422 protein-coding genes, 3 tRNA genes, 12 pseudogenes and 1 riboswitch (2 of these 438 cut by a window edge) are annotated in these 454,722 nt (G+C 63.6%); of the genes and pseudogenes, 200 read left to right on the top strand and 237 right to left on the bottom strand.

Going from position 1 to position 454,722, the window contains the following annotated elements; genetic code table 11:
• The 16 genes from ACFJIU_RS18690 to ureG form a co-directional block, all read left to right on the top strand.
• Positions 1-1,054 carry the 3' portion of a sugar ABC transporter ATP-binding protein gene (locus tag ACFJIU_RS18690; protein ID WP_379062376.1) on the top strand. 488 nt of this gene lie to the left of the window's left edge, so the window shows 1,054 of its 1,542 coding nt (coding positions 489-1,542); the start codon falls outside the window, past its left edge; it ends in the stop codon at positions 1,052-1,054.
• A gap of 16 nt (positions 1,055-1,070) precedes the next feature.
• Positions 1,071-2,054 carry an ABC transporter permease gene (locus tag ACFJIU_RS18695; protein WP_144378377.1) on the top strand — a complete coding sequence of 328 codons (984 nt, stop codon included), beginning with the start codon at positions 1,071-1,073 and terminating at the stop codon, positions 2,052-2,054.
• 11 nt (positions 2,055-2,065) lie between these two features.
• Positions 2,066-3,046, top strand: coding sequence for a sugar-binding transcriptional regulator (locus ACFJIU_RS18700; RefSeq protein WP_379062378.1), 981 nt, complete (start codon positions 2,066-2,068; stop codon positions 3,044-3,046).
• Entirely contained in the window at positions 3,043-4,038 is a 996-nt protein-coding gene (locus ACFJIU_RS18705; RefSeq protein WP_379062380.1) for an aldo/keto reductase, read from the top strand. The genes ACFJIU_RS18700 and ACFJIU_RS18705 overlap by 4 nt, the downstream gene beginning before the upstream one ends.
• Before the next feature lie 21 nt (positions 4,039-4,059).
• Positions 4,060-5,775 (top strand): glycerol-3-phosphate dehydrogenase/oxidase, encoded by a 1,716-nt coding sequence (locus tag ACFJIU_RS18710; RefSeq protein WP_379062382.1) that lies wholly within the window; start codon positions 4,060-4,062, stop codon positions 5,773-5,775.
• Positions 5,766-6,605 carry a class I fructose-bisphosphate aldolase gene (locus tag ACFJIU_RS18715; protein WP_379062384.1) on the top strand — a complete coding sequence of 280 codons (840 nt, stop codon included), beginning with the start codon at positions 5,766-5,768 and terminating at the stop codon, positions 6,603-6,605. Before ACFJIU_RS18710 ends, ACFJIU_RS18715 begins: the two co-directional genes overlap by 10 nt.
• 61 nt (positions 6,606-6,666) lie before the next feature.
• On the top strand, positions 6,667-8,181 hold the full coding sequence (locus ACFJIU_RS18720; RefSeq protein WP_379062386.1) for an FGGY-family carbohydrate kinase: 1,515 nt from the start codon (positions 6,667-6,669) through the stop codon (positions 8,179-8,181).
• Complete coding sequence (locus tag ACFJIU_RS18725; protein WP_379062388.1) at positions 8,178-9,785, top strand: GMC family oxidoreductase; 1,608 nt, start codon at positions 8,178-8,180, stop codon at positions 9,783-9,785. The genes ACFJIU_RS18720 and ACFJIU_RS18725 overlap by 4 nt, the downstream gene beginning before the upstream one ends.
• A gap of 54 nt (positions 9,786-9,839) precedes the next feature.
• Positions 9,840-10,676 carry an urease accessory protein UreD gene (locus ACFJIU_RS18730; protein WP_379062390.1) on the top strand — a complete coding sequence of 279 codons (837 nt, stop codon included), beginning with the start codon at positions 9,840-9,842 and terminating at the stop codon, positions 10,674-10,676.
• Positions 10,677-10,712: 36 nt separating this feature from the next.
• On the top strand, positions 10,713-11,015 hold the full coding sequence (locus ACFJIU_RS18735; RefSeq protein ID WP_379062392.1) for an urease subunit gamma: 303 nt from the start codon (positions 10,713-10,715) through the stop codon (positions 11,013-11,015).
• A gap of 40 nt (positions 11,016-11,055) precedes the next feature.
• The gene (locus ACFJIU_RS18740) at positions 11,056-11,646 is read left to right on the top strand and encodes a HupE/UreJ family protein (RefSeq protein ID WP_379062394.1); all 591 of its coding nucleotides are present in this window, start codon (positions 11,056-11,058) and stop codon (positions 11,644-11,646) included.
• 7 nt (positions 11,647-11,653) lie between these two features.
• On the top strand, positions 11,654-11,959 hold the full coding sequence (locus tag ACFJIU_RS18745; RefSeq protein WP_379073158.1) for an urease subunit beta: 306 nt from the start codon (positions 11,654-11,656) through the stop codon (positions 11,957-11,959).
• 49 nt (positions 11,960-12,008) lie between these two features.
• Entirely contained in the window at positions 12,009-13,721 is a 1,713-nt protein-coding gene (gene ureC / locus ACFJIU_RS18750) for an urease subunit alpha (protein WP_379062396.1), read from the top strand.
• Positions 13,722-13,738: 17 nt separating this feature from the next.
• Positions 13,739-14,251, top strand: coding sequence for an urease accessory protein UreE (ureE, locus tag ACFJIU_RS18755; RefSeq protein WP_379073159.1), 513 nt, complete (start codon positions 13,739-13,741; stop codon positions 14,249-14,251).
• Positions 14,208-14,903 carry an urease accessory protein UreF gene (locus ACFJIU_RS18760; RefSeq protein ID WP_379073160.1) on the top strand — a complete coding sequence of 232 codons (696 nt, stop codon included), beginning with the start codon at positions 14,208-14,210 and terminating at the stop codon, positions 14,901-14,903. The genes ureE and ACFJIU_RS18760 overlap by 44 nt, the downstream gene beginning before the upstream one ends.
• Positions 14,900-15,538, top strand: a complete 639-nt coding sequence (gene ureG / locus ACFJIU_RS18765) for an urease accessory protein UreG (protein ID WP_379062398.1) — start codon at positions 14,900-14,902, stop codon at positions 15,536-15,538. Before ACFJIU_RS18760 ends, ureG begins: the two co-directional genes overlap by 4 nt.
• A gap of 8 nt (positions 15,539-15,546) precedes the next feature.
• Here ureG and ACFJIU_RS18770 read toward each other — a convergent pair whose 3' ends face one another.
• Together ACFJIU_RS18770 and ACFJIU_RS18775 are read right to left on the bottom strand one after the other, a co-directional pair.
• Entirely contained in the window at positions 15,547-16,227 is a 681-nt protein-coding gene (locus tag ACFJIU_RS18770) for a LytTR family DNA-binding domain-containing protein (protein WP_379062400.1), read from the bottom strand.
• Positions 16,224-16,415, bottom strand: a complete 192-nt coding sequence (locus ACFJIU_RS18775; RefSeq protein WP_379062402.1) for a hypothetical protein — start codon at positions 16,413-16,415, stop codon at positions 16,224-16,226. The genes ACFJIU_RS18770 and ACFJIU_RS18775 overlap by 4 nt, the downstream gene beginning before the upstream one ends.
• Before the next feature lie 199 nt (positions 16,416-16,614).
• Here ACFJIU_RS18775 and ACFJIU_RS18780 point away from each other — a divergent pair, with 199 nt between their 5' ends.
• A complete protein-coding gene (locus tag ACFJIU_RS18780; RefSeq protein ID WP_379062404.1) occupies positions 16,615-18,423 on the top strand; it encodes an FAD-binding protein in 1,809 nt (602 codons plus the stop codon).
• A gap of 27 nt (positions 18,424-18,450) precedes the next feature.
• Here the strand turns inward: ACFJIU_RS18780 and phnN are convergent, their stop codons facing one another.
• The 10 genes from phnN to ACFJIU_RS18830 form a co-directional block, all read right to left on the bottom strand.
• Complete coding sequence (gene phnN, locus ACFJIU_RS18785; RefSeq protein ID WP_379062406.1) at positions 18,451-19,023, bottom strand: phosphonate metabolism protein/1,5-bisphosphokinase (PRPP-forming) PhnN; 573 nt, start codon at positions 19,021-19,023, stop codon at positions 18,451-18,453.
• The gene (locus ACFJIU_RS18790) at positions 19,016-20,155 is read right to left on the bottom strand and encodes an alpha-D-ribose 1-methylphosphonate 5-triphosphate diphosphatase (RefSeq protein ID WP_379062408.1); all 1,140 of its coding nucleotides are present in this window, start codon (positions 20,153-20,155) and stop codon (positions 19,016-19,018) included. Before ACFJIU_RS18790 ends, phnN begins: the two co-directional genes overlap by 8 nt.
• Before the next feature lies 1 nt (position 20,156).
• Positions 20,157-20,882 (bottom strand): DUF1045 domain-containing protein, encoded by a 726-nt coding sequence (locus ACFJIU_RS18795; RefSeq protein ID WP_379073161.1) that lies wholly within the window; start codon positions 20,880-20,882, stop codon positions 20,157-20,159.
• Positions 20,882-21,703 carry a phosphonate ABC transporter, permease protein PhnE gene (gene phnE / locus ACFJIU_RS18800; protein ID WP_379062409.1) on the bottom strand — a complete coding sequence of 274 codons (822 nt, stop codon included), beginning with the start codon at positions 21,701-21,703 and terminating at the stop codon, positions 20,882-20,884. The genes ACFJIU_RS18795 and phnE overlap by 1 nt, the downstream gene beginning before the upstream one ends.
• A gap of 170 nt (positions 21,704-21,873) precedes the next feature.
• Positions 21,874-22,866: a phosphonate ABC transporter substrate-binding protein gene (gene phnD, locus ACFJIU_RS18805; protein WP_379062411.1), complete on the bottom strand. Its 993-nt coding sequence runs from the start codon at positions 22,864-22,866 to the stop codon at positions 21,874-21,876.
• Positions 22,867-22,892: 26 nt separating this feature from the next.
• Positions 22,893-23,744 carry a phosphonate ABC transporter ATP-binding protein gene (gene phnC / locus ACFJIU_RS18810; RefSeq protein WP_326895500.1) on the bottom strand — a complete coding sequence of 284 codons (852 nt, stop codon included), beginning with the start codon at positions 23,742-23,744 and terminating at the stop codon, positions 22,893-22,895.
• Positions 23,745-23,870: 126 nt separating this feature from the next.
• Positions 23,871-24,569 (bottom strand): DapH/DapD/GlmU-related protein, encoded by a 699-nt coding sequence (locus ACFJIU_RS18815; protein WP_379062413.1) that lies wholly within the window; start codon positions 24,567-24,569, stop codon positions 23,871-23,873.
• Between the two features lie 2 nt (positions 24,570-24,571).
• Positions 24,572-25,279 carry a phosphonate C-P lyase system protein PhnL gene (gene phnL / locus ACFJIU_RS18820; protein WP_379062415.1) on the bottom strand — a complete coding sequence of 236 codons (708 nt, stop codon included), beginning with the start codon at positions 25,277-25,279 and terminating at the stop codon, positions 24,572-24,574.
• Positions 25,280-25,288: 9 nt separating this feature from the next.
• A complete protein-coding gene (gene phnK / locus ACFJIU_RS18825) occupies positions 25,289-26,047 on the bottom strand; it encodes a phosphonate C-P lyase system protein PhnK (RefSeq protein ID WP_379073162.1) in 759 nt (252 codons plus the stop codon).
• Positions 26,048-26,100: 53 nt separating this feature from the next.
• On the bottom strand, positions 26,101-26,997 hold the full coding sequence (locus ACFJIU_RS18830) for an alpha-D-ribose 1-methylphosphonate 5-phosphate C-P-lyase PhnJ (protein WP_379062417.1): 897 nt from the start codon (positions 26,995-26,997) through the stop codon (positions 26,101-26,103).
• 45 nt (positions 26,998-27,042) lie between these two features.
• On the opposite strand from ACFJIU_RS18830, the gene ACFJIU_RS18835 reads away from it, so the two are divergent.
• Positions 27,043-27,252 carry a hypothetical protein gene (locus tag ACFJIU_RS18835; protein WP_379062419.1) on the top strand — a complete coding sequence of 70 codons (210 nt, stop codon included), beginning with the start codon at positions 27,043-27,045 and terminating at the stop codon, positions 27,250-27,252.
• Positions 27,253-27,256: 4 nt separating this feature from the next.
• On the opposite strand, the gene ACFJIU_RS18840 is transcribed toward ACFJIU_RS18835, so the two are convergent.
• From ACFJIU_RS18840 to phnG, 3 genes are read right to left on the bottom strand one after another with little or no spacing between them, the layout of a single operon-like run.
• Positions 27,257-28,366 carry a carbon-phosphorus lyase complex subunit PhnI gene (locus tag ACFJIU_RS18840; protein ID WP_379062421.1) on the bottom strand — a complete coding sequence of 370 codons (1,110 nt, stop codon included), beginning with the start codon at positions 28,364-28,366 and terminating at the stop codon, positions 27,257-27,259.
• A gap of 3 nt (positions 28,367-28,369) precedes the next feature.
• On the bottom strand, positions 28,370-28,981 hold the full coding sequence (gene phnH / locus ACFJIU_RS18845) for a phosphonate C-P lyase system protein PhnH (RefSeq protein ID WP_379062423.1): 612 nt from the start codon (positions 28,979-28,981) through the stop codon (positions 28,370-28,372).
• A 55-nt stretch (positions 28,982-29,036) separates the two neighbouring features.
• Positions 29,037-29,492 (bottom strand): phosphonate C-P lyase system protein PhnG, encoded by a 456-nt coding sequence (gene phnG, locus ACFJIU_RS18850; protein WP_379062425.1) that lies wholly within the window; start codon positions 29,490-29,492, stop codon positions 29,037-29,039.
• Positions 29,493-29,640: 148 nt separating this feature from the next.
• Between phnG and phnF the strand changes: the two genes are divergently transcribed.
• Positions 29,641-30,378: a phosphonate metabolism transcriptional regulator PhnF gene (phnF, locus tag ACFJIU_RS18855; protein WP_379062427.1), complete on the top strand. Its 738-nt coding sequence runs from the start codon at positions 29,641-29,643 to the stop codon at positions 30,376-30,378.
• A 305-nt stretch (positions 30,379-30,683) separates the two neighbouring features.
• The gene (locus tag ACFJIU_RS18860; RefSeq protein ID WP_379073163.1) at positions 30,684-31,592 is read left to right on the top strand and encodes a 2-hydroxyacid dehydrogenase; all 909 of its coding nucleotides are present in this window, start codon (positions 30,684-30,686) and stop codon (positions 31,590-31,592) included.
• A gap of 34 nt (positions 31,593-31,626) precedes the next feature.
• On the opposite strand, the gene ACFJIU_RS18865 is transcribed toward ACFJIU_RS18860, so the two are convergent.
• Positions 31,627-33,948: a Tex family protein gene (locus tag ACFJIU_RS18865; protein WP_379062429.1), complete on the bottom strand. Its 2,322-nt coding sequence runs from the start codon at positions 33,946-33,948 to the stop codon at positions 31,627-31,629.
• A gap of 181 nt (positions 33,949-34,129) precedes the next feature.
• Here ACFJIU_RS18865 and ACFJIU_RS18870 point away from each other — a divergent pair.
• Positions 34,130-34,987, top strand: a pseudogene (locus ACFJIU_RS18870) (ABC transporter ATP-binding protein); the annotation flags it as partial.
• Positions 34,988-35,006: 19 nt separating this feature from the next.
• On the opposite strand, the gene ACFJIU_RS18875 reads toward ACFJIU_RS18870, so the two are convergent.
• The 3 genes from ACFJIU_RS18875 to ACFJIU_RS18885 all read right to left on the bottom strand — a co-directional run bounded on the left by ACFJIU_RS18875 (position 35,007) and on the right by ACFJIU_RS18885 (position 36,092).
• The gene (locus ACFJIU_RS18875; protein ID WP_379062431.1) at positions 35,007-35,396 is read right to left on the bottom strand and encodes a hypothetical protein; all 390 of its coding nucleotides are present in this window, start codon (positions 35,394-35,396) and stop codon (positions 35,007-35,009) included.
• Between the two features lie 17 nt (positions 35,397-35,413).
• Positions 35,414-35,578 carry a DUF3309 family protein gene (locus ACFJIU_RS18880; RefSeq protein ID WP_129411046.1) on the bottom strand — a complete coding sequence of 55 codons (165 nt, stop codon included), beginning with the start codon at positions 35,576-35,578 and terminating at the stop codon, positions 35,414-35,416.
• A gap of 88 nt (positions 35,579-35,666) precedes the next feature.
• The gene (locus ACFJIU_RS18885; RefSeq protein ID WP_379062433.1) at positions 35,667-36,092 is read right to left on the bottom strand and encodes a low affinity iron permease family protein; all 426 of its coding nucleotides are present in this window, start codon (positions 36,090-36,092) and stop codon (positions 35,667-35,669) included.
• Between the two features lie 169 nt (positions 36,093-36,261).
• On the opposite strand from ACFJIU_RS18885, the gene ACFJIU_RS18890 reads away from it, so the two are divergent.
• Positions 36,262-36,699, top strand: a complete 438-nt coding sequence (locus ACFJIU_RS18890) for a CBS domain-containing protein (RefSeq protein ID WP_379062435.1) — start codon at positions 36,262-36,264, stop codon at positions 36,697-36,699.
• A gap of 101 nt (positions 36,700-36,800) precedes the next feature.
• Here ACFJIU_RS18890 and ligD read toward each other — a convergent pair whose 3' ends face one another.
• Both ligD and ACFJIU_RS18900 read right to left on the bottom strand, forming a co-directional pair.
• A complete protein-coding gene (ligD, locus tag ACFJIU_RS18895; RefSeq protein ID WP_379062437.1) occupies positions 36,801-37,670 on the bottom strand; it encodes a non-homologous end-joining DNA ligase in 870 nt (289 codons plus the stop codon).
• 94 nt (positions 37,671-37,764) lie between these two features.
• Positions 37,765-38,292, bottom strand: coding sequence for a DUF4142 domain-containing protein (locus ACFJIU_RS18900; protein ID WP_379062439.1), 528 nt, complete (start codon positions 38,290-38,292; stop codon positions 37,765-37,767).
• A 327-nt stretch (positions 38,293-38,619) separates the two neighbouring features.
• Between ACFJIU_RS18900 and ACFJIU_RS18905 the strand changes: the two genes are divergently transcribed.
• Positions 38,620-38,868 carry a DUF982 domain-containing protein gene (locus ACFJIU_RS18905; RefSeq protein WP_186307167.1) on the top strand — a complete coding sequence of 83 codons (249 nt, stop codon included), beginning with the start codon at positions 38,620-38,622 and terminating at the stop codon, positions 38,866-38,868.
• A gap of 23 nt (positions 38,869-38,891) precedes the next feature.
• On the opposite strand, the gene ACFJIU_RS18910 is transcribed toward ACFJIU_RS18905, so the two are convergent.
• The gene (locus tag ACFJIU_RS18910; protein WP_379062441.1) at positions 38,892-39,776 is read right to left on the bottom strand and encodes a cytochrome c3 family protein; all 885 of its coding nucleotides are present in this window, start codon (positions 39,774-39,776) and stop codon (positions 38,892-38,894) included.
• Positions 39,777-40,017: 241 nt separating this feature from the next.
• Here ACFJIU_RS18910 and ACFJIU_RS18915 point away from each other — a divergent pair, with 241 nt between their 5' ends.
• From ACFJIU_RS18915 to ACFJIU_RS18945, 7 genes are all read left to right on the top strand, one after another.
• Positions 40,018-41,037, top strand: coding sequence for an AraC family transcriptional regulator (locus ACFJIU_RS18915; RefSeq protein WP_379062443.1), 1,020 nt, complete (start codon positions 40,018-40,020; stop codon positions 41,035-41,037).
• Between the two features lie 290 nt (positions 41,038-41,327).
• Positions 41,328-42,485 (top strand): amine dehydrogenase large subunit, encoded by a 1,158-nt coding sequence (locus ACFJIU_RS18920; RefSeq protein WP_379062445.1) that lies wholly within the window; start codon positions 41,328-41,330, stop codon positions 42,483-42,485.
• Between the two features lie 5 nt (positions 42,486-42,490).
• A complete protein-coding gene (locus ACFJIU_RS18925) occupies positions 42,491-43,057 on the top strand; it encodes a MauE/DoxX family redox-associated membrane protein (RefSeq protein ID WP_379062447.1) in 567 nt (188 codons plus the stop codon).
• On the top strand, positions 43,057-43,656 hold the full coding sequence (locus ACFJIU_RS18930; protein WP_379062449.1) for a redoxin family protein: 600 nt from the start codon (positions 43,057-43,059) through the stop codon (positions 43,654-43,656). Before ACFJIU_RS18925 ends, ACFJIU_RS18930 begins: the two co-directional genes overlap by 1 nt.
• A gap of 34 nt (positions 43,657-43,690) precedes the next feature.
• On the top strand, positions 43,691-44,230 hold the full coding sequence (locus ACFJIU_RS18935; RefSeq protein WP_379062450.1) for a methylamine dehydrogenase light chain: 540 nt from the start codon (positions 43,691-43,693) through the stop codon (positions 44,228-44,230).
• Between the two features lie 82 nt (positions 44,231-44,312).
• Positions 44,313-44,723 (top strand): c-type cytochrome, encoded by a 411-nt coding sequence (locus tag ACFJIU_RS18940; protein ID WP_379062452.1) that lies wholly within the window; start codon positions 44,313-44,315, stop codon positions 44,721-44,723.
• Between the two features lie 2 nt (positions 44,724-44,725).
• Complete coding sequence (locus ACFJIU_RS18945) at positions 44,726-45,169, top strand: c-type cytochrome (protein ID WP_379073164.1); 444 nt, start codon at positions 44,726-44,728, stop codon at positions 45,167-45,169.
• A 42-nt stretch (positions 45,170-45,211) separates the two neighbouring features.
• On the opposite strand, the gene ACFJIU_RS18950 is transcribed toward ACFJIU_RS18945, so the two are convergent.
• The 3 genes from ACFJIU_RS18950 to ACFJIU_RS18960 form a co-directional block, all read right to left on the bottom strand.
• Positions 45,212-46,396, bottom strand: a complete 1,185-nt coding sequence (locus tag ACFJIU_RS18950) for a GGDEF domain-containing protein (protein WP_379062454.1) — start codon at positions 46,394-46,396, stop codon at positions 45,212-45,214.
• A gap of 132 nt (positions 46,397-46,528) precedes the next feature.
• The gene (locus tag ACFJIU_RS18955) at positions 46,529-47,446 is read right to left on the bottom strand and encodes a LysR substrate-binding domain-containing protein (RefSeq protein ID WP_379062456.1); all 918 of its coding nucleotides are present in this window, start codon (positions 47,444-47,446) and stop codon (positions 46,529-46,531) included.
• Between the two features lie 190 nt (positions 47,447-47,636).
• Positions 47,637-49,193, bottom strand: coding sequence for an FAD-dependent monooxygenase (locus ACFJIU_RS18960; protein ID WP_379062458.1), 1,557 nt, complete (start codon positions 49,191-49,193; stop codon positions 47,637-47,639).
• Positions 49,194-49,292: 99 nt separating this feature from the next.
• Between ACFJIU_RS18960 and ACFJIU_RS18965 the strand changes: the two genes are divergently transcribed.
• Entirely contained in the window at positions 49,293-49,931 is a 639-nt protein-coding gene (locus tag ACFJIU_RS18965; protein ID WP_379062460.1) for a TetR/AcrR family transcriptional regulator, read from the top strand.
• Here ACFJIU_RS18965 and ACFJIU_RS18970 read toward each other — a convergent pair.
• Both ACFJIU_RS18970 and ACFJIU_RS18975 read right to left on the bottom strand, forming a co-directional pair.
• A complete protein-coding gene (locus ACFJIU_RS18970; RefSeq protein WP_379062462.1) occupies positions 49,915-50,313 on the bottom strand; it encodes a VOC family protein in 399 nt (132 codons plus the stop codon). The genes ACFJIU_RS18965 and ACFJIU_RS18970 overlap by 17 nt on opposite strands.
• A gap of 118 nt (positions 50,314-50,431) precedes the next feature.
• A complete protein-coding gene (locus tag ACFJIU_RS18975; protein ID WP_379062464.1) occupies positions 50,432-50,857 on the bottom strand; it encodes a GNAT family N-acetyltransferase in 426 nt (141 codons plus the stop codon).
• A 357-nt stretch (positions 50,858-51,214) separates the two neighbouring features.
• Here ACFJIU_RS18975 and paaA point away from each other — a divergent pair, with 357 nt between their 5' ends.
• From paaA to paaZ, 8 genes are all read left to right on the top strand, one after another.
• Complete coding sequence (gene paaA / locus ACFJIU_RS18980) at positions 51,215-52,213, top strand: 1,2-phenylacetyl-CoA epoxidase subunit PaaA (RefSeq protein WP_379062466.1); 999 nt, start codon at positions 51,215-51,217, stop codon at positions 52,211-52,213.
• Between the two features lie 17 nt (positions 52,214-52,230).
• The gene (locus ACFJIU_RS18985) at positions 52,231-52,644 is read left to right on the top strand and encodes a hypothetical protein (protein WP_379062468.1); all 414 of its coding nucleotides are present in this window, start codon (positions 52,231-52,233) and stop codon (positions 52,642-52,644) included.
• Complete coding sequence (gene paaB, locus ACFJIU_RS18990; RefSeq protein WP_054313507.1) at positions 52,641-52,925, top strand: 1,2-phenylacetyl-CoA epoxidase subunit PaaB; 285 nt, start codon at positions 52,641-52,643, stop codon at positions 52,923-52,925. The genes ACFJIU_RS18985 and paaB overlap by 4 nt, the downstream gene beginning before the upstream one ends.
• Positions 52,925-53,686: a 1,2-phenylacetyl-CoA epoxidase subunit PaaC gene (paaC, locus tag ACFJIU_RS18995; RefSeq protein ID WP_379062470.1), complete on the top strand. Its 762-nt coding sequence runs from the start codon at positions 52,925-52,927 to the stop codon at positions 53,684-53,686. Before paaB ends, paaC begins: the two co-directional genes overlap by 1 nt.
• Positions 53,687-53,693: 7 nt before the next feature.
• Positions 53,694-54,197, top strand: a complete 504-nt coding sequence (paaD, locus tag ACFJIU_RS19000) for a 1,2-phenylacetyl-CoA epoxidase subunit PaaD (RefSeq protein WP_379062472.1) — start codon at positions 53,694-53,696, stop codon at positions 54,195-54,197.
• Between the two features lie 7 nt (positions 54,198-54,204).
• Positions 54,205-55,278, top strand: a complete 1,074-nt coding sequence (gene paaE, locus ACFJIU_RS19005) for a 1,2-phenylacetyl-CoA epoxidase subunit PaaE (RefSeq protein ID WP_379062474.1) — start codon at positions 54,205-54,207, stop codon at positions 55,276-55,278.
• A 70-nt stretch (positions 55,279-55,348) separates the two neighbouring features.
• Positions 55,349-56,092, top strand: a complete 744-nt coding sequence (locus ACFJIU_RS19010; RefSeq protein WP_379073165.1) for a Phenylacetic acid catabolic protein — start codon at positions 55,349-55,351, stop codon at positions 56,090-56,092.
• Positions 56,093-56,129: 37 nt separating this feature from the next.
• A complete protein-coding gene (gene paaZ / locus ACFJIU_RS19015; RefSeq protein ID WP_379062476.1) occupies positions 56,130-58,190 on the top strand; it encodes a phenylacetic acid degradation bifunctional protein PaaZ in 2,061 nt (686 codons plus the stop codon).
• Between the two features lie 12 nt (positions 58,191-58,202).
• On the opposite strand, the gene ACFJIU_RS19020 is transcribed toward paaZ, so the two are convergent.
• Complete coding sequence (locus tag ACFJIU_RS19020) at positions 58,203-58,661, bottom strand: Lrp/AsnC family transcriptional regulator (protein WP_379062478.1); 459 nt, start codon at positions 58,659-58,661, stop codon at positions 58,203-58,205.
• A gap of 125 nt (positions 58,662-58,786) precedes the next feature.
• Here ACFJIU_RS19020 and ACFJIU_RS19025 point away from each other — a divergent pair.
• A pseudogene (locus tag ACFJIU_RS19025) lies at positions 58,787-62,245 on the top strand (indolepyruvate ferredoxin oxidoreductase family protein).
• A 186-nt stretch (positions 62,246-62,431) separates the two neighbouring features.
• On the opposite strand, the gene ACFJIU_RS19030 reads toward ACFJIU_RS19025, so the two are convergent.
• The 11 genes from ACFJIU_RS19030 to ACFJIU_RS19080 all read right to left on the bottom strand — a co-directional run bounded on the left by ACFJIU_RS19030 (position 62,432) and on the right by ACFJIU_RS19080 (position 83,537).
• The gene (locus ACFJIU_RS19030; protein WP_379062480.1) at positions 62,432-63,028 is read right to left on the bottom strand and encodes a TetR/AcrR family transcriptional regulator; all 597 of its coding nucleotides are present in this window, start codon (positions 63,026-63,028) and stop codon (positions 62,432-62,434) included.
• Between the two features lie 27 nt (positions 63,029-63,055).
• A complete protein-coding gene (gene paaK / locus ACFJIU_RS19035) occupies positions 63,056-64,366 on the bottom strand; it encodes a phenylacetate--CoA ligase PaaK (protein ID WP_379062482.1) in 1,311 nt (436 codons plus the stop codon).
• A 74-nt stretch (positions 64,367-64,440) separates the two neighbouring features.
• On the bottom strand, positions 64,441-64,881 hold the full coding sequence (gene paaI, locus ACFJIU_RS19040; RefSeq protein ID WP_379062484.1) for a hydroxyphenylacetyl-CoA thioesterase PaaI: 441 nt from the start codon (positions 64,879-64,881) through the stop codon (positions 64,441-64,443).
• Positions 64,878-65,672, bottom strand: a complete 795-nt coding sequence (paaG, locus tag ACFJIU_RS19045; RefSeq protein WP_379062486.1) for a 2-(1,2-epoxy-1,2-dihydrophenyl)acetyl-CoA isomerase PaaG — start codon at positions 65,670-65,672, stop codon at positions 64,878-64,880. The genes paaI and paaG overlap by 4 nt, the downstream gene beginning before the upstream one ends.
• A 152-nt stretch (positions 65,673-65,824) precedes the next feature.
• Positions 65,825-67,963, bottom strand: a complete 2,139-nt coding sequence (locus tag ACFJIU_RS19050; RefSeq protein ID WP_379062488.1) for a cellulose synthase — start codon at positions 67,961-67,963, stop codon at positions 65,825-65,827.
• A gap of 199 nt (positions 67,964-68,162) precedes the next feature.
• Complete coding sequence (locus tag ACFJIU_RS19055) at positions 68,163-70,478, bottom strand: cellulose biosynthesis cyclic di-GMP-binding regulatory protein BcsB (RefSeq protein WP_379062489.1); 2,316 nt, start codon at positions 70,476-70,478, stop codon at positions 68,163-68,165.
• Positions 70,475-72,673: a UDP-forming cellulose synthase catalytic subunit gene (gene bcsA, locus ACFJIU_RS19060; RefSeq protein ID WP_379062491.1), complete on the bottom strand. Its 2,199-nt coding sequence runs from the start codon at positions 72,671-72,673 to the stop codon at positions 70,475-70,477. Before bcsA ends, ACFJIU_RS19055 begins: the two co-directional genes overlap by 4 nt.
• Positions 72,674-72,837: 164 nt before the next feature.
• On the bottom strand, positions 72,838-73,794 hold the full coding sequence (gene bcsN, locus ACFJIU_RS19065) for a cellulose biosynthesis protein BcsN (protein ID WP_379062493.1): 957 nt from the start codon (positions 73,792-73,794) through the stop codon (positions 72,838-72,840).
• Positions 73,795-74,018: 224 nt separating this feature from the next.
• Complete coding sequence (locus tag ACFJIU_RS19070) at positions 74,019-74,957, bottom strand: diguanylate cyclase (protein WP_379073166.1); 939 nt, start codon at positions 74,955-74,957, stop codon at positions 74,019-74,021.
• A gap of 178 nt (positions 74,958-75,135) precedes the next feature.
• Entirely contained in the window at positions 75,136-83,262 is an 8,127-nt protein-coding gene (locus tag ACFJIU_RS19075; protein WP_379062495.1) for an autotransporter-associated beta strand repeat-containing protein, read from the bottom strand.
• Complete coding sequence (locus ACFJIU_RS19080) at positions 83,259-83,537, bottom strand: hypothetical protein (protein WP_379062497.1); 279 nt, start codon at positions 83,535-83,537, stop codon at positions 83,259-83,261. The genes ACFJIU_RS19075 and ACFJIU_RS19080 overlap by 4 nt, the downstream gene beginning before the upstream one ends.
• A gap of 454 nt (positions 83,538-83,991) precedes the next feature.
• On the opposite strand from ACFJIU_RS19080, the gene ACFJIU_RS19085 reads away from it, so the two are divergent.
• The 8 genes from ACFJIU_RS19085 to ACFJIU_RS19120 all read left to right on the top strand — a co-directional run bounded on the left by ACFJIU_RS19085 (position 83,992) and on the right by ACFJIU_RS19120 (position 94,132).
• Complete coding sequence (locus ACFJIU_RS19085; protein WP_379062499.1) at positions 83,992-85,716, top strand: winged helix-turn-helix domain-containing protein; 1,725 nt, start codon at positions 83,992-83,994, stop codon at positions 85,714-85,716.
• Between the two features lie 264 nt (positions 85,717-85,980).
• Positions 85,981-87,546 carry an ABC transporter substrate-binding protein gene (locus ACFJIU_RS19090; RefSeq protein WP_379062501.1) on the top strand — a complete coding sequence of 522 codons (1,566 nt, stop codon included), beginning with the start codon at positions 85,981-85,983 and terminating at the stop codon, positions 87,544-87,546.
• Between the two features lie 129 nt (positions 87,547-87,675).
• On the top strand, positions 87,676-88,665 hold the full coding sequence (locus tag ACFJIU_RS19095) for an ABC transporter permease (protein WP_379062503.1): 990 nt from the start codon (positions 87,676-87,678) through the stop codon (positions 88,663-88,665).
• 9 nt (positions 88,666-88,674) lie between these two features.
• Positions 88,675-89,595 (top strand): ABC transporter permease, encoded by a 921-nt coding sequence (locus ACFJIU_RS19100; RefSeq protein WP_379062505.1) that lies wholly within the window; start codon positions 88,675-88,677, stop codon positions 89,593-89,595.
• On the top strand, positions 89,592-91,469 hold the full coding sequence (locus ACFJIU_RS19105; protein WP_379062507.1) for a dipeptide ABC transporter ATP-binding protein: 1,878 nt from the start codon (positions 89,592-89,594) through the stop codon (positions 91,467-91,469). The genes ACFJIU_RS19100 and ACFJIU_RS19105 overlap by 4 nt, the downstream gene beginning before the upstream one ends.
• Positions 91,466-92,683 carry a M20 aminoacylase family protein gene (locus tag ACFJIU_RS19110; protein ID WP_379062509.1) on the top strand — a complete coding sequence of 406 codons (1,218 nt, stop codon included), beginning with the start codon at positions 91,466-91,468 and terminating at the stop codon, positions 92,681-92,683. The genes ACFJIU_RS19105 and ACFJIU_RS19110 overlap by 4 nt, the downstream gene beginning before the upstream one ends.
• A 31-nt stretch (positions 92,684-92,714) precedes the next feature.
• Complete coding sequence (locus ACFJIU_RS19115) at positions 92,715-93,473, top strand: SDR family NAD(P)-dependent oxidoreductase (protein ID WP_379062511.1); 759 nt, start codon at positions 92,715-92,717, stop codon at positions 93,471-93,473.
• Between the two features lie 41 nt (positions 93,474-93,514).
• Complete coding sequence (locus ACFJIU_RS19120; protein ID WP_379062513.1) at positions 93,515-94,132, top strand: cupin domain-containing protein; 618 nt, start codon at positions 93,515-93,517, stop codon at positions 94,130-94,132.
• A 16-nt stretch (positions 94,133-94,148) separates the two neighbouring features.
• On the opposite strand, the gene ACFJIU_RS19125 is transcribed toward ACFJIU_RS19120, so the two are convergent.
• Positions 94,149-95,075: a PfkB family carbohydrate kinase gene (locus ACFJIU_RS19125; protein ID WP_379062515.1), complete on the bottom strand. Its 927-nt coding sequence runs from the start codon at positions 95,073-95,075 to the stop codon at positions 94,149-94,151.
• A 9-nt stretch (positions 95,076-95,084) separates the two neighbouring features.
• A complete protein-coding gene (locus tag ACFJIU_RS19130) occupies positions 95,085-96,179 on the bottom strand; it encodes an ABC transporter ATP-binding protein (protein WP_379062517.1) in 1,095 nt (364 codons plus the stop codon).
• A gap of 76 nt (positions 96,180-96,255) precedes the next feature.
• On the opposite strand from ACFJIU_RS19130, the gene ACFJIU_RS19135 reads away from it, so the two are divergent.
• The 9 genes from ACFJIU_RS19135 to ACFJIU_RS19175 are packed head-to-tail and all read left to right on the top strand — an operon-like array spanning position 96,256 to position 107,296.
• Entirely contained in the window at positions 96,256-97,449 is a 1,194-nt protein-coding gene (locus ACFJIU_RS19135; protein WP_379062519.1) for an ROK family protein, read from the top strand.
• Positions 97,450-98,793 (top strand): hypothetical protein, encoded by a 1,344-nt coding sequence (locus tag ACFJIU_RS19140; RefSeq protein WP_379062520.1) that lies wholly within the window; start codon positions 97,450-97,452, stop codon positions 98,791-98,793. It abuts the gene before it with no gap.
• Complete coding sequence (locus ACFJIU_RS19145) at positions 98,786-100,735, top strand: TIM-barrel domain-containing protein (protein WP_379062522.1); 1,950 nt, start codon at positions 98,786-98,788, stop codon at positions 100,733-100,735. The genes ACFJIU_RS19140 and ACFJIU_RS19145 overlap by 8 nt, the downstream gene beginning before the upstream one ends.
• Positions 100,736-100,792: 57 nt before the next feature.
• Positions 100,793-102,019 (top strand): ABC transporter substrate-binding protein, encoded by a 1,227-nt coding sequence (locus ACFJIU_RS19150; protein WP_379062524.1) that lies wholly within the window; start codon positions 100,793-100,795, stop codon positions 102,017-102,019.
• A complete protein-coding gene (locus tag ACFJIU_RS19155; protein WP_379062526.1) occupies positions 102,020-102,964 on the top strand; it encodes a carbohydrate ABC transporter permease in 945 nt (314 codons plus the stop codon).
• A 1-nt stretch (position 102,965) separates the two neighbouring features.
• Positions 102,966-103,862, top strand: a complete 897-nt coding sequence (locus ACFJIU_RS19160) for a carbohydrate ABC transporter permease (RefSeq protein ID WP_379062528.1) — start codon at positions 102,966-102,968, stop codon at positions 103,860-103,862.
• A gap of 18 nt (positions 103,863-103,880) precedes the next feature.
• Positions 103,881-105,011 (top strand): mandelate racemase/muconate lactonizing enzyme family protein, encoded by a 1,131-nt coding sequence (locus ACFJIU_RS19165; RefSeq protein ID WP_379062530.1) that lies wholly within the window; start codon positions 103,881-103,883, stop codon positions 105,009-105,011.
• A 43-nt stretch (positions 105,012-105,054) separates the two neighbouring features.
• The gene (locus ACFJIU_RS19170; protein ID WP_379062532.1) at positions 105,055-105,867 is read left to right on the top strand and encodes a creatininase family protein; all 813 of its coding nucleotides are present in this window, start codon (positions 105,055-105,057) and stop codon (positions 105,865-105,867) included.
• Between the two features lie 19 nt (positions 105,868-105,886).
• Positions 105,887-107,296: an FAD-binding oxidoreductase gene (locus ACFJIU_RS19175; RefSeq protein ID WP_379062534.1), complete on the top strand. Its 1,410-nt coding sequence runs from the start codon at positions 105,887-105,889 to the stop codon at positions 107,294-107,296.
• Between the two features lie 84 nt (positions 107,297-107,380).
• Here ACFJIU_RS19175 and ACFJIU_RS19180 read toward each other — a convergent pair whose 3' ends face one another.
• From ACFJIU_RS19180 to uxaC, 8 genes and pseudogenes are all read right to left on the bottom strand, one after another.
• Positions 107,381-107,716, bottom strand: a complete 336-nt coding sequence (locus ACFJIU_RS19180; protein WP_379062536.1) for a cupin domain-containing protein — start codon at positions 107,714-107,716, stop codon at positions 107,381-107,383.
• An 18-nt stretch (positions 107,717-107,734) separates the two neighbouring features.
• Complete coding sequence (gene kduD, locus ACFJIU_RS19185; RefSeq protein ID WP_379062538.1) at positions 107,735-108,499, bottom strand: 2-dehydro-3-deoxy-D-gluconate 5-dehydrogenase KduD; 765 nt, start codon at positions 108,497-108,499, stop codon at positions 107,735-107,737.
• Positions 108,496-109,341, bottom strand: a complete 846-nt coding sequence (gene kduI, locus ACFJIU_RS19190) for a 5-dehydro-4-deoxy-D-glucuronate isomerase (protein ID WP_379062540.1) — start codon at positions 109,339-109,341, stop codon at positions 108,496-108,498. The genes kduD and kduI overlap by 4 nt, the downstream gene beginning before the upstream one ends.
• A gap of 22 nt (positions 109,342-109,363) precedes the next feature.
• A complete protein-coding gene (locus tag ACFJIU_RS19195; RefSeq protein WP_379062542.1) occupies positions 109,364-110,137 on the bottom strand; it encodes a FadR/GntR family transcriptional regulator in 774 nt (257 codons plus the stop codon).
• A gap of 10 nt (positions 110,138-110,147) precedes the next feature.
• Positions 110,148-111,427: pseudogene (locus ACFJIU_RS19200) on the bottom strand (TRAP transporter large permease).
• A gap of 4 nt (positions 111,428-111,431) precedes the next feature.
• Complete coding sequence (locus tag ACFJIU_RS19205) at positions 111,432-111,992, bottom strand: TRAP transporter small permease (protein ID WP_379062544.1); 561 nt, start codon at positions 111,990-111,992, stop codon at positions 111,432-111,434.
• A 52-nt stretch (positions 111,993-112,044) separates the two neighbouring features.
• Positions 112,045-113,025: a TRAP transporter substrate-binding protein gene (locus ACFJIU_RS19210; protein ID WP_379062546.1), complete on the bottom strand. Its 981-nt coding sequence runs from the start codon at positions 113,023-113,025 to the stop codon at positions 112,045-112,047.
• A gap of 23 nt (positions 113,026-113,048) precedes the next feature.
• The gene (gene uxaC, locus ACFJIU_RS19215; RefSeq protein WP_379062547.1) at positions 113,049-114,458 is read right to left on the bottom strand and encodes a glucuronate isomerase; all 1,410 of its coding nucleotides are present in this window, start codon (positions 114,456-114,458) and stop codon (positions 113,049-113,051) included.
• 212 nt (positions 114,459-114,670) lie between these two features.
• Here uxaC and ACFJIU_RS19220 point away from each other — a divergent pair, with 212 nt between their 5' ends.
• From ACFJIU_RS19220 to ACFJIU_RS19230, 3 genes are read left to right on the top strand one after another with little or no spacing between them, the layout of a single operon-like run.
• Positions 114,671-116,137, top strand: coding sequence for a mannitol dehydrogenase family protein (locus ACFJIU_RS19220; protein WP_379062549.1), 1,467 nt, complete (start codon positions 114,671-114,673; stop codon positions 116,135-116,137).
• Entirely contained in the window at positions 116,138-117,334 is a 1,197-nt protein-coding gene (gene uxuA / locus ACFJIU_RS19225; protein ID WP_379062551.1) for a mannonate dehydratase, read from the top strand.
• Positions 117,331-118,365, top strand: coding sequence for a Gfo/Idh/MocA family protein (locus ACFJIU_RS19230; protein ID WP_379062553.1), 1,035 nt, complete (start codon positions 117,331-117,333; stop codon positions 118,363-118,365). Before uxuA ends, ACFJIU_RS19230 begins: the two co-directional genes overlap by 4 nt.
• Here the strand turns inward: ACFJIU_RS19230 and ACFJIU_RS19235 are convergent.
• From ACFJIU_RS19235 to ACFJIU_RS19255, 5 genes are read right to left on the bottom strand one after another with little or no spacing between them, the layout of a single operon-like run.
• A complete protein-coding gene (locus ACFJIU_RS19235; RefSeq protein WP_379062555.1) occupies positions 118,357-118,959 on the bottom strand; it encodes a dual specificity protein phosphatase family protein in 603 nt (200 codons plus the stop codon). The two genes, ACFJIU_RS19230 and ACFJIU_RS19235, sit on opposite strands and share 9 nt — an antisense overlap.
• A gap of 10 nt (positions 118,960-118,969) precedes the next feature.
• The gene (locus ACFJIU_RS19240) at positions 118,970-120,085 is read right to left on the bottom strand and encodes an MBL fold metallo-hydrolase (RefSeq protein WP_379062557.1); all 1,116 of its coding nucleotides are present in this window, start codon (positions 120,083-120,085) and stop codon (positions 118,970-118,972) included.
• Positions 120,073-121,806: an ABC transporter permease gene (locus ACFJIU_RS19245; protein WP_379062559.1), complete on the bottom strand. Its 1,734-nt coding sequence runs from the start codon at positions 121,804-121,806 to the stop codon at positions 120,073-120,075. The genes ACFJIU_RS19240 and ACFJIU_RS19245 overlap by 13 nt, the downstream gene beginning before the upstream one ends.
• Positions 121,807-121,820: 14 nt before the next feature.
• Complete coding sequence (locus ACFJIU_RS19250) at positions 121,821-122,786, bottom strand: ABC transporter substrate-binding protein (RefSeq protein WP_144378442.1); 966 nt, start codon at positions 122,784-122,786, stop codon at positions 121,821-121,823.
• Between the two features lie 35 nt (positions 122,787-122,821).
• The gene (locus ACFJIU_RS19255) at positions 122,822-123,892 is read right to left on the bottom strand and encodes an ABC transporter ATP-binding protein (protein ID WP_379062561.1); all 1,071 of its coding nucleotides are present in this window, start codon (positions 123,890-123,892) and stop codon (positions 122,822-122,824) included.
• A 193-nt stretch (positions 123,893-124,085) separates the two neighbouring features.
• On the opposite strand from ACFJIU_RS19255, the pseudogene ACFJIU_RS19260 reads away from it, so the two are divergent.
• Together ACFJIU_RS19260 and ACFJIU_RS19265 are read left to right on the top strand one after the other, a co-directional pair.
• Positions 124,086-124,181 (top strand): annotated as a pseudogene (locus ACFJIU_RS19260) (hypothetical protein); the annotation flags it as partial.
• A gap of 271 nt (positions 124,182-124,452) precedes the next feature.
• Positions 124,453-125,103, top strand: a complete 651-nt coding sequence (locus tag ACFJIU_RS19265; RefSeq protein WP_379062563.1) for a substrate-binding domain-containing protein — start codon at positions 124,453-124,455, stop codon at positions 125,101-125,103.
• Between the two features lie 53 nt (positions 125,104-125,156).
• On the opposite strand, the gene ACFJIU_RS19270 is transcribed toward ACFJIU_RS19265, so the two are convergent.
• Entirely contained in the window at positions 125,157-127,187 is a 2,031-nt protein-coding gene (locus tag ACFJIU_RS19270) for a TonB-dependent receptor (protein ID WP_379062565.1), read from the bottom strand.
• A gap of 376 nt (positions 127,188-127,563) precedes the next feature.
• Here ACFJIU_RS19270 and ACFJIU_RS19275 point away from each other — a divergent pair, with 376 nt between their 5' ends.
• Positions 127,564-128,352, top strand: a complete 789-nt coding sequence (locus tag ACFJIU_RS19275; RefSeq protein WP_379062567.1) for an IclR family transcriptional regulator — start codon at positions 127,564-127,566, stop codon at positions 128,350-128,352.
• A 10-nt stretch (positions 128,353-128,362) separates the two neighbouring features.
• Here ACFJIU_RS19275 and ACFJIU_RS19280 read toward each other — a convergent pair whose 3' ends face one another.
• Positions 128,363-129,631, bottom strand: a complete 1,269-nt coding sequence (locus ACFJIU_RS19280) for an NtaA/DmoA family FMN-dependent monooxygenase (protein WP_379062569.1) — start codon at positions 129,629-129,631, stop codon at positions 128,363-128,365.
• Positions 129,628-130,452, bottom strand: a complete 825-nt coding sequence (locus ACFJIU_RS19285) for an ABC transporter ATP-binding protein (RefSeq protein ID WP_379062571.1) — start codon at positions 130,450-130,452, stop codon at positions 129,628-129,630. The genes ACFJIU_RS19280 and ACFJIU_RS19285 overlap by 4 nt, the downstream gene beginning before the upstream one ends.
• Positions 130,453-130,628: 176 nt before the next feature.
• On the opposite strand from ACFJIU_RS19285, the gene fepB reads away from it, so the two are divergent.
• The 3 genes from fepB to ACFJIU_RS19300 are packed head-to-tail and all read left to right on the top strand — an operon-like array spanning position 130,629 to position 133,676.
• Positions 130,629-131,591 (top strand): Fe2+-enterobactin ABC transporter substrate-binding protein, encoded by a 963-nt coding sequence (fepB, locus tag ACFJIU_RS19290; RefSeq protein WP_379062573.1) that lies wholly within the window; start codon positions 130,629-130,631, stop codon positions 131,589-131,591.
• A gap of 16 nt (positions 131,592-131,607) precedes the next feature.
• Positions 131,608-132,642, top strand: a complete 1,035-nt coding sequence (locus ACFJIU_RS19295) for a FecCD family ABC transporter permease (protein WP_379062574.1) — start codon at positions 131,608-131,610, stop codon at positions 132,640-132,642.
• Positions 132,639-133,676 carry a FecCD family ABC transporter permease gene (locus tag ACFJIU_RS19300; RefSeq protein ID WP_379062575.1) on the top strand — a complete coding sequence of 346 codons (1,038 nt, stop codon included), beginning with the start codon at positions 132,639-132,641 and terminating at the stop codon, positions 133,674-133,676. The genes ACFJIU_RS19295 and ACFJIU_RS19300 overlap by 4 nt, the downstream gene beginning before the upstream one ends.
• 10 nt (positions 133,677-133,686) lie before the next feature.
• Here the strand turns inward: ACFJIU_RS19300 and ACFJIU_RS19305 are convergent, their stop codons facing one another.
• The 3 genes from ACFJIU_RS19305 to ACFJIU_RS19315 all read right to left on the bottom strand — a co-directional run bounded on the left by ACFJIU_RS19305 (position 133,687) and on the right by ACFJIU_RS19315 (position 137,954).
• On the bottom strand, positions 133,687-134,835 hold the full coding sequence (locus ACFJIU_RS19305; protein WP_379062576.1) for a GNAT family N-acetyltransferase: 1,149 nt from the start codon (positions 134,833-134,835) through the stop codon (positions 133,687-133,689).
• Positions 134,832-135,827 carry a sterol desaturase family protein gene (locus tag ACFJIU_RS19310; protein WP_379062577.1) on the bottom strand — a complete coding sequence of 332 codons (996 nt, stop codon included), beginning with the start codon at positions 135,825-135,827 and terminating at the stop codon, positions 134,832-134,834. Before ACFJIU_RS19310 ends, ACFJIU_RS19305 begins: the two co-directional genes overlap by 4 nt.
• Before the next feature lie 219 nt (positions 135,828-136,046).
• Positions 136,047-137,954: a heparinase II/III-family protein gene (locus tag ACFJIU_RS19315; RefSeq protein WP_379062578.1), complete on the bottom strand. Its 1,908-nt coding sequence runs from the start codon at positions 137,952-137,954 to the stop codon at positions 136,047-136,049.
• A 108-nt stretch (positions 137,955-138,062) separates the two neighbouring features.
• Between ACFJIU_RS19315 and ACFJIU_RS19320 the strand changes: the two genes are divergently transcribed.
• Positions 138,063-139,319, top strand: coding sequence for a glycoside hydrolase family 5 protein (locus ACFJIU_RS19320; RefSeq protein ID WP_379062579.1), 1,257 nt, complete (start codon positions 138,063-138,065; stop codon positions 139,317-139,319).
• A 1,423-nt stretch (positions 139,320-140,742) separates the two neighbouring features.
• Here ACFJIU_RS19320 and ACFJIU_RS19325 read toward each other — a convergent pair.
• Complete coding sequence (locus ACFJIU_RS19325; RefSeq protein ID WP_379062580.1) at positions 140,743-141,834, bottom strand: glycosyltransferase family 4 protein; 1,092 nt, start codon at positions 141,832-141,834, stop codon at positions 140,743-140,745.
• Positions 141,835-142,017: 183 nt separating this feature from the next.
• On the opposite strand from ACFJIU_RS19325, the gene ACFJIU_RS19330 reads away from it, so the two are divergent.
• Positions 142,018-143,457: a lipopolysaccharide biosynthesis protein gene (locus ACFJIU_RS19330; RefSeq protein WP_379062582.1), complete on the top strand. Its 1,440-nt coding sequence runs from the start codon at positions 142,018-142,020 to the stop codon at positions 143,455-143,457.
• Positions 143,458-143,580: 123 nt separating this feature from the next.
• Here ACFJIU_RS19330 and ACFJIU_RS19335 read toward each other — a convergent pair whose 3' ends face one another.
• From ACFJIU_RS19335 to wecB, 3 genes are read right to left on the bottom strand one after another with little or no spacing between them, the layout of a single operon-like run.
• Entirely contained in the window at positions 143,581-144,384 is an 804-nt protein-coding gene (locus tag ACFJIU_RS19335) for a WecB/TagA/CpsF family glycosyltransferase (RefSeq protein WP_379062584.1), read from the bottom strand.
• Complete coding sequence (gene wecC, locus ACFJIU_RS19340; RefSeq protein WP_379062586.1) at positions 144,381-145,700, bottom strand: UDP-N-acetyl-D-mannosamine dehydrogenase; 1,320 nt, start codon at positions 145,698-145,700, stop codon at positions 144,381-144,383. Before wecC ends, ACFJIU_RS19335 begins: the two co-directional genes overlap by 4 nt.
• Positions 145,693-146,847 (bottom strand): non-hydrolyzing UDP-N-acetylglucosamine 2-epimerase, encoded by a 1,155-nt coding sequence (wecB, locus tag ACFJIU_RS19345; protein ID WP_379062588.1) that lies wholly within the window; start codon positions 146,845-146,847, stop codon positions 145,693-145,695. Before wecB ends, wecC begins: the two co-directional genes overlap by 8 nt.
• A gap of 247 nt (positions 146,848-147,094) precedes the next feature.
• On the opposite strand from wecB, the gene ACFJIU_RS19350 reads away from it, so the two are divergent.
• Complete coding sequence (locus tag ACFJIU_RS19350) at positions 147,095-148,477, top strand: hypothetical protein (protein WP_379062590.1); 1,383 nt, start codon at positions 147,095-147,097, stop codon at positions 148,475-148,477.
• Here ACFJIU_RS19350 and ACFJIU_RS19355 read toward each other — a convergent pair.
• The gene (locus tag ACFJIU_RS19355; protein WP_379062592.1) at positions 148,474-149,760 is read right to left on the bottom strand and encodes a VpsF family polysaccharide biosynthesis protein; all 1,287 of its coding nucleotides are present in this window, start codon (positions 149,758-149,760) and stop codon (positions 148,474-148,476) included. The genes ACFJIU_RS19350 and ACFJIU_RS19355 overlap by 4 nt on opposite strands.
• A gap of 162 nt (positions 149,761-149,922) precedes the next feature.
• On the opposite strand from ACFJIU_RS19355, the gene ACFJIU_RS19360 reads away from it, so the two are divergent.
• Entirely contained in the window at positions 149,923-151,488 is a 1,566-nt protein-coding gene (locus ACFJIU_RS19360) for a GumC family protein (RefSeq protein ID WP_379062594.1), read from the top strand.
• Positions 151,489-151,490: 2 nt separating this feature from the next.
• Positions 151,491-152,597, top strand: a complete 1,107-nt coding sequence (locus tag ACFJIU_RS19365; protein ID WP_379062596.1) for a glycosyltransferase — start codon at positions 151,491-151,493, stop codon at positions 152,595-152,597.
• 21 nt (positions 152,598-152,618) lie between these two features.
• On the opposite strand, the gene doeB is transcribed toward ACFJIU_RS19365, so the two are convergent.
• The 10 genes and pseudogenes from doeB to ACFJIU_RS19415 all read right to left on the bottom strand — a co-directional run bounded on the left by doeB (position 152,619) and on the right by ACFJIU_RS19415 (position 162,267).
• Positions 152,619-153,656 (bottom strand): N(2)-acetyl-L-2,4-diaminobutanoate deacetylase DoeB, encoded by a 1,038-nt coding sequence (gene doeB, locus ACFJIU_RS19370; RefSeq protein ID WP_379062598.1) that lies wholly within the window; start codon positions 153,654-153,656, stop codon positions 152,619-152,621.
• The gene (gene doeA / locus ACFJIU_RS19375) at positions 153,614-154,792 is read right to left on the bottom strand and encodes an ectoine hydrolase DoeA (protein WP_379062600.1); all 1,179 of its coding nucleotides are present in this window, start codon (positions 154,790-154,792) and stop codon (positions 153,614-153,616) included. The genes doeB and doeA overlap by 43 nt, the downstream gene beginning before the upstream one ends.
• Positions 154,793-154,828: 36 nt before the next feature.
• Positions 154,829-155,821, bottom strand: a complete 993-nt coding sequence (locus tag ACFJIU_RS19380) for a cyclodeaminase (RefSeq protein WP_379062602.1) — start codon at positions 155,819-155,821, stop codon at positions 154,829-154,831.
• The gene (gene eutB / locus ACFJIU_RS19385) at positions 155,818-156,798 is read right to left on the bottom strand and encodes a hydroxyectoine utilization dehydratase EutB (RefSeq protein ID WP_379062604.1); all 981 of its coding nucleotides are present in this window, start codon (positions 156,796-156,798) and stop codon (positions 155,818-155,820) included. Before eutB ends, ACFJIU_RS19380 begins: the two co-directional genes overlap by 4 nt.
• Before the next feature lie 5 nt (positions 156,799-156,803).
• The gene (gene eutA / locus ACFJIU_RS19390) at positions 156,804-157,577 is read right to left on the bottom strand and encodes an ectoine utilization protein EutA (RefSeq protein WP_379062606.1); all 774 of its coding nucleotides are present in this window, start codon (positions 157,575-157,577) and stop codon (positions 156,804-156,806) included.
• A 2-nt stretch (positions 157,578-157,579) separates the two neighbouring features.
• On the bottom strand, positions 157,580-158,239 hold the full coding sequence (gene ehuD / locus ACFJIU_RS19395; RefSeq protein WP_379062608.1) for an ectoine/hydroxyectoine ABC transporter permease subunit EhuD: 660 nt from the start codon (positions 158,237-158,239) through the stop codon (positions 157,580-157,582).
• Positions 158,240-158,255: 16 nt separating this feature from the next.
• Entirely contained in the window at positions 158,256-158,915 is a 660-nt protein-coding gene (gene ehuC, locus ACFJIU_RS19400) for an ectoine/hydroxyectoine ABC transporter permease subunit EhuC (RefSeq protein WP_379062610.1), read from the bottom strand.
• A gap of 76 nt (positions 158,916-158,991) precedes the next feature.
• Positions 158,992-159,843: an ectoine/hydroxyectoine ABC transporter substrate-binding protein EhuB gene (ehuB, locus tag ACFJIU_RS19405; RefSeq protein ID WP_379062612.1), complete on the bottom strand. Its 852-nt coding sequence runs from the start codon at positions 159,841-159,843 to the stop codon at positions 158,992-158,994.
• An 81-nt stretch (positions 159,844-159,924) separates the two neighbouring features.
• Positions 159,925-160,710, bottom strand: a complete 786-nt coding sequence (ehuA, locus tag ACFJIU_RS19410; protein WP_379062614.1) for an ectoine/hydroxyectoine ABC transporter ATP-binding protein EhuA — start codon at positions 160,708-160,710, stop codon at positions 159,925-159,927.
• A gap of 170 nt (positions 160,711-160,880) precedes the next feature.
• A pseudogene (locus ACFJIU_RS19415) lies at positions 160,881-162,267 on the bottom strand (PLP-dependent aminotransferase family protein).
• Positions 162,268-162,351: 84 nt separating this feature from the next.
• On the opposite strand from ACFJIU_RS19415, the gene ACFJIU_RS19420 reads away from it, so the two are divergent.
• From ACFJIU_RS19420 to ACFJIU_RS19435, 4 genes are all read left to right on the top strand, one after another.
• Positions 162,352-162,840 (top strand): Lrp/AsnC family transcriptional regulator, encoded by a 489-nt coding sequence (locus tag ACFJIU_RS19420; protein WP_379062616.1) that lies wholly within the window; start codon positions 162,352-162,354, stop codon positions 162,838-162,840.
• A gap of 125 nt (positions 162,841-162,965) precedes the next feature.
• Complete coding sequence (locus tag ACFJIU_RS19425) at positions 162,966-164,459, top strand: NAD-dependent succinate-semialdehyde dehydrogenase (protein WP_379062618.1); 1,494 nt, start codon at positions 162,966-162,968, stop codon at positions 164,457-164,459.
• Between the two features lie 29 nt (positions 164,460-164,488).
• A complete protein-coding gene (locus ACFJIU_RS19430; protein ID WP_379062619.1) occupies positions 164,489-165,868 on the top strand; it encodes an aspartate aminotransferase family protein in 1,380 nt (459 codons plus the stop codon).
• 8 nt (positions 165,869-165,876) lie between these two features.
• Positions 165,877-166,974, top strand: coding sequence for an alcohol dehydrogenase family protein (locus ACFJIU_RS19435; protein ID WP_379062621.1), 1,098 nt, complete (start codon positions 165,877-165,879; stop codon positions 166,972-166,974).
• Here the strand turns inward: ACFJIU_RS19435 and ACFJIU_RS19440 are convergent, their stop codons facing one another.
• The 8 genes from ACFJIU_RS19440 to ACFJIU_RS19475 form a co-directional block, all read right to left on the bottom strand.
• The gene (locus ACFJIU_RS19440) at positions 166,975-168,030 is read right to left on the bottom strand and encodes a dipeptidase (RefSeq protein WP_379062623.1); all 1,056 of its coding nucleotides are present in this window, start codon (positions 168,028-168,030) and stop codon (positions 166,975-166,977) included.
• Between the two features lie 86 nt (positions 168,031-168,116).
• Positions 168,117-169,289, bottom strand: coding sequence for a serine hydrolase domain-containing protein (locus tag ACFJIU_RS19445; protein ID WP_379062625.1), 1,173 nt, complete (start codon positions 169,287-169,289; stop codon positions 168,117-168,119).
• A 100-nt stretch (positions 169,290-169,389) separates the two neighbouring features.
• The gene (locus tag ACFJIU_RS19450) at positions 169,390-170,406 is read right to left on the bottom strand and encodes a porin (RefSeq protein WP_379062627.1); all 1,017 of its coding nucleotides are present in this window, start codon (positions 170,404-170,406) and stop codon (positions 169,390-169,392) included.
• Positions 170,407-170,437: 31 nt separating this feature from the next.
• On the bottom strand, positions 170,438-171,292 hold the full coding sequence (locus ACFJIU_RS19455) for an ABC transporter ATP-binding protein (protein ID WP_379062629.1): 855 nt from the start codon (positions 171,290-171,292) through the stop codon (positions 170,438-170,440).
• On the bottom strand, positions 171,289-172,149 hold the full coding sequence (locus tag ACFJIU_RS19460; protein WP_379062631.1) for an ABC transporter ATP-binding protein: 861 nt from the start codon (positions 172,147-172,149) through the stop codon (positions 171,289-171,291). The genes ACFJIU_RS19455 and ACFJIU_RS19460 overlap by 4 nt, the downstream gene beginning before the upstream one ends.
• Positions 172,146-173,072 carry a nickel transporter permease gene (nikC, locus tag ACFJIU_RS19465; RefSeq protein ID WP_379062633.1) on the bottom strand — a complete coding sequence of 309 codons (927 nt, stop codon included), beginning with the start codon at positions 173,070-173,072 and terminating at the stop codon, positions 172,146-172,148. The genes ACFJIU_RS19460 and nikC overlap by 4 nt, the downstream gene beginning before the upstream one ends.
• Before the next feature lie 91 nt (positions 173,073-173,163).
• On the bottom strand, positions 173,164-174,171 hold the full coding sequence (locus tag ACFJIU_RS19470) for an ABC transporter permease (protein ID WP_379073167.1): 1,008 nt from the start codon (positions 174,169-174,171) through the stop codon (positions 173,164-173,166).
• A gap of 72 nt (positions 174,172-174,243) precedes the next feature.
• The gene (locus ACFJIU_RS19475; protein WP_379073168.1) at positions 174,244-175,878 is read right to left on the bottom strand and encodes an ABC transporter substrate-binding protein; all 1,635 of its coding nucleotides are present in this window, start codon (positions 175,876-175,878) and stop codon (positions 174,244-174,246) included.
• Between the two features lie 371 nt (positions 175,879-176,249).
• Here ACFJIU_RS19475 and ACFJIU_RS19480 point away from each other — a divergent pair, with 371 nt between their 5' ends.
• Both ACFJIU_RS19480 and ACFJIU_RS19485 read left to right on the top strand, forming a co-directional pair.
• On the top strand, positions 176,250-177,107 hold the full coding sequence (locus ACFJIU_RS19480) for a MurR/RpiR family transcriptional regulator (protein WP_379062635.1): 858 nt from the start codon (positions 176,250-176,252) through the stop codon (positions 177,105-177,107).
• Positions 177,108-177,144: 37 nt separating this feature from the next.
• Complete coding sequence (locus ACFJIU_RS19485; RefSeq protein ID WP_379062637.1) at positions 177,145-177,939, top strand: TetR/AcrR family transcriptional regulator; 795 nt, start codon at positions 177,145-177,147, stop codon at positions 177,937-177,939.
• A gap of 5 nt (positions 177,940-177,944) precedes the next feature.
• Here the strand turns inward: ACFJIU_RS19485 and ACFJIU_RS19490 are convergent, their stop codons facing one another.
• The 6 genes from ACFJIU_RS19490 to ACFJIU_RS19515 all read right to left on the bottom strand — a co-directional run bounded on the left by ACFJIU_RS19490 (position 177,945) and on the right by ACFJIU_RS19515 (position 184,523).
• Positions 177,945-178,811, bottom strand: coding sequence for a carbohydrate ABC transporter permease (locus ACFJIU_RS19490; protein ID WP_379062639.1), 867 nt, complete (start codon positions 178,809-178,811; stop codon positions 177,945-177,947).
• Positions 178,808-179,704 (bottom strand): carbohydrate ABC transporter permease, encoded by an 897-nt coding sequence (locus ACFJIU_RS19495; RefSeq protein WP_379062641.1) that lies wholly within the window; start codon positions 179,702-179,704, stop codon positions 178,808-178,810. The genes ACFJIU_RS19490 and ACFJIU_RS19495 overlap by 4 nt, the downstream gene beginning before the upstream one ends.
• On the bottom strand, positions 179,701-180,819 hold the full coding sequence (locus ACFJIU_RS19500) for an ABC transporter ATP-binding protein (protein WP_379062643.1): 1,119 nt from the start codon (positions 180,817-180,819) through the stop codon (positions 179,701-179,703). The genes ACFJIU_RS19495 and ACFJIU_RS19500 overlap by 4 nt, the downstream gene beginning before the upstream one ends.
• A 72-nt stretch (positions 180,820-180,891) precedes the next feature.
• The gene (locus ACFJIU_RS19505) at positions 180,892-182,151 is read right to left on the bottom strand and encodes an ABC transporter substrate-binding protein (RefSeq protein ID WP_379073169.1); all 1,260 of its coding nucleotides are present in this window, start codon (positions 182,149-182,151) and stop codon (positions 180,892-180,894) included.
• Between the two features lie 48 nt (positions 182,152-182,199).
• Entirely contained in the window at positions 182,200-183,141 is a 942-nt protein-coding gene (locus ACFJIU_RS19510; RefSeq protein ID WP_379062645.1) for a carbohydrate kinase family protein, read from the bottom strand.
• A complete protein-coding gene (locus tag ACFJIU_RS19515; RefSeq protein ID WP_379062647.1) occupies positions 183,141-184,523 on the bottom strand; it encodes a 6-phospho-beta-glucosidase in 1,383 nt (460 codons plus the stop codon). The genes ACFJIU_RS19510 and ACFJIU_RS19515 overlap by 1 nt, the downstream gene beginning before the upstream one ends.
• Positions 184,524-184,685: 162 nt before the next feature.
• Here ACFJIU_RS19515 and ACFJIU_RS19520 point away from each other — a divergent pair, with 162 nt between their 5' ends.
• Complete coding sequence (locus ACFJIU_RS19520) at positions 184,686-185,432, top strand: GntR family transcriptional regulator (RefSeq protein WP_379062649.1); 747 nt, start codon at positions 184,686-184,688, stop codon at positions 185,430-185,432.
• A gap of 16 nt (positions 185,433-185,448) precedes the next feature.
• Here ACFJIU_RS19520 and ACFJIU_RS19525 read toward each other — a convergent pair whose 3' ends face one another.
• A complete protein-coding gene (locus ACFJIU_RS19525; protein ID WP_379062651.1) occupies positions 185,449-186,261 on the bottom strand; it encodes an SDR family NAD(P)-dependent oxidoreductase in 813 nt (270 codons plus the stop codon).
• A gap of 11 nt (positions 186,262-186,272) precedes the next feature.
• The gene (locus tag ACFJIU_RS19530; RefSeq protein ID WP_379062653.1) at positions 186,273-187,115 is read right to left on the bottom strand and encodes an NAD-dependent epimerase/dehydratase family protein; all 843 of its coding nucleotides are present in this window, start codon (positions 187,113-187,115) and stop codon (positions 186,273-186,275) included.
• 250 nt (positions 187,116-187,365) lie between these two features.
• On the opposite strand from ACFJIU_RS19530, the gene ACFJIU_RS19535 reads away from it, so the two are divergent.
• The 3 genes from ACFJIU_RS19535 (at position 187,366) to ACFJIU_RS19545 (ending at position 189,899) form a co-directional block, all read left to right on the top strand.
• Positions 187,366-188,010 carry a cysteine hydrolase family protein gene (locus tag ACFJIU_RS19535; RefSeq protein WP_379062655.1) on the top strand — a complete coding sequence of 215 codons (645 nt, stop codon included), beginning with the start codon at positions 187,366-187,368 and terminating at the stop codon, positions 188,008-188,010.
• A gap of 46 nt (positions 188,011-188,056) precedes the next feature.
• Entirely contained in the window at positions 188,057-188,590 is a 534-nt protein-coding gene (locus ACFJIU_RS19540) for a MarR family winged helix-turn-helix transcriptional regulator (RefSeq protein WP_379062657.1), read from the top strand.
• Between the two features lie 109 nt (positions 188,591-188,699).
• Positions 188,700-189,899 (top strand): amidohydrolase family protein, encoded by a 1,200-nt coding sequence (locus ACFJIU_RS19545; RefSeq protein ID WP_379062659.1) that lies wholly within the window; start codon positions 188,700-188,702, stop codon positions 189,897-189,899.
• Positions 189,900-189,949: 50 nt separating this feature from the next.
• Here ACFJIU_RS19545 and ACFJIU_RS19550 read toward each other — a convergent pair whose 3' ends face one another.
• Positions 189,950-190,534: an amino acid synthesis family protein gene (locus tag ACFJIU_RS19550; RefSeq protein WP_379062661.1), complete on the bottom strand. Its 585-nt coding sequence runs from the start codon at positions 190,532-190,534 to the stop codon at positions 189,950-189,952.
• The gene (locus tag ACFJIU_RS19555; RefSeq protein WP_379062663.1) at positions 190,531-191,115 is read right to left on the bottom strand and encodes an amino acid synthesis family protein; all 585 of its coding nucleotides are present in this window, start codon (positions 191,113-191,115) and stop codon (positions 190,531-190,533) included. The genes ACFJIU_RS19550 and ACFJIU_RS19555 overlap by 4 nt, the downstream gene beginning before the upstream one ends.
• A gap of 240 nt (positions 191,116-191,355) precedes the next feature.
• Here ACFJIU_RS19555 and ACFJIU_RS19560 point away from each other — a divergent pair, with 240 nt between their 5' ends.
• The 7 genes from ACFJIU_RS19560 to ACFJIU_RS19590 all read left to right on the top strand — a co-directional run bounded on the left by ACFJIU_RS19560 (position 191,356) and on the right by ACFJIU_RS19590 (position 199,150).
• Positions 191,356-192,363, top strand: a complete 1,008-nt coding sequence (locus ACFJIU_RS19560; protein ID WP_379062665.1) for a BMP family protein — start codon at positions 191,356-191,358, stop codon at positions 192,361-192,363.
• A gap of 115 nt (positions 192,364-192,478) precedes the next feature.
• Positions 192,479-194,059, top strand: coding sequence for an ABC transporter ATP-binding protein (locus ACFJIU_RS19565; protein ID WP_379062667.1), 1,581 nt, complete (start codon positions 192,479-192,481; stop codon positions 194,057-194,059).
• The gene (locus ACFJIU_RS19570; RefSeq protein ID WP_379062669.1) at positions 194,056-195,096 is read left to right on the top strand and encodes an ABC transporter permease; all 1,041 of its coding nucleotides are present in this window, start codon (positions 194,056-194,058) and stop codon (positions 195,094-195,096) included. Before ACFJIU_RS19565 ends, ACFJIU_RS19570 begins: the two co-directional genes overlap by 4 nt.
• Complete coding sequence (locus ACFJIU_RS19575) at positions 195,084-196,073, top strand: ABC transporter permease (RefSeq protein ID WP_379062671.1); 990 nt, start codon at positions 195,084-195,086, stop codon at positions 196,071-196,073. The genes ACFJIU_RS19570 and ACFJIU_RS19575 overlap by 13 nt, the downstream gene beginning before the upstream one ends.
• 17 nt (positions 196,074-196,090) lie before the next feature.
• Complete coding sequence (locus ACFJIU_RS19580; protein WP_379062673.1) at positions 196,091-197,104, top strand: nucleoside hydrolase; 1,014 nt, start codon at positions 196,091-196,093, stop codon at positions 197,102-197,104.
• Positions 197,104-198,045, top strand: coding sequence for a nucleoside hydrolase (locus ACFJIU_RS19585; RefSeq protein ID WP_379073170.1), 942 nt, complete (start codon positions 197,104-197,106; stop codon positions 198,043-198,045). Before ACFJIU_RS19580 ends, ACFJIU_RS19585 begins: the two co-directional genes overlap by 1 nt.
• A 148-nt stretch (positions 198,046-198,193) precedes the next feature.
• Entirely contained in the window at positions 198,194-199,150 is a 957-nt protein-coding gene (locus ACFJIU_RS19590; protein ID WP_379062675.1) for an ornithine cyclodeaminase family protein, read from the top strand.
• A 13-nt stretch (positions 199,151-199,163) separates the two neighbouring features.
• On the opposite strand, the gene ACFJIU_RS19595 is transcribed toward ACFJIU_RS19590, so the two are convergent.
• Entirely contained in the window at positions 199,164-200,297 is a 1,134-nt protein-coding gene (locus ACFJIU_RS19595; RefSeq protein ID WP_379062677.1) for an aminotransferase class I/II-fold pyridoxal phosphate-dependent enzyme, read from the bottom strand.
• 224 nt (positions 200,298-200,521) lie between these two features.
• Between ACFJIU_RS19595 and ACFJIU_RS19600 the strand changes: the two genes are divergently transcribed.
• The 6 genes from ACFJIU_RS19600 to ACFJIU_RS19625 all read left to right on the top strand — a co-directional run bounded on the left by ACFJIU_RS19600 (position 200,522) and on the right by ACFJIU_RS19625 (position 207,106).
• A complete protein-coding gene (locus ACFJIU_RS19600) occupies positions 200,522-201,958 on the top strand; it encodes an aldehyde dehydrogenase family protein (protein WP_379062679.1) in 1,437 nt (478 codons plus the stop codon).
• 156 nt (positions 201,959-202,114) lie between these two features.
• Complete coding sequence (locus ACFJIU_RS19605; protein ID WP_379062681.1) at positions 202,115-202,585, top strand: cupin domain-containing protein; 471 nt, start codon at positions 202,115-202,117, stop codon at positions 202,583-202,585.
• A gap of 11 nt (positions 202,586-202,596) precedes the next feature.
• Positions 202,597-204,111, top strand: a complete 1,515-nt coding sequence (argH, locus tag ACFJIU_RS19610; protein WP_379062683.1) for an argininosuccinate lyase — start codon at positions 202,597-202,599, stop codon at positions 204,109-204,111.
• A gap of 112 nt (positions 204,112-204,223) precedes the next feature.
• A complete protein-coding gene (locus ACFJIU_RS19615) occupies positions 204,224-204,523 on the top strand; it encodes a (2Fe-2S)-binding protein (RefSeq protein ID WP_379062685.1) in 300 nt (99 codons plus the stop codon).
• Between the two features lie 2 nt (positions 204,524-204,525).
• Positions 204,526-205,959 carry an FAD-dependent oxidoreductase gene (locus tag ACFJIU_RS19620; RefSeq protein WP_379062687.1) on the top strand — a complete coding sequence of 478 codons (1,434 nt, stop codon included), beginning with the start codon at positions 204,526-204,528 and terminating at the stop codon, positions 205,957-205,959.
• A complete protein-coding gene (locus ACFJIU_RS19625; RefSeq protein ID WP_379062689.1) occupies positions 205,943-207,106 on the top strand; it encodes an NAD(P)/FAD-dependent oxidoreductase in 1,164 nt (387 codons plus the stop codon). The genes ACFJIU_RS19620 and ACFJIU_RS19625 overlap by 17 nt, the downstream gene beginning before the upstream one ends.
• A 26-nt stretch (positions 207,107-207,132) precedes the next feature.
• Here ACFJIU_RS19625 and ACFJIU_RS19630 read toward each other — a convergent pair whose 3' ends face one another.
• Entirely contained in the window at positions 207,133-207,678 is a 546-nt protein-coding gene (locus tag ACFJIU_RS19630) for an Lrp/AsnC family transcriptional regulator (protein WP_379062691.1), read from the bottom strand.
• Positions 207,679-207,801: 123 nt separating this feature from the next.
• On the opposite strand from ACFJIU_RS19630, the gene ACFJIU_RS19635 reads away from it, so the two are divergent.
• The 5 genes from ACFJIU_RS19635 to ACFJIU_RS19655 all read left to right on the top strand — a co-directional run bounded on the left by ACFJIU_RS19635 (position 207,802) and on the right by ACFJIU_RS19655 (position 212,054).
• Positions 207,802-208,701: a LysR family transcriptional regulator gene (locus ACFJIU_RS19635; RefSeq protein ID WP_379062693.1), complete on the top strand. Its 900-nt coding sequence runs from the start codon at positions 207,802-207,804 to the stop codon at positions 208,699-208,701.
• Positions 208,702-208,877: 176 nt separating this feature from the next.
• Complete coding sequence (locus tag ACFJIU_RS19640) at positions 208,878-209,732, top strand: transporter substrate-binding domain-containing protein (RefSeq protein WP_379062695.1); 855 nt, start codon at positions 208,878-208,880, stop codon at positions 209,730-209,732.
• Positions 209,729-210,448: an ABC transporter permease gene (locus tag ACFJIU_RS19645; RefSeq protein ID WP_379062697.1), complete on the top strand. Its 720-nt coding sequence runs from the start codon at positions 209,729-209,731 to the stop codon at positions 210,446-210,448. The genes ACFJIU_RS19640 and ACFJIU_RS19645 overlap by 4 nt, the downstream gene beginning before the upstream one ends.
• The gene (locus ACFJIU_RS19650) at positions 210,445-211,140 is read left to right on the top strand and encodes an ABC transporter permease (RefSeq protein WP_379062699.1); all 696 of its coding nucleotides are present in this window, start codon (positions 210,445-210,447) and stop codon (positions 211,138-211,140) included. The genes ACFJIU_RS19645 and ACFJIU_RS19650 overlap by 4 nt, the downstream gene beginning before the upstream one ends.
• A 125-nt stretch (positions 211,141-211,265) precedes the next feature.
• Positions 211,266-212,054 carry an ABC transporter ATP-binding protein gene (locus tag ACFJIU_RS19655; protein WP_379073171.1) on the top strand — a complete coding sequence of 263 codons (789 nt, stop codon included), beginning with the start codon at positions 211,266-211,268 and terminating at the stop codon, positions 212,052-212,054.
• Positions 212,055-212,085: 31 nt separating this feature from the next.
• On the opposite strand, the gene ACFJIU_RS19660 is transcribed toward ACFJIU_RS19655, so the two are convergent.
• The 10 genes from ACFJIU_RS19660 to ACFJIU_RS19705 form a co-directional block, all read right to left on the bottom strand.
• Complete coding sequence (locus ACFJIU_RS19660) at positions 212,086-213,303, bottom strand: pyridoxal phosphate-dependent aminotransferase (RefSeq protein ID WP_379062701.1); 1,218 nt, start codon at positions 213,301-213,303, stop codon at positions 212,086-212,088.
• 52 nt (positions 213,304-213,355) lie between these two features.
• Positions 213,356-213,739 (bottom strand): nuclear transport factor 2 family protein, encoded by a 384-nt coding sequence (locus tag ACFJIU_RS19665; RefSeq protein ID WP_379062703.1) that lies wholly within the window; start codon positions 213,737-213,739, stop codon positions 213,356-213,358.
• 14 nt (positions 213,740-213,753) lie between these two features.
• A complete protein-coding gene (locus tag ACFJIU_RS19670; RefSeq protein ID WP_379062705.1) occupies positions 213,754-215,061 on the bottom strand; it encodes an aminotransferase class III-fold pyridoxal phosphate-dependent enzyme in 1,308 nt (435 codons plus the stop codon).
• Between the two features lie 37 nt (positions 215,062-215,098).
• Positions 215,099-215,713 (bottom strand): M20 family metallopeptidase, encoded by a 615-nt coding sequence (locus tag ACFJIU_RS19675; protein ID WP_379073172.1) that lies wholly within the window; start codon positions 215,711-215,713, stop codon positions 215,099-215,101.
• Between the two features lie 62 nt (positions 215,714-215,775).
• A complete protein-coding gene (locus ACFJIU_RS19680; protein ID WP_379062707.1) occupies positions 215,776-216,300 on the bottom strand; it encodes a M20 family metallopeptidase in 525 nt (174 codons plus the stop codon).
• An 88-nt stretch (positions 216,301-216,388) separates the two neighbouring features.
• Entirely contained in the window at positions 216,389-217,345 is a 957-nt protein-coding gene (gene speB, locus ACFJIU_RS19685; protein ID WP_379062709.1) for an agmatinase, read from the bottom strand.
• Positions 217,346-217,379: 34 nt separating this feature from the next.
• Complete coding sequence (locus tag ACFJIU_RS19690) at positions 217,380-218,288, bottom strand: ABC transporter permease (protein ID WP_379062711.1); 909 nt, start codon at positions 218,286-218,288, stop codon at positions 217,380-217,382.
• A 10-nt stretch (positions 218,289-218,298) separates the two neighbouring features.
• Positions 218,299-219,573, bottom strand: a complete 1,275-nt coding sequence (locus ACFJIU_RS19695) for an ABC transporter permease (RefSeq protein ID WP_379062713.1) — start codon at positions 219,571-219,573, stop codon at positions 218,299-218,301.
• Positions 219,570-220,673, bottom strand: a complete 1,104-nt coding sequence (locus ACFJIU_RS19700) for an ABC transporter ATP-binding protein (protein ID WP_379062715.1) — start codon at positions 220,671-220,673, stop codon at positions 219,570-219,572. Before ACFJIU_RS19700 ends, ACFJIU_RS19695 begins: the two co-directional genes overlap by 4 nt.
• A gap of 84 nt (positions 220,674-220,757) precedes the next feature.
• A complete protein-coding gene (locus ACFJIU_RS19705) occupies positions 220,758-221,837 on the bottom strand; it encodes an ABC transporter substrate-binding protein (RefSeq protein WP_379062717.1) in 1,080 nt (359 codons plus the stop codon).
• A 153-nt stretch (positions 221,838-221,990) separates the two neighbouring features.
• Here ACFJIU_RS19705 and ACFJIU_RS19710 point away from each other — a divergent pair, with 153 nt between their 5' ends.
• The 3 genes from ACFJIU_RS19710 to ACFJIU_RS19720 all read left to right on the top strand — a co-directional run bounded on the left by ACFJIU_RS19710 (position 221,991) and on the right by ACFJIU_RS19720 (position 225,861).
• A complete protein-coding gene (locus ACFJIU_RS19710; protein ID WP_379062719.1) occupies positions 221,991-223,637 on the top strand; it encodes a 5-guanidino-2-oxopentanoate decarboxylase in 1,647 nt (548 codons plus the stop codon).
• Between the two features lie 294 nt (positions 223,638-223,931).
• Complete coding sequence (locus ACFJIU_RS19715; protein WP_379062721.1) at positions 223,932-225,032, top strand: FAD-binding oxidoreductase; 1,101 nt, start codon at positions 223,932-223,934, stop codon at positions 225,030-225,032.
• 43 nt (positions 225,033-225,075) lie between these two features.
• Positions 225,076-225,861, top strand: a complete 786-nt coding sequence (locus ACFJIU_RS19720; protein ID WP_379062723.1) for an IclR family transcriptional regulator — start codon at positions 225,076-225,078, stop codon at positions 225,859-225,861.
• Between the two features lie 198 nt (positions 225,862-226,059).
• Here the strand turns inward: ACFJIU_RS19720 and ACFJIU_RS19725 are convergent, their stop codons facing one another.
• The 7 genes from ACFJIU_RS19725 to ACFJIU_RS19755 form a co-directional block, all read right to left on the bottom strand.
• Positions 226,060-226,806 (bottom strand): SDR family NAD(P)-dependent oxidoreductase, encoded by a 747-nt coding sequence (locus ACFJIU_RS19725; RefSeq protein WP_379062725.1) that lies wholly within the window; start codon positions 226,804-226,806, stop codon positions 226,060-226,062.
• A 37-nt stretch (positions 226,807-226,843) separates the two neighbouring features.
• Positions 226,844-228,022 (bottom strand): pyridoxamine--pyruvate transaminase, encoded by a 1,179-nt coding sequence (ppaT, locus tag ACFJIU_RS19730; RefSeq protein ID WP_379062727.1) that lies wholly within the window; start codon positions 228,020-228,022, stop codon positions 226,844-226,846.
• A 118-nt stretch (positions 228,023-228,140) separates the two neighbouring features.
• Entirely contained in the window at positions 228,141-228,947 is an 807-nt protein-coding gene (locus ACFJIU_RS19735; protein ID WP_379062729.1) for a 4-pyridoxolactonase, read from the bottom strand.
• 47 nt (positions 228,948-228,994) lie between these two features.
• Positions 228,995-229,930: an ABC transporter permease gene (locus tag ACFJIU_RS19740; protein WP_379062731.1), complete on the bottom strand. Its 936-nt coding sequence runs from the start codon at positions 229,928-229,930 to the stop codon at positions 228,995-228,997.
• Between the two features lie 3 nt (positions 229,931-229,933).
• Positions 229,934-231,031 (bottom strand): ABC transporter permease, encoded by a 1,098-nt coding sequence (locus tag ACFJIU_RS19745; protein WP_379062733.1) that lies wholly within the window; start codon positions 231,029-231,031, stop codon positions 229,934-229,936.
• Complete coding sequence (locus ACFJIU_RS19750) at positions 231,028-232,590, bottom strand: ABC transporter ATP-binding protein (protein WP_379062735.1); 1,563 nt, start codon at positions 232,588-232,590, stop codon at positions 231,028-231,030. The genes ACFJIU_RS19745 and ACFJIU_RS19750 overlap by 4 nt, the downstream gene beginning before the upstream one ends.
• A 77-nt stretch (positions 232,591-232,667) precedes the next feature.
• Entirely contained in the window at positions 232,668-233,642 is a 975-nt protein-coding gene (locus ACFJIU_RS19755; protein WP_379062737.1) for a BMP family protein, read from the bottom strand.
• Between the two features lie 151 nt (positions 233,643-233,793).
• Here ACFJIU_RS19755 and ACFJIU_RS19760 point away from each other — a divergent pair, with 151 nt between their 5' ends.
• Positions 233,794-234,219 carry a hypothetical protein gene (locus tag ACFJIU_RS19760; protein WP_379062739.1) on the top strand — a complete coding sequence of 142 codons (426 nt, stop codon included), beginning with the start codon at positions 233,794-233,796 and terminating at the stop codon, positions 234,217-234,219.
• A 34-nt stretch (positions 234,220-234,253) separates the two neighbouring features.
• On the opposite strand, the gene ACFJIU_RS19765 is transcribed toward ACFJIU_RS19760, so the two are convergent.
• From ACFJIU_RS19765 to ACFJIU_RS19815, 11 genes and pseudogenes are all read right to left on the bottom strand, one after another.
• Complete coding sequence (locus ACFJIU_RS19765) at positions 234,254-235,264, bottom strand: ABC transporter substrate-binding protein (RefSeq protein ID WP_379062741.1); 1,011 nt, start codon at positions 235,262-235,264, stop codon at positions 234,254-234,256.
• Between the two features lie 31 nt (positions 235,265-235,295).
• A complete protein-coding gene (locus tag ACFJIU_RS19770) occupies positions 235,296-236,105 on the bottom strand; it encodes an ABC transporter permease (protein WP_379062743.1) in 810 nt (269 codons plus the stop codon).
• Positions 236,102-236,932 (bottom strand): ABC transporter ATP-binding protein, encoded by an 831-nt coding sequence (locus ACFJIU_RS19775; RefSeq protein ID WP_379062745.1) that lies wholly within the window; start codon positions 236,930-236,932, stop codon positions 236,102-236,104. Before ACFJIU_RS19775 ends, ACFJIU_RS19770 begins: the two co-directional genes overlap by 4 nt.
• Before the next feature lie 58 nt (positions 236,933-236,990).
• On the bottom strand, positions 236,991-237,920 hold the full coding sequence (gene fhmpcd1, locus ACFJIU_RS19780; protein WP_379073173.1) for a 5-formyl-3-hydroxy-2-methylpyridine 4-carboxylate 5-dehydrogenase: 930 nt from the start codon (positions 237,918-237,920) through the stop codon (positions 236,991-236,993).
• Positions 237,920-239,553, bottom strand: a pseudogene (locus tag ACFJIU_RS19785) (GMC family oxidoreductase). The gene fhmpcd1 and the pseudogene ACFJIU_RS19785 overlap by 1 nt, the downstream one beginning before the upstream one ends.
• 112 nt (positions 239,554-239,665) lie before the next feature.
• Positions 239,666-240,388, bottom strand: coding sequence for a class II aldolase/adducin family protein (locus ACFJIU_RS19790; RefSeq protein WP_379062747.1), 723 nt, complete (start codon positions 240,386-240,388; stop codon positions 239,666-239,668).
• 71 nt (positions 240,389-240,459) lie between these two features.
• Positions 240,460-240,918 carry a YbhB/YbcL family Raf kinase inhibitor-like protein gene (locus ACFJIU_RS19795; protein WP_129411166.1) on the bottom strand — a complete coding sequence of 153 codons (459 nt, stop codon included), beginning with the start codon at positions 240,916-240,918 and terminating at the stop codon, positions 240,460-240,462.
• A 24-nt stretch (positions 240,919-240,942) separates the two neighbouring features.
• Positions 240,943-241,533 carry an amino acid synthesis family protein gene (locus ACFJIU_RS19800; protein ID WP_379062749.1) on the bottom strand — a complete coding sequence of 197 codons (591 nt, stop codon included), beginning with the start codon at positions 241,531-241,533 and terminating at the stop codon, positions 240,943-240,945.
• A 65-nt stretch (positions 241,534-241,598) separates the two neighbouring features.
• On the bottom strand, positions 241,599-242,429 hold the full coding sequence (locus ACFJIU_RS19805; RefSeq protein WP_379062751.1) for an FAD-dependent oxidoreductase: 831 nt from the start codon (positions 242,427-242,429) through the stop codon (positions 241,599-241,601).
• On the bottom strand, positions 242,407-242,739 hold the full coding sequence (locus ACFJIU_RS19810) for an FAD-dependent oxidoreductase (protein WP_379062753.1): 333 nt from the start codon (positions 242,737-242,739) through the stop codon (positions 242,407-242,409). Before ACFJIU_RS19810 ends, ACFJIU_RS19805 begins: the two co-directional genes overlap by 23 nt.
• A 43-nt stretch (positions 242,740-242,782) precedes the next feature.
• Positions 242,783-243,613: an alpha/beta fold hydrolase gene (locus tag ACFJIU_RS19815; RefSeq protein ID WP_379062755.1), complete on the bottom strand. Its 831-nt coding sequence runs from the start codon at positions 243,611-243,613 to the stop codon at positions 242,783-242,785.
• Positions 243,614-243,800: 187 nt separating this feature from the next.
• On the opposite strand from ACFJIU_RS19815, the gene ACFJIU_RS19820 reads away from it, so the two are divergent.
• The 4 genes from ACFJIU_RS19820 to ACFJIU_RS19835 all read left to right on the top strand — a co-directional run bounded on the left by ACFJIU_RS19820 (position 243,801) and on the right by ACFJIU_RS19835 (position 247,444).
• Positions 243,801-244,472: a GntR family transcriptional regulator gene (locus ACFJIU_RS19820; RefSeq protein ID WP_379062757.1), complete on the top strand. Its 672-nt coding sequence runs from the start codon at positions 243,801-243,803 to the stop codon at positions 244,470-244,472.
• A 139-nt stretch (positions 244,473-244,611) separates the two neighbouring features.
• Entirely contained in the window at positions 244,612-246,177 is a 1,566-nt protein-coding gene (locus ACFJIU_RS19825) for a GMC family oxidoreductase (RefSeq protein ID WP_379062759.1), read from the top strand.
• 59 nt (positions 246,178-246,236) lie between these two features.
• Positions 246,237-246,815, top strand: a complete 579-nt coding sequence (locus ACFJIU_RS19830) for a TetR/AcrR family transcriptional regulator (RefSeq protein ID WP_379062761.1) — start codon at positions 246,237-246,239, stop codon at positions 246,813-246,815.
• Positions 246,816-246,949: 134 nt separating this feature from the next.
• Complete coding sequence (locus ACFJIU_RS19835; RefSeq protein ID WP_379062763.1) at positions 246,950-247,444, top strand: hypothetical protein; 495 nt, start codon at positions 246,950-246,952, stop codon at positions 247,442-247,444.
• 98 nt (positions 247,445-247,542) lie between these two features.
• Here ACFJIU_RS19835 and rsgA read toward each other — a convergent pair whose 3' ends face one another.
• The 4 genes from rsgA to ACFJIU_RS19855 all read right to left on the bottom strand — a co-directional run bounded on the left by rsgA (position 247,543) and on the right by ACFJIU_RS19855 (position 252,515).
• Positions 247,543-248,622 carry a ribosome small subunit-dependent GTPase A gene (gene rsgA / locus ACFJIU_RS19840; RefSeq protein ID WP_379062765.1) on the bottom strand — a complete coding sequence of 360 codons (1,080 nt, stop codon included), beginning with the start codon at positions 248,620-248,622 and terminating at the stop codon, positions 247,543-247,545.
• 225 nt (positions 248,623-248,847) lie between these two features.
• Positions 248,848-249,651, bottom strand: a complete 804-nt coding sequence (locus ACFJIU_RS19845; protein WP_379062767.1) for a 2-keto-4-pentenoate hydratase — start codon at positions 249,649-249,651, stop codon at positions 248,848-248,850.
• 30 nt (positions 249,652-249,681) lie between these two features.
• Complete coding sequence (locus tag ACFJIU_RS19850; protein ID WP_379062769.1) at positions 249,682-251,328, bottom strand: ABC transporter substrate-binding protein; 1,647 nt, start codon at positions 251,326-251,328, stop codon at positions 249,682-249,684.
• 44 nt (positions 251,329-251,372) lie between these two features.
• Entirely contained in the window at positions 251,373-252,515 is a 1,143-nt protein-coding gene (locus ACFJIU_RS19855) for a trans-sulfuration enzyme family protein (RefSeq protein WP_379062771.1), read from the bottom strand.
• 231 nt (positions 252,516-252,746) lie between these two features.
• Between ACFJIU_RS19855 and ACFJIU_RS19860 the strand changes: the two genes are divergently transcribed.
• Entirely contained in the window at positions 252,747-253,229 is a 483-nt protein-coding gene (locus ACFJIU_RS19860; RefSeq protein WP_379062773.1) for an Lrp/AsnC family transcriptional regulator, read from the top strand.
• A 27-nt stretch (positions 253,230-253,256) separates the two neighbouring features.
• On the opposite strand, the gene ACFJIU_RS19865 is transcribed toward ACFJIU_RS19860, so the two are convergent.
• The gene (locus tag ACFJIU_RS19865; protein WP_379062775.1) at positions 253,257-254,783 is read right to left on the bottom strand and encodes an MFS transporter; all 1,527 of its coding nucleotides are present in this window, start codon (positions 254,781-254,783) and stop codon (positions 253,257-253,259) included.
• 163 nt (positions 254,784-254,946) lie between these two features.
• Here ACFJIU_RS19865 and ACFJIU_RS19870 point away from each other — a divergent pair, with 163 nt between their 5' ends.
• Positions 254,947-255,855, top strand: a complete 909-nt coding sequence (locus tag ACFJIU_RS19870; protein ID WP_379062777.1) for a LysR family transcriptional regulator — start codon at positions 254,947-254,949, stop codon at positions 255,853-255,855.
• A 115-nt stretch (positions 255,856-255,970) separates the two neighbouring features.
• Here the strand turns inward: ACFJIU_RS19870 and guaA are convergent, their stop codons facing one another.
• From guaA to ACFJIU_RS19890, 4 genes are all read right to left on the bottom strand, one after another.
• The gene (gene guaA / locus ACFJIU_RS19875; protein WP_379062779.1) at positions 255,971-257,527 is read right to left on the bottom strand and encodes a glutamine-hydrolyzing GMP synthase; all 1,557 of its coding nucleotides are present in this window, start codon (positions 257,525-257,527) and stop codon (positions 255,971-255,973) included.
• Positions 257,528-257,600: 73 nt separating this feature from the next.
• Complete coding sequence (locus ACFJIU_RS19880; RefSeq protein ID WP_379062781.1) at positions 257,601-258,242, bottom strand: 5'-methylthioadenosine/S-adenosylhomocysteine nucleosidase; 642 nt, start codon at positions 258,240-258,242, stop codon at positions 257,601-257,603.
• A 99-nt stretch (positions 258,243-258,341) separates the two neighbouring features.
• Complete coding sequence (locus tag ACFJIU_RS19885) at positions 258,342-258,800, bottom strand: PaaI family thioesterase (protein WP_129411191.1); 459 nt, start codon at positions 258,798-258,800, stop codon at positions 258,342-258,344.
• A 198-nt stretch (positions 258,801-258,998) separates the two neighbouring features.
• On the bottom strand, positions 258,999-260,288 hold the full coding sequence (locus ACFJIU_RS19890) for an RsmB/NOP family class I SAM-dependent RNA methyltransferase (protein WP_379062783.1): 1,290 nt from the start codon (positions 260,286-260,288) through the stop codon (positions 258,999-259,001).
• 178 nt (positions 260,289-260,466) lie between these two features.
• On the opposite strand from ACFJIU_RS19890, the gene ACFJIU_RS19895 reads away from it, so the two are divergent.
• Positions 260,467-261,144 carry an MIP family channel protein gene (locus ACFJIU_RS19895; protein ID WP_379062784.1) on the top strand — a complete coding sequence of 226 codons (678 nt, stop codon included), beginning with the start codon at positions 260,467-260,469 and terminating at the stop codon, positions 261,142-261,144.
• Positions 261,145-261,250: 106 nt separating this feature from the next.
• Here the strand turns inward: ACFJIU_RS19895 and katG are convergent, their stop codons facing one another.
• Positions 261,251-263,434 (bottom strand): catalase/peroxidase HPI, encoded by a 2,184-nt coding sequence (katG, locus tag ACFJIU_RS19900; RefSeq protein WP_379062786.1) that lies wholly within the window; start codon positions 263,432-263,434, stop codon positions 261,251-261,253.
• Positions 263,435-263,664: 230 nt separating this feature from the next.
• On the opposite strand from katG, the gene ACFJIU_RS19905 reads away from it, so the two are divergent.
• Positions 263,665-264,576, top strand: coding sequence for a LysR substrate-binding domain-containing protein (locus ACFJIU_RS19905; protein WP_379062788.1), 912 nt, complete (start codon positions 263,665-263,667; stop codon positions 264,574-264,576).
• A 3-nt stretch (positions 264,577-264,579) separates the two neighbouring features.
• On the opposite strand, the gene ACFJIU_RS19910 is transcribed toward ACFJIU_RS19905, so the two are convergent.
• Together ACFJIU_RS19910 and rocF are read right to left on the bottom strand one after the other, a co-directional pair.
• Positions 264,580-265,641, bottom strand: coding sequence for an ornithine cyclodeaminase (locus ACFJIU_RS19910; protein ID WP_379062790.1), 1,062 nt, complete (start codon positions 265,639-265,641; stop codon positions 264,580-264,582).
• A 2-nt stretch (positions 265,642-265,643) separates the two neighbouring features.
• Complete coding sequence (rocF, locus tag ACFJIU_RS19915; protein ID WP_379062792.1) at positions 265,644-266,564, bottom strand: arginase; 921 nt, start codon at positions 266,562-266,564, stop codon at positions 265,644-265,646.
• 145 nt (positions 266,565-266,709) lie between these two features.
• Between rocF and ACFJIU_RS19920 the strand changes: the two genes are divergently transcribed.
• Entirely contained in the window at positions 266,710-267,147 is a 438-nt protein-coding gene (locus tag ACFJIU_RS19920) for an Lrp/AsnC family transcriptional regulator (RefSeq protein WP_054309499.1), read from the top strand.
• A 4-nt stretch (positions 267,148-267,151) separates the two neighbouring features.
• Here the strand turns inward: ACFJIU_RS19920 and ACFJIU_RS19925 are convergent, their stop codons facing one another.
• The 5 genes from ACFJIU_RS19925 to hisS form a co-directional block, all read right to left on the bottom strand.
• Positions 267,152-268,900, bottom strand: coding sequence for an AMP-binding protein (locus tag ACFJIU_RS19925; RefSeq protein WP_379062794.1), 1,749 nt, complete (start codon positions 268,898-268,900; stop codon positions 267,152-267,154).
• A gap of 327 nt (positions 268,901-269,227) precedes the next feature.
• Positions 269,228-269,929 (bottom strand): ATP phosphoribosyltransferase, encoded by a 702-nt coding sequence (hisG, locus tag ACFJIU_RS19930; RefSeq protein ID WP_379062796.1) that lies wholly within the window; start codon positions 269,927-269,929, stop codon positions 269,228-269,230.
• Complete coding sequence (locus ACFJIU_RS19935; RefSeq protein WP_379062798.1) at positions 269,926-271,044, bottom strand: ATP phosphoribosyltransferase regulatory subunit; 1,119 nt, start codon at positions 271,042-271,044, stop codon at positions 269,926-269,928. The genes hisG and ACFJIU_RS19935 overlap by 4 nt, the downstream gene beginning before the upstream one ends.
• Positions 271,041-271,409: a VOC family protein gene (locus ACFJIU_RS19940; protein WP_379062800.1), complete on the bottom strand. Its 369-nt coding sequence runs from the start codon at positions 271,407-271,409 to the stop codon at positions 271,041-271,043. Before ACFJIU_RS19940 ends, ACFJIU_RS19935 begins: the two co-directional genes overlap by 4 nt.
• Complete coding sequence (gene hisS, locus ACFJIU_RS19945; protein WP_379062802.1) at positions 271,406-272,905, bottom strand: histidine--tRNA ligase; 1,500 nt, start codon at positions 272,903-272,905, stop codon at positions 271,406-271,408. The genes ACFJIU_RS19940 and hisS overlap by 4 nt, the downstream gene beginning before the upstream one ends.
• Positions 272,906-273,205: 300 nt before the next feature.
• Here hisS and ACFJIU_RS19950 point away from each other — a divergent pair, with 300 nt between their 5' ends.
• The gene (locus ACFJIU_RS19950) at positions 273,206-273,451 is read left to right on the top strand and encodes a hypothetical protein (RefSeq protein WP_379062804.1); all 246 of its coding nucleotides are present in this window, start codon (positions 273,206-273,208) and stop codon (positions 273,449-273,451) included.
• 2 nt (positions 273,452-273,453) lie between these two features.
• On the opposite strand, the gene ACFJIU_RS19955 is transcribed toward ACFJIU_RS19950, so the two are convergent.
• Positions 273,454-274,089: a DNA-3-methyladenine glycosylase I gene (locus ACFJIU_RS19955; RefSeq protein ID WP_379062806.1), complete on the bottom strand. Its 636-nt coding sequence runs from the start codon at positions 274,087-274,089 to the stop codon at positions 273,454-273,456.
• 220 nt (positions 274,090-274,309) lie between these two features.
• Between ACFJIU_RS19955 and ACFJIU_RS19960 the strand changes: the two genes are divergently transcribed.
• Together ACFJIU_RS19960 and ACFJIU_RS19965 are read left to right on the top strand one after the other, a co-directional pair.
• Positions 274,310-275,143: a L,D-transpeptidase gene (locus ACFJIU_RS19960; RefSeq protein ID WP_379062808.1), complete on the top strand. Its 834-nt coding sequence runs from the start codon at positions 274,310-274,312 to the stop codon at positions 275,141-275,143.
• Positions 275,144-275,384: 241 nt separating this feature from the next.
• The gene (locus ACFJIU_RS19965) at positions 275,385-276,311 is read left to right on the top strand and encodes a bifunctional 5,10-methylenetetrahydrofolate dehydrogenase/5,10-methenyltetrahydrofolate cyclohydrolase (protein WP_379062810.1); all 927 of its coding nucleotides are present in this window, start codon (positions 275,385-275,387) and stop codon (positions 276,309-276,311) included.
• Positions 276,312-276,313: 2 nt separating this feature from the next.
• Here the strand turns inward: ACFJIU_RS19965 and ACFJIU_RS19970 are convergent, their stop codons facing one another.
• Together ACFJIU_RS19970 and ACFJIU_RS19975 are read right to left on the bottom strand one after the other, a co-directional pair.
• Complete coding sequence (locus ACFJIU_RS19970; protein ID WP_379062812.1) at positions 276,314-276,637, bottom strand: putative quinol monooxygenase; 324 nt, start codon at positions 276,635-276,637, stop codon at positions 276,314-276,316.
• Between the two features lie 98 nt (positions 276,638-276,735).
• Complete coding sequence (locus tag ACFJIU_RS19975) at positions 276,736-277,299, bottom strand: TetR/AcrR family transcriptional regulator (protein WP_379062814.1); 564 nt, start codon at positions 277,297-277,299, stop codon at positions 276,736-276,738.
• An 83-nt stretch (positions 277,300-277,382) separates the two neighbouring features.
• Between ACFJIU_RS19975 and ACFJIU_RS19980 the strand changes: the two genes are divergently transcribed.
• Entirely contained in the window at positions 277,383-278,291 is a 909-nt protein-coding gene (locus ACFJIU_RS19980; RefSeq protein WP_379062816.1) for an SDR family oxidoreductase, read from the top strand.
• A 9-nt stretch (positions 278,292-278,300) separates the two neighbouring features.
• Here the strand turns inward: ACFJIU_RS19980 and glcF are convergent, their stop codons facing one another.
• The 6 genes from glcF to ACFJIU_RS20010 form a co-directional block, all read right to left on the bottom strand.
• Entirely contained in the window at positions 278,301-279,620 is a 1,320-nt protein-coding gene (gene glcF / locus ACFJIU_RS19985; RefSeq protein WP_379062818.1) for a glycolate oxidase subunit GlcF, read from the bottom strand.
• A 2-nt stretch (positions 279,621-279,622) separates the two neighbouring features.
• The gene (locus ACFJIU_RS19990; protein ID WP_379062819.1) at positions 279,623-280,825 is read right to left on the bottom strand and encodes an FAD-binding protein; all 1,203 of its coding nucleotides are present in this window, start codon (positions 280,823-280,825) and stop codon (positions 279,623-279,625) included.
• Entirely contained in the window at positions 280,822-281,406 is a 585-nt protein-coding gene (locus ACFJIU_RS19995) for an ASCH domain-containing protein (protein ID WP_379062821.1), read from the bottom strand. The genes ACFJIU_RS19990 and ACFJIU_RS19995 overlap by 4 nt, the downstream gene beginning before the upstream one ends.
• 10 nt (positions 281,407-281,416) lie before the next feature.
• A complete protein-coding gene (locus ACFJIU_RS20000; protein ID WP_379062823.1) occupies positions 281,417-281,692 on the bottom strand; it encodes a hypothetical protein in 276 nt (91 codons plus the stop codon).
• Positions 281,693-281,827: 135 nt separating this feature from the next.
• Positions 281,828-283,324 (bottom strand): FAD-linked oxidase C-terminal domain-containing protein, encoded by a 1,497-nt coding sequence (locus ACFJIU_RS20005; RefSeq protein ID WP_379062825.1) that lies wholly within the window; start codon positions 283,322-283,324, stop codon positions 281,828-281,830.
• Between the two features lie 156 nt (positions 283,325-283,480).
• Positions 283,481-284,803: a DUF3422 family protein gene (locus tag ACFJIU_RS20010; RefSeq protein WP_379062827.1), complete on the bottom strand. Its 1,323-nt coding sequence runs from the start codon at positions 284,801-284,803 to the stop codon at positions 283,481-283,483.
• Between the two features lie 202 nt (positions 284,804-285,005).
• Here ACFJIU_RS20010 and ACFJIU_RS20015 point away from each other — a divergent pair, with 202 nt between their 5' ends.
• From ACFJIU_RS20015 to ACFJIU_RS20030, 4 genes are all read left to right on the top strand, one after another.
• Positions 285,006-285,857 (top strand): FCD domain-containing protein, encoded by an 852-nt coding sequence (locus ACFJIU_RS20015; protein ID WP_379062829.1) that lies wholly within the window; start codon positions 285,006-285,008, stop codon positions 285,855-285,857.
• The gene (locus ACFJIU_RS20020; protein ID WP_379062831.1) at positions 285,854-286,990 is read left to right on the top strand and encodes an L-lactate dehydrogenase; all 1,137 of its coding nucleotides are present in this window, start codon (positions 285,854-285,856) and stop codon (positions 286,988-286,990) included. The genes ACFJIU_RS20015 and ACFJIU_RS20020 overlap by 4 nt, the downstream gene beginning before the upstream one ends.
• A 140-nt stretch (positions 286,991-287,130) precedes the next feature.
• Positions 287,131-287,349 (top strand): hypothetical protein, encoded by a 219-nt coding sequence (locus tag ACFJIU_RS20025; RefSeq protein WP_379062833.1) that lies wholly within the window; start codon positions 287,131-287,133, stop codon positions 287,347-287,349.
• A 192-nt stretch (positions 287,350-287,541) separates the two neighbouring features.
• Positions 287,542-288,237 (top strand): metallophosphoesterase, encoded by a 696-nt coding sequence (locus ACFJIU_RS20030; protein WP_379073174.1) that lies wholly within the window; start codon positions 287,542-287,544, stop codon positions 288,235-288,237.
• Positions 288,238-288,395: 158 nt separating this feature from the next.
• Here the strand turns inward: ACFJIU_RS20030 and ACFJIU_RS20035 are convergent, their stop codons facing one another.
• The 11 genes from ACFJIU_RS20035 to ACFJIU_RS20085 all read right to left on the bottom strand — a co-directional run bounded on the left by ACFJIU_RS20035 (position 288,396) and on the right by ACFJIU_RS20085 (position 299,843).
• Complete coding sequence (locus tag ACFJIU_RS20035) at positions 288,396-289,232, bottom strand: hydroxymethylpyrimidine/phosphomethylpyrimidine kinase (RefSeq protein ID WP_379073175.1); 837 nt, start codon at positions 289,230-289,232, stop codon at positions 288,396-288,398.
• Complete coding sequence (locus ACFJIU_RS20040; protein ID WP_379062835.1) at positions 289,223-289,828, bottom strand: thiamine phosphate synthase; 606 nt, start codon at positions 289,826-289,828, stop codon at positions 289,223-289,225. Before ACFJIU_RS20040 ends, ACFJIU_RS20035 begins: the two co-directional genes overlap by 10 nt.
• Positions 289,825-290,598, bottom strand: coding sequence for a thiazole synthase (locus ACFJIU_RS20045; protein WP_379062836.1), 774 nt, complete (start codon positions 290,596-290,598; stop codon positions 289,825-289,827). Before ACFJIU_RS20045 ends, ACFJIU_RS20040 begins: the two co-directional genes overlap by 4 nt.
• Positions 290,599-290,602: 4 nt before the next feature.
• Positions 290,603-290,800, bottom strand: a complete 198-nt coding sequence (gene thiS, locus ACFJIU_RS20050) for a sulfur carrier protein ThiS (protein ID WP_379062838.1) — start codon at positions 290,798-290,800, stop codon at positions 290,603-290,605.
• A complete protein-coding gene (gene thiO / locus ACFJIU_RS20055; protein WP_379062840.1) occupies positions 290,784-291,767 on the bottom strand; it encodes a glycine oxidase ThiO in 984 nt (327 codons plus the stop codon). Before thiO ends, thiS begins: the two co-directional genes overlap by 17 nt.
• Positions 291,764-293,620 carry a phosphomethylpyrimidine synthase ThiC gene (gene thiC / locus ACFJIU_RS20060; protein ID WP_379062842.1) on the bottom strand — a complete coding sequence of 619 codons (1,857 nt, stop codon included), beginning with the start codon at positions 293,618-293,620 and terminating at the stop codon, positions 291,764-291,766. The genes thiO and thiC overlap by 4 nt, the downstream gene beginning before the upstream one ends.
• A 113-nt stretch (positions 293,621-293,733) precedes the next feature.
• Positions 293,734-293,845, bottom strand: a riboswitch (TPP riboswitch).
• A gap of 183 nt (positions 293,846-294,028) precedes the next feature.
• Positions 294,029-295,117 (bottom strand): ABC transporter ATP-binding protein, encoded by a 1,089-nt coding sequence (locus tag ACFJIU_RS20065; RefSeq protein ID WP_379062844.1) that lies wholly within the window; start codon positions 295,115-295,117, stop codon positions 294,029-294,031.
• Positions 295,118-295,171: 54 nt separating this feature from the next.
• Positions 295,172-296,521: an alpha-glucosidase/alpha-galactosidase gene (locus ACFJIU_RS20070; protein WP_379062846.1), complete on the bottom strand. Its 1,350-nt coding sequence runs from the start codon at positions 296,519-296,521 to the stop codon at positions 295,172-295,174.
• Between the two features lie 181 nt (positions 296,522-296,702).
• Positions 296,703-298,019, bottom strand: a complete 1,317-nt coding sequence (locus ACFJIU_RS20075) for an ABC transporter substrate-binding protein (protein ID WP_379062848.1) — start codon at positions 298,017-298,019, stop codon at positions 296,703-296,705.
• A gap of 37 nt (positions 298,020-298,056) precedes the next feature.
• Positions 298,057-298,929 carry a carbohydrate ABC transporter permease gene (locus ACFJIU_RS20080; RefSeq protein WP_379062850.1) on the bottom strand — a complete coding sequence of 291 codons (873 nt, stop codon included), beginning with the start codon at positions 298,927-298,929 and terminating at the stop codon, positions 298,057-298,059.
• An 8-nt stretch (positions 298,930-298,937) separates the two neighbouring features.
• Positions 298,938-299,843 (bottom strand): carbohydrate ABC transporter permease, encoded by a 906-nt coding sequence (locus ACFJIU_RS20085; RefSeq protein WP_379062852.1) that lies wholly within the window; start codon positions 299,841-299,843, stop codon positions 298,938-298,940.
• A 191-nt stretch (positions 299,844-300,034) separates the two neighbouring features.
• Between ACFJIU_RS20085 and ACFJIU_RS20090 the strand changes: the two genes are divergently transcribed.
• Positions 300,035-301,066: a LacI family DNA-binding transcriptional regulator gene (locus tag ACFJIU_RS20090; RefSeq protein WP_379062854.1), complete on the top strand. Its 1,032-nt coding sequence runs from the start codon at positions 300,035-300,037 to the stop codon at positions 301,064-301,066.
• A 115-nt stretch (positions 301,067-301,181) separates the two neighbouring features.
• Here ACFJIU_RS20090 and ACFJIU_RS20095 read toward each other — a convergent pair whose 3' ends face one another.
• The gene (locus tag ACFJIU_RS20095; RefSeq protein ID WP_165358046.1) at positions 301,182-301,322 is read right to left on the bottom strand and encodes a hypothetical protein; all 141 of its coding nucleotides are present in this window, start codon (positions 301,320-301,322) and stop codon (positions 301,182-301,184) included.
• 172 nt (positions 301,323-301,494) lie between these two features.
• A complete protein-coding gene (locus ACFJIU_RS20100; protein WP_379062856.1) occupies positions 301,495-301,848 on the bottom strand; it encodes a hypothetical protein in 354 nt (117 codons plus the stop codon).
• Positions 301,849-302,022: 174 nt separating this feature from the next.
• Here ACFJIU_RS20100 and ACFJIU_RS20105 point away from each other — a divergent pair, with 174 nt between their 5' ends.
• From ACFJIU_RS20105 to ACFJIU_RS20135, 7 genes are all read left to right on the top strand, one after another.
• On the top strand, positions 302,023-303,177 hold the full coding sequence (locus tag ACFJIU_RS20105; RefSeq protein ID WP_379062858.1) for a porin: 1,155 nt from the start codon (positions 302,023-302,025) through the stop codon (positions 303,175-303,177).
• Between the two features lie 658 nt (positions 303,178-303,835).
• Complete coding sequence (locus ACFJIU_RS20110) at positions 303,836-304,288, top strand: MarR family winged helix-turn-helix transcriptional regulator (protein WP_379062860.1); 453 nt, start codon at positions 303,836-303,838, stop codon at positions 304,286-304,288.
• 153 nt (positions 304,289-304,441) lie between these two features.
• On the top strand, positions 304,442-305,548 hold the full coding sequence (locus tag ACFJIU_RS20115) for a calcium:proton antiporter (RefSeq protein WP_379062861.1): 1,107 nt from the start codon (positions 304,442-304,444) through the stop codon (positions 305,546-305,548).
• A gap of 3 nt (positions 305,549-305,551) precedes the next feature.
• The gene (locus tag ACFJIU_RS20120; protein WP_379062863.1) at positions 305,552-305,893 is read left to right on the top strand and encodes a hypothetical protein; all 342 of its coding nucleotides are present in this window, start codon (positions 305,552-305,554) and stop codon (positions 305,891-305,893) included.
• A gap of 106 nt (positions 305,894-305,999) precedes the next feature.
• Positions 306,000-306,395 (top strand): ribonuclease E inhibitor RraB, encoded by a 396-nt coding sequence (locus ACFJIU_RS20125; RefSeq protein ID WP_379062865.1) that lies wholly within the window; start codon positions 306,000-306,002, stop codon positions 306,393-306,395.
• Positions 306,389-306,727, top strand: coding sequence for a hypothetical protein (locus tag ACFJIU_RS20130; RefSeq protein ID WP_379062867.1), 339 nt, complete (start codon positions 306,389-306,391; stop codon positions 306,725-306,727). The genes ACFJIU_RS20125 and ACFJIU_RS20130 overlap by 7 nt, the downstream gene beginning before the upstream one ends.
• A gap of 40 nt (positions 306,728-306,767) precedes the next feature.
• The gene (locus ACFJIU_RS20135; RefSeq protein WP_379062869.1) at positions 306,768-307,133 is read left to right on the top strand and encodes a hypothetical protein; all 366 of its coding nucleotides are present in this window, start codon (positions 306,768-306,770) and stop codon (positions 307,131-307,133) included.
• Between the two features lie 72 nt (positions 307,134-307,205).
• Here ACFJIU_RS20135 and ACFJIU_RS20140 read toward each other — a convergent pair whose 3' ends face one another.
• Positions 307,206-307,406 carry a hypothetical protein gene (locus tag ACFJIU_RS20140; RefSeq protein ID WP_379062871.1) on the bottom strand — a complete coding sequence of 67 codons (201 nt, stop codon included), beginning with the start codon at positions 307,404-307,406 and terminating at the stop codon, positions 307,206-307,208.
• Positions 307,407-308,091: 685 nt separating this feature from the next.
• Between ACFJIU_RS20140 and ACFJIU_RS20145 the strand changes: the two genes are divergently transcribed.
• Positions 308,092-308,349: a hypothetical protein gene (locus ACFJIU_RS20145; RefSeq protein WP_379062873.1), complete on the top strand. Its 258-nt coding sequence runs from the start codon at positions 308,092-308,094 to the stop codon at positions 308,347-308,349.
• Between the two features lie 185 nt (positions 308,350-308,534).
• Positions 308,535-308,927, top strand: coding sequence for a RidA family protein (locus tag ACFJIU_RS20150; protein ID WP_379062875.1), 393 nt, complete (start codon positions 308,535-308,537; stop codon positions 308,925-308,927).
• 24 nt (positions 308,928-308,951) lie between these two features.
• Here the strand turns inward: ACFJIU_RS20150 and ACFJIU_RS20155 are convergent, their stop codons facing one another.
• A complete protein-coding gene (locus tag ACFJIU_RS20155; RefSeq protein ID WP_379062877.1) occupies positions 308,952-309,650 on the bottom strand; it encodes a type 1 glutamine amidotransferase in 699 nt (232 codons plus the stop codon).
• 92 nt (positions 309,651-309,742) lie between these two features.
• On the opposite strand from ACFJIU_RS20155, the gene ACFJIU_RS20160 reads away from it, so the two are divergent.
• Positions 309,743-310,402, top strand: a complete 660-nt coding sequence (locus tag ACFJIU_RS20160) for a hypothetical protein (protein WP_379062879.1) — start codon at positions 309,743-309,745, stop codon at positions 310,400-310,402.
• 177 nt (positions 310,403-310,579) lie between these two features.
• Here the strand turns inward: ACFJIU_RS20160 and ACFJIU_RS20165 are convergent, their stop codons facing one another.
• The 7 genes and pseudogenes from ACFJIU_RS20165 to ACFJIU_RS20195 all read right to left on the bottom strand — a co-directional run bounded on the left by ACFJIU_RS20165 (position 310,580) and on the right by ACFJIU_RS20195 (position 316,950).
• On the bottom strand, positions 310,580-311,167 hold the full coding sequence (locus ACFJIU_RS20165) for a biotin transporter BioY (protein ID WP_379062881.1): 588 nt from the start codon (positions 311,165-311,167) through the stop codon (positions 310,580-310,582).
• A gap of 85 nt (positions 311,168-311,252) precedes the next feature.
• The gene (locus ACFJIU_RS20170; RefSeq protein WP_379062883.1) at positions 311,253-312,608 is read right to left on the bottom strand and encodes a purine-cytosine permease family protein; all 1,356 of its coding nucleotides are present in this window, start codon (positions 312,606-312,608) and stop codon (positions 311,253-311,255) included.
• 111 nt (positions 312,609-312,719) lie between these two features.
• Positions 312,720-313,691: a biotin-dependent carboxyltransferase family protein gene (locus ACFJIU_RS20175; protein ID WP_379062885.1), complete on the bottom strand. Its 972-nt coding sequence runs from the start codon at positions 313,689-313,691 to the stop codon at positions 312,720-312,722.
• Positions 313,681-314,556: an allophanate hydrolase subunit 1 gene (locus tag ACFJIU_RS20180; protein ID WP_379062887.1), complete on the bottom strand. Its 876-nt coding sequence runs from the start codon at positions 314,554-314,556 to the stop codon at positions 313,681-313,683. Before ACFJIU_RS20180 ends, ACFJIU_RS20175 begins: the two co-directional genes overlap by 11 nt.
• A complete protein-coding gene (locus ACFJIU_RS20185; RefSeq protein ID WP_379062889.1) occupies positions 314,553-315,941 on the bottom strand; it encodes an acetyl-CoA carboxylase biotin carboxylase subunit in 1,389 nt (462 codons plus the stop codon). The genes ACFJIU_RS20180 and ACFJIU_RS20185 overlap by 4 nt, the downstream gene beginning before the upstream one ends.
• Complete coding sequence (locus ACFJIU_RS20190) at positions 315,938-316,180, bottom strand: acetyl-CoA carboxylase (RefSeq protein ID WP_379062891.1); 243 nt, start codon at positions 316,178-316,180, stop codon at positions 315,938-315,940. Before ACFJIU_RS20190 ends, ACFJIU_RS20185 begins: the two co-directional genes overlap by 4 nt.
• A 3-nt stretch (positions 316,181-316,183) precedes the next feature.
• A pseudogene (locus ACFJIU_RS20195) lies at positions 316,184-316,950 on the bottom strand (5-oxoprolinase subunit PxpA).
• Between the two features lie 317 nt (positions 316,951-317,267).
• Between ACFJIU_RS20195 and ACFJIU_RS20200 the strand changes: the two are divergent.
• Positions 317,268-318,173: a LysR family transcriptional regulator gene (locus ACFJIU_RS20200; protein WP_129411244.1), complete on the top strand. Its 906-nt coding sequence runs from the start codon at positions 317,268-317,270 to the stop codon at positions 318,171-318,173.
• A 53-nt stretch (positions 318,174-318,226) separates the two neighbouring features.
• Here ACFJIU_RS20200 and ACFJIU_RS20205 read toward each other — a convergent pair whose 3' ends face one another.
• Positions 318,227-320,305, bottom strand: a complete 2,079-nt coding sequence (locus ACFJIU_RS20205; protein WP_379062893.1) for a hydantoinase/oxoprolinase family protein — start codon at positions 320,303-320,305, stop codon at positions 318,227-318,229.
• Between the two features lie 10 nt (positions 320,306-320,315).
• Positions 320,316-322,064, bottom strand: a complete 1,749-nt coding sequence (locus tag ACFJIU_RS20210) for a hydantoinase B/oxoprolinase family protein (RefSeq protein ID WP_379062895.1) — start codon at positions 322,062-322,064, stop codon at positions 320,316-320,318.
• Positions 322,065-322,281: 217 nt separating this feature from the next.
• Here ACFJIU_RS20210 and ACFJIU_RS20215 point away from each other — a divergent pair, with 217 nt between their 5' ends.
• The gene (locus ACFJIU_RS20215; protein WP_379062897.1) at positions 322,282-323,253 is read left to right on the top strand and encodes a helix-turn-helix domain-containing protein; all 972 of its coding nucleotides are present in this window, start codon (positions 322,282-322,284) and stop codon (positions 323,251-323,253) included.
• 9 nt (positions 323,254-323,262) lie between these two features.
• On the opposite strand, the gene ACFJIU_RS20220 is transcribed toward ACFJIU_RS20215, so the two are convergent.
• The gene (locus ACFJIU_RS20220) at positions 323,263-323,658 is read right to left on the bottom strand and encodes a GFA family protein (RefSeq protein WP_379062899.1); all 396 of its coding nucleotides are present in this window, start codon (positions 323,656-323,658) and stop codon (positions 323,263-323,265) included.
• Between the two features lie 240 nt (positions 323,659-323,898).
• On the opposite strand from ACFJIU_RS20220, the gene ACFJIU_RS20225 reads away from it, so the two are divergent.
• Positions 323,899-324,630, top strand: a complete 732-nt coding sequence (locus tag ACFJIU_RS20225) for a 16S rRNA (uracil(1498)-N(3))-methyltransferase (RefSeq protein ID WP_379062901.1) — start codon at positions 323,899-323,901, stop codon at positions 324,628-324,630.
• Here the strand turns inward: ACFJIU_RS20225 and ACFJIU_RS20230 are convergent.
• Entirely contained in the window at positions 324,536-325,582 is a 1,047-nt protein-coding gene (locus ACFJIU_RS20230) for an alpha/beta fold hydrolase (RefSeq protein ID WP_379062903.1), read from the bottom strand. The two genes, ACFJIU_RS20225 and ACFJIU_RS20230, sit on opposite strands and share 95 nt — an antisense overlap.
• Positions 325,583-325,673: 91 nt before the next feature.
• Between ACFJIU_RS20230 and ACFJIU_RS20235 the strand changes: the two genes are divergently transcribed.
• On the top strand, positions 325,674-326,261 hold the full coding sequence (locus ACFJIU_RS20235) for a TetR/AcrR family transcriptional regulator (RefSeq protein WP_379062905.1): 588 nt from the start codon (positions 325,674-325,676) through the stop codon (positions 326,259-326,261).
• 129 nt (positions 326,262-326,390) lie between these two features.
• Positions 326,391-327,765: pseudogene (locus ACFJIU_RS20240) on the top strand (glutamate--cysteine ligase).
• A gap of 100 nt (positions 327,766-327,865) precedes the next feature.
• Here ACFJIU_RS20240 and ACFJIU_RS20245 read toward each other — a convergent pair.
• Positions 327,866-328,696: a GyrI-like domain-containing protein gene (locus tag ACFJIU_RS20245; protein WP_379073176.1), complete on the bottom strand. Its 831-nt coding sequence runs from the start codon at positions 328,694-328,696 to the stop codon at positions 327,866-327,868.
• Between the two features lie 276 nt (positions 328,697-328,972).
• On the opposite strand from ACFJIU_RS20245, the pseudogene ACFJIU_RS20250 reads away from it, so the two are divergent.
• The 3 genes and pseudogenes from ACFJIU_RS20250 to ACFJIU_RS20260 all read left to right on the top strand — a co-directional run bounded on the left by ACFJIU_RS20250 (position 328,973) and on the right by ACFJIU_RS20260 (position 331,737).
• Positions 328,973-329,829 (top strand): annotated as a pseudogene (locus tag ACFJIU_RS20250) (DUF937 domain-containing protein).
• 58 nt (positions 329,830-329,887) lie between these two features.
• The gene (locus ACFJIU_RS20255; protein WP_379062907.1) at positions 329,888-330,475 is read left to right on the top strand and encodes a hypothetical protein; all 588 of its coding nucleotides are present in this window, start codon (positions 329,888-329,890) and stop codon (positions 330,473-330,475) included.
• A 227-nt stretch (positions 330,476-330,702) separates the two neighbouring features.
• Complete coding sequence (locus ACFJIU_RS20260) at positions 330,703-331,737, top strand: aldo/keto reductase (protein ID WP_379062909.1); 1,035 nt, start codon at positions 330,703-330,705, stop codon at positions 331,735-331,737.
• 180 nt (positions 331,738-331,917) lie between these two features.
• On the opposite strand, the gene ACFJIU_RS20265 is transcribed toward ACFJIU_RS20260, so the two are convergent.
• A complete protein-coding gene (locus ACFJIU_RS20265; protein ID WP_379062911.1) occupies positions 331,918-332,208 on the bottom strand; it encodes a DUF1127 domain-containing protein in 291 nt (96 codons plus the stop codon).
• 235 nt (positions 332,209-332,443) lie between these two features.
• Between ACFJIU_RS20265 and ACFJIU_RS20270 the strand changes: the two genes are divergently transcribed.
• Positions 332,444-333,400 (top strand): LysR substrate-binding domain-containing protein, encoded by a 957-nt coding sequence (locus tag ACFJIU_RS20270; RefSeq protein WP_129411258.1) that lies wholly within the window; start codon positions 332,444-332,446, stop codon positions 333,398-333,400.
• Between the two features lie 70 nt (positions 333,401-333,470).
• On the opposite strand, the gene ACFJIU_RS20275 is transcribed toward ACFJIU_RS20270, so the two are convergent.
• Positions 333,471-334,418, bottom strand: a complete 948-nt coding sequence (locus tag ACFJIU_RS20275) for a DMT family transporter (RefSeq protein WP_379062913.1) — start codon at positions 334,416-334,418, stop codon at positions 333,471-333,473.
• Positions 334,419-334,555: 137 nt separating this feature from the next.
• On the opposite strand from ACFJIU_RS20275, the gene xseA reads away from it, so the two are divergent.
• The gene (gene xseA / locus ACFJIU_RS20280; protein WP_379062915.1) at positions 334,556-336,160 is read left to right on the top strand and encodes an exodeoxyribonuclease VII large subunit; all 1,605 of its coding nucleotides are present in this window, start codon (positions 334,556-334,558) and stop codon (positions 336,158-336,160) included.
• Between the two features lie 60 nt (positions 336,161-336,220).
• Here xseA and ACFJIU_RS20285 read toward each other — a convergent pair whose 3' ends face one another.
• The 4 genes from ACFJIU_RS20285 to ACFJIU_RS20300 form a co-directional block, all read right to left on the bottom strand.
• Positions 336,221-336,583 (bottom strand): VOC family protein, encoded by a 363-nt coding sequence (locus ACFJIU_RS20285; RefSeq protein ID WP_379062917.1) that lies wholly within the window; start codon positions 336,581-336,583, stop codon positions 336,221-336,223.
• Positions 336,584-336,638: 55 nt separating this feature from the next.
• On the bottom strand, positions 336,639-336,881 hold the full coding sequence (locus tag ACFJIU_RS20290) for a hypothetical protein (protein ID WP_379062919.1): 243 nt from the start codon (positions 336,879-336,881) through the stop codon (positions 336,639-336,641).
• A gap of 176 nt (positions 336,882-337,057) precedes the next feature.
• Positions 337,058-337,134, bottom strand: a tRNA-His gene (locus ACFJIU_RS20295).
• Positions 337,135-337,616: 482 nt separating this feature from the next.
• A complete protein-coding gene (locus ACFJIU_RS20300; RefSeq protein ID WP_326894024.1) occupies positions 337,617-338,069 on the bottom strand; it encodes a phasin in 453 nt (150 codons plus the stop codon).
• A gap of 267 nt (positions 338,070-338,336) precedes the next feature.
• Between ACFJIU_RS20300 and ACFJIU_RS20305 the strand changes: the two genes are divergently transcribed.
• Positions 338,337-342,218, top strand: a complete 3,882-nt coding sequence (locus tag ACFJIU_RS20305) for a histidine kinase dimerization/phospho-acceptor domain-containing protein (protein WP_379062921.1) — start codon at positions 338,337-338,339, stop codon at positions 342,216-342,218.
• A gap of 249 nt (positions 342,219-342,467) precedes the next feature.
• On the opposite strand, the gene ACFJIU_RS20310 is transcribed toward ACFJIU_RS20305, so the two are convergent.
• Complete coding sequence (locus ACFJIU_RS20310; protein ID WP_379062923.1) at positions 342,468-344,426, bottom strand: acetoacetate--CoA ligase; 1,959 nt, start codon at positions 344,424-344,426, stop codon at positions 342,468-342,470.
• A gap of 274 nt (positions 344,427-344,700) precedes the next feature.
• Between ACFJIU_RS20310 and ACFJIU_RS20315 the strand changes: the two genes are divergently transcribed.
• Entirely contained in the window at positions 344,701-346,131 is a 1,431-nt protein-coding gene (locus tag ACFJIU_RS20315) for an AsmA family protein (RefSeq protein WP_379062925.1), read from the top strand.
• A 248-nt stretch (positions 346,132-346,379) separates the two neighbouring features.
• A complete protein-coding gene (locus ACFJIU_RS20320) occupies positions 346,380-346,658 on the top strand; it encodes a hypothetical protein (protein WP_379062927.1) in 279 nt (92 codons plus the stop codon).
• A 120-nt stretch (positions 346,659-346,778) separates the two neighbouring features.
• Here ACFJIU_RS20320 and ACFJIU_RS20325 read toward each other — a convergent pair whose 3' ends face one another.
• From ACFJIU_RS20325 to ACFJIU_RS20360, 8 genes are all read right to left on the bottom strand, one after another.
• The gene (locus ACFJIU_RS20325) at positions 346,779-347,597 is read right to left on the bottom strand and encodes an ABC transporter permease (protein ID WP_379062929.1); all 819 of its coding nucleotides are present in this window, start codon (positions 347,595-347,597) and stop codon (positions 346,779-346,781) included.
• Position 347,598: 1 nt separating this feature from the next.
• Complete coding sequence (locus tag ACFJIU_RS20330) at positions 347,599-348,567, bottom strand: ABC transporter permease subunit (protein ID WP_379062931.1); 969 nt, start codon at positions 348,565-348,567, stop codon at positions 347,599-347,601.
• Between the two features lie 9 nt (positions 348,568-348,576).
• Positions 348,577-349,716, bottom strand: coding sequence for an ABC transporter ATP-binding protein (locus ACFJIU_RS20335; protein WP_379062933.1), 1,140 nt, complete (start codon positions 349,714-349,716; stop codon positions 348,577-348,579).
• 68 nt (positions 349,717-349,784) lie between these two features.
• Positions 349,785-350,885 (bottom strand): polyamine ABC transporter substrate-binding protein, encoded by a 1,101-nt coding sequence (locus ACFJIU_RS20340; protein ID WP_379073177.1) that lies wholly within the window; start codon positions 350,883-350,885, stop codon positions 349,785-349,787.
• A 358-nt stretch (positions 350,886-351,243) separates the two neighbouring features.
• The gene (locus ACFJIU_RS20345) at positions 351,244-352,176 is read right to left on the bottom strand and encodes a DMT family transporter (protein WP_379062935.1); all 933 of its coding nucleotides are present in this window, start codon (positions 352,174-352,176) and stop codon (positions 351,244-351,246) included.
• Positions 352,177-352,405: 229 nt separating this feature from the next.
• On the bottom strand, positions 352,406-353,833 hold the full coding sequence (locus tag ACFJIU_RS20350; RefSeq protein ID WP_379062937.1) for a hypothetical protein: 1,428 nt from the start codon (positions 353,831-353,833) through the stop codon (positions 352,406-352,408).
• Positions 353,834-354,058: 225 nt separating this feature from the next.
• Positions 354,059-354,907, bottom strand: coding sequence for a methyltransferase (locus ACFJIU_RS20355; RefSeq protein ID WP_379062939.1), 849 nt, complete (start codon positions 354,905-354,907; stop codon positions 354,059-354,061).
• Positions 354,834-355,730 carry a DMT family transporter gene (locus ACFJIU_RS20360; RefSeq protein ID WP_379062941.1) on the bottom strand — a complete coding sequence of 299 codons (897 nt, stop codon included), beginning with the start codon at positions 355,728-355,730 and terminating at the stop codon, positions 354,834-354,836. The genes ACFJIU_RS20355 and ACFJIU_RS20360 overlap by 74 nt, the downstream gene beginning before the upstream one ends.
• A gap of 189 nt (positions 355,731-355,919) precedes the next feature.
• Here ACFJIU_RS20360 and ACFJIU_RS20365 point away from each other — a divergent pair, with 189 nt between their 5' ends.
• The 4 genes from ACFJIU_RS20365 (at position 355,920) to ACFJIU_RS20380 (ending at position 359,858) form a co-directional block, all read left to right on the top strand.
• The gene (locus ACFJIU_RS20365; RefSeq protein WP_379062943.1) at positions 355,920-356,876 is read left to right on the top strand and encodes a fatty acid desaturase family protein; all 957 of its coding nucleotides are present in this window, start codon (positions 355,920-355,922) and stop codon (positions 356,874-356,876) included.
• A 129-nt stretch (positions 356,877-357,005) separates the two neighbouring features.
• A complete protein-coding gene (locus ACFJIU_RS20370) occupies positions 357,006-357,422 on the top strand; it encodes a hypothetical protein (RefSeq protein WP_379062945.1) in 417 nt (138 codons plus the stop codon).
• A gap of 15 nt (positions 357,423-357,437) precedes the next feature.
• Entirely contained in the window at positions 357,438-358,772 is a 1,335-nt protein-coding gene (locus ACFJIU_RS20375) for a hypothetical protein (protein ID WP_379062947.1), read from the top strand.
• A gap of 3 nt (positions 358,773-358,775) precedes the next feature.
• Positions 358,776-359,858, top strand: coding sequence for a PLP-dependent cysteine synthase family protein (locus ACFJIU_RS20380; protein ID WP_379062949.1), 1,083 nt, complete (start codon positions 358,776-358,778; stop codon positions 359,856-359,858).
• A 54-nt stretch (positions 359,859-359,912) separates the two neighbouring features.
• Here the strand turns inward: ACFJIU_RS20380 and ACFJIU_RS20385 are convergent, their stop codons facing one another.
• Both ACFJIU_RS20385 and ACFJIU_RS20390 read right to left on the bottom strand, forming a co-directional pair.
• Positions 359,913-360,761: a LysR substrate-binding domain-containing protein gene (locus ACFJIU_RS20385; RefSeq protein ID WP_379062951.1), complete on the bottom strand. Its 849-nt coding sequence runs from the start codon at positions 360,759-360,761 to the stop codon at positions 359,913-359,915.
• Between the two features lie 283 nt (positions 360,762-361,044).
• Positions 361,045-362,486, bottom strand: a pseudogene (locus ACFJIU_RS20390) (short-chain fatty acyl-CoA regulator family protein).
• Between the two features lie 254 nt (positions 362,487-362,740).
• Here ACFJIU_RS20390 and aceA point away from each other — a divergent pair.
• The 3 genes from aceA (at position 362,741) to ACFJIU_RS20405 (ending at position 365,074) form a co-directional block, all read left to right on the top strand.
• Positions 362,741-364,030 carry an isocitrate lyase gene (aceA, locus tag ACFJIU_RS20395; RefSeq protein ID WP_379062953.1) on the top strand — a complete coding sequence of 430 codons (1,290 nt, stop codon included), beginning with the start codon at positions 362,741-362,743 and terminating at the stop codon, positions 364,028-364,030.
• A 91-nt stretch (positions 364,031-364,121) separates the two neighbouring features.
• Positions 364,122-364,364: a hypothetical protein gene (locus tag ACFJIU_RS20400; RefSeq protein WP_024926069.1), complete on the top strand. Its 243-nt coding sequence runs from the start codon at positions 364,122-364,124 to the stop codon at positions 364,362-364,364.
• A gap of 470 nt (positions 364,365-364,834) precedes the next feature.
• On the top strand, positions 364,835-365,074 hold the full coding sequence (locus ACFJIU_RS20405; RefSeq protein WP_379062956.1) for a hypothetical protein: 240 nt from the start codon (positions 364,835-364,837) through the stop codon (positions 365,072-365,074).
• Between the two features lie 13 nt (positions 365,075-365,087).
• Here ACFJIU_RS20405 and ACFJIU_RS20410 read toward each other — a convergent pair whose 3' ends face one another.
• Positions 365,088-365,786, bottom strand: a complete 699-nt coding sequence (locus ACFJIU_RS20410) for an HAD family hydrolase (protein ID WP_379062958.1) — start codon at positions 365,784-365,786, stop codon at positions 365,088-365,090.
• A 319-nt stretch (positions 365,787-366,105) separates the two neighbouring features.
• On the opposite strand from ACFJIU_RS20410, the gene ACFJIU_RS20415 reads away from it, so the two are divergent.
• From ACFJIU_RS20415 to ACFJIU_RS20425, 3 genes are all read left to right on the top strand, one after another.
• Positions 366,106-367,539 carry a glutamine synthetase family protein gene (locus tag ACFJIU_RS20415; protein ID WP_326894008.1) on the top strand — a complete coding sequence of 478 codons (1,434 nt, stop codon included), beginning with the start codon at positions 366,106-366,108 and terminating at the stop codon, positions 367,537-367,539.
• A 104-nt stretch (positions 367,540-367,643) separates the two neighbouring features.
• Entirely contained in the window at positions 367,644-367,961 is a 318-nt protein-coding gene (locus ACFJIU_RS20420) for a four helix bundle protein (protein WP_379073178.1), read from the top strand.
• Positions 367,962-368,016: 55 nt separating this feature from the next.
• The gene (locus ACFJIU_RS20425) at positions 368,017-369,303 is read left to right on the top strand and encodes an NAD(P)/FAD-dependent oxidoreductase (RefSeq protein ID WP_379062960.1); all 1,287 of its coding nucleotides are present in this window, start codon (positions 368,017-368,019) and stop codon (positions 369,301-369,303) included.
• Here ACFJIU_RS20425 and ACFJIU_RS20430 read toward each other — a convergent pair.
• The 3 genes from ACFJIU_RS20430 to ACFJIU_RS20440 form a co-directional block, all read right to left on the bottom strand.
• Positions 369,272-370,744: a sensor histidine kinase gene (locus tag ACFJIU_RS20430; RefSeq protein WP_379062962.1), complete on the bottom strand. Its 1,473-nt coding sequence runs from the start codon at positions 370,742-370,744 to the stop codon at positions 369,272-369,274. The two genes, ACFJIU_RS20425 and ACFJIU_RS20430, sit on opposite strands and share 32 nt — an antisense overlap.
• The gene (locus ACFJIU_RS20435) at positions 370,741-371,415 is read right to left on the bottom strand and encodes a response regulator transcription factor (protein WP_379062964.1); all 675 of its coding nucleotides are present in this window, start codon (positions 371,413-371,415) and stop codon (positions 370,741-370,743) included. The genes ACFJIU_RS20430 and ACFJIU_RS20435 overlap by 4 nt, the downstream gene beginning before the upstream one ends.
• A gap of 77 nt (positions 371,416-371,492) precedes the next feature.
• Positions 371,493-371,876, bottom strand: a complete 384-nt coding sequence (locus ACFJIU_RS20440; protein ID WP_379062966.1) for a hypothetical protein — start codon at positions 371,874-371,876, stop codon at positions 371,493-371,495.
• Positions 371,877-372,366: 490 nt separating this feature from the next.
• Here ACFJIU_RS20440 and ACFJIU_RS20445 point away from each other — a divergent pair, with 490 nt between their 5' ends.
• The gene (locus ACFJIU_RS20445) at positions 372,367-373,200 is read left to right on the top strand and encodes an SH3 domain-containing protein (RefSeq protein WP_379062967.1); all 834 of its coding nucleotides are present in this window, start codon (positions 372,367-372,369) and stop codon (positions 373,198-373,200) included.
• Between the two features lie 46 nt (positions 373,201-373,246).
• Here ACFJIU_RS20445 and ACFJIU_RS20450 read toward each other — a convergent pair whose 3' ends face one another.
• Together ACFJIU_RS20450 and ACFJIU_RS20455 are read right to left on the bottom strand one after the other, a co-directional pair.
• The gene (locus ACFJIU_RS20450; RefSeq protein WP_379062969.1) at positions 373,247-373,993 is read right to left on the bottom strand and encodes an SDR family oxidoreductase; all 747 of its coding nucleotides are present in this window, start codon (positions 373,991-373,993) and stop codon (positions 373,247-373,249) included.
• Between the two features lie 179 nt (positions 373,994-374,172).
• Complete coding sequence (locus ACFJIU_RS20455; RefSeq protein ID WP_379062971.1) at positions 374,173-375,648, bottom strand: aldehyde dehydrogenase family protein; 1,476 nt, start codon at positions 375,646-375,648, stop codon at positions 374,173-374,175.
• Between the two features lie 257 nt (positions 375,649-375,905).
• On the opposite strand from ACFJIU_RS20455, the gene zwf reads away from it, so the two are divergent.
• From zwf to edd, 3 genes are all read left to right on the top strand, one after another.
• Positions 375,906-377,378, top strand: coding sequence for a glucose-6-phosphate dehydrogenase (gene zwf / locus ACFJIU_RS20460; RefSeq protein ID WP_379062973.1), 1,473 nt, complete (start codon positions 375,906-375,908; stop codon positions 377,376-377,378).
• A 1-nt stretch (position 377,379) separates the two neighbouring features.
• A complete protein-coding gene (pgl, locus tag ACFJIU_RS20465) occupies positions 377,380-378,075 on the top strand; it encodes a 6-phosphogluconolactonase (protein ID WP_379062975.1) in 696 nt (231 codons plus the stop codon).
• Between the two features lie 61 nt (positions 378,076-378,136).
• Positions 378,137-379,954 carry a phosphogluconate dehydratase gene (gene edd / locus ACFJIU_RS20470; protein WP_379062977.1) on the top strand — a complete coding sequence of 606 codons (1,818 nt, stop codon included), beginning with the start codon at positions 378,137-378,139 and terminating at the stop codon, positions 379,952-379,954.
• Positions 379,955-380,001: 47 nt separating this feature from the next.
• Here edd and ACFJIU_RS20475 read toward each other — a convergent pair whose 3' ends face one another.
• Both ACFJIU_RS20475 and ACFJIU_RS20480 read right to left on the bottom strand, forming a co-directional pair.
• Positions 380,002-381,654: a VWA domain-containing protein gene (locus tag ACFJIU_RS20475; RefSeq protein ID WP_379062979.1), complete on the bottom strand. Its 1,653-nt coding sequence runs from the start codon at positions 381,652-381,654 to the stop codon at positions 380,002-380,004.
• A gap of 106 nt (positions 381,655-381,760) precedes the next feature.
• Positions 381,761-382,219, bottom strand: a complete 459-nt coding sequence (locus ACFJIU_RS20480) for a MarR family winged helix-turn-helix transcriptional regulator (protein WP_379062981.1) — start codon at positions 382,217-382,219, stop codon at positions 381,761-381,763.
• A gap of 79 nt (positions 382,220-382,298) precedes the next feature.
• Between ACFJIU_RS20480 and ACFJIU_RS20485 the strand changes: the two genes are divergently transcribed.
• Positions 382,299-383,099 carry an SDR family NAD(P)-dependent oxidoreductase gene (locus tag ACFJIU_RS20485; RefSeq protein WP_379062983.1) on the top strand — a complete coding sequence of 267 codons (801 nt, stop codon included), beginning with the start codon at positions 382,299-382,301 and terminating at the stop codon, positions 383,097-383,099.
• A gap of 19 nt (positions 383,100-383,118) precedes the next feature.
• Here ACFJIU_RS20485 and ACFJIU_RS20490 read toward each other — a convergent pair whose 3' ends face one another.
• From ACFJIU_RS20490 to ACFJIU_RS20500, 3 genes are all read right to left on the bottom strand, one after another.
• The gene (locus ACFJIU_RS20490; RefSeq protein ID WP_379062985.1) at positions 383,119-384,081 is read right to left on the bottom strand and encodes a GlxA family transcriptional regulator; all 963 of its coding nucleotides are present in this window, start codon (positions 384,079-384,081) and stop codon (positions 383,119-383,121) included.
• Positions 384,082-384,141: 60 nt separating this feature from the next.
• Positions 384,142-385,032, bottom strand: coding sequence for a bifunctional methylenetetrahydrofolate dehydrogenase/methenyltetrahydrofolate cyclohydrolase (locus ACFJIU_RS20495; protein WP_379062987.1), 891 nt, complete (start codon positions 385,030-385,032; stop codon positions 384,142-384,144).
• Positions 385,033-385,234: 202 nt separating this feature from the next.
• Positions 385,235-385,990 (bottom strand): WecB/TagA/CpsF family glycosyltransferase, encoded by a 756-nt coding sequence (locus ACFJIU_RS20500; RefSeq protein ID WP_379062989.1) that lies wholly within the window; start codon positions 385,988-385,990, stop codon positions 385,235-385,237.
• A gap of 292 nt (positions 385,991-386,282) precedes the next feature.
• Here ACFJIU_RS20500 and proC point away from each other — a divergent pair, with 292 nt between their 5' ends.
• Together proC and ACFJIU_RS20510 are read left to right on the top strand one after the other, a co-directional pair.
• Positions 386,283-387,098, top strand: a complete 816-nt coding sequence (gene proC, locus ACFJIU_RS20505) for a pyrroline-5-carboxylate reductase (RefSeq protein WP_379062991.1) — start codon at positions 386,283-386,285, stop codon at positions 387,096-387,098.
• Positions 387,099-387,118: 20 nt separating this feature from the next.
• Positions 387,119-387,451 carry a hypothetical protein gene (locus ACFJIU_RS20510; protein ID WP_379062993.1) on the top strand — a complete coding sequence of 111 codons (333 nt, stop codon included), beginning with the start codon at positions 387,119-387,121 and terminating at the stop codon, positions 387,449-387,451.
• Positions 387,452-387,464: 13 nt separating this feature from the next.
• Here ACFJIU_RS20510 and ACFJIU_RS20515 read toward each other — a convergent pair whose 3' ends face one another.
• On the bottom strand, positions 387,465-388,787 hold the full coding sequence (locus ACFJIU_RS20515; protein WP_379062995.1) for an NAD(P)H-dependent oxidoreductase: 1,323 nt from the start codon (positions 388,785-388,787) through the stop codon (positions 387,465-387,467).
• Positions 388,788-389,057: 270 nt separating this feature from the next.
• Between ACFJIU_RS20515 and ACFJIU_RS20520 the strand changes: the two genes are divergently transcribed.
• From ACFJIU_RS20520 to ACFJIU_RS20545, 6 genes are all read left to right on the top strand, one after another.
• Positions 389,058-389,777 carry a type 1 glutamine amidotransferase gene (locus tag ACFJIU_RS20520; RefSeq protein WP_379062997.1) on the top strand — a complete coding sequence of 240 codons (720 nt, stop codon included), beginning with the start codon at positions 389,058-389,060 and terminating at the stop codon, positions 389,775-389,777.
• Between the two features lie 213 nt (positions 389,778-389,990).
• The gene (locus tag ACFJIU_RS20525; RefSeq protein ID WP_379062999.1) at positions 389,991-390,146 is read left to right on the top strand and encodes a hypothetical protein; all 156 of its coding nucleotides are present in this window, start codon (positions 389,991-389,993) and stop codon (positions 390,144-390,146) included.
• A 6-nt stretch (positions 390,147-390,152) separates the two neighbouring features.
• Complete coding sequence (locus ACFJIU_RS20530) at positions 390,153-390,374, top strand: hypothetical protein (RefSeq protein ID WP_379063001.1); 222 nt, start codon at positions 390,153-390,155, stop codon at positions 390,372-390,374.
• A 93-nt stretch (positions 390,375-390,467) separates the two neighbouring features.
• A complete protein-coding gene (dapA, locus tag ACFJIU_RS20535) occupies positions 390,468-391,394 on the top strand; it encodes a 4-hydroxy-tetrahydrodipicolinate synthase (RefSeq protein WP_379063003.1) in 927 nt (308 codons plus the stop codon).
• Positions 391,395-391,660: 266 nt separating this feature from the next.
• Positions 391,661-396,109 (top strand): autotransporter domain-containing protein, encoded by a 4,449-nt coding sequence (locus ACFJIU_RS20540; protein WP_379063005.1) that lies wholly within the window; start codon positions 391,661-391,663, stop codon positions 396,107-396,109.
• A gap of 181 nt (positions 396,110-396,290) precedes the next feature.
• A complete protein-coding gene (locus ACFJIU_RS20545) occupies positions 396,291-396,647 on the top strand; it encodes a cupin domain-containing protein (protein WP_379063007.1) in 357 nt (118 codons plus the stop codon).
• A 37-nt stretch (positions 396,648-396,684) separates the two neighbouring features.
• Here ACFJIU_RS20545 and ACFJIU_RS20550 read toward each other — a convergent pair whose 3' ends face one another.
• Positions 396,685-397,089: a tautomerase family protein gene (locus tag ACFJIU_RS20550; RefSeq protein ID WP_379063009.1), complete on the bottom strand. Its 405-nt coding sequence runs from the start codon at positions 397,087-397,089 to the stop codon at positions 396,685-396,687.
• Between the two features lie 400 nt (positions 397,090-397,489).
• Positions 397,490-398,407, bottom strand: a complete 918-nt coding sequence (locus ACFJIU_RS20555) for a LysR family transcriptional regulator (RefSeq protein WP_379063010.1) — start codon at positions 398,405-398,407, stop codon at positions 397,490-397,492.
• A 246-nt stretch (positions 398,408-398,653) separates the two neighbouring features.
• Here ACFJIU_RS20555 and ACFJIU_RS20560 point away from each other — a divergent pair, with 246 nt between their 5' ends.
• Together ACFJIU_RS20560 and ACFJIU_RS20565 are read left to right on the top strand one after the other, a co-directional pair.
• Positions 398,654-399,286: a glutathione S-transferase family protein gene (locus tag ACFJIU_RS20560; protein ID WP_379063012.1), complete on the top strand. Its 633-nt coding sequence runs from the start codon at positions 398,654-398,656 to the stop codon at positions 399,284-399,286.
• A 41-nt stretch (positions 399,287-399,327) separates the two neighbouring features.
• Complete coding sequence (locus ACFJIU_RS20565; protein ID WP_379063014.1) at positions 399,328-400,251, top strand: DMT family transporter; 924 nt, start codon at positions 399,328-399,330, stop codon at positions 400,249-400,251.
• Positions 400,252-400,269: 18 nt separating this feature from the next.
• On the opposite strand, the gene ACFJIU_RS20570 is transcribed toward ACFJIU_RS20565, so the two are convergent.
• Positions 400,270-400,848 carry a TetR/AcrR family transcriptional regulator gene (locus tag ACFJIU_RS20570; protein ID WP_379063016.1) on the bottom strand — a complete coding sequence of 193 codons (579 nt, stop codon included), beginning with the start codon at positions 400,846-400,848 and terminating at the stop codon, positions 400,270-400,272.
• 107 nt (positions 400,849-400,955) lie between these two features.
• Between ACFJIU_RS20570 and ACFJIU_RS20575 the strand changes: the two genes are divergently transcribed.
• Entirely contained in the window at positions 400,956-401,465 is a 510-nt protein-coding gene (locus ACFJIU_RS20575; protein ID WP_379063018.1) for a DinB family protein, read from the top strand.
• Between the two features lie 32 nt (positions 401,466-401,497).
• Here ACFJIU_RS20575 and ACFJIU_RS20580 read toward each other — a convergent pair whose 3' ends face one another.
• The gene (locus ACFJIU_RS20580; protein WP_379063020.1) at positions 401,498-402,049 is read right to left on the bottom strand and encodes an AAA family ATPase; all 552 of its coding nucleotides are present in this window, start codon (positions 402,047-402,049) and stop codon (positions 401,498-401,500) included.
• Positions 402,050-402,286: 237 nt separating this feature from the next.
• On the opposite strand from ACFJIU_RS20580, the gene thrS reads away from it, so the two are divergent.
• Entirely contained in the window at positions 402,287-403,513 is a 1,227-nt protein-coding gene (gene thrS / locus ACFJIU_RS20585; protein WP_379063022.1) for a threonine--tRNA ligase, read from the top strand.
• A gap of 92 nt (positions 403,514-403,605) precedes the next feature.
• On the opposite strand, the gene ACFJIU_RS20590 is transcribed toward thrS, so the two are convergent.
• The 10 genes from ACFJIU_RS20590 to ACFJIU_RS20635 all read right to left on the bottom strand — a co-directional run bounded on the left by ACFJIU_RS20590 (position 403,606) and on the right by ACFJIU_RS20635 (position 414,076).
• On the bottom strand, positions 403,606-405,171 hold the full coding sequence (locus ACFJIU_RS20590) for an FGGY-family carbohydrate kinase (RefSeq protein ID WP_379063024.1): 1,566 nt from the start codon (positions 405,169-405,171) through the stop codon (positions 403,606-403,608).
• 273 nt (positions 405,172-405,444) lie between these two features.
• Positions 405,445-406,923 (bottom strand): mannitol dehydrogenase family protein, encoded by a 1,479-nt coding sequence (locus ACFJIU_RS20595; RefSeq protein WP_379063026.1) that lies wholly within the window; start codon positions 406,921-406,923, stop codon positions 405,445-405,447.
• Between the two features lie 56 nt (positions 406,924-406,979).
• Positions 406,980-407,753: an L-iditol 2-dehydrogenase gene (locus tag ACFJIU_RS20600; RefSeq protein ID WP_379063028.1), complete on the bottom strand. Its 774-nt coding sequence runs from the start codon at positions 407,751-407,753 to the stop codon at positions 406,980-406,982.
• A 31-nt stretch (positions 407,754-407,784) separates the two neighbouring features.
• Positions 407,785-408,174, bottom strand: coding sequence for a VOC family protein (locus ACFJIU_RS20605; protein ID WP_379063030.1), 390 nt, complete (start codon positions 408,172-408,174; stop codon positions 407,785-407,787).
• 7 nt (positions 408,175-408,181) lie between these two features.
• The gene (locus ACFJIU_RS20610; protein ID WP_379063032.1) at positions 408,182-409,180 is read right to left on the bottom strand and encodes an ABC transporter ATP-binding protein; all 999 of its coding nucleotides are present in this window, start codon (positions 409,178-409,180) and stop codon (positions 408,182-408,184) included.
• A gap of 27 nt (positions 409,181-409,207) precedes the next feature.
• A complete protein-coding gene (locus ACFJIU_RS20615) occupies positions 409,208-410,032 on the bottom strand; it encodes a carbohydrate ABC transporter permease (protein WP_379063034.1) in 825 nt (274 codons plus the stop codon).
• Positions 410,033-410,041: 9 nt separating this feature from the next.
• Positions 410,042-410,914, bottom strand: coding sequence for a carbohydrate ABC transporter permease (locus ACFJIU_RS20620; RefSeq protein ID WP_129411320.1), 873 nt, complete (start codon positions 410,912-410,914; stop codon positions 410,042-410,044).
• A gap of 262 nt (positions 410,915-411,176) precedes the next feature.
• On the bottom strand, positions 411,177-412,487 hold the full coding sequence (locus ACFJIU_RS20625; protein WP_379063037.1) for an ABC transporter substrate-binding protein: 1,311 nt from the start codon (positions 412,485-412,487) through the stop codon (positions 411,177-411,179).
• A 266-nt stretch (positions 412,488-412,753) separates the two neighbouring features.
• A complete protein-coding gene (locus ACFJIU_RS20630) occupies positions 412,754-413,716 on the bottom strand; it encodes a sugar-binding transcriptional regulator (protein ID WP_379063039.1) in 963 nt (320 codons plus the stop codon).
• 108 nt (positions 413,717-413,824) lie between these two features.
• The gene (locus tag ACFJIU_RS20635) at positions 413,825-414,076 is read right to left on the bottom strand and encodes a hypothetical protein (RefSeq protein ID WP_379063041.1); all 252 of its coding nucleotides are present in this window, start codon (positions 414,074-414,076) and stop codon (positions 413,825-413,827) included.
• On the opposite strand from ACFJIU_RS20635, the gene ACFJIU_RS20640 reads away from it, so the two are divergent.
• The 11 genes from ACFJIU_RS20640 to ACFJIU_RS20690 are packed head-to-tail and all read left to right on the top strand — an operon-like array spanning position 414,069 to position 424,458.
• Entirely contained in the window at positions 414,069-414,770 is a 702-nt protein-coding gene (locus ACFJIU_RS20640) for an HAD-IB family phosphatase (RefSeq protein ID WP_379063043.1), read from the top strand. The genes ACFJIU_RS20635 and ACFJIU_RS20640 overlap by 8 nt on opposite strands.
• A 14-nt stretch (positions 414,771-414,784) precedes the next feature.
• Positions 414,785-416,221, top strand: a complete 1,437-nt coding sequence (locus ACFJIU_RS20645; protein WP_379063045.1) for an aspartate aminotransferase family protein — start codon at positions 414,785-414,787, stop codon at positions 416,219-416,221.
• A 4-nt stretch (positions 416,222-416,225) separates the two neighbouring features.
• Positions 416,226-417,149 carry an arginase gene (locus tag ACFJIU_RS20650; protein WP_379063046.1) on the top strand — a complete coding sequence of 308 codons (924 nt, stop codon included), beginning with the start codon at positions 416,226-416,228 and terminating at the stop codon, positions 417,147-417,149.
• The gene (locus ACFJIU_RS20655) at positions 417,146-417,514 is read left to right on the top strand and encodes an EamA family transporter (protein ID WP_379063048.1); all 369 of its coding nucleotides are present in this window, start codon (positions 417,146-417,148) and stop codon (positions 417,512-417,514) included. The genes ACFJIU_RS20650 and ACFJIU_RS20655 overlap by 4 nt, the downstream gene beginning before the upstream one ends.
• Entirely contained in the window at positions 417,514-418,389 is an 876-nt protein-coding gene (locus ACFJIU_RS20660) for an alpha/beta hydrolase (protein WP_379063050.1), read from the top strand. The genes ACFJIU_RS20655 and ACFJIU_RS20660 overlap by 1 nt, the downstream gene beginning before the upstream one ends.
• Positions 418,364-419,617 carry a GNAT family N-acetyltransferase gene (locus ACFJIU_RS20665; protein WP_379063052.1) on the top strand — a complete coding sequence of 418 codons (1,254 nt, stop codon included), beginning with the start codon at positions 418,364-418,366 and terminating at the stop codon, positions 419,615-419,617. Before ACFJIU_RS20660 ends, ACFJIU_RS20665 begins: the two co-directional genes overlap by 26 nt.
• Positions 419,614-420,000 (top strand): EamA family transporter, encoded by a 387-nt coding sequence (locus ACFJIU_RS20670; protein ID WP_379063054.1) that lies wholly within the window; start codon positions 419,614-419,616, stop codon positions 419,998-420,000. The genes ACFJIU_RS20665 and ACFJIU_RS20670 overlap by 4 nt, the downstream gene beginning before the upstream one ends.
• Positions 419,997-420,506, top strand: coding sequence for a DUF2147 domain-containing protein (locus ACFJIU_RS20675; RefSeq protein WP_129411329.1), 510 nt, complete (start codon positions 419,997-419,999; stop codon positions 420,504-420,506). Before ACFJIU_RS20670 ends, ACFJIU_RS20675 begins: the two co-directional genes overlap by 4 nt.
• A 25-nt stretch (positions 420,507-420,531) precedes the next feature.
• Positions 420,532-422,295: an ATP-binding protein gene (locus tag ACFJIU_RS20680; protein WP_379063056.1), complete on the top strand. Its 1,764-nt coding sequence runs from the start codon at positions 420,532-420,534 to the stop codon at positions 422,293-422,295.
• Positions 422,270-423,646, top strand: a complete 1,377-nt coding sequence (locus ACFJIU_RS20685) for a sigma-54-dependent transcriptional regulator (RefSeq protein ID WP_379063058.1) — start codon at positions 422,270-422,272, stop codon at positions 423,644-423,646. The genes ACFJIU_RS20680 and ACFJIU_RS20685 overlap by 26 nt, the downstream gene beginning before the upstream one ends.
• On the top strand, positions 423,643-424,458 hold the full coding sequence (locus ACFJIU_RS20690; RefSeq protein WP_379063059.1) for a MipA/OmpV family protein: 816 nt from the start codon (positions 423,643-423,645) through the stop codon (positions 424,456-424,458). Before ACFJIU_RS20685 ends, ACFJIU_RS20690 begins: the two co-directional genes overlap by 4 nt.
• Positions 424,459-424,521: 63 nt before the next feature.
• Here ACFJIU_RS20690 and ACFJIU_RS20695 read toward each other — a convergent pair whose 3' ends face one another.
• Complete coding sequence (locus ACFJIU_RS20695) at positions 424,522-425,160, bottom strand: NADPH-dependent F420 reductase (protein WP_379063061.1); 639 nt, start codon at positions 425,158-425,160, stop codon at positions 424,522-424,524.
• Between the two features lie 102 nt (positions 425,161-425,262).
• Here ACFJIU_RS20695 and ACFJIU_RS20700 point away from each other — a divergent pair, with 102 nt between their 5' ends.
• The gene (locus tag ACFJIU_RS20700) at positions 425,263-426,174 is read left to right on the top strand and encodes a LysR family transcriptional regulator (RefSeq protein ID WP_379063063.1); all 912 of its coding nucleotides are present in this window, start codon (positions 425,263-425,265) and stop codon (positions 426,172-426,174) included.
• A gap of 78 nt (positions 426,175-426,252) precedes the next feature.
• Entirely contained in the window at positions 426,253-426,552 is a 300-nt protein-coding gene (locus tag ACFJIU_RS20705) for a hypothetical protein (RefSeq protein WP_379063065.1), read from the top strand.
• 35 nt (positions 426,553-426,587) lie between these two features.
• Here the strand turns inward: ACFJIU_RS20705 and ACFJIU_RS20710 are convergent, their stop codons facing one another.
• Positions 426,588-426,854 (bottom strand): type II toxin-antitoxin system HicB family antitoxin, encoded by a 267-nt coding sequence (locus ACFJIU_RS20710; RefSeq protein ID WP_379063067.1) that lies wholly within the window; start codon positions 426,852-426,854, stop codon positions 426,588-426,590.
• Between the two features lie 366 nt (positions 426,855-427,220).
• Entirely contained in the window at positions 427,221-427,595 is a 375-nt protein-coding gene (locus ACFJIU_RS20715) for a winged helix-turn-helix transcriptional regulator (RefSeq protein ID WP_379063069.1), read from the bottom strand.
• A 133-nt stretch (positions 427,596-427,728) separates the two neighbouring features.
• On the opposite strand from ACFJIU_RS20715, the gene ACFJIU_RS20720 reads away from it, so the two are divergent.
• Positions 427,729-428,193, top strand: coding sequence for a nuclear transport factor 2 family protein (locus tag ACFJIU_RS20720; protein WP_379063071.1), 465 nt, complete (start codon positions 427,729-427,731; stop codon positions 428,191-428,193).
• 52 nt (positions 428,194-428,245) lie between these two features.
• On the opposite strand, the gene ACFJIU_RS20725 is transcribed toward ACFJIU_RS20720, so the two are convergent.
• The 4 genes from ACFJIU_RS20725 to ACFJIU_RS20740 all read right to left on the bottom strand — a co-directional run bounded on the left by ACFJIU_RS20725 (position 428,246) and on the right by ACFJIU_RS20740 (position 430,491).
• Positions 428,246-429,169 (bottom strand): alpha/beta fold hydrolase, encoded by a 924-nt coding sequence (locus tag ACFJIU_RS20725; protein ID WP_379063073.1) that lies wholly within the window; start codon positions 429,167-429,169, stop codon positions 428,246-428,248.
• Positions 429,170-429,243: 74 nt separating this feature from the next.
• Positions 429,244-429,675, bottom strand: coding sequence for a nuclear transport factor 2 family protein (locus ACFJIU_RS20730; protein ID WP_379063075.1), 432 nt, complete (start codon positions 429,673-429,675; stop codon positions 429,244-429,246).
• A 119-nt stretch (positions 429,676-429,794) separates the two neighbouring features.
• Positions 429,795-430,145, bottom strand: coding sequence for a hypothetical protein (locus ACFJIU_RS20735; RefSeq protein ID WP_379063077.1), 351 nt, complete (start codon positions 430,143-430,145; stop codon positions 429,795-429,797).
• 271 nt (positions 430,146-430,416) lie between these two features.
• Positions 430,417-430,491: transfer RNA gene (locus ACFJIU_RS20740), tRNA-Thr, on the bottom strand.
• A gap of 214 nt (positions 430,492-430,705) precedes the next feature.
• On the opposite strand from ACFJIU_RS20740, the gene ACFJIU_RS20745 reads away from it, so the two are divergent.
• The 10 genes from ACFJIU_RS20745 to ACFJIU_RS20790 all read left to right on the top strand — a co-directional run bounded on the left by ACFJIU_RS20745 (position 430,706) and on the right by ACFJIU_RS20790 (position 437,144).
• Positions 430,706-430,897: a hypothetical protein gene (locus tag ACFJIU_RS20745; protein WP_129411341.1), complete on the top strand. Its 192-nt coding sequence runs from the start codon at positions 430,706-430,708 to the stop codon at positions 430,895-430,897.
• A 132-nt stretch (positions 430,898-431,029) separates the two neighbouring features.
• A complete protein-coding gene (gene murA, locus ACFJIU_RS20750) occupies positions 431,030-432,328 on the top strand; it encodes a UDP-N-acetylglucosamine 1-carboxyvinyltransferase (protein ID WP_379063079.1) in 1,299 nt (432 codons plus the stop codon).
• Positions 432,329-432,535: 207 nt separating this feature from the next.
• A complete protein-coding gene (locus tag ACFJIU_RS20755; protein WP_144379116.1) occupies positions 432,536-432,970 on the top strand; it encodes a DUF2948 family protein in 435 nt (144 codons plus the stop codon).
• Positions 432,971-432,973: 3 nt separating this feature from the next.
• Positions 432,974-434,266, top strand: coding sequence for a histidinol dehydrogenase (hisD, locus tag ACFJIU_RS20760; RefSeq protein WP_379063082.1), 1,293 nt, complete (start codon positions 432,974-432,976; stop codon positions 434,264-434,266).
• Positions 434,267-434,272: 6 nt separating this feature from the next.
• On the top strand, positions 434,273-434,758 hold the full coding sequence (locus tag ACFJIU_RS20765; protein ID WP_379063084.1) for a UPF0262 family protein: 486 nt from the start codon (positions 434,273-434,275) through the stop codon (positions 434,756-434,758).
• Between the two features lie 204 nt (positions 434,759-434,962).
• Complete coding sequence (gene infA, locus ACFJIU_RS20770; protein WP_006200926.1) at positions 434,963-435,181, top strand: translation initiation factor IF-1; 219 nt, start codon at positions 434,963-434,965, stop codon at positions 435,179-435,181.
• Positions 435,182-435,204: 23 nt separating this feature from the next.
• Positions 435,205-435,834 carry a Maf-like protein gene (locus ACFJIU_RS20775; RefSeq protein ID WP_379063086.1) on the top strand — a complete coding sequence of 210 codons (630 nt, stop codon included), beginning with the start codon at positions 435,205-435,207 and terminating at the stop codon, positions 435,832-435,834.
• An 86-nt stretch (positions 435,835-435,920) separates the two neighbouring features.
• A complete protein-coding gene (gene yacG / locus ACFJIU_RS20780; RefSeq protein ID WP_129411346.1) occupies positions 435,921-436,151 on the top strand; it encodes a DNA gyrase inhibitor YacG in 231 nt (76 codons plus the stop codon).
• Between the two features lie 201 nt (positions 436,152-436,352).
• Positions 436,353-436,428: transfer RNA gene (locus ACFJIU_RS20785), tRNA-Phe, on the top strand.
• 506 nt (positions 436,429-436,934) lie between these two features.
• On the top strand, positions 436,935-437,144 hold the full coding sequence (locus ACFJIU_RS20790) for a hypothetical protein (RefSeq protein ID WP_379063088.1): 210 nt from the start codon (positions 436,935-436,937) through the stop codon (positions 437,142-437,144).
• Positions 437,145-437,224: 80 nt separating this feature from the next.
• On the opposite strand, the gene ACFJIU_RS20795 is transcribed toward ACFJIU_RS20790, so the two are convergent.
• Together ACFJIU_RS20795 and ACFJIU_RS20800 are read right to left on the bottom strand one after the other, a co-directional pair.
• A complete protein-coding gene (locus ACFJIU_RS20795) occupies positions 437,225-437,524 on the bottom strand; it encodes a hypothetical protein (RefSeq protein WP_129411348.1) in 300 nt (99 codons plus the stop codon).
• Positions 437,525-437,735: 211 nt separating this feature from the next.
• Positions 437,736-438,554, bottom strand: coding sequence for a helix-turn-helix domain-containing protein (locus tag ACFJIU_RS20800; protein ID WP_379063090.1), 819 nt, complete (start codon positions 438,552-438,554; stop codon positions 437,736-437,738).
• 66 nt (positions 438,555-438,620) lie between these two features.
• On the opposite strand from ACFJIU_RS20800, the gene ACFJIU_RS20805 reads away from it, so the two are divergent.
• Positions 438,621-439,040, top strand: coding sequence for a cupin domain-containing protein (locus tag ACFJIU_RS20805; protein ID WP_379063092.1), 420 nt, complete (start codon positions 438,621-438,623; stop codon positions 439,038-439,040).
• Positions 439,041-439,062: 22 nt separating this feature from the next.
• On the opposite strand, the gene lhgO is transcribed toward ACFJIU_RS20805, so the two are convergent.
• Entirely contained in the window at positions 439,063-440,268 is a 1,206-nt protein-coding gene (gene lhgO, locus ACFJIU_RS20810; RefSeq protein WP_379063093.1) for an L-2-hydroxyglutarate oxidase, read from the bottom strand.
• A 212-nt stretch (positions 440,269-440,480) separates the two neighbouring features.
• Here lhgO and ACFJIU_RS20815 point away from each other — a divergent pair.
• Positions 440,481-441,788: pseudogene (locus ACFJIU_RS20815) on the top strand (PLP-dependent aminotransferase family protein); the annotation flags it as partial.
• Positions 441,789-441,878: 90 nt separating this feature from the next.
• Here ACFJIU_RS20815 and ACFJIU_RS20820 read toward each other — a convergent pair.
• From ACFJIU_RS20820 to ACFJIU_RS20845, 6 genes are read right to left on the bottom strand one after another with little or no spacing between them, the layout of a single operon-like run.
• Positions 441,879-442,511 (bottom strand): class II aldolase/adducin family protein, encoded by a 633-nt coding sequence (locus ACFJIU_RS20820; protein ID WP_379073179.1) that lies wholly within the window; start codon positions 442,509-442,511, stop codon positions 441,879-441,881.
• Positions 442,512-442,539: 28 nt separating this feature from the next.
• Positions 442,540-445,083, bottom strand: a complete 2,544-nt coding sequence (locus ACFJIU_RS20825; protein ID WP_379063095.1) for an amidohydrolase family protein — start codon at positions 445,081-445,083, stop codon at positions 442,540-442,542.
• 56 nt (positions 445,084-445,139) lie between these two features.
• Positions 445,140-445,970 (bottom strand): nucleoside phosphorylase, encoded by an 831-nt coding sequence (locus tag ACFJIU_RS20830; RefSeq protein WP_379063097.1) that lies wholly within the window; start codon positions 445,968-445,970, stop codon positions 445,140-445,142.
• A gap of 22 nt (positions 445,971-445,992) precedes the next feature.
• Positions 445,993-446,742 carry an ABC transporter permease gene (locus ACFJIU_RS20835; RefSeq protein WP_379063099.1) on the bottom strand — a complete coding sequence of 250 codons (750 nt, stop codon included), beginning with the start codon at positions 446,740-446,742 and terminating at the stop codon, positions 445,993-445,995.
• A complete protein-coding gene (locus ACFJIU_RS20840; protein WP_379063101.1) occupies positions 446,739-447,521 on the bottom strand; it encodes an ABC transporter ATP-binding protein in 783 nt (260 codons plus the stop codon). Before ACFJIU_RS20840 ends, ACFJIU_RS20835 begins: the two co-directional genes overlap by 4 nt.
• Positions 447,522-447,524: 3 nt before the next feature.
• The gene (locus ACFJIU_RS20845; RefSeq protein ID WP_379063103.1) at positions 447,525-448,544 is read right to left on the bottom strand and encodes an ABC transporter substrate-binding protein; all 1,020 of its coding nucleotides are present in this window, start codon (positions 448,542-448,544) and stop codon (positions 447,525-447,527) included.
• Between the two features lie 280 nt (positions 448,545-448,824).
• Here ACFJIU_RS20845 and ACFJIU_RS20850 point away from each other — a divergent pair, with 280 nt between their 5' ends.
• Positions 448,825-449,481: a TrmH family RNA methyltransferase gene (locus ACFJIU_RS20850; protein ID WP_379063105.1), complete on the top strand. Its 657-nt coding sequence runs from the start codon at positions 448,825-448,827 to the stop codon at positions 449,479-449,481.
• A 57-nt stretch (positions 449,482-449,538) separates the two neighbouring features.
• Here the strand turns inward: ACFJIU_RS20850 and ACFJIU_RS20855 are convergent, their stop codons facing one another.
• Complete coding sequence (locus ACFJIU_RS20855; RefSeq protein ID WP_379063107.1) at positions 449,539-449,952, bottom strand: hypothetical protein; 414 nt, start codon at positions 449,950-449,952, stop codon at positions 449,539-449,541.
• 208 nt (positions 449,953-450,160) lie between these two features.
• A pseudogene (locus ACFJIU_RS20860) lies at positions 450,161-450,956 on the bottom strand (helix-turn-helix domain-containing protein).
• A 158-nt stretch (positions 450,957-451,114) separates the two neighbouring features.
• Between ACFJIU_RS20860 and ACFJIU_RS20865 the strand changes: the two are divergent.
• Together ACFJIU_RS20865 and ACFJIU_RS20870 are read left to right on the top strand one after the other, a co-directional pair.
• Positions 451,115-452,677, top strand: a complete 1,563-nt coding sequence (locus ACFJIU_RS20865; protein ID WP_379063109.1) for an ABC transporter substrate-binding protein — start codon at positions 451,115-451,117, stop codon at positions 452,675-452,677.
• 142 nt (positions 452,678-452,819) lie between these two features.
• On the top strand, positions 452,820-454,722 hold the 5' portion of the coding sequence (locus tag ACFJIU_RS20870; RefSeq protein ID WP_379063111.1) for a CocE/NonD family hydrolase. The gene runs 92 nt beyond the window's last position; the window shows 1,903 of its 1,995 coding nt (coding positions 1-1,903); the start codon lies at positions 452,820-452,822; the stop codon falls past the right edge of the window.

Consider the following 454,722-nt stretch of genomic DNA (forward strand, 5'->3'; position numbering starts at 1 on the left):
GCTGATTCTCGACGAGCCAACCGCGGCGCTGACCGAAACCGAGGCCCAGCGGCTGTTTTCGATCGTGCGCGACCTGAAGGCACGCGGCATCTCCGTGATCTATATCAGCCACCGCATGGCCGAGATCTTTTCGCTCTGCGACCGCGTCACCGTCTTCCGCGACGGACGCTATGTCGCGACCGAAGCCATCGCGGCGACGTCGCCTGACGACGTCGTGCGCAAGATGGTCGGACGCGAGATCACCCAGCTCTATCCCGACAAGCTCTCCGTCGATGCTGCACCCGGCCAAACCCTGCTCTCCGTCAAGGGCCTGTCCGACGGCAGCCGCTTCGCCGATGTCGACCTCGACCTCAAAGCCGGCGAAATCCTCGGCATCGGCGGCCTCATCGGCGCCGGACGCAGCGAGATCGCGCAGACGATCTGCGGCTTGCGGCAGGCAAGCGCCGGCAGCGTCGCGCTCGGCGGCAAGCCACTCGCCATCCGCAGCTATGCCGACGCCGTGCAGGCCGGCCTCGTCTATCTTTCCGAGGACCGCAAGGGTTCCGGCGTGTTCCTCGACCTCTCGATCGCCGCCAATGTGTCGGCGCTCGACCTCGGCAAGCTCACCGGCCGCTTCGGCCTGCTCGACCGTCGTGCCGAGGCCGAGCAGGCGGCGAGCCTCGCCAGGCGCCTCGGCGTGCGCATGGCCGGCATCGACGCGGCTGTCTCGACGCTTTCGGGCGGCAACCAGCAGAAGGTGGCGATCGCCAAGCAGCTTTCGGTTTCGCCCAAGGTCATCATCATGGACGAGCCGACGCGTGGCATCGATGTCGGTGCCAAGGTCGAGATCCACCGCCTGCTGCGCGATCTCGCCAGCCAGGGCGTCGGCATCCTCGTCATCTCCTCGGAACTGCCCGAACTCATCGGCCTGTGCGACCGGGTGCTGGTCGTGCGCGAAGGAGCCATCGCCGGCGAACTCGGCGCGGGCGAACTCGACGAAGAAGCCATCATCATGCTGGCCTCCGGTGTGCAGCCAGCTGCAGCAAACCAGGGACAAGCAAACCATGTCGCCTAGAGCGGGAGAAACCGTCATGCATGCCGACATCAAGGCCACGGGCCCGAGCCGTTCCAGCTTCGCCCGGCTTGCCTCGATGCGCGAGGCCGGCCTGATCGTGATCATCCTGGCGCTGTGCATCGCCATGAGCTTCGCCTCGCCGCACTTCCTCACCTGGGGAAACTTCCGCGCCATGCTGATGAGCTTCTCGATCGAGGGCATCGTCGTTGTTGGCATGACCATCCTGCTCATCGTCGGCGGCATCGACCTCTCCGTCGGCTCGGTGGTGTGCTTCTCCATGGTGGTTTCCGGCGCGCTGTTCCTGATGGGGCTGGACCCGTGGACCGCCAGCCTGATCGGCATCGCGGTCAGCGCGCTGATCGGCGCGGTGATGGGTTTCTTCGTTACCGTGGTCGGGCTCAACCACTTCATCACCTCGCTGGCCGCGATGGTGATCGTGCGCGGACTGTGCCTGGTCATCACCAAGGGCACGCCGCTGTCGCTGTTCACACTGCCCCCGGAGTTCAAGGCGATCGGTCAGGGCAGCTTCCAGGGCATTCCTTATGTCATCATCATTTTCGTGGTCGTGGTGGCGATCTTCGACTTCCTGCTCCGGCGCGCGACAGCCTTCCGCAAGGTGTTCTATACAGGCTCCAACGAGAAGGCAGCGCAGTTCTCCGGCATCAAGACCAACCAGGTGAAGTTCTGGGTGACGGTGCTGTGCGCCACGCTTTCAGGCGTTGCCGGCGTCATCTACATGGCGCGCTTCGGCGCCGCGACGCCGACCTTCGGCGCGGGCATGGAGCTCAACATCATCGCGGCGGCGGTCATCGGCGGCGCATCGCTGAAAGGCGGCTCGGGAACGATCTTCGGCGCCATCCTCGGCATCGCGCTGCTGTCAGTGGTGACCAGCTCGCTCATCCTGCTCGACATCTCGGTCTACTGGCAGGACATGATCAAGGGCTGCATTCTGCTGGCGGCGGTATCCGCCGACCACTTCCTGCACGCCAAGAAGTCCTGAGGCGCGATCCCATGGCACCTCCCAGCACACGCGACGACATCTCGACCGTGCGCCAGATGCATCAGGCGCTCGTCCTCCACTATATGGAGGGCAAGACACAGGCCGAGATCGCCAAGGAACTCGGTATCTCGCATGCAACGGTGAACCGCCTGATCAAGCGTGGCCATCAGCTCGGCCTCGTCGAGATCAAGATCAAGTCGCCGATCGACCATCTGGTCGACCTCGAAACGCGGCTGGTCGGGCTTGGCGGCATCGAACGCGCGGTGGTGGTGCCGACGGTTTCAGAAAACCCGCAGACGGCCCTGCAGCGTGTCGGCGAAGCGGCAGCCAACCTGCTGCTTGAAACGATCAAGGATGGCGATACCATCTCGATCACCGGTGGCAAGGGTGTCAGCGCGCTGGTCGCCGGCCTCAAGCCCGGCCGTCGCTACGATGTCGAGGTCATCCCGGCGACCGGACTGGTGCAGGGCAAGCATTACACCGACGTCAACCACGTCGCCTCGCTGATGGCCGACAAGCTCGGCGGCCGTGCCTATCAGATCCATGCACCGCTTTTCGCCGATACGCCCGAACAGCGTGAAATGCTGATGAGCGTGCGGGCCGTGGCGGACGTGTTCCGCCGGGCACGGGAGGCCACGATCGCCGTGGTCGGCGTCGGTTCGATCCTGACCGACGATTCCTCCTATTACGACCTGCACCCCTCCTCCAGCGCCGACCGCCAGGCCATCGAACGCTCGGGCGCTTCGGGTGAACTGCTGGCGCATCTGATCGACCGGGACGGCGGGCTCAGCGACTACACGCTGAACCGCTCGCTGGTTTCGCTGACGCTGGACGAATTCGCCACCATCCCGCGCTCGATCGGTATCGCCAGCGGGCCGAGCAAGGTCGCGCCGATCCTGTCGGCCATGCGCGGCAACCATCTCGACATCATCGTCACCGACGAGGCGACCGGCCTCGGCATCATCGACCTCGCCGAAAGAGAAGCAGCATGAACTCCAGTCAAATGCAGCGCGCCATCGGCGCATCCGGCATCCAGGCGTCCGCCGTCGGCCTCGGCACCTGGGCAATCGGCGGCTGGATGTGGGGTGGTACCGACGAACAGGCTTCCATCAAAGCCATCGAAGCTTCGATCGATGCCGGCGTCAGCCTGATCGACACGGCGCCTGCCTACGGCCTCGGCCGCAGCGAGGAGATCGTCGGCAAGTCGATCAAGGGAAAGCGCGACAAGGTCGTGATCGCCACGAAATGCGGCCTGAACTGGCATTCCGGCAAGGGCAACCATTTCTTCGACCAGGACGACAAGCCGGTGCACCGCTATCTGGGCGCCGACGGCATCGCCTATGAGGTCGAGCAGAGCCTTAGGCGGCTCGGCACAGACCATATCGACCTCTACATCACACATTGGCAGGACCCGACGACACCGATCGCCGAGACGGTCGCCGCGCTGGAGAAGCTGAAGGCCGCCGGCAAGATCCGCGCGATCGGTGCCAGCAACGTGAACGCCGAAGAGCTCAGGCAATACGTCACCGCCGGACAGCTCGATGCCATCCAGGAACGCTATTCGATGATCGACCGTGAGATCGAAAGCACGCTGCTGCCGATCACCCGGCAACAGAATGTGGCGACGCTCAGCTATTCCTCGCTGGCGCTCGGCCTGCTCACCGGCTCGATCGACCCGGGCCGGGCCTTCTCCGGTGACGACCAGCGCAAGGACAATCCGCGCTTCTCTTCATCCAACCGGCAGAAGGTTGCGGCGCTGAAACAGGCGATCCAGCCGATCTCGGAACAGCACAAGGCCTCGATGGCGCAGATCGTCATCGCCTGGACGCTGGCGCAGCCCGGCATCACCTTCGCGCTGTGCGGCGCCCGCAATCCCGAACAGGCCCTCGACAATGCACGCGCCGGCGAAGTCAAGCTGAGCCGTGATGAAGTCGCGGCTCTCGACAAAGCAATAGCCATGCATCTGACCCAGATGGATGCCTGAGTAAACCGAGGCATTTCCGACATGACGCGCAACGAAACACTCGCCGCGCTGCGAGAGCGGCCGGATATTGCCGTGCTGGTGATCGGCGGCGGCATCAACGGCATCAGCGTCTTCCGTGAGCTGGCCTTGCAGGGCGTCGACGTGCTGCTGGCCGAAAAGGGCGACTATTGCAGCGGCGCCAGCGCCGCGCTGTCGCGTATGGTGCATGGCGGCCTGCGCTATCTGGAAAATGGTGAATTCAAGCTGGTGAAGGAATCGCTGCTCGAGCGTGACCGGCTGCTGCGCAATGCTCCCCACTATGTCGCGCCGCTGCCAACCACCGTGCCGATCTTCGACATCTTCTCCGGCATCGCCAACGGCGCAGTGCGTTTCCTCGGCCTGACCCGGCGTCCGAGCCGGCGTGGCGCGCTCGTCATCAAGGCGGGACTGACGCTCTACGACGTCTTCACGGCGTCGCGACGGCTGATGCCCGTGCACAGTTTTCGTGGTGCCCGGAAAACGCTCGCGACGTGGCCGGCGATCAATCCGGCGACGCGCAGCTCCGCGACCTATTACGACGCCTGGGTGAGCCGGCCGGAACGGCTAGGCCTGGAGATGCTGCACGACGCCATGGCGGCCTCGCCCACGGCGCATGCACTCAACTATGCACAGGTCGGTTCCGATGAGGGCGGCCTGACGCTGACCGACACCATCACCGGCGAAGCGCTGCCGGTGCGCCCTCGCCTGATCATCAACGCCACCGGCGGCTGGATCGACCTCACCAACAGGTCAATCGGTGCATCCGCACCGACCATGATGGGTGGCACCAAGGGGTCGCATATCATCGTCGACAGCCAGGAACTGCACAACGCTCTCGCCGGCCAGATGATCTATTACGAAAACGAGGACGGACGCATCTGCATCCTGTTCCCCTATCTCGGCAAGGTGCTGATCGGCTCGACCGATATCCGTGTCGACGATCCAGATCAGGTGCGTTGCGAGGATGACGAGCTGCGCTATATCCTGCAGTCGCTCGCCTTTGTCTTTCCGTCGATCAAGATAGCCGAAGAGGAGATCGTCTTCCGCTTCTCCGGCGTGCGGCCATTGCCGGCCAGCGAGGACAGTTTCACGGGACGCATCCCGCGTGACCATTTCTGCGAATTCGTCGAACCGATCGGCGCGTTGCCGGCAACGCTGTGCATGATCGGGGGGAAATGGACCACCTTCCGTTCCTTCGGCGCAATGGCCGCCGACATGGCGCTGGAACGACTGGGGTTGACACGCGAAATCGGGACCGAAGACCTCGCGATCGGCGGCGGCAGGGATTTCCCTGCGGACCCCGCGACATGGTGCGCAGCCCTGGCGTCCGAATACAGGATCAGCAAGGCGCGCACGCAGACCCTGCTGGAGCGGTACGGCAGTTCGGCCCGCGCTATCGCCGACGAGCTTTCCAGGACTGCTGACACCATGCTGCCGGGCTACGGCTACAGCCACAATGAAATCCGGCTGATCGTCGAGCGTGAGCAGGTCGAGACGCTGGCCGACATCTTCCTGCGCCGCACCACCATCGCCATCACCGGCGGCCTGACGACAGAGCTTGTCGACGCAGTGCTCGATATCCTCGCCGCCCACAAGATATGGAGTGCCGAGCAGGCTGCGCAGGAACGCGCCGCGTTCCTTGCTTTGCTCAAGCACCAGCACGGCGTCGACCTATCCAATCCCTCCGAGACAGACAAAAGGAGCGCGATATGCGCGTGAACAAAAAAGTCCGCATGAACAGGCTGTTCGGCAACGGCCGTTGCCTCGACGTCGCCATCGACCACGGCGTTTGCAACGAGCCGAGCTTCCTGGTCGGGCTGGAGGACATGGCCGGCGTGGTGGAGAAGCTGGTGAAGGCGGGCCCAGACGCCATCCAGATGAATTACGGCCAGGCCGACCTGCTCCAGGAGGTTGCGGGCAAGGACAAGCCCGCGCTGGTCATGCGCATCGACATGGGTAACCCCTACAACCGCATCCGCCACCGCGCGATGTGGGCGGTGCTGCAGAACGAGGCCGAGCCGCTGGTCGGCGCGATCGAGATGGACGCCGCCTGCGTGGTGGTGAACCTGTTCATGCTGCCCGACGAACCCGACCTGTTCAGGCAATGCGTCCAGAACATCGCTCGCGTGCGTGCCGACTGCGAGAAGTACGGCATGCCGCTGATGATCGAACCGCTGGCCATGCTGCCGGTGGAACAGGGCGGCTACATGGTGGACGGCGATGCCGAGAAGATCGTGACGCTGACGCGGCTGGCGCGCGAGATGGGCGCCGACATCATCAAGGCCGATCCGACCACCCGGGCGGAAGATTTTCATCGCGTGGTGGAAACGGCGCGCTGCCCGGTGCTGGTGCGCGGCGGCGGCAAGGAGGACCTGCGTGCCGTGTTCGACAAATCGGCCGCACTGATGGCGCAGGGCGCGCTCGGCATGGTTTACGGCCGCAACATCTACCAGCACGCCAACCCGAGCGCCGTCGTGCGCGGCCTGATGGCGATCATCCACGACAACGCGGATGGCGCCACGGCCTGGGACCTGTACAACCGGGCGTAAGAGGACTGATGCCATGTCCTTCTCCCCTTGTGGGAGAAGGGAACACCTCGGGAGGAGACCGATGGGTCGTTACATTCTGGGCCTCGATGCCGGCAACACCGTCATCAAGGCCATCATCTTCGACACGACCGGTCGGGAGCTGGCGGTTGCCGCGCTCGACGGCCGCTCGTCGATGCCGAAGCCTGGCCATGTCGAACGCGATCTCAATGAACTCTGGGCCAACGCTGTCACGGTCATCCGCCGCTGCATCGAGCAGGCCGGCATCGAAACAGGCGACATAGTCGCGATCGGCTGCGCCGGACACGGCAACGGCCTCTACGCGCTGGACCGTGACGGCGCACCGCTGATCGGCATCCAGTCGCTCGACACGCGCGGGGTCGGCATCGTCGCCGAATGGGCCGTGGCCAATGTCGGCGACCGCACTTATCCCTATTGCCTGCAGCGGCCCTGGGCGGCGCAAACGCCGACGCTGCTTGCCTGGATCAAGCGCTTCGCACCGGATCTGTTCCGGCGTATCGGCACCGTGTTCCTGTGCAAGGACTTCGTCGTCAATCGGCTGACCGGCGCGCGCTCGAGCGACACCACCGACATGTCGGGCTGCGGCCTGCTCAGCATGCCGGCGCGCCGCTATGAGCAAGGCCTGCTTGCCGCCTACGGTCTCGACGACTGCATGGACCTGTTGCCGCCGGCGTTGGAGTCGGCGGAGATCGCCGGCCGTGTCACAGCACAGGTCGCGGCGCTGACAGGGCTGAAGGCTGGAACGCCGGTGATCGCCGGCCTGTTCGACGTGGTGGCGAGCGCGATCGGCTCGGGCGTGACGCGCACGGGTGCTGCCTCGATCATCGCCGGCACCTGGAGCATCAACCAGGTCATCACCGACGAACCTATCCGCGATCCGTCGATCTTCATGCTCTCCACCTTCGACCCGCAGCGTTACCTGGCGATCGAATCCAGTGCCACTTCGGCAGCCAACCTCGAATGGATCGCCCGCGAATTCCTCGAACACGAGGTGGGCGATGGGAAGTCACCGTTCGATCACGCCAGCGAACTGGTCGCTTCCGTCGATCCGGCCGGCGACGTGCCGATCTACCACCCGTTCCTCTATGGTTCGCAGCAGAACGGGCGCGCACGCGCCGGCTTCTACGGCATCGCCGGCTGGCATGGCCGCGCACATATGCTGCGGGCGCTGTTCGAGGGTGTCGCCTTCGAACACAAGCGCCATGTCGAGACACTCTACCGGGCCGGCGCGCATTTCGATGAGGCGGTGCTGTCCGGCGGCGGCTCGCGCAGCGGGGTCTGGGCGCAGATCTTCGCCGATGTGCTGTGCGTGCCCGTCACCGTGGCGAGGAGCCGCGAGACCGGTGCGCTCGGCGCCGCGATCGCCGCCGGCACCGGCGTTGGTGCCTTCACCGACTTCGCGACAGGGGCCGCGGCGATGACTTCGGCCGCGCGGCTTTATACGCCCAATGGCTCGATTGCCCCTGCCTATGCCGCGCGCTACCAACTCTATGGCGAGATCAACCAGGCGATGAACCCGATGTGGGACCGCATCGCCAAGATGCAGGCGCAGCCGTGACCGAACCCGCTTCCTTCGGCGAATTCGACTTCGTGATCGTCGGCGCTGGTTCCGCCGGCTGCGTGCTCGCGAACCGCCTGTCAGCCGACCCGCGCAACAAGGTGCTTCTGCTCGAAGCCGGCGGCAGCGATCGCTACCACTGGGTCGATATCCCGATCGGCTATCTCTACTGCATGGGCAATCCGCGCACCGACTGGCTGATGAAGACCGAGCCGGATGCCGGCCTCAACGGACGCAGCCTCAACTATCCGCGCGGCAAGGTGCTCGGCGGCTGCTCGTCCATCAACGGCATGATCTACATGCGCGGCCAGGCGGCCGACTATGACGGCTGGCGCCAGGCCGGCAATGGTGGCTGGGGCTGGGACGACGTGCTGCCCTATTTCCGCAAGTCGGAGGATTATCACGGCGGCAACAGCGCCATGCACGGCGCCGGTGGCGAATGGCGGGTAGAGAAGCAGCGCCTGTCCTGGCCGATCCTCGATGCCTTCCGTGATGCGGCCGAGGAGCTCGGCATTCCACGCACCGAAGACTTCAACAGCGGCACCAATGAAGGTTCCGGCTATTTCGAGGTCAACCAGAAGAAAGGCGTGCGCTGGAACACCTCCAAGGCGTTCCTGCGCGGCATCGCCGACCGCCCCAACCTGCGCGTCTTGACCGGCGCCGAAACCGAACGGCTCGCCTTCGATGGACGCCGCGTCACCGGCGTGGTCTTTCACCATGAAGGCAGATTGCTGATCGCCAAGGCTGCAGAAACGGTCCTGGCAGCCGGCGCCATCAACTCGCCGAAGATCCTCGAACTGTCCGGTATCGGCAGGCCGGAACTCCTGTCCGACCTGGGCATCGAGACGCGGCACGCCTTGGAAGGCGTCGGCGAAAACCTGCAGGACCATCTGCAGATCCGCACCGTGTTCAAGGTCAAGAACGCCGATACGCTGAACCAGCGCTATCACAACCTCGTGCGCCGCGCGGCGATGGGTGCGGAATACGCGCTGTGGCGCACCGGCCCCCTTTCAATGGCGCCGAGCCAGCTCGGCATCTTCGCCCGCTCGGACGCAAGGCTTGCCACGCCGGACCTCGAATATCACGTGCAGCCACTCAGCACCGACCGGCTGGGCGAGCCGCTGCATCGTTTCCCGGCGGTAACGGTCTCGGTCTGCAACCTGCGGCCTGAAAGCCGCGGAAGCGTGCATATGGAAAGCGCCGATCCGAAAGCGGCGGCGAAAATCCGGCCGAATTATCTCTCGACGGAAGGAGACCGCCATGTCGCGGTCGCTTCGATTGAACACGCACGCCGGCTGATGAAGGCAAAGGCGATCGCCCGCTTCGAGCCGGAGGAGATGTTGCCCGGGCCACAGGTAATCAGCCGCGACGACCTGGTGCGCAAGGTGGGCGACATCGCCACGACGATCTTCCACCCCGTCGGCACCTGCAAGATGGGCTCGGACGCCATGGCGGTGGTCGATGAGCGGCTGCGCGTGCACGGCCTCGGCGGCCTTCGTGTCGTCGATGCCTCGATCATGCCGACCATCGTCTCCGGCAACACCAACTCTCCGGTTATCATGATCGCGGAAAAAGCGTCCGAGATGATCCTGCAGGATCGGTAGACAAGTCTTCGCACTCTCTTAAAGTGGCCTGCGACAAGGCTCGAAGGGGCGCGCATGCTGACGAAGACCGAAAGCCTGGCGGCTCTTGCCCCGCAACGCGCGCAGGGGCAAGGCAGCATCCTGGTGGAACAGCGACATGGTCGATCGCGCGTCGCCCGCCTCTTCCAGGAGGGCTGCGCCAAGATCCGCATGCCGCGTGTGATGCGCGACCCATTCGAAGCGATCCTCATCAACACCGCCGGCGGACTGACCGGAGGTGATCGTCTGAACTGGACCGTCCAGGCGAACGAAGGCACGTCGGCAGTCATCACCACCCAGGCCTGTGAGCGCATCTACAAGTCGCCCGAGAGCGCAGCCGTCGTCGAAACGCGGCTGTCTGCCGGAAAAGGCACACATCTTGCTTGGCTTCCTCAGGAGACGATCCTGTTCGACCGTTCGGCACTGTCGCGCCGGCTGGAGGTCGACATCCACGGCAACGCCGTTGTGCTGCTGGTGGAAGCCGTGGTGTTTGGACGGCAAGCGATGGGAGAGATTGTGACGGAAACGCGTTTCCATGACCGCTGGCGGGTTCGCGTCGAGGGACGACCGATCCACGCCGAAGACTTCCGGCTGGGCCCGGATTTCGCCGCGCAACTGGGACGCGCCGCCATCGCCGGCGGCCAGCGCGCCCTGGCGACGGTCCTGCTGGTCGCCCCCGAGGCCGGACGCCACCTGGACGCGACGCGTGCGATCGTCGGCGAGGATGGTGCGGTCAGCAACTGGCAGGTGAGCGGCGTCGAAAAGTTGCTGGCGAGGCTTCATGCGCCGGACAGCTACACCTTGCGCAAGCGACTGGCACCCTTGCTGCGACTGCTGAATGGGCAGCCGCTGCCCAAAGTTTGGTCAATCTAGAGACATGCGAAACAACGAAACGGGCCGGTTGAAACCATGAACCTCACACCCCGGGAGAAGGACAAGCTCTTGATCGCCATGGCGGCGATGGTCGCGCGCCGCCGGCTGGAACGGGGCGTCAAGCTCAACCACCCGGAAGCGATCGCGCTGATTTCCGATTTCCTCGTCGAAGGCGCGCGCGACGGCCGCTCAGTCGCCGACCTCATGGAGGCAGGCGCACATGTCATCACCCGCGCCCAGGTCATGGAGGGCGTCGCGGAGATGATCCATGACGTTCAGGTCGAGGCGACATTTCCCGACGGCACCAAGCTGGTGACCGTGCATGAACCGATCCGTTGAGAACGGCAGAAAAGGCAAGGACAGAGGAGAGGCGACAGTCATGAAGAAGACGACCATGATCACCACGATGGCGCTCAGCCTGGCGGCCAGCCCGGCTTTCGCCCATCTCAACCCCGCCGAACACGGCTCCTTCGCCGCCGGCTTCAGCCATCCACTGTTCGGTCCGGACCATATCCTCGCCATGGTGGCGGTAGGCCTGTGGGCGGCAATGCTCGGCGGACGGGCATTGTTCATGGTGCCAGCGGCTTTTGTCGGCGTGATGCTGTTGGGTTTTGTCGCCGGTCTCTACGGCATGCCGTTGCCGCTGGTGGAGCCGATGATCCTGGCTTCCGTGGTGGTGCTTGGCCTGCTCGTCGCGCTGGCGCTGCGGGTACCAACGGCAGCCGGTGCCGTCATCGTCGGCTTCTTTGCCTTCTTCCATGGCCATGCGCATGGCGCCGAAATCGGCGCCGCAGCATTCGCCTCCTACGCCGCGGGTTTCGCGCTGTCGACCGCGCTTCTCCATGGCGCCGGTATCCTGACCGGCATCGGCCTTGGGCGCTTGGGCGCACGCGACAGGGCGCTTGTCGCCATGCGCGTCGCCGGTGGCGCGACGGCGCTGGCCGGTCTTGCACTGGCCATCAGCGGGTGAGGCCATGATGATCCCGGGAGAAATCATCACGCCGGACGGCGACATCGAGCTGAACCGGGCGGCTGAAGCCATCACCATCAAGGTCGCCAACACCGGCGACCGGCCGATCCAAGTCGGCAGCCACTATCACTTCTTCGAGGTCAATGCGGCGTTGCGCTTCGATCGTAAAAAGGCACGCGGCCTGCGGCTGGACATTGCTGCCGGCACAGCCGTCCGGTTCGAACCGGGACAGGAGCGAGACGTCTCGCTGGTTCCCTTCGGCGGCGAACGCACGATCTACGGCTTTCGCCAGATGGTGATGGGAAAACTGTGAGCCTGCGGCCGGTTCGCCGGCCTCCGCATTCCTTCGACGGAGACATTCGATGCCAGCCAGGATAAGCCGCGCCACCTACGCGCAGATGTACGGACCGACGACCGGCGACAAGGTGCGGCTGGCCGATACGGAACTCTTCATCGAGGTGGAAAGGGATTTCACGATCTACGGCGAGGAGGTGAAATTCGGCGGCGGCAAGGTGATCCGCGACGGCATGGGGCAAAGCCAGCTCTCGCGTGCCGAAGGCGCCATGGACACGGTGGTTACCAACGCGCTGATCGTCGACCATACAGGCGTCTACAAAGCCGATGTCGGGCTTCTGGGTGGGCGCATCGCCGCGATCGGCAAGGCCGGCAATCCCGATACCCAGCCCGGTGTCAGCATCGTCATCGGACCCGGCACGGAAATCATCGCCGGTGAAGGGCGTATCCTGACCGCCGGCGGTATCGACAGCCACATCCATCTCATCTCGCCGCAGCAGGTGGAAGAGGCCCTGACCTCCGGTGTCACCTGCATGGTGGGCGGCGGCACCGGGCCTGCGCATGGAACGCTCGCCACCACCTGCACGCCAGGCCCGTGGCATCTCACGCGCATGATCCAGGCCTTCGACGGCATGCCGATGAACATCGGCCTGTTCGGCAAGGGCAATGCCTCGCTGCCGGGGGCTCTCGAAGAGATGGTGCTTGGCGGCGCCTGCGGCCTGAAGCTGCATGAAGACTGGGGCACCACGCCCGCGGCCATCGACAATTGCCTGGCCGTTGCCGACCGCTTCGACGTGCAGGTTGCCATCCACACCGACACGCTGAACGAAAGCGGCTTCGTCGAGGACACGCTTGCCGCCTTCAAGGGCCGGACGATCCACTCGTTCCACACGGAAGGCGCCGGCGGCGGCCACGCGCCCGATATCATCCGCGTCTGCCAGTATCCCAACGTGCTGCCGGCTTCGACGAACCCGACCCGGCCCTACACGATCAACACGGTGGCCGAACATCTCGACATGCTGATGGTCTGCCATCACCTTTCGCCATCGATCCCCGAAGACATCGCCTTCGCGGAAAGCCGCATCCGCAAGGAGACCATCGCGGCCGAGGATATCCTGCACGACATGGGCGCGTTCTCGATCATCTCGTCCGACAGCCAGGCGATGGGCCGCGTCGGCGAGATGGTGATCCGCTGCTGGCAGACCGCCGACAAGATGAAGCGGCAGCGTGGGTCGCTGGCCGAGGATGCTGCCGGCAACGACAATTTCCGTGTCCGCCGCTATGTCGCCAAATACACGATCAATCCTGCCATCGCCCACGGCATGGCGCATGAAATCGGCTCCGTCGAAATCGGCAAGCGCGCGGACCTCGTGCTGTGGAACCCAGCCTTCTTCGGAGTGAAACCCGACATGGTGCTGCTTGGCGGGATAATCGCGACGGTGCCGATGGGCGACCCGAACGGCTCCATCCCGACGCCGCAGCCAGTGCATTTCAGGCCGATGTTCGGCGCCTTCGGCAAGGCGCTCAGTGCAAGCTCGGTGACTTTCGTGTCGCAGGCCGCGCTGGCCTCCGGCCTGCGCGAAAAGATCGGCATCGACAAGCAGATGGTGGCGGTCGCCAACACGCGCGGCGGCATCGGCAAGCGCTCGATGATACTCAACGACGCGATGCCGGCCATGGAAGTCGACCCGGAGACCTATGAGGTGCGCGCCGACGGCAGGCTGCTGACCTGCCCGCCGGCGGAAACCGTGGCGCTGGCACAGCGCTATTTCCTGTTCTGAGCAACGAGGGGAAGCCCATCATGAGGGCCATCGAGATCATCCGCGCCGACGGGACACGCAGTCAGCGACCACCCGCCGATCATGCCGTGCTCGAACGCGACGAACGGCATCTGCGTCGCAAGCTCATTCTGCTGGCGAGCGGCGAAAAGCTGCTGGCCGATTTCACCGAGTCGGTGGTGCTGGAACATGGCGACAGGCTGCTGACCGAAGACGGCCGCGAGATCGAAATCCGGGCTGCGCGCGAGGCTCTGCTGGAAATCCGCGGGCGCGACGCGCTGCATATAGCCGAACTCGCCTGGCATATCGGCAACCGGCACCTCGCCGCACAGATCGAAGGCGATCGCATCCTGATCCTGCGCGACCATGTCATCAAGGCGATGCTCGAGGGACTGGGAGCAAGACTGCGCGAAATCGACGCCATCTTCAGCCCATTGCGCGGCGCCTATTCCGGTGGGCACCATCATCACCACGATGACGACCACCACCATGATCACCATCACGGTGGGAGCCATGGCCACCACCACGACTGATCACGCCCTGCTGAGGCTGCTGGCCTGGCTCTCGCCGGTATTCCCGGTCGGTTCCTACAGCTACAGCCATGGCCTCGAACAGGCGGTACAGGACGGGCTGGTCGTCGACACCGGCGGCCTGGAAGCCTGGCTGAGCGACCTTGTCGAATGCGGATCGGCCTGGAACGACGCCGTGCTGCTCGCCGAGAGCTGGCGACTGGCGCGCGAGGATCAAGATCTCGCCGGCCTCGTGGCGCTGGCGGAGGCCCTGGCCGGCGGCCGCGAACGCCATCTGGAAAGCCTCTCGCAGGGTTCGGCCTTCCTGGACGCCGCGCGCAGCTGGCCTTGCGCGGTCCTGCAGCGCCTGCCGCGTCCCTGCGCCTATCCGGTCGCGGTTGGTGCGGTCGCCGGCGCTCACGACATCACGTTGAACAGCACGCTTGCCGCGTTCCTGCAGGCCTTCACGCTTAACCAGCTGCAGGCCTCGATCCGTCTCTCGGTGACCGGCCAAAGCGGCGTCACGATGCTGATGGCGCGACTGGAACCTGTTGTTCTCGATACCGCGCGACGCGCTGCGCATGCGACCCTCGACGATCTCGGCTCTGCGACCTTCCTTGGCGAGGTCATGGCCATCAAACATGAAACCCTGCATTCGAGGCTCTTTCGCTCATGACACAGAAAAATGGCCCCTTGCGCGTCGGCATCGGCGGACCTGTCGGCTCAGGCAAGACGACGCTGACAGAGAAACTCTGCAAGGCACTGCGCGAGCGCTATTCGATCGCGGTGGTGACCAACGACATCTATACGCGCGAGGATGCTCTGATCCTGGCGCGACACCAGGCGCTGCCGGAAGACCGCATCATGGGCGTGGAAACCGGCGGCTGCCCGCACACGGCCATACGCGAGGACGCATCCATCAATCTGCAGGCGATCGCCGAGATGAACCGGCGTTTTCCCGATCTCGATATCGTCTTCATCGAATCGGGCGGCGACAACCTCGCCGCCACCTTTTCGCCGGACCTTGCCGACCTGACGCTTTACGTCATCTCGGTCTGCCAGGGTGAGGAAATCCCGCGCAAGGGCGGTCCGGGCATCACCCGCTCCGATTTCCTGGTGATCAACAAGAGCGATCTGGCTCCTCACGTCCATGTCGATCTCGAGGTGATGGAGGCCGATGCCACCAGGATGCGCGGCAAGCGTCCATTCGTGTTCACCGACCTGCATCGCGGCAAGGGCCTGCAGGAGGTTGTGGACTTCATCGTCGAGCATGGCGGCCTGGGTGAAGAAACGACGAGGCTCTCCGCCTGAGACGCAGATCAGGCCACGCGAGCGTCCGGCTTCGCGGCATCTGCCGCATCGAGCAGGTGCCGGTAACGCCGCGATCCCCTGATCTCCGCCCCCTCACCGGTCCGGATACGAACATCGCCATCGCCCAGCGGAACGATTTCGACAATCTTTGCGCGGTTGACGATCCACGAGCGGTGCACGCGCACGGCATCGACACCGGCCTCCCTCAATTGCGCCTCAAGCGCAGAGAGGCTGATACGCGCGAGATGCGTGCTGCCTCTGGCATGCACGTCGACGTAGTTGGCGGCGGCACGTGCCCACTCGACCGCATGCGCATCGAGGAGGATGGTGCGGCCACCTGATTTCAGCGTCAGGCGTGCGGGTTCGCTCTGTCTTTCCCGCCGGGAGTGCGGGCGATTGAACTCGATGCCACGCACCAGCGTCAGCATCAGCAGGATCGTGGCATAGGTCAGCGCGTCCTTGCGATATTCATAGGCAAGGTCGGTCAGCGGCTCATCGAAGAAATTGTAGGCCTGCCCCAGGGCGATGGCGAAGACGACCTTGCGCAGCAGAACCATGCCGGCGACATGCAGCGCCGAAAAAACGATGCTGCCGATGACATGGACAACTATCGCGCGTGGCAGACCAGCTATGGCCAGCCGAAAGCGCCGTTCCCACAGCGCCACCAGCGGCACCAGTATCACGATCACGATCGCACTCGAATATTCCTGGATCCGGGAATGCGGCCATCCAGGACACGTCCGCTGCGCATCGCGTCGGTGTTCAACGTCGTTGCATTGACGAAGGCGATGACAGCCAGAAAGGCGGCGGCCAGCAGCAAAACGCGCAGCAGGATGCGGCGATCGAGGTCGATCCGGTCGGCGGGTGGTTTCGTCATGGAAACGATCATGCCCGACCGGCTCGAACTGGAAAAGACCGATGTTCGGCACTGGTCCCGGCAGGGCCGCCGCTCGTCCCTCGAAACATTTTCGCTGCCGCCGTTCGTCCCATCGGGCCAAGTCTCATCCCCTGACTGTTCTTCTCGGGGAACCTTTGCCGTAGCCCTTCCGCTCGCAGCTGACGTGGAGACGACGGACATGAACAGGCGGGATTTCATGCAGATGATGGCAGCGACCGCTCCCATCGCCCTGGGCGGATGGGGTGATGCGTCCGCAGGCGCCGTGCAGATGCCGGCCAGAGTGCGTCCGGGCGACGCTGGCTGGCCGTCGCAGCAGGCGTGGGAAAAGCTCCGCCAGGGCGTCGGCGGCCGGCTTATGAAACTGGCCTCCCCCTTCGATGCCTGTGCTCGCTCAGCGGATAGCGCCGACTGTGCACAATTCTGGCAGAGACTTCATAACCCGTTCCACCTCGGCGACGACCCGTCACTTACCCAGACACTCGGATGGGTCGGCGCCTGGACGTCGCGGCCCAGCGCCTATGCGGTGGCTGCGCGTTCGACCGCGGATGTGGTGGCGGCCGTGAATTTCGCCCGCGACAACAAATTGCGGCTGGTGATCAAGGGCGGCGGTCACAGTTACCAGGGCACGTCCAACGCGGCGGACTCGCTCCTGATCTGGACCCGCCATATGGATGACGTGACCATCCATGACAGCTTCCAGCCGTCAGGCTGCAAGGGGCAAGCCATGCCCGCGGTCTCGGTCGGGGCCGGTGTGTTGTGGGGCAAGGCCTATGATGCGGTCAGCACCAAGGCGGGCCGTTACGTGCAGGGCGGCGGCTGCCTGACAGTCGGTGTCGCCGGCCTGATCCAGAGCGGCGGCTTCGGCAGCTTCTCCAAGGCTTATGGGCTGGCTGCCGGGAGCATGCTGGAAGCGGAGGTGGTCAGCGCCGATGGCCAGGTCAGGATCGCCAATGCCTGCACCAACCCCGATCTCTACTGGGCACTCAAGGGCGGCGGAGGCGGAAGCTTCGGTGTCGTCACCAGGCTGACCCTGCGCACGCATGCCTTGCCGGAGTTCTTCGGCGTCGTCGCGATGACCGTCCGGGCCAGTTCCGACGAGAATTACAAACGGCTGATCGCGCGTGTCATGGACTTCTATGCAGATGCCCTGTTCAATCCGAACTGGGGCGAACAGATCATCTTCCGCGCCGGCAATGTGCTGGTCATCAACATGCTCTTCCAGGGGATAGGCCAGAAAGAGGCCGAGGCAATCTGGGGCCCATTCCTTGACTGGCTGCGTGCTGAAAATCAGGCTTTCCAGTTCCAGGCTGATCCTGTCTTCATCGCCGCTCCAGCGCGCCATTTCTGGGATCCGCGGTTCCTCGAAAAGGTTCCCGGCGCCGTGCTGCTCGACGATCGTCCCGGCGCGTCAGCTGACAACATCTTCTGGGCCGGCAACCTCAAGGAAGCAGGCCAGGTGTTGCACGGCTACCAGTCGGCCTGGCTGCCAGCCTCACTGCTTGCCGATGACCGGCGCGATGCACTGGCCGAAATGCTGTTTGCGGCAAGCCGCCACCGAAGCGTGTCATTGCACACCAACAAAGGGCTCGCCGGAGCTCTCCCCGCAGTCATGGAACAGGCACACGACACCGCGACCAACCCGGTGGCGCTGGATGCCTTCGCGCTTTTGATCAGCGCAGCCGAAGGACCTCCCGCCTATCCCGGCGCTGCCGGCCACGAGCCCGACCTTGCCATGGCACGGAAGAATGCCACCGCCATCGACAAAGCGATGGACGAGGTAAGGCGCCTTGTTCCTGAACCCGGCTCTTATGTCGCCGAAAGCAACTTCTTCGAGGAGCGCTGGCAGGACGCATTCTGGGGAGCGCATTATCCACGGCTGCTCGCCGTGAAGGACCGCTACGATCCTGATGGACTGTTCTTCGGCCATCACGGCATCGGCAGCGAGCGCTGGAGCGCTGACGGTTTCACCAGACTTGCCGGACGCTGACGATATGCCGGCCGCCGCGCCAACAGGCTATGACGCCAGCGACAGCCTGCCGGTGATGATCGAAACCAGCGCTTCGCCGGGGGTCCGCAGTTCGGTGCTGTTGTCGATGGTGATGTCCTGGCCATAGGCGCCGAGCTTCAGTCCTCGTTCGACACGGCGGCCGATCTCTTCCGCGGTCTCGCGTCCGCGCGCCGAAAGCCTGGCCGCGATGATCTCCGGCCTGGCAGTCAGCCCGACCACGATGACATTGGCAAAGGCGGCACGAATGTCGTCGATCGCGCCGCGCGATCCGTTGGCGATGGCGGTGCCGCCACGATCGACATGATCCATGGAGCTGCGCGGCAAGGCATAGCTCAACCCGTTCGCCCGCCAGCTCACGGCGAAGCGTCCGGTTAGCCTCGCCTCGTCGAAGGCAGTCTCGCTCAGGCTGTCATGGTCTTCCGCCTCGGCCGTCGCTTCGCGCGTGACGATGCGGCGCACGAACAGGATGTCGCTGCGATCGGCCAGACGCTCACGCGCATAGCCGATGACGCTGTCCTTGCCGGCACCACTTGGGCCGACCACGACGACGAGCGTCCCCTGCAACCTTGTGTCAGGCAACGCGACGGCCCTCGCGCCAGACGGAGCGCACGACCGGGACACCCTTGCCGTGGCGCACGCGCACGACGTCGCCACGCAGTCCCGGCGCGATGCGGCCACGGTCGGTCAGGCCAACCGTACGCGCCGGCGCGGCGGTCACCAGCTTGATCGTCTCGTTGAGCGGCCTGCCTTGCGGGCCATCGGCCAGGATGAACGGCGCCTGCATCAGGCTGAACGGCACATAGTCGGACGACAGCACGTCGAGCACGCCGGCCTCGGCCAGTTCCCTCGCCGCGATATTGCCGGAATGCGACTTGCCGCGAACGATGTTGGGGGCCCCCATCATCACCGAGATGCCGGCTTCATGCGACGCCCTGGCAGCTTCCATGCTGGTCGGGAACTCCGCCAGCTTGACGCCGAAGGCGATCGATTCCTCGACATGCTCGACCGTGGCGTCGTCATGGCTGGCGAGTGCGATGCCGCGCTCGCTGCAGGCCTCGACGATGGTCTTGCGGTGCGTGGCGGAATATTTCTGCGAAGCGGCGACACGCTTGGCCATGAAGCGCTCGAAAGCCGCATCGTCCAGCCCGCGCTTGGTCTTGTAGTAGAGCGCATACTGGTCCAGCGTCTGGAATTGCCGCTGGCCGGGCGCGTGGTCCATCAGCGAAGCGAGCCGCACGAAACCGTCGGTCTTGAAGTCTTCATACTGGTCGATCACGTCGGCTGCCGAGACTTCGCAGCGCAGGTGGATGAGGTGGCTGGCGCGCAGCCGATCTTCGGCAACGGCGACCTCGATGGCGTCCGCGATGGCGCGCATCTCGCCTTTCTGGAAGCCACCATCCTCGTCGGAACCCAGGCGCAGGCAGTCGAAGACGGTGGTGATGCCCGACGCAACCACCTGCGCGTCATGTGCCTGCAGGGCAGCGATGGAATCCCAGCGCACGCCCGGGCGCGGCGAATAGTGAGCCTCGAGATGGTCCGTGTGCAGTTCAACCAGGCCTGGGACGACATAGTCACCCTCGCAGTCCTCGCCGATTGCCGCCGCGCCGCTATCGATCGCGGCGATCTTGCCGTTACGAAACAGGACCGATCCGTTGATGATCTCGTCCTCGAGGACGACGCGGGCATTTTTCAGGACGATATCTTGTGGCATCTCAGGCAGACTTTCTGGCTTCAAGTGGCCGCAGTGGCCGGTAGGAATGCACGGTGAAGGGCGCGCCGGCTTCACGCTCGATGAACAGGGCAAGGCCGTCGATGGCGAGGGGATGTCCCGTGAACGCTTCGAAGCGGCGTTCCAGCGCCGGCTGTACCCGCGCCAGCGTCTCCTCCGGCAGGCGCTCGCTCAGCGTCATGTGGAAACGGAACTCGTCCATCACGAAGGGGTAGCCATGGCGCCTGAGGTAGGCGGCCTGGCGCGTGGTGAGCTTCGAAGGATCGCGACGCTCGATTTCGGCTTCGGTCAGCGCTGCCCGTACCGGCGCGAAATGCAGGACCGCATCGGCGGCGAAGGCGGAAAGCTGGTATTCCGCTTCCGTCGGCAACAGCGCGAGGAAAGAGCCGAGTTGTCCCAGCGGACCCAGTTGCCCGATCCGCAGGCCCTCGATGAAGAACGAGGTGGTCTTGGCACAGAACCGGTCGAAGCTCTCTTCGAGATCGGCCAGGCCAACACCGTCGGCGAGCCGGAACGGCGCGACGATGGTACCGTGGAAACCGTAACGGCGCGGCTCGCCCGTCAGCCGGGAGATTTCCTCCGCCGGCAAGCCGTCGAAGGACGGCGCCGCAAGCAGTTCGCCCGAAAAAGCATCGCGGCCGAGCCAGTTGGCCGCGGCCCTGGTCAGCGGATCGTGCTCGGAAGGCGTGAAATAGACTGCGTAGCGCATCACAGGAACAGCTTTCGCAACTGCTGCGAGATGACGTCGATCAAAGACACCGTCACCAGCATGATGATGAGCATTGCGGCAGCTTCAGGGTAGTAGAAGCCACGGATGCTCTCGAACAGCACCTGGCCGATGCCGCCAGCGCCGATGACGCCGAGTACGGTGGCGGCACGCACGTTGGATTCGAAACGATAGAGCGCATAGGACATCCACAGTGGGAGAACCTGCGGCACCACGCCGAAGACCACTTCCTGCAGGCGCGTCGCACCGGTGGCGCGGATCGCCTCGACCGGGCGCGGGTCGATCGCCTCGACGGCTTCGGAGAACAGCTTGGCCAGGATGCCGGTCGTATGGATGAACAGCGCCATGACGCCGGCAAAAGGCCCGAGGCCGACGGCGACGACGAACAGCACGGCGTATACGAGCTCATGGATGGAGCGGAACAGGTCCATCAGCCGGCGCACCGGCTGGACGATGTACCACGGCGCCATGTTGGAAGCCGAAAGGATGCCGAACGGAACCGCGAGGATCGCCGCCAGGAACGTGCCCCACAGCGCGATCTGGATGGTGACCAGCATCTCCTGCAGATAGTAGCGCCATTCCCCGAAATTCGGGTGCGAGAAACCCGCCGCATATTGCGCCATGTTGCCGGCATCGGTGAAGAGATAGGTCCAGCGGAACATCTCTGCCGGCGCCCAGCTCCAGATCAGGAGCACAGCCAGGCCGAGCCAGGTGACGGCGGTCCAGGCATCGCGGGTCCAGTCGCGTCCGATCTCGGGGCGTGGTTTCTCGTTTTCACCGATATGCGTCGTTTGGGTCATCATCGCGCTCGCTGGAGCATGATCCCGAAAAGACTTTTCCGGACAAAGATCATGCGAGAAAACATGAGGGTCGAGCGGAATCCATCTTCATCACATCCCGCTCTTGGGTCATGCCGGGCGTCAATCCGCCCGGCATGATATGTCGAGGCCGAGATCGATCGGCCCGGAGCCGATCAGCTCTGGCCCTTGGCCTTGATCTTGGCTTCGTAGCCGGCCTTCTCGGCATCGATCTTCTCGATCTTGGCCTTCTTGTCGGCTTCCGAGAGGTTGGCGTCGGCTTCGATCTTGGCCTTGGCCTTGGTCAGCTCCATGACGCGGATCGGCAGCAGCTGATCGTTGTCCGAGGCACGGAACGGCGCCCACTGCAGGCCGGCCAGGATTTCCTTTTCCTTGGCGACGTCACCCTTCGACTTGTCGGTGCCGTAGGTCAGGATGAAGTTCTTCAGCTTGTCCTTGGTCGCCTGCGGCAGTTCCTTGCGCCAGACGATCGGGTCGGACGGGATCAGCGGCGATTTCCAGATCACCTTGATCTTGGCAAAGGCTGCAGGCTGGTTCTTCTCGATGAGGGCGAGGTTCTCGGTGTTGTTGGCGGCAGCGTCGAGCTGGCCGTTGGCAACGGCCATGGCGTTGGTCTCGTGGTTGGCGTTGGTGACCGCCTTGAAGCAGTTCTTCGGATCGACCTTGTTGGCCGCGAAGACGAAGGTGGTCGGAACGAGGTAGCCAGAGGTCGAGTTCGGATCGCCGAGGCCGAAGTTCAGGGTCTTGTCGCACTTCAGCAGATCTTCGACGGTGTTCAGCTTGCTGTCCTTCGGCGCCAGGATCAGCGACCAGTAGCCAGGGTTGCCGTCAACGGAGACGGTCTGGGCGAAGATCTCGCCATCGGCGCGATCCACCGCTTCCATGGCCGACTTGTTGCCGTACCAGGCCATCTGTACCTTGCCGAAACGCATGCCTTCGATGACGCCGGCATAGTCCGAAGCGAAGAACGGCTTCACGTCGAGGCCGGTTTCCTTCTTCATGTCGGCGAGGAAGGGCTCCCACTTCGGCTTGAGGTTCTGCTGGGACTCGGTCGAGATGATGCCGAAGTTGATCTCCTCGGCATAAGCGGCACCGGTGAGGGTGAAGGCGATCGCCGTGGCGGCGATGGCCTTGAGCATAGCGTTCATGTCAACGTCTCCTGTTGGTTCTCTGTTCAGGCGAAAGCCGGCGCCATGTCCGGGTTCTTGGTGGTTGCAGGTTCCGGGTATTCGGGGACGAAATCCGGAACAGCCTCGGGCAGGATCAACTCTTCGGAATTCGAGCCGTAGAGTTCGACCAGTGTTCTGTGGGTGAGCCTGGAGGACGGGCCGTCGAACACGACGCGGCCGTCCTTCAGGGCGATGGTGCGCGGGCAATAGCGGCGCGCATATTCGACCTGGTGCAACGACACCACGCAGGTGATGCCGTCCTCGCGATTGACGCCGGCCAGCACCTCCATGACGCGGCGCGCCGAAGACGGATCGAGCGAGGCGATCGGCTCGTCGGCGAGCAGGATGTTGGAGCGCTGCACCAGCGTGCGGGCGATCGCCGCGCGCTGCTGCTGTCCGCCCGACAGGGTCGAGGCGCGCTGCCAGGCCACTTCGGGGATGCCGACCTTGGCCAGCGCCTCGCGGGCGAGCCGCTTTTCCTCGGCGCTGAACAGCCCGAGCGTACCGCGCCAGACGGGGATGCGGCCGAGATTGCCGATCAGCACATTGGACAATACGGAAAGCCGGCTGACCAGGTTGAACTGCTGGAAGATCACGCCGATGTTGCGGCGAAGACCGCGGGCGCCACCGGAGAGCCGGCCGTTGTTCTGCAGGCTGGCGCCGAAGATCTCGATCGTGCTGGAGCCGGTCTGGCCGGTCTCCAGCCCGCAGATATGGCGCAGCAGCGTGCTCTTGCCGGAGCCGGAGGCGCCGATCAGCGCGACCATCTCGCCCTTGCCGATGTCGAGGCTGACATTGTCGAGTGCACGCTTCTTGCCAAAATTCTTCGAAAGGTTGCGTATGCTGATGGCGTTCATGAAATCGCTCCTGGTTTGGGCCTACGGCCCCAGCACCAATTGAGTGGTCGTCGATGGACGCGTGTTGCTCGGCTGTCCGGGCATGCGACCGCGACCGGCAAGGCCGCGACGCCCGGCCGGAATTCGTTACCCGGTTACCGCTTCTCGATGACGGTCGGATGTACCGTTCGTGTCAGCTGTGTGACCATTCACCGATATCGCACTGCCGGACCGGCCCTCGTAGCGTTCGAGGAAGGCTTCTGCGCTCAGGTTGCGGAAATCATCGAGCGCGGCGCGCAGGTCGGCGTGGTCCCAGTCCCACCAGGCCAGTGCCTGCATGCGTTCGGCGATCTGCGGCTCGAAGCGGCGGCGCATGAACTTAGCCGGCACACCAGCGACGATCGTATAGGGTTCGACATCCCTGGTGACGACGGCGCCGGAGCCAACGACCGCGCCGTCACCGATGGTCACGCCGGGCAGGATGGTGACGCCGTGACCGATCCAGGTATCGTGGCCGACCACGACGCGGTTGGCGCGGCGCGCGGCAAAGAAATCGTCTTCATGCGCGGCGTCCTCGAAATAGTCGCCGGCGCGGTAGGTGAAGTGATGCAGCGTGGCGCGCGACATCGGGTGGTTGGTGGCGTTGATGCGCACCGAAGCGGCGATGTTGGCGAACTTGCCGATGGTCACGCACCAGGTCTGGCCGTCCTGCATGATGTAGGAATAGTCGCCGAGTTCCGTCTCGGTGAGACGGCAGCCCTCGGTCACTTCGGTGTAGCGGCCGAGCGTGCAGTTCTCGAGGCGGGCTGTCGGATCGACAACCGGGGTTTCGGAAAGACGCGGCATGGTCAGGCCGCCTTTCGGTCCGGCGCGAAGCCGGTGACGTCGATGACGATGTCTGCCACCGCGTTGCGTACGTCGGCGTCGTGGAAGATGCCGAGCAACGCCACCCCTGCCCGTTTCTTCTCCGCGATCATCTCGACGACGACAGCGCGGTTGGTGGCGTCGAGCGATGCGGTCGGCTCGTCAAGCAGCAGAACCGGATGATCGGTGATGAAACCGCGCGCGATGTTGACGCGTTGCTGTTCACCACCCGAGAAGGTCGCGGGCGGCAGGGCCCAGAGGCGCTCGGGCAAATTGAGACGGCTCAACAACTCGCGCGCCCTGCCGGCTGCCTTGCTGCGATCGGTGCCACGTTCGACCAGTGGCTCGGCCACGATGTCGAGCGCACTGACGCGGGGCACGACACGCAAAAACTGGCTGACATAACCGATCGTCTCACGGCGGATCTCGAGCACCGTGCGCGGGGCGGCTGTCGCCAGGTCGACCATGTGGCCACGATGCAGGATCTCGATGCTGCCTTCATTCACGGCATAGTTGCCGTAGAGCATCTTCAGGATCGAGCTTTTGCCGGCGCCGGACGGGCCGCCTAATACGGCACATTTTCCGCCTTCCAGCATGAAGGCGGCATCCATGATCACCGGCAGTTCGATGCCGCCGCGCAGATGCATGATGAAGGTCTTGCCAAGACCGGAAACATTGAGAAGTAGCGTCATCACCGCGCCTCAGACTTGCAGGATCGAAGAAACGAGCAGTTGCGTGTAGGGCGCCTGCGGATCGTCGAGCAGACGGTCGGTCAGTCCGTGTTCGATGACCCGGCCGTCCTTCATCACCATCATCCGGTGCGACAGCAGGCGCGCGACCGCGAGATCGTGCGTGACGATGATGACCGCGAGGCCGAGATCGTGAACCAGGCCACGCAACAGGTCGAGCAGGCGCGCCTGCACCGAAACGTCGAGGCCACCAGTCGGCTCGTCCATGAAGACCAGGCGTGGCGCGGTGACCAGATTGCGGGCGATCTGCAGACGCTGGCGCATGCCGCCGGAGAAAGCGCGCGGCTGGTCGTCGATGCGGTCTGCATCGATCTCGACACGGCCGAGCCAGTCGGTGGCAGTGGCGCGGATGTTGCCATAGTGCCGGTCGCCGACCGCCATCAGCCGCTCGCCGACATTGGCGCCGGCCGAAACCGTCATGCGCAGGCCGTCGGCCGGGTTCTGGTGGACGAAGCCCCAGTCGGTGCGCAGCAAAAGACGGCGTTCGGCTTCGCCCAATCCGTACAGGTCGCGCATCTCGCCGTCGCGCATGCGGTAGGACACCGTTCCCGCGGTTGGGGCGAGGCGCGTGGAAATGCAGTTCAGCAATGTCGTCTTGCCCGAACCGGACTCGCCGACGATCGCCAGCACCTCCCCCGGCCAGATGTCGAAATCGACATCGGCGCAGCCGATGCGCTGGCCGTAGTGCTTGCTCACCGACCGAACCGACATCAACGGCAGATTGTCGGTTTCGACCTCCGCATGGTCGATCCCCACCGAAACAGTCATGACAGGGCCTCGCCGGATATTTCGTTGCTATGGCCTGCGGCCTGGTCGCCGCGATGGCCAGCGGCCTGGCGGCTTTCGCAATGGTGGGTGTCGGAGCAGACGAACATGCGCCCGCCGCGATCATCGAGCACGACTTCATCGAGATAAACCTGCTCGGCGCCGCATAGCGCGCAAGGCTTGTCGAAACGCTGCACCTCGAACGGATGATCCTCGAAATCGAGGCTGATCACCTCGGTATGCGGCGGCACCGCATAGATGCGCTTCTCGCGCCCGGCGCCGAACAGCTGCAGCGCCGGCGACATGTGCATCTTCGGATTGTCGAATTTCGGTGTCGGCGACGGATCCATCACGTAGCGACCCTCGACCTTCACCGGATAGGCGTAGGTGGTGGCGATATGGCCGTTCCTGGCGATGTCTTCATAGAGCTTCACATGCATGAGGCCGTATTCTTCCAGTGCATGCATCTTGCGGGTTTCCGTCTCGCGCGGTTCGAGGAAGCGCAGCGGCTCGGGGATCGGCACCTGGTAGACCAGCACCTGGCCTTCCTGCAGCGGCGCTTCGGGAATGCGATGACGGGTCTGGATGATCGTCGCGTCTTGCGTGCTTGTAGTCGTCTCGACGCCGGCAACCTTCTGGAAGAACTTGCGGATCGAGACCGCGTTGGTGGTGTCGTCGGCACCCTGGTCGATGACCTTCAGCACATCGTCCGGCCCCAGGATCGAGGCCGTCACCTGGACGCCGCCGGTGCCCCAGCCATAGGGCATCGGCATTTCACGGCTGGCGAACGGCACCTGGTAACCCGGCACGGCGATCGCCTTGAGGATGGCACGCCGGATCATGCGCTTGGTCTGTTCGTCGAGATAGGCGAAGTTGTAGGTCGCGTTGTTTGTCATTATCGTTCGCTTCCCATCAGGCTTAAACCAGCGGGCAAGTTCCTCATGTTGGACTGGATATTGGGCGGCCTCTTCATTGGATTGCTTATTTTCATCGCCGTGTTTCTTTCCTGGCGCTTCAAGCAACTGAATGCCGATCTGGAACTCTCTCGCCAGAAGGACGGCGTATTGTCTGTCGGCCTGCAGGCCAGCGTTCCTGCGGTGGCAACCAGCGTTGGCTTTGGTGATGGTGGAGGAGATGGAGGCGCCGATTGATCGTTCATTCGGCGGCCTCCCTCGTTTCAAGAACCGCCTCGTCGGTACGCTGCTCGTATTCGGAGCGCATGGTGCGAACCAGACCGAGCTCTGCCTGGAAGTCGACGTAGTGCGGCAGTTTCAGATGTTCGACGAAGCCGGTGGCCTGGACGTTGTCGCAATGCGACAGCACGAACTCCTGGTCCTGTGGTGCTGCGACCAGATCCTCGCCCAGTTCCTCGGCCCGCAACGCACGATCACACAGCGACATAGCCATCGCCTTGCGCTCGGACTGGCCGAAGACAAGGCCGTAGCCGCGTGTGAACTGCGGCGGCGCCTTGGCCGATCCCTTGAACTGGTTGACCATCTGGCATTCGGTCACCTGGACGCGACCTATCGGCACGGCGAAGCCGAGTTCCGGCATGAACACCTCGACGTCGACCTCGCCGATGCGCACTTCGCCGACAAAGGGATGGCTGCGGGCATAGCCGCGCTGGGTCGAATAGCCGAGCGCCAGCAGGAACCCTTCATCGCCGCGTGACAGCGACTGCAGCCGCATGGCGCGCGACATCGGAAACTCGGTTGGCGTCTGGTTGATGTCGCCGGGCTCGAGCGCGGGATCGATGAAACCGTCGTCCTCGATCAGCCCTTCCTGGCCGAGGATGTCGGCCACGCGCATGACCGGCTCCTGGACACCGCCGCGCAGCGCTCCGGCTTCGATCTGCGGATCGCCTTCGAGTTCTTCATCGAGCAGGCGATGCGTGTAGTCGAAGGTCGGTCCGAGCAACTGGCCGCCGGGCAGATCCTTGTAGCAGGCGGACACGCGCCGCTCGACCAGCATGGCGCCGGTATCGACGGGCTCGCTATGCCCGAAGCGCGGCAACGTGGTGCGATAGGCGCGCACCAAGAAGATTGCCTCGATCAGGTCGCCCCGCGCCTGCTTGATCGCGAGCGCCGCCAGCCGGCGGTCGTAGAGCGAGCCTTCGCTCATGACGCGGTCAACGCCGATGCTAAGCTGTTCGGTGATCTGTTCGAGCGTCAGCGTCGGCACCGACCTGTCGCCGCGACGGCGATCGGCCAGCAGGCGGTGGGCATTGTCGATGGCGGCTTCGCCGCCCTTGACTGCAACATACATCGATCAACCCTCCATCTCGACGAGGCGCGCCGAACGCGGCAGGCAGGCGATGGCATCGCCGGCGGCGAGGATGAGGTCGACGCCGCGCGGGAACCGCTTACGATTGGCTTTCCATTGCGCGGCGAAATCCCGTGGCAGGCCACGCGGCGCCAGCGTGACGCGACCGCGTATGCCCGGCCCCCCGAACGTCAGCGGCGCGCCGCCTTCGAGGCCCGGCACCTGCAGGATCAGCGTGGCGGAACGATCGGGATATTCCTGGGTGCCTTGAGCAAAGCGCTCCAGCGGCGGCATGGTCAGGGGAGCGCCGACCAGGGCGAATGCAACGTCACCGCAGGTCGCCATCTCGCGGGCGCCGGTATGGAAGGCAAGCCATGCGCGCAGCGCGGCATGCTCAGCCAGCGAGGCATCCAGCCAGAACGGTGTATCGGCATCGATCAAGGCACAGGCCACGGCGCCAGCGGCGCGGCCGAGCGGTGCGGGTGGCGTCACCACCGCGTCGACCTCGACGATCGTCGCAGGCTTCGCCATCGCATCCATGACGGCGCGAAAGACGGATTGGGCATTCAGGACCGGATCGGAGAACCCGCCCTCCAGGGCAGTCGCTTCATTCAGCATCAACCCTCTCCTCGCACCATGGTGACCACCTTCAAGGCGGTCGCTTCGCTCAACATCAGTCCTCTCCTCGCACCATGGTGAAAAAGTCGACGCGCGTGGCCGCTGTCTGTTGCCGGCGCGTCTCGTCGGCAATATCGAGCTCGCGCCGTATCGGCTGGATCAGTTCGGCATCGATGCGCGCGGCAGTCCCGGCATTGCGGCAGAGCGCATCGATGACCGCCGAAAGCCGCGCCTTGGCGTGATCGCGGCCGAGCATCATGGCATGACCGACCGAACCATCCTCCAGCTTGACGCTGGCGCGGGTAACGGTCGCCTCGCCGACATTGAATGGCTCGCCGGTGCCGCCGACACGTCCGCGCAGCATCACCAGGCCAGCCTCGGGTCCGCGCAAAGGGGTGTGCCTGGGCTGCAGTCCGAGCGTCGTCCACAACGCATTCAGCCGCTCGCTGCTGCAGCGCGCCAGGACCGCCATCCGGTCCCGCCGCGCGGTTTGATCCGCCGTGATGTTCATGCCAACCTCAAATTTGTCTATTGATCTAGACAACTAGATAACTTAACTTGTCTTAGACCCGTTGAATGACGGAAGAATGACAACAAGGGCGGGCCGCACTAATTTGACCGAAATAGATGCGGCCCGGGCCCCGTGCATGTGAGGAAAAATGTCGAAGTCGGCATTGCATCGAGGGGTGGGCGTCGCGCTGTGGCGACAGATCGGCGACGAGATCCGGCGCGGGATCGGCAGCGGCCTTGCCGACGAGAACGGCCGCCTGCCGCCCGAGGCCGAGCTTGCGGCACGGTTCGGCGTGAATCGGCATACGGTCCGTGCCGCCATCGCCGCCCTTGTCCATGAAGGCGTGCTTCGCAGCGAGCAGGGACGCGGCACCTATGTGCGGCGTCAAAAGCGCCTCACTTATCCGATCGGTGCCAGGACTCGCTTCTCCGCCGGACTTGAAGGCCAGGCGCGGGACCGTCAGATCGAACTGCTCGACCAGGCCCGCGAGCCTGCCAACGCTGCGGTTGCCGCCGCACTCGGGCTTGAGGTCTCCGAAGAGGTCATCCGCCTCGAGATGCGCGGTCTCGCCGACGGCGTTCCTGTTTCACGTTCCACCGCATGGTTTCATGCCACACGTTTCCCAGATATCGCAGGGCATTTCGCCAGCACCCATTCAATTACCCGGGCGCTCGCACTCTCCGGCATCACAGATTACCGCCGCGCCTCGACGACCATCGAAGCGCGGCATGCTGATGATACCGACACGCGCGATCTGCAGCTTTCACCCGGCGCCATCGTACTGGTCGCACGTGGCATCAATGTCGACAGCAGCGACAAGCCGATCCAGTATTCGCAGACGCGCTTCTCGGCGGATCGCGTGGAACTGACGGTCAGTCCCGGCTAGCGCGCTCAGCCCCACAGCATCAGGGCGACCCAGCAGCCGACGATGGCGGCAGCTGCGATCGGGACACCCCAATCCGAGAGGAAGTGCGCGGGACGGTTTGTGTCGAAGTGGAGGAATGCCATAGCATGCCCTCCTCAAACGGGCTGGATGTCGCCCTCCTGCAGCCGAGCCCAGTTTCGGCTGTCGACTGAGATGATTATACACCCTGGTGGCGTTCTCCACCAAACGGATCGTGCAACAGCGCATCGGCGCGAGAAACGCTCCATGGAGGTCGATTGAAACCGCAGCTCTTGCTCGTTGAACCGATGATGGCGGAGATCGAAGCCAGGCTCGATGCCGGCTATCAGGTGCACCGCCTCTTCGACGCCTCGCAGCGTGACAGTGTCGAAGCGGCGCGCAGCGACATTCGTGCCGTCGTGACTGGCGGCGGCACCGGCCTGACCAATGACTGGATCGACCGGCTGCCCGCTCTCGGTATCATTGCCGTCAACGGCGTCGGCACGGACAGGATCGATCTGGCCTACGCCCGCCAGCGCGATGTTCATGTCAGCACCACACAGGGCGCGCTGACCGACGAAGTTGCCGACATGGGGCTGGCGCTGATCCTTGCCGTGCTGCGCCGGATCGTCGAGGGCGACGGCTTCGTGCGCAGTGGCCGCTGGCAGGCAGGCGAACAATTTCCGCTCGGCTCCAGCCCGCGCGGCAAGCGGCTGGGCATCCTGGGGCTCGGCCAGATCGGCCGCGCGCTGGGCACGCGCGCCGAGCTGTTCGGCATGGCTGTGCGCTATTCAAACCGGACGCACTATCACGACGTCGCCTGGCCGCATTTTTCTGATGCGGCCAAGCTTGCCGCCGACAGCGACGTGCTTGCCGTCTGCGTCGCGGCGACGCCGGACACGCGCCGTGTCATCAACGGGGCCGTGCTCAAGGCACTCGGCCCGCAGGGCACACTGATCAACATCGCGCGCGGCAGCGTGGTTGACGAGGATGCGCTGATTGCAGCCCTGCGCGACGGCACGATCGCGGCGGCCGGTCTCGACGTGTTCGAGAACGAACCGGCCATCCGCAAGGATTTTCTCGACCTGCCCAATGTCGTGCTGATGCCGCATCAGGCCAGCGCCACCATCGAGACACGCCGCACCATGGGAAATATGGTGTTGGCGAGCCTCGACGCCTATTTCACCGGAAAGCGGCCGGAGAACACCGTGAACTGACGTCCGGCGTCTGGCCTGTCCGTCCGGATGGCGTTCATCGCTTCTTGAAGGCCTCGGCCAGCGCCGCGCCAAACGCACCCTGCGACGGCGGCGCCTTGTCCGGCCTGCCCCTGCCTTGCTGCGGCATCGAAGGTTTTGTCGGACCGTCCTGGCGAGCCGGCCTGGCCGAACCGCCATCGCCGTCGCGCCGCATCGTCAGGCCAATGCGCTTGCGGGCAATGTCGACATCGACCACGCGCACCTTGACGATATCGCCGGCCTTTACCACCTCGTGCGCGTCCTTCACGAACCTGTCGGCCAGTTGCGAGACATGCACCAGGCCGTCCTGATGCACGCCGATGTCGACGAAGGCGCCGAATGCGGCGACATTGGTGACCGTGCCTTCCAGCAGCATGCCCTGCTTCAGATCCTTGATGTCATCGACCCCGTCGGCAAAGGTTGCCGTCTTGAAGCCCGGGCGTGGATCGCGGCCAGGCTTTTCCAGTTCACCGATGATGTCGCGCACGGTCGGCAGGCCGAAACGCTCGTCAACAAAAACGCGCGGGTCGAGCGCCTGCAGCATGGCGCGGTCGCCCATCAGAGCGCGCAGGTCGCGCCCGCAGGCGGCAATGATCTTCTTGGCCACGCCATAGGCTTCGGGATGCACGGAGGATGCGTCCAGCGGCTCGGTGCCGTTCGGGATGCGCAGGAAACCGGCGCTCTGTTCGAAGGCCCTTGGTCCGAGCCGCGACACCTTGAGCAGTTCCTGCCGACTGGGGAACGGCCCATTGGCATCACGGTGGGCAACGATTGCTTCCGCCAGCGAGGCACCAAGACCGGACACGCGTGCCAGCAGCGAGGCTGACGCCGTGTTGAGGTCGACGCCGACGGCATTCACCGCATCCTCCACCACGGCGTCGAGCGAGCGCGCCAGCCGGTACTGGTCGACATCGTGCTGGTATTGCCCGACACCGATCGACTTGGGCTCGATCTTGACGAGCTCTGCCAGCGGATCCTGCAGCCGGCGGGCAATGGAGACGGCGCCACGGAGGGAAACGTCCAGGCCCGGGAATTCGGCGGCAGCCGTTTCAGAGGCGGAATAGACCGATGCACCGGCCTCGCTGACGATCACCTTGAGCGGCTTCGGCGCCGGCATGTCGCCAAGCAGTTCGGCCACCAGCTTCTCGGTTTCACGGCTGGCCGTACCGTTGCCAATGGCGATCAGCTCGACATTGTGCTGGCGCATCAGCCGGGCGAGTTCGGCCTGGGCGCCGCGCACGTCGTTCTTCGGCTGGAACGGATAGACCGTCGCCGTTTCCTTGAGCTTGCCGGTGCCGTCGACCACAGCCACCTTCACGCCGGTGCGGATGCCCGGGTCGAGCCCCATGGTGGCGCGCGAACCGGCAGGAGCGGCCAGCAGCAGGTCCTTGAGGTTGCGGGCGAAGACATGGATCGCCTCTTCCTCGGCGCGTTCGCGCAGGTCGCGCATCAGATCGAGCGACAGATGCAGCGACAGCTTCACGCGCCAGGTCCAGCCGGCGACCTCGGTCAGCCATTTGTCGCCCGGCAGCACGTTGCCGATCGCCAGCGTCTGCACAATGATGCGCTCCACCGGCTTGACCGGCGAGGTATCGTCGGCATCGACTTCGATCGCCAGCGACAGCACATCCTCATTGCGGCCGCGCAGCATCGCCAGCGCCCTGTGGCTCGGCGTCGTCGCCCAGCGCTCGCCATGATCGAAATAGTCGGAGAACTTGGCACCGGCCTCCTGCTTGCCGTCGACGACACGCGAACGCAGGAAGGCGCGGTCCTGCATATAGGCGCGCAGCTTGCCGACGAGATCGGCGTTTTCCGCGAATTGTTCGGAAAGGATATCGCGTACGCCGTCCAGCGCGGTCTTCGTGTCCGGAACCTCTTCGGTGATATAGCCTTCGGCCAGTTGCAGCGGCACCGCAGCGCGATCGGCCATGATCGCCTCTGCCAGCGGACCGAGCCCGCGTTCGCGCGCGATCTCGGCCTTGGTGCGCCGCTTCGGCTTGTAGGGCAGATAGATGTCTTCAAGTTCGGCCTTGGTCGCCGCCGCCGCGATCTTGAGCTTCAGCTCGTCCGTCAGCTTGCCCTGTTCGCCGATCGATTCCAGGATCGCGACGCGACGCGCGTCGAGTTCGCGCAGATAGACGAGGCGTTCGGCAAGCTGGCGCAGTTGCGTGTCGTCGAGACCGCCGGTCGCTTCCTTGCGGTAGCGCGCCACGAACGGAACCGTCGCCCCTTCGTCGAGCAGGGCGACCGCCGCCGATACCTGCTGCGGCCTGGCCGAGATCTCAGCCGCGATGATGGAAGCGATCCGGTCCTTGCCCGCCTGTTCTGCGCCACTCATGCGTTACTTCGTCTCCAACCATTGAGTCGGCGCACCATATTCAAGTGCGCGGAGGGCCGCCACGCCGTTGGCCGGGCGGTGGCGTTTCTCCACAGCGAGCAGAACGGCCGAAGAGGTGCGGAACCGATCGGCTGCTCGCGCATTCCGAACCTCAGGGGCTTTATAAGAGAGCGTGCCCTCGATGAACACAACCCTTCTTCAGGTCCAGCACCTGACCATGGAATTCGGCGGCCTGGTCGCCATCGGTGATCTCTCCTTCGAGGCCAGGCGCGGCGAGATCACCGCGCTGATCGGCCCGAACGGAGCCGGCAAGACGACGGTGTTCAACTGCATCACCGGCTTCTACAAGCCAACCGAAGGCATGATCCATTTCACCGGGCACGATGGCTCGGAATTCCTGCTGGAACGCATGCCGGATTTCCAGATCACCGCCAGGGCCAAGGTTGCCCGCACCTTCCAGAACATCCGCCTGTTTCCAGGCCTGACGGTGCTGGAGAACATGCTGGTCGCCCAGCACAACAAGCTGATGAAGGCGTCGGGCTTCCTCGTCCTGGGCCTGTTCGGCATCGGCAGCTATCGCCGCGCTTCCGCGGAATCTGTTGAGTTGGCGCAATACTGGCTGGAAAAGGCCGATCTCATGGACCGCGCGGACGATCCGGCCGGCGACCTGCCCTATGGCGCGCAGCGACGGCTCGAAATCGTGCGCGCCATGTGCACCGGGCCGGAATTGCTCTGCCTCGATGAGCCCGCCGCCGGCCTCAACCCGAAGGAGTCTCTGGCGCTCAACGAGCTGCTGATGGATATCCGCGACAACAACGGCACGTCGATCCTGCTCATCGAGCATGACATGTCGGTGGTGATGCAGATTTCGGATCACATCGTGGTGCTGGAGTATGGCCGCAAGATCTCCGACGGCGACCCGGCTTTCGTCCGCTCCGACCCCAGGGTCATCGCGGCCTATCTCGGCGTCGATGACGAGGAAGTGGAGACCGTGCTCACCGATGTCGGCGACGCCAAAGTCATCCAGCAACTCGATACCGATCGATAGAATTCGGCGGTCATGCCGTTTCCTGGATGACCAAGGTGAGCGTCCCGGTCTGGTCTATGGTTGCCGCCACCACCTGCGTCGCGTCGAGCCCGTTCTGGGCCAGCATCAGCACCGCCATCGGCGACGCCTGGATCGACGTCTGCAGCTCGCGCAATTCATCCGCGCTGGTGTCGTTCAGCTTGGTCTCCACCTGCGCCTTGTCTGGCTGCGGCAGTTCCTCGACCCTGACGATGTTGATCGCCGTGACCTCCTGGTCGGGCGACAATCCAGGCATTGGCACGGATTGCTGCGGCGAGTGATCCGGCGTCACCTCGGGCAGCTTCCGGGCCGGCTGCTGTGCCAGTGCCGGCGAAGAGGCGGCCATCATCGAAAGGGCCGTAACGAGCGTCAAGATACGCATCGGCTTCTCCTTTGTAATCACACCCGTCCCAGCAGCACCAGAATGACAATGATGATGAGCAGCAGGGACAATCCGCCGCCGCCATAATAACCGGTGCCATAAAACGGACCTCCGCCAAAACCACTGAAACCACCGAGCAGGAGAAGAATGAGGATGATGATCAGAATTGTGCCGAGGCTCATGGTTCTCTCCTTGCGAAATTCTTGAATCGAACTCGGAGGCTCCAAGCTCGACCGAAATCGAACGTTTCCGGGTGGCGGCTCGTTCCAATTATCTGGTCGTAGCGGACTGTTTGGGTTGCGATCCTCTTTTCGGCAATCGCCCATGTCTGCCTTTCGCAAGAGCACTCACCTTCCGCTCGATGTCCTTGCGCAATTGCTCGACTTCCTTTTCGGTCAGATGCTCTATGCCGATCAGCCGGTTTCTCGCTTCCGATGCCCTGATCAGTTCATCCAGCTTGGCCTGGATCGCCGCGCTGTCCCGGTTCTGGGTGTTCTGGATCAGGAAAACCATCAGGAAGGTGATGATGGTGGTGCTGGTGTTGATGATCAGCTGCCAGGTGTCCGAATAGCCGAAAAAGGGGCCGGTCACCGCCCAGGCCAGCACCGCCACAACGCAAAGGCCGAATGTCACGGCCTTGCCTGCGGCACGAGATATCGCATTCGCAATGTGGGTGAAGATCAGCTCAGGTTTCATCGCGTCCGTTCCTCCCTCGCCCGCGCTGCAAGGGCTGGAACGAGATCATCCGTGCTCCCGTTCCGAGAAACTGCACGGAGGACCACTTCGTCGGAACCTTTTTTGCCGCCCGCTCATTGGGCTTGCATCATCTGATCGGCGTGGGGCGCCGAACTCCCGGGAGATCACCATGAGAGTACGAGACTGCATGACCAAGGACGTACGCATCGCCATGCCGGACGCAACCCTGCGTGACGTTGCGCAAGCCATGGCCACCCTCGACGCAGGTCTGCTACCTGTCGCCGACGGCGATCAGTTGATCGGCATGGTCACTGACCGCGATATCGCGGTGCGCGGCGTTGCCCTGGGCAAGGGTCCGGAAACGCCGGTCCGCGATGTCATGACATCGGACGTCAAATATTGCTTCGATGACGAGGAAGTCAGCGCCGTGCTGCAGAACATGGGCGATATCCAGGTGCGTCGCCTGCCCGTGCTCAACCGCGACAAGCGGCTGGTGGGCATCGTCTCGCTTGGCGATCTCGCCACCAATGGTGAAGCCATGCATGCCGGCGAAGCGCTCGGCGGAATCTCGCAGCGTGGCGGCGAACATTCGCAGACCACGCACTGACAAAGACCAACAGCAGTGGCCGTCCGCCAGGGGCGGCTACTGCTCAATCTGGCACGGGGTCGTGTGACCCCATACTCCCGCCTGTTCCAGGCCCGATCATTTCACTTCAGCTTCAAAGCAACTTCCGCCTTGCGAAACTCCTTCCATGGGTCGGCCTGGGCAAGTCGGCTCGCGGCGTTCGTGACCGTGAAATGTGCCGGGCCGATCGAAGGGCCAAGCTCATCCCAGTCGAGCGGCATCGAAACGGGGGCGCCGGCGCGCGCCCGGCTGGCGTATGGCGCGATCGCCGTCGCGCCACGCTGGTTGCGCAGATAGTCGATGAGGATATGGCCGACCCGCTTCGACTTGGTGATGGTCGCGACATATCGATCAGGACTGTCCGAGGCCATCTCATCCGCGATCGCCTTGGTGAATTCCTTTACCTCATTCCACCCGGTGACCGGCTTGATCGGCGCCACGACATGGATGCCCTTGCCACCGGTGGTCTTGACGAAAGTGTTGAGCCCTACCTTCTCCAGACGCCCGCGAACTTCCCGTGCGCCATCGATCAGATCCTGCCATGTGATGCCCTCGCCGGGATCGAGATCCATGACGATCTGATCCGGATGTTCGAGATCGGCCAGGGATGCCTGCCAAGGATGGATCTCGAGCGCCGCGCCCTGGACGAGCCCGATCACGCCATCGAAGCTGTCGATGGCAAGGATGGGCTCCTCGGAATTGTCATTCGGGTCCTGCACGGTGAGGACCTCCCTGGCATGGCCTCGCCAGGCGTGTTTCTGGAAGAAACACTGGCCTGCCGTGCCCTCCGGGCATCGCAGCAGAGCCAGCGGCCGGTTGGTCACGAAGGGCGCCATGCGCGGCCATGCCTCGGCATAATAATCCGCGAGGCCGGCCTTGGTGACACCGGCGTCTTGCCAGTAGACGCGGTCGGGGTGGGTTAGCTGAACCGTGGATTTGTCGGCTGATGTCATGACTGCTCCCATGATCGTGGCCATTGTCCAATGGTCACGCAGGCCCCGGACCGACAGCATGACGCACGGCCCGTCGACGGTCCAGCCGTAGCCGCTATCTGTTCAGTTCCTTGGCCATGTCGAGATGGCGCCGTAATGTCGGCAGCGTGCTTACGGCCCACGTCCGGATCGCGGTCTGCTCGCCTTTCTCGCCGTAACGCTGGAACAGGTCGACTGCATCCGCGTGCGCCTTGACCTGATCGGAGTGATAGCGACCGCCGAACTCTGGTCCTTGCAGTTCCTGAAGCTTGGCCAGCGTCGCTTTCTGGTCTCCCGTCATCTCGGTCGGGATGGCTACGGTGATGGCCTGGCTCTCCAGCAACTGTTTCAGCTCGCCGGAGAGCCGCTCGTGGTCGCGCACCATTTCTTCGGCGAAGGCCTTGGTCGCCGGATCGGCTCGCTCGACGGCAAGCCTGCTCGCCGCAATTTCGAAGAGACCGCTTGCCGCGGTTTTCGTGACGAAATCAGCCGTGGAAGGGGCAACGCCGAGCAGCGTGTTCACGCCAGTCTTTTCCGTGACGGACTGAGCCACCACGGGCGTGGTCGCCAAGGCAATGGCAGCAGCGAGAACGAATGGCTTCATCGGTTTTCTCCTATGTTGGAAATCCGAACGGAAGCACGCTTCGATCGTTCCATAAAACACCGGACGGAAGTTGAATGGGAACGGAAAACCCCGATCTTCGAGTTTCTCCGGCTGCACCCTTCAAACAAAGTGTTTGAGAGCGAAACACTCTGTGTTGGAACGGGCTTCCATCAAAAGACTTATCCACCCCGATGCGGATTTTCATTGAGGATCAACGATCGCCTGCATGGTAGCAATCTTGGTATCCATGCGCACAACGAGAGGAGATCATGACAGATGGCTTGTTTTACACCAGTAACCTTCAAGACTTCTTGCGGCAGCAAATTCATGATCCGCAACATCAGGGACATGTCCGACGCCATGCGCCGTTCCTGGCCCGACAAGGACTGCGAGAGCTATCTGCGGGCCGTCGAGTTGATCAAGCGCTCGCAGGATGGCGAATGCAGCCCTCGTGCTGCCTTTGGTGCCTTCATGGAAGCGGCCAGCAAGCAGGACCGGATCGTCCGCAATCGTCACCGTTTTCCCAAGGAAGTCGCCAGCACGCTCGCTGACATCACGAAATTCGTGGCGTCATAGGACGGAGCCACCATCGCCGGCCGTCATCTTCCATGGCAGCCATTGCAATCGTCGATCGGTCCGAATTTCCTGCCCACCTGCTTGTCCCTGCGATGGCAATCCGAGCAAAAAGCGTGGAACATGCCGTCGATGCGAGTGGTCTCGGACACAGAGATACGCTTGTGGCAGGTCAGGCAGTTCTCGCTCCCGGTCCGGTCGACGAAATTGTGATGGCAACCTGCACATGCCAGTCCGGTGTGGTCGGTATGCAGGAAGCGGGCATGGTCGATCGGCGCCTGCCGCAGGCTGGCCAGCCGGGTCTCGGCCATCGACCCCATCGCTAGCCATGCAATTGCGCCAACGAACAGCCCCAGCGTGATCGCCAGGCGCAAGATATGCCGCTCGCGCACGAGGCCTTCGATGAGCAGAAATGCGAGCCCTGCGAGCAAGGCAGCGGCAGCCAGCATGATCATTCCGGAAATCAACGCGATGTGGATAGCGGCAGCGGCCATGAGCAGGTAGCCGGCGGTGCGGTGCACCGACAGGCTGGCAAAAGGACCGAGCCGTCGCCGTATCACTCGGGATCGCTGCACGAGCAGCACAACGAGAAAGGCCAGCAGAGCTACGATGCCGGCGACGATCTCGATCGGGACCGCCGGCGACAGCCAGCGCCAGAAGACGGGCTGGAAAGCCGTGGTCATGGTGACATGACCGACGAGCGCAGCCAGTGCGGCCCAGCCGAAAATCCGGTGCAGGGGGCGTCGGCCGGGGGCCGGCCGCAGGAAAAGCGTGCTGGCTGTCAGCATCAGGGCAGCGGCACCGAACAGCCGTGCGGCCCACCATCCTGCATCGGTCGGTTGCCACAAGAGCACAACCAGGCCAAGCGTCAGCGACACCAGCCCTGCCCGACCGGCTTGGCTGGCCAGCATCTGCAGCCACCTCGCGCGCAGGCTCATCACCACAACAGTCCCCGGCGAACCGTCGTCAGGCTAGTGCCTTGGCCGACAAAGGGCATGTTCGACTTCAAGGCAATTGACAGGCCCATGCCGCGATCCAACAATTCCCGCAGAAATCCCACCAGGGCATGAGAGGGATGCCCCTGGCGAGAACGAGAAGTTAGAGCGTTTCCGCGTTTCCGTGAAAAACGGAAACGCTCTGGAGAGGTTCGGGATGCAGGGAAGCGGAACGATCGCGCCGCAGGCAACGACGCTGCTGCTCGACGCACTGGCCAGCAAGGGCCAGGAGCCGGAGAGCATCCTGGCGCGGCTCGGGCTTACACGCGCGAGCCTGGCGGAAAGCAGCGACAGCACGCCACTGGCGATCTTCACCACCATCCTCGAGGCCGCGGCGCGCGAGAAGGGCGACATCACCTTCGGCCTGAAGCTCGGCCGCAGCTACAATCTGCCGGCGCTGGGCTCCATCGCCACCGTATTTTTCACCGCGCCGACGCTTGGCTGGGCATTCTCGAAATTCACCAGCTACTTCTCCAGCCTGCAGAGCAACACCGAGGCGCGCCTGGACGTTTCGGGTGACCTCGCCAGGCTGAGCTATTCGATCTCAGATCCGACGGTGCGGCTACGCCACCAGGACGCCGACTTCACCGTCGCGCTCGAGCACAAGATGCTGACCGACGTCATCGGGCCACGGCGCGCGATCTCGCATGTGGACCTGGAGCATGACTGCTCGCGGGACGTGGATGCCTATCGCAGCTATTTCGGCTGTACCGTGCAGAACGGGCGGCCGCGCAACGCCATCTATTTCCCCGCCGCCTATCTCGAGCACAGCGTTCCCGGCGCTGATCCGGTCGCCAACGCAAAGGCAGAGGAAGAACTTCAGGACAAGCGCTCCGCGCTGCAACAGGAGGTCGATCTGGTCACCGCCCTGCAGGCCTGGATGAGCGCAGCGCTTGCGCGCGCCTTCGATGCGGATGTCGAACATGCCGCCGCCGATTTCGGCGTCTCGCTGCGCACGTTCCAGCGGCGCCTGGCCGAATGCGGCGTGAACTTCCTCGACATCCGCAACAAGGTGCGTGTCCAGATCGCCAAATGCATGCTGGTGGCGACGGACATCCCGTTGACGACGATTGCGCTGCAACTCGGTTACAGCGAGCCCAGTGCTTTCTCACGCAATTTCAGGAGCCAGGTCGGCGAAACGCCTGCCGACTACCGGACCCGGGAAAGACATATCTGATCGCCGAGCGGCTGATCGCCAGCATTTTGGCGCATTCTGTCAAGCGGGTCGCCGAACTGGCGATGCAAAGTCAAGGTCGAGAGCCTGTAGCTGCCCTGGGAGGAGTGGAGAGAGGCTGCGGAGGGGGTTGCCGGGGCGAGGAGAAGCGCGACGGCAGACCCTATCGACATCATCCGTGGTCACGATCCTTTCTGCCACCTCCGGTTTAGTGTGCAACCATGCCGTCACGACATGGTTGTGGCGCATGGAAGGGCCGGCGCGGAAGGAACGAGCAAAGGGGAGGACCACCAATGCGTTTGGGTCTGTTCGCAGCGGCCTTGCTGGCAGGTACGGCGATCTTGCCTGCCTACGCCCAGGAGGCGGCCAAGGAAATCCAGCCGGAGGAGATCACCAACGTCAAGATCCCGGCCGGAACCGAAATGCTCTTTTCCATGGACCTCGCACTGAACCACGTGGTCGATGGCCGGATCTATGCGATGGATGCCAAGACGCTGAAGCCCATCGGCATCATCGGCACCGGCAGCCTCGGCATGGCCCAGTTCCCGCAGGGCTCGAAGGACATCTTTGTCGCGACGACGCATCTTTCGCGCACGACACGCGGCGAGCGGTCGGACTTCGTCGAAGTCTATTCCGGCGAAGATCTCACCTTCAAGGAAGAGATTCCGATCTCCAAGAACAGGGCGCAGGCGCTGAACTATCGCTCGCTGTTCCAGCCGTCGGCCGAGATGAAGTATCTCTTCGTGCAGAATGCAACGCCGGCAACCTCGGTGACGGTCGTCGATCTTGCCGCCAAGAAGCAGATCGGCGACATTCCCAACCCTGGCTGTTACGGTATCTTCCCCTCAGCCAAGACTGCGACACGGTTCGCGACCCTGTGCGGTGACGGCACCGTCGGCACCATCGACGTCAAGTCGGACGGCACCGGCGAGATGAAGCCTTCCGAAACGATATTCGATCCGGACAAGGATGCCATTTTCACCAGCGCCTATCGATGGGGCGACTATTGGGTGTTCCCGTCCTACGGCGGCAATATCTATGTCATCGACGTCGAAGGCGACACCGCCAAGCTGGTCGACAAGATCGAAGCGGCCAAGGGTGTCGAAGGCAACTGGCGCCCCGGCGGCTACCAGCCGCTGACCGTGCACGACAAGAACGGCATCGCCTACATGCTGATGCACTCCAACGGCACGGAAGGCAGCCACAAGAATCCGGCCGAAGAAATCTGGGCGGTCGACCTCAAGGCCAAGAAGGTCATCGGCCGTTCGAAATCGGTGCCGGCGATCGGGCTGACCGTCAACCAGGGCGACAAACCGGCGCTATTCGCGATCGATGGGCTGAAGGCCGAGATCGTCCGTTATGACCTGCCGGAAGCGGGCAAGGATTTCGCGCTGACGCCAGCGGCCACAGCCTCTGGCGGAGATCTGCCTGACCAGGTCGAAGTGCGGTAGCAGCCATGGTAGCGCTGCACCCGATCCTGGTGGTCATCGCGGCAGGCACGCTGGTCTGCGTCTTCGCCCGCGCCGCGATGCACAAGGCCACCGACCTCACAATGTTCATGCACACGATGGGCGGCTATCGCCTGTTGCCCGCGGCGCTGCTGACGCCGGCAGCACTCGGCCTTTTGGTTCTGGAGATGCTGGTGATCCTCGGGCTGATCGTGCCGGCGACCCGGCCATTCGCCGCGGGCATCGCGCTTATCCTGCTCGCCATCTACGCCGGCGCCATTGCCGTCAACCTGGTACGCGGCAACACGCATATCGACTGCGGCTGCGGTGGTGCAGGGCAAGGCCTGTCCTGGTATCTGGTAGCGCGCAACGCCGTACTCGGCATGCTTTGCCTGGTGGCGATGGCCTCCCTGCTTCCGGCCGAGATGACCGCCGTGGCCTGGCTGAGTGCCGCGGCCGGCATCCTCTCCGCCATCCTGCTTTTCGCAGGCATCGAAAAACTCATCGACAACTGGTCCTGGCTGCAAGCGTCCAACCGCGCGTTCGAGCAGCACAATCACGAGGGGCACGACTGATGGATCCGCTGGTTGTAGCCGTGATCGTCCTGTGGGCGATCGTCATAGTCCTCCTGGTCGTCGTCTTCGCATTGGCGCGACAGGTCGGCATCCTGTTCGAACGCGTGGCGCCGATGGGTGCGCTGATGACAGACGCCGGCCCGAAGATCGGCGAACAGTCGCCACGCTTCGACCTGCTCACTCTGGATGGCAAGTCACTGACCCTCGGGCCGCCAGCGCCGAAGAGCACGCTGGTGTTCTTCCTGTCGACCACTTGCCCGGTCTGCAAGAAGCTGCTGCCGGTTCTCAAATCGCTGAAGCAGGCGGAAGCGCAGAAGCTCGGCATTGTCATCGCCTCCGACGGCGATGCGCTGGAACACGCCGAATTCCGCCGCGCCGCCGGCCTGACCGACTTCCCATATGTGCTGTCGCGCGACCTTGGCATGACCTACCGCATCAACCGCCTGCCCTTCGCGGTGCTGCTCGATCCGCAGGGCGTGGTGCGTGGCAAGGGTCTGGTCAACTCGCGCGAGCAACTGGAAAGCCTTCTCAATGCGCAGGACCTCGGTCAGGCATCGATCCAGAACTGGATCGAAGCCGAAGTCGCCGGTCGTGGCTGAATCGAGACGTGCTTAGAATTAGGGGAGACACACAATGTCGAAACTGATCGACAAACTCTTCGGTGCCATCGACCACGTCGCGGAACGAGGATCGCGGCAGATGGCGCATCGGCTCGGACGCCGCACCTTCCTGTCCTTCGTCGGCAAGGTGGCCGTCGGTGGCGCGATCATGCCGCTGCTGCCCTTCGACCGCGATGGTGGCGGCACCGCCCGCGCTGCCGCGGAAAAAACCGACCAGGAATGCGAATACTGGCGCTATTGCGCGCTCGACGGCTTCCTGTGCACCTGCTGCGGCGGCACCATCAACCAGTGCCCGCCCAATGCGCAGATCTCGGCGGTGACCTGGGTCGGCACCTGCCAGAATCCGGGCGACGGCAAGGACTATCTGATCAGCTACAACGACTGCTGCGGCGTCGCGTCCTGCGGCAAGTGCCTGTGCAACTTCAATTTGCGCGAACGGCCGGGCTACCGCATGGGCGTGCACAACGACATCAACTGGTGCATGGCCAATACGCAGACCAACTACCACTGCACCGTGGCGGCCGTCGTCGGTCTCGGCAACAGCAATGGCTAAAGCAATTCCAGCAAAAGCGCATAACGGTTTTGCGTCCGGAATTACGCCAAAGCAACGAACTGCGCTCGCCCTGGCACTGGCGATGCTGGTCACGTCCAGTGCACTGGCCGACGATGCTGCCCTGTTCACGCAGACCTGCGGGGCCTGCCATGGCAAGGGCGGCGTCGGCATACCCGGTATGGCGCCGCCGCTCGCCGGCGCCGACTGGGCAAAGGCCGGAAAACCGGACAGCCGGACTTATGTCCCGACCGTCATCCTGAATGGCCTCTCCGGCAAACTCACGGCAGCCGGCCGCACCTATCAGAGCGTGATGCCGGCGCAGAAGCAGCGCAAGGACGACGAGATCGCGACACTGGCCAACTACGTGCTCGCCACGCTGAACACCGCGCCGGCCGATTTCAAGCCACTGACCGCAGCGGATGTAACGGCACTGCGCGCCAACAAGGTCGACCACAAGGCGCTGCTCGGGACGCGCTCACAGCTGGTCCAGTGACGATGAGACATGCTGCCTTCGCCTCCCTGATCGTCTCGATGGCTACCGCCGGGTTTGGCCCGGCCGCCGCCTCGGAGAGCGGTCAGATCCTCTACAGGCTGCACTGTTCAGGCTGCCATGGCCTGCAGGGCAACGCGGCCACCGTCGGCCGCATCCCGGCACTCGCCGGCAATGTCGGCACCTTCATGAAATCGGAAGAGTCGCGAACCTTCCTCACCCAGGCACCAGGCATCATGAATTCCGGCCTCGACGACAAGGATGTGGCGACACTGATGAACTGGCTGGTGCCGGCACTGGCCAAGGAGTCGCTGACCGAGCCGTTCAAGCCCTACTCGGTCGACGAGATCGCGCATTCGCGCGCCAACCGGCCACCGGATTTCTTTGTCGCGCGGCGTAAAGTGGCTGAGAACCTGCAGAAACAGGGTTATGCGCTGCCGAATTACTGAGGCAATTCCAGCAGGAATGCCTGGCTCACGGCGGCTTTCCGCCTATTTTCCGGCGGTCGTGGGCACTGGCGGGCTTTTGGTCACCCTCCCATCCACCTCGACACGATCACGGCCCTGTCGTTTGGCCCGATAGAGTGCGGCATCGGCGCGCGCAAGCAATTCGTCGAGGTTTTCGCCACGTCGTGCTGAAGCGACGCCGAAACTGGCCGTGAGCTGGTGGTTTGGCGGCAGCCCGTCGAAACGGTTGCCACGCACATTCTCCCTCAGCCGCTGCGCAAAGGCATGTGCGCCGGCCGCGTCGCAGTTTGGCAGCAGATAGACAAACTCCTCGCCCCCGAGCCGGCCACAGACGTCGACCTGGCGCATCGCATCATGCAGCAGACGGCCGAATGCCTTGAGGACGGCATCGCCCGCCGGATGCCCGAAAGTGTCGTTGATGGCCTTGAAGTGGTCGATGTCGACAAGGATGAGACTGACCGGCCAGTTGCGCGTGTCGGCAAGCAGTTCCTGCGCCCGCTCGTCAAAGCCGCGCCGATTGAGCACTCCGGTCAGCGGATCTACGGAGCGTTCGTGGCGCAGGTCAGCGACCATGTCGCTGACGGTCACCGCAAACAGCGCAAGCGCCAGCATGACGCCCAGCACCGCCAGCGAAAACTGCAGTGCCAGCCAGAAGGGCGAGGTGCCGAATGTCCCAGCCGATGGCGCCACCGTACCGACCGTCAGCACGGTACGCGGGAAGAAATGCAGTGAAAAGGCAAGCAATATCCAGAACAGGACCTTCTCGGCGAACATGCCTGCCCGCAGCTGGCGCAGCCGCCAGGCGGTGGCAAGGCAGATCAGCCCATAGCCGAAGTTCAGGATGTAGATGCGAACGATCAGCTGGCGGTCGACATAGAAAAAAAAGGCGATACCACCGCAGATCAGGGCAAGAATGGCGAGATAGCCGACCATGCTCAAACGTTGACCGGAGCGCCGAAGCAGCCCGTCATTGAGCAGAAGCACACTCAGCGTATAGAGGAAGGACGATGCCATGGCATTCGGGCCATGCCCGTCCGGCACGGCCAGTATCTGCGACAAGGTTCCCAGGCAGAAGAACAGACAGGCGGCACAGAAGAACAGCAGGTACTGAAGGCGCCGGTCACGCAACCAGATCGCCACGAAACTCGCCGCGAAAACCAGCAGGATGGCGGGTCCGATCAGGACAAGGGGATTGGAAGGGACACGCATGGCGGCTCGGCGGTCCTGGAACGCGGCGCAGCTTTCGCATAGAAGCCGGTCCCTGGCAACGATCGAAGCCAAGTCCGGTTACCGCCTCGTCAATGCCGGGGCGAAAACCTTTTGGGCCTTCCGCCGACGAAGCTATTCCGCGAGACCCATTGCCCGAACAAGCCATGCCCGGAAAGCCACGACCTCAGCACGCTTTCGCTGCGTCGGGGTGGAAACGAGGTGATATTGCAAGTCCGACCTGACCGTTTCGACGAACGCCTGCACGAGTTTTCCAGCCGCGAGCCTGTCCGCGACAAGGCTGGTGCGAACAAGGGCAAAACCATCACCCGCCTCGCAGGCGGCGACCATGTCGGCGAATGTCGGAAAACATGGACCGCTGTCGAAACCGATCGACCTTTCGCCCTCGCTCGCCGTCCTGCCATAAAGCTGCCCGTGCCAGCGCTCCCAGTCCAGGACCGTGTGGCGGGCGCCCTCATAGCGGAGCAGCGGGGCTTCCAGCAGCGCGTCCATCGCCGGCAGCTTCGCCAGCAGGCCCGGCGAACAGACGACGAGTTCGTGATCATCCGTCAACCGGAAAGCGCCATCATGGGCTGGCGCCCCCATCAGCCAGATCGCCACGCCGACATTTTCCACATCCAGCTGCGCACGGCGGTATTCGATCGTGACGCTGACGTCGATCGACGGGTTGGCTGAGCAGAAACCCGGCAGCCGTTGCTGAAGCCACTGCGTCGCGAATTCCGATGTCGTCGAAATGCGCAGCTTTCGGCCCTGCTCTGTCGACCTCGCCTCGTCGAGCACGCGCAGCAGCCCTTCCATGGCTTCCGTCATCCTGGGGACGATCATTCCGGCCTCGGGGCTCAGCTCGACACCGGCTCTTCCGCGCAGGAAAAGCGTGCAACCCAGCCACCTTTCCAACTGCGCGATCTGATGGCTGACGGCGGTCTGTGTCAGGCCAAGGTCCAGCCCCGCCCGCGTGAAGCTGCGCTGCCGGTACACGGCCAGCATCGAAAGCAGGCTTTGCAATGAAGGATATGTTCTGCTGCTTTGCATTCAAATTCTTCATGCAAAAGATATGGTGATTTCATTGTACCGGCATTGCCAGTCGATGCAACTGTCGGCTTCATGAGATGTTCATGCACCCTTTACATGAAGATAATTGCTGGGAGACTCTTCGCTCCAACGCGAACCTGCGGGATCCGGCCGCATGATCTTGACGATCACATGATGCGTGACATCGGCTTCACGCCCCCATACCGGAAGCCATATTTCGAGTATCTGTGAGGCGAACGCCACCGAACCATCGCGACAGCGCCCGTGCAGCCCCGTCGATATCGGGAGCACCATCTGCGGCCCAGGCGACAAACCCATCAGGGCGCACGAGCACAGCACTCAGACCGAATTCGTCGCGGGCCTGAGCGGCGACATAGGCGACCTTGCCGGCGCAGTCTTCGGCAAGCATCCTGAGCGACATGCCGGCCGTGAAGTCCAGCAACAGGCCTTTGCCCGTCATGAGGAGATTGCCGACCTTCCTTCCATCAGCCAGCTCGAAATCGGGAACGCTGCGGCCTGCCAGCGGATGGTTGCCGCCAAGATCATAGCGAAGCAAAACGCCCCACACCCGCTCAGCGAAATATGTCGCACCGTCGCGCGTGGCGACGAGATCCCGGATGATGGCTTCGAGCGCACGCGAACTGCGGCTTGGCCGCATCAGCGCGACCTGGGCGCGTGACCAGTCCAGCACCTGTGCGCCAACAGGGTGGCGTTCGCTTGTGTAGCTGTCGAGCAGACCTTCCGGCGCATCGCCATAGATGGTGGACGCCAGCTTCCAGCCGAGGTTCATGGCATCGCCGAGCCCCAGATTGAGCCCCTGGCCGCCCAGCGGAGAATGGACATGGGCAGCGTCGCCTGCCAGCAGTACCCGCCCCATGCGGTAAGTGGTTGCCTGAAAGGCCCGGTCCGTCCATGTGGTGGCGAGACGAAGCGACGTCAGGGAGACATCCGTGCCAGACACCCGACGCAATACCGCCTGAGCATGGTCGAGCGTGACGGGCTGGCTTCTGTGGAAGGCACCGCCGTCGAAGTCGACCATCGAGATGGTTCCGGGCTGTGCGTAGGTATACATGCCGGTCGCCGTATATTGACGACCTGTTTGCAGCTTGTCCGGATCGGCAAGCTCGGCCTCAAGCGAATAGCCGGTGAATTCGGGATCAGTGCCGACGAACTCGAAGCCGCAAGCCTTGCGCACAGTGCTGCGCCCACCATCACAGCCGACCAGCCAAAACCCTCGGAACGTCTCACCTGAGGCACGAACAATCACGCCATCGTTGGTTTGGTCGACATCTTCGACGCCGAAGCCACGTCTGATCTCGACACCAGCAGCGCTTGCGTTGGCGGCCAGGACGGCCTCGAGCGACTGCATCTCGACTGTCATGCTCGTGCCGGCCGGACTTGGCAGGCGGAATGGCCATTTCGAGGTATCGATATTGTCCTGATAGAACTGGATGCCAGCGAAATGACCGCCCGGACGGCGTGGCTGCTGCACCCAATGCGCGGTAGCCGAAGCCTTGCCGGCACCCGCGCCTTGCGCAGCCGCGACCTGGTCCAGCAATCCGCGGCGGTAAAATGCATCGAGCGTGGGCGCTGAAAGACCGCGCATGCCGAATGGAAGGCGTTTCAAAGGCGAGTGCGGGTCTTCTGCCTGCTCCAGCACCAGCACGGAAAGGCCTGCGAGACGCAGCTCGCTGGCAAGCAACAAGCCGACGGGACCGGCTCCTGCAATGACGACATCGTAGATCATGGAAAAATCCTCTTCGGGCATCTCGCACAGCGCTCATTTCGATCGTGGATCAATATTTTTACACCCGATGTAAAATTTATCTATGCTATAGAGCCGGACATGTCAAATCTGCCAGGCCACCGAGACCGCAAAAAACAGGAGACGCGCCAGGCGATCTCCAATGTCGCGACACTGCTGTTCGTCGAGCGCGGCTTCGACCAGGTCTCCGTCACGGACGTCGCACGCGAGGCCGGCGTCGCAAGAAAGACGGTGTTCAACTACTTCGCCCGCAAGGAAGACCTGGTCTTCGATCGCGAGGATGAGGTGCGGGAACTCGTGCGCAAGGCGCTGGTCGACCGCCACGGCCAGTCACCGGTGCAGGCATTCCAGGCGCTGATGCGGACACTGGTGGCAACACAGCATCCCCTGTTCAGGATCAACGAGCGGCCGATCCAGTTCTGGCAGATGGTGGCGAATAGCCCGACATTGACTGCGCGCGCGTGCGAACTCCAGGTGACGCTGGCCAACGACCTCGCGGAAATGCTGGCCGATGTGGCCGGCAGGCTACGCTCGGACCCCGATGCAGCCCTGGCCGCGACAATGTCGATGGGTACGCTGGTGGTTGCCTACCGGGAGGCCCTGCGCGCCTTTCGCGCGAACCGAAAACCCGAAGCAGCCTTGATGAAGGTCATGGAACGCGGCTTTGGCGGAGTCGATGCGGCACTCGCCGGCACGCCCTACGTCACGGCTTCGGATTGAAAACCGCTTCGATGTTGTGCCCATCCGGATCTATGACGAAAGCGGCAAAGTAGTTGGGACCGTAGTGCGACCTGAGTCCAGGCGCACCATTGTCCCGGCCGCCATGGCCCAGTGCCGCGCGATGGAAATCCGTGACGGCGTCGCGGCTGGGTGCGGCAAAAGCGATGTGAAAGCCGGCTCCGGGCGCTCCGGTCCGATTGGGCCTGTGCTTCAGCGCCAGTTTGTCGCCGCCACCCGGAAGACCATAACCGACGGCCTGGTCTTCCTCACCCGGCCGGATGTCTTGCCAGACGCGGATGTATCCCAGAGGTGACAGCGCCGCATCGTAGAACGCAGCCGCCTTCGCGATGTCGCCTACTCCAAGAGACAGATGATGCAGCATATGCGCAGCCCTCACAGAATCGCAGCCGCTATTATCGCGCCGCCGCCCTGGAACGCCATCCTCCGCTGGACTATGTCGAGCCAGCCGTCTTGAGGAATTTCGACTGCCTCCGCGGGAGCTAATCCAGGTTTTTCGAAAACCGCAGCCCGGTATGTTCATATCCGAGCCGGATGTACAGCCGATGCGCATCTTCACGATGCACGCTCGGCTTCACCGTGACATGGCAGACACCGTTCTGGCGAAGCCAGCTTTCTCCGCACTCCACCAGCAGGGCACCCACCCCGCGCCCGCGGAAGCGAGAGGAGACAACGAGCGCGACAATCGCACCCTGCGGATCGTCTCTGTAAAGCGATGGCGAAGTCGAGAGCGCGATCATGCCCGCAGCGAGCGCACCTTCAACCGCCACGAACACCGCATGGTCTGTCCGGTCGACCAGCGCCGCCATCCGAGCCGCCATTTCCTCGGTGGACGTCGGATAACCGAGTTCGGTCATGAGGTGCGCGAGGGAAGAGACATCACGCGATATGGCGGGTCTGGTCTCCATCTCGGGTCTCCACGAGTTGTTTGCCGGCGCCCAACACATAGGCAGCACCCATGACGGTGACGCGACGGTTGCTCCGGGATCAAACGGCGTCCATGCGATCTGTTGCCACCGCGGCCGCAGTTTACGGTTGATCTCACGGCCATTTCATGCGATTAAATGACCGACCGGTCGGTGAATTAAGTGATAAGACGCCGACAGGGAGGAACCTCATGCGTGAAGTCCACACCCGCGGCGTGATTGACACGCCATCAGGCAGCCAGGACCGCGGCCTGTGCGTGGCTTGCGCACCGGCAACTTCTTCCCTCAACGCACTGCCTCAAGGACGCGCCTGACACCGTCGAAGAAGGAGACGTCGCCATGTACACACAGATGGTCAAGACGGACGCCGCCCGGGTGAAGAGCCTGGATGAGATGGAGCCGCAGGAACGCGCCTTTCAGGAGCGCATCGACGCGGGCCAGAAGATCGAGCCGAAGGAATGGATGCCGGAGGCCTATCGCAAGACGCTGATCCGGCAGATTTCCCAGCACGCCCATTCGGAGATCGTCGGGCAACTGCCCGAAGGCAACTGGATCACGCGCGCGCCGACGCTGGAACGCAAGGCGATCCTGCTCGCCAAGGTGCAGGATGAGGCCGGCCATGGCCTTTACCTCTATTGCGCGGCCGAGACGCTCGGCATCAGCCGCGACGAGATGTACGAACAGCTGCATTCCGGCAAGGCGAAGTATTCCTCGATCTTCAACTATCCGACGCTGAGCTGGGCCGACATCGGCGCCATCGGCTGGCTGGTCGACGGCGCTGCGATCATGAACCAGGTGCCGCTGCAGCGCTGTTCCTACGGCCCTTACGCACGCGCCATGGTGCGCATCTGCAAGGAAGAGAGCTTCCACCAGCGCCAGGGTTTCGACATCCTGACCGTACTGTGCAAGGGCACGCCCGAGCAGAAGGCGATGGCTCAGGACGCGCTGAACCGCTGGTGGTGGCCGTCGTTGATGATGTTCGGCCCTTCCGATGACGCTTCCGTGCACTCAGCCCAGTCGATGGCCTGGAACATCAAGCAGGATTCCAATGACGAGTTGCGCCAGAAATTCGTCGACCAGACCGTGCCACAGGCCAAGTACCTTGGCCTCACCGTCCCCGATCAGGACCTGAAGTGGAACGAAGAGAAGGGTGGCCATGATTTCGGCGAACCGGACTGGACCGAGTTCTTCGAGGTGATCGCCGGCAACGGTCCCTGCAACCGCGAGCGGCTGGAAGCCCGCCGCAAGGCCTGGGACGACGGCGCCTGGTTCCGCGACGCACTCACTGCCCATGCCGAAAAGCATGCCGTTCGCAAGACGCCAGCGGCAGCAGCGTAACCGCGATGGAGCGCACAATGGCACCCTCCCCGATCCTGAGGACGCTGCTCCTGATCTGCGTCGCCTTCTTCCTGTGCATGGGCACGGCCCATTTCCTCGGCCTGAAGGTGCCGGCGCTGTTCATCTATTTCGACACACCTTTCTACGCCTATCAGGACCGCATCATCTCCTTCACCCTGGTTACCTATGCAGCGCTGTTCTTCGCTGCCTCGCGTGACCGCGCGGTGGTGCCTTTCGCGCTGATCTCGATCTGGGCGACGGTGATCGGCCTTGCCTACATCAACCAGTCCAGCGAGCTCGCCGAGGTGCTGAGCGGGCGCGGCACCTCCGTCTACTGGCTGCAGACTGGCGCACTTGCCGCCCTGGCAGTGGTGCTGACCGGACTGTTCATGAAAGAGCGCGGCTCGAGCGCGCAGAGGAGCCTGACATGACAAGCGAATGGCCCCTGTGGGAGGTCTTCATCCGCGGCCAGCACGGCCTCAACCACCGGCATGTCGGCAGCCTGCATGCGCCGGATGCCAAGATGGCGATCCACAACGCGCGCGACGTTTACACCCGCCGCAATGAAGGGGTGAGCATCTGGGTGGTACGCTCGTCGGACGTGGTGGCCAGCGCGCCGTCCGACAAAGGCCCGCTGTTCGACCCCGCCAATTCCAAGGTCTACCGCCACCCGACTTTCTTCGACGTGCCGGATGAAGTGGGTCACATGTGATGAGCGGGACTGCTGCTGCCATAGCGGAATTCGCGCTGCGCATGGGCGACAACTGCCTGATCCTCGGCCATCGCGATTCCGAATGGTGCGGTCATTCACCAGCGCTCGAGGAAGACATCGCGCTCGCCAACACCGCACTCGACCATGTCGGCCAGGCGCAGTTGTGGCTTGGCCTTGCCTGCGAAGTCGAAGGCAAGGGCAGGACGGCCGATGCGCTTGCCTTCCTGCGCGATGCCTCCAGCTACCGCAACCTGTTGCTGGTCGAACAGCCGAATGGCGACTTCGGCCGCACCATCATGCGCCAGTTCCTGTTCGACGCCTGGCACCTGCCGATGCTGAAGGCGCTGGTCAACTCCAGCGACAGGCGCATCGCCGGGATCGCGGAGAAGGCGTCCAAGGAGGTTGCCTATCATCTCGAGCGCAGCACCGATCTGGTCGTGCGCCTCGGTGACGGGACCCGTGAAAGCCAGGGGCGGATGCAGTCGGCGCTGGATTTCCTGTGGCCCTATATCGGCGAGATGTTCCTCAGCGATGCGCTGGATGAAGAGTTGGCAGCAGCCGGCATAGCACCGGCACCCGCATCGCTGCGGCCCGCCTGGGATCAGCATGTCGGCCGCACGCTTGCCGAGGCCACGCTGAAGGCGCCGGATAAGAGCTATGCCCAGAAGGGCGGCAAACGCGGCGTGCATTCCGAGCATCTCGGCTTCATCCTTGCCGAAATGCAGTTCCTGCAGCGCGCCTACCCAGGCGTGAAATGGTGAGACCGCAATGAACGTCGCCACCATCACCCGCCCTCGCCTCGACCAGGTCTGGTCCTGGCTCGCCGAGATCCCGGATCCGGAAATTCCGGTCATTTCGCTGATCGACCTCGGCATCATCCGCGACGTCGCCTGGCGCGACGACACACTGGAGGTGACAGTCACGCCAACCTATTCGGGCTGCCCGGCGACCGGCGTGATCAACTTCGAGATCGAACGCACGCTCGGTGAACACGGCATCGAAAAGCTCGAACTCAAGCGGCAGCTGTCGCCGGCATGGACCACGGCATGGATCAGCGCCGCAGGGCGCGAGAAGCTGAGCGCCTATGGCATCGCCCCACCTCAGGAAGGCACGGCGGCGTGCGCCGGCGCGCTCAAGCCGCTGACTGTCTCCTGCCCGCAATGCGGCTCAACAAGAACGGAGCGCATCAGCCAGTTCGGCTCCACCCCATGCAAGGCGCACTACCGCTGCACCGAGTGCCTGGAACCCTTCGACTATTTCAAGAGCATCTGAGGCGCCGATGGCCCGCTTCTTTCCCCTTGAGGTTACCGACGTCCGCCGCGAGACCCGCGACGCCGTCGTGGTGACGCTTGCCCCGCGCGCCGAGGACCGTGAAGCCTTCGACTTCACGCAAGGCCAGTATCTTACCTTCCGCCGCTCGTTCGAAGGCGAGGAGTTGCGCCGCTCCTATTCGATCTGTGCCGGCAAGGATGAAGGCCTGCTCAAGGTCGGCATCAAGCGTGTCGACGGCGGTGCCTTTTCGACATGGGCCAATGAGGACCTGAAGCCTGGCGACGCGCTGGAAGCGATGGCCCCGATGGGAGCCTTCCATGTGCCCCTGCGGCCGGAGGTGAGCCGGCATTATCTCGGCTTTGCCGGCGGCAGCGGCATCACGCCGGTGCTGTCGCTGATCAAGACGACGCTGGCGCGCGAACCCGGATCGCGCTTCACGCTGATCTATGGCAACCGCTCGATCAATTCGATCATGTTCCGCGAGGAACTCGAGGACATCAAGAACACCAATCTCGGCCGCTTCAACGTGGTGCATGTGCTGGAAAGCGAGGCGCAGGAGATCGACCTGTTCTCCGGCCGCATCGATGCCGAGAAATGCGCGCGCCTGTTCAAGGGCTGGGTCAACATCGCCGCCATCGACATGGCCTTCATCTGCGGACCGGAGCCGATGATGCTGGCGATCGCCGCTTCACTGCGCGAGCACGGATTGCGCGACGACCAGATCAAGTTCGAGCTGTTTGCCTCGGCGCCGCGTCGCGCCAGGCACGTCGTCAAGGCTGCAGCCGACGGCGATAGGGCAGAGACCTGCAAGGCAACGATCACGCTCGACGGCTCCACCCGCGTCATTGAAATGGCGAAGAAGGGCGAAACCATCCTGGAGGCTGCTTTGGCGGCCAGCCTCGACGCGCCTTATGCCTGCAAGGCAGGTGTCTGCTCGACCTGTCGCGCCATGGTGCTGGAAGGCGAGGTGGAGATGGAGACCAACCACGCGCTGGAGGACTACGAGGTGCGCCAGGGCTATGTGCTGACCTGCCAGTGCCATCCTTTGTCGGACCACGTGGTGGTGACCTATGACCAGTGATCCAACAGATAAAAACCAAGCGCTGGAGCGTGTGCGCGTTTCCGAAGAAGGCGAAAACGCTCCGGAAACCATGCTGCTGGAGGACTATCTCGCCCAGGGCGGCAAGCTGACGACACCGGAGAACGCACCGCCGCGCTATCGCGGGGAGTTGCTGCGATTGATGGCGACCTTTGTCGACAGCGAATTGGCCGGCGCCGCAGGGTTTGCCGACATCATCAACCAGGGACCCGGCATCAAGGAACGCATCGCGGCCTCGCGTATCGTGCTGGAAAAACTCGACCATGCCGAACGCGTGCTTGCCGTGATGGGCGAGTTCGGTGCCGATGTTTCGCGCTACGCCAGCCACCATCCCTGGACCGCGCGCGTCGCGCGCGACAGCGATCTCGGCGCGGCCCGCCACGGCTCGGATATGCGGCTGGCCGTGCTGCATTATCCGCTGCAGGACTGGCTCGATGCGGTCGTGATGAACGTGCTGATGGGCCGGGCGGTGACGATCCAGCTCGACGAGTTTTCAAGACTGTCCTACCAGCCCCTCGGCGACATCTTCCGGGCGATCCTGCCGCGGGAGCGCCGGCACATGGAGCTTGGTGAAGAGGGCCTGCGCAAGCTGCTCAAGGACGAGGCCAACAAGCCGGCCATTGCGGAATCGATCGCCTACTGGCGCCCGCGCGTCGCGGCGAGCTTCGGTGCCAACGCCTCCCAGCACTTCGGCACGCAGAAAAAATTCGGCCTGCGTCATACCGGCAATGCGGAACTCGCGGCCGAATGGGCGCGCCAGGTCGACGGTTTGCTGGGCGATATCGGTCTCAACTGATCCCCTGCCCGCCTTTTAAGTCATCGAGGAGCCAGCCATGAATGCGCCCGTGAAAAATGCCCGCCAGCTGGAATCCTACATCGCCGGGCAATGGGTCCGCGGAGCCGGCAAGGCGTTGCCGCTGCTCGATGCCGCGACCGGCGAACCGGTAGCGCTGATCGATGCCAGCGGCATCGACCTCAAGGCGGCGCTGAACTTTGGCCGCCAAACAGGCAACCCGACACTGCGCAGGATGAGCTTCCACGAGCGGGCGCTGATGCTGAAGGCGCTGGGTCAGGCGCTTATGGAAACCAAGGAAGAGTTCTATGCCCTGTCGACGGCGACAGGGGCGACCCGCACCGACAGCTGGATCGACATCGAGGGCGGCATCGGCACGCTGCTTTCCTACGCATCGAAGGGCCGGCGCGAGCTGCCCAACACCCACACGCTGGTCGATGGCGACGTCGAGCTGCTGTCGCGCGACAACAGCTTTTCCGGCCAGCATATACTGAGCCCACTGGAAGGCGTGGCGATTCACATCAACGCCTTCAATTTCCCCTGCTGGGGCATGCTGGAGAAGCTCGCCCCCACGCTGCTTGCCGGCATGCCGGCAATCGTCAAGCCGGCAAGCCAGACCGCCTATCTCACCGAGCTGATGGTGCGCCGCATCATCGACCTCGGCATCCTGCCCAAGGGCGCCTTGCAGCTTGTCAGCGGTTCCGTCGGCGACCTGCTCGACCATGTCGACTGCCAGGATGTCGTGACCTTCACCGGCTCGGCGACGACGGGGCGCAAGCTGAAGGCGCATCCGGCGATCATCGAGAATTCCGTGCGCTTCACCATGGAGGCGGATTCACTCAACGCGGCGATCCTCGGACCCGATGCAGTCGCCGGCACCGAGGAGTTCGACCTCTTCGTCAAGGAAGTAGCCCGCGAAATGACCGCCAAGGCCGGCCAGAAATGCACGGCGATCCGTCGGGTAATCGCGCCGCGCGCCAGTGTCGACGCGCTTATCAAGGCGCTCGGCGATCGGTTGGCCAAGACACCGCTCGGCAATCCCGGCGAGGAAGGCATCAAGATGGGACCGCTGGCGAGCCTGGCGCAGCGCGACGAGGTGCGGGCGCGTATCAAGGATCTGCAGGGCGATGCCGAAATCGTCGCTGGCGACCCGGACCGGCCGAATGTCGCCTCCGGCGACGCCGAAGCGGGCGCGTTTCTCAGCCCGGTCCTGCTTTATTGCGACAGGCCGAACACGGCGAAGGCTGTGCATGATGTGGAAGCCTTCGGGCCAGTCAGCACGATCGTCCCCTACGAAACCGCCGAGGAGGCCGCAACGCTCGCAAGGCGTGGCAAGGGCAGCCTGGTGGCATCCGTCTTCACCGACGACCCGGTATTCGCACGCGATACCGTGCATGCGCTTGGCCCCTGGCACGGCCGCGTCATGATCGGTAATCGCGCCAGCGCGAAGTCGTCGACCGGCCATGGCTCACCCTTGCCGGTGCTGGTGCACGGCGGACCCGGCCGCGCTGGCGGCGGTGAAGAACTCGGCGGCATGCGCTCGGTCAAGCATTACATGCAGCGCACGGCAGTGCAGGCAGCGCCCTGGCTGCTTTCGGAAGTCACCGGCCGCTGGATGCAGGGCGCGAAGGCCAGGCACGACACTACGCACCCCTTCCGCAAATCACTGGCCGAACTGGAAATCGGCGACCAGATGGTGACGGGCACACGCACGGTGACGCTGGAGGACATCGAGCATTTCGCCAGTTTCACCGGCGACACCTTCTATGCCCATATGGACGAGGAGGCGGCCAAGGCGAACCCGTTCTTCGAGGGACGGGTGGCGCATGGCTACCTGATCGTGTCCTTCGCTGCCGGCCTGTTCGTCGACCCGGCGCCGGGGCCGGTGCTTGCCAACTACGGCGTGGACTCGCTGCGCTTCCTCACGCCCGTCAACCCGGGCGATACGCTGCAAGTGACGTTGACGGCCAAGCAGATCAACCCGCGCGAGACCGAAAGCTATGGCGAGGTGCGCTGGGATTGCGCGGTGACCAACCAGGACACGCAGGTGGTGGCGCAGTACGACGTGCTGACCATGGTGGCGAAGACCTGGCCGCAGTAATCGCAGGAAACGTCAGACCGGCACCTCCCCGTGCACCTTGATGTCCTTGAGCACCAGATTGGTGCGCACATGGGCAATGCCGGGCAACCTGAACAGGAAGTGTTCGAGGAAGTCGTTATAGGCATCCTTGTCGCGGCAGACGACGTGCAAATGGTAGTCGGCCTCGCCGGTGGTTGAAAAACACTCCAGCACCTCAGGCCGTGCCGCGACACGCGAGACGAAAGTGGCGACGTGATCCGCCTCGTGCCGCGACAGCATGACATGCACAACGGCGGAAAAACTCAAGCCGGCCTTCATCGGATCGACGATGGCGCCATAGCCGGAAATGATACCGGCCTCTTCCAGCGACCGAACCCGTCGCCAGCAGGCCGACGCCGACATGCCTGCCTTCTCAGCCAGTTCCTGGTTGGAGATCCGGGCGTCCTGCTGCAGCAGCCGCAGCAGAATCCGGTCCGGTTCAGTGAGTTGCATTGAAATTTCGTCCCTTGGTCAGTTATGCCGATCCTATATCTGATTTCGGTATGATTGACCACATCGCGAGCAAACCGGGGTGAAACTGGCAGGATATTTCAAGCAGCAAGCGTAGACTGGATCGGATGGTACCCTTTCGGGAGATTCCCGCCGTGGCTGACGCTGCCCCCTCTCTTGCCGACTACAATCTCGACGACCGCTACACAAAGAAGGACGGCCGTGTCTTCCTCACCGGCACGCAGGCGCTGGTGCGCATCACGCTCGACCAGGCGCGGCGCGACAAGGAACGCGGCCTGAACACGGCGGGTTTCGTTTCCGGCTATCGCGGTTCGCCGCTCGGCGGCGTCGACCTCGAACTGTGGCGAGCCAAGGACCTCGTCAAACAGCACGGCATCGAATTCCTGCCGGCGGTAAACGAGGATCTTGCCGCCACCGCCGTGCTCGGCTCACAGCAGGTCGAGACCAATCCGGAGCGCACCGTCGAAGGCGTGTTTTCGATGTGGTACGGCAAGGGTCCCGGCGTCGATCGCGCCGGCGACGCGCTGAAGCACGGCAATGCCTATGGCTCCTCGCCGCATGGCGGCGTGCTGGTGGTGGCCGGTGACGATCACGGCTGCGTGTCGTCCTCCATGCCGCACCAGTCCGACGTCGCCTTCATGGCCTGGTTCATGCCGACCCTGAACCCTTCATCCGTCGGCGAATATCAGGCCTTTGGCGAATATGGCTATGCGCTGTCGCGCTTCACCGGCATGTGGGTCGGCTTCAAGGCGATCTCCGAAACGGTGGAGAGCGGCCAGTCGGTGGAAGTGATCGCCGATCGCGAGTTCCAGCACCCCGACTACACGCCGCCATCGACCGGCCTGCATTACCGCTGGCCCGACCTGCCCGGCCCCCAGATCGAAGAACGCATGGAGGCCAAGAAGATGGCGGTCTATGCCTTCGCCGAAGCCAATCCGATTGACCGGTGTATCTATGACATTGCCGATGCCAGCTTCGGCATCGTCACCACCGGCAAGGCGCATCTCGACCTGATGGAAGCGCTGCGGTTGCTCGGACTGGACGAAAAGGCCTGCCGCAAGCTCGGCATCGACATCTACAAGGTCGGCATGGTGTGGCCGCTGGCGCGCCGCGACGCGCTGGAGTTCGTGAAGGAAAAGAAGGAGATCCTCGTCGTCGAGGAGAAGCGCGGCATCATCGAAAGCCAGCTCAAGGAGTATTTCTACGACTATCCGGGCCACAAGCCGCACTCGATGGTCGGCAAGCGCGACGAAGACGGCAACCGGCTGATCTCGTGGATTGGCGAGCTGTCGCCGCGTATGCTGGCGCCAATCGTCGCCAGGCGGCTGGACATGGTGTTCCCCAACCTGCGCCTGCTCGACCGTGCCACGGCCCTGCTGCCGGAATCCGAGCGGCTGATCCAGGTGTCGGGTGCGACGCGCACGCCCTACTTCTGCTCCGGCTGCCCGCACAACTCGTCCACCAAGGTGCCGGAGGGCTCCAAGGCACTGGCCGGCATCGGCTGTCATTTCATGGCAAGCTGGATGGACCGTGAAACGACTTCTCTGATCCAGATGGGCGGCGAAGGCGTCAACTGGGCAGCGTCATCGCTGTTCACCGGCAAGGGCCACATCTTCCAGAACCTCGGCGAAGGCACCTACTACCACTCCGGTTCGATGGCGATCCGCCAGGCGATCGCGGCAAAGGCCAACATCACCTACAAGATCCTGTTCAACGACGCGGTCGCCATGACCGGCGGCCAGCCGGTGGACGGCCCGATCAGCGTTCAGGCGATCGCGCAGGAAGTCCGCGCCGAAGGCGTGGACCGCATCGCGCTGGTCTCCGACCAGCCCGACAAATTCAGCATTGCGGCATTTCCTTCCGGCGTGACGCTGCACCACCGCTCACAACTCGATGCCGTGCAGCGCGACCTGCGCGAGGTCAAAGGCGTCTCGGTGCTCATCTACGAACAGACCTGTGCAACCGAAAAGCGGCGGCGGCGCAAGCGCGGCACGATGGAAGACCCAGGCGTTTTGCCTGGATCAATGACCTGGTCTGCGAGGGATGCGGCGACTGTTCGGTCGAGTCCAACTGCCTCAGCGTCGAGCCGAAGGAGACGCCGTTCGGCCGCAAGCGCAAGATCAACCTTTCCAACTGCAACAAGGACTTCTCCTGCCTGAACGGCTTCTGCCCGAGCTTCGTGACCGTGGAGGGCGCGATCCGACGCAAGCGGCAGGCAAGCGGCGAGGATTTCAGCGCCCGCGCCGCCGCACTGCCTCGGCCGGAGACGCCAGCACTCGACAGACCCTATGATCTGCTGGTTACCGGTGTCGGCGGTACCGGCGTGGTGACGGTCGGCGCACTGATTTCAATGGCGGCGCATCTGGAAGGCAAGGGCAGCTCGGTGCTCGACTTCACCGGCTTCGCGCAGAAATTCGGACCGGTGCTGTCCTTCATCCGGCTTGCGGCGACGCCTGCACAGATCAACCAGGTGCGCATCGATGCAGGTGCCGCGGATGCCTTGATCGGCGGCGATATCGTGGTGTCGTCGTCACCGAAGGCTTCCGGCTGCTATCGGCCCGGCATGCAGGCGGTGGTCAACATGGCGGAAATGCCGACCGGCGACATCGTGCGGCTGCGTGATGCCGACCTTTCGACCCGCCGGCGGCTGAAGGAAATCGAACGCGTGGCCGGAGCCGACAATGTGCGTGCTCTGGACGCCAACGCGCTCGCCGAGCGGTTGTTCGGCGACGCCGTCTTCGCCAACATGATCCTGCTTGGCTGTGCCTGGCAGCGTCGGCCTGGTGCCGATCGCGCACGACGCGCTGCAACGGGCGATCGAATTGAATGGCGTCGCCGTCGACCGTAACAAACAGGCCTTCGCCGCCGGCCGGCTGGCTGCCGCAGATCCGCGCTCACTTGCTCCCGATCAGCCGGCGCCCAGCGAAAACCTGGACGAGATGATCGCGCGGCGTGAGGCTTTCCTCACCGACTATCAGGATCGGGCGTGGGCGCAGCGTTATCGCGCGACGGTGGATCGGGTTCGCGGCGCCGAGCAGCCATTCGGCTCGGAGGCCCTGACCGGTGCCGTTGCCCGCTCGCTGTTCAAGCTGATGTCCTACAAGGACGAATATGAAGTGGCGCGACTGCACATGCAGACCGGCTTCCTTGCCGAACTCCAGCGCGAATTCGATGGCGACTACAAGGTCAACTATCATTTCGCGCCGCCATTCATGGGCGGCGAGAAGGACGCGCGCGGCCGGCCCCGCAAACGCCAGTTCGGCCAGTGGATCCAGACGCCGCTGCGTGTCATGGCGCGGCTGAAGCGATTGCGCGGCACAGCCTTCGATCCGTTCGGCTACACGGCCGAACGGCGGATGGAGCGGGAACTGATCGGCTGGTACCGGGAACTAGTCGACCAGATGATCGAACAGCTTCCAGGCCGCTCTCCCACCGAACTGGTCGAACTGGCAAAGGCGCCGATGGATATCCGCGGCTACGGACCGGTGAAGGACGAGGCGGTTGCGAAGGTCAAGGCACGGGTGGCGGCTTTGCTGACCAAGGCGGAGATGAAGCAGGCGGCGTGATTGATGCGTCCTTCGAGGCTCGCCCGCCTGAATTTTTGCTATTCTTCCAGCGTCTCGCAGGCGAGCACCTCAGGATGAGGACCGTTGTGCCGTGCCGACCACCCTCATCCTGAGGCGCGAGCCCGCAGACGGGTGGAAAATGAGCGTAATCCTGTCAGGGCGAGCCTCGAAGGACGCACCGCCACCCTATTTCAGCGAATTCACGCCATCGAGGAACAGCGCAGTCACCATGTCGGCATAACCTTCGCGGTTCAGCGCACCGCTCGGCTTGAACCAGGTGTAGGCCCAGTTGAGAATGCCGAACAGCGACATGGTGATCGGCGTGACGCCGGCACGGGCTTTGCCAAGCTGTGGGTTGATGTCAGCCAGCACGTCGGAAAATGCCTTCACGATGCGGCGTTCCATCTGCTGCAGCTCGGTCTTCTGCGCCTCGGAAAGCGAGCCGGTGCCATTGAGCAGGACCTGATGGAAATTGGCGGCGGTGCGGTAGTTCTCCAGCACGCCGCCGATGAGATGACGCAGGCGCTGCCGAGGCTCGAGGTCAGGCCGGTCGGCTTCCGTGATCGCCTGTTCCAGCTCGACGAGATGGGTGCGGCCGATGTCGAACAGCAGCAGTTCCTTGCTCGGATAGTAATGATAGAGCAGCGCCTTGGAGACGTTGTTCTCCTGCGCGATCTGCGCCATCGAGGCGCGCTCCATGCCGAGCTTGGCGAAGACCGCGGCGGCGCTGTCGAGAATGCTGCGCCGTTTCTCGTCGAAATCCGCAGCCCTCGTCCTTGCCATCTTCCTAGCTCTTTGTCCGGCGCATCATCATGCTTTAGGCCTGTTGTCGACGATCCGCCTGGCCTTGCCAGCCGAACGCTCGACCGAATCGGGGTCACCGACCACGATCTTCGTGCTGACACCCACCACGCTCTTGATGTGGTGTGCAAGTTCTTTGGCGGAAGCGGTACGCTGGGCAATCTCCACGGCATGCGGCATGGCCTCGACATGAACGGTCATGTCATCGAGGCGCCCCTCGCGGCTCAGCACGATCTGGAAATGCGGCGCCAGCCCCGCGCATTTGAGCAGCTGTTCCTCGATCTGGGTCGGGAAGACGTTGACACCGCGCAGGATCATCATGTCGTCGGAACGGCCGGTGATCTTCTCGATACGCCGCATGGAACGCGCGGTGCCCGGAAGCAGGCGGGTCAGGTCGCGCGTGCGGTAGCGGATGATCGGCAGGGCTTCCTTGGTCAGCGAGGTGAAGACCAGTTCGCCCATCTCGCCGTCCGGCACCACTTCGCCGGTCTCGGGATCGATGACCTCCGGATAGAAATGATCCTCCCACACATGCAGGCCGTCCTTGGTCTCGACGCATTCGTTGGCGACGCCGGGACCGATGACTTCCGACAGGCCGTAGATGTCGACGGCATGCATGTCGAAATCGCCCTGGATCTCCTCGCGCATGGCATTTGTCCAGGGTTCGGCGCCGAAGATGCCCACCGCCAGCGACGACGAACGCGGATCGACACCGATCCGCCGGTATTCGTCCAGGATCGACAGCATGTAGGACGGCGTCACCATGATGATGCGCGGTTTGAAATCCTCGATCAGTGACACCTGGCGCTCTGTCATGCCGCCGGAGACCGGCACCACAGTACAACCGAGCTTCTCAGCACCGTAATGGGCACCGAGACCGCCGGTGAACAGGCCGTATCCATAAGCGACATGGCAGATGTCGCCTGGCCTGCCGCCCGACGCCCTGATGGAGCGGGCAACGCAGGTTGCCCACATGTCGATGTCGTTTCGGGTATAGCCGACAACGGTCGGCTTGCCGGTCGTTCCGGAGGAGGCGTGGACGCGTGCCAGCTTTTCGCGCGGCACCGCGAACATGCCGAACGGATAGGTGTCGCGCAGGTCCTTCTTGACGGTGAACGGGAATTTCGACAGATCCGACAACTGCCTCAGGTCGTCGGGATGGACACCAGCCGCGTCGAACTTAGCCTTGTAGTGCGGTGAGTTGCGGTAGGCATGGTCCAGCGTCGTCTTCAACCGCTCGAGCTGAAGTGCTGCAATCTCGTCGCGCGAGGCAATCTCTATCGGCTCCAGATCACCCGGGCGCGGAGACAGGTCTTCCATTCAATCCTCCCAGACTGTGCGGTCGTTCCACGCTGGAACGCCCTTTGCGCATCCGAAGGCGGACGCACGGTGCTCTATGCCGGCAGATGTGTTCCCTTGACTGTGCGCGAGTGGCCGCGGAATTCAGCGACCCGCTCGCCTTTCTGGTTGATCACCGCGATGTCGTAGATGCCGTTGCGGCCGGCGCGCGAAACCTCGCGGGCCCGCGCCGTCAGCCGGTCACCGAGAAAGGCCGGCGCAACGAAAGTCACCGAGCAGTGCTGCGCCACCGCGCGCTGGTTGTAGCTGTTGCAGGCGAAGGCAAAGGCGGAATCGGCCAGCGTGAACATGTAACCGCCATGGCAGGTGTTGTGGCCGTTGGTCATGGCGTCGGTCACGGTGAAGGAAACCGTCGCTTCGCCAGGCCCGACATGTTCCAGTTCCATGCCGAGATGCCGCGAAGCGCGATCCTCCCGCCACATCGCCTCGGCCGACGCCGCGGCGACAGCCTTGGGATCACCCATGTCGATCGTCATTTGCCCTTGAACTCCGGCGTCCGCTTGTCGAGGAACGCGGCGACGCCTTCCGCATAGTCGGCGCTGCGGCCCGCCCTGCGTTGCAGGTCCCGTTCGAGGTCGAGCTGCTGGTCGAGCGTGTTGGCGGCGCTGGCATGGATAGCCTGTTTGGTCAGCCCGATGCCGAAGGTCGCGCCTGCAGCCAGGCGTTTCGCCAGCGCGCTTGCCTCTGCCATGAGCTGGTCGTCATCGACGGCCTTCCAGATCAGCCCCCAGTCGGCGGCGGTCTGCGCCGGCAACGGCTCGGCCGTCAGCACCAGAGCCTTTGCGCGCGCCTCGCCGAGCAGACGCGGCAATGTCCAGGTGCCACCGGAGTCGGGGATCAGGCCGATCTTCGAGAAGGCCTGGATGAATTTGGCCGATTTGGCCGCGAGCACGATATCGCAGGCCAGCGCTATGTTGGCGCCCGCACCGGCGGCGACGCCGTTCACCGCACAGATGATGGGCTTGTCCAGCGAGCGGATAAGACGCAGCAGTGGATTGTAGAAAGTCTCGATCGTGTGGCCGAGATCCGGCGCCTCGGCGGCCTTACGCGGATCGCGATCGCCAAGATCCTGGCCGGCGCAGAAGGCGCGGCCAGCGCCGGTCAGCAGAACAGAACGGATCGCCGCGTCATCGCGAGCCTGCTCCAAGGCAGCACGCAGGGCCTTATGCAATTCCGGATTGAAGGAATTCAGCTTGTCCGGACGGTTGAGCGTCAGCGTCATGACGCCGTCGGCCACCGCCACCAACAGCGGATCAGATTGGCTCACGTCATTTCCTCCCGCCAGTTCCTCTTCGGCGAAGGCTTGACAGTTACATAATCCGACCGGTCGGTCAATATAAAGGAAACCAGCGATTAACCGCGCGGCATGTGCCTGGCTTGGTCGGACGCTTCCCAAGCGCCGGATGAAATCCCACCGCGTCAGTTGCGGTTGCGCGCACGCTCCAGGTCGCCCAGGGCTTTCAAGGCATCGCGATCACCGGTCGCGGCGGCAGCGCGGAACACCTGCTCGGCATCGCCGAAACGATAGAGCTTGAGATAGGCGTAGCCGCGCAGGATCATCAGGTTGATCCGCTCGGGAGCGATCCGGGCACGCTCTTCAAGGGCCATGATCGTTTCGGGATAACGTTGATGTTCGAAAGCAGCGAGCGCCTGCGTTTCGAGCAGGGCAACACGGACCTCGACTGCGCGTTCCCTGCTCAACGGTGCCTTCGAAGAAGCAACCGCCGCCTGGTCGGCCAGGCCGGCACGCAGATAGGCGAGGCTCTGGCCGTAGGCGGCATCGCTGCGGGTCTGCCCGGTCCCACCCAGCGCCACGTCGAATGCGGCGGCGGCCTCGAGCGGCCGGTTGATTTCCATCAGGCACCAGCCGCGTGTCAGCGCTTGCGTCGGCGTCAGCGCTCTTGGGTCCCGCGTCTCCCGGCATCCTGTGGTCTTTGCAGGTGCAGCCCTTGTCTGCCTTGTCGTCCCAGCGCGCGGGCCGAGATCGGGCGGCATCGCTCTCTGCGATGTGTTGGCGGCGGTTTCCGGCTGCGGTCCTGGCTGCTGCAACGGCGGCACGGCGGACGGAACCCTGCCAGTCTCGCGCGGCTTCGCTTCCGGCTCGCCGACCCTCGCGATGCGCTCCGAGCGCCCGATCCACACCTTCTGGATATCGCGGACACCGGCATGATCGGCAAGTTTCCAGCGCATCAGGGCAAGCCCGTAGGCCGAAGGTTCGTCGTCGGGCTTCCAGCCAAGCGCAAGCGCGAACCATTGCGCGGCCGTCTGGAACTGATTCAGCGCATCGGCATACCAGCCGAACTGTTCGGCGGAGGTCGTATCCTTGGCCTCGGCAACGGCACGCGACATGCGATCCAGCACCTCAACGCCAATCTGCGGCGGCGGTGTCAGGGCAAGAAGATTGGCGACAGCAGCCAGATAAACCTTCCTGGTGTCGTCGCTGGTGTTCCGCCATTGGAAAAGCACGCTCTCTGCCTCGGCCGGACGGCTGATGTCGACGAGAGCAAGGGCCAGCCCCTGTGCCGTTTCGGCGGAATTCTCCTTGCCATAGGCGCGGCGGAACCAGGTTTCCGCAGCCTGGGGGCTATCGCGACGCAGATGGTACCAGCCCAGCAGAACCGCGTCGGAGACAAGCCCCTGATCGTTCGCCAGCTTTTCAACCAAAGCAAGGTCTGCCGGCGCCACGAGGAGTTTCGGATCGTCGCCGGCATTCGCCAGGCTTTGCCGCGCGATATCCGTCCGCAACGGATCGAACTCACCCTTGCCGTCCGGCGCCTTGCGCTCTTCTGCCAGCAGCTGATCGATATCGGTCCGCGGCAGCAAAGGCAGCGCCTTCTGGACGGTGGCAAAGCGCTCCTCGGACTTGTCGCAGTTCTTCAGGACGTAGAGATAGGCATCGCGCGCGCGATCCTTGCGGTCCGTGCGGACAAAGGCTTCGGCCACGCGCCACAGGACGTCGACATCGCCGCAGGTCAGCAGGCTGGCATTGGTCGCAGCCAGTTGCACGACCCTGTCGTACTGCTTGAGATCGGAAGCGCCGATGAGCTGGTCGCGCGCCTCCGCAACGGCCAGACGCTCGAGCAGATCCTGCGGCACCTGCCAGCCGGGTTCGGCAGCCTGCCTGCCAGCGACAGCTTTCCTCACGGCGGCGAACTTGCCCTCGGAATAGAGCTTCCACATCGCATCGAGTTGCGGATCGCTGGCTGGCCCCGTCGCAAGGGGGTTTTTCGGCGGCGTCCAGCCCGGGTAGAGCGCCTTGAGCCGGGCAATTTCAGCCTCCAGCCGTTTGGTATCGCCCTTGGCCGCGAAGTATCGCAACGCCGTTTCATCGACCGTGCCCGACTGATCGGTCGTGCCGGATCGGGGAGAAGTTCCGCCGCCCGATTGCGCCAGGACAACGTCCGCGGGAGTGTCCGGCTCGACTACCTCCGTCTTAACCAGCGGGGAAGGATTTTCTCCACCCTGGCGTGGCAAGAACCGATCGACAAGGCCCGGACCGCCGAGTGCGACTGCCCCGAGAATAGCCACGCCGGCTGGTAGGAGAAGAAGCGGCCTCATCGATGCCTCATCCGCCTTGCGGCCGGCCGGGCGCGTTCAAAGCCGCTGCTCCGTCTGTCCTGCTCTGTTCCAGATATGACAATCCGAACCCGCCGCCTCGTCTTTCGCCCTGCCCGGCTCTCTCCCGGAAATGTCGATGATTCGTCAAACAGGATCGAGCCGTTTTTCGGGCCGCCTCTTGTCAGGTGCCTGGTCCACCTCACGATCGCCGCCCGGTTGAGCTCAGCAGGCCGGCCGTGGCAAGGCCCAGGACGATGGACAGCAAGGCAAGGATCAGCGCGTAGAACAGCGCATTCGCCGACAGCCAGTTCGCGATGATCAGGCGATAATTGGAGATGGAGAAAGGCAGCGTTTCGACAAAGGCGGTCCGCGCCGCCGGTTGAACAGCAACCTTTGCATTCTTTGCATCGATCGTGGTGATGCGCCCGCCCAGTTGCCGCCACACGGCCTGATTGGTCAGCATGTCCATTCCCGAATGCAGTTTGTTGGCATCGGGTGCCGTAACCAGCGTCCACGTTCCGGAGCCGCCGGGACTGCTTTGCTGGGCGACGAGCAGCGTGGCGTTTCCTGTCGGCGAATAGGGCGGGTCGGTCCTGGGTATCAATCGCAATGAACTGCCCGAGAGATTGAAGGTCCGGCTCAGCCAGTCCTCCAGTGCACTGACCTGTCCACGCCAACCGCTTCCACGCAGCTTGTCGCGCCATTGGTCGAATGTGACATCCGTGTCCGATCTTGCCGAATTGGCAGCTTCCCCCCATGTGGTCCTGCTGTCGTCGGCGATGCCGACCTGTGACAGCACGGCGGCAGGTATCTGGGATGCCGCACCGACGAAGATGGCATCGCGATCGGTGATGGCTGCTGGTGCTGCGGTGACGTCGAACGGAATTGGTCGGCCAGCGGCGGCCGATAGCCGCGCCATCAGCGAAACCGCTGCGGACAGTACCTGCGGCTGGGCATTGTCCACAACCAGCGCGACCGGACTGGCAGCCCTGCTGTAAGGAGCGCCCGTACCACCGATCGCGGCCAGGTTCGGCGTCCTGCCGATACGCGCGAATGCCGGCATGACCATTTCGGAACTGTCGAACAGCACGAAGCGGCTGCTGGTGGATGCGGTGGCCCCGGGTGCGCAGACGGTATCGGCCTGCGTGCGCAAATCGGCCTCGATGGAGATCTTGTTATCCCCTGGCCGGAAATGACGCATCGTGACGTTGACCGGCAGATGCCGCAGGATTTCTCCCCTGGCCGCCGTGATCGGTATCGTGGCAGCGATGTTGTCGTTGACATAGATGTCGATATGGCTGCCCGGCAGAACCTGCTCGGAATAGGCGGCATCCAGCAGCAGGGTGATATGACCGTAGGAATCGGCATAAAAATCGGACGGCACGCCGATTGAAAAATCAGTCCTGAACCGCCGTCCGGAAAACTCCTGCGTCGGCACTCCGAGTTCGGAAAACCTTTTGCGGCCGGCATCGAAGAAGATCGGCACGTCGGGCATGCGCCAGGTCTGGGTGGCAAGGTTCGTGCGCCGGCTTTCGGCCGGGCGATCCACTTGCCTGATCAGTTCGTCTATCGCCGAGTTCACCGCCTGCCAGTCGGGCCCGGTGATGACGAATGTTGCAAACGCCCTGCCAGGCTCTTCGACCATCGCCGACACCGGGGTTGTCGACGCCCCCGCCGGCAGATTTGGCAGAAGCTGCTGGATCTCCGCTGCCGGTCCGATGACGACGGTGGCCTGTCCCGGGCCCGAAGGACTGCCCAATGTTTCGCGCAGCTCGAAAGCCTGGTTGGGCATATTGGCCAATATCGCCAGCGCCTCCGCCAGCCTGACAACGGGCGCTGTCGCGACCGCCTGGGTCAAGGATGGCACGACGAAGCGGAAGCTGGTCTCGCCGCGCTCATCGACACCGATGGCCCGAATGTCCTCGAAACTCTTCCAGCGCCCTGCCCCTGCCCCCTGGAAGGTCAGGAAGGTTCGGGTTGGATCAAACTGGGTCCACAATTCATAGGTGGACTGTATCGTGCAGTCCGTGCGGTGACGCAGGCTTGTCTCCACCACGATTTCGTTGAACCCGGGCCGCAGAACTCCGGCAGGCAAGGCGGCATCGAGCTGCGCAACACTGTTTGGAGATGACACCGGCGTGTCGATCAGCCGGGTGCCGTTGATCGACAGCTTCAGGCGGGAGGCCTCTGGCGCCACGACGATCGCATTCTGAAAGGCCATTTGCACGGACGCCGGAGATTCTGCCTCCTGCGGCGTCAGGTAGATCGCCCATGACCGGCGCGCGGTCTCTCCTGCCAGAACCAGCTCTCCAAACGGTATCAGATAGCGGCGCTGATTTTCGGAGGCAGGCAAGACAGTTTGCTTGCCGATTGTCGGGCCCGAAGGATCGGCAATGGCCGGCTTCGCCGGCTCTGCTGGCCCCGGCGCTTCCGGCGACATGTCGAAAGGCGCCACCTGCGCTCCGGCAGCCGCCGTCGACATGAGAAGGGCAAGGGCCACATGCCGCCATCTCATGGCTGATGCCCCGCGGTTTCACCGGCCGCAGCCTTGATTTCTGTCCGGCCACGAAGATCGCGGAAGAAGTAGACCAGTCCACGATATGTCTGGAAAAGCGCCAACCGGAAGAACCAGAACGTGCCGCGCAGCAGGCCGGGATTGCCGCGACGTGACAGCTGGAATTGCTCCCACTGCCTGGAGTTGGCGAAGATCAGGTCGGCGACGAGCCGATGGTGCCGAGCCTCCTGCGGCGTGTAGCGGCAGCCGATAGCGATGCCCTCGGTCGTCCGTTCGAAATTGCGGATCTTGACCGGCAAGGCGCCTTCGGCGTCATCGGCAAATGTCATGAATCGCAAGGTCGCGTCGGCTCCCCTGGCGAGGTCATCGAGTTCGGCGCCGGGCACCACGACACGCGCACCGTTCGCAGACACGTTCTCGATCGTGCCCTTCAACCATTTTCCATTGTAGTTGAAATCGCAGCGTCGGCTTACCTTGACGCGACGCGTCGCAGCCCGCTCGCCTCGCTCCGAGACAACGCCGAGGGCGCATCCGGCCATGAGAAGGTTGAGCAGATTCCAGCCGCCGACGACCAGCGTCACATCAGCCTTGTAAGGTTCGGCGTAAACCTTGTAGGCGGTCATCGCGACGGCAGCCAGCAACACGGCAAAGATCACGAAGAAAGGTCGCCCGATTTCGGAGAGCCGGCTCTGTGCGATCGACTCGTCCTTTGCCGTCACCTTGAAGGTCGGCTTGCTCGGATTGATCATGACGGAAACGACCGCCGGCAGCAGGTGAACTGTCTGCACATATTCGTAGAGTTCGGAGATCCAGGGCCAGCGGAACGCACCATAGAGGTAGTTCTGCATCATCAGGTTCACGATCATGTAGGCGAGCGTGTAGGCCATGAACTCGCCGCCGGACGCTGTGAATATCTGGAGATCGAAGAACAGGTAGAAAAGCGGCACGAACAGGAAGATCGCCCGCGCGAACGGAAACAGCCAGAACAGCGTCGATGACATGTAGCAGAGGCGCTGCGGAAACGAGAGGCCGCGCTTCAGCGGCGGGAAGCGGAAGCGCAGGATCTGCATCATGCCTTGCGCCCAGCGGCTGCGCTGTCCGATGAAGGAAGCGAAGGTGGCCGGCTGCAGACCGGCGATCAGCGGCCGGTCGACATAGACGCTATGCCAGCCACGCGAGTGAAGCTCGACCGCGGTCTCGCAATCCTCGGTGATCGAGACGCCGCTGAAACCGTTGGTTTCGAGCAAGGCAGCCCGCCGCAGCACCGCCGCCGAACCACAGAAGAACGCGGCATTCCATTTGTCGAGACCGCGCTGGATCACGCCATAGAACATCTCGTTCTCGGACGGCATCTTTTCGAACGTCCTGAGGTTGCGTTCGATCGGATCCGGATTGAGGAAGAAATGCGGCGTCTGCACAAGGAACAGGCGCGGGTCCTCGTCAAAATAGCCGACGGTCTCCTTCAGGAAATCACGTGCCGGCGCATGGTCTGCGTCGAAGACCGCGATGAGCTCTCCCGTCGAGTGCTCCAGGCCGTTGTTCATGTTGCCGGCCTTGGCATGCTCATTGCGCTCGCGCGTGAGGTAGCGTGCCCCGAGATCGCTCGCCAGTTGCTGTAGTTCGGCATGTCGCCGCTGCGCATTGTCGGCCTCGGCAAGCCGATCGGAATTGCGCTTCTGCAAAGTGCCGCCGTCGTCGAGCAGCCAGACGGTGAAGCGATCCTTCGGATAGTCCATCGCCATGGCGGCCGCGATGGTGTTCGCCAGCAGTGCCGGCTCCTCGTTGTAAGTCGGAATGAACACATCGACGGTCGGCAACCTGCCGTCGAATTTCGCCCGCGATGGCCGGGACGGCAGCGGTTGCGCAACCACGAACAGGCTGAGCGCCAGCATCATGACGCTGTACATCTCGGCAAGGTAGAGCAGGATGCCCGGAATGAAGTTTTCCGGCTGGTTGATCGGCGGCAAGGTGCTGGTGGTGCGCCAATAGACATAGCGCATGACGATCGCGGTGCCGAAGGCGAGCGCTACCAGGCGCCAGATCCCGTCTGGCCGGACCAGCTTCAGGATCATCATCGCGAGGAGAACCGAGAGTCCCGCGACCAGCTGCGTCTCGAGGCTGATGGGAAGCGTTACCAGCCCCAGCACGGCCACGGAGGCGATCGCCCACTGCAGCACGATCAACAACCCACGCATCAGACCTGTCTTTCCATCATTCCTCAAACCTCGCCGCTGCGGTCATCGCGCGACACGCGGATTCGCCGCGCCTTCCAGGAAGCCGATTCCCGCTCCCTTTAATCAATGGCCGATGCAGGTCTCCGTTGCCTGCCTGCCCGCAGATATGGTTAGCGATTCCTTTCTCATTGTTTGCAGTTGGAGCTCACCGGATCACACGGCGGCGGCGGCACGATCACCGCCGGCTGACTTGCTGTGGGTACCTGGCGAACCTGTGCTGTCGGCAGCCGCGTTTCTGCTTGCGATGTGGCAGTCCCCGGCGGCGGGGGAACGATCGGCCCGGTCGGCTCCGGCAGGGCGGGCACGCGTTGTGGGGCAGGCGCGATATGTCTCGGTCGCACGACCCGCTCGACCGACGGAGCCTCGCGCACTGGAGACGTTGTCACCGTCGCGAACTTCTCCGATGCCGTCGGATAGACGGGGGCGCCGGATCTGCCGAGCGAAGCATCCGGCGCATTGACCGCGCCATAAGGATTCCAGCCACTCGAACGGAAATAGGACGAGATCGTGAAATCATACATGGCCTGCAGCAGGCGCTCTTCCGGCAGTGCCTGATCGCAGAGCCGCAACCTGATCTGGATCGAACCCTTGTTGCCGATGAGCGTCTGCGTCGAACCGGTGGAAGTCAGGCGCTGCCAGGCATAGAGACAGGTATCCCCCGAAGATGACCGCCCGACGGCGTAGCCGAACGGGCCGTACCGGTTCTGCACGTAGTAAGGTGATCGGGCCATGCGAACGCCGGGAAAGAGCTGGCGCATCTCGGTGCCGATGTTGCTGGGCGGCAGGAACCCCGCGCGCAATTCGGTCTGTCCTGCGACCTTGCGGTCGACGGGGCCGAACAATTGAACCCTCAGCATGTTCTGGCCGGGAGAATGCGCGGAGGTCGACAATGCGATCTCCTGCTGAAGCGCGTTGGCATATTGCCGTTCGATGATCCCTGTGATTGCCGGTCCGCCAGGGCCAGGATAGGCGAAGGCCTTTTCGGCAGAGACCATCTGCGTGTCCGACAGCGAACCGACCTGGGTCTGCTGGGCACAGCCGGCCAGAAGCAGTCCCGTCATCATGCCGGATAAAACCAGCATGGGAGGCCGTGCTTTTCCGGTCTTTGCTGCAGGCAGCCTGCTTTTGAGCAAAGTTCGCATGGCGCTGAAGCTAAGAGATTCGGCCTGTCCAACGAAGCGCGAAAGCCAGCCCTTTAGCGGTTCATCACATTTTGATGTGGCCTGAGTCGAAATTGCCACATTGGATCAACGCAGCGGCCCGCCACCATGCATCGCCGCCAGAAGATTATCACTGTCAGGCCGGATCAAATCACTGGCGCCGGTTCGTTTCTGGGCTCACCTTCGAGACAGATGCGGTTCCGGCCGCCAAGCTTTGCCCGATAAAGCGCCTTGTCGGCACGCTCGTATAATCTGTCGAGCGTATCGCCAGGCCGGGCCTGGGCAATTCCTGCCGAAAACGTGTAGCCAAATGCAGTGTCTATGCTCAGCGGCCGCGATTGACGGACCTGCGAAAGCATCCTTTCGACGATGTTTTCGGCATCCGGAAGGCAGGCGCCCGGCAAAACGAGCGCAAACTCCTCACCGCCGATCCTTCCCATGCTGTCGAGACGGCGCACCATGCCATGGATGGTTATGGCAAAGTCTCGCAATACGATGTCACCGGCGGCATGGCCAAAGCGATCATTGATGTTCTTGAAATTGTCGAGGTCGAGGATCGCCAGACAACCACAGCTGTTATCAGGCACAGCAGTTGCCCTGGCGATGATTTCTTCCGCCCGCGCCAGCACGAAGCGGCGGTTGGGTATGCCAGTCAGTTCGTCGGTCTGGGCGACCTTGAGGGCAAAATCGCGATCCTGCCGAACCTTTCGCTCGGTCGCCCTTATCGATGTGATGTCGCTGGCGATGCATAGCATCCATCCCTCGGCATCGACGGTTTCGGTCATCCAGAGCCAGCGCCCGTCGAACAGATCCGTCTCGAAGGCCCGAAAGCCAACCTTTCCGCGCCTGGCCTGGGTCGAAACCAGCCATTCCTCGAAGCTGGCGGCCCGGATTATCGTTCCGCGCGACAGGGCAAAATTCCGGCGCATGATCTCCGCCCAGAGCGGCGTCTCGTCGGGATCGATGAAATAAACGTCGCGGAACGCCCGATTGGCATATCTCAGGCGATCGGAACCGTCATAGAGCGCCACCATGGCGCCGGAAATTTCCTGGACCTCCGATAGCCGAAGAACGATGTCTTCCATCATCAGCCGCTGCAAGTCCCCGCATCAGACAGTACGTTAGCATACTATCACGTGCGACTGGATTGCGTTGGTTTGATGTCAATCGACATGAACGAACCGTCACCAGCGCGGCTCCTGCCCGTATCGAGCCACGTGCGGCTGGCAGAACCAACAGTTGGTTGCTGCCAGCCGCTCGCGGTCACCATTTCATGCCGATTTTAGCGGTTCCAGCGATGTTGTGGAGGTTTCCGGAGAGTTCGCCCTGGAGGCTTGCGGCGGCGAAGAAGCCGTTGGCGGTTGCGTATTCGATGCCGGCGTCGAGGAGTGCGCTGTAGCGGTCGGGATTGGCGCCTTCGATGCTGAAGGCGGTACCGGGCAGCGCCTGGAAGCCGGCGACGAAGCCGATCGTGTCGCCGCCATTGATGGCAAGGGCAGCGCGGCCCGACAGCGTCAGCGTTGCATTGTTGTCGAGGCCGATGCCGTGATCGAGCCTTGCGCCGAGTTCGGTGCGGGTGACGGTCGTGGTATTGCCCTTGTAGGCCAGCCCGAAATTGCCCGCCCCGGTCTCGCTGTAGCCCGGCATGCGGTAGGCGATCGCCTGGAAGGCCGCATAGGGGGTCAGCGTCGCCAGCGATGTCTCGATGTCGTAGCCGGCCTCGATGCGTCCGGAGAAGGCATGGGCGTTGAAGTCCCCCGACAGCGATTTGCCAAGCACGGTGCGGCCGGTTTCGACGTCGTAGAAGCTGTAGGCGGCGGCAGCCGCGACATAGGCGTTGCCGAACTCCTGCCGGCCGAAGACGCCGGCATTGAAGAAGCGTGCGCTGCCGCTGCCGAGCTTGTCGGCCAGCTGGAAGTCGGACGCGCCGCCGCCGAGCGCGATGCCGATGGTGGCATCGTGCCATTTGCGGGCAATGCCGCCTGCCAGCCCGAACGTCTTCAGGTCGGTGTCGCGCGAGCCGGCAGCGGCATCGCCGCCGATCTCGGAGGTGCCGCCATAGGTGGCACCCCAGCTGCGCCAGCGACTGTCGAAGACTTTTGCGACAGGACCGCCAAGCCGATCCGATCTGGCGCCGAGCGCTGCGAAGGGCTTGTCGCCATCTGCTGCCGGCTTGTCATCGGCGAAAGCCGATGCAGTGTCGCCGGCGCCCTGCCCGCCACGGCCCGCCAGCGCCTCGCCCGACAACAGGCCGAGGAACTGGTCCGTGCCATGGATGCCTGAGCTGATCGCGCCGGCTGCCGGCTCGCCGGAGACCAGCGAGAGGCCGGCGCTGTCGAGGGCACCGAACTCGGCCAGGATACCGCCCTTGGCATCGAAATAGCCGACGATGGCATTGGCCACCGAGCGCTGGTTGCGGTTGAGCGGGTCGAAGACCGGCCTGCCGCCGGGCTCTCCTGGCTTGCCCGGCTCCCCGGGATTGCCGGGCTCGCGCATGTCGAGATCGAGCGCGAGATAGGCATTGTTGCCGTCATAGGCGAGCTTGTGCTTGAAGCCGGAGGGTGCGGTCCCGGTCAGGCCGACGAAGCTGGTGCCGCCGAGCCCACCCTGCGCATTGAGCAGGGTGTAGGTCTTCTGGATGTAGGTGGCGGCAGCATAGTTGGTCGACACCGTGCCGCCCGACAGATTGGCGGTTCCGCTGACATTGGTGCGGTCGGCGGAAGCCGGATCGAGTTCGACGGCATAGGTCGAGCCGGCGCCCATGACCAGGTTGCCGGCGATGGTGACGGTGCCGATCGAATTGCCGGGCGCCAGCGTGCCGCCATTCGCCACGGTCACCGAAGCCAGGGTGCCGGTGCCGCCGAGCGTGCCGCCTGTCTCGACCGTGATGCCCGCTGACGATGCGATCGAGCCGTTGACCGACAGCGTGCCCTGCTTGACGAAGGTCTGGCCGGTATAGGTGCTGGTTCCCGACAGCATCAGCTTGCCGGAACCGGACTTGGTGAAGGAACCGCCACCGGAGAGGGAACCGGAGAAGGTCGAGTTGCTGGTCTCGTCGACGGTGAGGTTGCCGCTGCCGAGTGCAACGGAGCCGGCGCCCGAGAGTGTGCCGATGATCTGGTCGAGGCTGCCGAGGTCGAGGCTGGCGCCTGCCGCCACCGACACCGCGCTGCGGGCCGAGAAGGAATGGGCCACACTGGCGCCCAGCGTGCCTTGCGAGATCGTGGTGGTGCCGGTGTAGTCGTTCTGCCCCGACAGCGTCAGGGTTCCCGCCCCGGTCTTGGTCAGGCCGCCGGCACCGGTGATGTCGGCGGCGATGCCTGCGGCAAAGCCGTTGCTGTCGAAGGTGCCGCCACCGGCCGAGAGCGTGACGGCACGGGTTGCCGCGACATCGAAGGCGGCGTCGTAGCGCAGTGTGCCGCCATCGAAAGTCAGCCCGCCGGCGGTATCGCCGAGATTGCCGTCGCTGGCGACGGCGATGGTGCCCTTGTTGAAGAAAGTGCCGCCCGAATAGCTGTTGGCTCCCTCCAGCACCACCACGCCGGTGCCGTTCTGCGCGACCTGGCCATGGCTGCCGGCCCTGTCGGAGACGACACCGGAGAAGGTGTAGGTGTCGGAGCGGTTGAAGGCGAGCGTGCCGCCGAGCTGCACATCACCCAGGATCGAACCCGAAGTGCCGCCATTGCCGAGCTGCAGCGTGCCGGCCTCGACGACCGTGCCATCGCCATAGGTGTTGTCATTGGTCAGGATCAGCGTACCGGCACCTGTCTTGTGCAGCGTGCCGGGATCGGTGGCATCGGCAATCACGCCGGAGATGGTCATGGTGTGACCATTGGTGTCGACCGTGCCGTAGCTCGGGCCGACTTCGAAACGGTTGGCGAAGGTCAGGCCATCCGCTCCAGCCTGGAACACACCGGTATCGTTCAACAGCACACGCCCAGTGCCGACGGCGCTGTTGTTCGTCACGATGAGTTTGGTGTTGCCACCGAAATAACCAACGGTGGTGCCGCCGGTGTAGGTGTTGACACCGGTCAAGGTCAGCGTGCCGCCGCTCAGCGTGAGCGAACCCCCGGTTGAATTGTTGAAGCAATCCGTGCCCGTCGTCCCGCAATCGCTGATAACACCGGAGAAGGTGCCGTTCGCATTGACGATGCCGAGGTTCCTGCCGCCGAGATAGACCTCGCCGCTGCCGGTCAGCGATTTGATGCCCGGCCCCGATCCGGTGCTTTGTGCGGAAATGTCGAAGACGCCGTTAGCCACGACACCGCTCGAGGAGAAGACACCGCCGTCACCCGAAAGCTGCAAGGTGCCGCCCTGCTCGATCGTCGTCGCGCCGGTGTACAGGTTGGCGCCGGAGAACATCTGCGTCGCGCCGTTGGCGATCACCACGCTGCCACCGGTGCCGCCGCCGATGCCGCCGTCGCGGATCAAGCCGCCGAACAGGGAGCCATTTGTGATGGTGAGGGTTTTCGAACCCAGCGCCACGATGCCGTCGCCCGTCGCACTCGACAGGCCGGCAATGCGCGCACCTGCGGTCGTCTGCGAGATGTCGAGAGTGCCGTTGGATATGAAGCCGACATAGGCAGAGCTGGCGATCGACCCGCTGCCCTTCAGCGCCAGCTTGGCACCGCCATAGATCTCGGTGGCGTTGGTGTAGGTGTTGACGCCGGACAAGGTCTGCGTGCCAGCCTCTATCGACAATCCGCCGCTACCTTTGATCGTACCGGCGAACTCGGTCGAACCGTTGGTGATGACCAATCCCTTGCTGCCCAACTCGACCGTTCCGGAAGACGTTCCGGCAAGACTGGTGATCGCCGCGATCGGCATGTACCGCCCTGAAATATCCAATACGCCGTTTTCGATATTCACGACGCTCGACATGCCGATGTTGCCGAGACCATTCAGCGCCAGCGTGCCGCCCTTGATCGTGGTGGCGCCGGTATAGTCGTTGACGGTCGAGAGGATCAGCGTGCCGCTGCCGAATTTGTCGAGCCCAATGCCTGCGGCCCCGGTGAGCACCGAGGCGATCTCCGCCGTGACCCCTGCATTGACGTTGACGAAGCTCGCAGAGCTGTTGTTGGCACTGTCTCCGGTGAGCGTCAGGTCATCGCCCTCGATCTTGTAGCCGTCGCTGGTGAACTGGATGCCCTCGAAGCCGACCGGGCCGCTGACCTTCACCACTCCGCCGGTGCCGGTGAACACTGCCACCGAACCGTGCCATTGATCGTTGAAGTCAGCCGCGCCCGGAGCGCCGGTCCAGTTGGTTCCTGCTGCACTCCAGATGCCGGCGCCGCCGTCGACGGTGCCGTTGCCGATGCCGTCGGTGCCGTCCCAGAACTGCACGATCTGGTCGCCATTCTGGATGAACAGGTTGACCTGGTGCGGGATCGCGGTCTGGATGGTGGCGCTCGCCGGCAGGCTGGAATAGCTGCCGGACACCGAACCATCGACGTTGAACAGCCGGTAGTAGCCGGACACCGCGCCTGGTGTCAGCAGGGTTCCGCCAAGCGTCAGATTGCCGGTGACGTAGACGAGGTCATTCAACGGACCGCCGACGGTACCCGGAGCGCCGAGCTCGAACAGGCTGGTCGAGCCAGCACCCAGGGTCAGGTCGCCGGCGACCGTCAGCTTGCCCGGGCTGCTGCCAGCCGACAGCGTTCCGTTGACGACCGTGCTGCCCAGCGTACCATTGCCGCCGATCGTGGCACCGGCATCGACGGTGATGCCCGACGAGGAAGCGATCGAGCCGTTCACCAGCAGCTTGCCGCCGCTCACCGTCGTCGTGCCTGTATAGGTGCTGGTGCCGGTGAGTGTCAGCGATCCCGCGCCAACCTTGGTCAGGCCACCGCTGCCGGTGATGCCTTGCGAAATGGTGGTGTCGAAGGTGTCGGTATCGATGGTCCCGCCACCACCATTGAGAGCGATCTGGCGCGTCGCGGCGAGATCGAACGACGCACCCAGCTTCAGCGCGCCGCCATCGAAGGTCAGGGAGCCGGAAGCAGCACCCAGATTGGTGTCCCGCGAAGCCTGTACGACACCTCCCAGCAGCGATGTGCCACCGGTATAGGTGTTGTCGCCCGACAGCGTCAGTGTGCCTGCGCCGGTCTTGGCCAGAGAGCCGCCGGTGCCCGCGGGGCCGTCGCTGATCGTCCCGCTGACCTCGGTCGACTGATCGTTGGAGCCGACGGTCAGTTTCTTGGAACCCAGATAATAGCTGCCGGCGCCTTCGATCGAACCGGCGGTCGTGCCGGCCGAGGTCAGGTCGCCGATATGGAAACTGCCGCCATCCTCGACGGCAAAACGCGCGTTGCCACCGCTGCTGCCGTCACGGAACTTGACCGAGCCGCCGGAGTTGACGGTGATGGCCGCGCTTGCCGCGGTGCTGCTGCCTTTGAATTCCATCGCTCCCCGGGCCGTGATGACAGCCGTGCCCGCGGTGCTGGTGTCTGAAAAAGTCGTGATGCCGTCGCTTTCGATCCGCGCCCCGTCGGCGGTGCTGCGGTCCTTGAAGTTCATGGCCGACATGTTGCGGATATGCGCCTGGTCCGCCGAGCTGTCGCCGGTGAAATTGACCATCTGCAGATTGAAGATCTCGGCGTTTCCGGCCTTGCTGCTGTCGCTGAAGTTGAGGACGCCGCTGCTGTTGTTGATCTCGGCGGAGCCGCCCGTGGCACTGTCGTAGAAATTCAGCGTGCCGGCGTTGATCCTGATGCTGTTGCTGCTGCCACCGGCGCTCGTGGTATTGTGGAAATTTGTGGTGCCGCTGCTGGTTATGGACAGGGCGCTGCTCGGATCGACATTGACGATGTCGAAGGTGCCGCTCGCGGCCACATCGACGGACCCGGTGATCTTGCCTGCAACACCGCCGACACCGCTGGTGCCGAGCTGCAGCGTGCCGGCATTGACCTTCGTGCCGCCGCGATGATTGCCGATACCGGTCAGCGTCAGCGTGCCGGTGCCGACCTTGTTCAGGGCCAGGGAACCCGCACCGCCATCCAGGATCGTTCCGCCAAAGACGCTCGAACCGTTGACGCCGCCGATCGACAATGTCGCGTCGGAAATGCCGGTGTTGGTGACGATCCCGTCACCGGTCAGCGCGCTGATCGCCTGGTCGAAGCCGCCGAGATCAATGGTCGCGCCACCGACGACGCTGAACGCGCCAATGGACGAAAACGCATTGGACGCGCCGCCTTGCAGCGTGCCGCCGGCAACCGCCGTCGACCCGGTATAGCTGCTGGTGCCCGAGAGCTTCAGCGTGCCGTTGCCGGTCTTGACCAGCGAACCGCCGGTACCACTGATCGTTCCGCTGACTTCGGTCGACAGGTTGTTTGAACCGACGGTCAACTCGTTGTCGCCAAGCAGATAGGAGCCACCGCCGGCGATGGAGCCCGCGTTGAGCTTCTTGTTCCCGCTGGCACCGGTCGAGCCGGAGAAATCGACGGTGCCGCCATTGCTGATCTCGGCATTGGCCGCGTCGCTGTTGAAGAGGAATACGACGCTGGAATTGTTGCTGATCCTGGCACTGCCCGCCGTCGCGGTGGAGCGGAATGTCAGGTTGCCGTTGTTCGTGATCCTGGCTGTACCGGCCTGGCTGGCCTCATAAAAAGTCAGATCCTGATTGTTGGTTATGTCGGCATTGCCTGCCGAGCTGTTGCCATAGAAGGCCAGCGTGCCGCCATTGGTGATGTGCGCTGTGTCCGCGGAACTGAAATTATCGAAGTTCAGGAAACCACCGTTGTTGGTGGTGATGGTGGCACTTCCCGCCAGACTGTTCTGATAGAACAGAAGCGTGTTGTTGTTGGTGATGTTGCTTGCGCCGGCCTTGCTGCCGTCGTGAAACTCGACAAAGAAGTTGTTGGTGATCCTAGCGCTGGCGGCGCTGCTGGTGTCGTAGAAATAGAGCTCGCCCGTGTTCGTGATCGTGGTGCTGCCTGCGGTGGTGGCGTTGTAGAAATTCGTGGTGGCCTTGTTCGTGATGCCGGTGATGGCCGTCGTGTCGGCATTGGTCAGGTTGAATGTGCCGCTGTTTACGGTCACCGCCCCGCGGATGGAGCCGGAAGTGCCGCTGGTGCCAAGTTGCAGCCCGCCGCCGCCGCTGACGGTGGTCCCGCCGGTGTAGGTGTTGTTGCCCGTGAGAATGACCATGCCGGAAGGTCCGGTCTTGACCAGGCCGGCGCTGCCCGCCAGCGTCGCTCCAATCGTACCTGCGCCCCAAAGGTTGAAACCGTTCGCGGCCTCGATCGTGCCGGTGCCCGAGATGGTGCCGCCGTTGAAGGTGAGCGTTCCGAGGCTGAGTTTGCGGCCGGCGGCAACATTCAGCGTCGCCGTATCGGAATTTGTGAGCGTCGACACGCCGGACATGTTGCCGCCGGTGAGCGATATCGAGCCGGTACCCTGGTTGTTTATGTTGCTCATCTGCGCATCGACGTCGCCGCTCACGACATTGATCGCGCCAGTGTTGTTGACGCTGTAGCCCACACCGGGAGAGAGCTTCGCCGTACCGCCAGGACCGTTGAAATTGATGATGCCGGAAACGTTGTTGTTGATGTCGCCATTGTCCATCACGACACCGTCGGTGCCGACATTGATGGTGCTGTTGTTGTTCAGCGTGTTTCCGGTACCGAACAGCACCGCCCTGGCGGCCAGGTTGATCTGGCCGCTGTTGAAGATCGTTACGGCGGACAGCGTGTTTTCTTCGCCGATATTGATCGTACCGCCGGCGTTGTTGAGGCTCGTGAAGCCGGTCGCCGAGTCGGACCCCAGGCTCAGTGTCGCACCCGGATTGATCTTGAGCACATTGCTGTATGTGCCGGACATCGTGGTGGTGCCGCCGGCCAGTTCGATCGAACCGTAGATCAGACCTTCGTTATGAACGCTGTTGGTGCCGCCGGTGAGATAGATCGCCTGCCGTTGGGCGTTGTTGCTGGCATTCATGCCGCCCAGGATCTGGCCAGTGATGTTGTTCGTGAGGGCAATGTTGGCACCATACACGCCAAAACCGCCCTGGCCTCCCGCACCAGTGACGCCGGCGTTGAACGCCCAGGACCCACCCGCCCCGCCATTACCGCCCCGAAGGGTGCCGTTGTTGACGATGATCGCACCATTGGGATTGCTCACGGCAACGCCATTGCCCCCCGTACCGCCGGCGCCGTAATCCGATGAGACGAGATTGGACGCCAGGGCAGTCGAAATGCGGGCACCACCACCTGTTCCACCCGCTCCACCCGCGACTGTGACACCGGCGTTGACCGTCACGGTTACACCGGCATTCGTCCCGTCGACGAAGACACCGCTGCCGCCGCCGCCGCCGCCACCGCCACCGCCCTTGCGCACGCCACCGGATGTTTCCGCCGCACCATTGCCGCCGTTGCCGCCGACACCGCCTGTCATGCTGGTGGAGATCGAGCTGCTGGTCCCGAGCGCGGTGCCCGCACCACCGGCGCCACCACCGCCGCCGCCTTGACCGATAATATACCCCCGCCGCCGCCGCCGCCGGCATCAGCGCCGCCGCCGCCGCCACCGATAGGGCCACTGCTGCTGCCATCACCTCCGCGTGTGCCGGTCACCACGCCATTTCCCGACTGGCCGGCATTGCCGCCCGTACCAGGCGTGCTGAAATTCGGGGCGTTCGTGCCGGCAGAACCGCCTGCTCCGTCTGCCAGCACGCCGGTGGCCGCCACAAGCGCCAGCGGAGCCACTGAAGCGGCAAGCAGGCCATACGCCGGACAGCGGACGGCAGCGCAAGCCGGTTGGTCTGCGCCAGGTTCTTCTTTCCAGAAATCACGAAAATGCTCCGCATGCTTTGCTATCGGCGGTAGGATTGGAGAGGGGCGGCCGGCGCATCACGCCAGGCAGAAACACCCGAAAAAAGTCGAGCGCTGCAACTGGGGGGTATCCGGCAGGAAGGCCGGCAGACGACCGCTTCGGCCGGCCGAAGCCGCCTCCGACATCCTTGATTTCAAAGTAACTTCCCCGCACAACAAGCCCTGCCCTGAAACGGCATCCCGGGCTTTCATCTCATTGAAGGTGCGGGTACGTCCTGAAGCGGCGACGAAGACTTTCTGAAGATTTTCTGATATTTGAACGATACGCGGCGCAGCCGTGGAAAAGGGGAAGCACGTGCTCCGGTTCGCCGGCTTTGAGCTTGATCAACGACGCGCCGAGTTGCGTGACGCCGGCGGCAGCCCGATAAGGCTGCGGCCGAAGACGTTCGACATGCTTTACCTGTTTGCGGTCAATGCCGGCCGCGTCGTCAGCAAGCAGGAACTGATGGAGGCGATCTGGCCGAACGTGCATGTCGGCGAAGACAGCCTGTTCCAATGCATCCGCGAGATTCGCACCGCCCTCGCCGACGACGGGCGCAGCCTGATCAAGGTCGTTTCCGGTCGCGGCTATATGTTCGATGCCGCAGTGTCCGGTTTGCCGGTCAACCCCGATGTGCAGCCCGAGCCTGGAGTCGTCGCGACGGAACGCGAGCGGACAACACCGTCCGCCGAGATCCGGCCATGGCCGTTGGGACAGCGCCATTCGTTCCGCGGGCTGCGAGGCTGGACGGCCATCGTCGTCAGCTTTTGCGCGCTGGTCGGTTTTGCCGTCGCGGCGCAGGCCATCGCGCCAAGGCTGATGTTTTCACGCAAGCCGCCGGTGGTGATGGTGATGCCGATCGCCACCAGCGGCGATGCGCAAATTGTATCGACGGCCGGCAACGTCACCGAGCGCCTGAGCGATGGCCTGGCCAAGATCGACACGATCCGGGTGGTGACGTCGCGAACAAAGCCCGCGACGGCATTGCTGGCTGGTGTGTCCGCTTCCGTTGCGGATGCCGACTTCCTGGTGAGTGGCGAGCTTGAGCGCAATACCAATGCCTGGACCTTGGAAGCGCGCATGACCGATACCGCGACTGGTGAGGTGACATGGACGACATCGGTTTCGGTCGGTGCCGACCAGACCGAGCCGGCCATACAACAATCCAGGCTTGCAGCCGCTCTCGGCCATGAGCTTGCTCTGCGGATCAACGCGTCGCTTTATCCAGATACCAGGGGGATCGCACTCAATTCCCCCGTCGACAATGCCAAGGTCGTTGTCGAGCAGGCCATCGCCTCGATCAGCCAGACGACGCGCGAGCGTTTCGCCACCGCACAGGCGATGCTGGAAAACGGCCTGACCGGGGAGCCCGACAATGTCGACCTGCAGGTCACGCTTGCAGCACTTCAGACGCGCGGCATCCAGATGGTCTGGTACAGCCCGGCTGAAATGACCGCCGCGGAATCGAGAGCGCGATCCCTGCTGGAGCGCGCGCTGCAGGCAAAGCCGCGCTACCTGCCCGGCCTGGAAGCCTATTGCCGGTTCCTGACCGCGACCAATAACTTCGTCGAAAGCCTTGTCGCCTGCGCACGTGTGTTGAACCTCGACCCATGGAACGGCGGTGCGCTCTACCAGCTTGGCCTGACGCAGCTTCAGCTCGGTCGTACCGAGGATGCGCTTGCGACATTCAAACAGGCAGATGTCTTCGATACCCCAGTCGTCTCCCGCTGGACCTGGAAGATCGGCATCGGCTGGGCCCATCTCATGCTCGGCCACAATGACGAGGCCGTGGAATGGATCAAGAAATCCATCGCCATCACGCCTGCCTCGGGCCGCCCCTATCTGCTGCTGGCGGCAGCGCTTCAACGCGCCGGTCGTCCCGAAGAAGCAAAGGTCGCCCTGGCCAAGGGGATGGCGCTGCGCCCGAATTCGACTGCGCTCAACGTGCTGCCGCCGGAGCGCAACGCCAGCCCGGCTTTCGTCGAGACGAGCATCGGCATCGTGCAGACGATGGTCGAGGTCGGACTGCCGAAGAACTAGACCTTCTGCAGTGACTCCATAGCGCCAGGCCTGCGCAATCCGGCACCCGGCTCATGGGCTACGCCCGGGCCTTTTCGCCATTTCGTCGAAAACGGCAACCTGCCCCATCTCTCCCGTCTGACGCGATTCCTTCTGAGCATAACTTCTCCGCCGACGCAGAGAATTCAAGATGCATGACTTTTCATTCAAGTCACTTGACAATCACTCACCATAGTTGAATCCTTCACGTGCTAAGTTTTCGACTTTGCACAAATGGGGGGAGATATGAAAACGACCAGGCGTATGTTCCTGGCCGGCGCGACCGCGCTCGGCGCAGGCTCACTCATCATCGGACCGACGGGCAAACTGGGCCGCGCTTTCGCTCAGGACGGCAAGACATTGTCCTTCGCGGCCGCCGGTACCGTCACCAGCAGCTGGGACCCGAGCTCCCATACGGTTGCACCGCAGATCACTGCCGAAGGCTTTCTCTTCGGCCATCTGACCAAATGCCCGATGACGCCCGAAAATCCGGGCGAGATCCTTCCCGACCTCGCGGTCGAATGGAAAGTGATCGATCCTTTCACCCTGGAGTACAAGCTGCGCCAGGGCGTCACTTTCCATGACGGCAAGGAGTTCAAGGCCGAAGACGTCAAGGCGACCTACGAATACGCCTCACAGCCGAGCCGGCCGGCATCGGCCTGGTATCCGGGGCAGGTCGAAGTCGAGATCGTCGACGACTACACAGTGCGCCTGAAGACCGAGAAGTTCGGCTATCCGGCGCTTAACTTCTGGTATGTCTCGGCCTTCCTGCCGATCCTGTCGGCCAAGGATGTCGCCACTCCGGATGTGCTCAAGCAGCGACCGAACGGCACCGGTCCGTTCCGCTACGAGGCAACCAAGGGCGACCAGATCATCTTCAAGGCGTTCGACAAGTTCCATGACGGCAAGCCGCAGATCGAGACCATATTGTGGAACTATGTGCCTGACGCCAATACGCGCGTGCTTGGCCTGCTGAACGGCCAGTATCACCTGACCGAGCGCCTGGAGCCCGAGCAGTTTGCCTCACTGTCCAAAGAGGCCAGCATCACCACGCAGCGCGGCCTCTCCAGCGAAAACAAATATCTGCACTTCCGCTGCAACAAGCCGCCCTTCGACGATGTTCGTGTGCGCCTGGCTGCCGTTCATGCCATCGACCGCGAACAGGTCCTCGCCGTGGTCGGTGACGCCGGACAGGCCTCAAACTGTCATATCTCGCCGGTGAAGTTCGGCTACACCGACGTTGCCTCCTATCCGAAGTTCGATCCGGAACTCAGCCAGAAGCTTCTTGCCGAGGCCGGGTTCCCGAAAGGCCAGGGCCTGCCGGAGATCGAATACATCACCTCGGTCGGCTTCTATCCGAAGACCCGCGAATATGGCGAACTGATCACGGCCATGCTGCAGGAACAGGGCTTCCCGGTGAAGCTGACGACGCTGGAACCTGCTGCCTGGGAAGAACAGCTCTATCGCCGCGCCGACGGCCAAGGCCCCGGCCACATCGTCGATGTCGGCTGGATCACCGGCTCGCCGGAGCCGGACCTGGTGCTGCGCCCGAACTACCTGTCGAAATTCGCGCTGATCAACGGCATCTCCGATCCCGAGATCGATGCGGCCCTCGACAAGGAGCGCAATGCCGCCTCGACCGACGAGCGGTTGAAGATCCTGCAGACGGAAACCCTGCCGCTCATCGCCGCCAAGGTGCCGAGCGTCTCGCTGTTCTCGTCGGTGTTCCTGCGGGCGATGTCTAAGAACCTGCAGGGCGTCTATTTCTACCCGAACGGCCCGATCGATCTCAGCAAGGCGACACTCGCCTGAACCTGGCAGACGCGTGCGGCACCGCTGGTGCCGCACATCACTTTGTCTCGCGCATGATCTCTGGATCACGCGCCGCGCGGCGGCGGTCGATCCGGCTATCGCCTGCGCTTGCTGTCTGAGAAAGAGGTCATGGCATTCGCGTTCGAATTCTTCCTGCGCCGCATCGGCCAGGGTCTGGTCATCGTGCTTCTCGTCGCCTTCGTGATCTTCACGCTGCTGCGTATCGTTCCGGGCGATCCGATCCGCATCATCCTCGGGCCGATGACCCCGGCCAGCGTGCTCGAGGAAACAGCCAGGAACCTTGGGCTGCGCGATCCGATCCTGGTCCAGTTCGGCCGCTTCGTGACGCAGGTCGCGAGTGGCGACCTCGGGCGGTCGTTCATCCGCGGCGTCCAGGGCGGCAGCACCGGAGGGTCGCAGGATAGCGCAGGCTTCGATCCGGAGAGCCGGGCCTCGGTCGCCGAGCTCATCGGCACTGCCCTGCCCTACAGCCTGCAGCTTGCCGCGCTCGGCATCGCCTTCACCTTGCTGGTCTCGGTGCCGATCGGGCTTGCCGCCGGCCTGCGCAGCGGACGCTGGCCGGACCGGCTCGGCCTCTATGTCAGTTCCTTCCTCGTATCGCTGCCCAACATCTGGGTCGGCGTGGTGCTGATCTTCCTGCTGTCGGCCAAGACCGGCCTGCTGCCGGCGATCGGCTACAAGGGTTTCGCCTACACGATCATCCCGGCGATGGTGCTCGCCATCGAGCTGTCGCCGGTGCTGATCCGCGCCATCTCCGTCTCCGTCGCGGCCAATCTCGGCGAGACCTATTTCGATGTCGGCCTGGTGCGAGGCCTGTCGCGCCGCGCGATGATCGCCAGGCACGTCCTGCGCAACGCCGCCGTGCCGCTGCTCAACCTGTTCGGCGCCCAGATGATCGGCATGCTGCTCGGCGGGTTGTTCGTCGTCGAATACATCTTCAGCTACCCGGGACTCGGCATGCTGACGATCAACGCCGTCTTCCAGCGCGACTTCCCGATCATCCAGGCCGTCGCGATCCTGGCCAGCGGCGTGCTCGTCGCCATCAACATGCTCGTCGACTTCGCCTCGACGACCATCGACCGTCGCTTGAAGTTCTGAGGCCGGCAGATGAACAGTTCGACCGCACAGGCTACCTTGCCGAAAACCAGCCAACCAGCCAGGAGCCGCAGCGTCGCCGCCCGTATCCTGCGCCGTGCCTGGAGCTATACAGAGATGCGCGTGGCAGCCTCGGTGTTCCTGGCGCTGGCGCTGCTCACCGTGCTCGGCCCCTTCATCATCGACGCCTCGGCGACCAAAATGAACGTGACCGACAAGTTCCTGCCGCCGATCTTCATGGAAGGCGGCAAGCTGCCGCATTTCCTCGGCACCGACCAGCTCGGACGCGATCTCTTGCTGCGATCGCTGATCGGGCTGCGCAACGCCTTCGCCATCGGCGTGGTCAGCGTCGTCGGCATGTTCGTCATCGGCTGCGCCATCGGCATCTATGCCGGCTATCGCGGGGGCTGGGTCGACGTGATCCTGATGCGGCTGACCGACGTGCAGATGTCGATCCCGGTGGTCATCCTGGCGATCACCATCCTCGGTATGTCACGCCCCTCACCCGCATCGGTGATCGCCGTGCTGATCCTGGCAAGCTGGCCGGTCTATGCCCGCGTGTCGCGTGGCGTGACGCTGTCGGAACGGCAGAAGGAATATGTGCGCGCCGCCAAGATCCTCGGTGCCAGAGACCTGCGCATCATGGTGCTTCACATCGCGCCGAACATCCTGCCGCCAATCGCCTTCGTGGCGGTGCTGGACGTCGCGCGCATGATGATCTTCGAAGCGATCTTCGGCTTCATCGGCATCGGCATCCAGCCGCCGACCCCGACCTTCGGCACCATCATCTCGTCGGGCACGCAATATCTGCTCAACGCCTGGTGGATCACCATCGTGCCCGGCGTGCTGCTCGCCCTGGCGCTCAGCAGCCTGAACCTGATGGGCGGTGTGCTGGAACGGGCGCGCAACCAGATCCTGCAGGGAGGCGCATGATGGGCAAGATCATAACGCTGCCTGCCGCAACCTCCGAACCACTGATGATGGTACGCGGCCTCTCGGTCGCCATCGACGGAGCCGCCGGCGAACGGCAACTGCTGTCGGATATCGACCTGACGGTGAACGCCCGCTCGGTGCTGGGCATCATCGGCGAAAGCGGTTCCGGCAAGACCATCCTGTCGCGGGCGCTTGTCAACTGGGTACGGCAGCCGCTCAAGGTCACCGGTGGCACCGTCCGCTATGGCGGGCGCGATCTTCTGACCTTGCCGGAGGCCGAGATGGCGCGGCTGCGCGGCCGCGAGATCGCCTATATCGGCGCCAATCCAACCAGCGCGCTCGATCCCACCGTACCGGTCGGCCACCAGATCCTGGAAAAGCTGCGCACCGTCTCGCCGCAGCTTTCGCGCGAGGCGGCACGCAAGCGCGTGATCGACACGCTGGATGCCGTGCGCATTCCTTCGCCGACCCAGCGCTTCGACGAATATCCGTTTCAGTTCAGCGGCGGCATGATGCAGCGCGCCTTGATCGTCGATGCGCTGGTCTCCAACCCCAGGCTGCTGATCGCCGACAACATCACACAGCCGCTGGACGTCACGGTGGCCGCACAGATCCTGCGCCTGCTGCGCGACCTGCAGAAGGACTTCGACACGGCGGTGGTGTTCATCTCGTCGTCGCTCGGCATTGTTTCCGAGATCGCCGACGACCTGATCGTGCTCGACCGCGGCCGCATCGTCGAACACAGCCCGGTTTCCGACCTGCTGCGGAAGCCCCAGCATGCCTATTCGCGGAAGCTGATCGCCAAGGTTCCGAAGCTCTGGTCGATCGGCGCGACAATCCCCAGGCCGTCTTCCGCCGATGTCGTGCTCGACGTCCGTGATGTCGAAAAGACCTACGAAGTCCGCGACCGCAAAGCGATCTTCGCCCATCGCAAGGTCAAGGCGGTCCGTGGCGTCTCCTTCACCGTCCGGCGCGGCGAGAACTTCGGCATCATCGGGGAATCGGGCTGCGGCAAGTCCACGCTGTCGCGGTTGCTGAGCTGCCTCGAAGCGCCGAACAGCGGCCAGATCCTGTTCGAAGGCCAGGACATCGCCACATTGCGCGGCACCAACCTGCTGGCGCTGCGACGACGCTTTCAGTTGCTGCTGCAGGATCCATACAACGCCATCGCTGCGCATTGTTCGATCGGCCGCACGATTGCGGAACCGCTGTTGATCCACGGGCTCGGCAGCCGCCGCGAGATCGAGGCCAAGGTTAAGGCGGTGATGGCCGAGGTCGGCCTGCCCGAAACGCTGTACGATCAATTGCCGGTCGGGCTGAGCGCCGGCCAGCGGCAACGGGTCAACATCGCCCGCGCGCTGGCGCTGGAACCTGAACTGCTGATCCTCGACGAGACGCTGTCGGCGCTCGACCAGGTCGAACAGGCAAAACTGCTCGACCTGTTCGAAACGCTGCAGGCCCGGCGCGGCATCACCTATGTCTACATCTCGCACGATCTCGCCATGGTGCGGCGGGTCTGCGCCCGCATCGCGGTGATGTATCTCGGCCGCATCGTCGAACTGGCCGACAACGAAACCATGTTCGAGCGTTCGGCGCATCCCTACACACGGGCGCTGCTCAGCGCCGTGCCGACCGTCGAACACAAGCCATACCGGATGGAAACCTATCTGCTGGAAGGCGAGCCGCCGGACCCGATCGACATCCCGCGGGGCTGCAGCTTCCGCACGCGTTGTCCGTTCGCGTTCGACCGCTGCGCCATCGATGATCCGGTGCGCGGGGCCGACGTCGGCGTGAACACCAGCGCCTGCCATCTGCGCGCCGACAGCCTGCCGCCGTCAGAGCCAGCAAGCGCATCGAATGGAACACCTGCGTGACCCTCATCGAAAACCAGAACGGAAGTCGGCGCGTGGGATCGGCGGAGGCTTTTTTTCGCGACCGCCAGGCAATCTATGCCGGATGGCGCCAGCATCTGCACCAGTTCCCGGAAGTGGCCTTCCAGGAACACAAGACTGCTGCCTATATCGCGGAACGCCTCGCCGAAATGGGGCTCGCGGTGGAGACGGGTCTTGCAGGAACCGGTCTTGTCGCGACGCTGGAGGGCGATGAACCCGGGCCGGCACTCGGCTTGCGCGCCGACATGGACGCATTGCCGATCCTTGAGGAAAGCAAGCTCACCTATCGCTCGCGTCACCATGGTGTGAGCCACGCCTGCGGCCATGACGGGCATATGACCATGCTGCTTGCAGCAGCCGACTATCTGTCCCGTCACCGCCTCGCCGGCAGCGTGCGTTTCATCTTCCAGCCAGCCGAGGAAGCCGAAGGCGGCGGCCGCAGGATGGTCGAGGAAGGGCTGTTCGACCGCTTCCCGGTCGATGCCATTTTCGGGCTGCACAACTGGCCGGGGCTGCCGCTCGGCACCGTTGCGGTCAGGCCCGGGCCGATGATGGCGGCGATGGACCTTTTCACCGTCACCATCAAGGCATCGGGCGTCCATGCGGCACTGCCGCATCTCGGCACGGATGCCATCGTCGCGGCGGGCACCTTGATCAGCAGCCTGCAGAGCATCACCAGCCGTGCCGTGGATGCCATGCAACCGGTCGTGGTGTCGCTGACGCAGATCCATGGCGGCAATTCGCTCAACGCGTTGCCGGGGGAAGTCGTGCTGCACGGCACTGTGCGGGCCTTCTCCGAGCAGGCACGGGCAACGGTGCAACAGCGGCTGGAGCAGATCGTCAACGGCATCGCCATCGCGCATGATGTGAAGGCAGTGCTCGCCTTCACGCCGAAATATCCAGCCACCATCAACGACCCTGGTGTGGCGGCCGCAGCCGCGGTCATTGCAGCCGAGACCTGGGGCGAGCAGTCGGTGATCACCGAGTTCGAGCCGAGCATGGCGTCGGAAGACTTCGCCTTCATGCTTGACGCCAAGATGGGTTGTTATGCCTGGATCGGCAACGGCAACCGCACGCCGCTGCACAATCCGGGCTTCGACTTCAATGACGCGCTGATCCCCTATGGCGCGCTCTATTGGGCCGCCCTCGTCAATTCCTGGCCCAAAACCGCAATCGGCACAGCCGCACAGGCGTGATCGCCCTTCACACAATGAGGAGAACCAACAGATGAGACTAGCTGGCAAGAGGGCTTTGCTGATCGGCGCCGCAACCGGCATCGGGCGCGCCTGCGTGGAGGATTTCGCCCGCAATGGCGCCGCCGTCGTCGTGGCCGACATCAACGAGCCGGCGGCGGCGGAAGCGGCCGCACTTGCCCGCTCGCACGGCGCGACCGCCCACAGCGTGGCCTGCGACGTGCGCGACGAGGACTCGGTGCGTAACACCGTCGACTATGCCGAGCGCGAACTCGGCGGCCTCGACACGCTGGTCTTCCTGGCCGGGCTGATGCGCACCGGCGCCATCGACGAGGTCGAAGCCACGACCTGGGATGCGATCTTCAGCGTCAACGCGCGCGGCACCTTCTTCGCTGCCAAATATGGCGCCCCGGCCATCAAGCGCGCCGGCGGCGGCAGCTTCATCACCACATCTTCACTCGCCGGCCTGCGTGGCGCGCCGGGCATGACTGCCTATGCCGCGGCCAAGGGCGCGGTGATCGCCTTCACCACCGCGCTCGCGCAGGAACTGGCCCCGGCCAACATCCGCGTGAATTCGGTCCTGCCGGGCTGGATCGACACCCCCTTCAACACGCCGGCTATTGATTATATGGGTGGCGTCGAACCACACGGAGAGGTCGTCCGCCGCATCGTGCCGCTCGGAAGGCAGGGAACGCCGGCGGAGGTTTCGCCGATTTATGTGTTTCTCGCCTCCGAGGAGGCGCGCTACATTACCGCCAAATCGATGATGGTCGACGGCGGCATGGCGCACTGAACCGGTAACGATCGAGTCAACGGACCAGGGAGGTCCGATACATGATGGATGCGGCAGGGTCGGTGCTCGACCAGGAAATCGAGAACCTGTCCGACGCCCGGCGCCGGGTCGGCATCAAGCTCAAACTTGCACGTCAGACCAAGGGCCTGACGCTGAAGGAGCTTGCCCGCCGCAGCCGTTGTTCGGAGAGCCTGCTCTCCAAGGCCGAGAACGGCAAGGCGCTGCCTTCGCTGCCATTGATCCATCGGCTGGTGCGGGTGCTGGAGACCAACATCAGCTGGCTGTTCGACGAGACCGAGCCGGAAGACACGCCCGTCTTCCGCGCCGGTGAACGGCCAGTGGTGACGCTCGACAACCGGCCGGGTGATGGTGCCGGCGTTTCGTTCGAGCGCATCATTCCCTACAAGGGCGGCCATCTCCTGCAGAGCACGATCCACCACATCGATGTCGGCGGCAAAAGCGGAGAGGCCATCACCCATGAAGGTGAAGAGACCGGCTATGTGCTGCGCGGCAGGATCGAGCTGAACCTCGACGGCGTCGTGCACAGCCTGCAGGCAGGCGATGCCTTCTGCTTCCGTTCGCATGTGCCGCATTCCTACCGCAACACCGGCGACGAACCCGCCAGCATCCTGTGGACCTGTACGCCACCGACTTTCTAGGCCGCCAGGGACCGGATCACGCTCCGGCCACTAGCCAGTCAAGGTCGAGTCCGGGGGCGAAGTTGCGAAGCTCAGCCGGATCGGGAAGGCCGGCGCGGCCGTCGGGACGGGTGCATTTCAGCGCGGCAACCGTGTTGGAAAAGGCGATCGCATCCACAACAGGACGGCCCTTCGCCAGCGCCAGTGCAAACGCACCGTGGAACGCATCACCGGCGCCCGTGGTGTCAACGACGCCAACACGGGGCGGCAGCGCATTTCGGAGGTTGCCATCCTCCAGCCAGAAGAATCCATCCGCGCCATCCGTTACGCCCACGAGGGTGTGTGACGCGCGACGCGCGCGCCTGAGCCCCTCTTCGATCGAATCCGTTCCCGTGAACTGGGCAAGGCCGGGGCGCGAAAAGATGACGTGGTCGGCAGCTCCCACGATCGCGGCGACGGTGCCGGATGCGTGACGCGAGATGTCGGCATCGAGCAGCGAAGGAATGCCGGCGGCCCGGGCGGCGTGCAGGCATCGCAGTGCGCCTTCAGGCCAGGTCAGGTCGCACAGCACCGCATCGCCCCAGCTTTTCGGTTCGAGCCAGTCCGCCGCAGAGGGTAATTCGGGGTCCGTATAGGCCACGATGAGCCGTTCGCCGCGCGAATCCACCAGCACGACAGCGCCGGAGGATTGCACGCCCGGGAACGCCCGCAACCAGGTCGTATCGACACCCACGGCCTCGAATTCCCGGCGCATCGTGGCTGCGGTATTGTCCTCGCCTGTCCGCGCCGCGATCAACGCATGCCCGCCGAGCCGGGCCACCGTCACCGCCGCCGTCGCGGCGGGGCCGCCGCCCACTTCGTGCCGCCGCTTCGCGTACACTTTCACCGCATGATCGGGGATGCGGTCCAGGGTGAGGATGGTGTCCTGGAGCGCAAGTCCGACACAGAAGACGGAGCATTTCATGGCCGGCCTCTAGACAAGACGCATGCCCGTCTCGGGATGGAAAAGATGGATCGCGTTGAGATCGACGGTGAAGCGACGTGACGTTTCGCCGACGCGGACGCTGCCCGGGCGCACGCGTGCCATGACCTCGCGTCCGCCCAGCCGAACCACCGCCATGGAGTCGGCGCCATGGTCCTCGACCAGGACGACGTCGGAAACAAAGGCGCCGGCATCCGCGGCGTCCCCTGCGAGGCTGACATGTTCGGCGCGCAAGCCGACGTCGATCCGGTCGGTGCCGGCGCGGCGTGCTGCTTCAGCCCGGCCCGGCCGCAACGGCAACCGATGGCCTTCGCCGAAATCCAGCACCGCGCCGCCCGTGCCGATGTCGATGGTTGCCGGCACAAGAGTCATGGGCGGTGAACCGATGAAGGTTGCCACGAAGCTGTTCACGGGATGCTGATAAATCTCATTTGGCGAGCCGATCTGCTGGACTTCGCCGAGCCGCAACACGACGATCCGGTCGGCCATGGTCATCGCTTCGGTCTGGTCATGGGTCACGTAGATGCTCGTGGTGCCGAGTGCCGCCTGAAGCTTGCGGATTTCCATACGCATGCCGACGCGCAGCTTGGCATCGAGGTTGGACAGAGGCTCGTCGAACAAAAAGACCTTGGGGTCACGGATCAGCGCGCGGCCAAGCGCCACACGCTGGCGCTGGCCGCCGGAGAGCGCACGCGGCTTGCGGCCGAGATAAGGTTCCAGTTCGAGCATCTGCGCGACGTCACGCACCTTGTCGTCGATCTGATCGGCAGGCAGATCGCGCATCTTGAGCGAGAACCCGAGATTCTCAGCGACCGTCATGTGCGGATAGAGCGCGTAGTCCTGGAAGACCATCGCCATGTCGCGGTCACGCGGCGCGACGGCGTTGAGGCTGCGGCCGTCGAGCATGATGTCGCCACCGCTGATCTCTTCCAGCCCTGCAATCATGCGCAGGAGCGTGCTTTTGCCGCAGCCGGACGGCCCGACAAGCACGACGAACTCGCCGTCGGTGACATCCAGGTCCACCGCCTTTACCGCGTCAACGGTACCGAAGCGCTTGTGCACACCTCGCAGCGTCAACTCAGTCACTTCTTCTCTCGCTCCCCGTTGACAACGGCCATTTTTAAAGCAGGATAATTACACTGTGTAAATATGTGATCTCAGAATGTCCGGTCGATTTGTTCCACGCAGCCGAAGGGAAACGCGAGCCAGCGTTCTGGAGAGCCTTCTGCGATCGAAAGGCGCGTTCCGAACCGGAATCGCACGAGATTCCAATCTCACGGAAGCCAGCGTCTCGAGAATCCTCAATGAACTGCGCAAGGAGAACATCGTCGAGGAGAAGCGTCAGCAAACCAGCAATGCAGGCGCACCGACCGCTTTTGTTACACTAAGCAAAGATATTGCTGTCCTTGGCATCGAACTGTCCAACAGCCGGCTTTCCTTCGGTGTCGGAGACCTGAAGGGGACGCTGGATTACGTCGAACGCGTGCCGGCATCGCCGCAGCTTTCGCAGCAGGAATTCGAACGTCTCTTCGCCGAGGGCACCGCGAATGTCGGCGAGTGGATCAGCGCGCGCGGCATCGCGTTGCGCCAGGCAGCAATGTCCATCCCCGGCTTCGGACGCGAAGGCGGCAATCCGATCTATCCCTGGGATATGAACCGTCTTGCGCAATCCCTGGGCGCGGCACTGCCGGGCGTGCCGCTGACATTCACCAATTCTGTGATCGCCCAGGCTGCGTTCCATCGCTATTCGCATCCGGCCGGCTATGGCATTTCGGGCGACCACCTCTTCCTGTTCGCGGGACATGGCGTGGCCGGGGTCATCGTCAATGACGCGGCACCCGTCGATGCATTCTCCGCTTTCGAGATCGGCCACATGGTGATCGAGCGCGATGGTTTGCCGTGCCGCTGTGGCCACAAGGGCTGCCTGGAGGCCTACACGTCGCTGCGCGCCATTTCGCCGATCATCGGCTTGAGCGATGCGGATATCCTGACGAAGGGCGACCGTTTCATGGAGGCGCTGAGCGTCGATCCAGCCGCCCGCGAAGCGCTCCGCGAGCGGCAGTTCCTGCTCGGGCTGGCCCTCGGCAACGCGCTCAACCTGCATTCCGTCCCCAAGGTCGTCGTCAGCGGCTGGCCCTCGCTGATGCCGGAGGTCGATCGCACGGCGATCGCTGACGGGCTGAACCAGAGCCTGCTTGGCGGCTATTCGCCGGAGCGCCTGGAGCTCTCGTTCATCGAACCCTTGATCGGCAACGACCCTAAGGCGGCGCTGCACTATGCGGCCTACTGTTTCGTACGTGGCGGTGCACTGGACGACAAGACCGGTCAACATGCCACGCTGGAGGAGATCGCCTGAATGTTGACCCAGAACCCGCAGGCCACCGGGCGTGTCGGTGTTGTCTTTGTCGCCTCGCCGCTGTTTTCGGAAGCCGCGGCAACCGAATTGATAACGCACACCTCGGCGCTTCTCGGCTCGGAGCGGCTGGCCGGCCAGTTCGCCATTGCATCGAAACTGGCGCGTGACCGCGCAAGCTGCAGCGAAGCGTTCGAGCAATTTGACCTCGATAACCTGGACGCACTCATCATTCAGCTCTCCACCTTCGCGACTGCGGAATTGCTGCATGAAGTGCTTTCGCATCTCGGTGAGCGTCGCCTGCCTATCGCCCTGTGGGCGCTGGAGGAGACGGACCAGATCATCACCAACTCGCTGTGCGGCGTGCAGCTCTGGGCTTCGACCCTGACGCGGTTCGGGCGCGGTTTCACGCTTTTGCTCGGCAATCCCGACGATGCCGAACTGGCCAAGGACCTGGCCGCCTTCACCGCAGCGTCCCGTGCGCACGGGCGCATTCGCGGCGCCCGCATCGCCCTTGTCGGAGCGCATGCCGACTGGTTCACCAACCTGGCTGTCGATCCGTGGACGATCCGCCGGCATCTGGACGTGACGATCGAGCAGATGACGCTCGTCAAATTCCTCGACGGCTGCAAGGCCGAGCCTGAGGCCGAGGCCGTGGCCAGCAAGCGCTGGGCGGAGGCGAGTTTCGACGGCGGTGATGACGAAGTGGGACGCGCCACGCTCGGCCGCACCTATGCGCGGCTTGCGGCGGGACTGGACAAGGTCAAGGCCGATGCCATCGCGATCCGCGACTGGCCAGAGATCCTCTATGCCGAGAACTTCAAGGGGACCTGGGGAGCGCTTGGCGAGTTGTCCGATCGCTCTGTACCGCTTGCGCCGGAAGGGGATGTCATGGGCGCCGTCACGGCCCTGGTCGCCCGCGCATTCGACGAAGCCTCCCTGCCCTTCCTGACAGACATCTCCGGCATCGATCGTCACAACGACAGGCTGGTGCTCTGGCACTATGGCGTGAGCCCGCGCCTGGCCGATGGGCCACGTTCGCTCGACCCCGTGCTAAAGCAGGAGACCTTTCCGCTGAAAGCCGGACCAATGACCTTGATGCGCCTGTCGCTGCGTGCCGACGGGCAGTTGCGCATCTTCGTCAGCGAGGGCGAGATGCTGGCCCAGCAATCGCAAGCCAATCGTGCTGCCGGTTTCTTCAGGCCAGACAGGGCCGATTCAGAAACCCTGATCCGCCACTTCATCGACGAAGGCTACGAACACCACGTCACCGCCGTGTACGGGCGCTGGGCCAACGCGGTGCTACATCTCGGCCGCCAGCTTGGCGTGCAGGTCGACCATGTCTGAGACGATGGGCAGAGCAAACTTTCCGGCCGGCGCGGCATACCGACCGATCGGCCTCGGCTGGCGTACCGCCGGCGGATCGTGGACAAGTGGTGCCTTCGAACAAAGCGGCGAACTTTCCGTATCGACGACGCGACGAGGCGACAGCCGACACATCGTTGCAACGCATCCGCAGGCCGAAGCGATGGAGATCGTCTTCGCGGTGCCAAAGGCATTCCAGGCTTTCGGCGGTGGCGAACGCTTCGAGACGCTGAACCTGCGCGGCCAGTCGGTGCGGTACTATCTCGAGAATTTCGGCCTCGGCAACGGCACCTACCTGCCGTCGCCCTGGATTGCCACCTCGCTCGGCTACGCCGTCTATCTGCCTGGCGAGGCGGCTGCGATGTTCCATGTCGCGGCTCCGTTCGACCCGAACGTCCTGCGCATTCAGATCGAGGGAAACCGACTCGAGCTCGAGATCGATCTCGGCACCCTGGACCAGCTCTATCTGGCACTGATCGAACGCATCGGCCCGCCGATACTGCCGGAGGATTCCTTCTTCGGCCTGTGGAAGGCCGGAGACTGGCGCATTGAGAATGCCAGGACCGTGGAGGCCGACATTGCGGGCTACCGCAACCTCTCCCTGCCAATGGCGGTCAAGCTGATCGATGCCTACTGGGCAAGCGAGGTCCATTCCTTCGAATTCGACACCACGAAGTATCCCGACGCCTGGGACATGGTCACCCGCATGGCCGCGGATGGCACGGATATTTACCTATGGCTGTGTCCCTGGGTGGTCGTCGGCACGAAATCGTTCACCTATGCCAGCACAAAGGGCTACACGATCAGGGACGCGGAAGGCTCCGCCATCACCCGCAGGCCCGGCGCCAATCCCAACATCGTCGCCGCCTTGATCGACTTCTCCAATGCGGAGGCCAGCGCCTGGTGGTCGAAGAATTTGCGGAAACTGCTCGAGCGCGGCATCAAGGGCTTCAAGGCGGATTTCGGCGAGCAGCTTCCCGAACACGCACTGCTGCATTCCGGGGAAACGGGCGGACAGGCTCATAATGCCTTCGTCCGCTATTACCTCGAGGCGACAATCGCTGCTTTCGACGGGAGAACTCCGGCCATCATCAGCCGCTCGGGCTCGCCGCGCGTTCGCGCCCCGATCTGGAGCGGCGACCAGACCTCCGACTTCTGCCCCAAGACCGGCCTGCCCTCGGCGGTCCGCGCCGCGCAAAGTGCCGCCTTCGCAGGCTGGTCGTTCGTCGGCAGTGATCTCGGCGGTTACTTCGGCACGCCGACCACGCAGGTCTTTGCGCGATGGGCGCAGTTCTCCTGCTTCACGCCGCTGATGATGCTGCACGGACTGGGTTGCCGCGAGCCGTGGGACATGGATGCGATATCCGTCGCGGTGTATGACGACTACGCGCGCCTGCATCTTTCCTTGCTGCCGGTGTTCCAACGTCATGGGCACGTGGCCGCAAGCGGCGGCCTGCCACTGCTGCGCATGATGCCGTTGTCCTTTCCGCAAGTGGACTGGTCGGCGATCAACGATTGGGATCAGCAATACATGCTGGGCGACGACATACTGGTCGCGCCGGTCGCCTTCTACGGCAATACGCGGGCGGTCTACCTGCCCGAAGGAAGCTGGTTCGATGTGCTTTCCGGCACCTATGTCGACGGGTCGACCTGGCGCATCCACGACGTCCCCCTCGACAGGATGCCGATCTTCATCCGCAAGGGCGCCCGCCTTGTGCTGGCGCTTGATGCGCAGACGCGGCGCGCGGTGGAGATCGTTTTCGCCGAGCAGGCTTCGAAGACGCCGCAAGGACAGGACGGCTGGTCCGTGGAGGCGATCGGCATCGTGAAAGGCGCCAACAAGGGCGGGACATCGGAGCCTGAACTGGCCGTGTTCTCGAAGTGGTTCGGCGCCGACATCGAATGGATAAGCGTCATGACTTAATCCGCCACCGTGAAGCCTTGGGAGAAGGTTTGCGGCGGGCATAAGTGGAGGAGAAACATGAGGAACGTGCTGAAGAGTGGCGCCATGGCTGCCGCGATCGTGGCCGGGATGGGAACGGCACCCGGTTGGGCCGACAATCTGGTGCTCTGGGTGAACGCGCCGTTGGCGTCCGGCCCGGATGCACCGCTTTATGCCGAGCTCAAGAAGTTCGAAGCGGAAACCGGCAACAAGGTCGAGGTGCAGGCCGTTCCGCACATGGAGATGGAGCGCAACCTGTTCGTTGCCATGTCCGGCGGTGCCGGGCCCGACGTCATGGCGCTGGACATCGCCTGGGTGGCCGGGCTTGCCGATGCGGGACTGCTGATGGACATCACCGAGCAGTCCGCGCCGCTGGCGGCGCAGTTCCAGCCAGGTCCCCTCGCGGGCGGCCGCTACCAGGGCAAGCAATATGCCCTGCCGCTCTACACCAACAACGCAGCCCTGATCGTCAATGACAAGATGCTGGCGCAGGCTGGCATCGACAAGGCCCCGACCACCTGGGAAGAGTTGCGGGCGGCGGCCGTGGCGATGACCAACGCTGAAAAAGGCACCTACGGCATCAGCTTCGGCTCCAACCGCATGGGCGCCTTCCAGCTCTATCCCTTCATCTGGCAGGCCGGTGGCGAGATCATCGACGACAAAGGCAAGTCGCATGTCACCGATCCGGAAGCGGTCGCGGCGGTCGACTTCCTGGCCAGGCTCTACACGCAAGACAAGGCGATGCCGGAGTCGGTGCTGACGGCCGGCAACTGGGACGAAGTCCACGCTCCGTTCATCCAGGAGCGCGCCGGAATGGTGATCAGCGGCGACTGGGCGATCTCCGCCATCAAGAAGAACGCGCCAAACCTGGCCTTCTCGATCCACCCTCTGCCCAAGGGCAAACAAGACGCCACAGTCATCGGTGGCTACAACCTTGCCATCCGCCAGGGTACCGCCTCGCCCAAGGCAGCGTTCCAACTGGTCGAATGGCTCACCGCCGAACACAGCATCGAACTGATGGGCAAATATGAGCGCCTGTCAGCGACCGCTGCGGCAGCGACACCCGAAGCAATCGCCAAGCTGCCGAAGGAAATGCAGCCCTTCATGGTGCAAGCCGGCGCGGGTCACCCCCGTCCCGTCGTTGCCTCCTGGAGCGAGATGCATGGCGTGTTGGGCAATATGTGGGATGCCGTCATACGTGGAAAGCCCGCGGCAGAGGCCCTGGCGGAAGCCAACGCGGAAATCGAGAACCTGCTGGCCAAATAAATGACGACGCGCGCGCGGGAAACGACGGGGCTGAAACCGCACTGGTCCTCGATTTTCGAGAACGGCACAGGTGCACGTCTCTACCCTTATCTCATGGTCATGCCGGCCATACTGATTGCCATCGGGGTGGTGGTCTATCCGGTGGTATCCGGCATCACTTCGGCCTTCTACGACGTGACCCTGCGCACGCTGAACAGCGGCGATATGCCCTTCGTCGGCGTGCGCAATTTCGAACGGGTCTTCGCCGATCCGAATTTCGTGCGCGCTTCGATCAACACGGTGATCTGGGTGGTGCTGAATGTCGTGGCGCAACTCGGACTCGGCCTCGCCCTGGCGCTGCTGCTGCACCGCATCGTTCCGGGCATCGGCTTCTTCCGGTCCGGCATACTGGTGCCATGGGTAGTACCGAGCGTCGTCGCCGTGCTGACATGGCGCTGGATGTATGACCCCAGCGTCGGCATCGTGAACGAGATGCTCGTGCGGCTGGGCGTCATCAACGACTACCATCCCTGGCTCGGTGATACTGCCACAGCGCTCTACGCCGTAACGGTAGAGAGCATCTGGAAAGGGACACCGTTCGTGATGCTGCTCCTGCTGGCCGCCCTGCAACTCGTGCCCAAATCCATTCTGGAAGCCGCATCGATGGACGGAGCTTCGGGCTGGCGGATGCTGTGGCATGTGATCCTGCCGCAGATCCGCGTCTCCTTCGCCATCGCCGCCGTGCTGACCTTCATCCTCACGGTGAACAACTTCAATGCGATCTGGCTGATGACAGAGGGCGGACCGCTCAACTCGTCCGAGATCCTGTTCACTCTGGCCTACAAATATGGCTTCCAGCGCTTCGACCTCGGCAGGGCATCAGCCGTCGCGACCATGCTGTTCGTTGGGCTGGTCATCGCGACCACGATCTACCTGAAACTCATCCAGTCCAGGGAAGCCGACTGAGATGTCGACATCCTCTCCAGCACGCCAGACGGCGCGGGACCGCTCCAGCGCTCCCCTTAAGCGAAGACGCACGCCCAAACCGGTGCGCCTGGTGCTGCTCTATGCCGGCCTGTGGGCCGCCTTCATCTGGTGCATCTTTCCTTTCTACTGGATGATCGCGACGTCGTTGCGCGCAAAGGACGAGATCTTCGCGCGGCCGCCCTCGATCGTGCCGCACACCATCACCTTGCAGAACTATGTCGACCTGCTGGTCGGCGCGCAGTTCTGGCGCTTTGCGCTGAACAGCCTGTTCCTGACGCTGAGTGTCACCGTCATCACCGTCCTGCTGTCGGTCACCGCCGGCTATGCCATGGCGCGCCACCGCTTCAAGGGCTCGGTGATGCTGCCGCTGTTCATGCTCTACGGGCAGATGTTCCCGCCGGTGCTGCTGCTGATCCCCTTCTACATCCAGCTGAAGTTCCTCGGCTGGCTGGATAGCCTCTTCGGCCTGATCCCGGTGTATCTGAGCTACATGCTGCCGCTGTGCGTCTGGCTGATGCGCGGGTTCTTCGCCCAGGTACCGCATTCGCTGGAGGATGCCGCGCGACTGGACGGCTGCACGCGCTGGCAAGCCTTCTGGCGCGTTATCCTGCCAATGGCGCGGCCGGGCATCGTCGCGGTGGCGACCTGGGTGATGATCCACACCTGGAACGAGTTCCTTTACGCCTCCACCTTCATCCTGTCGGAAAAGAACCGCACGCTGCCGCTGGGTCTCTCCGGGCTGATCGGCCAATACACGACAGACTGGGGCATGCTGATGGCTGGCGGCGTGGTGACGGCGGCACCCATCCTGCTGATTTTCTTCTTCCTTCAGAAGCACCTCGTTGCCGGCGTCGGCGGCGGTGCCGTGAAGGGCTGATACCGGAAAGGCGTCACGATGACCCAGATCAAAAACGTGCAGGCTTTCGCGCTGTCCTGCCCGACACCGGGCGGAGCGACCTTCGCCGTCGGTCGTTCGGCCAAACGCGACATGGTGCTGGTCCGCATCGAGACGCAGGACGGCATCGTCGGCTACGGCGAGGCGCATCATGCCCAGACGCCCAGCACGATCGCCGCCTTCATCAACGACGCCCTCGGCCCTTCGATCATCGGCCTGGAAGCCCATGAGACCGAGGCGATCTGGGACAGGAGCTATCGCCGTTTCATTGCAACACACGGCCCGGGTGCCGCCGCCGTGATTGGTCTTTCGGGTGTCGATCTCGCTCTCTGGGACATCAAGGGCAAGGACCTCGGCCAGCCGGTCTACAGGCTGCTTGGCGGCAAGCGGCGACCGATCCCGGCCTATGCCGGCGGGATCAGCCTCGGCTTCCAGCCGGTCGAGGAGCTTACGGCGGAGATCGAGCGCTACATCGCCCAGGGCTACAACTTCATGAAGCTGCGTGTCGGCGACACGCTGGAAAAGGACCTCGAGCGTGTCGCCGGCGTGCGCGCAGCATTCGGTGACGCCATCGTGCTGGCCGCGGATGCCGGTACCCGCTACCGCACGGCGGACGTCCACCGCATCGCCGAGATATGCGAAGCCGGCAGGCTGGCATGGCTGGAGGAGCCATTCACGCCCGATAACGTGCCAGGCTACCGGCGCCTGCGCGACATCACCTCGACACCACTCGCCGCGGGCGAAAACCACTTCACCCGCCATGAGCTGCGCGCGCTGATCAGCGAGCAGGTGATCCAGTTCGTGCAGGCAGATTGCTGCAAGACCGGCGGCATCACCGAAATCCTAAAGATCGCCGCGCTCGCCGGCGCATGGCACCTGCAGTTCGCACCGCATACGAGCGCGTCGGTGTTGAGCACCGCGGCATCCACCCATGTCCTGTCCGTCGCACCGAACGCCTTCATCTACGAAGCCGACGTGTCGGCTATCAACGCGTTCAGGGATGAGCTCGGCAGTCCGATCAAAGTCGTTGACGGCACGATCAGCGCACCGGAAGGGCCAGGGCTCGGCGTCGAGATCGACGAAAGCCTGATCGGGAAATATCCGTTCATTCCCGGCGCGTCCTACCAATAGGCCGGCAGATGACGATTCTGAACATTCAGCCCGGGGTATCCGCATGACACGCCGCGCCTCCTACTGGGCAGATCTATCGCGCCCTGGCTTTGCTGCGCTGGATCGGGCGCGCACGATCTGTGTCCTGCCCGTCGGCGCCATTGAGCAGCATGGGCCTCACCTGCCGGTTTCGGTCGATCGCGATCTCGCCGAGGCGGTGCTGGAGCGGACCCTTGCCCGGATGGATGACGGCCCGTCGACCCTGGCCCTGCCCGGCTTTACCTATGGCAAGAGCAATGAGCACGGCACGATTGCGGGGACGCTTTCGCTGTCGGCCGCAACCTTGCTCGCGATCCTAGACGACCTCGCCCATAGCCTGGCAAAAACCGGCTTCCGCAGGCTCGTCCTGCTCAATGCCCATGGCGGCAACACCCCGGTACTCGAGATCGCAGCCCGTGACCTCAAGATCGCCCATGGGCTGAGGGTCGCCACCTGCCACTGGTACAATTTCAACGAGGCCGAGCGGCATGGCGATGCCCGCGAAAGCACGTTCGGCATCCATGCAGGCCTGATCGAGACAAGCGCCATGCTGGCGCTGAAACCGGCGCTCGTCGCAATGGATCGGGCGGACGACTTCGCCAATCAGGCGGAGACCTGGCAGCGCGATTTTACCCATATCGGCCTTTCGCCCGGCCGCGCCCGGCCCGCCTGGACGATCGAAGACCTCAGCGCTCCAGGCGCGTGCGGCAATGCTGCTGCGGCTACGCCGGCGATCGGAGAGCAACTCCTGGAAACGGCGGCTCGCAACTTCGTGCGTTTCCTCGGTGAATTCGAGCGCTTCTGCGACCAGCAAGATCAACGGGACCGCGCGCATTGAAAAAGCGGCGGGAAGAAACATGTCCATCTCGGGAAAGAATGACATCGACTGGAAAGCCTTTGCCAAGGTGCTGGGCGATGTCGAAACCATCGACACGCCCTCGGTGGTGAAGAAGCGCTCGCGCGACTTCTTCTGGTACAGCCCTATCCTCAGCCGCGAGTTGTCGTCGTGCTTCGGCGATCTGGTGGCGGTGCCGAAATCGATGGAAGAGCTGTCGAAATGTCTGGCCACCGCCTTCGACTGGAGCGTGCCGATCGTGCTGAGAGGCGGCGGCACCGGCAATTACGGCCAGGCCGTCCCGATGCAGGGCGGGCTGATCGTCGACATGACCAGCCTGAACCGCATCCTCGAGATCGGAAGCGACACGGTTCGCGTGGAAGCCGGCGCCAGGATAGGTTCGATCAACGAGGCACTGGCCGGGAAAGGCCGGGAACTGCCGCTGTTTCCCTCGACCGAGGCGATCGCCACGATCGGCGGCTTCATCGCCGGCGGCTCGGGCGGAATCGGCTCGATCCGTCATGGCATGCTGCGCGACGGCAAGAACATCGAGCGCATCGCGGCCCTCTCCGTCGAGCATGAGCCCAGGCGGCACGAGTTCACCGGCAAGGACATCTCGGCGATCCACCATGCCTGGGGCCTGAATGGCGTGATCACCGACCTCGTGCTGGGTACGGTGCCTTCCGCACGGTGGATCAACATCGTCGCCGCATTCGACACTTACAGGCACGCCTTCGAGGCGGGGATCGCGCTCGGTTCAGCGCGGCAGATCGACCTGAAGCTGCTGACCACGATCGACAGGCGCATCGCCGCATCGATCACGAAACTCGGCGATATTGCGACACGCCGACGCGACCTGCTGCTCGTCATGGTCGCCGAGGCAGATGCCGACAATGCGTTGCGCCTGATATCGCAGCATGGCGGCGTCGAGGAGCTCGCGCTCGACAATGCGGCGTTGAAAGCTTCGGATCTGCCGGCGCTTTCCGAATTCTCCTACAACCACACCACACTGCAGGTGCTGAAGCAGGATCGCAGCGTCACCAATCTGCAGGTCACGTTCCGGCCGCCGCTCGACGGCGCCAGGATCGACGAGCTGCAGCCGATACTGGGTGACGAGGTGCTCATGCATCACGAATTCGCCCTGCTCAACGACCAGCTCGTGGCTTTCGATCTGCCGGTGGTGCGCTACACGACGGACGAGCGCCTGTTCGAACTCGCCAGGATCTATGACGACCACGGTTGCCCGACCTCCAACCCGCATGTGCCTTATGTGGAAGGTGGTTCCATGAAACCGGATTTCCGTCACCTCGCCTGGAAGAAGCGGCTCGATCCACGCGGATTGCTGAATTCGGCGAAATCGCGGCTCTGGGACGAGGTCAAGCACCTTCCGGCCGAGGAGATCGAACAGCTGTCGAGCCGCAAGGCATCGTGAGCCTGCGTCCCAAATGGCCTGGAGCATTTCGGCTTTTACGCAATACCGGACGGAAAACCGCTACGCACATTTCCTGGAATTGCCCTAGATGAAATCGGCCCGGTGCGGCGTGAAACTGTCGACAAGACGGCCCGCTTCGAGCGCCTTGACCCCATGAACGAGGTTGGACGGGACGATGAAGGAGTCGCCTACCCCGAGTGTTTCCGTCCTGCCGTCTATGGTCACCTCGAAGCGTCCTTCGGCGACATAGCTTGCCTGCACATGCACATGCGAATGCAGGGCGCCGACGCCGCCTTTCTCGAAGCCGAACTCGACCATCATCAGCTCGTCGGTATTGACCAGCACGCGGCGGCGATTGCCATCCGGCGTGGCAACCCATTCACGATCGACCGCGCGGGAAAAGACCTCGATCTCTGTCACAGGCCGAACTCCTTCTGATCAACGGGCGAGCCAGCCGCCATCCACCGGCACGACCGCGCCGTGCATGTATTTCGAGGCCGGCGCCAGCAGGAAGACGGTGGCGTCGCCGATGTCGCTGGCCTCGCCCCAGCGACCCGCCGGGATGCGGCCGAGGATCGCGGCGTTACGGTCGGGATCATTACGCAGCACCTCGGTGTTGTTGCTGACGATATAGCCGGGTGCGATGGCGTTGACGTTGATGCCCCTGGCCGCCCATTCGTTGGCAAGCAGCCGGGTGACGCCGAGCACGCCATGCTTGGAGGCTGTGTAGGAAGCCACCCGGATGCCACCCTGGAAAGACAGCATCGAGGCGATGTTGACGACGCGCCCCGTTCGGCTGGCCGCCAGCACCTTGCGGGCGAAGGCCTGGGTGAGGAAGAACAGGGATTTCAGGTTGACGTCCATCACGTCGTCCCAGTCCTGTTCACTGAAGTCGATCGCATCACCACGGCGGATGATGCCGGCATTGTTGACGATGCCGTCGATCGGCCCGTGTTCGGCCCAGGCCGCAGCCAGCATAGCCGCGGCGGTCTCGTGATCGGACAGGTCGCAGGCGATCGGCGTAAAGGAAGCACCAACCGACGCCAGATGCGCCTCCGTCTCGTCCATGGCCGAGCGGCCGACACCCAGCACACGGGCGCCAGCCTTGCCGGCCGAAACGGCGATGCCCTGGCCGATGCCTGTGTTGGCGCCGGTCACCAGGATGCGCTGGCCCTGCAGGCTGAAGGCGGAAAGATCGCTCACCGCAGCTCACCAATATCGACCGGGTCGACATCGGTGTAGTCGACATTGTCGCCCGCCATCGCCCAGATGAAGGCGTAGTTGGAGGTGCCGGCACCGGAATGGATCGACCAGCCCGGCGACAACACCGCCTCCTCGTTCTTCATGACGATGTGACGTGTCTCGTCCGGCTCGCCCATGAAATGGAACACGCGCGCGCTGTCGGCGAGATCGAAATAGAGATAGGCCTCCATGCGCCGGTCATGCACATGGCATGGCATGGTGTTCCACACCGAGCCCGGCGCCAGTTGCGTCATGCCGACGACCAGCTGGCATGTCTTCGCGCCCTCCGGATGGATGAACTGGAAGATCGAGCGTTCGTTCGAGGTCTGCTGGCTGCCGAGGTCGAGCCGTCGGGCATCGGCGATCCGTATCAGCCTTGCAGGCAGTTCCTGATGCGCTGGCGCGCTCAGCAGGTAGAATTTCGCCGGGGTCTGCGGATCGGTCGATGCGAAGGCAACGGTTTCGGTGCCCTTGCCGACATAGACCATGTCGCGGGTGCCGACTGCGAAGGTCTCACCGCCTGCCTGCACGGTGCCAGCACCGCCGATGTTGACGGCGATCAGTTCGCGCCGGTCGAGGAAATTCTTCGTGCCGGTCGGCTTGATCGCCTCCAGCGCGAGCGGGGTTGCCAGCGGCACCGCGCCGCCGACGACCATGCGGTCGTAGTGGGTGTAAGTGAGATGGACAGCACCGGCATGAAAGAGATCGCCGATATGGAAGTTGTGGCGCAACTCGTCCGTGCCCATGGCCGCCGCGGCATTGGGGTCGATGGAATAACGGGACGAATAGCTGGTGACTGTCATTTCGGGATGCTTCTCTCTGCGGTCAGGGCTTCTTGGGTGACTTCTCGGCGGCCAGATATTCCGCCTGCTGGGTGGTGAGGCGCTGGCGGTAGCGGTCCTGCGCAGCGATCAGGTGTGCACGCATGGCAGCCCGCGCGGCATCCGGATCGCCCGCCGATATCGCCTGCAGGATCAGGAGATGCTCACGCTGCAGGCCAGTCAGATAGTCGTTCGACAGCACTTCGACCGAGTACCAGGGCGAAGCGCGGTCGCACGGGATGGTGCGGTCGCCGAGCGCGTCGAGGATCTCGACATAGAATGGATTGTTGGTGGCCGAGGCGATCTCGCGATGGAAGGCGAAATCGGCCTTGCCGGTGGGTTCGCCGAGATGCAGCAGGCGGTCGAATTCGAAGAAGGCTTCCTGGATCAGGGCTTCCTGCGCGGCATTGCGGCGCATCGCTGCCAGCCCCGCGCTCTCGATCTCGATGCCCATGCGCACTTCCAGCACATTGATCGCCTGGCTGACCTTCTTGATCTCCTGGCTGAAGGACGAGAACGTCAGCGTCGGATGTTCGAGCACGAAGACGCCGGCTCCCTGCCTGGATTCCACCAGCCCGTCTGCGGCAAGGCTCGCCATCGCCTCGCGGATCACGGTGCGCGAAACGCCGAAGGTCTCCGTCATCTGCCCTTCCGTGGGCAGTTTCTGGCCTGGCATGATCTGGCCGCCGACGATCTGGGCGCGCAAGGTCGCCACCACGCGCTCGGCGAGCTTGGGCTTGCGTTCGATACGCAGGTCTTCGACGGTTTCCGATGCCATGATCAAACGCCTATCTGAATACGCTCGGCAGCCAGAGCGAGAGCGCGGGTATGTAGGTGACGAGACCTAATACCACGAGGCCAGCGGCATAGAAGGGCCATATGGAGCGCATCGCCTCCCAGACCGAAATCTTGCCGACCGCACAGGCGACGAACTGGACGGCCCCCACCGGCGGCGTGTTCAGCCCGATACCGAAGTTGAGGATCATGATGACGCCGAAATGCACCGGGTCGATGCCGTAGGCCACCGCCACCGGCAGGAAGATCGGCGTGCAGATGATGATGGTCGGCCCCATGTCCATGAAGGTGCCCAGCACCAGCATCAGCACGTTGATCAAAAGCAGGATGATGATCGGGTTGTCTGAGATCGTGTTCATCCAGGTGATCAGCGAGGCCGGCACGCGCATGAACGCCATCAGCCAGGAAAAGGCTGCTGCCATGCCGATGATCAAAAGCACCATCGCCGTGGTGCGCACGGCGCCGAAGGTGGCGTGCACGAAGTCGTTCCAGGTCATCCGCCGGTAGACGAAGGTGGTGACCGCGAGGGCGTAGAGCACGGCGATGCAGGAACTTTCCGTGGCCGTGAAGACACCCGAACGCACACCGCCGAAGATGATGCCGATCAGAAGCAGGCCGGGGATCGAGATCAGGAAATACTGGCCGACCTTGGCAAAACCCGGGAACGGCTCGGTCGGATAGCCGCGCGAGCGGGCGACGAAATAGGCCGTCACCATGAGTGCGGCTGCATAGAGCAGGCCTGGATGACGCCGGCGGTGAACAGGTCGGCGATCGAGATCTTCCCGCCGGCCGAGATCGAATAGATGATCATGTTGTGCGAGGGCGGCAAAAGCAGCGCGATCAGCGCCGCCATCGAGGTGACGTTGACGGCATAGTCGGCGCCGTAGCCGCGCGCCTTCATCTGCGGGATCATGACGCCGCCGACGGCCGCGGCTTCCGCCACCGCCGAGCCGGAAATGCCGCCGAACAGCGTGGCGGTGACGATGTTGACCTGGCCGAGGCCGCCGCGGATATGGCCGACCAGCGAGGCAGCGAAGGCGATGATCCTCTGCGCGATGCCGCCACGCACCATCAGATCGCCGGCATAGATGAAGAATGGGATGGCGAGCATCGAGAAGACGCTCATGCCGGAGTTGAGCCGCTGGAAGACGACCAGAGGCGGCAGGCCCATATAAAGCACGGTCGCAAGGGAAGACACGCCGAGACAGAAGGCGATCGGCGTGCCGATCAGCATCAACAGGGTGAAGACACCGAAAAGGATCAGCATTTCCATCGTATCAGGCCTTCACTTGGGCGGTGTCGAGTTCGGCGGCGACCTCCGCCGGCGGCAATTCGTCGAGAATGTCGTCGATCGGCTGGCCGGCGAGCCGCAGCACCATGCGCTCCAGCGAAAACAGACAGATCAGCGCGCCACCGACGACCAGCGGCACGTAATCCCAGCCGCCCGATATGCGCAGTGACGGCAGGGTGGTGTTCCATGTCAGCAAGACCAGCTGCGAGCCGTACCAGACCATGCCGATGCCGAAAGCGAAGGCGACGATGTCGGAGATCATGCGCAACCATGCCTTGCCGCCCCTGGGCACGACATAAAGCAGCACGTCGAAACCCATGTGATAGTTCTCGCGCACGCCGACGGCGGCACCCAGAAAGATGAACCAGCTCATCAGCATGACAGCGCCCGGCTCGGTCCAGCTCGGCGAGTCGTTCAGCACGTAGCGGCAGAACACCTGCCAGGCGACGATGGCCGTCATCACCACGAGGCCGGCGCCGGCCAGCCAGAGTGACAACGTGCTCAGCCAGGACAGGGTCTGGCCCGTTTTTTCCAGTCTTGTCGACATGGTCTTGCCTCCCGAAGGCGACAGGCAGGCCGAGGCCCGCCTGTCGGCTGCGTCACTGCACGGCCTGCACGTCTTCTACGAGCTTCTTCAGCACGGGATCGGTAACGTGCTTTTCGTAGACGGGCTTCATGGCGTCGATGAACCCCTGCTTGTCGGGAGAGGTGATCGCAGCCCCTGCCGCTTCCACCTTGGAGCGGGACTCGGCGGTCTTGGCAGCCCACAATTCACGCTGCTTGGCGACACTGTCCTTCGCCGCCTGTTTGAAGATCGCCTGGTCTTCCGGCGTCAGCTTGTCGAAGGCCGCCTTGTTCATCACGAACACTTCCGGAAGGATGGTGTGCTCGTCGAGGGAGAAGTTCTTCGCCACCTCGAAATGCTTGGCGGTGTCGTAGCTCGGGAAATTGTTCTCCGCGCCGTCGATGACGCCGGTTTCAATCGCCGAATAGACTTCGCCATAAGGCATCGGCGTGGCGTTGGCGCCCAGCGCCGCCACCATGTCGACGAAGATGTCAGACTGGATGACGCGGAACTTCAGCCCCTTCATGTCGGCGACCGAATTGATCGGCTTGCTCTTGTTGTAGAAGGAGCGGGCACCGGCATCGTAGAAGGCCAGCGCCACCAGGCCGGCCGGCTCGAACGCTGCCTTGATCTGGTCGCCAAGGGCGCCGTCCATCACCTTGTGCATGTGGTCTTCCGAGCGGAAGATGTAGGGTAGCGCCGGAACGATGGTTTCCTTCACCGTGCCGTTGAAGGGCGCCATGGAAACGCGGTTCAGCTCGATGACGCCGGAACGCACCTGTTCGATCGTGTCCTTCTCCTCGCCGAGCTGGGCGGAGTGGTAGACCTCGACGGCATAACGGCCGGCCGTGCGTTCCTTGACCAGTTCGCCGAAATATTTGACCGCCTCGACGGTCGGATAACCATCCGGGTGCGTGTCCGACGATTTCAGCACCGTCTGGGCAAAGGCGGCAGTACCGGTGGTCAGCGATGCCACCAGCAGTGCCAGGCCGGCCAGTTTTGAGATATGCAGCATTGGTTCCTCCCTCTTATGTTTGGCTAAAGTCGATACGCCCTCTTCGCGAGACTGTAGGCCAGCTCCGGCGCCAGCTCGCGCGCCTCGTCCTCCCTCAGGCGATGCTCCGAGACGAGGCGGGCGAGAAAGGCGCAGTCGACGCGGCGCGCCACGTCGTGGCGGGCCGGTATGGATGGAAAGGCGCGGGTGTCGTCGTTGAAACCGACAGTGTTGTAGAAGCCGGCGGTCTCGGTGGTCATCTCGCGGTAGCGGCGCATGCCTTCGGGGCTGTCATGGAACCACCAGGCCGGTCCAAGCTTCAGCGCCGGATAGACGCCGGCCAGCGGCGCCAGTTCGCGCGCATAGCTGGTCTCGTCCAGCGTGAAGACGATGACGGAAAGGTCCCGCTCGAGGCCAACCGCGTCGAGCAACGGCTTCAGCGCCGCGACATAGTCGGTACGCGTCGGGATATCGAAACCCTTGTCGCGGCCGAACTGCCTGAGCATCGCCGACGAATGATTGCGCCAGGAACCCGGATGGATCTGCAGCACCAGCCCGTCGTCCAGGCTCATCCTGGCCATTTCCGTCAGCATCTGGGCGCGGAACAGTCGGCGCTCACGCTCATCGGATGAGCCGGCGCGGATGCGGTTGAACAGCTCCTGCGCGGCGGCCGGCGAAAGGTTGGCGGTCTCGGCCGTGGCATGGCCGTGATCGGTGGAGGTGGCACCGTAGCCCTTGAAATAGGCACGGCGCTGGCGATGCGCGTCGAGGTAGCCAGCCCAGTTGCCGGTGTCGCAGCCGCTGATCTCGCCGAGACGATCGAGATTGGCGGCAAAACCTTCGAAATCGGGATCGACCACGGCGTCCGGCCGGTAGGCGGTGACGACGCGGCCCAACCAGCCGCTGTCGCGGATTTGCCGGTGCCAGGCAAGGTCGTCCAGCGCGCCGTCGGTGGTGGCGATCACCTCGATGTTGAAACGCTCGAACAACGCGCGTGGCCGGAATTCCTCGCGCCGCAGGCAGTCGGCTATCGCGTCGTAGTGACGGTCGGCGTTGGTCGCGGTCAACGGCTCGGCGATGCCGAAGAGATCGGTGAGCACGTAGTCGAACCACAGACGGGTCGGCGTGCCGCGGAACAGGAAATAGTTCTCGGCAAACAGGCGCCAGATCTTGCGGCCGTCGGTCTCGACCGGTGCGCCATCGAGCGTCGGTACACCAAGGTCTTCCAGCCTGACGCCCTGGCTGAACAGCATGCGGAAAACATAGTGGTCCGGCACGATCAACAGTTGCGCAGGATCCGGAAACGGTTCGTCGAGCGCATACCAGCGTGGATCGGTATGGCCGTGCGGGCTGACGATCGGCAGCGATTTGACGAGGCCGTAGAGCTCGCGAGCGATGCCGCGAACCGACGGCTCGGCCGGAAACAGCAAGTCTGGATCGACAAGCGAGTTCATGGGACCGTGCCGCTCCTCCTTCGGCGCCTTAATGGCTAGGAGCAGCACGAGGTAATGTCAACATACAAAAACTATAATGTTGTATGATAAGTTTGTTGCACCTGTCCAAATCGCGGTGTACGCAACGGATATGATGCCACTGATGACTGGAGGCGCCTTTTCGGCGACGACGGCGGCTTCGGGAGGGATGCCATGAAACAGCGAGCTATCACGTGACGGTCCTGTCCGATGCGTCGCTGACCGCCCTGCCGGCAAATGTGGCGCTGCCGCGCTATGACCGTTCGGCCATCGCGCCGGGCATCGTGCATCTCGGCGTCGGCGCCTTTCATCGCGCCCACCAGGCGACCTATATCGATGATTGCCTCGCCGCCGGCGAAACCGATTGGGGTATCGTCGGGGCATCGCTGCGCAGCACCGATACACGCGATGCACTGGCGCCGCAGGACTGCCTCTATACGCTTGCCGTGCGCAGCGGCCAGGGCGAGGATTTGCGCGTTGTGGGCTCGATCCTGTCACTGCTCGTGGCACCAGAGGACCCGGCCAGGCTGATCGATACGCTCTGCCTGCCCTCGGTGCGCATCATCACGCTGACCGTCACGGAAAAGGCCTATCTGCGCAACGCGGCAGGCGGGCTCGACTTCAGCCATGCCGATGTCGTCTGGGACCTGGCCAATCACGATCAGCCGAAGACCATTTACGGCTTCCTCGTCGAGGCCATCCTGCGCCGTCAGGCGACAGCGATAACACCCTTCACCGTGCTGTCCTGCGACAACCTGCCGGCCAATGGCGAAACACTGCGCCGACTGCTGCTTGAATTCGCAAAGGCCCGTGGCGCAGGGCTTGCCGCTCATATCGACCGATCGATCGCCTTCCCTTCCAGCATGGTCGACCGCATCGTGCCGGCAACGACCGATACCGACCGCGCGCGCATTGCGACCGCGCTCGGCATGACGGACACCTGGCCGGTGCGCACCGAACCGTTTTGCCAATGGGTGATCGAAGACCGCTTTGCGGCCGGCCGGCCGGCGTGGGAGCGCTTCGGGGTCACGATGGTGGAGGACGTCCGCCCTTTCGAAGACATGAAGCTTCGCCTGCTCAACGGCTCACATTCGGCGATCGCCTATCTCGGCCTGCTTTCCGGGCACGAAACAGTGGCGGACGCTTTCGGCGACCCGGCGATCCGGCGTTTCGTACAGGGCCTTTGGACTGAGGCCATTCCTACCTTGCCCGACGATGCCGGTCTTGACCCGCAAATCTATACAGACAGGCTGACCGCGCGCTACGATAACCCTGCCTTGCAACACCGCACCGCCCAGATCGCCAATGACGGCAGCCAGAAACTGCCGCAGCGCATCGTGGCAACGGCGATCGAACGGGTTCGACGGAACGCCCCGGTCCCTCACCTGACGCTGGTCATCGCCGCGTGGATCGCGGCCTGCGAGGCACGGGGCCGCACACCGGATGCCGGCCAGTTCTCCGACCCGCTCGATACTGGGCTTGCGACGATATTCGCCGACTCACAATCGGCGCCCACCACCGTGACGCAGGTCTTCGACCTTGCCGGCTTCGCCTCGCGCCAAGCCGGACGGACGGAATTGCAGAGCGCGGTGATCGCCCATCTCGAAACCATCCGCGCCGCCGGCATCGGCGCTGCAATCGCAACTGTCTCGGGGGAATAGATGGAACAGACCTGGCGCTGGTTCGGGCCCGACGATCCCGTCACGCTCGCGCATGTGAGGCAGGCCGGCGCTACCGGCATCGTCAGTGCGCTGCATCACATCAACGATGGCCGCACCTGGCCCGATGATGAAATCGCCAAACGCAAGCAGGAGATCGAGCGAGCCGGCCTGACCTGGTCGGTGGTTGAGAGCATCGTCGTGCATGAGGAGATCAAGACCCGCACCGGCCGCTACCGCGACTGGATCGACAATTACAAACAGTCGATCCGTGCCGTCGCCAAAGCCGGCATCGGCACCGTCTGCTATAATTTCATGGCGATCACCGACTGGACGCGCACCGATCTCGATTTTCCTATGCCGCATGGCGGCACGGCATTGCGCTTCGATGCCGTCGACTTCTGCGCCTATGACGTGCTGGTGCTGCAACGCCCCAGCGCCGAGGCCGACCATCCGGCCGAACGCATCGAGGCAGCCCGCAAGCGTCTGGCCGGCATGAGCGAAAGCACGCTGGCAACGCTGGAGAAGAACCTGATCGGCTGGGTGCCGGCGCGGGAATTCATCTTCGACCGCGACAGCTTCCGGCGTGCGCTCGATGTCTATCGCGACATCACGCCGGATGGTTTCCGCGAAAACCTCTTCACCTTCCTGCGCGAGATCATGCCGGTGGCCGAAGAGGCCGGCGTGCGCATGGCAATCCACCCCGACGATCCGCCCTTCCCGATCTTCGGCCTGCCACGGGTGGTTTCGACGGCGGCCGATGCGCGCAAGCTGCTCGATGCGCATCGCTCACCGTCGAACGGACTGACGCTATGCGCCGGCTCGTATGGCGCCAACGCCGCCAACGACCTGGTCGCCATGGCCGGGGAGTTCGCGCCCGACATCCACTTCGCGCATCTGCGCAATGTCACCAAGGAAGCGGACGGGTCCTTCCATGAAGCCGAACATCTGGAAGGCGACACCAACATGGTGCGGCTGGTGGCGGCCTTGATGCGGGAGGAAGCGCGGCGCAAGGCGGAAGGCCGCGCCGACTGGCAGATCCCGATGCGGCCCGACCACGGCCACGCCATTGTCGATGACATCGGCAAGAAGGTGAACCCAGGCTATTCCTGCATCGGCCGCCTCAAGGGCCTGGCGGAACTGCGCGGCATCATGCGCAGTTTCGAGACTTTTGGCATTCCTGGCGGAGCCGCCCGGTGAGCAGGCTGCGCTTCGGCGTCATCGGGCTTGGCATGGCCTCGGCACCGCACGCCCAAAGCCTGCTAGACCTTGCCGACCGTGTCGAAGTTGTCGCCGCCTACAGCCCGACTCGGGCACGCCGCGAGGCTTTCGCGAGCAGCTACGGCCTGCCCACCTGCGACGACCTTGCCGCGATCTTCGACGACATCAGCATCGATGCCGTGCTCGTTCTGACCCCGCCCAACACGCATTTCGCCCTGGTGCAGCGAGCGGCTGCAGCCGGCAAGCACATCCTGCTGGAAAAACCGCTGGAAACCAGCCTGGAGCGAGCCAAGGCACTGGTTGCCGCGGCTGATGCAGCCGGCGTGAAGCTCAGCGTGGTGCTGCAGCATCGTTTCCGGCCGACAGGCACGGCGCTGATCGAACTGGTACGCGGCGGCCGGCTGGGCGTGCTCGTCAGCGCATCGGTGCGCCTGAATAACTGGCGTCCGCAAAGCTATTACGACCAGCCAGGGCGCGGAACCAGGGAACGCGACGGTGGCGGCGTGCTGCTGACCCAGGCCATCCACACGCTCGACTTGCTGATCTCGGTGGCCGGCGCACCAAGCGAAGTGACCGCCTATGCGGTGACCAGTCCCGTACATCGCATGGAGACCGAGGATCTGGTGGCCGGCGCCATGCGCTTCGACAATGGCGCCATCGGCTCCTTGACAGCCACCACCTCGGCCTATCCCGGTCACCCGGACGCCATCGACATCATCGGCACCAAGGGCATGGCGCGGCTCGAGGGCACGAAGCTGTCAGCGGCCTTCCACGATGGCAGCGAATTCCATCTCCAGGACGAAGGCGCCGGTGGCGGGACCGGGGCCGATCCGATGGCGTTTTCCCATCAGCATCACCGCGCCGTGCTGACGGACTTTCTCGACGCGGTTGCGACAGGCAGCCAACCCAGGGTCAGCGGCCACGAGGCGCTGAAGGTGCATCGGCTGATCGATGCGCTGCTGCGCTCGGCTGATACGGGAACTCCACAACAGGTTGCAGCGCTAGCGTAGCAATACGTGGCCGTTTTCCGCCGAGCGGTTCCATATCGCCACTGCCTGGCGGCAGAGATCCAGCATCGCCGGCTGCGGCTGGGTTTCGTCGAGCCCCCGGCACGATCGCACGTGAAGCAGCGCATCCTCGAAAGCCGGGAAGTGCTCGGGCTGCGCAAGGTGCAGATAGAGCGCGATGGTACCGGCGGAACGGCTGCGACCTCCGCGGCAATGCACCAGCACATTGCCGGCCCGGTGAGGCGGATAATGCGCCTTGCCCGGACTTTGCTGGTTGATGATGCCGTGCAGGACCAGAACGGCGCCGAGCAGATGATGAGCAATGTTGCCCGGGCCGTCGATCAGGCCGATATGCGTGCGCCTGACGACCGAGCCGTCGTCCAAAGCCAGCGGTGGCATCTCGATGTTCACCGCAAGATTCATCGTCGAGGTGATGCCGTTGCGCAAAAGCAGGACGGCATCGTTGGCCGCGACCGCGTTGCCGATGAACAGCGTCTTTCCGGCAGCATCGATATCGGCAAGAACCGGCAGCAGCACCGGCAGGCGATCTTCCTCTTCCTCGGTCATCGGCCGGTTGTCATTGTGGTTCATGTTCATGCTTGCAGTCCTATTCCGCCGCTTTCAGTAACTGGTCTCGATCGACAGGCAAGGGGATGACCCTTGTCCGGCAGAGGCGCTCGCCAAGCCATTGTTCGAGCAGGGGCATCTCTTCCGGCCGTACGAAAGCCGCAACGACCTTGTCGGCACAGGTGCGGGTGACGAGGTCCATCGTATCTTGCCGTCGTGGATGGACATTCCAGCGCAGCCAGCGCGCTTCGCCACGCCGGAGCATATCCCAGGCTGGCGTCCGCGCCGGGACATGACCGGAGAACAGGAAGCGAAAGCCCTCGTCCCGGCGCTGCAGAAGCTGCGCCGCCAGTCCGGTTTCGGCATTGGCTTCCGTCGCCACGATCACCTTGTCCGGAGACCACTCATCGGTGACAGGCATCGAGCGCAGCAACGCAGCAATGCCGGCACGGCTCTCGGCACTGATGATGCCTTCTTCGTCGCTGGCGAGAGACTGCATCTCCCGGCGCACGACAGGGCAACAGGTCGCCTTTAAGCCCAACCTGTGCAACGCCAGCATCATCTCCGGCCCCCTGCCGCCGGCCGGCACGCAGAGCACTGCACCGGACGCGGCGAAATCCGCGATCGCTCCGACCTGTGAAGAAAGCGCCTCGTCGAAATCGCCATAGGACGCATCGGTAATGAGGGAGCCTGCGGCGGGCGGCTCGTCGAACGGCAACAGCAGCGATTCCGCGCTCCAGTCGCCCATGTAGAGAACGCCGCCACTCCCAGCGAAATGGACCCATATCCCGCCGGGCGCGTGGCCGTTCCGGCCGACGGTGACCGGCAGACCGGCGATTTCGGCTTTGCCGCTGACCGGCAGTTGCACACGCCGTTCCGGCGGGACCACCGCTTCGGAGATCTGGCTGAACGTCCGGCCTGTCGCATACACCAGCGGATTGCCGAGCTGCCCCGCAAGGTCCAGCGAGCCGACATGGTCGATATGGGCATGCGAAAGGCAGATCGCGTTGACGAGCCCAACATCGGAAAGGTCAGGCTTCACGCCAGGTTGCGGGCCTTCCCCCAGATCGAGAAGGATGCGGCGGCCATGCATCTCCAGCAGGAAGGCAGCCGGAAGCTTGCCGCCCTGCCCGCTGACAACGGTCAATTTTGCCAAGGCAACACCCCTTTTGGCAGGTAGCGCGAGAAGCGGGTCGCCACCAGCATCAGGATCAGCACGGCCGCGATCATCAGGCAGCCGACTGCCGCGGCGAGCGTCGACGACCCGCCCTCTTCGAGGAAGACCACCATCGGGCCGATGGTGCGGGCATTGGACGACACGAGCAGGATCGAGACCTGGATCTCGTTCAGGGCACTCATGAAGACCATGACGCCACCGGCGACCGCCGCTGGTGCGACCAGCGGGATGATGACGTCGCGCATGCGCGCCAGGAAGCCTGCGCCCGCCACCTGGGCCGCCTCTTCCATGGCGCGGTCGATCTGTGCGAATCCGCCAAGGACGGGACGCAGCGCGAGCGCCAGGAAGCTGGAAAGATAGGCGGCCAGGATGATCCAGACGGTGCCGTAAATGCTGAAACCGAGAAACGGCAGCGGCTTCAGGAAGAACAGGATCATCGCCACGGCGAGAATGATGCCGGGCAGCGCATAGGCGAGCTCACTGAAGAGATGCAGCACACGCACCAGCGGGCCGCGCTTCCAGACGATGAAATAGGCCATGAACAGCGACACGACCATCAGGATGACGACGGTGACAGATGTCAGCAGCAGGCTGGTCAGGAACGCGTTGCGGATCGAAGCCTGGTGGACGAGGGCGTTGGCATAGTTGACCAGCGTCAGCGTCTTCCAGCTCAGTTCCTGGCCGAAACCATTGACCAGCGAGGTTGCGACGAGCGCCGATAGCGGCAGTGCCATGGTCATGACGATGAACAGCCAGCTGGCCGTCTCGACGGCGGGACGCCAGCGGCCAAGCCGTATCTCAAGCGAGCGGCCGATGCCGTCGACGCGCACGTCGCCACGCTGTCCGAGCCAGCCGCTGACGGCGACGCCGACAATGGTCAATGTCGACAGAAGCAGGGCCAAAACCGCCATGTCGGCAAGCGCCGATGGGCCGTAGCTGTTCATCTGCTGGTAGATCAGCGTGATCAGGGTGGGATATCGCGCCGGGATACCCAGCATGGCCTGGATGCCGAAATTGCTGATCGACGAGACGAAGGCGAGGGCAGCGCCGGCAAACAGGCCGGCCCGCGCCAGCGGCAGGATGATGGTGAAGATCAGCGGCCAGCTGGTGGCGCCGGCAGCGCGCGCGGCTTCGACCAGTTCAGCGGGCAGGCGTCGCAGGGCTGCCCTCACCGTCAGGAACACCAGCGGTGCGTGATAGAAGCCCAAAAGCAGGATGATGCCGCCCGGCGAATAGAGCGGATGCCGGCCGCCGTCATGAAGCGAAAGACCCAGCAGGCCCAGAACCGGGCTCGACGGCGAAAAAGCCTGCACCCAGGCAAGGGCCGTCACCTGCGGCGGGATCATCAGCGGCAACACGAAGGCAAAGACCCAGGCCGTCTTGAAACGCATGTCGGTGAGCACGGTGAGCGCCGCGGCGATCGTCCCAAGCACCATGGCAAGCAAGGTGGACAGCAAGGCGACGACCAATGTGTTGGTCGATGCGGTCAGGACCTTCTTCTTCCAGAGCAACTCGACGACATGGCCGAGATCGATCGCACCGTCAGGGGCGATCGCGGTTATGGCAAGACGCAGCAACGGCGCGAAGGAGAGCCCGGCGACGAAGATCACCAGCAGTCCAAGCACCGCCCATTCCGCCCTGGGAAGAAGCGCCGGCAACCGCCGGCGCTCCTCGACCCTTTCCATGGCAATCAACGCCATTTTCTATCTTTCTATCAGCCGCCGAAGATCTTGGTGAACTTCTCGCGGGTCTCCTTGTCGGTGGCCACGGCCTTGTCGGCGTCCATCGGCAGCAGCTTGATCTCGGACAGTTTCGGGAAACCGGCGGGCGGCGTGATCGACGGATCGATCGGCAGGTTGCCCTGGGTCACGACGAGTTCCTGGCCTTGCCTGGACAGCAGGAAGTCGATGAACTTCTTCGCGCCGTCGGCATTCTTGGCGGTCGACATGATGGCGACCGGCTCGGTGATGAAGGAAACGCCATCCTTCGGGAAGATCAGGTCGACAGGCGAGCCCTTGGCCTTGGCACGAATGACGTCGGCGTCGGCAATGATGCCGTATTTGGCGAGACCGCTGGCGACGGCCTTGAGGGCCGGACCGTTGCCGCCTTCCGGAGCGATATCGAGCTTGGCGAGGCCTTCATAGAATTCCCAGCCGATGCCGGGGACATTGACGACGCTGTGCAGGTGGTTGAGCGCGGCGCCCGAGTAGAGCGGGCTCGGCACGGCGATCTGACCCTTGTTGTCTTCCGTCAGCAGGGCGCTCCAGGTTTCGACGGGCTTGGCCTTCTCGGTGTTGTAGGCGATGCCCGTGGAGATGATCTTGGTACCGAAGAACGTCATGTCCTTGTCGTAGGTGCTCTTGTCGTAAGAGCCGACCGGCGCCTGCGGATAGGCCATCAGGCGACCTTCCTTCTTCAACTGGCCAAGGTTGATGGTGTCGGCGACCAGAAGCACGTCCGGCTTGACGTCGCCGGCTTCGATTTCAGCGCGCAGCACGTTCAGCAGCTGGCTGGTGCCGTTGCGGGTCCATTCCACCTTGATGTCGGGATACTTGGCCTGGAAGGCGTCGACGGTCTGCTGGGCGATCTCCGGCGACTGCGACGTGTAGAGGGTCAAGGTTTCGGCGTTGACAGCCGTCCCGCTCAACAAGACGAGCATGAGGGCAGTGGTGAGGCGCATGGAGAACTCCTGTTGCTGTGAGAGTGGAAAAACCGTCAGGCGGCGGCGGGAATGACCCAGCCGTCGCTGATGCAGACCTGGATAGAGTCGTCCGATGGAATGGCGACATCCGCCGGTGCGTGCAGCGTCAGCTGCAGCTCCGGATCCGCGGTAACGACGAAATCGACCTGGCTGTGATTGCCGCGATAGATGACCCGTTCGACCTTGCCGGCGAAGCCATCTTCGCCGGACTGTGCCAGGCGCATCGCCGAGGTGTGGACGGAAAGCCTGGCCGAAGAGCGAACCTGCTCGCTCCTGCGTGCCCGGACACGATGATCCTTGCCGAAGATGCTGACAATCGCGGCCTCGGCATCCGGACGTACATCCTGCACCGGCAGCACCTGACCGTTGCCTATGAAACGGGCGACCATCTCGCTCTGCGGCTCGCGATAGAGATCGCGCGGCCGGTCGAACTGCACCAGCCGGCCGCGATCGATCACCGCGATACGGTCGGCCAGCGCCATCGCCTCGGACTGGTCATGCGTGATGTAGACCATGGTGGCGCCGGTATGGCGGTGGAAACGCACGAACTCGTTTTCCATCGCCGCGCGCAAATGCACGTCGAGATTGGCCAGAGGCTCATCCAGCAGCATCACCGATGGCCTGGCAGCAAGACAGCGCGCCAGGGCGACACGCTGGCGCTGGCCTCCGGACAGGTCGGAAGGCGCGCGCTCGGCCAGATTTTCCATACCGACAACGGCCAGGGCATCGCGGCTGCGTTGCAGACGCTCCTGTGAACGCGCCCCGGCGATCTTCAGCGCATAGCCGACATTGTCGACCACGCTCATATGCGGCCAGAGCGCGTAATTCTGGAAGACGATGCCGATGTTGCGTTTCTCCGGCGGCACATTGGCCTCCCTGGAAGAAACGACGCGATCACCGAGCTGGATCGTGCCTTCATCCGGAGTTTCGAAGCCGGCAAGCAAGCGCAGCAAAGTCGTCTTGCCACAACCGGAAGGGCCGAGAACCGCAATGAATTCACCGTCGACGATGTGCATTGCGACGCGATCGAGAACGCGTTTGCCGCCATACATCTTCGACAGGTCACTGATGACGATATCGGCCAAGGCGGCGTCCTCAACAATTTGAAAAGAAAAGATTTTTTCTTGATTTCTTAGTCTGGACAATCGCATCGCAACTTCATAACAATGCTCTTGCACACGTGTGCAATCTAGCGAAGTTGTGCTTCAGTTTTATGACGGCAAAGACAGAAGTTCAGATTGTTCACCGGGCTCCAGCAGCCCCGATGGAGCATGGAGAATGAAGAGCGGTTTCATCACGGCGGCGGATGTCGCAAGGGAAGCAGGCGTTTCCCGTTCCGCCGTCTCGCGAACCTTCACCCCGGGCGCCAGCGTGTCGAAAGACGTGCGTGAACGCATCCTGTGTGCAGCCGAAAAGCTTGGCTATCGGGTCAACAGGCTGGCGCAGGGTCTGCAGATGGCGCAGTCCAGTCTCGTCGGCGTGGTTGCCGCCAACCTGACCTCGCCGTTCAACACCGCCTTGCTCGATGGCATCAGCGCGGCGCTGTTCAAGCGCGGCCTGCAGTGCATGCTCTTGAATGCCGAAGCCGCACGCGACGACATCGGCAGCCTGGTCAACCAGGGTCCTGGAATACCGGGTGCGGGCGGTGATCATCCTTTCAGGTGCACCACCCGAGGAGATCATCGAGGCCTGCCTGCGCAACGATGTGCGGCTGATCCTGATCAACCGCGGCACGCTGCCGGGCAACGCCGACAAGATCGATACGGACGACCTGACCGGCGGGCGCCTGGCGGCCGACCGCATGCTGCTGGATGGCCGCCGTCATGTCGCGATCGTGCGCAGCGGCAACGGCAGCGTCAGCCAGAAGCGGCGTATCGAAAGCTTCGTTGCCCGCATGAGCGAGGCGGGAGCCAGGGTCACGCCGTGGATGAGCGGGCCGAACAGTTTCGAGACGGGACAGGAAGCCGCGCGCAAGCTCCTGACCGATCGCTCGATCGACGGTGCGTTCTGCGCAACGGATCTCATTGCGCTCGGCTTCCACGACACAGCCCGGTTCGAGTTGGGCATCCAGGTACCGCGTAACTTCTCGATCATCGGCTTCGACAACATCCCGGAAACCGCCTGGCCGTCGCATGGACTGACCACGGTGAGCCACCCGATCGAAGCCTTCATCGAAGCCATTCTCAATTGCCTCGACGATGATCGGCAGTTGTCCGAAGGCGCGCTGAACTTCACGATACCGATCACGCTGATCGAGCGGGGCACGACCGGCGCACTCGATACGCGGCCAGACTAGCCGGCGGGCGGCCGCGACAGATGCCGTGCGGCCGCCCTCCCCCCGCGACGGGGCTAAAAACTGCCCTTCACGCCGACACCGAAGGTGCGCGGCATGGTCATGCTGGCCTCGACACCGCCGATGCCGCGGTTCTGCTGCATGTAGGTCGGCGCGCGTTCGTCGAAGATGTTCTTGACGTAACCGTAGACCTGCAGATGCTCGTTGAAGTTGTAGCTCGCACGGGCATCGGCGATCGTGTAGGGCTCGATCAGATAGCTCGGCGTGTTGGCGGTGTCGGAATAATACCTGTCCATGTGGCGAACCTCGCCGGACAGGTTGAATTTCTCCGTCACGTCCCAGCTGGCGCCGAAGCTCAGCATGTAGCCGGGCGACTTGGCGAACTCATTGCCCTCATAGGCGACATTGCTGGAGATGCTGTCGATACGGGTACGCAGCACGCCGGCGCTGGCCTTGAGCGTCAGATTGTCGAGGACACGGTAGTCCGCCCCGATTTCCAGCCCATAAGCATGCGCCTTCTCGGCGTTGATCGTGTAGGACTGCGCAACGCCCGAGGAGATCACGACCGGGATCGTGTACTGGGCGTTCTTGAAATCCATGTAGAACAGATTTCCGTTGAGCGTGAGCGTGTCGTCGAGCAGGTTGGCGCGGGTGAACAACTCGTAATTCCAGAGCGTCTCTTCCTCGAACGGCATCCACTTTCGCGCATTGAGGTTGAGCGACACGCCGCCGGGATTGTAGCCGCGATTGACCATCGCCCCCACGGTGAGGTCGGGCGTCACGGCATAAGCCAGCGAGACTTTCGGCAGCACGGCGCTGAAAGTGGTGTCGAAATTCACCGGCTGCGGTGCAAAGACCGACCTGCCGGCACGCTGGATCTGGTCCTGCTGGTAGCGCAGGCCTCCCGTCAGCGTCCAGACATCGGTCAGCCGGTAGCTTGCCTCGCTGAAGAGGCCGAGATTCTGCTTGGTGTCGTCGAAGGTCGACAGGCCGCTGAGATACAGAACCTCGTCGCTCTTGGTGTGGGCGTAATACACACCCGCCACGCCGCTCAGCGCATCGCCCTGCTCGCCGAACGTCACGCGCGCTTCATTGGAGACGTTCTTCTGCTCGACATCGGCATCGCCATTGTTGACGAGGCCGGTGGTGCGATGCACGGAGGACGCCGAATACTGCGTCTGGTTGAAGAACTTGAAGCCGTTGCCGACATCATAGCTGATGTCGAGGATGCCGGTGTTGGTGTCCTGCTTCCAGGTCGGCATCGTCGTGGTGATGTGATTGAGATCCTCGAACGGCATCGATGCCGCTTCCTGCGAAGGCCGGTTCGAGCCGTTGTGCGAATAGGTGAATTTTGCCTCCAGGCCGGGGATTTCGGCCGGCTGCCACAACAGCTTGAAGCGGGCATTCAGCGCCCTGAAATCCTGGTCGGTGTCGCCGTGCTGGAATTTGGTACTGATGTAGTCGATGAAGGTGTCACGGCCGGAATAATCCACCGCAAGGCGTGCCGCGAGCTGGTTGTCGACGATGGGGCCGGACAGCATGAACGAGGCCCGCTTCGAATTATAGCTGCCGATCTCGGCCTGATAGGCGCCCTCTGTCGTGAAGGTCGGATCTTTGGTGTTGACGATGATCGCACCAGCGATGGCGTTGGCGCCTTGCGAGGTCGTCTGCGGCCCGCGGAAAACCTCGATGCTGTCGACATCCCAGACCGATGCGGCGCCGAAATAGAACTCGTTGTAGTTCAGGTAGTGGCCGTCGAGATTGATGGTGGCGCGTGGCACAGTGCCGCCCCAGAACGACCCTTGCCCCGTGAGGGGGCCTTGCGTGTCCTGTCCGCGGATGACCGGCGTGCTGACGGTGTCTGTGTAGACGACATTGGGTACGTCCTGGATGACCTCGGACACGGAGGCATCGCCCGTCTTTTCCCTGGCGATCTGCTGGGCGGTGATGACCGAGACGGAAGAGGCGGTGTCCTTCAGGCTGCGCGCGATCTTCTCGCCGGTGATGACGATGCGCTCGAGCAAGGTGCCGCTTTCAGCAGCGGCCTGCGGTTTTTCCTGTGCAGAGGCGGCAGTGGCCGCGAACATCGACACAATCGAAAGCGTGCTGGCGCCCACTTTTAGTGAGGCAGAGAAGTAAGAAGGCATGAAGTCCCCGATCGCCCAAACAAGAAACGCTGGCTGGGAACGGACCGTGGCTCGCGGATTGAAGGATGAATTCCACAATGCATAGCGCATTCCGCATGTCAACACACAGAGCGCTTCTGGCCTTGGCTGTTGCAGATCCTGTCACAGGCTGGAGCGGGCGCTGCCAGCGCGATTGATCGCAAGGCCGAAGCACCGTAACGTCGCGCGGTCGTTAGCCAAGATACGGCGATCCATCTCTCGCCCATTCCAGCCCAGATGTTGCCTGCATGATTGCCTCGACCTCCACGCTCTTGCCGCACGGAACGGAACACCACTCGTGAAACCAGACCGTTCCGACGACGACGGCGGCAGCGCCGGCAAACGCTCCACGACCATCCAATCGGTGTCCATCGCCGCCCGTTTCCTCGACATACTGGCGAGAGCCGATGGTCCGCTGGCGCTGGGTGAGGTTGCCCGGCAGGGGCGCACGGGCACCTCGACGGCACATCGCTACATGCAGAGCCTGGTGCGCGAACGGCTGGTGGCCCAGGATCCGATGACCGGTCGCTATGATCTGGGGCCGGCCGCGCTCAGCATCGGCATCGGCGCCTTGCGGCGTATCGAGCCGATCGAAGTCGCGGCCCGCCTGATGAAGACGCTGTCGTCGGAAATCGCCGCAAGCTGCGGCGTCGCGATCTGGACAGACCAGGGTCCGACCATCATCCGCTGGTACCGCAGCTCGGATTTCTCGATCAGCACCGTCTCGCTCGGCGACGTGCTTCCGCTCGACAACACCGCGTGCGGCCTGGTTTTCCAGGCTTATCTGCCGCGCGAGACGGTCGCGGCGGCGCGCAAGCGGCAACCCGCCACGTTCAGGGGCAGTCCGCCCTCGAAAGAGACGCTCGATGCAGCGCGCCAGGCCGCCGGCGTTGAACTCAACGAGCATCTGTTTTCGCTGCTGACCGGCAAGGCAGCGCCGGTGTTCAACGCGCAGAACGAGATCGCCTGCGTCGTCACCACCGTTTCCTTCGTGAAGACCGCGGAGGCGGCCGATCATTGGAATGCCCTGCGGACCATGGCGACACAGGCCTCGCTCGAATCCGGAGCCTCTCGCAACAGCGGGTGAGCGCCGCACTTCAATGGATGCCGAGGTGCTCGCGCAAGGTCGAGCCTTCATAATCGCCGCGAAACAGGCCTCGCCGGACCAGTTCGGGAACCAGTTCGTCGAAGAAGAGGTTCATTGAACCCACCGAGCCGCCGGGAAGCGCGATGAAGCCGTCGATCGCGCCCGCCTCGAACCGTTCCACGATGTCGTTCAGGACATCGTCCACGGTGCCGACGGAAACCCAGTGCGCGGAGCCGACGACCTCGGGCCGTGACAGCACCTCCTCAACCGTCGGGTTGTTGGCAACAATGAAACGGCGCAACAGTTCGGCATGGGTCCGGCTGCGGACCGGATGATCGCAAGCCGGCAGCAGATCGCCGGAGACGCGGCTGCCCGGCGCGAGCGCGCCGACATCCAGCCCGAGCACGTTCTTCAGCGCCTCGATGCGGCGCTCGCGCGTCAGATGCGCGTGGGCACGTTCATGCAGCTTCCAGGCTTCCTCTCGCGTCCTTGCCAGGAAGAAATAAAGCCCGGGCAGGACGCGAACCGCATTCGGCGAGCGTCCGTGCCGTTCCGCCCTGTTGCGCAGATCCGCGCGCAGCTCGATGCCGTCGCCGACGTCCGGCATCGCGGCAAAGGTCGCGTCGGCAACAGAGGCCGCAAAGCTGCGGCCGACCTCGGACGCGCCTGCCTGAAACAGCGGCGGCGGGCCAGCCTCATGTCCCGGAACGTTGAGAGGCCCTTTGACACCGAAGAACTCGCCGGTGTGGTCGAGTGGCTGAACCGCGGACGAGACCCCCGGATAACTCTGCCAGAGTTGTCGCACCACCTCGGTGAATTCCGCTGCCTTGCGATAACGCACTTCCGGCGACGGCATCGGGTCGGTGCCGAAATTCTCCGCGCCCTCGATCGAGGTCACAATGTTCCAGCCCGCCCTGCCGTTGCTGATCCAGTGCAAGGACTGGATCTGGCGCGCAATGACATAGGGTGGATTGAAGGTGGTCGAGGCGGTGGTGACCAGCCCGATCTTCACAGTCTCCCGCGCGATCGCGGCCAGCATCATCGTTGGATCAAGGCCGACATGGGTCGGCGAGTGCGTCACCATGGCCTGGTTCATCACGAGATAGTCGGGCCGGAAGACAAAATCGAGCTTAGCTCGCTCGGCCAGCCGAGCGAGTTCGACATGATATTCCACCGGCCCAATGCCCGCCGACAGAGCCTCATCCGGGTGCGGACGCGGTCCCTTGAGCCAGGTCGGGGTCAGGCTCAATCCAATGTGCAGTTTTCTGTCCGTGCTCATGCCGATTGTTTTCTGCCGTATGGAGTGTGAATTGCAGGGGTGGGCCGGCCCTTCGGAACGATCAGCGGCGTCGCCGAGACCGGGTCGGCGATGATGACCGAAGGCAGGCCGAAAACCGCCTCCACCAGTTGCTCGCTGACGATTTCGACCGCGCTGCCTTCGGCAACGATGGCGCCATCCTTCATGGCGATCAGATGGGATGCGTAGCGGCAGGCATGGTTGAGATCATGCAGCACGGCAACAACGGTGCGCCCCTGGCGATGAAGGTCGGCCAGAAGGTCGAGCAATTCGATCTGATGGGCGATATCGAGGAAGGTGGTCGGCTCGTCGAGCAGCAGGATCGGTGTTTCCTGCGCCAGCACCATGGCGATCCACGCACGTTGCCGCTGACCGCCGGAAAGCTCATCCATCAACCGGTCGGACAGATCCGCCATATGCGTGGCTTCGAGCGCGGCGGCGACGGCTTTCTCGTCGGCCTGTGACCATTGCCTGAGGAAGGACTGGTGGGGATAGCGGCCGCGCGCAACGAGATCCGCAACCGTGATCGCATCCGGCGCAACGGAGCTTTGCGGCAGCAGCCCGAGCCGCCGGGCAACCTCCTTTGCAGGAAGCTCGCCAATGCTCCTGCCGTCGAGGACCACCCGACCGGCAGATGGCGCCAGCAGTCGCGACAGCGCGCGCAGAAGCGTGGACTTGCCGCAGGCGTTCGGGCCGATGATGACGGTGAAGGAGCCCTCGGGGATCGCCACCGACAGTCCGGCCGAAATCAGACGCTTGTCATAACGAAGCGTCACGCCATCGGCATGCAGACGATGCGCCATGTTGCCTTTCCTTGCCTGAGTGCATGCCGGAAGATTGCGACTTCGATGTCGCATCACGGAATGCATGTTGCATTGCGGGATACAACGTTTATTGTGGAATAAACAAGTCAAGTTTAAAATCCGGTGCGATGACGCAGGCCGCGCCACAGCTCCCCACAATTCCGAACGAACCATCGATGATGATGCCGATCCAGAAACTTGCCCTCGCCCTGGTGACCGTTGCGGTTGTCGCAACAAGCTTCGATCACGCTTTTTCGCAGGAGCAGCAGTGGCCAAGATCGATCGTTCAAGGCAGCGAAACGCTGACTCTGAAATCAAAGCCGGAACGGATCGTCTCGACCACGCCCAGCATCACCGGCATTCTGCTGGCCATCGGCGCCCCGGTGACAGCCAGCGCCGCTGCGACACCGACGATCCTGACCGACGACAAGGGCTTCTTCTCGCAGTGGGCGGCTGCAGCCGACGAGCGCGGCGTCGAGGTCCTCTACCCCAATCTCAACTTCGATATCGAAGCCGTTATCGGCCGGGAGCCCGACCTGCTGATCGCATCCGCGACGGGAGCCGACAGCGTCGCCCAGCACAAGGCGGAGCTTCAGGCACAGGGCATCCCGACGATGGTCGTCAACTATTCCAACCAGAGCTGGCAGGAGATCGCCATAGAGCTCGGCAAGGCCACCGGCCTCGAGGCGGAAGCAGGCGATGCCATCAAACGTTTCGACGACTATGCCGCGCAAGCCGCCATCTCGATGACGCGCCCGAAAGGCAAGGTCAGCATTGTCGGATACAATATCGGCGGTAGCTATTCGATCGGCCGGCCCGAAAGCCCCCAGGCAAGGCTGCTGACAGCCCTCGGTTTCGAAGTGGCGGGATTGCCGAAAGAGATCCAGCGCGATGTGACGCGACGTTCGGACTTCGACTTCATCTCGCGTGAGAACCTTTCCGCTGCCGTTGCAGGCGACACCGTCTTCCTGCTGCGCGGCACCGAAAAGGATGTCGAGGCTTTCACCGCCGACCCCATGCTCGCCAATCTGCCAGCTGTCGCGAACAGGAAGGTTTATGCGCTTGGGCCGACATCATTCCGTATCGACTACTATTCGGGACGGCAGATGATCGACGCGATCGTCGGGCACTTCCGGTAGCATGGCTTGTCCAGAGATGCGGGAAGCTGGGAAACCAGCCCGGCTTCTTCGACGACGGCGATTTTTTTGGGGGCTTGCAGGTGCGGGCCTCACACTCGCGCTTGTCGGTCTGCTCAGCCTTGCTGTCGGCTCACGCCCGGTTCCGCTCACCACGCTGTTCGAGACATTCCGGGCGTACGACCCGCTCAATGACCGGCACCTCGTGATCTGGGAATTGCGGGTACCCCGCACCATCGTGGCGATCCTTGCCGGGCTGGCGCTGGGCACCGCCGGCGCCATCATGCAGGCGACCACCAGAAACCCGCTCGCCGAACCGGGACTGCTCGGCATCAATGCGGGCGCGGCAACAGCAGTGATCATCGGGATCACAGTGTTCCATCTCACGGCCATGATCCACTATGTCTGGTTCGCCTTCCTCGGCGCGGGCCTGGCGGGGGCTACCGTCTTCATCCTGGGACGTGCCCACGAAACCGGCACCAATCCCGTCCGCCTTGTGCTGGCCGGCGCCGGCCTTTCCGTGATGCTGGGCTCGCTTACCGGCATCATCATGCTCAACGCACCGCTGGACGTGGTCGACGATTTTCGCCACTGGTGGGCGGGCTCCATCGAAGGACGAGGTTTCGATGTGGCAGGTGTGCTCGCCGTCGCGGTCACGATCGGTCTTGCGATTGCCCTGTTCATCTCAAGGGACCTGAACGCCGTGGCGCTCGGCCGCGATCTTGGTGAAGCACTGGGGGTCCGGCTCGGCAGGACATGGGGCCTCGCCTGCCTGTGTGTCATGCTTCTGGCCGGGACTGCGACAGCGGCCACCGGACCGATCGGCTTCATCGGGCTGGTCGCCCCGCACATCGCCCGGCTCCTCACCGGCTCCGACCATCGCTGGCTGCTGCCTTTTTCGGCGCTGTTTGGCGCGATCCTGCTTTTGTGCGCCGATATCGTCGGACGCGTTATCGTCGCCCCTGCGGAAGTCGCCGCGGGGATCATTGCCTTGCTCATCGGCGGACCATTCTTCGTCGCAGTAGCGCGCAGATACCGGTTGGCCCGGCTATGATGGGACGGTCCTCCTTCGGACTCCGGATCGGCGGCTTCTCGTTACAACTGCGCCGCCGCTCGCTCGCAGTCTGTGCCGCGCTCGTGCTGACAGGCCTCGCGCTCGGTGTGCTGCTGCTCGGAACCGGAACGCTGCATCTAACCCCATCCGAGGTGATCGACAGCCTGCTTGGTGCCGGCGGCAATCCGACGGCGGAGCGCATCATCCTGCGCGTCCGGCTGCCGCGCCTGGCAACAGCCATGCTGGTCGGGGCCTCGCTCGGCATGGCTGGCGCGATCTTCCAGTCCCTGTCACGCAACGCCCTCGGCTCGCCTGATATCATCGGTTTCACCACGGGTGCCGCGACAGGCGCCATCCTGCAGATCGTGCTTTTCGATGCAGGCCCGCTCGGCGTGTCGCTCGCGGCATTCGCCTCCTGCATCACGACCGCTGTCGCCGTGCTTCTGCTCTCCATGAGGCATGGGGCAACCGGCGGCTATCGGCTGGTTCTCGTCGGTGTCGGCATTGGTGCGATCCTGTCCGGCATCAACACCCTTCTCCTGGTGAAAGGCGGTCTCGATCAGGCTGCAGCCGCCCAGCTCTGGCTGGCCGGTTCCCTCAACACGCGCACATGGGCGCATGTGATACCGACAGCCATTGGTTTCGCCGCGATCGTTCCCGTTGTCGTCCTCAATGCCCGCCGGACGACCCTTCTGGAGATGGGCGATGACATAGCGAGTCAGCTCGGCGTGGCTCCGGAACGCACGCGGCTCACCATGGTGATGGCGGCTGTCGGCCTGACGGCAATCGCCACGGCCGCCGCCGGCCCGATCGCCTTCGTCGCCTTGGCCGGACCACAGCTCGCCAGGCGCCTGACATTATCACCTGGCCTGCCACTGGCGAGCGGAGCGCTGATGGGAGCGGTTCTGCTTCTGCTTGCGGATCTGGTCAGCCAGCGCACGCCCTTCCAGGTGAACATGCCTGTCGGCCTGACCACGGGCATGCTGGGCGGGTTCTACCTGCTCTGGCTGCTGACGCGCAAAAGAGCCGTCTGACCAAGAGAGGTCAGGCGTCGTCAGGCGAACCGTCCTGCTGCTCGGCCCCACTCTCGCGCCTGCTTTTGATCTCCTGCCGCGTACGGTCGGCGAGGGAAACAAGCGAACCCAGCAGGGTGCGCGCGCCGAGAACGGATTGAAGCGTCACTCCCTCGGTCGCAAATCTGCTCTTGAAGGCATAGCCGCCGCAGAGGAAATCGACCATCCGCAGGCCGTTGTCGATCGACCATTGTATGTATTCCACAATCAGGACCACACCCGGCGATGCCCGGCTGAACTCCGGATCATAGGTGGTGACGAATGCCATCATGACGCCGCGCTGGACGATGTTGATGGAGACCGCGACCATCACGCCATTGCACTCGATCACAAAAATGCGCAACACGCCGGCACGCGCAAGCACATCGACCAGCGCCGCGAGCACGGATTCGCCTTCCTGGAAAAGATCGGATTCACGCGAGGTCTGCACCAGCCATCTGCGCTTGAGTGCGGACAACCGCTCCAGCACCGGCTGCAGCGGCTCATCCGGTGGGAGCAGGCGGAACGTCACTTCGCCGGCCTCTTCCAGCATCTTGAGGCCACGCCGATAGTTCTGGCGGGTTTTCTTCGGATGCGTCGCCAGCCATTCGGCTCCACTCGCCCACTCCCCGGCTACGCGATAGCTGACCTCTTCCCGATGATTGCGACGAAGCTTGATGCCGCCGGAAACTCCTGGTGCAAAGACCCTTTGGGCCGCCGCATCCGGCGATAGGCGGTTGATGAAAGCGATATCGAAACCGCCCTCGGACCAGATGCGAGCCCACAATTGCTCGAGGGCTGATTGCGAACATTCCGGCGCCACAAGAATGTCTCCGTAGTCCGAATAGCTGTTGGCAGCCCATTCAAGGAACCGGAGGCCCTTTCGCCTGCAGGTCGCCAGGGGAACGACGGCGACCAGCCTGTCGTCATTCCAGATCAGGCCGATCTTCAGCTTGCGCTTGCGGCGGTCGGCCACCGTGCTCCACCATGCCGAAATCCAGCCATGGCTTTGAAAGATCAATCCCTCGGTGCGCTGCCACAGACTTGTCCAGTCAGCCTCGATCGCTGCCAGGCGGTCGGCCGAGCTGACAATCTCCAGGCGTTCCATCCCGATTGTGCCGATCAAAACAGTTTCATTCATGGCTGGAGGGGGTCCTGCGGCTGCACCACGTCGGCAGGGCGTTTCCTGAACGGTCGGATGAGATGACCCGCCATCTTCTTGAGAGGCAGGACATAAAGTCCGTAGAGCGATTGATAGTCACGAACATCGCGGTCCATCAGGCCGAATTTCAGCTCCTCGTCCGGGTCCGGCACGAAATGCGTTCCGAACAGGCGATCCCAGAATGAAAAGAGCAACCCGAAATTCTTGTCGTAGTGACGCGGGTTCACACTGTGGTGCACCTGGTGCCAATGCGGGGAGAGGATGACGTTGTCGAGCGGACCGAAGGAAATCTTCAGATGGGTGTGGCGGACGAAGTCCATCATCAGGATGTTGCGGATGACGTAGACGTTGACACCGAAGACCGCGATCTCGACCGGATTCAACGCGATCAGGCTCCATATGCCGAAGCAGGTCCCCGGGATGACGCCATCCCAGGCGCGGTTCATCAGGTCGTCCAGCGGATGAACCCGGTCCTTGGTGATCCCCACCATCACCTCCGCCGAATGATGCACCTTGTGCAGCTCCCACAGGAACGGGAAGCGATGCTGGGCGACATGGTAGAGGTAATAGGAGATGTCGTAGGCCACCAGCATGGATGCGGTGAACAGGACGAGGGTCACCGGTCCGGCCGGCCCTTCGATGAGCGGCCCCGAAATGCCGAAGAGCCAGCCGAAGGTCTGATTGGTTGCGTAGCCCATGGCGGCGATGAAGGTGACGCCGGCGGGAATGAGCAGGAAAGGCATCATCAGCTTCTTGGTGATCCAGAACAGGGCATCCGCCCGCGCCGACGGATGCAGGATCACTTCCGCCGGAAAGGCAAAATCAAAGAAGTCGCGGAAGGACTTGTCCTTGACGGTTCGCCAGTAGACCACCAGCGCGCTGCCCAGCGCCGTCGCCAGAAGCAGGCCGAGCGTCACGTAGTCGATGTTCGACAGCTTTGTGGTGACCACTCTGACGAGTTCTGAAAACATCGATATCATGGCCCCCCAGTATGTGGATTGGCGATCCGGCTGGATACGAAACGCAAACTTGCCAAGCGCGCCGCGTAGGGCTCGCGATCATTCAAGATGCGAAAGCGGACATACACGCCGCCCCCGAATAGCAGATCAACCGTGTCGAAACTGCTAAACCTTTGAACGTCTTTTAAATGATGTCGGACGGGACGGAAAGCCAGCCGGAGATATCTCTCGCTACCGCATTGGGCTGACCGCAAGGCGGATGGCGACACCGTCCTTGCCGACCTGGCCACGCCACGCAAGACGTGGTGCAGGTTGCCGTGCGCCGAAACGTGGCGAGACCCAGCCGCCCTGTCCCGGCGCATCGCCGCCAGCGCGGATATCGACCGCGTCGTCGGGAAATTGCAGGGTCATCAACGTCTCGCCACCACGCGAAACCCTGACCAAACCGCCTTCCCGGCTTGCTTCGAGGCCGGCCGCAAGCTGGAAAGCGATCTCGGCCATGCGGCTGTCACCAAGCAACTGGTCGGTGATGACGACGCCGCCGGCTTCTCCGGTCACGGTGCGTTGATGCACAACGCCGAAGCGGGCTTTGTATCCGTCATGGCTGGCACGCAGTTGCCAGGGCAATCCGTCCCGGCTGTCGACCAATGTCGCGCGCGCCTTGTGCGACCAGTTGAACGGACCCGAGATGATGCTCTGGCTCTGACCGTCTATGTTCAGGGTGTTGTGCGCCGGCGTGGAGCGGAACCAGTTGCGCCATTCCCGCCCCGAGCCATAGAGCCAGGTACCTGGGTCGACCAGCACCGGCTCGCCGTCGATACACAAGGTGAGTTGCAGCGCGTCGGCATGGCCATGCGCCGCGATCGAGAGGTAACCGAGTGGGCCGTGATCGTAGGTCAGGTCGATGCGGCGGCCGTTCATCGCGCCGTGCCAGACGGAGAGGCCGCCTTGGGCGAATGTGCGCAAACCTTCCGGAACCGGCGCGGAGCGCGGTGGCGTGCCAAAGAAAAGCGCGCGAAAATCGTCCGCTGCCGGAGCGACACCCGCCATGCCGAGATGGCCATGGATGGCAGCAGCGACCGAGCGGACATAATCGTGCTCGTCGCCCAGCGTGAGCGCCCGGCCCTCATCGTCATCGCCGAAGCCGCCGGCCCTTGCAGGAAGCCAGCCAGCAAAATCGGCGAAAGCAGCCAGGCGCCCATCCACGGAAGCGGGGAATGGCGACCCGGCCCGGCGAGCCGCAAAGGCGCACAGCAGGATGAGCTCGGCGGTGAAGGCTCCATAGGTCGGGGTTTGCTCGGCTGCGGCGCCGTCCGCGAGGATCTGCTTCTCTGCCTCCGCGACAAGTGCGGCGCGCACGGATGAGGACCCGGCCCCGAAAGCCATGCTGATCAGATATTCGCCGGCCAGTTCGGCGACGAGATGGTTGTTGGCGGACGAAAACCGGGAGGGGAACCGTGGCAGCCAATAGGCGCTTGCCGCCAGTATTTCACCTATGTTGCCACGTGTCGCTGCGGCAAGCCGGTCACCGGTGATGTCGAGCGTGACGATCAGGCCGATGGCCCGCAGCGCCACTTCGATGCCGGATGCCCAGGCCACCCCGCGGAAAGGCGGATTGGCGGCATGCCAGCTGTCGATGGCGGCCTCGATGGCCTCCAGGCATCTGTCGTCGCCGGAGAGCAGCCACTGCACAGCCAGCGGTGGCAGCTGCTGCAGCCGGTTGATCTCCCAGACATATTTTATGTCGCCACGGTCACCGATCGAACGGAAGTCGATATCGAAGGCATGTACCTCCGAACCCGGCCAAAGCGTGCCGCTTACCGGATCGAGGCGCCAGAGTTCGGCGGGAAACAGGAGGCCGGGATCGCGGGGCGGCCATGTCCACCCGAGGGCCGAAAACCGCCCCTTGAGCGTGCTGTCAGCCGCGGCCGCGACCGCTTCTCGTTGCTCGGCCGTGGCGGCTGCCTGTATGACATCTTTCAATCCGGCGAACACGGGATGCAGTGGGGGCGAGCCATAACGCTGCCAGCCATCGTCACGGCGCCTGGAAACGACCTTGCGGCGGTGCTCGCCCAGCCGATGCAGGATCTCGGCAGGGCCCATGCTGCGCAATCGGTTGATGTACCAGCCGATCCTCATGCAAGCTCAGCCACGGTTATACTCCATGCCGCCGGGAAGCCATTTGGCCGCAATTCTTCCTTTGCATTCCCCCGGTTAATATCTTCGATCATGATACGGAGATTGGCGATGAGAATAGTGGCGTTTGTCGCAATATGGGCACTCTCGCTGATCACAGCCGCCGAAGCCGAGCCGATTGCCCTGCAAAAAGGCGTCGGCGTGCATGGGTGGCTGAACTGGTCTCCCGTCGAACAGGACCGCTCCTACAGATGGCCGCCCTACCGAACCGAGAAGGAATGGCTCGGTGCAGGCAGGCCCCTCTCCGACTGGCCCGATGGCGAGGTGTTTGCCAGCATCCGCGCCATGGGGTTCGACTTCGTCCGCCTGACCGTCGACCCAGGCCCCCTGCTTGCCAGCGATGGCGCCAAACGCCAGCAGGCCCTGGACATCCTTTCCGCCGCGGTGGAGCACGTCACTTCGAACGGGCTCAAGGTGGTCTTCAACCTGCACAGCGTTGAACAGGTTCCAGCCTATGGCCTCAAGGTCTTCTCCGGCAGCGCCGACAGCGAAGGAGTGGCGCGCTATCGCGATATGGTCACGGCAGTCGCTGCAAGGCTGGCCAGGATCGGCACCGACAAGGTTGCCCTGGAGCCCTACAACGAACCGACCCACTACCCCTGCGATGCAAGCGGCAGTGACGATTGGCAGCGGATCATGTCGGACACGGTGCGCGATATCCGTGCGGTCAGTCGCGATCTCACCATCGTCGCGACAGGCGGCTGCGGCGGCAGTGTCGCCGGACTGGTCAATCTGAAACCCGATTTCGACGATCCCAATCTCTACTACAGCTTCCATATGTATGAGCCGCACAGCTTCACGCATCAGCGGCCTGACGGAACATCAACCACCTTCGCATCGGGCCTGCCTTGGCCGGCCGACAGCGCCACGCCTGAAATCGTGATCGAGACCCTTGGCGCGCAGATGGAGGCTGCGGGCCTCAGCCAGGTCGAGCGCATGATGAATACGGTTTCGGCACGCGAAAGGGTCGCCCAGTATTTCGCGGAAAACTGGGGGCCGAACCAGCTCGAAGCGGTTTTCCAGCAGGCGATCGATTGGGCCAAGGCCAACAACATCGCAAGCAGGCGGCTGTTCATGGGTGAATTCGGCGTCATCCTGATGTCGGCCGATGGCCGGATGGGTGCCTTCGACGCCGACCGTCTGCGCTATCTGACGGCTGTGCGGCAACTGGCGGAGCGCGATGGCATGCCGTGGTCGATCTGGGAGTTCACCAATCCTGATGGAATGACAGTCATCCAGCCGACCGGGCCTGCGCTTCCGGACCGAGAACTGTTGAAGGCGCTGGGCCTCACGCCCCGGGGCCAGTAGTCCCTTATTCGAAGTCCGCCATGTTGAGGCGCTGGTCGACGAAAGCGCGCTTGCCGGCACGCCCCCGCGGCAATGCGCTCGACCTGTTTCGCCGAAAAGCGGATAGCGCCGTGGGTCTGCCCATTCAGGTTGGCGATCAGGCGCCCGGCTGGATCGCCAACCGCCCCCTCGACCGGAATATAGCGAACCACCGCCTCGCCCGGCGTATCCTGATAGAACTGGAATTCCTGCAATCCCTCAAAGAAAATCGGATCTTCCGGCGCGAGCGACAAACTCACCACGTGGCTGCCGTCGGCAGCGATCAGATAATCGATGTTACGACGCGGCATGATGGCATCGACCAGCAGCCGCTGGCCGTTCTCGGCACTGGGCAGTTCGAGCAGCCGCGCACGATCCCCGGTATCGTAGCGGATGAACGGCATGCCGGTGGACAGGAAGCCGGTGCCGACGAGCCGTCCCAGCCTGCCAGGCTCCACAACGGGCGCATCATCGTCGTCGACCAGTTCCGCCAGCCCGTAAAGCGGATTGAATTCGTAACTGTCCATGCGTCCGGGCATTTCAACGGCGAACAGCGCTTTTTCACTCAGGCCGTAGAAACAGGCGAAAGGCACCTCGCCCAGCACGGACTGGATGCTGGCACGCTGGTGAGGGAAAAGGGGTTCGGAAATCGGCATGATGCCTTCGATGCGCAGTTTCGGTGTCCGGCCGAGCTTGCGCATATGCCGGCAGAACAACTCGATCGCCGAAGGATAGCCGTAGAGGAAGCGAATGCCGCGTTCATCGATCAGGTCGAGATACAAGGCGGCGTCCTTGACAGTCATCGGAAACACCGAAAGCCGTAGTTCGCGCAACGCCGGCTCCCACTCGTGCAGGCGTTTGCCCTGGGCGTCGAGGCCAAAGCCGCGGAAGCAGGCGCGTGCCGTCTGTTCGCCATAACCTATGCGCGACCACGCGTCATAGACGAAGGCGATCTCGCGGGTGCTGCGGTCCTTGTCCAGGTAGAAGACAAAGGGCTGCTCGGTGTGGTTTCCGCTGGTCGTGGCTTCGTCGAGGTTCGATGCAGGCTCCGCCAGCGCATCGTTGCCAGCATCGCGCAAGGCCTGCTTGGTGAGCACCGGCAGGCGGCTAAGGTCGGTGAGCTGCAGCGTCGCAAGGTCAAAGCCGGGACCAAAGGCCTTGTCGATCAAGCCACGATAGAACGGGCTACCCGCATGCGCTTTCTGCAGCAGCGCCCGCAGCGCGGCCAGATGCGCGTGCCCGGCATAGGCAGGATCCGCGGCCGCGTGGGCGATCTGTTCCCGCCACGAACGATAGGTCGCGCCGAACTTCATCGTGGTCGGGACACGCGCCACCAACGGCGCCAGAAGACGTCTCAGGGGTTCAGGACTGCGCACATAAGCGCCGCGCGCGATGTCGAGCAACTTCATGATCTCGCCTCCCCTCCGTTGCCGATCGACGCATCGTGCCACACGCGGCGCAATGCCATTGCGAACGGAGCAATTTCCAGCCGCTCGCGATGCACGGCCTTGGCGGCCTCGCCAAGGCGCGTCCGCAGAGCCGGATCTTCGATCAGGCGCGTCAGCGCTTTCGTCAGTGCCGCGACGTCGCCGGGGGGGACCAGCAAGCCATTCTGCTCATCGGTCACGATATCTTCCACCGCTCCGACCGGCGTCGTCACCACGGCGAGGCCGCTGGCCATGCCTTCGATGACCGATACAGGCAGATTTTCGGCAAAGGAGGGAAGTACCAGGATGTCGGCTGATGCGATCAGAGCCGCAACCTGATCGGGTCCAACCCATCCGGGAAGCTGGACACGGTCCATGAGGCCGAGTTCCGTCAGTCGCGCACGCGTCTCCTCGACCTCGCCGTCCCCGGCGATCGTGGCGCGCCAATGCCCGACGGACTTCATGTTCCCCAGGGCATCGCACAGTTGCGGCACGCCCTTGCGTTCGCCGATGCGCCCAAGGAACAGGATATGAATGCTGTCGCCGCCGCCAACATGCGCCAGCAAGGGAGTTTCAGTGGCGTTGGGCACGATGACGATGTTGCCGGCCGCACCGGACGCGCGACTGGCTATGAAGTCGCGCCACACCCTGCCTAGTACGACGACACGGCTGGCATGCTCGAACATGCTTCGGATGCGGCGGTCGAGAAAACCGCCATCTCCGCTCCAGAAAGACCGGTACTCCGCGCCGTGCAAATGCAGCACATAAGGAACACCGAGCATTCGCGCGCACCTGGCAATAACCAGCTTCCGGTAGGTGCTGCCCATGCTTGCGACGTTGATGTGGATGACATCGGCGCGCCCTGCAAGGCGGGCCGCGAGCATGCGCAGACAAAAACCGAGCGTGTAGAAGACCGAAAGTCCGACATGTCCCGGGCCGCGGGTCGCGATGAAGCGCACGTCGATGTCCGCGCTATCCTGCCGGTCGAGTTGCAGCTTGAGCGCGCCCATGAGCCGGTCGATGCCACCCTGCCCCAGGCCACCCGAGGGTGTTGCGACCAGGACATGCATTTTTTGATGGCTTGCGGAAGGCTGCAACATGACACCATTGCGGATAACACATGCGGACCAGCCATAAAGCAAAGGTCTCAAATAAAGCTTATGGCCAAAGTGATATGCTGTTCTTTAGTGCCATGATGCTGGATTTCCCGCCTCCCAACGGTTAATCAGGCGGAATTGTCCGGGAAAAACCCTTTGCTGCTTCGCTCAACGCTAATATACGCCCCGGCGATCCTGCTGACACGCATTTCCGCTTTGCTCCTGCTGGTCATCATGACCCGCATGATCGACCAGAACCACTATGGCCTGCTGACGCTGGTGGTTACGGTCGGCGAAATGACGGATGTCGCAGTCACCAGCTGGCTACGCATTTCACTGCTGAGACTCGGCGGCAAGGGCGACATCAGCAAGGGCAGCCTGATCCTGGCGGGACAGGTGCTTCTGGCCACGACGACCATTGCACTGGTTATCTCCGCGATTGCCTCGGTGCTCATCGTGCCGGAGCATTGGGGCGAGTTTGCCATAGCCGTGGGCAGCTACCTGATCGCCGGCTCCATCGGCCGCTTCGCCTTGACCATCCTGCAGATGCAGCAGCGGCATTCGGTCTATTCGATGCTCGAAGCCTTGCGCAGCCTGCTGCAGCTCGTCTTGCCGATCGCCGCAGTCTTCCTGTTCCAGCGCTCCTTCCTGGCGGTGTCCCTCGGCTCCAGCCTCGGCATGCTGATTGCCGGCATCACAGCGGGCATCGTCGCATCCCGACACATCGTTCCCGGCCCGTCGCGCTTCACGCGCCAGGAGTTTTTTGCCTTCGGCGCTCCCCTGGTCATCATGGCCCTGGTCGGCTTCGGGCTGAACAGCGCCGAGCGACTGTTCCTCAAGGTCTACTACGATGCCAGCGCCGTGGCGGTCTTCGCTGCGGCCTATGCATTGGCCCGGCAGCCGATCGACATGATTGCCAATGCAATCAACACCGGCGCTTTCCCGGAAGTGGTGAACCGCTTCGACGAAGAAGGGCCCGAGGCCTCAAGCCGCCTGCTGTCGCAACTCATGGCCCTGATGATGCGCCTTTGCCTGCCGGTCGCGGCAATGCTGGTGGCGCTCAGCACCGATATCACGCGGCTCATGCTGCCTGCGGATTATCATGGCCGCTTCGGCCTGCTGTTTCCGGTCATCGCCTTCAGCGTGCTGTGCGCCAATCTCGCGACGTTCGTCTACGGCGTCGTGGTGCACGCGCACAAGCGGCCGTGGTTGCTGATCATCGTCAATTTCGTCGGCTCGGTCGGGACGATCTCGCTGTCTTTCCTGCTGATCCCCACCATGGCGGAACTGGGTGCCGCCTTGGCTTTGGCGGGCGGATCGGTAGCGGCCCTGGCAAGCTGCATCGTCATCGCCCAGAGATTGACGCCGGTGCCCGTGCCGTGGCGCGACATCGGCGTCTCCGTCATCATTTCCGCGAGCACAGGCGTGGCTGCCGCACTCACCGCGGCGCTGCTCAGCCACGCACCGCCGATCCTGCCGCTGGCGGCAGGCGGCAGTGCCGGGACCGCGACGTTCTTTGCGCTGATCTGTATGTTCTATCCGAAAGAGGCGATGCTCTTCATCGACAAGGTCAAGGCGCGACTGCCGATCTCGTAGACCGGCGCGTAACCCTAGAGCGTTTTCACGGAAACGCTCTAGCTCTCTGTTTTTGCGCAATTTCGGACGGAGTTTTGCGCAGTTTCGGACGGAAAACCGTTACACACTTTTCCTGAAATTGCCCTAGGGTTTGGCGCCCCCGCGTATGCGACGATGCCAGAACTCCCGGCAGAGCAACCACGCATAGGCGGTATTGGTGTCGTAGTAACGACGCCACAGACGCCGAGGCTCCTGCGCGACACGAAACAGCCACTCCATGCCGAGGGCCTGAACCAGTTTCGGCGCCCGGGCGACCTTGCCGCCATAAACGTCGAAGCTGCCACCCACGCCCATGACGAAACTCGGCTTGAGCTCATCGCGGTAGCGCTTGAGGAAGCGCTCCTTCCTCGGCGTCGGCATCGCCACGAACAGGCAGTCCGCGCCTGAAGCGTTGATGGCCTGGACGACCTCCGGCTCTTCCTCGGCCTTGAAATAACCGTTGCGCTTGCCGGCAATGACCAGGTTCGGGTGATCGATAGCCAGCTGACTTTCCACCGCATCGAGAACGTGCTGTTCGGCCCCGAGAAGAAACGGCCGGTAACCCTTCTCCGCGCAGAGGGCGAGCACGTTGATCATGACATCGACGCCCGTGACCCGTTCCGGCAGGCTCACGCCGCAGAGCCTGGCGCCCCAGAGCACCCCCTTGCCGTCGACATTGATCAGATCCGCCGTGATCACATCATCGTGCAGTTCGGCATTCTTGCGCATGTTCACAAGCTTGGCGACGTTCACGACGACATGGTGCAGCGGTCGATGCGCGGCCATGGCCTCATCGGCGATGGCCAGCGTCTCGGCCATGGTCAGGGCATGAATGGGCGCATCGAGAAATTCCCGACGCCGTGATGCCAGCAGGGGATGCTGCGCCCATGCCGCATCATGCATGGTCATGCGGCCTCTCCGGTCCGCTCCAGCGCAGACTTCTTGCCTTCGATGCGGGCATCGGGCTTGCGCGCCTTGCGCCAGGTCCAGAGACCTCTGGTGTCGACCAGCTTCTTGTCCTTGAGCGCTTCGGGATCGACGAAATTGAATTGCCGATGATCGACCAGGAGGACGACGATGTCGGATTGATCGATGGCGGAAAGCGCGTCGGTGAATGCGATGTCGTGGCCTTCGAGCTCACGTGGCAGGGCACGTGCATTGGGCTCGGCCGCGACGATCTTGAGATTGGGTATCCTGGACAGAAGTTTCACCACCTCGACAGCCGGGCTTTCGCGCATGTCGTCGATGTTGGGTTTGAAGCTCAGGCCAAGACAGGCGATCGTCTGCTGACGGGTCGGGTCGAGCAACGCCTCGATGTCCTTCACCACCGAGAGCGGGCGCTCTGAATTGATGCGGCGCGCCGAGCTGATCAGCCGCGTGCTGTTGGGAGCGGCGTCGATGATGAAATACGGATCGACCGCGATGCAGTGGCCGCCAACGCCCGGGCTTGGCTGGAGAATATTCACGCGAGGATGCCGATTGGCGAGATCGATGACCTCCCAGACATTGAGCGACAGATCCTGGCACACCGCCGCGAGTTCGTTGGCGAAGGCGATGTTGACGTCTCGGAACGCATTTTCGGTCAGCTTCACGAGCTCCGCGCTTTCGGCCTGCGTTATGAAGAGGTCGCCGGCGACGAAGCTCGAATAAAGCGTGGCGGTTCGTTCCGACGACTTGCGTGACAGCCCGCCGATGGAACGGTCGTTGTTGATCAGCTCCGTCAGCACTTTTCCCGGCAGCACGCGCTCGGGAGAATAGGCCACGAACACGTCGGCCTCTTCGCCATGCGTAACAGGGAATTTGAGATCTGGCCGCAGCTCTGCAAGCAGGTTCGTCATGACGCGCGTCGTGCCGACCGGCGACGTCGATTCCAGCACGATGAGATCATCGCGCTTCAGCACCGGAGCGATGCTGCGCGCCGCCGCAAGCACATAGCTGACATCCGGCCTGTGGTCTTCGGTGATCGGGGTCGGAACGGCGATGATATAGGCGTCAGCCGGCTGAGGCGTGTTGAAGGCCTTGAGCTTGCCGTTGGCGACGACCTTCTGGATCAAACCGTCCAGATCGGGTTCAACGATGTGGATCTCGCCGCGATTGACCTTGGCCACCACCGCTTCGTTGACATCAATGCCAATGACATCGAACCCGCGGCTGGCAAAGATGGCGCAGGTCGGCAGGCCGATGTAGCCCATGCCGATAACGGAAACGGTTCTGATTTCAGCCATGGTGCTGTAGTTCCTCAATGATCCGGATCGCGGCGCGGCCATCGCCGTAGGGATTGTGTCGTTCCGTCATACCACGATAGACGCGCTCATCATCGAGCAAGCTATTGGCATTGGACAGAATTTTTTCGATGTCGGTGCCGACAAGCCGCGCGGTGCCCGCCGCGACCCCCTCCGGACGCTCGGTGTTTTCCCGCATCACCAGCACCGGCTTGCCAAGCGACGGCGCCTCTTCCTGCACGCCGCCGCTGTCGGTCAGCACCAGATAGCTCTGCTTCTGCAGATACAGGAACGGCAGATAGTCCTGTGGGTCGATCAGGTGGATGTTCGCCACTCCGCCCAGTTCCTTGTCGACCACCAACCGTACGTTGGGGTTCGGGTGGACCGGGTAGACGATCTGTACGTCCTTGCGCATTGCCAGCGTCTTCAGCGCACTGCAGATACGCTGAATGCCGCCGTCAAAGTTCTCCCGCCGGTGACCGGTGACGAGGATCATCTTCCTTGTCGGGTCGATGAACGGAAAACGCGCGGCAAGCCTGGCGTTCATCTCCGTGTCGGCATCGATCTCGCTGGAGAAATGCAGCAGCGTGTCGATGACCGTGTTGCCAGTCACGAAGATCGTATCGGCGGCCTTTCCTTCGGCAAGCAGATTGTCTCGGGCTTCGGCGGTGGGCGCGAAATGCCAGGTGGCGATGTCGCCGGCGATCTTGCGGTTTAGTTCCTCGGGAAAGGGGGAATTGATGTTGTGGCTGCGCAATCCGGCTTCGATGTGGGCGACGGGAATGCGCTTGTAGAAAGCGGCCAGCGCCGCAGTCATCGCGGTGGTGGTGTCACCTTGCACGAGCACGATGTCCGGCTTGGACTTGTCGAGCACATCGGCCATCCCGAGAAGCACGCGCGACGTCACGTCGAACAAGGTCTGGCCGGGTTGCATGATGTCAAGATCGTGGTGCACCGGCAGGCCGGTCAGATCGATGACTTGCGCCACCATCTCGCGATGCTGGCCGGTGACGCAGATCTCGGTTGTGAAGTCCGGGTGGGCCAGTGCAGCACGCGCAACCGGAAAGCATTTAAGCGCTTCAGGCCTGGTGCCGAACACGATCAACAGTTTTCGTTTGCCGTGCGACTTGGAATGCGAAACAGTGCTCATGGTTGACCTTGGCCGCCAAGGTCCGCGTTGCCGCCCAACCCTGTGACAATAGCGTCAGCAAGCGTCTCCCCAGTGGAAAATATTACCACTTGATTAATGGCGATTCCCATGCCCCCTCGAGTATCCCTTGCTAAGAACTATACCTGCAGATATCAAAACAGAGTCACTTTAAAGAGAATACCTGGGCTTGGGTAACATTTTAATTATCAGCCACGCCGGCTCGTCCCGGCGCTGGGAAAATGAGCTTATGCAACGGCTGGGCGCGTCAGGCCATGTCGTCTCGAGCCGGCCTGCGATGGCGGCTGCGCCCAGAACTTTGGCGCTCGATGCCGTCCTGGCCATCGAGAGTTGTCGGTACGGTTCTTCATTGGCAACGCGCACAAAACCGCTACCTTCCGTCGATCGCGGTGCACCGGATCTCGTCATCGACCTCACGGCCTCTGCCACGGCACAAGCTGCTCCAATCCTGACGCTCGAGTTCTGCGGCAGGAGCACCTTTCCTGCTGGCATCACCGCTTTCCTGGCGGGCGGCCCCTCGGCTGAACTTGCCGCCCGTCTCGACGGCGTTGTCGTGGCGCGGGCGCGCCCGATGCTCTCGGATAAATTCTGGCTTTCCCGGACATCGAACGACCTGCTTGCCGGCGCCATATCGCTGATCATGCAGAGCGTTGCCCGTTTCTTTGCAGGCAAGATCGAGCCGATCGCCGACAGCGAGCCATCTTCCGGAAAGGACGGCAGCTTCATCCGCCATGCGGTGCCATATTTCTGCAAGGGCGTGGTCAACCGCGCCGTGCAGAAATACCAGCAAAGACGACGTCCGTTCTACTGGCAGGTTGCCTACCGGCTGATCGATGGGCCGGGGGTTGCCGAAGTCGGAAAACTGGACGGCTCACCATTCAGCGTCCTTCCCGACGACGGCGAACGTTTCTACGCAGACCCGTTTGTCTTCGAACACGATGGCCGCCACTTCCTCTTTGTGGAGGAGTTTCCCTATGCGACGGGCCGCGGCGTGATTTCCGTCGCCGAGCTTGGCGACGACGGCACGTTCGGCGTTCCACGGATCGTACTCAAGGAAAAACACCACCTGTCCTATCCGCAGGTGTTCGCCCGCGATGGCGAGATTTTCATGATCCCCGAAAGCGGTTCGGCGCGCGAAGTCGTGCTCTACCGTGCCGAGCAGTTTCCCGATCGATGGGTCCGCGACACGGTGTTGATGAAGGACAGCGATTTCAATGATGCGACGCTGCTCGAAGCCAACGGTCGCTTCTGGCTGCTGGGGACCGAACGATACGGCTTCGGCAGCGCGTCGGATACATTGGCCGTCTACAGCGCACCTTCGCTGCGCGGTCCATGGGCCGCGCATGCGCTGAACCCGATCGCCGTCGATCACTCGGCAGCCCGGCCCGGCGGCGCCATTTTCCGTCACGGCGCAAAGCTGGTGTTGCCGGTACAGGATGGCTCGCGCGCCTATGGCGGCGGTCTTGGCCTGATGAGCCTGGACCAGCTGGACGAGAGCGATGTCCGCTTCTCGACACCGCGTCCGATCTGCCCCGGACCGGCATGGGCACGTGCCGGCATCCATACGCTCAACCGCGCAGGTCGTGTCGAAGTCGTGGACAGCGCCGGCTAGGATCGAACGCGGGCCTGTTCGAAGGTAACGGCCGGCGGAACCTCCTGCTGCTTCCTGGTGGCAATCAGCAAGACCACCATGATCGTCACATCCGGCGTCTTCGACGACAGGGCGTTGTTCGACAGCGAAGCAAGCAGGAAGACGGTGGTGGCGACCCTCGCCGGCAGTGGCGCTTCACGCAGCAGCTTGAAGATCAGCCAGAGAATCAAAATGAAGAAGAGTATGGCTATCGGCACGCCGAACAGCAGGCCGAAGACTACTGGAGCGCTCTCGATATGGGGCAGCCCCAGCTGCTCGTTGACGATCCTCAGCAGCTCGTTGGCGTCCATCCCAAACAGGATGTCCTTCCAGCTGACCAGTCCGAAAACCTGGTAGATCGTCACGCGCGCCATGAAGTTCGCGTCGAAGATGGTGTTGTCGAACCGGCTCAGGAGGCCGGCCGACAACATGACGGCAACCATCGCCACGCCAATGACCGCGGTGAACAGCAGCACGACGAATTTGGCTTCGCGTTGATGCTCGTTCGTCAGCCGAGGCCAGCGCACGAACATCAGGAGTATGAAGATCTCGCCCACGGTCAGGATCAGGGCCGTGCGCGCGCCCGACGCGGCGGTGCCGACAAACAGGATCAGGATGGCGAGCACCCGAACCCATATGCGCCAGCGGGTCGATGCGACGAAGCCTATGGCGATGGCGCACTGCCCGCCCAATGACAGTGGATGTCCAGCCAACCCGATCGGCCTGAACACCGGTTCGCTCTCGGTGAAGGGCAAAAGTCGATGCTGGGTGGCAACTTCCATGATGCCGATCGCGGCGCTCAGGATCAGCGTCGCGAGCACCACGTCCCCCAAGGCTCGTCGAGTGTCCTCGTTCAGGGCCAGCATCATCAGACCCGCGGCACCGGCCACCAGATAGGTGTCGACCACAAAACCCGACGCACCTGCGCGGCCAGCAGCGAAGAGATAGGGCACCAGCACGAAGACCAGCACCGAATAGCGGAGCAATGCCTTGAACACGCTGATCTCGTCGCCGCGCAGCAGGAAGGGTCGGCTGAAGAGAACAAGCGCGCACAGGAAGAAGATGGCGTAGGTGCCGAGATGGAGCTTCTGATAGAAGGGCCCGCCGTCTTCCGTGTAGTTGACGACCATGTTCATCAATTGCTGCGATACGGTGAAGCGGATCAGCAATGCGGCGGCCGCGCACAGAAAAAACAGAAGTGTCAGCGCGTTCTGACGGCGCATCCGGCTGGATTGCTGTTCCGATCCGGCAGTCAGGCTGCTCATAGCCTATTCCAATTCACACGATGGTCCAGCAACCGGATCCGCAGGTTCGCCGGATGGTCATGACACGCCGGTTATCAAGTTATGTCCAAACATGGAAAATAAAATGTTAACGATGTTTCTGTAAGCCATCTATGCGAGATGAAGAATAGCAAGGGTTAGCAAATGTCCGCCGGTACCCGTCCTCCTACCTCTGCGGCGGACGCCGGCATCAGCCCGTACGAGCGGATCGAAAACGCGCGCCGTGCCAGCGCAGCGAAGCTCCAGCAAGGTACCTCGAGCGCAGCGCGTGCCCTTACGTCCCCTGAACCACATGCGCCACAGCCTCAGGCGGCCGTTCCGGTCGCAACGGTGACGCTGGACAAGATCGGGACTTTCCTCGAGCTCGATTTCCGGCGCCTGTTTGTCTGGCTGCGCTCCGGTCTGCTCCTTGCATTCCTGCTGGCGATTGTCGGCGCGATCGTCGGCGGCGCTTATTCGATGCTGGGCAAGCAGCTGTATACGGTCAACACGGATATCCTGATCAATCCCGCCAATCTGCAGGTCATCCAGAATGACCTCTACCCTCAATCGGGCCAGGTCGACGGCCAGATCCTGAGCACACGCAGTAAGCAGCGTATCATGACGTCGGGAAGCGTGCTTTCCCGCGTCGTCGATGAGCTTGAACTCTTCAACGACCCCGAATTCTTCGATGCCAGCCGAAGCGCCGGCAAAGCCAACGCCCCCAAAGCGGACCCGAAACTGGCCGCGCAGAAAAGCCTCGCGCTGAAGGTCAAGACGAGCGGGGACGAGAGGTCGTTCGTGACGACGCTTACCGTATCGGCGCAAACCCCGGAAAAAGCCGTCGAGATCTCACAATCCATCGTCAAGCATTTCCAGGAAGAACTGGCAAGCGCCGAGGCTTCCGGCGCCAATCGCGCCGCCACGGCTCTCGATGCACGGCTCGGCCAGCTCAAGAGCGACGTGCAGGCCGCCGAAGAGAAAGTCGAGGCCTACAGGCGCAGCCACAGCCTGTCTTCCAGCAACGGCCAGCTTGTCAGCTCCCAGACGATGACGCAGCTCAACAGCCAGATCGTCGAGGAACAGTCGCGCGTCGTCGCCGCGCAGGCGAACTACGATGCCCTGGTCGCCTCGGGCATCAATGGAACCCCCTCCGCCCCCGAAACGTCCGAGGCGCTTGCCGCACTGCGTGACAGGGCAAACGGACTGCGGCAGCAGATCGATTCACAGGCGATGACGTTCGGGCCCCGCCATCCGACGATCGTCCGTCTCAAGACGGAATTGGTGACAGTGGACTCGCAACTGAGAGCCGAATACGCGCGCACCGTCGACCAGGCCAAGGTCAATCTGAGCAGGACCAAGGCGTCACTGGCTTCGCTCAACGCCAAGATGAATGACCTGAAGGGCCGGGTCTTCGCCGACAACGAATCGGAGGTCGCTTTGCGCGAGCTTCTACGGGACGCGACGTCGAAGACGGCGATCTATGAGAGCTTCCTGTCGCGCGCACGGCAGATCACCGAGCGCGAGCAGATCGACACCACCAACGTCCAGGTGATCTCCACGGCAGTGCCCCCCAACAAGCGCTCATGGCCACCCAGCACGACGATCCTGGTCGGCGCGGGAGCTGTCGGCGGCTTTGGCCTTGGCATGCTGCTTGCCATCGCCTGGGGCATCCTGCGCGACATGCGCCGTCCGCCCAGCCGCCGGGAACCCAACATCGCTGGCGCCTGAACATGGCAAAGCGCATCGTTTTCCACATTGCCAGCCTGAGGGGCGGCGGCGCCGAGCGCGTCTTCGTCCTCATGGCCAATGAGCTGGCGTCCCGTGGTCACGACGTCACGCTGTTTACCTGGAATGCCGAAGGTCCCAATGCTGCCTTGCGCTCGCCCGCGGTAAAGCTGATCGACCTTGGTTTTGCCATTCGCGGCGAAAGCTACAGCAAGGCGGACACGCTGAAAGGCGTGGTAAAAGGAGTACGCCTGCTCAAGCGGCTGGCTCCCGACGCGGTGTTCAGCGCTCCCGAATTCGCCAATCTGCTCATGGCGGTGGCACTGTTGCTGGCACGCAGCCGGGCCAAGTTCTTTCCAAGCTTTCATGCCGCGGCTTCGCACACATCCGACAGGATCGGGGCGAGACTGGCGGGCTATCTCTCTTCGCTGGTGGCGGCACGCGCCACCAGCGCCATCGCTGTTTCCGAGGGTGTCGGTGGCGACCTGGTGGCGAATGGCTTTTCCAGATCCAAAGTGACCGTGATCAACAACCCACTGCCACCGCCGGCCCAACGCCAGGAGCACAATTATCCTTGGCAAGCAAAACTGAAGAGCATGGGCGGCGGTCCGGTCATCGTCACCGCGGGACGCCTCGTTGCGGTCAAGGACCATCTGACCTTGCTGCGAGCCTTTGCCAAGCTGCGCGCCAGCCGGCTTGCCCGTCTCGTCATCTTCGGCGAAGGTCCGCTGGAAGCTGAACTGCGCGCCTATGCCGGGGAAACCGGGATCGCGCAGGACGTGCTGTTTGCCGGCTACGTCGAAAACCCCGCGGCCTGCTACGCTGTTGCCAACCTGTTTGCGCTGTCATCGACAAGCGAAGGCTTCGGCAATGTCCTGGTCGAAGCCATGGCTGCCGGTGTCCCGGTCGTTTCCACCGATGCGCCGCACGGCCCCCGCGAGATTCTTGGCGATGGCCGTTTCGGCATCCTCGTGCCGGTCGGTGACGCCGACGCCCTGGCGGAAGCCATGGTCAGGATGCTCGACCAGCCAACCTCCGCCGCGACCCTGTCAGGCAGGGCCGCGGATTTCACGATCGAAAAGATCGGCGACCGTTACGAAGCACTGCTCTAGACGGGCCTGTGGACGGGTTCGTCACTCCGCGACAGCCACCACCGACACGCAATCCCCAGCCTTGACCAGTCCAGGAAAATGACGGGCTGTCAGCAGGCCGGAAATCTTCGCCCTGATTTCCTGCGGCGCCTGCCCGGTGCGGCCGGTCGAATGGATGCGCGCGACGACGGCACCTGCTTCTATCGGTTCGCCGAGATCGACCATCGTCTCGATCATGCCGTCCTCCTCCGCAAAGCAGAAGCAGTCGCCGGAAGGCATGTCGAGCCAACGTGTCGGCAGCTTCTCGACAGCACCCTCCACGATGCCCTCGTGGCGCAGCACGTTCAGGATGCCGCGCCTGGCGATGCGCACCGTTTCGGCGCGTGAGGTGCCGCCGCCGCCGAGTTCGGTGGTGACAAAGACCTTGCCCATCTCCTCGGCCGCACTGTCGTACATGCCGACCGCATCGATCTCCAGCATCTTCATCGAAAAGGGCGCCGAGAAGGCTTCGACGGCCGCGAAGGCGCGTGCCTCCTGTTTCTTGTCCGGCAGGATATGCGCGGCGCAGAACGGCACGAAATCCAGCGTGCGCCCGCCGGAATGGAAGTCGAAGACGACGTCCGCGCGCGGCAGCAGTTCACGCTGGAAATAGTCGGCGATCTTCTCGGTGACCGTGCCATCGGGACGGCCGGGGAAGCTGCGGTTCATGTTGCCCTTGTCGATCGGCGAGGTCCGCGTGCCGGCCCGGAAGGCCGGATAGTTCATCGCCGGCACGATGATCAACGTGCCCGAGACCGCTCTCAGGTCGAGCGTGCGGGCAAGCTCGTAGAGGGCGAGAGGCCCTTCATATTCGTCGCCATGGTTGCCGCCAGTAAGCAAGGCCGTCGGGCCGCTGCCATTCTTCACCACGCAGATCGGGATCATCACCGAGCCCCAGGCGGAGTCGTCGCGGCTGTAGGGCAGGCGCAGGAAGCCGTGCTGGACTCCATCGCGACCGAAGTCGACAGACGCGGAAATGGGAGAAGGCCGCGACATCGTCAGTCCTTCACCACCAGCTTGCGCGGTACGTTGGCCAGGCATTCGACCCCGGTCTCCGTGATCAGGATCGATTCCGTGATCTCCAGTCCCATCGTCTCCAGCCACAGTCCGGTCATGAAATGGAAGGTCATGCCGGGCTTGAGCTCGGTGCGGTCGCCGGGGCGCAGGCTCATGGTGCGCTCGCCCCAGTCCGGCGGATAGGAGATGCCGATCGGATAGCCGGTACGGTTGTCCTTGACGATGCCGTACCTCTTCAACACCGCGAAGAAAGCATTGGCAATGTCCTCGCAGGTGTTGCCCGGCTTCGCTGCCGCCAACCCGGCTTCCATGCCTTCGAGCGTCGCCTTCTCGGCGTCCAGGAACGCCTGCGTCGGTTTGCCGAGGAAGACGGTGCGAGACAGCGGGCAATGATAGCGGTGATAGCAGCCGGCGATCTCGAAGAAGGTGCCCTCGCCCGCCTTCATTGGCTTGTCGTCCCAGGTGAGGTGCGGCGCGGAGGCATCCTCGCCCGACGGCAGCAACGGCACGATCGCCGGATAATCACCGCCAAAGCCATCGGCGCCGCGGATGCCCGCGTCATAGATTTCAGCTACGAGATCGCATTTGCGCATGCCGACTTCGATCCTGTCGGCGATGCGCTGATGCATCGCTTCCACGATGCGCGCGGCCTTGCGCATGTAGTCGATCTCGGTGGCACTCTTGACCGCGCGCTGCCAGTTGACCAGCGCAGTCGCATCGACAAAGCGGGCATTGGGCAGGTGCTGCTGCAGCGACGCGAAGGCCTTGGCCGAGAACCAGTAATTGTCCATTTCGACGCCGATCCGCTTGCCATCCCAGCCGCGCTTCGCAAGCAGGCCGGCGAGATAGTCCATCGGGTGGCGCTCGGTCGACTGCACATAGTGGTCGGCATAACCGATGATGTTGTCGTGGTTCAGGTAGGCGGTGCGCTTGGCGCCGTTGGCATCCTGGCCACGCCCGTACCAGATCGGCTCGCCATCCGGCGGCACGATCACGGCCTGATGCACATAGAAGGACCAGCCGTCATAGCCTGTCAGCCAGGCCATGTTGGAAGGGTCGGAGCAGATCAGCACGTCGACACCCTTGGCCTCCATGGCCGCGCGCGTCTTTGCGAGGCGCTCCGCATACTCCTCGCGCGAAAACTTCAAATTGGGCTGCATTCTTCCAGTTCCTCGTTTTGGCCCTTCGGACCCGCATCAGCTTTCAAAGATTGTTCCAGCACCCGCCGCCCTCGCCCGGTCCCGCGCGAGCGTGGCGATGGCGGTGTCCTGCACGCCCGTGCCGGTAAGATCGGCAAGCGTGATATCGGCCGCGGTTCGTCGACCGTGCTTGCGTCCGGCGATGATCTGGCCGAGTTCGGTGACCTCGCCATCTGCCGCCATCACCGCCGCATCGATGGCATGGTGCAGTTCGCCGAGCCGGCGCGTCTGCCGGGCGCTGTCGGCGACATAGAGATCGGCCATGCGGATCACCGCCGGCGCGATCTCGTTCTTGTGTTCGGCATCCGATCCCATGGCGGTGATGTGCTGCCCCGCCGAGACGAAGCCGGCATGGATCAGCGGCTCGGTCGCCGGTGTCGTCGTCACGATCACGTCCGCCCCCGCTGCCGCTTTCGCCGCATCGGGCTCGGGCCGCACATCGATGCCCAGCCTCTCGCGCAATTCGCCGGCTGCCGCCTCCGCCTTTGCGGCATCACGGGCCCAGATGCGGGCTTCGGTGATCGGCCGCACCAGCTTCAGCGCCTCCAGCTGCAGTTTCGCCTGCATGCCGGCGCCGAAGATTGCGGCGCTCGCGGCATCCGGTCGGGCAAGGTGCTTTGCCGCCACGGCGCCGGCGGCGGCAGTGCGGATATCGGTGAGATAGCCGTTGTCGATCAAGAGCGCTTCGGTGACACCGGTCGTTGCCGACAGCAGCACCATCAGCCCGTTGGTGCTCGGCAGGCCGAGCGCTGGATTGCCGAAGAAGCCGGGGCTGATCTTGATGGCGAAGGCGTCGATGCCGGGCACATAGGCGGTCTTCACGTCGACCTCGCCGCGATGCTCGGGAATGTCGAGCCTGAGGATCGGCGGCATCGCCACCTTCTCGGTGGCGAGCGCGCGGAAGGCATTTTCCACGCAGGCCACGGCTTCGAGATCGAGTTTCACGAGACGCCGCAGGTCCGTCTCGGTGAGGATAGTCATTGGCCTCATGCCGCCAGTTCCTCCTTGCCGCAGACGATGTCGCGATGCCGGACCATGTCGATGTTACGACCGGAGAGCACCAGCACGACCGGGCCCCGCGACTTGATCTTGCCGGCCAGCAGCGCCGCGATACCGACCGCGCCGGCGCCCTCGACGATCTCGCGTTCCTCGCTGTAGGCGTGGGTAATGCCGGCAGCGATTTCAGCTTCGGAAAGCAGCACGACATCGTCGAGCAGCTCGCGGCACATCGAAAAGGTCAGCCGATTGTCCAGGCCGATGCCGCCGCCGAGCGAGTCCGCCAGGGTCGGCATCTCCTCGACCTGTACCGGCCGTCCAGCGTCGAGACTGGCTTTCATCGCCGCGCCACGCTGCATCGAAGTGCCAATGACTTTGATATCAGGCCTGGTGCCTTTCACCGCGGCGGCAATGCCTGCCGCCAGCCCGCCGCCGGACAGCGGCACCAGCACGGTCTCCACGTCGGCAACGGCACTGACGATCTCGAGGCCGAGCGTACCTTGCCCGGCGATCACCGCCGGATGATCGAAGGGCGGCACCATGACCAGCCCTTCCTCCGCCACCAGCCGCTCGACCTCGACCTGGGCATCATCCTGGCTGTTGCCGACGATGCGGATCTCAGCACCGAGACGGCGAATCTCCTCGACCTTGTTGGACGGCACCAGTTTCGACATGCAGATGACTGCACGCATGCCTTCGAGCCGCGCAGAAAAGCTGAGCGCGCGGCCATGATTGCCGGTCGAAGCGGCGACGACGCCGCGTTTCCTGTCTTCGGCATCGAGCCACGCGATCGCATTGGAGGCGCCGCGCAGCTTGAAGCTGCCAGTCGTCTGGCGATGCTCGAGCTTGAGGTAAACCGGGACGCCGAGGCGCTCCGACAGACTGGTCGAAACCACGATGGGGGTTGCTGCGATCTTGCCTACGATGCGGTCGCGCGCAACCAGGATATGCTGGAAGGTGACTGTATCCATGGCTGTCAGCTGCGCGGCAATGGGTTGGTCATCAGCCGGCCCCCTTCGGGATGGGCGTTGTCGTCGCCACAGAGCCTCAGGCAATTCCAGGCGGTCGCCTGGTTGGAGGTAACGACGGGGCGACCGATGGCCGCCTCGATCGCCACAGCCGCGAGCGCCGAACGCAACGCCGTACACGATACGAACAGCGCATCCGCATCCGGATGCATGGCCTGGCGCGCCAGCTCGACCAGTGTCGCAGGCGCGATGCGTGCCATCTCGCGATCGTCGTCGAAGCCGAGACAGGTGAAGGACGCGATCTCGAAGCCGTGGCGGACGAAATAGTCCGCCATCGGACGGCTGGTCTCGACCGTATAGGGTGTGAGTACGCTGATCGTCCTGGCACCCAGCGTCTTCAGTCCTCGCATCGCCGCCATCGGCGGCGTCACCACGGTCACGCCGGGTTTGGCAGCCTGCACGGCGGCTTCGATCTCGGCATCGCCGATGACGACCGAAGCCGAGGTACAGGAATAACAGATGGCATCGAGCTTCTCGTCCGGCAGGATCAGGGCCGCTGCCTCGGTCAAGGCCGGCTGCATCTTGCGCAGGTTTTCCGGAGTGGTCGGATTGGCGTAGGCGACACGCGCAACATAGACGCCGATGCGCTCGCTCGCCACGATGCGGCGATAGTCCGGCTCGGTGGTGTGGTCGGTCGCCAGGATGATCAGGCCGACACGTTTTTCCATTGGACGCGGGTCAAGGGCCGGACGCTCCGGATACAGGCGGATATCGGGTGCCATGCTTATCGCTCCACCTTGCCGTAGCGCCGCTCCAGCCATCGCAGCAGCACTACCGAGAACAGGCTGATCACCAGGAAGAAGGCACCGACCAATGTCATCGGCTCGACATAGCGGTAATAGGTGTTGGCGACGCTCTTGGCCTGGTTCATCAGCTCCAGCACGGTGATGGCGGAAAGCAGCGGCGTTTCCTTGAACATGGCGATGAAATAGTTGGCCAGTGCCGGCATCATAGGCGGGATCGCCTGCGGCAGGATGATGTGCGTCCAGGTCTGGCGGGCATTGAGATTACAGGCCTTGGCGGCTTCCCATTGCCCGCGCGGCACGTTGTCGATGCCAGCGCGATAGACCTCGGCCGCATAGGTGCCGTAGTGCAGGCCAAGGCCGATGACACCGGCGGTCAGCGGCGGCAGCAGCAGGCCGAAATCCGGCAGCACGTAGAAGATGAAATAGAGCTGGACCAGAAGCGGCGTGCCGCGAATGAATTCGGCGAGGAAACCGACCGTGCGCGAGACGATGCGGTTCTCCGAACGCCGCAGCAGCGCTATGGCGAGCCCCACCACCGCAGCCAGTGCGGAGCCCAGGATGGTCGCCAGGATGGTGATCTTCACGCCCTCGAGGAGGGTCGGCATGATCTCGCGAACGAAGGCCCAATCCCATTCCATTATTTGGCCCACTCCATCAGACGCGCACTCCGTCGAGACCGCGCGACAGGCGGCGCTCCAGGCTGCGCGTACCCCAGGAGATCAGCAGCGCCAGCACGAAATAGATGACGAGGATGGTGGCGAACGGCACCAGCGTGTTGCCGGTCTGGGCGCGAACCACCTGCGCCTGGAAGGTCAGGTCGGCCAGCGAGATCAGCGACACGACCGACGTGGCCTTGAGCAGTTCGATGGCATTGTTGCCGAAGGTCGGCAGCATCACCAGGAAGGCCTGCGGCAGGATGACATGGCGCATGCCTTGCCAACGACCGAGATTGAGTGCCGTGCAGGCCTCGTATTGTTCCCTGCCGATCGACTGCACCGCGCCGCGCACCACCTCGGCGGCATAGGCGCCGACATTGAGCCCGAGCGCCAGCACGCCGGCCTGCAATGGCGTCAGTTCGAAGCCGAGCATGGGCAGCACGAAATAGGCCCAGAACAGCTGGACGAAGATCGACGTGCCGCGAAAGAACTCGATATAGATCGTGGCCAGCGCGCGCACCGCGAAGAAACGCGATAGCCGGCCAAGCCCCGCCAGGAACGCCATGATCAGTGCCAGCACCGATCCCATCAGCGTCAGCTTGATGGTGACCAGCGCTCCTTGCAAGATCAGGTCGAGATATCCGGACCAGTCGATCATAGGGTCTTCCGGTTGACGAAAACGGTGCGACTGCGCCCTTCTCCCCGTTCACAGGGAGAAGGGCGTGCAGTGCGTCTCACTTTGCCGCGCAGAGCTTGTCGCGCGTGGTCGACAACGCCGCCTTGGCCGAAAAGCCGTATGGCTCGATGATCTTGGCGAACTCCCCGGACTTCTTCATCTTCGCCAGTTCGACGTCGAAGGCATCACGAAGCGCAGTGTCCTTCTTGTTGAAGGCGGCGCCATCGCAATAGACGGGGGCACCTTGCACCGGCGCGATGACTTCGAGGTTCGGATCGTTGGCCTTCTTCATCAGATCGTTGATGGAAAGCACCGGCAGCGAATAGGCGTCGATGCGGCCGTCCTGCAGCATCTTGATGCCGCTCTGGCCGTCCGGCACCACGATGACACGATCGCGCGGCACGCCGGCATTCAGCGCCAGCTTCTCCTCGGTGCCGCCGCCCGGCGCGCCGATGGTGGCGGCGGTGTCCTTGGCGACATCCTCATAGCTCTTGAAGCCCTTGGGGTTGCCCTTCTTCACCAGCATCGCCTCGGCATCGCACAGCACCGGTTCGGAATAAGCGACAGCCGCGCACCGCTCGGGCTTCATGAACAGCCCTGCCGTCACCACGTCGAAACGTCCTGCCTGCAGGCCGGGGATCATCGCGCCATATTCGGAGATCGAAGCCGCGACATCGGCCACGCCGAGGCGCTTGAATATCTCGCGTGCGACGTCCGGCGCAGCACCCGAAACCTTGCCGTCGGCCGCGACCGCCGTATAGGGCGGCTCGTTGGCGATGGCCAGGCGGGCAAACCCCTGGCTCTTCAATTGTTCAAGTTTGCTGTCGTCGGCACGGCTGCCGGCGGTGGTGGCGGCCAGAATGCCCAGCGCGAAACCGGCGAGTGCTGCCGTGGTTGCAAATGTTCTCATTGTTCCCAGCTCCATGTTTTTCGGTTTTTGTTGGTGGTCGTGATGCCGTCTGCGCGGCAACCATTTGCTTTCCGCCAGCGGTCAGACGCGATGCCCTGCCGCGATGATCTTCTTCAGAAAGCTCTGCGTGCGCTCCTGCTTGGGATGGCGGAAAATATCGTCGGGCTTGCCCTCCTCCACGATCTTGCCGCGGTCGAAGAACAGCACCCGGTCGGCGAAGTCGTGGGCGAAACCCATTTCGTGCGTGACCAGAAGCATGGTCATGTCGGTCTCGGCGGCGAGCTTGCGCATGACGTTCAACACCTCGCCGACCAGTTCGGGATCGAGCGCCGAAGTAACCTCGTCGAACAGCATGATCTTGGGCGACAGGGCGAGCGCGCGGGCGATCGCCACGCGCTGTTTCTGGCCGCCCGAGAGCTGCGCGGGCATCGCCTTGGCCTTGTCGGCAAGGCCAACCATGTCAAGCAGTTCCATCGCCCGCTTCTCGGCGGCGGCACGCGGCATGCCCTTGGTCAGCATCGGTGCCAGGGTGACGTTGTCGAGCACGCATTTGTGCGGAAACAGGTTGAAGAGCTGGAAGACCATGCCGATCTTCTGGCGCATCCTGGCGAGATGCCGTTCGCTTGCCGGCACCAAAGCGCCCTCGCGCTGCATGTGGTAGAGCTGCTCGCCCTCGACCTCGATGTGGCCGCCATCGATGCGCTCGAGCGTCATCAGGATGCGCAGGATCGTGGTCTTGCCAGATCCCGACGGGCCGATGAGCGCCAGCTTCTCGCCGGGCATGACCTGCATCGACAGCCCGTCCAGCACCTTGAAGGCTCCGAAGCTCTTCGAAATCGCGTCGATCTTGATGATGGGCGCGGCCAATCGTCTATCCCCGTGTTGGAGAACTCTCTTTGCTAACGATGGGGAAGCAACAAAATCATGTCAATTGGCAAAATAATCTCATGACAATTTTTCCAAAATCACTCAGACCGTGAGCGAAAGCCCAGGGCCTTTAGAGGCCCTGGCTCGCCGCCCGATCTCTTTCCGAAAGTCTAGATTGCCAGCAGGAGATGTTCAGGATCGCCGAGCAGCAGGCGTGTGACGACGCCGAGGCCGGTACGCAGTTCGCTCTCGGTGGTCGACCCGATCGAGATGCGCACGGCCGGATGCCAGGGAGCTTCGGAAATGCGGAAGGATGCGCCAGGCGCAATCGCCACGCCCTGCAGCCGCGCCTGCGCCACGAACCCTTCTTCCGCCCGGTCCTCCGGCAGCGGCAACCACAGATGCAGCCCGTCGGCATGGGCATGGAACGTCACCCCGGCAAGGGTCTCCGCCGCGATGTCATGGCGCCGGCGCACGGCAGCACGCTGCCAGCGCACCAGTTCCATGGCGGTGCCGTCCGTCACCCATTTGCTGGCGATCTCGGCCACCATCGGCGTCGCCATCCAATTCGACACCAGGGTGCCGGTTTGCCACCGCCGCCACATAGCGATCCGGCGCAGCCAGGTAGCCGATGCGCAGGCCGGGCACCGTGATCTTGGAGAACGAGGTCACATAGAGCGTGCGTTCCGGCGCGAAATAGGCGACCGGCGGCGGGCGATCCTCCAGCAGCGGGCCGAGCACATCGTTTTCGATGATGGCGATATCGTGCTTGCGCGCCACTTCGGCGATCTGCGAGCGCCGGATGCCGCCCATCAGGGTGGCGGTCGGGTTGATCACCGACGGCTGCACGAAGACGGCGCGGATGTCGGAAAGCTGGCAGGCCTGGTCCAGCGCCTCGGGCAGGATGCCATGGTCGTCGATCGGCAGGCCTTCCAGATGGAAGCCGAGGTAGCGCGCCAGCGGCACCAGCGTGTGATGGCCGATCGCCTCGGTCACCACGGTGGAGCCGGGCGGCGCCACGCTCATCAGCGCCACCGTCATGCCGGCGGTGGCCCCGTTGGTGAGGGTGATGTTCTGCGATGAAGCCTCCAGACCGCACAGTTTCAGCCATTCGGCGGCAACTGCACGATGGCGCGGGAACACCATGTTCGGCCGGAATGACAGCGCCGAGCTGGCCGGCAGCGTCTCGGCCAGCCAGCCGAGCGCCTGCTTCAGCTTCTCCAGGTGCATCGGCTCGCAGACCGGCTTCAGGATCGACAGGTCGATGACCTCGCCCGGCCGCTCGGGCAGGTAGGGCGGATCCGGCTCGCGGCGCTGCGTCTGCACGAAGGAACCACGGCCGATTTCGCCGGCGATGAGCCCGCGCCGGATCAGTTCCTCATAGGCGCGGCTGACCGTCTGCACCGACAGTTTCAGCTCATCCGCCAGCGCCCGGTGCGTCGGCAGGCGTTCTCCATTTGCCAGCCGGCCATCATGGATGGCGCGCGCGAACTGGTCGGCCAGCGATAGATAGGCAGGACGGCGGATCAACGCCGGATCAGGACGCCACAATGTCATGACTTCATTAGAGATCGAAATCAGTGCAATTGACAATCGGAATCATGCGCCTGCATGGTGTTCGCGACAGGAAAAGCGACGCATATGACCGGACTGAAACTCGACGCCATCGATCTGAAGATCCTCGACGCCATCCAGCGCGACGGTCGCATCACCAAGCTGGCGCTGGCCGAGCAGGTGGGATTGTCGCCGACGCCGTGCTGGATGCGGCTGGCGAAGCTGGAAAAGGCCGGCATCGTTTCGGGCTATCATGCCCGCATCGCCATGCGCGCCATCGCTCCCATCGCCACGGTGCTGATGGAGGTGACGCTGGGTGCTCACAGGCAGGCCGACTTCGAGCGTTTCGAGCGCGCCATCCGCGACATTCCCGAGATCGTCGCCTGCTGGTCGGTGGGTGGCGGCGTCGACTACCTGCTCAAGGTGATGACCGCCGACATCGATGCCTACCAGCGCCTGGTCGACGCGCTGCTGGAGCGCGAACTCGGCATCGACCGCTACTTCACCTACATCGTCATCAAGACGGTCAAGGACGAGGCTGTCCTGCCGCTGCCGGAGCTGCTTTCGATCGACTGAGCCAGTACTGAAACTCTCTCGTGATCCGCGCCAGAAGAGAGAGTCTCTCTACCAATCGCACGTGGAATGGTCTTTCTCTCGCATCGACGTCCCTAGACTGCAGGCTCCGACACGGAGGCCCTGTCATGTCCGCCCATTTCGCCCCCCACCAGCGCCATGAAGCGCTCGACGGCCTGACCGACCGGCGGCTTTACCGCGAACATGCCTATGTCGACGGCCACTGGACCGCGAGCGACACCGCCGCCGGCTTCGAGGTGACCGACCCGGCCACCGGCGCAAGCATCGCCTGGGTGGCGGCACTCGATGCCGCCCAGACCGGCAAGGCGATCGATGCTGCTGCCCACGCCCTGCCCGGCTGGAAAACGCTGCTGCCGCAGCAGCGTTCGGCCATCCTGCGCAAATGGTTCGAGCTGATCGTGGCCGCCAAGGAGGACCTTGCCCTGCTGATGACGCTCGAGCAGGGCAAGCCGCTGCAGGAATCGCTGGGCGAGATCGACTATGCGGCCTCCTTCGTGGAATGGTACGCCGAGGAAGCGAAACGACTGAACGTGGAGACCGTCACCAGCCACCTGCCCGGCGCCGAAATGGCCGTTCGGCTTGAGGCGCTCGGTGTCGTCGGCGTGGTGACGCCGTGGAATTTCCCCTCGGCCATGCTGACGCGCAAGGCGGCTGCCGCGCTTGCCGCCGGCTGCACCATCGTTGCCCATCCATCCTCCGAGACCCCGCTTTCTGCGCTTGCGCTCGCCGAACTCGGTGAGCGCGCCGGACTGCCGGCCGGTGTCTTCAACGTGGTCACCGGCGATGCCGCGACGATCGTCGGACAGCTCTGCGCCGATACGCGTGTCAGGGCGATGAGCTTCACCGGCTCGACCGAGATCGGCCGGCTGATCGCCGCGCAATGCGCGCCGACGATGAAGCGCCTGGTCATGGAGCTGGGCGGACATGCGCCGCTGCTCGTCTTTGCCGATGCCGACCTCGACAAAGCGGTGAGGATCGCCGTCGACGCAAAGTTTGCCACTTCGGGGCAGGATTGCCTTGCCGCCAACCGCATCTATGTCGAACGGCCGCTCTACGAACGCTTCTGCGCGGCCTTCACCGAAAAGGTCTCGGCGCTGAAGGTGGGCAGCGGCCTAGCTGCCGACAGCGATATCGGACCGCTGATGCATGAGCGGGCAGTGAGGAAAGTCGACGAACAGGTGAAGGATGCCACCGCCAAAGGCGCGCGTCTGCTCTGTGGCGGCGAACGTCATGCGGCGGGGGCCCTGTTCTATCAGCCGACCGTGCTGGTCGACCTTTCGGACGACGCGCTGATCATGCGCGAAGAGACATTCGGCCCGGTGGCGGCGATCACGCCTTTCGATAGCGAGGACGAAGTCATCGCCCGCGCCAATGCTTCCGAATACGGGCTCGTTGCCTATGCCGTCACCGAGAACGGCGCGCGCCAGCGGCGTCTGGCGAGCGCGCTCGACTACGGCATGGTGGCCGTCAACCGTGTCAAGATCACAGGCGCCCCGATCCCCTTCGGCGGTATCAAACAATCCGGCCTCGGGCGCGAGGGCTCGCGCCACGGCCTGGAGGCCTTCACCGACCTCAAATACATCTGCTTCGATCTGGCGTAGGCCGGCGGCTGAGACAAAAAGGAGACAACATGCTGCAGCAATCCAACGAACTCACCGCCTGGGATCGCGACCACTTCTTCCACCCCTCGACCCATATGGGCATGCATGCGCGCGGCGAGATGCCGAACCGCGTCATGGCCGCTGGCGAAGGCGTGACCGTGTGGGACACGACCGGCAGGAAGAGCCTCGACGCCTTTGCCGGGCTCTATTGCGTCAATGTCGGCTATGGCCGCCAGAAGATCGCCGATGCCATCGCCGAGCAGGCCAGGAGCCTCGCCTACTACCACGCCTATGTCGGGCACGGCACGGAGACCTCGATCAAGCTCGCCAAGATGATCATCGACCGCGCGCCGCAGGGCATGTCGCGCGTCTATTTCGGCCTGTCGGGCTCCGACGCCAACGAAACCAACATCAAGCTGATCTGGTATTACAACAACGTCCGTGGCAAGCCGGAGAAGAAGAAGATCATCTCGCGCTGGCGCGGCTATCACGGCTCGGGTGTGATGACCGGCTCACTGACCGGCCTTGCCGGCTTCCACAATGCCTTCGACCTGCCGCGCGCGCCGATCCTGCACACGGAAGCGCCATACTATTATCGCCGCGCTGACCGCTCGCAAACCGAGGAGCAGTTCTCGCAATATTGCGCCGACCAGCTCGAAGCGCTGATCCTGGCGCAAGGTCCCGAAACAATTGCGGCCTTCATCGGCGAGCCGGTTCTGGGAACAGGCGGCATCGTGCCGCCGCCTGCCGGCTACTGGCAGAAGATCCAGGCGGTGCTTGCCAAATACGACATCCTGCTGGTGGCTGACGAGGTGGTGACCGGCTTCGGCCGGCTGGGTTCGATGTTCGGCTCCGACCATTACGGCATGAAGCCCGACCTCATCACCATCGCCAAGGGGCTGACCTCGGCCTATGCGCCGCTCTCCGGCGTCATCGTGCGCGACACGATGTGGAAGGTTCTTGTCGAAGGCTCCGACAAGCTTGGGCCTATCGGCCATGGCTGGACTTATTCGGCGCATCCGATCTGCGCTGCCGCCGGCGTCGCCAATCTTGAGCTCATCGACGAGATGGGTCTGGTGAAGAATGCCGGCGAGACCGGCGCCTATCTCAACCAGCAACTGGCCCAGGCGCTCGGCGATCACAAGAATGTCGGCGAGGTGCGTGGCGAAGGCATGCTGGCGGCGGTGGAATTCGTCAGGGACCGCGACGGGCGCATCTTCTTCGACGCTTCCGAGAAGATCGGACCGCAGGTGTCGGCTGCCCTGCTGGAACGCGGCGTCATTGCTCGTGCAATGCCGCAGGGCGACATCCTTGGCTTCGCGCCGCCGCTCTGCCTGACCAGGCAGGAGGCCGACACCATTGTCGAGAAGACCACGGATGCGGTGAAGACCGTATTCTCCAAGATCTGAGACCGACCATGAATGCGATTGCAAAACCTTTGCCTGACACCATGGCCGCTGTGCTGCTGACCGGCCATGGCGGGCTCGAGAAACTCGTCTACCGCACCGATGCAAGGGTACCGAAGCCAGCCGCCGGTGAAGTGCTCGTCAAGGTAACGGCGTGCGGCATGAACAACACCGATGTGTGGGTGCGCCAGGGCGCCTACGGCACGGAAGAGGATGCCGCGGCCGTCTCCACCTGGCGTCGCCAGGGCAACACGCTGACCTTTCCGCGCATCCAGGGCACCGACACGGTGGGCGCGATTGTCGCCGTCGGCAAAGGCGTGTCGCCCAAGCGGCTCGGCGAACGGGTGATGGTGGATTTCTCCATCTACAATCGCGACGACGATTCCCTGGCCGACATCGACTATATGGGCCATGGCCGTGACGGCGGTTACGCCGAATACCAGGTGCTGCCGGCCGAGAATGCGCATGTGGTGGATACCGAACTCACCGATGTCGAGCTGGCAACCTTCTGCTGCGCCTATCTGACTGGCGAGCAGATGCTGGAACGGGCCGGGCTGAAAGCCGGCGAACGCGTGCTGGTTACCGGCGCATCGGGCGGTGTCGGCTCAGGCATCGTGCAACTGGCTCGCGCGCGCGGCGCCATCCCCTATGCCGTGGTCGGCAAAGGCAAGGAGCAGGCGCTGCTCGACATCGGTGCCGAGAAGGTCATCACGCGCGGCGTCGCCGACCTGCCCGGCGCGGTTGCCGAGGCGACCGGCGGCGAGCCGATCGACGTGGTGGCCGACCTCGTCGGCGGCCCGGCCTTCAACGACCTGCTGCGCATCCTTCGGCCGGAAGGCCGCTACACCACGGCCGGCGCGATCGCCGGCCCGGTGGTGCAGCTCGATCTCAGGACCATGTACCTGAAGCAGCTTCAGCTGCATGGCTCCTCGCAAGGCACGCGCACGGATTTCCGCCGCATCGTGCGCTACATCGAGGAAAAGAAGATCAAGCCGCTGGTCGGCGGTGTCTACCGGCTGTCTGATTTCCACAATGCCCAGACCGACTTCATGGCCAAGGACTTCGTCGGCAAGCTGGTGGTCGTGCCCGACGCGATGTGGCTGGCCTAGCTAGCCGATCGTCCGCTCCAGCGTGCCGACCCAGTTCTTCCAGGCGATCTTCTCGACCAGCTCGCGTCCATAGCCGTGACGCCCGAGCGCCTCGAGCAGCCGTGGCAGACCCGATACGTCGCCGATTTCCTCAGGAATCGGCGCGCCGTCGAAATCCGAGCCCAGCCCGACGCCGTCCTCACCCAGTCTGGCCAGCAAGGCATCGATGTGACGCAGCATCGTATCGAGATTTGTCCCTTTGCCGTCGGGGCCGTCGGGATGGAGAAATTCCCTGGCGAAGTTCAGACCGACCATGCCGCGCGTCTCCCGGATGGCATCGAGCTGCCAGTCGGTGAGGTTGCGTGCATGCGGGCAGATCGCATGCGCGTTGGAATGCGTCGCCACCAGCGGCGCATCGCTGATGGCCGCGACATCGCGGAAGCCCTGTTCGTTGATATGCGACAGGTCGACCAGGATCTTCAACTGATTGCAGGTCCTGACCAGCGCCTTGCCGGCATCGGTCAAGCCCGGCCCGGTATCCGGCGATGACGGGTAGCGGAACGGCACGCCGTGACCGAAAATGTTGGGACGGCTCCAGACCGGCCCCAGCGAGCGCAGGCCGGCGGCGTGGAGCACATCCAGCATGACGAAATCGGCGTCGATCGCTTCGGCGCCCTCGATGTGGAAGACGGCGGCGATCGTGTCCCCCTCGATGGCGGCGCGGATGTCGGCCGCGCTGCGGCAGACCGCAAGAGCCCCCGCACGCTCGAGCCTGAACAGGAGAGACGCCATGGCAAGGGTGGGCACACGCGCCTGTTCCATCGGCAGGGGCGGCGGCAAGGGTTCGTCATTGCCGAGCACCGAGGCGGTGAAGCCGGGATCCTCGTCTCCCGCCGAAGGCGCGAAGACAGCGAACATGCCGCCGGCGAAGCCACCCTTGCGGGCCCGTGGCAGGTCGATGTGCCAGCTGGCGGGCGCGCCTTCCATGAAGAGCCGCGCCTTGTCGGCCTCAGTCGAGAGATGGAGGTTGAGCAAAGAGTCGTTGTGACCGTCGAAAACGGGAATGAGATCGGGCATGATTGTCTTGTGCTTTGCGTGTTGGGCTGGAAGCGCGCCGGGCTACAGCCGGTGCGCTCCTTGTTCTGTTTGATTTCGGCCCTCGCCTATCGGGCAAGCTTCGCGCCGGCGAGCAGGTCGTCGACGATCGACGCCCGGAACTTGCGGGTTTCGTCGGTGCCGTCGATGTTCATCAGAAGCGCCACCGCCTGGCTCTTGTCTTGGGTCAGGGCGACCATGTTCAAGGCGCCGTTGTCGCTGCCGGTGTGGCCAACCACCTTGTGTGTCGCGGTCTCCTCATCGGTCCAGCACAGGCCCTGATAAGGATAGATCTTGCGATCCACCTGCCGGCGCAACATGTTGCGGACCGCGGCCCTGGACAGGATGGCCTTGCTGCCCGTTTCCTGCCCCAGCATCGCATGCAAGGCTTTCGCCAGATCGCTGGCGGAGCAACGCAGCATGCCGGCTGGCACGTCCGGATAGCCCTGCTGCGGCAGTGCGACGAACTCACCCTTTTCATACTGGTAGGGCGTGGCAAGCACGTCGGGCGCGAACTCCCTCAGATACCAATGCGCGTTCCGGATGCCGAGCGGCTGCAGAACATTGGCCTCCACATAGGTGGGAAAGTCCTGCTTGCTGACATGTTGGACGATGTAGCCCACCAGGGCGATGGCGACATTGCTGTAATCCCACTTGGTGCCGGGCTTTCCCTTGAGGAACGACTTCGGCGAATAGGTGCTGCCGCCCTTGACGAGATAGTCCTTCAGGAAGCTCGGCAGGCTTTGCGTCGGATCGCCCGGGAAGGAAGGCTCGCCATAGCCTTCGTCGGAGATGCTCGACGTGTGGGTGACGAGTTGCTTCACGGTGATCGGGATCTTCGGGTGGTTGGGGTTGGTGATCTTGAAATCGATGAAGTCATTGATGTCGCGGTTCAGGTCATAACCCTTGCGCTCGAACAGCTGCACCAGGGCCGAGACGGTGAACAGCTTGCTCACCGACGCCAGATGCATCGGCGTGTCGGTCGTAAGCTTTCGCTGCTTCCCGAGGTCGGCGAAACCGAACGCAGCCGTGTAACGCGCGGCATTGTCCTTCGTCGTGATGGCGACGGATGCGCCAACAATGTGGGCCGCCTTCATGCGCTCCGGAACGCTGGCTTCAAAGTCGCGCCGCCAGCTTTCGAATGACGGCTTCTGCTTGTCGTCTGCCAGAGCGATTTGCACGTGCGGCATGAACAGTCCCGCCAATCCCATCTTGAGCAATGAACGTCGTGTTGAAATCATGATCAATGTCCTTGTCTGGCTCTCATTCGCCGGTTGAACCCGGATGTTCGGAATGGCTGATGCTTCCCCCTCAGCCGGTGATGAAGCGGGGATCCCGGCATCAGAAATCGCGTTGGATGCTGAGGACGCCGGCAAACGCATCGCCGGATGTCACGGACCTGCTGCCGAACGCGGTGTAGTCGAGCTCGGGCGTGACGATCAGGCCCGGAACCACCTCATAGTCGGCATTGAATGCCAGGGCGTATGTCCCCGAATCCGCATAGGCGACCTGGCTGTTGAGGGTCAGTTTCGGCGAAAGGCTGGCGGAAAGCCCGCTCCACGCGGCGTAGGTGCCGTCCCAAGCCCCATAGTAGTTCGGCTTCTCGGGATCGGACTGATAACCGGCCATGACAAAGGCGGTGAGAGGCCCTCCCAGCCTGAGATCCAGTCGCACCTTCGCTGCGATCTCCTGGAACACCGAGTCGTAGCCGAGGACCGTTGCGATCGCTCCCCAGTGCCTTTCGAGCTTCAGCCCGCCGACCAGATGCGGCATATAACTGTCGATCAGATGATCCTGCATATCGGGCGTATCAGGCCCGTCCCCCTCCTCTTCATCCTCGACCTCTCCTCCGCTGCTGCTCTTGTCGGCACTCGCTCCCTGCTCACCCCCGAACATGGCCGAAAGCCCGTTGCCGAGGCGCACCGTGTAGCTGACCTGGTTGGTCATGCCGCCGGCATAGGGAATGACGTCATCGCTAGAGACATTGCCGGCCGACCCCAGCCAGACATCGAACTGCGAGTCCGATGCGCCGATCAGCAGGCCGCCCAGCTCGATCGTTGCCGCCGAAAAGCTCGCGCCTTCATCGGTGCCGTCAGTGAAGTTCGTCTCGATCTCGAAAAATGTGTTCAGGCTTCCGAGTTCGGTTTCCGATCGGGCATCGGCATTCAGCTTGGCCTTGGTGTGCTGGCCCCAGCTCTTCTTGCGTTCGCCGGTGTAGACGTCGGCACCGGCCGAGACCTCGTAGCTGACATATCCGCCGATCTTCAGGCAGACATCGCTTTGCGGAAGTTGGATGAACCCCGCGCCCATCACATCGCAGGCACGGAGGTATTGGACCGGCTCGGGATCGGACATCATCTCCGTCTCCGCTACGGCGGGTTGTGGGATTTCAAACAGGAGTGCGCTCAAGCCCCCCAGAACCAGACCAGATTTCATTGTCTTCCCTCTGTTGGTTTTTCATTGGTTTTGTTTGAAGTCTCGAAAGTTCGGAATTCCCGGGCGCCCGGACGAATCCCTCGGATGCCTTGAGGAGGCGTCTGGTGTAGTCCTGAGCGACATTGTGGGAGACGAGGTCGGCGGCGGCGAGCTGTTCGACAGCCTCGCCGTTCTGCATGACCATCAGCCGCTCGCACATGTGGTTGATGACGGCGAGGTCGTGGCTGACCATCAGATAGGTGAGGCCGCGATCGCGCCGCACCTGTTCGAGCAGGTTCAGCACTTCGGCCTGCACCGAGGCATCGAGCGCCGAGGTCGGCTCGTCGAGCAGAAGGATCGACGGCTCCAGGATCAGCGCACGCGCGATCGCCACACGCTGGCGCTGGCCGCCGGAGAGCTGGTGCGAATAGCGGAAGCGGAAGCCGGAGCTGAGCCCCACTTCTTCCAGAGCACGCCGGATGCGGGCCTCGCTGTCACCGACGCCATGGATGGCCAGCGGCTCCTGCAGCAGCCGGTCCACCGTCTGGCGCGGATGCAGGGACCCATAAGGATCCTGGAACACCATCTGCACCTGACGGTAGAAGGCCTTGTCACGCCTGCGGCCAAGCGGCTTGCCGTTGACGCTGATGCTGCCCGAGGCGACCGGGGCAAGACCGGCAATGGCGCGCAGCAGCGTCGACTTGCCGGAGCCGGATTCCCCGACCAGTCCGAAGGATTCACCCGGCTGCACCGCGACGCTGACACCCTTGAGTGCCCGGAACTGGTCGAAGATGACCTCGACCCTGTCTGCCAGAAGTGCCGCCGTCATGCCGCCCACTCCGCCTTGCGTGCCAGTACCGGCAAGGGATGCCGGTCGTTGCCGATCTTTGGCATGCAGTCGAGCAGGCCCTGTGTGTAGGGATGCCGGGCGTTGGAAAGTTCGGAAGCCGGCAGCTGTTCCACCACCTTGCCGGCATACATGACCACGACACGGTCGCAGAAGGAGGAGACGAGCCTGAGATCATGCGAGATGAAGATCAGGCCCATGCCGCGCGTCGAGACCAGTTTGTCGAGGATGGCCAGCACATCGAGCTGCACCGTCACGTCGAGCGCCGAGGTCGGCTCGTCGGCGATCAGCAATTCCGGACCGGCAATCAGCATCATGGCGATCATGGCGCGCTGGCCCATGCCACCCGAGACTTCATGCGGATAGAGATCGAAGACACGCTTCGGATCGCGGATCTGCACCGCCGCCAGCATGTCGAGGGCACGTTCCCTTGCCTCGGTCCTGGAGACCTTCTCATGGGTGCGCAGGGTCTCGACGATCTGGCGGCCGATGCTGATGACGGGATCGAGCGAATATTTGGGATCCTGCAGGATCATGGCGACGCGCTTGCCGCGCAGCGCCCTGCGTTCGCGCGCCGGCAGCGACAGAAGGTCGATGCCGTCGAACTGCAGCCGGTCCGCGCTCACCTCGGCACGTGGATCGGTGAGGCCCATGATGGCGCGGCCGGTCTGGGATTTGCCGGAGCCGGATTCACCGACGATGCCGAGGCGTTCGCGGCCGAGCGAGAACGACACACCGCGCACCGCTTCGATGACACCGGTGCGGGTGGGAAAGCGGACCTTGAGATTGTCGACCTCGAGCAGGTTGCCGCTCTTCGACTTTGCATCCGTCGAACTCATTGGCCGGAGCTCCTTGGATCGAGCGCATCGCGCAGGCCGTCACCGAGCAGATTGAAGCCGAGGCTGACGATGAGGATGGCCATGCCGGGCATGGCCGCCACCCACCACTGGTCGAGGATGAAGCGACGGCCAGAGGCAATCATCGCTCCCCATTCGGGCAACGGCGGCTGCGCGCCAAGTCCGACAAACCCCAGACCGGCTGCCGTCAGGATGATGCCTGCCATATCAAGGGTGACACGCACGATCAGCGAGGAGGTGCACATCGGGATGATGTGGCGCCATACGACCCGGAACGGGGACGCGCCCATCAGTTGCACCGCCTTGATGTAGTCGGAGTTGCGCACCATCAGCGTTTCGGCACGCGCAATGCGGGCATAAGGCGGCCATGATGTGATGGCGATGGCGATGATGGCGTTCTCGATGCCGGGCCCGAGGGCGGCCACGAAGGCCAGCGCCAGGATCAGCTTCGGGAAGGCCAGGAAGATGTCGGTGATGCGCATCAGGATCGCATCGGTCCAGCCGCCGGCGTAACCTGCCACCGCACCGACCAGCAGGCCGACGGGCGCCGAGATGACGGCGACCAGCACCACGACCAGCAATGTCAGCCGCGAACCGTAGATGATGCGCGAACAGATATCGCGGCCGAGATCGTCGGTGCCCAGCCAATGCTGCGTGGACGGCGGCAGCAGCCGGGCGGCTTTCAGGTCACCGACGACCGGCGAATAACTCGTCAGATGGCTGGCGAAAGCGGCGACGAACAGCAACAGAAGAATGATCAAAAGACCCAGCACGCCCGGCTTGTTGGCGAGGAAGCGCCGCCATGTCGCATAGCCACGGCCGAGCCTGGCCTGCCAGCGCGAGGCGGGCTGATCCGAAAGCAGCCACTCGCGGCGGGAAAGCGCCAATGGTTGTGCCGTGCTCATGGCAGGAAGGTCCAATGGATAGCGTGCACGGGTTCGTCTCCTCGTCGCGGGCCGAAATCAGGGATTGCGATGTTGGCAGTGGCCAGACGGCTCACTGCTGCTTGGTTCTTGGATCGAGCAGCCGGTAGAGCTGGTCCGAGATCAGGTTGATGGCGATGAACACCGAGCCGATGACGACGGTGCCGCCAAGCACCGCGTTCATGTCGGCGTTCTGCAGTGAATTGGTGATGTAGAGGCCGATGCCCGGCCAGGAGAACACCGTCTCCGTCAGCACCGACCCCTCAAGCAATCCGGCGTAGGAAAGCGCGATCACCGTCACCAGCGGCACGGCCGCGTTGCGCAGCGCATGCCCCCAGATGATACGCGTTTCCGAGACGCCCTTGGCACGCGCCGCAATGACATATTCCTGGGACAGCTCGTTCAGCATGAACGAGCGCGTCAGGCCGCTGATATAGGCAAGCGAGAAATAGCCGAGCAGCGAAGCCGGCAGGAAGATGTGGCGCATGACATCCCAGAACACATCCCACTGCCCCTGCATGGCCGAATCCAGCAGGTAAAAGCCGGTGGTCGGGGTGAAGGAATATTCGTAGGCGATGTCGAGACGGCCAGGGAACGCGGCCCAGCGCAGCTTGGCGTAGAACAGCACCAGCGACAGCAGGCCGAGCCAGAAGATCGGCACCGAATAGCCGATCAGGCCGATGACGCGCACAATCTGGTCGACAAGGCTGCCGCGCCTGACCGCAGCCAGCACGCCGAGCGGAATGCCGATGAACGCGCCGATGAGCGTGCCGATCGTTGCCAGCTCGATGGTGGCAGGGAAGACACGGCGGATATCGTCCATGACCGCATTGGAGGTCAGCACGGACCTGCCAAAGTCTCCGGAAAGCACGCCCTTGATGTAGATGTAGAACTGCTGGATCAACGGCAGGTCGAGCCCCAGTTCGCGCCGCGTGCGCTCGACGACGCTGGCGGGTGCCCGGTCGCCGACGATCGCCAGCGCAGGATCGATCGGGATGACCCGGCCGATGAAGAAGGTGACCGCCAGCAGGCCCAGATAAGTCATGATGGCGATGACCAGGAAGCGGACGACAGGCGCCAGAAGCGCAAACGCACGGGTGCCATCAGCCTCGGCTTGCGCTCCGGCTGCACTCAAGCCACGGGTTTCCACCGGTTATTCCTTTGTGATGGTGCCGACGAAGTTGGTGTCGAAGCTGGGCCCCAGCTTGAAACCCTTGACGGCGTTGCGCACGCCGGCGACCTCGGTCTGCTCGTAGATGATCGCGAACGGGCTCTTCTCCAGCACTTCCTTCTGCAGGTGCCGGTACATCTCGATACGCTTGGCCGGATCACTTTCCAGCAAGGCGGCTTCCGTCTCCTTGCTCAGTTCCGGCACATCCCAGGCGTTGCGCCAGGCCAGCGTCTGGTTGCTGCTGTCATCGGCATTGTTGGGATTGGACGCGAAAGTCTGGGCGTTGGAGTTGGGATCGAAATAATCCTGCCCCCACTGGCCGATATAGATGTCGTGATTGCGGGCGCGGTATTTGGTCAGCGTCTGCTTGTCGTCGCCGGGGATGATCTCGATCTTGATGCCGGCTTCGGCCGCCGTCTGCTGGATGGCTTCGGCGATGCCGGTCACCGGCTGGCTGTTGCGCACATCCATCGTGACGGAAAACCCGTCCTTCAGGCCGGCCTTCTCCAGCAGTTCCTTCGCCTTGGCCACGTCGAGCCTGTAAGGTTTGTCTTCGATCGAACCGAGCACCCCGGTCGGCAGGAAGGTCTGGTGGACATTGCCGATACCCTTGATGAGGGTGTCGCCGATGGCACCGTAGTCGATCAGATATTTGAACGCCTGCCGCACTTCCGGCTTGGCCAGCTTCTCATTCTTCTGGTTGAGACTGATGTAATACACCGTGCCTTTCGGCGCGCTGGCGAGCGAGATCTCGCCGTGCCTGGCCACCGCATCGAGATCGTTCGGCTCCAGGTTGCGGGCGACATCGATGTCACCGGCTTCGAGCGCCAGCCGCTGGGCGGAGCTTTCCTTCATGTGGCGGTAGATGACGCGTGCGAGCTTTGCCTTCTCGCCCCAGTAATTGTCGTTGCGATCCATGACGACCGCCTCGCTGGCCCGCCATTCGCGCAGCTTGAACTGACCGGAGCCCGCCGAATGCGTCTTCAGCCAGTCATTGCCGAAATCATTGTCGTATTTGTAGTCGTCGCCTGGCGTCATCGCCTTGGCGTTTTCGGACACCAGCTTCTTGTCGACCACCGCTCCCACGCCCGCCGCCAGGCAGTTCAACACGAAGCTCGGCGCATAGGGCTTGTCGACCGTGAAAACGAAGGTATCCGGGCCGGTCGCCCTGGCCTTCTCGGCCACATTGTCGCCGGTCAGGCCGAACTGGCCAAGGATGAAGGCCGGACTCTTGTCGAGTTTGATCACACGCTCGAACGAATAGGCGACATCCTCGGCGGTGAGCGGATTGCCAGAAGCGAATTTCAGGCCGGGCTTCAGCTTGAAAGTATAGGTGAGCCTGTCGTCGGAGATGGTCCAGCTTTCCGCCAGATCGCTCGTCACCTTGGTGGTGTCGGCAAGGTCGAAGCGCACAAGCAGGTCGTAGATGTTGGCATTGACCTCGGCAGTCGACAGTTCGAACGCCTCGCCGGGATCCATGGTGATGATCTCGTCGAGGGCATAGGCTTCGACCAGCGTATCGGCAGGCGTTGCCGCGAAGGCCGGGGCCACGCCGATCAGCAGTGCGGACACTGCCGCGCCTACGAACAGGCGGCGAAAGGCGATCTTTTCCATCATCATCATGCTCTCTCCCTTGACGGCCAGGGTTCCCCACCCCGGTTCGATGTCCGTTTGTGCCGGGCCTCCAACCCGGCGGGCACACCTTCAGCGAAGGCTGCACACCAGCAGCCGGATCGATGTCGGAGGCCTCTTGCCCTGAACTTTTTTGTTCAGTGGACAATAAACATTATGTATATACTTTTCCCGGTGTCAATCGTGCTTTTTGCGGTTGAGACAGAGCCGGTTCTTGCCGTATGCGCGTGATTGTGCCCTGTGATGCCTGGGGCGGCTTACGCCCTGCCCTCTGGTAAGATGACGTTATTTTGACAGAAAAAGAACGTCAAGCATCATTATGTTAGAAATATTTCAAAACTGCGATGCAGGATGAAATGACTGAATCCGTTCGCCAGCGACTGACCGAAAGCCTCACCACCGCCACCAGCGCAAACAAGGCGCTTGCCAGCTACATGCTGGCGAACCTCGGCGGCCTGCCCTTCGAGACCTCAGCGACACTGGCCGCCAAGGTCGGTGTGAGCGAACCGACAGTGGGACGCTTTTGCCGCTTGCTCGGCTATGCGCATTTCAAGGAACTGAAGGAGGATCTGAGGGACGGCATCGGCGACAAGCCCTGGCTGGCCGGCGAGCGCCTCAAGGAATTCCGTGAGCGCAGCCACAAGGGCGATGCGCTCGCCCGCAGCCTCGATCTCGAGATCGCCGCACTGCTCAGGATCTACGAGATCGCCAAGACCCCTGAATGGGAGCGAGCGGTCGAACGCCTGGCAACGGTACCCCAGCTCTTTGTCGCCGGCTTCCAGACCGAGCGCGGCATGGCGCAATATTTCGCCACCCAGATGCAATATCTGCGGCCCGGGGTTCAGCTCGCCGACGTCGCCGGCGGCAATTTCAGCGAGATCCTGCTGGCCACGCCGAAGTCGACTGCACTGGTGCTTTTCGAGGCACGTCGCTATTCCCGGCTGACATTCCTGCTGGCGCAGGAAGCGCATCAGGCTGGAATACCGATCACGCTGATCACCGATGCCTTTTGCGACTGGGGTCGTGATCTGGCCGATGAGATGTTCGTGGTGCCGACCGAGTTCGGCATGTTCTGGGATTCGACCGCGCACATGGCCAGCCTTGGCAATCTGCTGATCAACGGCGTCTTCAACGAACTGGATGCATCCGTGGAAGAGCGCATGAACAGAGTCGCCGCCTTGCATGGGAAATTCATCGGCTTTACCGGCGACTGACCGGGACAAAGCGTAGGTGTCGAAACAGCAGGAGAGAATGAGCGGTTTGCCGAAGAACTCCACTGCGCCATCACCAGGCGGTAAAGACAGCACGGCCCGGAAGCCGGCATCGGAAAAACGTTATGTCGGCCGCGCCGCCGCCATCGGCCTGACCAGGCAACGTGTCGTCGAGGCAGCGATCGCCCTGATCGACGACGAGGGCCTGACCGGCTTCTCCGTCCGCGCGCTCGCTCGCCGTCTCAATGTCTATCCGGCCGCGCTCTACTGGCATGTCGGCGGCGACAAGACCAACCTGCTGGCCGAGATCTCGGGCTCGCTGATCGCCAGCCTGATGCGGCCCGACGACCTGCCCGACGACTGGCGCGACACCATCCGCATCCTGTTCCGGCGCTTTCGTGCCAGCGTCCACCAGCATCCGCGCGCCGCGCCCTTGCTGGGCCCGCATATCCGCTCCAATGGTGCGCCTAACGCGCCCTGGGTCGAGGTCATCCTGAAGGCGCTGACACAGGCCGGTTTCGAGGGCCAATCGCTGATCGACGCCTTCAACGCCGTGGTCGGTGCGCTGGAAGGCTACATCACCATGGAACTGGCGGCCGATGGCGCGACGGAAGGTTCCGAATGGGTTCAGGCTTTCGATGCCGGTCTCGATACGCTCGAAGCATCGCGCTTTCCATTGGTCAGGCAGCACCTGCCGCAGATGTACAACCGCTCCTTCGTCATGCGCTGGAAGAGCGGCGATGTCGCCCCGCTCACCGAGGGCTACGACTTCCTGGTCGAGACCCTCATCCTCGGTCTGGAAGCCCAGGCCCGCGCGAAGCCGGACCTCCCCTAAACCCGCTATCCCTTGACGGCGCCGGCAGTCAGCCCTGCGACGATCTTGCGCTGGAAGAACAGCACCAGCACGATCAGCGGCAAGGTCACGGTGACCGACGCGGCCATGATCGGCCCGAACGGATATTCGTAGCGTGAGTTGCCGGCCAGCAATCCGATCGCCACCGGCACTGTGCGGCTTCCTTCGGTCAAGGTGAAGGTGAGCGCGAACAGGAACTCGTTCCAGGCGAGGATGAAGGCGAGCAGCCCCGTGCTGACCAGCGCCGGTCCCATCAGCGGCAGCAGGATGCTGGTGAGGATGCGCCAGTGCGAGCAGCCGTCCATGATCGCCGCCTCCTCCAGCTCGCGCGGAAACTCGCGGATGAAGCTGGTCAGCACCCAGGTGGTGAAGGGCAGCGTGAAGATGAGGTAGGCGAAGACCAGCGACCAGACACGGTTGTAGAGGCCGAACCAGCGGATCAGTTCGAACATGCCCGACAGCACCACCACCTGTGGGAAGATCGAGATCATCAGCACGGTCAAAAGCAGCGAACGCCGCTCCGGGAAGTTGAGACGGCCGAGCGCATAGGCGGCCAGTGTCCCCAGGCCCAGCGACAGCGCCGTCGTCGAGATGGCGACGCAGAGCGAGTTGAAGATCGAGGTGGCGAAGTTGGCGTCGCGGAACAGTTCCTTGTAGTGCCTGAAATCCAGCGCCGGCAGCAGCACCGAATTGTAGAGTTCCGCGCCCTGCTTGGTCGAGGAGACGATCGCCCAGTAATAGGGGAACAGCACGTAGAACAGCAGCAGCGCGGTGACGCAGCCGAGGGCAAGCTGGCGCACGCGGCGCATGGCCCTGTAGTAGGCGGCCGAGCGCCGTTTGATGCGCGTGCTCATCGTTCAGCCGCTCCCGAGCGATCGAGCCGCATCGCACCGACGATGAAGATCGCCACGAAGGCGATCAGCAGGAACACCATGGTCGAGGCGGCCGAGCCGACACCGAGTTCCTGGTTGTTGATCAGCCGGTCGCGCGCATAGATCGACATCGTCATGGCGTTGACGTTGGCGCCGGCCAGCACATAGGCGAGGTCGAACATGCGCAGGGCATCAAGCACGCGAAACAGCACCGCGACGCCGATGGTCGGCGCCAGCAGCGGCAAGATGATCGACCACAGCCGCTTCCACCACGGAATGCCGTCGACCTCCGCCGCCTCGAAGATCTCCTCGGGCAGGATCTGCAGACCGGCCAGGATCAACAGCACCATGAACGGCGTCGTCATCCAGACGTCGATGAAGATGACGACACCGAGCAGCAGCGAGCCGTTCGCCACCCAGGCAACACCGTGATCGGCGAGACCCAGCCCGACGATCGCACGGTTGACCACGCCGAACTGGTCGTTGAGCATCCATTCCCAGATCTTGGTGGAGACGACCACCGGCATCGCCCACGGCACCAGGATCGCCGCACGCACCAGTCCGCGTCCGGGAATGGCGCCATGCACCAGAAGCGCGATCGCCAGCCCGAGCACGGTCTCGATGGCGACCGAGATCGTGGTGAAGACTGCGGTGTTGCGGACTGCCCGCCACCAGACCGGATCGCTGGCAACCTCGACGAAATTGTCGAAACCGACCAGGACGTGATTGGCGCTGTCGTCGAGATAGGCATCAGTCAGGGAAAAATAGAGCGTGCGCGCCAGCGGCCAGCCTGCCACCAGGATCAGGACGGCGATCAGGGGGGCGACGAACAGCAGCCCCGACCGATGCTCGCGCCGTTCGAGCCTCGTCTTCACGCCCGCACCTCATTGGCCGCGGCCGAGCGCTCATGGCTCATGGAATGGTCGAGCCGGCGGCCATCCGTGTCGAACAGGAAGAGATCTTCGAAGCGCCAGTCCAGGTCGACGGATGTACCGAGCGCCGTCCTGCCCAACGAATTCGGCAATCTGACGGACCATGCAATGTCCGGTGCGATGCGCACATAAGCGAGATGTTCGTGACCGAGGTCTTCCAGCCGTTCGAGCGTGCCTCTGACCTTGCCTTGTCCCTGGGCGGCAATTGACACGGCCTCGGGCCGAATGCCGATTTCGGCCGGCCTTCCAGGACTGGACAGCGCGACATCCAGCGACAGGTTTCCCGGTCCCTGCACGCTGCAACCGGCATCGGAAGCGCTTGCCGAGACCGCCATGAAGTTCATGCGCGGGCTGCCGATGAAGCCGGCGACGAAGCGGTTCTGCGGCGCATGATAGAGTTGCTGCGGCGTGCCGATCTGCTCGATGCGCCCTTTGTTCAGGACGACGATGCGGTCGGCCAGCGTCATCGCCTCGACCTGGTCATGGGTGACATAGATCATCGTCGCCGCCAGGTTGGCGTGCAGCTTGGCGATCTCCATGCGCATTTCCATGCGCAGGTCGGAATCGAGGTTGGACAGCGGTTCGTCGAACAGGAACACCTCGGGCTGGCGCACCAGCGCGCGGCCGATCGCCACCCGCTGGCGCTGTCCGCCGGAGAGTTCGCGTGGGCGCCGCGACAACAGATGATCGATCTTCAGCGTTGCCGCGACTTCCGCCACCTTGGCGTCGATTTCCCGCCGCGACAGGCCGAGCGTCTCCAGCGCGAAGCCTATGTTGCGGGCGATCGTCATGTGCGGGTAGAGCGCATAGCTCTGGAAGACGAAGGCAATGCCGCGTTTCGAGGCGGGGATATCCGTCACCACCTCGCCATCGATGACGACGTCGCCGGCGCCGACCGGCACCAGTCCCGCGATCAGGCGCAGCAAGGTCGACTTGCCGCAACCCGAAGGCCCGACGAAGACGACGAGTTCGCCATCGGCGATTTCGAGATCGACGTCGGTGATGACCGGAACGTGGCCAAATGACTTGGACACTGACCGCAAGGCAACTGATGCCATGGCATCCTCTGGCTGTATCTAAGGCAAATGACTGGTTCCGGCGCCGTCCGACGCCGGAACCAGTCGCGAAAGCTAACGGCTTTCCTTGAGCTTCTCCAGCCGACCGGACAGGTCGGTCAGCGTCTTGTCGACATCCGCGCCATCGGCGATGATCTCGTGGACGGCACGGTAGAAAGCCTGCGAGACGCGGTTGTAACTCGACCCGGTATAGCCGGATGGGCGCGCCACCGAGCCGTCGAAGGCCGCCTGCGCATCGGCAAGGAACGGCAGTTTCGCCAGCACGTCCTTGTCGCTGTAGAGCGACTTCTGCGTCGGGTTGTAGGCGCCTTCGATGGCACGCATCTTCTGCACCTCAGGCCCGACCAGATAGCGCAGCAGCTGGGTCGAAAGCTCGGGCTTGGCCGTGTATTTCGAAATGCCGAGATACATCGGGCCAAGGCAGCCGCTCGACTTCTGGCCATCCGCGCCGACCGGCAGCGCCATCATGCCGACCTTGCCGGCGACCTTGGAACCGTCGGCCTGCGACGTGCCCCAGACATAGGGCCAGTTGCGGTGGAAGACGGCATTGCCCGCTTCGAACACCGCGCGAGAGGTTTCCTCGTCATAGCCAAGCACGCCTTCCGGGCTGATCGTCTTGACCCAGTCCTTGGCGCGCGTCAGTGCCTTCGCGGCCGCCGGGTTGTTGATCGAAACCTTGCCATCCGGCTCGATGATGGTGCCGCCACCGCTGGAGGCTACCCATTCGATGGCGTCGCAGGTCAGGCCCTCGTAACTCTTGCCCTGCCAGGTGAAGCCCCAGAGGTCGGGATTGCCGGCCGCCCGTTCCTTCTCCTGGATGAGCTTGGCCGTTTCGGTCAGTTCGTCCCAGGTCTTCGGCGGCTGCTTGCCGTATTTCTCCAGCAGGTCCTTGCGGTAGTACATCAGCCCGGTATCCATGTACCAGGGCAGCGCCACCAGCCGGCCATCCTGGGTGGTGGCCGCATCGATGGTCGACTGGAAATGCTGCGCCACTTCCTCGGCCGGGACCAACGGCTTGAGGTCCAGCATGTTGCGCTGGAGCATACCGATCCAGATCACGTCGATAAACAGCACGTCGGCATCGGCGGACTGGGCCGCGAGAAGCTGCTGGTAGATTGGAATGGCGTCGTCGAGCAGCGCCGGCATCTTGGTGATCTTCACCTCGTTGCCGGTCTTTTCCTTGAAGCCGGCGGCTGCCTTGGCGCAAAGCTCATACTCGCTGGCGCCGCAGAACATGGAGACGGTGTCCGCCCAGGCGGACGTCGCCGCTGTCGAAAAAAGCATGGCCGCGCCAAGCGCGATGGATCTCATCATCATTGTCTCGTTCCCTCTGTTGTTGTTTCGGATGATGTCGGTGACTGGCTATCGCGCGCGCTTCTCCTTCCCGTCTTGTGAAACACGTGCGAGCAGATCGGCTTCGCGCGGCAGGGCGCGACCTCCATAGTCGGTGGTGGAGAGCGAGCCGCAGATGACGGCGTAGCGGAGCGCCTCCTCGAACGGCGCGCCGCGCAGCACGCCATAGATGAGGCCGGCGTTGAAGGAATCGCCGGCCCCAGTCGTGTCGACGACCTCGACCTTCGGCGCGGGCACGGCATAGCGGCGCCCTTCATGGCTGGCGATGGCGCCATTGGCACCGCACTTGATCACCACCGTCGGTACGTGACGTTCCAGCACGCCGAGCGCGGTCTCGGCATCCGCCGCCCCGGTGAACTGGATGGCTTCGCTCTCGTTGGGCACGAACATGTCCAGTGCCTGCAGGACATCGACAACCCCCTCGGCCTCGATGCCGAAATCGAGATGCTGGCACTCGCCGCAGACCAGAACGCCGTTCCGGCGTGCACCCCTGGTCAGGGCAAGCCGCTCGGCGCTCCTGGAAAACCCCTGGAGCATCAGCACCAGCGGCTGCGCGACCTCGACATCTTCGGCTGTGGGGTCGCGGTCGTGTTCGTCGACATAGCTGATGAAGCCGCGATCCTGCTGAAAGGAAAAAGCGGCGCTGACCCGGCGCAGCGGACCGTCATGCCACTGGAACAGGCCTTCGTCGATGCCTTCGCGCCGCACCTCGTCCAGCACCATGCGGCTGAAGATGTCGGTGCCGAAACCACACCACCAGCCGGCCTTCAGCCCGAGCCGCGTCAGTGCCAGCGCCGTCGTGTAGCTGGCACCCGGCAGGTCGTCGAAACTCCCGGCCCAGATGTCGGTTCCCAGGCGCGGCAATGCTGGCAGGTCGGTGAAGATCAGGTCGTAGTAATATTCCCCCACAACCATGACGTCGTAACGATTGGCCGGCGCGGGTTCCGTCATCAGCGCCACTCGCCGACATAGGCGGCATGCGCCTTGAGATATTCATCCACCAGCGGCTCGGCCCGCGAATAGGACAAGACAAGCGGGTGCGCCGCCAGCGCTTCCACCGCGATGTCGCGGCGGCGCTCGCGTATGGCCGCAACCGCCAGCCGTTCGTAGTGCTTGACGTTCTGGACGAGCTGCGACTGCGCCGCAGGCATCGCACCGATCTTGGTCGGACGCACGCCGTCCCTGTCGATCACGCAGCTCACTTCCACCACGTCGTCGGCGCGCAGGCCGTCAATGGCATCGCCGTTGCGGATGTTGAGCCCGCTATAGCAGGGCACACCGGTCTGCAATGCGTCGACAAGGTTGAGCGCGACACCGGCGTAACCTTCTCCTTCATGGCCGGTCGTTTCTTCCGGCAGGGTGGCATTGCGGTCCGCCTCTTCCATGCTGGGCGCGTCGCCACGGGCATAATGCATGTAGGTGGCGTTGCGGCGCTGCTCATAGGCGAAATAGGCAGACAGCGCCTCATCGGCGTTCTGCGTGACACCGATCTCCTTCAGCCGGGCCATCAGCGAACGGTTGAGATCGCGCACTTCCTCGCCGCGGGTGCGCTTGTCGTTCTGCACGGCGGCAACCGCCTTTTCCGCATAGTAATAATAATAGAGATATTCGTTGATCCAGAGGCGATGACGGCGCACGACCGACGGCGAGAACATGCGCTGCGAAGTCGAGGCCAGGAAATCGTCATCGTCGAGCAGGTCCTGCAGCACTTCCTTGCCGTTCACATAGGCGGCACGCGTGAACGACAGATGGTTCAGGCCGAAGACCTCGGTGCGGACATCGTTCTGAGGCACGTGAAAGCGCGATGCGATGGCTTCCTGCGCGCCGTTGGCGCCGTCACAGATGCCGATGGCGCGATCGAAACCGGCATCCTGCAGGGCCTGCGTGACCAGGCCGGCCGGATTGGTGAAATTGAACAGCCAGGCCTTGGGGCTGACCCGCTGCAGCTGCGCGGCATAGTCGAGAATGACCGGAATGCTGCGTAGTGCCATGGCGAAGCCGCCGGGGCCCGTCGTCTCCTGCCCCAGCACATCATGGGCCAGCGCGATGCGCTCGTCCTTGATGCGGCCTTCCTCGTCGCCGGGACGAACCGTGGTGACGACGTAGGAAGCTCCGTCGAGCGCCCGCTCGGTGTCCGAGGCCGTCGAAATACGCACCCGCGACTGCATGCGCGTGGCGAGTTCGGAACTCAGCGTGCCGAAGACCTCCAGCTTCTCGGCATTGATGTCGTGGAGGCAGATTTCCGTCAGCCCGCTTCGCTCGGCACGCCGCAGGGCCGACCCCACGAACAAGGGCGCGCGCACGCCTCCACCACCGATCAATGTCAGCTTCATCTGTCCCTCATGCTGTGCCGTGACAAGCCAATTAGAACTGGATATAACCAGTAATGTCAATGAACATTTGTTGCTTAAACACAGCCCGGCATGCCAGAAGATTTTCACGATGCCTCGCGCCGGTTCCAGCGATAACGGCATCCGCCCAACCGGAGATCATCGTTGAAGGACGCACGTCCCATCCAGCCAGTCGACCGCAACGATCCGGCACCGCTTTACATGCAGGTTCGACGGCACATCATGAACCTGATCGAGAACGGACGGCAGCCGCTCAATTCAAAACTGTCCTCGGAACGCGAACTGGTGGAACTGCTCGGCGTCAGCCGGATCACCGTGCGCCAGGCGCTGAAAGATCTCGAGCATGACGGCTATATCGCAAGCCATCCCGGCAAGGGCTTCTACGTCACCGGCGGCAAGACCAAGCCTTTCGAGCTCGACCTGCTGAAGAGTTTCACATCGACGGCGATCACCACCAACCGCAAGCCGGGAAGCCGGCTGATCGAAGGCCGGGTCGGCAAGGCCGACCGCGAGATCACCCGGCCGCTGTTCCTGCCGGACGGCGCCGACGTCGTCTATCTACGGCGCCTGCGCTTTCTCGATGATGTACCGGTGACGGTGCAGGAGGACTGGCTGTCGCCGGCGACAGCCCCCGGCCTGCTCGAGCTCGACTGGTCGAGCGGCAACCGCTCGCTCTATGGCGAACTGCGCGAACGCTATTCGGTCGTCCCGGTGCGCGGAGAAACGATCGTCAGCGCGCGGCTGCTGACCAGCGAAGAGGTGGTGCTGCTGCAGGTCGAAGCGCCCGCAGCCGCCCTGGTCATCGACCAGATCGCCTTCGACAGCGAAAACAGGCCGGTGAACCTGTCGGTATCGGTGACGCTGCATCCGCAGGTGCTGTCGCAGGCCTGAGGCAAGCTTTCGAGCCTTATCTGCGCCGGTGGTCCGGAAAGGCGACGGCCTCCGGTGCATTCGCCCAGCTCTGCAAGGTCTGGCCACCATCGATCAACCAATCGACGCCGGTGACATGGCGCGATTCCTCGGCTGCGAGGAATGCGACGGCGGCGGCAACGTCTTCCGGCTGCCCGATCCGGCGCAGCGGAATGCGGTCGGCGAAACGCTGGATGCCTGAAAGATAACCCGCACGATCGGCTGCGGGCACGCCGAGCATCGTCTCGATGACGCCGGGGCAGATCGCATTGACCCGGATGCCGTAAGGTGCGGCATCGAGAGCCGCGACGCGTGTCAGGCCGACCACCCCATGCTTGGTCGACGCATAACCGGCACCTCCGGACAGGACATCCCAACCAGCCATGGACGATCCCATGTTGACGATCGAACCCTCCACGCCGGCTGCAATCATCGCGCGAAGCGAAGACTGGAGCACAAGGAACATGCTGCGCAGATTGACGCGGACAATGGCATCCCAGTCTTCGACCGGAAGTTCATGGACCGGCGCGACCTTGCCGGAGATGCCGGCATTGTTGAAGACGACATCGAGCCTGCCGAAGGCCTCCACGGTTTTCGCAACCGCTCCATCGGCAGCGGCCGCGTCCGAGACGTCCGCTGCGACCGCGATCGCATTGTCGCCGATGGTTGCCGCTGTCGCCAGAGCCCGCTTTTCATCGATGTCGACGATCGCCACCCGGGCGCCTTCTTGCGCAAAACGCAGCGCAGTCGCACTGCCGATTGCGCCGCCGCCCCCGGTCACCAATGCGACCTTGCCTTCGAAACGCTGCATCGCGAACTCCTTCAATTTTCGTAGTCCCGCCAGGAATGCCGCGGTGTGAACCCCAATGTGGCCCGGGCGTGGTCATTGTCTATGACGGAGGTGAAGCCCGGCAGGGCCGGTGAAACCGGCGTGGTCGGGAAAGCCCTGGCAACAAGTGTTTCCGTCGGTTCTTCCGAATAGGTGTCGGCCGCGCTCAGGAAGGTGCGCAGGTGGCCGTCGCCATTCCAGCCAAGAGCCTGCACGAAAGCCTCGGCGGCGTCGCGAGCGTCGAGATAGCTCCACAGATCTCTCGCGGATTCCTCGAGGCGACGGCGTGGCACGACCGCTTCGAGGAAATCGCGTGGCGTCTGGATCCAGGGCATGCGCAGGCTGACCGCTGAAAACGCGCCGCGGCGCACCGCTGCCTCGACAATTTCCTCGCCCAGCCATTTCGACAGGCCATACGCATCCTGCGCACCAATAGGATGGTTCTCGTCGATCGGAAGATATGCGGGCGCCGGGAGGATCTGCGCGAAAGGATAGCCGAGCACGCTGAACGAGGAGGCATAGATGAAACGCTCCGCTCCGTTCAGGACCGCCGCCTCTGTGACGTTGTAGGCCAAAGCCATGTTGGTTGCGAAAACTTCGGAGGCAGCCTTACCCGTCGGGCGCGGAATGGCGGCGATATGCGCGACGGCGTCACAATCACGGATCAACTGAAGTGCGACGCCGAGATCGGTCAGGTCGGCGTCGACATGGGCCCAGCCATGATCCGTCCTCGGTGGAACGGCGTCGATGCCGCGAACATCGTGGCCTGCGGCAACAAAGGCGCCTGCGACGTGGCGACCGAGGAGCCCGCTGGATCCCGTGACGACGATTTTCATGTGATGCCTCCCTCCAGGCTTGGTAGAACCGCACGAATATCATTGATGGTCAAACAATCTAAGCCCCTCATTCCGATAAGTTGTCAATGCATTCTCCCTTCTCCTAAAAAGCTCCAGGATGCGGTAAACGTCGGGTTGCGCTGCACCATTCCGGGCTCGGCCGAAATCGAACCGGCAAGGATTGACTTGGAAACCGCGCGGGTTTTTTGTATGACCACCAACAATCGGCTCACACCGGGGAGGATTGGGCATGGCATTGGATAGTTTCTCGTCGCATCGGCAGGAAGGCGGGATCACCCTCGATCCGGGCCGGACCGCGGTGGTCGTCGTCGACATGATCAACGACTTCTGCAAGCCGGGTGGCGCAATGGTTCTGCCGGGTTGCGAAACCCTGCTTGGACCGCAGTTGCGTATCATTGATACGGCCCGCAAGATCGGCGCGCCGGTTATCTGGGTCCAGGACGCACATCGGCCCGGCCTGCGCCGGGACCGCGAATTCCTCAAGCGATCGCCGCACTGCATCGAGGGCACCTGGGGCGTTGACGTCATCGACGAACTCGGCGCCCGACCTGATGAGATCCATCTCATAAAGCGTCGTTTCTCGGCCTTCTTTCAGACCGATCTCGACCTGACGCTCAAGGACATGATGGTCGACCAGTTGGTCGTCTTCGGGGTCGTCACCAATATCTGCGTGCGCTCCACCGTCCATGACGCATTCTTCAACGGCTATCAGGTCGTGGTCCCAGCCGATTGCTGCGCGGCGACAGGCCCGCGCGAGCAGGAAAGCACGCTCTACGACATTTCGACCCATTTCGGTGTCGTCAGCGATTCCAACACCGTTGTTCGGGCGCTCACGGAAGGCGCCTTCGTGGAAAACGCAAACATCGCAGCCTGAAACGGCACGCGCGATTGAGCCTTCCAGCCGAAAGGTAATGCAGTTCGTGACATCCCTCGATAACGACGCTCAAGGATCGAACCCGGCCAGGTCCGACAAGATCAGCCGGGAAGAGGCGGTGGTCCGCTATGCCGAGACAGGCTACGATCTCGACGTACATCCCGCCCATGTGGTGCGCCGCGCGCACCAGCGCGCGACGCTCTGTTTCCAGCAGATCATGGCAGGTGAAGACCTGTCACCGACGCAGTTCGCTGCCTTGGCCACCATTCTCAAGCATGGCGAGGTTTCGCAGAACCAGCTCGGCCGCATGACGGCAATCGATCCCTCGACGATCAGCCTTGTGGTCCGCAAGCTGCTCAAACAGGGACTGATCATCCGCAGCCCCTCCAAGACGGATCAACGCCTGGCGATCATCACCCTTACCGATGAAGGAACCCGCTACACGCTCGAACGGCTGGAGCGGAGCGTCGAGGTGGGCAGGCGTCTGCTCGCGCCGCTTTCGGCCCCTGAACAGATCACGCTTCTGAGGTTGCTGCTGCGCATCAGCGAGGACGAAACCGGTGGCCCGGAAGGCAAATGACCCTCTGACCTGACAGACGATCGCTTGATCTGACGGCAAGGAACGTCGGCGTTACCGGCGGATGTCTTTGCTCGCGCCCGTAACAACAAAAGCAGACAGGGAAACATTCATGTCGCACGACCAGCCAAGCACCCCCTCCGCAAGCGGCAGGACCCTCATCCGCAACATCGGCCTCCTCCTCAGCGGGAATATCGGGCAGCCGATACTGGAAGCGGATGCAATTCGGGTCGAGGACGGACTGATAACCGGGATCGGCACAACCGAAGAGCTCGCAGACGGGGACGATGCGACCGTGATCGACGCGAACGGCTGCGTGGTCACGCCCGGCCTGATCGACAATCACGTCCATCCTGCGGCAGGCGACTGGACCCCACGACAGAACCAGATCGGCTGGATCGACTCGACCCTGCACGGTGGCGTCACCACGATCATATCCGCCGGCGAAGCCCACTATCCCGGCCGCCCGAAGGATATCGTCGGCGTCAAGGCACTTGGCATCGCGTCGCAGCGCTCCTTTGCAAACTTCAGGCCCGGCGGCATGAAGATCATTGCCGGGGCGCCGGTGCTCGAACCAGGCATGACCGAAGCCGATTTCAGGGAACTGGCAGAAGCCGGCGTGACGCTGATCGGCGAGGTCGGGCTCGGCGGCGTCAAGGATGGACCTACAGGCCGCCAGATGATCGCCTGGGCGCGCAAATACGGCATGACCTCGATGACCCATACCGGCGGCCCCTCGATCCCCGGTTCGGGCCGCATCGGCGCCGATGTCGTTATCGAGGTGGATGCCGATGTGATTGCCCATGTGAACGGTGGCCCTACCGCCCTGCCCGACGAAGAGATCCGACGCGTCTGCGAAGAAAGCACGCGGGCCCTGGAAATCGTCCACAACGGCAACCTGCGCACCGGCCTGTTCGTCCTCGACATTGCCAGGCAGCGCAACGAGCTTGGCCGTGTCGTGCTCGGCACCGACGGGCCGGCAGGTTCGGGCGTGCAGCCACTCGGCATCCTGCGTACCATCTGCCACCTTGCCTCGCTGGGCGGAGTGCCGACCGAAACGGCATTCTGCTTCGCGACCGGCAACACGGCGCGGGTGCGCAACCTCGACGATCGCGGCCTGATAGAACCCGGCCGGGCCGCCGACCTCGTCTTCATGGACCAGGCCGCGGGCGGAATAGGCAACGGGTTTCTGGATAGCCTGGCGCTCGGCAATCTTCCCGGGATCGGCATGATCATGATCGATGGCGTGGTGCGGACGGCACGCAGCCGCAACACACCGCCTGCGATCCGAGTACCGGAAGTGGTCGCCTGAGCCACACCAGGAAGAAGAAGAAAGGCGGCCTGATGGCCGCCTTTAGTTTGTCAGTTCACGCCGTCGTTGCCGACGATCTTGTCTTTGCTCAGTCCGCCAACCCGCGGTAACGGCCGGCCGGAATCGGTAATGGCGATGGCGACCACGAGTTCGTCGTCTCGCGGTGCGTCGGGCACGCGCACTTCCATGCCGTCAAAATGGCTGCGCACCTTGGCTGCATCCTTGTGGCCAAGGGGAATGTCGAGCGGCACGCCCATGCCGCCGCGTTTCTTGGACGACGGAATGAGCGCAGCACCCTTGCCGAGCACTTCCCGAAAAGGTGCGCCAAGCTTCGGATGCAGGATCGCCGCAGCATGCTCCAGTTCGCCCTCTGCGCCGACCGCCACGGCCTTGCCGAAACTTTCAACCTCGCTGCCCGCAATGCCCAATGCAGCAACCGCCCGGCGTGGCAATATGTCCCCCAGGGCCTCTCCAACCGCGATCAGTTCGGAAAGGTCGTCGACATACCGGCCGGCATAAGGATTGTGGATGACGGCAATGGCGGCGGCCCGTCGCGTCGGCGGATCGACGGGCCTGGAGCCCTCCGTGCGGACTTCTTCGACAACCGTGATGATCCGCCGTATTCGCGCGTTCATCGCAAGCCGTCCTCGCCCTTGACGTCCGCGGCCAGAAGGCCACCCGCACGAGCATGCACGCGGGCTCCGGTGGTCATGGCAAGCACCAGGACCATCTCATTGTTTCGCGGGGCATCGTTGATGCCGGCCTCGATGGCGTCGAAATGGCTGCGCACATAGGAGGCGTTGATATGGGTGATCGGAATGTCGATGCGGACTCCCGGCCCGCCGACCTTCTTGCTCGACGGGACGATGGCCTTCGCGCCACCAAGCAGTTCGCGCATCGCGTATCCCCCGGGATTGTGCCACAGCGCGCCATGTTCCAGCTCGCCGCCGCCGCCGACCACGGCCCCCTTGCCATAACCTTCGACCGCGGCAGCATCACCGCCAAGCGCATCGACAAGTTTGCGCGCCATCTCCAGCCCGAGCGGCTTCAGGTCCTCCATGAAAGGCTGGATATCCTCGACATAGCGGCCGGCATAAGGATTGGCGATGACGGCGAGAACAACACCGCGCTTGACAGGATCGCTGCGCACAGGCCCGCCCTCGTGAAAAATCTCCTCGACCTGCACGACCATTTTCCTGACGACCACGTCTGGCATCGCTTGTCCCGATCTCCCGCTGAAACTTGTTAGAGTATCAACAATTATTGTTCAGCGAACTTTGTCAAGCCATGTGACGGAAAGCCGCCTGTTTCCTCAGCTGAGCAACGGTTCTGGACAAATTCTTCGCCAATTGACAGTTTGTGTAGCCGACCATAAAGTCATACGACCACCAACGAGTTTGGGATGTCGGGAAGCGAACCCACGGCTTTGGAGGCGGGAGCTTTAAAGGGGAGTGAGATGAAAAGCGTATTCCAAAAATGCCTGATCGCCGGTGTTGCCCTGGCTGCATCGTTTGGCTCGGCCGCTGCCGCCAACGGCAAGGTCTCGGTCGCCGCGATTTCCGGATATTTCGCGCAGGGCTTCGGTGTCTCGATCGTCAATGGTCTCAACAAGGCCAAGGACGAGTTCGGCATCGATCTCAAACTGGTCGACACCGGCAACCGCGCGCTCGACTATGAGGAACAGTTCGCCAATCTGGCCAAAGGCGGCCAGTATGACCTGATCTTCGTGATGGGCTGGGAACTGGTCGATGCGCTTCAGAAGGCAAGTGCCGCCTATCCGAACCAGCGCTTCGTGTTCATCGACGGCGTGCTCGACAGCGACAAGATGATCTACGCCAACTTCGCCGAGGAACAGGGTTCCTTTGTCGCAGGTGCACTTGCCGGCATGATCGAAGACAAGGGCAGCGCTTTCGAAAAGATCGGCGACGGCAAGGCAATCGGCTTCGTCGGCGGCCGCGACATCCCCGTCATCCGCAACTTCCTCGGCGGCTATGAGCAGGGCTCCAAATATGCCGCGCCCGACGTCAAGGTGAACTCCGTCTTCGCCGGTACGTTCGATGACCCTGCCAAGGGCAGCGAACTTGCGCAGGCGCTTTATGGACAAGGCACCGACATCGTCTACAACGTCGCCGGCCCGACCGGCGAAGGCGTGATGCAGGCCAGTGCCGCCGTCGACAAATATTCCATCGGCGTCGACGTCGACATGTGCGCTTCCGCGCCGGGCAACGTGCTTGCCTCGATGCTCAAGCGCGGCGATATCGCCGTCTACAGCCTGATCAAGGACGAGGTCGAAGGCCGCAAGATCACCCCGGGCACCCGCACCTTCGATCTGGCCTCCGGTGGCGTCGAGGTGAAAATCTGCGACGACATCGCGCCTTCGATCCCGACCGAGGTGACCGCCAAGCTCGACGAGATCAAGAAGGGCATCGCGGACGGCTCGATCAAGGTCGAGCGTCACAAGTAAGCGCCCGCATCCGGGGGCGGCATTGCCGGCCACCGGAGCGATCTTTTCCCGAAAATCAGATAGACATCGATCGGCCCCATCCGTGGGGCTGATCGGCTCAACTTGCGAGGCTCTCGTGTCGGACACGTCGCCAGCCAGAACACAAGATACCACCTCGTCGGCGGAGTACGCCGTCGAGCTGGTCGACATCACCAAGCGCTTCGGCGCATTCACGGCCAATGAGAGCGTAGATCTCCGCGTCAGGCGCGGTGAGATCCACGCCATCATCGGCGAGAACGGTGCCGGCAAGACGACGCTGATGAACATCCTGTTCGGCTTGTTGCAGCCGGACGAAGGCAGGATCGTGCTCAACGGCAAGGAAACCGTGGTGAGCGATCCCGCCACCGCGATCGATGCCGGCCTCGGCATGGTGCACCAGCACTTCAAGCTGGTGCCTTCACTTTCGGTTGCCGACAATGTCTTTCTAGGCATGGAGATCCGCCGCAATGGCCTGATCGATCATGCCGCGCAGGTCCAGAAGACTCGCGAACTCTCCGACCGCTTCGGGCTCAAGGTCGAGCCGCAGGAACGCGTTTCGCTGTTGTCGGTCGGCATCGAACAGCGCATCGAGATCCTGAAGGTGCTGGCGCGCGGCGCACGCACCATCATCCTGGATGAGCCGACAGCCGTCCTCACCCCGCAGGAAAGCCGCGAACTCTTCCAGACGCTGCGCGGCTTCGTTGCAGACGGCATGACGGTCATCTTCATCTCGCACCACCTCGAGGAAGTGATGGAGGTCTCCGACACGGTGACAGTGCTGCGCCACGGCAAGCATGTGGCCACGCGTCCGACAGCCGAGCTCACCAAGGACGACCTGGTGCGGATGATGGTCGGCCGCGACGTCTCCTTCGAGCGCCGCCCGCGCACCAGGACCTCGGGCGAGGTTGTGCTCGACGTCAAGAACCTGTGGGCTCGCGACGAGCGCCGTCTGCCGGCGCTGCGCGACGCAAGCTTCACCGTGCGCGCGGGTGAGATCGTCGGCATCGCAGGCGTCGCCGGCAACGGCCAGACGGAGCTTGCCGAGGTGCTGGCGGGCCTGCGCCCGGCGAGCCACGGATCGGCCATGCTGAAAGGGCGCGATCTGGCGGCATTGACGCCGGCGGCAATTCGCGCGGCCGGCCTTGCCCATGTCCCGGGCGACCGCATGGTGCGCGGGGTCGACGGCAGCGCCTCGATCTCGTCGAACCTGCTGATGGGCCGCCAGTTCAGGGCCCCGTGGAGCCGGAACGGCGTTCTCGACTGGAGGGCCGCCGCGAACCAGGCTGTCGAAATGATCAAGCGTTTCGACATCCGCGCACGCGGACCGGAAGACACGGTCAAGCGGCTGTCGGGCGGCAACATCCAGAAGGTGGTGCTCGCGCGCGAATTCACGAACGACGCGGATTTCCTTCTGATCGATCAGCCGACGCGGGGCGTCGACATCGGTGCGCAGGAATCCATCCATGACGAGATCATGCGCCAGCGTGCCGCCGGCCGCGCCGTGCTCGTCATTTCGGTGCAGCTCGACGAATTGCTCACCCTGGCCGATCGCATCCTGGTGATGTTCAACGGCCGGATCATGGGCGAAGTCGAGGGCGATGGCGCCGACAGTGAAAGAATCGGCATGATGATGGCTGGCTTGAGCGCCAGCTCGGCAGCAGGTGGGGTCGCGGCATGAGTGACAGGTTGCGCGCATTCTATGGGCAGCTCATCGCGCTGGCGATCGCCCTGGCCCTCGGGGCCTTGATCATCGTGCTGATCGACGAGAGCCCGATCAATGTTTTCATGACCCTGGTCAGGGGCGCCTTCGGCGACCAATCCAAGATCGCAGGCACCTTGTTGCAGACGACACCGATCCTCATCTGCGGCATCGCCGCCTGCATCGGCCTGCGCGGCGGCATGTTCAATGTCGGCATCGAAGGACAGCTTTTTCTCGGTGGCTTTGCGGCCGCCTGGGTCGGCTTCGCCCTGCCGCTGCCGGCCGGCCTGCATGTCGTGGTCGGCATGGTTGCCGCCGTCCTTGCCGGTGCGGCCTGGGTCGCCATCCCCGCTTATTTCCGTGCCCGTTACAACACCAACGAGGTCGTCTCGACGATCCTATCGAACTATGTCGCCGTGCTGCTGACCTCCTATTTCACGATCTTCCTGTTCAAGCGCCCCGGCGGCTGGTCGGAAACCCCACCCATCCTGCCCACGGCCTATCTGCCGGAACTGTTCTCCTTCTCCCGGCTCAACTGGGGACTGATCATCGGCCTGGTGCTGGCCTTCTTCGTCGCCTGGTTCTTCCGCCGTACCGCCAAGGGCTATTCGATCTCGATGGTCGGCTCGGCTCCGAAATTCGCCGAATATGGCGGCATCGACGTCAAGCGCCAGGGCTTCCTGGTGTTGCTCGCATCAGGTGCCGTGGGCGGTCTGGCCGGCGGTGTGGAGACCCTCGGTGTCCACCACCGTTTCATGGAAGGTTTCGCGCCCGGCTTCGGCTTCGATGGGCTGATCGCTGCCCTGCTCGCCAACGGATCGCCCATCGTCACCATCTTCACCGCGCTGTTCTTCGGAGCGCTGCGCAACGGCTCGCTTCTGCTCGAGACCGACACCAGCGCATCGCGCGAGATCATCACGGTGATCCAGGCGCTGATCATCCTCGCCGTTTCCGCCCAGGTGCTGATGAAGCGTCGCGGCGACAGCACCGCAGGAGAGCGTCGATGGAAGTTCTAGACAAACTCCTCAACGTCGCCCTGCTGGTGGCGACGCTGCGCACGACGGCACCGATCCTGCTGGTGGCCCTGGGCGGTTCCTTCACCACGAAGGCCGGCATCTTCAACATCGGCCTCGAAGGCCAGATGCTGGTTGGCGCCTTCTTCGCCGTGCTCGGTTCGATCTGGTCCGGTTCCGCGCTGATCGGCGTCGCCTGCGGCATTGCCGCAGCGCTCGTGTTTGCACTGGCTTTCGCGGTGCTGGTCGTCTCCTTTCGGGCAAACGAGGTCGTGGTCGGCCTGGCACTCAACATCCTGGCCGGCGGCATGACCATCTCGCTGATGAAGGCGATCTTCGGCACCCGAGGCTCGATCGTCGGCCAGAAGATCGTCGGGCTGCCGAAGGTCCAGATACCCGGTGCCCGTGACCTGCTCGGCTCCTGGGCGCCGCTCATCTCCGGCTACACGCCCATGGTCTATGTCGCCTTCATCGCCGTTCCTCTCCTGGTGCTGTTCTACAAGCGCACCCGGCTCGGCCTCTACATTCGCGTCGTCGGCGAAAAGCCGGAGGCTGCCGAGGCGCTCGGCATCTCGATCACACGCGTTCGCTACACTGCCTCGCTGCTTTGCGGCCTGCTTGCCGGCCTTGCCGGTGCGCATCTGTCGCTCGGCTATATCACCATGTTCACCGAGAACATGTCATCCGGCCGCGGTTTCATGGCGGTCGCTATCCTGATCTTCTCGGCGGGCGATCCGCTCAAGGTTCTGGCCGGCTGCCTGCTGTTCGGTTTTGCCGACGCGTTCTCACTGCGCCTCCAGACCTTCGGCTTCCCGTCCTACCTCATCCTGGCAGTGCCCTATCTGGTCGCATTGGTGGCGCTGTTCGCGCTGTCCTACCGCAGCCGCCCCAGGATCATCCGTGAAACGCTGGAGAGTATGAGGAAGATGCTCTCCGTCGAAGAGAAGCCGAACCAAACCGGCAGCAACCTCCCGCGCTGAAGGATCATATCAAGACAATGGAACGCATAATCCTCGACGTCGATTCCGCCGGCGACGATATCCTCGCCGTGCTCTTCGCCGCGGCAAATCCGAACGTGAAACTCGAAGCGGTGACGACCGTGACGGGTGCAGCCGGCTCCATCGAGCAAGTCACCAATGTGGTGCTCAACACCCTGTCGCTCGCAGGCCGCGACGACATTCCGGTTCATGCCGGCGCCTGGCGGCCCATCGTCGGCCACTCCAAGGCCGACATGGAAGCGCCGGTGCATTTCGAGAAGACGTTGACGGCGCGCTTCGGCGACCGGCTGAAGAAGTTCAACCCACCGGCACCCAGGCCGAAGCGTCTGGCAACACCCGGCCATGCCGTCGACTTCATCATCAAGACCGTGATGGCAAATCCAGGCGAGATCACGCTCGTCACCACAGGCCCGCTGACCAATGCGGCCATGGCGCTGCTGCAGGAGCCGCGGCTTGCAAAGATGCTCAAGCGCCTGCTGGTGCTGGGCGGCACCTTCACGACTCCCGGCAACATCACGCCGGTGACCGAATACAACATCTGGGCCGATCCCGAAGCATCGCGCATCGTGCTCAATGCTGAAGTCGACAAGATCCTGGTTCCTCTCGACATATGCGAAGACAACCGTGTCGCCACCTCCATGCTGACGCGCGATGACATCGCCGACATGCAGGCGACAGCGAAGGATAATCCGGTCCTCGACATGATCGCCGACGTCTTTCCGATCTACATCGACATCTGGCGCGAATTCTTCGGGCTTGTCGGCTTCCCGCTCGATGACGTCATCACCGTGGCCCTGGCCTTCGACCCCGGCCTTGCCGCGCTCACCGAGCCGCTCTTCGTCGATGTGCTCATCGACGGCCACGTCGCCCGCGGCCAGACGGTGGCCTATCGCGGTTTCCAGATCCTGCCTGGCGGTGGTCCGAAGACCACGCGCATCGGCACCGATCTCGACGGTCGCCGCTTCCTCGAAATGTTCAAGAAAACCATAGCGCGCTACGAGCGTGCGGCATGATGAGTGCAATGATGAAGCCCACCCCCATCCTTTTCGACTGCGATCCCGGCCACGACGACGCCATTGCACTGGTGATGGCGCATCGCTCACCGGCCATCGAGCTGCTCGGCGTCACCACCACCTGCGGCAATGCCGAGCTGGAAAAGACGACGACCAATGCCCTGCGCATCCTGGAATACATCGGCGCCGGCGACGTGCCGGTTGCCGCCGGCTGCCACCGTCCTCTGGCGCGTCCGCTGGTGCTCGGCACCGCCGATGGACCCAGCGGTCTCGAAGGCTCGCCCTATCTGCCGCAGGCCACCATCAGGCCGGTCGACCAGCATGCGGTCGACTTCCTGGCCGAGAAGCTGAGCGCCTCGCCCGAGCCGCTGCTCGTCGTGGCGACAGGCCCGCTCTGCAACATCGGCCTGATGATCCTCAAGCACCCGCATGTGTTGCCCAAGATCAAGGAACTGATCTGGATGGGCGGCGTGTTCTACCGCAAGAGCGAGATCATAACGCCGACGGAGTTCAACGCCTTCTGCGACCCGGAAGCTCTGAAGATCGTGCTCGATTCCGGCGTTCCGATCACCATGGTCGGTCTCGATGTCACGATGCAGGTGCTGGTCGAGGAACCGCAATATGCCGAGCTCGCCAAGATCGACACGCCGCTCGGCAAGCTCGTCAACGACTGGCTGCTGTTCTACGAAAAACTCCACCGCAACTCGATGGGCGTCGGCGGCGCGATGCATGATCCACTGGCGCTGGCACTGGCGATCGATCCGACCCTGGTCAAGACACGTCCTGCCCACATTGCAGTCGACCTCAAGGGCAGCCACACCTTCGGCGCGACGGTAGCCGACTTCTGGGGTGAGCGTGGCGAAAGGGACAATGCACGCATCGCCTACGAGGTCGATGCCGGCCGGTTCTTCAAACTGATGTTCGATCTGCTGAGGGATTGACGCCATTCCGAGGTGGGTGCCCCGCGCCCGCCTCGATTGTTTGCCGGCCAGATCCCGAACCACACAATAATTCCTCAGGCACCCTGCCTTCAGCAGAAAATAGCACCAACAGCGATTTATGACGGGCTGACGAATTCGGGAGGCTGGCGTGACCGCTGTCGTGGATCTTTCCCAGATCAAAAGTGCCCTCTCCGGTGTCGACGTCGTCGCGGAGATGGAGACCGCATTCAGCCTGTATTCGCAGGGTCTGGCAACAGTTCCGCCTGTCGGCGAACTGCTGTTCGAGCAGCCCCCCGGCGAGATGCACATCAAATATGGCGCGGTGCGCGGCGACGGGATCTTTGTCGTCAAGATCGCGACCGGCTTCTATGAAAACCCGTCCATCGGCCTGCCTTCCTCGGGTGGCGTGGTGCTGGTTTTCAGCGCCGACGACGGCCGGCTTCTGGCAATCCTGCAGGACGAAGGCCACCTCACCGACATCCGCACCGCGGCCGCCGGCGCGGTTGCCGCCAGATGGCTGATGCCGAGCGGCCTCGAATGCATCGGCATTTGCGGCTCCGGCAATCAGGCGCGGTTGCAAGCGCGATATCTGCGCGAGGTGACCTCTTGCAGGAACATGCTGATCTGGGCACGCAATTCGGAAAAGGCCGAAAGCTGCGCTGCCGATATCGCCGCTCTCGGCTTCGAAGTCACGGCTGTCGCCTCACCGGCGGAACTTGCCAGGCGCGCGCGCCTTGTCGTCACCACCACCGCGTCGAAGACACCCTATCTGATGAGCGATCATGTCCAGCGGGGAACGCTCATCGTGGCGATGGGTGCGGACACGCCCGAGAAATCGGAAATCGATGCGAGCCTGCTCGGCAGGGCGGCAACCGTCATTGCCGACAGCCGCCCGCAATGTTTCGAGCGCGGCGAGATCCATCACGCCATCGTCCGGGGCCTGCTTGCCCCCGAACGGGTCGTCGAGCTCGGCGAGATCATTTCCAGAGGGGATCGGCATCAACGGCAGGCCGACGAGATCTCCCTCGTCGACCTCACCGGTGTCGCCGTTCAGGATATCGTGCTGGCCAAGGCATTGTGTCGGAAGCTGGGGCTCCTGGATTGAACAAACCCGAATCTCACGACCCGACGTGATCGGGGAATTCGTCCTGGAGGAACCGATCCACCCGCAGCAGGGCATCGCCGAAATGCTCCGGCTCGCCGCCGATGCCCAGGCGCAGGTGCCCCTCCATTCCGAACCAGCTGCCGGCGACCGCGAAAACGCTTTGCGTCTCGCGCAACCTGCGACACAGCTCTTCCGAAGAAACGGGAAGCTCGTAACGCAGGAAGGCCATCGCGCCGGCGTGCGGCGGCACCCAGCTGAAAATCCCCGGGTGCGTCGCTATCCATCGCGAAAGCTGGTCGAGGTTGCGGGCAAGAAGGTGGCGGTTGCGGGCAACAATCCGGGCGCGCTTTTCCGGCTGCAGGGCATACAGCGCGATCCGTTGCCCGAGCGTGTTGCTGCCGATCGTCGTGTAGTCCTGCCGCTGCATCGCCTTCTCGATGATGTCCCCAGACGAAACGATCCAGCCGATGCGCAGCCCCGCGAGCGCCATCGCCTTCGCCGTGCCACCGGTTATCACGGTGGTCGGCGCCGTCGCGAAAAGTGTCTCGGTCTCCGGTCCAGACAATTCGGCGCCACGATAGATCTCGTCGGCATGAACAGCGATACCGTGACGCGCGGCAAGGGCGGCCAGACCTGACCGCTCCTCCGGGGAAAGCACGCCGCCAGTCGGGTTGTTGGGATTGCAGACCGAGATCAGCCTGGTTTTCAGCGTGATCGCTCCCGCCACCTCGTCAAGGTCGAGCATCCAGCGGTCACCCGACAATCGCAAGGGCACCTGGCGCACCTTCGCACCGAGCGCCTTCGCCAGCCCCGGCAACTGCATGAAATTGGGCGTGACGATGATGGCTTCGTCGCCACTGTCGAGCAGGCTCATCACCGCCAGCATGTTGGCTTCCGACGATCCGGTCGTGACCAGGACATTGTCGGCCACCGCACCTGGATAGAGCGAAGCGATCGTTTCGCGCAGTGCCGGCTCGCCTTCGGTATGGCCATAGCCCAGCGGCAGCTCGAGCAGTGCCTCGATCTCCCGCGCATCGAGCAGTTCGCGCAAGGTGAAGGGGTGCAGCCCGCTTTCGGTCAGATTGTACTCGACCGTGTTTTCCCAGATCGACTGGCTGCGTTCGAGTTCGAAAAGGTCAATGCGCATGTCGCTTCCCATCGAGAGTATGTCATCGGCCGGCTGGCGCGATGTATCGAGAACGCGAGGCTAGTGTCACCCTTCGCAAGGTTCGGCTGAAGCTTCCCTGACCGTGGCAGAATGTGTCCACGCCGCGCGTGGCAATGACAGCATATTCTCCCCCATCCGCGCCATACCGAGGGCGCGCGGCATCCACATTCAGGGCATGCCGCCGTTCACAGTGAGGACATGGCATGCAACAGGTCAGGAACAACTACATCGACGGTGCGTGGCGCCCGGCCGAGCATTGCAGCGAGGGCTACAATCCTTCCGACACCAGTGAGTTGATCGGCCGCTTCGCCATTGCCGGCGCGGCCGATGTCCGTGACGCCGTGGATGCCGCCCGCAAGGCCTTCGCCGACTGGAAGGAGAGCTCGCCCCAGCAGCGTGCCGATATTCTCGATCGCGCCGCCAATATGATCGCCGGCAGGACGCAGGAACTGGCGACGCTGCTGGCGCGGGAGGAAGGCAAGACCTTGCCGGAGGCCGTCGCCGAGGTGACCAAGGCCGCGCATACCTTCAGATATTTCGCCGGCGAAGCTGTGCGCCTTGCCGGTGCAAGCCTGCGATCCGTGCGCAAGGCCGTTGACGTCGATGTCCGGCGTGAGGCGGTCGGCGTCGTCGGTCTGATCACGCCCTGGAACTTTCCTTTCTCGATACCCGCCTGGAAGAGCGCTCCGGCGCTGGCTTACGGCAACTGTGTCATCCTCAAGCCGTCGGAGCTGACCAATGCCATCGCCTGGGAACTGGCCAGCATCCTCCACGACGCTGGCATTCCGCGCGGCGTCTTCCAGATGATCATGGGCGGCGGCGACGTTGGTGCGGCGCTGGTCTCCAACCCCGGCGTCGACGCCGTCAGTTTCACGGGGTCGGGGGCCGTCGGCGGCCTGATCGCGGCGCGGGTCATCGGCCGTGGCGCCAGGCTGCAGCTTGAGCTGGGCGGCAAGAACCCGCTTGTGGTCGCCGACGACGCCGACCTGGACAAAGCAGTAGACGCTGCGGTGCGTGGCGCCTTCTATTCGACCGGACAACGCTGCACGGCATCGAGCCGCCTCATCGTCGACGCTGCCGTCCATGATGATTTTGTCGAGCGGCTGGTGGAACGGACGGCCAAGCTGCGGATCGGCCATGCCCTGGATGAGGCGTCCGACATCGGTCCGCTGGTCAGCGCCGCCCAGCTGCGGCGCGTGTCCGGCTATGCCGAAGCCGCGCCGTCCGACGGCGCGCGCCATGCATTCGGTGGCCGCGTGCTCGCGGCGCCGGCAAACGGCTACTACTTCGAACCGGCGATCTTCCTGGACGGCAACATGCGTCAGAACATCAACCGCGAGGAGGTCTTCGGGCCGATCGTCTCGGTGTTCAAGGCCGCTGATTTCGAGGACGCGCTGCGTCTGGCCAACGCGACCGAATTCGGCCTCAGCGCCGGCATCTTCACGTCCTCGCACGCGAAAGCTCGCGCCTTCATCCGCGCCAGCAACAGCGGTATGGTGATGGTCAATCTGCCGACCGTCGGCTCCGACTATCACGTGCCGTTCGGCGGCCGCGGTGCCTCTGCCTACGGACCGAAGGAAATGGGGCTGGGCGCGATCGAGTTCTTCACCCAGACGAAGACCGCCTACATCGCTGACTGACCTTCGGGTCGGGCCACGACACCTTCTGTCCTGAACCCTGGCAAGGCGACAAAAACCACTCGCCACGACACAGGAAACGGAAGTTTGTGCTCCTGCCGACAGCCTATCGTCGCCTCCTGACACCGGCCAGTAGGCCGGTACTTGAAAGGAGCCATAATGTCCCAGTCGCCGCGCGTGATCGATCCCGCAAGCATCGAGCCGGATACAAGATCGACCTATCCGGAGCATCTGCAGGAGCCCGTGAAGGGGCGCCGCAAGCGGCGGCTCGCTTCGTTTGCGGGTCTTGGCAATCTGTCGGCCGTGCATGTCGAACTGCCCGCAGGCTGCGCGTCATCGCTCCGGGTCTGGCACAGCCACGAGGACGAACTCATCATCGTCCTGCAGGGCGAAGCGACGCTGGTCACTGACCAGGGCGAGCAACTGGTGCATGCCGGCCAGGCCATCGGTTTCCCAGCCGGCGAGGCCAATGGCCATCAGATCGTCAACCGCGGCGAAACACCTGTCATGTTCGTCGAGGTGGCAAGCTTTGCCGAAGCCAATGTGTCGACCTATCCGGACGACGACCTGCTGCAGATCCCGGACGGCCGCGGCCGCCGCTTCGTGCACAAGGACGGCACTCCTTACTGAGGTCCGGCACCATGCAATCGAAGGTTTCGCCGCGTCTCGCCGAGCCACTGGCACCCGAGATTCTCGATCTCGTTTTCCGACCGCGCATCGAACGCGAGCTGGCGCTCGGCATCGAGGATCTGTGCGCGGTCAACGAGGCGCATCTCGTCATGCTGGCCAGCATCGGGCTGGTCGAACCCGCGATCGCCCGCGCGCTTGCCGTGGCACTGTCCGACATTCGCGAGGAAGGCGACAGTGCCGTTCCACGCGATCCTGCCCGCGAGGACGGCTACTTCAATTTCGAGGCGCTGCTCATGGATCGCGCCGGCGCGGATGCGGGTGGACGGCTGCATGTCGCGCGCAGTCGCAATGATATCAACGCGACGCTCGACCGGCTGGGGATGCGGCGGGTGATTCTCGACCTCCTGGCGAAAACCATAGCGCTGCGCCAGGTGCTGCTGCGCCGGGCAAGTGAGTTCGCCGACACCATCATGCCGGGCTACACGCATATGCAACCCGCGCAGCCGATCACGTTCGGCTTCTATCTGACAGGCATCGCGCAGGCTCTGGCACGGGACGCCTCAAGGCTGTTCAGCGCCTATCACGCGGCCGACTCCTGTCCGCTCGGAGCCTGTGCCTTCGCTGGCACCTCCTTCGCCATCGACAGGCAACTGCTTGCCGATCTGCTTGGTTTCAGCGCCGTCCACGTCCATGCCCAGGATGCGGTTGCTTCGCGCGATTATGGCTGGGAAGCGGGGAGCGCCATCCTTGCCATGGCGGGAAACTGGGGGCGTTTCGCACAGGACATCTATGTCTGGGGCACGCAGGAATTCGCCCTCCTCCGCTTTCCCGACAGCATCGCCGGCACGTCGAGCATCATGCCGCAGAAGAAGAACCCGGTGGCGGTCGAATATCTGAAGGCGAGTTCCGGCGAGGTTATCGGTGGCCTCACCGCTACCTTCGCGATCCTGAAGGGCGGACATTTCAGCCATGCCGGCGATACTGGCCGTTCCTCGTTGGCGCCGTTGTGGCCTTCGCTGCGCCTCGCCGGCAACGCCCTGGCGATTGCCCGTCTCGTTGCCGAGAAAATCGAACCGGATGCCGAGGTGATGCGGCAGCGCGCTGGCGCGGGTTTCTCATCAGCGACTGATCTTGCCGATTGCCTGGTGCGCGAAGGCGGCCTGTCATTCCGCGAGGCACACCATGTCGTGGCCGATCTTGTAAGGGATGCCCTTCATCGCGACCTGAGGCCGGACGAGATCGGGCTTGGCGATGTGCTTGCCGCGACCGAACGCGTGCTCGGTCATGTCATCGAATTGCCGGATGAAGCCGTCACGCAGGCGCTCGATCCGGTCCGTTCGGTCGCAGCACGACGATCAGCGGGCGCGGCCTCGCCGGTCGAGACTCGGCGCATGATCGCGACCGCCCTGGACGAGATAGAGCACGACCGGGCCAGGCTCGACGCGCTGCACGCGCATCTCGCATCGGCACGCCGCCAACTGGAAGCGCAGCTCGAAAAGCTCCGGCAAACGGCATCGCCGAACTGATGCGGCAGACATCCGATCTTTGGAAGAATCTGTCCGTTCCGACACGCCATTTAGGAAAGTCTGCGGGCAGGCAGCCGCTAGTCTGGTGCCAGCATTTAAGAGTTGTGATCCGATGACAGGCAGCAGTGCAGGACAATTCATCCGGCTCGGGGAAACCCAACGGACCCCGGTCGAAATCCGCATCGATGGCGAGAGCGTGTCCTGCCTTGCCGGCGACACGCTCCTGACCGCGATGCTCCTGAACGGCCGGTTGCTGCGTCATTCTGAATTCGGCGACGGACCGCGCGCCGGTTTCTGCAACATGGGTGCCTGCCAGGATTGCTGGCTGTCGCTTGACTCTGGAGAGCGGGTTCGCGCCTGCACCACCGAGGTGCGCAGCGGCATGGTCGTGCTGACGCGCGAGGCGAGCTGACCATGGCCGGTGATGATCGCATCGTCGTGGTGGGCAGCGGGCCGGCGGGCTCGCGGGCGGCCGAAACACTTTATCGCGCCGGTTGCCGCAACCTCACCGTGATCAGCGAGGCCCCGGAAAGCGGCGGCCAGATCTACCGGCGCCAGCCCAACGGCTTCAAGCGCCCGCCGGCCAGCCTCTATGGCGACGATGCCGCGAAGGCGGTGCGCCTGCACGGCACGTTCGACGCCTTCGCCGGCGAGATCGACTATCGGCCCAACACGCTGGTCTGGAACATTTTCGACGGTGCGGTTCACACCAGCGACGTCTCGGGTACCGGCAGGCTGGAATTCGACCGGCTCATTCTGAGCACCGGTGCGATGGACCGCGTCATCCCGATACCGGGCTGGACGCTGCCCGGTGTGTTCACGCTCGGCGGCTCGCAGATCGCGCTCAAGAACGAGGCCTGTTCCATCGGTCGCGCCGTCGTCTTCGCCGGCACCGGGCCATTGCTTTATCTCGTCGCCTACCAATACGCCAAGGCCGGCGCCAATGTCGTGGCGGTGCTCGATTCCGCCTCCTATGCCGACAAGATCCGCGGCGCGGTGCGCATGGCCCGCGCACCCCGCATGCTGCTGCGTGGCCTTGCCTACCGCCGCTATCTGTCACGCAGGCGCATCATGCTGCGTGAAGGCGTGAGACTGCGCGCGATCCAAGGCGCCGACACTGTGCAGGGCATCCACTTCAGCGCCGGCGGTCAGGACGGGTTCGTCCCGTGCGACGCCGTTGGCCTCGGCTTCGGACTGAACCCCGAGATGCAGCTTGCCGAGATCGCCGGATGCCGCACCCGCTTCGACGCGGCCAACCGGCAATGGGTGATCGCACATGACGGACAGGGCCGCGCGGGCGACGGCGTCTATGTCGCGGGCGACGGCAGCGCTATCGGCGGCGCCGACGTCGCCGAGCTGGCCGGCGAGCGAGCGGCGCTGGCGCTGCTGACCGATATCGGGCTGCCGGCATCAAAGGCGCGGCTGCGCCAGATCGAGCGTGCTCTCGGCCGAGAGGCGACGTTCCGAAAAGGCGTCGAGACGAGCTTCCCTTTTCCGGCTGACTGGATCGGCGAAGCGCCCGACGAAACCATCCTGTGCCGCTGCGAGAATGTCACCTTCGGCGAGGTCCGTGCCGCCATTGCCCGGTTCGAGCCGCAGGAGGTCAACAGGCTGAAGGCGCTTGCCCGGCCAGGCATGGGACGCTGCCAGGGGCGCGTCTGCGGACCGGTCCTGGCCGAATTGCTTGCGGCAACAACCGGAACGCCGCTCGACCAGGTCGGCAAGCTTCGCGGACAGGGGCCAGTCAAACCGATCTCTTATGGGCGCACCTGCGGCCAGGCCGACCCGCAGGTCGATGCCTGGATGCAGGCCGGCGAAAAGCGTGATGGCGATGACCAGGATTTTTGAAACGGACGTCATCATCGCCGGCGGCGGCATAGCCGGCGTCTGCTCCGCCTACTATCTGGCGCGACGGGGCGCTCGGGTCAGCCTGTTCGAACGCGGTGCGGTCGGTGCCCAGGCCAGCGGCGTGAACTTCGGCGGCCTGCGCACCAACGGCCGGGCCGAGCCCGAACTGCCGCTCAGCCTGCGCGCCCGCAGCCAGTGGCAGAAAATCGAAGCGCTTGTCGGCGACGGTTGCGAGACGGAAATCACCGGACATGTCGAGATCTGTGACCGGCAGGACCACATGGCGGCGGTCGAGCAATGGGCCGTCATGGCGAAGCAGCACGGCGTCGGCACACAGATGCTGACCGGGGCAGAGGTCGCCAGGCGCTTCCCCTGGATCGGCACCAAGATGCTCGGCGGGTGCTTCGTCGCCGCGGATGGCGCGGCCAATCCAAGGCTGGTCACGCCAGTGTTCGCCATCGCCGCGCGCCGGCTGGGCGCCGACATAGTCGAGTATGACGCGGTGCGAACCGCGCACCACGACGGAGCATGCTTTCAGATCGAAACCGCATCTGGAACCAAGGCGCGCGCGCCGATCCTGATCAATGCCGCCGGCGCCTGGGGCGCACGTCTTGCCGCCCAGTTCTCGGAGGTCTTCCCCCTCGACGTGATGGCGCCGCAAATGGTGGTGAGCGAGCCATTTCCGCGCATGGTCACATCGACCGTGGACTATCCGGTCAATGGACGTTTCTTCTACGCCCGCCAGATCGGGCGGGGCAATCTCCTGTTCGGACGCGGTCCCGGCCGCGCCGACCTGGATACCGGCCGTGCGAAATATGTTCCGCAGAACCTGTTCGACGCCTCGCGCATCGCCGTGGACGTGTTGCCCTTCCTGCGCGGCCGCAACTTCATCCGCAGTTGGGCCGGCATCGAAGGCAAGTCACCGGACTCGCTGCCATTCCTTGGCATGAGCCGTGCGATCGGCGGTTTGATCCATGCCTTCGGCTTTTCCGGACACGGCTTCCAGCTCGGACCAGGTATCGGTGAAGTTGTCGCCGAACTGGTGCTCGACGGCCGCACGTCCACACAGATCGAGGGTTTCGACCCTTACCGGTTCGACAAGGCGAACGACGGTACGAACAAGCCAATGCAGACCGGGTCCGCCTGAACCTGGCGATCCGGGTCAGGCCTGGATCAGGCGACGCGCCGCAATTCGTCCTGCGGTCCCTGCAGCGAAGGGACGGCCGGAGACAAGGGCTCGTTCTTGATTTCGCGCAGCACCACGAAGCTGTCGAAACGAGAGAAAGACACGTCGCCGTCGAGAAGTTCGCGCGAGATCGCCTCATAGGCTGCGATGTCGCGGCAATCGAAGCGCAGCATATAATCATACGGCCCGCACAGTCCGAAGCAGTTGGTGATCTCCGGATGGTGCCTGATGCGGCGCTCGAAGGTCTGGAAATCGGCCGAGCCATGGTTCTTGAGCGACACCGCGGCAAAGACCGAGACATTGGAATACAGGCGGGACCAGTAGATCTGCGCGCGGTAGCCGCTGATCAGACCCATCTTTTCGAGCCGGCGTACACGCTTGTGGCACGGGCTGGCGGAGATGCCGACGATCGAGGACAGCTTGAAATTCGTGATCCGGCCGTTCTTCTGCAATTCGGTGAGTATGCGCAGGTCGATGCGGTCGACCTTGCCGGGAAGGCCTGCGAATTCCGGTTTCAAAGGCACCATGTTCATTGTGTTTTTCTCCTGACGAGGCTCAACTGGGGCCGCATGTGCGCCGCCCTCCAGTTGGTCTGCTGGGCTCTGCCAGAATGAGAGGACGCCCTGGGCTTGCAATCGAAAAATGGTAACGCCTGAATGAGCGTCAGACATGCAGAGACCGTGAGACTGCCCTGGCTCAACACGCTGGTCGCGTTCGAGGCTGCGTCACGTCTCGGCAGCCTGACGCTCGCCGCCGCCGAACTGAACCTGACGCCCGGTGCGGTAAGCCGGCAGATCAAGCTTCTCGAGCAGTCGCTCGACGTGACGCTGTTCCAGCGCAGCCATAACGCCATCGAGCTGACGGATACGGGCAGAGCCTTTCTCAGCCATGTCAGGAATGCACTGGCCGAGGTTCGCAAAGGTGTGCGCGAGGTTTCCGGCCAGGCCGCCAATTTGACTATCCGGGCGCCACTGACGCTGATGCAGCGCTGGCTGATCCCACGGATCGAGCACTATCATCTCGGCCATCCGGGTGTCGACCTGCGCTTCCGCACCATTGGAGCAGCAGGCAGCGACAGGATCGACATCGAGATCAGGTACGCGCGCGGCTTGCCGGCCGCTGAAAGCGAGGGCGAGATGTTCCTCGCCGACACCACCGCGCCCATCTGCCGCCCGCAGTTCCTGGCTGGAGCTGGCGCTGACATTCAGCCGGAGGAGGTGCTCACCTTGCCGATCCTGCAGGACACGGCGGATGCCTGGTCTTGGCGGCAGTGGTGCAAGGGCGCGGCCATCCCCTTCGAGCCACTTGGGCGCAGCATGGTCTTCGACACCGACGAAGCAGCGATCGACGCCTGTCTTTCAGGCCTTGGCGTCGCCCAGGCCAACACCGTCTTTGTTTCCTCCCTGCTGGAATCCGGCAGCATCGTCCAGCTGTGCCCGTCGGTCGAAGTGGTGCTCGGCGCCTACTATGCCGTCATCCAAACTCCCGGACGGGTTCCGGAGGCTTTCGTGACATGGCTCAGGAGCCAGGGGAGCCAGATGGAGCTGGCAAAATAAACTGCCGGGCGGGACACCAAACCAGACATTTTGTGCCGCCCGCCGTTGTTCGTTTGACCAAACGTGGCTGTCTTTCGGCCTACTCTCGACAGGGCTCCGCTCAAGACGCCCGTCCGGGCGCTCCAGAGCGGCGTAAACAAGAACAGAGGGTGAGCGAAATGAACATGAAGAGACGAATGCTGCTTGTCTCCGTGGCGATGCTTGTCGCCGGAGCCGGCACCGTTCATGCGGCCGAGCAGCGGGTGGTCAAACTCGCAACCGACGGCACCTACGCGCCGTTCAACTATACCGATCCTTCGGGCAAGCTGATCGGCTTCGAAGTCGATCTGGTCGACGACATCTGCACGCGCATGAGTGTCAAATGCGAATGGGTGATCCAGAATTTCGACGGTATGATCCCTGCCCTCAACGAGAAACGGTTCGACGCCATCCTCGCCTCGCTTTCCATCACCGACGAACGCGCCAAGGCCGTCGACTTCTCGATCCCATATTATGCCGGCCCGACGCGCCTCATCGCCTCTGCCGACAGCACGCTCGGCCAGTTCAAGAGCGGTGAAGGCACGACCATCCTGCTCGGCACGATGAGCGACAAGGACAAGGCGGTTATCGGCGACGTCGCGGCGGCCCTCAAGGATGCAACCGTCGGCGTGGAACGCGCCTCTACCCATGCGAAATTCTTCGAGGAGGTCTTTCCGGGCGTTAAGGTGAAGATCTACGACAAGGGCGAGAACATGCTGCTCGACCTCGTCGCCGGGCGCATCGACGCCGCCGTCGACGGAGCCGGCTCGACGCTCAACTTCATCGGCGAACAGAAGAAGGCCGGCAAGAATTTCCTCGCCTTCGGTCCAGCCATCAAAGGCGGTGCGCTCGGCAAGGGCGTGGCGCTGGCTTTCCGCAAGGGCGAGGAAACGGAATTGCGCGAGCAGTTCAACAAGGCGATCCGCGAGGCGACCACTGATGGCAGCATCGCCAAGATGAGCGTGAAGTGGATCGGTGTCGACGGTTCGATCCCCGAAAACGCCGCCAAATGAAGACCCTCGACCTTCTCGCCTTCGGCCCGACCGGCTGGGGTGACGAACTGGCCTACGGTGCTGCAATGACCCTGGTCATTGCAGCACTGGGTTTTGCCGGCGGGCTTGTGGTGGGACTGCCGATCGCGGCGGCCCGCCTCTCGCCGAATATCCTGCTACGCGCCGTTTCCGGGGTCTATGTCACGGTTGTCCGCGGTGTGCCTGAACTGCTGGTGATCTATCTGCTCTTCTTCGGCGGCGGCCAGTTCTATCGCCATATCGCCAATGCCATGGGCTATTCCGGCGCGGTCGCCGCAGACGCCTTCAGCGCCGGTGTCCTCGCCATCATCCTGATCTGCGCGGCCTACAGCGCCGAAGTTTTTCGCGGCGCGTTCCAGGCGATCCCGAAAGGACAGATCGAAGCCGCGAACGCCTATGGCATGAGACGCTCCACTCTGTTTTTCCGCATCAAGCTGCCGCAGATGCTGCGCTACGCCCTGCCGTCCATAGCCAATGTCTGGCAGCTGGTGCTGAAAGATACCGCGCTGATCTCGGTCACAGGCCTGGTCGAACTCATGCGCACCATCGACGTTGCGGCCGGCTCCACGCGCAGCCCGTTCCTGTTCTACATGGTCGCCATCGTCATCTTTCTCTTCTTTACGTCTGTCTCGAACAAGGTCTTCGAGAGCGCCGAACGCCATTTCAGCCGCTCTGTCATCGGGGGATACGGCAAATGAGATGGGATGTGCTTTTCAGCTCGTTTCCGGCGTTGCTGTCAGCCCTGCCGCTGACGCTGGAACTGGCCCTGACTTCGATCGCCCTCGGTTTCGTGCTGGCGGTGCTGCTGGCGACAGCAAGGCTTTCGGGTGTTCGCGTGCTTTCTGCGCTCGCCTATGCCTTTGTCTATGTCATCCGCGGCACTCCGCTGCTGGCGCAGGTCTTCTTCGTCTATTACGGACTTGGCCAGCTCGACGCGATGCGCAACTCCTTCCTGTGGCCAGTCTTCCGGGAAGCCTATGCCTGCGCCCTGATCGCGCTGTCGCTCAACACAGCCGCGTATGGCAGCGAGATCATCCGTGGCGGGCTGCTCGCGGTTCCGCGCGGGCAGATCGAGGCCGCCAAGGCGTTCGGCCTCAGTGCCACGCAAAGGTTTCGGCTGGTGATCTTCCCACAGGCCCTGCGCACCATGCTGCCGGCCTATGGCAATGAATTGATCCTGATCCTCAAGGGCACATCGCTCGCCAGCACCATCACGATCATAGAGCTCACGGGACAAGCGCGCATCCTGGCCTCGGATACCTATGCTCCCATCGAAGTCTTCGCGGCGGCGGGCGCCGTGTATCTGGCGCTGAACATGGCACTCAGCTTCGGCGTACGACTGCTCGAAGGCCGTATCAGGCGCAGCGGAGGCCTGGCGATGGAGGGCTGAGGCGCAAGCCGCGCCCTGCCCGATCCAGCGACGTAACCCGACAAGACAACAGCGAAAATGCGCGTTCCAGCAATGGCATGCCCGGCGGGATTCTCTCCGCCGCCCAGGAGCCCCCGGAGGAAATGATGAATGCAATCGAACTGTCTGCCGGCAAATCCACACCCGCAGTGCCGACAATCGAGTCGCGGGACCTGCGCAAGAGCTTCGGTGTCGTCGAGGTGCTCAAGGGCGTTTCGTTCAAGGCCTACGAGCATCAGGTGGTGTCGATCATCGGCGCCAGCGGATCGGGAAAGAGCACATTCCTGCGCTGCCTGAATTTCCTCGAGACCCCGAGCTCCGGCGAGATTGACTTCAAGGGCCAGAGCCTTGAGATCGGCGGCGGCAAGGCTCCGGCCCAGGCGGATGTCGAGCGGTTGCGCCGCAGCACCAGCATGGTGTTCCAGCAGTTCAACCTATGGTCACACTGGACGGTGCTGGAAAACATCATCAAGGTTCCCATCCACGTGCATGGCGTGCCGCGCCAGCAAGCGGTGGAGAAAGCCATGGAACTGCTGGCCAGGGTCGGCCTGCGGGAAAAGGTCAATGCCTATCCGACGTCGCTGTCGGGCGGCCAGCAGCAGCGTGTCGCCATTGCACGAGCCCTTGCCGTCGAACCGGAGCTGCTGCTGTTCGACGAGCCGACCTCGGCGCTCGACCCCGAACTGGTGGGCGAAGTCCTGGCCGTCATCCGCTCGCTGGCGAAGGAAGGCCGCACCATGCTCGTCGTGACGCACGAGATGAGCTTCGCACGCGAGGTCTGCGACAAGGTCGTGTTCTTTCACGACGGACGCATCGAGGAAGAAGGCCCGCCGGCCGAAGTGCTGCGCCAGCCGCGCAGCCCCCGTCTCGGCGCATTCCTGAAATCCGTTCGCTAGCAGCATCACCGACTGCCGCGGCGCCGAAATCTCAGCCGAGAGACACGCAGAACCGGCCCAGGCGCTTCATACCTTCCTCGATCACATCTTCCGACCCCGAAAAGGAAATTCGGACGAAACGATCCATGTTCGGTCCGAATGCGACCCCGGGCACGACCGCGAGGCCTTCAGACCTGAAGAGCCGCTCGGCGAAGTGCACGCCCGAGAACCCGGTCGCGCTGACGTTGACGAAGCAGAACATTCCGCCGGCCGGACGGATGAAATCCAGCCGGGGAATTTCCGACAGTCGGGCGCACATCAGGTCCCGTCGACGACATAGTTCGCTCGCGAAGAAATGCATCTCCCCGTCACCGTCGATGGCGAGTGCCACGGCCGCCGCGTCCTGGACAAATGTCGGCGAGCCAAACAGCATGCACTGCGCGAAATTTTGCAGGTGAACCGAAGCCTCGACCGGTCCGATCGTCCAGCCGACGCGCCACCCTGTCATCGCGTGGGATTTCGAGAGGCTGTTGACGATGATCGTCCGCCTGCGGAACCCCGGCAGGGAGGCAGCGGAGAGGAATTCCCCGTCGAAGACGGTGCTGCGATAGACCTCGTCGCTGATGATCCACAGGTCATGTTTCTCCGCAAAGCCGGCCACCACCTGCACATCTGCGGGACTGAGGACGTATCCGCCGGGATTGTTCGGCGAATTCAACAGAATCGCCCGCGTTTTCCGGGTCACCGCAGCGGACAGCAGCGCTTCCGTTATTTTTGCACCGTCATCTTCCAGGGCTGTTTTGACAGGTCGCGGTATGGCGCCCCCTGCCCGGATTGTCGCTTCATAGGTTGCGTACCAGGGTTCAAGGTACAGAACCTCGTCCCCGGCTCCTGCCACGGTCATGATCGCCGCGAACAATGCATTCTGGGCACCGGCAAAGACGGTTACCTGGTCAGCGTCCCAATGCTGGCCGTCGAAACGGCTCTGGGCGCTTGCGATGTTCTTCCTGAGGGCCGGCGTACCCGGGACCGGCGCATAGTGCGTTCGCCCAGCCCGCAGGTTCTGGATCGCCGCCTCCGAGATCCTGGCAGGTGTGTCGAACGAGGTGTCCCCAAGGCAAAGACTCACGACATCTTCACCGCGCTCCAGTGCATCCGCCGCGGCATCGGCGATGGCCCACCCTGCGGCTCCTTCGCTCGCGATCGCTGTGGTGTGCGCTGAAAACCGAGGGGTCTCAGCGCATGGTTGAACCTGCTGCACAGTTTCCATCGAGAGCTCCCCCTGCGCGCCCTTTTATATGGCGCGCACCTTCGACCCAAGGCTAGATTTCGAAGTGCCAGACCTTCGATACGATCTGCCACTTGCCATCGAGCAGGACGAAAGTGAGATCATCGATGAACCTCTTGGGCAGATAGACATCCTTGACCCGTACGTGAGCAGTCGTCGGGCTGGCAATGGAGATCGAGACAATCTCGTCCTGGCGCCTGTCGCCCTTCTTTTCAGGCGACGGCCGGTTGGCAACCATGTCGAGATACGTTTCGACATTCAAATTCACGAGCTTGCCCTCGGTCGTGGAATACAGCTGGGCCTGAGGGTGGAAGACCGAACGGAAGCCTTCGACATTCCCGAAGTACATTGCGTCCAGGTAGGACTGCGCGGCCGCAAGGACGTTCTCCCTGACAGGGTCGTCGATCATATCGTTCATGTCGTTTGTTCCTTTCATGCTGCGCTGCGTCCGAATTCGGCATCCGCCAGATCAAGCCCGTGATCGAGGGCAGCCAGCAGCGTATCGAGTTCGGCGTCGGAAATGATGAACGACGGAGCGAGGAAAAGCGATGTCTGCTCGCCGCTTGTACCGATGATCGCTCCCGCTTCGATTGCGCGTGCTGCCACGCGCGATGCGATCGGGGAGATGGCTGTATCGGCGTACCAGTCGCGCCAATCCGGACCATGGAGTTCGACCGTCCAGTGCAGGCCGAAACCATCGACACGCGCCACGCTCGGATGGCGGCGAGCGATCTCCACCAGCCCCCGCCGCATCCTGCCTTCGAGGGTTTTGACACGGCGGATGATTTCACCGTCCTTCATCACCGACAGATACGCGCGGATCGCTGCAACGGCACTCGGGTGAGCGCGGAAGGTGCTGTAGGTCTGCCAGCTTTTGTCCTTCATCTGGTCGACGATGTCTTTCGACATGACCACGGCGCCCGCGGGTGCGGAACCGCCAGCCAGGCATTTGCCCAGCGTGACGATATCGGGCCGGGTTTCGCCACCCTGGAAGGCGAACCAGCGACCACTGCGGCCGAGGCCGGTAACGACTTCATCGGCAATCCAAAGGGAGCCGGCTTTTCGTGCGGCATTCGCGAGGTGGTCCTGATAGTCCGCATCATAGTAGGTGCCGCCCTGCGTGTAGTCGATGATCGTGGCGGCGACGGAGGACAATGTTTCGTCGACACCAGCCATGCGGTCGGCGAGAGGCCTGTTGTCGCTCAAGCCGCCATACTCGGCGTTGACCGGCCCCGGGATGATGCGAACGGGGACCTGCGCCGGAACCGGCTTGCTGCCGCCGCCCTGCAGCGCCAGGCCGCCATGCCAGTGGGGCTGCACGGTCATCTGGCGGGCCAGGCCTGCCATTCCGTGGTAGGCGCGCTCGCGCGTCGCGAGTTCGGTCCTGCCGGTGAGAGCCTGGGAGAAGGTCAGGGCGAGATCGTTGGCCTCGCTGCCGGAAAGGAAGAAGCGGACAGCGCCGACCCAGCTCTTTTCATCGCCAAAGGCGATGTTGATCAGATCCTCCGCCGCAGCTTCGCGCTCGGCCCAGAACCATCCTTCATTGATGACGGGGTTCGATGCCGCCTTGATCATGGCCTCGACCATGACCGGATGTTTGTGGCCGAGCGGCCCGCCGGTATTGCTGCCGTCGATCAGGCGACGGCCATCGGCCAGAACGAAATATACCCCTTCGCCATCGACGACCTTGATGACCGGGTCCTTGCCGGCATTGAGGCCGGTTTGAAGAAGTCTGCTCATGTCTACCTCCATGGAACTGCCTATGCGTGGGGACGTGTCAGTTCGCCGAGGCGATCCCGCACACGTCGACGGTCATGCGGCTCCAGATGCCGCACGCTTCGATGAGATCTGCGACAAGGATGTGCTCGTCGGGGGTATGCGCCCATTTCTCGTTGCCGGGACCGAGACCGACCGTCGGGATGCCGGCGGCGCACATGAAAGTGCCGTTGACGCCAAATCGCCAGGAGGCGACCGCTTCGGGTTGGCCTGTGATGCTCGCTCTCGCCCGAAGCGCAGCCTTGACGACCGGACTGTCCGGATCGACCCACATCAGTGGGTAGTGCACGATGACATTCAGGTCGTACCGGAAGTTCGGGTTTGTGGAAGCGATGCGGTCGAGAATGTCGCGCAGTTCGTGTTCGCAACTCTGCGCCGTCTCGCCACGAACATATCGCCTGTCGACCCGGATGATGCAGCGGTCGGGCACCACCGCCGTCCCGTTGTCGGGCGAGGACTTCATGGAAATCAAAGTAACGGTGGCGGGTCCGAGAACATCGTCGTTCTTCATGGTCTTTGCGTATTGCCGCAATGCGTCGAGGAAGGGCGCTGCCTCGAAAACGGCGTTGATCCCGTTGTCAGGCTCGGAGGCATGCGACGTGCGGCCGTGGACCATGATTTCCACGTCGATCTTGCCGCGATGGCCGATATGGACCTGGCCTCGGCTGGATTCCGTGTTCAGGCCGAACTCGGTCCGAACGCCTCGCGCGATAACCGATGGAACACCAAGGGGGGGAAGTCCACCTCCTCCCCCACGTCGGCCACGAACACCACATCGCCGCGCAGCTTCACGCCCGCCCTTTTGATGGCTGCAATCGCGTAGGCGCTTGCCATGACATTGCATTTCATGTCGCAGGTGCCACGGCCGTAAATGGCGAGCCCTTCCTCGCCCCATCGTGCTGCATCGACCAGCTCCCCACTGAAGGGGTCTTTCATCTCTCCGGTGGGGACATGATCGATGTGCCCGTTGACCATGAGAGAAGGACCGTTTCCCTCGCCGCGGAGTACGGCGATCACATTGCCGTCCCGGTCGATTTCGACGGAATCGAAACCGAGCTCTTTCAGATGTCTGGCATAGATTGCCGCAACCTCACTCTCTTCGAACGAGAGGCTGGGGGTGCGGACAACCTCCTGGCAGGCCGCGATCATCCGCGCGGTATCCAGTGACTGGTCTATCGCCGCGAACACGGTTTCATGTGTCATTGTCGTCACGCCCTTCGGTCCGACGGCCGTTGTCTTTGTGGGGAACCTTGATCTTCGCGAGGATTTTGCTCCGCCAGGACCAGCCCGCTCAACGAGCCCTCTCGACGGCTTTCGCCATGACGCACAGGATCTCGAACATCATGTTGGCCGCGGTGACGCAGGTGATGCCTGTCGGATCGTAGACCGGCGCGACTTCGCTGATGTCGGCACCGACAAGGTCCCTGCCCTGGAGCGACCGGATGATCACCTGGAGATCGCGCGGCAGCAGGCCGCCGATTTCCGGCACTGCGGTACCCGGGGCGTAGGCAGGATCGATGCTGTCGATGTCGAGGGAGATGTAGAACGGGCCATCGCCGATGACGGCACCGATCTTCTCGATGGCGGCAGCCCGCCCCATCTCCTCATAGTCGTCGAGGGTGATGATGTTGTAGCCCTTGTCGTAACCGAACTGGACGTCGTCGTCGCCGAAGCGGCTCCCGCGCAGGCCAAGCTGAACGACCCGCCTGGGGTCGATGAGGTTTTCCTCATAGGCACGGCGCATGAAGGTGGCGTGATTGACCTTGGTGCCGCACATGGTGTCCATCACGTCGGCATGAGCGTCGATATGCAGGATTCCTACCGGCCGGTCGGAAGCCAGCGCGCGCAGGATCGGCGTCGGAATGGTGTGATCGCCACCGATCGCGATCGGGCGAATGCCGGCATCCTTCACCGCCTGGAAAAACGCCTGGATCTGGTCGATCGACTGGTCCTTGTTAAGCGGATTGATCGGGGCATCTCCGATGTCCGCAACGATGCAGAGATCGTAGGGCCGAACACCGCTGACGGGGTGGATCCTACGGATGATGCGCGATGCCTCGCGCACCCCGGCCGGGCCTTGTCGCGGACCGGATCGGTAGTTCAGGCCAAGGTCGAAGGGCACGCCGCACAAACCGATGTCGATGCCGCGCTCGATCTCGTGACGACGCGTGCGCAGAAAGGTTGCGACATCCGAAAAGCGCGGGGTCACAGCGGCGTCGACCGGCTGGAAGTCGTTTCTGTCAATCATGGGGTTTCCTATGCTTTCTTGAAGTTGTTGCGGTTCAGGCGGCCACGCCGCGCATTTTGTCCGAGCGTCGTCTGAGCAATTCGACTGCCGTCAGCAGGCCGATGGACAGGAAGACGAGGATTGTCGCCATCGCCAGGATCGTCGGGCTGATCTGTTCGCGGATACCCGCCCACATCTGCCTCGGCACGGTGCGCTGGTCGTAATCGGCGAGGAAGATCACCGTCACCACCTCATCGAAGGAGGTCGCAAATGCGAAGACGCCACCGGAGACCACGCCGGGGAGGATCAACGGCACGACGATCTTGAGGAACACCCGGACCTGCGACGCTCCGAGGCTGAGCCCAGCCCTGATCAGATTGCGATCGAAGCCTTCCAGCGTCGCGGCGACTGTGATCAGGACAAACGGGGTTCCGAGCACCGTGTGGGCAATGATCAGCCCCGCGAAAGTGCCTGTCAGACCGAGCGTCGAGAAGACGAAGTACATGCCGGCCGAGGTGATCACGAGCGGAACGACCATCGGCGAGATGAGCGCACTCATCACAAGGCCCCGGGCCGGCATGTGGGGGCTGGTCAATCCCAACGCTGCCAGGGTGCCCAGCAGCATCGAGAGCAGGGTTGCCGCGACGGCTATGACGAAGCTGTTCTTCAGCGAGTGAATCCACTGCGCGTTGTTCCAGCTGTCGACCAGGTAGCTCCAGCCAAATGGCGCGGCAGGGTCATTCATTCCGTTCTGAACGATGTCCCAGTACCACCGCAACGAGAACGCGGACGGCTTGAGCTGGAGCATCTCGCTCGAGAAGGTGAAGTAGGGCGCGGCGTTGAACGACAGCGGAATGATCACCAGAACGGGCGCGATCAGAAAAAGCAGGACCAGTCCGCAAAACGTCAGATAGCTGTAGTGGGCAATCCGGCCGACGATCGTGGTGTGCGCGGGCAATGCCATGGTCGAGCTCCTAACCCATCCGCAGGCCGTTGCCGCCGGTCAGGCGGTTGAAAAGCCAGTAGACGAGGAGAACCCCTACCAGCAGGATCGACCCGAGGGCGGCGGCAAGCCCCCAGTTGAGCGATTGCTGCATGTGGTAGGCGATGACATTGGAAATGAGCTGGCCGCTCTGCCCGCCGACCAGGGCCGGCGTGATGTAGTAGCCAACGGCGAGAACGAAGACGAGGAGGCAGCCTGCAAGCACCCCGGGGATGGTCTGCGGAAGGTAGACCCGCCGGAACGCAGTGACCGGCGATGCGCCGAGCGAAAGCGCGGCACGGACATAGGAGGGCGGTATCGACTTCATCACGCTGTAGAGTGGAAGGATCATGAACGGCAGCAGCACATGCGTCATGGCGATCAGCGTGCCGGTGACGTTGAAGATGAGAGGCAGCCGGTTCGCGTCGCTCACCAGACCGATCGAGACGAGAATGTCGTTGATCACTCCGTGCCCCTGGAGCAGCACGATCCAGGATGTCGTGCGAACGAGCAGGGACGTCCAGAAGGGAAGCAGGACCAGCATCATCAGCAGGTTGGATGTCCTGAGCGGCAGCCTGGCCAGCAAAGCGGCCACCGGATAGCCCAGGACGAGGCAGAGGCCGGCCACCGCGGCGCTGACCCAGAGTGTGCGCAGGAACAGTGTCCGGTATATCGCCTTGTCGACATCCACGCCCTGGACGGAGCCGTCGGCAGCCTGTTGCAGATCCAGGGCCGCCAGGAAATGCCTGGACGTGTAGGGTTGGCCCAGGCGCTTGATCAGCGCCCAGAGATCGGGATTTCCCCAGTCCGGTGCCGCGGAGATCAGTTTCTCCTTCCAGCCGTCTTCTGGCGCGGACGACAGCAGCCGAACCGTTTTCATGACCAGCGGTCGAGCGCCAGGCCAGTCGAAATTGAGCGATGACGAAACCTGTCCGAGCTTCTGCTCGTCATTCGCCTGCCTGAGATCGGCAACCAGATCCGCGTAGACGTTTTCGGGTGGCGTGCCCTTGCCGTCCCATTGAAGAAGAGAGGCCGATGTGCGGTACAGGACCGCGCCGAACTCGTCATTGCTGACCGCCCTTTTCAACATCGTTGCCAGCGGCCATGCGAACATCACCAGCAGAAAGACACAAAGCGGCGCGACGAGGGCCAGCGCTCTCAGCTGGGCTTGCCGCCTGGACCGGCGATGCAGCCTCTCCATGGAGATCGGGCGGGGGATCGCCGGGCCGGCAGATTGCAGCCAGGTGGTTGCGGCACCGCCCCTCATTGCATGCCTCCCCGGGGAGGGCTGGAATCGAGTGCGCGGCAGTCGTTGACGTGCCATCCCAGGGTGATTGCCTCGCCCTTGCTGAAGGTGCGCCGCAGCGAGGCGTTCTGCACCTTCACCACGAACTCATGGTTGCCAAAAACGCGCACCTGGATTCGGGAATGGTCGCCGACATAAATCTGATCGATCACCTGCCCGGTGACCACGGCATGCTGGCGATCGTCCATGGACGGCTCAACGATGATGCGCTCGGGCCGAAGGGAGAGCAAAGTCGATCCACCGACCGGCGCGTTCGTCACGGCCAGTGCACTGAGGGCATCGCCATTTCCGAGCCTGACCTTGCACAGGTTTTCGTCACGCTCCGCCACGGTTCCGGGGAGAACATTGTTCTCGCCGATGAACTGGGCGACGAAGCTGTTGCTGGGCGTCTCGTAGACTTCGTCGGGCTTGGCCAGTTGCTGGATCTTGCCGTGGTTGAAAACCGCGATCGTGTCCGACATGGTCAGGGCTTCCGCCTGATCGTGCGTGACATAGACGATCGTGACGCCAAGCCGTTCGTGAATGCGCTTTATCTCATATTGCATCTGCTCGCGCAGCTGCTTGTCGAGCGCGCCAAGCGGCTCGTCCATCAGCACGAGCCTGGGGTCGAAAACGAGTGCCCGTGCGACCGCAACGCGTTGCTGCTGGCCGCCCGAGAGCTGCGCGGGTCGGCGACTGCCCAGAAGAGGCAATTCCACCATGTCCAGCGCCCGCTTCACCTTCGCGGTGATCTCGGTTTTTGAGATATTTCGAACCTGCAGCGGGAATGCCAGGTTTTCGGCGACAGTCATATGCGGGAAGAGCGCGTAGTTCTGGAACACCATGCCGATGTTGCGTCGCTGGGGAGCCACCCTGTTGATCGGGCGATCGTCCAGAAATATCTCGCCTGTCGTGGCGGTTTCGAAACCTGCCAGCATCATGAGGCAGGTTGTCTTGCCGGAGCCGGAGGGCCCGAGCATGCTCAGGAACTCCCCTTCCCGCACTTCGAGGTCCAGCTTGTCGACCACCGACGTCTTGCCGTCGTAGGTCTTGCCAACGTTCGCAAATTTGACTGACGCCAACGTCCTGTCTCCACGCAACAGTCCAGGGTCTGCCGGCAAACGGAGCCGCCGGCAGGAAGAGTTCGATACAGGTGAGCGGAACCGCTACTTAGCCAGCCATGAGTTGAACCGGGCAAAGAGTTCGTCGCGATAGGTCGACCAGAACGCGCTGTCGGACTCGATCGCGTTTTCGAGATGGGCGGTCGGAACGAAGTCCTTCATCTCGACACCGGTCTTGTCGTTCTTGCCGATCAACGCAATAGCGGAGTGACGCACCGGTCCATACGAGCTGGAATTCGTGATGGCCGCCTGCTGCGTGGTCTCGCTGACGAAGTCGACGAACTTCTTCGCGGCATCGAGGTTCGGCGTCCCCTTCGGGATCATCCAGACGTCGCGGTCCCAGACCTGGCCGTCCCACACGATCGTAAACGGCTGCTTCTCGTCATTGATGGCATTGAAGATGCGGCTGCTGTAGGCCGAAGTCATCACGACCTCGCCGTCCGCCAGCAACTGCGGCGGCTGCGAACCGGCTTCCCACCAGACCACGGAGGATTTGATAGTGTCGAGCTTGGCGAAGGCGCGATCGACACCCTCCTTGGTCTGCAGCACCTTGTAGACGTCGGCGGCCGGGACGCCATCGGCCAGCAAGGCCCATTCGAGGTTCACGTCCGCGGACTTGCGAAGGCCGCGTTTGCCGGGGAATTTCTCGAGATTGAAGAAGTCGGCGATGGTTTTCGGACCATCCGCCAGTTTCGACGTGTTGTAGGCCAGGGCCGTCGACCAGATCACCGACCCGACACCACAATCGCTGATGGTGCCTTCAATAAAGTCCTTCGCGGCGGGCGTGCCGTCCTTGGCGGCGGGAAGCGTCGAGGCGTCCTGCTTTTCGAGGATGCTGTCAAAACAGCCCGTTTCGGCAAGAGCCTTTTCGCCGACGACGACATCCCAGGTTACGTTCTTCGCTTCGACCTGAGCTTTGATCTGGCCAAGGCCGCCGTTGTAATCGACGGAGTTGACCGCAATGCCGGTCGCCTTCGTAAAGGGCTCGTAGAAAGCCTTCTTCTGGGCTTCCGTGTAGGCACCGCCCCAGGAAACGACGGTGATCGCATCCGCGGCGAAGACCGGTGTGGCAAAGCTGCCGGCGGCAATCGCCACGGCTGCTACGGACGTCAAAAATCTTCTCATGCTCCGGGCTCCCATTTTTTTGTTCTGTTCCAACAAATTCCGTTTTTCGGAAGTTATTTCTGTTTTTTGGAATGATTAGGGGCTTGCCCGGACCTTGTCAACGGCATATTCAGCATAACAGAATTTGTTTCCGAAAAACGGAATGGGAGATTCATGAAGAATACGGGTGGCAGTGAGCTCGTGGCTCAGCTCGAAGGGTACGGCGTCGATACGGTGTTCGGCATGCCGGGCGTCCACACCCTGTCCTTTTTCGACCCTCTGGCGAAAAGCACCATCCGCCATATCGGGGCACGGCATGAACAGGGCGCCGGATTCATGGCCGACGGTTATGCGCGTGCAACCGGGAAACCGGGAGTGTGCCTGATCATCAGCGGCCCGGGCGTCACCAACGCGGCGACGCCGATCGGACAGGCCTATTCCGATTCCATTCCTGTTCTCGCAGTGACAAGTGCGATCGCGCGGGCCGATATGGGCCTCGGGCGGGGCATGCTTCACGAGATCACAAGCCAGCAGGCGGTGACCGCGCCGATCACCGGCTTCAGTGCCACGGCGCTGACTGGCCAGCAGATCGGCGAACATCTGGCCAGAGCCATGGCTTCCTTTCAAACGGAGCGGCCACGTCCGGTCCATATCTCGATACCGCTGGATGTTCTGGACGAGGAAGTTGTCCCGCGTCCCACCCGGAAATTTCTTCCTCGCCGGCCCGGCCCCAACCCGATCGACATCAGAGCCGCGGCAGATCTGATCCGGGCGGCAAAACGTCCTGTTATCCTGGCCGGCGGCGGCTGCCGAAACGCCGGAGCCGAACTGACTCGCCTCGTCGAAGCCACGCAGGCCCCGATCATCACAACGGTGGCCGGCAAGGGCGTGGTCCCGGAATCCCATCCGCTGTCGCTGGGATCCACCCTGCAGCGGGCCGGGATTCGCAGACTCGTCGAGATCGAAGCCGATCTGGTGATTGCAATCGGAACCGAAATCTCGGAACCGGATCTTTATGTGACAGCCGACAGCGAGGCCGCCGCCGACGGGCCGATGATCGCCGACCCAACCCGGTTGGCCATCGCAGGAAAATTCATCAGGATCGACATCGACCCTGCTGCAACCGTCAGGGACTATGTGCCGGATGCCGCGATCGTCTCGGATGCCGGGCTGGCGGCCGCAGCATTGGTCGAAGAACTGGGCCGACAGCCTGCCGGGCTGATCGCCTGGAAAGTGGACTTCGCGGCACTGAAAAATCAGGTGAAGCAAGACGTATCGCCGCTGGAACGCCAGCATATTGCTGTCCTGGAGGCGGTTCGAGAGGCGCTTCCGGCGGATGCGCTCGTCTATGCCGACATGACGCAGATTGCCTATACCGGGTGCGTGTACTTTCCCGTCGACATTCCCGGCACCTGGCATTTCCCGGTTGGCTATGGAACCCTTGGCTATGCCTTGCCGGCGGCGATCGGCGGCTCCGTCGGTTCGCCCGACCGGGCCTGCGCAGCCATCGTCGGTGACGGCGGCCTTCTTTTCACGGTTCAGGAACTCGCGACGGCAGTCGAGCAGAAGCTGCCGCTCCCGATCCTTCTGTGGGACAATGACGGCCTTGGCGAGATCGCCGATTTCATGCGTGCCCGCAACATTCCGGAAGTAAGCGTGCGGCCGCTCAATCCTGACTTCAAAGCACTTGGCGAGGCGTTCGGCTGCCTCGTGGCTGTGCCGCATTCCCTCGACGAAATCGGAAACGAAATACGTCGTGCACTCCGTGCCGATCGGCCAACCATCATCATCGTCAAGCAGGATGCAGGATACCTGCGATGAACCTGGAGCACTGCCGGATCGATTTCGATGCTGCCGCCAGGGAACTCGAAACGCGATTTGCGTCGAAGTTCTCCGTAGCGCTCGCCGTCAGGGAACATCACGGCCACGACGAGAGCTGGCATCCTGCCGCCAAACCGGACGGCGTGCTGTTTGCCACGACGACCGGGGATGTCGTTGACGCGGTCCGGATCTGTGCAGGATACGGTGTTCCTGTGGTTCCCTACGGAACCGGCAGCGCCATGGAAGGCAGCGTCAACGCGGTGTGCGGCGGACTTCTCGATCGACCTAGCCGGCATGGACGCGATTCTGGCGGTGAACGCTTCCGACATGGATTGCACCGTCGAGGCAGGATGCACCCGCTCGGCACTGAACTCCTTTCTGCGCGACACGGGTCTCAACTTTCCCGTCGACCCGGGAGCCGACGCGACGCTCGGCGGGATGGCAGCCACCAGGGCATCGGGGACGATGACGGTCAAATATGGCTCGATGCGGGACAATGTCGTCGGGCTGGAAGTCGTGCTCGCTGATGGAACCGTGGTCCAGACCGGAGGTCGTGCCAGGAAGTCCTCGTCCGGCTACGACCTCACGAAACTCTTCGTCGGGTCGGAAGGCACCTTGGGCGTCATAACAAAACTGACGCTGCGCCTCCATCCGATCCCGGAACACGTTCTGGCATTGCGCGCCGTGTTTGAAGACATGCGCCCGGCCGTCGAGTTCGTCGTTCTCCTGATGCAGCTCGGATATCCCGTCGCCAGAGCGGAATTCATGGACGAACTCGCACTCGAAGCGGTGTGCAGATACGAAAAGCTCGACTACGAGCGGCTGCCGACGATTTTCCTCGAATTTCATTCGAGCGTCGCTCCCCTGGACGAAACCGGCCCCGCGATCCAGGAACTTTTGGGACAATATGGCGCGAAATCCGTGCATCTGGCTTCGACGTCCGAACAGCGTGCGGAGATCTGGAGGGCCCGGCACAATGCGGCCCATGCAGAGCCGCTGCTAAGACCGGGCGCCAGGGCGATGGTGACGGATGTCTGCGTTCCCCTGTCCAGTCTGGCCGAATGCATCGCCGAGACACAGGTCGATCTGAAATCGACGAGGCTATGCGCCCCGATGGTCGGCCATGTCGGCGACGGAAACTTCCATCTTGCTATTTTGATCGATCCCGAGTCGGAATCGGAGATCGGAGAAGCAGAGCGCCTTCATGCCAGGCTCGTCGAACGCGCGCTCGGCTTCGGGGGAACCGTCAGTGGAGAACACGGCATCGGCCTCGGAAAACGGCAATATCTGGAGGCAGAACACGGTGCGGGTCTTGCCGTTATGCGATCTATCAAGCATGCGCTCGACCCACGAAACATGATGAACCCCAGGAAGATCTTTCTTCCCGATCTGTAACGCAAGCTGACGAATTCGCATGAGCGAACACGGAACCAACCGAATGTCGAAAACGAATGACAAGGTCTCTGAGAAAGGGTCCAGCCCCCTGAGGCGCATCGCGACGGTCCTGGACGCTGTCGCGTTTTCGTCGTCGGGATTGACACTCCAGGATATTGCGAGCGCGGCGCAGATACCGGTGTCGTCGGCGCACCGCATAACCAACACGCTTCTCGATGTCGGTTATCTGGAAACAGCGCCAAACCGCAAGGTCTACCTCGTCGGGCCCCGGCTGTGGCGGCTGCTGAACCTGAGCTTCGGTGACGCTCCGATTGAAAAGGTCGCCTCGCCGCTGCTGCTGGAGCTGGCAAACAAGGTCCAGGAAGTTGCCTTCATCTGCCGTCTGGTGGGAGGCAAGATCAAGCTGGAAGCCTTCGCCTTCCCACAGGAAGCGTCGACCTCATTGATCCATCCGGGCTATGAATTTCCATACCATGCCACCGCGAGCGGCAAGGCGATGCTGGCGTTCCAGAACGAGGATTTCGTCGAAAATGCGCTCAGCGAAGACATCCCCCGATTTCAGGCCGGAACCACCGTCGACCGCGCCGAAATTCGCCAACAGTTGAGTGCCGTGCGTCAGCGAGGATATGCAGTCAACGACATGGAGTTCGATCCGGGAGTGTTCGCGCTCGCGGCACCCGTCACCTTCGAACACGGAAACGTTTTCCTCACCGTTGGCATCGTCGGCATGAGTGGCAGGATGCACGACCGCTTCGAAGAGACTGACATGGCGACCTTCGTGAAATCGACGGCCGCCAAACTGTCCCATCTGCTTTCGAGCCATCGATAGGGGGATCCGTGGAATCGCGCCGGCCGAAGTGCCGCGCCAGCCGCGCAGCCCCCGTCTCGGCGCATTCCTGAAATCCGTTCGCTAGCTCAGGCTGGACCTAGAGCGTTTCCGTTTTTCACGGAACCGCGGAAACGCTCTAGGTTTTGTTTTCGTCGCATTTTTGTAACGCCAAGTGATTCCACTTGGCTACAAAATGCTCTAGTGCCGCACCATGCCGGCATCGACGTTGAGGGTCTGGCCGGTGATCCAGCGCGCGTCGTCGGAGGCGAGGAAAGACACGACGTCGGCGATGTGCTCGGGCTGGCCCTTGCCTTTCATCGCCTGCAGCATCTCGACGAAACCGAATGCCTCGTTGTGCGGGCTCGCCTTGACGCCGTCGCTCTCGATCAGGCCGGGCGTCACCGCATTGGCCGTGATGTTGTATTTGCCGAGTTCCGTCGCCAGCGCCCGGGTGAAACCGATGACGCCACCCTTGGCCGCGACATAGGCTGCCATATTAGGCGTGCCGGCGAAGAAAGTGTTGGAGGCGATGCTGATTACCCGCCCCGCCTTGTCTGCCGCCCGCATCTGGTCGGTTGCCGCGCGGGTGACTATGAAAGTGCCGGTCAGGTTGACGTCGATGATCCTGCGCCAATGGTCGATGTCGACATCGTCCCAGGCGATGAAAGGCACGATGCTGGCGTTGTTGACGAGGATGTCGAGGCCGCCGGACAGCGCCTGGATCTCGGCAAACAGCGCCTTCACCGATGCAGGGTCGGAGATGTCTGCAGCAATCGCCTTCGCTTTTCCACCGATCGACGCGGCAGCGGCCTTGGCACCCTCGGCGTTGATGTCACTGATGATGACGGTCGCACCATCGGCGGCCAGCCGCGCCGCGATCGCCTTGCCGATGCCTTGCGCGGCGCCCGTCACCAGGGCCGTCTTTCCCGCTAGCCGTTCAGTCATGAAATCTCTCCCTTAAGCTCAATCTTGTGATGTGTGTTCAGGCGTCGGCGTCGATGACGGCCAGCGCAGCGTCGATGCCCTTGCCGATTGCAAGCTTCTGGCCGGCAGCGTTCATGGCGCCGCCGAGCGCGGTCAGCGCAGCGATCGCATAGATCGGCTGCGCCGTCGGACCCATGTGGCCGATGCGCGTCAACCTGCCCAGCGTTTCGCCGCGGCCCGACGAGAACACCACGCCGTAGCGGGCACGCGCGGCTTGGCGCAGCGCCTTCTCATCGATGCCTTCAGGCGTGCGCACGGCGGTGGTGGTCGGCGACGCTATCGCCTCGCTGGCCGCCCAGATCGACAGGCCCATCGCGGCGACGCCGGCGCGCATGGCCTTTGCCGTCAGCGCGTGACGCGCCCACACAGCTTCCGGCCCCTCCTCGAGATAAAGGTCGAGCGCGGCGTCGAGCCCGTTGACCTCAGCGACGGATGGCGTGAACGGGAAAGGCTGCTCGCGGGACCACGCATTTTCCCAGTCGACGATGCTCAGCATCGAAGCCCGCGGCGCCGCCTTGTTGGCCTTCATCCTGGCCCAGCCGCGTTCGCTGACGCCCATCAGCGTCAGGCCGGGAGGCGCACCCAGGCATTTGTTCGGGCCGGTGACGTAGATGTCGGCCTTGCAGTCTTCCGGATGCGTCTTCATGCCGCCGAAGGACGAAACGGCATCGACGATCAGATAGGCGCCGTGGGCCGACACCAGCGCGCCGATGGCATCGATCGGATTGATGGTGCCCGACGGCGTGTCGTGGTGGCAGACCGACACGATGCTGATTTCCGGATGCTTCTTCAGCATCTCGGCAACCGCCTGCGGGTCGATCGCCTCATTGTAGGGCACTTCAATCTCGAGCAGGTTTGGCGAGTAGCGCTTCGCCCAGTAGCCGAAGCCCTTGCCGTAGACGCCGGAGGCGAGGTTCAGCACGACATCGTCGGGCGTGATCAGCGATGCCGCCGCCGCTTCGAGGCCCAGCACCGGTTCGCCATGCAGGATCAGCGGCCTGTTCGACAGCCGCATCGCCTTCTGCGCCTTGTCGATCACCTTCTCGTAGAAGATCTGGAACGCCGGATCGTAGTCGTAGAGCACCGTGCGGCCAAGGCCGCGCAGCACTTTTGCATAAGCGTCCACCGGCCCCGCGGTCAGCGTGATCACCGGATCGGCGTGTTCGAGGTAGCGCATTTTCCGTCTCCCGATTGGAGCAATTCCAGCAAAGGCGCGTCGCGGCTTTGCGTTCGGAATTGAGTAAGAACAAAACGTCAGAGCGTTTCCCCGAAAAACGGAAACGCTCCGGTGGCGCTCAGCCGTAGAACTGCGTGCCGGTCCGGTAGGTTTTGAAGTTGTCCATGTCGTGCGAATACATCAGCTCCGCACCATGGTCCGCAGCCAGCTTCTGCACCTTGCGCATCGAATTGACGCCCGCGACCGGGTCGATGTGGAAGGCAGCCTGGCACAGCGTCTCCAGGCTCTTCTGGGTGTAGGCGGCATCGATCGTGAACAGGATCGGCTGGCGCCTGGGGAACTCCACCAGAAGGCTGTAGTGGCCGATCGAATGGCCTGGCGTCGAAATCAGCTTCACACCTTTGGCAAGTTCGATGTCGCCATCGATCCCCTCGAAGGTCGAATTGGCGCGTGTGGTGCCTGCCAGCAGTTGCGCCGTCGCGCCGCGCGCTTCCGCCGCCTCCGCCGAGAAGCTCAGGTCGGAATAGCCGAGATGTTCGAAGGGCTGCGGATTGCAGGCCTGCGGCACTTCCGTGCGATGACAGATCTTCTTGGCGTGCGGGAAATATTTGTTGCCGCCGCAGTGGTCGAAATGGAAGTGCGAGTTGACGACGACGTCGATATCCTTCGGTTCCAGCCCAAGCAACGCCAACGCACCCGGAATGGTCTGGTGCTTCTCCTGGATCGGCTTTTCGAACGGCAGCACCTTCATGACGTGGTCGTAGTCGAAGCCAGTGTCGATGAGGAAGCGGCCTTCTGCATGCTCGATCAGGATCGAATAGACCGGAAAGCGGACTTCACCGCCCGGGCCGCGGTTCCAGAACACATGATAGCCATCGAGGACGAGCGAGCCGCCGTCGAGCAGGTAGACCTTGGTATCCGACATTCTTGCCTCCTGTTTTGGCGCGGCTCCCGTCCGCGCATCCATTGTGGTCAGCGCGCGCCGCGCTCATAGGGAATTCCGAGTGCAGCCGGCAGGCTGGCCCGCCGTCCGAACAGCACCAGCATGATCATCACCGCCAGGAACGGCAGCATCTGGATGACATCGGTCGGGATGTTGATGCCCGCCACCTGCATGGCCGTGGTCAGCGACAGGCAGACGCCGAACAGCAGCGCACCGAACAGCACCCAGATCGGCCGACCCCGCGCCAGCATGGCCAGCACGATGCCGAGGAAACCGGCACCGTTGGTGATGAAGGGAATGAACAGCCCCGCCCCGACATTGGCGAGATAGGCACCGCCGAGCCCGGCCAGCGCACCGGTGGACAGCACGGCGATGGTACGGGTCCTGATGACGTCGATCCCGGCAACGTCGAGCGCGGCCGGCTTGTCGCCGGCGGCCTGCAGGTTGAGGCCGAGCTGCGTGCGCCGGTAGAGGTAGCCCATGGCGAACACCAGGGCGACAGCCAGGTAGACGATCAGGTGATGTTTGAAAAAGGCCGGCCCCACCACCGGAATGTCCGCCAACGTCGGAATTACGGTCGGGTTCGGGGCCGGCAAACGGGGATAGCTGCGTGAGAACTGAAAGTGGTGCAGAAGCGCCGTCAGTCCTTCAAGCCCGAGCGTCAGCGCGATGCCGATGACGATCTGGTTCAGGCCGATGCGCACGCACAAGAGCGCCATGACCAGCGCCACCGCGACGCCGCCGGCGGCACCGGTCAGGAAACCCAGCCACAGCGAGCCGGAATAGAAGGCGCCGACGAAGCCGAGATAGGCGCCGGCCAGCATCATGCCTTCGATGCCGATGTTGAGCACGCCGGCTTTTTCCGACATCTGCTCGCCAAGCCCGGCAAGCAGAAGCGGGATGGCCGCGGTGACCGCGCCGAACAGCAGCGCGCTGAGAAAGACTTCGCTGAACAGCCCGGTCATGCGTCAGGCCTTTCTCGACTGGTTGTAGCGGTGGTCGACATATTCAGCGAGGGCGAGCACGATCAGCACGATCGACACCAGCACCAGCGTGAAATGATTGGGCACGCCGAGCCGCCGTGCCGCGCTCTCGCCGCCGATCGACAGCACCGAAAGCAGGAACACGAAACCGATGGCGGCAAAGCCGTTCATACGGGCGAGGAACACCGCCGGGATGACCGCCAGCCCATAGGCGGGGTTCCAGTCTGCACGGACGTTGCCCTGCACGCCGATGATGTCGATGGCACCGGCAAGGCCCGCCAGCCCGGACGAAATGGCGAAGACGGCGATGGTCAGGCCGGGCACGCCGAGCCCGGCATGGATCGCCGCCCGGGGATTGGCGCCGACGATCCGTAATTTCAGTCCGAAGGCCGTCCGCGTCATCACCAGGTGCACGATGATGATCGCGGCCAGGCCGAACAGCAGGCCGCTGGTGATGGTGGTGTCGAACAGGCGCGGCAACCGGTCCTCCACCGGCAGGGTTCGCGTCTGCGGCACGGTGGTGCCTGGGTCGCGGAACAACAGCTTGACCAGAACATTGGCGAGCGAGGTGCCGAGGAACGTCATCATCAGCGTGGTGATGATCTCGTTGACGCCCTGATAGGCGCGCAGCAGTGCCGGCACCAGCGACCAGGCCATCGCGACAAGCGTGGCGACGAGGAACGCACAGAACAGGGCAAGCCAGGCCGGCATGATCCCGACGAAGAACGGTGCACTGGCCGCCGCCGTGACCGCGCCGAGCAGGAACTGGCCGTCGCCACCGAGATTCCACATGCCGGCACGGAAGGCGACGATCAGGCCGGCGGCGAGGAAGAGAAGCGGCGCCATGCGCGTCAGCGTCTGCTGGATGCCAAGCGGCGAGAACAGCCCCTTTTCCAGCACATAGCCATAATAGGCGAGTGGATCGACGCCGACGGCAAGCAGGATGCAGCCGGCGATGACGAGCGCGGCCAGGATCGGACCGACGGTCATCAGCAGCCGGCGCAGGATGTCGCGGCGCACGGCGACGCCGCTGGTGGCATCGAGAGCGGTAGCGCTGACGGTGGGGGCGGTGTCGATGCTCATGCGGCTAGTCCGATCATCAGGCGGCCGACCCTGGTGCGGGCATCGTCGGCATTGGCGACGGTGCCGACCAGGGCTCCGTTGGCCATGACGGCAATGCGGTTGCAGATGCTGAGCAGCTCCTCGAGGTCGGTGGAGATCAGCAGCACGGCGAGGCCGCTTTGGGCGGCGTCGCGGATGCGCTGGCGCGACGCCAGCGTGTTGGCGAGATCGAGCCCGTAGGTGGGCTTGTTGAAGATCACCACCCTTGCGCCCTCCGCCAATTCGCGGGCCAGAAGCACCTTCTGGATGTTGCCACCCGAGAGCCGCGCGACGGGCGTCTTAAGGCTCGGCGTGCGTACGTCGTATTCGCGCACCAGTTCGGCGGCGCGCCGGTCGATCTCGGCGCGCTGCTCGACGCCGCTGCGCCAGAACGGCGCGGCGCCGACCTGCTTGAGGAAGAAGTTGATCGAGACCGGGAAGGTGCCGACCGTGCCCTCGCCCAGCCGGTCGTCGGTCAGGTAGCGCAGGCCGCGTCTGCTGCGCTCGCCGACGCTCAGCGTCTCGATGGCGACGCCCTCCAGTCGCACCGAACCGCCGGTCGCCGCGCGCTGGCCTGACAGCGCCTCCGCCAGCTGTTTCTGGCCGTTGCCATCGATGCCGGCAATGCCGAGGATCTCGCCTGGGCGGATATCGAAGGAGATCGACGACAGCCCAGGCGCGTTGTCGGTCGCCGCCACCGTGAGGTCGGTGACCTGAAGCAGCGGCGCAGCCTCCGCGTGGACCGAAGCAACGGGACGCTCCGCCGCTTCCGGATCATCCTTCTGCTTGCCGAACATCAATTCGACGATCTCGGAGATGATCTCCTGCTCGCCAAGCGCGCGAAAACGTTCCGGCGGGATTTCGCCGACCTTGCGGCCGAGCTTCAGCACCGAGATACGGTCGCCGAAGGCAGCCGCCTCCTTGAGCTTGTGGGTGATGAAGACGATCGCCAGCCCCTGTTCGACGAGGCGACGCATCAGCGCGCCAAGCTCTTCGATGCCTTGCGGCGTCAGCATCGAGGTGGATTCGTCGAGGATCAGCAGCCGGCTGTTGCGCACCATGGCGCGCACGATCTCGACCTGCTGCTGTTCGCCCAGCGAAAGCTCCGACACCCTGGCATGCAGCTTGACGACGATGCCGAGGCTCTTGCTGATTTCGGCGACGCGCGCCGCGAGTTCCTCCGTTCTGGGGCGTTGCCACCAGGGGCCGCCGAGCAGCAGGTTTTCCGCCACGGTCAGCGTCGGCACCAGCATCATGTGCTGGAACACCGTGCCGATACCAAGCGCCAGCGCCTGGCGCGGCGATGTGATCGGTGTCGGCCTGCCGTCGACCAGGATGCGTCCTTCGTCCGGCTGCTGCAGGCCGGACAGCATGCCGATCAGCGTGGATTTTCCCGCCCCGTTCTCGCCGAGCAGCACATGCACTTCGCCCGGTCGGATCGACAGGTCGATGCCGTCATTGGCGACGATGCCCGGAAAGCGTTTGGTAACGCCTTCGAGTGTGACGATGTCGCCAACGGATGACGAGGAAGCATTGCTCATGAAAGCCCGGCCCTGAAAACGGGGATTGGTCCGAAGGGACGAACTGATCGCCCCTTCGGCATCTGACCTTGATCGCCTTACTGGGCGACGCTTGTCATCAGCGCCCTGACGGCGGCGGCATCATAGACCGGCTCGACCTTGATCTTGCCGGAGATGATGTCCTCGCGCACCGCCTGGACCTCGGACCAGACCTTGTCCGGGATCGCGGCGGTCTTCAAGAGTTTCACGGAATCGTCCTTCAGGCCGATCGTGTAGTGCTTGCTGCCGAAGGTGTCGGCCTTGAGGTCGGCGATCATGGCGGCGTAGACAGGCTCGATGTTCCAAACCACCGACGACAGCAGGAAGCCCTTGTCGATCGGCGACTTGTCGCCAATGACGTCGATGAAATAGACCTTGCCGCCATCCGCGGCCTTGGTCGTCTCGACCGCCTGCAGCATGCCGAAGCTGGAACCGTTGCCCTGGCCGAAGATGATGTCGGCACCCGAGGCGATCACGCTTTCGGCGACGCGCTTGCCGCCGGCCGCATCGCTATAGGCGGCGGGCCCGATCACCGCATAGGTGATCTTGACGTCCGGGTTCTCCGCCTTCACGCCCTGCGCGAAGGCAGCCGATTGCGAGTTCCAGGATGGCGGTTCGCCGGAGACGACGATGCCGACCGACTTCGAGCGCGACATCTTGGCAGCGAGACGGCCGGCCAGATAGGCGCCCTCATGGCCGCTCAGCGTATAGTCGGCGACGAGGCCCTTCTCCAGTCCATTCGGCGTATCGACGATCGCCACCGGAACCTTGGTTTCCTTGGCGATCTCCGGCGCCGATGTGTTGTAGCCGCTGGCATGGGCGATCAGCAGGCTGGCACCGTCCGAGGCGAGTTCCCGAAGCGTGGGACGAACGTCGCCATAGCCGAGGCCCTGGGCCACGACCACTTCGACACCGGCGGCCTTGCCGGCCGCCTTGGCGGCATCGATGCCCTGCTGGTTCCAGCCGTAGTCGGTGCCCTCTTCGGGCGTCAGGATGGCGATCGACTTGACTTCGCCAGCAACCGCGCCACCCAATAAGACACTACTAAGTATAACTGCACTTACGCTGCTTTTGAGAATCTTTAACATGTTACCCTCTTTTGTTGCCTTCCGGTTGATATTCTTGTTGTCATTACGCAGAAGAGAGATAGACTTTCGGAAAAATTGCTTCCGGAGCCTATTCGAAGTGAAGATCCGTTATGTCCTCCCGTTAGCGCTGGCGTTCGCACCCTTTGCCAACGCGGTTGAGTTGCACCACGTCACCGTCCGCACCGGCACCGACGGGCTTGCCATGGTGCCGCTGACGATTTCGAATTCCGGCGAGGAAGGCCTGTCATGCAACGCCGACTTCGCCCACTGGTATTCGGCCGGGATCGCGACGGTCGAACCGGGCAAGAGCGCCCGTGTCGAACTCTGGTTCGACGCCGCGACCGGCACCTTCACCATCCTCAACGACAAGCGCGAAAACCTGCCGGTCGAGCGCTTGTGGTGCGGCCTGTCGGCCCGCGCATATGCGACCCGCGTCCAGATCGCGCTCGACCGCACCGATGCGGAGAAAGGCACGCGCGCCGTGTCCTGCGACACCTGGCAGGATGGCCTGGTGTGCAGATAGGCGCCCATCGATCCGTGCCCCTCACGCATTGCGCCTATTCCTTCGCCAGGAATTTGTCGGTGAAGGTCTCGTCCGCCGACAGCGGCGCCTTGAGCACGCCCTGATCGCTGAGCGTCTTCAGCGTCTCTTCCCACTGCGTCTTGCTCATCCAGCCGAGGCCGTGTTCCTTGGTTTCTTCGCTGGTGAAGGTCGAGGCGATGTCGGCGTTGATCTGTGCCAGCAGCACGTCCTTCTTGCCGGCATAGCCGGGCGCTGCCTTGGCCGTGATCTCGGCGGCCTCTTCGGGATGAGCGACGACATAGTCGAAGGCTTCGCGATAGGCCTTGACGAAACGGCGCACGACGTCGGGCTTGTCCTTGATCATCTTCTCCGAGGTGAACAGACCGGAGCCGTAGGCCTTCCAGCCATGGTCCGCGCCCATCATGATGCTGAGCGAACCGGGACCGCCCGCCTTGGCTTCGAGTTCCGGAACCTCGGCGTCGACATAGCCGACGACCGTCTGCACCCGTCCGAGCAGCAGATAGCTCTCATAGGGCGGCGAGACGCTGTTCAGCGTCATGTCTTTCTCGGTCAGGCCGTTGGCGGCCAGGAACCCCCTGAAGAAGATATAGGTCGATCCGGCCGGGTGGATGCCGATGGTCAGCCCCTTGAGGTCTTCCGGCTTGCTGAGCTTCAAAGTCTTGGCCAGCGAGATGATCGCCAGCGGTGAGCGCTGGTTGACGGCGGCCAGCGCCACGACCGGAACCTTCTGCGACCGCGCGACGGCGAGCGTGGGCAGGTCGCCGAAACCGAAATCGGCATTCTCGTTGCCCACCAGTCGCATGGCGTCCGGCGAACCCGAGCCCTTGCGGATTTCGGCGAGATCGATGTCGTTCTTGGCGAAGAAGCCCTTTTCCTTGGCGACGAAGAACATGGCATGGTTGCCGCGCACCACCCAGTCGAGCTGGACGTTGACGGTGTCGGCGGCAAGCGCTGCGCCGGAGAAGCCAAGCGCACCGGCAAATGCCGCAAGCGTGGCCGCCTTGATGAGTGAGCGTCTCAGCATTGTTCGATCCTTCCCTTGACTGCCCAGAACCCTAGGCGTGGCTGAATTTCGGTGCCCACGGCACCACGATGCGTTCGAGGATCTCGGCCGCGTAGTAGAAGGCGATGCCGAGAACAGAGACGAGCAGCAGCGCTGCGAAGACCAGCGCCGTATCGAGCTGTGTCGAGGCGAACTGGATGACGTAGCCCAGCCCGTCCGAGGCGCCGGCGAACTCGCCGACGATGGCGCCGATGACACTCAGCGTGGCGGCGATCTTGGTGCCGGCCATCAGATTGGGCAGCGAATGCGGAACCCGGATCCGGAACAGGATCTGCGTGCGGCTGGCGCCGACCGAATTCATCAGCGACAGCAACGAGCGGTCCACCGACTGCATGCCGGCCAGCATCGACAGCGTGACCGGGAAGAAGGCGATGACCAGGATCAGGCCGATCTTGGGTGCCAGTCCGTAACCGAACCAGAGGATGAAGATCGGGGCCAGTGCCACCTTGGGCACGTTCTGGAACAGCACCACCAGCGGATAGAGCGCCCGTCCCAGCCAGTCGAACCGCACGATGACCAGCGCGATGGCGACGCCGACCACGACCGAGACGACGAAGCCGAGCAGGATCTCGGCCGCCGTCACCAGCGTGGCCTGCATCAGCGTTCCCCATTGCGCGACCAGTGATCGCCCGATCTCCGACGGAGCCGGGATGATGAAGGGCGAAATGGCGAAGATCCGAACAATCGCTTCCCAGGCCACGATCGTGGCCAGCAGCAGAATGACGGCAGGCAGCCAGCTGCTTGTCGCGGCGGCGAAACCGGAGGCCGAACGCGGCTCGGCGGTCATGGGTTGATCGCTCATGATGCGTCTCCCGGTTGATGGCTGGCGCGCAGCATGGTGCGCAGTTGCACGACGAGGCGCACGAATTCCGGATCTTCCGTTACGGCCAGGTCGCGCGGGTACGGCAGGCCGATGTCGATGCTGCCGGTGATGCGCCCTGGCTTGATGCCGAGGGCATGGACATGGCGTGACAGGTGGATGGCCTCATCGATCGAATGGGTGACGAGCACGATCGTCTTGCCGGTGCGCTGCCAGATCTCCAGCAGCGACTGCCCCATCGAGTCGCGGGTGATGGCATCGAGGGCTCCGAAAGGCTCGTCCATCAAAAGCACCGCCGGGTCGAGCGCCAGGGCCCGGGCGATGGCGACGCGCTGCCGCATGCCACCCGACAATTCGTTAGGCCGCTTGTGGGCGGCATCGCCGAGTCCCACCAGTTCCAGCATCTCCTGTCCGCGTGCGCGCAACTCGGCGCGCGACAGCGATCTGTCGGCGATGGACAGCAGCATGGAAGCGTTGTCGACCGCGTTCTTCCACGGCAGCAGGTTGGCATCCTGGAAGACGACGCCGATCATGCGCCGGCGCGCCGCCTCGACCGGCGAAAGCCCGCCGATCGAAACGCTGCCGCTTGTCGGCTCGACCAGCCCGGCCAGCACCTTGAGCAAGGTGCTCTTGCCGCAGCCGGAAGGGCCGATGAGCGAGACGAAGGAGCCCTTCGGTACCGCAAGATCGATGTTCTGGAGCACCAGCTGCCGGGCATAGACCACCGAGACGCCCTTGACCGAGATAAGGTCGTCATGCCGGATGTGAGCCGGTTTGCCGCCGTCTGCCCGGATCGTGTCAATGCGCATGGCTTCTTCCTCCGTGCGTTCCGACCCAGCCGCTTCTCTGCGTGGTACGATCCATCGGCTACTCCCGGCCTTCCAGGATGCGCCGCACCGCGACGAGCTTGCGCGCCCGCTCGGCCTGCAGCGCCTTTGTCTGCTCGGGCGTATAGGAGAATATGCCTTCGCCCGACTTGATGCCGAGCTTCGCGGCGCCGGTCTTCTCCAGCACCATCGGCGCGACATCATCACGATTGGAAAGATCGGCGTTCAGGAAGGACGAGACGGACTTGTAGATGTCGAGGCCCGCCATATCGAGCAGCGCCATCGGGCCGACGACGGCGATCTTGTAGCCGATGCCCCAGGACACGCAGGTGTCGAGGTCCTCCGGCTCGATGACACCGCGCTCGACGAGATCGACCGCCTCGCGCAGCAGCGCATAGAGCACGCGGTTCTCGACAAAACCCGGAACGTCCTTCTTCACGACCACGGGCAACAGGCCGATCGAGCGGATCAGCTCGCGGATGGTCGCCACGGTCTGCGGCGCGGTCTTCTCGCCGCCGATCACCTCGATCATCGGGATGATATGCGGCGGGTTCGACCAGTGCATACCCACCATCCGCCCGGGATGCGAGATATGCGCCTGCAGCTGGGTGATCGGGATGCCCGACGTGTCCGACGCCACGATCGTGTCGGACGGGATCAGACCGTCGATGGCGCGATAGACGTCGGCCTTGATCGCAATGTTTTCGGGAACGTTCTCGATGACGAGGTCGGCACCGGATACCGCGTCGGCGATATCATCGGTGAAGCGCACGGTTCCGGCACCTGCCGCCGGCGCCGCAATGCCCAGCGCATCGAGAACGCCCTCGGCCGTGCCCAGCATGGCGCGTGCGCGTTCGATCGCCGCCGGGGCGACGTCATAGGCGGTCACATGCAGGCCGCCCCTGGCGAGCCTTGCGGCCATGCCCGGTCCCATCGTGCCCAGACCGATGATGGCGATACGTTGGATCATCACGCTGCCCTGCTTTCCGCTACTGCTCTCGACGCCGCGATGAGGTCGGCTGCCTTCTCGGCGATCATGATCACCGCCGCATTGATGTTGCCGCAGACCAGGTCAGGCATGATGGAGGCGTCCACCACGCGCAGGCCGTCGACGCCGCGGAGGCGCAGTTCCGGGTCGACGACGGAGGCTGCATCAACACCCATCCGGCAGGTACCGGCCGGGTGATGCACGGTGATGGAGGTCTTGCGGATATGCTCGTCGATCTCGTCGTCGCTCTGGCATTGGGGACCGGGGAAGAACTCGGCCTCGATGAACGGCTGCATGGAAGGTTGAGCGGCGAGATTCCTTGCCACCCGGAAACCGGCGCGCAGCGATTCCCAGTCCTTCGGCGAGGCGAGGAAGTTCTGATGGATCAACGGGGCAGCCAACGGATCGGTCGAGGCCAGCTTCACGGTTCCCCGGCTTTCCGGCTGCGTCGCCACGATCCGTGTCGCGAAGCCATCGGCGAAGGGCGCCTTGAACGGCTTGAAATATGGCCAGGCGGCGAGCGGGGCCGCGGTGAACAGCAACTGCACATCCGGCAGCGGCCGCTCCGGGCCGCTTTTCAGGAATGCCACGACCCCGCCCGGCACATCGCCCGAGAAACCGCTTCCCGTCAGATAGGTCTTGAGGAAATCGAACCCGATCCGGTCCGCGCGCATGTTGTGCAGGAACGGCCCCGGGTCCGGCGCCGGTACATCAGGATGACCGAGACATGGTCCTGCAGGTTCTTGCCGACCGCCGGCAGGTTCACCCGCGTCTGGATGCCGTGCGCGGCGAGTTCATCCGGCGCGCCGATGCCGGACAGCATCAGCAGCTGCGGCGTGTTGATGACACCGCCGCAGAGCAGGACCTCCCTGTGCGCGACAACCGTTCGTTCGCTGCCGCGATGGCTGATCGTCACGCCGGTGGCACGCGTGCCTTCCATGGCGAGCTTCGTCGCCGTCGCTCCGGTCAGCACGGTCAGATTGGGCCGTGCCAGGGCCGGGCGCAGATAGGCCGATGCCGTCGAGCTGCGGCGGCCTTTCGAGATCGTCATCTGGAGGCGGCCGAAACCTTCCTGCCGCTCGCCATTGTAGTCGTTCGTCTGCGGATAGCCCGCCTCGACGCTGGCCTGCGCGAAGGCATCGATCAGCGTGTCCTTGTAGCGACAGAACTGGGTGCTGAGCGGGCCGTTGCCGCCCCGGAAGCGGCTGCCGCCCTTTTCCCAGCTTTCCTGTTTCTGGAAGTAAGGCAGGACCTTTTCGTATGACCAGTCGGCAAGCCCGCTGGCGGCCCAGCGGTCATAGTCACCGCGATTTCCTCGGACATAGGCCATGGCATTGGTCGAGGAAGACCCGCCGATGACCTTGCCGCGCGCGCACTCGACGCGGCGTCCGCCGACATTGTCCTCAGGCTCGCAGAAATACATCCAGTCGTGGCGGCGCTCGGTCAGGATCTTGCCCCACCCGAGCGGAATGTGGATCATCGGGTCACGATCCCAGCCACCAGCCTCGAGCAGCAGCACGGAACACTGCGGGTCGGCGCTCAGCCGGTTGGCCAGCACGCAACCAGCCGATCCGGCCCCGACGATAATGTAGTCATAACTCTGTGCGTGCGGCATGGTTCTACTGCTTTCGCCTGACGCTCTGGCCCCGGTGAATCTTCAGGATCCGGGGGCCGGATACCCTGGCAGGGACCAGGCCCTGCCGGGGATGTTCAAAGACCCGCTGGCGCTAGGCCAGGCCCTTTTCCTTGAGACGCTGCGACCAGTGATCCCATCCCCGGTCGATCTGTTTGCCGACAAGCGCGCCCGCCGTCTTAACCTCGCCGGGCGTCAGGTATTTGACCTTGCCGATCTGGAGTCCGGCCGTGAGCGCCTTGGCTTCCTGCTCGAGATAGAAAGCACGGAACACGACCTCACGGACAGAATTGCCGACGTTCACCACGCCGTGGCGGGCCATGAGGACCACTGTCTGGTCGCCGAGGCTTTCGGCGATATCCGCGCAGACGTCGCGGCCGCCGCCGAAGAGATCGGTCTCGTCACCCTGCTTGTCGCGGATTTCATAGACGGGTACGGCCTCGCCCATGAATGCCCCCATATGCGTGACTGGACGCAACGGCGTGTCGGTAAAGCAGTATGGCAGCACGGCCGGCGAATGGCTGTGCAGCACGCACTGAACGTCCGGCCGCGCCTTGTAGATTTCGCTGTGGATGTAGCGCTCCAGATAGGACGGCCGGTTGTCGGACGTTTCGCCATCGAGATTGAAACGCAGGATGTCGCCGGTCGTTATCAGGCTCGGCGCGAGCTTCTGGGCAAGGAAGAAGCTTTGCGGATCCTCCGGGTCACGGGCACTGATGTGCCCGAACGTATCCAGGACCCCCTCGTTCAGAAGGATCTTGGTCGCCGTGACCAGCTCCTGGAAGACCTTCTGGCGCGTGGCGTTGCTGTCTGTCATTCTCGAATTCTCCCATTACACAGCGGCGGCGATCGTTTTTTGTTGTTCTTGTTGATCGCCGGGGTCGCTGTTCACCTGTTTTCGTAGATGCCGACGATCCGGTTCTGCTCGATGATGTTGCCGGCATATTTCTGGAGGAACTCCTCCCGGTTGGGCGTCCCTTCGACCTTGGTGTCGAGGGCGTACACCCAGAAATAATAGTGATGTTCGCCATGGCCAGCGGGCGGCTGCGGTCCGTAATACTGCATGTGACCGGCGCCGTTCGGTCCGACGCGGAACTTTTCCTGTGCGTCGGAGAGATCGGTGGTCGACGGATCGATGCCATACACGACCCAGTGGGTGAAACCATTGGCCAGCGGCGCGTCCGGATCATGGCAGATGACGGCGAGCTCTTTCGCGCCTGCCGGGACACCGCTGACGGTCAGCCGGGGCAACACGTTGCCCTTGTCGCCGGCATGCTCGTCGCGCAGCCTGCCGAGCGGATGGAAATCCGCCGAGGTGATCTTCAGGTCCTTGATGTTCAGGGGCATGGAATGTGTCCTTGTTCGATCGAACTAAACGGTTGTCTCGAGGTCGGCGACGGTTTTGCCGCCGACGCGCTGATGCACGCGCGGTCCCGACGCGACGGCGACGCAAATCAGAAGCTCGTCCGGGCGCGGGCCATCCGGCACGGAGAAGGTGACGGCATCGTAGTGAGAACGGATGTAGAGCTCATCCTTGTGGGCGAGCGGGATGTCGATGGCGGTGCCGGCAGCGGCGACCTTGCTGACCGACGAGATCCAGGCCCTGCCACCGCCCACCTGCTCGCGCAGCGGGTCGCCGAACAGCGTGGTGATGCAGGCGACGACATGTTCCTGTTCGCCGGCCGTGCCGGCGATGCCTCCCTTGCCGTAGCTGTTGACCGGCCGGTTGCCGAGCAGCGATGCGGCGCGTTCGCCGAGCGCGTGGCCGATGGCCGCGCTGGGGTTCACGATATCGGAGAGATCGGCGACGAATTTGCCGGCAAACGGGTTGCGGATGACCACGCCCACCGCGACCTTGATGAGCGTGTCGCCGGGCTCTCCGCCATCATGCCGGATCTCATGGACGGTGGAGTACCAACCGCGCACCTCGTAGTGTTTCTCAACTTCTGCCGAATAGTTCATTTAAGTCTCCCGAGGAGAGCGCGGCTTCCGCCGCACCAATTGATCTGTAGCCCGCCCATTCGAAATCACTGCGGCCATGAGAAGACCCGGCGCAGCGGGTCGTAGCGAGCCGCCTCCAGGGCGGCCGGGGTGAACATGTTGCCCTTCGAGAGCGAGCGGTTGGCCGCATAGTCCCCGGAAAGGGCCTGACAGCGATCGGTGACCGGGCGAATGCGCTTCTCCCAATCGACGAGTGCGTCTTCGACGGAGGAGCCCGCTTCCAGGTCCTGCGACAGGCTGAAGGCGTTGACCATCGCGCAGCCGGCACCCTGGGCGAGAGCCGGGCACATGGCATGCGCGGCGTCGCCGACGAGTGCGACCTTGCCGCGTGTCCAGCTGTCCAGCTTCGTCGTCTCGTATTTGTCGTATCGGGCGGTTTTCAGCTTCGCCGCCTCGACCAGACATGGCTCCAGGAAAGGGAACATCTCGACCCAGACCTCGAGGTCGATCGGCACCGCCGATCCGCGCGGGTCGGCGGCCGGGGCCATCAGGCCGAGATAAAGCTCGTTCTCGTTGCAGGGCGAGTAGAGGATGCGCTGCACACGCGGCCAGAAATTCCACATGTCGATGGTGTTGTCCCACTCGCCGTGGCCGAGCTCCTTCTTCATGCGCGGGACGATCAGCCGGATCAGGCCATCCTTCGATATCCACCGATCCTGCTTGAAGCCGATGGAATCCCTCACCTTGGAACCGACGCCGTCGGCACCGACGATCAGGTCGGCTTCGAGAACCTCGCCGGTCTGCAGGGTCAGGCGGCCCTCCGGATCGGCAGCAACCGCCTCGGAGTTGACGCGTATGTCGACACCCAGCGCACGCGCGCGGTTGACCAGCGCATCATGCAGATGGCTGCGGGTCATGATGCGCCAGGGGAGCCCGTTGAACGTCTCCCTGGAGACGGACTTGTTGTGCATCCAGGTTTTCGTAGGTCGGCGGCGTGTGCGAGCCCTGCAGGACATCGTCCAGCGCCCCCAGTCCTTCGAGGACGCGGAGGCCGTTGTGCCAGAGATAGATACCCGCACCAAAGGCCCGCAGTTCGGAGCTCTTCTCGTGCAGCCGGACATCCCAACCGCTCTGCTTCAGAGCGATGGCTGCCGTCAGGCCGGCGAAGCCGCCGCCGGCAACCTCGGCACGACGCGCCTTGCCCGGAGTTTTGTTTACATTGGCCATTTTCTATCCTGATCCTGGGTACAAGAGGACGGCAGTCGAGCCGTCAGGCGTCTATGAAATTGGTGATGGCTTTCAGCGTGATCTCGGGGGCCGTCTCGTTGACGTAGTGGTCGGCTCCCGGGACGACGACCACGGGCAGGTCCGGCCGCAGCCGGCTGGTCTTTGCCAGTGCCGCCGGCGAAACCAGCTTGCTCTCTTCGCCACGAACGATGAGCACGGGCTTCGTCACGTCGCGGTAGGCCTGGGTCAGGTCTGCGCGCAGCCCCCTGGCGGTCTGCGCCATGGCCGAGGGCGACGCCAGCGGACGGAAGCCGCCGTCGACTTTCCGATAGCCGCTTTCGGCCCTGATCCTGATGGCGTCGGCGGGAATGTTCGGGTAGCGGGCCGCCAGATATGCCTGGACCGATTTGAGGTCATCGAAAAGCCGGTCTCCCGCGTTCACCCGGGTTTCCAGCGCGTCCAGCACCTCGGTCTCGATATAGGGTGTGAAGTCGATCGCGATGACCGACCGTACCAGGTCCGGATAGCGCGCTGCGGCGGTGACAGAGTTTCTGGCACCGAGCGAATGCCCGACCAGAATGGCTGGGCCGCGGCCGAGCGTGCGGATCAGCGCGGCGATGTCGTCCGAATAGTCATTGGCCTCGTAGCCGCTTTCCGGCTTGTCGCTGAGGCCATGCCCGCGCTGGTCGACCGCGATGGTCGTGAAGCGATCGGAGAGCCGGGCCATCAACGGTGCGAACACAGCCGAATTGGAGGTGATGCCGTGGAAGAAGAGCAGCGACGGGCCGCAGCCTCCCTCGCGCACATTCAGGACGATGCCCCCTGTCTCGATGCGGCGCGAAATCAGCTGGTCGGAGCGTATGCCTGCCGCCATGTTCTGGATCCTTTTTGTTGCGGCCCGTCTCATTCCAGAGGATCATATTAGAAATGGCTCGTCAACCAGATTGTCAGACATTCTTGCAATCTTGATAATTGACAATCTGGCTATTCCTGCTGTCCAATACCGGCAGCGTCGCATATGATGCGTCCGATCGTGACCCCGAGCCCAAGAGACGTGATCAATGCCGGCAGATCTGAATTTGCGGATTTCCCCCAGAACGGTGCAGCAGGAGACTGTCGACAAGTTGCGGCTCGCGATCCTGTCCGGGCTGTTCCAGCCGGGAAGCCGCCTGATCGAAAGCCAGCTATGCGCCCAGCTCGGCATCAGCCGTCCTTCGCTGAGGGAAGCGTTGCGCAGTCTCGAGGCCGAGCGCCTGATCGAGATCGTGCCCAATCGCGGGCCGGCGGTACCCGCGCTTTCATGGGAAGAGGCAACCGCCATCTATGAAGTGCGAGAACTGCTGGAAGTCGAGGCGGCGGGGCGATGCGCGTCCCGAATTGCCGCCGAACAGCTGCAGGAACTTGAGACATCCCTTCTCGCCTTTGAGGCGGCGGCGGCCAGCCATGACAGCCTGGCACAGGTCACGACCGCCGCCGACTTCTATTCGATCATACTGGCCAATTGCGGCAATCCGATCCTGGAGGAAGTCCATCGTGGCCTGGTGGCCAGGATCAGCTTCTTCCGAGGACGGTCGATGTCCCTGGAAGGCAGGGCGCAAAGCAGCCTGGCGGAGATGAGGGAGATCTATGAATCCATCGCCGCCGGCGACGAGAAAGCCGCCCGCAAGGCATCGAAGAAACATCTTCTGAAGGCGAAAGCGGCGGCAAAGGTATCGATGGACAGCGGTATCTGAGTTTCTTCGGAAAATCCCTTCGAAGTCTCAAGACCCCTGATCCCGTTTCGGTATCCGCAGAACACAGATCAGCGCGCCGGGGCGTGACCGCGCCGGCGGACAATGCCGGTTGTCGAGCCGGTCCACACAAGATGGGGTGATGATGACCAGGGCGACTGCAAACGAACGGCATGCCGATGTCGTTATCGTCGGGGGCGGTTCCGCCGGCGCGTTGCTCGCCGCGCGCCTGAGCGAGGATCCGACCCGCCGCGTCCTGCTGATCGAGGCCGGCGAAGAGGAGATCGACCCCGATATCCGCAATCCGGTGGCCTGGCCGGCGCTGCAGGGCCGCAGCTACGACTGGGACTATCGCACCGAGCCGCAGGCCGGAACCGCGGGGCGGGTGCACCGCTGGGCTCGCGGCCGGCTCATCGGCGGCTCCAGCTGCCTGCACGCCATGGGCTACATGCGTGGCCACCCCGCAGACTTCCAGGCGTGGGTCGACGCCACCGGGGACCACCGGTGGAGCTGGGATGAATTGCTGCCCTCGTTCCAGGCCATCGAGGATCATCCGCTCGGCGGCAACGGCCTCTACGGCAAGGGCGGGCCGATGCCCGTTCATCTGCCTTCGGACGAAGTCAGTCCGGTGGCGCGCGCATTCATCGAAGCCGGCGCCTCGCTCGGCCTGCCGCGCCTTGAAGGTCACAACAGCGGACAGATGATCGGCGTCACGCCGAACTCGTTGAACATTCGCGACGGTCGGCGGGTCACGGTGGCCGACGCCTGGCTGACCCCGGCTGTGCGAAACCGCGCCAACCTGACGGTCCTGACGGGATCGCGGGTGCGGCGGCTCACCGTGGGTGGCAATCGGGTACGCGGTCTCGAAATCGTGCAGCGACAAGGCAACCTTGAGGCGGTCCTTGCGGATCGTGTGGTGCTGTGCGCCGGCGCGCTGGAAAGCCCGGCCCTGCTGATGCGCTCCGGCATCGGCCCGCGCGAGACACTCTCCGCGGCGAATGTCGATTGCCTGGTCGATGTGCCGGAGATCGGCCGCAATCTTCAGGACCACCTGCTGGGCGCCGGGAACCTTTACGCGGCCCGCAAGCCCGTTGCGCCGTCGCGCCTGCAGCATTCGGAATCGATGGCCTACATGCGGGCCGGCGACTTCACCGCCAACGGACAGCCCGAGATTGTCGTTGGCTGCGGCATCGCGCCGATCGTGTCCGAATGCTTCCAGGCACCGGCGGCTGGAACGGCCTATTCGCTGCTGTTCGGCATCACCCACCCGACCAGCCGCGGCAGCTTGCGCATCAGCGGGCCGGAACTCCAAGACCGATTGATCATCGATCCCGCCTATCTGCAGACCGACCGGGATCGCAGCTTGTTCCGCCGGGCGCTCGCTGCGGCAAGAGAGATTGGCCATCGCGACGAACTTGCCGAATGGCGAGAGCGCGAACTTCTGCCAGAGCCAGTCAACGCCGAAGGCAGCATCGACGAATTCATCGCTCGGGCCGTCATCACCCACCATCATCCCTGCGGCACCTGCCGGATGGGCAAGGACATGGATGCCGTCGTCGATGCGGACCTGCGGCTCAGGGCGCTGGACAATCTCTTCGTCGTTGACGCTTCCGTCATGCCCAGCCTCACGGCCGGGCCAATCCACGCTGCCGTTCTGGCGATCGCCGAGACTTTCGCGCGGAGGATGGACGCGTCGCGAAACGGATGACCAAGCCACGGCGCGGCGCGCTGAATTGACAAACTACCTACTAGTTGGTAGACAAAATTATGGAACGCTCGCAGACCAAGGCCGACGAAATCCTGCTGTGCGCGCGAGCGCTCATCATCAGGGGTGGCTACAACAGTTTCAGCTACGCCGACATCTCGAGCGTGGTCGGCATCCGCAACGCGAGCATCCACCACCATTTCCCCAGCAAATCGGACCTGGTCAGCAGGCTGGTTGCGCAGTACCGCGCGGAGGCTGCCGCCGGCCTCGCCGAACTGGAAAGAAATGTCTCCGATCCACTCGAACAGCTTCGCGCCTATGTCGGCTACTGGGAGAGCTGTATCGTTGAGGCGACTCATCCCTTCTGTGTATGCGCCCTGCTTGCCGGTGAGATTCCAGTTCTCCCGGAAGCTGTCGTCCTCGAAGTGCGCGCGCATTTTCGAAAACTCTGCGACTGGCTCACCGCCGTCCTGGAGCGCGGCGCCGCACAAGGCCGCCTGACCCTGACGGGCACGGCCCACGCCGACGCCGAACTGTTCATGGCGACCGTGCATGGCGCGATGCTTTCGGCACGCGCTTACGGGGATGCCGCGACTTTCGGCGCCATAACCCACCCCTTGCTGAACCGCATCGCCGCTTGAGACACCAGACCCTGCCAGGGAGGTCGACGCATGCCCGAAATGCCTACCAACCAGTAGATAGCTAAGTCATTCTCGCAGATCTGCCGTCGGCAATCTGCCTGATCAGGCCCTGTTTGATGAAGAGGTAACCTCTCATGTTCGGAATTTCCCCGCTTGGCTGGGTCCATACACTCGGCAGCCTGCCGGCCATCCCCGTAGCGCTCTACATGTTTGCCCGTCATGGTCGCATCGTTCCCCGGTCCGTGCCGGGATCGATCTACTTCGTTTCCATGCTGATCGGCGCCGCAACCGCGTTCCTCGTGGCGCATCAACCGGTCAGCTACGTCATCGGCGGCTTGACCCTGCTGTTCCTGCTTGCCGGCTACGGGGTCGAACGCATCCTGGGTCCAACGCGCCTGGCCCGATATGCCGAGACTGTCTGCCTGAGCCTGAGCGCGTTTCTTCTGATGCTGCCGACCATCACCGAAGTGCTGCGTCGCGTTCCGGACGGTCATCCCTTCGTGACGGACCTGAAGTCGCCGCTGCTGCTCGGCGCCCAGGGCGGGCTGCTGGTCATTCTCGTGTTTGGTCTCGCGGCCCAGATAATTTACCTGGCAAGGCAAGGCAAAACGGCCCCGAGCCAGAGGTAGCCCGATCGTCGTCAAGGCCCGGCCCTCCCCCAAGAGCTCCTTCTGCCTGGATGCCCTGCGGAACCATGACCGCAGGGCATCCAGGCATTCGGGGTTCCCTACTCGTCAGCCCAACCCCTACCCTTCTCGCGCTTGCGGCTGCGGTAGTCCTTGTTGAGCCGGACCCATTTGCGGCGCTCCTCCCCCTGCGCCACCGGATCGTCCCGCCGGTCGAGATAGGCCAGCTCGCGCTGCAGCTTGCCGTAGCCCAGCCAGCGGTCCTCGGCCAGGCTGCCGTCCTGCAGGGCCGCTTCGACGGCGCAGCCCGGCTCGCCGCCATGGCTGCAATCGCGGAACCTGCATCGGCTGGCCAGTTCCTCGATATCCGCAAAGGTTGCCGATAAGCCGGCGCCCGTATCCCACAGCCCGAGTTCGCGCATGCCGGGCGTGTCGAGCACCAGCCCGCCCCCGGGCAGCAGCACGAGCTCGCGATGGGTGGTGGTATGCCGCCCGCGCGCATCGTCCTCGCGAATGGCCTGGGTCGCCATGAGAGCCTGGCCGGCAAGCGCGTTGAGCAGGGTCGACTTGCCGGCGCCGGAACTGCCGAGCAGCACCGCGGTGCGCCCCGGCAGGATCAGCCGTCGCACGGCATCGAGGCCTTGCCCTGTCAGCGACGACATGGCGATGACCTCGGCCCCGAGGGCCACGGCCTCGGCGGCAGCGATGGGACCGGCAGGATCCTCGCAGGCGTCCGCCTTGGTCAGGACGATCACCGGCGTGGCCCCGCTCTCCCGGGTCACTGCGAGGTAGCGCTCGAGCCGCCGCGGATTGAAGTCGGCGTTCAAGGAAGCCACGAGCAGCGCCACATCGACATTGGCGGCAATGACCTGGGCGGTCTCGCCGGTACCGGCCGCCTTGCGCCGGAAGCAGGTGGCGCGCGGCAGCAGATGGTGGACCGTCGCGGTGCCTTCGTCAGGACGCGCGGCAGCGGCCACCCAGTCCCCGGCGACGGGATGCTCCATGTCGCCGGCGGTGAAGGCAAAGCGGCCGGCGAGGCCGGCGTTCAATTCGCCAACGGGTGTGATCAGCCGGTAGAGGCCACGCTGCTGGACGATCACGCGCCCAGGGACAAGTCCTGACGCGGCATGCGGCAGGAATGCATCTTGGAGCGTTTCGCTCCAGCCATAAGTTTCTAGCACTTGGAAAATCTTTCGATCGGAATGCCATATCAGGCGCCGGCCGAAAGCTGATCAAATCCCTGTCGTCAGGGCAGCCGAACGGCGGCGCAGCGGAGCGCGTTGGCGACAAGCACAATCATGTAGCAACTCCTTTTCTGCTCGCGTTGCGGTTCAGTCCGGGAGGTCAGCTTATAGCAGAGTGCGGCGCTGCCGCAATATTGCGCGCTCGGACAATTGATCGCCTGGTCATTGGAAAGAAATCTTCAGCCCGCCCCAGGGTCCAAAATCTGCTTCGAGGCAGTCGCCTGTCGCAGCGGGCAACGCTGCGGCAAAGGCCCCGGACATGACCAGGTCACCAGCGCGCAAACGCTCTCCACGCTCAAGCAGTGTATTTGCCAGCCAAGCCACGCAGAAAGCCGGATGGCCCATGCCCATGGCCGCCACACCGCTGACCTCGACAATGCCATTGCGTGCCAATATCGCCCCCATCCAGCGTATATCGACATCGCGCGGGCGCAACCGGTGCCTGGAAAGGACGACACCTGCGAAGGCCGAATTGTCCGCCACGGTATCGGCCACGCTGCGCGGTGGCGCCATACGGAAATCGACGAGTTCCAGCGCCGGCACCACGTGGTCGGTGGCTGCCAGAACTTCGTCGACGGTGCGCAGCGGAACGTCCACATCAGAGGCCATCACGAAAGCGAGTTCCACCTCGACATGCGGATTGATGTAACGGGCAGCTTGCAGCGTGACGCCGCTGGCGTGGACGGCGTCAGCCAGGATACGGCCGCAGATCGGCTCGGCGAGGCCGCATGCGAGTTGTGTCGTTTGCCAGGTGAGGCCGATCTTGTAACCGGCGAGAGCAAGGCCTTGCTGCTCACGCTCTGCATTGACCCGATCCTGGATGCGATAGGCATCGGCGAGAGCAAAGTCGGGGTAGACGCCGCTGAGCGGCGGCATGGCGACCACGGCCTTTTCCGCCCCCAGGATGGTGTACGCCGCCTCGCCGACCTCCGCTTCACTCAGCACCGTCGTCCCGCTTCTGCTCATTGCCAACCAATCAGGACCGTGTGGCCACGCTCACGCATCCAGCCACACTTTCTCAAAGTTCAGTTCGTTCAAAGGATGGGCACGATGGTTCTTGAGCGATGCAGCGAAGTGAACAAAGATCTTGCGCCAGTAAGGCTGGATGATCACCCCGGAATCCTGAAGGATTTTCTCGACGTCGCGCATCACGGCCTGGCGCTTCTTCACATCGGCGATCGAGAGCGCCTCGCTAAGCTTTGCGTCGAATTCCTTGTCGGAAAACGCCGTTTCATTCCAGGCTTCTCCCGATCGGTAGGCGAGTGCAAGGACCTGCACGCCGAGCGGGCGCATGGTCCATCCGGTCAAGGAGAAGGGGAATTTCGTCCAGTCGTTCCAGAAGGTCGAGCCCGGCAATACCGTACGCTTGATCTTGAAACCGGCTTCCCTGACCTGAGCGGCGATCGCGTCGGCGGTGTTCTTGTGCCAGTCCTCGTCGTCGCTGATCAGTTCGTGCTCGAACTCGAGCTTGCCGGCTTCCTCCATGAGCGCTTTCGCCTTTGCCAGGTCCCGCGTCATCTTGGGCAGTTCGAAATATTCAGGATGGATCGGACATACGTGATGGTTTTCGGCAACGCTGCCCAGACCGCCGTAGCCGATCTGGAGAATGGCCGCATTATCGACCGCAAGCTGCATGGCCCTGCGGACGCGCTGGTCGTCATAGGGGGCATGGGTCACGTTGAAGCGTGCGACAAGAGTACCGGCTGTCAGCACCTCGCTGCGTGAAAGGCCCAAGGCATCGAAAACCGCGACCTGGTCGCCGGTGGTTTCGAAATTGGCCTGCACCTCGCCGGACTCGAAAGCGCTCGCCAGCGCGTTCGGATCGCTGCCGTAGTCGATGAATTCCACGCCGTCGAGATAGGTTTCGCCACCCCACCAGCTGCTTTCGCGCCGCTTGTACACCGCTCGAACCGACGTCTCGAACGAGACGAGTTCAAACGGGCCCGTCCCGATCGGATGCCTGACCAGATCGCTGCCGGTTTCCTCGAAGCTGCGGTGGACGAGCAACGCCGGAAAATCCGCAAAACTGGCGATGATGGAGATATCCGAATTCGCCAGGATCAGCTTGATGGTGTGATCGTCGACCCTGGTGATGGCGCCTTCGCGCGCCTTGCCGGTGGCTGGATCGACGAGTGCCGCCATGCGACCGGCCATGGAGTTGCCTTCCGCCTTCTTGTCGCACCAGCGATTGAGGTTGAAGAGCGCGTCCGTGGCGTCGAAGTCGTCGCCATTGTTCCACTTCACGCCCTTGCGCAGATGCAGGACATATTCGGTGGCGTCGTCATTGACGTCCCAGCTCTCGAGCAGCACCGGCTCGAAAGTGAAATCGGCGGTGTATTTGACGAAAGGTTCGAGCATCTGGCGCCCGAGATTGCCCATCTCGCCCCAGTCGAAGGTGCGCGGGTCCTTGAGCGGCTTGACCAGCATGCCGACCTTCAGCACGCCACCCTTCCTTGGGCTTTGCGCCTGTGCGGGAACCGGGGCCGACAGGCCAAGCAATCCATAGGCTGCGGCCGCCGAAAGCCCCATGGTGCTGGCAATGGTCAGGAACTCGCGCCTGTCCATGGTGTTGGCGGTCGCCATTTCCGCCATCTGCGTGATGACGGCAGGTACAGGCTTTGCGGTGCGGTCAGGAAGGGTCATTGCGCATTCCTTTTTGAGTTGAGGGTTTCACGCATGGGCGCTCATCACTTCGCGGTGGAAAGTGCTGCGAGCAGATCGTCGAGCAGATCCGCGGTCGCCTCCACCCCTACCGAAAGACGCAGAAGGCCGGGATCGACCTGAGAACCGGCGCCTTCGACCGCCGCGCGCCGCTCGATCAGGCTTTCAACCCCACCCAGCGAGGTTGCCGGCCTCCAGAGCCGCGTGCGCGTCAGGGTCCGCTGTGCTTCGCTGGCTCCGCCGGCAACGACGATCGAAAGCATGCCGCCGAACCCGCCCGCCATCTGCCGGGCAGCCAGGGCGTGTCCGGGATGCGTCGGCAGGCCAGGGTAATAAACCGCGGTTACCCCGGGATGTCGCTGGAGGACTTCGGCAAGCGCCATGGCTGATGCACAGGAACGGGCGATACGCAGGTGGAGCGTGCGCATGCCGCGCAGAAGCAGGGAAGCCTGAAACGGGTTCAGGATGCCGCCGTGATAATCGCGGTTGAACGCTACGCGCTTCCAGAAATCGTCATCGGCTGCCGTCAGCGCCGCGCCAGCCAGGACATCGCTGTGTCCGTTCAGATATTTGGTGGCTGAATGAACGACAATGTCGGCGCCTAACTTTATGGGTTGGGTGAGTATCGGCGTCGCCACCGTGTTGTCGACGACGAGTCTCGCTCCTGCCCGATGTGCGATTTCGGCCAGACCGGCGATATCGTAGATATGCCAGTGAGGATTGGACGGCGTCTCGAGCCAGACCAGGCGGGTCACGCCGGGGATCATCGTTGCACGGACCTTGTCCGGGTCGGTCATGTCGACATGGTCGATCCGCACATTCCAATGACTTGAATGTGCGTTCAGCCAGGTCTTCAAGCCATGATACATGTCGATGGGGAACACGCAGTGGTCGCCAGGGCGAAGCGCCATGATGACCGCTGTCATGGCCGACATGCCGGAACTGAACAGGCGGCAGTCGGCAGCGCCCTCGAGGGTTTTGAGCGTCGTTTCAGGCTGCTCCAGACCTGGATAGCCATAGCGGCTGTAGCTCCATCCACTCGATGGTTCGTCTTCGGGCGAACGCAGGAAGGTCGTTGCCAGGTGGATCGGCGGAACGATCGCGCCGGTGGCGTCGTGCTCCCGGCCCGATCCCTGGGCAAGAATTGTATCGGCGGCGTAGGGCGACATTCGAACCTGCGATGATGCGAAGCGCTTGGCTTCGGACTGGCGACACCAGCCGATCATGGCATCAGCCCACCCTATGATTTTCTCTATTTTGGCGTGCCGGGCGGCAAATCTATAACCTGCAGGCCCCTCTCGCGCATAAAACCGTCGTGCCCCCCTTCAATGCACGACTGTAACCGGCCTTGCCCGGGAACGGGGATGCGCCTAGGACCTTGGAGGTCAATGGAGCGCTTTATGTCCTCGGCACGGGTGAGTCTGGATCGCACCGATCGAAAGCTGTTGAACCTGCTTCAGCAGTCCAGTTTGCAGACCTTCCAGCAACTGGCCGACAAGGTGGGCATTTCCCAGCCCGCGTGCCATCGCCGGATTCGCCGCCTGCGCGACAGCGGCGTGATTGTCGGAGACGTATCGATCGTCAGCCGTGCCTATGCCGAGCGCAAGATGGCGATCTGGGTCGAGATATCGCTGTCATCCCATCAGCTCCAGATGTTCAACGAACTGCTGGACGTCTTGAGATCTTCGCCGCACGTCTCATGCTGCGATGTGATAACCGGCGACACGGATATTCTCGTCTGTCTCAACGTCGCCGATATGGAAGAATTTCGCGAATTGACGCGCGAATTCATGCGCAGGTGCCCGATCATCAAGACATATCGCTCGATAGCCGTGGCACAGCACGTAAAGATGCAACCAACCTGCGTCTTTGACGAAACCTGACCCCCGATCGGCTCGTCCCCGCCAGGATCATTCGGATGGCTCGGATTGGGGAGCCGTCGACTTGCGGGACGCTCCTGCGTTGAAGATCAGGAGGCTCATCGCAGCCATGATCCATACTCCCATCCCGCCATACAACGTTACCCATCCGAAGCCAGTTGCCAGCGCATCATGCACGATTGCGCCTGTCAGGCCTGGGATCGAAACACTGTCGCCGGCGGAAATCCTCTCGGCGAGCGGCCGGATTTGGGTGGCGTCCAGTTCGGGCAGCGCCTGCCTGAGATGCGCGGCGACGCCACTTGCCAAAATGAGGCCCATGATGGCGATGTTGACCGCCAGCGAAATCATTCGCGCGCTCATGTCTATGCCAGACGCCATCCCCACCCGGTCGCTTGAGACCGAGCCCGTCGTCGTGTTGGTAACAGGAGTGTTGGCGATCCCGAGACCGATGCCGGCGATCAAGCATCCTGGCAGCATTGTCAGCCAACTCTGGTTCGTCGAGGCAATGCCTAACTTCATCAGGAAAAACCCGACGCCGATCGTGAACAAGCCCGCCGGTATGACGAGGTTTGGCTGATAGCGAAGCGACAGGCGTTCCGCCAATGGCGGCATGACCAATGTCGGAACCGTGTAGGCAAGCAGCGAAAGACCTGCCGTGACGCTGTCATAGCCAAGGCCGGCCTGCATCCAGATCGGGAGATAGATCATGAATGGCCAGAAGCTCGTGTTCATCGCCGACGAACCGATGATCGCACCGGAAAAAGAGCGAATGCGAAACACCGAGAAATCGAACATCGGACGGGCGCTGACCTTCTCGGCAATGACGAACGCGATCAGGCTCGTGATCGATACGCCAAGGATCGCAAGGCCGGTGGTGCTGGCAAAACCGAAATCAGAACCCTGAGTGATGTAAAAGGCGAGACAGAAGACTGCCAGCGACAAGGAGAGGATGCCAGCGACGTCGAGTCTGCCTGCCTGCGGGTCTTTCGATTCATGGACGCCAGCCAATGTGAGCGAAAAGGCCACCACGGCCAGCAGCACATGGATGAGGAAAACCCACTCCCAGCTCGAGACCGCGACGATGCCACCCCCGATGATCGGCCCGAAGCCCAGCCCTATGCCGAAGATGACACCCCACCAGCCCCAGGCGATGGCGCGCTGACGGCCTTCCCGGAATTCGTGCGAGAGCACGGCAATCTGGCATATCAACAGCGCGCCGCCGCTCATGCCCTGCAGAAAGCGTGCGGCGATGAGGGTCTGAACATCCCCGGCCACGCCGCAGATCAATGAAGCGATGCCGAAAACAGCGATGGACATGAGAAAGACGCGCTTGCGCCCATAGCGATCCGCCAGCGCGCCGACCGCCATGAGCACGGTGGTGACCGCGAGCGTGTAGGCGTTCATCACCCACTGCAACTGCTTGAAATCGGCCTGCAGCACCTTTTCCAGCGTCGGCAGGATCGTCGGGACGCTGGATATCTCCAGCCCGAACATCAGGCATGCAAGGCAGACAGCGGAGAGAACGACGCCGCCTCGGCGGGTCAGGGCATTTGGCATGGTCAGCCTTTCGACAGTTGGGTCGGCAGCCGACGGTCCAGGAGTGCAGGAGAGGAGCGCGGCCCGACGCGTGTTGCGCGTTGGGCGAAAAACTAGGTTCCGCTGGATGATTTTAGAACTGGATGAACCTACATTTCAGTGACAACAAATCCGGATGGATGGCATGGCCTCATTGGATGTCGACGCGGTGAAGGCATTTCTGGCCATCGCCGATTTCCAGAGCTTCACACGCGCCGCCGAAACACTCGGCACCACGCAGGGAGCGATCAGCGTCAAGTTGAAGAGGCTGGAAGATCAGGTCGGCCACAAGCTAGTCGAGCGGACTCCGCGCCAGGTGCGTCTCTCGGCCCAGGGCGCGCTGTTCATCGAGGCTGCGCGGGAGTTTCTCAAAGCCCACGACCACGCGATGGCCACGCTGACATCCACCCGGCACCGCTTCGCGCTCGGCATCGCCAGCCATGTCGGCGGGCCGGAGCTGCCGACCTTGTTGGCCCGTCTCAGCGCCCATGATCCCGCTCTCACCATCGAAGTAAGGCTGAACGATTCCCGTGACCTGCTCGCCGCGTTCGATCGCGGCGAGATCGACGCCGCCATCATCCGCCGGGAAGATGACCGACGGGATGGCGAGGTGCTCGCTCAGGAACATTTCGGCTGGTTCGCAACTCCGGATTTTGAGCGCCGCGCAGACGAGCCGTTGCGATTGGCCGCCTCGTCGCCGACCTGCGCCATCCGCAATCTCACGACACGCGCGCTGGACGACGCCGGCATAGCCTGGACGGAAGTGTTCCTCGGCTGCGGCACGTTTGCCGTCGCGGAAGCCGTCGCGGTCGGCCTGGCGACCTCGGTGTTCTCGTGCCGACTGGCACCTGCCGGCACCGTGGAAGTCAGTCGGCGGTTTGGGCTGCCGGCACTTCCCTCATCGGAAATCATCCTGCTCTCGACGCTGACGGACGCTAAATCGCGGGCCGCCCTCAGGACCCTCGCCGCGGCTTTCCGCGAACATCGTCCTTCACCCACGAGAGCTGAGCACACTCCAACCCACGACACTCGCGCGTTGAACGGGGTTTCTTGAACGTGAACTCCAGCCGCTGGAAACTATCGCCGCAGACGGGAGGCTGAAGCCTTCAGTCCAGTGCGCGTTATGGCGCATAAGCGCATGATTCCGGACACCGCCAGCCGGGCCAAAATCATTCCCACTCGATCGTGCCCGGCGGCTTGCTGGTCACGTCGTAGACGACACGGTTGATGCCACGCACCTCGTTGATGATGCGGGTGGCGGCGCGGCCGAGGAATTCCATGTCGTAGTGGTAGAAATCGGCCGTCATGCCGTCCACCGACGTGACGGCGCGCAGGGCACAGACGAATTCGTAAGTGCGGCCGTCGCCCATGACGCCCACCGTCTGCACCGGCAGCAACACCGCGAATGCCTGCCAGATGGCGTCGTAGAGGCCGGCCTTGCGGATCTCGTCGAGATAGATGGCATCGGCCTCGCGCAGGATCTCCAGCTTCTCTCGCGAGATGCCGCCCGGGCAGCGGATGGCCAGGCCCGGTCCCGGGAAGGGATGGCGGCCGATGAAGCTGTCGGGCAGGCCAAGCTCGCGGCCAAGAACGCGCACCTCGTCCTTGAACAGTTCACGCAGTGGCTCGACGAGCTGCATCTTCATGCGTTCGGGCAGGCCACCGACATTGTGGTGCGACTTGATGGTCGACGAGGTGGCGCCAGTGAAGGACACGCTCTCGATGACATCCGGATAAAGCGTGCCCTGCGCAAGGAAATCGGCGCCGCCGAGCTTTTTGGCCTCTTCCTCGAACACCTCGATGAACAGGCGGCCGATGGTCTTGCGCTTCTTTTCCGGATCGCTCTCGCCTTCCAGCGCGGAGATGAAGCGGTCGGAGGCATCGACAAGGATCAGCGGCAGGTTGTAGTGCTCGCGGAACATGGCGACGACATCGGCCGCCTCGTTCTTGCGCATCAGTCCGTGGTCGACCAGGATACAGGTAAGCTGGTCGCCGACCGCCTCGTGGATCAGCAGCGCGGCGACGGAAGAATCGACCCCACCCGAGAGCGCGCAGATCACCTTGCCCGTGCCGACCTGCTTGCGGATCGCCTCGACCGCGTGCTCGCGGTAAGCCTTCATGGTCCAGTCGCCCTCGATGCCGGCGATCTTGTGCACGAAATTGCGCAAGAGCTTGGCGCCGTCGGGCGTGTGCACGACTTCCGGATGAAACTGCACGGCGTAGAATTTGCGCCCTTCGTCGGCGATCGCGGCGAACGGCGCGCCGTTCGAGGTGCCGACGACCTTGAAGCCTGGCGGGATGGCGGTGACGCGATCCCCGTGGCTCATCCACACCTGGTGTCGGGTGCCCTTTGCCCAGACGTCGTCAAAGAGCGCGCAATCCTGTTCGACGTCGAGGAAGGCGCGGCCGAATTCACGGTGATGGCCGCTTTCGACCTTGCCGCCGAGCTGGGCGCACATGGTCTGTTCGCCGTAGCAGATGCCGAGCACGGGAATGCCAGCCGTGAAGACCGCCTCTGGCGCGCGCGGGCTGCCGATATCGACGGTGGAATGCGGGCTGCCGGAGAGGATGACCGCCTTCGGATTGATCCGCCTGAAGGCTTCGTCGGCCGACTGGAACGGCACGATTTCGCAATAAACACCGGCCTCACGCAAACGCCTGGCGATCAGCTGCGTGACCTGGCTGCCGAAGTCGATGATGAGAACTGTCTGGGGATGTGTCGTCATGGCGAGCCTTTAGAGAAAGAACCGATTCGACGCAATGGGCTCACCCCGGAAGGATTGTCACGGTGTCAATGTCTCAACTGCCGGCGGCAAGTGATGCAGCGAGCAGGCCAACGGCGGCGGCCAGCTTTTCGTCGATAACGTGGAGATATTCGGTCCAGTCGCCGACATGCTTCAGCTCTGCCGCACCATCGGAGATGCCGCGCAGCGCGATCAAGGGCAGCGAGAACAGCTGGCAGGCGCGCAGCACCGCGAAGGTCTCCATGTCGACCATGTCTTCGGCGACGGCATCGTAGGCCGCACCCGACACGATGTTGGCGCCGGTGGAAAGCGTCGCGCCTTCGATGCCGGCGATGCGATGGCCGAGCGGCAAGGTCGCCGGCAGGTCGAGGAAAGGCGTGGCGCCTTTTTCGAAGCCCAGCGCCGAAGCGTCCATGTCACGGTAGAAGACGGACGTCGCCTGATAGATGCCGGTCTGCTCAAGACGGCGCGAGCCGGCGGAGCCAAGCGAGACGACCAGATCGGGCAATCGATTGGCGATCTGCAGGCGCGCGAACTCGGCGCCCAGCCGCACCCCCGCCTCCACCGGGCCGACGCCGGTCATCAACGGCTTGAACAGCCGTTGCAGATGCGGGCCATATTCCGCATCCGCCGCCATGACGAACAGGACCTTGCGGCCGGCGAGATCGACAAGCAGGTCTGCGGAACTGGGGCTCATCGGCTAAACACCTCGGGACAGGACGCTACGGCTTGGTGCGGCCTGCGTAGCGTTTCGTCGTGTCAGTTACACGACGAATTCGCTTCGCGAACCGGCTGCTCACCCCTCGATGCCTTCGCGTCCGGTCACCGTCATCATGGTGCCGGTCATCGTGGCGATCAGCTTTGCTTCCCCATCGGCGGCAAAGGCATAGGCCTGCCCGTCGGCGACGATGATGGTGCGGCCGGGCTTGGTGACCGAGCCACGGAACAGGAAGCGTTCACCCTTGCCGGGCGCCAGGAGGTTCACCTTGAATTCGATGGTCAGCACCCCGGAATTTTCCGGCATCAGCGAATAGGCGGCGTAACCACAGGCAGAATCCAGCGCCGTGGAAATCACGCCGGCGTGCAGGAAACCATGCTGCTGGGTCAGCGCCGTCGAATACGGCATCTCGATCTCGATGATGCCCGGCGTGACCAGCGTCAGTTCCGCGCCGATCGTGGCCATGGCCTGCTGGCGCGAGAACGAGGTCCTGACGCGCTCCTCGTAGTTCGGGGCCGGTACGATCTTGGCTGCCATGGCGTTTGCCCCAAGGTGTCAGCGGATTGCCATCCGCTCATTGCCCAAAAAGCCAGAAACTTTCCAGGATCATGCTTTTAGCTGCGCATCGTACTTTCCGAAAATCGTTTCCGATTTTCGAGCCGATGCGATAGCCGGCTTACCGCAGAGGCATCGCGCAGGCAATGCCCATGCTGCATTGCAGCATGGGCCAGGGCATCACGCAACCTTGCGCAGGGCGCAGAAATAGAAACCGTCGGTACCGCTCAGCGCCGGCGACAGCGAAATGCCGAATTGCGAGCCGATGCGGGCCGAAGCGTCATGGCCAGGGAACCGCGCCTGCCACAGTGCGGCATGGTCGATGGGTGCAAAGCCCCTGTGGCGTGCCAGGAAAGCCGACACCTGCTCGCCGTTCTCGTCAGGAAAGACCGAACAGGTGATGTAGACCAGCAGGCCACCGGGTTTCACAAAACCCCTGGCCACATCGAGGATGGCCGACTGTTCGGCCTTGCGCGCATCGAGCTGACGGCTGGTCAGCCGCCATTTGGCATCGGGCCGACGCCGCCAGGTGCCGGAGCCGGTGCAGGGCGCATCGACCAGCACGATATCCATATGACCGGTCAGGGGTGCCAGTTCCTGTTCGCGCGCGACCACCTGGATGTTGCGGTTTTCGGAGCGGCGCATGCGGTCGAAGATCGGCGCCAGACGCTGCTTTTCGGCGTCATGCGCAAAGACCTGCCCCTTGTTCTGCATCGCCGCCGACAGGGCCAGCGACTTGCCGCCGGCGCCGGCGCAATAATCGAGCACCTGCATGCCGGGTTTTGCATCGGCGAGTTCCGCGGCGATCTGCGAGCCTTCGTCCTGCACCTCGAACCAGCCCTTCTGGAAAGCCGGTTCGGCCTGGACATTGGGGTGGCGGCCATCGCCGGCGATCGGCGCGATACGAATGCCCTGGGTGGCGAGATGCGCAGGCTCGGCGCCCGTCTCGGCGAGTTCCGCCAGCACCTTGGCACGATCAGCCTGCAAGGTGTTGGTGCGCAGGTCGAGCGGCGGACGGGCTGCAAGGGCAGCCCCTTCTTCCACCCATGCCTCGCCGAAGGCTTCCTTGAGCAGCGGCACGCACCAGTCGGGGCAATCGGCGCGCACCTCGTCGGGCGCATCGGCAAGCTTGCGCCCGGCAACGGTCGCCAGTTCGGCCTCGCTCAGCAGGGGCGGCGCGAATTTGTCCCCTTCGAGCGCGGCATTCAGCGACTGCGCCGTCTGCCCCCATTCCAGCAAGAGCGCACCGAAACCGACGGCGCGCGGCGTCTCGTCATCGAACAGCCAGCCGGCGCTGCGTCTGCGACGCAGGGCATCGTAGACGATGTTGCCGATCGCGGCACGATCGCCGCCACCAGCAAAGCGATGCGACAGACCCCAGTCGCGCAGGGCATCCGCCGCCGGGCGATGCCGTCGGTTGATATCTTCCAGAACCTCGATGGCTGCCGCCAGCCTTCCGCCCAGTCGCATTCGTCTCGCCGCAAAGGATTGATTTCGTCCCTGCTGTAATGGGCGCAACCCGAATGCACAAGCTGTTGAACTGGCGTAATATCCACTGCTTTAAAACGGTTCGGCTTAAGCATACGCTCCCACTTGCGATTCGCGGCTCTTGCCAGAGCCTGGCAGGGCCCTTTCGAGGAGAGGGACTATGAAATCTTATCTGGCTGAAGTTCTGGGTACATTTCTGTTGGTGTTCATCGGCACCGCTTCGGTGGTGACCGGAGGGTTCGGCGGCGCTCTGCCGCTCGGACAGGAAGGCATCGGCCTTGCTTTCGGCATCGGCCTCATCGCCGCGGCCTACGCGATCGGACCGATTTCCGGCGCGCATCTCAACCCGGCGGTCACGCTGGGCGTCTTCCTGGCCGGTCGCCTGCCGGCCAAGGACGTGATCCCCTACTGGATCGCGCAGATCATCGGCGCCATCATCGCTTCGCTGGCGCTGTGGGTTATCGTTTCGGGACAGACCGGCGGCCATACCGGCGGCTTCGGCGCCAATGGCTGGGACGAGACGAAATGGGGCATGAGTTCTGCGTTCCTCTGGGAACTGATCGGCACGTTCACGTTTGTGACCGTCATTCTCGGCGTCACCAGCGGCAAGCACTCGACGGCCTTCGCCGGGCTTGTCATCGGCCTGACGCTGGCGGGTCTGCACTTCGCCATCATCCCGGTGACCGGAACCTCGCTCAACCCGGCACGCTCGATCGGCCCGGCGCTGTTCACCGGCGGTGCAGCCATCAGCCAGCTCTGGCTGTTCATCGTCGCTCCGCTGATCGGCGCCGCCATTGCCGGCGTCGTCGCCAAGACCGGCATGTTCGAAAAGGACTGAACCGAAACCATCAGGTGCGGCGCTCAACCGGGTGCCGCGCCTAACGCCCGATAGTGAAACAGGCGCGGATCACTCCGCGCCTGTTTTGTTTTGGCTAAGCTCGAACTCAGACGAGGTCGAAGCGGTCGGCGTTCATGACCTTGTTCCAGGCCGCGACGAAGTCCTTCACGAACGTCGCCTGCGCATCGGAGCTGCCGTAGACCTCGGCAAGCGCGCGCAACTGGGCGTGCGAGCCGAAGATCAGGTCGACCCGGGTGCCGGTCCAGCGGGCCTCGCCGGTGCCGCGGTCGCGTCCTTCGAACACACCCTCGGTGGCGGAAGGCCGCCATTCGGTGCGCATATCGAGCAGGTTGACGAAGAAGTCGTTGCTCAACGTCTCCGGCCGTTCGGTGAAGACACCATGCGTGGACTGGCCTGTATTGGCGCCGAGGACGCGCAGGCCGCCAAGCAGCACGGTCATCTCCGGAGCGGTCAGGTTCAGCAACTGCGCCTTGTCCACCAGCAGCGTCTCCGCCGAGAGACGCTGGGCGCCGCGGCTGTAGTTGCGGAAACCGTCGGCGACCGGTTCGAGCGGTGCGAAGGAAGCGACGTCGGTATCATCCTGCGACGCGTCCATGCGGCCGGGCGTGAACGGCACCGTCACGGATTGGCCTGCATCCTTGGCCGCCTTCTCGACCGCTGCGGCACCGCCGAGCACGATCAGGTCAGCGAGCGACACTTTCTTGCCGCCGGGCTGCGCGGCGTTGAACTCCGCCTGGACCGCCTCCAGCTTCTGCAGCACCGCACTCAATTCGCTCGGCTGGTTGATCGCCCAGTCCTTCTGCGGGGCAAGGCGGATGCGCGCGCCGTTGGCACCGCCGCGTTTGTCGGAACCGCGGAAGGTCGAGGCCGAGGCCCAGGCGGTCGACACCAGTTGCGACACCGACAGGCCCGACGCCAGGATCTTGGCTTTCAGCGCGGCAATATCGGCCTCGTCGATCACCTGATGGTCGACCGCCGGGATCGGATCCTGCCAGGGCAGCACTTCAGCCGGCACGAGCTTGCCGAGGTAACGGGCGCGCGGGCCCATGTCGCGATGCGTCAGCTTGTACCAGGCGCGTGCGAAGGCATCGGCGAACGCGTCCGGGTCCTCGTAGAAACGCCGCGAGATCTTCTCGTAGGCCGGGTCGACACGCAGGGCGAGGTCGGTGGTCAGCATCGACGGCGCGTGACGCTTCGACTTGTCGTGTGCGTCCGGCACCGTGCCGGCACCCATGCCATGCTTCGGCGTCCACTGGTGGGCCCCGGCCGGGCTCTTGGTCAGCTCCCACTCGTAGCCGAACAGGTTCCAGAAGAAGTTGTTCGTCCACTTGGTCGGCGTCGTCGTCCAGATGACTTCCAGGCCGCTGCCGATGGCATCGCCGGCCTTGCCGGTGCCGAAGGCATTCGCCCAGCCCAGGCCCTGCTGCTCGATGCCGGCTGCTTCCGGCTCTGCTCCGACCAGCTTCGCGTCGCCGGCGCCATGGGTCTTGCCGAAGGTGTGGCCGCCGGCGATCAGCGCAACGGTCTCCTCGTCATTCATCGCCATGCGCGCAAAGGTCTCGCGGATATCGCGTGCCGCAGCCAGCGGATCCGGCCTGCCGTTCGGCCCTTCCGGGTTCACGTAGATCAGGCCCATCTGCACGGCGCCGAGCGGATTCTGCAGGTCGCGATCGCCGGTGTAGCGCTCGTCGGCGAGCCAGACGCCTTCAGGCCCCCAGTAGAGCTCCTCCGGCTCCCAGACGTCGGCACGGCCGCCGGCGAAACCGAACGTCTTGAAGCCCATCGATTCCAGCGCGACGTTGCCGGTCAGGATCAGCAGGTCGGCCCAGGAGAGCTTGCGGCCGTATTTCTGCTTGATCGGCCACAACAGGCGGCGGGCCTTGTCGAGATTGACGTTGTCCGGCCGGGAATTCAGCGGGGCAAACCGCTGCTGGCCGGCGCCAGCGCCGCCGCGGCCGTCACCGATGCGGTAGGTGCCTGCGCTGTGCCAGGCCATGCGGATGAACAGCGGCCCATAGTGACCGAAGTCGGCCGGCCACCAATCCTGCGAGTCCGTCATCAGCGCCTTCAGGTCGGCGATGACTGCGTCGAGGTCGAGGCTCTCGAATTCCTTGGCGTAGTCGAACGCCTCGCCCATCGGGTCGGACAGGTTGGAATGCCGATGCAGGATCTGGACATCCAGCTGGTTCGGCCACCAGCTCTGGTTTTTCGGTCCCTGGCCGCTGAACGGGCATTTGCCTGCGCTTTTGTCGTCGGTCTTTGCGTCCATTTCTTTCTCCAACGCTGATCTTCAAACGATGCCAAATCCCATACACCCTACAGGGTACACAGCGGACTTTGGTCTGGAGAGAGGCTGATAATGGCTGCCTCCCTCGTGAATGGGTGGGTTGCCGAAGAGCTGCCCAAAGGCGCCCGCCGAATTGTGGAACGATGGCAGCCTAAAAGCTCCATTCTATAAAAGCAAATTGCCTTTTCTGTTTTTTCCGATAGTTTTTTCTTATGATAAAACTGACACTGCGGCAGATGCAGTATTTCGAGACTTTGGTGCAGACGCTGCATTTCGGCAGGGCGGCAGCATTGTGCGGCATCAGCCAGCCGGCGCTTTCGGCGCAGATCGCCGATATGGAGGAAAAACTAGGCAGCAAGCTGTTCGACCGCTCCGGCCGCAACGCCATCCTGACGCCGGAGGCCGCGACGCTGCTGCCGCTGATCACGCGCGCGCTGGCGGCGGCGCGTGACGTCGAAGAGGCCGCCATGGCAGGCCGCAAGGCGCTGGAAGGTCGCTTCCGGCTCGGCATCATCCCGACGGTTGCGCCCTATCTGCTGCCGTCGATCCTGCCGGAACTGCGGCAGCGCTATCCGGAACTGCGGCTCGAACTGCGCGAGGCGGTGACCGACACGCTGGCCGAGGAGGCAGCACTCGGCAGCCTCGACGCCTTTATCGCGGCACTGCCGCTCGACCAGCCGGGACTCACGACGGAAGCCCTGTTCGAGGACCGTTTCTTCCTGGCGGTGCCGCGCGCGGAGCCCGACCTGGTGGCACCTCCCGTGCCGCCGGAAAGCCCGGTTCTGGAAAGACTGATGCTGCTGGAAGAAGGCCATTGCCTGCGCGAACAGGCGCTGCAGCTGTGCGGCAGCGTGCGCCCGACCGCCATGGCGAATTACGGCGCGACCAGCCTGACCACGCTTCTGCAGATGGTGGGACATGGCTTCGGGGTAACCCTGGTGCCGGAGATGGCGGTGGCACCGACCGCGGCACTGCCCGACCTGCGCGTCGTGCCTTTTGCCGAACCGATGCCTTCCCGCACCGTCGCACTGGCCTGGCGGCGCAACGGCCATCGCCAGGCGGAATGCAAGGCGCTGGTCCAGGTGTTGAAAGGCGTGCGGGCCGGTGTCGCGCACGCCCATTAGGAACTAGGCCGTAAGATCCTCTTTCGCCCCTGCCCTGAGCAGCATGCCGAAGAGGTCGCGCGGTTCGTCGGGATCGGCGAGCAGGTCGAGTTCCTCATAGAGGCCGGTGGCCTGCAGCTGGTCGCGCACATAGCGCAGCGCCGAGAAATCCTCGGTGGCAAAGCCGACCGAATCGAACAGCGTGATCTGCTTGTCGCTGGTGCGCCCGGCTGCCTTGCCCGCCATCACCTGCCACAGCTCGATCACCGGATGATCGCCATCCAGCTGCTGGATCTCGCCCTCGATGCGCGTCTGCGGCGGGAACTCCACGAAGATGTCGGAGCGCAGCAGGATGTCGCGATGCAGCTCGGTCTTGCCAGGGCAGTCGCCGCCGACCGCGTTGATGTGCACGCCCGAGCCCACCATGTTGTCGGTCAGGATCGTCGCATACTGCTTGTCGGCCGTCACCGTGGTGATGACGTCCGCTCCCTCCACCACCTCCTGGCCGGAGGCGCAGATGGTGATGTCGAAGCCCATGCCGGCGAGGTTCTTCGCACAGCGCTTCGAGGCCGACGGATCGATGTCGTAGAGCCGCAGCCTGTCGATGCCGGTGATGGCCTTGAAGGCGATGGCCTGGAATTCCGACTGCGCCCCATTGCCGATGATGGTCATGGTGCGGGCACCCTTCGGCGCCAGGTACCTCGCGACCAGCGCCGAGGTGGCTGCTGTGCGCAGCGCCGTCAGGATGGTCATTTCGGTCAGCAGCATCGGATAGCCCGAGCCGACATCGGCGAGCACACCAAAAGCGGTCACCGTCTGCAGGCCCTCGCGCGTGTTCTTCGGATGACCGTTGACATATTTGAAGCCGTAGAGCCGGCCGTCGCTGGTCGGCATCAGCTCGATGACGCCGTCATGGCTGTGCGAGGCGACGCGCGGCGTCTTGTCGAACAGTTCCCAGCGACGGAAGTCCTCTTCGATATAGCTGGCCAGTTCGGTCAGGAAGCGCTCGACCCCGATGGCCAGCACCAGCTTCATCATGGAATCAACGCTCACGAACGGAACGATGTTCAGCTTCGCTGCGGTCATGGTCAGAAGCTCCTCGTCGGACGGTCCATGATGCGACGGCCCATCAGGCTGGCCGTCAGGTCGACCATCAAGGTGGCCGTGCGGCCGCGTTCATCGAGGAAAGGATTGAGCTCGACGAGATCGAGGCTGGTGACCAGCCCACTGTCGGACAGCATTTCCATGACCAGATGCGCCTCGCGCAAGGTGGCGCCGCCCGGGACCGTGGTGCCGACGGCCGGCGCGATCGACGGATCGAGGAAATCGACGTCGAGGCTTACATGCAGAAGGCCGTTCTCGTCGGCGACGCGCGCGAGGAACGCGCGCAGCAAGGGCGCAATGCCATGTTCGTCGATGGCTCGCATGTCGTGCACGGTCACGCCGGCTGCCTTGAGCGCCTCGCGCTCAGGCGCATCGACGCTGCGCAGGCCAAGGGTGCAGATGCGCGTCGGCTCGACCCGCACGGGCAGGTCCGGGAAGACACCGTCAAAGCCGGGCAGGCCGCTGGCATAAGCAAGCGGCACGCCATGCAGGTTGCCGCTCGTGGTGGTGTCGAGCGTATGATAGTCAGGATGCGCGTCGAGCCACAGGACGAAGAGCGGCCGACCGGTTTCGGCGGCGCGACGGGCGATACCGGACAGCGTGCCGGCGGAAATGGCATGATCGCCGCCGAGGAAGATCGGCATGGCGTCCTTGCTGGCCTGGTAGGCTGCCTCTGCGATCGCGGCCGTCCAGGCGACGATCTCCGGCAGCTTCTTCAGCGCCGGATTGCGATGTGTGACCGGCTGGGCCGCGGCCGGTTGCACCGTGCCCAGATCCTCGACCTCATGGCCAAGTTCAGTCAGCGCCGAAATCAACCCTGCCGTGCGCAGCGCGCTTGGCCCCATCTCGCATCCCAGATGCCCGGCGCCGTCCTGCTCCGGCGCACCCACTATCCTGCAACGCATGGCGTTCTTCCCAACCTGTCTCGTTGTCTTCGAGTAAAGCGCACTCGACTGGCGGAATGAACAAACTGATTTGGCAAATAACGCTCATTGCCTTATCATTTCGGCAATATCGAATGCCAATATGGTCGATCATGGATATTCCGGCGTGGATTCACTCGACGAAAAGCTGGTGACATTGCTCAGGCATGACGGCCGCCGCTCCATCTCCGACCTTGCCGTCGATCTCGGCGTATCGCGGGCGACGGTGCGTGCCCGCATCGAACGGCTCGAGCGGCAGGGGGAGATTCTCGGCTATACCGTGATCCTGCGGGCGGATGCGCTGGAACAGCGCGTACGCGGCATCATGATGATCGAGGTCGAAGGCCATGCCGCTGACCGGGTGGTGCGGGCACTGGGCGGTTTCCCTGAAATCTCGGCCATCCACACCACCAACGGCCGCTGGGACCTCGTCGTCGAACTGAACACCGAAACGCTGACGCAGCTCGATGCCGTGCTGCGCAAGGTGCGGCTCATTCCGGCCATCACCGGCTCGGAAACCACGCTGCTGCTCGCGACGCCACGCTCGACGCGGGCGCGTCTCTAACAGGCTAGAGACCCAGTTCCTCGACCATGGCGTCGCGCATGACGAACTTCTGCGCCTTGCCGGTCACCGTCATTGGCAGGTTGTCCTTGAAGCGGATGTAGCGCGGCACCTTGTAATGCGATATCTGGCCGGCGCAGAAGGCCTTGATGTCCTCCTCGCTCATCGTCTCGCCCGGCTTCAGCACGACCCAGGCGGCGATCTCCTCGCCATATTTGGCGTCAGGCACGCCGAACACCTGCACTTCCTTGACCTTCGGGTGCCGGTAGAGGAATTCCTCGACCTCGCGCGGATAGACGTTCTCGCCGCCGCGGATGACCATGTCCTTCACGCGGCCGACGATGTTACAGAAACCTTCCTCGTCGATGGTGGCAAGGTCGCCCGTGTGCATCCAGCCATCCGGGTCGATCGCCTCGTCGGTCTTTTCCCGATCTTCCCAATAACCTTTCATCACCGAATAGCCGCGGGTGCACAGCTCGCCGCGTTCGCCGACCGGCACGGTCTCGCCTTCGGCATCCACCACCTTGACCTCGACGTGCGGATGGATGCGCCCGACGGTCGAAACGCGTTTTTCGAGCGGATCGTCGACCCCGCTCTGGAAGGAGACAGGACTGGTTTCGGTCATGCCGTAGGCGATCGTCACCTCGGACATGTTCATCAGGGCGATGACCTTCTTCATCACCTCGATCGGGCAAGGCGAACCGGCCATGATGCCGGTACGCAGCGACGACAGGTCGAAGCTCTTGAAATCGGCATGGTCGAGCATGGCGACAAACATGGTCGGCACGCCGTACAGGCCGGTGCAGCGCTCTTCGGATACGGCCTTCAACGTCACGCCGGGGTCGAAGCCCTCACCCGGGAAGACCATGGCGGCGCCCTTGGACACGCAGCCCATCGAGCCCATCGACATGCCGAAGCAGTGATAGAAGGGCACCGGGATACAGAGCCGGTCATTCGAGGTCAGCCGGATGGCGGCGGTGACGAAATTGCCATTGTTGACGATGTTGGCGTGGGTGAGCGTGGCTCCCTTCGGTGCCCCGGTGGTGCCGCTGGTGAACTGGATGTTGATGGCATCGTCGGGCGTCAGGCTCGCGCTGATGCGATCGAGCCCGGCGCGGTCGGCGTCCGTGCCCATGTCGAGCACGTCGCCGAAATTGAACATGCCGGGCGAAACTTCATCGCCCATGCGGATGACAGTCTTCAGCGCCGGCAGTTTCTTCGACGCGAGTTTGCCGGGCTCGGCACTGTCGATCTCAGGCGCCAGCGTGCGGATCATGCCGAGATAGTCGGAGGTCTTGAACTGCGCCGCCGTGACCAGCGCCTTGCAGCCGACCTTGTTCAGCGCATATTCGAGCTCGGCGAGCCGATAGGCAGGGTTGATGTTGACGAGGATCAGGCCGATGCGCGCGGTTGCGTATTGCGTCACCAGCCACTCCCAGCGGTTCGGCGACCAGATGCCGACGCGGTCGCCCTTCACCAGGCCGAGCTTCGCCAACCCGGCTGCGAAGTCGTCTACGACGCGCGCCAGTTCGTCCCAGGAGAAGCGCTTGTCCTGGCTGGGGAACACCGCGGCATCACGCGCCCCATGAGCGCGCACCGTGTCGGCCAAAAGCTGCGGAATGGTCTTGTCGAGCAGCGGCTGCAGGCGCTCGCCCGAGACATGCGACAGCCCTTCCTTCGGGGCAATGAAGACAATGCCCGCCTGAGCGGGGTTCGACGGTCGCGTGCCTTTCAGTTCGTCCGGGTTGATCGCCATGGCCTCCTCCTCCGCTAGCGATGGAAGGCTAGCAGCCGACCACCGATCCGAAAATCAGGCCAAAAGTCGGATGGCGCAAGCGGCGAAACGAGAACTGTCTTATCTCGAGGACTGAGGTCAGCACTTGACGGCGCGTCCTTCGAGGCTCGCCCCGCAACAGATAAGCCATGCCTTCAACCGAAATGCGGCTCGCACCTCAGGATGAGGACCGCCGTGCAGGCCTCTTGAATTCTCCAATGTTTCAGAATGAAGGGACTTTGCAAAACGGTCCTCATCCTGAGGTGCGAGCGAAGCGAGCCTCGAAGGACGCACCGAAAGGCCAAAGCTTCAGCCCAGCGAAGCGGCGACCTTGGCGCCGATGTCGGCGAGAAGGGCGGCATCGGCCGGCTTGCGTTCCTTCTTCGAGGCAACGAGGCAGGCCTGCGACTTCAGCACGATACCGTCCGACAGGATCTTCAGATGGTTCGCCTTCAGCGTCGAGCCGGTGGTGGTGATGTCGACGATGATATCGGCCGAGCCTGCCGCGGGCGCGCCTTCCGTCGCGCCCAGGCTTTCAACGATGCGGTAGACCTGGATGCCATGCTTGGCGGTGAAGAACTGCTGCGTCAGCCGCCAGTATTTGGTGGCGATGCGCAGCCTGCGGCCATGGCGCTGGCGGAAGTCGGCAGCGACATCGTCGAGATCGGCCATGCTGTCGACGTCGAACCAGATGTCCGGTACCGCCACCACGACATCGGCATGGCCAAAGCCGAGCCGCGCGGCGATCTCGGCGCGTGACTGCCAGTCTGCCAGGTTCTCGCGCAGCAGGTCCTCGCCGGTGATGCCGAGATCGACGGCGCCCTGCCCGATCTCGCCGGCAATTTCCGAAGCCGAGAGGAAGGCCACGTCGATGTCGTCTCGACCGGCAATGCGGGCGTGATATCTGCGGTCGTCTTCCGGCAGGCTGACGGCGAGCCCGGCTCTGGCCAGCACTTCCAGCGCCTGTTCCTTCAACCGCCCCTTGGACGGGATCGCCAGCGTCACGGTCATGATGCGTCACCCCGCAGCGCCTCGATGCGGTCGAGCCAGACCGAGAAGCCGACGCCTGGGATCTGGCCCTTGGCGCCAAGCAGCGTCAGCAGGCGGTCATAACGTCCGCCACCGACCAGCGGGCGTTCGCCGTCGCCCGATGCGATCTCGAAGACGAGACCGGTATAATAGTCGAGCGGACGCCCGAAGGCGGCGTCGTAGTGGACCGCATCGCCCGTCAGGCCATGGCCGGCAACGGCCTGTGCACGGGCGGCGAAGGTCTCGAGCGCAGAGCCAAGCGCCAGCCCGGCATTGGAAGCAAACCCCTGCAACGCCTCGGCCGCCTGCGACAATGGCACATGGATGGCGAGGAATGTCTTCAGCGCAGCAAAAGCCTCTTCCGAGAGCCGTACGGAACGCAGTTGCGCCTTCTCGATAAGCCGGCGCGCGATGTCTGCCGGCGTCCGGCTGGCGGAAGCGGAAAGGCCGAGTTTTTCCATGTCGGCGGCGATATGCGCCGTCAGGGCGTCAACGTCGGCGTCCAGCGCCAGTGTTGCAACCGGCGGCGGCAGCTGGCCGTTGCGCGGCGGGTTGGCGAGGTCGGCAAGTGCTGCCTCCAGCATCGTCTTCGAACCGAAGGCGCGGGCGAGCCGCATGCGCCAGCCGCGCGGCAGGCCAAGTGCTGCCAGCACCGCTTCGAAGATGGCCTGGTCGCCGAGCGTGACCGAAAGCGCACGCTTCGGCAGCACCAGCGACAGCAAGGCATGGGCGTCGGCGACGCTGCGGGCATCGGCTGCTGCGGTGTCGCTGTCGCCAAGATCCTCGATTCCGGCCTGGAAGAACTCGTTGCCGCCGTCGCGGCGCTGGCGGAAGACCTCGCCGAGGTAGCCATAGCGGCGCGGCGTGCCCGCCTGGCTGGCGATATGGTCGAGGCAGACCGGAATGGTGAATTCGGGACGCAGGCAAAGCGTCTGGCCGGTCTCGCTTTCGGTCAGGAAGATACGGCGGCGCAGGTCCTCGCCGGCCATGTCGAGGAACGGATCGGCAGGCTGCAGCACGGCGACGTCGACAAGGCCGACGCCACGCTGTTCGAGCAGCGCCACCATTTCATCGGCAAAGGCGGGAGGCCTCCTCATGACGCCACCTTCTGCATCAGCTCAATGCGGTTGCCGAACGGATCATAGACATGGATGCGCTCATAACCCTCCAGCGGCACGTCTGTAGCCGTCCGGTAGCCAGCCTTTGTCGCCAGTGCCTCCAGCCGCTTCACATCGTCGACCAGGAAGGCCGGATGCGCCTTGGCGGCAGCGTGGAAGTCGGGATCGACGCCGAGATGCACCTTGACCGCAGCGCTTTCAAACCAGCAGCCGCCCCGTTTTGCGAGGTCGTCAGGTTTCGCCACTTCGGTCAGGCCCAGTATGCCGGCATAGAATGCGCGTGCGTCGGGCTCGCGCCCGGCCGGCATGGCAAGCTGGACGTGATCGATGGCAAGCAGGGTCATTGGCGCTCGGCGGCCTGCGCGGCGAGGATCTTCTTCACCTCGGCGACCAGATCGGTTTCCTTCACCGTGACCTGGCCCGGCCGTGCTTCCTTGTATTCGGCGTGATCGGCGATCGCCGCCGCCTGCCTGGCGCCTTCGATCAGGTCCTTCAGCTGGACCTCACCGGCCTCGCGCTCGCTGGAGCCCTGGATGACGGCGATCGGCGAACCGCGCCGGTCGGCATATTTCAGCTGCGCCTTCATACCGGCGCCACCGAGATAGAGCTCGGCGCGGATGCCCGCCCGGCGCAGATCGGACACCATCTTCTGGTAGCGACCGAGGCTTTCCGTGTCCTTGTCCATCACCAGCACGATCACCGGCTGCAGGATGTCGGAAATGTCGAGCTTGCCGAGGTTCTTCAGCGCCGTCATCAGGCGCGAGACACCGATGGAGAAGCCCGTCGCCGGCACCGGTTCGCCGCGGAAGCGCGAGACCAGCCCGTCGTAGCGTCCACCACCACCGACCGAACCGAAACGCACGATCTTGCCTTCGTCGTTGGGGATCTCGGCCAGCAGTTCCGCCTCGTAGACCGGGCCGGTGTAATATTCGAGGCCGCGAACGATGGAAGGATCGATCTTGACGCGTGTGTCGAGATAGCCCGCGGCCGCGACCATCGCGCCGATATCCTGCAGTTCCTGCACGCCTTCGGCGCCGCGTTCCGACCCGGCGACAGCCTCGCGCATCTTGGCCAGCGTGTCGGCAAGGTCGCCCGTGCCCGGCGCGGTCAGAAGCAGCACGCGATCGGATTGCGTGGCGTCCAGTCCCGCGCCCTTGGTGAAGTCGCCGCTTTCGTCGAGGCGGCCCTTGCCGAGCAGCGCGCGCACGCCGTCCGGCCCGACCTTGTCGAGCTTGTCGATGGCACGCAGCACCGTGAGCCGGCGGCCGGCATTGTCGTCACCGCCCAGGCCGATCGCCTCCAGCACGCCGTCGAGAACCTTGCGGTTGTTGACGCGGATGGCGTAGTCGCCGCGCCCGATGCCCAGCGCTTCCATCACGTCGGCCATCATCATGGCCATTTCGGCATCCGCCGCCACGCCCGGCGTGCCGACCGTGTCGGCATCGAACTGCATGAACTGACGGAAGCGGCCAGGGCCTGGCTTCTCGTTGCGGAACACCCAACCCGAACGATAGCTGCGATAGGGCTTCGGCAGGCGCTCGTAATTCTCGGCGACGAAACGCGCCATCGGTGCGGTCAGATCATAGCGCAGCGACAGCCACTGCTCGTCGTCGTCCTGGAAGGAAAAGACGCCTTCGTTGGGACGGTCCTGGTCCGGCAGGAACTTGCCCAGTGCGTCGGTATATTCGATCAGGGGCTGGTCGACCGGCTCGAAACCGTAGAGCTCGTAGACCGCGCGAATGGTGGCCATCATCTTTTCGACGGCGCGGATGTCCTCGGCGCTGCGGTCGACAAGGCCACGCGGCAGCCGCGCCTTCATCTTTTCCGGTTTGTCGGCCATGGTCGTGAACTCGCTGTCGATGGTGCAGGCATGTCGAAAACTGCCGCTTTCGCGGCGCGGTTGTCCTAGCCGATGCTGGCAGGTGCGGCAAGGCGTTTGCCGGAGACAACACCTTGCAGCGCGACAGCGGTTTCGCGGTGGCAGAAACGGCGGAATGCCGGCCACGCGGCTTCCCCGGCTAACCACTCGTCAACCATTGCGGCCAAATGCGCCAAAACGCACCAATTTGGCCATTATCGCAGCATCGTGCCGACATAATCGACGCTGATAAGCGGCTTGAAACCAAGGACTTGCACTGAAATGGCCGCAGCGCACAAAATCGAACTGCTGGATGAACCGGTCATGACGGCACAGGTGATCCCGCTGCGTCGCCTCGAAACCGTCGCGCCCACGGTCAGCCAGCAAGCCGGACCGTTCGAGGTGCCGGCAGCCGAACGCAAGGGTTCGGGTCTCGGCGACATCCTGATCACCGGGCTGCTGGTGATCTATCCGGCGCTCGCCACCGTCACCGCCATCATCATCGGCCTGATGCTGTCACGCGGCTGAAATTACTTCGGTCGTGCGAGCGCCCGCCGCTCGGCCTCGACCTCGGCACGGCATACACAGCCCTCGATATGGTCGTTGACCATGCCCATGGCCTGCATGAAGGCGTAGACGGTGGTCGGGCCGACAAAGGTCCAGCCGCGCTTCTTCAGTTCCTTCGAGATGCGTGTCGATACCGCCGTGGTCGGGTTGGCGCGCAGATGCGCGATGTCGACCACCGCAGGCCGCTCCTGCGGGCCCGGCTCGAAGCTCCAGAACCAGGCGGCGAGTGAGCCGGCCTCCTTGACCAGTTCCTGCGCACGTCCGGCATTGTTGATGGTCGAGACGATCTTGCCACGATGGCGGATGATGCCGGCATTGGTCAGCAGCCGCTCGACGTCGGCATCGGTGAAACGCGCGACCTTGTCGAAATCGAAACCTGCGAACGCCTCGCGGAAAGCCTCGCGCTTGCGCAGGATGGTCAGCCAGGACAGGCCCGACTGGAACCCTTCCAGGCAGATCTTCTCGAACAGGCGGCGGTCGCTGGTCACCGGGCGGCCCCATTCATGGTCGTGATAAAGCTGGTAATCGGGCAGGTTGCCGTGCCAGGCGCACCGGGTGACGCCGTCTTCCCCGGTGATCAAACCATTGTTGTCACTCATTGCAAATCCATTCGTTAACGCCTGGAAGGCGTGCTTTACCGGGGCTTTACCAGATTCCTGAACCGGCCGGTAACCACACCAAAAGGTTTACTGACAAAGCGGCATTTTAAACGTTCGCGATTCACCATTCGCTTGCCGCATCCGGACAACATGCCGATCGAGACCGTGAGGAACACCCGTTTCCTGCGCGGCGCGACGATCGAGTTGAGAGTGCGTCCCCATGCGAACAACCACGAGAAAGCTTTTTCTGCCTCTGTTCGGCGCAATCGGTGCGCTGGCGGCGATTGCCACCCCTGCCCTTGCCAATGACCGCTACGCCGAGCGTCCGCCGGTGATGGTGAGCCCGGATCTGTCGGCGCCCTGGGTCACGCAGCTAGGCCGCGCGCCGGGCGTGGTCAGGGCGAGCCGTGCCGTCCGGCCATGGGGAGAGCCGCAGGTACGTTACCGCCAGGCCGTCCCGCAGGATCAGTATTACGGCCAGGCGCAGCCGCGCGTTCAGCAATACCGTCAGGTCCGGCCACAGGCCGGGACCGACCGCGTGCGCACCGCAGCAGTGCCCGGCCAGCAGGTCAGGCGCACAGTGGCGCGGCCGCAGATCAACCCGATCTACCTGCCGCAGGAAGTTGCGTTTGACGGCAAGGAAAAACCCGGCACGATCATCATCGATACGACGCAGAACTTCCTCTATCTGGTAGGGGAAGGCGGCAAGGCGCGCCGCTACGGCGTCGGCACCGGCAAGCCGGGCTTCGAATGGGCCGGTACGCACAAGGTCAGCCAGAAACGCGAATGGCCGGACTGGCGCCCGCCGAGCGAGATGATCGCACGCGAAAAGGCCAAGGGCCGCTACCTGCCGACGTTCCTGGCCGGCGGCATGGAAAACCCGCTCGGCGCCCGCGCGCTGTATCTCGGCTCGACGCTCTATCGCATCCACGGCACCAACCAGCCCTGGACGATCGGCGGCGCTGTATCCTCCGGCTGCATCCGCATGCGCAACGAGGACGTCGTCGACCTCTACGACCGGGTGAAGGTAGGCACGACGGTCGTCGTGATGTAATGTTTGCGCATTGAGTCGGCCTCACCGCCGACCGACGAAATAACGGGGGACGGGCCTTGTGGGGACATGGCCGGTCCAGAAAGGGCAGCCGGCAACGCCGCGCTGCCCTTTCTGCTTTCGCCCGCTAGACGGGTTTTTGGCCGCCAGTGACCATAATCGACTAAGGCAGGACGGATTCAGCCTCCCGCCGGCGGCATTCTCCTGCTATGTCGCCGCAAACAAGAAATCCGGAAGTCTGCCCATGTCCTCGACCGACAGCCGCTACCTGAAGGGTGGCCCCGTCGCCAAACGCATCATCGAAGGTGTCCGCATCGCCGCCGAAGAGGCCCGTGCCGAAGGCTTTCCGGCGAAGCTGGTCTCGATCACCGTCGGCGATGTCGACGCCGTCGACGTCTATGTGCGCAACCAGCGCGCCAAGGCAGCCCAGGCCGGCATCGATTTCGAGGAACGCCGCTTTCCGGCCGACGTCACCGCGCGCGAACTCGAGGCAGCCATCCATGGCATGAATGCCGATCCGCGCGTCACCGGCATCATCATCCAGCGCCCGGTGCCCAAGCATATCCCGGTCAAGGCGCTGCAGAGCGCGGTGCATCCGCTGAAGGACGTCGAGGGCATGCACCCGGCCTCGATCGGCAACATCGTCTACAACCAGCTCGACCTGGCCCCCTGTACCGCCGCCGCCTCGGTCGAGCTGCTCAAGGAAACCGGGCTCGATCTGAAGGGTCTCGAAGTCGTGGTCGTCGGTCATTCCGAGATCGTCGGCAAGCCGATTGCCTTCCTTTTGATGAGCGAAGGCGCCACCGTCACCGTCTGCCATCACATGACACGCTCGCTGGCCGTGCATGCGCGCCGCGCCGATGCCCTGTTCGTTGCGGTCGGCAAGCCGCGCCTGATCAAGGCGGACATGGTGAAGCCGGGCGCCGCCGTCATCGACATCGGCATCAATTCGGAAACGCTGCCGGACGGCACCACCCGCATCGTCGGCGACGTCGACACCGAAAGCGTCAAGGAAGTGGCGTCCTGGATCACGCCGGTGCCGGGCGGCGTCGGCCCGATCACGGTGTCGATCCTGCTGCGCAACACGATGGTGGCGCTTAACCGCCAGCGCGAGCTCTACCGCGCCAGCTATGCCGTCGACGAACAGCCCGGCCAGATCGCCGCGGAATAAGGCTAGACGAGGTCAAAGGTCTTCCGGCTGTCGCTCCTGAGCGGCTGCCAGACCTGGATGTCGCGCGGACCCTCCAGCACTTCGTCCAGCGCAGCGTGCCATTCCTCGCGGTAGGGGCGCTTCAACTGCACGTCGAGCACGTCCTGATGATCGACCCAGGTCTCGTGCAGCAACAACCGCAACGGATCTTGCGGATCCCGGTGCAAGGTGGCGGAGATGAACATCTCTTCGTGACGCATCGTGTCGAGGACACCATCGAGCAGCATCATGAACCGCTCCTGATGCTGCGGGCGGACGCGAAAGCCGATGATGTAGGTGATGGCCATTGTTTTTCTCCTGTCTGGGCTCGATGGCGCGCAAAATGCCAGACCGAGCGACAGCGGCAATGACCTCGCAGGTAATGAAATCCCGGCAGCGGACCGGATCAACGCGGCAGCAGCGCCGTAACGAACTGGCGCAGGCTGGTCTCGACGAAATCCTCGACGCGCCCTTGCGGGTCAAACCCCCACCACAGCAGCGAACCCTGCCACTGCGAGGCCATCAGCAAGCCGACATCCTGCGGCGCGACTGCGGTATCCGCGAAACACGTGTCGAGCACGGCTGAGAGACGCCGGCGCCAGGCTGCGCCGCGCGCCCGCAGCACCGGGTCACGCAGGTCCTCGCGCAACACGAGCAGGCCCTCCGCATAGGCTTCGATCTCGCCGTAGCCGCGCGACAGGTCGACCAGCAGGTCGACCGCCCCTTCCGGCGTCCTGGCGACGCTGCCGCCAAGCTCTTCGGTGCGCGTGTCCAATCGGTCCCAGGCGGCCAGCAAGGCAGCCTGCTTCAGCCCGGCCTTGGTCTTGAAGCGCTGCACCAGCGTTGCCGGGGAAAGGCCGCAGGCGCGTGCCAGGCTCTCGAAGGTCAGCGCCTCGGGGCCGCGCTCATGGATCAGGCCCAGCGCGATCTCCAGCACCTTCTCGTCGGACAGCGTTTTGGGTCGCGGCATCTTGATTTCCGATTAATAAGTGAATATTCATTTATATATTATTTCACATCACGCCATCAAAGGCAAAAGCCCAGGAGGTTTCAATGACTCTTGCTGGAAAGGTCGCGCTTGTCGCCGGCGCAACACGCGGTGCTGGGCGCGGGATAGCGGTCGAACTGGGAGCTGCCGGCGCCACGGTCTACGTCACCGGGCGCACGACGCGGCAGCATCCATCCGAGTACCAGCGGCCCGAGACGATCGAGGAGACCGCCGAACTCGTCACTGCTGCCGGCGGCAGGGGCATCGCCGTTCAGGTCGACCATCTCGTTTCGGAAGAGGTCGCGGCCCTCATGCAACGCATCCGCGCAGAGCAGGGCCGGCTCGACATCCTAGTCAACGACATATGGGGCGGCGAGAACTACGTCGAGTGGAACAAGCCCGTATGGGAACACGACCTCGCCAAGGGCCTGCGCATGCTGCACCTGGCTGTCGACACGCATCTCATTACCGCGCATCACGCTTTGCCGCTGCTGATCGAAAATCCCGGCGGACTGCTGGTGGAGGTGACGGACGGGACGGCTGAATACAATGCCAGCCACTATCGCCTCTCCCCTTTCTACGATCTTGCCAAGGTGGCGGTGAACCGCATGGGCTGGTCCCATGCCAAGGACCTTGCACCGCATGGCGCGACCGCAATTTCGCTGACGCCCGGCTGGCTGCGTTCCGAAATCATGCTGGAGACCTTTGGCGTCAGGGAAGAGAACTGGCGTGATGCAACAGTGAATGTGCCGCATTTCGTCATTTCGGAAACGCCACATTTCGTCGGACGTGCGGTCGCGGCACTTGCGGCCGATCCGGACCGCGCGCGCTGGAACGGCCAGTCGCTGTCGAGCGGAAGCCTGGCGAAAGAATACGGCTTCACGGATCTCGACGGGTCCCGGCCGGATGCCTGGCGTTACATCGCCGAGGTCGAGGAACCCGGCAAGCCGGCAGACGCCACTGGCTATCGGTAGCGTGCCGGGTTAGGCCGCCTTGCCGCCGCGCAGTTCGGCAGGCTGCTCGCCGCCATAGGCCCAGTCGAGCAGCTTCACCGTATGCACCACCGGCAGTTTCGCGGCCGAGCCGATCTGCGTGATGCAGCCGATGTTGCCAGTGGCTACCACGTCGGCGCCGGTGGCGGTGATGTTCTTGACCTTGCGTTCGAGCAGGCGAGCGGAAATCTCCGGCTGCAGGATGTTGTAAGTTCCCGCCGAACCGCAGCACAGATGCCCTTCGCGCGGCTCCTTCACCACGAAACCGGCACGGGCGAGCAGCTCCTTCGGCTGTCGCGTGATCTTCTGGCCATGCTGCATGGAGCATGCGGAATGATAGGCAACGACCGTGCCCGGCTTGCGCGCAGGCTCCGGCAGGTCGAGCGTGGCGAGATATTCGGTCACGTCACTGGCGAGCGCCGACACTTTGGCGGCCTTTTCGGCATAGGCCGGGTCCAGCCGTAGCATGAAGCCATAGTCCTTGATCGTGGTGCCGCAGCCCGAAGCGGTGATGACGATGGCGTCCAGCCCCTCCCCCTCGATCTCCCGCGTCCATGCATCGACATTGCGGCGGGCCGAGGCGAGCGCCGCCGCCTCACGGCCCATGTGATGAACCAGCGCGCCGCAGCAGCCCTCGCCTTGCGGCATCACCACGTCGATGCCGAGCCTGTTGAGCAGCGACACCGTTGCCTCGTTGATGCCGGGCTCCAGCACCTGCTGCGCGCAACCGGTGAGCAAGGCGACCCGTCCCCGTCTCTGCCCCTTCGCGGCGCTGCGCGCGCCGGGTCTGGCCAATGGCGATGCCGCCGGCACGCTGGCGGGCGCCAGCTTCAGCATGGCGGCGAGCGGCTTCAGCGCCTTGCTGTTCTCGAACAGTCCCATGAAAGGCCGGCCGAGCCTCGCCAGCTTCAGCGCGGCGCGAAAGCGCACCGGATGCGGCAGCACGAAGGCGAGTACGGAGCGGATCAGCCGGTCGGCGAGCGGGCGCCTGTAGGTCTTTTCGATATGGCTGCGCGCATGGTCGACCAGATGCATGTAGTTGACGCCCGAGGGGCAGGTCGTCATGCAGGCGAGGCAGGACAGGCAGCGATCGACATGGGTGACGATCTCCTTGTCGGCCGGACGGCCATTCTCCAGCATGTCCTTGATCAGGTAGATGCGCCCACGCGGGCTGTCGAGTTCGTTGCCAAGCGTTACATAGGTCGGACAGGTGGCGGTGCAGAAGCCGCAATGCACGCATTTGCGCAGGATCTTCTCCGATTCCGCGACATGCGGATCGGCAAGCTGGTCGGCTGTGAAAGAGGTCTGCATCGTTATGCCATCCGGCCGGGATTGAGGATCTGCCTGGGGTCGAACTCGGACTTGAGCCGCTCGGCAAGGCCAGCCAGGGCCGGGGGCTGCGGCTGGAACACCGGCGTCGCCGCACGGACGCCGGGGGCAGCACGGACAAGCGTCGCGTGGCCGCCGCCGAAATGCTGCACCGCCGCCCGCACCAACTGGTCTTCCGGTTCGCCCATTTCCATACTGAGCCAGATCAGACCGCCCTGCCAGTCGTAGAACACTTCCACCGCCGACTGCATGCGCAGCGCCATCACCATGGCGTGGCCATCGGCGGGTGCCATCGACACGCGCCAGAGCGGCTTGTCAGAGCCGGCGAACGGCATGCAGTCGCGGACATCGCGCCAGATGGTGGCGGACGCTTCGCCGGCGATCTCCTGCAGCGGTCCGGCATTGCGCAGCAGTTCCTTCAGCGCGCCGATGCGATAGGTCACCGAAGGACCAAAGCCTTCGACGCGCAGCAGGGTCGCCGCCTCATTGCCAAGGGCGCCGGCGGCGACACGCGCCGCGATGCGCTCCGGCAGATGCGCGGCGCTCGACACTTCAGCGCTGGAACCAAGCGCCAGCGACATGGCCGCGGCAGCGTTGTCGTCGAGCAGGCCACGCACGGCCAGCGTCACCTCGGTTTCCGCCGCCGGCAACACCTTGAAAGTGACATCGGTGAACACCGCAAGCGTGCCCCATGAGCCGGCCATCGCCTTGGAGAGATCATAACCGGTGACGTTCTTGACGACGCGGCCACCGGATTTGAAGGCCTCGCCGCGCCCCGACACCGCATGGATGCCGAGGATGTGGTCGCGTGCAGCCCCTGCCTTCAGCCGACGCGGGCCGGAGAGGTTGGCGGCAAGCACGCCGCCGATCGTGCCCCTGCCGGGCTCCTCGCCAAGCAGCCGGGCATAATCCATCGGCTCGAAAGCAAGCTGCTGGCCGTTTTCGCCAAGCAGTGTCTCGATCTGAGCCAGCGGTGTTCCGGCGCGCGCCGACAGCACCAGTTCCGCCGGCTCATAGAGCGTCACACCGGAGAGCTTCGAAAGATCGAGCGTGTGTTCGGTCTGCAGGGGTCGGCCGATCGCGCGCTTGGAGCCGTGGCCGACGATCTCCAGTGGCGCCTCTTCGGCGACCGCCCATTGCACGGTGGAAAGCACTTCGGCAGGCGAGGTTGGGATGAAGGTGGTCACAGCCGATGCTCCCGCAGCTTTTCCAGCACCGCCTCGCCGCGCGGCGAGAGCTGGTAGCCGATGTCAAGGCTCTCCGTCAGGCCCAGCTCCTTCAGCCTACGCACATCCTGCTTGAACTTCAGCTTTTCCACCCCGGCAGCCTGAGCGAGTTCGCCAGCCGGTGTGGCCGGACGGGCGCCGATAGCTTTCAGGATCGACGGGAAGTAACCCGGCTTCGCCTTGTCCCAGCGCGCGAAGCGGGCCGCCAGATCATGCCAGTCGGATTCGGACAGCTTCGCCGCGCCGCGCAGGCCGACACGCTGGTCCGGCTCGATGCCGTCGAGAACGATCCGATAGAGCGTGCGATCGCCATCCGAGCGCAGATCAGCCAGCAGTGCGGCGCGATCGGCAAAGCCCGCCGCCTTCGCCTCGGCATCGGTCAGATCCTGTTCGTCGACCGGTTCGACCGCAGCGATACGCACCACGCCTGCCGCCGTGCGCAGGCCGGTGCCGGCTTTCACCGTCGGGCGCAACCAGCGGCGGAAGGCGAGCGTGACGTCGCCCCGCGCGATGCCGACCAATGTTGCTTGCTTCAGTTGCACGAGATCCGTCTCACTTGAGCATGCCGTGATGGAAAGCCGCGGCAATCCAGTTCCAGTCTGCTTGGGGAAGATCGTAGGCCGACACCCTGCGCTGGCCCGAATTCGACAGGACGAGAAAGCTCCAGAGACGACCGCGCCCGGCGCGTATGCGCTCCAGTCGCAGATAGCCATGCTCGACCAGCCAGCGCATGTCGGGTGTGTAAGGCGGGCGATGTTGGCGGGCGATCCCCAAACCATCGGGAAGCTCGCGAGCGACATAACAAAGCAACGCCATGCGGCGGCGCATGGAAGGAGGGTTCGCCAAGGGCCTTGGTGGAGCGGTTGCCAGGCGATCCAACACCTCACGTTGTTCCTTGGTCTCTCGTATCCAAGCGCGCAATATCTGCCCCTTGGACTGTGGCCCAGCCAATCGCCCCATCGCTCAAAACCTCGGAATGTCGGGAAAGGCGACCTGACCGCGATGCACATGCATGCGGCCGAGTTCGGCGCAGCGGCGCAGTTGCGGAAACACCTTGCCGGGGTTGAGCAGATGGTTGGGGTCGAAGGCGCATTTCACCCGCATCTGCTGGTCGAGATCGGCCTCGCTGAACATCTCCGGCATCAGGTCGCGCTTCTCGACACCGACGCCATGTTCGCCGGTCAGCACGCCGCCGACCTCGACGCAGAGCCGCAGGATATCGGCGCCGAACTTCTCGGCCCTGGCCAGTTCCCCTGGCACATTGGCATCGTAGAGGATGAGTGGATGCAGGTTGCCGTCGCCGGCATGGAAGACGTTGGCGACACGCAAGCCGTAGGTTTCAGAAAGCTCGCGCATGCCGGCCAGCACGCGCGGCAATTCCTTGCGCGGGATGGTGCCGTCCATGCAGTAGTAGTCCGGCGAGATGCGACCGACCGCCGGGAATGCGGCCTTGCGGCCGGCCCAGAAGCGCAGGCGCTCTTCCTCCGAATTGGAGATCCGGCAGGTGGTCGAGCCATTGCTGATGGCGATCGCCTCGACGGCGCCGATCAGGTGATCGACCTCGACCGCCGGTCCGTCAAGTTCGACGATCAGCAGCGCTTCGCACTCCAGCGGATAGCCGGCCTGGACGAAATCCTCCGCCGCGTGGATCGCAGGCCGGTCCATCATCTCCATGCCGCCTGGGATGATGCCGGCACCGATGATGTCGGCCACGCACTGGCCGCCCTGCTCGCTGGTCGGGAAGCCGATCAGCAGCGCGCGCGCCGTCTCCGGCTTCTTCAGGATGCGCACCGTCACTTCAGTGACGACGCCGAGCAATCCCTCGGAACCGGTCATCAGGCCGAGCAGGTCATACCCCTCGGCGTCGAGATGCTTGCCGCCGAGCCGCACCACCTCGCCGTTCATCAGCACCATTTCGATGCCCAGCACGTTGTTGGCGGTGAGGCCGTATTTCAGGCAATGCACGCCGCCGGAATTCTCCGCGACATTGCCGCCGATCGAGCAGGCAATCTGTGAGGACGGATCCGGCGCGTAGTAGAAACCCTCCTGCTCCACCGCATGCGTGATGCCGAGATTGGTGACGCCCGGCTGTGCCGTCACAGAGCGGTTGGGATAATCGATGCCGAGGATACGGTTGAAGCGGCTCATCACCAGCAGGACCGCGTCTTGCAGCGGCAAGGCCCCGCCCGAGAGCGAGGTGCCGGCGCCGCGCGGCACGACGCGGATGTTGCGGTCATTGCAGTATTTCAGCACCCGCGACACCTGCGCCACCGTCTCGGGCAGCACCACGACCAGCGGAAGCTGGCGATAGGCGGTCAGTCCATCGCTTTCGAAAGCGCGCATCTCGTTGACGGTTTCGACGACGCCTTCACCCGGCACGATCGACCTGAGATCGGCAACGATGGTGGCGCGCCGCCCAAGCGTCGCCTCATCCGGCTTCGGCATGGCAAGACCGGACATGATGCCTCCCGCTTGGCAAATAGGCTGACTGGTAAAAGCTTTTTACCAATTTGCCGCAGTGCTTGCAAATGATGCTTTAGGCCCAAGCCCGCGCCGTCATGCGCGCACCTTCCCGCGCGTCAATCTGACGCTGGCAAATGGACAGATGGTTCCGGACTATTCGCCGGCATGACCTGCCGGCTCGCCGTGCAGGCGCTGCACCCGGCGCACGCCCCACCAAACCAGCAGCACGGCGACCGGCACGGATGCGGCCGTGACCACTTCCGGCGCAAAGGCATGGCCGAAGAAGGAGGCGCCCTTGGCGAGATAGCCGATCAGCCCGACGACATAATAGGAAACCGCCGCCACCGACAGACCTTCGACGGTCTGCTGCAGGCGCAGTTGCAGGCGGGCGCGGTTGTTCATCGAGGCGAGCAGGTCGCGGTTCTGCTTCTCCACCTCGACATCGACCCAGGTGCGCAGCAGCGTGGTGGCGCGCGTCAGCTTGCGCGACAGGTTGGCCTGCCGCTCCTCGACCGAACGGCAGGTGCGCATGGCCGGCGCGACGCGGCGCTGCAGGAAACCGGCCCAGGTGTCGTAGCCCGGCACCACCTCTTCATCGAGCGCTTCCAGGCGCTCCGTGACGATGCCGTCATAAGCGCGGCTGGCGCCGAAACGATAGAGGCTGGAAGCGGCATCCGCTTCCAGTTCGGCGGCAAGTTCGGTCAGGTCGGCGAGCAAGGTCTGGCTGTCGCGGGTTTCCGCTGCCTTCATCTCGCGGGTGATGACGGCAAGCTTGTCCTCGATGCGGCGCACGCGTGCCGACAGCGACAGCGCCAGCGGCAGGCCGAGCATGGCCAGCGTCCGGTAGGTCTCGATGTCGAGCAGGCGCTGCGACAGCGCGCCGGTGCTGGCCGCGGTCAGCGAACGGTTCAGCACCAGGACGCGGGTCAGCCCGTCACCGTCCTGGCGAAAGTCCGCGACGATGGCGGCGGCACCCCGTTCCACCAGCGAGAAACACAGGCTGGTGGGATCGAAACTGTCGAGCAGCTTTTCGTTGGCGGGGGTCCAGTTGCGGATCTCCAGCCGAATGCCGGAAATCACCGTGCCGGGCGGCGAGAAGCCATTGCCGAACGGCGTGTCCTCATGCGCGCGCCCGCTCTCGTCGAGCGGCCCTTCCCACAGATAGGTCGAGAACTCGGTGTGGCGCTCCCAGCGCAGCGAACCCTTGCCCCACTTCATGGCATGGAGGCGCGCCTGGCTGCCGGGAGCCGCGATGCCAAGGCGGCGCGAAAGTTCGGACAGCACGGCGTGGTCGACGCTGGTGCCACCCTCGGTCATGAAGGAAAGCTGGATCAGGACACGTGGCGTCTCGACCAGCGGGTGCGGGCGGGCATGCACCTCGCCGAGCGCGCTCGGGCGGCCCTCATGCGCGGGAAAACCCAGCACGCTGCCGATGGCACGCGGCCGGAATTCGAGATTGGACTGGTCGTCCGACACGGCAGTTCCCCCAGGTTCCGAGCCCTGTCTTTTGCAAAGCTCTAGGAGCAATCCGGAGCTATGACAACGAAAAGTCCGGGCGACAGGCCGTCAAAGCGACCGTCATCGCTTCGCGTTTGAACACCAAATTGGATAGATTAATTGACCAGTTCGCGTGATTGCCGCTATTCTGGGCTACAGAAGCTTTTTCTCGGGCACTCCCTTGGGCGACATCTTTTCCCGCATCGATCATTCGCGCACCGCCGACGAGGTGGTGGCGCAGATCGAGGCCCTGATCCTGGAAGGCGTGTTGCGCCCGGCCGACCGGCTGCCGGGTGAACGCGACCTCGCGCGCCAGTTCGAAGTGTCGCGGCCGATCCTGCGCGATGCGCTGAAAGCGCTGGAGACGCGTGGCCTGCTGACGACGCGGCATGGCGGCGGCACCCATGTCGCCGACGTGATCGGCCAGGTGTTCTCCAAGCCAGTGATGGAGCTGATCTCCTCGCACCGCAAGGCTGCCGCCGATTATCTGGAATACCGCCGCGAGATCGAGGGCGTCGCCGCCGAATATGCGGCCCGGCGCGCAACACCGGACGACCTTGCCCTGCTCGACCGCATCATGGCGCGCATGGACGAAGCGCACCGCACCGGAGACTTCCAGCACGAAGCCGACATCGACGTCGAGTTCCACAACGCCGTCGGCGAGTGCGCGCACAACATCATCCTGCTCCACACCTTGCGCTCCTGCTACCGCCTGCTGTCGGAAGGCGTGTTCCAGAACCGGCTGCTGGTCTTCACCCTGCCCGGCGCGCGCGACGAACTGCTGGCGCAGCACCGCGCCATCCATGCCGCCGTCACATCAGGCAACCAGGCGGCGGCACGAAAGGCGGCGATGGACCATATCACCTATGTCGAACGCTCCATGGTGGAAGCCGAACGCAGCGGCGACTGGCAACGCGTGTCGCGGCTTCGGCTGAAACAGCGCGGCGGGGACGCGAAACAGCGCGACGGGGAACCCGGCCGCAGGCGCAACGAAACGGACGCGGCGGCACGCGAAACCGGGAAAGCGGAATGAACATGCTTCTGACCATCGACGATCTCAAGAACCAGGCGCGCCGGCGCGTGCCGAAGATGTTCTTCGACTATGCCGATTCCGGCGCGTGGACGGAGAGCACCTACCGCGCCAACGAAGAAGACTTCGGCAAGATCAAGCTGCGCCAGCGCGTGCTGGTCGACATGGCCAACCGGTCGCTCGCCTCGACCATGATCGGAGAGACCGTCTCGATGCCGGTGGCGCTGGCACCGACCGGCTCGACCGGCATGCAGCATGCCGATGGCGAAATGCTGGCGGCACAGGCAGCAGAAGAGTTCGGCGTGCCGTTCACACTGTCGACCATGAGCATCTGCTCGATCGAGGACGTCGCCTCGGTGACCAAGAAGCCGTTCTGGTTCCAGCTCTATGTGATGCGCGACAAGGATTTCGTGCTCAACCTGATCGATCGGGCCAAGGCGGCCAGATGTTCGGCGCTGGTGCTGACGCTTGACCTGCAGATCCTGGCGCAGCGCCACAAGGATGTGCGCAACGGCCTGTCGGCCCCGCCGCGATTGACCCTGCCGAACCTGATCGACATGGCGATCCGGCCCGGCTGGTGCCTCGGCATGCTCGGCACCAAACGCCGCACCTTCCGCAACATCGTCGGCCATGTGAAGGGCGTCGGCGATCTTGCCTCGCTGTCGTCCTGGACGAACGAGCAGTTCGACCAGACCCTGTCGTGGGACGACGTCGAATGGATCCGCCAGCGCTGGGGCGGCAAGCTGATCCTGAAAGGCATCCTCGACAAGGAAGACGCGGTGCTGGCGGCCAAGACTGGCGCCGATGCCATCATCATCTCCAACCATGGCGGCCGCCAGCTCGACGGCGCCCCCTCCTCCATCGCGGTACTGGAAGAGATCGTCGACACTGTCGGCGACCGCATCGAGGTCCACATGGATGGCGGTATTCGTTCCGGGCAAGATGTGCTGAAGGCGCTGTGCCTCGGCGCAAAGGGCACCTATATCGGCCGTCCGTTCCTCTACGGGCTTGGGGCGGCCGGAAAGAAAGGCGTCACGCTGGCGCTGGAGATCATCCGCAAGGAGCTCGACCTGACGCTGGCGCTGTGCGGCAAGCGCGACATCAAGGATGTCGGCAAGGACATGCTTTACCGCTAGCGCACTTCCGCTATCTTCAAACTACCGAGCCGAAACGCTATCTTGCTGTTTTGGCGCATCCCGGTGCGAATATCTCTGATCAGCAGTGGCCTCCCAGGCGCTGACTTGCTAGGGTCTCGATGGGCAATGGAGACATGCTGATGGGGCGAATAGACTTCGTGTTTCGTAAGCTGGCTTGGATGGCCAACTCAGGCTCGTCACATCACGAAGCGCGGTTTGAAAAGGCGCAGGCCTTCTTGAAACCAAAGACAAAAAAAGGTCGTGAACGCCGCGATGCATTCTTCGAAAAATACCGCGGCCAAGTGCGCGGCAGCGCGCTCGTGCTCGTAGATAACGAAGGCAACCGGAGCGTCATCTAACGAAGCGTCACAAAGCCTTCCGCCGAAGAATCATTATCTCCCTTTTGCCGCATCCTTGTCCAAAAGTTCCGCGACTTTCGCTTTGCTGACCTTCGGTTCGGGATCATAATTCAACGCTCCCGAACCCATCTGAAAGCAGCTTCTCCTTTGACCGACGGTATCCATTTCCTCGACGCCCGCGCGCCGGACGGCATGCGCCTTTACGCCATCGGCGACGTGCATGGCCGGCTCGACCTGCTGTCCGGCATGCACCGGACCATTGCCGCCGAAATAGAGCGCGACCGGCCGGCCGACTGGCGCATCATCCATCTCGGCGACTATGTCGACCGCGGCCCGGACTCGAAAGGCGTCATCGACTTCCTGATCGCCGCGCAGCAGCGCGATCCACGCATCATCGCGCTGGCCGGCAACCACGATATCGGCTTCCGCGACTTCCTGGCCATGCCGGACGCCGATGGGCTGTTCGCACGCTATGGCGGCCGCGAGACGGCACTGTCCTACGGCGTGGCGATCGACTTCGCCGATCCGGCCTCGCTCGAACAAGGCTGGAAGGATCTCGTCAGCGCGGTGTCGCCCGAGCAGAAACAGTTCCTGCACGACCTGCCCTATTCGGTTTCGTTCGGTGATTTCTTCTTCTGCCACGCCGGCGTGCGTCCCGGCATCGCGCTCGACCGGCAGGCGCATGACGACCTGATCTGGGTCCGCTCCATCTTCCTCGATCATCCCGGGCTTTACGAAAAGGTCATCGTGCACGGCCACACGCCGCAGGCGGAAGCCGAGCTGATGCCCAACCGCGTCAATGTCGACACCGCCGCCTACCAGAGCGGCAGGCTGACGGCACTGGTCGTCGATGGTGCGGACAAGCGGATAGTGACTGAAGCCGCGTAGCCTTTTCCTGCCCCCTCACCGGATCATCGGGTAGCGCGGCGGTTCCTTCTCCCCTTGTGGGAGAAGGTGGCCGAGCCCCGGCGGCTTTGCCGCCGTTTGGGCGAGGTCGGATGAGGGGTGTTGGACGGAGTGCGAACGCTCCAACTGGCCGCATCGCCTCATTTCTTCCAGCACCCCTCATCCGTCTCGGCGCTGCGCGCCGAGCCACCTTCTCCCTCAAGGGGAGAAGGGAAGTCGCGCGGCATCGCCTCGCTTAACTTCCCGAAAACATGATCCTTGGCCCTGCCGATTGCCGCATCCAGATCATCACCCAAGGCCAGCCCGGCAGCGATGGCGCTGGCCAGCATGCAGCCGGTACCGCGCATGCCGACATCGAGGCGCGGTGCCTCGAAGCGTGACGGTTTCTGGCCAGCGCGCAGAAGCAGGTCGACTGAACGATCGCCTTCGGCATGACCGCCCTTGACCAGCAAGGCTGCCACGCCGCTTTCGAACAGCGACCCTGCTTGTCCAATGATGCCCGCCTCGTCTGTCGCAACCGGTTTGCCGCTCAGCAGCGCCAGTTCAGGCAGATTGGGCGTGACGAGCGTGCACAGTGGCATCAGCCGGCGTTTCAGCACCTCGACCGCATCCATTGGCAGCAGCGCGCGGCCTGATGTCGAGGCCAGGACAGGATCGAGTACCACCGGCAGCGGCAGGCGGCTGGCCAATACGGAAGCAACGGTGGTTACGGCATCCACACTGCCCAGCATGCCGATCTTGACCGCTGCCATCGCGTTGGAAGCAAAGGCGGCGCACATTTGCGCGGCGATCAGGTCCGGCGGCATCTGCTCGACCCGCTCGACGGCGCCGTGGGTCTGCACGGTCACGGCGGTGACCGTGAGGCAGGCGCGCAGGCCGAACGTCGCGACCGTCTCGACGTCGCGCGCAATGCCGGCGCCGCCGCTGGAGTCCGTACCGGCGACGACCAGCACATGCCGGTCGGGCGTCACCGCCATGATGCCGTGGCCGCCAGCCATTCGCGGGTACGCGCCTCCGGATCGGCATTGCGGGTGATGTCGGTGACGACGGCGGCACTGTCGGCACCTTGCGCGAAGACACCCGGGATGCGCTCGACGGTCAATCCGCCGATGGCGACGAGGGGCAATTCACCCGCCCGGCGTTTCCATTCGGCAATGCGGTCGAGGCCTTGCGGTGCCCATTTCATGGCCTTCAGGATGGTTGGATAGACCGGGCCCAGCGCGACATAGTCGGGCCCGGCCGCCAGCGCGGTTTCCAGTTCAAGATGATCGTGCGTGCTCAAGCCCAGTTTCAACCCGGCCCGGCGGATCGCCCCGACATCGGCTTCGGCCAGATCCTCCTGGCCGAGATGGACGAAGTCGCAGCCCTCGTCGATGGCGAGTCGCCAGTAGTCGTTGACGACGAGCTGGCAGCCATGGCGTTCGCAGATTGCCCTGGCGGCACGGATTTCGGCGCGTAGCGCCTCGGCGGGCATGTCCTTGACGCGCAGTTGCAACAGCTTCACGCCAAGCGGCACCAGCCGCTCGATCCAGGCGGCGGAATCGACGATGAGGTAGAACGGGTCGAGTTTCATGAGAAGGCTGCCAAGCCGATGACGGGGGTGGAGGGAACGGCCATGTCGCGCGGTTCGAGCGGACCGGCAAGGCACGCTTCCCGCCCTGCCTCGATCGCCTTGCCGAAGGCGCCGGCCATCGCCACCGGATCGCCCGCCCTGGCGACGGCGGTGTTGAGCAGCACGGCGTCGTAGCCGAGTTCCATGACTTCGGCCGCGTGCGACGGGCGACCGATGCCGGCATCGACGATCAGCGGCACATTTGGGAAATGCCCGCGTAGCGAGCGCAGTGCATCGACATTCTGCGGCCCGCGCGCCGAACCGATCGGCGCGCACCACGGCATCAGCAGTCTGCAGCCGGCTTCCAGCAATCGTTCGGCCACGACCAGGTCGTCGGTAGTGTAGGGAAACACCTCGAAGCCATCATCGCTCAGGATGCGTGCCGCCTCGACCAGGCCGAACACATCCGGCTGCAAGGTGTCGTGGTTGCCGATGACCTCCAGTTTGATCCAGTTGGTTGCAAAGACCTCGCGCGCCATCTGCGCCGTGGTGACGGCCTCCTTCACCGAGTGACAGCCGGCGGTGTTGGGCAGCACGCGCACGCCGAGTGACTGGATCAGCGACCAGAACTGCCCGCCGGTCCTGCCGCCGGCGCTTTCGCGACGCAGCGACACCGTCACGATCTCGGTCTTCGCAGCCTTGACCGCATCGGCCATGATCGCCGGCGACGGATAAAGTGCGGTGCCAAGCAGCAGGCGCGACGAGAACTGCTGTCCATAGAGTTCGAGCATGGCTTCACCCTCCTTTCATCGGCGACAGGATTTCGATGCAATCGCCATCGGCGATCCGGCAGGTCTCGCGTTCCCTCGCCGGCACCACTTCGCCGTTGAGCGCCGTTGCCAGCCAGCCGCCTGCATAGTCGAGTTCGGCGAGCAGGCCCGCCAGCGTGCCGGCGTCGACCTCGCGGCTTTCGCCGTTAATGATGAGCCGCATCGGCAAGCTCCCTTTGCGAATTGAAGATCAGTTCGGACGCCTGCCGTGCCATTGCCGGCGCCAGCAGAAAGCCGTGGCGGTAGAGGCCGTTGATCGAGACCCGGTTTGCGTCGCGGCTGACGCGCGGCAGGTTATCGGCGAAGGCTGGACGCACGCCGACACCGGCCTCGACGATCTCGGCTTCGCCGAAAGCCGGGTGCAGCGCGTAGGCGGCGCCGAGCAGTTCCATCATCGAACGCGCGGTGACCGGTTCATTGGCGTCGCTTTCGATCATCGTCGCGCCGACCATGAACAGGTGATCGGCGCGCGGCACGACATAGACGGGGAAGCGCGGGTGCAGCAGCCGGACGGGGCGCGCCAGCGAGACATCGGGCGCATGCAGCAGGAGCATCTCGCCGCGCACGCCGCGCAGTCCCGGGACGCTTGCTGCGATGCCGGTGCAGTCGGCCTCGATGTCGACGGTTTCCGGAACCCGCACCGCGCCATAGCCGAATTCGAAGCGCACGCCCATGCCGACCAGCCTGTCCTTGAGCGCAATCAGGGCACGACGAGGATCGAGATGCGCTTCCTCGCCGAAGAACAGCCCGCGCCGGAACCGGCCGGCAAGATCCGGTTCGAGTGCGGCAACGGCCTCTTCGCCGATCGCCGAAAACCCGGCCGTGCGTCGCGCGAAACGGTCGAGCTCGCCCGCGTCCCGCGCCGGAGCCACCACCAGCGTGCCGGCGCGCACGACATGCCCCGGCAGCACGGCATCCCACCAGTCGAGCGCCAGGCGGCCGAGCGTCACGACCGCCTCCTCCGCGCTCTCGCGCTCGCACCAGGGCGCCAGCATGCCGCCGGCAGCCCAGGACGCGCTGCCGGCAAGGCGATGCCGCTTTTCGATGACGGTGACGTCGGCGCCACGCGACGCCAGCTCGAGGGCCAGCGTCAGCCCGGCGACGCCGGCTCCCTTGACCAGCGCTTTCATGGCTGGTCGGCCCCCGCCTCCGATGCTTCGAAGGAAGCAGCCACATCGACGGTGTCGACGGAATCGAGCGGCAGGTAGAGATCGCCACCGACGCGGAACTTTTCCGCCATCGCCGCCATGCCCTCCTTCTGCGCTTCGGCACGGATGTCGTGGGAGATGCGCATGGAGCAGAATTTCGGCCCGCACATGGAGCAGAAATGCGCCACCTTGTGCGCTTCCTTGGGCAAGGTCTCGTCGTGGAACGCACGCGCGGTTTCGGGATCGAGCGAGAGGTTGAACTGATCCTCCCAGCGGAACTCGAAGCGTGCGCGTGACAGAGCGTCGTCCCTAACCTTGGCGGCGGGATGGCCCTTGGCGAGGTCGGCGGCGTGGGCGGCGATCTTGTAGGTGATGACGCCGACCTTCACGTCGTTGCGGTCGGGCAGGCCGAGATGCTCCTTCGGCGTCACGTAGCAGAGCATGGCGGTGCCGAACCAGCCGATCATCGCGGCGCCGATGCCGCTGGTAATGTGGTCGTAGCCCGGCGCGATGTCCGTGGTGAGCGGCCCGAGCGTGTAGAATGGCGCCTCACCGCAGACGGCGAGCTGCTTGTCCATGTTCTCCTTGATCTTGTGCATCGGCACATGGCCGGGACCTTCGATCATCACCTGGCAATCCCTGGCCCAGGCGATCTGCGTCAACTCGCCCAGCGTCTCCAACTCGGCGAACTGCGCCGCATCGTTGGCGTCGGCGATCGAGCCTGGCCGCAGCCCGTCGCCCAGCGAGAACGACACGTCATAGGCGCGACAGATATCGCAGATCTCCTCGAAGTGCTCGTAGAGGAAGCTTTCCCTGTGATGGTAGAGGCACCACTTGGCCATGATCGAGCCGCCGCGGCTGACGATGCCGGTGACGCGGTCGACGGTGAGCGGAATGTAGGGCAGCCGCACGCCGGCATGGATGGTGAAATAATCCACCCCCTGCTCCGCCTGCTCGATCAGCGTGTCGCGAAACACCTCCCAGCTGAGGTCCTCGGCAACGCCGCCGACCTTTTCCAGTGCCTGGTAGAGCGGCACGGTGCCGATCGGCACCGGTGAATTGCGCAGGATCCAGTCGCGGATGTTGTGGATGTTGCGGCCGGTGGAAAGGTCCATCACCGTGTCGGCGCCCCAGCGGGTCGCCCAGACCATCTTTTCCACTTCCTCGGCCATGGACGAGGTGACGGCCGAGTTGCCGATGTTGGCGTTGATCTTGACCAGGAAATTGCGGCCGATGATCATCGGCTCGGCTTCCGGATGGTTGATGTTGGCCGGGATGATGGCGCGACCACGCGCCACCTCGTCGCGCACGAATTCCGGCGTGACATAGTCGGGAACCGCCGCGCCGAAACTCTCGCCGTCGCGCTGCAGTTTGGTGTGCACCGCCTGGCGGCCGAGGTTCTCGCGGATGGCGATGAATTCCATTTCCGGCGTGATGATGCCGGCGCGCGCATAAGCGAGCTGGGTGACGGCGCGTCCGTCCCTGGCCCGGAACGGCTGGTTGCGCACCGGGAATTCCGGCGTCAGCCGCTCGCCGGAGACGAAGCCATTGTCCTCCGGCTTGACCAGGCGGCCCTCGTAGCGCTCGACATCGCCGCGCGCCACGACCCATTCCTCGCGCAGGCGCGGCAGGCCGCGCTCGATATCGGTCTGCACGCTGATGTCGGTGTAGGGGCCGGAGGAATCATAGACCGTGACGGGTGGCTCGCCGGCGGTGGGATGCACGGAAATTTCGCGCATCGGCACGCGCAGGCCGGGATGGATGACGCCCGGCTTGTAGACCTTGCGCGATGCCGGCAATTCGCCAACGGTGACGGTCGGGGTATGGATATTCATGAGCGAGCCTCCTCGAGTGACGGAGACCCAGTTCGCGCATGAGGAGGAAGTGGCGCTTCGCTGAATGAAATACGGGCATTCTTGCCCGAAACCGAAGCCGAAAAATGCCGGCCCGCGAAGTGTTCCCACCGTCCCTACGCCAGTATGAACTGGATCAGGTTCAACGGGTCACTGCGCGTTACAGCAGTATCTCAGCCCCTTGTCGGGACCCCCCTGGTGAGCCTCAAGGGTGGACCTCAAGCAGGCTTTTTGTCAACAGGGGTTTGAGCAGAAGGCAAGAGGACGCCAGCGCTGGACGCCCTCGGCCTTTGCGCGAAATGCGATCAGCTGAACCGGCGTTCCGCTCCATTTCCTTGTTTTGTCGTGCGATCTCAATCCGAAAGGTCTGCTACTTTTCGAGATCGTGCCCTAGGGCAAACGAAGGTTGTTTCCCTGCGCATCGAACACGTGCGGGGCTGTGGAAAAGGACAGCGGCAGCGTGTCGCCGGAACGAACCGCCGTGCGCTCCTGCGCCGGCACGATCAGCGCGGTGCCGTCCGGGGCCACGGCATAGATGAGCGTGGACCCGCCCAGATTTTCGGTGATTTCCACCCTGGCGCTGAACACCGGATTCGCGGCATCGATCCTGATGGCTTCCGGACGCAGGCCGAGCGTGACCTGGCTGCCCGTTTCCAGCGGCCGTGCAAACGGCCCGGGAATGGATTGCGGTCGCGAGAAAGCCGGGCAAGCGACCTGCATCCCATCCGCCGAAATGCTTTCCACCTTGCCGGACAACAGGGTCATTCGCGGGCTGCCTATGAAGCCGGCAACGAAGAGATTGGCCGGATTGTCGTAGAGGTCGATGGGGGTGCCGATCTGTTCCACCAGGCCGCCACGCAGGACGACAATCCTGTCCGCGAGCGTCATGGCCTCGACCTGATCGTGCGTGACGTAGATCATGGTCGCCCCGATCTCGCGATGGATCTTGGCGATCTCGACACGCATCTGGGTGCGCAGCTCGGCGTCCAGATTGGAGAGAGGCTCGTCGAACAGGAATATCTTGGGCTTGCGCACGATGGCGCGGCCGATGGCGACACGCTGGCGCTGGCCGCCGGAGAGTTGCTTCGGCCTGCGGTCGAGCAGCGGCTCGATCTGCAGGATGCGGGCGGCCTCCGCGACACGCGCCTTGATCTCGGCCTTCGGCACCTTGTTGATCTGCATGCCGAAGGCGATGTTGTCGAAGACCGACATGTGCGGGAACAGCGCGTAGGACTGGAACACCATCGCGACATGGCGATCGGCCGGATCGGCATGGGTCAGATCCTCGCCGTCGATCGAGATCGTGCCCTCGCTGGTCTCCTCGAGGCCGGCGATCATGCGAAGCAGGGTCGACTTGCCGCAACCCGAGGGGCCGACGAAGACGACGAACTCACCCTTCCCGGCCTCGATCGACACTCCCTTGACGACCTGAAGGGAGCCGAACTGCTTGGTGACGTGATCGATCCTGAGAAAGGTCATGGGGTCGAACTGCTGCTCCGGTTGTTTTGCGAATTGCCCGCGATGCGGCGCCGCTCAGCCGCGTGCCCATGCGGGCAGCCAATCGCCATGCGCCGCGATCAGCCTGTCGACGAGGGTCCATATCTGGTCGAGATCGAGCTCGGCCGCGGTGTGCGGATCCATCATCGCCGCATGGTAGATATGGTCGCGGTTTTCGGTCGTCAGCGCCCGGACGGTGAGTTCCTGCACGTTGATGTTGGTGCGGATGAGCGCCGTCAGTTGTGGCGGCAGATCGCCGACGACGGTTGGCTGGATACCGTTTGCATCGACGAGGCAAGGCACTTCCGCGACACAATTGGCCGGCAGCGAAGTGATCGAGCCGTTGTTGCGCTGATTGCCGTAGATGATCGACGGCTCGCCGGTCCAGACCGAATTCATGATCGAGGAGGCGTATTCGTGGCTCTCCTTGATGTCGATCGTGCCGGCGCCTTTCAATGTCTTGGATTCCTCCTTCCAGCGGGCGATCTGCTCGACACAGCGTTTCGGATATTCATCGAGCGGGATGCCGAATTTCTCGATGAGGTCGGCACGGCCGTCCTTGATGAAATAGGGCGTGTATTCCGCGAAGTGCTCGGAGCTTTCGGTGACGAAATAGCCGAGCCGCGTCAGCATTTCATAGCGGACCCTGTTCGGACAGCGCGGGTTCCAGTGGCTTGGTTTCGGGAAGCGCCCTTCGCGATAGCCCTGCACGAGGTCGGGATAGAGGTTGCGATGGCTGCCGTCCGCCTGGCGATGTTCGAAGGTGAGGAAGAACGCCATGTGGTTGATGCCCGCGGCGCGGTAGCGGATTTCCGAAACCGGGATATCGAGATCGCGCGCCAGTTCATAGGCAGTGCCCTGAACGGAATGGCACAGCCCCACCTGCCGGATCGAAGGATATTTCTCGGCGATCGCCCATGTGTTGATCGCCATCGGATTCACATATTGCAGCAGGATCGCGTCGGGGCAGACCTGCAGCATGTCCTCGCAGATGGCCCACAGATGCGGCACGGTGCGCAGGCCGCGCATGATGCCACCGACGCCGAGCGTGTCGGCGATGGTCTGGCGCAGGCCGAATTGCCTGGGGACCTCAAAGTCGGTCACGGTGCAAGGTTCGTAGCCGCCGATCTGGAAGGCGACGACGACGAAATCCGCCCCTTCCAGGGCCTTGCGCTGGTTGGAGTGAGTTTCAATGGTCGCATTGGCGCCAAGCGCCTGCACGAGCTTGCCGGCGACGACCTCGCTTTCCTGCAGCCGCTCGGGATTGATGTCCATCAGCGCGATCACAGCATTCTTGAGCGCGGGGCGATACAGCACATCGCCGATGATGTTCTTCATGAAAACGGTGGAGCCGGCTCCGATGAACGTGATCTTTGGGCGTCGCATTGCGGGTTCTCGATAAGATGAGGGGGATTGTGAAGGGTCCTCCGGCGTCCGGAAAGAACGCCGGAGGAAGATCCTGCCGCGGGAGGAAGCGCGTCAGGAGTTGGAGGCTCGGTACCGGTCCGGCTTCATTGTCGGAGCGTGATCTTATCCGAAAACCGGGTTCCACTTTTCGGGATCACGCTCAGAGCATGCCATTCGCCTGGTCGTTGGCTTCCTTGAGGACGGCCGCCGGATCGCCCTTGCCAAGCAGGATGTTCTCGATGGCCGTCGTCAGGATCGCCGAAATCTCCGAGGCGCGATCCGAGATGGGGAACGGGAAAGTGGTTTCCGGCGTTGCCAGTTGGACGAAGGCAGACACATCAAGTCCCTTTGCCTTATGGGCTTCCTCGGCCGCTTTTGCTGCTTCGGGACGAGCCGGGAAAACGACCCCGGATTTGCCGACGATGGTCTGGCAGTCCGATCCGCCGAGATATTTCACCCATTTCCAGGCTTCGTCCTTGTGCTGGGATCCGGACCAGATGCTGTCGGACAGACCGTTGAACATCGAGCGGCGGCCTTCAGGCCCCTGCGGCAGCGGCGCAAAGCCGAACTCGGCCTTGGAGGTGTCGCGATAGGAGGAGACGTTCCACGAGCCATCCGGAACGATGGCGGCCTTGCCAGCCGCGAAGATCGCGGTCGCGTTCAGCCTGCCGGTCTGTTCCTGGCTGAGCGCGTAGCCCTTCTTCAAGGCCAGGTCGCGCATCCAGGTCAGCGTTTCGACAAGCGCCGGGCTGTCATAACCATATTGTTTGCCCCACGGCTTATCGATCGGCTTGAAGCCGTCGGAGACAGCCAGGAAGCTCCATTGCGTCTGGCCGTAGCCATCCACAGTGTTGGTTGCCCAGCCATAGACGGCAACCCTGGACTTGTCGAAACCGGCTTCGTTACCGCGCTTGCCGTTCTGGTCCACGCTGAGGCGCGCAACGACCTTTTCGAGGGAACCGCCGTCTTTCGGGTTCCAGGTGAGGTTCCTGAGCTCCTCCTCGCTGACACCGGCATCAGCGACCATCTTCTTGTTGTAGACGAGGGCAATCGTGTCCCAGTCCTTCGGCAGACCGTATTGCCGGTCGTCCTTGTTCCAGCTTTCGGCGAGACCGGGCAGATAGGCCTTCATGTCAACCTTGTCGGCCGCGATGCGGTCCGACAGGTCATCCATCACCCCGTTCGCCAGGAATTCCGGGAAACGGCTGAGATGGTTGACGAACACGTCCGGCGCGGTGCCGGCGACAAAGGACGTGCTCAGCGTGGTCCAGTAATTGTCCCAGCTGTCTTGCTTGATGTTGATCTTGATGCCGGGATTTTCAGCCTCGAACCTGTCCGCGCACTGGCGATAGACGGGCGCCTGGTTGGCGTCCCACATGGCATAGTTCAGGGTCACGTCCTCTGCCCGGGCAAACGAGGGTGCGAGCGTAGTCAACGCGGTTGCGGCGGCAAGAACGCCTGTCAGGTTTTTTCTCATTGTCTCTCCTCCACTTTATGACCTCACGACTGGCCGGCTATTTCAGGCCGCTCGTCTGGAGCGACTCCACGATCTGCCGGCCGAAAATGATGAGCATGGCGATGACGGGCAGGATCGACAGCATGATCGCCGCCATCAGCCCGCTCCAGTCTGGATTGCCCCTGCCCGTCTGGCTCATGAAATCCGACAGCGCGACCGCCATGACGCGAACGCCGGGATCGCGCCCGACCAGGAAGGGCCAGAAGAACTCGTTCCAGGAATTGATCGACAAAAGGATCGCCAGCGTGGCGATCGGCCCCTTCTGGATCGGCAGTGCGATGCGCCAGAAGATCTGAAACTGGGAAGCCCCTTCCAGCCGCGCCGCTTCATCGAGTTCCTTCGGCGCCGACAGGAAGAACTGGCGCAGGAAAAACACCGCAAAGGGCGTCATCAGGATCGTCGGGGCAACCAGCCCGGCAAAGCTGTTCAGGAGACCGAGCTGCTTGATGAGGACGAAGTTCGGGATGAACAGCACCACGCTGGGGATGATGGTGGCGGCCAGGAAAGCGAAGAACAGCTTGTTGCGGCCCGGGAAATTCATGCGGGCAAAGGCGTAGCCGGCGAGCGCCGAAAAGAAGATCTGCCCCGTGACCGTGAGCGCGGTGTAGATGACGCTGTTTCGCAACGCCAGCATGAAGTCGATCGGCGAGGCACGGAAGGCCGACAGCTCGATCGTCGAGGGCAGGCCCATCACGCGCAGGAAGTTCCCGGGCGTGTAGGCGTTCGGCAGCAGGCTCGAAGCGCTGGTATAGACATCGGCCGGATAGGTGAGGCCGATCTTGAGCGCCATCCACAGCGGCAGCAACGATATGAAAACGAACAGGGCAAGGACGGGATAACCCAGGACGGCCTGCGGGGTGAGCTTCTTCATCGCAGGCCTCAATCCAGATCCGACTGATCTGCCCGCAACACCCGCATCTGCAGCAGCGTGATGAGGATCAGCGTGACAAACAGCACGACGGAAATCGCCGATGAGTACCCCATCTTGTTGAATTTGAAGGCATTCTCGTAGATGTACCAGAGAATGACGCGGGTCGAATTGGACGGTCCGCCCGCTGTCGCGACAGCGACGACGTCGAAGACCTGAAACGAACCGATGAGGCTGGTCACCACGACGAAGGCCAGCACCGGGCGCAGCAGCGGCAGGGTGATGCGCCGGAACATCGTCCACTCACCTGCCCCTTCAAGCCTGGCCGCCTCGTAGAGATGGGCGGGAATCGCCTGCAGGCCGGCATAGAACAGCAGCGCGGTCAGGCCCGTGTGCCGCCAGGTGGAGATGGCGGCCACCGACACCATCGCCTGATCCGGAGAGGCAAGAAATCCCTGCGGTCCGGCACCGAAGAAGGTGAGGAATGCGTTCACGAGCCCCAGGATCGGGTCCAGCATCATCATCCAGACCAGTGCTGCGACCACATTGGAAATCAGATAGGGCGCGATGATGATCGCCCGCAGCCAGACGGCACGCGCCAGCCGGTCCGAAAGCACTGCCAGCAGCAGCCCGAGCACGGTCTGCAGCGGAATGTTGTAGAGGACGTAGGCGAACGTCACCCTGGCCGAATGCCAGAAATTCGCGTCCGAAAGCAGCGTCGCATAATTGCCGAGCCCGACGAATTTCGGGGCGCGCATGAGGTTCCAGTCGGTCAGGCTGATCTCGACGGCGCGAAGTGTCGGCAACAGGTAGAAGATCAGGAAACCGAGAAACGCCGGGGCGACGAACAGATAGCCGACCAGGGCCTCCTTCCGCCGCCTCTGGCGTAGCGACACAGTCCTCGCACGTCCCGACATACGATCTCCACCAATCGATCATTACACGTGTTAGCCTCCATGAATTTTCATTCCTAACACGTGTTAGTAATGGATAATGATGAAAACCTGTTGTTGTCAAGCCGCGTCTGCGGTTGTAGGTCATGGCAAGGGCGAAGCGACTGAACGCGCTGATGAAAAATCAGCACGACACGAGCGGCCGGAGGCAGAAGATGAATTCCAGCCGTGTGACCAGTCATGACGTGGCGCGCCGCGCCGGCGTATCGCGTGCGACGGTGTCGCTGGTGCTGAACCGCTCGGAAAGCGTGGTCCTCAGCAAGGAAACCCGCGAACGCGTGATGCAGGCCGCGGCGGAACTCGGCTACAAGCCCAATTCAGCCGGGCGCATGCTGGTGAGCGGCCTGACCGAAACCATAGGGCTGGTGGTCTCGGATCCCTCGATCCTGCTGGTCGACCAGTATATTCCGCAGGTTCTCTACGGCATCGAAAAGGCCAACCGCGAAATGGGCTTCCATGTCCTGGTCGAGGGGCTGGAGGCCCATGGCAAAGGCGGCGCCTATGACAATCTGGTGGAATCGCGGCGCATCGACGGGCTGATCGTTGTCAACCCACGCGCCGGCGACGAAGCGCTGATCTCCCTGATCGACAAGAATTTCCCGGTCGTCCTCGTCGGCTCGGTACGCCACCCTTCAGAGGTCTCGGTAACCTTCAGCACGCGCGGGGCGATCAAGGCTGCCGTCGACCATGTCGCCGGCCTCGGCCACAAGCGGATCGGTGCCATAACCTTCTCTCCACGCGGTTTCGTGGCGACCGATGCGCGATTGAGAGCGCTCGAGCGCAGCCTGCAGGAGCATGGGCTTTCGCTGGACGACGATGCGGTGCAGGAGGGCGACTTCAGCGCCGAAAGCGGCCACGCCGCTGCAACCGCGCTGCTGCGGCGCCGCCCGGACATCACAGCGCTTTTTGCGGGCAACGACACGATTGCCATCGGCGTGCTCAACGCGGCACAGGAGATGGGCCGCCGCGTTCCGGACGACCTTTCCATTGTCGGCTTCGACGACCTGCCATTCGCGCGATGGCTGACGCCGCCCTTGACCACGATCAAGACGGAGGGCGTGCGGCAGGGAACGATCGCCGCCCAGATGCTGTTCGCGCGACTGAACCACCGGCCGCTGGAAAGCAACCGTGTACGGCTCGAGCCGGAACTGGTGGTGCGCCGTTCGACGGCGCCTGCACCATCATAGGATTTTCAGGAAAAATGCGCCGGAGCCTGCGAAGCCATCGGCTCGATCCAGGCACCGAAGCGCCTGGACGCACCACCGGCCATGCTTTCGGCCGGGAACGAGCCTGGAAGGCCGGTCAGTGCGAGGCGGAGACGACGCCGTAGCCGTCGACGGCGAGGTGGTTGTTGGCTGCGTCGGCCGAGTAGATACCGAGGCCGCAGATCACGATTGCGGACAGCATGAAGAAGGACAGAAGCGCTGCTTTCACGGAGGTCATCTCAAGTTGAGCCTTCTGTATTGTCCTGCAAAGGATCGGTTACGAATGTGTTGAAACGCACACTTCGTGGCGTTGTTTCCGCACATTCGCGTGTCTGGACGATGCTTGTTTCGGCTTGTGTGACGCTTGTGCCACAGTGGGACATCAGCGCCGGCAAGCCAGCCGCCGCCTTCTAGAAAATCGCGCCGACACAGGCCAAGCGCGAAATGCGCCATCCACAGCGGAATCCGGGCGGCGTGCCAAATTTGCCACGCGGACGTTGCGGAAGGTGTTCCCGGGCGCGTTGCAGGTGAGCGGAATCATTTGCCGCCCGCCCCTCACCACCAGCGCCGGCAAATCGCTGAAGCCAGCCTGCAACCTCCGCCGATGCGAAATCGAAATTGTTTCGGAGGCTGACTATGTCCATTTGAAATCGTTTCATTTGATGATCAACTAAAAGTAAACGCAAAACGAAATTAATATTCAAAACGAATTTGTCATGACAAACAAATAGATGCGAGACACCACAATATTGAAATCGTTTCATATGAAATCAATGCTTCGTTCGAGAACACGAATACGTGATCTCTCGTTGCTATTCGGCTACACAACAACTTAAGTGACGCCACGTAATATCATTCAATGACATTTGAGCTTAAAAATATTCGGGGTGCGAGATTGATCGTACGTACTCGGAACCCAGTATCGATAGGGGATTACAGTGAACATCAGAACGCTTCTTTTAGGTTCGACTGCGGCCTTGATTGCCGTTTCCGGCGCACGCGCCGCTGACGCGGTCGTCGTCGCCGAGCCGGAACCCGCTGAATACGTCAAGATCTGCGACGTCTACGGCGCCGGCTACTTCTACATCCCGGGCACCGAGACCTGCCTGCGTGTCGGCGGTTACGTCCGTTACGATGCCAGCCTCGGTGATCGCGGCACCTTCGACGGCGCCAAGACCAACGACCGTCTCAATGGCAAGGAACAGGATACCTGGGGCAAGAACACCCGCTTCACGCTGAAGACCTGGACCGGCCAGGAGACCGAACTCGGTACCCTGAAGACCTACACCGAGACCCGTTTCAACTTCGGCAACGACAACAGCAATGCCGATGCCCGCAACAAGAACGTCTCGCTGAACTTCGCCTGGATCCAGCTCGGCGGCCTGCGCGTCGGCAAGGACGAGTCGGCCTACGACACCTTCATCGGTTATGCCGGCAACGTCATCCAGGACACGATCGTTCCTTATGGCGAATTCGACACCAACCTGATCAGCTACACCTTCGACGCCGGCAACGGCTTCTCGGCGATCGTCTCGCTGGAACAGGGCTCGGGCAGCTACGACACCTTCGTCAAGGACGGGGCTGGCAACTGGGTTCCGGGCATCGTCGACAACACCATCGACAGCTACGCTCCGAACGTCGTGGTCGGCGCCAAGTACAGCCAGGGCTGGGGCGGCATCACCGGTGTCATCGCCTACAATCCGAGCTGGGAAGAATGGGCCGGCAAGGTGCGCCTCGACGTGAACGCAACCGACCAGATCGCTCTCTGGGTCATGGGCGGCTACGGCACGGACGACAATGCTGCCCGCACTTTCTACAAGCCGTGGGGTGGCAACTGGGCCGTCTGGGGCGGCGGCAGCTACAAGTTCAACGAGAAGACCACGTTCAACCTCCAGGCGTCGTATGACGAGCAGGAAAACCTGGGCATCGCCGCCAACGTCGCTTACCAGGTGGTTCAGGGCTTCACCGTCACGGCCGAAGTCGACTACCTCAACGAAGGCAAGCGCGGCGATTCCGACTGGCTCGGCGACTGGACCACGACGGACAAGAAGAGCAGCGTCGGCGGCATCCTCCGCTTCCAGCGCGACTTCTAGAGCAGTTCCAGGAAAACTGCCTGGCGGTTTTCCGTCCGGAATTGCGTAGCAAACGTTGGAGCCTTTCCGTGAAAAACGGAAAAGCTCCAGGACCTTCCTCCTTTAGCGGGTGCCGGTTTGACCTCCAGTCATTCGCTCTTTTTATCGAGGTGAGAAACCTCCCGGGATCGGCCCAGCCTGGGCCGATCCCATCAAAAGCTCCCGGCCCCCCGGTCCTCCCGGACCCGCACAGGCCGATTGAAACCAGGACCGCAGGTTGGGACATGCTGATGCCGTCGTCCCACGAGCAACTTCGCCTCGACCTTTCGGCGCAGACGACATCATCCATGATCCAGCTGAACCGCGGCCGCCACCCCTGTCGGCCGCGGTTCGGTTTTGGCTGCAAGAGGCGCCGTGGAATGTTGCAGGCGAATTCGGCCGTAACATTTCCGTGTTGCGGGAACTCCCTTTCCCTGCCTGCATTTTTCGTCTGCCGGATCGGGAACTCCGGCGAGGTCAACACCATCAAATGGAAGCGGGAGATCGATCAGTGAAGCATGCTGTGGGAGGGACCTCGCCCGTTCCCATTCGTGACGCAACGATCTCCTCGTCTTCCACGCCTCCCCGGAGGCTACCAGGGTGCCGCGACTTCAATGGGTGATATGCGGAAAAGTCGACAATGGAAGAACAGGATAGCCCCATCGCAATTTTCGAAGACATGGGGGAGATAGTCAGGCGCCTGCAAGACATCTACGAGATCGCACTGCAAGGTACGGGCCTCTCGCTGGAAGAAGGCGCGACGCTATACCGGATCGCGCATGGCGGCGCCAACAGCCAGAAGATGCTGGCCGACAAATTGCGGATCGAGACGCCAACCTTTGCCCGCCTGGCCAGAAGGCTGGAGATCCGTGGGCTGATCCGGCGTTTCGAGGACGACAGCGACCGTCGCGTGAAGCAGCTTTTCGTTACCACCGAAGGCATGTCGCTCGTCTCGAGGTTTACCGAGAAACTCGCCGCCGACACTGCCGAATTGCTGTCCTGTTTCGGCCGCGCCGAGCTGGAAGCCACGAAATCGGTCGTCAGGGACATCTCGACCAGCATCGGGGCCCTTGCCCGCGCCAGGGGACGATAATCCCGCGCCACCGGTATCTTCCCGATGTCACCCGGCCCTCCGGGACGGCGGCACTTTTGCGCCCCGGCCGGTCCGGGGCGAATGTACAGGCCGACACAGTTCCTCTACCTTCGCGGCCAGGACCCGCAATGATCTCCGGCGCTTAGGGAATACATGGCTCTCGATCACCATACCACGATACCGCTCTGGACCTGGGCAGCACCGGCGGCGGCGCTTGTGCTGGTTGCGCTGAAATATCTGGGACTGGTTTCAGACGACTCGATCCTGGTCATCATCCTTGCATCGATCGCCCTTGGCGCGTCGATCTTCGCGTCGGTGCACCATGCGGAGATCCTGGCGCTCAGGGTCGGCGAACCGATGGGCTCGATCATTCTTGCCGTCTGCGTGACGATCCTGGAGGTCGGGCTGATCGTCTCCATCATGCTTGCCGGCTCGGAGGGCAGCGAATCCGTCGCCCGCGACACGGTCTTCTCGGCGCTGATGATCGTCCTCAACTGCGTGATCGGACTGTGCCTGGTGTTTGGCGGCCGGCGCCACCACGAGCAGACTTTCCAGCTCAACGCGGCCTCCGCTTCGCTTGCCGTGCTGGGAACCCTGGCGATCAGCGTGCTGGTGCTGCCGAATTTCGTCTCGGCGGGTGGACCGCAGCAATTCTCGCCCGTCCAGCTGCTGGTGGTCAGCCTGGTGCTGCTGGCGCTCTACGCGGTCTTCGTCTTCATCCAGACGATCAAGCATCGCGATTATTTCATGGACGTTCCCGTCGGCGGGCAGGATCCCGACGAGGCGCCTCTCGAACCGCCGACATCCAGGGTGACCCTGGTCAGCGCGGTGATGCTGCCGCTGTCGCTGCTTGTCGTCATCCTGCTGGCGAAAGTGCTGTCGCACCCGCTGGAGAACCTCGTCGCCGCAGCCGGCCTGCCCCAGGCCGTCGTCGGCGTCATCATCGCCACGCTCGTGCTTTTGCCGGAAGGCATCGCCTCGGTTCGCGCCGCACTCCTGAACCGGCTGCAGAACAGCGTGAACCTGGTGCTTGGTTCGGCGCTCGCCAGCATCGGCATGACGATCCCGGTGGTGGCCGCCGTCGCCGTGCTGACCGACCGCAAGCTGATGCTCGGCCTCAGCCCCGCCGCCATGGTGCTTTTGCTGCTGACGCTGTTCGTCAGCACCATCACGCTCGGCACCGGACGCACCACCGTGCTGCAAGGCGCAGTGCATCTCGGCATCTTTGTCATCTTCCTGCTGATCACGGCGGTGCCGTAGCCGATGACGGAGCGCTACTTCCGCGATCGATACTCCATCGAAGGCACGCTGCTTTCGGCTGCAGCCGAACGAGATCAACGGATACTCAAAGCACTCGCGAGCGTCGACATGGCAGGTCGCCTGCATCATCTCGTTTCCGAGATTCCTGACCAGTTCGAAGATTTCTATACCGTCCTCATAGACGACCGGGAGGTCGTGTCGTTTGAACTTTCAAGGTCCGATCCGGCCGTTCTGGAAGATGTTCATCGCTACAGCGTAGCCTCGTATCGGGAAATGCTCGGGCAAGGCGAATCCCGCATCAGGTTCGATCGACTGCTGGAAGCAGCGAAGCACGGCGCGAACTGATCGCTGCCTTGCCCTTTGCCGGCGCCTGGTGTGCGGTTCGTCCGCCAGCCCCATGTTCGGGAACATCCGAAGTTGCACCTAAACTCAAGGCGCTCTAGTCCAAGGAATGCTCCAAGGTATTCTGGTCGGTTTAGTTCTGGCGACAATTCTCGACCCTATCGGGGTGGACGAGACTCTGCTGAAGGCCGAGCGAACTGCTGACGCTGATGTGCTCTCCAACTTGCGTCGAAATGGGGATTGCGCTTCTGCAGTTCGTTCAATCGACCTTCGTTTCATTGGCTCAAAGTCAGGAATTTTGGAGCTTTCCGCAAATTCTGCGAAACTCGGCTTCACTGTCGTCCAGTCCGTGCAGATGCCAAGCGGCGAAACAGCTGTAGACTTGTCGGTGCAGTCGGACGCCCTGCCTTCCACAATCGATCGCCTGACTGTGAATGCGCTGGAAATCGCGACGCGCTTCAATTTGCGATATGACGGCTGGGGGACGGTCGCAACCAAGTGCTGATCGCTGGCGGCACCGGCAAGCGGACCCAAGAGAGCTTCGAGGCGGTCGAGGTCATCACCACTCATCTGCGTCAGGTCGACGGTTTGGATCGGGCCGCCGTTGCGGCCGATGTGCTGAATGTTGGCGAGCTTCGGATGGACGTAGGGTGCTGCCGCAACTGCCATCTTGTCCCGACGATCGCCACTGGCGCGGCTGTCTCGCATCACCCGCAGCATGTAGTCGAGTGGCGTCTGTCCCATCCTGGCGACCTCACGCTCTCGTCGTGCCGTTGCCTTGTTCGGGGTGCCTCGTTGGCGTCCACCGGTCTTCTTGCCTGCCGCCATCTACTCTGATCCACTTTCGGTCTATTTTAGACGGGGGGCAGGCATATCAATGAAATTTTTTTGGACGAAACGTCCGCGGAATCTCGTGCCCGAAATGCATCTTCGTGAACTCACCGAAAGCGAGTTTCTCGACTGCTGCAGCGGCTCGATGAGCGACGTGACGTCCAAACAGCAGCCAGTTGCCGACATCTGGCCGTATGTGGACTTGCTCGACCCGAGGAGTATCGGGGTGGTCGAACTCCGCGATGTGGAGCATGTATATCGGGATGCCGCTCAGCATTACGATCATGTCCTGATCGCAACCGAAGCAGCGGACGTGTTCCTGGTTGTCATCGTCGACCGCAGGGCCAAACGGGTTTTTGGCCACCGTCTGCTCGACTTGATATTTGAATATGGCCTAGCGTCCAAGCATTGATGGGCGCGCATCTTGCTAGGCTCGCCTGGCATGCGCCCCTCGCATCTGTTGCCGTCATGGACGGCGCGAAGCCTATTTTCCTGCGGGGCCGTCTTTGATGACAACAATCGGCCGGCCGTCAGCGCCTATCCGAACTGCGATCTTGCCTTCGACCGGCTCTGGCGCCGAGGCGACGGCCGTCGGTTCGATATCGCCCCTCCGGTCGGCAGACAGGAGTTCCCGACCTTTCGCCGTCTTCAGGCGTTCTTGCTGATCAAACCAGAAAGCGGACACCAGGGTCTCCTATCCAGAGACCGATTATAGCTGAAAGGGGACTGAAGCAAACTCTGTTGCCCTGTACTCTCAATTGTGGGTCGGCTGTCAACGATCTCAGGGCCTCATACTCGGAGGATGCTAATCTCTGCGCTCACTGCTCGTTGCATGATCCGATCGACATTTTGGAACGTAACCCGCCGACACCCATTCCAGATACGGGCACGGGAGAAATGATGTTGGACACACCAGCAAGCAGCGTTTCAGTGGAGAAGAGGGGCGCACTTTACTACGTCATCGTCCGAGAAGGCGGAAAACGGATCGACTACGGCCCCTTCATGGAACAAACCGCCAGCGCCTGCGCCAGTGCGGAGAGGAAACGTCTCGGCCTGGCGCGCTGAGAACTACGCCGCCTGCTTCTGGCGCTTTGCTTCGCACTGCCGGCGCTGCTCGTTCCGCTTCTTCGCCTATGAGAAGGCGCCTGTGGCTCGTTGCTCATGAACGGCGCGAAGGCACCCATCCGCCGGCCATGAATGGAAATCATGCGTCAGCCACCCCGACGCTGTTTCTCAACTGCCGCTGTCTTCGGTGGCCTTCACCAGCCATTGCAAGCTCCCTCAACATCTGCACCGCCCCGCCTCCAAACGCCTTCCTTGTCAGGCAGCCTTACGTTTGGTTAACTTTGGCCAAACTGGGGGAAAAGAAAATGACTTTCGAAAACACAATCCTCAACACAAAGAACGTCTTTCGGATCATGAGCGCAACGCTGCTGATCCCCGCGATTTTGGATGTTGTCTCCGGCTATCTGGGATTTCGCATTCCCTGGTATGCGACCGCGACCCTGCTCATCCTTTTCATGTATGCCCGCGAAGCCGACGCCAACGCGCAGCGATGGGAGGGGCTCTACGCGGAACTCGAAAGGCGCGATCTCGAAAGGCGGGACAAGGAAAGGCAGTTGGCCTAGTCACGCTTGATCGGCCGCCTCGGGCGGCCATCGCCAACTCCGTGAAAACCGGACTTTGAGCGGCCGCCAGCCAGCCCCCGGGCTCGGTTTGTTGCGCCGTCGCCGATGCTTCGCCACCGTACCGCGGGCCAGCGATACGGTGACGGGAATATCCGTTTCAGTCGAACAAGACAGGAGATCGTCCAATGTCGCTCGAACTCATCAACCCGGACGACCTGCCCGTTCCGGAAATCTACACGCAGGTTGTCATCGCGACGGGATCCAGGATGGTGTTCATCTCCGGCCAGCAGCCCGAAGGCAGGGATGGCAAGCTGGTCGGGCACGGCGATTTTGCGGCGCAGGCGCGCCTGGCGTTCGGCAATCTCGGCCGGGCGCTCAGAGCTGCGGGCGCGCGGCCCGAGCAGGTCTGCAAGATCACCATCTACATCGTCGGCTATAACCGCGACGAACATGTTCCGATCATCGAGGAGGCGCAGATCTCGCTGTTTGGAAACCACAAGCCGGCGAATGTCGTGGTCGGGGTGGCGATCATGTCACCGGGCTATCTCATCGAGGTCGATGCCATAGCGGTGATTTGACGGGGCGACCGGTGCGAACTTCCTTCAGATCGTCGCCACCCAGGCCCGTGCGATCGCCAGACCCGACTGGTCGGCCAGCGCGGCGTTGCGGGCGGCTTCGGCGGGAAGCCGCTCCGGCCAGTCAGGCCAGCGCGCGGTCACCGTTTCGGCAAAGGTCGTGGTCCAGTAGTTGACCACCGGCGTGTCGGCCTCGAAATGGAACTGGAAGGCATAGACGGCGCGGCCGAGGCGGAAGGCCTGGTTTTCAGCCACCGCGCTGGAGGCAAGCCGCACGGCGCCGGGCGGCAGAGTGAAAGTGTCGTCGTGCCACTGGAAGATCGGGAACGCCACCGGCATGGCGCCGAGAACCGCGTCGGCCTTCGCCTCATCGGTCAGGGTCACGCCGTGCCAGCCGAATTCGGAGGCGCCGCCGACCTGGTTGATGCCGCCGAAGGCGCGCGCCACGAGCTGGCTGCCGAGGCAGATGCCGAGCACCGAGCGGTCCTTGTGGGCGAAGTCGCGGATCAGGTCGAGCAATTCGGGGAAATAGGGATGGCTGTCATCGGCGAGCGCATTCTGGCCGCCGCCGAACATCACCAGCGCGTCATGCTCGCTGGCATCCTTCGGCAGTTCGTCGCCGAGATAGGCCCGGCGGACATCGAGTTCGGCATTGGCTTCGCCAAGTGCCGCCCCGACATTGCCGAGATCCGTGCCCTGATAATTCTCGACGACAAGAACCCGCATGACCATCCTGACATGATTTGAACTGGCGATTGCGTATCATGGCAACGAAGCACCGGCCAAGTGCGTGCGCCGGACAGGATCGGGAAAAGCCTATGCCACTGCAGAACCGCGTCGATCCTTATGGAGCCATCCACGCTGTGGCCGAGCGCGGGCTGTTCACAGGCAATCGCGGCATCATCCACGACCCGGAGACAAAGACGCTGCTGAAGAAACGCTGGGCGCTGCCGGCCTGGATCATCTGCGTCTGCGATTACCAGGGGCGCAGGCGCGAACCGATGGGCCGCAACCGGCCGGGCGGCAAAGCCGGCTGGACCGAGCTGTTCTTCCTCGACGAGCCGAGCGCGCTCGCCGCCGGGCACCGGCCCTGCTTTTTCTGCCAACGGGCGCAGGCCAGCGAATTCCTCGGCCGTTTCGGCAAGGCCTTCGGCATCGCCGAGCCGCGTGCGCCGCAGCTGGACGCGCGGCTGCACAAGGAGCGCTTCGCCTCCTCGCGCAAGCCCTTGCCGTCGATCCGGGCCGACGAGATCATGCGGCTGCCTGATGGCGCGATGGTGGACATCGGCGGCAGGCCTTTTGCCGTGCGCGGCGGCGGACTGCTGCGCTGGAGTTTTGCCGGCTACGACGAGCCGGCCAGCATGAGCGCGGCAACCAGGGGCGGCGCGTCATGCGCGCTGATCACCCCTCCAACAGCGGTTGCCGCGCTCACCGCCGGCTTTACGCCGGTCTGGCATGCGAGCGCAGGAAACGGATGAGACCTGCGCGAACTGTTCCCCGCCCTGCCCCGCTGCATGACGGGGAACGCGGGCACTTGAGGGAGCCGGCAGGGCGGGGCGCGACGCTTGCGGGATGCCCCCATCGCGCCTTGGCGTAGCTCCCGCCCTGCCGGCCTCTCGAACCGACGCGGTCCGCATCGGGGGGAGGAATGCGGATCAGCTGTTCTTGCCGGCGAGGCGCCAGACCAGCGGCAGTACCGCCGACGCCAGGCCGAGCTTCAGCAGGTCGCCGAGCAGGAACGGGATCAGCCCCCATGCCAGAACCGGCTTGTCCCAGCCGACGATCGCGCCAAGCCAGAGCAGGCCGGGCAGATAGATCATGATGTTGCCGGCCAGCATCGCCAGCGCGGTGAGCGCAATGCTGCGATCCCAGCCGCGTTCGGCCAGCCAGCCGCAGAGAGCGGCGGCAGGCAGGTAACCCAGCAGATAGCCACCGGTCGGCCCCATCATGTAGGCAAGGCCGATGCCCTTCTCCGGCGTGCCGGCAAAGACCGGGAACCCGGCCGCGCCTTCGGCGAGATAGAGCAGGACGGTGGCGAGACCGAGCCGCCAGCCGAGCGCTGCGCCGATGGCCAGCACCGCGAAGGTCTGCATGGTCAGCGGCACGGGATAGAAGGGAAGCTGGACCTTTGCCGATGCCCAAAGCAGCAGCGAACCGGCAAAGACGACGGCGGCCTTCTGCAACAGCGAGGTCTCGCCAGCGAAACGCTGCAGCAGTGTGGAGATACCAGCCTGGGAAGCCATGGAACCTGTCCTTTCAACGACGGCATTCTCGCCTTTGAGTTCTCGGAAAGGCCCCGCGCCCCTGACGGAGCGCGGGGCCCGGATGTCATGCCGCGGTGAGGAACCACTCGCGCTTGGCGCTGTTCAGGCCGAATGCGTAGATGCAGAAACCGACAACCGCGGTGGCCGGCGCCGACAGTTCGGTATAGGCGCCACCCCACAGATGCAGGGCGATGCCGACCGCCGCCGCCGCGAACCAGGCGATGATGCCGAGCGGATTGAAAGCCGGCACATGGCTCGAACGGTATTCGATCGTGCTGCCGACCAGTTGCTCGTAGCGGCTGGAGAAGATGTGCGCCATGGCGACCGCCACCCAGGCGACGACGAAGATGCCCTGATAGGCGAGCGCCTGCAGCAGGTAGCTGAACACGTCGATCAGCATCAGCAGATAGACGATCGCGCCGACCACGATGGCCCAGCCGATGCGGCCGAAAGGCGGCTTGCCGAACAGCTGCACCAGCGCCTCCAGATTGACGGCTGCGAGGTAATAGTTCGCCGTGTTGATGCGGGTCTGCGTGACCCAGACGAAGAGCAGGCCGCCAATGCCCATGATCTTCAAGAGCGCCAGTAGCACCGAGACTTCGGTGACCGCGCCGAGGTCCGGCACCGTGCCGACCATGAACATGCCGAACAGGCCGCTGACCAGGAACACCATGACATAGAACGGCATGCCGAAGTTGAAGTAGGCGTGATAGCCGGCGTCTTCCTGGCGGCCGAAACGGGCGTAGTCGAAGGTGAACATCATCAGCACCCACACGCCCATGTAATAGACGAAGCAGGACAGCCAGCCCAATGCGGGCTCGCCGCCGGCCGGGCCGAGATTGAGCCATTTGTCGCTGTAGCCGTACTGGCTGATCGCCAGCACCACTGCCAGCACAAGGCCCAGTATGTAGAACGGCAGCAAAACGCCGTTGAACTTGTCGAGCCAGGTCTGGATGCTGCCGAAGATCAGCGGCACCGAGTAGAGCACGACGATCAGGGCAGCGATGGGATAGGAGATCGACGGGAAGATGTTGTTGATGCCGACCGCGATCACCGACCCCTCGAAGACGGCGTAGTAGATGGCGGTGGCGCAGAAGATCAATGTCGCGAGGCCAGCCCCGACATTGCCGAAGAGAACGCGCGAGAACAAGGCGACGGACAGCCCGGTCTTGATGGCGAACCGGCTCAGCACCGCGTTGATGAGCCCATAGGCAACCACCGACAGCACCATGCCGATGATCGCATTCCAGGTGCCGAAGCCCAGCGCCAATGCGGCGCCGACGACGATGTAGAAGACGGCACTGCAGACGGCCCACCACGCCATCGTCAACGCCATCTTCGGCATGCGGGCATTGGGTGGTACGGCAATGTTCGAATAGTCCAGTGTGTCGGCTTCATCAGCCGCTAGCTTTCCAGCCATGGTATTTCCCCTTCTCTTTTTTGGTTATGACTGACTGATTGGCCGTCCACCCCGGCCTTGTTTCTACGTAATTGCGGACGGAAAACCGCGCGCACTTTTCCTGGAATTGCTTCAGGCCAGCGCCTCCCTCATCCGATCGAGCAGCGCAGCCCTGTCGGCACGTGCGCGCAAAGCCTCGGCCATGTCGACCTTGATGAAGATCGTGGGCGTGTTCGGCTGCATCTGGCCGATCAGGTCCATGTCGGCGGAAATCACCGTGCCCAGCATGAAGTAGCCTCCGCCCGACACCGCATCCCGGTGCAGGATGATCGGCTCGCTGCCGCTCGGCACCTGGATGGAGCCGTAGGGGTAGCAGCTGTCGACGATGTTGGAGGGATCGGAGCCGGCACCGAAGGGCGGTTCGCGATCGACGAACCGCAGGGGCCGCCCGCCCTTGAAACGATAGCCCATGCGGTCGGCTTCGGAGGCGACCTTCCACTGGTCTTCGAAGAAACCGGCGGCCGACTCTTCCTGCAGCCTGTGCGCATAGAGCCCCGGCAGCACGCGCAGCTCGGCCGGCGATGCGGATGGCCGCCGCAGCCCTTCCGGCAAGGTCCTGCCTTCCTTCGTCGCTCCGGGCCGTCCGACGGGCAGTTCGTCGCCCTTGGCGATCGCCCGCCCCTTGAAGCCGCCGAGCGCGCCGATGACATAGGTCGAGCGGCTGCCGAGCGCTTCCGGCACGTCGATGCCGCCGGCGATCGCCACATAGATGCGCGCGCCCTTCTTGAGGAAACCGAAGCTCAGCCTGCCGCCGGCCCTGACCTTGAGCGCGGTCCAGGACGGCTGCTCGACACCGTCGATCTTGATCGGCATATCCGCGCCGGTGACGGCGATGGTCGCATCTTCGCCGAATTCGAGCTCGGGCCCCATGAACACGGCTTCGAGGCATGCCGCGCCTTCGTCGTTGCCGACCAGCAGATTGGCGGCGCGCAGCGCCATGCGGTCCATGGCGCCGCCGATCGGAATGCCGAGATGGAAATAGCCGGGCCGGCCGAGGTCCTGGACCGTGGTGGCGAGGCCGGGATTGATGACGCTAACGACCATGGACCTCGCCCTCCAGCCTGGCGTTGTAGCCGTCGATGTCCTTGCGGAATTCGCGCAGGTCGAAGGTGACGTCACGCATGACCGGCACGAAGCGCCCGGCCTTCACATCGCCTTCGATGCCCTCATGTTCATCACGGCCGATCGGTCGGAATTTCACGATGTCGCCGGGGCGGAAGAACACCATGAAATCCCTGAGATAGCTGGTCTTCTGCTCGGGATCGAAGATCGGCATCGGCGTGATGCCGAACATCTGGTAGCCGCCGGCGCCACGCACCGAATAGATGCAGGAGAAACAGCCGCCATGGCCGACGGTCAGCTTCGGCGTGTCGGTGCGCGGACGCAGATATTTCGGCACCTGAAGCTGCCGTGGCCGATCGACCATCTGGTACATGAATGGCAGGCCGGCGACGAAGCCGACCATCGAGACGAACCATGGCGCGCCGCTGTGGGCGGCGATGAAATCGCTCACGCCGCCCAGATTGTTGATGCGCGCGGCATATTCGAGATCGGTCGCCTGCGGATCCTGGTGGCGTTCGCGGAAACGCATCAGCGTCTCGTGCGTCCACGGGTCCTCGTAGAAGACGGGAATCTCGATGATGCGCGTGTCGATCACCGGCTCGGCCTTTGTCGTGGCCTTCTCGATCGACTGGATCTCGGCCAGGATGTCGTCCGGCTTGATGACATCCGGGTCGAACTTGATCTGGAAGGAGGCGTTGGCCGGGCAGATTTCGGTGACGCCCCTGATGCGGCTGTCGCGGATGGCGCTGGTCATGGACAGGCTCTTGAAGAACGCCTCCAGCGACATGCTCTCGTCGCATTCGACGAAGAGGTGCTCGTCGCCGCCGAACGAGTAGCGGTTGCTCATTGCGCAGCCTCCTTCGCACTGTCGGCCTGGGCGTGGAATTCGGTATCAAGCCAGCCTTCGAGGAAACGGGTGTGGAACGCGCCGGCCGCGACATTGGCATCGGCGGCCAGTGCCGCGTGCAGCGGGATAGTGGTCGGGATGCCCTCGATCTTCAGCGATCGCAGCGCGGCGCCGAGTTTCGCCAGGCAATCGGCGCGGTCGGCGCCATGCACCACCAGCTTGCCCAGCAGCGAGTCGTAGAAGGGCGGCACGGCGTAGCCGTCGAAAAGCATCGTATCGAAGCGCACGCCTTCGCCGGCTGGAATGCCCAGCTTCGAAACCACGCCCGGCCAGGGCATGAAGTTCTTCGCCGGATCCTCGGCGTTGATGCGGCACTCAATGGCATGGCCGTGGATGGAAATGTCTTCCTGTCGCAGCGACAGCGGTTCGCCGCCGGCGATGCGCAGCATCTCCTGCACCAGGTCGATGCCGGTGATCATCTCGGTGACCGGATGCTCGACCTGGATGCGGGTGTTCACTTCGAGGAAGTAGAAGTCCTGGCTGGCCTCGTCATAAAGATATTCCACCGTTCCCGCGCCGCTGTAGCCGACCGAGCGCGCCAGGGCGACGGCGCTGTCGCAGAGCTTCCGGCGCACGGTTGCGGGCAGGCCGACCGCGGGCGCTTCTTCCCAGACCTTCTGGCGCCGGCGCTGCAACGAACATTCACGCTCGAAACAGTGCACGAAACTGGTGCCGTCGCCGAGGATCTGCACCTCGACGTGACGGGCCGCCAGCACGGCCTTTTCAATGTACAGCCCACCATCGCCGAAGGCCGCGGCGGCTTCTGCCGAAGCCTGCGGGAACTGGCGCGTGAATTCGTCGAGGTCGGCAGCAACGCGAATGCCGCGGCCGCCACCGCCGGCAGCCGCCTTGATCATCACCGGGAAACCGATGCGGGTGGCGATCGCAGCCGCCTCCTCGACATCGGCGATGCGTCCGCCGCTGCCGGGCACGGTCGGAACGCCGGCCTTCTCGGCTTCGGCGCGGGCGGCAACCTTGTCGCCGAGCAGCCGGATCGAAGCTCCCGACGGACCGACGAACGTCATGCCAGCGGCGACGACGGCATCGGCGAAGTCGGCGTTTTCGGCGAGGAAGCCATAGCCGGGATGCACCGCATCGACCTTGGCGGCCTTCGCCGCCGCGATGACGGCCTCGATGTCCAGATAGGATTTCTTCGCCGCCGCGGGGCCGATGAGGATCGCCTCGTCGGCCAGCCTGACCGGCAGCGAATCCGCATCGGCGGCGCTGTAAACCTGCACCGTGCGCAGCCCGAGCGCCTTCGCGGCCCGGTTGATGCGCACGGCGATCTCGCCGCGATTGGCGATGAGGACGGATTTGATGTTCATGCGTCGATCTCGGCGATCGCCTGTCCCGCCATCACGGCATCGCCGTCATCGACGAGGAATTTGAGATTGGATCCCGAGGCGCCGGCCGGGATCTCGTGGAACGACTTCATCACTTCGATGACGCCGAGGATGTCGGTCGCGGCCACCGTGTCGCCATCGTTCTTGAACACGTCGCTGTCGGGCGATGGCCGCCTGTAGAAGACGCCGGGCAAGGGTGAATTGAGTTCGGTTCTAGCCATCGGTCATCCCCTTGCCGCTGGTTTCAGATGATGTGTGAGTTCCGCCACCGGCCTGACCTTGACCCCGGCGGCATCGAGCGCCGCGCGCATGGCGGTGGCGATCTCCAGGCTGCCGGGCGTGTCCGAGTGGAAACAGATGGACTCGAAGGCGATGTCGATCTCGTCGCCCTCGACCGTGCGGACCTTGCCGGTCCGGCAGGCGTGCACCACCTTCTCGGCAACAGGCGAGGGTCCAGGCGACCGGTGCGTCGCGTAAAAACGATCGAGCCCGAGCGGTCGTAGTCACGGTCGGCATAGAACTCGCGGATCACCGGGTGCCCGGCTTCCGTCGCTGCACGGTAGGTCTCGGACATCCCCATGCAATAGATGAAGGCGTTGGGCGCGATCGTGCGCATGGTGCGGACGAAGTTGCGCGACATCTCCTCGCTGGCGGCAAATTCCATGTAGAGCGCGCCGTGCGGCTTCACATGCTGCAGGGTGGCGCCGTAGCGGCGGGCAAACTCGCGCAGCGCCCCGATCTGGTAGACGATGTCGTTGACCAGTTCTTCGCTGGTGCCGTTGATGCGGCGCCGGCCGAACCCCTGCAGGTCGCGGAACCCCGGATGCGCACCGACGCCGACACCATATTGGGTCGCCAGACGGACGGTGGCGTCCATCAGATTGGGGTCGCCGGCATGGAAGCCTGTGGCGATGTTGGCGGAGCTGATGAGTTTCATCAGGTCGGCGTCATCGATGTCGCCCAGGCGCCATTGGCCATAGCCTTCGCCCATGTCGCAATTGATGTCGACGGCCGCTGTCTGCAAGCAGACCTCCCTTGTCCTCACCGCGCGGCCGCATCGACCCCGGGCACTCCTCGATGAGGAAGGTAGAGAGGGTGAAATCGTTTGGAAAATTCTATTAATCGATATCAAATATCTGAATTTTCTATCACCTGAACGACGATCTCCATACTCGCAATCACGAGATTCATTGACTTTTTTGGCAACCGTGGCGGCTTCCCCGTGTTTCTTCGCCCGATGCCGCGATGCAATATTGCTTTTACGGCTGATGGCTGCGCACAATATCTGAAATTCGGAACACAGCGCCTATGCCGGTAAGCCTTCGCCAGATCCGCTATTTCGTTTCCACCGCCGAGCATGGGCAGATTTCGCAGGCGGCCGCGGAACTGGGCATTTCCCAGTCGGCGGTGACGACGGCGATCAAGGAGCTCGAGCAGACCGTCGGGCTCGACCTGTTCATCCGCTCGACCCAGGGCATGGAGATGACGACGGCGGGCCGGCAATTCCTGTTCCACGCCTATGAGATCCTGAACAAGGTCGACGAAGCGACGAACCTGTTGCTGCCGGCCAGCGATTTTTCGGGGCGGCTGACGGTCGCCGCCAGCTATACGGTGATCGGCTATTTCCTGCCGAACCATCTCGGACGGCTTCGCCGCGCCTGGCCGAACCTCGACATCCAGCTGTTCGAGCTGAACCGCGAGGCCATTGAGGAAGGGCTGCTCGCCAATCGCTACGACATGGCGGTGCTTTTGACCTCCAACGTGATCAATTCGGACCTGGCGACGGAAACGCTGATGAACTCGCGGCGCCGGCTGTGGGTGCCGGCCAGGCATCGCCTGCTGTCGCAGGGCAGTGTCGGCCTCAAGGAGATCGCCGAGGAGCCCTACATCATGCTGACGGTCGACGAGGCCGCGCACACGGCGTTGCGCTACTGGAGCAACACCTCTTACCGGCCGAATGTCACGCTGAGGACATCCTCGGTCGAAGCCGTCCGCTCGCTGGTAGCGGACGGGCAAGGTGTCGCGATCCTGTCCGACATGGTGCTGCGGCCATGGTCGCTGGAAGGCAAGCGCATCGAGACGATCGTTCCGACCGAACCGATCCCGTCGATGGATGTCGGCCTTGCCTGGCGCCGCGGCGCGCAGTTCACGCCGGCGATGGAAGCCTTCCGCTCCTATTTCCACCAGACCTTCTTCCTGCCCTCGCACAGGTAGAAGCGGCGGGCCGGCCATGCTCGTCCTTGAGCGCGTGGCCGGCGTCATCACGGTCAATCCTGCCTGGTCAGCAGGTAGCTGCCGCTTTCATGCAGCGCCGCAGCCCAGCCGGGCTCGATGACGATGGTCGTCGTCACCTCCTCGATGATCGCGGGACCGGCTACGGTCACGCCGACGCCGAGCGCTGCGCTGTCATAGACCGGCGTTGATCTTGGCTTGCCCGACGCGTCGAAGACGGCGTCGCGATGCCCCTTCAGCGCCTGCTGCAGCGCGCCGGTGCCGCGCAGTCTCGGTGCCTTCGGCTTTTCGATGCGGCCGTAGATGGTCGATTCGATGTTGACGACCTCGACCGTGCTGTGGCGCTCGGCATAGGTGTAGAGTTCCTCGTGCCGGGCATGGAACGCGTCCTTGACCTGGCCGATGGTCTCCTCGGTGATCCTGAAGTTGGGAATGTCGACCGTGCATTCGTGCACCTGGCCGACATAACGCATCTCAAGGCTGCGCTGGACCTCGATCAGCGTGCCCGGAAAGCCGTCGGCCTTCAGATGGGCAATGCCCTGCGCCTCGATCTCCTCGAACAGCTGTTCGATCCTGTCGCAGGCGGCGGCATTGTCGAGCCTGAGCGGCGCAGTCGCCATGTAGTTGTACTTGACGTCCGAGATGACCTGGCCGAAGGCGCAGAGACCCGAGGCCAGCTTGGGCAGGATGATCGTGTCGATGCCCATCTCGCGCGCCAGTGCGGTGATGTGGGCCGCGGTCGCGCCGCCTGCCCCGACCAGCACGAAATCGCGCGGGTCGTAGCCGCGTTCGACAGACACGCGGCGAATGCCGTTGACCATGTTGTTGTTGACGATGGTGAACATGCCATAGGCGGCCTGCTCGATGCTGATGTTGAGCGGAGCGGCGATCGTCGCCACCGCCTGCCGCGCCTTTTCGAGGTCGAGCGGCAGCTTGCCGCCGAGCAGGCCTTCCGGGTTGAGATAGCCGAGCACCAGGTTGGCGTCCGACGTGGTCGGCTCCGTGCCGCCGCGCCCGTAACAGGCAGGCCCCGGTTCGGAACCGGCCGACTGCGGCCCGACCTGCAGCAGGCCTAGGCTGTCGATCCAGCCGATGGAACCACCGCCGGCGCCAAGCGTCTCGACCTGGATCATCGGCACGCCGATGCGGTAGCGCAGGAAGTCGATGTTCTTGTTGAGGTTGGTCTGGCCGTTGCGCGTCAGCGTGATGTCGAAGGAGGTGCCGCCCATGTCGACGGTGATGACGTTGTCCTTGGCGAACGGCGCCCCGACAAACAGCCCTGCCTGCGGCGCGGAGGCCGGGCCGGAATTGATCGCGTAGACGGAACGGTCGGTCATCGCCTGGCCGATCGCCAGGCCGCCATTCGACTGGAAATAGCGGACCGGCTGCTTCGCCCGGAGGGCGCGGAAATAGCTGTCGACCGCCGTGACGTAGCGGCGCATCACCGGCGCGAGATAGGCATTGGTCACCGCGGTCGAAGTGCGGGTGTATTCGCGCACCTGCGGATAAAGTTCGCTGCCGACCGTCAGGACAACGCCCGGCATCATCTCGCGCACGATCTCCGCCGCGCGGCGTTCATGCGCGGCATTGAGCACCGACCACACGAAGGAGATGGCGACGGTCTCGACACCTTCCTTCAGGAACAACCGGCACGCCTCGCGAACGTCGTCCTCGTTCATCGGCGTGCGGACGGAACCATCCGAGATCACCCGTTCGCGGACGCCCTTGCGCAGATAGCGCGGCACCAGCATCGTCGCCGCCGGGTATTCCGGATCGTAGCGATAGCCGTCTTCCTTGTGGCCGTTGCGGATCTCGATGGAGTCCTCATGGCCGGCGGTGCAGATCAGGCCGGTCCTGCCGCCGCGATGGGTGATCAGCGCATTCAGCCCGACCGTGGTGCCGTTGATGCACAGATCGCAATCGGAGACGACCTCTGAAGGTGACACGCCGAGGTCGTCGGCGATCAGCCTGAGGCCATTCTCGATGGCCCTGGTCGGATCCGAAGGCGTCGAAAGCGCCTTGAAAAGTTTCACCTCGCCGGTGGCGCGATTGGCCACGACAAAGTCCGTGAAGGTGCCGCCGGCATCGATGCCGAGACGATATGCGTGTTCCATGATCGTCTCCTCAGGCTGCGCGCAGTCGCTTGGTTTCGGCCAGGTCGACATCCAGCATTTCAGGGTCGGCGATGGCCACGCCATAGTCGGCGCGTGCGCCTTCAATCGAGACGAGGCCGTTGCGAACGTCCCACACCACCTTCTCGATCGGCCGCTCGAAAGGATTGCCGTAGCCGCCGCCGCCCGGATTGAGATTGGTGATCGTCTCGCCTGTCCTGATCGTCTGGATGATGTTCTTGCGTTCTACCTCGACCTTGCCGCCGCGTTTCAGCTCGACACGGCCGACTTTCTTGTCGACCAGGGCGGATTTCGCGCCGGCGGCCCCCATGGCCGGAATCCGGCGTCCCTCGCCGAAACCGATGCACAGCATGTCGCCGTCCAGCGGCTCGACTTCCCAGGCAGTGCCGGAACCGCCGCGGAATTTTCCGGCACCACCGGAATCGGTCATCAGCGAATAACGATGGATGATGATGGGATAGGAATATTCGAGCAGTTCGACATCGCCGGAGGTCAGCGCGCCGAAGCAGCATTCCGGTCCAACGGCGTGCCAGCCGTCCTGCTGCGGCGTGGCGCCGCCGCCCGAAATGATGGTCGCCAGAACCATCGTGACGAATTCCTCGTTGGTGCGGCTGTCCCTGCCGGCGATGTTGAGGCCGTTGGCATGGCCCCAGGAGGCGGCGACCTTGGAAGGCATCGCCTTCTCGAAGGCGAGACGCACGGCGTCGGTCAGCGTCTCCATCGGCGTCGTCGTGCAGTTCATGTGCGGCGCCGGCTCCTGCGCATTGCACAACGTGCCCTTCGGCCCGAAATCGACGGTGACGCAGCGATACAGCCCTTCATTGTAGGGCGGCGGCAGCGCGGCGAACATCATCAGGCCGAGATAGACGCCGGAATGCGAATTGCCCTCGTATGAGTTTATGAAATAGGGCACCTGCGGCGGGCTGGAGATGGCGATGTGGCAGCTGTCGCCCGTGATCGTCACGCGGGCGCCGATCTCGAAATCGCCGAAGCCGTGGCCGGCATCCTCGAGGATCGCCTTGCCTTCATAGGTGCCATCCGGAACGGTGGCGATCAACGAGCGCATGTGCCGGTCCGCCATGTCCAGCAGCGTGTCGATGCAGGCATCGACCGTCGGCTTGCCATATTTGTCGAGCAGCGCGATCAGGCTGCGTTCCCCGACCTGACAGGCGCCGATCAGGGCGCGAAAATCGCCCTCCTGGTCGCGCCGCGCCCGCATGTTGGTGAAGATCATGTTCAGTACATCGTTGCGCGGCTTGCCGCGATCCCAGATCTTCACCGGGGGGATGCGCAGGCATTCGGCATAGATCTCGGTCGCGTTGGGATTGTAGCCCGCCGGCACCGGGCCGCCGATGTCGGTGAGGTGACCCTTGCAGACGGTCCAGTAAACCAGTTCGCCATGGTAGAAGACCGGCTTGTACATACAGGTGTCGATGGCATGGCTGCCGCCGAAAGCCGGATCGTTATGCAGGATGAGATCGCCTTCGTGGATGTCGCCCTCGAAGAAACCGGCGACGGCTTTCATGGCGGGGATCAGCGAGCCGAGATGGATCGGGATATCCTGGCCCTGCAGGATCATCTCGGGCCGCGCGTTGAACAGCGCGGTCGAATAGTCGTGCGCCAGGTTGAAGACGGAAGACCGCGCTGTCTTTTCCAGCGCCAGCGTCATCTCGCGCTGTGTTGTCTCCAGCACGCCACGCACCACCGACAGCGTGATCGGATCGACTTTCATTGTCGTCATTGCAACCTTTTCCTCCGTGCAACGAGGCCTGCGGCCCATCGCACTTTTTGTTCCCGCACGGTGTCTGATGCACCGTTGCCGCCCAAGCGAAACAGGTTTTGCAGGCGCGGTCTTTGCGCTGCGCGAACAAAAAATTGACGTTGCGTGCACTGGCCGACACGCACGTTGCGTTCCGCGGCGACGGTGCCTAGTCTTCGGTAACGTCGTCGGATCGAGCATGAAGACGAGTGTCACAACAAGCGCGACGCGCCCCGCAGACCGGAGCCGGCACTGGCACCAGGCCATCGCCGGCGCCTATTTTCCACTCGACCTGAAATTCCGGAACGCCGACCATTTCTCGGGCGACCTGACGATCTGGCAGTTCGGCGACGTCTCGATCTCGCGCCTGACCTCCGACGCCCTGCAATATCTGCGCCTGCCCCACCATTTCCGCGCCGCCCGCAAGGAAGAGTTCCTGGTCACCGTACCGGCGCGTTCGGAAGTGTTCTTCTCGCAGGGCGGCAGTGAGATCAGCTGTTCGCCTGGCGGGTTCTTCCTGGAACGCAGCCACGAGCCGTATGAATTCAGCCACGCCGATCCTGCCGATCTCTGGGTGCTCAAGGTCGAGTCGCGGGCGCTCGCCGATCGCGTGCACGGTCCGGACCGTTTCTGCTCGCTGCAGTTCGATGCGGCGAACGGCGCGGGTGGCCTGTTCACCGACATGCTGCATCTGCTGCCGGCGCGCTTCGACACCATGAACGCCGAATCCCGCATCGCGGTCGGGCGGCAACTCGTCGACCTGCTGGCGCTGGCGATCAGGGCCGACGACCGCATCCTGATGTCGAAGAGTTCGACGGTGCGCAATGCCCATCTGGCGCGCATCGAAGCCTTCATCCGCGCCAATCTGAGAAACCCGGAACTTGATCCCGACCTGATAGCGCGCGCCTGTGGCCTGTCCACGCGCTACCTGCACGGCCTGTTCGGCGACATGGACCGCACGGTGGCCAGCTGGGTGCGGGAATTGCGCCTGGCCGCCTGCAAGGCAGCGCTCGAGGACCCCGCCAACAGCCAGACGGTGATGGAGATCGCCTATCGCTGGGGCTTCGGCGACCAGACGCAATTCAGCCGGACCTTCAAGGCGCGATACGGCACGCCTCCGGGCGAATATCGCGACTGTTTCAGGCGAGCCGGAAACGCTGCAAACGGATGACCAACCAGCCTACTTCAACGTTTCCTGGGCGATGGAAGGCACATCGGGCAGATCGTAATAATCGCCGGCGCATTCGGGATAGAGCTGGCTTTCCATCCTGAGACCGGTCGGGCCGTCGATCGTGCCAGCCCAGACGGAGAGCCGGTCGCTGTCGAACCGGCGCCAGAACAGGTTGGAGCCGCAGACCTTGCAGAAGCCGCGCTCGGCAACATCCGAGGAGCGGAACCAGTTCAGCGTATTGCCCCCGATCACCGCGTCGGCAGCCGCCACCTGCGTTGCCGCCACATAGTGGCCCGAGGTCTTGCGGCATTGCAGGCAATGGCAGGCGACGACCGGGCGCAGGTCGCCGCGCAGTTCATAGGTGGTGCCGCCGCACAGGCAGCCGCCGCGTGTGATCTTGCTCATGCATGCCCTCCATCATCGTCCCACAAAGCTAGGCGAGCCGTCCCGCTGGCGATGAGGTAAAACCGACCCCTGGTGTGCAATTCCAGCAAAAGTGCGTAGCGGTTTTGCGTCCGGAATTGCACAAAATAAAGAGTTGGAGCGTTTCAGCGTTTCCGTTGAGCGGAAACGCTCCAGGCGTCGTTGCCGGCAATACCGTCAGCCCGGCTTGACCTTGGGCAAGGCCTGCCGCATTGCTCGGCCATGCGCGCCAACTACAAAATGCAACGGCTGTTCGTGCCCGACGATCTGTCGGCCGGTGTCGAGTTCGAACCGGACACCCAGCAGAGCCACTACCTGATGCATGTGCTGCGCCTCGCCGACGGCGCCGAACTCCTGGCCTTCAACGGCCGCGACGGTGAATGGACAGCCGCAATCACCGCGAGGACGAAGAAGGCGGTGCGGCTCACCGTGAAGACGCAGCAACGGCCGCAACCGCCGCTGCCCGATCTGGTCTACTGCTTCGCGCCGCTGAAGGTCGGGCGGCAGGACTATCTCATCCAGAAGGCGGTGGAGATGGGCGCCGGCGTGTTGCAGCCAGTGCTGACCCAGCACACGCAAGGCAAGATCACGACCGAGCGCATGCATGCCAACGCCGTCGAAGCCGCCGAGCAATGCGGCGTGCTGGCCGTTCCGGCGGTGCGCGAGGCGGTCAAGTTCGAGCGGCTGCTTGCCGGCTGGGACAAGGAAAGGCGGCTGGTGTTCTGCGACGAGGATGCCTCGACCAACAACCCGCTGCCCGCCTTGCAGGCGATATCGGAAAAGAAGCTGGCGCTGCTGGTCGGCCCCGAAGGCGGCTTTTCCGACGAAGAGCGCCGCATGCTGCGCGCCCTGCCCTTCGTCACCGCAATTCCGCTGGGACCTCGCATCCTGCGCGCCGACACCGCCGCCGTGGCAGCGCTGGCGGTGATGCAGGCGACAGTCGGGGACTGGTAGAGAGCATCGTCACCTTCTCCCACAAAGAGAGGAGGAACCTTTCCCCACCTCCTTGTCGGGCCGGCGGATTGACCCCGTCGCGCAACCACAACAGCGTATCCAGCCAAAAGCCCGTGGCGTGGCGGTTGTGGAACAGGCTGAAGTGGCCAATTTTTTCCTGGCCGAGATCGGCGGGCCGGAGCAGGATCTGCGTGCGCTGTGCGCCGCGATAACGATCGAGCACGGCGCTGATCGCCGGCACGGTGGCGATGTCGTCATCGGACATGGTGACCGCCAGGATCGGTGCGGTCACGGCGTCGAAGCCACGCAGGACGGCTTCGCGCTGCCGTTGCGGATAGTTGTCTTCCAGATATGGCCGGCGAAAGGCCCACTCGTAGGCGATGCCAGCGGGCAGGTCCTCCAGCCAACCCAGGCGGCGGCCGGGGAAATAGCCGAACAGCGCCGTCAGCGCCGGCATGGCGACATGCCATTTCAGGAACAGGCGGCTGCGACGCGCAGGCGCGTAGTGACGCCAGCAGCCGAACTGCCCGCCGACCGAGAGCAGGCGGTGAATGGCCGGCGCATGACCGGCCAGCCCCGGCAAAGCGCCGCCGACGCTATGGCCGACGACGGAGACAGGAGCGGAACCGTCGCGTGCGAGAACCCAGGCCAGCACCGCCTCGAAGTCCTTTTCGCCCCATTCGCGCCAGCGATAGCCGCAACCGCGCAGCTGTGCCGGGCGTGAGGCGCCGATGCCGCGATAGTCGTAGGTGACGACATCGAAACCGTGCACGGCAAGGAAGCGGGCATAATGGTGGTAGTAGCAGGCCAGAACGCCGGTGGCCGGATTGATGATGGCGGTGCCGGCAGCCGGCCCGCTTACGCGCGGCCAGAAATGGCCGCCCAGGAGCACAGCGTCCGCAGCGGCGATCCCGATCGGCTGGGCTTCCTGGATCAGCGCTGAAACACTCATGGCAGGTCACTTCTCGAGCACAAGATGCATGAGATACGACATAGCCCAGACCAGCTTGTTGTTACACTCACTAGTCGGTATACATAGACTTATGAAACCGACTGCCAACACGACCCGCGAGCGCATCGTCGCAGCCGCCTCCAAGCTGTTCTACGGCCAGGGCGTGCGCGCGGTGTCGGTCGATGCCGTGGCCGAAAAAGCCGGGCTCACCAAGCGCACGTTCTATTATCATTTCGCCAGCAAGGACGAGCTAATCGCCGCCTATCTGGAGCGGCGTGACCAGCCCAATCTCGGGCTGTTCCGGCACTGGTTCACGGAGAGCGAGGGCGAGCTTGCCGACAAGGTCGCCGCCATCTTCCACACGCTCGGACAGGCGGCCAGGCGTCCGGCCTGGAAGGGTTGCGGCTTCCTGCGGACCGCCGCCGAACTGGCCGATATGCCGGGCCATCCGGCGATCCGTATCGGCATCGCCCACAAGAAGCGCTTCGAAGACTGGATGAAGGGCGTTTTCGAGGCCGATGGGATCAGGGACGCCGAGTTGCTGGCGCGCCAGATCCTGCTGTTGCTCGACGGCTCCTTCGCCACCGTCCTGCTCAACCGCGACCCCTCCTACATGGAGAGCGCGGGCGCTGCGGCGGCCACGCTTGTCAGGGTGGCACAAGGGCAACGCCCCCTCTAGACAATATTCAATTGCAGCGCGATCAAATCCTGTTGACGATTGGCTCAGGATTTTTTGCTTGATCGCCTCCTGACATTTCGTTCATCAAGCGCGCGGCGATTTACCGATCCGCCACCGAAGAGGGGCTTTATGGCACGCGACACGACCGATTTCCGACCCATCGAGGGCATGGACGAACTCGTCGACTACCTGGCCAAGGGCAACAAGCCGCGCTCCGAGTGGCGCATCGGCACCGAACACGAAAAATTCCCCTTCTATGTCGACGGCCATGCGCCGGTGCCTTATGGCGGCGACCGCGGCATCCGTTCGATCCTGGAAGGCATGCAGGAGAAACTCGGCTGGGATCCGATCCTGGATGAAGGCCGCATCATCGGCCTGGTCGAGCCGACTGGCCAGGGCGCGATCTCGCTGGAGCCGGGCGGACAGTTCGAGCTCTCAGGCGCACCACTGGAATCGATCCACCAGACCTGTCGCGAAGGCAATGCCCACCTGGCACAGGTGCGCGAGATCGCCGAGCCGCTCGGCATCCGCTTCCTCGGTCTCGGCGGCAGCCCGAAATGGACGCTTGCCGAGACGCCGCAAATGCCAAAGTCGCGTTATGAGATCATGACGCGCTACATGCCCAAGGTCGGCACCAAGGGCCTCGACATGATGTACCGCACCTGCACCATCCAGGTGAATCTCGACTTCGAGAGCGAGGCGGACATGCGCCGCAAGATGCAGGTTTCACTGAAACTGCAGCCGCTGGCCACCGCACTGTTTGCCAACTCACCCTTCACCGATGGCCGGCCCAACGGCCTGCAGAGCTGGCGCGGCGACATCTGGCGCGACACCGACAACCAGCGCTCCGGCCTGCTCGACTTCTGCTTCTCACCCCGAATTCGGCTTCGCCGACTATGTCGAATGGGCGCTCGACGTGCCGATGTATTTCATCATCCGTGACGGCCGCTACCACGACATGACGCACATCACCTTCCGCCAGTTCATGGAAGGCGCGGCGCGCAACCAGGTACCGGATGGCCTGCCCACCATGGGCGACTGGGCCAACCATCTGTCGACGCTGTTCCCCGACGTGCGCCTCAAGCGCTTCCTGGAAATGCGTGGCGCCGACGGCGGCCCGTGGCGGCGCATCTGCGCGCTGCCGGCCTTCTGGGTCGGCCTGCTTTATGATGAAGCGGCGCTCGACGCGGCCGAGGCGATGACACGCGACTGGAGCTATGAGGAAGTCAGGGCGATGCGCGACGCGGTGCCGGAGAAAGGCATCGGCACGTCGTTCCGCACGACCACGCTGCGCGAAGTCGCGCGCGAAACGCTTGCGCTGTCGCGCATGGGCCTTAGGAACCGCAACAGGCTGAACCGCGACGGCTTCGACGAAACCTCGTTCCTGTCTACGCTGGACGAGGTGGTGGCGCGCGGCACCACGAGCGCCGAAGAGATGCTGGCCGCCTACCACACACGCTGGGGCGACTCGATCGAGCCGGTGTTCCTGGAGTATGCGTATTGAGGCCTGCGTCTTGGTCTTACGCCGGGAGAACAAATTCGCGATCTTCACTGGAGCCGGCCGAAAACCGCCAGGCTCCAGTCCATGCATCACTTGACATGCATCACTTGATCGGAATCCAGATTTCGACCTCGCCGAAACCGCTCGCAGCGTCGAAACGCCCGTCATAACGCTCGAAATCCGGCGCACATGCCGTCTCGAGGCCCGCTTCCGGCAGGGACTTGTTCCAGATCGTATAGACGGTGCTGCGTATCGCGGAGATATGCCCCCGGTGGGTAAACACCGCATATCGGCAAGCCGGAATTCGTATGCGGGTCAGTTCCGCCGGGATGGCGGAGAAATCGCGGACTTCCACGCCGCAGATGTATTCGAAATTACCGGCATCGTCGCCGTTGCAGCAAACGCCGTAGCACGTCCATCCGACCTGCCCGGGGATGCTGCCGATCGATGGCCCGAAACGCTGCCACTGCGCGGGAATGCCCTCATTGGTCTCGAATGTATAACGCTCGCCGAGACCGGCAATCAGCAAGACCTGGCCGTCCTCGATGCGCGGCGCTTCCAAGTCGACGAGAAGACTGTGATCCATCCTGATCGGCTCCAGTAGTTTCAGGTTTTCGAGATGGCCTTGCGCGCGCACCTGCTCGGGTGTGAGGCCGAAATGGCTGCGGAAGGCCCGTGAGAAGGCTTCATGGGAGCCGTAGCCCGCGTCCAGTGCCACGGCCAGGATGTCCGGCGCGCCTGCGGAAAGCGCCCGGGCCGCCTCGGCCAGGCGACGGTTGCGCAGATAACCCATCACCGTGTGACCGGTCGCGGCCCCGAACACCCGTGACAGGTGAAAGCGCGAGACGCCGCTCGCCTCGGCGACATCCGCCAGCGAAATGGCTTGCCCGAAGCGGTGCTCGATAAGCCACAGGGCTTTGCCGACGGGATCCATGCGCTCTCCCATGAAGATTTTCTCCTTATGGCCGATTCCGGGTGCCGCCATTTGATCGCCGTTGCGCATGGACGATGTCCAGATGGCTCGAATGCGATCGAAACGCTCGAGCCAATTGCCCACTTCAATCCTGCATTGAAAGGCTCTACGCTCCCCTTGATACGCAAAACCGCAGCGCACTTTTGCTGGAATTGCTTGAGAAGCGCATAGGCTGAGGAGGAGCAAGACGTGCTGAACCTGTTCGACATGCTGAACCAGTCCCAGAACGGCAACGGCATGGAGGCGCTGGCACGGCAGTTCAACCTGAGCCAGCAGCAGACGCAGGCAGCGGTCGAGGCACTGCTGCCCGCCTTCAGCCAGGGCCTGAAGCGCAACACCGCCGACCCCTATGGCGTCGGCACCTTCATGAACGCGATGGCCAGCGGCCAGTACGGTCAGTATTTCGACAATGCAGCCCGGCCTTTTCGCCGCAGGGCGTGAGCCAGGGCAACGATGTGCTCGGCCAGTTGTTCGGCTCCAAGGACCTGTCGCGCGCCGTCGCGGCGCAGGCTGCACAGGCCAGCGGCGTCGGCCAGCAGGTGTTGCAGCAGATGCTGCCGGTGCTGGCCTCGATGGTGATGGGCGGGCTGTTCAAGCAGACCACCAACCAGATGCAGGCCGGCGGTTTCGGCGGCGGCAACAACCCGTTCGGCCAGATCATCGAGGAGATGATGCGGCAGGGTGGCGGCATGATGGGCGGGCAGCCGCAGCAGCGCCAGGCGCCGCAGGGCCAGAACCCGTTCGGCAACAACCCGCTGGGCGACAATCCGCTCGGCAAGGTGCTGCAGGACATGTTCGGCGGCGGCGCACAGCAACAGGCGCCGCAGCCGCAGCAGCCGCAAAACCCTTTCGGCGACAACAATCCCTGGGGCAAGATCCTGCAGGACATGCTGGGCGGCGCACAGCAGGCGCCCGACCCTGCCCCGCAGCGTCGCGCTCCGGAACCCGAACCGAACCCGAGCGGTCGGGCGCGCAACCCTTATGACGACATCTTCGGCAAGATGTTCGAAAGCGGCCGCCAGCAGCGCGACGACTACCAGCAGGGCGTCGAAAGCATCTTCGACCAGTTCCTCAAAGGCATGGACCGCCGGTAAGCCAATTCCTTAACGAGTGTGCGGCAGTCTCCACGGCGCTGGATCGAGGGGACCATGCATGTTCGGCTTGTTTGGGAAGAAAAAAGCCGCTCCTGTCCGCGTGGTGGCCGTGCTGAATGCCAGATTACAGCCGCTGGACCGCGGCGAGATCGAAGACGCATTCGACGTGGCCATGTCGGAACAGGGCTTCGGCATCCGCACGGTGGGTGGCGGCACCTTGCTGGAGGCCAACGGCGAAGTCAGCCAATGCGACATCGAGATCGAAATCGACGAATTCTCGGACAAGGCGGTCGACACGGTGAAGGGCGTTCTTGGCGCGATGCTGGCGCCCAGAGGGTCGCATCTGCTGCTGCCGAGCCAGAACAACCAGCGCATCGCTTTCGGCACGCATGAAGGCCTCGCCCTTTACCTGAACGGCACCGATCTTCCGGACGAAGTCTACCGGACTTGCGATTCCAACCACGTCCATGCCGAGTGCCAGCGCCTGCTGGAAGGCATCGGCCATGTGGCAAGCCACTGGCAGGGACCAACGGAGACGGCGCTTTACATGTATGGACGCAAATTCGAGGAAATGCGGCAGCGGGTGGGACCGTTCCTGCAGGCATATCCCCTGTGCGCGCGATGCCGTATCGAGCAGATCGCCTAGAGCATTTTGTAGCCAAGTGGAATCACTTGGCGTTACAAAAGTGCGACGAAAACAAAACTTAGAGCGTTTCCGCGTTTCCGTGAAAAACGGAAACGCTCTAGCATCCGTCTCGCGGCAAGTTCGAACAGGATGTGACCTGAGTTCACAAATCCTGTGCCTTTCACCACTCTGGCTCACGAAACGATGCGCTTCTATCTAGCCATCATTGGCAGATGGAGACTTCTAAGATGGAATACCGCAATCTCGGCAGATCGGGCCTGAGAGTTCCCGTGCTGTCCTTCGGCGCGGGCACGTTCGCCGGCAAGGGGCCGCTGTTCAGCGCCTGGGGCAATACCGGTGTCGAAGAGGCCCGCCGGCTGGTGGACATCTGCCTGGAGGCCGGTGTCAACCTGTTCGACACCGCCGACGTCTATTCCGACGGCGCGTCGGAAACCGTGCTCGGCGAGGCGATCAAGGGCCGGCGCAACGACGTGCTGATCTCGACCAAAGCCAGCCTGCCGCTGGGCGACGGGCCGAACCAATGGGGATCGTCGCGCAGCCGGCTGATCGAGGCGGTGGATGCCGCGCTCGGCCGGCTCGGCACCGACCATATCGACATTTTCCAGTTGCATGCCTTCGATGCGCACACACCGGTCGAGGAAGTACTTTCCACACTCGACGGTCTCGTGCAGGCCGGCAAGCTGCGCTACATCGGCGTCTCCAACTTCTCCGGCTGGCAGATCATGAAGTCGCTGGCGGCGTCGGAACGGCACGGCTGGTCGCGTTATGTCGCCAACCAGGTCTACTATTCGCTGGTCGGCCGCGACTATGAGTGGGACCTGATGCCTCTCGGCCAGGACCAGGGCCTCGGCGCGCTGGTGTGGAGCCCGCTCGGCTGGGGCCGCTTGACCGGCAAGATCAGCCGCAACGCTCCGATCCCTGCCGGCAGCCGGCTGCATGAGACAGCCGACTTCGGTCCGCCGGTGGAGGACGAACATCTCTACCGCGTCGTCGATGCACTGCAGGAGGTGGGGAAGGAGACCGGCAAGAGCGTGCCGCAGATCGCCATCAACTGGCTGCTGCAGCGGCCGACGGTGTCTTCCGTCATCATCGGCGCGCGCAACGAAGAGCAGTTGCGCCAGAACCTCGGCGCCGTCGGCTGGTCGCTGACGCCGGAACAGGTCGCCAGGCTCGATGCCGCAAGCAGCGTGACCGCGCCATACCCGCACTTCCCTTATCACCGCCAGGAAGGCTTCGCGCGGCTCAACCCGGCGATGGTGTGAGAGGTCCCTTCTCCCACAAGGGGAGAAGGGAAAACGTGCTCCCAAAAAAGAAAAAGCCCGGTCCGTGGGGGGACCGGGCGGTGCGCAGGTCCCGGCTGGGTCGAGCCGGAAGGGAGTGGGAAACCTGCAGCAACCTTGTTCCGCCGTGTCCCGCTGGAGGCCGGAACACGAGGCGAAAGATCAGGCTACCCTGCGGGCCAGTTCCTCGATCGAGGCGATACGCTCGCTGGCGATCGAACGCAGCTTCACCGTCGGATCCGAACCGAAGGGCAGGTCGATGGCGACGGAGAGATCGGCTCGGGTCAGACCGATATCGGCCAGTTCCGCATCAGACATCTCGCCGAGGCGATAGAAGGTGCGTCGGTTTTGCCAGGCATGGAAAAAGCCGATCATGCGATTGAACACACGCGTCGCAGCAGCCGGGGTCGCGGTGATGTGCGCGCTCTCTGGGGCGAAATCATACGTGGTCATGGATCTTCTCCTCGAAACCGCGCGCAGCAGGGTTCCGCACCGCCAAAAAGGCGGTCCGAAGCCGTTTCACACGCGCTCATATGGACAATTGAATAAATGCCACGCCGCGATTGATTAATCCAACGAATGTTTTTAATCTCTATCATCAACTCTGATGATGAATGGAGCCGACAGCTCGATTTCTTCGACGAATGGTTTCTATCAAAATCATCAAAAACGATGATGGATCATACCGATGAAAGCGCCGCTCGACCTCGACCAGTTGCAGACCTTCATCTCGATCGCAGACACAGGGTCCTTCACCCGCGCCGCCGAAGAGGTGCACCGCACGCAGTCGGCGGTGTCGATGCAGATGCGACGGCTGGAGGAGCGCATCGGCAAGCCGTTGTTCGAAAAGGATGGCCGCTCCAACAAGCTGACCGAGGATGGCGACCGGCTTCTGTCTTACGCCCGCCGGCTGATCTATCTGAACCGCGAGACACTTTCCGCCTTCGACGACAACCGGCTGGAGGGCACCATCCGCATCGGCACGCCGGACGATTATGCCGACCGTTTCCTGCCCGAGATCATGGCGCGCTTTGCTCGCTCCAACCCGCGCGTGGAACTCACCGTCACCTGCGAACCGACGCCCGGCCTGGTGGAGCAGATCAAGCGCGGCCATCTCGACCTGGCGCTGGTCACCCACAACGACGCACGCGGCCAGTCGGAAGTGGTGCGGCGCGAACCGCTGCTGTGGGTCACCTCCGCCAACCACGCCACCCATGAGGAAGAAGTGCTGCCGATGGCCTTCGGCCGGCCAAACTGCATCTGGCGCCGTGCCGCCTGCGATGTCCTGGACGAGATGAGGCGCGACTACCGCATCCTGTTCTCATCCTTCTCGGCAACGGTTATCGCGGCGGCAGTGCTGTCGGGGCTGGCGATCTCGGTGCTGCCGGAATGCGCGCTGCGTCCCGGCATGCGGGTACTGGGCGAAGCCGACGGCTTCGGCCTGCTGCCCGACTGCCGCATAGGCCTGATGCGCGGCCAGACCAGCCGTCCGGAAATCGTCGAAGCGCTGGCGCGCCACATCGCCGAAAGCCTCGACAACATCTCGGTGCCGATGAACGAAGAACCCGGCAGCTTCGACTTCGCCTCGCTCGCCTTCACCAAGATGAAGCGCACCAAGCCCAGCCAGATCATGCCAGGCTGGTAAGAGACGGTTTTCCGTCCGGAATCGCGTAAAGCAAAGAGCCAGAGCGGTTCCGATAAAAGGCGGAAACGCTCTAGCGACGACCGCTGCGCACCACCAGCACGTTGCCGATGGCGACCAGCGCAAGGCCGACGATGGCGAAGGCGGTCCACCGGTAGCCTTCGAGCACGGTCGAGACCAGCAGCGCGAAGATCGGGAACAACACCGTGGCATAGCCGGCGCGCGCCGCGCCGATGCGGCCGAGCAGCGTGAGGTAGGCGGCAAAACCCATGATGGTGGAAACGACCGCCAGGAACAGCAGCGAGCCGAAATAGGCCACCGTCGGCACCACGGTGAAGGTGCGGCCCATCAGCAAGGCCAGGATCGCCGACCACAGCGTGCCGTAGAACATGCCCCAGGCGTTCATCGAGACGAGCGGCAGGCCCTTGCGCATGCCGGCGGCCGAGATCACGTTGCCGACACAGAAGGAGAGCGTGCCGGCGACGCAGAAAGCAAGCCCGACCAGCGTGCCACCACCGAGATCGTGCCCGATGATCTCTGGCAGGAACATCAACGCAATGCCGCAGAAACCGGTGAGCCCGCCAAGCAGGATGCGCGGCGACGGCCTTTCACGCATGACCACGGCGCCAAGCATCATGTTCATCACCGAAGCCAGCGAGAAGACCACCGACAGCAGCCCGGAGACCAGGTAGCCGGCGCCGTAGTAGAACAGCAGGAAATTGGACGAGAACATCAGGATGCCGAGCGCCACGAAGCGCATGTGGTCGGCCAGGGCGAAACGCAGCCGGCCACGCTTCAAAACCACCCAGCCGAACATCAGCGCGGTGGCGATGGCGAACCGCCAGACGATGTTGACCTCGTTGGCCACCGTGCCGACCTGGAACTCGATGGCGTACCAGGACAGGCTCCAGGCAACGACGGTGAGCGCATAGAGGCCGTAGTCGAGCGGCTCGAACGGACGTTCGCTGGCGCTGCGCGTAACGGGCGCGGCTTCAGGCGGCCGGGATTGCTGCATGTTCATGGCAACGCCTTGATTTCGGGAATTGCGCATCGGTAGGCCTGCCGGCCATGCACGTCCATCGCATTCGTGTGGTCCAGCAACGCCAGCTCCGTCCGCGGGGGCTTGACCCATCCCCCCTCCAGCGCGCCAATCGGTGCATGAGTGATTTTTTCGAAGACGATTCGAGGCCGGGCGCGACAAACGCCACCGAGTACACGGTGAGCGAGATTTCCGGTGCGCTGAAGCGCACCGTGGAGGACACCTTCGGCAATGTGCGCGTGCGCGGCGAGATTTCCGGCTATCGCGGCCCGCATTCGTCGGGCCACGCCTATTTCGCGCTGAAGGACGACCGGTCCCGACTCGACGCCGTGGTGTGGAAAGGCACCATGAGCAGGCTGCGCTTCCGCCCCGAAGAGGGCATGGAAGTGATCGCCTCCGGCAAGCTCACCACCTATCCCGGCAAATCGAACTACCAGATCGTCATCGACAATCTGGAACCCGCCGGCGCCGGCGCGTTGATGGCTATGCTGGAAGAGCGTAAGCGTCGCCTCGCTGCCGAGGGCCTGTTCGACGCCGGCCGCAAGCAGCTCCTGCCCTATATGCCTTCGGTCATCGGCGTCGTCACCTCGCCCACCGGCGCGGTGATCCGCGATATCCTGCATCGCATCCGCGACCGCTTCCCGCTGCACGTGCTGGTGTGGCCGGTGCGTGTGCAGGGCGAAACGGCCGGCATGGAAGCAACCATAGCGATCGAGGGCTTCAACAGCCTGGAGCCAGGCGGACCGATCCCGCGGCCGGACCTGATCATCGTGGCGCGCGGCGGCGGCAGCCTTGAGGATCTCTGGGGCTTCAATGATGAAGGGCTGGCACGGGCCGTTGCGGCTTCCGAAATCCCGATCATCTCGGCGGTCGGGCACGAGACCGACTGGACGCTGATCGACCTCGCCGCCGACGTACGCGCACCGACACCGACCGGTGCCGCCGAAATCGCGGTCCCGGTCAAAGGGGAGCTGGAGGCGACGCTCGCCAATCTGTCGGCGCGGCTTTCGGCGGCCTTGTCGCGCGGCATCGACCGTCGCCGCCAGGCGGCTCGCGCCGCGGCACGGGCGTTGCCCTCGCCGGACCAGTTGCTGGCGTTGCCGAGACGCCGTTTCGACGAGGCTGAAAATCGGCTTGCCCGTGCGCTGTCGGTGGCCATCGAGCGCAAACGCGGCCGGCTCGGCGCCATCCGGCTGACACCGGCGACGTTGTCGCGGCGCATGGATGAGGCGCGGCGGCTGACCGCGCGCGATCTGGCCCGCGCGCAGGCGGCTTTCCTCGGCATCGTGCGCGAGCGACGCGCGCGCTTCATGCGCACCGCGGCACGGCTTTCACCCGCCCCGATCGCACGCCGGCAGAAGCTGCAGGGCGACGCGCTGGCAACGCTGGCGCGCCGCAAGGACCAGGCGATGACGGTACGGCTGGAGCGGCTGCGCGCGCGCCTCACCCAGGCCGACCGGCTTTTGTCGACGTTGAAACTCTCGGAACAGGCGATCCTGGAGCGCGGCTATGCGCTGGTCCTCGACGCCGGCGGCACGCTGGTGAAGCGGGCGGCTGAAGTGACGCCGGGTACCGCGCTGGAACTGCGCTTTGCCGATGGCTCCGCGCATGCCACGGCCGAGGGCGGCGAACCGGCGCCAGGCCCGGCAACTGCCAGCCCACCGAAACCAGTTCGGGCCGCGCCGAAAGACAAGGGCACCAGCGGCCAAGGATCGCTGTTTTAACCCGCGACATATTCGATCGATCCCCCTCTCCCGTAAGGGGGGAAGGGACTTGCAACCGCTTTAGTCGCTTTTCCGGAAAGCGCGGCTCGAGACGGAGATGGAATTCTGGCAGGGATCTTTCGCGTTCGCGAAAAGGTAGCCATCGGCCTTGTGGATGGCGCCGAAATCGAGGCCGTCTTCGGCGCGCTGCCTGCAGAACAGCTCGACATCCTCGACGTCGAAGACCAGCTTGACGCTCGACTGACCGCCGCGCTGACCTTTTGCGGCCTGATGAAGCAGGATGTTGGCACCGCCATCGCTGGCGACGAGCTCGACAATCCTGTCGCCAGGCAAGCGGATTGCCGTGAAGCCGAAATGCCGTTGATAGAAACGGGCGGTTTCCTCGACATCCCTGGCGTAGATGACGATCCGGCCAAGTGGCATCGGCAACCCCGAGAACGGTGGTGCCCTTCTCCGCCCGCTGGAGAAGGGAGCAGGCTCAGGCCGCCTTGTCGGCGTCCGTTTCCGCCTCGACGGCCTCTTCGAGGCGCGAAGCGATCAGTTCCTGGATATCGCCGACCTCTTCCTGGAGGTCTTCCAGCGGGATTCCCGCTTCGGCGGCCTTGGCGGCACACTGCTTGGCCAGGACCTCGGCATGCTTGTCGATCTTCACCGCTTCGGACGGGGCACAGCACTCCTTGCCGATCCAGTCCTGCAGAAATTCGATCGCGTGTACGCTCATAATTGAACTACCCGTTTCGGTTCTTTCCGGCTGCCAGCGCTGTCGGCGCGGCCGGCCGGTGTCCCTATTTAATAGAAACCGAGTCGCAAGCTCACGGCAACCTTACCGGCTACCCAAAGAACAAGACCTGTTTTCAGTGATTGGTTTTCGGGGCATCCACCCGGCGAAAAAAGAAGTGGTACCGTTGGCTGGGATCGAACCAGCGACCTCCGGATCCACAATCCGGCGCTCTAACCATCTGAGCTACAACGGCACTCATGCCCGTCGATGATCGCAACACCAGCTCCACTCGTGTCAGCCGCGCTCCGTCATCCGGCGAAGCGTCCATACGGGCAATCGGATCGTAATTCAAGGCTCTTGCGAAGGCAAAGGCCCGCTCACCCACATCCGTGTTCACCCGGCCCCCGATCTTACGCTGGGGATACCGACGCATTTCATACAAACTCAAGCCTCTGCCGAGACGCAGTACCGGTTTTCGGAGAGGTCCTACCTTTTCTTAAGAAAAAGGCCGGCGGGAGGAGGAGCCGGCCTTTTTCCGATATGAAGCCGGCGGGAGGAGGAGCCGGCTTTTGCCTGGAGCGGAGGGAGGAGGAACCACCCCAGGTATCTCTTGCCTCATAAAGCTAGGAAGCCGGTTCGATGCTTACAAGACCCCGGCCTGCCCTTGCCATTTTGCCGCACTTTCCAGTGCGCATCGTAGTTCCGAAAATCGACGCCGACTTTCGGGTCGATGCATCAGGCGGCCTTGGAGACGTCCTTGAAGGCCTTCTCGAAAGCGGCCTTGTAAGGCTTGGAAACTTCTTCGGCGGCCTTGGAGGCGGCAGCCTGGAATTCCTTGGCCTGCTCGACAACGGTCTCGACGCGCTTGCGCAGGAACGAGGTCTGCAGCTCGACGACTTCCGACAGCGACTTGGCGCCGACGAGGGCCTCGAGGTGCGAGAAATTGGCTTCGGCGTTGGCGCGCAGCGTGGCGATCGCCTTCAGCGACAGGTCGCTCGAGGTGGTCTTGGCGGTCTCGTAGCTGGTTTCGAAAGCCTTCTTGGCTTCCTCGGCGCCGGTCTTCAGCTTGGCGAAGGTCTCCTTCGACTGCTCGACGCCCTTCTCGGCGAAAGCGCGAACCTGGTCAGCAGCCTGCGAAGCATCGAAGGTCGGGAATTCGGTGGTCTCAGCGGTCTTCGTCTTGGTCATTTTCCATCCTCGTTGTGGACGGGCACATCCGCATCTCTGGCGCCGCGCCGTCTCGTTCATTTCTGTTAACACCATAGCATTTCTCATTGTGCAGTGCAATATTTATGTTGCGACGCAACATTAGTGAAAAGAAACAAGGGAATGCCCGCGTTAACCAAAAGCCCTACTTTTCAAGTGGGCTATCTTCTGGCTTGTGGACCTTGCTGCGGCACCCATTTATTAACGAAGAATTAACCGCGGCCATCTCCTGGAGGATTGCCAGAGCGCATGCCGTCCGAGAACTATTCGTTCCTCGATGTTGCCGTCCTCGACGAGGTGCGGGCGCGTTTCGCTGCCGGCGACGCGCTGCTCATCCTTTCGGCGGACCTCGACCAGGTGCTGTGGGCGAACGGCCCGGGCGCTGCCGTGCTCGGCCATGCCGACATCGAGGCGGCGATCGACGCGCCGGCCGACCTGCCACCGGTGGCGAAACGCCAGATCACGGCCACCGCCGGCTTTCCGGCCATCGGCTGCAACCGCGCGCTGCTGGTCCGGCTTTCCCGGGGCATGGCAACGCAGGCGATCGGCTTCCAGGCCAGTGCCGTGACCATGCCGGACGGTGAAGCGGCGATCCTGCTTTCGGTGCCGGCCCAGCAGACCGGTTCGCGCAGTGTGGCCGAAATCGCCGAACGCGCCATAAGCGGCTTCACCACCGACGGCCAGTTCCTGGCTTTCATCGACGGCAGTGGCAATGTCGAGGCCTCATCGGCGGGATTCTCAGGCCTTGGAATCAGCACCGAGACGCTCGCCGCCCTGGCAAGCGAAACCGGCCGGGATCACGAACGCACGCTGAAGCGGCGTGTCCAGGCAGGAAAGCGCGCCCTGCCCGCGGGCATGGCAAGGCTGACGGACGATCCGGAACGCCATCTGCTGGTGGTGATCGACGATGGCAGCGCCGATCGGAATGAGGCGGCACCCGCAGCGACGATCCCTGCCGGCAACGGCCCGACAGCTGCGGCCGAGCCGCCGGCCGCGGAAGGCTGGCGCGCGGCTGATGACAGCGCTTCCACCAGCGCCGCGTCCGGCGAACATCATCACGATGGCTGGTATTTCAGCGATGCCGGCGAAAAGGGCGGAAACCCGGCACCGATGGAGCCGGACGAGGCCGCAGTACCCGCCAGACAGGCCATCAGCCGCAACGCGGCGCCGGTGCGTTTCGTGTGGCGCACCGACGAAGCCGGCCGCTTCAGCGCGATTTCACCCGAATTCGCCGCCGTTGTCGGCGAGGCCGCCGCCGATGTCATCGGCCGGCGTTTCAAGGACGTCGCCACCACTTTCGGCTTCGATCCTTCCGGTGAGATCGCGGGGCTGCTGGACCGGCGCGACACGTGGTCGGGCCGCTCGGTTGCCTGGCCGATCGCCGGCAGCAGCCTGAAGGTGCCGGTCGACCTCGCCGCCCTGCCCGTCTACGACCGTAACCGCAACTTCGAAGGTTTCCGTGGTTTCGGCGTCGCGCGGGTTGCCGATGCCACCGAAGACCACGAAAAGGTCGGCGAGGCGCTCACGCCCGATTGGACGCCGTCGGAAACGCCGCCCGCTGCAGTCGTCGCGCCGCCCACACAAACGAAGCAGCCTGGCGCAGAGGCGAGCCGCCACAATGCTTTCCACGGCGAGACGCCGGCACTGACCATTGCGCCGACGCCGGAACGCCGGTTCACCGACAAGGTCATCCGGCTGGCGGAACACCGGGCACCCGCCAACGACAAGGGCCTGTCGAATGTGGAGCGCACCGCCTTCCGCGAGATCGGCGAACGCCTGAAGAAAGACAGCGCCGTGGAAACCGGCAAGGCCACGCCTGCCGCGCCGAAAGAGACGATTCCCGCTGCACCGCTGACAGATATGCCCGCCGTGTCGCCAAGCAAGGTCGAAGCGACGGCAGCATCCAGCCAGGATGCCGAATCGACGAAACCGGTCGAGACCGCTGCGGCCACGCCCGAACAGAAGCCGGAGGTCGAGGTCCAGCTTCCTGTCGTCGCCGTCGAGCAACCAGCACTGGATACCAAGGCAGACGCGGCGGAACCGGAAATGGTTGGCGCTCAAGACCATGCCGCTTCACATGACGCGGCCGCCGTGGACGACAGCGCCACGCTGGTCGAGGCGCAGGAAGCCGAGCACATCGAGGACCTGGCGCGGCTCGACGGCACCAACGCCGATACGGTTTCCGAGATCGAAGATTCCGTCGCAAGCTCCGAACTGCCCGTAACGCTTGCTGGCCAGCCGGTGGAAACTGAAGCTGCCGGATCGGACGATGCCGCGCAAGACCAGCCCGCGGTCAAGCCGGCCGCGCCGCGTTCCCTGCTGGCCTTTGCCACGCCGGACGAAGCGGAGCCGGGCGACAAACCGGCACCGGCACTGGACGATGCAGGCGACGTCAGGGCCGCCGTGGCGAAGGTGACGCAACAGCGCCGCGGCGCGATCCCCGAAGAGACGCCGTCTGTGGAAGACGCGACGGAAGACACCGATCTGGCTCGCCTGGAAGATGACGGCGATCTCACGCATCCACGCGATGAGGATGAAGCCGACGCAGAGCCGGTGCAGGCCACCGTGACGCCGCGTGCGGCGCCACCGCTGCAGGCTGGCGGCTTCGTGCCCGCTGCCTTCTCCACCGGCGAGACGGCACCGGACACGTCGCTCGTGGCGCGGCTGCCGGTGCCGCTGCTGATCCATTCCGGCGACAAGCTGCACTACGCCAATACGGAATTCCTGGCCCTGACCGGTTATGGCGATCTCGCAGCGCTGGAGGCCGCCGGCGGCCTGGATGCACTGTTTGCCGATGCCTATGCCAGCCATGATGCGCCCGACCACTCCGACCACAAGCTGCGGCTGAAGAAAGCCGATGGCGAAGAGGTTCCGGTCGATGCGGTGCTGCGTTCCGTGCCCTGGGGCAAGGGCAAGGCCCTGATGCTGGTGCTGAACGGCGCGACCGACAACCGGTCGGCGCAGGTCCTGCCCTTTCCGGCAGCCGAGGCGGTGCATCCAGACAATGGGGAACTCAAGGCGCGCATCGCCGAAATGCGCACCATCATCGACACCGCTACCGACGGCGTGGTGCTGATCAACCGCGATGGCACCATCCGCTCGATCAGCCGGCCGGCGGAGGCCCTGTTCAGCTTCGACAGCGACGACGTCGCCGGCAAGCAATTCGCCTCGCTGTTCGCCATCGAAAGCCAGAAGGCGGCGCGCGATTACCTTGCCGGGCTTTCCGACAATGGCGTGGCCAGCGTGCTCAATGACGGCCGCGAGGTCATCGGCCGCGAAGCCGAGGGGCGCTTCATCCCGCTGTTCATGACCATCGGCCGCCTGCCCGGCGACAGCGGCTATTGCGCCGTGGTGCGCGACATCACGCAATGGAAGCGGGCCGAGGAAGAACTCACCCAGGCGCGCGCGGTGGCCGAACGTGCCTCCTCGCAGAAGACCGACTTCCTCGCCCGCATCAGCCACGAGATCCGCACGCCGCTCAACGCCATCATCGGTTTTTCCGAACTGATGGTGGATGAGAAATTCGGGCCAGTCGCCAATGAGCGTTATCGCGACTATCTGCGCGACATCAACCGCTCGGGCAACCATGTCCTAGATCTGGTCAACGACCTGCTCGACATTTCCAAGATCGAGGCGGGACAGCAGGAAATGGACTACGAGGCGGTGTCGCTCAACGACACGCTGGCCGAATCCGTCGCGCTGATGCAGCCGCAGGCCAATCGCGAGCGAGTGATCATTCGCTCGTCCTTCGCCTCGCGCCTGCCGGAGGTCGTGGCCGACCTGCGTTCAATCCGCCAGATCGCGCTCAACATCCTGTCCAATGCCGTGCGCTACACACAGGCGGGCGGCCAGGTGATCGTCTCGACTGCCTATGAGACCTCAGGCGATGTGGTGATGCGGGTACGCGATACTGGCGTCGGCATGACCCAGGCGGAGATCGAACACGCGCTGAAGCCCTTCAAGCAGGTCAATGCCCTGAAGCGCGGGCGCAGCGACGGCACCGGCCTCGGCCTGCCGCTGACCAAGGCGATGGTAGAGGCCAACCGGGCCCGCTTCACCATCAACTCGACGCCCGGTGAAGGCACGCTTGTTGAAGTGGCTTTCCCGTCGACGCGCGTTCTGGCCGATTAGGCGGCTCAATAGAAAAAAGGCGCCCGACGGGGCGCCTGAAGAGGAATTTGTCACAACGGGCTTGAGCGATACTGTTCCCGCCCAGCGGGAATGGGATTTCTCCCTCAAGTTACCCGTGACTATCACGGCCGGGTCGTAAACAAATCCTTACCCGGGTGCGGAAAAATTTACGAAAGTGTACCACTTGTGAAAACGCGGTAAATTTGAGCGCTACGCTTTGTTTACCGTATTCTCCGCCCGGCTGTCCGCTCAGCTCTGCAGTTCCGGCCGATCCCTGAACAGGTCGAGCGCTTCGGGATTGGCGAGCGCTTCCTGGTTCTTGACGGCGCGGCCATGGACGACATCGCGCACGGCAAGCTCGGTGATCTTGCCCGACTTGGTGCGCGGAATATCGGTGACGGCGACAATCCTGGCCGGCACATGGCGCGGACTGGCGCCGGTGCGGATCTTGGCCTTGATCTTCTTCTCGAGTGCCTCGTCCAGGGCGATCCCCGCGGCCAGCCTTACGAACAGCACCACCCGCACGTCATCCTCGAAATCCTGGCCGATGCAGATCGCCTCGAGGATTTCCGGCATCTGCTCGACCTGGTTGTAGATCTCGGCCGTGCCGATGCGCACACCACCCGGGTTCAGCGTCGCATCCGAGCGACCGTGGATGATCATACCGCCATGTTCGGTCCATTCGGCAAAGTCGCCATGGCACCAGACATTGTCGAAACGCTCGAAATAGGCGCCGTGATACTTCCTGCCATCGGGATCATTCCAGAAGCCGATCGGCATGGCCGGAAACGCTTTGGCACAGACCAGTTCGCCCTTCTCCTGCCGCACCGGCTGGCCGTCGTCGTTCCAGACGTCGACGGCAAGGCCAAGCCCGGCCCCCTGGATCTCTCCTTCCCAGACCGGTTCGGTCGGCACGCCCAGCACGAAGCAGGAGACGATGTCGGTGCCGCCCGAAATCGAAGCGAGGTGGATATCCTGCTTGATGCCTTCATAGACGAAACGAAAGCCTTCCGGCGACAGCGGCGAGCCGGTCGACGAGATGGTGCGGACGGTGGAGAGGTCATGCGTGGTGATCGGCGTCAGCCCGGCCTTGCGCACCGAATCGATGAACTTCGCCGACGTGCCGAAATAGGTCATCTTCTCGGCGTCGGCGAAGTCGAACAGCACATTGCCGGATGGATGGAAGGGCGAGCCGTCATAAAGCAGCAGCGTCGCGCCGCAGGACAGACCCGAAACCAGCCAGTTCCACATCATCCAGCCGCAGGTGGTGAAATAGAAGAAGCGGTCACCCTCGACAAGGCCGGCATGCAGGCGCAGTTCCTTGACGTGCTGGATCAACGTGCCGCCGGCCGAATGCACGATGCATTTCGGAATGCCGGTCGTGCCGGATGAGAACAGGATGTAGAGCGGATGCGCGAAAGGCAGTCGTTCGAAGGTGACTGATTTGGCCGCGAAGGGCTGCAGCGCCATCTCCAGCGCTTCCGCGCCCTCGATGGTGCCGGCGACATCTTGCGCGGTGCCGAGATAGTCGACCACCAGCACCTTGCGCAGGCTCTCCAGTTTCGAAGCGACGGCCGCCACCTTGTCGGCAACCTCGATGGCCTTGCCGGCATACCAATAGCCGTCCGGCACGATGAAGACGACCGGTTCGATCTGGCCGAAGCGGTCGAGCACACCCTGTTCGCCAAAATCGGGCGAACAGGACGACCACACCGCGCCGATCGAGGTGGCGGCAAGCATGGCGGCAACCGTTTCGGGCATGTTCGGCATCATCGCGGCGATGCGATCGCCCTGTTCGACGCCGAGCTTCACGAACAGTTGCTGAAGCTGTGAGACCCTGGCGTGCAGTTCGTCCCACGACAGGCGCCGCTCGACCTGGTCCTCGCCGCGAAAAACGATCGCGTTGGAGGAACCGCTCTTCTTCAGCAGATTTTCCGCGAAATTCAGCCTGGCGTCGGGGAAGAAATGCGCGCCCGGCATGCTGTCGCCGTCGACAAGCACTGTTTCGCCCTTGTCGCCCGTGATGCCGCAGAAGTCCCACACCAAATCCCAGAACGCTTCGCGTTCCGCCACCGACCAGGCATGCAGATCGTGGTAGCTGGCGAAGCTCTGCCCGCTGGCCCGCTCGGCCGCGCGCGTGAATTCGGTCAGCGGCGCCTCGGCAATTCGGGCTTCCGATGGGCTCCAAAGGGGGGTATCTGCGGCCATCAATGTTCCTCCCGTGGCGTCACCCGTTAAGCATACTGCAACGCAACAACGCAAGGTCGGCCGAATGCGACAGCATGTGTGCTATCGCCATCGCATGGTCACAAAGACTTGAAATGCAGCCGCCTAGAGCGTTTCTGTTTTTTCACGGAAACGCGGAAACGCTCTAACTTTTTGTTTTCACGCAATTCCGGACGGAAAACCGTTAAACACTTTTCCTGGAATTGCTCTAGGTTTACACCCCTTCATGCGGTGGAATTGAAACGCTAAGGACCAGATGCCATCACCCCTGATCTGGCGGGCCATTTGGGCTGTATCGATTGCGGTCATCGTCGCCGTCCTGGCGTTCGTGGCCGTACCCTATTTTGCGTCCAATCGCATCGTGCGCGACCGCATCGCCTGGGAGATGAGCGCCTGGAGCGGTTTCCGCGTCACCATCGAGGGCACGCCCGAGATTTCGATCTGGCCGCAGTTCCGCGCCACGCTGTCGGGTGTCACGCTGTCGAAATGGAGCGATGACAAGGCTCCGCCGGTGATGCAGGCCGAACGGGTCGACATCGACCTGTCGGCGATGGCGGCGCTGCGTGGCGATGTCGTGTTCTCCGGCGTGCAGCTGATCAAGCCGGTCTTCCGCATCGAGCCTGCCGAGCATGGGCTGCTTCTGCCTGCAGCACCTTCTGGCGGCCGCGTCGCGCGCGCCATCGACGCAGCCAGGGAAACGGTCAAGGCCAATCCGGGCAAGCCGGACGCCGTCAAGCTGCCGCAGGAAGGTTTCGGCAGCATCGAATTCCGCGACGGCCGTGTCGTCGCCAGCGTCGACGGATCGGAAGAAGAGGTTGTGACCGGACTGTCGGGCATGGTCGACTGGGAGGCGCTGAATGCGGCCGGCTCGCTGACGGCCAATGGCACCTGGCGCGGCGAGAGCGTGTCCGTGGAAGCCAATTCACCGCAGCCCATGCTGTTGCTGGCGGGCGGTGCTGCCCCGTTCACGGTGTCGCTCAAGGCGCCGCCGGCCAATCTCTCATTCGAGGGCAACGGCAATTTCTCGGCGAAATCGTTCTTCGACGGCCAGGCCAAGTTCTCGGCACCGTCGCTGCGGCGCGCGCTGTACTGGCTGCGGGCCGGCATCGCACCCGGCGCCACCACTGGCCCCGTTTCGGTCAGCAGCAAGGTCAGCGGCAATGGCGACCGGATCAAGTTCGAGAATGCCGAGATGACCGTCGACAAGAACCCCGGCAACGGCGCGCTCGATATTTCCTTCAACGATGCAATGCCGGTGATCTCCGGCACCATGGCCTTCGACACCGTCAACCTGGCGGCCTTCCTCGCAGCCTTCACCACGACGGCCGCGGCTCCCGGCGATCTCGATGCGATCGACACATCCTTCGCCGACCGCTTCAACCTCGATCTGAGACTGTCGGCAGCGCATGCCACCGCCGGGCCGATCCAGCTTGCCGACATGGCCGGCACCGCCCAGGTCAAGAACGGCCTCGCCGTCTTCGACATTTCCGACGCCGGCGCCTTTGGCGGCAACATCCAGGCAAGCCTGCGCTTCGATCTGCGTCCGGAAGGCACCCAGGTGGAGATGAAGCTGCTTGCTTCCGACATCAATGGCGCCGAATTCACCTCCGCCGCAGGCATGACGCGCCTGATGCCGACCGGAACGGGCACCGTGTCGCTGATCCTGAAAGGCCCCGGCAAATCCTGAATTCGATCCTGCAGAATGCAGACGGTTCGGTTTCGGCCACTTTTGGCCCGGGCAATCTGACCGCGCTCAACCTGCCATCGTTCCTGAAGCATGCCGAGGACGGTGGATTCTTCGCGCTCGACGAAGTCGCCGACGGCACGCTGGCGATCGACGGAGCCGAGCTCAAGGCCAGCATAGCCAAGGGCGTCGCTCGCATCGACCGGGCCGAGGCGAAGTCCGGCCAGACCAAGATATGGCTGTCCGGCATCGTGCCTTATGCAGGGCGTGGGCTGGCATTGTCAGGCGGCGTCATCCAGAAACCGACAGCCCAGCCGGCTCCTCAGGCCCAGCCGGCTCCAGCGCAACCAGGCACCGTTCCGGACGGCCAGGCTCCAGCCAGCCAGACCACGTCCAGCACACCGCCTCCGGCCGCGTTGCCTGCGCCCACCACACCCAGCAACAGCGGCAACGAGGCGACCTTCTTCGTCGGCGGGACCTGGACAACGCCCTTCGTGTCGCCGATCACGCGCCGCAAGACAGGCGAATAGAGCAATTCCGGGAGACGGGTACGGTTTTCCGTCCGGGCTTGCGTGACAACACAGAGCTGACGGAGACGCTCCTGAAAAAGGCAGCCGAAGCTGCCTTTTTCATTTTCGGATCGCGAAGCTCTATCCCCGCATCGCCGCCTGTTCGTCGCGCAGGCGCTGCACTTCGCGGCGCTTGTTGACGACCGAGGCGATGATCACCCCCGTCGCAACGATCGCGATCAGGATCGTGCAGGCGGCGTTGATCTCCGGCGTCACGCCGAGGCGGACCTGGCTGTAGATCTTCATCGGCAACGTCGTCGCACCCGGTCCCGAGGTGAAGGACGACGTCACCAGATCATCCAGCGACAGGGTGAAGGCCAGCATCCAGCCCGAGACGATGGCCGGCAGGATGACCGGCAGCGTCACCTGGAAGAAAGTAGCCACCGGCGAGGCACCGAGATCCATCGCCGCCTCTTCGAGCGAGCGGTCGAAGGTGACGAGGCGTGACTGCACCACCACGGCGACGAAGCACATGGTGAAGGAGATGTGCGCCAGCGTCAGCGTGAAGAAACCGCGGTCGAGGCCGACCGCGACGAACAACAGCAGCAGCGACAGGCCGGTGATGACTTCCGGCATGACCAGGGGCGCAAACACCATGCCCGAGAACAGCACTCGGCCACGGAAGCGGGTGTAGCGGGTCAGCGCGAGCGCCGCCAGCGTGCCGAGCACCGTCGCCACGGTCGCCGAGATCAGGCCGACACGGATGGTGACCCAGGCGGCATCGATCAGCGCCTGGTTCTGGAACAGCGAGACATACCATTTGGTCGAGAAGCCGCCCCAGACGGTGACGAGCTTCGATTCGTTGAAGGAGAAGATCACCAGAAGCACGATGGGCAGGTACAGGAACGCAAAGCCCAGCGTAACCGAGGTGATGTTGAAACGGCTCCAGGTCGTGTTCATCTCAGCGCCCCTGTTCCTGAGCGCGCGCCTGGGCGTGCTGGAAGATGACAATGGGAACAATCAGCACCAGCAGCAGCAGCACCGCCACCGCCGAAGACACCGGCCAGTCGCGATTGGCGTTGAACTCGTTCCACAGCGTGCGGCCGATCATCAGCGTCTGCGAGCCGCCGAGCAGGTCCGGAATGACGAACTCGCCGACGGCCGGGATGAAGACCAGCAGGCTGCCGGCCAGGACGCCGGGCAGCGACATCGGGAAGGTGATCTTCCAGAAGGCGGTGATCGGCGGACAGCCAAGGTCCTGGGCAGCCTCGACCAGCGAGTAATCCATCTTCTCCAACGCCGAATAAAGCGGCAGCACCATGAACGGCAGGTAGGAATAGACGATGCCGATGAAGATCGCCGTGTAGGTGTTGAGGATGATCAGCGGCTCGCTGATGATGCCGGTGCTCAGCAGAAGCTGGTTGAGCAGGCCTTCCGGTTTCAGGATGCCGATCCACGCATAGACGCGGATCAGGAACGACGTCCAGAACGGCAGGATGACCAGCATCAGCAGTGTCGGCCTGAGCGTCGCCGGCGCCCGCGCCATGCCATAGGCGATCGGATAGCCGACAAGCAGGGTGAGCAAGGTGGATATGCCGGCAACGATGACGCTGGTGAGGTAGGCGTTGATGTAAAGCGGGTCCTCGGTGAGGAAGATGTAGTTGTCGAAGTTCAATTCCTTCAGCTGGCCGATGATGCCGGAGATGCCGCCGCTGAAATCGAACGCCGGCGTATAGGGCGGCATCGCGATCGCTGTCTGCGACAGCGATATCTTGAAGACGATGAAGAAGGGAACGAGGAAGAAGACCAGCAGGAAGACATAAGGAATGATGATGACCAGCTTGCCGGTGAAGCTGGTGGCCTGTTGCGGGGCAGCCTGCGCCTGGGCGGCGCCGGTTGCGGTTGGGGCAGAAAGGGTAGCACCCGCCATGATCGCCTCCTACCGCGTCAGCACGACGCCGGCATCAGGCCGGAAGGAAACCCAGGCGCGGTCGTTCCAGGTCAGGGGATCGTCCGAGATGCGGGCGGCATTCATGCTCTGCGCGCGCACGATCTGCCCGTCGCTCAGCTTGACGTGGTAAACAGTCATGTCGCCGAGATAGGCGATGTCATAGACTTCGCCTTCCAGCGCATTGGTCGAGCCCTCCGGCTTGGCCGAGGAGATGCGGATCTTTTCGGGACGAATGGCGAAAGCGACGTTGGCACCGGCAGTGGCGTCGCCGGCGTTCTCGACGCGGATCTGCGCGCCGGTGGCACCGGTGATCCTCGCGGTCTTTTCGGTGCGCTCGGCGACCTTGCCTTCGAACATGTTCACATTGCCGACGAAGTTCGCGACGAAGCGCGAGGTCGGCGCCTCGTAGACTTCGGCAGGCGTCGCCACCTGCATCACCTCACCCTTGTCCATGATGGCGATGCGGTCGGCCATCGTCATGGCCTCTTCCTGGTCGTGGGTGACGACGACGAAGGTCAGACCGAGTTCCTGCTGCAGGTCCATCAGTTCGAACTGGGTTTCCTCGCGCAGCTTCTTGTCGAGTGCGCCGAGCGGCTCGTCGAGCAGCAGCACCTTCGGGCGTTTGGCGACGGAACGGGCAAGCGCAACGCGCTGGCGCTGGCCGCCGGAAAGCTGATGCGGCTTGCGCTTGGCGAAAGCCTCGAGCTTGACCAGCTTCAGCATCTCGGCAACGCGCTTTTCGACATCGGCCCTGGGCATGCCTTCCTGTTTCAGGCCGAAGGCGATGTTCTTTTCCACCGTCATATGCGGGAACAGCGCATAGGACTGGAACATCATGTTGACCGGGCGCCGGTAAGGCGGCGTGCCGGCGAGGTTTTCGCCGTCGAGCAGGATGCGCCCCGAAGTCGGCTGCTCGAAGCCAGCCAGCATGCGCAGCAGCGTGGACTTGCCGCAGCCCGATGCGCCCAGCAGCGCGAAGAACTCGCGCTCGTAGATGGTCAGCGACAAGTTGTTGACGGCGACAAAGTCGCCGAACCGCTTGGTGACATTTTCAAACTGGATGTAAGGCTTTGCGTTCGGATCGTTCCACGGCGCAAAATCCCTGCGAATGCTGCCCAGCGATTTCATTGTCCCACTCCCGTTATCCTGTCCCCGAAAAACCCCGGCAGTCGGACCGCCGGGGTTTTCGCTGATGCTTATTGTCCCGTGACGACCTTGGTCCAGATGCGCGTGATGGTGCGCTGGGTCTTGGGATCGTACGGCTTGACGGTGAAGAGCTTCTTCATCACCTCTTCATCGGGGTAGATCGTGGGATCGCCGGTGATCTCCTTGTTGATCAGCGGCTGCGAGGCCTTGTTGCCGTTGGCGTAGAAGACATAGTCCGACGACTTGGCGATCACTTCCGGCTTCATCATGTAGTTGATGAATTCCAGCGCTTCGGCCGGGTGCTTGGCATCCGCCGGCACGGCCATCTGGTCGAACCACATCTCGGCGCCTTCCTTCGGGATCGTATAGGCGATCTCGACGCCGGCCTTGGCTTCCTGGGCGCGGTTGCGCGCCTGGAACAGGTCGCCCGAGAAGCCGACGGCCAGGCAGATGTCGCCGTTGGCAAGCGCGTTGATGTATTCGGAGGAGTGGAACTTGCGCACCGAAGGACGGATGCTCAGCATCAGCTCTTCCGCCTTGGCGAGATCTTCAGCCTTGTTCGAGTTCGGATCGATCTTCAGATAGTTGAGCGCGGTCGGCAGGATGTCGGTGGGCGAATCCAGCATCATCACGCCACAATCCTTCAGCTTGGCGAGATTCTCCGGCTTGAACACCGTGTCCCAGCTGTCGATCGTGTCGACGCCGAGCGCTTCCTTGATCTTCTTGGTGTTGTAGCCGATGCCGGTGGTCCCCCACATGTAGTTGACCGAGTATTCGTTGCCCGGATCGAATGCGGCGACGCGTTCCTGGACCACGTCCCACATGTTCTTCAGGTTCGGCAGCTTCGACTTGTCGAGCTTCTGGTAGACGCCGGCAGCAATCTGGCGCACCAGGAACGGCGTGGCGGTCGGCACGACGACGTCGTAACCCGAACCGCCGGCCAGCAGCTTGGTTTCCAGGATCTCGTTGGAATCATAGACGTCGTAGACGACCTTGATGCCGGTTTCCTTGGTGAAGTCGGCAATGATCGACTGGTCGATGTAGTCGGACCAGTTGTAGACGTTGACAACGCGCTCCTGTGCTTGCGCACCCAGCGTCGGCAAGGTCAACGCCACGGCCGTCGCCGCCAGCAAAATCGCTTTGCGGATCATCATTCAAACTCCCTTTGTCAGTGTTCCCTTGCCGGCCGGCACGGTGGCCATGATCCGGCATTCATTGTCGATTGGTGTTGCGGCAACGGACGACACGCCGCTGAGACGGCGGTGCCTGGAATGCGTGCTATAGAAAGGCAAAGTGCAGCCTGTCTGGCTGCTTGGGGGAACTACCGCCCGCGGCTGCCCGATTGGCAGACCAAGGCGATGAAGCTCGATCCTGGTTTGGCCGGCTCTGTCACGTGGCAAGATGCGCCTGTCTTGTTGTTGCCGCATCTGCAGCCTGCCCGTCGCGTAGCAGGCTTGTCAATGGGCAAAGATGTTCCAATCGCTCCTGACAATCAAATCTCGGTTTGTGTCAGGTAGGCGACGGGATGCCGGTGGTACCGGGTCGCGCCGGTCGCGACTGGCGCCGCATTTCCAGGCCGATGTGAACAAGCAGTGCGGCAACGACGACAATGCCGCCAACCATGGTGCGGGCGGAAGGCACCTCGCCATGCACGAGCCAGACCCAGATCGGCCCCAGGATGGGCTCGAATGTGCCGAGCAGCGCCGCCACCGCCGCCGGAACCAGCCGGGCGCCGGTGGCGAAGAAAGCAAGCCCCACGCCGAGGTTGATGACGCCGAAGGCGAACAGGAAGCCCATGTCGCGCGGCGAAACCGCGAACTGGCTGGCCTGCGAAGCAGCAAAAAGCGCGGCCAGGATCGTGCCGAGGCAGGTGGCCGGCGTCATGCGCACCTGGGCAAAGCGTCGGGTTATGACGGTAGCGACCGAAAACATGAAGGCGATGAGCAAGGCCAGCCCGTCGCCGATCGGCGACACCGCACCGCCGAGCGATTCCGAAACCATGATGGCGACGCCGACGATCACGCCGGCGATCGCCGCCCAGGTGGCGGCCGAAACTCTTTCGCGAAACAGCAGCCAGCTCAGCAACGCCGCCAGCAACGGCACACCGGCCTGCATGAGCAGGATGTTGGCGACCTTGGTGTAGGAGAGCGCGACGACGAAACAGGTGGACGCGGTGGCGAAACAGACGGCGACCGCAAGGCCCGGCAATCCCATGTCGCGGAACAGCTTGAGGGTTCCGCGCAGGCCGTCGCGCCATGCCATGAAAGCGATGAGAAAAGCCGCTGCCCAGACCGAGCGCCAGAACACGACCGTCCAGCTGTCATCGACCGCGATGAAGCGGGCAATGGTGCCACCAAGGCTCCACATCAGGGCGGACAGGAACACCAGCAGATAGCCGATGCGTTCCTCCCGCAATGCCGATGGTTGAGCGATGGCGTTCATGGCTCACTATTGCCCTTTCGCATGCGACGCATTGTGCGGGGGACGACAGAATCTGGCGGTTTCCAATTGTCCCCCGGAGCAACTCCAATGGAAACGCTCCAGCTGGAACTGAGCGCGAAAGAACCGATGCGGGCAAGGGCCGGATTGCCCGCTTCGGTTGTTCCAATCCGCGGCCACACGCAGCCGGCGGATCATTTGACGATCCCCTGGCGACGCAGCCGGAAAGGACCTACTGCGCCTGCTTCAGCGCCTCGGACAATACCGTGTCCTCGCCGGCGGCATAGCTTGCGAATGTCTGCACGACAGGAATGGCGGGAGCCAACGAACCGGATGGCGTGCCATAGACATAGTTGAGGAAGAAGCATGTCGTGACTTGCGCCAGGCCGCAGCCATCCCCCCAATCGTGAAAGGCGGTGGTGTAGCGGACGGTCAGCCTGGAATTCGGCAAGGTGACGTTGCCGCCCTCACCCCAGAATTTCGACCTGTCGCCCATCGGCTCACCCATCAGGATGCCACGCCCGCCGGCATGATATTTCAGCATCGCCGCGGTGCTGAGCGCCGCCGAAAATGTCGTCCCGCTGGTGAGGATCAGGACCTTGCCGTCCTGCGGCACGAGTTCGGGCAATTGCTTCGAGAAATCGGCCGTTTGCGTGTAGTCGCCGCCCGGATTGAAACGCAGGTCCACCACCGCGTTCCTGATCCGGCGTGTCTTCGCCTCGGCCAGCACGTCGGCGAGATAGCCGTGCAGGGACTTGCCGTCCTGGTCGCGCACACGGTTGATCTGCACATAAAGGGTGCTGCCATCGGCCAGGAAGTCATGCCAGAAAAACCGGTCGGGCCGCGCCAGCGCCGGTGGCACCGGCACGCCCTGCAGCACATGGACCCAGGATCCGTTGTCATCGGGCAGCGCAACAGGGCTCAGATAGCGTTTCGGCCAGAATGTCCTGGTCAGCGGCTCCGGCGTGCCTGGCTCGGCGGCGAGCGTGTGCGACGCCTGTGATCCGTCACGCGGTTGCAGGACCAGCGTCGCGGCGTCCGCTTTGTCGGCAAGGCCGGCGGCATGCAGCAGTTCCGGCGAGGCAAGCAGGTTCGGCGACAACTCACGCGCCAGGTTGGCCGGCCCGCCGACATAGGCGCGCAGTCCTTCGAGCAGCTGGGTCGTTGAATGACCGTCGAGCGTGACAAGCTGCGCTCCCAGCAGATCATGCTGGTCGGGACGCGCCGCCACCACGAACAACCCGTCGGCAAACCAGCCGAAGCGCAGCGGCAGCGCGTTGAAACCATGGCCGCCGACCAGCGCCATGACGCTGGTGTGACCATTGTCGGCCAACGCCACCGCACGCGCGGCACCCATGGCAAAGCCCGCGCGGTCCAGACCGGGCGCACGGGCGGCAAGCTCGCCCATCGCTGCGTTGAAGGCCGAGCGGGTCTCGTTGGTGAAGCTGCGTTCGACCTCGGGCAGACGCTGCAGCAGATCGAGATCCTGCTGGTTCCTCTCGGCCTGCGACGCAGCCGGCGGGAACTTGACCTGCGGATAGGATTTGAAGGTCGGATAGAGGATGACGGCGGCGGGCGCGACCACAAGGATCAGGACCGCGACGACAAAAATGGCGATGCGCCGCAGCCAGCGCCGTACGGGACGATCGGTACCAGCCATCAGTGCCCTCACCGGTTACACAATGTCGCGCGGGAAAATGCGGACAGAGCCGGCAAGCGTCAATGTCAGCGGCAGCTAACATGCCATCTCTGCTGAAACGATCCTGACAAAATGCCGGGACATCGAGGCTGGCAATATTCCTGTGAGGCCTTCAACGTTCGAGCCGAGATTTTCGTCGCAGCACAGCCTGGCAGGATCTCGAAAGGACGGCGCTGTGCCAAGCACTCACGGATCGATGACGAGGTATCCGAATTCACCGTTCCGGTAGTGCTCGAAATGCCGACATCCGTCGATCACCGGATCCAGCCGTGCGCGGCTGAGATAACCCGTCTCCACGTAGATCCGGCTCCACCAGTTCCGGCGTCGTACCGAGCCGATGAACTCGATCAGGGTCACCACGGGGCCGTCGGGATCGCAGATCGAAATGGGTGGCATCTGGGGACGCTCCTCCAGTTCGCGCGGGGTGTAATCCGCATCGCCACCATAAGGGATGTTGGCAATGATGACGTCGGGCTCGCGCATGTGCACGTCGTCCACGAAGTAGCTTTCCTGGAAATCGATCTCGGCCTGATGTGTCAGGGCATTTTCTCGGGCCAGCGCCAGCGCGTTCGGATCGATATCACATGCGGAAACGGCAAGGTCGGGCCGCGAGCACTTCAGCGAAATGGAGATCCAGCCGCAACCTGTGCCGACCTCCAGCAAGGATCCTCGCTGAGGCGCCTCCGCTATCACGCGCTCGATCAGCTCTTCGGTGTAGGCATCAGGAATGTAGCTGCGCCGGTCGATCTTGAATTTGCGCCCCAGCATTTGAGCCCAGCCTCGAAGATAGGCATTCGGCTCGCCGAATTTCTTGCGGATCGCGAGGCGGCGCAGCAAAGCGCTGTCGCCGGCAGCCATGTGCAATATCTCCATGATTTCCTCTCGAGGCACATCGCGCTGCTCAAGCATGGACATGACATCCAGCTGGAGTTTGCCCTCTTCCATCTTCGCAATCTGCAATTCAGCAATATTCATCGGCTTTCTCCAACCGGTTTCCTGGTGCTGTGGCGTTTCTGCCGGGGAAAAAAGAGGCAATCGCAACGCCCACTACGATCAGGCCTCCCCCGACGATCGTTTCAAGCGTTGGCCTCTCTCCCAGAAACAAGGCGCCGCCAATGATCGATACCGCGGGCACCAAAAGCAGATAGGGGGCAACGAGATTGATCGGATGGCGAGAGATCAGGAAGTACCAGGTACCGATCCCTCCAGCCGTCATGACAATCCCGAGATAGACGACCTGCAGCCAATTCGTGGCCGACGCGGTCCAGACCGACTGCATCTGCGGCTCCCCGAAAACAAAAGAGAGGACGACAAGCTGCGGCGCGGCCAGAAGCGACAAGGCTCCGAGCAGGCTGAAGCTGGCGGTCAGGCTGAGCCTGCGGATCATCAACTGCCCGGTCGACCAGATCACCATGCTGACAACCGCCAGAATGACGGGGAAGAAACTGCCGGACACAACTGGCCTGCCGGCCACGAAAGTCACACCGACAAAGGAGACGATAACCCCCAGAATGATCGTCCGGCTCGGAATCTCCCGCAGGAACAGTGCCGACATGACAATCAGTATAGGGGCCTCCATCTGAGCCAACATCACGGTAACCGAAACGTCGAGCTGGCTGAGACTATAGTTTGAAAGACTATATGGAATACTTATACACAAAATAGAAAGTATAATGACGTCTTTGAGATTCAGACCCTTCCATTTGCAGAATGGAAGCATGGCGACACCCGCACAGCCGAACCGAAACGCGGCCATGATTATTGGTGGAAAATGATCAAGCGCCGCTTTTCCGAAAACCCATCCCAGGCCGAAGATAACCGACAAGGTTAAGGCCAGAAACCTATGCGACCCAACCATTTATGGGATCCTTCAGACATCGTTTTGGAGGGTCAATCGTTCCCCATTGTTTCGCGTCTGCTGCGGAAAGGCAGCCACGATAAATTCGAAGTCCATATGAATTTATTGAATCACGGGTGCCTACTTCGTTGGTGCAGTATCGTCTGCAGTGATGCTCGCGCTTTTCTATTCAAGTTGAGGGGAAAGAGAATGGCACTTAACGGAAGCGATATTCGTGCCAGATTTAACAAGAAATTTATGCATCTTTCGAAGAAAAACAGCCGAGCCGAAGCAACACTTATTCTTCTCGTCGAAATGACCGCGATCGCATCCTGCGTCCTGGTGCCCCTTCTGATCCTGCAGCACTCCTGGCTGGCGTTCGTTGCAGTCTACTGGATCGCGATCGCGATGATCGGCATGCGCATGAGATGCTTCGGCAACATCATCCATGAGTGCAGCCATGGCGGGTTCGTCAACGATCGGGCCTGGAACGAGGCGATCGGCCGCCTCCTTTCCATCCTGCTTCTCTACTCCTTCGCCAACTATCGTCGAGATCACATCACCCATCATCAGTACACGGGAGACTATGAGCGGGACCGGGAATTTGCGGACACTGCGAAGTTCAATTTCCATGAGCCGCTGACATCGTCCCGCTGGCTCCATTACCTGCGCCGCTTTTTTGTTGCCGAGACGATCCTAGCTTATACCGGCCGCACGTTTCTGGGGAGCAATGAGAGCCTGCCCTGGAAAATCGCGCGCCTGATCTATGTCGGCTCTCTTCTTGCCGCAGTCGGCGGTCTCGTGGTGCTGAATCCCGTTGCCATCATTGTCGTCGCATTCTGGATCGTACCGCTTTGCGTCGTTCTGCCTGCCATCGGCTACGCCACCGACATCATGGATCACGCCGGGCTCCTGCAGAACGAGGATGACATCGACAAGGCCCGAAACTACGTGGTCGAGAGTGCATTCATCCAATGGCTGATCTTCCCGCGGAACGACTCCTACCATCTGTTCCACCACCTCTTTCCGGCGGTCTCCACGCGCTCCTTCCCGGAGTGCCACGCAATCCTGATGTCCGAGTGTCCGGAGTATGCCGCCCGCAAACACTCACTGGCGGAGTGGGTCGAGGATTTTCGCTACCGCAATCCTGCGCCGTCCATCAGCTAGATCGGTTCCAGCAAAACCTTGCTGCCATTCCGCTTCCGGAAGCGCGCGTGAGCATTGAGGGCAATTTCACTTCCGCCGAAGACGCTCGACACGACCCTGATTACTGCCTGTTACCTGGAGGCATTCGCCATGAACTTCGTATCCGCCACCTTATCGGAATACCACATAGTCATGTTGGGACTCGAAGAACTCAGACCCACGGAGGAGATCAATCTCGACCGGGCGATGTCGCTCTCAAAGGCCATCTCCCGCGACTCCGTCTGGACGCGTCCGCTCCTGGTGGAGCTCAAACACTCGCTCGTCATGGATGGCCACCATCGGCTGTATTGCGCGCGCCAGCTGTCGCTCAGAAAAGTGCCTTGCATCCTGCTTTCCTACGAGGACCCCAGGCTTTCCGTCACCTCATGGGAGGATGAGGCCTCATTCGACACGAACAGGATCTACGAGGCCGGGCTTTCCGGAAAGCTTCTCGGGTTCAAGTCCACGCGGCATCGCCTGGATCCCCAAATTCCGACCTGCGGAATCGCCCTGGACACCTTGATGTGAGGACCCGTAGCGAGCATGGACGCCCAGACAACCCCTCTCATCAGCAGCCAGGTTCAAGAACTCCTCGCGGAGAAGATGGTGCTGTCGGAATGGGTATCCTGCTTCGGATCCCCCTTGCACGTGGTGTTTCCCGCCCAGGCCAGCGAGAACTGTCGGCAGTGGGCGGACCTGCTCGGGAGGGCCTATGGATCATGCAGGATCCAGTTCGCCCTCAAATCCTGCAAGTCATCGGCGCTTCTTCGGGCATTTGCGAAGGCCGGCGCCGGCGCTGACGTTTCATCCACGCAGGAGATCATGTCGGCCTTCCTCAACATGGTTTCCGTGCGCGACATGGCGATGACCGGGCCGGCAAAAACGAAGCACGAGATCGCGCTTTGTCTGAAGCACGCGATCGCCATTCATGTGGACTGCATCGAAGAGCTTCGACGGCTCCTGGACGTCGCCGGATGGGCCGGAGATCCGGGACGACTGTTTCTGAGATTGCGGCCCGAATCGGAGGCCGGATCCCGCTTCGGAATGACCCCGGACCAGATCCAGGAGTGTCTGAACCTGCTAAAAGTGGCCGGTGTCGAGCAGGTGGGTTACTCCTTCCACGTCAACGACTACGAAATACCCTCCCGCGTCAGGGAATTGCGCCGCTGCCTGCGGTTGGCTCGCCAAAGTCACGCCGCGGGGTTTCGGTGCTGTGGCATCGATATTGGTGGCGGCTTCCCGCTGCGTTACCTGGCAGATCTCGATCGAGATACCTACAACCACGGCCCTCTCTGGTCGGGCAGCTGCGCTTCCGGAACCTACCCTTATGCAGCCGAGCCCCATGGCCTCTTTCATGCGGCCACGGTGGTCGAGACCGTGCTGGCGGATCCGGCCGAACTTGCCTTTCTCGAGGCGGAGGACATCCCGATCCTGCTGCAGCCCGGTCGGTCACTGCTCGATCAGTGCGGCGTGACCGCCTTTCGCGTGATCGAGCTGAAAGCGCGGGACGAGAACAGCCAGATCGCCGTGCTCGATGGCATGTCATTTTCATTGTCCGAAATATGGTTCGGCAGTGACTTCGTGCCTGAACCCGTCGTCATCAATGTTGGTGATCGGGTGCCAAAAACGGCCGATCTGCATACATATCTGGTTGGGAGAAGCTGCCTGGAATCCGACGTCATCCGAAAGCGCGGCATCCGGCCCGCCAACGGCATATCGGTGGGTGATCTCGTCGTCTTCGTGAACACGGCCGGATATCAGATGGATTCCAACGAAAGCACGTTCCATCAAATTCCTCTCCCAAGAAAACTTGCCGCTATCCGCAAAAGCAATGGCTGGGCGATCCACCTGGACGAACAGGGATCGAGGGAGGAATGAAAAATGATCGTTGAGAACATTCTGGAAACAATCGGCAACACACCTGTTCTCCACATCGCATTGAGAGGTGGCGAGGTCAGCCTCTTCATCAAGCTGGAGATGTTCAATCCGACCGGCTCCATGAAGGACCGGATGGCCCTGAGCATGATACGGAACCTGCCGCATGGCGAGCATGGAGCACCGCCCGAGGTTGTGGAGTCCTCCTCGGGAAATACGGCAAGCGGGCTTTCGATGATCTCGGCGGTGATGGGCATGAAGTTCACCGCGCTGATGGATCACCATGCCAGTCCGGACAAGATCAACACAGTCCGGGCCCTGGGAGGCGAGGTGATCGTTGTGGGCAATCCAGACGGAACACTGGCAACCGGCATGCGTGACAGCCTGGCCAGGGAGATGTCCCTCAAAGAGGGTGTCCATTGGACGGAACAACATAACAACCCGGCCAACGGCGACGGATATGAAAGTCTGGCTGCCGAACTTCTCAGGGATATCGGACCGAGCATCACCCATTTCGTCTCCGCCATCGGCACGGGTGGATCCCTCTGTGGGACGGCTCGGGCACTTCGTCGCACACTGCCTGCCCTGAGGGTGATCGGCGTCGAGCCTGCCGGCAGCGTTGTCTTTGGCGGCTCGGGCCACGTCTACCATCAATCCGGCACCGGCACCCCCGCAGGGGCCGACGTTGGCCTGGTGATAGATTATGACGTGATCGACCATGGCCGGAAGGTCAATGACGGCGCTGCGTTCTCGGTCTGCCGTTACCTCGCACGCAAGCACGGCCTCCTCGTCGGCGGATCCACGGGCGGTGCCGTCTTTGAAGCTCTCCGGATTGCGCGGGATGCGCCGCGCGGCTCCAAGATCGTTACCTTGGCCTGCGACAGTGGAACCAAGTACCTGGACAGCATCTACAACGACGAATGGCTCGCTGCGCGAAACATAGGCCTCACGAATATCGACGACGACTTCGCGGATGTGCTGGCGGATACAATGACCGCACCCAATCTGGTGTACCGAAGACCGGCAGTCACGGTGGCTTCGGCGACCAGAAATGAAACGGCAAGGAACTCAATCGTAGCTTCGGCATAGCCCTGCCTGCCCCTTTGCCAGACGCTTGACGCGGATGGTTGGGTGATCAACGTGTCAGGGCCGCGTAATCTGGTTCACGGTGCGCTTCAGCAGGGCTTTGAGCTGTTTTGTCGCTTCTCGCTGCGAGCGTCTCTTTGGCGTGAGGAGGTAGTAGGCGTAGGGCGCATTGACCCACTGGTCAAACGGGCTCACCAGGTTGCCGCGTCGAACTTCCTCGCCGACAGTTACGTAATCCATTATGGCGACGCATTGGCTCACCTTGAGCACTTCGACCGTGAATCTCGAGCCTTTCACAGCATGTCCGAATGAGACCTCGAATTTCTGGGCGTATTCCTCGCTGTAAAAGGACTTCGCCCAATAGTACCACATCGAACGACCTTCCGGCGTCGATTCCGGCGTCGGCAACCGGGTGATTTTCAGATAGTCATCCACATTCCCGATGAGACGAGCCGTTTCAGGTGTACACACCGGGGCGATCTTATCGATGAAGAGCAATTCGGAATCCGCATCCGCGTAATCTCCGCTTCCGTAGCGGATCGCGAAGTCTATCGTGTTGCGATCGAAACTCAGCGGAACGGGCGAAAAATCACACTGGATATGAAGCCCCGGCAAGCGGAGCTCAAGTGCGGCCAACTGCTCCGCAAGCCATGAGATTGCAAGTGTCGGAACGCACGTGATGCGCAGTGGCCCGGCCACTTCGTGCCGCATCAAACTGTCGGTAGCGTTGATCAGGATGTCAAAGCCCGGTCGAATTGCATCCGAATACATGCGCCCTTGCGGCGTCAATGCAATCGAGTTCGTCGTTCGTGCGATGAGCTTCGTCCCCAGGAACTCTTCAAGCGTCTGAAGGTGATGGGTTACAGATGGGGGCGAAATCCCCAGTTCGAGCGCAGCTTTCGACATGCTTTCCTGCCGAGCTATCGCATCGAACGCACGGATTGCGTTCAGGGGTGGCAATTTCGACCGCGTCCCTTTCATCCGTACACTCCCAAGCGCCGCTCCCCGAGTTTAGAGAGGTGGCTCGGTTTTGAACTGTACCGTCTGAGGTATTGCGGCGAAGACTTGCGTAATTACGACATTGCCGTGTTTCTCGGGCTGCGTTGTGGGCCTTGCGCCAAACCCAACAAGCAGCGGCGACAGGGTGACGCCAAATTTTTTAGGCCCTGCTCGAATACCGGCGGTTTCGCTACTGGAAATCGAAAGCGCTCAGGCCGGTCACCATTTCGTCGAGCCCAAGTGGACGCGTGACCGGCGGCTCGGCGCGCGACAGGCAGCCGGAGCGTTCGCACAGCCGGCAGGCGGGACCGACCGGCGTTGCCTTCACCACGCCGCTCTTGCCGCCAAGCGCCAGCGCGGGAAGCGCTGCGCCGTAGACGATCTCGTCGCGGAAGGCGATGTCGCAGCCAAGCAGGATGGCGGTGCGGCGCGGCCGTTCCGAAAAGGCGCCTTGCGGCCCCTCCAGCGTGCGCGCGACGGTGAGGAACTCGGCGCCGTCCGGCATCTCGACCGCCTCGACGAAGATCTGGCCTGGCTGGGTGAAGGCGGCATGGACCGGCAATTTGGGGCATCCGCCGCCGAAACGGTTGTGCGGAAAACCCTGCGCGCCGGCGCGGCGGAAGCGGTTGCCGGCATTGTCGACCTCGAGCATGAAGAACGGCACACCGGAAGCGCCGGCGCGCTGCAGCATGGTCAGCCGGTTGGCGGCCTGCTCGAAGGAGACGCTGAAGCGCGAACGCAGCACATCGACGTCGTAGCGGGCGCGCTGGGCGGCGGAGAGGAAGGCCTGGTACGGCATCATCAGCGCATGCGCGGCGTAGCGCCCGAGTTCGAAGCGGGCGAGCCGCCTGGCCTCGTCCGACGACAGTTTGAGCGCCGCGATCTCGGCCGCCACCGCCACCTGCATGCGGATGAGGCTTGCCTCCATCGCCACCTCACGCAGTTGGTCGAAAGGCGACAGCCGCTCCGACAGGAACAGACGCTGCGAATGGCGATCGTAGCGGCGGCGCCAGTTGGGCATGGTGGCGACGGGAAGCACCTTGACGACGATGCCATGCTCGCGCCGCAGCCATTCCTTCAGCGCACCGAACAGGTCGTCGCCAGGGCCGAGCAACGTCGTGAAGGCCTCGGCCTCTTCCTCGAGCGTCGGGAAATGGTTCTGCCGCCGCTCGAACACCTCGTGCACCTCGTCTATGGGCAGACGCGCGCCCGAAAGGGCCGTGGTGTGGCCCTCGCGGGCGAGCAGCTCGGTCAGGTCCGACAGGCGTTCGGCCTGCTCGCGATAGGCGCGGAACAGCTTGATGACGGCCGCCGCCGCATTGGGAGCGGCTTCGGCGATCTCGACCAGTTCCCGTCTCCCGGCAGTTCGCCTGCCAGCAGAGGATCGGTGAAGACTTCCCGCAAGGCAGAGATCGAACCGCGCGCCTCGCCTTGCAGCTCGTCCGGCTCGACCTTGTAGACGGAAGCAAGCTTGAGGATGAGCTGGACCGTCAGCGGTCGCTGGTTGCGCTCGATCAGGTTGAGATAGGATGGCGAAATGCCCAGCCCCTCGGCCATCGCCGTCTGGGTCAGCCCCTTCTGGTTGCGGATGCGACGAATGCGCGGCCCCGCGAAGATCTTCTGTTCAGCCATGCCGCCGAAGCCATTTTACAAAACTTGACATCGAAATCATGCGAGTGCGGCCTTCACCGCCCTTTACATCATTTACAAATTTACAGCGCAGCATTGTCAAACACAACACAGGTTTTCCCTTATTTTTCAACCAAAATCCCGAATTCACTGGGCTGATTTCGCACCGCAATGTAAATCAAGTCACAGGGAGATCGCCATCCACGAACGAACACAGGGCGGTTTCGCGAAACGCAATTTGTGAAGCGGAGCAGACAATGACCGATTTTTACAACCTCGTCCCTTCGGCCGCTGAAGGCCGGTTCGACGGCATCGAGCGTCCTTATTCGCCGGAGGATGTGAAGCGGCTGCGTGGCTCCGTGCAGATCAAGCACAGCCTTGCCGAAATGGGCGCGAACCGCCTGTGGAAGCTCCTGCACGAGGAAGACTTCGTCAATGCGCTCGGCGCGCTGTCCGGCAACCAGGCCATGCAGATGGTCCGCGCCGGGCTCAAGGCGATCTATCTGTCGGGCTGGCAGGTCGCGGCGGATGCCAACACGGCTTCCGCCATGTATCCGGACCAGTCGCTCTATCCGGCCAATGCCGCGCCGGAACTCGCCAAGCGCATCAACCGCACGCTGCAGCGCGCCGACCAGATCGAGACCTCCGAAGGCAAGGGCCTTTCGGTCGATACCTGGTTCGCGCCGATCGTCGCCGACGCGGAAGCCGGTTTCGGCGGACCGTTGAATGCCTTCGAGATCATGAAGGCCTTCATCGAAGCCGGCGCCGCGGGCGTTCATTTCGAGGACCAGCTGGCATCGGAAAAGAAGTGCGGCCATCTCGGCGGCAAGGTTCTCATCCCGACCGCGGCGCACATCCGCAACCTGAATGCCGCGCGGCTTGCCGCCGACGTCATGGGCGTGCCGACACTGATCGTCGCCCGCACCGACGCCGAGGCCGCCAAGCTGTTGACCTCCGACATCGATGAGCGCGACCAGCCCTTCGTCGACAAGGATGCCGGCCGCACGGTGGAAGGCTTCTACCAGGTCAAGAACGGCATCGAGCCCTGTATCGCCCGCGCCATCGCCTATGCACCGCATTGCGACCTGATCTGGATGGAAACCGGCAAGCCGGACCTCGCCCAGGCCAGGAAGTTCGCGGAAGCGGTACACAAGGCACATCCCGGCAAGAAGCTGGCCTACAACTGCTCGCCGTCGTTCAACTGGAAGAAGAACCTCGACGACGCCACGATCGCCAAGTTCCAGCGCGAGCTGGGCGCGATGGGCTACAAGTTCCAGTTCATCACGCTGGCTGGCTTCCACCAGCTCAACTTCGGCATGTTCGAACTGGCCCGCGGCTACAAGGATCGGCAGATGGCGGCCTATTCGGAGCTGCAGGAAGCGGAATTCGCGGCCGAAGCCAACGGCTACACCGCAACCAAGCACCAGCGCGAAGTCGGCACCGGCTACTTCGATGCCGTCTCGATGGCGATCACCGGCGGCAAGTCGTCGACCACCGCCATGCACGAGTCGACCGAGCACGAACAGTTCCGCCCGGCCGCCGAGTAAGCCGGCCTGCATCTTATCCCCGGCGCCAAGGTGCCGGGGCGGCAACAGAGGAACCGCCGAGAAGGCGAAGGAACATTCGAGGAGAAGAACGATGGCACCGCGTACCCGTGTCAAGGAAAGAGCCGAGGAACAGGCCACCACCATGAGCGCCGACCAGCAGGCGGTGATCCGCATCGTCGCCAACGACCTGCACCGTCTCAACCAGTCGGTCATGAAGGCTGTCGAAGCTGGCGTTTCGGTCGAGCTGGTCCGTTCGGCCCGCCACCATGGCGGTGACGGCAACTGGGGTGATCTTTTGATCCCGGTGATCGTCACCCAGCAAAGTCACGGCTGAAGAAAGTCAAGACTTACCAACTGCAAGCAAAAAACCGCCGCGCGATTCATCGCGCGGCGGTTTTTTGTTTCAGGCGTGCTTTTATCGGGCAAAGGCCTGCGACTTTAGTTGCATAGTTACCACTAATATTATTGTGATGTGCAAACAGGCCGGCTAGTACAGCCGTACGCTTGACACGAGCGAAGGGCTCAACCCATTCTCTCGTCAAGGTACAACCTAGCATTGAATTTGGACACGCAGGGCGCGTCCATTCTCCTGCAACGAGACGAGAACGATATGACGGTTGTTGACGAATCCGCCCGGCCAGGGGCGGCCCGAGGCTGGATTTCAGCAAGGTTCTGGTCGTCAGCCGATCACCGATCAACCGCATCGTCGTTTGCAGGATCATCGAGCAGAGCGGGCTGAAGGCGATCGCGGAATCACCCGAGACGGCGCCGTCGGCCCTGACGGATGTCATTCCCGGAGCCGTGGTGCTGGATGGCGGACCGGAAAACAGCGATTGCGATGCGGTGCTTTCAGGTGTTGTGGCTATCCGCGGCATGATGGGCAGATCAGCACCGTGCGTTGTCTTCCTTTCCAACCGCACGGGAACGGTGGAGAGCCTTGCCCTGCCGCGCACGGTGGATTTCGTGGTGGCCAAGCCGATCACACCAGATCGGCTGCAGCAGATCATCGAGACGCTGAAGAGCAGCGCCAGGCAGCCGCGCTAAATACGGCCGGCCATCAGCCGATCTCGGAAAGCAGTCCAGGCAACTCGCCAAGATGGCTGATCTCGCGGAAGCGTGGCGCAGCCTTCGGCGCTTCGACATGCTCGATCACCCAGGTCAGCTCGTGCGGAACGAAAACGCCCCAGCTGCCGGCCTCGATTGCGGGGACGACGTCCGATTTCAGCGAATTGCCGACCATCATCGCATGCTCGGCGCCATCGCCATGACGCGCAAAGATGCGCTCATAGGTCGGGCGCGACTTGTCGGAGACGATCTCGACGGCCTGGAAGAAATCGCCGAGACCGGACTGGGCGAGCTTGCGCTCCTGGTCGAACAGGTCGCCCTTGGTGATCACCACCAGCCGGTAGTGCCCGGCCAGCAGTTCCAGCGTGTCATGCACATGCGGCAGCGTCTCGATCGGGTGGCTCAGCATCTCGCGCCCGGCCGCCAGGATCCTGCCGATGACTTCGCTCGGCACCTTGCCGCCGGTGACGTCGATCGCCGTCTCGATCATCGACAGCGTGAAGCCCTTGATGCCGAAACCATAGATGCCAAGGTTGCGCCTTTCAGCTTCCAGCAGCCGCTCCAGCAGATGCTCCTTCTCGGCGTGATCGGAAAGCAGTTCGGCGAAATGACGCTCCGTCAATCGGAAGAACTGCTCGTTCTGCCACAACGTGTCGTCGGCATCGAAACCAATGGTGGTGAGGCTGGCCATGATGCTGATTTAAAGCATGTCGCGCCATGTGTGCAGTGGTTTTGCGACAGAGCATTTTGTAGTCAAGTGGCATCACTTGGCGTTACAAAATGCGGCGAAAACAGAACTTAGAGCGTTTCCGCGTTTCCGTGAAAAACGGAAACGCTCTAGCGGCATGCGCCCGATCGTAACCCGACGCGCACTGGCGGATCGGACCAAAAACGGCCCAAAACCAGCCATTTGGAACGTATGGGCCAGCAAAAACCGGCATGAGCCCCCCTTTTCTTCCTTCCGGGGCCACGGCTATACTCGGTAATCTGCAACCACAATCTGGTGATTGATGCCGCCTGCCAAGAAGGAAGTCCGTCCGTCGAGCCGGGGGACGCGAACCCGCGCGCCTGCCTTTCTGAAAAATCTCAGGGGAGTGAAGAGCTTCAAGGAGGCGAGCGTCTGGCTGGAATCGCGGGGCATCGAAGACATCGAATGCATCACACCCGACCAGGCCGGTGTTGCCCGCGGCAAGATGATGCCGTCGTCCAAATTCACCTCGAACACCTCGCTGGCGCTGCCTTCCGCACCGTTCATGATGACGATTTCCGGCCAGTATCCGGAAGACGGCAACGGTTTCGAATATCCGGAGGACGATGGCGACCTGAAGCTGGTGCCCGACCTTTCGACGCTGACCGCCGTGCCGTGGGAAGAAGACCCGACCGCCGCCGTCATCTGCGACCTCGTCCATCAGGACGGCCGTGCCGTCGAATTCACGCCGCGCAACGTTCTGAAGCGCGTGGTCGCCGCCTATGACCGCCATGGACTGAGGCCGGTTGTCGCGCCCGAGATCGAATTCTACCTGGTGCGCAAGAACCCGGACCCGGACTATCCGCTGACCCCGCCGGTCGGCCGCTCGGGCCGGCCGATCGCCGGTGGCTCGGGTTATTCCATTGCCGGCGTCAACGAATATGACGAGCTGATCGACGACATCTACCACTTCTCCGAGGCGCAGGGCCTCGAGATCGACACGCTGATCCATGAGGAAGGTGCGGGCCAGCTCGAGATCAACCTGCGCCATGGCGACCCGATCGAACTCGCCGACCAGGTCTTCCTGTTCAAGCGCACCTTGCGCGAGGCAGCGTTGAAGCACGACGTCTACGCGACCTTCATGGCCAAGCCGATCCAGGGCCAGCCGGGTTCGGCCATGCACATCCACCAGTCGATCGTCGACAAGAAGACCGGCAGGAACATCTTCTCTGCGGAAGACGGCACCGAGACGGAAGCCTTCTTCCATTTCATCGGCGGCATGCAGAAGCATGTGCCGAACGCGCTGGTGATGTTCGCGCCCTATGTGAACTCCTACCGCCGCCTCACCCAGGCAGCATCGGCCCCGGTCAACAACAAATGGGGTTACGACAACCGCACCACCGCCTTCCGCGTGCCGCGTTCGGACCCGAACGCGCGCCGTGTTGAAAACCGCATCCCGTCGTCGGACGCCAACCCCTATCTGGCGCTCGCCGCGTCGCTGGCCTGCGGCCTGATCGGCATCAACAACAAGCTGCAGGCCGAGCCGCCGGTGCTGACCACGGCCAATGAGGACGAGATCGACCTGCCGCGCGGCCTGCTCGAAGCCGTCGACCTGTTCGAGGGCGACGAGGAGCTGGCCGCCATGCTCGGCCGCACCTTCGCCGCCACCTATGCGGCGATCAAGCGCGCGGAATTCGAGACCTTCATGGAAGTGATCAGCCCTTGGGAGCGGGAGTATCTGCTGCTCAATGTTTAGGGGAGTAAGGCAGTAGGGGAATAGGGCAGTGGTACGGCGACTGGGGGACGAACGTGCCAAGTGAGATTCGGTCATACCGCGATCTGGTGATCTGGCAGCAGGCAATGGATTTGGCCGTCTTGTCCTACGAAACGACAAGGGGGTGGCCGAAGGAAGAAATCTACGGTTTGACCAGCCAAGTGCGGCGGGCGGCGGTGTCCGTCGCCGCAAACATCGCGGAAGGTTACGGGCGCGAAAATCGCGGCTCGTACCTGCAGTTTCTGCGTATTGCACAGGGATCGCTGAAGGAATTGGAAACGCATCTCTTGATCTCGCAACGCGTTGGTCTTGCAACGCAATCTTCGATAGACCCATTGCTTGTCGGGAGCGAAAGTGTCGGAAAACTCTTGCGGCTGCTGATGCGGAAATTGTCCGAGGATTAGCTGGGCTACTGCCATACTGCCCTAATCCCTTACTGCCCTGCTTCCGAAAGCCTCCATGCCCTACCAATCTCCCATTTCCCCCGGCCGCTCCTGGTATGAGGACAGCGCCGGTCCGCGCCCTGAATATCCCTTGCTGGACGGTGACCGGCAGGCCGATGTCGTCATCATCGGCGGCGGCTTCACCGGCCTCTCGGCCGCCGTGCATCTGGCCAAGGCCGGCACCAATGTGGTGCTGATCGAAAGCTATCGTTTCGGCGACGGCGCATCCGGCCGGAATGGCGGCCAGATGGGCACGGGCCAGCGCGCCTGGGCGGAAGAGCTGGAAAGCGAATACGGCCTCACGCGCGCCAGGGCGCTGTTCGACCTTGCCGAGGAAGCCAAGGCGCATCTCCTCGACTTCTCCGCCGCCAACGGCATCGAGATCGACTACGTGCCCGGCCAGTTGTCGGTGGCGCACAAGCCGCGCTATGTCGACGACTACAAGGCGCATGCCGAGATCATGGCAACGCGCTTCAACTATCCGCACATCAAATTCATGGACGCCAGGGAGACCGCCGAGCGGCTCGGCTCCACACTTTATCACGGCGGCAGCCGGGACAGCGGCACCGGCCACATCCATCCGCTGAAGCTGGTGATCGGCACGGCACGCGCGGCCGCGGCCGCCGGCGCGCATATCTTCGAAAACACGCAGGCCACCAACATCTCGGCGCAGGGTGGCAAGGTGAAGGTGACGACGGCGCGCGGCACGATCACCGCCGACAAATGCCTGCTTGCCGCCAACGCCTATTGCGGCGACCTCGAACCGGTCAGTGCGTCGCATATCATGCCGATCGGCTCCTTCATCGGCGCCACCGTGCCGCTGGGCGATGAACTGAAGGTGCTGCCAGGCGGGGAGTCGGTCGACGATTCCCGCTTCGTGGTGCGCTATTTCCGCAAGTCGAAGGACAACCGCCTGCTGTTCGGCGGACGCGAGGTCTATGCGGTCAACGACCCGAAGGACATCCACATCCACATCCGCAAGCAGATCACCGAGATCTATCCCGCCCTGAAGGATGTCGAGATCACGCATGGCTGGGGCGGCTATGTCGGCATCACCGTGCCACGCAAGCCCTTCGTGCGCGAAGTGATGCCGAATGTCCTTTCCATCGGCGGCTATTCCGGCCACGGCGTCATGCTGTCGAACTTCTTCGGCAAGCTTTATGCCGAGACGGTGTCGGGCAATCGCGATCGTCTGAAGCTGATCGAGGAGCTGAAGATACCGCCCTTCCCTGGCGGGCGCCGCTTCCGCGCGCCGCTGCTGTTCCTCGCACTCAACTGGTTCGCATTGCGCGACCGGATTTGACCGCTGGCCTTTCTGCCAGCGGCAGTTGCAGCCGGATATGCGTGCCTGTCCAGACGCCATCGAGGATTTCGATGGTGCCGCCATGCAGCCGCGCGATCTCGCGGACAAGGTTGAGGCCAAGCCCCGCTCCGGTGGAGCGCGGCCGCAGCCGGTAGAACGGTTCGAACACGCGCTCCCGCTCCGCCTGCGGGATGCCCGGCCCTTCGTCGTGGATCTCCAGCCCGCCCTTGTCGTCGACGAGAACGGTGATGGTGCCTGAACCGCCGCCATGTTCGATGGCGTTGCGCAGAAGATTGGCGACCGCACGCTCGATCTGCTGCTGCCGGATGTTGACCGGCACCTTGCCCTCGGCCGGCTCGAAGGACAGTTCATAACCGGCCTCCAGCGCCAGCGGCGCGAAATCGGCGGCCAGGTTCCTGGCGAGATCGACCAGGTCGACCACTTCGCGCTGGCCAGCGGAGTGATCGATCACCTGGCTGTCCAACAATTGCTGCGCCAGATGCGACAGACGCTCGATGTCCTTCAGCAGCTTGCGGCTCTCCGGATCCTCGCGCAGCAGCTCGGCGCGCGTGCGCATGATGGCGATCGGGGTGCGCAATTCATGCGCTGCATCTGTAAGGAAACGATTACGCTTCTCGTAACCCTCGCCGAGCCGGGCGAGTGCACGATTGAACGCCTGCACCAGCGGCGCCACCTCCTGTGGCACGCGTTCGGTCGGCAGTTGCACGGCACGGTTGTCGATGTCGATGGCACTGGCTTCCTCGGCGGTGGCCACCAGCCCGGCGAGTGAACGGCGCACGACCGCCGGCGTCGTCACCAGCGTGGTGAAGCCCATGACGACGACGATCGGCAACAGCAGCACGATCGTGAGGATAACCAGGATCGGGCCGACGCGCAGCCAGTTGGTGGTACCGTCGGCATAGCGCGCGAGCTCAATCTGCAGGTCGATATTGACCTCGACGCCATCGTTCTCGGCGCGCGAGGACAAGGTGGAAGCGATCACGCCGACGCGGCCGGCCGGCGTATCCAGATTGGCGTAAGTGGCTGCCGGACGCAGATCGTTCTGCGCAAAATTCAGGGCGGCACGATCGACTTGTCTCAGCAAGCCGTCGCCGCCGCCAGCGTAGACCGCAGGCACATTGCCGCGATGCAATTCCTGGCCGTTCTGGTCACGCGCCACGAACCAGAGGTTCGGAAAACTTTGGCGGAACCGCTTGAGCTCCTCGGTCTCCCTGAGCACCAGTTGACCATTGCCATCACGGCTCAACGCCTCGCCGACGATAACGGCGGCCTCTTCATTGTCGACCAGCAGGCGCGGCTGCGCGATGAAAAGCACCAGGGTGAGCAAGCCGAGGAAGACAAGCAGCATGGCGGCCTGCAGCAGGATCAGCCTGCGCACCAGCACCCATTGCAGCGAACGCGGACGCGGCCTCCTTTTCATGTCACGGCACGCAACAGATAGCCGAGATTGCGGATTGCCCGGATCTCGACGCCGGCATCGACCTCGTCGAGTTTGCGCCGCAGGCGCGAGAGGTGGGAGTCCAGGGCGTTCGAGCCGATCTCGTCATCCATGGCGTAGACCGATTCCTCCAGCGTCGAGCGCAGCACCGCACGCCCAGGCCGGCGGATCAAGGCCTCCAGGGCCAGCTGTTCGCGGCGCAGCAGTTCGAGCGGCTTGTTGTTCACCATTGCTTCGCGATGATGGAAATCATAGGTCAGGCGCCCAACCACGATGAGTTCGGAGCGCAGGGTCGACGGCCGGCGCTGCAGGGCACGCAGCCGCGCCATCAGTTCCTCGACAGCAAAAGGTTTGGCCAGATAATCGTCGGCGCCGCCGTCGAGCCCGGCGACACGGTCGTCCAGCCCGCCAAGCGCCGTCAGCATCAGGATCGGCGCGTCGACGCGGCTGGCCCGCAGCTTCGGGATCAGATCAAGCCCCTCGCCGTCCGGCAGCCGCCGGTCGAGAACCAGCGCATCATAGGGACCGAAGGCAGCCGCGGCCTCGGCGTCGGCGATGGTTGCGACATGATCGACAATGACATGCCGGCGCTCCAGCGCCGTCTTCAGCACGGAAGCCATCTCCGGCTCGTCCTCGAGCAGCAGAATACGCATTGTCCCTCTCACCCATGCTCTGGGTTTGCGCCGCCTACGGCTCTGGCCGTCAGGCGACGCAGAAACGTCAAAAACCCTTACTCACATTCCAGCTTCGGCTTGCGAAAGCTGGTGACATACCAGCCCTGACCCCAGCGACGCGCGTAGAATGTGTAGAAACACTCCTGCTCTTCGACATAACCCGGCGTCACCGTCTCTTCGTAACGCGTGCCGCGCCTTGTGTCCTTGATCTCGCCGCTGGTCGAGCCCGCCACCACATTGGTCGAGACCTTGCGCCATTGGTAGGCACGCTCATCACGGCTGAGATCGAGCACGGTCGATGGCGGGCCATAGTCGATGATGACCTCCGAGATCGGACGGCCGACATAATTCTTCATGATGTCGGAAGCGCAGCCGACAAGAAAGGTCGCCGCAGCAAAGGCGGCAGTTGTGCATGCAGCACGAATGACATGAGAAGGCATGGCGAATCCCGTTTGGCGTCCCTGCCCGGCTGCTAACCCTGCTAGATTACACGGACATTGCAGCGAACAACCGGAGACAGCCTGCTTCGCCTCTGCGCTTCCGAGCGACGAACTGATTCGCGAAATCATGCCAAATATGTAAGTTTAAACTTACTAAATTCCGCGCAAAAGGCGTCCGAACCGGCTCCCATGGCAAAATCTGCATATAAGTTTGGGTGGAACGGTTGTCGTTTAAGCTTGAAAGGCGCATAGATGCCACAATCGTCTGCCAGATGATCCAGGCTGGGCATTGCGAAGTCAAAGCTTCGTACCGCCTGGAGGGATTTCGGGACCGACGCTGATCAAGGCGCTGCCCATGATCAAAGAACGTCGGCCGTGTTCAGGGGTAACCAGAACCTCAGATGCTCAAGTTGGTTCAGTTTTGTTTCGCTGACCGCGGGACCGTCGACACCTCAGGCTATCCAGCCCAAAGCGCCCAACGGAGGCCGTCTTGAAACGGCCGCTCGGTTTCGGAGCGTCCAAGCCGCACCGCATTTCGATGCAGTTCGGCTACAATACAAAGCCGTCCTTCTGGCAGAAAGTCGGAGCCCACTCCCATCTGGTGATCGCGGCCGTCGGCACCATGGCGCTGCTCAGCGTAGCCGGCACCGCACTGTGGCTGGCGTTGCCATCGGGCGAACGGCAGGCTTTCGCCAAGCATCCCGTCGCCTCGGAGGCCGCGGCTTCCGAGCAAAGTGCCGAGCCCGCACAGGTTGCGGAACAGAAGCCCGCCAATCCCGAGCCAGCAGCCACCACAGCGAAGGGCGCACAGGTCAAGCCGACCGCCATCCAGACCGCAGCAGCAAGCGCAGCACCTTCCAATACGCCAAAGCCGCAGACGGCTGCCGCGATCCAGGAAGCCGCCAAATCGGTCGTGGTCGCCAAGCCCGGCCAAGACGACGCGGACGACGCCGAAGACGAGCCCACCACCGAACAGGCGTTTGCCGAGCCGGAAGATACAAGCTCACCTGCCGAAGCCGTATTGGCCAAGGCAGCGCCGGTGCCACAGGCAAAGCCCGCGAAGGCAAAGGCGGAATTGACCGCCGGCATTCCGGCAGCAGAGGAACCCCAGCAGGATGCGACCCCCGCCACGGCGAGTGGCAACGGAACGATCCTGCGCTCGGTGACGATGCGTTCAGGCCCGAAGAAAGGCGCTGGCGTCATCGCCACGGTGCCGGCCAAGGCCAGCGTCGACGTGATCTCGTGCGGCAAGCACAAATGGTGCGAGATCGTCTACCAGAACAAGCGCGGCTGGATCTATCAGGGCTTCCTCAACCGCGGGTGAGCATTGTCTCACCTTCTCCCGCAAGGGGGAGAAGGGAAGCGCGCCCTCAGATACACCGTCCCCCATCCACCTCCAGCGCGACGCCGGTGATGAATTCGGCCTCGTCGGAAGCCAGCCACAAAGCGGCGTTGGCGATGTCGAGCGGTGTCGACAGGCGACCGAGCGGAATGGAAGCACGGAACTTCGCGCGCAGCTCAGGCGTGTCCTCACCCATGAACTGGGCCAGCATGCCGGTTTCGCCGGCAACGGGGCAGAGGCAGTTGACGCGGATGTTCTTGGGCGCCAGTTCCACCGCCATCGACTTGGTGGCGGTGATCGCCCAACCCTTGGAGGCGTTGTACCAGGTCAGGCCCGGACGCGGGCGCAGGCCGGCGGTCGAGGCCGTGGTCAGGATGACGCCGCCGCCCTGTCGTTCCATGATCGGCACCACTGCGACCGTGGCGTGATAGATCGCCTTCATGTTGACGGCGGTGATCAGGTCGAAAGTCGCCTCGTCCACCGCCAGCATGTCGCCATTGCGGTGGGTATAGCCGGCGTTGTTGACCATGATGTCGACGCGGCCGAAAGTGTTCTTGGCGGCGTAGACCATCTCTTCGACTTCAGAGCGGCTGGAGACGTCACTGGCGACGGCGATCGCCGCGGATCCGATCTCGGCGGCGACGCGTTCGGCGCCCCTCGCGTTCAGGTCTGCCACCACCACCTTGGCTCCCTCCTCGGCAAAGCGCCTGGCCATGCCCTCGCCGAATCCGGAAGCAGCGCCGGTGATGATGGCAACCTTGTCTTTCAAACGCATGTCTTGTCCTTGTGCAGAAATTCCCGTCAGCGGGAGATGGCCGCCCCAACCGCCGATACCAAAGCGCTGAATTCACCCTAGAGTGTTTCCGTTTTTCGCGGAAACGCGGAAACGCTCTAACTCCTTGTTTTTACGCAATTCCGGATGGAAAACTGTTACACATTTTTCCAGGAACTGCTCTACCCGTGATTGAAGACGACCGTCTTTGTCGCCGACATGTCGTACAGCGCCTCGAAGCCCTTCTCGCGGCCGTGGCCGGAGCGCTTGAAACCACCGAAAGGCAGTTCGATGCCGCCGCCGGCGCCGTAGCCGTTGACGAACACCTGGCCGGAGCGCACCCGTTTGGCCAGCCGATGCTGGCGTGCGCCGTCCCGGGTCCAGATGCCGGCGACGAGGCCGAATTCGGTACCGTTGGCGAGCCTGACCGCTTCGTCCTCGCTGTCGAAAGCAAAGAGGGTAAGCACCGGGCCGAACACCTCCTCCTGCGCGATGGTTGAGGCAGGGTCGACCGAGCCGAACAGCGCCGGCGCGAAATAATAGCCGCTGGCCGGTGCATTCTTGTCGACTGAACCGCGCGCCAGTACGGGAATGCCGGCCTTTTCAGCATCGGCCACCATGCCGGCGACTCGCGCCTGCTGGCGCGGGTTGATCAGCGCGCCAAGATCGAGATCGGCATCGTGCGGACCAGCGACCAGCTTCGAGAAGCGTTCCGCAAGCGCCCTGGCGACCTCGTCATAGACCGGCCGCTCCACCAGCACGCGGCTGCCGGCAGAGCAGGTCTGGCCACCATTCTGGATGATGGCGTTGACCAGCACCGGCACGGCCTTTTCCAGGTCTGCATCGGCAAACACCAGTTGCGGCGACTTGCCGCCGAGCTCCATGGTGACGCCGCGATTGTGCATCGCCGCCGCCTGCTGGATCGCCGTGCCGGTGGCCGGCGAACCGGTGAAGGTGACATAGTCGACATCGGGATGGCCAGACAGAAGCGCGCCCGCCTCGCGGCCATAGCCGGTGATGACATTGAAGACGCCTTCCGGGATTCCCGCTTCCAGCGCCAGTTCCGCCATGCGGATGGTGGTAAGAGAGGCATCCTCGGCCGGCTTCACCACCAGGGTGTTGCCCATGGCAAGTGCTGCACCGGCGACACGTGCCAGGATCTGCAGGGGGTAGTTCCACGGAATGATGCCGGCGACCACGCCATGCGGTTCGCGCAGTGTAAGCGCAGTGTATCCATCCAGGAACGGAATGGTGTCGCCGTGGATCTTGTCAGCGCCGCCGCCATAGAATTCGTAATACCGCATGGTTGCGCCGACATCGGCCTTGCCCTGCCTGGCCGGCTTGCCGGTATCGCGCGATTCCAGCGCCGCGAGCTCGGCGCCGTGTTTCTCGACCAGATGGAACAGCCGGGTCAGGCAGCGGCCGCGTTCGACCGCCGGCATCTTCGCCCAGGGACCGTCCTCGAAGGCATGCCGTGCACTGGCCACGGCCAGATCGACGTCGGCCTGACCGGACGCCGGGATCGAAGCGAAGACCTGGCCGTCCGATGGGCTGACCACATCAATGCGCAGCCCGGAAACCGCATCGAGCGCCTTGCCGCCGATGATCTGGCGAAAGCTGCGGCCTTCCGCAACCGAGCTCGAAAGATGTCCGTCCATTGCAAAGTCTCCCGTGGCCTTCCAGCAAATGCGCCCTATCTCGGCAGGCCGTGATAGTGGCGGCACTATTGCGCAATGAACAGTACCCGTGCTGGACCAGTCTCCAACACGATGCTGTGACACCATAACCCTAGTCAAATTAAATCGATTAGATTATATGGACATCCGTCGCATGGCGGCAGTGTTGTTAGCGCATCATGACCAACGGCCTGACCCAGCCGGGTGACGGGCGAAGGTAGCGCGAGATCGGACGAAGCATGACCAGCCAGATCATCCCCGTCGACCCGTTCGACTTCATCATTTTCGGCGGCACCGGCGATTTGTCGGAACGCAAGCTCTTGCCGGCACTCTATTATCGCCAGCGCGACCACCAGTTTTCAGAGCCGACCAGGATCATCGGCACGTCGCGCACCAAGATGAGCGACGATGAATTCCGCGCCTTCGCCAAGAAGGCGATCGAGAGCCATGTTGCGGCAGCCGATATCGACGCCAAGGAGCTGGGCATCTTCCTTGCCCGCCTTTCCTACGTGCCGGCCGATGCCACCAGCGGCACCGGCTTCGACGAACTGAAGAAGGCGATCGGCGATTCCAAGGCGATCCGCGCTTTCTACATGGCGGTTTCGCCATCGCTGTTCGGCGCCATCTCGGACCAGCTCAAGCAACACAAGCTGATCACGCCGAGCTCGCGCATCGTGGTGGAGAAGCCGATCGGCCGCGATCTCGCTTCCGCCAGGGCACTGAACGACCTGGTCGGCGACGATTTCGACGAAAGCCAGATCTTCCGCATCGACCACTATCTCGGCAAGGAGACGGTGCAGAACCTGATGGCGCTGCGTTTCGCCAACGCGCTCTACGAGCCGTTGTGGAATTCGGCCCATATCGACCATGTGCAGATCACCGTGGCCGAGACCGTCGGCCTGGAGGACCGCGTCACCTATTACGACAAGGCCGGCGCGCTGCGCGACATGGTGCAGAACCATATGCTGCAGCTGCTCTGCCTCGTCGCCATGGAAGTGCCGTCCTCGATGGATGCGGACGCCGTGCGCGACGAGAAGCTGAAAGTGCTGCGCGCGCTGAAGCGCATCAACGGCACCGAAGCGCCGAAGCAGACCGTGCGCGGCCAGTACCGTGCCGGCGCTTCCGCCGGCGGCCCGGTAAAGGGTTACGTCGAGGAGCTCGGCGCCGAAAGCAACACCGAGACCTTTGTCGCCATCAAGGCCGAAATCGCCAACTGGCGCTGGGCCGGCGTGCCGTTCTACCTGCGCACCGGCAAGCGGCTGGCGTCGCGCGTTTCCGAGATCGTCATCGAGTTCAAGCCGATCCCGCATTCGATCTTCAACGGCGACAGCGCCGGGCCGATCTTCGCCAACCAGCTGGTCATCCGCCTGCAGCCGAACGAGGGCGTCAAACAGTATATCATGATCAAGGATCCGGGCCCGGGCGGCATGCGCCTGCGCCAGATCTCGCTCGACATGAGCTTCGCGCAGCAGTTCCAGGGCCGCGCGCCGGATGCCTATGAACGGCTGATCATGGACGTGATCCGCGGCAACCAGACGCTGTTCATGCGCCGCGACGAGGTCGAGGCGGCCTGGAAATGGATCGACCCGATCCAGAACGCCTGGGAAAATGCCCGCCAGGACGCGCAGGGCTACACCGCCGGCACCTGGGGTCCGTCCGCTTCGATCGCGCTGATCGAGCGCGACGGCCGCACCTGGCACGAGAGCAACTGAGATGGCAGGAAACTATCGCCGCAACGACTTCGCGGACCGGGAAAGCCTTGCGGCAGGGCTCGCCAAGACGGTTGCCGGCACGCTATCGGCTGAAATCCGCGCAACGCGGGCAGCAAGCCTCGCCGTCTCGGGTGGCTCGACGCCTGCCCGCTTCTTCGAAGTGCTGTCGGCCGCCGACATCGACTGGAGCAGCGTCAACGTTACGCTGATCGACGAACGTTATGTGCCCGACACCTCGCCGCGCTCCAATGCCGGACTGGTGAAAGCCAAGCTGCTGCAGAACGCAGCCGCCACTGCTCATTTCCTGCCGCTCTACCACAACGGCGAGCTCGATGCGGATCTGAAGGAGGCCGAGCATTTCCTGACGACCTTCTTCAACCCGCCTGATGTCGCCATCCTCGGCATGGGCAATGACGGCCATACCGCCTCGTTCTTCCCGGATGCGAGGGAACTGGAAAGCCTGCTCGACCCGACCTTGAGCGACGAGATCGCCGCCGTCCATGCCGACAGCGCCGGCGAGCTGCGGCTGACGCTGACGCTTTCGCTGATCCGCCGGGCACGTTTCCTCGCCCTGCACATCGAAGGCGCCGAAAAGCTGGCGACATTGGAAAAGGCGCTGGCGCCAGGATCGACACTGCCGATCCGCCGCGTCATCGACGCAGCGACAGGCCCGGTCGAAATCTTCTGGGCACCCTGATTGTGAATGGCGAAGGCCGGACGGCCTGGCGTGCCGTCGCCTTCGCGAAAGGACGATAGCCATGACAGCCAGATCCGACATCGAAGCCATCACCAGCCGCATCCGCGAGCGCTCCCGCGCCAGCCGGGAGACCTATCTCGGCCGCATCGCCGCGGCATCGAGCCATTCCGCCAACCGCGGCGTGCTGTCCTGCGGCAACCTCGCCCATGGCTTTGCCGTCTGCAGCCCGTCGGAGAAGGTCGCGCTCGGCGCCGACCGCGTGCCGAACCTCGGCATCATCACCTCCTACAACGACATGTTGTCGGCGCATCAGCCGTTCGAGAACTATCCGCAGCTCATCAAGCAGGCAGCGACGGAAGCCGGCGGCATCGCCCAGGTTGCTGGCGGCGTGCCCGCCATGTGCGATGGCGTGACCCAGGGCCAGCCTGGCATGGAACTGTCGCTGTTCTCGCGCGACGTGATCGCCATGGCTGCGGCGATCGGCCTTTCGCACAACATGTTCGACGCCGCCGTCTATCTCGGCGTCTGCGACAAGATCGTGCCGGGACTGGTGATCGCCGCCCTCACCTTCGGCCATCTCCCGGCCGTCTTCATTCCGGCCGGACCGATGACCTCCGGCATCCCGAATGACGAGAAGGCGCGCGTGCGCCAGCTTTATGCCGAAGGCAAATGCGGCCGCGCCGAACTGCTGGAGGCGGAATCCAAATCCTATCACGGCCCAGGCACCTGCACCTTCTACGGCACCGCCAATTCAAACCAGATGCTGATGGAGATCATGGGCCTGCATACGCCGGGCGCTTCCTTCGTCAATCCCGGCACGCCGCTGCGCGACGCGCTGACCCGCGAAGCCACCAAGCGGGCGCTGAGCCTGACCGCCATGGGCAATGCCTACACCCCGGTCGGCCGCATGATCGACGAGCGTTCCTTCGTCAACGGCATCGTCGGCCTGCATGCCACCGGCGGCTCGACCAACCACACCATCCATTTGATCGCGATGGCGGCCGCAGCTGGCATCAAGCTGACCTGGCAGGACATTTCAGACCTTTCCGAAGCAGTGCCGCTGCTTGCCCGCGTCTATCCGAACGGGCTTTCCGACGTGAACCACTTCCACGCCGCCGGCGGCCTCGGCTTCATGATCCGCGAGCTGCTCGATGCCGGCCTGCTGCATGAAGACGTGCAGACGGTGTGGGGCGAAGGCCTGCGCCCCTATACCGTCGAAGCCAGGCTTGGCGCGGACGGTTCCGTCGTGCGCGAGGCCGCACCCGCGGTGAGCGGCGACGAAAAGGTGCTGGTGCCGGTGAAGCAGGCCTTCCAGGCGACCGGCGGCCTCAAGGTGCTCGCCGGCAATCTCGGCCATGCCATCATCAAGACCTCGGCGGTGAAGCCGGAACGGCGCATCATCGAGGCGCCGGCCAAGGTGTTTCACAGCCAGCAGGGCCTGAACGACGCCTTCAAGGCCGGCGAGCTGACCGGCGATTTCGTTGCCGTCATCCGCTTCCAGGGTCCGAAGGCCAATGGCATGCCGGAGCTGCACAAGCTGACGACGGTGCTCGGCATCCTGCAGGATCGCGGCCAGTGCGTGGCGCTGGTCACCGACGGGCGCATGTCGGGCGCCTCCGGCAAGGTGCCGGCGGCGATCCACGTCACGCCGGAAGCACTGGAAGACGGCCCGATCGCCCGCGTGCATGACGGCGACATCGTCAGGCTCGACGGCGAGGCCGGCACGCTGGAAGTGCTGGTGCCGGCCGGTGAGTTCGCCGTGCGGTCCTCGGCCTCGGCCGACCTGTCCGAGCACGAATACGGGCTGGGCCGCGAGCTGTTCGCCGGCTTTCGCCAGATGGCCGGCCGCGCCGACCACGGCGCCAGTGCTTTTGGATGATGCCTTCCGCCTTCTCCCTCATGAGGGAGAAGGCGGCGCTCAAGCCTTTACGGCACCGTCACTTCAGTGCGTTCGCCGGCCTTGATCGTGACGGGTATCTCGGACTTGGCGTCGTCATCGCCGCGAGTCGCCACCACGACATAGTCGCCGGCAGGCAAGGCGGCCTGATGCGTTGCGTCGTAGGAGTTGCCGAAAGCCTGACGCTTGCCCTCGATATCCTTCCTGGCTGCGAAGACCTCGATGTTCTTGGCACCGTCCGCGGTCGCGGCGAGCACACCGGCGTTGAGCACGACATCAACGTCGACCCTTTCGCCGACCTTCACCGTGAAGGGGGCCTCGGCGACCGCCTCGTCCATCCTGGCCTGCAGGACGTAGTTGCCGGCAGGCAGGTCGAACTGCTGATCCGGTCCATAGGAGGTTGAAACATCCTGGCGCTCGCCGGCCAGGTTCTTCTCGGCCTTCAGCACACGCACGACCAGGCCGCCGGAATCCACCTTGTCACCCGCGACATAGAAGGCGTTGGCCGCCACCTTGCCGACGCCGACGACGATGTCCTTCTCGACCGTCTCGCCGGCTTTCAGCGTGACCGTCTCGGTCGCGGTACCTTCGCCGACCTTGACGGTGATTTCCTGTTCGCCAGCCGGAAAGACAGCTTTCATCTGACCGTAATAGGTGGTCGTGCCGTCACCGGGATACTTGACCTGGATGGCAGCACCGTCGGCAATCTCCGAGCCCTCGCTGGCATGAGCGCGCACGATCAGCGTGCCGGCATCCAGCACATAACGTGGCGCGGCGACCTTGCCGGCGTCGATCGTCACGGCCTGATCGTGCTCGACATGGCCGACCTTGGCGACGAGAACGTATTTGCCGGGCTCGGCATTGCCTTTCCATGCGCCATACTCGGTCGAGACATAGTCGCCGCGACCACCGCCGGCATTGGCCTTGTAGAGCACCCAGGACTGGCCGATGTCGGTGGTGATGTCGGGGTTGCCTTCGGCCAGGGTCATGGTCGGCGCCAGATTGAATTCAACCTTTGCCGGTTCCGGCGCTGGCGCCGGCTTGGGTTCGGGCGCCGGCTTCTCGGCGACAGTCTGCTTGAGCGCGTCTTCGAGGCCGGCTGCGTCGGTCGCCTGGATGTATTTGCCGCCGGTGTTTTCGGCGAGGCACGCCACCTGCCGGCCTTCATCCGTCGTCAGGCCGAAACCGACGACATGGGCGGTGAAGTCGACGCCGGATGCCTTCAGTTCCTTGCCGAGCGCGCAAGGATCGGCATTGCAGGTCTCGAGCCCGTCGGTGATCAGGACGACGGTTGCCTTGTCCTCGGTGTATTTCAGCGCTTCGGCGGCCTTGCGCACGGCGGCCGTCAGCGGCGTCTTGCCGAGGAACTTCATGGAGTCGGCGGCCGTCGTGATGGCGCCTGCCGTGCCGGCGGCCGGCGGAACGATCAATTCGATGTCCTCGCAGCTGCCTTTCTCGCGATGGCCGTAAGCCATGAAGCCCACCTCCCTGTCGGCGGGCAGCGACTGCAGCACCGTGCGCAGCGACTGGCGCGCGATCTCGAGCTTCGGCTTGCCGTCGATCTGTCCCCACATCGAGCCGGAAGCATCGAGAATGATGATGGTGCGGTCGGCGCCGAGCGCTGGCGCGGTGAGCAGCAGTGCCGTCACGACGGCTGCGATCCATCTGGCAAAAATCGACATGGTATCCCTCTCGCGAGCCTGGCCCGATCCGACGAAGCGGCGAAGATAGCGGTTCAGCGGGAGGAAGGGAATCCGCAATAACCGACGCGACGGGCGACCAGGATATCTAGACCTGGCGCTCTTCGGAACGGACCCGATGCAACGCTTCGGCATAGGCCGAGAGCCCGGCCACGACGATGCGACGCTGGTCGTCGGACAGATGCAGGAAGGCTGCCGCCACCTGGCCATGGCCGAAACGATTGATCGCTGTAAACGTGGCTTCTCCATGCACCGTCAGCCGCAGAAGTTTCGAGCGGGCATCGTTCGGGTTGACGCGCTCTTCGACTTCGCCGGCATCGATCAGTTTGCGCAGCATCCGGCTGACGCTCGATTTCTCGAGATTGAGGATTTCCCCAAGCGCGCCCGCGGTCAGCCCGTCATTGGAACCGATCTCGATGATCGAATGGACTGCCGACGGTGGCAGGTCGGTGCCCGCCACGGTCGGCTTCATGAAGCCGAGTTCGCGCACGATCCTGCGCGATGAATCGCGGACCTTCTGGATCTCGAACGTTTCGCTTTCGCTCACCACAATGCTTCCTTGTGTCCTATTGGTTGTATGATACAACTTTATTCTCTGAATCCAAACCGGACAATGCAGGATCATCATGTCAGCCGAGGTCCCGAATGTCAGCGCCGAGAGAGAAACAGGCCGGATGGATGGCCTGGTCTGCCTTGTCACTGGAGGCGGCAGTGGCATCGGCCGGGCGACAGCCCTGCGGATGGCGGAGGCTGGAGCAGCAGCAGTCATTGTCGCCGGCCGTCGTGACGAGGAAGGAGAGGCTGTCGCACAGGCCTGCCGTGCGGCAGGCGCCGAGGGTCTTTTCCTGCGCACGGATGTGACACGGGAAGAAGACGTCAGGCATCTCGTGCAAACCATTGTCGCGCGGTTCGGCAGGCTGGACGCGGCCTTCAACAATGCCGGCTATCAGGAACGTCCCGCGCCGCTGGAACAACAGGACAGCGATGTCTTCGACGCTGTTTTCGACACCAATGTGCGCTCGGTCTTCCTGTCTCTCAAACATCAGCTCGCCGTCATGCTGGCACAGCAAAGCGGGAGGATCGTCATCAACGCCTCCGTAAGCGGCATCCGCAATCCCAATCCTGGCTTTGCGCTCTACTCGGCATCCAAGGCAGCGGCGATTTCCCTGATGCGCTCCACCGCCATGGCCTATGCCCCGCACGGCGTGCGCATCAATGCCGTCGCGCCGGGCCGCGTCGTGACCGACATGATGATGAGGGCCGCGGCCGGCGTCGGAAGCATGGAGGCCGTGGCGGCGGGCCTGCCGCTGCGCCGCATGGGCCGGCCCGAGGACGTGGCCGAAGCGGTTGTCTGGCTTGCCTCCGACCAGTCCGCCTACATCGTCGGGCATGTCCTGGCCGCCGATGGCGGTTTCCTGGCGAGTTGAGCAGCGATCGCCGCCCGGCTCAATAGGTCGTGCGCCGCTCTTCACTCGGCGGGCGGCCGAACTGCAGCCGGTAGCTCTGCGCGAAATAGGAATGCGAGGTGAAGCCGGTGGCGATCGCCACGTCGAGGATCGGCATGTTGGTCTGGCGCAGCAGTTCGCGGGCACGCTCGAGCCGAAGCCGCATGTAATAGCGCCCCGGCGTTACGGTCAGGTGCCTGAGGAACAGCCGCTCCACCTGCCGCACCGAGAGCCCCGCCGACTTGGCGAGTTGCACGGCCGACAAGGGCTCGTCGAGATGATCGGCCATCAGTTCGACGATCTTGCGCAGCTTCTCCGACTTGCCGGTCAGGTCGCGTTCCGGTCCGACGCGCTGGCGATCGACGGCCGAACGGATGCGTTCGTGCTGGAACTGGTTGGCAACGGCATTGGCGAGATTGGCGCCGAAATCGGTACGCACGATCTCCAGCATCAGGTCGATCGAGGTGGTGCCGCCGGCACTGGTGTAGCGCTTGCGGTCGATCTCGAAGACGTTTCCGGTGCATTCGATGTCCGGGAAGCGCTCCATGAAACCGGCACGGTTCTCCCAGTGGATGGTGCAGCGATGCCCCTCGAGCTGACCGGCTTCGGCAAGCACATAGGAGCCCACCGAAAGCGCCCCCAGCACGCCGCCGCGCCGCCCCCAGGTACGCAGGGCGCCGAGCACCTTCGACTTGCCGGGGAATTCCAGGTTGAGCGCGGCGCAGACAAACAGGATATCGACCGGCGGCACGTCGGCAACGGCATAATCGACCTTCAGCGGCAGGTCGTTGGAGGCGGTAACCGCATCGCCGTCCGGCGAAACGGTGGTCCAGCTGTAGAAGTCATGGCCGAGCAGGCGGTTGGCCGAGCGCACCACGTCGATCGCAGCCGCCACGGAAAACATCGGAAACTTGTCGACCAGCAGGAAGGCGAAGCGCCTGCCGCCTTGAACGGCTTCCGTCATGATGGGCCGTTCTATCGGAACAGGAGGCGTCGGCAAAGCTGGGCTCTCAAATGCTGGCGATCAGAAGGATGGTCGGTCGAGTCCGGCGGCAAGATAGGCGGAAATAACCGTGTTGGCCATCAGCATGGCGATCGTCATCGGACCGACGCCCCCGGGCACCGGTGTGATGGCGCCGGCAACGGCCGCGGCTTCGGCATAAGCGACATCGCCGACCAGGCGCGTCTTGCCCTCGCCCTTCTCGGGCGCTGGAATACGGTTGATGCCGACGTCGATGACGGTGGCGCCCGGCTTGACCCAATCGCCCTTGACCATTTCCGGTCGGCCGACCGCCGCCACCAGGATATCAGCCGTGCGGGCCAGCGCGGGCAGATCCTTCGTGCGGCTGTGTGCGATGGTGACGGTGCAGTTGGCGGCAAGCAGCAGGTTGGCCATCGGCTTGCCGACAATGTTGGAACGGCCGACGACAACGGCGTTCAGCCCGGACAGGTCCTTGCCGCGCACGCGCTCGATCAGCAGCATCGAGCCGGCGGGCGTGCAGGGCACGAAGGCGGTTTCAAGTTCGCCGGCGCCGAGCTTGCCGACATTGATGAAGTGGAAGCCGTCGACATCCTTTTCCGGCGCAATCGCCTGGATGACCTTGCCGGCATCGACATGGTCCGGCAGCGGCAATTGCACCAGGATGCCATGAATGGCCGGGTCGGCGTTGAGATCGGCGATGATGCCGAGCAGGCCGGCTTCGCTCGTCTCGGCCGGCAGCGTGTGCTGCACGGAATGGAAGCCGCACTCCTTGGCGGTACGGGACTTCGAGGCGACATAGACCTGGCTGGCCGGGTCTTCACCGACGATGACGACGGCAAGGCCGGGCCTGGTACCGGCAAGGGCTGCGGTCAGCGCCTTGACCTTGCCGACCACATCCTCGGCCACTTTTTTTCCATCGATCACGTCAGCCATGCTTCACCCGGTCAGCCAAATCACGTTCATGCCAGAACAGAGGCGCGACCTTCTCACGAAATTCCACCAATGCAATCCCGCCAAAACGCCGTTGCATGCCGTAAACTCGAAACTCCACCTGCTTGTCCTGGCAACCATATGTAGGCTTAGGCTTACCGATTGCCCGACCGGGCAACTCCTTGGGCGCTCCGCGGCAACACGTTTACCGGATCATCCGGGGCGGAGATGCCGTCCGTTTCTGGCGGATGACACGGCACAGGAACAGCGGGTTGCCTATGAGATAGCGGCGCCACATCCGGCCAGGTTCGACGATGAGCCGGAATGCCCATTCTAGCCTCAGCCTGCGCAGCCAGAGCGGCGCGCGCGGCACGGCGCCGCTCAGGAAATCGAACAGCGCACCGACAGCCAGGGGCAGCGTGCAATGGCGATGGTCGAGATTGCGGGCAATCCACAATTCCTGGCGCGGCACGCCCATGGCGACGAGCAGGATGTCGGGCCGATGCTCGGCCAGTTGCTGGACGATGCCCCGCTCCTCCGCCGACGAAAAGAAGCCATCGTGAAAGACGATGATCCTGTGCTGAGGCACCAGCTGGCGCAGCCTGGCGCCGGCGCCCTCGGCATTGGCGCGTGTGGCGCCGAGCAAACCAACCGTCAGCGGCTCCTTGATGGCCATGAGCAGGTCCGGTACGAAATCGGTGCCGTTGAGATTGGCCGGGAACTTCCGGCCGTAGAGCAGCCTGGCGGCGATATCGACGCCGATGCCGTCCGGCAAGACCAGGAAATCGCCCAGCGCGCCCGCGAAACTGTCATCGACCGAAGCAATGTTGGCGTTGTGCGCGTTGAGGAAGGTGACCTTGGTGAAGCGCCTGTCGCGCACCAGGCCGGCAAGCTGCGACAACGCCTCCTCCCAGCCCAGGCTGGCGACGGAAACTCCCAGAACCGATCGTGTGCATCCCATGCCGAAGTTCCCGACAGCAGGCACCTGTTCTGCCCGCCTCCCGATCAAAGCCGCACCACGGCTGGCGCGGCACCTGAAGGTTTCCCATCTTCGACACGGGCATTGCTGACGCAGCGATGATGCGGACGGGAGAAGCCCGCACTATCGCCCGGCGCGCTTCATTAGCAAAGGGCGATGAAGCGATGATTAAGGCGCATGGGGGTGTTTTTATCTTCTTGCGCAAGGAGAAGATAAGCGTCTCTCTTCCACCCCCTTGCACGACCGTCTAAGGAAGGGCTTTCCGGAGGCTTTCATGACCATCAAGCTTGTTCTCGCCGGCTGCGGCAATATGGGTTACGCCATGCTGGCCGGCTGGGTGAAATCCGGCAAGCTGAAGGCTGCGGAAGTGCTGGTCGTGGAGCCCGCCGATGCGCTGCGCGCCCGCGCGGAAGCGCTGGGCTGCCCGGCGGTGGCGGACGCGGCAGACATTCCGGCGGATACAAAACCCGCGATCGTCGTGCTGGCGGTCAAGCCGCAGGTGATCCGCGAGGTGACGGCTGCCTACACGAAATTCGGCAATGGCGAGACGACCTTCCTCAGCGTCGCCGCAGGCACGCCGGTCGCCACCTTTGCCGGCATCCTGGGCGACCGCACGCCGATCGTGCGCTGCATGCCGAACACCCCTGCCGCCATCGGCAAGGGCATGATGGTGGTGTTTTCCAACAGCCTGGTCTCAGAAGCCGCCAGGAGCCTGGTGGCCGATCTGCTCTCCTCGAGCGGCGCCGTAGCAACGATCGACGATGAAGCCCAGATGGATGCCGTGACCGCCGTTTCGGGTTCGGGACCCGCCTACATCTTCCATTTCATCGAATGCCTGACCGCCGCCGGCGAACAGGCCGGCCTGCCTGTCGGGACGGCGAAGCTGCTTGCCATGCAGACGGTCTATGGCGCTGCCACGCTCGCGGCTGAAAGCGGCGAAGAACCCGGCCTGCTGCGCCAGCAGGTGACCAGCCCGAACGGCACGACGGCAGCAGCGCTCGGCGTGCTGATGGGCGGCGACAGGCTGAAGAGCCTCATCGGTGAGGCCGTCGAGGCAGCAAGGGCACGATCGGTGGAACTGGGCAAGTGACCCGTTGACAGGATCTCAAGGTGACGGAACCTGAGGCGCTGAAGGTCGGCGATCCGGTCAGGATCCGGGCCGACGGGACGGAAAGCTCCGGACAGGTGCTGGCGCTCGCCGACTGGCAGTGGATTCTCGTGCGGGCCGATGACGGCCAGCTCTGGCTGGACGTCGTGATGAACATATCCGCGGCCTATTGGTCACAGCTCGTCCTGCTGGATAGCGGCACCGATGCGCACGACCTGGACGCCATCGCGGAGATTGCTCGTGCCGTGGCATGGCATCCGCGCCGCGTTGGCGTTGCCGATGTCCCGGGTGCGGAGCGGCTTGGCGGACGAGATGATCAGTTGCTGAAGCTGTAAGCAGCGAACCCGATCAGCCCTGCATCGCTCCGTAGAGCATCTCGTCCTGCTGACGGCGCAGCGCATAGAGTCGCGTCGAGCTGTCCGGAGCGGCGTTGCCGGCTGTGAGCAGTTCGCCCTTCTTCACCGGCTTCAGCACCTTGCCGCCCTCGAGAAGGCCGACCGGCACGGCGTGCTCGGCGCGCGCTTCCCCAACCGTCATAGTCCAGGAGCGGTAGCAGGTCTCGCCTATGGCATCGAAGGTCTCGCCGGCAGCGAGATCGCGCTTGGCCACCGCGCAGACCTCGGCGACGGGGCACGGCAGCGGCACCATGTCGGGCTTGCCGTAGAGCATGATGCGGGCTGCCGTCAGCGGCACTTCCAGCGAGGTCAGGTGATAGGGCCGGAACAGGCCATAATAGGGGCCCTTGCCGACATGCAGATCGTCCAGACGTTCGATAACGCGCGGATGCGTGGCTTCGACAATGACGAAAACGCCGGGCGCCACGCCCTTGCCGATGGTGTAGTCGACCACGCCCTTCTTCGACAGCACGCCACCGTCGGCGCGCGGGATCAGCACCTTGGCCAGTTCGTCGCGGTTGGCGGCGGGGCCGTGCATGCCCGGCCTGTCCGGCACCAGGCCGGTGGCGTTGGCGATCGCGCACATCTCGACCATGGTCTTGGAGCCATCGACGAACTCGACCAGCATGCGCGGGTTCATGTTGCGCGCCAAAGCCTCGGCACGATAGTCGTCAGGCACCGCATCATGATTGAGCGGATTGTTCTTGCCTTTGCCGGCAGCGACGACCGTGCAGCCAAGCGCGGACACGAACTCGATCAATTCCATGCAGGAGGAGGGCTCGTCGCCGGCGCCGAGCGAATAGACGACGCCGAGCCGGTCGGCCTCCTTCTTCAGCAGGCAGCCGATGGTGACGTCGGCCTCGACATTCATCATCACCAGATGTTTGCCGTGCTCCATCGCCGACAGGCAGAAGTCGGCGGCAACACCGGGCTTGCCGGTGGCGTCGATCACCACGTCGACCAGCGGGTTGGTTACCAGCATGTCGTTGGTGGTGATGGCGATCCTGCCTGCCTCGATCGCCGCGGTGACCTGGGCCTGGTTCTCCGCCTCGCGCGCCATCAACTCGTCGCCATAGGCGATGCGGATGGCCTCGCGCGCGGTGTGCGGGCGCCTCGTCGAAATGGCGCAGACCTCGATGCCCGGCATCAGCATGCCCTGCGTGACGAGGTCGGTACCCATTTCTCCGGAACCGATGACGCCGATGCGCACCGGCCTGCCCTCGTCGGCGCGCCGGGCGAGGTCGCGGGCAAGTCCGGTCAGGGCGACATTGGTCATGAACTGGTTCCGATGGATCCTGGAGCGTTTCCGTTTTCCTGGAAACGCTCTAACTCTTTGTTTCTACGCAATTCCGGACGGAAAACCGCTACACGCTTTTCCTGGAATTGCTCCCGCTCTTGCCGGAAACGGCCGGACCTTGTCAACAAACCGCCATGGCGCCGAACGCGCCAGGCGTTGTGATGGCCGAACCTTACGTCTGGATCATTGGGAAACCAACGCCGCCCGGCTATGCAATAGTCCGTCCCGAGCGACCCGACGGAGAAATCCATGCGCATTCTCGTCTTCCAGCATGTCGATGTCGAACATCCCGGCATCTTCCGCGATTTCTGGGCCGAACAAGGGCATGACTGGGTGCCGGTCGAGCTCGACGCGGGCGAGCCCGTCCCCGCCTTCGACGGTTTCGACCTGCTCGCCGTGTTCGGCGGACCGATGGATGTCTGGCAGGAAGAGGCCCATCCCTGGCTGGTGCCCGAGAAGGCAGCGATCCGGCGCTGGGTCGCCGAACTCGGGCGGCCCTATCTCGGCATCTGCCTCGGCCACCAGTTGCTGGGTGCAGCACTTGGCGGCACGGTCGGACTGATGGGCAGGCCCGAAGTCGGGCTGGCTTCGGTCGAGCTGACCGCGGCCGGCCGCAGCGATCGGATCTTTGCCGGCCTCGGGCCGACGGTCGATTGCCTGCAATGGCACGGTGCGGAAATCGCGCGCCTGCCCGAAGGCGCCGAAATCCTGGCCAGCAATGCCGCCTGCGCAACGCAGGCGATCCGCTGGGGGCAGCACGCCTATGGTTTCCAGTACCATCTCGAAGCGATGGAAACGACGGTGGCCGACTGGGCGGCGATCCCAGAGTACAAGCAAAGCCTGGAAAAGGTCATGGGCGCCGGCGCCGCCGCAATCCTCGAAGCGACGATGGCGCCCCGGCTCGCCGACTTCCGCAAGGCGGCGAAGCGGCTGAACGACAATCTGATGACGGTTGCCGCGGGTTCATAAGGCACGACCATCGGACAGCGCGCTGCATCACATGCGTTGCCATGAGTCCCCTGGAAACCGGCTTCCCGGGCCGGCCGCCACGCCATTCCTTTTCCGCCCCACCCTTACAAAATCCTTATCTTTCATCCCTGCCTTCTGTCTCGAACCCTTATGCCGGGGCTCCTAACTTCCCGGCTGCACACGCTTCAAGGCGCGGTGCGAAAGGAACGAGACATGTACAGCTATTACCTCCCCGACAACGACGACCGCATGCCCCATGCCGTCGCGCGCAGCATGCAAAACAGCGAGCCGCTGATGTTCGTGCGGCTTTTCCTGGTGGTCGGCATCTTCTTTGCCGCGATTGCCGGTTTCCACCAGCTCATCGGGTGACCGGCAATGCGTAACTCGCTGATTTCGGAGCCTCCTTCCGCGATCCACCGTTTCCTGGTCGGACGCGATGGCGACGGGCGCTGGATCGCCCGCGATGAACTCGGCCTGACCGGCGGCGTCTTCGCCGACAAGGCAGCGGCGATCCATTTCGCCGAGACCGAAAGCGACCACAAGGCCGGCTGCGTCCGCCTTGCGCCGGACGGCACCCGCCTATCGCTCTTCAACTGACACAACCCGTTTCGGACCGGCCGGCGACGCTGCGCCATGCCCCCGCCCTGCGGCGCGCGTCAGGCCGGTCCGGATCCCGCAAAGAGAACCCCGATGCACATCGACAGAACCCGCCTCAAAGGCGCCATTTCCGCGCTGCCGACACCGTTCCGCAAGGGCGCGGTCGACATGACCGCATTCGATTTCCTGATCCGCTGGCAGCTCGAGCACGGCATAGACGGCGTCGTCGTCTGCGGCACCACCGGCGAAGCGCCGACGCTGACGCATGACGAACGCCTCGCCGTCACGCGCCGCTGCGTCGAAACCGTCGCCGGCCAGGTCCCGGTGATCGCCGGCACCGGTTCGAACAGCACGGATGAGACGATCGCCACGACGCTGGCCGCCGCCGCCTGCGGCGCGGATGCAGCCCTCGTCGTGACGCCTTATTACAACAAGCCTAGCCAGGAGGGCCTCTACCGCCACTTCGCGGCGATCGCACAGGCGACGACCATCCCGCTGATCCTCTACAACGTGCCGACGCGCACCGGCGTCGACCTGTTGCCGGACACGGTGCGCAGGCTGGCAGCCTTTCCAGCGATCATCGGCATCAAGGACGCCACCGGCGACCTCGACCGACCCGAGCGCACCGCCAAGCTTGCCGGCGCGGACTTCCTGCAATTTTCCGGGCACGATGCCACCGCACTCGCCTTCAACACTATCTGTGGCGCCGGCGCGATTTCGGTCGCCGCCAACGTGGCGCCGGGCCTCTGCGCGGAAATGTTTCGCGCCTGCCGCGCCGGCGACCTGCTCTCGGCCCGGACGATCCGTCACCGGCTGGAACCGCTGGTTGCCGCGCTGGAACGCGAAACCAATCCGGTGGCGGTGAAATACGCCTTGCACCGCCTGCTTGGACTGAGTCCGGACGTGCGCCTGCCACTGACAGTCGCAAGGCCGGAAACGGAAGCCGCTGTCGAACAGGCGATCACCACGCTGTTCCCCTTCGATTTCGATGAGCCCAAACGCGTCGCTGCACGCCGATAGCAACAAGGCAACAGAAGATTCGCCCGCTTTTTGGGCCTGCAAGGATAGGGTTTATAAACCCTTTTGCTGGTCCAAATGCGGGCAGGCTTTTAGGCGATTGCGTTCATTAGAGCTTGCTTTTATTCCTCGTGCCGCAAGGTAAGTTGAGATCGACAGTTGATTCTCTCAACTTTATTTACCTGGCTAAAGGCATACCGGGGTGGCGGCCCCGCGGCAGGAGGGGGCCACAGCCTGTGTCGACCCAGCGATATTCCAAACAGACTGTCTTGAGCGCCAGCGTTTCGTTTGCCGCGCTTATGGCGCTCGGGTTGGCATTTAGCTCGGCATCCGCCTGGGCCGATGGCGGCGATGGCCGGTCGAATGCCGGCGGAACGGGTGGCGCTGGCGGCATCGATGGCACGCTGGCCGAGGCGACGGGCAAGGATGCCACCGGCAACAGCACCCTCAACGGCGGCGGCGGCGGTGGCCTCGACCTGACCACTGGCAACGGTGCTCCCGGTGGTGCCACCATCCGCACCGTTGGCGGCGCGAGAGGTGCGAACGGCACGACGGGCCAGACGGTCACCATCGACACGATCCTCAATGCGTCGGTCAGCGGCGGAATGGGCACAGCCGCCCCTCTGGTTGCAGGAATGCCGGGCGGCCAGGGTGGCGGCGGTGTCGGCGTCAGCGCAACGGCGAAGGTCACGGTTCTGGGCGGCGTGACCATAACCGGCGGCGCAGGACGGACGACCGGCACCCAACCCGCGGGAAGTGGCGGTGCCGGCGGTGGTGGCGCCGGCATCTTTTCGACCAGCGATGTGACGGTGGACGCGACTGGTGCCGTCGTCGGCGGTGCCGGCGGAAATGGCAACACGCTTGGCGGCGGCGGTGGCGGTGGCGCAGCCGCGATCGTGCTGAGCGGCAACGGAACACTCCAGAACAGCGGAACGCTGACAGGCGGCAAAGGCGGCAACGGTTCAGCCAATGTCGACGCCGGTGACGGCGGCGCTGGCATAAGGGTGGTTTCTGGAGGCACCGTCTTCAACACGACCACCGGCAAGATCACCGGCGGCCTTGGCGGCACGGGGAACAGCGGGGGCGATGGTGGTGCAGGCATCAAGGGCTCCAACATCACGATCATCAATGCCGGCGAGATCAGTGGCGGCGCCGGTTCAGTGATTGGCGGCATCGCCGGCCAGGCCATCCAGTTCACCGGCGGCGTCAACACGCTGGAAATCCAGGTCGGTTCCAACATCGCCGGCAATGTGAAGGCGTTCGGCGCAGCCGACACCTTCAGGCTGGGCGGCGCCATCAACGGTACTTTCGATGTCTCGCAGATCGGTACCGGCGCCAAGTATGACGGATTCGGCCATTTCGAAAAGACCGGCACCGGCACCTGGACGTTGACCGGCACCACGGCCGCCGCCACCGCATGGACACTGAGCCAGGGCGTGCTCTCGATTTCCTCCGACGCCAATCTTGGCGCGGCTTCCGGCAACCTGACCTTCAATGGTGGCACGTTGCAGACAACGGCGAGTATTGCGAGTGCGCGCAATGTGACGCTGGCCGGAAACGGCACCGTGCTGACCGATGTCGGCACGATGTTGACGTTGACCGGCATCGTTTCAGGCCCGGGCGGACTGGCCAAGTCCGGAATGGGCACGCTGACGCTGACCGGCACCAACAGCTATTCCGGCAACACCACGATCGCTGCCGGCGCGCTGCAGCTCGGCAATGGCTCCACGTCCGGCTCGATCACCGGCAATGTCGTCAACAACGCCGCTCTCGTCTTCAACCGCAGCAACGCTCTGACCCTGGCCGGCCTCATCTCCGGCAGCGGTTCAGTGCAGCAGGTCGGCGGCGGCGTCACCACGCTGGCGGGCGCCAACAGCTATGCCGGCGCCACGCTGGTGACCAACGGCACCCTGCTCGTCAACGGCAACCAGACAGCGGCCACCGGCCTAGCTCTCGTCGCCTCCGGAGCCTCTCTGGGCGGCAACGGCACCATCGGCGGTGACGTGACAATCAACAACGACGCGACACTGGCGCCCGGCGACGCCGGTGCTGCCCCCGGCACGCTGACCATCAACGGCAATCTCAATCTCAACGAAAACAGCAACCTTACTTATGATTTCGGCCAGGCCAATGTCGCCGGCGGCGCCTTGAATGATCTGGTCAAGGTCGGCGGCGACCTGACGCTGAACGGCACACTCAACATCGCCATGGCACCGGGCGGCACGTTCGGTCCGGGCGTCTATCGCATCGCCAGCTATGGCGGCACATTGAGCGACAATGGCCTGAACGTCGGCAGCCTTCCCGCCGGCACGCTGCCGGGAACGGTGTTCGTGCAGACAGCGGTCGACAAGCAGGTCAACCTCGTCAACACCGCTGGGCTCGCCTTCAGCTATTGGGACCCGATCAACCCGCCTTCCAATCCCGGCAACAACGGCCGGGTCGACGGCGGCTCGGGCATCTGGCGCAATGACGTTGCCAACAATGGCTGGGCCACCCGCGACGGCGTGGTGAACGCGCCATGGACCAACGGCAACTTCGCCGTCTTCCAGGCTGCGGCGGGCACGGTGACGGTGGACAATTCCGGCGCGGCGCCGGTGACGGTCGCCGGCATGCAGTTCGCCATCAACGGCTATGTCGTGACGGGCGATGCCCTGACTCTTGCCGGTTCGCCCGATAGTGTCATCCGCGTCGGCGACGGCACCAGCGACGGTGCCGGCTACACCGCCACCATCAGCGCTGTGCTGCAAGGCAATTCCCGGCTGGTCAAGACCGATCTCGGCACGCTGGTGCTCGGCGGCATCAACACCTATAGCGGCGGCACGGCGATCAACGGCGGTACGCTGCAAATCTCAGCCGACGCCAATCTCGGCGCAGCTTCCGGCGGGCTGAGCCTCGATGGCGGCGCACTGCACACGACCGCCGACATCGCCAGCGCACGTTCACTGACAATCACCGGCAACGGTGCGCTGCTGACTGGTACGGGCACGACATTGACGCTGTCGGGCAGCATCGCCGGCAATGGCAGCCTGGCCAAGACCGGCGCAGGCACGCTGAAACTCACCGGCGACAGCTCGGCTTTTGCCGGCAAGACCTCCATCGGGCAAGGCATCCTCTCCGTAGACGGCAAACTCGGCGGCACGCTCGATGTGCTGGCGGGTGGCCGCCTGCAAGGCAACGGCACGATCGGCGGCATGAGCGTTGCCAATGGCGGCGTGGTGGCGCCGGGCAATTCGATCGGCACGCTGAATGTGGCGGGTGACGTCTCGTTCGCAACCGGTTCGACCTATGAGGTCGAGATCGCCGGCAATGGCACTGGCGACCGCATTGCCGCCACCGGCAAGGCAACACTCGGGGGCGGCACCGTGGCAGTCACGGCGCTGGACGCACAGACCAGCTACCAGACGAGCCAGACCTACACGATCCTGACGGCGGCCGGCGGTGTGACCGGCGGCTTCGATCCGGCCGTGCTGGCCCGCTCGGCCTTCCTCGAAGCGACGCTTGCCCAGAGCACCAATGCCGTCGACCTGAAGATCGCCATCAAGAAGCCGCAGGAGCCGGGTGGCGGAAAGCCGGTCTTCGCCAAGGTCGCCAACACCTACAACCAGAAGCAGACGGCCGGCGCGCTGGATACGCTGCAGCAGAGCGGCGCACCACTGGCGCTCTACAACAAGCTGCTGGTGCTGTCGGCCGACGAGGGACGCGCCGCCTTCGACAGCCTGTCGGGCGAGGTCAATGCCTCGACGGTGACGGGTCTCATCGAAGACAGCCGCTTCGTGCGCGAGGCCATCAATGACCGCCTGCGCTCGGCCTTCGGGACCGTCGGCGCCGAGCCGTTGCCGCCGATGGGCTATGGCGAGGATGCGAAAGCAATCACCACGGCTTCGGTTGCTTCCGAACGCTATGGCGCCTGGGGCTCGGTGTTCGGATCGTGGGGACATTTCGGCGGCGACGGCAACGCCGCCAGGCTGAACCGTTCGATCGGTGGCTTCGTCACCGGTGTTGACGGTCTTGTCACCGACGATGTCCGCCTCGGCTTCGTGGCCGGCTACAGCCATTCCTCGCTCAAGGTCGATGACAGGCGTTCTTCGGCTTCGAGCGACAACTATCATCTCGGCATCTATGGCGGTACCGGGATGGGTGCGCTGTCGCTGCGCTCGGGCCTTGCCTACACATGGAGCGAGATCGATACGAGCCGGCAGGTCGCCTTCCCCGGCCTCAGCGACAGCCTGACCGGGTCCTACCGCGCCGGCACCACGCAGCTGTTCGGCGAACTCGGCTACGGCATCAAGGCCGGCAGCATCGCCTTCGAACCCTTCGCCAACCTCGCCTATGTCAATGTCCACACCAATGGCTTCAATGAAACCGGCGGGGCATCGGCGCTGAGCGTCCACAGCGGTTCCAACGACAACAGCTTCACCACGCTCGGCATCCGCGCTTCGACCGATTTCGACATCGGCTCAACAAGGGCGACGGCACGCGGCATGATCGGCTGGCGCCATGCCTATGGCGATGTGACGCCAACCATCAGCCAGGCCTTCACCGGCAGCAGCGCTTTCACGATCGCCGGTGCGCCGATCGCGAAGGATGCCGCGGTCATCGAAGCCGGGCTGGACTTCGCCATCGCGCCGCGAGCGACGCTCGGCATCTCCTACCATGGCCAGGCCGGATCGAAGATCAGCGACCACGGCGTGCGGGCCGATCTCAACGTCAAGTTCTGACGGCAGGACATCATCGCCCGCCCCGGCTCGCCGGGGCGGGCGATGCGAGCGAACGGTTGGGATAACTCCGGAGCGCCTCAGGCTTCGATCACCAGCAGGAAACGAAGTTGCCTGAATTTGACGCATCGGATATTCGAATTGCGGGCACCCCGCCCGCAAATCCAATTGGGAGAGGTTCACGGTGACACGCAGCACACTTATCAAGTTCGGCAAGGTGGAGAACGCCGATTCCAGTGACCTGCCGGGCTGGGTGGTGGTCGAAGGAAAGCCGACGATGAAGACCGCCGTCCAGCACACCACCCAGGATGGCAAGGTTCTGTCGGGCACATGGCAAGCGACCCCAGGCACCTATCATGCAACCTACACCGATTATGAATTCGTCCACATGATCGCCGGCCGCATCATCATCACTCCGGACGGCGGCGATCCGGTCGAAGTCGGTCCGGGCGATGCGTTTGTCGTGGAAGCCGACTTCAAGGGGACCTGGAAGATCATCGAGCCGGTGACGAAGCACTTCGTGGTCACCGTCGGATCGTAGTGACGCAAGCCGTCCCGACCCGGACGAGCCGACAGGTTCAATCGTGTGTCATGGCCTGGACCTGATCGTAGGAAACCAGGCTGCCGCCTGCGCCGAAGCTTCCGCGCTGCAACGGATGGAAGGTGCACCAGACAGTGCGGCCGTCACTGCCCTCGGCGCGGAATGCCTCTGTGATCTGGTCCACAAGTTCGACCCGACGCTGGTGGGTCAGGGCTTCCGCGAAGGCCCGCACCTGGACGTCGAAACGTGGGTGGTCGGAAGGTTTTCCCCCGACAAAAACACGGTCCGCCGCGTGCCAGGCAATGACGGCGATGCCGCGTGATCGCGCGTTGTCCGGAAGACCCTCGGCGGCAATGGCAGCAGCGGTGATCCTTTCGGAGATGCGTTCCTGCTGCTCTTCGGTAACCGAGCCGGACGGGTGAACGATATCGACGAGCGGCAACGGCTCCTCCTGGAGAGCTGGAGCGAACGGAAACGCTCCAGCGATCCATGCCCCGCGAAGATTACCGCATTCTGTCGTCCCGGCGGCGAGATGAAGGTCTTGCCGGGCCATCCGTCCTGAAACGCAAATTTCAGAAAAATATCAGAATCCGGGCCTTGCCTCGTCGAGACATTAGCCTGAAGAAATATATGGGCCGCTGGTGTAGTAGCTTTTGGCGGTCCGATGTCACATTCCGGCTCCAACGGCCGCCCGCTCAGCCTCGGCTGGGCGGGCTTTTGGAGCATTTTGTAGCCAAGTGGAATCACTTGGCGTTACAAAAATGCGACGAAAACAAAAACTTAGAGCGTTTCCGCGTTTCCGTGAAAAACGGAAACGCTCTGGTGGATGCGGCGCGCGCCTCCTACCCCTGGCTTGCCTCGAACAGCGGACGGTGTTTCGTCAGCGCCTGGCCGGCGAATTCGGTGAAAGCGCTGACGCGGGCGGTGCGGCGCAGGTCCTCATGGGTGAGGATCCACAGCGCCGTTGCCATCTCGGCAACGGGAGAGCCGATGCGCACAAGGCCGGGCGTCCTTTCGCCGAGATAACATGGCAGGCCGACAAGGCCGAGGCCGGCAGCTGCTGCCTCGCGAGCCGCGACCAGCGAGTCGCAACGCAGCACCGAAGCCGCGCCAGGCAGCGTGGCGCGCATCCATCGGGCGACGCTCGAGCCAGCCAGCGCATCGCTGAGGCCGATCCAGCGTTCATCGGTTACCGCCAGATCGTCCCTGGGTTCGAGACCACGTTCCCGGAGGTAGGCGGGCGCGGCGTAGATGGCGAAGGCTATGCCCGAGATACGGCGGCCGACCAGGGTCTCCGGCGGGTCCATGGCCGGGCGCACGGCGACATCGGCGTCACGATGGGTAAGGTTGGCAAAGGCATTGGCCGTGGCCACTTCAAGCAGCACGCCGGGGTGGCGCTGGCGAAAAGCCGCCAGGATCGATGGCAGCACCGACGCCATCAGCGTGTCGGTGGTGGTGATACGCAGGCTGCCTTCGAGGCGCAGGTCCTGTCCGGTCAGGCGGCGCTCGAGCTCGGTGACGGTTTCCGCCATCTGCCTTGACACGGCCAGCAGTTCCTCGCCGCCAGCCGTCAGCGTGTAGCCGGTCGGCAGACGGTCGAACAGGCGCACGCCGAGCTTCTGCTCGAAGGCGCCGACCCGCCGCAGCACGGTGGTGTGGTTGACGCCGAGCGAACGGGCCGCGGCGGCGAGCGAACTCGTCTCCGCCACCGCCAGCACGAAGCGCAGATCTTCCCAGTCGATGCGGTAATTGCTGTGCATGATTGCACGAGCCTAACGCAGGATCGCGCATCAGGCGAGCACCGTTGCAGTGCCCTTGCCCGTGATTTCAAAGCCGGTCGCCAGCCCACACTCCAAATCCAGTTCTTTTCCTGGACGAGCTGCGCCGCCATCGATCTATGTGCATTTTTGCAGATCGTGATGGCAAACTGACAGATCGTACTGCAAAGCAGCACAGTCTACCTACAATCCAACGATCGGGACGGGCCGGTCGAAGGAGACCAAGAGATGACCCCCCTCCAGCTCTACACCTACCAGACGCCGAACGGCCACAAGGCCTCGATCATGCTCGAGGAAACCGGATTGCCCTACGAGGTCCAGATCGTTGACATCGAGGCTGGCGAGCAGAGAACGCCGGAGTTCCTGGCACTCAATCCCAATAACAAGATCCCGGTCATCGTCGACCCGGACAGGGGCCGCACCGTCTTCGAATCCGGCGCGATCCTGCATTATCTGGCCGACCGTTCCGGCGTGCTGGTGCCGGGCTCCGATGCCGAACGCACCGAGGTACAGAGCTGGACCCTGTTCCAGGCCGCGCATGTCGGGCCGACACTCGGCCAGCTCTGGAACTACAAGATCTTCGCACCGGAGAAGATCCCCTATGTCATCGGCCGCTTCGAGGCCGAGGCAAACCGCGTCTTCCGCGTCCTGGAAAGCCAGCTGTCGCGCCACGCCCACATTGTCGGCGACGCCTATGGCATCGCCGATGTGATGACCTGGCCCTGGATCCATGCCGGCCTGACCAAGCTCGGGCTCTCGCTCGACGCCACGCCCAGCCTCGCCCGCTGGTACATGGCAATCGGCGCCCGGCCCGCTGTGCTGCGCGGCCTCGTCGTGCCCCGGCTGCCCAGCCACGCCTGACCCCCAACATCATTCGCATTTTCTGCAAGAAGGAGGCTCCCATGGAGACCCTGTTCGTACCTTTGTCCCTGTTCGCCGGCGGCCTGCTCGCCGTCCAGGCCGGCGCCAATGCGCAACTCTCGAAAGCCATCGGCTCGCCTTTCGCAGCGACCACGCTGCAGCTGACCGTCGGCACCGCACTGCTGTTTCTGATTGCCCTGTTCACTGGCACCCTGGCCGCGCTTGGCGCCTTGCCACGGGCCGAATGGTGGCATCTGGTCGGGGGCACCGCCTCGGCGATCTATGTCGTCTCGACCATCCTGCTGTTTCCCCGCCTCGGCGCCGTCGTCTCGGTCGGGCTGTTCATCGCCGGCCAGATGCTCGCCTCGCTCGCCCTCGACAGCTTCGGCCTGCTCGGCGTGACGCGGACCGGCCTGCACGCGGGAGCCGCCATCGGCACAGTTGTCGTGCTCGCCGGCGTCGCCATGATCGTCTTCGGCCAGGGCGGCAAGGACAATCTGAAAGCCTACAAGCTGGCCTGGATCGCACTGGCGCTGATCGCCGGTGCAGTGCTTCCGGTCCAGGGTGCGGTCAACGCGCTGCTGCGGCATGATCTCGGCGGCGCGCCTTTCGCGGTCGGCGCCATCTCGTTCTTCGTCGCCACGCTGGCGATGGCGGCGGTGATGCTGGTGGTGCTGGCTCTGCGCAAGACGCCGAGCCCCAACATCGCCGGCGTGCAGACCATGCCCTGGTGGGGCTGGCTCGGCGGCGTTGCGGGGGCAACCTACGTCACCACCGTGTTCACCGCCATCCCGGTGATCGGCGCGGCCGCCGCAGTCGGCTTCACCGTCGCCGGACAGCAGGTCGCCAGCATATTCGTCGACCGTTATGGCTGGTTCCGCCTGCCGCAGCGTCCGGTGTCGGGCCTGCGCCTGGCAGGTGTAATCCTGCTCCTCGCCGGCGTCGCCGTCATCAAGCTGGCCTGAACCCGATCGGTGATCCGGCTAACCGGCCAGATACAGGCGGATCATCCTGACCAGTTCGTCGCGGATCTGCGTTTTACGCAGCGTGCCGCGACGCGCTGCGTTGTGGATGACGCCGTCGATGGCATCCGACAGCACAAGGCCGACGACGGCTGGATCCCTGTCCTGCGGCCGATAGACCGCCGCTGCTTCCGTGTAGAACGCGAGGTATTGCCGTTCGATCTGGCTGTTCTGGTCGCGATAGGCTTCGAGCCCAGGCGCTTCGTCCAGCAGCACCCGGTGCAGGCCGGGATGGACGCTGTGTGCCTCGACGATGTTGGCCACCAGCGTCCCGGCGAAATCGGCGAGAGGCTGGCGCCGCGCCAGCGCGGTTCTTACTGCGGCGAGGCTGTCATCCAGATGATGGCGGCGGATCGCCCCCACCAGCGAGATCTTGTCGGGGAAATACTGGTAGAGCGAACCGACGCTGACGCCCGCCGCCTCCGCGACCTTGTTGGTGGTGAAACCGGCCCATCCCTGCTCGCTGAGAATGCGAGCCCCGGCCTCGACGATCGCATCGACCGTCGCCCGCGACCGCGCCTGTCGCGGTTCCTTGCGCATCGATGGCTGCCGCTTTGCAATGCGAGTAGACAATTTCGCGCCCTCGCCAAAATATAGAGACATTACTCACATTTTCGCGGCAGGGACAGGTTTCGGCAATGCAGGAAATGCTTCGCACCCTTTATGGCTACCAGGCCTGGGCAAACAATGAGCTGTTCGACAGGCTGGCGCTGATTGACCCGCAGGCACACGCGGCGGAACTGCACACCGCGCTGCGGCTGATCAGCCACCATCACGTGGTTGCCGAGATCTTCGCCGCACATCTCAGCGGCACCAAACACCACCACACGTCGGACAACACGGTGGAGACGCCGACGCTGGATGCGCTGCGTGCTTCGGTGGCAGCGACGGACGGATGGTACCAGCAATATGTCCTCGACGTCCCGGACGACCAGCTCGACGAGGCGATCGCCTTCACCTTCACCGATGGCGACAAGGGCACCATGACACGGCATGAAATGCTGCAACACGTCGCCCTGCATTCGGCGATCCATCGCGGCGAGGTCAGCCGTATCCTGGTACAGCTTTCGATCACGCCACCCTGGGACACGCTGGCGGTCTACCTGCATCGGACGCAGCCGGCGCGCCGCGAGCAGGAGTTGCGACCGACCGGGTGAAGCCCGCTTCCCATATGTAGCCCCGGCAGCGGTCAAGCCGGCATACCTTCCAGCCAGCCGGTTTTTGCCAGAACGATCCTGGCCAGTTCAACCGGCGTCCTGCCGTCCGTTGCCACCACGATCAGGCCCTCGGCATTTTCGTCGGCCATGCGCCGTGCCTGCCGCAACGAGCGTTCGGCCTGCGCGTCCGCACCCGGGCCGATCTCGCGCTGCGCCAGCCGGGCGAGCAGCGCCGGCTCGCCCGCGGTGAGGCGCACGACGGTGATCCGGGCATCGGGTATGGCGGCCAGGATCCAGCGCCTGTCGAAGGCAAGGTGCTGCATCACACCCGACATGATCAGGCGCGTGTGCCCCAGCGCCCGGTAGGTCGACCAGATCGCCGCCAGGTTGATGCTGCTGACGTCGATGGTGCCCGGCCACAGTCGAGCGAGTTCCTCGGTCGTCGGCTTCGGGAACACCCTGTCGAGTTCGTCGGTTTCGACAACCGCGTGCGTGATCTGCGCGGCGGCAAGCTCGGCGCTCAGCGCCCAGCAGAGCGTGGATTTGCCGACACCCGCCGGCCCGGTAACCAGCAAAAGCTGCATTCTGCCTCTTTCAATTCCGCGCCGGCCGACCCGCCGACATTGACAATCCGCCAAACCATACCCATAGCTTCAGCCATGAGACAGATGTTTGCCTCCGTCACGACCACGACGACCATCGCTTTGCGGTGGCCGGTCGTCTGATGCGCTGAACAAACAGCTTCTCGACCCCCAGCCCCGCCGGATCGTGCGGGGTTTTTTGTTCCTTTCGCTGTCCGGCATTTTTTCAAGGACAGAACCATGGAACAAGACGATCACCGTATCCTGGCCAACCGACTCGACCTCTTCCATTTCGAAGAGGACGCCCCCGGCATGGTCTATTGGCACCCGGCAGGCTGGCATCTGTTTCGCCAGCTCGAGGACTATGTCCGAAGTCGCATGCGCCAATCCGGTTATGAGGAGGTGCATTCGCCGCAGCTCCTGCCGCGCAGCCTGTGGGAGCGCTCCGGACATTGGGAAAAGTTCCGCGACAACATGTTCGTGATGCCGCGCGAGGGCGGTCGCGACATGGCGCTGAAGCCGATGAGCTGCCCGTGTCATATCCAGATCTTCAACGCCTCGCTGCGTTCCTGGCGCGACCTGCCGATGCGGCTTTGCGAATTTGGAGCATGCCACCGCGACGAGCCCTCCGGTTCGATGCATGGCCTGATGCGGACACGCGGCTTCGTCCAGGACGATGCGCATGTGCTTTGCCAGTCGGAGCAGGTCGAGGCGGAAGTCGCCCGCTTCGTCGTGCTGCTTTCGTCGATCTATGCCGACCTCGGCTTCGATGACTACGAGGTCGCGCTCTCGTTGCGCCCCGAAAAGCGGGCGGGATCGGAGGCGGATTGGGATGTGGCGGAAGCGCAATTGCTGGCCGCGGCACGGGCTGCCGGTCTCGAGCCCGTCCTGCAGCCCGGTGAAGGCGCGTTCTACGGGCCGAAACTGGAGTTCGCGCTGCGCGACCGGCAGGGGCGCTCGTGGCAGTGCGGCACCATCCAGCTCGACTTCGTGCTGCCGGCGCGGCTCGACGCTTCCTATATCGACGCCGGCGGCAACCGCGCGGTACCGGTGATGCTGCATCATGCCGTGTTCGGCTCGATGGGCCGCATGATCGGCATCCTGCTCGAACATCACCAGGGCAAGCTGCCGTTCTGGCTGGCACCGGTCCAGGTCGCCATCCTGCCCGTGGCCGAAGACCAGCACGGCGCCGCGCGGGACTTCCAGCAGCGTCTCGTCGCGGCCGGGCTGCGGCCGCGGCTTTTCGATCAGGCGGAGACACTGTCGCGGCGCATCGTCAGCAGTCACGAGTTGCTGATCCCGGTCGTCGCGGTTCTCGGCAAGCGAGAGGCGCAGGAAGGTTCCGTCACCCTCAAATCGAGGCAGGGACAATGGACGATTGCTCTGGACGAGGCTGTTGCGCGGCTGCTTGCGGCATCCAGCCAGAAAGCGGAAACGCTGCAGAGCAATTCCAGGAAAAGTGCGTAGCGGTTTTCCGTTCGGAATTGCGCAAAAACAAAGAGTTAGAGCGTTTCCGCGTTTCCGTGAAAAACGGAAACGCTCAACTGACGCGCCGTCTCTCACTGCAGCGCGTCGAGTGCCTGGCGCTGCCGGTGCATTTCGAGGAACACGCGATAGTCGCGGTCGAACCGGTCGAGTGCGGCCGGATTCGGCCGCCGCTCGCGGCCCGGCTGGCGCATGGCGGCGCAGGCCTCGGCCAGGCTGGGATGAAGTCCGGCCGCCGCCGCCGCCGCCATCGCCGTACCGAGCAGCACGGCATCGCCGCTGTCTGATTCCAGTACCGTGCAGCCGGTGACATCGGCGTAGAGTTCCATCAGCAGCGGGTTGCGGGTGTGGCCGCCGGTGACATGCAGCGTGTCGATGACATAGCCGTTGGCGTTGAGGGCCTCCAGCACATGGCGCACGCCGAGCGCGATGGCTACGGCGGTGCGCCAGTAGAGCCGTGCCAGGCTGTCGAAGGAGGAGTCCAGCGTCAGCCCGCTGATGACACCCAGCGCGTGCGGGTCGGCCAGCGGCGTGCGGTTGCCATGGAAATCCGGCAGCACATGCAGCCGCGCGGCAAGATCCAGCCCTTCTTCGGCGCGCAGCGTCATGACGCGTTCGACGATGCGGCGGTGGGTGGCGGCATCGGGCTCGCGGCCATGCCAGCGGATGATGTGGTCAAGCAGCGCGCCAGTGGCCGACTGCCCACCTTCGCTCAGCCAGAGACCCGGCAAGGGGGCGCCGAAATAGGGACCCCACATGCCGGCGAAGGCACGCGGCTCTGCCGACATCGCCATGACGCAGCTCGACGTGCCGGCGATCAGCGCCAGATGCCGGTCGACATCACTCAGGCCACCGATGACGCCGAGCGCACCGGCGAAGGCATCGATGAGGCCGGCGCCGACACGGCAGGCCGTGGTAAGGCCGAGCGCGGCGGCGGCCTCTTCAGTCAACGGACCGAGATCGCTGCCGACCGGGCTGGGTCGATCCGGCAGCGAGCCGTGCTCGAAGAGGTCGGCCAGGCCCACGGCCTCGAAGAAATCCGGCCGCCAGCCGGTCTGCTCATGGGCAAGGAAGGTCCATTTGGCGGTGAGCGTGCATTGCGAGCGGGCAAACGAACCGCAGGCCTTGTAGGTGAGGAAATCGGCAAGGTCGAAAAGCTGGCCGGTACGCGCCCAGGCGTCCGGCAGATGCCGCTTCACCCACATCAGCTTCGGCGTCGCCATCTCCGGCGACATCACCCCGCCGACATGACCGAGCACGCGGTGGCCGGTGGCCGTGCATTCGTCGGCCTCGGCCAAAGCGCGATGATCCATCCAGACGATGGTGTCCCAGCGCTCGCCGCCCGCCTTTGAAACGCCGACCTGCTCGCCGTTTTTGCCACGAAACACGTTGGAGCAGGTGGCGTCGAAGGAAATGCCGGTGACGTCTTCCGCCGCCACGCCGGCAGCCTCGCGAGCAGCGCGCATCGCCTCGCAGGCGGCAGCCCAGATGTTCTCCGAATCCTGCTCGTAGTGGCCGGCATTGGCCTGGTTCATGGCGATCGGCCGCTCGGCGCGGGCAAGCAGCCGGCCGTTGCGGTCAAACAGGCCGGCGCGCGCGCTGCCGGTACCGACATCGATGGCGGCTAGCACCGGCGCCATCAGTATGGCTGGACCTGTGAAGCGGCCGTCGGGGCCGATGTTCCGGACGACCCGCAGGCCCGTTCCGGCTGTGGCAAGAGGATCGAAAGGGAGGCATCGGCGCGCGGCATGGGGCGCACTCTATATGGGCATTTTGCCCGGCGCTACCGCCTGCATGACGTCGATGGCTGGGGCAGAGCGGAATGCGATTCCGGTGAATTGCTGTTCCGCTCCATGTCTTTGTTTTGTCGCATGATCCCTATCCGAAAACTCTGCAGCTTTTCGGGATCATGTTCAGAGTTTCCCCGCCAGATAACGTGTCAGCGTCTCGCGCGCGCCGACATCCCAGACCGTGTTCAAGGCGTGGGAGAAGGCGACGGCAAAGGCCGGCGAGCGACCGACTTCGCCATAGATGTCCTCCATGGAAAGCCAGGCCGACGGGTCGGTCCTGGCAACCCGCGCGGCCGCCTGCATGCGGTCCCAGTTGGGATCGTTGGGTTCGATCACCGCGCCGGAATCGGTGGTGCCGAAGCAGTAGCGGCACCAGAAGGCGGATTCGAGCGCCAGCCCCGCGACGCCGGCACCGGCCTTCAATCGATCTGCGATGGTGGGGATGATGAATTTCGGCTGCCGGTTGGAGCCATCGAGGCAAAGCCGGCGCACGGTGTCGCCGATCTTGGGGTTGGCGAAGCGCCGTTCGATCAGCTGGTAATAGTCCTCGAGGTCGGTATCCGGCACCGGCGGCACGGTCGGGATGATCTCGTCATGCTCGAGTTTGGCAAGAAAGGCCCGCACCAGCGGCTCCTGCATCGCCTCATGTACGAAATGGATGTCCATCAGCCCGGCCGGGTAGGCGATGGTGGCATGACCGCCATTGAGAATGCGGATCTTCATCAGCTCATAGGGCGAAACGTCCGGCACGAACTGCACGCCGACCTTTTCGAGCGCTGGGCGGCCTGCCGGGAATTTGTCCTCCAGCACCCATTGCCGGAACGGCTCGCAGAACACCGGCCAGTTGTCGTCGACGCCGAAATCGGTCGCCAGTATGCCATGCTCGCGCTTGGTGGTGGCGGGCGTGATGCGGTCGACCATGCCATTCGGAAAGGCGACATTGCCGGCAACCCATTCGGCGAGGTCGCGATCGAACAGGCGGGCGAGGCCGATGACGCCGTCGGAGGTGACACGGCCATTGTGAGGGATGTTGTCGCAGGACATCACCGTGAAGGGCTGGACGCGCGCGGCACGCCGGCGCACCAGCCCGGCGAGGATCAGGCCGAACACCGTCTTCGGATGGTCCGGATCGTTGGCGTCGGCGACGATGTCGGGGTGTTCCGGATTGAAATAGCCCGAGGCGGGGTCGATGAAATAACCGCCTTCGGTGATGGTCAGCGAAACGATGCGGATGGCCGGATCGGCCAGCCTGTCGATGATCGCCGCCGTCTCGCCCGGCACCAGGAAATCGATCATCGCACCGGTTACCCGGGCGGCCATATGGCCGTCGTCCTGCTCGACCACGGTGGTCAGCCAGTCCTGTTCGGCCAGCCTGGCGCGACCGGCCTTCTCGCCCTCGAACACGCCCGCACCGACCAGCGCCCAGTCATGTCCCTCGCCCTTGTTGAAGAGATCATCGAGATAGACGGCCTGGTGGGCGCGGTGGAAGTTGCCGACACCGAAATGCAGGATGCCGGCCTTGAGGTTTTCGCGCTTGTAGCCGGGAGCGGCCACCTTCGCGGGCAGCCTGTCCAGATTGGCGAGCGAGAGTTTGGTCGTCATGTCAAAACGCCTTTCGTAGGGCATCTCCGCTTCTCCCCTTGTGGGAGAAGGCAAAATCAACTCATCCACTGGCCGCCGTCGACGTTGTAGGTCTGGGCGACGATATACTCGGCCTCGCTGCTGGCCAGGAAAACCGCCATGCCGGTCAGGTCTTCGGCCCGGCCCATGCGGCCGTAAGGCACGCCCTCGCCGACCAGCTTCTTCTTCTCGCCGAGCGGCCGGTTCTCGTATCTGGCGAACAGGGAATCGACATGATCCCAGTGCTCGCCGTCGACCACGCCCGGCGCGATTGCGTTGACATTGATGCGGTGCCTGATCAGGTCGAGCCCGGCCGACTGGGTCAGCGAAATGACGGCCGCCTTGGTGGCGCAATAGACCGCGACCAGCGCTTCGCCGCGACGGCCCGCCTGGCTTGCCATGTTGATGATCCTGCCGCCTTTGCCGCGCGCGATCATCGATTTCGCCGCTGCCTGCAGCATGAACAGCGTGCCGGCGACATTGACGGCGAACAACCGGTCGTAGCTGGCGCGGCTGATCTCGACGATGGGTGCTGCATCGAACAGAGCGGCGTTGTTGACGAGGATGTCGAGCCCACCGGCCTTGTTTTCGACCGCGGCAATCGCGGCATCGATCGAAGCCTGGTCGGTGACGTCGAGCCGCACCGCATAGGCAGCCGGCCCGATCTCGGACGCGGTTTTTTCCGCCGCTTCCAGGTTGATGTCGGCGATCGCCACCGTCGCGCCTTCGCGCACATAGGTTTCGGCGAACGCACGGCCGATGCCGCGCGCCGAACCGGTGACGATGGCGGATTTGCCTTCAAGACGCTTCATCGGATTGCACCCGCACGGAAAGCCACGGTCGTCATAGGTCCTCGTCCCCGGCCAGCGGTTCGCCGATTTCGACCGCATGGCGATCGGGATCGTAGAAGCGGAACACGCGCTGGCCCCACGCCTGTTCGATGATCGGATGGATCAGGTCGACCTTGCCGCTCAGCCGCGCAAAGCAGGCGTCGATGTCTTCATCCTCGAAATAGAGCAGCAGATTCGGCCGCCCCAGCGGTTCGGGTTTAGGGGGAGCCGCCACTCCCCATACGGTTTCGATCAGCGCCGACGCGTCGTGGATGGCGAAATGCCCCTTGAAGATGACGATCGTGCCGTGGTCGGCCTTCACCGTCAGGCCAAGCAGATCGCGATAAAAAGCCGTCGCGACGCCAACGTCCCTGACGAAGATGATCGGATTGACGAAGCGCACGGCCGTCTCACAGCGCCTTTCCGTCGGCATCGAAGCGATGCAGCTTGGCCGGGTCCGGCGTCAGGTAGACGATGTCGCCATGGCGAACCCCGATCTCGCCGTCGGCACGCACGTTGATGGTGCCTACATCGTCGGTGTGGACATGCAGGAAGGTGTCGGCACCGAGATGTTCGGCGACGCCGACCTTGCCGCGCCATTCGCCGCTGTTGGAGGCGATCTTGAGATGTTCGGGCCGGATGCCGACGGTGGCCGCATTGTGCTTGGCCGCCGCCGCGCCGGTGACCAGGTTCATCTTCGGCGAGCCTATGAAGCCGGCGACGAACAGGTTCTTCGGGCTGCGATAGAGATCCAGCGGCGAGCCGACCTGCTCGATGTTGCCGGCGTTCAGCACCACGATCTTGTCGGCCATGGTCATGGCCTCGACCTGATCGTGGGTCACGTAGATCATGGTCGTCTTGAGCTGATTGTGCAGCTCCGAGATTTCCAGGCGCATGGTGCCGCGCAGCGCTGCGTCGAGGTTCGACAGCGGCTCGTCGAACAGGAAGGCCGAGGGCTGGCGCACGATGGCGCGGCCGATGGCGACACGCTGGCGCTGGCCGCCGGAAAGCTGGCCGGGGCGGCGCTCGAGATAGTTGGTCAGGTTCAGCACGCGGGCGGCATCGCCGACCTTCTTGTCGATTACCTCCTGGCTTTCACCGGCCATCTTGAGCGGGAAGGCGATGTTCTTGGCCACCGTCATATGCGGGTAGAGCGCATAGGACTGGAACACCATGGCCAGCTTGCGCTTGGCCGGCGCCTCGTTGGTGACGTCGCGGCCATCGATGGAGATGGTGCCGCCGCTGGTGTCTTCCAGCCCGGCGATGAGGCGGAGCAGCGTGGACTTGCCGCAGCCGGAGGGGCCGACGAACACGACGAACTCGCCGTCCTCGATGTCGAGGTCGATGTTGGGAATGATCGACGTCGCCCCGAAGGACTTGGAGACATTCCTGAGAGCGATCTTACCCATTTTGTCCTCCTTGAGCTTCCCGGCGCATCACTTCACCGCGCCGAAGGTCAGGCCGCGCACCAGCTGCTTCTGGCTGAACCAGCCCATGATCAGGATCGGTGCGATGGCCAGCGTCGATGCCGCCGAGAGCTTCGCCCAGAACAGCCCCTGCGGGCTGGAGAAGGACGAGATGAAGGCGGTCAGCGGAGCCGCGTTGGTGGTGGTGAGGCGGATGGTCCAGAACGCCTCGTTCCAGGCCAGGATGATGTTGAGCAGCATGGTGGAGGCAATGCCCGGCACCGCCATCGGCGTCAGCACGTAGATGATCTCGCCCCACAGCGTGGCGCCGTCCATGCGCGCCGCCTCCAGGATCTCGCCCGGGATCTCGCGGAAATAGGTGTAGAGCATCCAGATGACGATCGGCAGGTTGATCAGCATCAGCATCACCGTCATGCCGATGCGGCTGTCGAGCAGGCCGAGATTGCGGAAGATCAGGTAGATCGGAAACAGCACCGCCACCGCCGGCATCATCTTGGTGGAAAGCATCCACATCAGGACGTCCTTGGTGCGCTTGGTCGGTGAGAACGCCATCGACCAGGCGGCCGGGATCGCGACCACCAGGGCCAGCACCGTCGAGCCCAGCGCCAGGATGACCGAGTTCATGAACGGCTTGAAGTAGTTGTACTGCGACTGGACTTCCGCATAGCTCTCCAGCGTGCCCGACGGGATCAGGCTGAAGCCCTGGATCGCCTCCTGCTCCGACTTGAAGGAGGTGATGATGGTGTAGAGGATCGGGAAGAAGATCACGAGCGCTACGGTCCAGGCCGCAATCGTTGCGATCGTCTTGTGCCGGTTGGTGACGGCGCGTGCCATTGCAGCCTCCTACTTGTCCAGGTTCTTGCCGACGGCGCGCATGGCGAAGAAGGCAACGATGTTGGCAAGGATGACGGCGATGATGCCGCCGGCGGACGCCTGGCCGATTTTGTATTCGAGCAGGGCCTTCTGGTAGACGAGGAACGGCAGGTTGGTAGACGCGTAGCCCGGCCCGCCATTGGTGGTGACGAGGATTTCGGCATAGACCGAAAGCAGGAAGATCGTCTGGATCAGCACCACCACGGTGATGGCGCGCGAGAGATGCGGCAGCGTCAGGTACCAGAAGCGCGACAGAATGCCGGCGCCGTCCATTTCTGCCGCCTCCTTCTGCTCGCCGTCCAGCGACTGCAGCGAGGTGAGCAGGATCAGCGTGGCGAAAGGCAGCCACTGCCAGGCCACGATCACGATGATCGAAAACAGCGGATATTGCGCGAACCAGTCGATCGGTTGCGCCCCGAAGAAGCGGGCTATGTCGGCGAATACGCCGTAGCCCGGATGCATGATCATGTTCTTCCAGACCAGTGCAGCGACCGGCGGCATGACGAAGAAGGGCGAGATCACCAGGATGCGCACGAAGCCCTGTCCCCACATCGGCTGGTCGAGCAGAAGCGCGAGCAGGATACCGCCGACGATGGTGATGGCGAGCACCGCGACTACCAGGATCAGTGTGTTGAGAATGGCCGTGATGAAGGCCGGGTTGTTGAAGAACAGCGCGTAGTTCGAGAAGCCGACGAAGCCGTCGCGGATCGGATTCAGCGGGTTGTACTGCTGGAAGGAGAACCACAGCGTGATCGCCAGCGGTACCGCCATCCAGATCAGCAGGAGCAGCACCGATGGTGCGGCCATGAAACGCGCGAGCGTACGGGTCTGTTTGGTTGCCATGGTCTCCTCCAACCGGTTCCCAAGAGCCGTAACCTGGCCGTCGCCGCCGTCATGGCGGGCAGCCTTTCGATCGCCCGGCCGCCCAACGGCCGGGAGAGAGGGAACAGATTACCGCATCTTTTCCAAAAATGACCGCCCGGACCGGGAAGACCCGGGCGGCCAAGGCACCAGGATGTCTCCGGCATCGAACGATGCCTCGAACACCGGGAGGAGCCCTTTGGGCGTCAGCGGATGCCCTTGTCGCCGGCACCCGGACTGCCCTTTACTGGATGTAACCGCCTTCGGTCATCGCTGCCTTGGCGGCGTCCTGTGCCTGCTTGAGTGCATCGTCCACCGACATCTGGCCGGCAAGTGCCGCCGAGAACAGCTGGCCGACCGTCGTGCCGAGACCCTGGAATTCCGGGATCGCCACGAACTGCACGCCGACATAAGGCACCGGCTTGACCGTCGGCTTGGTCGGATCGGCGGAGTTGATGGAGTCCAGCGTCATCTTGGCGAAGGGCGCTGCCTTCTCATATTCCGGATTGGCGTAGAGGGAGCTGCGCGTGCCGGGCGGCACGTTGGCCCAGCCTTCCTTCGAAGCCACGAGGTCAAGATAGCCCTTGCCGGTCGCCCAGGCGACGAACTTCTCGGCCGATGCCGCCTTCTGCGTGCCGGCCGGAATGCCGAGCGACCAGGCCCACAGCCAGTTGCCGCGCTTGCCGAGGCCGTTGTCGGGCGCCAGCGCGTAGCCGACCTTGTCGGCGACCTTGGAGTTCTTGGGATCCGACACGAAGGAAGCCGCCACGGTGGCGTCGATCCACATGCCGCACTTGCCCTGCTGGAACAGCGCGAGGTTCTCGTTGAAGCCGTTGGAGGATGCGCCGTCCGGGCCGTCGGCCTTCATCAGGTCGACATAGAACTGCAGCGTGTTCTTCCATTCCGGCTGGTCGAACTGCGGGTTCCACTTCTCGTCGAACCAGCGCGCGCCGAAGGAGTTCGACATGGCGGTCAGGAAGGCCATGTTCTCGCCCCAGCCGGCCTTGCCGCGCAGGCAGACGCCGTTCACGCCATTGGCCTTGTCGGTCATCTTGTCGGCGGCTTCCTTGATGAAGGTCCAGGTCGGCGCGTCGGGCATCTTGAGGCCGGCCTTCTCGATCAGGTCCTTGCGGTACATGACGAAGGAGCTTTCGCCGTAGAAGGGTGCGGCGTAAAGCTTGCCGTCGACGGAAAGGCCGCCGGCGATCGCCGGGATGATGTCCTTCTGGTCATAGTCGGCGCCGAGATTGTCGAGCGGCAGCAGCCAGTTCTGCTTCGCCCAGATCGGCACTTCATAGGTGCCGATGGTCATCACGTCATACTGGCCACCCTTGGTGGCGATGTCGGTGGTGACGCGTTCACGCAGCACGTTCTCTTCCAGCGTGACCCAGTTGAGCTGGATGTCGGGGTTCTTCTTGGTGAAGTCCTCCGTCAGTTTCTGCATGCGGATCATGTCGCCATTGTTGACGGTGGCGATGGTGATCGTCTCGGCATGCGCGGCGAACGCAAAAGCGCTGGCCGAACACAGCCCCAGGACGAGGGTGCGCAGGTTCATCGATTTCCTCCCAAAGAGCCAAGTGAGCATTTGCCTTAGCTGTGAGCAATTATTCATTCTTCGGGATTTATGTCAAGCCGGAATCCGGCTGCTGCCATCACAGATGACCCAACCCCGGCCGGCCGGAATGATTCCAGCCTCGGCAAGAAGCCGGGCGCCCCAAGGCAAATGGCGGGAAACAATGCCGGACTGGCGAGATGCCCGCGGCTCATGGAGCGGCTGGCAAAGTGATGTCGGATGACGGTCCTGGAAGGGACCTGGCGCGCCTAGACGGCGGTCGCCAGCAGGCCTTCGGCCGTGCGCTCGTCGGTGATCAGACCATTGACGAGGCGCCGCGTCACCGCGGCGAGGATGCCGGGCAGCTTGCGTTCGCCCATGGCGAGCGCCACGACCAGCGAACGCTCCCGCGACGGCAGCGGCGCGGAGGCGACACGGTCGTTGGTGATGCCATCGATCAGGCGGCCATCGCGGTCGAAGGCCCAGCCGACGATCTCGCCGACGGCGCCGGCCTTCTGCAGCGCCTTGAGGTCGGCCTCGGTGATGAAGCCGTCTTCCAGCAGCGGCGCCTGCGGGCCGAGGTCGCCAACGCCGACAAAGGTGATGTCGGCCTGCGCCGCGAGCGCCAGTGTCGGCTGGATAAGCTGCTGGCCGTGCAGCATTTTCCGCTCTTCCGGCGAAGAGGCGATCGCCGGCAGCGGCATCGGGAAGCTACGCGCCTTGATGGTGTCGGCCATGGTGAAGATGACATTGTAGAAGGCAGCCGAACCGTCCGGCGAGATGTTGCCGGTGAGCGAAACCACCTTGTGCTGCGGGCACTCCATCGGCGGCAGCTGTTCGATCGCCGCCTTCAGCGTGCGGCCGGTGCCGATAGCCATGATCACCGGCTCCGGCCGGCGCAGCCACTTCTCGATTTCGACCGCCGCCGCCTGGGCGACGCCGATGGTCGAAGAAGTGGAATCGGGATCGCTCGGCGTCACCTCGACCAGGTCGAGCGCGAAGCGGGATTTCAGCCTGGCGGCAAGGTCGAGGCAATTGGCGATCGGATGATCGACCCGGACCTTGATCAGTCCCTCAGACATCGCCAGCGACACCAGCCGCTGCGCGGTCTGGCGCGAAATGCCGAGCTTCGCCGCGATCTGGTCCTGCGTGTTGCCGGCAACATAATAGAGCCAGCCGGCACGCGCGGCATCGTCAAGCCTGGGATTGCTGGTTTCGGACCGGGCACTCATTGCAACCACTCGCAGGGCAGTCACTTGCGGGGCAACCCCACACGGGTCGGCACGCCAGGAAGACTATCGCCCGCTACTGTCGCAGGGTTTTCGAAAATGCGCAATCGCTCACCGATTAGACAATTGTTCGACAACCATCTTGAAGCCGTCATGGTCTTCCAGGTCACCGCACCATCGTTCAGCGCCGTCTTTCGGGCGACCATGCAGATGCCGTTGCGGAATGCGGCCTCCCTGCTCTCTTCCCGGCAGGTTCCTACAAATTTTGTAGCTGGGAATCACGGAGCAAAAACCGGTTTCCCCTGATTTCCTTCGATTTTTCGACTTGGCACGCGACATGCAGGTGCAGTGCAGCATGAACAAGATCGACCTCCTCCCCCTGCCCCCCGTGCAGTGCTTCATCGATTTCGATGGCACGATATCGCTGGAAGACACCACCGACCTGCTGCTCGCCCAGTTCGCGGAACCGGCATGGCGTACCGTCGAAGCCGCCTGGGAGCGCGGCGTCATCGGTTCGCGCGAATGCATGTCCAGGCAGGTGGAGCTTCTGCGCGTCGAGCCGGTCATGCTCGACCTGTTCGCCAACTGCCTGCGCATCGACCCGGGCTTCGTACGCTTCGTCGAGGCGCTGCAGGCCAGCAACATCAGCGTCACCATCGTCTCCGACGGGCTGGACCGCGTCATTGCCCACGCGCTCAAGGGTTACGGCCTGGCCCTGCCGGTTCTCGCCAACGAGCTCATGCATGCCGGCGGCGACCGCTGGCAGCTCGGCTGCCCGCACGCTTCCGACAGCTGCCGCGCCAGCTCCGCGCACTGCAAATGCGCCAGCTTCGACCGTGCACCCGACAGCGCGCTGCGCGTGCTGATCGGCGACGGCCGTTCGGATTTCTGCGCTGCCTCCATCGCCGACATGGTGTTCGCGAAAGGCAAGCTCGCCGACCATTGCCGCACCAACGGCATCACCTATCGCAGCTTCGGCAATTTCACCGACCTGCCACCGCTTTTCTCCGACTGGCTGGCCAGCGCCATGGCCGTCCAGTCCACCCACCTTCTGTAACAAGGACCTGACCTATGCCCACCAACGCCGCCCTTCGGCTCGAAGCCGATTCCGAGCTTGAACGCAGCGAGGCCGAACTGCTCGCGCTCGAGGCCACCTACTGCTCGCATGGCGACACCGTGCACTACACAGATTTCCCGAAAATCTTCGACCGCTGCGAAGGCTCCTACATGTTCGATGCGGCCGGCACGCCGTTCCTCGACCTGCAGATGTGGTATTCGGCGGTCAATTTCGGCTACGCCAACCCGCGCCTCAACAATGCGCTGAAGCGCCAGATCGACAAGCTGCCGCAGGTCGCCAGCCAGTACCTGCATCGCGAGAAGATCGAGCTCGCCGCCCTGATCGCGCGCGATGCCGAGCAGAAATTCGGCCACAAGGGCCGCGTGCATTTCAACGTCGGCGGCGCCCAGGCGATCGAGGACTCGCTGAAACTGGTGCGCAACGCCTCGAAAGGCAAAAGCCTGATGTTCGCCTTCGAGGGCGGTTATCACGGCCGCACGCTCGGCGCCTCGGCCATCACCTCGTCCTACCGCTATCGCCGCCGCTACGGCCATTTCGGCGAACGCGCTCAGTTCGTGCCGTTCCCCTACCACTTCCGCGCTCCGAAGGGCATGAACAAGGAAGAATACGGCCTGCACTGCGTGCGCCAGTTCGAGCGCCTGTTCGAAAGCGAATATCAGGGCGTGTGGGACCCGAAGGCCGGCGAGGCCGAATATGCGGCCTTCTATGTCGAGCCGCTGCAGGGCACCGGCGGCTACATCGTACCGCCGATGAACTTCTTCACCGAATTGAAGAAGGTGCTCGACCGCTACAACATCCTGATGGTGGTGGACGAGATCCAGATGGGTTTCTACCGCACCGGCAAGCTGTGGTCGATCGAGCACTTCGGCGTCAATCCCGACGTCGTCGTCTTCGGCAAGGCACTGACCAACGGCCTCAACCCGCTGTCCGGCGTGTGGGCACGCGAGGAGCTGATCAATCCGGGCGCCTTCCCGCCCGGCTCGACCCACTCGACCTTCAACGCCAACCCGCTCGGCACCGCCGTCGCGCTCGAAGCCATGAAGATGATGGCCGAGGACGACTATGAGACGATGGTGCCGGAAAAGGGCGCCTATTTCCTGCGCGGGCTTGAGGAACTGAAGCGCCGCCACAAGATCGTCGGCGAAGTCGATGGCCTCGGCCTGGCGCTGCGCATCGAGATCTGCGAGCCGCATGACAGCTATACGCCGTCCAAGGCGCTGGTCGACCGCATGGTGGACGAGTCGCTGAAAGGCGATCTCGTGCACAACGGCCAGACCTACGGCCTCGTGCTCGACATCGGCGGCTACTTCAAGAACGTCATCACGCTGGCGCCGTCGCTGACCATCAGCCACGCCGAGATCGACCTGGCGATCGCGCTGCTCGACCAGCTGTTCACCCGCGTCACCAAAGCCCACGGAAACAAGGGGTGAGCGGATGCGCCTGCGCATCGTCGATCTCGACGGCGCCGTGACGGGACAGGGCTTCCACAGCACCCGGACCGAACCAGCCGACATCGTGCCAGCCGGGGACCTCGCGCCCCGGCTGCGCATCGTTGCGAGCAGGCGTGCGCTGAGCGAACTCGGCAAGCGCATCGGCCCGCGCACGAACGGCAATGCCGAGCTGATCTTCTACGGCTCGGGCGACTTCCATCATCTCGCTGACCTGTTCCTCGGCCGTGCGGAAGAACCGGTGACGGTGATCCAGTTCGACAATCATCCCGACTGGGTGACGTTTCCGGCGACGTCCAACTGCGGCGGCTGGGTCAACCGCACTCTGGAGCGGCGCAACGTCGCCCGCGTCGTCACCATAGGCCCGACCAGCACCGACCTGGTGCTGCCGCAGATCAAGTCGGCCAATCTGCAGGCGATCCGCGACGGCCGCCTCGAAATGTATGCCTGGCGCGTGCCGGCGACGCAGCTCGTCGGCAAGGCGGTCGAAAGAGGCGGCGCCAAGACCTTTGGCGACGGCTTCGCCAAGCGGCTCATCTGGCGCAACCTCGCCGACGAGGACTGGCAGGGCTTTGTCGACGAGCTGATTTCCCGGCTCGGGCCGGAAGCGCTGTGGATCACCTTCGACAAGGACGTGCTGGCCACCAGTGAAGCCGTGACCAACTGGGCCCAGGGCGCCATGCGGCTCGACCAAGTTCTGTACGCCATCGAACGGCTGGCCGCGCACCGGCGCATCCTCGGCGTCGATGTCTGCGGCGACTATTCGCCGCCCGAGTTCCGTGACCCCTTCCGCTACACGCTGGCCAGGCTCGACCACCCGCGCCAGCCGAAATTCGATGGCGCGATGGCCGCGGTCAACAACACCACCAATGCCCGCATCACGGCAAGGCTCGAACAGGTGCTGGCATGAGTACCGAACTGATCATCCTGTTCGTGCTGTCGATCGTCTGCGACGTGTTCGGCCAGATCGCCTTCAAGTTCGGCGCCGACGCGTTGCCGGAATTTTCCGCCCAGCGCTGGCAGCCTTTCGCCCGCGCCCTGTTCGCCGACCGCTGGGTCGGGATCGGGCTCGTCATCTATGTCGCCGAGTTCATCATCTGGGTGCGCATCCTGACGCTCGCCCCGCTCGGCATCGCCTTTCCCCTCGCCAGCCTCAACATCCTCGCCATCACGCTCGCCGGGCGCCTGTGGCTGGGTGAAAAGACCGGCCCCTCTCAATGGCTCGGCGCGCTGCTCATCACGGCAGGCGTCATTCTCGTCGCAGGTACGATCTGATGGTTGAAACACCCACGAAACTGCAGTCCAAGGACCGCACCATTTTCTTCCCGCGCGGCGATGTCGGCGTGCTGCTCCTGCACGGGCTCGGCGGCACGCCGATCGAGATGAACAACGTCGCGCGCAATTTCGCCGAGCGTGGCCACACGGTGCTGTGCCCGACGCTGGCCGGGCATTGCGGCACCGAGGCCGACCTCGTCGCCACCAACTGGAAAGACTGGTACGCCAGCGCCGAAGACGCGCTGACCACGCTGGAGCAGCGTTGCCGCGTCGTGCTGGTCGGCGGCCTTTCGATGGGCGCGGTGCTGGCAGCCATGCTGGCGGCGCGCCAGCCGCAGCGGGTGCACGGCCTCATCATGTTCGCGCCGACGCTCTGGTATGACGGCTGGTCGATCCCCTGGTACCGTTTCCTGCTCAAGCTGTTCATCAACACGCCGAGCGGCCGCAAATACCGCTTCGTCGAACAGGAGCCATACGGGCTGAAGGACGAGCGCCTGCGCATGGTGCTGGCGCAGTCGATGTTCTCCGGCGATTCCACCGCCGCCGGCCTCGAAGCGACGCCGGCGCTCGCGCTGCGCGAGCTGTGGCGGCTGGTCGATGCGCTGAAGCCGGAACTGCCGGAGCTGCGCCAGCCGACGATGGTGGTGCATGCGCGCGAGGACGACATCGCCAGCCTGAGCAACCTCGAATATCTGCAGCGCAACCTCGGCGGCACGGTCGAGTCGCTGGTTCTGGATGACAGCTACCACCTCGTCACGCTCGACCGGCAAAGACGGCTTGTCATCGCCAGAGCTGCCGCCTTCGTCGAGAGCGTCGCCCGATCCTACGAACGCGCAGGGGCGCATGAGCATGAGCGGCTTCAGGTTGTCGCCTGACGCGTTGCCAATTCAGGGCGGCGGCGACATCGTCGACGGGCGGATCCAGCAGGGTGACATCGTCGCCGGACGGGCAATGCATGGCGACATCGTTGCAGGTCTGTCTGCGCTCGATGCAGCCTCATGGCCGGCGACGAGCTGCAGCAACGCCGAAGGCATCCACTATCACGCTGCCTGCGAGGTTTCGGCTTCGGCAGACGGCACGGCACCGCTCGCCGCCGCCGTGATCGACAGCCGTGGCCTGGCGATGGCGACGCCGCTGTTTTCGTTGACCTATCGGCTCGACACCCCGTTCCAGGGTTCGCTCGGCGCCTGGACCAGCCGGCTGGTCGACCGGTTCCCGGGATTGCTGGCGCTCGGCCTGCTCGGCGTCGGTTCGCCGATGGCCGACCATTGCCATTTCGTGCGCCGCGACTGGCTGTCGGCCAGCGAAGGCACCACCGCGCATGCCCTGCTGATCGATGCCGTGGAGCGCGAGGCACGCCGGCGCAGGGCCGCCGTTATCGTGTTCAAGGACGTCGCGCCCGAAGACGAGATGCTGGTCGGCAACCTGCTCGCCGCCAAAGGTTTCACGCGGCTGTCCAGCCTGCCGGTTGCGGTGGCCGATGTCGGAGACACTGAAGACGCCTATCTGGCGCGGCTGTCCAATGCGACGCGCAAGGACATAAGGCGCAAGCTGAAAAGCCGCGACGACATCCGCATCGAAAGGCGCAACGACATCGCCGGGCTGGAGGACCAGATCGCCGCGCTCTACCGCTCGACGCAGGAGAACAGCAAGCTGCGCTACGGCGACTTCGAGGAATTGCCGCGCAGCTATTTCACGGAGGTGGCGCGGCGCCTCGGCAAGGATGCGGTGTTCCAGCTCTATTGGGTCGGCGATCGTCTCGCCGCCTTCAACCTGCTTCTGGTGGGGGCGGACCGCGTGATCGACAAGTTTCTCGGCATGGCCTACCCGCTGGCGCGCGAGCACAATCTCTATGTGGTGAGCTGGATGGAGAATCTGCGGTTCTGCAGGGAGATCGGAAAGCCGCTGCTGCAGACCGGCCAGACCGCCTATGCTTCCAAGCTGCGCATGGGCAGCCGACTGGTGCCTTCGGCCATCTACGCCAAGCACACCAATGGGCTTCTGAACCGTGGCCTCGCGGCCGTCGCACCCTGGCTGGCGCTCGACCGCTGGGATCCAGACCTGCGCGAGGCCCGTGCCGGCAGCAAGGCAGGTGGACAATGACCATGTCGGCCACAGGCACCTCCGGCCTGCGCGGCATCATCGCCGGTTTCGTCGTCGTCGACACGGCAACGCAGATCGCCTTCAAATGGGCGAGCGAGCGCATCGGCGCCGGCTCGCTCGACATGGCCTGGGTGCTGGCGGCGCTGACGACGCCGGCACTGTGGCTCGCCGTGTTCCTCTATGCCCTTACTTTCGTGCTGTGGATGCTGATACTGGCGCGCATGGACCTTGGCCGCGCCTTTCCGCTTTCCGCGCTCACCTACGTCACCGTGCCGGCGGCGGGCATGCTTCTGTTCGGCGAACATCTCACCTGGCCGCAGACGGCGGGCATCGCGCTCATCATCTCCGGCGTCCTGCTGATCGGTCGAGGAAAACCGGAATGACGCCCTTCCATCGCAGCATGCAAAAGACCATCGCGCAATGTCTGGCCGCCGCCGCGACCAGCCTCGTGCTTGTCGCCAGCGCCGGTGCTGCACCGGCCGAAGACGTCGCCACCACCTGGCTGACCCATGACGGCCAGGGCGTCGTCGAGATCGCCCCTTGCGGGGGCAAGCTATGCGGACGCATCGTCTGGCTGAAGACACCGACAGACGACAAGGGTGCCGCGCTGACCGACCAGAACAACCCGAGCCAGAAACTGCGCAGGCGGCCGATCTGCGGCCTTGCCGTGCTGAACGGACTTCAGCCCGACAAATCCGGCGGCTGGGACGGCGGCAAGATCTACGATCCGGAGGAAGGCGACACCTACGACGCGGCGCTGAAGCTTGCCGGGCCCGACAGACTGACCGTCACCGGCTATCTCGGCGTCAAGGCACTCGGCCAGACCTTCACCTGGAAGCGGTACGCCCTGCCGGCCGGCCAGCGCTGTTCCACGGCGGCGCAGCAATGAAATCCAGACGGCAACAGGAGACGTCGTGCTCAACGGACTGACCCTGCGCTGGCGGCTGGTGCTTGCCTTCCTCGCGGTCTCCGTGCCGCCGGTGCTGATCGCGTCCTATGTCGCGGCGGTACTGATCTCGTCCAGCTTCAAGCACAATGTCGAACGCTGGCTCGGGCGTGCCGCCGACTTCCTGGTCAGCGAAACGATGAGCAGCGAGGACGAGGCCGACCGCGCCGCCTCCATCCTCGGCGCCTCGCTGCCGACGCATGGCGGCGCGCTGACGGGAGAGGTCAACGAGAACTCCACCTCGCTGCGTGTCTATTCCGACCTGTTGTCGACCGTCGGCTACGACCTAGTGCTGATCTACGACGACAAGGGCAACACGCTCTACCGCTTCGGCAACGCCACGCTGGACATGCCGCTGCCGCGCACGTCGACACGGTCGGTGTTCACTGTGACCAAGGAGGATCGGCCGGGCCTCGTCGTCGGCGCGGCCCGCATGTTCGAGCGTGACGGGCAGGTGCTGCACGTGCTGGTCGCCAACCAGATCGACGATTCCTTCTTCGCCGCACCGCGCGCCAAGACGGCGATCATCATCCACGCCTACCGGCTGCAGGGGAACAACATGATCCCGCTGGTGCGCGAGGGACGTGGCGATCCGCGGACCATATCCGACGACGTGCTGGCCATCCTGAACCGCGGCGACAGCTATACCGTGGTGCCGGATAACGGCAGCGGCGGACTGGCCACCGGCTATGGCGCGATCCGTGACGATTCCGGCCGCCTGGTCGGCATCGTCACTTTCGGCCTGGCGGCGCGGCGGCCGGTGTTCGAGCAGCTGATCGACTGGCGGCTGTTCACCATCCTGGCGCTGATCGCCTCCAGCCTGTCCATCACCGTCGGCATCGTGCTGGCCAGCCGGCTGACCGGGCCACTGCAGAGCCTGAAACGCGGCCTGCGCGAAGTCGCCTCCGGCAACTACCGCCTGCAGCTGCCCGAGCGCGGCGGCCCGGAGATCGCCGAGGTGGCCAGCGGCTTCAACATCATGACGCGCCAGCTCGAACGGCTGCGCCAGATGGAAGGCGAGATGCGCCGGCGCGAACAGCTGGCAGCACTCGGCGAGGCCGCCGCCGTCATCGCGCACGAAATCCGCAACCCGCTCGGCATCATCAAGACGTCGAGCCAGCTGGTGGCGCAGCGCAGCTATCTCGCCCAGCCCGACGAGCGGCTGCTCGGGTTCATCCTCGACGAAGTCAACCGCATCGACCGGCTGGTCACCGAGGTGCTCGACTATGTACGGCCGAACCGGCCGACCATGCGGGTGGTCGCCCTGGACGAGATCGTCAGCAAGGCGATCGACTTCATGGCACCCGAGCTCGACAAGCGCGGCATCACCCGCGATGTCGCGGTGACGGGCGGCCTGATGGTGGAAGCCGATGCCGACCAGATCCACCAGGTCGTCATCAACCTGGTGCTCAACGCCATGGAGGCGATGGCCGACGGCGGCAAGCTGACGGTCAAGGCCCAAGCCGACGCAGAGGCCGCGGAAGCCGTGCTGACCATCGCCGACTGCGGCACCGGCATGGAGCCGGACGTGGTGCACCGCATGTTCGACCCCTTCTTCACCACCAAGACCAAGGGCACCGGCCTCGGGCTCGCCAAAGTGCTTTCCGTGGTCGAACATCACGGTGGCGCGATCACCTGCACCAGTGCCTTGGAGAGCGGCACCAGCATCGTTATACGTTTGCCGTTGAACCAGAAGAAAGGTCCAAATGGCGAGCTCGATCCTGGTCGTTGACGACGAGCCGCGCCTGGCGGAAACGCTGGCACTGGCGCTCGAAGGAGGCGGCCTAACCAGCGACTTCGTGACCAGCGCCGACAGTGCGCTGGAGCGCGTCGAAAACGGCGAGTTCGGTCTGGTCATCACCGATCTCAGGATGCCCGGCCGCAACGGCCGCGACCTGCTGCATGAACTGCGCAGCAGGCGGCCCGAGCTACCCGTGGTGGTGATGACAGCCTATGCCTCGCTGCGCGACGCGGTTGCGCTGGTGAAGGAAGGCGCCTTCGACTACATCTCGAAGCCGTTCGAGATCGACGACGTCATCGCCACCGCCCGACGGGCCTTGCGGCTGACGCAGGTCGTCAACGAGAACCGTCGCCTGCGCGCCGAGCTGGAGGACAGATACAGCTTCGGCAACCTGATCGGCTCCAGCCCGGCCTTCGGCGAGGTGCTGCGGCAGATCGCAGAAGTCTGCGAAAGCCGCGCCACCGTGCTGATCCAGGGCGAGAGCGGCACCGGCAAGGAGCTTGTCGCCCGCGCCATCCATTTCAACAGCCCGCGGCGGGACAATCCCTTCATCGCGGTCAACTGTTCGGCGATCCCGGAGAACCTGCTGGAGAGCGAGCTGTTCGGCCACGCCAAGGGCGCCTTCACCGGAGCGGTCGCCGCGCGCGAGGGCCGCTTCGTCACCGCCAATGGCGGCACGCTGTTCCTCGACGAGATCGGCGATCTGCCCGCCTCGCTGCAGCCCAAGCTGCTGCGCGCGCTGCAGGAGCAGAGTTTCGAGCCGGTCGGCTCGGATCGCAGCGTGAAGGTGGATGTGCGCATCATCGCCGCCACCCATCGCGACCTCGAAGCGGCGATGGACGAAGGCGATTTCCGCGAGGACCTCTATTACCGCCTCGCCGTCTATCCGATGCGCGTGCCGGCACTGCGCGAACGCGCCGGCGACGTGCTACCGATCGCCAGCCATTTCCTCAGCCATTTCGCTACCGAAATGACCAAGAAAATCTCCGGCTTCGCGCCGGAAGCCGAGGCGGCGCTGTCGAGCTATCAGTGGCCCGGCAACATCCGCGAGCTGCAGAATGCCATCGAGCGGGCAACCATCGTCGCTTCCCACAATGTCATCACGCCGCAGGACCTGCCGGGTTATGTCACCCGTGCCCGACGGCAGTCCGCATCGAACCCTGCCGTGCCTTCCGACCTCGATGGCGAGATGGAGCGCATCGAGCGCGACTTCATCCTCGCGGCCCTGCAGGAAAGCGACGGTGTCCAGGTCAAGGCCGCCGAACGTCTGGGTATTGCGGAACGAAGCCTTTGGCATCGGATCAAAAAACTTGGTATCAAGATCGCCAAGACAGCGAAGTGAGGTTGGTTTTGCGTTGGGTTCTGGCTGCTGGCGTTAGCGCGACTCTGCTCGGTTCGGCACAGGCTGCCGACAGCCTCGGCGAAAAGCCGATCGCCTCCAATGACCCCTGGATCATCAGCGTCGGCGGCATGATGACGGTGAGCCCGAAATGGGATGGCTCGTCGCGTTACAGCCTCGGCGGCATGCCTTCGATCTCGTTCCGCCGCGCTTCCGAACCGGAGACCTTCTCGGCGCCCGACGACAATTTCGACATCACCTTCTTCACCGGCAAGCGTTTCGCCATCGGTCCCGTCGCCAGCCTGCGGCCCGGCCGCTCCAGCGAAGGCGGCCGGCTGGAAGGGCTCGGCACCTACCCCTGGACGGTGGAAGCCGGTGTCTTCGCCGAATTCTGGCCGATCGAGGACCAGTTGCGGCTGCGTGGCGAACTGCGTCACGGCCTGCGCTCCAATGACGGCTTCAGCGCCGACCTCGGGGCGGACTATGTGCAGAACTACGGCCAGCTGACGCTCTCGGGCGGCCCCCGCATGGTGCTGGCCGACGACCATGTCATGAACCTCAAATACGGTATCTCGCAAGAGGCGGCGCTGCGCAATGGCAGCGTCGCGGCGTTCGATCCGAAGGGCGGCATCGTCAGTGTCGGCCTGTCGGCGGCGCAGAGCTATGTCTGGTCGAAGGAGTGGACGACCACGCTCTACCAGCGCTTCGACTACATGGTCGGCGACGCTGCGAGCAGCCCGATCGTCAAGGACCTCGGCTCCCGCAATCAGCTCACCTTCGGCGTCGGCGCGACCTATTCGTTCACGGCGGAGTAGGCAGGTTATGCCCGCCCCGGATCTCCAGAGCGGGCTTTGCTCTCGATAGCCCCCGGTCCTGCTTTAGACCAGTGCCCTCGCCTCGTTCGCCGAGACGGTACGCCCGAGCTTTCCAAACTCATGCAGATCGCCACCGACCTCGATGCGGATCGACTGGTCGATCCCGCCGACACGGACGGGAGCAAACCCACTTGCTGCGATAAGCCTGGCAACGGTTTCGCCGGCGCCGGTATCATCGTTTGCGTAGAACAACACGGCCCGCTCCGGGGTGCGGTTTGCCGCCGCCTCAAGCGACTGCGCGCCGAGGGTACCGAACGCCTTGACCAGCTTCGCCCCGTCAGGCAGCAGGCCGGCGATCAGCTGACCCGAGGACTGGTCTTCGGGAATGGTTTTCCTGAAGCCGCCATTGCCGTCGGGCGCGATCGGGTTCGACGGATCAACCACGATCTTTCCGGTAAACACGGAACCCTTGTCGGCGAGCAATGCCTTCATCGCATCGAAATAGACCGCAAGGACGACCACATCCGCCGACTTGATCGCATCGTCGACCTCCATGGCCTCGACATCGCCGCCCAGCGCACCTGCAAGCATCTGTGCCTTCTTGAATGTCCTGTCCGCGACGATGATCCTTTCTCCGCCGTCCGCCAGTTCCCTGGCAAGGCGGGAACCGATGTTGCCGACACCGATGATTGCTGTGGTCATGATCATTCTCCTGTTCTGAACCAATGAAAGAATGATAGTGCGCGTCCGATTTTTCCATTAGACAGGAAAGCAGGGAAACCTTTTCCCAAAAATGGAAAAATCGTGGTCGACCTCAACACGCTGCTGATGTTTGCCAAGGTGGTTGAAGCCAACAGCTTTTCAGAGGCTGCGCGGCGCCTGCGCATGCCGGTTTCCACGCTCAGCCGGCGCATCGCCGAAATGGAGGATCAGCTCGGCGTTCGCTTGCTCGAACGCTCCACGCGCACCTTGCGCCTGACCGATATCGGCGCCGACATCTTCGAACAGGCCCGACGCAGCGCCGAGCTGAACGACGCAGTCGAGGGCATCGTTTCCAGTTCGGCGTCGGAAGTGACGGGCGCGCTGCGTCTGTCATGCCCGCCAAACATCTCCGACACGCTCGTGGTGCCGCTGGTGCAGGAATTCCAGGCGAGATTTCCCGCGGTACGGGTCCAGATTTTCGTGACCCAGCGGGCGGTCGATCATATCGTCGAAGGCATCGACCTTGCCTTCCGCTACGGCCAGTTGAAGGATTCGGCGCTGGTTGGACGCAAGATCCTGCGATATCGGCATCAGCTGGTGGCGAGCCCCGACTATCTTGAGCGCGCCGGGCTGCCCCAACATCCCCGCGACCTCGCCCGGCATCGGCTGCTGACGTTCTCGTTCGGATCGCTGGAGCGACGCTGGACCTTTGTCCAGCGGGCAGACAGCGAGCAGTTCACGCTGTCTTTTTCGCCGCATCTGGCCATGAACGACTATGCCGGCCTCGCATCGGCGCTGCTGTCGGCCGGCGGCATAGGCGACCTGCCTCCCATCGTCAGGCCCGAACTGCTTCGCGACCGGCAACTGGTTGAGGTCATGCCGGAGTGGCACCTTCCCTGTCGCGACCTGACGCTTGTCTACACCAGCAACCGCAACACGTCCCATCCGGTGCGGCTGTTCAAGGAGTTTGTCATCGAGACGGCGCCGGGACTGTTTCCGCACCTGCCGGTCTGATGGGACAATCGCCTGTTTCGACGCCGATCGTAGAGGTTGCGCTCCCACCTCGGAGGGCTTGATACAGATCCCTGGGCGATGGAAACCGGCATCTTCACCGAATTCTGGTCTATCGAAGATCAACTGCGGCTGTTTAGCGAACTGCGCTCCGACGACGACTTCAACACCGATGTCCAGGCCCCGGCCAACTACCTTTGGCGAGGCGGACCTCGGCCTGTCGCAGTGCAGAGCTGTGCTTGGTTGAAAGAGTGGACGACCACGCTCTACCAGCGCTTCGACTACATGGGTAAGCGACACCGCCAGCAGCTCGATTGTCTGGGCTCTCGTAACCAATTCACCTTCGGTGTCGGCGCGACTTATTCGTTCACGACAGAGTAAGTGGCTTGTCTGCTGCAATGGCGAATTGAAATAGCCTAATCGGCATTATGAATTGGCAACATGCCGGCAAGAGTGGAAGAAGCATGCATAGGAGTAGGCTTGGGGACTTCTCTTCCCATCGAGCGAGCGCATTCGATCCAATCTTGGATCGCTCCCTGCACATTATCTAGTGCTTCGTGCTCTGTCTCGCCGTCTGAAATACAGCCCGGCAGATCAGGTACAACGGCTATGAAACCGCCACCTTCTGATATGGGCAGGCGGCCGATGTGTACCGAATATTCGTGGATATCGACAGTTTTCATGACCGCACCTCGTCAATAAACTCCACTAGCCATCGGATATATGGAGGTTTGATAGGCCGATTGAAGGGAATGGTCAAAATTGCAGATTGGCTCGGGTGCGCAACACAATAGTGAGAACCGCTTCGTGGCCTGCGACACTCAACGCCAGCCCATCTGCAAACCAACTCTATGTCTTCGATCCGCCAATCCGCCTTGGGATTTTTGCGCATGGCATCAAGACATTTTTCCCCTCGCGACACCTTCCGACCTCCCCGACCTAACCAGATCGTTAGCACGGTGATTGGGGTCATCTCAATTCGAGAAGCAAGTAAATGTTCGTCGCACCGTCCTGCTGACAATACGATCCAGGGCGAACTGATCTGTGGCTTACCCCTGAGCCAGCCGCGCGAGCTTGCGCGACCTGCAGATGGCGCCATGGTTCTCATCCGCCCATCGGGTCAGGACCTGCAGCGGATCGAGGAAGGAGCGACCGAGAGCCGTGAGCGCATATTCGACGCGCGGCGGCACCTCGGCGAAGACAGCGCGGCTGATGTAGCCGTCTTCCTCGAGGCGCCGCAGCGTGCGCGCCAGCATCTGGCGCGAAATGTCATCGATCTCGCGGCCGAGTTCGTTGAAGCGCATGGTTTTCCTGCCGAGCGCTTCCAGCACCAGCAGGCTCCATTGATCGCCGATGCGGTCGAGGACGTCGCGGATCGGGCAAGGATGATCGAACTCGATTTCTTCGGTTTTCTCAGGATTCATGGCTCCATCTTCCCAGGGTACAGGTCACTGCGCGGTGACCTGTTCGCTTGAAACTGACTTCTTGCGGGGTCTGTGCGGCTCCTGTAGCGCTCCATTGGTCTACAAGATAGACCAATCTTTAGCAGGAGTTGATATGACGGCATTCCCAAAAATCGCAGCACTTGCCCTGTGCATCGGCACGGCCCTGTCGTCGTCGGCCTTCGCACAGACGCGCGACCTCGCTGTCGAGGAGGCCAACCGCAAGCTGGTGGTCGAGTTCTACGACCGCGTCTTCAACAAGCATGAGACGGCGGAGGCCGCCGAAGTCGTCGCGGAGTCCTACATCCAGCACAATCCGAACGTGCCGGACGGCAAGGCGCCGTTCGTCTCCTACTTCACCGGCTATTTCAAGACCAACCCCGAAGCGCGGGCAAAGATCGTGCGCAGCGCCACCGATGGCGACCTCGTCTACCTGCACGTCCATTCGACCGAAAGCGCGAAGGATCGCGGCGTGGCGGTCGTCGACATCTTCCGCGTGAAGGACGGCAAGATCGTCGAGCACTGGGATGTCATCCAGCCCGTTCCGGAAAAGGCGGCCAACCAGAACACGATGTTCTAGGCAATTCCAGGCGGATGGCGCTCAAACCGTCCGCCCGTTGTCTCGCCGGGCATCAGGCGCGGAACTGTTCGGCAGCGCCTTCATTGCCTTGTCCGAAGAACTCCCGCAGCAGGCCGGCGGTCGCTTCCGGCTTTTCCTCGGGAAAGAAATGACCGCCATCGACGGAATGGCCACGCACGTCCCGTGCCCAACGACGCCAGATGCCGAGCGGCCCGCCAGCTTCCTCGTACCAGCTGGCGAGGCCGCCATGCACGCTCCACAGCGCCAGCAGCGGGCAATCGATCTGGCGCCCGGCCTGGAGATCGGCGCGGTCGTGCTCGCGGTCGACGGTAGCGGCAGCGCGGTATTCCTCGCAGATCGCGTGGATCTGCGCCGGATCTCGCAATGCCGCGGCATAGGCCTCCCGCACAGCACGCGGAAAGGTTTCGGGCGCCGATCCCCACTCGTCCAGCGCGTTGTCGACGATCGCCTCGGGAGCAGCGGCGATCAGCCGTTCCGGCAGCGGCGCCGGCTGTGCCAGCAATGAAAATGGCCAGAACGCCAGGGCAAGGCGCGCATCCGCCCGGTCCCACACCTCGAAGGTGGGGATGATGTCGAGCACTGCCAGCCTGGTCACGACCTCGGCATGGTCGAGTGCCATGCGATAGGCGACCCGGCCGCCGCGGTCGTGACCGGCAACCGCGAAGCGGTCGTGCCCCAGCGCTGCCATCGTCTCGATCAATGTCGTCGCCATGGCGCGTTTCGACATGGACCCATGTTCCTGCCCATCGGCAGGCGGGCAATCGCTGGCGCCATAGCCCGGCAGGTCGACGGCAACGACGGTGAAATGCGACGCCAGCATCGGGCCGATGTCGCGCCACATCAGGCTTGTCTGCGGAAATCCATGCAGCAGAAGCAGCGGCACCCCCGATCCGGCCTTATGCACGAAGACACCGCCCTGCGCCGTCTCGACCCTGCGGCTCTCGAACCCGATCATCGCCCGCTGTTCCATGGAGACAGAACGCGGCGCGCGTGGATTTCGTTCATCCAATCTTGCCGGCCGCGAGATGCCTAGCCGATGCCGTGCTTCTTCAGAAGCTCCTGCTCGTCGCCGGCGACCCAGCCGAAGACCTTCGGCTCGCCGTCCAGCGTCTGCATCAGGTAATGCACCTCGAAGTCGATCGACAGGTCCGATTGGTCCTTGCGGGCGTAGGTTGCCGCCCAGGCGACATGGGCGATGCAATGATGCTCGTCGATGGGGGTGACGCGGATATCGGTTATCCGCATCGCCTTCGTGCCGATCTCCCGGTAGTCCGCGTAGCCATGCGCCAGCGTGCGCTTGAGCTGCTCGTCGTTGCGGCCGGCCATCACCCCACGCGGCGATGCCGCGATGAATTCCGGGGCATAGAGTGCTGCCAGCTCATGCTCGTCGATGGTGCCGGCAAGCGCCCGGTTGAAGAAGCTTGCATAGCGTTCGAAAAACTTCCTGATGCGCATTTCCATCGTCGGTCTCCCGTTGGATGCGAAAGGACTGTGGCGCAAACGGGTTCCATTCTTCTGGCAACGCTGCTTGCGCCGAGAAGGTCCGCGAAGACAGCCCCGTGCCTCGCTTACCCCGCACATTACTCCCCTGCCCTTGCCATCGCATAGGCATTCCGCTTCGGCGCCGGACGGTCAAGGGAGGATCCGGCAATCGCTGCGAACCAGGCGCCCTCGACCATGCGGGCGGCCGCGCGCGCCGATTTCTCGATGCCGTCGAGGCTGCCGATGTTGCGGCTGATCTCGGTGCCATGCGCGTTCATTGCCCAGAACCACAGGCCCTGCTGGGGGCCGGCATCACGCAGGGTGATGCGGCCGACACTGCCGTCATAGCCGTCCGCATCGGCGACGTAGTCGGCCTCGCGATCAGCCTGCCGCCAGTTCAGACGCAGTGAAAAAGCGTCGCCCTCCGCGACCCTCGCAGGTTCGGTCATTGTCGTTCTCCATCGGTTTGATGGCGGCAGATTGCCATCGCGACGGAGAGCCCGTCAAGGATTTTGTTCCTATTTTGTTCTCATACGAACAGTTGCTGACTCTGAATCGGGAGAGGCGAAACGTCGAAACGCCATCGAACGATCGGTGTCGCTGTCGGTCTCAATCCTCCGCGAAAAACCGCACAATCCGTGGGGTTTCCATAGGATCTGACACGACCGTGCAGCCTTGCTGCGCAGTGACAAGGCGGTCTGTTGATTTTATTGGGAGGAATGGTGCTGCCAGAGAGGATTGAACTCTCGACCTCTCCCTTACCAAGGGAGTGCTCTACCACTGAGCTACGGCAGCATCTTGAATGCGGCGCCTTCTGCCACAATGAATCGTGAAGCGCAAGTTGCTATAAGAGACCATTTTGAAATTGATCGGGGAAAGCGAAAACGGCAAATCGACAGGGCTGTGCCGGGTCGATTTCAAAATGGCCCGCAATAGCATTTTCCGACAGCCTCTCAGACATGGCCGCGCCACAATGTCGGTTATGCATTGTTAAGGACTAAGCGAGACCATGACCGACAAGACCGAGCCGAAATCGCCCAAGCCGGAAACGAGGGCCGATCACCGCAAGGCCAGGCTGGCCGAGGCCCTGCGTGCGAACCTGCAGAAGCGCAAGGCGCAGCTCAGGTCGCGCCGCACCGGCGAGGCCGATACCAGGCCCGACGGGCTTGCCGCAGCGAAGGAACAGAAAAAAGAAGGATAAGAGAATCAATCCTCGGCCATTCTTGCGCCGACTTCTCGAAATCCTATTTCTTGAACCGGACCGACCAATGGTTTAGAGGGCGGCCCAAACACAACCGATTTAAGCCGGCTTCCGGCTGAGGGACACTCTTTCATGGATCGCATCAGGATCGTCGGCGGCCGCGAGCTCGCCGGCACCATCCCAATCTCTGGCGCCAAAAACGCTGCCCTGCCCCTGATGATCGCCGCGATGATGACCGGCGACACGCTGACGCTGGAGAACGTGCCGCATCTGGCCGATGTCGAGCAGCTCATCCGCATCCTCGGCAATCACGGCGTCGACTATTCGGTCAACGGCAAGCGCGATCACCAGAACGGCAATGGCGGCGGCTATTCGCGCACCATCAACTTCACCGCGCGCGACATCGTCGACACCACCGCTCCTTATGAGCTGGTCTCCAAGATGCGCGCGTCGTTCTGGGTGATCGGCCCGCTGCTGGCCCGCATGGGCGAAGCGCGCGTATCGCTGCCCGGCGGCTGCGCCATCGGCACGCGCCCGGTCGATCTCTTCATCGACGGGCTGCAGGCGCTGGGCGCCGATATCGATGTCGACAACGGCTATGTCATTGCCAAGGCCAAGAACCGGCTGAAGGGCAACCGCTACGTCTTCCCGAAGGTTTCCGTCGGCGCCACCCATGTGCTGATGATGGCGGCCGCGCTCGCCCGCGGCGAAACAGTGCTGGAAAACGCCGCCCGCGAGCCGGAAGTCGTCAACCTCGCCGAATGCCTGAATGCCATGGGCGCCAGGATCCACGGCGCCGGAACCTCGACCATCACCATCGACGGCGTCGACCAGTTGCACGGCGCCAACGTACGCGTCATCCCCGACCGCATCGAAACCGGCACCTATGCCATGGCGGTCGCCATGGCCGGCGGCGACGTGCTGTTGAAGGACGCCCAGCCCGACCTGCTGCAGAAGGCGCTCGACGTGATCGCCCAGACCGGCGCCGAGATCACGCCGACCAATGAAGGCATCCGCGTCAAGCGCAACGGCGCCGGCATCTCGCCGGTCGACGTCACCACCGAGCCTTTCCCCGGCTTCCCGACCGACCTGCAGGCGCAGTTCATGGGCCTGATGACCAAGGCCAAGGGCAAGTCCCGCATCACCGAGACGATCTTCGAGAACCGCTTCATGCATGTGCAGGAGCTCGCCCGCCTCGGCGCGCACATCACGCTTTCGGGCCAGACGGCGATCGTCGAAGGCGTTTCGAAGCTCAAGGGCGCGCCTGTGATGGCGACCGACCTGCGCGCCTCGGTGTCGCTGGTCATCGCCGGCCTCGCCGCCGAAGGCGAGACCACCGTCAACCGCATCTACCATCTCGACCGCGGTTTCGAGCGCCTGGAAGACAAGCTCTCCGGCTGCGGCGCGGTGATCGAGCGGATCAGCGGCTGAGGAATCAAGGGAGTAGGGCAATAGGGGAGCAAGGCAGTCCTCAGGACACATGCCCCCTACTGCCCTACTGCCCTACTGCCCTACTGCCCTACTGCCCTACTGCCCTACTGCCCTACTGCCCTATTCCCCCACTGCCTTATTGCCTTACCGCCCTTCCCCGCCTAACAGAGGTAGACAACAAAAAACCTTCGCAGGTGCGGTATCCGCATGGACGCTTTGAAGTTATTGGCGCTGGACGAGCAGGACCTGGGCATCATTTCGGCCCATGTCCAGGATGCCGTCATGAAGGTGGGCGACCTCGAATATCTGCCGACCTGGAAGCGCTTCGTCGTGCCGATGAACCGCTTTGCCTGGGAAGTGCGCTCCGGTTTCTTCCGCAAGCACAATGAGCGCCGGCAAAGCGTGCTGCATTTCGAGCGCGTGCTGGCGGTGAAGACCAGCGGCATCGCCCGCGAGAAATCGGAAGAAGTGCTGTCGCTGCTGGCGATCAGCTTCATCCCGATCGCGCCGCCGGCCGGCATCATCGAGCTGATCTTCGCCGGCAACGGCACCATCATGCTGGAAGTCGAATATGTCGAGGCGCGTCTCGCCGACCTCGGCGGTGCCTGGCAGGCCTCCTCGCGCCCGGTTCACAGGGGCTGAGCGATGGCTGTCACACTGAATTCTGCCGATGCGGATTTCGAAGCCCGCTTCACCGCGTTCCTGGCCACCAAGCGCGAGGTTTCGGCCGACGTGGAAGCGGTGGTGCGCGACATCATCGCCCGCGTCCGCGCGGAAGGCGACAGGGCGCTGGTCGACTACACGCAACGCTTCGACAAGGCCGATCTCGGCACGCTCGGCATTGCCGTTTCCCGCGCCGACATCGATGCGGCCTATGCCGCCGCCGATCCGGAAACGGTGGAAGCCCTGAAATTCGCCCGCGACCGCATCCGCTCGCACCACCAGCGCCAGCTGCCGAAGGATGATCGCTACACCGACCCGCTCGGCGTCGAGCTGGGCTCGCGCTGGACGGCGGTCGAGGCGGTCGGGCTTTATGTGCCGGGCGGCACGGCAAGCTATCCAAGCTCGGTGCTGATGAATGCGGTGCCGGCCAAGGTTGCCGGTGTGGAACGCATCGTCATCGTCGTTCCCGCGTCCGGTGGCGTCATCAGCCCGCTGGTGCTGGTCGCCGCCGATCTCGCCGGCGTCTCCGAAATCTACCGCGTCGGCGGCGCACAGGCTGTGGCCGCCCTTGCCTATGGTACAGAAACCATTCGCCCGGTGGCCAAGATCGTCGGTCCCGGCAATGCCTATGTGGCGGCAGCCAAGCGCCAGGTGTTCGGCACCGTCGGCATCGACATGATTGCCGGCCCGTCCGAGGTGCTGGTGGTGGCCGATGGCAAGAACGATCCCGACTGGATCGCCGCGGACCTTTTGGCACAGGCCGAGCATGACGCCTCGGCGCAGTCGATCCTGATCACCGACGATGCCGCCTTCGCGACGGCTGTGGAAGCAGCCGTGCAGCGCCAGCTCGCCACCTTGCCGCGCGGCGCGATCGCCGCCGAGAGCTGGCGCGACTTCGGCGCCGTCATCCTGGTGGATGAGCTTGAGGACGCGCTGCCGCTGGCCAACCGCATCGCGGCCGAACATGTCGAGCTGGCTCTCGACGCGCCGGAAGCGTTTCTTGCCGGCCTGCGCAATGCCGGCTCGGTTTTCCTCGGCCGCCACACGCCGGAAGCGATCGGCGACTATGTCGCCGGTTCCAACCACGTGCTGCCGACGGCGCGTTCGGCACGCTTCTCGTCCGGCCTTTCGGTGCTCGATTTCGTCAAGCGCATGTCCGTGCTGAAGCTCGGGCCCGAGCAGCTGCGACAGCTGGCGCCCGCGGCCATCGCGCTTGCCAGGGCCGAAGGGCTCGACGCGCATGGGCGCTCCGTTTCCATCCGGCTGAACATGTAGGCGGACATGTCGGGAGCCGGGCCAAACAACGCAAGGCTGATCGACGTCGAACTCGACGAAACGATCGGTCGCTCGACCCCCGACGTGGAACATGAACGGGCGGTGGCCATCTTCGACCTGATCGAGGAGAACTCGTTCAGCCCGGTCAATGACGACGGCAGCGGCCCCTACAGGCTGAGGCTCTCGCTTGCCGAATCGCGGCTGGTCTTCGCCATCAGCCGCGAGGACGGCGCCGACGTCGTCACCCACATCCTGTCGCTGACGCCGTTCCGCCGCATCGTGAAGGATTATTACCTGATCTGCGAAAGCTACTACGACGCCATCCGTTCCTCGACGCCCAGCCATATCGAGGCGATCGACATGGGCCGGCGCGGACTGCACAATGAGGGCTCGCAGACGCTGATGGACCGGCTGGCAGGCAAGATCGAAATCGACTTCGACACGGCACGACGGCTGTTCACGCTGGTCTGCGTGCTGCACTGGCGCGGATGAGCAAGAAAAACGCTGAACAAAAGTGTCGTTGGCTGTTTCATTCTGACATTTGCCCGCAGGTGTTGTATCGGAGGGTGAAAATGTCGGAATCGGACCACAAAGTTCGAGCCGATTAAGCTTGTTCACAAAGCGGCGATAATCATATAGGTTCCGCGCCAAATTCCGGCCGGCCTGCCGGAAATCCATCCAAACCAAAGGTATCGAATGCCGAAGGAAGAAGTCCTCGAGTTTCCGGGTGTGGTGACGGAATTGTTGCCCAATGCGATGTTCCGCGTGAAGCTCGAAAACGAACACGAAATCATTGCCCATACGGCTGGGCGCATGCGCAAGAACCGCATCCGCGTTCTGACGGGTGACAAGGTTCTGGTCGAGATGACGCCTTACGACCTGACCAAGGGCCGCATCACCTATCGCTTCAAGTAAATTGTCGTAGCGGGCCAGATGCGATGAGCACCATGCACAAGCTCGTGCTTGCCTCGGGATCGCCACGCCGGATCGAGCTCCTGCAGCAGGCCGGCATCGAGCCCGACCGCATCCTGCCCGCCGATATCGACGAGACGCCGCAGCGTGCCGAGCATCCTCGCTCGCTCGCCAAGCGCCTGTGCCGCGAGAAGGCCGAGAAGGCCTTTGCCTCCATGCAAGGCGACGCCGAGGACGAACGCGGCTATGTGCTGGCGGCAGACACGGTGGTCGCGGTCGGCCGGCGCATCCTGCCGAAAGCGGAGACCAGCGACGACGCTGCCTTCTGCCTGCAATTGCTGTCGGGCCGGTCGCACCGTGTCTATACCGGTGTGTGCCTGATCACCCCGGACGGCAAGCAGCGGCAGCGGCTGGTGGAAACGCGCGTGCGCTTCAAGCGCCTGCCCCGTACCGAGATCGACCGCTACGTCGCCTCCGGCGAATGGCGCGGCAAGGCCGGCGGCTATGGCGTGCAGGGACTGGCCGGCGCCTTCGTCGTCAAGATGTCGGGGTCCTATTCCAACATCGTCGGCCTGCCGCTCTACGAGACCACCGCGCTTCTGGCCGGCGAAGGTTTCGACATCCATCGCGGCTGGCCGGAACGCGGGCTGTCCTAGATCATTATCCCCAACTGGAGGTCTGCGAAGGCGCAGATGTCCTCGGATATGGGTCGGGCAGGAACCGCGCCACAGCGAGAGAAACCATGGCAAGCAATGACAGCACCGTGACGCCGCTGCGTCCGAAACGGCCCTGCCCCGAATGCGGACGGCCCTCGGCGCGCGACACCTATCCGTTCTGCTCGACGCGCTGCAAGGACATCGACCTCAACCGCTGGCTGAAGGGCGTCTATGTCATCCCTGGCGACGACGGCGAGGCGGAAGACGCGCTGCCGGGCAACGCGCCAGGCAAGGCGCCGGACGACGCGCAGGACTGATCACACCTGCCCGCAACGCTGTTGCAAAGACCGGCAAGGCGCCGATTTTTAAGGCGTTTTCGGCTAACGATTGTTTTCCCGGCGAAATCGACACGGCGGTGCTGGACAGGCGGGAATCTCATGCTATAACCCCGCTCGCTTTCGGGCTTTGGCCCGGCGAGCAGGCAAGGTCTGGAACATGGTTCCAGATTTCGCCAAGATGCCCAGGTAGCTCAGTTGGTAGAGCATGCGACTGAAAATCGCAGTGTCGGTGGTTCGATTCCGCCCCTGGGCACCATTCTTTTATCTCACGCCAATTCGCTTCGCTCACGGCTCCGATGGGGCGGCCTGACGGCCGACGGACGGTCGTCCTTGCGAACCATAGGGTTCGATGCCAGTTCTGCTTCGGCAGGCGACCCTCCTCGCGCCAATTCGCTTCGCTCACGGCTCCGATGGGGCGGCGTCTATACTCCGAGCGTGCCGGTCGTTCCGAAAATTGAGATCAAAAAAGCGCCGCCTGGGAGAACCAGAGGCAGCGCGGGTCATCACAGGTTGGGTGCCCTGTCCAACGGTCGACGGCCTAAAATCGGGAAAATGGCGGCCGGCGCAAGGGATGCAGTTGCGGCTGCGCCGGCCTAACGCCGGTTAGGCTCCCAGCGCCATCGGCGACGCTATCGAAGACATTTAGCCAGCACATCTTCCATATGGGGTAGAGGATAGTCCCGCTCGACCGGATTTGCCGCCAGGTTCCCCAATGGCGCTCCGGTTCATTGACGCTTTCGCCATCGCGGATAAACTACCGCCATGTGGCGCAACCTGCCTCCGTTGCGGAAGGGTGACGCAAGGGCGATGGTCATCGCTTTTGCCCTTGGCACCGGCGTGGTCGGCGTCATGATCTATTTCGCGACAAACCTGCAATCGGTCCAGGCGAAGGTGAACCACGGCTTCGGAACGGGATGGGACTGCGTGCGCATGGATCACGGCGACCCACTCTGTACGAAATCGCGACCCTGACGCGGCCACCTGTTCACTTGCCGAACAGATGCCGACACCCGGGCGATTGCGAAAACCAGAACGCAGTGCGCAAACAATCGCTAGATGGAGCCGGCTTCCTTCCGGATCAGGCCCGCGACGACCTGCTCTGCCTCCTGCAGGAATGAACGCAGCTGGCCAGCGCTGGTGGTCTCGGCATGAGCCTGCATATCCAGAATATCGAGATAGAGCTCGACGGTGCGCTCATAGAGATGCGGGACTGTCTGCGATGGACGCGCCCTGCCCAGCGCGTTGGCGTATTTCTCCGAGCCGAGGAAATGCCCCGGCTTTTTGCCGTCATGTAATTCCGGACACAGGATCGCTACGCGCTTCTGCTGCTCCGGCACGGTCAAATCAGACATCTCGATCACCCCAGCGCGGCCGCTGGCCCTAACGATGCAGTTGTTCAGTCCGACGCCAAAACAGCATTCGCATCCAAAACCGGATGAATCGGACCTGCACACAATAGCCGGGGCACACTGACATCATTCTGTCAGGAGCATGGCGCGTATCGCCGATGGTTTTGCTGACGGCCTTGCCTTTGGCAGCCGAATGGCTTCCCGGGCCGGCGGCTTACGGCCTGCCGACTCCGGGATGAAGAAGCCGCGCCTGGCCCGGGGTGATGCCAAAGAACGCGCGAAACGCCGCGCCGAAGGCCGGGATGCTCTCGAAGCCGGCGATGGCGGCCGCCTTCGCGGGCTGCACACCCATCGTCAATGCACTCAAGGCCTCGGTCAGACGAGCCTGCTGTCGCCATTGCCGGAAGCTCAACCCCGTCTCGGCGCGGAACATGCGGGCCAGTGTCCGGCTTGATGCGTTTGCCAGCTCCGCCCACGCCTCCAGGCTCCTCCGGTCGTGGGGCCGATCGCGCAGCGGCGTAACCACCCGGCGCAGGCGTGGGTCCCGAGGCAGAGGCAGGCCGAGTGGCAGCGGTGTCGATCTTGCGATCTCGTCGAGGGCGAGTTCCGCCAGGTGATGACCCCTGCCGTGCGGCTCCCATTCCACCGGCTCGGCGCAGGCTGCAACGATCACCTCCCGCAGCAGGCCGGAGACGGCTATGACCTTCGGCGCCACCCCGACCCGCGTTGCGGCATCCTCCCGCAGGAACAATTCCCGCATCGCCACCGGCCCGTCCATGCTCACCGCGTGTTGAGCACCGGCCGGCAGAAACAACGCCGTCGTTGGCGGCACCACGTAATGCGACGCCTGGGTTTCCACACGCATGACACCGGAGATTGCATAGAGCAGTTGAGCTCTCGGATGATCGTGGAACCCTGACGACAGGCCTGACGGATAGTCACAGGCGAAGCCCACCACGGGCCGCGGGGCGGTCTCGAACGGCAGGATCTCGGCTTGTCTTGTTGGCGACAGAAATTGGCCGTTCGTCTCCATCCGGCTAGCCTAAGCTAAGCCTGGCTTCTTTCAAGAAGCGTATTTCCCATACAGGAGGGAACGACCATGAGCACGGGGCTCTTCCAGAGGATCGGATATGTCAAGGCGAGCCAGCTGGTCGATGGTCCGATCACGCCGGGCCAGAACAGGAAAAAAGCGCTCGAGGCCGGCAATCTCTGGGTCGGCCAATGCCATGTCACGGCACTCGATGCGCCCAGCCAGTGGCATCACCACGAAGAATTCGACAGCGTGATGTACATGCTGTCAGGTCGCATCCGGGTGGATTTCGGCATGAATGGCGGGGAGTTTTTCGAGATCGGCAAGGGCGATTACGCCTTTTTCCCGCGCCGGGCGATCCATCGCTGCCAGATCATCGAGGGCGGCAACGACGTTCACTACGTCTTCGTGCGTGTTGGCGAAGGCGAGACCGTCGTCAACGTCGACGGCCCGGAAACAGTCACTCCCGAACGGAACCACTCCGCCTGATCACCCGGCATCGTCGGCGGCATCACCGCGAATGCGCCAGTTTCCCTGCGACGGTGTCGACGATGTACGCACCGATCGGCAGGGCAGCGGTCGCAGCCGGCGAAGGAGCGTTGCAGACGTGGGTTGTCCTCGCGGTCTGCACGATGAGGAAATCATGGATCAGGGTGCCATCGGCCTTCACAGCCTGGGCACGGATGCCGCTCGGATGCGGTTCGAGATCCTCAAGCGTGAGCGAGGGGCAGTATTTCTGGCAGAGCGCGAGGTAGCGACGGCGGGAAAGAGCACTGTGGAGTTCGTCAACGGCGGATGTCCGGTTGTTCCAGATCGCGCGCCAGAAGCCGGGGAACGCAGCCAGGTCGATCGAATCCGCGACGTTCAGACTGAGGCGGCCATAGCCCTCGCGGGCGAATGACAGGGCGGCATTGGGCCCGACGGTAACGAAACCTCCGATCATCCTGGTCAGGTGCACGCCGAGAAAGGGCAATGCCGGATCGGGAACGGGATAGATGAGGTGGCGGATGATGGCATTGCGTTCGGAGCGCAGCCGGAAGTAATCGCCGCGGAACGGCACGATGCGGAAATCGATGTCGAGGCCAGCCAGTCGGGCCATGCGGTCGGACTGGACGCCCGCGCAGGTGATCACGGAGCGCGCAAGCAAGGTGCCGCCATCGGTGTTGATCTCGACCTCGCCGGAATGCTCCTTGAAGCCTCGACAGACGGTGGCGAAGCGGATCTCCCCACCTGCGGCGGTGAACCGGCCGACCATGCCGCGACAGACCGCGCCATAGTCGACGATGCCGGTCTCGCGGAACAGCAGCGCACCCAATCCGCTTATGTCGGGTTCCCGCTCGGCCAGTTGCGTGGCATCCAGCCGCACGGGCTCGAGGCCATTGGCGCGGGCGCGCGCTTCAAGATCGCCGAGCCAGGCGAGCTCAGCGCCGGAAGTCGCGACGATAAGCTTCCCGCACTGCTCATAGGGAATGGAATTCTCGCGGCAGAAGGCCATGGTCCGCGCGCTGCCTTCCCGACAGAACCGCGCCTTCAGCGAACCTGGAGCATAATAGACCCCGGCATGGATCACGCCGCTGTTGCGGCCGGTCTGGTGCCGGGCGGGCTCGTCCTCTTTTTCCAGCACGACAATCGAGGCGTGCTCGAACCGCTGCTGCAATTGCATGGCTGTCGAAAGACCGACGATGCCGGCGCCGATGATGCAGAAATCGAAGATCACGCTCGTTCCGTTGGCTTGAGGCCGTCGAGGCCCGCAACGGAGCATTACGCAGGGAAGGAACGATGGTAAGGTCCAGTTTTTCCCCACCGGGGAACCAGCGGAACCGATGTGACGGGTGGGCATGAAGATCAGGGCGAGAGGCCAGAGCGACGCGAACATGGTCTGGGAGCATCTCCTGCGCCAGGCCCGATCCGTCGCGAGGCGCCATCACCATGCAGGTGATCGAGAGCTTCGTCGACGCGATCGTCAGCCGGCAGATCCCGGCAGGCGTGCGGGTTCCATCGACACGTGTCATGGCGGCAGCGCTCGGCATCGGCCGCAACACGGCGATCGCCGCCATCAACTCCCTCGTCGAACAGGGCTATCTCGTCGTGAAGGACCGTTCCGGCGTCTTCGTCGCGCAGTTCGGCTTCGAGACGGGGGCGACGGAAAGACGGAGCGGACCCAAGGAAGCGGACTACGACTGGTACCGGCGCCTTGGCCTCGAACGCCCCTTGCCCCGTGCGCAACCTCCAGCCTCTCCTTCCTACAATTTCCGCTACGGCCAGTTCGACCCCAGCACCTTCCCGACCAGCCACTGGCGGCAATGCGAGCGCAGCGCGCTCGGCCTGACCCAGATCGCCGACTGGGGCCGCGACATGGTCGACATGGACGATGCCGGCCTCATCGAAAGCCTGCGCCGCCATGTGCTGCCCAACCATGGCATCTGGGCGGAAGCCAACGAGATCCTGATCACCCTCGGCGGGCAGGAAGGGCGCTATCTCGTGGCGCGGCTGCTCGGCCAGCCGGGCGTAACAGTCGGGCTGGAGCGGCCCGGACTGCCCGACATGGAACAGCTCATCCGCTCGACCGCGGCAAAGCGGGTGCACCTGCCGGTCGACCAGAATGGCGCGGCACTTTCGGTGGAACTGCGGCAATGCGACGTGATCTTCATCACGCCGGGCCACCAATGCCCGACGACGGCGGTGATGCCGGTGGAGCGCCGGCTTGCCCTGCTCGACATCGCGCACCGCCGTGACACCATCGTGGTCGAGGATACCTACGACACCGAAGTGCTGAGCCACGGGCGCACGACACCGTCGCTGAAGAGCCTGGATCGCGAAGGCCGGGTGATCCACATCGGCAGCCTTTCGAAGGCGGTGGCGCCCGGATTGCGCACCGGTTTCGTCGTCGCCTCGCCGCCGGTGATCGAGGCCTTGCGCGCCATCCGGCGCCTGATCCACCGTCATCCGCCCGGCAACATCCAGCGCACGCTGGCCATGTTCATCGACCGTGGCTACTACCACTCCTATCTGCGCAAGGTTTCGGGCATCCTGCAGCGGCGGCGCGAGGTGCTGAGCGCGGCACTCGGCGAGCTGAAGACACCGGCCCGCATCATCGGCAGCGAGGGCGCCTCAACCTTCTGGGTCGAAGTGCCGGTGTCCGTGGACACGACAGCGCTGAGCGCCCTGCTGGAAAACGAGGGCGTTCTCATCGATCCGGGCAGTCGCTTCTTCACCGGCGACGCCCCGCGCAACTACATGCGCATCGCCGTCTCGCAGATCCATGAGAGCCAGATCCGAAAAGGTGTCAGACGCATCGATGCGGCAATCCGGGGCGGCGGCTTGAAGTTACCCGTAGTTCCGGTAACGCTCCGCCGCGATCGCGATCTGGTCGTCGTTCAGGAGCGTGACGGGGCCAGCCTGCCGTGCCTGGATATACTGGCGGCAGAGGATTTCGAGGCGGTATGCGGCATTGAACGCCTTCCGCAGCGAGGTGCCATAAGCGATCATGCCGTGATTGCCGAGCAGGCAGGCGGTGCGCCCTTCGAGCGCGGCAACGGCGGATTGGCCGAGTTCCACCGATCCATAGGTCTCATAGGTGGTGCAGCGCACGTCGCCGCCACCGAAGGCCGCGAGCATGTAGTGGAACGGCGGCAGCGCCTGGCTGGTGCAGGCCATGGCCACGCAATGGTCGGAATGGGTGTGGACCACGGCTTCTGCGCGCGCAAAGGCACGGTAGATCGCGGCATGCATCGACCATTCGCTCGATGGCCTCTGCCCTTCCGCGCATCGTCCATCCATATCCGCTCGAACAAAGCTTTCCGGCCTGATCGTTTCCGCCGAAGCACCCGCCGGCGAAATCAGCATGCCGTGCTCGTGGCGCACGCTGATGTTTCCCGCCGCCAGGAAGATCAGTCCGGCGCGGTCCAGCTCGCGGTAGAGGTGGGACAGCTCGGTGCGTTTGTCTGCTTCGACGGACATGGTGATCTTTCCGGGCGTTGGTGGGCCGTCAGGCCAGGGTCATTGATCGCGAGGCGAGCCGCGCAGCGCAGCAGGAACAGGTCGCGCCCTGGAAGGCCGAGCCCTGCCAGTCCGCATAGCCGGCCCGCAGCCCATCAATCGCTGGCCTGGTTTCCGCGGCGAGCGCCCGCAGGTCGGCGGCCACGACCGCGGCCCTGTCGATCAGCGCGGCCTCGTCGAGCACGGTGACGGCGCCGTTGCGCAGCAGCCAGTTGCCGTCCACCATCAGGGAATGCACGCTGCGCGCATCGGCATGCGCGACGATGGAGCCGGGGCTGACCGGAGCCACCGCCAATCCCGGCGCACGCGGATCGAGCATCAGCACATCGGCGACGGCGCCTGTTTCGAGCCGGCCGCGGACCGCCTGGTTGCGGAACACCCCGGCGCCTGCCGTGGTGGCGGCATAGAGAACCTGGCCGGGTTTCGGCCAGTGCCGGAAGTCGCTGCCGGGATCCCGTCCGGAAACCAGCATATGCCGCATCACCTCGAACAGGTCATGGCGGCCGCCGGCATTGGAACAATCGGTGCCGAGGGCGACCTCGAGACCGAGTTCGAGGTCTTCGCGAATGGTCTTGCGCCCCGAGCCCAGCATGGCGTTGCTGATCGGGTTGAAGGAAAGGGTCACCCCGCGCCGGGCGAGCAGTTCCTTCTCTTCGCGCGTCAGCCAGACGCCGTGAGCCACCGACAGCCGGTCGTGCAGCAGGCCGGCGGCATCCAGTGCCCTGACGAGACCGCCACGCCAGCGGGCGTCGGCGAGCTGTCTCTGCGGGAACGTCTCCAGGAGATGCGTGTGGCTGCCGAGGCCGAGGCTGTCCTGCAGCCGCTGCCACAGTTTCCAGAAATCGTCCGAGCAGCGCTGCGGCGCGTTGGGGCCGCACATCAGTTCGACGCGGCCGTGCCCTTGCTGCCGCAGCCGGACGGCGAGCCCGCGATAGAGCGCTTCGATCTCTTCGGCGCGGCGCGGCGCCAGCGGCAGCAGGCGCGCCGCGAGCTCCGTGTCAAGCGGGATGCCCAGCAGCTCCTCGTCGCGCAGGTCGGCGAAGAACGGGGCGAAAGCAACCCTGAGGCCGGATTCGAGATGGGCTTCGAGGCCGATCGCCGCCCGGCCCGCCTGCGGGAAATGGTCGACATAGCTGCCGATGCCGTTGCGGATCAGTTCGACCGCCGTCAGCTGCACGCTGAGGCGCGCCGCCTCGTCGGTGAAGCCGCGACCGTGGTTGATGGCGTGGAACGACCAGAGCTCGAGCGGCAGGGAATTCTCGGTCCCCCTGAAGAGCGTCGAGGAGGAATGGACGTGGCAGTCGGCCAAAGGCGGCATCAGGATCATGCCGGCCGCGTCGATGACCTCGTCGGCGCCTAGTGCGGCCGAGGCCGCTTCGGCCGGGGTGAGGACGGAGACGATGCGCGTCCCCCTGACCAGCAGGCCACCTGGCATGAACCCGGCATCACCACCCGGCCAGATGGTCGCGCCGATGAAGCAGGTCGACCTGTCGCCGCTCATGACAGCGGCTGCTTTGCGAATGCCTGCAGGATCATGGCCGGCGCGAAGACACCGATCGAGGTCGCGACAGCCGAGACCAGACGCGGTGGCGTGACGTCGAAGGCCGGATACCATCCCCCGGCCAGATAGGAGGCGGTCCGCATGCCGAGGCAATAGAGCGAACTCGTCGCCGTCGCGCTCCTCCATCCTGACGTCTTCCGGGCTCGGCGCCTTGGCATCGGGAAAGCGGACCATGGCGATGAACGGTATGCCGAAATGATGCGCGGCGATGGCCAGCTGCAGCGTGCCGACCTTGTTGATGACATGGCCGGACAGGGTGACGCGGTCGGCTGCGGTCATCAACCGGCTGACCAGGCCACGGTCCATGGCATGGGCCGCCATGCCATCGGTGATCACCGTCGTCTCGATGCCCATCTCGGCCACGCTGTGTGCCGTCAGCCGTGCGCCCTGCAGATAGGGTCTGGTCTCGGTGCAGATCACCTTCACCGACTTCCCGGCCTTGATGGCGCTGCCGAGCGCATGGATCAGCCCCGACTCGGCCCAGCAGTGGGTGAGGATGGTGTCGCCGTCCTCGATCAGGCTGGCGGCGCTGGCACCGAGCTTGCGGCTGAGTTCCGCCTGCCGGTCCCATGCCTGGCGGGTGGCGGCTTCGATGCGCTCGGCCATGTCGGCGCGATCCAGCCAGGCCTCGGCCTCGGCCTGCAGCAGGCCGATGACATCACGGATGTTGTTGTTGGTCGGTCGTGTCCGCAACAGGCGGGCGGCGGCATCGGCGAGCGCCTGTCGGCGCGCGGCGGGCAGAAGCGAACTCGCCTTCCTGGCGGCAAGCACGAAGCCGGCGCTGGCGGCGAAGAAGGGGCCGCTGCTCTGGGTCACCATCTGCTCGATGGCCATCGCCACCTCTTCCAGGGTCTCGCAGTCGACGAAGCGGGTCTGGAACGGGAAGACCCGCCGGTCGAGGATGCGCACACGGTCGGGCTCGAGCAGGACGCTCTTGGCAATAAGGGTCGGCATAGCGATAGACGTGTCCATCACCGTCTCCATGTCAGAAATGTTCTTGGCAGAACCCCGGCAGCGCCGGGCCTCGTCTAGACGTCCGCTGCCGTGAACGCCGTCCGCCCGGCCTCCCTGGCCTTTTGATCCCACTCCGCCAGCCGCCTGATGGCTTCCGCGCCGGTCAGGCAGGCACGCGCCACGCCACCGCTCTCGTCCCAGACGCCGGTGATGCGGTTGGCGATGACCGAGCAGATCGCGCCGGCGCGCAGGCCGTAGATCCGCGCCAGCGTCAGGAGTGCAGCCGTCTCCATCTCGAAATTGAGGACACCTGCCCGCTTCATCTCCTCCAGGATACGCTCGCCCTCGGGCGCGACATAACCGTTGAAACCCGGCCGGCCCTGGCCGGCGATGAAGGAGCCTGTCGTGGCGCCGGTGCCGACGCGATGGCTGAAGCCATTCGTGGCGGCAGCATCGACCAGCGCGAAGGTGACTTCGTGCGAAGCGACGGCTGGGAATTCATTGCGGACATAGAAGTGGCTGGTGCCGTCGAGGCGCACCGATGCATCGTTGATGATCAGCGACCCGGGCTCGATATCCTCTCTCAGCGTGCCGCAGGTACCGACACGGATGAAGGTATCGATGCCCAGCTTGACCAGGTCGGCAAGCACGATGTCGAGCGACGGCGCGCCCATCATGGTCGAGACGGCGCCGATGCGTACGCCCTTGTAGGTGCCGGCAGCCGCCCGATAACCGCGTGGCAAGGCGATCACCTCGGCCGCGTCCCACTGGCTAGCCATGAAGTCGACGCGCTCGGGATCGCCCGGCAACAGCACGTAGCGGGGCAGGTTGAGCGCGGCGAGCGCATTGATGCGACGGCGGTCGCCGGTGTTTGCTGTCGCGGTTTCGGTGGATTGACTGGTCATCTTGGTTTCCCTGGCCGCGCGATCAGGCGGTCCGCCATTTGACGAAATATTTCTCTGCCAGCACCACGGCCCCGAACATCGCCAGCGCCAGCGCCGACGACATCATGATCGAGGCGTAGAGCAGCGGGGTGCGGTAATCGAAGGTCGACTGGATGATCAGCATGCCGATACCGGACTCCGCACCGACCCATTCGCTGACGATGGCGCCGATGACGCTGCTGGTGGCGGCGATCTTCAGGGCCGTGAACACAAAGGGCAGCGAACGCGGCAGACGCAGGCGGAAGAACACCTCGACCGGGTTGGCCGACATGATCTTCATCAGCTCCATCTCCGAATGCGACACCGCTTCCAGCCCGCGCAAGGTGTTCACCAGCGTCGGGAACATGCAGATGATGGCGGCGATCGCGATCTTCGACGACATCGACAGGCCGAAGACGAGGATCAGCACCGGCGACAGCGCGATGATCGGTATGGTGTTGAACAGCACGACGACCGGGAAATAGATGGCGCGTAGGCGCCGGCTGTGCACGAAAATCGTCGCCAGCAGGAAGCCGATGCCGTTGCCGACGAAGAAACCGGCAATGGCTTCCACCGCCGTCGGCTGGATGTTTTGCCAAAGCAACCGCCGGTTGTCCCACAGCGCGTGGACCACGGTGAGCGGGTCTGGCGCGATGAAGGGACGCACCTGGAAGCCGGTGATGACCGCCTGCCACAGCGCAATCAGCGAAAGCAGGCCGATCACCGGCCAGGCCCATGACAGCGAGGGTCTCATGCGTGCCCCCGTGGCCCATGCGCCGTCTCCATCACGCCGCGCAGGCGCGATGTGATGTCGAAGAAAGCAGGCGAGGAGCGATCGATGCCATTGCCGGGTTTGTGCTCGTCGAGTTCGATCGTCTCGACGATCCGCCCGGGATGCGCGCCCATCACCACGACCGTCTGGCCGAGGAATGCTGCCTCCGACAGCCCATGCGTGACGAAGACGATCGTTGTGCCTGTCTCGCGCCAGATGCGCAGGAGCTCGTCGTTCAGGCCGTCGCGGGTGATTTCGTCGAGTGCGCCGAACGGTTCGTCCATCAGGAGGATATCCGGCTTCGTCACCAGGGCCCGCGCGATCGCCACGCGCTGGCGCTGCCCGCCCGACAATTGCCAGGGCTGGGCGTCCTCGCGTCCCTTCAAGCCGACGAGTTCCAGCAGTTCGCGCGGATCGCGATGCGACCGCCTCTGTGCCGACCAGCCGCCGACCTGCAGCGGCATCTCGACATTCTCCAGAGCCGTGCGCCAGGGCAGCAGCGTTGCCTCCTGGAACACGAAGGAGATGCGGCGCTGGCGGCGCACCTCCTGCGGGCGGTCGCCAAACACCCGGATCGTGCCGCCGGTGCTCTGCAGGAGGTCGGCGATGTTGCGCAGCAAGGTGGACTTGCCGCAGCCGGAAGGGCCGATCAGCACCACGAACCGGCCTTTCGAAACCCTAAGGTCAAGGCTGCGGTAGGCAGTAAGCTGGCCGAAGGACATTGTGAGGTCGCTGACCTCTATGGCGATTTCTCCAGACATCGCTTATCCCAGTTTCGGACGGACGTCCGCGGTGGCGTCGAGCACCTGCCAGGATACACATTTCTCGACCACCGGCGCCGCCCCGGCGAAACGGCCCGCCTGCTTGAACAGCGCAATCTGCGTCTCGATCTTTGTGGCGTCGTGCCAGCCCCAGCCGTGTTCCCGGGTCTCCTGATCGAAGGAGAGCGCCATGATCGTGTCCACGGTCCTGTATTCGATTTCGCGGTCGAGCGCCGGATAGGCATCGCACATGATGTCGACGGCGGCCCGGCGGTTCTCGTAAGCCCAGCCCCAGCCGCGCGAAACGGCGCGGACATATCTGGCGAGGTTCTGCTTCTGGCCGTCGAAGGTTTCGGCGCTGGTGAAATAGGAATTGGCGTAATTTGGGATGATGTCTGACGCCACGAGAGCGACGAAGTCCGGACCAAGCACCGAGAGCGCCTTGGTGTTGGTGAGGAAGCCGGTGACGGCATCGACCTGGCCGGTCAGCAGCGGCGTCATGTCGGCGCCCATGGTGACGACCTTGACCGTGGAGACATCGAGGCCGCTCTTGGCCATGATCAGGTCGAGCAGATAGCGTCCGTTCGGGTTGATCGCGACCGTCTTGCCGACGAGATCCTGCGGCGTGCGGATCGGCTTGCCGGGCAGCGAGATATAGGCATAGGGCGAGCGGCGGAACCCGCTTGCGAACAGAAGCAGGGGACGACCCGCCTCATAGGCGGTCAGCAGCTGCGCAGTGGAAGAGAACTGGCCGGCGGCCGCCTGCCCCGCCAGCACCGGCGGCACGGTCTGTGCGTTCGGTCCGCCGGGTCCGAACACCGCAACCAGTCCCTCTTCCTTGAAGAAGCCCTTCTGCTGGGCGACGATATCGCCGAGCTGACCGTTGCCGATCAACCAGTCGAACTGGATCCGCACCTCGACGCCATCGTCGGCAAAGGCTGGTCCGAAAGACACCATCGCCCCGCCCAGACCGGCGGCAATGCTGCCTTTCAGCAAGGTGCGCCTGTTTATTCCCCCCATCATCCCGTTCCCTTTTCAAGGTGATTGTTTGTTCTTGTTCGCCAGTCGTAACCGCACTCCCTGTCACCGGTAAGAACCAGTTATGTGAATAGAAGGAACCACTTTGGAACCAGCCGACGCGCGCTGTTGAGGATCTGCCGGAGCGCGAATGGAAAGGAAATTCTTTGACGCTCCCTCGACTTCGCCGCGACACACAGCTGGTTGCGCGAAGATCAGATGCCCGCGGATTGCATCGATCTGGGAAAACCGGCATTGATCGCGCCTGCAACATCCGAGACGCGCCATGGAAGAAAAAACTGAATCGAAGAAATCGGTCCGTAAACGCGCCGACGAAATCAAACCGTTTCGCTGCAAGAACCTGATCGCCGTACTTGAGAACCCGACGGATGTGAAGAACATCGGGACAGTGATCAGGAATGTGAACGCCCTGGGTGTCGAGAAGGTCTATGTCGTCGATCCTCGCCGATCCCTGCCTGACGACTGGCAGGATTTGCGCGATCAGAAATCGGTTTCGAAAACATCCGTCTCCGCAGTGAAATGGACATTCGTGAAGCGCTTCGACAGCACCGACGAATGCTTCGACTATCTCGAGAAAAAGGGATTCACGTCGATCGTCACCTCACCCCATGTGAAGGGCAAGGCCAGCATTTTCCTTCACGAAGGCGACTACACCGCTCACACCAAACTGGCGGTCTGGTTCGGCAGCGAAGCGATCGGTATCAGTGACCTTGCTGTCCAGAGAAGCGCGATGTGCGTCAGCATCCCGATGTTTGGCATGATCGAAAGCCTCAACCTCGGCACGAGTTCAGGCATCGTCCTGTATGAGGTCGCAAAGCAGAGACGCGAATATCAAAGCAAGTACAGGTGGCGCAATCAAAGGGGCGAGCGTTCCACTCCCTTGCCGACCGTGATCTCTCCCGAAACCGAGGCCACAAACTAAAAATCCCCGGAAGCCTCAAGCCTCCGGGGTGTCGGGGAGACAGAAATCCAGCCGGTTCTAGCCGGCTGCACCCTCGATGACGCGGCAGATGGCGTCGCGCGTGGCATCTTCGGGCGCGATCTGGCCGGCCTGCACCATGAACACCACATCGATGCGGCTGCCCTTGCCGGATTTGCGTAAGACGACACGCAGCGTCTGCTCGCGGCCGGAGCCGGAGGTTTCCTGCTTGGCGGTCAGCGAACCCATCGCCTTGTCGACCTTGATGTTCTCGAACCCTTCGGCGAGCATGACGCGATGGGCGTTGTCCAACGCCTTTTTGGCGTCGAGCTTCAGGACACCAAAGCTCTTGTAGCTGACGGCCGTGACCGACGGCACGCCGACGACCGAGAAATTCTTCTTGCAGGCCTGGGCGTTCGCCGCAGAGACCGCCAGGAGGGAAGCCGCCGCGGCGACCAAAATCTTGCTGATCATGAAAAACCTGTGCCTGAAAATTGTTCTGCCTGTTTGTAAGCAATTCCGGACGCGGAAGCACTGCCGGAGCTGCTTGCGGGTACCAGGCCTCGTTTCCTGGCAGCTCCCAGCAATAGTCGCCTAGCCGGCAACATGCCAGCGCGAGGATGTACTAGTCGAGCCAGTTCAGCGGCCCGTGACACAGCACCGTCTCGCGCCGCGAACTGTCTCACAATGCGGCGGTCGCGGCCGTAAAGGGCAGGACGTCGGCAAGGAAAGACGCAACCGCCGATGGCAGGCTGGCGGAAGCCGGTGCGTAGACGCCGCAGGCGGAAAGCAGGCTGCGTTTGTTGGCGGTGAGGCCGAGATGGCGCCAGATGGTGCGGGTTGCGTAAGGCATGTTGTTGTTGCGCCAGGATATGCCCATCGTCAGGCCGCGAAGATAGCGGCGCTGGTGCAGTTCGAACGGCATGAGGATCGTCTGGCCGAAGGTCGGCGCCTCGCCACGGGTCAATTCGGTCAGGAAGATGCGCTGGCGCTGGTAGGCGGCGAGGCCGACATAGCGCGAGCGCTGGGAGATGCCGCGTTCGGGATCGAAGATGCGCTCCAGTGTCGTGACGACGACCTGGCCATCCTTCTCGCGCATGTGGGCGCAGGAACAGACGACCTGGCCTGGCGCAGGAAAGTGATACGTGCCAGGTCTGGTAGAAGCCGAGATGCGGCCGCAGCGCGCGCAGGTCGCCCGGAAAAGCGTCGTCCAGCGGCCCGGCATCCATGGCCGGGCGACTTTTCTCCGTCAGCTTCCGCTGGAAGGCATGCGGAGCCAGGTTGAAATCGGCCGGATCGAGACCGAAGGCGGCGGCAATCCGCAGACGATTGTGCGCGGAAGGCAAGGTCCCGGCGTTGAGATAGCGATTGAACTGCTGCCTGTTGACGCCGACGACCCGGCACAGGTCGGAAATCGATCGCCGGGTGCTGCAGGCGAATTTTAGGTTGGCGAGAAAATTGACCGGGGCGTCGTGCATCGGTGTGTCTTGCGGAAATGGAGGCCTGCTGGGGAACGAAAGCAATGCCAGTGTAAACTCGCTTAAAGCCGCGTCAACGCGCGAAATTGCGCAGGCGCGGGCCCGGATCATTATCGGTCCCGAGCGCCATTTCCGGCTGCTCCAATAATGGGGACACTATGATCAAGCTGGGCAACACGTTGAACCTCTCGCGTCGTACATTCCTGCAAGGCGGCACGCTGCTTGGCCTGTCGGCCGCTGCCGGAACCTTTTCCCTGCCGGCCATGGCCGAGGAACCGGTGCGCGGCGGCACCTTGCGGATGGGCCTCGAGGGCGGCGCTTCCGCCGACGCGCTCGACCCGGCCCTGGCATCGGCAAGCGTGCTGTTCGTGATCGCGCATTGCTGGGGCGATACGCTGGTCGAGTCCGATCCCAAAACCGGCATCGCGGTGCCGTCACTGGCCGAATCCTGGTCACCTTCGCCGGATGCCAAGGTGTGGACCTTCAAGATCCGCAAGGACGTGCGCTTCCACGACGGCAAGCCGATGACCGTCGCCGACGCGGTCGCCACGCTGCAGCGCCATGCCGGCGCCAAGTCGCAGTCGGGCGCGCTCGGCCTTTTGACCGGCATCGAAAAAATCGAGGACAAGGCCGGCGACCTGGTCATCACGCTGAAGGAAGGCAATGCCGACCTGCCGCTGGTGCTGACCGACTATCACCTGCAGATCCAGCCGGGCGGTGGCAACGAGAACCCCGCCGCGGCGATCGGCACCGGGCCTTACAAGCTGGTCAAGTTCGAGCCGGGCGTGCGTGCTGCCTTCGAGCGAAACAAGGACGACTGGCGCCAGGACCGCGGCTATGTCGACGCCGTCGAGATCACGGTGATGAACGACCTGACCGCGCGCATCAACGCGCTGCGCTCAGGCCAGGTCGATTTCATCAATGTCGTGCAGCCGAAGGTCGTGCCGCTGCTGAAGCGGCTGCCCGAGGTCGAGATCCTGCGCACGCCCAGCAAGGGCTTCTACGCCTTCCTGATGCATTGCGACACGGCTCCCTTCGACAACAACGACCTGCGCATGGCGCTGAAGCTGGCGATCGACCGCGAGGCGATCCTCAAGCAGGTGGTGGGCGGCTTCGGCACCATCGGCAACGACTACCCGATCAATGCCAGCTACGCGCTGGCGCCGACCGACATCGAACAGCGCCCATACGATCCCGACAAGGCGGCGTTCCACTACAAGAAGTCCGGACATGACGGACCGATCCTGCTGCATACCTCCGATGCCGCCTTCCCCGGCGCGGTCGATGCGGCGCAGCTTTTCCAGATCAGTGCGGCCAAGGCCGGCATCAAGCTCGACGTGCAGCGTGAGCCGAGCGACGGCTACTGGACCGAGGTGTGGAACAAGAAGCCGTTCTGCGCTTCCTACTGGGGCGGCCGCCCAACGCAGGATGCACGCTACTCGACCTCCTATGTGTCGAACGCAGAATGGAACGACACGCGTTTCAAGCGTCCGGATTTCGACAGACTGGTCGCCGAGGCCCGCGGCGAACTCGACGAGACCAAACGCCGCGCCCTCTACCGCCAGATGGCGGTGACCGTGCACGACGAGGGCGGACTGATCCTGCCGGTGTTCAACGACTACCTGAACGCCTCGTCGAAGAAGCTGAAGGGCTTCGTCGACGACATCGGCAACGACCTATCCAACGGTCGTATCGCCAGCCGGGTCTGGCTCCAGGCCTGAGACAGGACTTCCCACGCAGTAACAGGGGCGGCACGTACCGCCCCAATCTTCCTTCAAACAATGGCGGCGCGTACCGCGCCCCAATCTTCCTTCAAACAATGGCGGCGCGTACCGCGCCGCCGGTACTTTCATGGTTGGTTTCATGTCGAATACGAACTTTCATGTCATCGAGAACGAGTGGATCGTGCTCAAGGACGGCACGCGGCTCGCTGCGCGCATCTGGATGCCGGACGACGCGGGGCACGCACCGGTCCCTGCGGTCCTGGAGTTCCTGCCCTACCGCAAGCGCAACGGCACCGCGCCGCGTGACGAATCCACCTATCCTGTGTTCGCCGCCGCCGGCATTGCCGGCGTGCGCGTCGATATCCGCGGCAGCGGCGAATCCGACGGCGTCATCGATGGCGAATACACCCCGCGCGAGCTTTCCGACGCCATCGAGGTGATCGAGTGGATCACCGCACAGCGCTGGTCGAACGGCAGCGTCGGCATGATGGGCATCTCCTGGGGCGGCTTCAACTGCCTGCAGGTGGCGGCGCTGAAGCCGCCGGCCCTGAAGGCGGTGATCTCCATCGCCTCCACGGTCGATCGCTACAATGACGACATCCATTACAAGAACGGCACGCACCTGTCGGCGCAGCTTTCCTGGGCAGCGACGATGAGCGCCTACCTGTCGCGCTCGCCTGACCCGGAGATCGTCGGCGAGCGCTGGCGTGCCATGTGGCTGGAACGATTGGAACAGGAGCCCTTCTTCATGGAGGAATGGCTGTCGCACCAGCGCCGAGACGACTTCTGGAAACACGGCTCGATCGGCGAGGATTTCGACGGCTTCCCGGTTCCGGCGCTGGTTATTTCCGGCTGGGGCGACGGCTACCGCAACACGCCGCTGAAGGCGGTGGCCGGCATGCCGGGCAAGGCCAGGGCGCTGGTCGGCCCGTGGGTGCATAAATATCCGCATTTCGCCTATCCGAAGCCGCGTGCCGATTTCCATGCCGAAGCGATCGCCTGGTGGCGCCGCTGGCTGTGCGACGAAAAAAACGGCACCGATGCCGTGCCGCAGGTGCGCGCCTATATTCTCGACGGTCCGCGCCCGGCGCGCTGGCGCGAGGCCGATCCCGGCTACTGGGTGGCCAAGGATACGTGGCGGGAACCCGAAACCATGACGCTGGCAATCGGTTCCGGCGGGCGGCTGGAACATGATCCGGCAGAGCGTGCCGGCGGCAACGCCCTGCTCAACTCGCCGCTGGATACCGGAACGGCCGCCGGCGAATTCTTCACGCTGAAGCCGGATACGGAAATGGCGGGCGACCAGCGCCTCGACGATGCCGGTTCGCTGACGTTCGAGACCGGGATATTGACCGACGAATGCGTCATCCTCGGCCAGCCCGTGCTGAAGCTCAGGCTTTCCAGCGACGCGCCGCTGGCCAATCTGGCGGCGCGGCTGGTGGATGTGCATGCCGACGGCACGGCCACCCGCGTCTCGTTCGGCGTGCTCAACCTCGCGCATCGCGATGGCAACGCCGAACCGAGAGCGCTGGAAGCCGGCAGGACGGTCGAGGTGGCACTGGTGCTCGACGCCTGCGGCTACCGCTTCGGGCCGGGACACCGCATCCGGCTGTCGCTGTCGAGCGCCTATTGGCCGATGATCCTGCCGCCACCCCATGATGCGACGCTCGACATCGACCTTTCGTCCGTCGAATTCAGCCTGCCGCTGCTTGGCCAACATCATCTTGTCGACGTGCCGGAACCGGCCAATCCCGATCCGCTGCCGCGTTACGAGACGCTCGAGCAGGGTTCCGCAGGCCGCGTCGTCGAGCGCGACATGCTGAACGGCGTCACCCGCTACAAGGTCAGCGAGGACACCGGCCTCAACCGCCATCCCGGCAATGGCCTGAGCGCGCGCGACACCACCGAACAGGTCTGGTCGATCGTGCCGGGAGATCCGCTATCGATGACGGCCGAAATCACAATGCACAGCCTTGTTGCCCGCGAGGGTTGGGAAACCCGGACCCGCAGTGTCATCAAACTCTCCTGCACCGAAACGGAGT

It is taken from the genome of Mesorhizobium sp. UC74_2, assembly GCF_042701485.1.
GTDB lineage: Bacteria > Pseudomonadota > Alphaproteobacteria > Rhizobiales > Rhizobiaceae > Mesorhizobium.

Bases quoted from the DNA above. Each gene is read 5' to 3' on its own strand.
- ACFJIU_RS19680 (WP_379062707.1), bottom strand. From the start codon at position 216,300: ATGACACATGAAACCGTGTTCGCGGCGATAGACCAGTCACTGGATACC.
- ACFJIU_RS18880 (WP_129411046.1), bottom strand. From the start codon at position 35,578: ATGAGCCTCGGCACAATTCTGATCATCATCCTCATTCTTCTCCTGCTC.
- ACFJIU_RS20850 (WP_379063105.1), top strand. From the start codon at position 448,825: ATGGAAGAAAAAACTGAATCGAAGAAATCGGTCCGTAAACGCGCCGAC.
- ACFJIU_RS20430 (WP_379062962.1), bottom strand. From the start codon at position 370,744: ATGAAAAGGAGGCCGCGTCCGCGTTCGCTGCAATGGGTGCTGGTGCGC.
- ACFJIU_RS19625 (WP_379062689.1), top strand. From the start codon at position 205,943: ATGACCAGGATTTTTGAAACGGACGTCATCATCGCCGGCGGCGGCATA.
- ACFJIU_RS20135 (WP_379062869.1), top strand. From the start codon at position 306,768: ATGAAATTTTTTTGGACGAAACGTCCGCGGAATCTCGTGCCCGAAATG.
- ACFJIU_RS20265 (WP_379062911.1), bottom strand. From the start codon at position 332,208: ATGACCACGTATGATTTCGCCCCAGAGAGCGCGCACATCACCGCGACC.
- ACFJIU_RS20030 (WP_379073174.1), top strand. From the start codon at position 287,542: ATGCGCCTTTACGCCATCGGCGACGTGCATGGCCGGCTCGACCTGCTG.
- ACFJIU_RS20755 (WP_144379116.1), top strand. From the start codon at position 432,536: ATGGACGCTTTGAAGTTATTGGCGCTGGACGAGCAGGACCTGGGCATC.
- ACFJIU_RS19525 (WP_379062651.1), bottom strand. From the start codon at position 186,261: ATGCAGCGTTTCGAAGGCAAGGTCGCATTGGTGACCGGGGGCGGCGGC.
- fepB (WP_379062573.1), top strand. From the start codon at position 130,629: ATGATGATGCCGATCCAGAAACTTGCCCTCGCCCTGGTGACCGTTGCG.
- ACFJIU_RS19715 (WP_379062721.1), top strand. From the start codon at position 223,932: ATGGACGCGATTCTGGCGGTGAACGCTTCCGACATGGATTGCACCGTC.
- ACFJIU_RS18710 (WP_379062382.1), top strand. From the start codon at position 4,060: ATGACGCGCAACGAAACACTCGCCGCGCTGCGAGAGCGGCCGGATATT.
- ACFJIU_RS20435 (WP_379062964.1), bottom strand. From the start codon at position 371,415: ATGCGTATTCTGCTGCTCGAGGACGAGCCGGAGATGGCTTCCGTGCTG.
- ACFJIU_RS19365 (WP_379062596.1), top strand. From the start codon at position 151,491: ATGGCAAAGCGCATCGTTTTCCACATTGCCAGCCTGAGGGGCGGCGGC.
- guaA (WP_379062779.1), bottom strand. From the start codon at position 257,527: ATGACGACACATCCCCAGACAGTTCTCATCATCGACTTCGGCAGCCAG.
- ACFJIU_RS20765 (WP_379063084.1), top strand. From the start codon at position 434,273: ATGTCGGGAGCCGGGCCAAACAACGCAAGGCTGATCGACGTCGAACTC.
- ACFJIU_RS19710 (WP_379062719.1), top strand. From the start codon at position 221,991: ATGAAGAATACGGGTGGCAGTGAGCTCGTGGCTCAGCTCGAAGGGTAC.
- ACFJIU_RS20100 (WP_379062856.1), bottom strand. From the start codon at position 301,848: ATGAAACGATTTCAATATTGTGGTGTCTCGCATCTATTTGTTTGTCAT.
- ACFJIU_RS19545 (WP_379062659.1), top strand. From the start codon at position 188,700: ATGTCGCACGACCAGCCAAGCACCCCCTCCGCAAGCGGCAGGACCCTC.
- ACFJIU_RS19960 (WP_379062808.1), top strand. From the start codon at position 274,310: ATGCGAACAACCACGAGAAAGCTTTTTCTGCCTCTGTTCGGCGCAATC.
- ACFJIU_RS20425 (WP_379062960.1), top strand. From the start codon at position 368,017: ATGCCCTACCAATCTCCCATTTCCCCCGGCCGCTCCTGGTATGAGGAC.
- doeB (WP_379062598.1), bottom strand. From the start codon at position 153,656: ATGCCTGGCCAACGTACCGCGCAAGCTGGTGGTGAAGGACTGACGATG.
- ACFJIU_RS18915 (WP_379062443.1), top strand. From the start codon at position 40,018: ATGCAGGGAAGCGGAACGATCGCGCCGCAGGCAACGACGCTGCTGCTC.
- glcF (WP_379062818.1), bottom strand. From the start codon at position 279,620: ATGCAGACCTCTTTCACAGCCGACCAGCTTGCCGATCCGCATGTCGCG.
- ACFJIU_RS19940 (WP_379062800.1), bottom strand. From the start codon at position 271,409: ATGACCCTGCTTGCCATCGATCACGTCCAGCTTGCCATGCCGGCCGGG.
- ligD (WP_379062437.1), bottom strand. From the start codon at position 37,670: ATGACATCAGCCGACAAATCCACGGTTCAGCTAACCCACCCCGACCGC.
- ACFJIU_RS19515 (WP_379062647.1), bottom strand. From the start codon at position 184,523: ATGAAGCTGACATTGATCGGTGGTGGAGGCGTGCGCGCGCCCTTGTTC.
- ACFJIU_RS19485 (WP_379062637.1), top strand. From the start codon at position 177,145: ATGAGCGGTTTGCCGAAGAACTCCACTGCGCCATCACCAGGCGGTAAA.
- ACFJIU_RS19010 (WP_379073165.1), top strand. From the start codon at position 55,349: ATGCTGCTGGAGGACTATCTCGCCCAGGGCGGCAAGCTGACGACACCG.
- ACFJIU_RS18945 (WP_379073164.1), top strand. From the start codon at position 44,726: ATGAGACATGCTGCCTTCGCCTCCCTGATCGTCTCGATGGCTACCGCC.
- ACFJIU_RS20210 (WP_379062895.1), bottom strand. From the start codon at position 322,064: ATGACGACAATGAAAGTCGATCCGATCACGCTGTCGGTGGTGCGTGGC.
- ACFJIU_RS20330 (WP_379062931.1), bottom strand. From the start codon at position 348,567: ATGGCGGGTGCTACCCTTTCTGCCCCAACCGCAACCGGCGCCGCCCAG.
- ACFJIU_RS19750 (WP_379062735.1), bottom strand. From the start codon at position 232,590: ATGAGCAATGCTTCCTCGTCATCCGTTGGCGACATCGTCACACTCGAA.
- paaE (WP_379062474.1), top strand. From the start codon at position 54,205: ATGGCCCGCTTCTTTCCCCTTGAGGTTACCGACGTCCGCCGCGAGACC.
- ACFJIU_RS19250 (WP_144378442.1), bottom strand. From the start codon at position 122,786: ATGCGCCTCACCACTGCCCTCATGCTCGTCTTGTTGAGCGGGACGGCT.
- ACFJIU_RS20040 (WP_379062835.1), bottom strand. From the start codon at position 289,828: ATGAAACTCGACCCGTTCTACCTCATCGTCGATTCCGCCGCCTGGATC.
- ACFJIU_RS18950 (WP_379062454.1), bottom strand. From the start codon at position 46,396: ATGCGTGTCCCTTCCAATCCCCTTGTCCTGATCGGACCCGCCATCCTG.
- ACFJIU_RS18790 (WP_379062408.1), bottom strand. From the start codon at position 20,155: ATGCCACAAGATATCGTCCTGAAAAATGCCCGCGTCGTCCTCGAGGAC.
- ACFJIU_RS18830 (WP_379062417.1), bottom strand. From the start codon at position 26,997: ATGACAAACAACGCGACCTACAACTTCGCCTATCTCGACGAACAGACC.
- ACFJIU_RS20270 (WP_129411258.1), top strand. From the start codon at position 332,444: ATGAAAGCGCCGCTCGACCTCGACCAGTTGCAGACCTTCATCTCGATC.
- ACFJIU_RS20075 (WP_379062848.1), bottom strand. From the start codon at position 298,019: ATGAGAAAAAACCTGACAGGCGTTCTTGCCGCCGCAACCGCGTTGACT.
- ACFJIU_RS19880 (WP_379062781.1), bottom strand. From the start codon at position 258,242: ATGAGCCCCAGTTCCGCAGACCTGCTTGTCGATCTCGCCGGCCGCAAG.
- phnG (WP_379062425.1), bottom strand. From the start codon at position 29,492: ATGAACATCACGGCGGATCAAACCGCGCGGCGGGACCGGATGGCGGTC.
- ACFJIU_RS18965 (WP_379062460.1), top strand. From the start codon at position 49,293: ATGTCAAATCTGCCAGGCCACCGAGACCGCAAAAAACAGGAGACGCGC.
- ACFJIU_RS20160 (WP_379062879.1), top strand. From the start codon at position 309,743: ATGCCACTGCAGAACCGCGTCGATCCTTATGGAGCCATCCACGCTGTG.
- ACFJIU_RS20650 (WP_379063046.1), top strand. From the start codon at position 416,226: ATGCGCCTGCGCATCGTCGATCTCGACGGCGCCGTGACGGGACAGGGC.
- phnK (WP_379073162.1), bottom strand. From the start codon at position 26,047: ATGTCGGTTCGGTCGGTGAGCAAGCACTACGGCCAGCGCATCGGCTGC.
- ACFJIU_RS18745 (WP_379073158.1), top strand. From the start codon at position 11,654: ATGATCCCGGGAGAAATCATCACGCCGGACGGCGACATCGAGCTGAAC.
- ACFJIU_RS19320 (WP_379062579.1), top strand. From the start codon at position 138,063: ATGAGAATAGTGGCGTTTGTCGCAATATGGGCACTCTCGCTGATCACA.
- ACFJIU_RS20555 (WP_379063010.1), bottom strand. From the start codon at position 398,407: ATGCACAGCAATTACCGCATCGACTGGGAAGATCTGCGCTTCGTGCTG.
- ACFJIU_RS19490 (WP_379062639.1), bottom strand. From the start codon at position 178,811: ATGAGCACGCGCATCAAACGGCGCTCGGCCGCCTACTACAGGGCCATG.
- ACFJIU_RS20830 (WP_379063097.1), bottom strand. From the start codon at position 445,970: ATGACCAGTCAATCCACCGAAACCGCGACAGCAAACACCGGCGACCGC.
- ACFJIU_RS20495 (WP_379062987.1), bottom strand. From the start codon at position 385,032: ATGGCTGACGTGATCGATGGAAAAAAAGTGGCCGAGGATGTGGTCGGC.
- ACFJIU_RS18970 (WP_379062462.1), bottom strand. From the start codon at position 50,313: ATGCTGCATCATCTGTCTCTTGGAGTAGGCGACATCGCGAAGGCGGCT.
- paaA (WP_379062466.1), top strand. From the start codon at position 51,215: ATGTACACACAGATGGTCAAGACGGACGCCGCCCGGGTGAAGAGCCTG.
- phnC (WP_326895500.1), bottom strand. From the start codon at position 23,744: ATGAACGCCATCAGCATACGCAACCTTTCGAAGAATTTTGGCAAGAAG.
- ACFJIU_RS19090 (WP_379062501.1), top strand. From the start codon at position 85,981: ATGAAAACGACCAGGCGTATGTTCCTGGCCGGCGCGACCGCGCTCGGC.
- ACFJIU_RS19070 (WP_379073166.1), bottom strand. From the start codon at position 74,957: ATGGAAGACATCGTTCTTCGGCTATCGGAGGTCCAGGAAATTTCCGGC.
- ACFJIU_RS19905 (WP_379062788.1), top strand. From the start codon at position 263,665: ATGATAAAACTGACACTGCGGCAGATGCAGTATTTCGAGACTTTGGTG.
- ACFJIU_RS19205 (WP_379062544.1), bottom strand. From the start codon at position 111,992: ATGTCGACAAGACTGGAAAAAACGGGCCAGACCCTGTCCTGGCTGAGC.
- ACFJIU_RS20090 (WP_379062854.1), top strand. From the start codon at position 300,035: ATGAATTCCAGCCGTGTGACCAGTCATGACGTGGCGCGCCGCGCCGGC.
- ACFJIU_RS19335 (WP_379062584.1), bottom strand. From the start codon at position 144,384: ATGACCATGCATGATGCGGCATGGGCGCAGCATCCCCTGCTGGCATCA.
- ACFJIU_RS20275 (WP_379062913.1), bottom strand. From the start codon at position 334,418: ATGAACATGCAGCAATCCCGGCCGCCTGAAGCCGCGCCCGTTACGCGC.
- ACFJIU_RS19235 (WP_379062555.1), bottom strand. From the start codon at position 118,959: ATGAACATGAACCACAATGACAACCGGCCGATGACCGAGGAAGAGGAA.
- ACFJIU_RS20660 (WP_379063050.1), top strand. From the start codon at position 417,514: ATGGTTGAAACACCCACGAAACTGCAGTCCAAGGACCGCACCATTTTC.
- ACFJIU_RS19315 (WP_379062578.1), bottom strand. From the start codon at position 137,954: ATGAGGATCGGCTGGTACATCAACCGATTGCGCAGCATGGGCCCTGCC.
- ACFJIU_RS20525 (WP_379062999.1), top strand. From the start codon at position 389,991: ATGTACAGCTATTACCTCCCCGACAACGACGACCGCATGCCCCATGCC.
- ACFJIU_RS20350 (WP_379062937.1), bottom strand. From the start codon at position 353,833: ATGGCTGGTACCGATCGTCCCGTACGGCGCTGGCTGCGGCGCATCGCC.
- ACFJIU_RS18860 (WP_379073163.1), top strand. From the start codon at position 30,684: ATGATGGCGGAGATCGAAGCCAGGCTCGATGCCGGCTATCAGGTGCAC.
- ACFJIU_RS20290 (WP_379062919.1), bottom strand. From the start codon at position 336,881: ATGAGCGTACACGCGATCGAATTTCTGCAGGACTGGATCGGCAAGGAG.
- ACFJIU_RS18795 (WP_379073161.1), bottom strand. From the start codon at position 20,882: ATGCGCTACGCAGTCTATTTCACGCCTTCCGAGCACGATCCGCTGACC.
- murA (WP_379063079.1), top strand. From the start codon at position 431,030: ATGGATCGCATCAGGATCGTCGGCGGCCGCGAGCTCGCCGGCACCATC.
- ACFJIU_RS20615 (WP_379063034.1), bottom strand. From the start codon at position 410,032: ATGGCACGCGCCGTCACCAACCGGCACAAGACGATCGCAACGATTGCG.
- ehuB (WP_379062612.1), bottom strand. From the start codon at position 159,843: ATGAGAACATTTGCAACCACGGCAGCACTCGCCGGTTTCGCGCTGGGC.
- ACFJIU_RS20190 (WP_379062891.1), bottom strand. From the start codon at position 316,180: ATGGCTAGAACCGAACTCAATTCACCCTTGCCCGGCGTCTTCTACAGG.
- ACFJIU_RS20705 (WP_379063065.1), top strand. From the start codon at position 426,253: ATGGAAACCGGCATCTTCACCGAATTCTGGTCTATCGAAGATCAACTG.
- ACFJIU_RS20095 (WP_165358046.1), bottom strand. From the start codon at position 301,322: ATGACCTCCGTGAAAGCAGCGCTTCTGTCCTTCTTCATGCTGTCCGCA.
- ACFJIU_RS19460 (WP_379062631.1), bottom strand. From the start codon at position 172,149: ATGAGTTCGACGGATGCAAAGTCGAAGAGCGGCAACCTGCTCGAGGTC.
- zwf (WP_379062973.1), top strand. From the start codon at position 375,906: ATGACCAGCCAGATCATCCCCGTCGACCCGTTCGACTTCATCATTTTC.
- ACFJIU_RS18760 (WP_379073160.1), top strand. From the start codon at position 14,208: ATGATCACCATCACGGTGGGAGCCATGGCCACCACCACGACTGATCAC.
- ACFJIU_RS18900 (WP_379062439.1), bottom strand. From the start codon at position 38,292: ATGAAGCCATTCGTTCTCGCTGCTGCCATTGCCTTGGCGACCACGCCC.
- ACFJIU_RS19210 (WP_379062546.1), bottom strand. From the start codon at position 113,025: ATGCTGCATATCTCAAAACTGGCCGGCCTGGCACTGCTGGTGGCATCG.
- ACFJIU_RS20335 (WP_379062933.1), bottom strand. From the start codon at position 349,716: ATGAAATCGCTGGGCAGCATTCGCAGGGATTTTGCGCCGTGGAACGAT.
- ACFJIU_RS19705 (WP_379062717.1), bottom strand. From the start codon at position 221,837: ATGAGAAGATTTTTGACGTCCGTAGCAGCCGTGGCGATTGCCGCCGGC.
- ACFJIU_RS20235 (WP_379062905.1), top strand. From the start codon at position 325,674: ATGAAACCGACTGCCAACACGACCCGCGAGCGCATCGTCGCAGCCGCC.
- ACFJIU_RS19975 (WP_379062814.1), bottom strand. From the start codon at position 277,299: ATGCCGCGACCCAAAACGCTGTCCGACGAGAAGGTGCTGGAGATCGCG.
- ehuC (WP_379062610.1), bottom strand. From the start codon at position 158,915: ATGATCGACTGGTCCGGATATCTCGACCTGATCTTGCAAGGAGCGCTG.
- ACFJIU_RS20420 (WP_379073178.1), top strand. From the start codon at position 367,644: ATGGATTTGGCCGTCTTGTCCTACGAAACGACAAGGGGGTGGCCGAAG.
- ACFJIU_RS20670 (WP_379063054.1), top strand. From the start codon at position 419,614: ATGACCATGTCGGCCACAGGCACCTCCGGCCTGCGCGGCATCATCGCC.
- ACFJIU_RS20775 (WP_379063086.1), top strand. From the start codon at position 435,205: ATGAGCACCATGCACAAGCTCGTGCTTGCCTCGGGATCGCCACGCCGG.
- ACFJIU_RS19355 (WP_379062592.1), bottom strand. From the start codon at position 149,760: ATGAGCAGCCTGACTGCCGGATCGGAACAGCAATCCAGCCGGATGCGC.
- ACFJIU_RS20255 (WP_379062907.1), top strand. From the start codon at position 329,888: ATGTTCGGCTTGTTTGGGAAGAAAAAAGCCGCTCCTGTCCGCGTGGTG.
- phnH (WP_379062423.1), bottom strand. From the start codon at position 28,981: ATGCTGAATGAAGCGACTGCCCTGGAGGGCGGGTTCTCCGATCCGGTC.
- ACFJIU_RS19135 (WP_379062519.1), top strand. From the start codon at position 96,256: ATGTCCGGTCGATTTGTTCCACGCAGCCGAAGGGAAACGCGAGCCAGC.
- ACFJIU_RS19895 (WP_379062784.1), top strand. From the start codon at position 260,467: ATGAAATCTTATCTGGCTGAAGTTCTGGGTACATTTCTGTTGGTGTTC.
- ACFJIU_RS19805 (WP_379062751.1), bottom strand. From the start codon at position 242,429: ATGACCCGCAGCCATCTGCATGATGCGCTGGTCAACCGCGCGCGTGCG.
- ACFJIU_RS19120 (WP_379062513.1), top strand. From the start codon at position 93,515: ATGATGGATGCGGCAGGGTCGGTGCTCGACCAGGAAATCGAGAACCTG.
- ACFJIU_RS19595 (WP_379062677.1), bottom strand. From the start codon at position 200,297: ATGCGCATTGACCTTTTCGAACTCGAACGCAGCCAGTCGATCTGGGAA.
- ACFJIU_RS19505 (WP_379073169.1), bottom strand. From the start codon at position 182,151: ATGATGAGATCCATCGCGCTTGGCGCGGCCATGCTTTTTTCGACAGCG.
- ACFJIU_RS19510 (WP_379062645.1), bottom strand. From the start codon at position 183,141: ATGACGGAACCCGCGCCGGCCAATCGTTACGACGTCATGGTTGTGGGG.
- ACFJIU_RS19645 (WP_379062697.1), top strand. From the start codon at position 209,729: ATGAAGACCCTCGACCTTCTCGCCTTCGGCCCGACCGGCTGGGGTGAC.
- ACFJIU_RS18875 (WP_379062431.1), bottom strand. From the start codon at position 35,396: ATGCGTATCTTGACGCTCGTTACGGCCCTTTCGATGATGGCCGCCTCT.
- uxaC (WP_379062547.1), bottom strand. From the start codon at position 114,458: ATGAACTCGCTTGTCGATCCAGACTTGCTGTTTCCGGCCGAGCCGTCG.
- hisS (WP_379062802.1), bottom strand. From the start codon at position 272,905: ATGGCCGACAAACCGGAAAAGATGAAGGCGCGGCTGCCGCGTGGCCTT.
- ACFJIU_RS20735 (WP_379063077.1), bottom strand. From the start codon at position 430,145: ATGACCGAACCTGCGAGGGTCGCGGAGGGCGACGCTTTTTCACTGCGT.
- ACFJIU_RS20020 (WP_379062831.1), top strand. From the start codon at position 285,854: ATGAACATGCTTCTGACCATCGACGATCTCAAGAACCAGGCGCGCCGG.
- ACFJIU_RS20180 (WP_379062887.1), bottom strand. From the start codon at position 314,556: ATGAGCAACCGCTACTCGTTCGGCGGCGACGAGCACCTCTTCGTCGAA.
- ACFJIU_RS18740 (WP_379062394.1), top strand. From the start codon at position 11,056: ATGAAGAAGACGACCATGATCACCACGATGGCGCTCAGCCTGGCGGCC.
- ACFJIU_RS19270 (WP_379062565.1), bottom strand. From the start codon at position 127,187: ATGTTCGCGGCCACTGCCGCCTCTGCACAGGAAAAACCGCAGGCCGCT.
- ACFJIU_RS20665 (WP_379063052.1), top strand. From the start codon at position 418,364: ATGAGCGGCTTCAGGTTGTCGCCTGACGCGTTGCCAATTCAGGGCGGC.
- ACFJIU_RS19350 (WP_379062590.1), top strand. From the start codon at position 147,095: ATGCAACGGCTGGGCGCGTCAGGCCATGTCGTCTCGAGCCGGCCTGCG.
- ACFJIU_RS19740 (WP_379062731.1), bottom strand. From the start codon at position 229,930: ATGACCGGGCTGTTCAGCGAAGTCTTTCTCAGCGCGCTGCTGTTCGGC.
- ACFJIU_RS20595 (WP_379063026.1), bottom strand. From the start codon at position 406,923: ATGACGACCAAACTCTCGCTCGCCAATCTGGACAGGCTGCCCGCGAAG.
- ACFJIU_RS19770 (WP_379062743.1), bottom strand. From the start codon at position 236,105: ATGAGCGATCAACCCATGACCGCCGAGCCGCGTTCGGCCTCCGGTTTC.
- ACFJIU_RS18695 (WP_144378377.1), top strand. From the start codon at position 1,071: ATGCATGCCGACATCAAGGCCACGGGCCCGAGCCGTTCCAGCTTCGCC.
- ACFJIU_RS20410 (WP_379062958.1), bottom strand. From the start codon at position 365,786: ATGGCCAGCCTCACCACCATTGGTTTCGATGCCGACGACACGTTGTGG.
- ACFJIU_RS19655 (WP_379073171.1), top strand. From the start codon at position 211,266: ATGAATGCAATCGAACTGTCTGCCGGCAAATCCACACCCGCAGTGCCG.
- ACFJIU_RS19195 (WP_379062542.1), bottom strand. From the start codon at position 110,137: ATGGCATCGGAAACCGTCGAAGACCTGCGTATCGAACGCAAGCCCAAG.
- ACFJIU_RS20215 (WP_379062897.1), top strand. From the start codon at position 322,282: ATGAAGACGAGTGTCACAACAAGCGCGACGCGCCCCGCAGACCGGAGC.
- ACFJIU_RS20110 (WP_379062860.1), top strand. From the start codon at position 303,836: ATGGAAGAACAGGATAGCCCCATCGCAATTTTCGAAGACATGGGGGAG.
- ACFJIU_RS19640 (WP_379062695.1), top strand. From the start codon at position 208,878: ATGCTGCTTGTCTCCGTGGCGATGCTTGTCGCCGGAGCCGGCACCGTT.
- ACFJIU_RS20380 (WP_379062949.1), top strand. From the start codon at position 358,776: ATGATCGTTGAGAACATTCTGGAAACAATCGGCAACACACCTGTTCTC.
- ACFJIU_RS19935 (WP_379062798.1), bottom strand. From the start codon at position 271,044: ATGAGGAGGCCTCCCGCCTTTGCCGATGAAATGGTGGCGCTGCTCGAA.
- ACFJIU_RS19030 (WP_379062480.1), bottom strand. From the start codon at position 63,028: ATGGCAAGGACGAGGGCTGCGGATTTCGACGAGAAACGGCGCAGCATT.
- ACFJIU_RS19725 (WP_379062725.1), bottom strand. From the start codon at position 226,806: ATGACTGAACGGCTAGCGGGAAAGACGGCCCTGGTGACGGGCGCCGCG.
- ACFJIU_RS20245 (WP_379073176.1), bottom strand. From the start codon at position 328,696: ATGGATCCCGTCGGCAAAGCCCTGTGGCTTATCGAGCACCGCTTCGGG.
- ACFJIU_RS18905 (WP_186307167.1), top strand. From the start codon at position 38,620: ATGATCCGCAACATCAGGGACATGTCCGACGCCATGCGCCGTTCCTGG.
- ACFJIU_RS19575 (WP_379062671.1), top strand. From the start codon at position 195,084: ATGGAAGTTCTAGACAAACTCCTCAACGTCGCCCTGCTGGTGGCGACG.
- ACFJIU_RS20745 (WP_129411341.1), top strand. From the start codon at position 430,706: ATGACCGACAAGACCGAGCCGAAATCGCCCAAGCCGGAAACGAGGGCC.
- bcsN (WP_379062493.1), bottom strand. From the start codon at position 73,794: ATGCTGGTTTTATCCGGCATGATGACGGGACTGCTTCTGGCCGGCTGT.
- ACFJIU_RS20315 (WP_379062925.1), top strand. From the start codon at position 344,701: ATGCCATCACCCCTGATCTGGCGGGCCATTTGGGCTGTATCGATTGCG.
- ACFJIU_RS20385 (WP_379062951.1), bottom strand. From the start codon at position 360,761: ATGTCGAAAGCTGCGCTCGAACTGGGGATTTCGCCCCCATCTGTAACC.
- ACFJIU_RS18730 (WP_379062390.1), top strand. From the start codon at position 9,840: ATGCTGACGAAGACCGAAAGCCTGGCGGCTCTTGCCCCGCAACGCGCG.
- ACFJIU_RS19160 (WP_379062528.1), top strand. From the start codon at position 102,966: ATGTCGACATCCTCTCCAGCACGCCAGACGGCGCGGGACCGCTCCAGC.
- ACFJIU_RS20530 (WP_379063001.1), top strand. From the start codon at position 390,153: ATGCGTAACTCGCTGATTTCGGAGCCTCCTTCCGCGATCCACCGTTTC.
- ACFJIU_RS19380 (WP_379062602.1), bottom strand. From the start codon at position 155,821: ATGAGGCCAATGACTATCCTCACCGAGACGGACCTGCGGCGTCTCGTG.
- eutB (WP_379062604.1), bottom strand. From the start codon at position 156,798: ATGGATACAGTCACCTTCCAGCATATCCTGGTTGCGCGCGACCGCATC.
- ACFJIU_RS19870 (WP_379062777.1), top strand. From the start codon at position 254,947: ATGGCCTCATTGGATGTCGACGCGGTGAAGGCATTTCTGGCCATCGCC.
- ACFJIU_RS19980 (WP_379062816.1), top strand. From the start codon at position 277,383: ATGACTCTTGCTGGAAAGGTCGCGCTTGTCGCCGGCGCAACACGCGGT.
- ACFJIU_RS19245 (WP_379062559.1), bottom strand. From the start codon at position 121,806: ATGGCGTTGATTGCCATGGAAAGGGTCGAGGAGCGCCGGCGGTTGCCG.
- ACFJIU_RS18910 (WP_379062441.1), bottom strand. From the start codon at position 39,776: ATGCTGGCCAGCCAAGCCGGTCGGGCAGGGCTGGTGTCGCTGACGCTT.
- ACFJIU_RS19100 (WP_379062505.1), top strand. From the start codon at position 88,675: ATGAACAGTTCGACCGCACAGGCTACCTTGCCGAAAACCAGCCAACCA.
- ACFJIU_RS19165 (WP_379062530.1), top strand. From the start codon at position 103,881: ATGACCCAGATCAAAAACGTGCAGGCTTTCGCGCTGTCCTGCCCGACA.
- ACFJIU_RS19280 (WP_379062569.1), bottom strand. From the start codon at position 129,631: ATGAGCACGGACAGAAAACTGCACATTGGATTGAGCCTGACCCCGACC.
- ACFJIU_RS19585 (WP_379073170.1), top strand. From the start codon at position 197,104: ATGAGTGCAATGATGAAGCCCACCCCCATCCTTTTCGACTGCGATCCC.
- ACFJIU_RS19885 (WP_129411191.1), bottom strand. From the start codon at position 258,800: ATGGCAGCCAAGATCGTACCGGCCCCGAACTACGAGGAGCGCGTCAGG.
- ACFJIU_RS19825 (WP_379062759.1), top strand. From the start codon at position 244,612: ATGATGACCAGGGCGACTGCAAACGAACGGCATGCCGATGTCGTTATC.
- thiO (WP_379062840.1), bottom strand. From the start codon at position 291,767: ATGAAAGCGCTGGTCAAGGGAGCCGGCGTCGCCGGGCTGACGCTGGCC.
- ACFJIU_RS19820 (WP_379062757.1), top strand. From the start codon at position 243,801: ATGCCGGCAGATCTGAATTTGCGGATTTCCCCCAGAACGGTGCAGCAG.
- phnL (WP_379062415.1), bottom strand. From the start codon at position 25,279: ATGACGCTACTTCTCAATGTTTCCGGTCTTGGCAAGACCTTCATCATG.
- ACFJIU_RS19955 (WP_379062806.1), bottom strand. From the start codon at position 274,089: ATGAGTGACAACAATGGTTTGATCACCGGGGAAGACGGCGTCACCCGG.
- paaZ (WP_379062476.1), top strand. From the start codon at position 56,130: ATGAATGCGCCCGTGAAAAATGCCCGCCAGCTGGAATCCTACATCGCC.
- ACFJIU_RS20120 (WP_379062863.1), top strand. From the start codon at position 305,552: ATGACGGAGCGCTACTTCCGCGATCGATACTCCATCGAAGGCACGCTG.
- thiS (WP_379062838.1), bottom strand. From the start codon at position 290,800: ATGCGGCTCATCATTAACGGCGAAAGCCGCGAGGTCGACGCCGGCACG.
- ACFJIU_RS20805 (WP_379063092.1), top strand. From the start codon at position 438,621: ATGAGCACGGGGCTCTTCCAGAGGATCGGATATGTCAAGGCGAGCCAG.
- ACFJIU_RS18835 (WP_379062419.1), top strand. From the start codon at position 27,043: ATGTTGGACTGGATATTGGGCGGCCTCTTCATTGGATTGCTTATTTTC.
- ACFJIU_RS19615 (WP_379062685.1), top strand. From the start codon at position 204,224: ATGACAGGCAGCAGTGCAGGACAATTCATCCGGCTCGGGGAAACCCAA.
- ehuD (WP_379062608.1), bottom strand. From the start codon at position 158,239: ATGGAATGGGATTGGGCCTTCGTTCGCGAGATCATGCCGACCCTCCTC.
- ACFJIU_RS20685 (WP_379063058.1), top strand. From the start codon at position 422,270: ATGGCGAGCTCGATCCTGGTCGTTGACGACGAGCCGCGCCTGGCGGAA.
- thrS (WP_379063022.1), top strand. From the start codon at position 402,287: ATGGAACAAGACGATCACCGTATCCTGGCCAACCGACTCGACCTCTTC.
- ACFJIU_RS19620 (WP_379062687.1), top strand. From the start codon at position 204,526: ATGGCCGGTGATGATCGCATCGTCGTGGTGGGCAGCGGGCCGGCGGGC.
- ACFJIU_RS19815 (WP_379062755.1), bottom strand. From the start codon at position 243,613: ATGGCGGCAGGCATACGCTCCGACCAGCTGATTTCGCGCCGCATCGAG.
- ACFJIU_RS19305 (WP_379062576.1), bottom strand. From the start codon at position 134,835: ATGAATGAAACTGTTTTGATCGGCACAATCGGGATGGAACGCCTGGAG.
- ACFJIU_RS20855 (WP_379063107.1), bottom strand. From the start codon at position 449,952: ATGATCAGCAAGATTTTGGTCGCCGCGGCGGCTTCCCTCCTGGCGGTC.
- ACFJIU_RS20630 (WP_379063039.1), bottom strand. From the start codon at position 413,716: ATGAGTGCCCGGTCCGAAACCAGCAATCCCAGGCTTGACGATGCCGCG.
- ACFJIU_RS20475 (WP_379062979.1), bottom strand. From the start codon at position 381,654: ATGTCGATTTTTGCCAGATGGATCGCAGCCGTCGTGACGGCACTGCTG.
- ACFJIU_RS19635 (WP_379062693.1), top strand. From the start codon at position 207,802: ATGAGCGTCAGACATGCAGAGACCGTGAGACTGCCCTGGCTCAACACG.
- ACFJIU_RS19605 (WP_379062681.1), top strand. From the start codon at position 202,115: ATGTCCCAGTCGCCGCGCGTGATCGATCCCGCAAGCATCGAGCCGGAT.
- ACFJIU_RS20440 (WP_379062966.1), bottom strand. From the start codon at position 371,876: ATGCCTTCTCATGTCATTCGTGCTGCATGCACAACTGCCGCCTTTGCT.
- ACFJIU_RS19020 (WP_379062478.1), bottom strand. From the start codon at position 58,661: ATGCAACTCACTGAACCGGACCGGATTCTGCTGCGGCTGCTGCAGCAG.
- ACFJIU_RS19440 (WP_379062623.1), bottom strand. From the start codon at position 168,030: ATGCCCGATCTCATTCCCGTTTTCGACGGTCACAACGACTCTTTGCTC.
- ACFJIU_RS19765 (WP_379062741.1), bottom strand. From the start codon at position 235,264: ATGCTGAGACGCTCACTCATCAAGGCGGCCACGCTTGCGGCATTTGCC.
- ACFJIU_RS19950 (WP_379062804.1), top strand. From the start codon at position 273,206: ATGGCCGCAGCGCACAAAATCGAACTGCTGGATGAACCGGTCATGACG.
- paaI (WP_379062484.1), bottom strand. From the start codon at position 64,881: ATGACGATCGACATGGGTGATCCCAAGGCTGTCGCCGCGGCGTCGGCC.
- ACFJIU_RS20515 (WP_379062995.1), bottom strand. From the start codon at position 388,787: ATGACCAATGTCGCCCTGACCGGACTTGCCCGCGACCTCGCCCGGCGC.
- ACFJIU_RS19055 (WP_379062489.1), bottom strand. From the start codon at position 70,478: ATGAGATGGCGGCATGTGGCCCTTGCCCTTCTCATGTCGACGGCGGCT.
- ACFJIU_RS20625 (WP_379063037.1), bottom strand. From the start codon at position 412,487: ATGAACCTGCGCACCCTCGTCCTGGGGCTGTGTTCGGCCAGCGCTTTT.
- ACFJIU_RS20840 (WP_379063101.1), bottom strand. From the start codon at position 447,521: ATGTCTGGAGAAATCGCCATAGAGGTCAGCGACCTCACAATGTCCTTC.
- ACFJIU_RS20125 (WP_379062865.1), top strand. From the start codon at position 306,000: ATGCTCCAAGGTATTCTGGTCGGTTTAGTTCTGGCGACAATTCTCGAC.
- ACFJIU_RS20145 (WP_379062873.1), top strand. From the start codon at position 308,092: ATGACTTTCGAAAACACAATCCTCAACACAAAGAACGTCTTTCGGATC.
- ACFJIU_RS19325 (WP_379062580.1), bottom strand. From the start codon at position 141,834: ATGCATGTCCTGGTCGCAACACCCTCGGGTGGCCTGGGGCAGGGTGGC.
- ACFJIU_RS20175 (WP_379062885.1), bottom strand. From the start codon at position 313,691: ATGGTCGTTAGCGTCATCAATCCCGGCCTCGCCACCACGGTCCAGGAC.
- ACFJIU_RS20345 (WP_379062935.1), bottom strand. From the start codon at position 352,176: ATGAACGCCATCGCTCAACCATCGGCATTGCGGGAGGAACGCATCGGC.
- ACFJIU_RS20305 (WP_379062921.1), top strand. From the start codon at position 338,337: ATGCCGTCCGAGAACTATTCGTTCCTCGATGTTGCCGTCCTCGACGAG.
- ACFJIU_RS19150 (WP_379062524.1), top strand. From the start codon at position 100,793: ATGAGGAACGTGCTGAAGAGTGGCGCCATGGCTGCCGCGATCGTGGCC.
- ACFJIU_RS19830 (WP_379062761.1), top strand. From the start codon at position 246,237: ATGGAACGCTCGCAGACCAAGGCCGACGAAATCCTGCTGTGCGCGCGA.
- ACFJIU_RS20790 (WP_379063088.1), top strand. From the start codon at position 436,935: ATGTGGCGCAACCTGCCTCCGTTGCGGAAGGGTGACGCAAGGGCGATG.
- ACFJIU_RS19480 (WP_379062635.1), top strand. From the start codon at position 176,250: ATGACTGAATCCGTTCGCCAGCGACTGACCGAAAGCCTCACCACCGCC.
- ACFJIU_RS18780 (WP_379062404.1), top strand. From the start codon at position 16,615: ATGAACAGGCGGGATTTCATGCAGATGATGGCAGCGACCGCTCCCATC.
- ACFJIU_RS19675 (WP_379073172.1), bottom strand. From the start codon at position 215,713: ATGGTCCACGGCCGCACGTCGCATGCCTCCGAGCCTGACAACGGGATC.
- ACFJIU_RS18715 (WP_379062384.1), top strand. From the start codon at position 5,766: ATGCGCGTGAACAAAAAAGTCCGCATGAACAGGCTGTTCGGCAACGGC.
- phnD (WP_379062411.1), bottom strand. From the start codon at position 22,866: ATGAACGCTATGCTCAAGGCCATCGCCGCCACGGCGATCGCCTTCACC.
- ACFJIU_RS20560 (WP_379063012.1), top strand. From the start codon at position 398,654: ATGACCCCCCTCCAGCTCTACACCTACCAGACGCCGAACGGCCACAAG.
- ACFJIU_RS18925 (WP_379062447.1), top strand. From the start codon at position 42,491: ATGGTAGCGCTGCACCCGATCCTGGTGGTCATCGCGGCAGGCACGCTG.
- ACFJIU_RS20170 (WP_379062883.1), bottom strand. From the start codon at position 312,608: ATGGCTGGAAAGCTAGCGGCTGATGAAGCCGACACACTGGACTATTCG.
- wecC (WP_379062586.1), bottom strand. From the start codon at position 145,700: ATGGCTGAAATCAGAACCGTTTCCGTTATCGGCATGGGCTACATCGGC.
- ACFJIU_RS20045 (WP_379062836.1), bottom strand. From the start codon at position 290,598: ATGCTCGAACTCTATGGACAGCAGTTCTCGTCGCGCCTGCTGCTTGGC.
- ACFJIU_RS20225 (WP_379062901.1), top strand. From the start codon at position 323,899: ATGCGCGCCAACTACAAAATGCAACGGCTGTTCGTGCCCGACGATCTG.
- paaD (WP_379062472.1), top strand. From the start codon at position 53,694: ATGAACGTCGCCACCATCACCCGCCCTCGCCTCGACCAGGTCTGGTCC.
- ACFJIU_RS19555 (WP_379062663.1), bottom strand. From the start codon at position 191,115: ATGCCAGACGTGGTCGTCAGGAAAATGGTCGTGCAGGTCGAGGAGATT.
- ACFJIU_RS20725 (WP_379063073.1), bottom strand. From the start codon at position 429,169: ATGATCGGGTTCGAGAGCCGCAGGGTCGAGACGGCGCAGGGCGGTGTC.
- ACFJIU_RS19670 (WP_379062705.1), bottom strand. From the start codon at position 215,061: ATGAGCAGACTTCTTCAAACCGGCCTCAATGCCGGCAAGGACCCGGTC.
- ACFJIU_RS19050 (WP_379062488.1), bottom strand. From the start codon at position 67,963: ATGAGGCCGCTTCTTCTCCTACCAGCCGGCGTGGCTATTCTCGGGGCA.
- phnF (WP_379062427.1), top strand. From the start codon at position 29,641: ATGTCGAAGTCGGCATTGCATCGAGGGGTGGGCGTCGCGCTGTGGCGA.
- ACFJIU_RS19300 (WP_379062575.1), top strand. From the start codon at position 132,639: ATGATGGGACGGTCCTCCTTCGGACTCCGGATCGGCGGCTTCTCGTTA.
- ACFJIU_RS19890 (WP_379062783.1), bottom strand. From the start codon at position 260,288: ATGCGACTGGGCGGAAGGCTGGCGGCAGCCATCGAGGTTCTGGAAGAT.
- ACFJIU_RS18930 (WP_379062449.1), top strand. From the start codon at position 43,057: ATGGATCCGCTGGTTGTAGCCGTGATCGTCCTGTGGGCGATCGTCATA.
- ACFJIU_RS18890 (WP_379062435.1), top strand. From the start codon at position 36,262: ATGAGAGTACGAGACTGCATGACCAAGGACGTACGCATCGCCATGCCG.
- ACFJIU_RS20070 (WP_379062846.1), bottom strand. From the start codon at position 296,521: ATGCGACGCCCAAAGATCACGTTCATCGGAGCCGGCTCCACCGTTTTC.
- doeA (WP_379062600.1), bottom strand. From the start codon at position 154,792: ATGCAGCCCAATTTGAAGTTTTCGCGCGAGGAGTATGCGGAGCGCCTC.
- ACFJIU_RS19530 (WP_379062653.1), bottom strand. From the start codon at position 187,115: ATGAAAATCGTCGTCACGGGATCCAGCGGGCTCCTCGGTCGCCACGTC.
- ACFJIU_RS19105 (WP_379062507.1), top strand. From the start codon at position 89,592: ATGATGGGCAAGATCATAACGCTGCCTGCCGCAACCTCCGAACCACTG.
- ACFJIU_RS20455 (WP_379062971.1), bottom strand. From the start codon at position 375,648: ATGGACGGACATCTTTCGAGCTCGGTTGCGGAAGGCCGCAGCTTTCGC.
- ACFJIU_RS19790 (WP_379062747.1), bottom strand. From the start codon at position 240,388: ATGACAGACAGCAACGCCACGCGCCAGAAGGTCTTCCAGGAGCTGGTC.
- katG (WP_379062786.1), bottom strand. From the start codon at position 263,434: ATGGACGCAAAGACCGACGACAAAAGCGCAGGCAAATGCCCGTTCAGC.
- ACFJIU_RS19910 (WP_379062790.1), bottom strand. From the start codon at position 265,641: ATGACCGCAGCGAAGCTGAACATCGTTCCGTTCGTGAGCGTTGATTCC.
- ACFJIU_RS19865 (WP_379062775.1), bottom strand. From the start codon at position 254,783: ATGCCAAATGCCCTGACCCGCCGAGGCGGCGTCGTTCTCTCCGCTGTC.
- ACFJIU_RS19500 (WP_379062643.1), bottom strand. From the start codon at position 180,819: ATGGCATCAGTTGCCTTGCGGTCAGTGTCCAAGTCATTTGGCCACGTT.
- ACFJIU_RS20865 (WP_379063109.1), top strand. From the start codon at position 451,115: ATGATCAAGCTGGGCAACACGTTGAACCTCTCGCGTCGTACATTCCTG.
- ACFJIU_RS19810 (WP_379062753.1), bottom strand. From the start codon at position 242,739: ATGGCCAATGTAAACAAAACTCCGGGCAAGGCGCGTCGTGCCGAGGTT.
- ACFJIU_RS19965 (WP_379062810.1), top strand. From the start codon at position 275,385: ATGTCCTCGACCGACAGCCGCTACCTGAAGGGTGGCCCCGTCGCCAAA.
- ACFJIU_RS20800 (WP_379063090.1), bottom strand. From the start codon at position 438,554: ATGGAGACGAACGGCCAATTTCTGTCGCCAACAAGACAAGCCGAGATC.
- ACFJIU_RS19445 (WP_379062625.1), bottom strand. From the start codon at position 169,289: ATGATTTCAACACGACGTTCATTGCTCAAGATGGGATTGGCGGGACTG.
- ACFJIU_RS19420 (WP_379062616.1), top strand. From the start codon at position 162,352: ATGACCGGACTGAAACTCGACGCCATCGATCTGAAGATCCTCGACGCC.
- ppaT (WP_379062727.1), bottom strand. From the start codon at position 228,022: ATGCGCTACCTCGAACACGCCGATCCGGTGATCACGCTGACCGCGGGG.
- ACFJIU_RS20575 (WP_379063018.1), top strand. From the start codon at position 400,956: ATGCTTCGCACCCTTTATGGCTACCAGGCCTGGGCAAACAATGAGCTG.
- ACFJIU_RS18705 (WP_379062380.1), top strand. From the start codon at position 3,043: ATGAACTCCAGTCAAATGCAGCGCGCCATCGGCGCATCCGGCATCCAG.
- ACFJIU_RS20485 (WP_379062983.1), top strand. From the start codon at position 382,299: ATGTCAGCCGAGGTCCCGAATGTCAGCGCCGAGAGAGAAACAGGCCGG.
- ACFJIU_RS19850 (WP_379062769.1), bottom strand. From the start codon at position 251,328: ATGACCCTTCCTGACCGCACCGCAAAGCCTGTACCTGCCGTCATCACG.
- ACFJIU_RS19550 (WP_379062661.1), bottom strand. From the start codon at position 190,534: ATGAACGCGCGAATACGGCGGATCATCACGGTTGTCGAAGAAGTCCGC.
- ACFJIU_RS18735 (WP_379062392.1), top strand. From the start codon at position 10,713: ATGAACCTCACACCCCGGGAGAAGGACAAGCTCTTGATCGCCATGGCG.
- ACFJIU_RS20580 (WP_379063020.1), bottom strand. From the start codon at position 402,049: ATGCAGCTTTTGCTGGTTACCGGGCCGGCGGGTGTCGGCAAATCCACG.
- ACFJIU_RS20695 (WP_379063061.1), bottom strand. From the start codon at position 425,160: ATGACCACAGCAATCATCGGTGTCGGCAACATCGGTTCCCGCCTTGCC.
- ACFJIU_RS20065 (WP_379062844.1), bottom strand. From the start codon at position 295,117: ATGACCTTTCTCAGGATCGATCACGTCACCAAGCAGTTCGGCTCCCTT.
- ACFJIU_RS20150 (WP_379062875.1), top strand. From the start codon at position 308,535: ATGTCGCTCGAACTCATCAACCCGGACGACCTGCCCGTTCCGGAAATC.
- ACFJIU_RS20285 (WP_379062917.1), bottom strand. From the start codon at position 336,583: ATGCCACTTGGCCGGATCGTCATCTACGCCAGGGATGTCGAGGAAACC.
- phnE (WP_379062409.1), bottom strand. From the start codon at position 21,703: ATGATGACCCAAACGACGCATATCGGTGAAAACGAGAAACCACGCCCC.
- nikC (WP_379062633.1), bottom strand. From the start codon at position 173,072: ATGAGCACGGCACAACCATTGGCGCTTTCCCGCCGCGAGTGGCTGCTT.
- bcsA (WP_379062491.1), bottom strand. From the start codon at position 72,673: ATGCGTGGGTTGTTGATCGTGCTGCAGTGGGCGATCGCCTCCGTGGCC.
- ACFJIU_RS20610 (WP_379063032.1), bottom strand. From the start codon at position 409,180: ATGGGTAAGATCGCTCTCAGGAATGTCTCCAAGTCCTTCGGGGCGACG.
- ACFJIU_RS20005 (WP_379062825.1), bottom strand. From the start codon at position 283,324: ATGTCCGGTCTTGCCATGCCGAAGCCGGATGAGGCGACGCTTGGGCGG.
- yacG (WP_129411346.1), top strand. From the start codon at position 435,921: ATGGCAAGCAATGACAGCACCGTGACGCCGCTGCGTCCGAAACGGCCC.
- ACFJIU_RS20035 (WP_379073175.1), bottom strand. From the start codon at position 289,232: ATGGCGGTGACGCCCGACCGGCATGTGCTGGTCGTCGCCGGTACGGAC.
- hisD (WP_379063082.1), top strand. From the start codon at position 432,974: ATGGCTGTCACACTGAATTCTGCCGATGCGGATTTCGAAGCCCGCTTC.
- ACFJIU_RS20675 (WP_129411329.1), top strand. From the start codon at position 419,997: ATGACGCCCTTCCATCGCAGCATGCAAAAGACCATCGCGCAATGTCTG.
- ACFJIU_RS19475 (WP_379073168.1), bottom strand. From the start codon at position 175,878: ATGATGGAAAAGATCGCCTTTCGCCGCCTGTTCGTAGGCGCGGCAGTG.
- ACFJIU_RS20155 (WP_379062877.1), bottom strand. From the start codon at position 309,650: ATGCGGGTTCTTGTCGTCGAGAATTATCAGGGCACGGATCTCGGCAAT.
- dapA (WP_379063003.1), top strand. From the start codon at position 390,468: ATGCACATCGACAGAACCCGCCTCAAAGGCGCCATTTCCGCGCTGCCG.
- ACFJIU_RS19860 (WP_379062773.1), top strand. From the start codon at position 252,747: ATGTCCTCGGCACGGGTGAGTCTGGATCGCACCGATCGAAAGCTGTTG.
- ACFJIU_RS20565 (WP_379063014.1), top strand. From the start codon at position 399,328: ATGGAGACCCTGTTCGTACCTTTGTCCCTGTTCGCCGGCGGCCTGCTC.
- ACFJIU_RS19140 (WP_379062520.1), top strand. From the start codon at position 97,450: ATGTTGACCCAGAACCCGCAGGCCACCGGGCGTGTCGGTGTTGTCTTT.
- ACFJIU_RS20710 (WP_379063067.1), bottom strand. From the start codon at position 426,854: ATGAAAACTGTCGATATCCACGAATATTCGGTACACATCGGCCGCCTG.
- ACFJIU_RS19535 (WP_379062655.1), top strand. From the start codon at position 187,366: ATGGCATTGGATAGTTTCTCGTCGCATCGGCAGGAAGGCGGGATCACC.
- ACFJIU_RS18960 (WP_379062458.1), bottom strand. From the start codon at position 49,193: ATGATCTACGATGTCGTCATTGCAGGAGCCGGTCCCGTCGGCTTGTTG.
- ACFJIU_RS19925 (WP_379062794.1), bottom strand. From the start codon at position 268,900: ATGGCGATCAACCCGGACGAACTGAAAGGCACGCGACCGTCGAACCCC.
- ACFJIU_RS20835 (WP_379063099.1), bottom strand. From the start codon at position 446,742: ATGAGACCCTCGCTGTCATGGGCCTGGCCGGTGATCGGCCTGCTTTCG.
- ACFJIU_RS19450 (WP_379062627.1), bottom strand. From the start codon at position 170,406: ATGATGTCCGATCCCGAGCCGGTCCAATACCTCCGTGCCTGCGATGTG.
- ACFJIU_RS19570 (WP_379062669.1), top strand. From the start codon at position 194,056: ATGAGTGACAGGTTGCGCGCATTCTATGGGCAGCTCATCGCGCTGGCG.
- ACFJIU_RS20500 (WP_379062989.1), bottom strand. From the start codon at position 385,990: ATGGGATGCACACGATCGGTTCTGGGAGTTTCCGTCGCCAGCCTGGGC.
- ACFJIU_RS20640 (WP_379063043.1), top strand. From the start codon at position 414,069: ATGAACAAGATCGACCTCCTCCCCCTGCCCCCCGTGCAGTGCTTCATC.
- ACFJIU_RS20375 (WP_379062947.1), top strand. From the start codon at position 357,438: ATGGACGCCCAGACAACCCCTCTCATCAGCAGCCAGGTTCAAGAACTC.
- ACFJIU_RS20645 (WP_379063045.1), top strand. From the start codon at position 414,785: ATGCCCACCAACGCCGCCCTTCGGCTCGAAGCCGATTCCGAGCTTGAA.
- ACFJIU_RS18940 (WP_379062452.1), top strand. From the start codon at position 44,313: ATGCTGGTCACGTCCAGTGCACTGGCCGACGATGCTGCCCTGTTCACG.
- ACFJIU_RS20025 (WP_379062833.1), top strand. From the start codon at position 287,131: ATGGGGCGAATAGACTTCGTGTTTCGTAAGCTGGCTTGGATGGCCAAC.
- ACFJIU_RS20185 (WP_379062889.1), bottom strand. From the start codon at position 315,941: ATGAACATCAAATCCGTCCTCATCGCCAATCGCGGCGAGATCGCCGTG.
- ACFJIU_RS18985 (WP_379062468.1), top strand. From the start codon at position 52,231: ATGGCACCCTCCCCGATCCTGAGGACGCTGCTCCTGATCTGCGTCGCC.
- thiC (WP_379062842.1), bottom strand. From the start codon at position 293,620: ATGAATATCCATACCCCGACCGTCACCGTTGGCGAATTGCCGGCATCG.
- ACFJIU_RS20400 (WP_024926069.1), top strand. From the start codon at position 364,122: ATGGCACCGCGTACCCGTGTCAAGGAAAGAGCCGAGGAACAGGCCACC.
- hisG (WP_379062796.1), bottom strand. From the start codon at position 269,929: ATGACCGTGACGCTGGCGATCCCGTCCAAGGGGCGGTTGAAGGAACAG.
- paaB (WP_054313507.1), top strand. From the start codon at position 52,641: ATGACAAGCGAATGGCCCCTGTGGGAGGTCTTCATCCGCGGCCAGCAC.
- pgl (WP_379062975.1), top strand. From the start codon at position 377,380: ATGGCAGGAAACTATCGCCGCAACGACTTCGCGGACCGGGAAAGCCTT.
- ACFJIU_RS20720 (WP_379063071.1), top strand. From the start codon at position 427,729: ATGACGGCATTCCCAAAAATCGCAGCACTTGCCCTGTGCATCGGCACG.
- argH (WP_379062683.1), top strand. From the start codon at position 202,597: ATGCAATCGAAGGTTTCGCCGCGTCTCGCCGAGCCACTGGCACCCGAG.
- ACFJIU_RS18865 (WP_379062429.1), bottom strand. From the start codon at position 33,948: ATGAGTGGCGCAGAACAGGCGGGCAAGGACCGGATCGCTTCCATCATC.
- ACFJIU_RS19660 (WP_379062701.1), bottom strand. From the start codon at position 213,303: ATGGAAACTGTGCAGCAGGTTCAACCATGCGCTGAGACCCCTCGGTTT.
- ACFJIU_RS20080 (WP_379062850.1), bottom strand. From the start codon at position 298,929: ATGAAGAAGCTCACCCCGCAGGCCGTCCTGGGTTATCCCGTCCTTGCC.
- ACFJIU_RS19600 (WP_379062679.1), top strand. From the start codon at position 200,522: ATGCAACAGGTCAGGAACAACTACATCGACGGTGCGTGGCGCCCGGCC.
- ACFJIU_RS19745 (WP_379062733.1), bottom strand. From the start codon at position 231,031: ATGAGCATCGACACCGCCCCCACCGTCAGCGCTACCGCTCTCGATGCC.
- ACFJIU_RS20260 (WP_379062909.1), top strand. From the start codon at position 330,703: ATGGAATACCGCAATCTCGGCAGATCGGGCCTGAGAGTTCCCGTGCTG.
- ACFJIU_RS19775 (WP_379062745.1), bottom strand. From the start codon at position 236,932: ATGCGCATTGACACGATCCGGGCAGACGGCGGCAAACCGGCTCACATC.
- ACFJIU_RS19650 (WP_379062699.1), top strand. From the start codon at position 210,445: ATGAGATGGGATGTGCTTTTCAGCTCGTTTCCGGCGTTGCTGTCAGCC.
- ACFJIU_RS20340 (WP_379073177.1), bottom strand. From the start codon at position 350,885: ATGATCCGCAAAGCGATTTTGCTGGCGGCGACGGCCGTGGCGTTGACC.
- ACFJIU_RS18700 (WP_379062378.1), top strand. From the start codon at position 2,066: ATGGCACCTCCCAGCACACGCGACGACATCTCGACCGTGCGCCAGATG.
- ACFJIU_RS20205 (WP_379062893.1), bottom strand. From the start codon at position 320,305: ATGGAACACGCATATCGTCTCGGCATCGATGCCGGCGGCACCTTCACG.
- ACFJIU_RS18955 (WP_379062456.1), bottom strand. From the start codon at position 47,446: ATGCAAAGCAGCAGAACATATCCTTCATTGCAAAGCCTGCTTTCGATG.
- ACFJIU_RS20200 (WP_129411244.1), top strand. From the start codon at position 317,268: ATGCCGGTAAGCCTTCGCCAGATCCGCTATTTCGTTTCCACCGCCGAG.
- ACFJIU_RS20820 (WP_379073179.1), bottom strand. From the start codon at position 442,511: ATGTCCGTCGAAGCAGACAAACGCACCGAGCTGTCCCACCTCTACCGC.
- ACFJIU_RS19095 (WP_379062503.1), top strand. From the start codon at position 87,676: ATGGCATTCGCGTTCGAATTCTTCCTGCGCCGCATCGGCCAGGGTCTG.
- ACFJIU_RS19720 (WP_379062723.1), top strand. From the start codon at position 225,076: ATGTCGAAAACGAATGACAAGGTCTCTGAGAAAGGGTCCAGCCCCCTG.
- ACFJIU_RS20600 (WP_379063028.1), bottom strand. From the start codon at position 407,753: ATGAAGCGTCTTGAAGGCAAATCCGCCATCGTCACCGGTTCGGCGCGC.
- xseA (WP_379062915.1), top strand. From the start codon at position 334,556: ATGAGTGATTTTTTCGAAGACGATTCGAGGCCGGGCGCGACAAACGCC.
- ACFJIU_RS20220 (WP_379062899.1), bottom strand. From the start codon at position 323,658: ATGAGCAAGATCACACGCGGCGGCTGCCTGTGCGGCGGCACCACCTAT.
- ACFJIU_RS20000 (WP_379062823.1), bottom strand. From the start codon at position 281,692: ATGCGCCGCCGCATGGCGTTGCTTTGTTATGTCGCTCGCGAGCTTCCC.
- ACFJIU_RS19145 (WP_379062522.1), top strand. From the start codon at position 98,786: ATGTCTGAGACGATGGGCAGAGCAAACTTTCCGGCCGGCGCGGCATAC.
- ACFJIU_RS19835 (WP_379062763.1), top strand. From the start codon at position 246,950: ATGTTCGGAATTTCCCCGCTTGGCTGGGTCCATACACTCGGCAGCCTG.
- ACFJIU_RS19855 (WP_379062771.1), bottom strand. From the start codon at position 252,515: ATGTCGCCCTACGCCGCCGATACAATTCTTGCCCAGGGATCGGGCCGG.
- ACFJIU_RS20300 (WP_326894024.1), bottom strand. From the start codon at position 338,069: ATGACCAAGACGAAGACCGCTGAGACCACCGAATTCCCGACCTTCGAT.
- ACFJIU_RS19425 (WP_379062618.1), top strand. From the start codon at position 162,966: ATGTCCGCCCATTTCGCCCCCCACCAGCGCCATGAAGCGCTCGACGGC.
- ACFJIU_RS19695 (WP_379062713.1), bottom strand. From the start codon at position 219,573: ATGAGGGGCGGTGCCGCAACCACCTGGCTGCAATCTGCCGGCCCGGCG.
- ACFJIU_RS20310 (WP_379062923.1), bottom strand. From the start codon at position 344,426: ATGGCCGCAGATACCCCCCTTTGGAGCCCATCGGAAGCCCGAATTGCC.
- ACFJIU_RS19435 (WP_379062621.1), top strand. From the start codon at position 165,877: ATGAATGCGATTGCAAAACCTTTGCCTGACACCATGGCCGCTGTGCTG.
- ACFJIU_RS20365 (WP_379062943.1), top strand. From the start codon at position 355,920: ATGGCACTTAACGGAAGCGATATTCGTGCCAGATTTAACAAGAAATTT.
- proC (WP_379062991.1), top strand. From the start codon at position 386,283: ATGACCATCAAGCTTGTTCTCGCCGGCTGCGGCAATATGGGTTACGCC.
- ACFJIU_RS19360 (WP_379062594.1), top strand. From the start codon at position 149,923: ATGTCCGCCGGTACCCGTCCTCCTACCTCTGCGGCGGACGCCGGCATC.
- ACFJIU_RS19580 (WP_379062673.1), top strand. From the start codon at position 196,091: ATGGAACGCATAATCCTCGACGTCGATTCCGCCGGCGACGATATCCTC.
- ACFJIU_RS19735 (WP_379062729.1), bottom strand. From the start codon at position 228,947: ATGTCGGATACCAAGGTCTACCTGCTCGACGGCGGCTCGCTCGTCCTC.
- ACFJIU_RS20490 (WP_379062985.1), bottom strand. From the start codon at position 384,081: ATGACGGAAGCCGTTCAAGGCGGCAGGCGCTTCGCCTTCCTGCTGGTC.
- ACFJIU_RS19075 (WP_379062495.1), bottom strand. From the start codon at position 83,262: ATGACAGGCGGTGTCGGCGGCAACGGCGGCAATGGTGCGGCGGAAACA.
- ACFJIU_RS20325 (WP_379062929.1), bottom strand. From the start codon at position 347,597: ATGAACACGACCTGGAGCCGTTTCAACATCACCTCGGTTACGCTGGGC.
- paaK (WP_379062482.1), bottom strand. From the start codon at position 64,366: ATGGAAGACCTGTCTCCGCGCCCGGGTGATCTGGAGCCGATAGAGATT.
- ACFJIU_RS19125 (WP_379062515.1), bottom strand. From the start codon at position 95,075: ATGAAATGCTCCGTCTTCTGTGTCGGACTTGCGCTCCAGGACACCATC.
- ACFJIU_RS19560 (WP_379062665.1), top strand. From the start codon at position 191,356: ATGAAAAGCGTATTCCAAAAATGCCTGATCGCCGGTGTTGCCCTGGCT.
- ACFJIU_RS20620 (WP_129411320.1), bottom strand. From the start codon at position 410,914: ATGGCAACCAAACAGACCCGTACGCTCGCGCGTTTCATGGCCGCACCA.
- eutA (WP_379062606.1), bottom strand. From the start codon at position 157,577: ATGGCACCCGATATCCGCCTGTATCCGGAGCGTCCGGCCCTTGACCCG.
- ACFJIU_RS18815 (WP_379062413.1), bottom strand. From the start codon at position 24,569: ATGCCGCGTCTTTCCGAAACCCCGGTTGTCGATCCGACAGCCCGCCTC.
- ACFJIU_RS19155 (WP_379062526.1), top strand. From the start codon at position 102,020: ATGACGACGCGCGCGCGGGAAACGACGGGGCTGAAACCGCACTGGTCC.
- ureG (WP_379062398.1), top strand. From the start codon at position 14,900: ATGACACAGAAAAATGGCCCCTTGCGCGTCGGCATCGGCGGACCTGTC.
- kduI (WP_379062540.1), bottom strand. From the start codon at position 109,341: ATGACAGTCACCAGCTATTCGTCCCGTTATTCCATCGACCCCAATGCC.
- ACFJIU_RS19630 (WP_379062691.1), bottom strand. From the start codon at position 207,678: ATGAACATGGTGCCTTTGAAACCGGAATTCGCAGGCCTTCCCGGCAAG.
- ACFJIU_RS19690 (WP_379062711.1), bottom strand. From the start codon at position 218,288: ATGGCATTGCCCGCGCACACCACGATCGTCGGCCGGATTGCCCACTAC.
- ACFJIU_RS20590 (WP_379063024.1), bottom strand. From the start codon at position 405,171: ATGGCGCCGGTGCTAGCCGCCATCGATGTCGGTACCGGCAGCGCGCGC.
- ACFJIU_RS19285 (WP_379062571.1), bottom strand. From the start codon at position 130,452: ATGGCGCATCGTCTGCATGCCGATGGCGTGACGCTTCGTTATGACAAG.
- ACFJIU_RS20415 (WP_326894008.1), top strand. From the start codon at position 366,106: ATGCCGCCTGCCAAGAAGGAAGTCCGTCCGTCGAGCCGGGGGACGCGA.
- paaC (WP_379062470.1), top strand. From the start codon at position 52,925: ATGAGCGGGACTGCTGCTGCCATAGCGGAATTCGCGCTGCGCATGGGC.
- ACFJIU_RS20520 (WP_379062997.1), top strand. From the start codon at position 389,058: ATGCGCATTCTCGTCTTCCAGCATGTCGATGTCGAACATCCCGGCATC.
- ACFJIU_RS20230 (WP_379062903.1), bottom strand. From the start codon at position 325,582: ATGAGTGTTTCAGCGCTGATCCAGGAAGCCCAGCCGATCGGGATCGCC.
- aceA (WP_379062953.1), top strand. From the start codon at position 362,741: ATGACCGATTTTTACAACCTCGTCCCTTCGGCCGCTGAAGGCCGGTTC.
- ACFJIU_RS20115 (WP_379062861.1), top strand. From the start codon at position 304,442: ATGGCTCTCGATCACCATACCACGATACCGCTCTGGACCTGGGCAGCA.
- ACFJIU_RS19970 (WP_379062812.1), bottom strand. From the start codon at position 276,637: ATGGCCATCACCTACATCATCGGCTTTCGCGTCCGCCCGCAGCATCAG.
- ACFJIU_RS19455 (WP_379062629.1), bottom strand. From the start codon at position 171,292: ATGACGGCGGCACTTCTGGCAGACAGGGTCGAGGTCATCTTCGACCAG.
- ureC (WP_379062396.1), top strand. From the start codon at position 12,009: ATGCCAGCCAGGATAAGCCGCGCCACCTACGCGCAGATGTACGGACCG.
- ACFJIU_RS20450 (WP_379062969.1), bottom strand. From the start codon at position 373,993: ATGCGTTTGAAAGACAAGGTTGCCATCATCACCGGCGCTGCTTCCGGA.
- rocF (WP_379062792.1), bottom strand. From the start codon at position 266,564: ATGCGTTGCAGGATAGTGGGTGCGCCGGAGCAGGACGGCGCCGGGCAT.
- ACFJIU_RS20845 (WP_379063103.1), bottom strand. From the start codon at position 448,544: ATGATGGGGGGAATAAACAGGCGCACCTTGCTGAAAGGCAGCATTGCC.
- ACFJIU_RS20795 (WP_129411348.1), bottom strand. From the start codon at position 437,524: ATGTCTGATTTGACCGTGCCGGAGCAGCAGAAGCGCGTAGCGATCCTG.
- ACFJIU_RS20715 (WP_379063069.1), bottom strand. From the start codon at position 427,595: ATGAATCCTGAGAAAACCGAAGAAATCGAGTTCGATCATCCTTGCCCG.
- ACFJIU_RS20085 (WP_379062852.1), bottom strand. From the start codon at position 299,843: ATGTCGGGACGTGCGAGGACTGTGTCGCTACGCCAGAGGCGGCGGAAG.
- speB (WP_379062709.1), bottom strand. From the start codon at position 217,345: ATGATTGACAGAAACGACTTCCAGCCGGTCGACGCCGCTGTGACCCCG.
- ACFJIU_RS18720 (WP_379062386.1), top strand. From the start codon at position 6,667: ATGGGTCGTTACATTCTGGGCCTCGATGCCGGCAACACCGTCATCAAG.
- edd (WP_379062977.1), top strand. From the start codon at position 378,137: ATGACAGCCAGATCCGACATCGAAGCCATCACCAGCCGCATCCGCGAG.
- ACFJIU_RS20730 (WP_379063075.1), bottom strand. From the start codon at position 429,675: ATGGAAATGCGCATCAGGAAGTTTTTCGAACGCTATGCAAGCTTCTTC.
- ACFJIU_RS19665 (WP_379062703.1), bottom strand. From the start codon at position 213,739: ATGAACGATATGATCGACGACCCTGTCAGGGAGAACGTCCTTGCGGCC.
- ACFJIU_RS20570 (WP_379063016.1), bottom strand. From the start codon at position 400,848: ATGCGCAAGGAACCGCGACAGGCGCGGTCGCGGGCGACGGTCGATGCG.
- ACFJIU_RS19795 (WP_129411166.1), bottom strand. From the start codon at position 240,918: ATGCCCCTGAACATCAAGGACCTGAAGATCACCTCGGCGGATTTCCAT.
- ACFJIU_RS19295 (WP_379062574.1), top strand. From the start codon at position 131,608: ATGCGGGAAGCTGGGAAACCAGCCCGGCTTCTTCGACGACGGCGATTT.
- ACFJIU_RS19845 (WP_379062767.1), bottom strand. From the start codon at position 249,651: ATGAGCAGAAGCGGGACGACGGTGCTGAGTGAAGCGGAGGTCGGCGAG.
- ACFJIU_RS20360 (WP_379062941.1), bottom strand. From the start codon at position 355,730: ATGGTTGGGTCGCATAGGTTTCTGGCCTTAACCTTGTCGGTTATCTTC.
- ACFJIU_RS19430 (WP_379062619.1), top strand. From the start codon at position 164,489: ATGCTGCAGCAATCCAACGAACTCACCGCCTGGGATCGCGACCACTTC.
- ACFJIU_RS19115 (WP_379062511.1), top strand. From the start codon at position 92,715: ATGAGACTAGCTGGCAAGAGGGCTTTGCTGATCGGCGCCGCAACCGGC.
- ACFJIU_RS18840 (WP_379062421.1), bottom strand. From the start codon at position 28,366: ATGTATGTTGCAGTCAAGGGCGGCGAAGCCGCCATCGACAATGCCCAC.
- wecB (WP_379062588.1), bottom strand. From the start codon at position 146,847: ATGAGCACTGTTTCGCATTCCAAGTCGCACGGCAAACGAAAACTGTTG.
- fhmpcd1 (WP_379073173.1), bottom strand. From the start codon at position 237,920: ATGATCCAACGTATCGCCATCATCGGTCTGGGCACGATGGGACCGGGC.
- ACFJIU_RS18775 (WP_379062402.1), bottom strand. From the start codon at position 16,415: ATGACGAAACCACCCGCCGACCGGATCGACCTCGATCGCCGCATCCTG.
- ACFJIU_RS19310 (WP_379062577.1), bottom strand. From the start codon at position 135,827: ATGTTTTCAGAACTCGTCAGAGTGGTCACCACAAAGCTGTCGAACATC.
- ACFJIU_RS19800 (WP_379062749.1), bottom strand. From the start codon at position 241,533: ATGAACTATTCGGCAGAAGTTGAGAAACACTACGAGGTGCGCGGTTGG.
- ACFJIU_RS18975 (WP_379062464.1), bottom strand. From the start codon at position 50,857: ATGGAGACCAGACCCGCCATATCGCGTGATGTCTCTTCCCTCGCGCAC.
- infA (WP_006200926.1), top strand. From the start codon at position 434,963: ATGCCGAAGGAAGAAGTCCTCGAGTTTCCGGGTGTGGTGACGGAATTG.
- ACFJIU_RS20825 (WP_379063095.1), bottom strand. From the start codon at position 445,083: ATGGACACGTCTATCGCTATGCCGACCCTTATTGCCAAGAGCGTCCTG.
- ACFJIU_RS20655 (WP_379063048.1), top strand. From the start codon at position 417,146: ATGAGTACCGAACTGATCATCCTGTTCGTGCTGTCGATCGTCTGCGAC.
- ACFJIU_RS18885 (WP_379062433.1), bottom strand. From the start codon at position 36,092: ATGAAACCTGAGCTGATCTTCACCCACATTGCGAATGCGATATCTCGT.
- ACFJIU_RS20165 (WP_379062881.1), bottom strand. From the start codon at position 311,167: ATGGCTTCCCAGGCTGGTATCTCCACACTGCTGCAGCGTTTCGCTGGC.
- uxuA (WP_379062551.1), top strand. From the start codon at position 116,138: ATGGAACAGACCTGGCGCTGGTTCGGGCCCGACGATCCCGTCACGCTC.
- ACFJIU_RS18920 (WP_379062445.1), top strand. From the start codon at position 41,328: ATGCGTTTGGGTCTGTTCGCAGCGGCCTTGCTGGCAGGTACGGCGATC.
- ACFJIU_RS19175 (WP_379062534.1), top strand. From the start codon at position 105,887: ATGTCCATCTCGGGAAAGAATGACATCGACTGGAAAGCCTTTGCCAAG.
- ACFJIU_RS18935 (WP_379062450.1), top strand. From the start codon at position 43,691: ATGTCGAAACTGATCGACAAACTCTTCGGTGCCATCGACCACGTCGCG.
- ACFJIU_RS20370 (WP_379062945.1), top strand. From the start codon at position 357,006: ATGAACTTCGTATCCGCCACCTTATCGGAATACCACATAGTCATGTTG.
- ACFJIU_RS19170 (WP_379062532.1), top strand. From the start codon at position 105,055: ATGACACGCCGCGCCTCCTACTGGGCAGATCTATCGCGCCCTGGCTTT.